421 protein-coding genes, 7 tRNA genes and 2 riboswitches (2 of these 430 running past the window's edge) are annotated in these 455,040 nt (G+C 67.3%); of the genes, 227 read left to right on the top strand and 201 right to left on the bottom strand.

What is annotated here, in order from left to right; all coding sequences use genetic code 11:
- A protein-coding gene (locus AZL_RS06065; protein ID WP_012973766.1) for an IS5-like element ISAzs10 family transposase crosses the window boundary here: on the bottom strand, nt 1–271 show its 5' portion. Its footprint begins 806 nt before the window's first position; only the first 271 of its 1,077 coding nucleotides appear in the window; the start codon lies at nt 269–271; its stop codon lies beyond the left edge, outside the window.
- A gap of 408 nt (nt 272–679) precedes the next feature.
- Here AZL_RS06065 and AZL_RS06070 point away from each other — a divergent pair, with 408 nt between their 5' ends.
- From AZL_RS06070 to AZL_RS06160, 19 genes are all read left to right on the top strand, one after another.
- Nucleotides 680–931, top strand: a complete 252-nt coding sequence (locus tag AZL_RS06070) for a helix-turn-helix transcriptional regulator (RefSeq protein ID WP_012973767.1) — start codon at nt 680–682, stop codon at nt 929–931.
- Between the two features lie 9 nt (nt 932–940).
- Nucleotides 941–1,816, top strand: a complete 876-nt coding sequence (locus AZL_RS06075; protein ID WP_012973768.1) for a replication initiator protein A — start codon at nt 941–943, stop codon at nt 1,814–1,816.
- A gap of 219 nt (nt 1,817–2,035) precedes the next feature.
- Nucleotides 2,036–2,674, top strand: a complete 639-nt coding sequence (gene parA / locus AZL_RS06080; protein ID WP_012973769.1) for a ParA family partition ATPase — start codon at nt 2,036–2,038, stop codon at nt 2,672–2,674.
- Complete coding sequence (locus AZL_RS06085; RefSeq protein WP_012973770.1) at nt 2,671–2,910, top strand: hypothetical protein; 240 nt, start codon at nt 2,671–2,673, stop codon at nt 2,908–2,910. Before parA ends, AZL_RS06085 begins: the two co-directional genes overlap by 4 nt.
- Nucleotides 2,907–3,560 carry a division plane positioning ATPase MipZ gene (locus tag AZL_RS06090; RefSeq protein WP_012973771.1) on the top strand — a complete coding sequence of 218 codons (654 nt, stop codon included), beginning with the start codon at nt 2,907–2,909 and terminating at the stop codon, nt 3,558–3,560. Before AZL_RS06085 ends, AZL_RS06090 begins: the two co-directional genes overlap by 4 nt.
- Before the next feature lie 315 nt (nt 3,561–3,875).
- Nucleotides 3,876–4,619, top strand: a complete 744-nt coding sequence (locus AZL_RS06095; protein ID WP_042442640.1) for a hypothetical protein — start codon at nt 3,876–3,878, stop codon at nt 4,617–4,619.
- On the top strand, nt 4,616–4,975 hold the full coding sequence (locus tag AZL_RS06100; protein WP_042442642.1) for a hypothetical protein: 360 nt from the start codon (nt 4,616–4,618) through the stop codon (nt 4,973–4,975). Before AZL_RS06095 ends, AZL_RS06100 begins: the two co-directional genes overlap by 4 nt.
- Nucleotides 4,972–6,456, top strand: coding sequence for a type IV secretory system conjugative DNA transfer family protein (locus AZL_RS06105; RefSeq protein ID WP_042442644.1), 1,485 nt, complete (start codon nt 4,972–4,974; stop codon nt 6,454–6,456). Before AZL_RS06100 ends, AZL_RS06105 begins: the two co-directional genes overlap by 4 nt.
- Nucleotides 6,453–6,824 (top strand): hypothetical protein, encoded by a 372-nt coding sequence (locus AZL_RS06110; RefSeq protein WP_042442646.1) that lies wholly within the window; start codon nt 6,453–6,455, stop codon nt 6,822–6,824. Before AZL_RS06105 ends, AZL_RS06110 begins: the two co-directional genes overlap by 4 nt.
- The gene (locus tag AZL_RS06115) at nt 6,821–7,858 is read left to right on the top strand and encodes a CpaF/VirB11 family protein (RefSeq protein WP_012973774.1); all 1,038 of its coding nucleotides are present in this window, start codon (nt 6,821–6,823) and stop codon (nt 7,856–7,858) included. The genes AZL_RS06110 and AZL_RS06115 overlap by 4 nt, the downstream gene beginning before the upstream one ends.
- Before the next feature lie 13 nt (nt 7,859–7,871).
- Complete coding sequence (locus tag AZL_RS06120; RefSeq protein ID WP_247894326.1) at nt 7,872–8,132, top strand: hypothetical protein; 261 nt, start codon at nt 7,872–7,874, stop codon at nt 8,130–8,132.
- Between the two features lie 3 nt (nt 8,133–8,135).
- A complete protein-coding gene (locus tag AZL_RS06125) occupies nt 8,136–8,468 on the top strand; it encodes a VirB3 family type IV secretion system protein (RefSeq protein WP_042442651.1) in 333 nt (110 codons plus the stop codon).
- A 3-nt stretch (nt 8,469–8,471) separates the two neighbouring features.
- Nucleotides 8,472–10,943 (top strand): conjugal transfer protein TrbE-like, encoded by a 2,472-nt coding sequence (locus AZL_RS06130; RefSeq protein ID WP_012973776.1) that lies wholly within the window; start codon nt 8,472–8,474, stop codon nt 10,941–10,943.
- Nucleotides 10,940–11,845, top strand: coding sequence for a hypothetical protein (locus tag AZL_RS06135; RefSeq protein ID WP_012973777.1), 906 nt, complete (start codon nt 10,940–10,942; stop codon nt 11,843–11,845). The genes AZL_RS06130 and AZL_RS06135 overlap by 4 nt, the downstream gene beginning before the upstream one ends.
- 3 nt (nt 11,846–11,848) lie before the next feature.
- The gene (locus AZL_RS06140) at nt 11,849–12,043 is read left to right on the top strand and encodes a hypothetical protein (protein WP_042442653.1); all 195 of its coding nucleotides are present in this window, start codon (nt 11,849–11,851) and stop codon (nt 12,041–12,043) included.
- A gap of 6 nt (nt 12,044–12,049) precedes the next feature.
- Nucleotides 12,050–13,345, top strand: coding sequence for a type IV secretion system protein (locus AZL_RS06145; RefSeq protein WP_012973778.1), 1,296 nt, complete (start codon nt 12,050–12,052; stop codon nt 13,343–13,345).
- A complete protein-coding gene (locus tag AZL_RS06150; RefSeq protein ID WP_012973779.1) occupies nt 13,342–14,112 on the top strand; it encodes a hypothetical protein in 771 nt (256 codons plus the stop codon). Before AZL_RS06145 ends, AZL_RS06150 begins: the two co-directional genes overlap by 4 nt.
- The gene (locus tag AZL_RS06155) at nt 14,109–15,065 is read left to right on the top strand and encodes a TrbG/VirB9 family P-type conjugative transfer protein (RefSeq protein ID WP_012973780.1); all 957 of its coding nucleotides are present in this window, start codon (nt 14,109–14,111) and stop codon (nt 15,063–15,065) included. The genes AZL_RS06150 and AZL_RS06155 overlap by 4 nt, the downstream gene beginning before the upstream one ends.
- The gene (locus AZL_RS06160) at nt 15,062–16,069 is read left to right on the top strand and encodes a TrbI/VirB10 family protein (protein ID WP_012973781.1); all 1,008 of its coding nucleotides are present in this window, start codon (nt 15,062–15,064) and stop codon (nt 16,067–16,069) included. The genes AZL_RS06155 and AZL_RS06160 overlap by 4 nt, the downstream gene beginning before the upstream one ends.
- Before the next feature lie 299 nt (nt 16,070–16,368).
- Here AZL_RS06160 and AZL_RS06165 read toward each other — a convergent pair whose 3' ends face one another.
- A complete protein-coding gene (locus AZL_RS06165; protein ID WP_012973782.1) occupies nt 16,369–18,480 on the bottom strand; it encodes an ATP-binding protein in 2,112 nt (703 codons plus the stop codon).
- Complete coding sequence (locus tag AZL_RS33300) at nt 18,477–19,289, bottom strand: SIR2 family protein (RefSeq protein ID WP_012973783.1); 813 nt, start codon at nt 19,287–19,289, stop codon at nt 18,477–18,479. Before AZL_RS33300 ends, AZL_RS06165 begins: the two co-directional genes overlap by 4 nt.
- A 28-nt stretch (nt 19,290–19,317) precedes the next feature.
- On the opposite strand from AZL_RS33300, the gene AZL_RS35325 reads away from it, so the two are divergent.
- Nucleotides 19,318–19,674, top strand: a complete 357-nt coding sequence (locus AZL_RS35325) for a hypothetical protein (protein ID WP_148219230.1) — start codon at nt 19,318–19,320, stop codon at nt 19,672–19,674.
- Nucleotides 19,675–19,880: 206 nt separating this feature from the next.
- Here AZL_RS35325 and istB read toward each other — a convergent pair whose 3' ends face one another.
- Both istB and istA read right to left on the bottom strand, forming a co-directional pair.
- Nucleotides 19,881–20,636 (bottom strand): IS21-like element ISAzs2 family helper ATPase IstB, encoded by a 756-nt coding sequence (istB, locus tag AZL_RS06175; protein WP_012972684.1) that lies wholly within the window; start codon nt 20,634–20,636, stop codon nt 19,881–19,883.
- Between the two features lie 10 nt (nt 20,637–20,646).
- Nucleotides 20,647–22,161 (bottom strand): IS21-like element ISAzs2 family transposase, encoded by a 1,515-nt coding sequence (gene istA / locus AZL_RS06180; RefSeq protein WP_012973785.1) that lies wholly within the window; start codon nt 22,159–22,161, stop codon nt 20,647–20,649.
- 763 nt (nt 22,162–22,924) lie between these two features.
- On the opposite strand from istA, the gene AZL_RS06185 reads away from it, so the two are divergent.
- On the top strand, nt 22,925–23,191 hold the full coding sequence (locus AZL_RS06185; protein WP_042442656.1) for a helix-turn-helix transcriptional regulator: 267 nt from the start codon (nt 22,925–22,927) through the stop codon (nt 23,189–23,191).
- Here AZL_RS06185 and AZL_RS06190 read toward each other — a convergent pair.
- The 3 genes from AZL_RS06190 to AZL_RS06200 all read right to left on the bottom strand — a co-directional run bounded on the left by AZL_RS06190 (nt 23,175) and on the right by AZL_RS06200 (nt 26,908).
- Nucleotides 23,175–24,431, bottom strand: a complete 1,257-nt coding sequence (locus AZL_RS06190; RefSeq protein ID WP_012973787.1) for a tyrosine-type recombinase/integrase — start codon at nt 24,429–24,431, stop codon at nt 23,175–23,177. The two genes, AZL_RS06185 and AZL_RS06190, sit on opposite strands and share 17 nt — an antisense overlap.
- 292 nt (nt 24,432–24,723) lie before the next feature.
- Complete coding sequence (gene guaA, locus AZL_RS06195) at nt 24,724–26,292, bottom strand: glutamine-hydrolyzing GMP synthase (RefSeq protein ID WP_012973788.1); 1,569 nt, start codon at nt 26,290–26,292, stop codon at nt 24,724–24,726.
- A gap of 37 nt (nt 26,293–26,329) precedes the next feature.
- Nucleotides 26,330–26,908: a GNAT family N-acetyltransferase gene (locus tag AZL_RS06200; protein ID WP_012973789.1), complete on the bottom strand. Its 579-nt coding sequence runs from the start codon at nt 26,906–26,908 to the stop codon at nt 26,330–26,332.
- A gap of 285 nt (nt 26,909–27,193) precedes the next feature.
- Between AZL_RS06200 and lptG the strand changes: the two genes are divergently transcribed.
- The 3 genes from lptG (at nt 27,194) to pdxA (ending at nt 30,979) form a co-directional block, all read left to right on the top strand.
- Nucleotides 27,194–28,288: an LPS export ABC transporter permease LptG gene (lptG, locus tag AZL_RS06205; RefSeq protein WP_012973790.1), complete on the top strand. Its 1,095-nt coding sequence runs from the start codon at nt 27,194–27,196 to the stop codon at nt 28,286–28,288.
- Between the two features lie 208 nt (nt 28,289–28,496).
- Nucleotides 28,497–29,954: a peptidylprolyl isomerase gene (locus AZL_RS06210; RefSeq protein WP_012973791.1), complete on the top strand. Its 1,458-nt coding sequence runs from the start codon at nt 28,497–28,499 to the stop codon at nt 29,952–29,954.
- Nucleotides 29,951–30,979 (top strand): 4-hydroxythreonine-4-phosphate dehydrogenase PdxA, encoded by a 1,029-nt coding sequence (gene pdxA / locus AZL_RS06215; protein WP_012973792.1) that lies wholly within the window; start codon nt 29,951–29,953, stop codon nt 30,977–30,979. Before AZL_RS06210 ends, pdxA begins: the two co-directional genes overlap by 4 nt.
- A gap of 78 nt (nt 30,980–31,057) precedes the next feature.
- On the opposite strand, the gene AZL_RS06220 is transcribed toward pdxA, so the two are convergent.
- A complete protein-coding gene (locus AZL_RS06220) occupies nt 31,058–31,660 on the bottom strand; it encodes an NYN domain-containing protein (protein ID WP_012973793.1) in 603 nt (200 codons plus the stop codon).
- Nucleotides 31,661–31,963: 303 nt separating this feature from the next.
- Between AZL_RS06220 and rpoZ the strand changes: the two genes are divergently transcribed.
- From rpoZ to era, 7 genes are all read left to right on the top strand, one after another.
- A complete protein-coding gene (gene rpoZ / locus AZL_RS06225; protein ID WP_012973794.1) occupies nt 31,964–32,398 on the top strand; it encodes a DNA-directed RNA polymerase subunit omega in 435 nt (144 codons plus the stop codon).
- A gap of 142 nt (nt 32,399–32,540) precedes the next feature.
- The gene (locus AZL_RS06230) at nt 32,541–34,700 is read left to right on the top strand and encodes a RelA/SpoT family protein (protein ID WP_012973795.1); all 2,160 of its coding nucleotides are present in this window, start codon (nt 32,541–32,543) and stop codon (nt 34,698–34,700) included.
- Nucleotides 34,701–34,819: 119 nt separating this feature from the next.
- Nucleotides 34,820–35,596, top strand: coding sequence for a pyridoxine 5'-phosphate synthase (locus tag AZL_RS06235; RefSeq protein WP_012973796.1), 777 nt, complete (start codon nt 34,820–34,822; stop codon nt 35,594–35,596).
- On the top strand, nt 35,593–36,063 hold the full coding sequence (gene acpS / locus AZL_RS06240; RefSeq protein ID WP_012973797.1) for a holo-ACP synthase: 471 nt from the start codon (nt 35,593–35,595) through the stop codon (nt 36,061–36,063). The genes AZL_RS06235 and acpS overlap by 4 nt, the downstream gene beginning before the upstream one ends.
- Nucleotides 36,060–36,827, top strand: a complete 768-nt coding sequence (lepB, locus tag AZL_RS06245) for a signal peptidase I (protein ID WP_012973798.1) — start codon at nt 36,060–36,062, stop codon at nt 36,825–36,827. Before acpS ends, lepB begins: the two co-directional genes overlap by 4 nt.
- A complete protein-coding gene (gene rnc / locus AZL_RS06250) occupies nt 36,828–37,613 on the top strand; it encodes a ribonuclease III (RefSeq protein WP_012973799.1) in 786 nt (261 codons plus the stop codon). It begins immediately after the preceding gene.
- Nucleotides 37,614–37,857: 244 nt separating this feature from the next.
- The gene (era, locus tag AZL_RS06255) at nt 37,858–38,763 is read left to right on the top strand and encodes a GTPase Era (protein WP_012973800.1); all 906 of its coding nucleotides are present in this window, start codon (nt 37,858–37,860) and stop codon (nt 38,761–38,763) included.
- A gap of 84 nt (nt 38,764–38,847) precedes the next feature.
- On the opposite strand, the gene AZL_RS06260 is transcribed toward era, so the two are convergent.
- On the bottom strand, nt 38,848–39,153 hold the full coding sequence (locus AZL_RS06260) for a hypothetical protein (protein ID WP_042442658.1): 306 nt from the start codon (nt 39,151–39,153) through the stop codon (nt 38,848–38,850).
- A gap of 487 nt (nt 39,154–39,640) precedes the next feature.
- Complete coding sequence (locus AZL_RS06265) at nt 39,641–39,925, bottom strand: (2Fe-2S)-binding protein (RefSeq protein WP_012973802.1); 285 nt, start codon at nt 39,923–39,925, stop codon at nt 39,641–39,643.
- Between the two features lie 209 nt (nt 39,926–40,134).
- On the opposite strand from AZL_RS06265, the gene AZL_RS06270 reads away from it, so the two are divergent.
- The 3 genes from AZL_RS06270 (at nt 40,135) to AZL_RS06280 (ending at nt 42,749) form a co-directional block, all read left to right on the top strand.
- A complete protein-coding gene (locus tag AZL_RS06270) occupies nt 40,135–41,106 on the top strand; it encodes an SAM-dependent methyltransferase (RefSeq protein WP_042442660.1) in 972 nt (323 codons plus the stop codon).
- Nucleotides 41,107–41,489: 383 nt separating this feature from the next.
- The gene (locus AZL_RS06275; protein ID WP_012973804.1) at nt 41,490–42,008 is read left to right on the top strand and encodes a Panacea domain-containing protein; all 519 of its coding nucleotides are present in this window, start codon (nt 41,490–41,492) and stop codon (nt 42,006–42,008) included.
- A 78-nt stretch (nt 42,009–42,086) separates the two neighbouring features.
- Entirely contained in the window at nt 42,087–42,749 is a 663-nt protein-coding gene (locus tag AZL_RS06280) for a hypothetical protein (RefSeq protein WP_148219233.1), read from the top strand.
- 37 nt (nt 42,750–42,786) lie between these two features.
- On the opposite strand, the gene AZL_RS06285 is transcribed toward AZL_RS06280, so the two are convergent.
- Nucleotides 42,787–43,605, bottom strand: a complete 819-nt coding sequence (locus tag AZL_RS06285; RefSeq protein ID WP_012973806.1) for a hypothetical protein — start codon at nt 43,603–43,605, stop codon at nt 42,787–42,789.
- Nucleotides 43,606–43,838: 233 nt separating this feature from the next.
- Nucleotides 43,839–44,393 (bottom strand): DUF6232 family protein, encoded by a 555-nt coding sequence (locus tag AZL_RS36730; protein ID WP_086935344.1) that lies wholly within the window; start codon nt 44,391–44,393, stop codon nt 43,839–43,841.
- A gap of 302 nt (nt 44,394–44,695) precedes the next feature.
- Between AZL_RS36730 and AZL_RS06290 the strand changes: the two genes are divergently transcribed.
- Together AZL_RS06290 and AZL_RS06295 are read left to right on the top strand one after the other, a co-directional pair.
- Nucleotides 44,696–45,319 (top strand): recombinase family protein, encoded by a 624-nt coding sequence (locus AZL_RS06290; protein ID WP_012973807.1) that lies wholly within the window; start codon nt 44,696–44,698, stop codon nt 45,317–45,319.
- Nucleotides 45,316–45,555, top strand: a complete 240-nt coding sequence (locus tag AZL_RS06295; RefSeq protein WP_042442663.1) for a hypothetical protein — start codon at nt 45,316–45,318, stop codon at nt 45,553–45,555. Before AZL_RS06290 ends, AZL_RS06295 begins: the two co-directional genes overlap by 4 nt.
- 213 nt (nt 45,556–45,768) lie before the next feature.
- Here the strand turns inward: AZL_RS06295 and AZL_RS06300 are convergent, their stop codons facing one another.
- A complete protein-coding gene (locus tag AZL_RS06300; protein WP_042442665.1) occupies nt 45,769–46,308 on the bottom strand; it encodes a hypothetical protein in 540 nt (179 codons plus the stop codon).
- Complete coding sequence (locus AZL_RS35335) at nt 46,298–46,564, bottom strand: hypothetical protein (RefSeq protein ID WP_148219234.1); 267 nt, start codon at nt 46,562–46,564, stop codon at nt 46,298–46,300. Before AZL_RS35335 ends, AZL_RS06300 begins: the two co-directional genes overlap by 11 nt.
- A 94-nt stretch (nt 46,565–46,658) precedes the next feature.
- Between AZL_RS35335 and AZL_RS06305 the strand changes: the two genes are divergently transcribed.
- Nucleotides 46,659–47,081: a hypothetical protein gene (locus AZL_RS06305; RefSeq protein ID WP_012973809.1), complete on the top strand. Its 423-nt coding sequence runs from the start codon at nt 46,659–46,661 to the stop codon at nt 47,079–47,081.
- A gap of 616 nt (nt 47,082–47,697) precedes the next feature.
- Here the strand turns inward: AZL_RS06305 and AZL_RS06310 are convergent.
- The 4 genes from AZL_RS06310 to AZL_RS06325 all read right to left on the bottom strand — a co-directional run bounded on the left by AZL_RS06310 (nt 47,698) and on the right by AZL_RS06325 (nt 53,067).
- Nucleotides 47,698–48,144, bottom strand: coding sequence for a hypothetical protein (locus AZL_RS06310; RefSeq protein ID WP_042442669.1), 447 nt, complete (start codon nt 48,142–48,144; stop codon nt 47,698–47,700).
- 621 nt (nt 48,145–48,765) lie between these two features.
- A complete protein-coding gene (locus AZL_RS06315) occupies nt 48,766–50,082 on the bottom strand; it encodes a tyrosine-type recombinase/integrase (protein WP_012973811.1) in 1,317 nt (438 codons plus the stop codon).
- A gap of 298 nt (nt 50,083–50,380) precedes the next feature.
- The gene (locus tag AZL_RS06320; RefSeq protein WP_012973812.1) at nt 50,381–51,961 is read right to left on the bottom strand and encodes a matrixin family metalloprotease; all 1,581 of its coding nucleotides are present in this window, start codon (nt 51,959–51,961) and stop codon (nt 50,381–50,383) included.
- 95 nt (nt 51,962–52,056) lie between these two features.
- The gene (locus AZL_RS06325) at nt 52,057–53,067 is read right to left on the bottom strand and encodes a patatin-like phospholipase family protein (RefSeq protein ID WP_012973813.1); all 1,011 of its coding nucleotides are present in this window, start codon (nt 53,065–53,067) and stop codon (nt 52,057–52,059) included.
- 313 nt (nt 53,068–53,380) lie between these two features.
- Here AZL_RS06325 and AZL_RS37385 point away from each other — a divergent pair, with 313 nt between their 5' ends.
- The 5 genes from AZL_RS37385 to AZL_RS06345 all read left to right on the top strand — a co-directional run bounded on the left by AZL_RS37385 (nt 53,381) and on the right by AZL_RS06345 (nt 59,601).
- Nucleotides 53,381–53,509: a hypothetical protein gene (locus tag AZL_RS37385; protein WP_256373230.1), complete on the top strand. Its 129-nt coding sequence runs from the start codon at nt 53,381–53,383 to the stop codon at nt 53,507–53,509.
- A 271-nt stretch (nt 53,510–53,780) separates the two neighbouring features.
- Nucleotides 53,781–54,491, top strand: coding sequence for a protein phosphatase CheZ (locus tag AZL_RS06330; RefSeq protein WP_012973814.1), 711 nt, complete (start codon nt 53,781–53,783; stop codon nt 54,489–54,491).
- A 76-nt stretch (nt 54,492–54,567) separates the two neighbouring features.
- Nucleotides 54,568–55,344, top strand: a complete 777-nt coding sequence (locus AZL_RS06335) for a hypothetical protein (RefSeq protein WP_193760103.1) — start codon at nt 54,568–54,570, stop codon at nt 55,342–55,344.
- Nucleotides 55,341–56,063, top strand: coding sequence for an OmpA/MotB family protein (locus AZL_RS06340; RefSeq protein ID WP_012973816.1), 723 nt, complete (start codon nt 55,341–55,343; stop codon nt 56,061–56,063). The genes AZL_RS06335 and AZL_RS06340 overlap by 4 nt, the downstream gene beginning before the upstream one ends.
- 1 nt (nt 56,064) lies before the next feature.
- The gene (locus AZL_RS06345; protein WP_042442674.1) at nt 56,065–59,601 is read left to right on the top strand and encodes a membrane protein; all 3,537 of its coding nucleotides are present in this window, start codon (nt 56,065–56,067) and stop codon (nt 59,599–59,601) included.
- A gap of 36 nt (nt 59,602–59,637) precedes the next feature.
- On the opposite strand, the gene AZL_RS06350 is transcribed toward AZL_RS06345, so the two are convergent.
- From AZL_RS06350 to AZL_RS06375, 6 genes are all read right to left on the bottom strand, one after another.
- The gene (locus tag AZL_RS06350; protein ID WP_042442676.1) at nt 59,638–60,183 is read right to left on the bottom strand and encodes a fasciclin domain-containing protein; all 546 of its coding nucleotides are present in this window, start codon (nt 60,181–60,183) and stop codon (nt 59,638–59,640) included.
- 157 nt (nt 60,184–60,340) lie between these two features.
- A complete protein-coding gene (locus AZL_RS06355) occupies nt 60,341–62,239 on the bottom strand; it encodes a potassium transporter Kup (RefSeq protein ID WP_012973819.1) in 1,899 nt (632 codons plus the stop codon).
- 274 nt (nt 62,240–62,513) lie between these two features.
- Nucleotides 62,514–63,314, bottom strand: coding sequence for a flagellar type III secretion system pore protein FliP (gene fliP, locus AZL_RS06360; protein ID WP_012973820.1), 801 nt, complete (start codon nt 63,312–63,314; stop codon nt 62,514–62,516).
- Nucleotides 63,311–63,634, bottom strand: a complete 324-nt coding sequence (locus AZL_RS06365; RefSeq protein ID WP_012973821.1) for a FliO/MopB family protein — start codon at nt 63,632–63,634, stop codon at nt 63,311–63,313. The genes fliP and AZL_RS06365 overlap by 4 nt, the downstream gene beginning before the upstream one ends.
- Nucleotides 63,635–63,655: 21 nt before the next feature.
- The gene (locus AZL_RS06370; protein WP_042442678.1) at nt 63,656–64,090 is read right to left on the bottom strand and encodes a hypothetical protein; all 435 of its coding nucleotides are present in this window, start codon (nt 64,088–64,090) and stop codon (nt 63,656–63,658) included.
- Entirely contained in the window at nt 64,087–64,446 is a 360-nt protein-coding gene (locus AZL_RS06375) for an EscU/YscU/HrcU family type III secretion system export apparatus switch protein (protein WP_012973822.1), read from the bottom strand. The genes AZL_RS06370 and AZL_RS06375 overlap by 4 nt, the downstream gene beginning before the upstream one ends.
- Before the next feature lie 202 nt (nt 64,447–64,648).
- Between AZL_RS06375 and flgB the strand changes: the two genes are divergently transcribed.
- The 9 genes from flgB (at nt 64,649) to AZL_RS06420 (ending at nt 72,382) form a co-directional block, all read left to right on the top strand.
- On the top strand, nt 64,649–65,053 hold the full coding sequence (gene flgB / locus AZL_RS06380) for a flagellar basal body rod protein FlgB (protein WP_012973823.1): 405 nt from the start codon (nt 64,649–64,651) through the stop codon (nt 65,051–65,053).
- Nucleotides 65,054–65,109: 56 nt separating this feature from the next.
- On the top strand, nt 65,110–65,520 hold the full coding sequence (flgC, locus tag AZL_RS06385; RefSeq protein ID WP_012973824.1) for a flagellar basal body rod protein FlgC: 411 nt from the start codon (nt 65,110–65,112) through the stop codon (nt 65,518–65,520).
- 52 nt (nt 65,521–65,572) lie between these two features.
- The gene (fliE, locus tag AZL_RS06390) at nt 65,573–65,872 is read left to right on the top strand and encodes a flagellar hook-basal body complex protein FliE (RefSeq protein WP_012973825.1); all 300 of its coding nucleotides are present in this window, start codon (nt 65,573–65,575) and stop codon (nt 65,870–65,872) included.
- Nucleotides 65,873–65,900: 28 nt separating this feature from the next.
- Entirely contained in the window at nt 65,901–66,260 is a 360-nt protein-coding gene (locus AZL_RS06395; RefSeq protein WP_012973826.1) for a flagellar biosynthetic protein FliQ, read from the top strand.
- A complete protein-coding gene (gene fliR, locus AZL_RS06400; protein WP_012973827.1) occupies nt 66,257–67,027 on the top strand; it encodes a flagellar biosynthetic protein FliR in 771 nt (256 codons plus the stop codon). The genes AZL_RS06395 and fliR overlap by 4 nt, the downstream gene beginning before the upstream one ends.
- A gap of 13 nt (nt 67,028–67,040) precedes the next feature.
- Nucleotides 67,041–68,117, top strand: a complete 1,077-nt coding sequence (gene flhB, locus AZL_RS06405; RefSeq protein ID WP_012973828.1) for a flagellar biosynthesis protein FlhB — start codon at nt 67,041–67,043, stop codon at nt 68,115–68,117.
- A gap of 116 nt (nt 68,118–68,233) precedes the next feature.
- Entirely contained in the window at nt 68,234–70,765 is a 2,532-nt protein-coding gene (locus AZL_RS06410; protein ID WP_012973829.1) for an ATP-binding protein, read from the top strand.
- A 141-nt stretch (nt 70,766–70,906) separates the two neighbouring features.
- Nucleotides 70,907–71,986, top strand: a complete 1,080-nt coding sequence (gene recA / locus AZL_RS06415) for a recombinase RecA (RefSeq protein ID WP_012973830.1) — start codon at nt 70,907–70,909, stop codon at nt 71,984–71,986.
- A gap of 99 nt (nt 71,987–72,085) precedes the next feature.
- Entirely contained in the window at nt 72,086–72,382 is a 297-nt protein-coding gene (locus AZL_RS06420) for a cupin domain-containing protein (protein WP_012973831.1), read from the top strand.
- Between the two features lie 35 nt (nt 72,383–72,417).
- On the opposite strand, the gene AZL_RS06425 is transcribed toward AZL_RS06420, so the two are convergent.
- Together AZL_RS06425 and AZL_RS06430 are read right to left on the bottom strand one after the other, a co-directional pair.
- A complete protein-coding gene (locus AZL_RS06425) occupies nt 72,418–72,993 on the bottom strand; it encodes a hypothetical protein (RefSeq protein ID WP_012973832.1) in 576 nt (191 codons plus the stop codon).
- 90 nt (nt 72,994–73,083) lie between these two features.
- Nucleotides 73,084–75,696 carry a glycosyltransferase family 2 protein gene (locus AZL_RS06430; RefSeq protein WP_012973833.1) on the bottom strand — a complete coding sequence of 871 codons (2,613 nt, stop codon included), beginning with the start codon at nt 75,694–75,696 and terminating at the stop codon, nt 73,084–73,086.
- Between the two features lie 249 nt (nt 75,697–75,945).
- On the opposite strand from AZL_RS06430, the gene AZL_RS06435 reads away from it, so the two are divergent.
- A complete protein-coding gene (locus AZL_RS06435) occupies nt 75,946–76,350 on the top strand; it encodes an HIT domain-containing protein (RefSeq protein ID WP_012973834.1) in 405 nt (134 codons plus the stop codon).
- A 52-nt stretch (nt 76,351–76,402) separates the two neighbouring features.
- On the opposite strand, the gene AZL_RS06440 is transcribed toward AZL_RS06435, so the two are convergent.
- Nucleotides 76,403–78,334, bottom strand: a complete 1,932-nt coding sequence (locus AZL_RS06440) for a di-heme-cytochrome C peroxidase (RefSeq protein WP_012973835.1) — start codon at nt 78,332–78,334, stop codon at nt 76,403–76,405.
- A gap of 257 nt (nt 78,335–78,591) precedes the next feature.
- On the opposite strand from AZL_RS06440, the gene AZL_RS06445 reads away from it, so the two are divergent.
- Nucleotides 78,592–78,789: a hypothetical protein gene (locus AZL_RS06445; RefSeq protein WP_042442680.1), complete on the top strand. Its 198-nt coding sequence runs from the start codon at nt 78,592–78,594 to the stop codon at nt 78,787–78,789.
- Nucleotides 78,790–78,849: 60 nt separating this feature from the next.
- On the opposite strand, the gene AZL_RS35345 is transcribed toward AZL_RS06445, so the two are convergent.
- The 3 genes from AZL_RS35345 to AZL_RS06460 form a co-directional block, all read right to left on the bottom strand.
- Nucleotides 78,850–79,812, bottom strand: a complete 963-nt coding sequence (locus AZL_RS35345; protein ID WP_148219236.1) for an ACT domain-containing protein — start codon at nt 79,810–79,812, stop codon at nt 78,850–78,852.
- A 1-nt stretch (nt 79,813) separates the two neighbouring features.
- Complete coding sequence (mfd, locus tag AZL_RS06455) at nt 79,814–83,455, bottom strand: transcription-repair coupling factor (RefSeq protein ID WP_042442682.1); 3,642 nt, start codon at nt 83,453–83,455, stop codon at nt 79,814–79,816.
- Nucleotides 83,456–83,533: 78 nt separating this feature from the next.
- Nucleotides 83,534–83,857 carry a succinate dehydrogenase assembly factor 2 gene (locus AZL_RS06460; RefSeq protein ID WP_012973838.1) on the bottom strand — a complete coding sequence of 108 codons (324 nt, stop codon included), beginning with the start codon at nt 83,855–83,857 and terminating at the stop codon, nt 83,534–83,536.
- A 223-nt stretch (nt 83,858–84,080) separates the two neighbouring features.
- On the opposite strand from AZL_RS06460, the gene sugE reads away from it, so the two are divergent.
- Complete coding sequence (sugE, locus tag AZL_RS06465) at nt 84,081–84,398, top strand: quaternary ammonium compound efflux SMR transporter SugE (RefSeq protein WP_012973839.1); 318 nt, start codon at nt 84,081–84,083, stop codon at nt 84,396–84,398.
- An 18-nt stretch (nt 84,399–84,416) separates the two neighbouring features.
- Here sugE and AZL_RS06470 read toward each other — a convergent pair whose 3' ends face one another.
- The 4 genes from AZL_RS06470 to tldD all read right to left on the bottom strand — a co-directional run bounded on the left by AZL_RS06470 (nt 84,417) and on the right by tldD (nt 87,594).
- Nucleotides 84,417–84,971, bottom strand: a complete 555-nt coding sequence (locus AZL_RS06470) for a glycine cleavage system protein R (RefSeq protein WP_042442685.1) — start codon at nt 84,969–84,971, stop codon at nt 84,417–84,419.
- A 128-nt stretch (nt 84,972–85,099) separates the two neighbouring features.
- Complete coding sequence (locus AZL_RS06475) at nt 85,100–85,387, bottom strand: immunity protein Tsi6 family protein (RefSeq protein ID WP_012973841.1); 288 nt, start codon at nt 85,385–85,387, stop codon at nt 85,100–85,102.
- Between the two features lie 40 nt (nt 85,388–85,427).
- A complete protein-coding gene (locus AZL_RS06480; RefSeq protein ID WP_012973842.1) occupies nt 85,428–86,000 on the bottom strand; it encodes a polymorphic toxin type 46 domain-containing protein in 573 nt (190 codons plus the stop codon).
- 160 nt (nt 86,001–86,160) lie between these two features.
- Nucleotides 86,161–87,594 carry a metalloprotease TldD gene (gene tldD, locus AZL_RS06485; RefSeq protein ID WP_012973843.1) on the bottom strand — a complete coding sequence of 478 codons (1,434 nt, stop codon included), beginning with the start codon at nt 87,592–87,594 and terminating at the stop codon, nt 86,161–86,163.
- Nucleotides 87,595–87,839: 245 nt separating this feature from the next.
- Between tldD and AZL_RS06490 the strand changes: the two genes are divergently transcribed.
- The 10 genes from AZL_RS06490 (at nt 87,840) to AZL_RS06535 (ending at nt 97,926) form a co-directional block, all read left to right on the top strand.
- The gene (locus AZL_RS06490) at nt 87,840–89,234 is read left to right on the top strand and encodes a DUF3422 family protein (RefSeq protein WP_148219237.1); all 1,395 of its coding nucleotides are present in this window, start codon (nt 87,840–87,842) and stop codon (nt 89,232–89,234) included.
- Nucleotides 89,235–89,793: 559 nt separating this feature from the next.
- On the top strand, nt 89,794–90,651 hold the full coding sequence (gene coxB, locus AZL_RS06495; RefSeq protein ID WP_042442687.1) for a cytochrome c oxidase subunit II: 858 nt from the start codon (nt 89,794–89,796) through the stop codon (nt 90,649–90,651).
- A 168-nt stretch (nt 90,652–90,819) separates the two neighbouring features.
- Entirely contained in the window at nt 90,820–92,445 is a 1,626-nt protein-coding gene (ctaD, locus tag AZL_RS06500; RefSeq protein WP_012973846.1) for a cytochrome c oxidase subunit I, read from the top strand.
- 140 nt (nt 92,446–92,585) lie between these two features.
- Nucleotides 92,586–93,497 (top strand): heme o synthase, encoded by a 912-nt coding sequence (cyoE, locus tag AZL_RS06505; RefSeq protein ID WP_012973847.1) that lies wholly within the window; start codon nt 92,586–92,588, stop codon nt 93,495–93,497.
- Complete coding sequence (locus AZL_RS06510) at nt 93,494–93,679, top strand: hypothetical protein (RefSeq protein WP_042442690.1); 186 nt, start codon at nt 93,494–93,496, stop codon at nt 93,677–93,679. Before cyoE ends, AZL_RS06510 begins: the two co-directional genes overlap by 4 nt.
- Nucleotides 93,679–94,326 (top strand): cytochrome c oxidase assembly protein, encoded by a 648-nt coding sequence (locus AZL_RS06515; protein WP_012973848.1) that lies wholly within the window; start codon nt 93,679–93,681, stop codon nt 94,324–94,326. The genes AZL_RS06510 and AZL_RS06515 overlap by 1 nt, the downstream gene beginning before the upstream one ends.
- A 21-nt stretch (nt 94,327–94,347) precedes the next feature.
- Entirely contained in the window at nt 94,348–95,223 is an 876-nt protein-coding gene (locus tag AZL_RS06520; protein WP_173380471.1) for a cytochrome c oxidase subunit 3, read from the top strand.
- 69 nt (nt 95,224–95,292) lie between these two features.
- Nucleotides 95,293–95,664, top strand: coding sequence for a DUF983 domain-containing protein (locus AZL_RS06525; RefSeq protein ID WP_042442692.1), 372 nt, complete (start codon nt 95,293–95,295; stop codon nt 95,662–95,664).
- Nucleotides 95,661–96,461 carry an SURF1 family protein gene (locus AZL_RS06530; RefSeq protein WP_012973851.1) on the top strand — a complete coding sequence of 267 codons (801 nt, stop codon included), beginning with the start codon at nt 95,661–95,663 and terminating at the stop codon, nt 96,459–96,461. The genes AZL_RS06525 and AZL_RS06530 overlap by 4 nt, the downstream gene beginning before the upstream one ends.
- Nucleotides 96,439–97,926: a carboxypeptidase M32 gene (locus tag AZL_RS06535; RefSeq protein ID WP_012973852.1), complete on the top strand. Its 1,488-nt coding sequence runs from the start codon at nt 96,439–96,441 to the stop codon at nt 97,924–97,926. Before AZL_RS06530 ends, AZL_RS06535 begins: the two co-directional genes overlap by 23 nt.
- An 81-nt stretch (nt 97,927–98,007) precedes the next feature.
- Here the strand turns inward: AZL_RS06535 and trpE are convergent, their stop codons facing one another.
- The 5 genes from trpE to AZL_RS06560 all read right to left on the bottom strand — a co-directional run bounded on the left by trpE (nt 98,008) and on the right by AZL_RS06560 (nt 102,510).
- Nucleotides 98,008–99,519: an anthranilate synthase component I gene (gene trpE, locus AZL_RS06540; RefSeq protein WP_012973853.1), complete on the bottom strand. Its 1,512-nt coding sequence runs from the start codon at nt 99,517–99,519 to the stop codon at nt 98,008–98,010.
- A gap of 41 nt (nt 99,520–99,560) precedes the next feature.
- Nucleotides 99,561–101,441, bottom strand: a complete 1,881-nt coding sequence (locus AZL_RS06545; protein WP_012973854.1) for a SurA N-terminal domain-containing protein — start codon at nt 101,439–101,441, stop codon at nt 99,561–99,563.
- 222 nt (nt 101,442–101,663) lie between these two features.
- Complete coding sequence (locus AZL_RS06550; RefSeq protein WP_012973855.1) at nt 101,664–101,843, bottom strand: CsbD family protein; 180 nt, start codon at nt 101,841–101,843, stop codon at nt 101,664–101,666.
- Between the two features lie 104 nt (nt 101,844–101,947).
- Nucleotides 101,948–102,274, bottom strand: coding sequence for a hypothetical protein (locus tag AZL_RS06555; RefSeq protein WP_042442694.1), 327 nt, complete (start codon nt 102,272–102,274; stop codon nt 101,948–101,950).
- 20 nt (nt 102,275–102,294) lie between these two features.
- Nucleotides 102,295–102,510: a hypothetical protein gene (locus AZL_RS06560; protein WP_042442696.1), complete on the bottom strand. Its 216-nt coding sequence runs from the start codon at nt 102,508–102,510 to the stop codon at nt 102,295–102,297.
- A gap of 187 nt (nt 102,511–102,697) precedes the next feature.
- On the opposite strand from AZL_RS06560, the gene AZL_RS06565 reads away from it, so the two are divergent.
- Complete coding sequence (locus AZL_RS06565; RefSeq protein WP_012973857.1) at nt 102,698–103,063, top strand: YnfA family protein; 366 nt, start codon at nt 102,698–102,700, stop codon at nt 103,061–103,063.
- On the opposite strand, the gene AZL_RS06570 is transcribed toward AZL_RS06565, so the two are convergent.
- A complete protein-coding gene (locus AZL_RS06570) occupies nt 103,035–103,283 on the bottom strand; it encodes a hypothetical protein (protein WP_042442698.1) in 249 nt (82 codons plus the stop codon). The genes AZL_RS06565 and AZL_RS06570 overlap by 29 nt on opposite strands.
- A 602-nt stretch (nt 103,284–103,885) precedes the next feature.
- Here AZL_RS06570 and AZL_RS06575 point away from each other — a divergent pair.
- The 3 genes from AZL_RS06575 to AZL_RS06585 all read left to right on the top strand — a co-directional run bounded on the left by AZL_RS06575 (nt 103,886) and on the right by AZL_RS06585 (nt 108,395).
- Nucleotides 103,886–106,042, top strand: a complete 2,157-nt coding sequence (locus AZL_RS06575) for a putative bifunctional diguanylate cyclase/phosphodiesterase (protein ID WP_042442700.1) — start codon at nt 103,886–103,888, stop codon at nt 106,040–106,042.
- Nucleotides 106,043–106,384: 342 nt separating this feature from the next.
- Nucleotides 106,385–107,332, top strand: coding sequence for a Fe(3+) ABC transporter substrate-binding protein (locus AZL_RS06580; protein WP_247894298.1), 948 nt, complete (start codon nt 106,385–106,387; stop codon nt 107,330–107,332).
- Between the two features lies 1 nt (nt 107,333).
- Complete coding sequence (locus AZL_RS06585; protein WP_012973861.1) at nt 107,334–108,395, top strand: ABC transporter ATP-binding protein; 1,062 nt, start codon at nt 107,334–107,336, stop codon at nt 108,393–108,395.
- A gap of 31 nt (nt 108,396–108,426) precedes the next feature.
- On the opposite strand, the gene AZL_RS06590 is transcribed toward AZL_RS06585, so the two are convergent.
- Nucleotides 108,427–110,214, bottom strand: a complete 1,788-nt coding sequence (locus tag AZL_RS06590) for an ABC transporter ATP-binding protein (protein WP_148219238.1) — start codon at nt 110,212–110,214, stop codon at nt 108,427–108,429.
- Nucleotides 110,215–110,409: 195 nt separating this feature from the next.
- Here AZL_RS06590 and AZL_RS06595 point away from each other — a divergent pair, with 195 nt between their 5' ends.
- Complete coding sequence (locus AZL_RS06595; RefSeq protein ID WP_247894299.1) at nt 110,410–111,456, top strand: patatin-like phospholipase family protein; 1,047 nt, start codon at nt 110,410–110,412, stop codon at nt 111,454–111,456.
- A 24-nt stretch (nt 111,457–111,480) separates the two neighbouring features.
- On the opposite strand, the gene AZL_RS06600 is transcribed toward AZL_RS06595, so the two are convergent.
- Nucleotides 111,481–111,663, bottom strand: a complete 183-nt coding sequence (locus AZL_RS06600; protein WP_012973864.1) for a hypothetical protein — start codon at nt 111,661–111,663, stop codon at nt 111,481–111,483.
- 160 nt (nt 111,664–111,823) lie between these two features.
- Between AZL_RS06600 and AZL_RS06605 the strand changes: the two genes are divergently transcribed.
- Together AZL_RS06605 and AZL_RS06610 are read left to right on the top strand one after the other, a co-directional pair.
- Nucleotides 111,824–112,375, top strand: a complete 552-nt coding sequence (locus AZL_RS06605; RefSeq protein WP_012973865.1) for an RT0821/Lpp0805 family surface protein — start codon at nt 111,824–111,826, stop codon at nt 112,373–112,375.
- Between the two features lie 119 nt (nt 112,376–112,494).
- Entirely contained in the window at nt 112,495–114,390 is a 1,896-nt protein-coding gene (locus tag AZL_RS06610) for a potassium/proton antiporter (RefSeq protein ID WP_012973866.1), read from the top strand.
- 14 nt (nt 114,391–114,404) lie between these two features.
- Here the strand turns inward: AZL_RS06610 and AZL_RS06615 are convergent, their stop codons facing one another.
- Complete coding sequence (locus AZL_RS06615) at nt 114,405–116,078, bottom strand: ABC transporter permease (protein ID WP_012973867.1); 1,674 nt, start codon at nt 116,076–116,078, stop codon at nt 114,405–114,407.
- A 97-nt stretch (nt 116,079–116,175) separates the two neighbouring features.
- A complete protein-coding gene (typA, locus tag AZL_RS06620) occupies nt 116,176–118,002 on the bottom strand; it encodes a translational GTPase TypA (RefSeq protein ID WP_012973868.1) in 1,827 nt (608 codons plus the stop codon).
- 300 nt (nt 118,003–118,302) lie between these two features.
- On the opposite strand from typA, the gene AZL_RS06625 reads away from it, so the two are divergent.
- Together AZL_RS06625 and AZL_RS06630 are read left to right on the top strand one after the other, a co-directional pair.
- Nucleotides 118,303–120,237, top strand: a complete 1,935-nt coding sequence (locus AZL_RS06625; RefSeq protein WP_042442703.1) for an autotransporter assembly complex protein TamA — start codon at nt 118,303–118,305, stop codon at nt 120,235–120,237.
- Between the two features lie 57 nt (nt 120,238–120,294).
- Complete coding sequence (locus tag AZL_RS06630) at nt 120,295–124,659, top strand: translocation/assembly module TamB domain-containing protein (RefSeq protein WP_042442705.1); 4,365 nt, start codon at nt 120,295–120,297, stop codon at nt 124,657–124,659.
- An 11-nt stretch (nt 124,660–124,670) separates the two neighbouring features.
- Here AZL_RS06630 and AZL_RS06635 read toward each other — a convergent pair whose 3' ends face one another.
- From AZL_RS06635 to AZL_RS06650, 4 genes are all read right to left on the bottom strand, one after another.
- The gene (locus tag AZL_RS06635; RefSeq protein WP_042442707.1) at nt 124,671–125,513 is read right to left on the bottom strand and encodes a class I SAM-dependent methyltransferase; all 843 of its coding nucleotides are present in this window, start codon (nt 125,511–125,513) and stop codon (nt 124,671–124,673) included.
- On the bottom strand, nt 125,510–125,821 hold the full coding sequence (locus AZL_RS06640; protein ID WP_148219240.1) for a hypothetical protein: 312 nt from the start codon (nt 125,819–125,821) through the stop codon (nt 125,510–125,512). The genes AZL_RS06635 and AZL_RS06640 overlap by 4 nt, the downstream gene beginning before the upstream one ends.
- A gap of 49 nt (nt 125,822–125,870) precedes the next feature.
- Nucleotides 125,871–126,206: a hypothetical protein gene (locus AZL_RS06645; protein ID WP_012973873.1), complete on the bottom strand. Its 336-nt coding sequence runs from the start codon at nt 126,204–126,206 to the stop codon at nt 125,871–125,873.
- A 200-nt stretch (nt 126,207–126,406) separates the two neighbouring features.
- Entirely contained in the window at nt 126,407–127,336 is a 930-nt protein-coding gene (locus tag AZL_RS06650; protein WP_247894300.1) for a lytic transglycosylase domain-containing protein, read from the bottom strand.
- 519 nt (nt 127,337–127,855) lie between these two features.
- Here AZL_RS06650 and AZL_RS06655 point away from each other — a divergent pair.
- Nucleotides 127,856–128,665 (top strand): RNA polymerase sigma factor, encoded by an 810-nt coding sequence (locus tag AZL_RS06655; RefSeq protein ID WP_247894301.1) that lies wholly within the window; start codon nt 127,856–127,858, stop codon nt 128,663–128,665.
- A 254-nt stretch (nt 128,666–128,919) separates the two neighbouring features.
- Here the strand turns inward: AZL_RS06655 and AZL_RS34100 are convergent, their stop codons facing one another.
- The 3 genes from AZL_RS34100 to AZL_RS06670 all read right to left on the bottom strand — a co-directional run bounded on the left by AZL_RS34100 (nt 128,920) and on the right by AZL_RS06670 (nt 131,824).
- Entirely contained in the window at nt 128,920–129,084 is a 165-nt protein-coding gene (locus AZL_RS34100) for a DUF1328 domain-containing protein (RefSeq protein ID WP_012973876.1), read from the bottom strand.
- Between the two features lie 160 nt (nt 129,085–129,244).
- Nucleotides 129,245–131,317, bottom strand: coding sequence for a YjbH domain-containing protein (locus AZL_RS06665; protein ID WP_012973877.1), 2,073 nt, complete (start codon nt 131,315–131,317; stop codon nt 129,245–129,247).
- An 87-nt stretch (nt 131,318–131,404) separates the two neighbouring features.
- Entirely contained in the window at nt 131,405–131,824 is a 420-nt protein-coding gene (locus AZL_RS06670; protein WP_012973878.1) for an OsmC family protein, read from the bottom strand.
- 181 nt (nt 131,825–132,005) lie between these two features.
- Between AZL_RS06670 and AZL_RS06675 the strand changes: the two genes are divergently transcribed.
- The gene (locus AZL_RS06675; RefSeq protein WP_012973879.1) at nt 132,006–132,980 is read left to right on the top strand and encodes a cation diffusion facilitator family transporter; all 975 of its coding nucleotides are present in this window, start codon (nt 132,006–132,008) and stop codon (nt 132,978–132,980) included.
- A 36-nt stretch (nt 132,981–133,016) separates the two neighbouring features.
- Here AZL_RS06675 and AZL_RS06680 read toward each other — a convergent pair whose 3' ends face one another.
- Nucleotides 133,017–133,532: a phasin family protein gene (locus tag AZL_RS06680; RefSeq protein WP_012973880.1), complete on the bottom strand. Its 516-nt coding sequence runs from the start codon at nt 133,530–133,532 to the stop codon at nt 133,017–133,019.
- Nucleotides 133,533–133,617: 85 nt separating this feature from the next.
- A complete protein-coding gene (metZ, locus tag AZL_RS06685) occupies nt 133,618–134,826 on the bottom strand; it encodes an O-succinylhomoserine sulfhydrylase (protein WP_012973881.1) in 1,209 nt (402 codons plus the stop codon).
- A gap of 79 nt (nt 134,827–134,905) precedes the next feature.
- Nucleotides 134,906–134,985: riboswitch (SAM riboswitch) on the bottom strand.
- Between the two features lie 93 nt (nt 134,986–135,078).
- Here metZ and AZL_RS06690 point away from each other — a divergent pair.
- A complete protein-coding gene (locus AZL_RS06690; protein ID WP_197540152.1) occupies nt 135,079–136,035 on the top strand; it encodes an AraC family transcriptional regulator in 957 nt (318 codons plus the stop codon).
- Between the two features lie 62 nt (nt 136,036–136,097).
- Here the strand turns inward: AZL_RS06690 and murJ are convergent, their stop codons facing one another.
- Nucleotides 136,098–137,672 carry a murein biosynthesis integral membrane protein MurJ gene (murJ, locus tag AZL_RS06695; protein ID WP_012973883.1) on the bottom strand — a complete coding sequence of 525 codons (1,575 nt, stop codon included), beginning with the start codon at nt 137,670–137,672 and terminating at the stop codon, nt 136,098–136,100.
- Between the two features lie 231 nt (nt 137,673–137,903).
- Here murJ and AZL_RS06700 point away from each other — a divergent pair, with 231 nt between their 5' ends.
- Nucleotides 137,904–140,345, top strand: coding sequence for an ATP-binding protein (locus AZL_RS06700; RefSeq protein WP_247894302.1), 2,442 nt, complete (start codon nt 137,904–137,906; stop codon nt 140,343–140,345).
- 26 nt (nt 140,346–140,371) lie between these two features.
- Here the strand turns inward: AZL_RS06700 and AZL_RS06705 are convergent, their stop codons facing one another.
- From AZL_RS06705 to AZL_RS06735, 7 genes are all read right to left on the bottom strand, one after another.
- Nucleotides 140,372–142,315, bottom strand: a complete 1,944-nt coding sequence (locus AZL_RS06705; protein ID WP_247894303.1) for a PAS domain-containing sensor histidine kinase — start codon at nt 142,313–142,315, stop codon at nt 140,372–140,374.
- A gap of 167 nt (nt 142,316–142,482) precedes the next feature.
- Nucleotides 142,483–143,370 (bottom strand): VOC family protein, encoded by an 888-nt coding sequence (locus AZL_RS06710; RefSeq protein WP_012973886.1) that lies wholly within the window; start codon nt 143,368–143,370, stop codon nt 142,483–142,485.
- Nucleotides 143,371–143,505: 135 nt separating this feature from the next.
- Nucleotides 143,506–144,447 (bottom strand): electron transfer flavoprotein subunit alpha/FixB family protein, encoded by a 942-nt coding sequence (locus AZL_RS06715; RefSeq protein ID WP_012973887.1) that lies wholly within the window; start codon nt 144,445–144,447, stop codon nt 143,506–143,508.
- 57 nt (nt 144,448–144,504) lie between these two features.
- Nucleotides 144,505–145,254: an electron transfer flavoprotein subunit beta/FixA family protein gene (locus tag AZL_RS06720; protein ID WP_012973888.1), complete on the bottom strand. Its 750-nt coding sequence runs from the start codon at nt 145,252–145,254 to the stop codon at nt 144,505–144,507.
- 41 nt (nt 145,255–145,295) lie between these two features.
- Complete coding sequence (locus AZL_RS06725; RefSeq protein ID WP_012973889.1) at nt 145,296–145,826, bottom strand: thioesterase family protein; 531 nt, start codon at nt 145,824–145,826, stop codon at nt 145,296–145,298.
- A 120-nt stretch (nt 145,827–145,946) separates the two neighbouring features.
- Nucleotides 145,947–146,339 (bottom strand): MerR family transcriptional regulator, encoded by a 393-nt coding sequence (locus AZL_RS06730; RefSeq protein WP_012973890.1) that lies wholly within the window; start codon nt 146,337–146,339, stop codon nt 145,947–145,949.
- 114 nt (nt 146,340–146,453) lie between these two features.
- Nucleotides 146,454–148,202, bottom strand: a complete 1,749-nt coding sequence (locus AZL_RS06735; protein WP_012973891.1) for a long-chain-fatty-acid--CoA ligase — start codon at nt 148,200–148,202, stop codon at nt 146,454–146,456.
- A gap of 184 nt (nt 148,203–148,386) precedes the next feature.
- Between AZL_RS06735 and AZL_RS06740 the strand changes: the two genes are divergently transcribed.
- From AZL_RS06740 to AZL_RS06750, 3 genes are read left to right on the top strand one after another with little or no spacing between them, the layout of a single operon-like run.
- Nucleotides 148,387–148,689: an SCP2 sterol-binding domain-containing protein gene (locus tag AZL_RS06740; RefSeq protein ID WP_012973892.1), complete on the top strand. Its 303-nt coding sequence runs from the start codon at nt 148,387–148,389 to the stop codon at nt 148,687–148,689.
- 50 nt (nt 148,690–148,739) lie between these two features.
- Complete coding sequence (locus AZL_RS06745; RefSeq protein ID WP_012973893.1) at nt 148,740–149,408, top strand: DUF6134 family protein; 669 nt, start codon at nt 148,740–148,742, stop codon at nt 149,406–149,408.
- Nucleotides 149,409–149,441: 33 nt separating this feature from the next.
- Entirely contained in the window at nt 149,442–149,726 is a 285-nt protein-coding gene (locus AZL_RS06750; protein ID WP_012973894.1) for a DUF1488 domain-containing protein, read from the top strand.
- A 9-nt stretch (nt 149,727–149,735) separates the two neighbouring features.
- Here AZL_RS06750 and AZL_RS06755 read toward each other — a convergent pair whose 3' ends face one another.
- On the bottom strand, nt 149,736–150,227 hold the full coding sequence (locus tag AZL_RS06755) for a flavin reductase family protein (protein WP_012973895.1): 492 nt from the start codon (nt 150,225–150,227) through the stop codon (nt 149,736–149,738).
- Between the two features lie 374 nt (nt 150,228–150,601).
- Between AZL_RS06755 and AZL_RS06760 the strand changes: the two genes are divergently transcribed.
- The 4 genes from AZL_RS06760 (at nt 150,602) to AZL_RS06775 (ending at nt 155,236) form a co-directional block, all read left to right on the top strand.
- Nucleotides 150,602–151,762: a flagellar motor protein MotB gene (locus tag AZL_RS06760; protein WP_012973896.1), complete on the top strand. Its 1,161-nt coding sequence runs from the start codon at nt 150,602–150,604 to the stop codon at nt 151,760–151,762.
- Nucleotides 151,763–152,052: 290 nt separating this feature from the next.
- A complete protein-coding gene (locus tag AZL_RS06765) occupies nt 152,053–153,441 on the top strand; it encodes a circularly permuted type 2 ATP-grasp protein (protein WP_247894304.1) in 1,389 nt (462 codons plus the stop codon).
- On the top strand, nt 153,438–154,415 hold the full coding sequence (locus AZL_RS06770; protein ID WP_012973898.1) for an alpha-E domain-containing protein: 978 nt from the start codon (nt 153,438–153,440) through the stop codon (nt 154,413–154,415). The genes AZL_RS06765 and AZL_RS06770 overlap by 4 nt, the downstream gene beginning before the upstream one ends.
- A 71-nt stretch (nt 154,416–154,486) precedes the next feature.
- Entirely contained in the window at nt 154,487–155,236 is a 750-nt protein-coding gene (locus AZL_RS06775; RefSeq protein WP_012973899.1) for an arginyltransferase, read from the top strand.
- Nucleotides 155,237–155,293: 57 nt separating this feature from the next.
- Here AZL_RS06775 and AZL_RS06780 read toward each other — a convergent pair whose 3' ends face one another.
- On the bottom strand, nt 155,294–156,991 hold the full coding sequence (locus tag AZL_RS06780) for a methyl-accepting chemotaxis protein (protein ID WP_371304227.1): 1,698 nt from the start codon (nt 156,989–156,991) through the stop codon (nt 155,294–155,296).
- A gap of 579 nt (nt 156,992–157,570) precedes the next feature.
- Between AZL_RS06780 and AZL_RS06785 the strand changes: the two genes are divergently transcribed.
- On the top strand, nt 157,571–158,122 hold the full coding sequence (locus AZL_RS06785) for a TRAP transporter small permease subunit (RefSeq protein WP_247894305.1): 552 nt from the start codon (nt 157,571–157,573) through the stop codon (nt 158,120–158,122).
- Nucleotides 158,123–158,142: 20 nt separating this feature from the next.
- On the top strand, nt 158,143–159,654 hold the full coding sequence (locus tag AZL_RS06790) for a TRAP transporter large permease (RefSeq protein WP_012973902.1): 1,512 nt from the start codon (nt 158,143–158,145) through the stop codon (nt 159,652–159,654).
- A 99-nt stretch (nt 159,655–159,753) separates the two neighbouring features.
- On the opposite strand, the gene AZL_RS06795 is transcribed toward AZL_RS06790, so the two are convergent.
- From AZL_RS06795 to metC, 4 genes are all read right to left on the bottom strand, one after another.
- Entirely contained in the window at nt 159,754–160,233 is a 480-nt protein-coding gene (locus AZL_RS06795; protein ID WP_012973903.1) for a PRC-barrel domain-containing protein, read from the bottom strand.
- Nucleotides 160,234–160,370: 137 nt separating this feature from the next.
- Entirely contained in the window at nt 160,371–161,054 is a 684-nt protein-coding gene (locus AZL_RS06800; RefSeq protein WP_012973904.1) for a calcium-binding protein, read from the bottom strand.
- Nucleotides 161,055–161,626: 572 nt separating this feature from the next.
- Nucleotides 161,627–162,061, bottom strand: a complete 435-nt coding sequence (gene hisI / locus AZL_RS06805; RefSeq protein ID WP_012973905.1) for a phosphoribosyl-AMP cyclohydrolase — start codon at nt 162,059–162,061, stop codon at nt 161,627–161,629.
- A gap of 31 nt (nt 162,062–162,092) precedes the next feature.
- On the bottom strand, nt 162,093–163,271 hold the full coding sequence (gene metC, locus AZL_RS06810; RefSeq protein WP_012973906.1) for a cystathionine beta-lyase: 1,179 nt from the start codon (nt 163,269–163,271) through the stop codon (nt 162,093–162,095).
- A gap of 375 nt (nt 163,272–163,646) precedes the next feature.
- Between metC and AZL_RS06815 the strand changes: the two genes are divergently transcribed.
- The 5 genes from AZL_RS06815 (at nt 163,647) to AZL_RS06835 (ending at nt 169,249) form a co-directional block, all read left to right on the top strand.
- Nucleotides 163,647–164,666: a transporter substrate-binding domain-containing protein gene (locus AZL_RS06815; protein ID WP_012973907.1), complete on the top strand. Its 1,020-nt coding sequence runs from the start codon at nt 163,647–163,649 to the stop codon at nt 164,664–164,666.
- 205 nt (nt 164,667–164,871) lie between these two features.
- Nucleotides 164,872–166,071, top strand: coding sequence for an amino acid ABC transporter permease (locus tag AZL_RS06820; protein WP_012973908.1), 1,200 nt, complete (start codon nt 164,872–164,874; stop codon nt 166,069–166,071).
- 5 nt (nt 166,072–166,076) lie between these two features.
- Complete coding sequence (locus AZL_RS06825) at nt 166,077–167,183, top strand: amino acid ABC transporter permease (RefSeq protein ID WP_012973909.1); 1,107 nt, start codon at nt 166,077–166,079, stop codon at nt 167,181–167,183.
- A 29-nt stretch (nt 167,184–167,212) separates the two neighbouring features.
- Entirely contained in the window at nt 167,213–167,998 is a 786-nt protein-coding gene (locus AZL_RS06830; RefSeq protein ID WP_012973910.1) for an amino acid ABC transporter ATP-binding protein, read from the top strand.
- A 165-nt stretch (nt 167,999–168,163) separates the two neighbouring features.
- On the top strand, nt 168,164–169,249 hold the full coding sequence (locus tag AZL_RS06835; protein WP_012973911.1) for a pyridoxal phosphate-dependent aminotransferase: 1,086 nt from the start codon (nt 168,164–168,166) through the stop codon (nt 169,247–169,249).
- A 365-nt stretch (nt 169,250–169,614) separates the two neighbouring features.
- On the opposite strand, the gene AZL_RS06840 is transcribed toward AZL_RS06835, so the two are convergent.
- From AZL_RS06840 to AZL_RS06875, 8 genes are all read right to left on the bottom strand, one after another.
- Entirely contained in the window at nt 169,615–169,857 is a 243-nt protein-coding gene (locus tag AZL_RS06840; protein ID WP_247894306.1) for a hypothetical protein, read from the bottom strand.
- 138 nt (nt 169,858–169,995) lie between these two features.
- Complete coding sequence (locus AZL_RS06845; RefSeq protein WP_012973912.1) at nt 169,996–170,613, bottom strand: GNAT family N-acetyltransferase; 618 nt, start codon at nt 170,611–170,613, stop codon at nt 169,996–169,998.
- Entirely contained in the window at nt 170,589–171,023 is a 435-nt protein-coding gene (locus AZL_RS06850) for a GNAT family acetyltransferase (RefSeq protein WP_012973913.1), read from the bottom strand. Before AZL_RS06850 ends, AZL_RS06845 begins: the two co-directional genes overlap by 25 nt.
- Nucleotides 171,020–171,907, bottom strand: coding sequence for a rhodanese-like domain-containing protein (locus tag AZL_RS06855; RefSeq protein ID WP_012973914.1), 888 nt, complete (start codon nt 171,905–171,907; stop codon nt 171,020–171,022). The genes AZL_RS06850 and AZL_RS06855 overlap by 4 nt, the downstream gene beginning before the upstream one ends.
- 34 nt (nt 171,908–171,941) lie before the next feature.
- On the bottom strand, nt 171,942–172,649 hold the full coding sequence (locus AZL_RS06860; RefSeq protein ID WP_012973915.1) for an alanyl-tRNA editing protein: 708 nt from the start codon (nt 172,647–172,649) through the stop codon (nt 171,942–171,944).
- A 30-nt stretch (nt 172,650–172,679) separates the two neighbouring features.
- Complete coding sequence (locus AZL_RS06865; protein ID WP_012973916.1) at nt 172,680–173,681, bottom strand: cysteine synthase A; 1,002 nt, start codon at nt 173,679–173,681, stop codon at nt 172,680–172,682.
- 162 nt (nt 173,682–173,843) lie between these two features.
- Complete coding sequence (locus AZL_RS06870) at nt 173,844–174,455, bottom strand: NUDIX domain-containing protein (protein WP_012973917.1); 612 nt, start codon at nt 174,453–174,455, stop codon at nt 173,844–173,846.
- Nucleotides 174,456–174,555: 100 nt separating this feature from the next.
- Nucleotides 174,556–175,602: a S1C family serine protease gene (locus tag AZL_RS06875; RefSeq protein WP_148219241.1), complete on the bottom strand. Its 1,047-nt coding sequence runs from the start codon at nt 175,600–175,602 to the stop codon at nt 174,556–174,558.
- 226 nt (nt 175,603–175,828) lie between these two features.
- Between AZL_RS06875 and AZL_RS06880 the strand changes: the two genes are divergently transcribed.
- Both AZL_RS06880 and AZL_RS06885 read left to right on the top strand, forming a co-directional pair.
- The gene (locus tag AZL_RS06880) at nt 175,829–176,008 is read left to right on the top strand and encodes a hypothetical protein (protein ID WP_042442714.1); all 180 of its coding nucleotides are present in this window, start codon (nt 175,829–175,831) and stop codon (nt 176,006–176,008) included.
- 87 nt (nt 176,009–176,095) lie between these two features.
- Nucleotides 176,096–176,338, top strand: coding sequence for a hypothetical protein (locus tag AZL_RS06885; RefSeq protein ID WP_042442716.1), 243 nt, complete (start codon nt 176,096–176,098; stop codon nt 176,336–176,338).
- 6 nt (nt 176,339–176,344) lie between these two features.
- Here the strand turns inward: AZL_RS06885 and AZL_RS06890 are convergent, their stop codons facing one another.
- The 3 genes from AZL_RS06890 to AZL_RS06900 form a co-directional block, all read right to left on the bottom strand.
- Nucleotides 176,345–176,593: a hypothetical protein gene (locus tag AZL_RS06890; RefSeq protein WP_012973920.1), complete on the bottom strand. Its 249-nt coding sequence runs from the start codon at nt 176,591–176,593 to the stop codon at nt 176,345–176,347.
- A 265-nt stretch (nt 176,594–176,858) separates the two neighbouring features.
- Nucleotides 176,859–176,934: transfer RNA gene (locus AZL_RS06895), tRNA-Asn, on the bottom strand.
- Nucleotides 176,935–177,165: 231 nt separating this feature from the next.
- A tRNA-Cys gene (locus AZL_RS06900) sits at nt 177,166–177,239 on the bottom strand.
- 303 nt (nt 177,240–177,542) lie between these two features.
- Here AZL_RS06900 and AZL_RS06905 point away from each other — a divergent pair.
- The 5 genes from AZL_RS06905 (at nt 177,543) to AZL_RS06925 (ending at nt 183,527) form a co-directional block, all read left to right on the top strand.
- A complete protein-coding gene (locus AZL_RS06905; protein ID WP_012973921.1) occupies nt 177,543–178,199 on the top strand; it encodes a protein-L-isoaspartate O-methyltransferase family protein in 657 nt (218 codons plus the stop codon).
- 102 nt (nt 178,200–178,301) lie between these two features.
- A complete protein-coding gene (locus AZL_RS06910; RefSeq protein ID WP_012973922.1) occupies nt 178,302–178,628 on the top strand; it encodes a rhodanese-like domain-containing protein in 327 nt (108 codons plus the stop codon).
- 2 nt (nt 178,629–178,630) lie between these two features.
- A complete protein-coding gene (locus AZL_RS06915) occupies nt 178,631–180,031 on the top strand; it encodes a TolC family outer membrane protein (protein WP_012973923.1) in 1,401 nt (466 codons plus the stop codon).
- Nucleotides 180,032–180,157: 126 nt separating this feature from the next.
- Nucleotides 180,158–180,814, top strand: coding sequence for a DUF2497 domain-containing protein (locus tag AZL_RS06920; RefSeq protein ID WP_042442717.1), 657 nt, complete (start codon nt 180,158–180,160; stop codon nt 180,812–180,814).
- A 64-nt stretch (nt 180,815–180,878) separates the two neighbouring features.
- A complete protein-coding gene (locus tag AZL_RS06925) occupies nt 180,879–183,527 on the top strand; it encodes a valine--tRNA ligase (RefSeq protein WP_173380472.1) in 2,649 nt (882 codons plus the stop codon).
- A gap of 88 nt (nt 183,528–183,615) precedes the next feature.
- On the opposite strand, the gene AZL_RS34105 is transcribed toward AZL_RS06925, so the two are convergent.
- From AZL_RS34105 to purM, 3 genes are all read right to left on the bottom strand, one after another.
- Entirely contained in the window at nt 183,616–183,759 is a 144-nt protein-coding gene (locus tag AZL_RS34105) for an aa3-type cytochrome c oxidase subunit IV (RefSeq protein ID WP_086935345.1), read from the bottom strand.
- A 121-nt stretch (nt 183,760–183,880) separates the two neighbouring features.
- Nucleotides 183,881–184,534 carry a phosphoribosylglycinamide formyltransferase gene (gene purN, locus AZL_RS06930; RefSeq protein WP_012973926.1) on the bottom strand — a complete coding sequence of 218 codons (654 nt, stop codon included), beginning with the start codon at nt 184,532–184,534 and terminating at the stop codon, nt 183,881–183,883.
- 38 nt (nt 184,535–184,572) lie between these two features.
- A complete protein-coding gene (gene purM, locus AZL_RS06935) occupies nt 184,573–185,634 on the bottom strand; it encodes a phosphoribosylformylglycinamidine cyclo-ligase (protein WP_012973927.1) in 1,062 nt (353 codons plus the stop codon).
- Nucleotides 185,635–185,776: 142 nt separating this feature from the next.
- On the opposite strand from purM, the gene AZL_RS06940 reads away from it, so the two are divergent.
- The 7 genes from AZL_RS06940 (at nt 185,777) to AZL_RS06975 (ending at nt 193,203) form a co-directional block, all read left to right on the top strand.
- Nucleotides 185,777–187,192, top strand: a complete 1,416-nt coding sequence (locus AZL_RS06940) for a DUF2066 domain-containing protein (protein WP_247894307.1) — start codon at nt 185,777–185,779, stop codon at nt 187,190–187,192.
- Nucleotides 187,189–187,749: a CDP-alcohol phosphatidyltransferase family protein gene (locus AZL_RS06945; protein ID WP_012973929.1), complete on the top strand. Its 561-nt coding sequence runs from the start codon at nt 187,189–187,191 to the stop codon at nt 187,747–187,749. The genes AZL_RS06940 and AZL_RS06945 overlap by 4 nt, the downstream gene beginning before the upstream one ends.
- Nucleotides 187,746–188,813: an AI-2E family transporter gene (locus AZL_RS06950; protein WP_012973930.1), complete on the top strand. Its 1,068-nt coding sequence runs from the start codon at nt 187,746–187,748 to the stop codon at nt 188,811–188,813. The genes AZL_RS06945 and AZL_RS06950 overlap by 4 nt, the downstream gene beginning before the upstream one ends.
- Before the next feature lie 13 nt (nt 188,814–188,826).
- Nucleotides 188,827–189,534, top strand: coding sequence for an HdaA/DnaA family protein (locus AZL_RS06955; RefSeq protein WP_012973931.1), 708 nt, complete (start codon nt 188,827–188,829; stop codon nt 189,532–189,534).
- Nucleotides 189,535–189,557: 23 nt separating this feature from the next.
- Nucleotides 189,558–190,337, top strand: coding sequence for an SDR family oxidoreductase (locus AZL_RS06960; RefSeq protein WP_012973932.1), 780 nt, complete (start codon nt 189,558–189,560; stop codon nt 190,335–190,337).
- A gap of 209 nt (nt 190,338–190,546) precedes the next feature.
- Nucleotides 190,547–191,035 (top strand): MarR family winged helix-turn-helix transcriptional regulator, encoded by a 489-nt coding sequence (locus tag AZL_RS06965; protein WP_012973933.1) that lies wholly within the window; start codon nt 190,547–190,549, stop codon nt 191,033–191,035.
- A gap of 479 nt (nt 191,036–191,514) precedes the next feature.
- Nucleotides 191,515–193,203 (top strand): ATP-binding protein, encoded by a 1,689-nt coding sequence (locus tag AZL_RS06975; RefSeq protein ID WP_247894308.1) that lies wholly within the window; start codon nt 191,515–191,517, stop codon nt 193,201–193,203.
- A gap of 100 nt (nt 193,204–193,303) precedes the next feature.
- Here AZL_RS06975 and hutG read toward each other — a convergent pair whose 3' ends face one another.
- Complete coding sequence (gene hutG / locus AZL_RS06980) at nt 193,304–194,128, bottom strand: N-formylglutamate deformylase (RefSeq protein ID WP_012973935.1); 825 nt, start codon at nt 194,126–194,128, stop codon at nt 193,304–193,306.
- A gap of 392 nt (nt 194,129–194,520) precedes the next feature.
- Between hutG and AZL_RS06985 the strand changes: the two genes are divergently transcribed.
- Genes AZL_RS06985 through AZL_RS07005 form a run of 5 tightly spaced genes read left to right on the top strand, consistent with a single transcriptional unit; the run spans nt 194,521 to nt 199,616 of the window.
- A complete protein-coding gene (locus AZL_RS06985; RefSeq protein WP_042442720.1) occupies nt 194,521–195,024 on the top strand; it encodes a hypothetical protein in 504 nt (167 codons plus the stop codon).
- A 31-nt stretch (nt 195,025–195,055) separates the two neighbouring features.
- Nucleotides 195,056–196,291: a hypothetical protein gene (locus tag AZL_RS06990; RefSeq protein WP_012973937.1), complete on the top strand. Its 1,236-nt coding sequence runs from the start codon at nt 195,056–195,058 to the stop codon at nt 196,289–196,291.
- Nucleotides 196,292–196,319: 28 nt separating this feature from the next.
- On the top strand, nt 196,320–197,600 hold the full coding sequence (locus AZL_RS06995; RefSeq protein WP_148219243.1) for a glycosyltransferase family 4 protein: 1,281 nt from the start codon (nt 196,320–196,322) through the stop codon (nt 197,598–197,600).
- A complete protein-coding gene (locus AZL_RS07000; RefSeq protein ID WP_012973939.1) occupies nt 197,593–198,582 on the top strand; it encodes a hypothetical protein in 990 nt (329 codons plus the stop codon). The genes AZL_RS06995 and AZL_RS07000 overlap by 8 nt, the downstream gene beginning before the upstream one ends.
- Nucleotides 198,579–199,616, top strand: a complete 1,038-nt coding sequence (locus AZL_RS07005) for a glycosyltransferase family 2 protein (protein ID WP_012973940.1) — start codon at nt 198,579–198,581, stop codon at nt 199,614–199,616. Before AZL_RS07000 ends, AZL_RS07005 begins: the two co-directional genes overlap by 4 nt.
- Here AZL_RS07005 and AZL_RS07010 read toward each other — a convergent pair.
- The 3 genes from AZL_RS07010 to AZL_RS07020 form a co-directional block, all read right to left on the bottom strand.
- A complete protein-coding gene (locus AZL_RS07010) occupies nt 199,613–200,080 on the bottom strand; it encodes a helix-turn-helix domain-containing protein (RefSeq protein WP_012973941.1) in 468 nt (155 codons plus the stop codon). The two genes, AZL_RS07005 and AZL_RS07010, sit on opposite strands and share 4 nt — an antisense overlap.
- 134 nt (nt 200,081–200,214) lie before the next feature.
- Nucleotides 200,215–201,009, bottom strand: a complete 795-nt coding sequence (locus AZL_RS07015; RefSeq protein ID WP_012973942.1) for a colanic acid biosynthesis glycosyl transferase — start codon at nt 201,007–201,009, stop codon at nt 200,215–200,217.
- Nucleotides 201,006–203,945, bottom strand: a complete 2,940-nt coding sequence (locus AZL_RS07020; protein WP_012973943.1) for an SLBB domain-containing protein — start codon at nt 203,943–203,945, stop codon at nt 201,006–201,008. Before AZL_RS07020 ends, AZL_RS07015 begins: the two co-directional genes overlap by 4 nt.
- 221 nt (nt 203,946–204,166) lie before the next feature.
- Here AZL_RS07020 and AZL_RS07025 point away from each other — a divergent pair, with 221 nt between their 5' ends.
- Nucleotides 204,167–205,201 (top strand): histone deacetylase family protein, encoded by a 1,035-nt coding sequence (locus AZL_RS07025; RefSeq protein WP_012973944.1) that lies wholly within the window; start codon nt 204,167–204,169, stop codon nt 205,199–205,201.
- 86 nt (nt 205,202–205,287) lie between these two features.
- Entirely contained in the window at nt 205,288–205,926 is a 639-nt protein-coding gene (locus tag AZL_RS07030; protein ID WP_012973945.1) for a putative metalloprotease CJM1_0395 family protein, read from the top strand.
- Nucleotides 205,927–205,979: 53 nt separating this feature from the next.
- Here AZL_RS07030 and aguB read toward each other — a convergent pair whose 3' ends face one another.
- On the bottom strand, nt 205,980–206,888 hold the full coding sequence (gene aguB / locus AZL_RS07035) for an N-carbamoylputrescine amidase (RefSeq protein ID WP_012973946.1): 909 nt from the start codon (nt 206,886–206,888) through the stop codon (nt 205,980–205,982).
- Nucleotides 206,889–207,518: 630 nt separating this feature from the next.
- On the opposite strand from aguB, the gene AZL_RS07040 reads away from it, so the two are divergent.
- The gene (locus AZL_RS07040) at nt 207,519–208,052 is read left to right on the top strand and encodes a MarR family winged helix-turn-helix transcriptional regulator (RefSeq protein WP_042442724.1); all 534 of its coding nucleotides are present in this window, start codon (nt 207,519–207,521) and stop codon (nt 208,050–208,052) included.
- A gap of 64 nt (nt 208,053–208,116) precedes the next feature.
- Here the strand turns inward: AZL_RS07040 and AZL_RS07045 are convergent, their stop codons facing one another.
- Entirely contained in the window at nt 208,117–209,430 is a 1,314-nt protein-coding gene (locus tag AZL_RS07045; RefSeq protein ID WP_012973948.1) for a pentapeptide repeat-containing protein, read from the bottom strand.
- A 179-nt stretch (nt 209,431–209,609) separates the two neighbouring features.
- Here AZL_RS07045 and phoU point away from each other — a divergent pair, with 179 nt between their 5' ends.
- Together phoU and AZL_RS07055 are read left to right on the top strand one after the other, a co-directional pair.
- Nucleotides 209,610–210,344: a phosphate signaling complex protein PhoU gene (gene phoU, locus AZL_RS07050; protein ID WP_012973949.1), complete on the top strand. Its 735-nt coding sequence runs from the start codon at nt 209,610–209,612 to the stop codon at nt 210,342–210,344.
- Between the two features lie 263 nt (nt 210,345–210,607).
- Nucleotides 210,608–212,842, top strand: coding sequence for an anthranilate synthase (locus AZL_RS07055; protein WP_012973950.1), 2,235 nt, complete (start codon nt 210,608–210,610; stop codon nt 212,840–212,842).
- Nucleotides 212,843–212,895: 53 nt separating this feature from the next.
- Here AZL_RS07055 and AZL_RS07060 read toward each other — a convergent pair whose 3' ends face one another.
- Entirely contained in the window at nt 212,896–213,144 is a 249-nt protein-coding gene (locus tag AZL_RS07060) for a DUF2312 domain-containing protein (RefSeq protein ID WP_012973951.1), read from the bottom strand.
- A gap of 383 nt (nt 213,145–213,527) precedes the next feature.
- On the opposite strand from AZL_RS07060, the gene AZL_RS07065 reads away from it, so the two are divergent.
- The 8 genes from AZL_RS07065 to AZL_RS07095 all read left to right on the top strand — a co-directional run bounded on the left by AZL_RS07065 (nt 213,528) and on the right by AZL_RS07095 (nt 219,967).
- On the top strand, nt 213,528–214,676 hold the full coding sequence (locus AZL_RS07065) for a Re/Si-specific NAD(P)(+) transhydrogenase subunit alpha (protein ID WP_012973952.1): 1,149 nt from the start codon (nt 213,528–213,530) through the stop codon (nt 214,674–214,676).
- A gap of 26 nt (nt 214,677–214,702) precedes the next feature.
- Nucleotides 214,703–215,122: an NAD(P) transhydrogenase subunit alpha gene (locus tag AZL_RS07070; protein WP_012973953.1), complete on the top strand. Its 420-nt coding sequence runs from the start codon at nt 214,703–214,705 to the stop codon at nt 215,120–215,122.
- Nucleotides 215,123–215,126: 4 nt separating this feature from the next.
- Nucleotides 215,127–216,521, top strand: coding sequence for an NAD(P)(+) transhydrogenase (Re/Si-specific) subunit beta (locus AZL_RS07075; protein ID WP_012973954.1), 1,395 nt, complete (start codon nt 215,127–215,129; stop codon nt 216,519–216,521).
- Between the two features lie 124 nt (nt 216,522–216,645).
- Nucleotides 216,646–216,933, top strand: coding sequence for a DUF1330 domain-containing protein (locus AZL_RS07080; protein ID WP_012973955.1), 288 nt, complete (start codon nt 216,646–216,648; stop codon nt 216,931–216,933).
- A gap of 167 nt (nt 216,934–217,100) precedes the next feature.
- A complete protein-coding gene (locus AZL_RS37390; RefSeq protein WP_256373231.1) occupies nt 217,101–217,229 on the top strand; it encodes a hypothetical protein in 129 nt (42 codons plus the stop codon).
- 158 nt (nt 217,230–217,387) lie between these two features.
- On the top strand, nt 217,388–218,428 hold the full coding sequence (locus tag AZL_RS07085) for an ABC transporter substrate-binding protein (RefSeq protein WP_042442727.1): 1,041 nt from the start codon (nt 217,388–217,390) through the stop codon (nt 218,426–218,428).
- A 31-nt stretch (nt 218,429–218,459) separates the two neighbouring features.
- Complete coding sequence (locus tag AZL_RS07090) at nt 218,460–219,212, top strand: ABC transporter permease (RefSeq protein WP_012973957.1); 753 nt, start codon at nt 218,460–218,462, stop codon at nt 219,210–219,212.
- Complete coding sequence (locus tag AZL_RS07095) at nt 219,200–219,967, top strand: ABC transporter ATP-binding protein (protein WP_012973958.1); 768 nt, start codon at nt 219,200–219,202, stop codon at nt 219,965–219,967. Before AZL_RS07090 ends, AZL_RS07095 begins: the two co-directional genes overlap by 13 nt.
- 11 nt (nt 219,968–219,978) lie before the next feature.
- Here AZL_RS07095 and AZL_RS07100 read toward each other — a convergent pair whose 3' ends face one another.
- The 3 genes from AZL_RS07100 to AZL_RS07110 all read right to left on the bottom strand — a co-directional run bounded on the left by AZL_RS07100 (nt 219,979) and on the right by AZL_RS07110 (nt 226,455).
- Complete coding sequence (locus AZL_RS07100) at nt 219,979–221,193, bottom strand: threonine ammonia-lyase (protein ID WP_012973959.1); 1,215 nt, start codon at nt 221,191–221,193, stop codon at nt 219,979–219,981.
- A complete protein-coding gene (locus tag AZL_RS07105) occupies nt 221,190–223,904 on the bottom strand; it encodes a penicillin acylase family protein (RefSeq protein ID WP_052293640.1) in 2,715 nt (904 codons plus the stop codon). The genes AZL_RS07100 and AZL_RS07105 overlap by 4 nt, the downstream gene beginning before the upstream one ends.
- Before the next feature lie 178 nt (nt 223,905–224,082).
- Complete coding sequence (locus AZL_RS07110) at nt 224,083–226,455, bottom strand: hybrid sensor histidine kinase/response regulator (RefSeq protein ID WP_012973961.1); 2,373 nt, start codon at nt 226,453–226,455, stop codon at nt 224,083–224,085.
- A 254-nt stretch (nt 226,456–226,709) separates the two neighbouring features.
- On the opposite strand from AZL_RS07110, the gene AZL_RS07115 reads away from it, so the two are divergent.
- Nucleotides 226,710–227,195 (top strand): hypothetical protein, encoded by a 486-nt coding sequence (locus AZL_RS07115; protein WP_247894310.1) that lies wholly within the window; start codon nt 226,710–226,712, stop codon nt 227,193–227,195.
- Nucleotides 227,196–227,211: 16 nt separating this feature from the next.
- Here the strand turns inward: AZL_RS07115 and cbiB are convergent, their stop codons facing one another.
- Nucleotides 227,212–228,174 (bottom strand): adenosylcobinamide-phosphate synthase CbiB, encoded by a 963-nt coding sequence (gene cbiB, locus AZL_RS07120; RefSeq protein ID WP_012973963.1) that lies wholly within the window; start codon nt 228,172–228,174, stop codon nt 227,212–227,214.
- A 68-nt stretch (nt 228,175–228,242) separates the two neighbouring features.
- Between cbiB and cobD the strand changes: the two genes are divergently transcribed.
- Both cobD and AZL_RS07130 read left to right on the top strand, forming a co-directional pair.
- Nucleotides 228,243–229,358, top strand: a complete 1,116-nt coding sequence (cobD, locus tag AZL_RS07125) for a threonine-phosphate decarboxylase CobD (protein WP_086935346.1) — start codon at nt 228,243–228,245, stop codon at nt 229,356–229,358.
- A 169-nt stretch (nt 229,359–229,527) separates the two neighbouring features.
- Complete coding sequence (locus AZL_RS07130) at nt 229,528–231,171, top strand: diguanylate cyclase (RefSeq protein ID WP_247894311.1); 1,644 nt, start codon at nt 229,528–229,530, stop codon at nt 231,169–231,171.
- A gap of 50 nt (nt 231,172–231,221) precedes the next feature.
- Here the strand turns inward: AZL_RS07130 and AZL_RS07135 are convergent, their stop codons facing one another.
- Both AZL_RS07135 and AZL_RS07140 read right to left on the bottom strand, forming a co-directional pair.
- The gene (locus AZL_RS07135) at nt 231,222–232,142 is read right to left on the bottom strand and encodes a response regulator (protein WP_012973966.1); all 921 of its coding nucleotides are present in this window, start codon (nt 232,140–232,142) and stop codon (nt 231,222–231,224) included.
- A 176-nt stretch (nt 232,143–232,318) separates the two neighbouring features.
- A complete protein-coding gene (locus tag AZL_RS07140; protein ID WP_247894312.1) occupies nt 232,319–235,846 on the bottom strand; it encodes a response regulator in 3,528 nt (1,175 codons plus the stop codon).
- Nucleotides 235,847–236,371: 525 nt separating this feature from the next.
- On the opposite strand from AZL_RS07140, the gene AZL_RS07145 reads away from it, so the two are divergent.
- On the top strand, nt 236,372–237,001 hold the full coding sequence (locus tag AZL_RS07145; protein ID WP_247894313.1) for a substrate-binding periplasmic protein: 630 nt from the start codon (nt 236,372–236,374) through the stop codon (nt 236,999–237,001).
- An 81-nt stretch (nt 237,002–237,082) separates the two neighbouring features.
- Nucleotides 237,083–237,709: a glutathione S-transferase family protein gene (locus AZL_RS07150; RefSeq protein WP_012973969.1), complete on the top strand. Its 627-nt coding sequence runs from the start codon at nt 237,083–237,085 to the stop codon at nt 237,707–237,709.
- Nucleotides 237,710–237,777: 68 nt separating this feature from the next.
- Here AZL_RS07150 and AZL_RS07155 read toward each other — a convergent pair whose 3' ends face one another.
- The 3 genes from AZL_RS07155 to AZL_RS07165 are packed head-to-tail and all read right to left on the bottom strand — an operon-like array spanning nt 237,778 to nt 239,651.
- Nucleotides 237,778–238,104 carry a DUF1244 domain-containing protein gene (locus AZL_RS07155; RefSeq protein WP_012973970.1) on the bottom strand — a complete coding sequence of 109 codons (327 nt, stop codon included), beginning with the start codon at nt 238,102–238,104 and terminating at the stop codon, nt 237,778–237,780.
- A 32-nt stretch (nt 238,105–238,136) separates the two neighbouring features.
- Entirely contained in the window at nt 238,137–239,363 is a 1,227-nt protein-coding gene (locus AZL_RS07160) for a DUF2478 domain-containing protein (RefSeq protein WP_012973971.1), read from the bottom strand.
- Nucleotides 239,364–239,408: 45 nt separating this feature from the next.
- Entirely contained in the window at nt 239,409–239,651 is a 243-nt protein-coding gene (locus AZL_RS07165; RefSeq protein WP_173380473.1) for a sulfurtransferase TusA family protein, read from the bottom strand.
- 180 nt (nt 239,652–239,831) lie between these two features.
- Between AZL_RS07165 and AZL_RS07170 the strand changes: the two genes are divergently transcribed.
- The gene (locus AZL_RS07170; RefSeq protein WP_247894314.1) at nt 239,832–240,854 is read left to right on the top strand and encodes an SDR family oxidoreductase; all 1,023 of its coding nucleotides are present in this window, start codon (nt 239,832–239,834) and stop codon (nt 240,852–240,854) included.
- A 114-nt stretch (nt 240,855–240,968) separates the two neighbouring features.
- Nucleotides 240,969–242,219, top strand: a complete 1,251-nt coding sequence (locus AZL_RS07175) for an Hsp70 family protein (RefSeq protein WP_012973974.1) — start codon at nt 240,969–240,971, stop codon at nt 242,217–242,219.
- A gap of 31 nt (nt 242,220–242,250) precedes the next feature.
- On the opposite strand, the gene apbC is transcribed toward AZL_RS07175, so the two are convergent.
- Complete coding sequence (apbC, locus tag AZL_RS07180) at nt 242,251–243,420, bottom strand: iron-sulfur cluster carrier protein ApbC (RefSeq protein WP_012973975.1); 1,170 nt, start codon at nt 243,418–243,420, stop codon at nt 242,251–242,253.
- 173 nt (nt 243,421–243,593) lie between these two features.
- Between apbC and hflK the strand changes: the two genes are divergently transcribed.
- The 3 genes from hflK (at nt 243,594) to AZL_RS07195 (ending at nt 247,661) form a co-directional block, all read left to right on the top strand.
- Nucleotides 243,594–244,859, top strand: a complete 1,266-nt coding sequence (hflK, locus tag AZL_RS07185; RefSeq protein ID WP_012973976.1) for an FtsH protease activity modulator HflK — start codon at nt 243,594–243,596, stop codon at nt 244,857–244,859.
- 13 nt (nt 244,860–244,872) lie between these two features.
- Nucleotides 244,873–245,784 (top strand): protease modulator HflC, encoded by a 912-nt coding sequence (gene hflC, locus AZL_RS07190; RefSeq protein WP_012973977.1) that lies wholly within the window; start codon nt 244,873–244,875, stop codon nt 245,782–245,784.
- A 395-nt stretch (nt 245,785–246,179) separates the two neighbouring features.
- Nucleotides 246,180–247,661, top strand: coding sequence for a DegQ family serine endoprotease (locus AZL_RS07195; protein ID WP_371304232.1), 1,482 nt, complete (start codon nt 246,180–246,182; stop codon nt 247,659–247,661).
- A gap of 97 nt (nt 247,662–247,758) precedes the next feature.
- On the opposite strand, the gene AZL_RS36570 is transcribed toward AZL_RS07195, so the two are convergent.
- Nucleotides 247,759–247,932 carry a hypothetical protein gene (locus AZL_RS36570; RefSeq protein ID WP_173380474.1) on the bottom strand — a complete coding sequence of 58 codons (174 nt, stop codon included), beginning with the start codon at nt 247,930–247,932 and terminating at the stop codon, nt 247,759–247,761.
- 541 nt (nt 247,933–248,473) lie between these two features.
- Here AZL_RS36570 and AZL_RS07200 point away from each other — a divergent pair.
- Nucleotides 248,474–249,163 (top strand): LuxR C-terminal-related transcriptional regulator, encoded by a 690-nt coding sequence (locus AZL_RS07200; RefSeq protein ID WP_042442734.1) that lies wholly within the window; start codon nt 248,474–248,476, stop codon nt 249,161–249,163.
- A gap of 135 nt (nt 249,164–249,298) precedes the next feature.
- Here the strand turns inward: AZL_RS07200 and AZL_RS07205 are convergent, their stop codons facing one another.
- Nucleotides 249,299–250,705: an ATP-binding protein gene (locus tag AZL_RS07205; RefSeq protein WP_012973980.1), complete on the bottom strand. Its 1,407-nt coding sequence runs from the start codon at nt 250,703–250,705 to the stop codon at nt 249,299–249,301.
- Nucleotides 250,702–251,403, bottom strand: a complete 702-nt coding sequence (locus tag AZL_RS07210) for a response regulator (protein WP_012973981.1) — start codon at nt 251,401–251,403, stop codon at nt 250,702–250,704. Before AZL_RS07210 ends, AZL_RS07205 begins: the two co-directional genes overlap by 4 nt.
- A gap of 169 nt (nt 251,404–251,572) precedes the next feature.
- Between AZL_RS07210 and AZL_RS07215 the strand changes: the two genes are divergently transcribed.
- Complete coding sequence (locus AZL_RS07215; protein WP_128083368.1) at nt 251,573–251,830, top strand: hypothetical protein; 258 nt, start codon at nt 251,573–251,575, stop codon at nt 251,828–251,830.
- Nucleotides 251,831–251,838: 8 nt separating this feature from the next.
- Here the strand turns inward: AZL_RS07215 and AZL_RS07220 are convergent, their stop codons facing one another.
- Nucleotides 251,839–252,351 (bottom strand): MarR family winged helix-turn-helix transcriptional regulator, encoded by a 513-nt coding sequence (locus AZL_RS07220; protein WP_012973983.1) that lies wholly within the window; start codon nt 252,349–252,351, stop codon nt 251,839–251,841.
- A gap of 114 nt (nt 252,352–252,465) precedes the next feature.
- On the bottom strand, nt 252,466–253,422 hold the full coding sequence (mbfA, locus tag AZL_RS07225; RefSeq protein ID WP_012973984.1) for an iron exporter MbfA: 957 nt from the start codon (nt 253,420–253,422) through the stop codon (nt 252,466–252,468).
- A 265-nt stretch (nt 253,423–253,687) separates the two neighbouring features.
- On the opposite strand from mbfA, the gene tpiA reads away from it, so the two are divergent.
- The 11 genes from tpiA (at nt 253,688) to AZL_RS07280 (ending at nt 265,976) form a co-directional block, all read left to right on the top strand.
- The gene (tpiA, locus tag AZL_RS07230) at nt 253,688–254,443 is read left to right on the top strand and encodes a triose-phosphate isomerase (RefSeq protein WP_012973985.1); all 756 of its coding nucleotides are present in this window, start codon (nt 253,688–253,690) and stop codon (nt 254,441–254,443) included.
- Between the two features lie 166 nt (nt 254,444–254,609).
- Complete coding sequence (gene secG, locus AZL_RS07235; RefSeq protein WP_012973986.1) at nt 254,610–254,933, top strand: preprotein translocase subunit SecG; 324 nt, start codon at nt 254,610–254,612, stop codon at nt 254,931–254,933.
- Nucleotides 254,934–255,156: 223 nt separating this feature from the next.
- Complete coding sequence (locus tag AZL_RS07240; RefSeq protein WP_012973987.1) at nt 255,157–256,788, top strand: CTP synthase; 1,632 nt, start codon at nt 255,157–255,159, stop codon at nt 256,786–256,788.
- Nucleotides 256,789–256,977: 189 nt separating this feature from the next.
- Nucleotides 256,978–258,807: an autotransporter domain-containing protein gene (locus AZL_RS07245; RefSeq protein ID WP_042442736.1), complete on the top strand. Its 1,830-nt coding sequence runs from the start codon at nt 256,978–256,980 to the stop codon at nt 258,805–258,807.
- A gap of 74 nt (nt 258,808–258,881) precedes the next feature.
- Nucleotides 258,882–259,577, top strand: coding sequence for a dienelactone hydrolase family protein (locus AZL_RS07250; protein WP_012973989.1), 696 nt, complete (start codon nt 258,882–258,884; stop codon nt 259,575–259,577).
- A 90-nt stretch (nt 259,578–259,667) separates the two neighbouring features.
- Entirely contained in the window at nt 259,668–260,798 is a 1,131-nt protein-coding gene (locus tag AZL_RS07255; protein ID WP_012973990.1) for an ISAs1-like element ISAzs11 family transposase, read from the top strand.
- Between the two features lie 140 nt (nt 260,799–260,938).
- A complete protein-coding gene (gene kdsA, locus AZL_RS07260) occupies nt 260,939–261,766 on the top strand; it encodes a 3-deoxy-8-phosphooctulonate synthase (RefSeq protein WP_012973991.1) in 828 nt (275 codons plus the stop codon).
- A 71-nt stretch (nt 261,767–261,837) separates the two neighbouring features.
- A complete protein-coding gene (locus AZL_RS07265; RefSeq protein ID WP_042442740.1) occupies nt 261,838–262,308 on the top strand; it encodes a DUF192 domain-containing protein in 471 nt (156 codons plus the stop codon).
- A gap of 83 nt (nt 262,309–262,391) precedes the next feature.
- The gene (locus tag AZL_RS07270) at nt 262,392–264,041 is read left to right on the top strand and encodes an efflux RND transporter periplasmic adaptor subunit (RefSeq protein ID WP_012973993.1); all 1,650 of its coding nucleotides are present in this window, start codon (nt 262,392–262,394) and stop codon (nt 264,039–264,041) included.
- The gene (locus tag AZL_RS07275; RefSeq protein ID WP_305729353.1) at nt 264,031–264,747 is read left to right on the top strand and encodes an ABC transporter ATP-binding protein; all 717 of its coding nucleotides are present in this window, start codon (nt 264,031–264,033) and stop codon (nt 264,745–264,747) included. The genes AZL_RS07270 and AZL_RS07275 overlap by 11 nt, the downstream gene beginning before the upstream one ends.
- A complete protein-coding gene (locus tag AZL_RS07280; protein WP_012973995.1) occupies nt 264,744–265,976 on the top strand; it encodes an ABC transporter permease in 1,233 nt (410 codons plus the stop codon). Before AZL_RS07275 ends, AZL_RS07280 begins: the two co-directional genes overlap by 4 nt.
- Here AZL_RS07280 and AZL_RS07285 read toward each other — a convergent pair.
- A complete protein-coding gene (locus AZL_RS07285; RefSeq protein WP_148219244.1) occupies nt 265,945–266,349 on the bottom strand; it encodes a hypothetical protein in 405 nt (134 codons plus the stop codon). The two genes, AZL_RS07280 and AZL_RS07285, sit on opposite strands and share 32 nt — an antisense overlap.
- Before the next feature lie 154 nt (nt 266,350–266,503).
- On the opposite strand from AZL_RS07285, the gene AZL_RS07290 reads away from it, so the two are divergent.
- The 3 genes from AZL_RS07290 to AZL_RS07300 all read left to right on the top strand — a co-directional run bounded on the left by AZL_RS07290 (nt 266,504) and on the right by AZL_RS07300 (nt 267,062).
- Nucleotides 266,504–266,581 (top strand) — tRNA-Pro (locus AZL_RS07290).
- 76 nt (nt 266,582–266,657) lie between these two features.
- The gene (locus tag AZL_RS07295; protein ID WP_012973997.1) at nt 266,658–266,954 is read left to right on the top strand and encodes an ETC complex I subunit; all 297 of its coding nucleotides are present in this window, start codon (nt 266,658–266,660) and stop codon (nt 266,952–266,954) included.
- A gap of 31 nt (nt 266,955–266,985) precedes the next feature.
- Nucleotides 266,986–267,062, top strand: a tRNA-Arg gene (locus tag AZL_RS07300).
- 166 nt (nt 267,063–267,228) lie between these two features.
- On the opposite strand, the gene AZL_RS35355 is transcribed toward AZL_RS07300, so the two are convergent.
- Nucleotides 267,229–267,302: transfer RNA gene (locus AZL_RS35355), tRNA-Lys, on the bottom strand.
- Between the two features lie 280 nt (nt 267,303–267,582).
- Here AZL_RS35355 and AZL_RS07305 point away from each other — a divergent pair.
- The 3 genes from AZL_RS07305 to AZL_RS07310 all read left to right on the top strand — a co-directional run bounded on the left by AZL_RS07305 (nt 267,583) and on the right by AZL_RS07310 (nt 270,698).
- Nucleotides 267,583–268,941 (top strand): tyrosine-type recombinase/integrase, encoded by a 1,359-nt coding sequence (locus AZL_RS07305; protein WP_042442742.1) that lies wholly within the window; start codon nt 267,583–267,585, stop codon nt 268,939–268,941.
- 27 nt (nt 268,942–268,968) lie between these two features.
- Entirely contained in the window at nt 268,969–269,286 is a 318-nt protein-coding gene (locus AZL_RS35360) for a hypothetical protein (RefSeq protein WP_148219245.1), read from the top strand.
- Between the two features lie 176 nt (nt 269,287–269,462).
- Nucleotides 269,463–270,698: a hypothetical protein gene (locus AZL_RS07310; RefSeq protein WP_042442744.1), complete on the top strand. Its 1,236-nt coding sequence runs from the start codon at nt 269,463–269,465 to the stop codon at nt 270,696–270,698.
- A gap of 32 nt (nt 270,699–270,730) precedes the next feature.
- On the opposite strand, the gene AZL_RS07315 is transcribed toward AZL_RS07310, so the two are convergent.
- From AZL_RS07315 to AZL_RS07350, 8 genes are all read right to left on the bottom strand, one after another.
- Entirely contained in the window at nt 270,731–271,117 is a 387-nt protein-coding gene (locus AZL_RS07315; RefSeq protein WP_012974000.1) for a hypothetical protein, read from the bottom strand.
- Nucleotides 271,114–271,674 carry a recombinase family protein gene (locus AZL_RS07320; RefSeq protein ID WP_012974001.1) on the bottom strand — a complete coding sequence of 187 codons (561 nt, stop codon included), beginning with the start codon at nt 271,672–271,674 and terminating at the stop codon, nt 271,114–271,116. Before AZL_RS07320 ends, AZL_RS07315 begins: the two co-directional genes overlap by 4 nt.
- 397 nt (nt 271,675–272,071) lie before the next feature.
- On the bottom strand, nt 272,072–272,608 hold the full coding sequence (locus AZL_RS07325) for a hypothetical protein (RefSeq protein WP_042442746.1): 537 nt from the start codon (nt 272,606–272,608) through the stop codon (nt 272,072–272,074).
- The gene (locus tag AZL_RS07330; RefSeq protein WP_042442748.1) at nt 272,598–272,882 is read right to left on the bottom strand and encodes a hypothetical protein; all 285 of its coding nucleotides are present in this window, start codon (nt 272,880–272,882) and stop codon (nt 272,598–272,600) included. Before AZL_RS07330 ends, AZL_RS07325 begins: the two co-directional genes overlap by 11 nt.
- On the bottom strand, nt 272,882–273,151 hold the full coding sequence (locus AZL_RS07335) for a hypothetical protein (protein ID WP_012974002.1): 270 nt from the start codon (nt 273,149–273,151) through the stop codon (nt 272,882–272,884). Before AZL_RS07335 ends, AZL_RS07330 begins: the two co-directional genes overlap by 1 nt.
- A gap of 225 nt (nt 273,152–273,376) precedes the next feature.
- Entirely contained in the window at nt 273,377–273,997 is a 621-nt protein-coding gene (locus tag AZL_RS07340; protein ID WP_042442752.1) for a hypothetical protein, read from the bottom strand.
- Nucleotides 273,994–274,332, bottom strand: a complete 339-nt coding sequence (locus AZL_RS07345) for a hypothetical protein (RefSeq protein ID WP_042442754.1) — start codon at nt 274,330–274,332, stop codon at nt 273,994–273,996. Before AZL_RS07345 ends, AZL_RS07340 begins: the two co-directional genes overlap by 4 nt.
- Nucleotides 274,329–274,589, bottom strand: coding sequence for a hypothetical protein (locus AZL_RS07350; RefSeq protein ID WP_012974004.1), 261 nt, complete (start codon nt 274,587–274,589; stop codon nt 274,329–274,331). The genes AZL_RS07345 and AZL_RS07350 overlap by 4 nt, the downstream gene beginning before the upstream one ends.
- Nucleotides 274,590–274,994: 405 nt before the next feature.
- Here AZL_RS07350 and AZL_RS36250 point away from each other — a divergent pair, with 405 nt between their 5' ends.
- From AZL_RS36250 to AZL_RS07375, 4 genes are read left to right on the top strand one after another with little or no spacing between them, the layout of a single operon-like run.
- Nucleotides 274,995–275,312, top strand: coding sequence for a hypothetical protein (locus tag AZL_RS36250; RefSeq protein WP_042442758.1), 318 nt, complete (start codon nt 274,995–274,997; stop codon nt 275,310–275,312).
- Nucleotides 275,313–275,362: 50 nt separating this feature from the next.
- Nucleotides 275,363–275,707: a hypothetical protein gene (locus AZL_RS36255; protein WP_042442760.1), complete on the top strand. Its 345-nt coding sequence runs from the start codon at nt 275,363–275,365 to the stop codon at nt 275,705–275,707.
- Nucleotides 275,704–277,575, top strand: a complete 1,872-nt coding sequence (locus tag AZL_RS33305; protein ID WP_012974005.1) for a MobA/MobL family protein — start codon at nt 275,704–275,706, stop codon at nt 277,573–277,575. Before AZL_RS36255 ends, AZL_RS33305 begins: the two co-directional genes overlap by 4 nt.
- An 11-nt stretch (nt 277,576–277,586) precedes the next feature.
- Complete coding sequence (locus AZL_RS07375) at nt 277,587–277,907, top strand: hypothetical protein (protein ID WP_042442762.1); 321 nt, start codon at nt 277,587–277,589, stop codon at nt 277,905–277,907.
- 82 nt (nt 277,908–277,989) lie between these two features.
- Here the strand turns inward: AZL_RS07375 and AZL_RS35365 are convergent, their stop codons facing one another.
- The 6 genes from AZL_RS35365 to AZL_RS07405 all read right to left on the bottom strand — a co-directional run bounded on the left by AZL_RS35365 (nt 277,990) and on the right by AZL_RS07405 (nt 285,517).
- A complete protein-coding gene (locus AZL_RS35365) occupies nt 277,990–278,853 on the bottom strand; it encodes a HEPN domain-containing protein (protein WP_148219246.1) in 864 nt (287 codons plus the stop codon).
- Entirely contained in the window at nt 278,850–279,884 is a 1,035-nt protein-coding gene (locus AZL_RS07385; protein WP_012974007.1) for a PIN domain-containing protein, read from the bottom strand. Before AZL_RS07385 ends, AZL_RS35365 begins: the two co-directional genes overlap by 4 nt.
- Nucleotides 279,885–280,432: 548 nt before the next feature.
- Nucleotides 280,433–280,508: transfer RNA gene (locus AZL_RS07390), tRNA-Lys, on the bottom strand.
- 144 nt (nt 280,509–280,652) lie between these two features.
- Complete coding sequence (gene coaD, locus AZL_RS07395) at nt 280,653–281,216, bottom strand: pantetheine-phosphate adenylyltransferase (protein WP_012974008.1); 564 nt, start codon at nt 281,214–281,216, stop codon at nt 280,653–280,655.
- 22 nt (nt 281,217–281,238) lie between these two features.
- Entirely contained in the window at nt 281,239–284,022 is a 2,784-nt protein-coding gene (gene gyrA, locus AZL_RS07400; RefSeq protein ID WP_012974009.1) for a DNA gyrase subunit A, read from the bottom strand.
- 136 nt (nt 284,023–284,158) lie between these two features.
- Nucleotides 284,159–285,517: an MATE family efflux transporter gene (locus AZL_RS07405; protein WP_012974010.1), complete on the bottom strand. Its 1,359-nt coding sequence runs from the start codon at nt 285,515–285,517 to the stop codon at nt 284,159–284,161.
- Nucleotides 285,518–285,853: 336 nt separating this feature from the next.
- On the opposite strand from AZL_RS07405, the gene AZL_RS07410 reads away from it, so the two are divergent.
- Both AZL_RS07410 and AZL_RS07415 read left to right on the top strand, forming a co-directional pair.
- Nucleotides 285,854–286,039, top strand: a complete 186-nt coding sequence (locus AZL_RS07410; RefSeq protein ID WP_042442767.1) for an entericidin A/B family lipoprotein — start codon at nt 285,854–285,856, stop codon at nt 286,037–286,039.
- Between the two features lie 39 nt (nt 286,040–286,078).
- Nucleotides 286,079–286,267, top strand: coding sequence for a hypothetical protein (locus tag AZL_RS07415; protein ID WP_042442768.1), 189 nt, complete (start codon nt 286,079–286,081; stop codon nt 286,265–286,267).
- 21 nt (nt 286,268–286,288) lie between these two features.
- Here AZL_RS07415 and AZL_RS37500 read toward each other — a convergent pair whose 3' ends face one another.
- A complete protein-coding gene (locus AZL_RS37500; protein WP_042442770.1) occupies nt 286,289–288,274 on the bottom strand; it encodes a lytic transglycosylase domain-containing protein in 1,986 nt (661 codons plus the stop codon).
- 36 nt (nt 288,275–288,310) lie between these two features.
- Between AZL_RS37500 and dapA the strand changes: the two genes are divergently transcribed.
- The 3 genes from dapA to AZL_RS07435 are packed head-to-tail and all read left to right on the top strand — an operon-like array spanning nt 288,311 to nt 290,715.
- On the top strand, nt 288,311–289,186 hold the full coding sequence (gene dapA, locus AZL_RS07425) for a 4-hydroxy-tetrahydrodipicolinate synthase (RefSeq protein ID WP_012974012.1): 876 nt from the start codon (nt 288,311–288,313) through the stop codon (nt 289,184–289,186).
- A 28-nt stretch (nt 289,187–289,214) separates the two neighbouring features.
- Nucleotides 289,215–289,688 (top strand): SsrA-binding protein SmpB, encoded by a 474-nt coding sequence (gene smpB / locus AZL_RS07430; protein WP_012974013.1) that lies wholly within the window; start codon nt 289,215–289,217, stop codon nt 289,686–289,688.
- 4 nt (nt 289,689–289,692) lie between these two features.
- Entirely contained in the window at nt 289,693–290,715 is a 1,023-nt protein-coding gene (locus AZL_RS07435) for a methyltransferase (protein ID WP_012974014.1), read from the top strand.
- A gap of 61 nt (nt 290,716–290,776) precedes the next feature.
- Here the strand turns inward: AZL_RS07435 and AZL_RS07440 are convergent, their stop codons facing one another.
- Nucleotides 290,777–291,760, bottom strand: coding sequence for an aldo/keto reductase (locus AZL_RS07440; protein WP_012974015.1), 984 nt, complete (start codon nt 291,758–291,760; stop codon nt 290,777–290,779).
- 95 nt (nt 291,761–291,855) lie between these two features.
- Between AZL_RS07440 and AZL_RS07445 the strand changes: the two genes are divergently transcribed.
- A complete protein-coding gene (locus AZL_RS07445; RefSeq protein ID WP_012974016.1) occupies nt 291,856–292,506 on the top strand; it encodes a TetR/AcrR family transcriptional regulator in 651 nt (216 codons plus the stop codon).
- Here the strand turns inward: AZL_RS07445 and AZL_RS07450 are convergent.
- The 6 genes from AZL_RS07450 to AZL_RS07475 form a co-directional block, all read right to left on the bottom strand.
- Nucleotides 292,478–293,347, bottom strand: a complete 870-nt coding sequence (locus AZL_RS07450; protein WP_012974017.1) for a helix-turn-helix transcriptional regulator — start codon at nt 293,345–293,347, stop codon at nt 292,478–292,480. The genes AZL_RS07445 and AZL_RS07450 overlap by 29 nt on opposite strands.
- A gap of 94 nt (nt 293,348–293,441) precedes the next feature.
- The gene (locus AZL_RS07455) at nt 293,442–293,987 is read right to left on the bottom strand and encodes a YbhB/YbcL family Raf kinase inhibitor-like protein (protein WP_042442773.1); all 546 of its coding nucleotides are present in this window, start codon (nt 293,985–293,987) and stop codon (nt 293,442–293,444) included.
- Between the two features lie 109 nt (nt 293,988–294,096).
- On the bottom strand, nt 294,097–294,768 hold the full coding sequence (locus tag AZL_RS07460; protein WP_012974019.1) for a DUF2268 domain-containing putative Zn-dependent protease: 672 nt from the start codon (nt 294,766–294,768) through the stop codon (nt 294,097–294,099).
- 31 nt (nt 294,769–294,799) lie between these two features.
- Nucleotides 294,800–295,807 (bottom strand): porphobilinogen synthase, encoded by a 1,008-nt coding sequence (gene hemB, locus AZL_RS07465; RefSeq protein WP_012974020.1) that lies wholly within the window; start codon nt 295,805–295,807, stop codon nt 294,800–294,802.
- Nucleotides 295,808–295,867: 60 nt separating this feature from the next.
- Nucleotides 295,868–296,743: a metallophosphoesterase family protein gene (locus tag AZL_RS07470; RefSeq protein ID WP_012974021.1), complete on the bottom strand. Its 876-nt coding sequence runs from the start codon at nt 296,741–296,743 to the stop codon at nt 295,868–295,870.
- 19 nt (nt 296,744–296,762) lie between these two features.
- Nucleotides 296,763–297,614, bottom strand: a complete 852-nt coding sequence (locus AZL_RS07475) for a diacylglycerol/lipid kinase family protein (protein ID WP_247894315.1) — start codon at nt 297,612–297,614, stop codon at nt 296,763–296,765.
- A 326-nt stretch (nt 297,615–297,940) separates the two neighbouring features.
- Between AZL_RS07475 and AZL_RS07480 the strand changes: the two genes are divergently transcribed.
- From AZL_RS07480 to AZL_RS07505, 6 genes are all read left to right on the top strand, one after another.
- Complete coding sequence (locus AZL_RS07480; protein ID WP_012974023.1) at nt 297,941–299,002, top strand: enoyl-CoA hydratase/isomerase family protein; 1,062 nt, start codon at nt 297,941–297,943, stop codon at nt 299,000–299,002.
- A gap of 282 nt (nt 299,003–299,284) precedes the next feature.
- The gene (locus AZL_RS07485; protein ID WP_012974024.1) at nt 299,285–299,758 is read left to right on the top strand and encodes a MarR family winged helix-turn-helix transcriptional regulator; all 474 of its coding nucleotides are present in this window, start codon (nt 299,285–299,287) and stop codon (nt 299,756–299,758) included.
- A gap of 571 nt (nt 299,759–300,329) precedes the next feature.
- Nucleotides 300,330–301,559 (top strand): ABC transporter substrate-binding protein, encoded by a 1,230-nt coding sequence (locus AZL_RS07490; RefSeq protein WP_012974025.1) that lies wholly within the window; start codon nt 300,330–300,332, stop codon nt 301,557–301,559.
- Nucleotides 301,560–301,692: 133 nt separating this feature from the next.
- Complete coding sequence (locus tag AZL_RS07495) at nt 301,693–302,580, top strand: branched-chain amino acid ABC transporter permease (protein WP_012974026.1); 888 nt, start codon at nt 301,693–301,695, stop codon at nt 302,578–302,580.
- A gap of 5 nt (nt 302,581–302,585) precedes the next feature.
- On the top strand, nt 302,586–303,599 hold the full coding sequence (locus AZL_RS07500; RefSeq protein ID WP_042442774.1) for a branched-chain amino acid ABC transporter permease: 1,014 nt from the start codon (nt 302,586–302,588) through the stop codon (nt 303,597–303,599).
- 245 nt (nt 303,600–303,844) lie between these two features.
- Complete coding sequence (locus AZL_RS07505) at nt 303,845–304,453, top strand: phasin family protein (protein ID WP_042442775.1); 609 nt, start codon at nt 303,845–303,847, stop codon at nt 304,451–304,453.
- An 88-nt stretch (nt 304,454–304,541) separates the two neighbouring features.
- Here AZL_RS07505 and AZL_RS07510 read toward each other — a convergent pair whose 3' ends face one another.
- Nucleotides 304,542–305,384 (bottom strand): 23S rRNA (adenine(2030)-N(6))-methyltransferase RlmJ, encoded by an 843-nt coding sequence (locus AZL_RS07510; protein WP_012974029.1) that lies wholly within the window; start codon nt 305,382–305,384, stop codon nt 304,542–304,544.
- Nucleotides 305,385–305,469: 85 nt separating this feature from the next.
- Nucleotides 305,470–306,171: a transglycosylase SLT domain-containing protein gene (locus AZL_RS07515; protein ID WP_042442776.1), complete on the bottom strand. Its 702-nt coding sequence runs from the start codon at nt 306,169–306,171 to the stop codon at nt 305,470–305,472.
- Nucleotides 306,172–306,759: 588 nt separating this feature from the next.
- Between AZL_RS07515 and AZL_RS07520 the strand changes: the two genes are divergently transcribed.
- Nucleotides 306,760–308,112: a tetratricopeptide repeat protein gene (locus AZL_RS07520; protein WP_012974031.1), complete on the top strand. Its 1,353-nt coding sequence runs from the start codon at nt 306,760–306,762 to the stop codon at nt 308,110–308,112.
- Between the two features lie 53 nt (nt 308,113–308,165).
- Here AZL_RS07520 and AZL_RS07525 read toward each other — a convergent pair whose 3' ends face one another.
- On the bottom strand, nt 308,166–309,662 hold the full coding sequence (locus AZL_RS07525; protein ID WP_012974032.1) for a hypothetical protein: 1,497 nt from the start codon (nt 309,660–309,662) through the stop codon (nt 308,166–308,168).
- Between the two features lie 105 nt (nt 309,663–309,767).
- Nucleotides 309,768–309,992 (bottom strand): anti-sigma factor family protein, encoded by a 225-nt coding sequence (locus AZL_RS07530; protein WP_042442777.1) that lies wholly within the window; start codon nt 309,990–309,992, stop codon nt 309,768–309,770.
- 351 nt (nt 309,993–310,343) lie between these two features.
- Between AZL_RS07530 and AZL_RS07535 the strand changes: the two genes are divergently transcribed.
- On the top strand, nt 310,344–311,204 hold the full coding sequence (locus tag AZL_RS07535; RefSeq protein ID WP_042442778.1) for an SDR family oxidoreductase: 861 nt from the start codon (nt 310,344–310,346) through the stop codon (nt 311,202–311,204).
- A 78-nt stretch (nt 311,205–311,282) separates the two neighbouring features.
- On the opposite strand, the gene AZL_RS07540 is transcribed toward AZL_RS07535, so the two are convergent.
- On the bottom strand, nt 311,283–312,434 hold the full coding sequence (locus AZL_RS07540) for a methyl-accepting chemotaxis protein (protein WP_247894316.1): 1,152 nt from the start codon (nt 312,432–312,434) through the stop codon (nt 311,283–311,285).
- 117 nt (nt 312,435–312,551) lie between these two features.
- Between AZL_RS07540 and AZL_RS36900 the strand changes: the two genes are divergently transcribed.
- Both AZL_RS36900 and AZL_RS07545 read left to right on the top strand, forming a co-directional pair.
- Nucleotides 312,552–312,848: a hypothetical protein gene (locus AZL_RS36900; RefSeq protein WP_247894317.1), complete on the top strand. Its 297-nt coding sequence runs from the start codon at nt 312,552–312,554 to the stop codon at nt 312,846–312,848.
- A 150-nt stretch (nt 312,849–312,998) separates the two neighbouring features.
- Nucleotides 312,999–314,075, top strand: coding sequence for an IS5-like element ISAzs10 family transposase (locus AZL_RS07545; protein ID WP_012973766.1), 1,077 nt, complete (start codon nt 312,999–313,001; stop codon nt 314,073–314,075).
- A 583-nt stretch (nt 314,076–314,658) separates the two neighbouring features.
- Here the strand turns inward: AZL_RS07545 and AZL_RS07550 are convergent.
- Nucleotides 314,659–315,132 (bottom strand): sigma-70 family RNA polymerase sigma factor, encoded by a 474-nt coding sequence (locus tag AZL_RS07550; RefSeq protein ID WP_042442780.1) that lies wholly within the window; start codon nt 315,130–315,132, stop codon nt 314,659–314,661.
- 481 nt (nt 315,133–315,613) lie between these two features.
- A complete protein-coding gene (locus AZL_RS07555; protein ID WP_012974036.1) occupies nt 315,614–316,129 on the bottom strand; it encodes a GNAT family N-acetyltransferase in 516 nt (171 codons plus the stop codon).
- A gap of 180 nt (nt 316,130–316,309) precedes the next feature.
- On the opposite strand from AZL_RS07555, the gene AZL_RS07560 reads away from it, so the two are divergent.
- The 5 genes from AZL_RS07560 (at nt 316,310) to AZL_RS07580 (ending at nt 324,172) form a co-directional block, all read left to right on the top strand.
- Complete coding sequence (locus AZL_RS07560) at nt 316,310–318,808, top strand: glycogen/starch/alpha-glucan phosphorylase (protein WP_012974037.1); 2,499 nt, start codon at nt 316,310–316,312, stop codon at nt 318,806–318,808.
- A 279-nt stretch (nt 318,809–319,087) separates the two neighbouring features.
- Nucleotides 319,088–320,125 carry an aspartate-semialdehyde dehydrogenase gene (locus AZL_RS07565; protein WP_012974038.1) on the top strand — a complete coding sequence of 346 codons (1,038 nt, stop codon included), beginning with the start codon at nt 319,088–319,090 and terminating at the stop codon, nt 320,123–320,125.
- Nucleotides 320,126–320,261: 136 nt separating this feature from the next.
- On the top strand, nt 320,262–321,869 hold the full coding sequence (locus AZL_RS07570; RefSeq protein WP_012974039.1) for a peptide chain release factor 3: 1,608 nt from the start codon (nt 320,262–320,264) through the stop codon (nt 321,867–321,869).
- Between the two features lie 358 nt (nt 321,870–322,227).
- Nucleotides 322,228–323,799 (top strand): sensor histidine kinase, encoded by a 1,572-nt coding sequence (locus AZL_RS07575; RefSeq protein ID WP_012974040.1) that lies wholly within the window; start codon nt 322,228–322,230, stop codon nt 323,797–323,799.
- The gene (locus tag AZL_RS07580) at nt 323,792–324,172 is read left to right on the top strand and encodes a response regulator (RefSeq protein WP_012974041.1); all 381 of its coding nucleotides are present in this window, start codon (nt 323,792–323,794) and stop codon (nt 324,170–324,172) included. Before AZL_RS07575 ends, AZL_RS07580 begins: the two co-directional genes overlap by 8 nt.
- A 22-nt stretch (nt 324,173–324,194) precedes the next feature.
- On the opposite strand, the gene AZL_RS07585 is transcribed toward AZL_RS07580, so the two are convergent.
- The gene (locus tag AZL_RS07585; RefSeq protein ID WP_012974042.1) at nt 324,195–325,124 is read right to left on the bottom strand and encodes a transglutaminase family protein; all 930 of its coding nucleotides are present in this window, start codon (nt 325,122–325,124) and stop codon (nt 324,195–324,197) included.
- 4 nt (nt 325,125–325,128) lie between these two features.
- The gene (locus AZL_RS07590; protein ID WP_247894318.1) at nt 325,129–327,744 is read right to left on the bottom strand and encodes a circularly permuted type 2 ATP-grasp protein; all 2,616 of its coding nucleotides are present in this window, start codon (nt 327,742–327,744) and stop codon (nt 325,129–325,131) included.
- A gap of 364 nt (nt 327,745–328,108) precedes the next feature.
- Between AZL_RS07590 and AZL_RS07595 the strand changes: the two genes are divergently transcribed.
- Both AZL_RS07595 and AZL_RS07600 read left to right on the top strand, forming a co-directional pair.
- A complete protein-coding gene (locus AZL_RS07595; RefSeq protein ID WP_012976163.1) occupies nt 328,109–328,930 on the top strand; it encodes an IS5-like element ISAli1 family transposase in 822 nt (273 codons plus the stop codon).
- 347 nt (nt 328,931–329,277) lie between these two features.
- On the top strand, nt 329,278–332,388 hold the full coding sequence (locus AZL_RS07600) for an autotransporter domain-containing protein (protein WP_158305966.1): 3,111 nt from the start codon (nt 329,278–329,280) through the stop codon (nt 332,386–332,388).
- Nucleotides 332,389–332,451: 63 nt separating this feature from the next.
- On the opposite strand, the gene AZL_RS07605 is transcribed toward AZL_RS07600, so the two are convergent.
- The gene (locus AZL_RS07605) at nt 332,452–335,805 is read right to left on the bottom strand and encodes a DUF2126 domain-containing protein (protein WP_012974045.1); all 3,354 of its coding nucleotides are present in this window, start codon (nt 335,803–335,805) and stop codon (nt 332,452–332,454) included.
- A 238-nt stretch (nt 335,806–336,043) separates the two neighbouring features.
- Here AZL_RS07605 and AZL_RS07610 point away from each other — a divergent pair, with 238 nt between their 5' ends.
- Together AZL_RS07610 and AZL_RS07615 are read left to right on the top strand one after the other, a co-directional pair.
- Entirely contained in the window at nt 336,044–336,985 is a 942-nt protein-coding gene (locus AZL_RS07610) for a hypothetical protein (RefSeq protein ID WP_042442783.1), read from the top strand.
- Nucleotides 336,986–337,016: 31 nt separating this feature from the next.
- Nucleotides 337,017–337,880 carry a lysozyme inhibitor LprI family protein gene (locus AZL_RS07615; RefSeq protein WP_012974047.1) on the top strand — a complete coding sequence of 288 codons (864 nt, stop codon included), beginning with the start codon at nt 337,017–337,019 and terminating at the stop codon, nt 337,878–337,880.
- On the opposite strand, the gene AZL_RS07620 is transcribed toward AZL_RS07615, so the two are convergent.
- Entirely contained in the window at nt 337,877–338,773 is an 897-nt protein-coding gene (locus tag AZL_RS07620) for an aldose 1-epimerase (protein WP_012974048.1), read from the bottom strand. The genes AZL_RS07615 and AZL_RS07620 overlap by 4 nt on opposite strands.
- Before the next feature lie 298 nt (nt 338,774–339,071).
- Between AZL_RS07620 and AZL_RS07625 the strand changes: the two genes are divergently transcribed.
- Nucleotides 339,072–341,750: a serine/threonine-protein kinase gene (locus tag AZL_RS07625; RefSeq protein WP_012974049.1), complete on the top strand. Its 2,679-nt coding sequence runs from the start codon at nt 339,072–339,074 to the stop codon at nt 341,748–341,750.
- An 85-nt stretch (nt 341,751–341,835) separates the two neighbouring features.
- Here the strand turns inward: AZL_RS07625 and AZL_RS07630 are convergent, their stop codons facing one another.
- Nucleotides 341,836–342,405: a peptidylprolyl isomerase gene (locus AZL_RS07630; RefSeq protein WP_012974050.1), complete on the bottom strand. Its 570-nt coding sequence runs from the start codon at nt 342,403–342,405 to the stop codon at nt 341,836–341,838.
- 255 nt (nt 342,406–342,660) lie between these two features.
- Between AZL_RS07630 and AZL_RS07635 the strand changes: the two genes are divergently transcribed.
- Genes AZL_RS07635 through AZL_RS07650 form a run of 4 tightly spaced genes read left to right on the top strand, consistent with a single transcriptional unit; the run spans nt 342,661 to nt 347,010 of the window.
- Nucleotides 342,661–344,304, top strand: coding sequence for an intermembrane phospholipid transport protein YdbH family protein (locus AZL_RS07635; protein ID WP_247894166.1), 1,644 nt, complete (start codon nt 342,661–342,663; stop codon nt 344,302–344,304).
- Entirely contained in the window at nt 344,301–344,591 is a 291-nt protein-coding gene (locus tag AZL_RS07640) for a YnbE family lipoprotein (protein WP_012974052.1), read from the top strand. The genes AZL_RS07635 and AZL_RS07640 overlap by 4 nt, the downstream gene beginning before the upstream one ends.
- On the top strand, nt 344,588–344,962 hold the full coding sequence (locus AZL_RS07645; protein ID WP_012974053.1) for a YdbL family protein: 375 nt from the start codon (nt 344,588–344,590) through the stop codon (nt 344,960–344,962). Before AZL_RS07640 ends, AZL_RS07645 begins: the two co-directional genes overlap by 4 nt.
- Entirely contained in the window at nt 344,959–347,010 is a 2,052-nt protein-coding gene (locus AZL_RS07650; RefSeq protein ID WP_247894167.1) for a tetratricopeptide repeat protein, read from the top strand. The genes AZL_RS07645 and AZL_RS07650 overlap by 4 nt, the downstream gene beginning before the upstream one ends.
- On the opposite strand, the gene AZL_RS07655 is transcribed toward AZL_RS07650, so the two are convergent.
- A complete protein-coding gene (locus AZL_RS07655; RefSeq protein ID WP_012974055.1) occupies nt 347,001–347,726 on the bottom strand; it encodes a hypothetical protein in 726 nt (241 codons plus the stop codon). The genes AZL_RS07650 and AZL_RS07655 overlap by 10 nt on opposite strands.
- A gap of 174 nt (nt 347,727–347,900) precedes the next feature.
- Here AZL_RS07655 and AZL_RS07660 point away from each other — a divergent pair, with 174 nt between their 5' ends.
- Entirely contained in the window at nt 347,901–348,467 is a 567-nt protein-coding gene (locus AZL_RS07660; protein WP_012974056.1) for a D-glycero-alpha-D-manno-heptose-1,7-bisphosphate 7-phosphatase, read from the top strand.
- Here the strand turns inward: AZL_RS07660 and AZL_RS07665 are convergent.
- From AZL_RS07665 to AZL_RS07685, 5 genes are all read right to left on the bottom strand, one after another.
- A complete protein-coding gene (locus AZL_RS07665) occupies nt 348,424–350,820 on the bottom strand; it encodes an LPS-assembly protein LptD (RefSeq protein WP_012974057.1) in 2,397 nt (798 codons plus the stop codon). The genes AZL_RS07660 and AZL_RS07665 overlap by 44 nt on opposite strands.
- A 155-nt stretch (nt 350,821–350,975) precedes the next feature.
- Nucleotides 350,976–352,397 carry a homospermidine synthase gene (locus AZL_RS07670; RefSeq protein ID WP_012974058.1) on the bottom strand — a complete coding sequence of 474 codons (1,422 nt, stop codon included), beginning with the start codon at nt 352,395–352,397 and terminating at the stop codon, nt 350,976–350,978.
- A 143-nt stretch (nt 352,398–352,540) separates the two neighbouring features.
- A complete protein-coding gene (locus tag AZL_RS07675; protein WP_012974059.1) occupies nt 352,541–353,824 on the bottom strand; it encodes a type III PLP-dependent enzyme in 1,284 nt (427 codons plus the stop codon).
- 475 nt (nt 353,825–354,299) lie between these two features.
- Nucleotides 354,300–354,863 (bottom strand): 1,2-dihydroxy-3-keto-5-methylthiopentene dioxygenase, encoded by a 564-nt coding sequence (locus AZL_RS07680; RefSeq protein ID WP_012974060.1) that lies wholly within the window; start codon nt 354,861–354,863, stop codon nt 354,300–354,302.
- Between the two features lie 96 nt (nt 354,864–354,959).
- Entirely contained in the window at nt 354,960–356,168 is a 1,209-nt protein-coding gene (locus AZL_RS07685) for an MFS transporter (protein WP_012974061.1), read from the bottom strand.
- A 215-nt stretch (nt 356,169–356,383) separates the two neighbouring features.
- Between AZL_RS07685 and serS the strand changes: the two genes are divergently transcribed.
- Genes serS through AZL_RS07705 form a run of 4 tightly spaced genes read left to right on the top strand, consistent with a single transcriptional unit; the run spans nt 356,384 to nt 360,415 of the window.
- Nucleotides 356,384–357,655 (top strand): serine--tRNA ligase, encoded by a 1,272-nt coding sequence (gene serS, locus AZL_RS07690; RefSeq protein WP_012974062.1) that lies wholly within the window; start codon nt 356,384–356,386, stop codon nt 357,653–357,655.
- On the top strand, nt 357,655–358,437 hold the full coding sequence (gene surE / locus AZL_RS07695) for a 5'/3'-nucleotidase SurE (RefSeq protein ID WP_012974063.1): 783 nt from the start codon (nt 357,655–357,657) through the stop codon (nt 358,435–358,437). The genes serS and surE overlap by 1 nt, the downstream gene beginning before the upstream one ends.
- A complete protein-coding gene (locus tag AZL_RS07700) occupies nt 358,434–359,087 on the top strand; it encodes a protein-L-isoaspartate(D-aspartate) O-methyltransferase (RefSeq protein ID WP_012974064.1) in 654 nt (217 codons plus the stop codon). The genes surE and AZL_RS07700 overlap by 4 nt, the downstream gene beginning before the upstream one ends.
- Nucleotides 359,084–360,415 (top strand): M23 family metallopeptidase, encoded by a 1,332-nt coding sequence (locus AZL_RS07705; RefSeq protein WP_148219247.1) that lies wholly within the window; start codon nt 359,084–359,086, stop codon nt 360,413–360,415. Before AZL_RS07700 ends, AZL_RS07705 begins: the two co-directional genes overlap by 4 nt.
- On the opposite strand, the gene AZL_RS07710 is transcribed toward AZL_RS07705, so the two are convergent.
- Nucleotides 360,372–361,292 (bottom strand): ATP-binding protein, encoded by a 921-nt coding sequence (locus tag AZL_RS07710; protein ID WP_042442788.1) that lies wholly within the window; start codon nt 361,290–361,292, stop codon nt 360,372–360,374. The genes AZL_RS07705 and AZL_RS07710 overlap by 44 nt on opposite strands.
- Before the next feature lie 226 nt (nt 361,293–361,518).
- Here AZL_RS07710 and yajC point away from each other — a divergent pair, with 226 nt between their 5' ends.
- From yajC to AZL_RS07730, 4 genes are all read left to right on the top strand, one after another.
- Nucleotides 361,519–361,944, top strand: coding sequence for a preprotein translocase subunit YajC (gene yajC, locus AZL_RS07715; protein ID WP_012974067.1), 426 nt, complete (start codon nt 361,519–361,521; stop codon nt 361,942–361,944).
- A gap of 124 nt (nt 361,945–362,068) precedes the next feature.
- Nucleotides 362,069–363,667 (top strand): protein translocase subunit SecD, encoded by a 1,599-nt coding sequence (gene secD, locus AZL_RS07720; RefSeq protein WP_012974068.1) that lies wholly within the window; start codon nt 362,069–362,071, stop codon nt 363,665–363,667.
- An 11-nt stretch (nt 363,668–363,678) separates the two neighbouring features.
- Complete coding sequence (gene secF, locus AZL_RS07725; protein WP_012974069.1) at nt 363,679–364,635, top strand: protein translocase subunit SecF; 957 nt, start codon at nt 363,679–363,681, stop codon at nt 364,633–364,635.
- 27 nt (nt 364,636–364,662) lie between these two features.
- Nucleotides 364,663–365,040, top strand: a complete 378-nt coding sequence (locus tag AZL_RS07730; RefSeq protein WP_012974070.1) for an Mth938-like domain-containing protein — start codon at nt 364,663–364,665, stop codon at nt 365,038–365,040.
- Nucleotides 365,041–365,117: 77 nt separating this feature from the next.
- Here AZL_RS07730 and AZL_RS07735 read toward each other — a convergent pair whose 3' ends face one another.
- From AZL_RS07735 to AZL_RS07750, 4 genes are all read right to left on the bottom strand, one after another.
- On the bottom strand, nt 365,118–365,711 hold the full coding sequence (locus AZL_RS07735) for a superoxide dismutase (RefSeq protein WP_012974071.1): 594 nt from the start codon (nt 365,709–365,711) through the stop codon (nt 365,118–365,120).
- Between the two features lie 5 nt (nt 365,712–365,716).
- The gene (gene hpnE, locus AZL_RS07740) at nt 365,717–367,162 is read right to left on the bottom strand and encodes a hydroxysqualene dehydroxylase HpnE (protein WP_247894168.1); all 1,446 of its coding nucleotides are present in this window, start codon (nt 367,160–367,162) and stop codon (nt 365,717–365,719) included.
- Nucleotides 367,117–368,043, bottom strand: coding sequence for a presqualene diphosphate synthase HpnD (hpnD, locus tag AZL_RS07745; RefSeq protein WP_148219248.1), 927 nt, complete (start codon nt 368,041–368,043; stop codon nt 367,117–367,119). The genes hpnE and hpnD overlap by 46 nt, the downstream gene beginning before the upstream one ends.
- 69 nt (nt 368,044–368,112) lie before the next feature.
- Nucleotides 368,113–368,985, bottom strand: coding sequence for a squalene/phytoene synthase family protein (locus AZL_RS07750; RefSeq protein ID WP_012974074.1), 873 nt, complete (start codon nt 368,983–368,985; stop codon nt 368,113–368,115).
- Nucleotides 368,986–369,109: 124 nt separating this feature from the next.
- On the opposite strand from AZL_RS07750, the gene AZL_RS07755 reads away from it, so the two are divergent.
- Complete coding sequence (locus AZL_RS07755; protein WP_012974075.1) at nt 369,110–369,964, top strand: phytoene/squalene synthase family protein; 855 nt, start codon at nt 369,110–369,112, stop codon at nt 369,962–369,964.
- Between the two features lies 1 nt (nt 369,965).
- A complete protein-coding gene (locus AZL_RS07760) occupies nt 369,966–370,391 on the top strand; it encodes a VOC family protein (RefSeq protein ID WP_012974076.1) in 426 nt (141 codons plus the stop codon).
- Nucleotides 370,392–370,398: 7 nt separating this feature from the next.
- Here the strand turns inward: AZL_RS07760 and trmFO are convergent, their stop codons facing one another.
- Together trmFO and AZL_RS07770 are read right to left on the bottom strand one after the other, a co-directional pair.
- Nucleotides 370,399–371,742: a methylenetetrahydrofolate--tRNA-(uracil(54)-C(5))-methyltransferase (FADH(2)-oxidizing) TrmFO gene (trmFO, locus tag AZL_RS07765; protein ID WP_012974077.1), complete on the bottom strand. Its 1,344-nt coding sequence runs from the start codon at nt 371,740–371,742 to the stop codon at nt 370,399–370,401.
- 181 nt (nt 371,743–371,923) lie between these two features.
- Nucleotides 371,924–372,826: a LysR substrate-binding domain-containing protein gene (locus AZL_RS07770; protein ID WP_012974078.1), complete on the bottom strand. Its 903-nt coding sequence runs from the start codon at nt 372,824–372,826 to the stop codon at nt 371,924–371,926.
- Nucleotides 372,827–372,958: 132 nt separating this feature from the next.
- On the opposite strand from AZL_RS07770, the gene AZL_RS07775 reads away from it, so the two are divergent.
- Entirely contained in the window at nt 372,959–374,140 is a 1,182-nt protein-coding gene (locus AZL_RS07775) for an MFS transporter (RefSeq protein WP_012974079.1), read from the top strand.
- Here AZL_RS07775 and AZL_RS07780 read toward each other — a convergent pair.
- The gene (locus AZL_RS07780; protein ID WP_012974080.1) at nt 374,137–374,901 is read right to left on the bottom strand and encodes a class I SAM-dependent methyltransferase; all 765 of its coding nucleotides are present in this window, start codon (nt 374,899–374,901) and stop codon (nt 374,137–374,139) included. The genes AZL_RS07775 and AZL_RS07780 overlap by 4 nt on opposite strands.
- Nucleotides 374,902–375,012: 111 nt before the next feature.
- On the opposite strand from AZL_RS07780, the gene AZL_RS07785 reads away from it, so the two are divergent.
- The 3 genes from AZL_RS07785 (at nt 375,013) to AZL_RS35375 (ending at nt 378,376) form a co-directional block, all read left to right on the top strand.
- Nucleotides 375,013–375,873, top strand: coding sequence for a helix-turn-helix transcriptional regulator (locus tag AZL_RS07785; RefSeq protein ID WP_148219249.1), 861 nt, complete (start codon nt 375,013–375,015; stop codon nt 375,871–375,873).
- Nucleotides 375,874–376,102: 229 nt separating this feature from the next.
- Nucleotides 376,103–377,287 (top strand): calcium-binding protein, encoded by a 1,185-nt coding sequence (locus AZL_RS33310; protein ID WP_012974082.1) that lies wholly within the window; start codon nt 376,103–376,105, stop codon nt 377,285–377,287.
- Nucleotides 377,288–377,713: 426 nt separating this feature from the next.
- The gene (locus AZL_RS35375) at nt 377,714–378,376 is read left to right on the top strand and encodes an HNH endonuclease (protein ID WP_148219250.1); all 663 of its coding nucleotides are present in this window, start codon (nt 377,714–377,716) and stop codon (nt 378,374–378,376) included.
- On the opposite strand, the gene AZL_RS34115 is transcribed toward AZL_RS35375, so the two are convergent.
- Nucleotides 378,351–379,457 (bottom strand): DNA cytosine methyltransferase, encoded by a 1,107-nt coding sequence (locus AZL_RS34115; RefSeq protein WP_148219251.1) that lies wholly within the window; start codon nt 379,455–379,457, stop codon nt 378,351–378,353. The genes AZL_RS35375 and AZL_RS34115 overlap by 26 nt on opposite strands.
- 151 nt (nt 379,458–379,608) lie before the next feature.
- Between AZL_RS34115 and AZL_RS34120 the strand changes: the two genes are divergently transcribed.
- On the top strand, nt 379,609–380,004 hold the full coding sequence (locus tag AZL_RS34120) for a very short patch repair endonuclease (protein WP_197540131.1): 396 nt from the start codon (nt 379,609–379,611) through the stop codon (nt 380,002–380,004).
- A 365-nt stretch (nt 380,005–380,369) separates the two neighbouring features.
- On the opposite strand, the gene AZL_RS07800 is transcribed toward AZL_RS34120, so the two are convergent.
- On the bottom strand, nt 380,370–381,710 hold the full coding sequence (locus tag AZL_RS07800; protein ID WP_012973088.1) for an IS1380-like element ISAzs3 family transposase: 1,341 nt from the start codon (nt 381,708–381,710) through the stop codon (nt 380,370–380,372).
- A 156-nt stretch (nt 381,711–381,866) separates the two neighbouring features.
- Between AZL_RS07800 and AZL_RS34125 the strand changes: the two genes are divergently transcribed.
- A complete protein-coding gene (locus AZL_RS34125; protein WP_158305967.1) occupies nt 381,867–382,205 on the top strand; it encodes a hypothetical protein in 339 nt (112 codons plus the stop codon).
- A gap of 178 nt (nt 382,206–382,383) precedes the next feature.
- Here AZL_RS34125 and AZL_RS33840 read toward each other — a convergent pair whose 3' ends face one another.
- From AZL_RS33840 to AZL_RS07830, 6 genes are all read right to left on the bottom strand, one after another.
- A complete protein-coding gene (locus tag AZL_RS33840) occupies nt 382,384–384,099 on the bottom strand; it encodes a site-specific integrase (RefSeq protein ID WP_012974086.1) in 1,716 nt (571 codons plus the stop codon).
- A 104-nt stretch (nt 384,100–384,203) separates the two neighbouring features.
- Nucleotides 384,204–384,278: transfer RNA gene (locus AZL_RS07810), tRNA-Gln, on the bottom strand.
- A gap of 119 nt (nt 384,279–384,397) precedes the next feature.
- A complete protein-coding gene (locus tag AZL_RS07815; RefSeq protein ID WP_042442790.1) occupies nt 384,398–386,503 on the bottom strand; it encodes a glutamine amidotransferase in 2,106 nt (701 codons plus the stop codon).
- Nucleotides 386,503–389,262 (bottom strand): DUF4159 domain-containing protein, encoded by a 2,760-nt coding sequence (locus AZL_RS07820; protein ID WP_012974088.1) that lies wholly within the window; start codon nt 389,260–389,262, stop codon nt 386,503–386,505. Before AZL_RS07820 ends, AZL_RS07815 begins: the two co-directional genes overlap by 1 nt.
- Nucleotides 389,263–389,316: 54 nt before the next feature.
- Nucleotides 389,317–390,234, bottom strand: coding sequence for a DUF58 domain-containing protein (locus AZL_RS07825; protein ID WP_012974089.1), 918 nt, complete (start codon nt 390,232–390,234; stop codon nt 389,317–389,319).
- A 19-nt stretch (nt 390,235–390,253) separates the two neighbouring features.
- Nucleotides 390,254–391,219: an AAA family ATPase gene (locus AZL_RS07830; RefSeq protein ID WP_042442792.1), complete on the bottom strand. Its 966-nt coding sequence runs from the start codon at nt 391,217–391,219 to the stop codon at nt 390,254–390,256.
- Nucleotides 391,220–391,509: 290 nt separating this feature from the next.
- Between AZL_RS07830 and AZL_RS07835 the strand changes: the two genes are divergently transcribed.
- The 4 genes from AZL_RS07835 (at nt 391,510) to AZL_RS07850 (ending at nt 395,394) form a co-directional block, all read left to right on the top strand.
- Nucleotides 391,510–392,130, top strand: a complete 621-nt coding sequence (locus tag AZL_RS07835; RefSeq protein WP_247894169.1) for a DUF1285 domain-containing protein — start codon at nt 391,510–391,512, stop codon at nt 392,128–392,130.
- The gene (locus tag AZL_RS07840; RefSeq protein WP_148219253.1) at nt 392,127–392,837 is read left to right on the top strand and encodes a CoA pyrophosphatase; all 711 of its coding nucleotides are present in this window, start codon (nt 392,127–392,129) and stop codon (nt 392,835–392,837) included. The genes AZL_RS07835 and AZL_RS07840 overlap by 4 nt, the downstream gene beginning before the upstream one ends.
- 43 nt (nt 392,838–392,880) lie before the next feature.
- Nucleotides 392,881–394,140 carry a CCA tRNA nucleotidyltransferase gene (locus tag AZL_RS07845; protein ID WP_042442794.1) on the top strand — a complete coding sequence of 420 codons (1,260 nt, stop codon included), beginning with the start codon at nt 392,881–392,883 and terminating at the stop codon, nt 394,138–394,140.
- Between the two features lie 489 nt (nt 394,141–394,629).
- Nucleotides 394,630–395,394: an SDR family oxidoreductase gene (locus tag AZL_RS07850; protein WP_012974094.1), complete on the top strand. Its 765-nt coding sequence runs from the start codon at nt 394,630–394,632 to the stop codon at nt 395,392–395,394.
- 76 nt (nt 395,395–395,470) lie between these two features.
- On the opposite strand, the gene AZL_RS07855 is transcribed toward AZL_RS07850, so the two are convergent.
- Both AZL_RS07855 and AZL_RS07860 read right to left on the bottom strand, forming a co-directional pair.
- The gene (locus AZL_RS07855; protein ID WP_042442796.1) at nt 395,471–397,003 is read right to left on the bottom strand and encodes a Ppx/GppA family phosphatase; all 1,533 of its coding nucleotides are present in this window, start codon (nt 397,001–397,003) and stop codon (nt 395,471–395,473) included.
- 25 nt (nt 397,004–397,028) lie between these two features.
- Nucleotides 397,029–399,176 carry an RNA degradosome polyphosphate kinase gene (locus AZL_RS07860; protein WP_012974096.1) on the bottom strand — a complete coding sequence of 716 codons (2,148 nt, stop codon included), beginning with the start codon at nt 399,174–399,176 and terminating at the stop codon, nt 397,029–397,031.
- A gap of 193 nt (nt 399,177–399,369) precedes the next feature.
- On the opposite strand from AZL_RS07860, the gene AZL_RS07865 reads away from it, so the two are divergent.
- From AZL_RS07865 to AZL_RS07880, 4 genes are all read left to right on the top strand, one after another.
- The gene (locus tag AZL_RS07865) at nt 399,370–399,888 is read left to right on the top strand and encodes a SixA phosphatase family protein (protein ID WP_012974097.1); all 519 of its coding nucleotides are present in this window, start codon (nt 399,370–399,372) and stop codon (nt 399,886–399,888) included.
- Between the two features lie 82 nt (nt 399,889–399,970).
- On the top strand, nt 399,971–401,617 hold the full coding sequence (locus AZL_RS07870) for a CYTH and CHAD domain-containing protein (RefSeq protein ID WP_063828220.1): 1,647 nt from the start codon (nt 399,971–399,973) through the stop codon (nt 401,615–401,617).
- A gap of 145 nt (nt 401,618–401,762) precedes the next feature.
- Entirely contained in the window at nt 401,763–404,630 is a 2,868-nt protein-coding gene (uvrA, locus tag AZL_RS07875; protein ID WP_012974099.1) for an excinuclease ABC subunit UvrA, read from the top strand.
- A gap of 63 nt (nt 404,631–404,693) precedes the next feature.
- A complete protein-coding gene (locus tag AZL_RS07880) occupies nt 404,694–404,891 on the top strand; it encodes a hypothetical protein (protein ID WP_042443642.1) in 198 nt (65 codons plus the stop codon).
- Nucleotides 404,892–405,020: 129 nt separating this feature from the next.
- On the opposite strand, the gene AZL_RS07885 is transcribed toward AZL_RS07880, so the two are convergent.
- From AZL_RS07885 to AZL_RS07895, 3 genes are all read right to left on the bottom strand, one after another.
- Nucleotides 405,021–405,470: a single-stranded DNA-binding protein gene (locus AZL_RS07885; protein WP_247894170.1), complete on the bottom strand. Its 450-nt coding sequence runs from the start codon at nt 405,468–405,470 to the stop codon at nt 405,021–405,023.
- Between the two features lie 392 nt (nt 405,471–405,862).
- A complete protein-coding gene (locus tag AZL_RS07890; RefSeq protein WP_012974101.1) occupies nt 405,863–406,291 on the bottom strand; it encodes a response regulator in 429 nt (142 codons plus the stop codon).
- Nucleotides 406,292–406,497: 206 nt separating this feature from the next.
- The gene (locus AZL_RS07895; RefSeq protein WP_148219254.1) at nt 406,498–407,175 is read right to left on the bottom strand and encodes a hypothetical protein; all 678 of its coding nucleotides are present in this window, start codon (nt 407,173–407,175) and stop codon (nt 406,498–406,500) included.
- A gap of 387 nt (nt 407,176–407,562) precedes the next feature.
- Between AZL_RS07895 and AZL_RS07900 the strand changes: the two genes are divergently transcribed.
- Nucleotides 407,563–409,188 carry a hypothetical protein gene (locus AZL_RS07900; protein WP_012974103.1) on the top strand — a complete coding sequence of 542 codons (1,626 nt, stop codon included), beginning with the start codon at nt 407,563–407,565 and terminating at the stop codon, nt 409,186–409,188.
- Between the two features lie 186 nt (nt 409,189–409,374).
- Here AZL_RS07900 and AZL_RS07905 read toward each other — a convergent pair whose 3' ends face one another.
- The 3 genes from AZL_RS07905 to AZL_RS07915 all read right to left on the bottom strand — a co-directional run bounded on the left by AZL_RS07905 (nt 409,375) and on the right by AZL_RS07915 (nt 411,881).
- The gene (locus AZL_RS07905; protein WP_012974104.1) at nt 409,375–409,929 is read right to left on the bottom strand and encodes a hypothetical protein; all 555 of its coding nucleotides are present in this window, start codon (nt 409,927–409,929) and stop codon (nt 409,375–409,377) included.
- Entirely contained in the window at nt 409,926–410,537 is a 612-nt protein-coding gene (locus AZL_RS07910) for a hypothetical protein (protein WP_042443645.1), read from the bottom strand. The genes AZL_RS07905 and AZL_RS07910 overlap by 4 nt, the downstream gene beginning before the upstream one ends.
- Nucleotides 410,538–410,708: 171 nt before the next feature.
- A complete protein-coding gene (locus tag AZL_RS07915) occupies nt 410,709–411,881 on the bottom strand; it encodes an acetoin utilization protein AcuC (protein WP_012974106.1) in 1,173 nt (390 codons plus the stop codon).
- Nucleotides 411,882–411,968: 87 nt separating this feature from the next.
- A riboswitch (TPP riboswitch) is annotated at nt 411,969–412,075 on the top strand.
- A 62-nt stretch (nt 412,076–412,137) separates the two neighbouring features.
- Between AZL_RS07915 and AZL_RS07920 the strand changes: the two genes are divergently transcribed.
- The 3 genes from AZL_RS07920 to AZL_RS07930 are packed head-to-tail and all read left to right on the top strand — an operon-like array spanning nt 412,138 to nt 414,606.
- Nucleotides 412,138–412,869, top strand: coding sequence for an ABC transporter ATP-binding protein (locus AZL_RS07920; RefSeq protein ID WP_247894171.1), 732 nt, complete (start codon nt 412,138–412,140; stop codon nt 412,867–412,869).
- Nucleotides 412,866–413,633 carry an ABC transporter permease gene (locus AZL_RS07925; RefSeq protein ID WP_012974108.1) on the top strand — a complete coding sequence of 256 codons (768 nt, stop codon included), beginning with the start codon at nt 412,866–412,868 and terminating at the stop codon, nt 413,631–413,633. The genes AZL_RS07920 and AZL_RS07925 overlap by 4 nt, the downstream gene beginning before the upstream one ends.
- Before the next feature lie 31 nt (nt 413,634–413,664).
- Nucleotides 413,665–414,606 carry an ABC transporter substrate-binding protein gene (locus AZL_RS07930; protein ID WP_012974109.1) on the top strand — a complete coding sequence of 314 codons (942 nt, stop codon included), beginning with the start codon at nt 413,665–413,667 and terminating at the stop codon, nt 414,604–414,606.
- Between the two features lie 241 nt (nt 414,607–414,847).
- Here the strand turns inward: AZL_RS07930 and AZL_RS07935 are convergent, their stop codons facing one another.
- Nucleotides 414,848–416,188, bottom strand: coding sequence for an IS1380-like element ISAzs3 family transposase (locus AZL_RS07935; protein ID WP_012973088.1), 1,341 nt, complete (start codon nt 416,186–416,188; stop codon nt 414,848–414,850).
- 168 nt (nt 416,189–416,356) lie between these two features.
- On the opposite strand from AZL_RS07935, the gene AZL_RS07940 reads away from it, so the two are divergent.
- The gene (locus AZL_RS07940; protein WP_012974110.1) at nt 416,357–417,184 is read left to right on the top strand and encodes a universal stress protein; all 828 of its coding nucleotides are present in this window, start codon (nt 416,357–416,359) and stop codon (nt 417,182–417,184) included.
- Between the two features lie 42 nt (nt 417,185–417,226).
- On the opposite strand, the gene AZL_RS07945 is transcribed toward AZL_RS07940, so the two are convergent.
- From AZL_RS07945 to AZL_RS08010, 14 genes are all read right to left on the bottom strand, one after another.
- Nucleotides 417,227–418,039, bottom strand: a complete 813-nt coding sequence (locus AZL_RS07945) for an inositol monophosphatase family protein (protein WP_012974111.1) — start codon at nt 418,037–418,039, stop codon at nt 417,227–417,229.
- A gap of 37 nt (nt 418,040–418,076) precedes the next feature.
- On the bottom strand, nt 418,077–418,673 hold the full coding sequence (locus AZL_RS07950) for a hypothetical protein (RefSeq protein WP_012974112.1): 597 nt from the start codon (nt 418,671–418,673) through the stop codon (nt 418,077–418,079).
- A 130-nt stretch (nt 418,674–418,803) separates the two neighbouring features.
- A complete protein-coding gene (locus tag AZL_RS07955; RefSeq protein ID WP_042442800.1) occupies nt 418,804–419,118 on the bottom strand; it encodes a hypothetical protein in 315 nt (104 codons plus the stop codon).
- 165 nt (nt 419,119–419,283) lie between these two features.
- Entirely contained in the window at nt 419,284–420,525 is a 1,242-nt protein-coding gene (gene hflX, locus AZL_RS07960; protein WP_247894172.1) for a GTPase HflX, read from the bottom strand.
- Between the two features lie 91 nt (nt 420,526–420,616).
- Nucleotides 420,617–420,865, bottom strand: a complete 249-nt coding sequence (hfq, locus tag AZL_RS07965; protein ID WP_012974114.1) for an RNA chaperone Hfq — start codon at nt 420,863–420,865, stop codon at nt 420,617–420,619.
- Between the two features lie 63 nt (nt 420,866–420,928).
- Entirely contained in the window at nt 420,929–421,657 is a 729-nt protein-coding gene (locus tag AZL_RS07970) for an HAD family hydrolase (RefSeq protein ID WP_012974115.1), read from the bottom strand.
- A 36-nt stretch (nt 421,658–421,693) separates the two neighbouring features.
- Complete coding sequence (locus AZL_RS07975) at nt 421,694–422,101, bottom strand: type II toxin-antitoxin system VapC family toxin (RefSeq protein ID WP_012974116.1); 408 nt, start codon at nt 422,099–422,101, stop codon at nt 421,694–421,696.
- A 7-nt stretch (nt 422,102–422,108) separates the two neighbouring features.
- Nucleotides 422,109–422,378: a type II toxin-antitoxin system Phd/YefM family antitoxin gene (locus AZL_RS07980; RefSeq protein ID WP_012974117.1), complete on the bottom strand. Its 270-nt coding sequence runs from the start codon at nt 422,376–422,378 to the stop codon at nt 422,109–422,111.
- 63 nt (nt 422,379–422,441) lie between these two features.
- Complete coding sequence (locus AZL_RS07985; protein ID WP_012974118.1) at nt 422,442–423,842, bottom strand: sigma-54-dependent transcriptional regulator; 1,401 nt, start codon at nt 423,840–423,842, stop codon at nt 422,442–422,444.
- The gene (locus AZL_RS07990) at nt 423,832–426,150 is read right to left on the bottom strand and encodes a sensor histidine kinase NtrY-like (RefSeq protein WP_012974119.1); all 2,319 of its coding nucleotides are present in this window, start codon (nt 426,148–426,150) and stop codon (nt 423,832–423,834) included. Before AZL_RS07990 ends, AZL_RS07985 begins: the two co-directional genes overlap by 11 nt.
- A gap of 226 nt (nt 426,151–426,376) precedes the next feature.
- A complete protein-coding gene (ntrC, locus tag AZL_RS07995; protein ID WP_012974120.1) occupies nt 426,377–427,822 on the bottom strand; it encodes a nitrogen regulation protein NR(I) in 1,446 nt (481 codons plus the stop codon).
- Nucleotides 427,822–429,021, bottom strand: a complete 1,200-nt coding sequence (locus AZL_RS08000) for a two-component system sensor histidine kinase NtrB (protein WP_042442804.1) — start codon at nt 429,019–429,021, stop codon at nt 427,822–427,824. Before AZL_RS08000 ends, ntrC begins: the two co-directional genes overlap by 1 nt.
- A gap of 14 nt (nt 429,022–429,035) precedes the next feature.
- Entirely contained in the window at nt 429,036–430,022 is a 987-nt protein-coding gene (gene dusB / locus AZL_RS08005; protein ID WP_042442806.1) for a tRNA dihydrouridine synthase DusB, read from the bottom strand.
- A gap of 179 nt (nt 430,023–430,201) precedes the next feature.
- Nucleotides 430,202–431,032 (bottom strand): cytochrome C assembly family protein, encoded by an 831-nt coding sequence (locus tag AZL_RS08010; protein ID WP_012974123.1) that lies wholly within the window; start codon nt 431,030–431,032, stop codon nt 430,202–430,204.
- Between the two features lie 177 nt (nt 431,033–431,209).
- On the opposite strand from AZL_RS08010, the gene AZL_RS08015 reads away from it, so the two are divergent.
- Genes AZL_RS08015 through AZL_RS08025 form a run of 3 tightly spaced genes read left to right on the top strand, consistent with a single transcriptional unit; the run spans nt 431,210 to nt 433,140 of the window.
- On the top strand, nt 431,210–432,370 hold the full coding sequence (locus AZL_RS08015) for a bifunctional 2-C-methyl-D-erythritol 4-phosphate cytidylyltransferase/2-C-methyl-D-erythritol 2,4-cyclodiphosphate synthase (RefSeq protein ID WP_012974124.1): 1,161 nt from the start codon (nt 431,210–431,212) through the stop codon (nt 432,368–432,370).
- A 36-nt stretch (nt 432,371–432,406) separates the two neighbouring features.
- Nucleotides 432,407–432,910: a CinA family protein gene (locus AZL_RS08020; RefSeq protein WP_012974125.1), complete on the top strand. Its 504-nt coding sequence runs from the start codon at nt 432,407–432,409 to the stop codon at nt 432,908–432,910.
- Between the two features lie 41 nt (nt 432,911–432,951).
- Nucleotides 432,952–433,140 (top strand): 4-oxalocrotonate tautomerase, encoded by a 189-nt coding sequence (locus AZL_RS08025; RefSeq protein WP_012974126.1) that lies wholly within the window; start codon nt 432,952–432,954, stop codon nt 433,138–433,140.
- A gap of 37 nt (nt 433,141–433,177) precedes the next feature.
- Here AZL_RS08025 and AZL_RS08030 read toward each other — a convergent pair whose 3' ends face one another.
- The 9 genes from AZL_RS08030 to AZL_RS08070 all read right to left on the bottom strand — a co-directional run bounded on the left by AZL_RS08030 (nt 433,178) and on the right by AZL_RS08070 (nt 441,414).
- Nucleotides 433,178–433,633 (bottom strand): type II toxin-antitoxin system RatA family toxin, encoded by a 456-nt coding sequence (locus tag AZL_RS08030; protein WP_012974127.1) that lies wholly within the window; start codon nt 433,631–433,633, stop codon nt 433,178–433,180.
- A gap of 35 nt (nt 433,634–433,668) precedes the next feature.
- Complete coding sequence (lipA, locus tag AZL_RS08035; protein ID WP_012974128.1) at nt 433,669–434,622, bottom strand: lipoyl synthase; 954 nt, start codon at nt 434,620–434,622, stop codon at nt 433,669–433,671.
- Nucleotides 434,623–434,684: 62 nt separating this feature from the next.
- Nucleotides 434,685–435,170, bottom strand: a complete 486-nt coding sequence (locus tag AZL_RS08040; RefSeq protein ID WP_012974129.1) for a DUF29 domain-containing protein — start codon at nt 435,168–435,170, stop codon at nt 434,685–434,687.
- 43 nt (nt 435,171–435,213) lie between these two features.
- Entirely contained in the window at nt 435,214–436,611 is a 1,398-nt protein-coding gene (gene lpdA / locus AZL_RS08045) for a dihydrolipoyl dehydrogenase (RefSeq protein ID WP_012974130.1), read from the bottom strand.
- 15 nt (nt 436,612–436,626) lie between these two features.
- On the bottom strand, nt 436,627–436,929 hold the full coding sequence (locus AZL_RS08050; RefSeq protein ID WP_012974131.1) for a chorismate mutase: 303 nt from the start codon (nt 436,927–436,929) through the stop codon (nt 436,627–436,629).
- A 20-nt stretch (nt 436,930–436,949) separates the two neighbouring features.
- Nucleotides 436,950–438,284 (bottom strand): pyruvate dehydrogenase complex dihydrolipoamide acetyltransferase, encoded by a 1,335-nt coding sequence (locus AZL_RS08055; protein ID WP_012974132.1) that lies wholly within the window; start codon nt 438,282–438,284, stop codon nt 436,950–436,952.
- 16 nt (nt 438,285–438,300) lie between these two features.
- A complete protein-coding gene (locus AZL_RS08060; protein ID WP_012974133.1) occupies nt 438,301–439,695 on the bottom strand; it encodes a pyruvate dehydrogenase complex E1 component subunit beta in 1,395 nt (464 codons plus the stop codon).
- A 134-nt stretch (nt 439,696–439,829) separates the two neighbouring features.
- On the bottom strand, nt 439,830–440,849 hold the full coding sequence (gene pdhA, locus AZL_RS08065) for a pyruvate dehydrogenase (acetyl-transferring) E1 component subunit alpha (RefSeq protein ID WP_012974134.1): 1,020 nt from the start codon (nt 440,847–440,849) through the stop codon (nt 439,830–439,832).
- 193 nt (nt 440,850–441,042) lie between these two features.
- Entirely contained in the window at nt 441,043–441,414 is a 372-nt protein-coding gene (locus AZL_RS08070) for an FtsB family cell division protein (protein WP_012974135.1), read from the bottom strand.
- A 370-nt stretch (nt 441,415–441,784) separates the two neighbouring features.
- Here AZL_RS08070 and AZL_RS33330 point away from each other — a divergent pair, with 370 nt between their 5' ends.
- Nucleotides 441,785–442,093 carry a hypothetical protein gene (locus tag AZL_RS33330; RefSeq protein WP_052293648.1) on the top strand — a complete coding sequence of 103 codons (309 nt, stop codon included), beginning with the start codon at nt 441,785–441,787 and terminating at the stop codon, nt 442,091–442,093.
- A 28-nt stretch (nt 442,094–442,121) separates the two neighbouring features.
- Here AZL_RS33330 and modC read toward each other — a convergent pair whose 3' ends face one another.
- From modC to modA, 3 genes are read right to left on the bottom strand one after another with little or no spacing between them, the layout of a single operon-like run.
- On the bottom strand, nt 442,122–443,243 hold the full coding sequence (gene modC, locus AZL_RS08080) for a molybdenum ABC transporter ATP-binding protein (RefSeq protein WP_012974137.1): 1,122 nt from the start codon (nt 443,241–443,243) through the stop codon (nt 442,122–442,124).
- 3 nt (nt 443,244–443,246) lie between these two features.
- Nucleotides 443,247–443,942 carry a molybdate ABC transporter permease subunit gene (gene modB / locus AZL_RS08085; protein ID WP_012974138.1) on the bottom strand — a complete coding sequence of 232 codons (696 nt, stop codon included), beginning with the start codon at nt 443,940–443,942 and terminating at the stop codon, nt 443,247–443,249.
- 9 nt (nt 443,943–443,951) lie between these two features.
- On the bottom strand, nt 443,952–444,761 hold the full coding sequence (modA, locus tag AZL_RS08090) for a molybdate ABC transporter substrate-binding protein (RefSeq protein WP_148219255.1): 810 nt from the start codon (nt 444,759–444,761) through the stop codon (nt 443,952–443,954).
- A gap of 199 nt (nt 444,762–444,960) precedes the next feature.
- On the opposite strand from modA, the gene rpe reads away from it, so the two are divergent.
- Entirely contained in the window at nt 444,961–445,614 is a 654-nt protein-coding gene (rpe, locus tag AZL_RS08095; RefSeq protein ID WP_012974140.1) for a ribulose-phosphate 3-epimerase, read from the top strand.
- A 166-nt stretch (nt 445,615–445,780) separates the two neighbouring features.
- Complete coding sequence (locus AZL_RS08100; protein ID WP_012974141.1) at nt 445,781–446,038, top strand: GlsB/YeaQ/YmgE family stress response membrane protein; 258 nt, start codon at nt 445,781–445,783, stop codon at nt 446,036–446,038.
- Between the two features lie 83 nt (nt 446,039–446,121).
- Here the strand turns inward: AZL_RS08100 and AZL_RS08105 are convergent, their stop codons facing one another.
- From AZL_RS08105 to AZL_RS08115, 3 genes are all read right to left on the bottom strand, one after another.
- Nucleotides 446,122–446,925: a response regulator gene (locus AZL_RS08105; RefSeq protein ID WP_012974142.1), complete on the bottom strand. Its 804-nt coding sequence runs from the start codon at nt 446,923–446,925 to the stop codon at nt 446,122–446,124.
- Between the two features lie 157 nt (nt 446,926–447,082).
- A complete protein-coding gene (locus AZL_RS08110; protein WP_012974143.1) occupies nt 447,083–447,661 on the bottom strand; it encodes a thermonuclease family protein in 579 nt (192 codons plus the stop codon).
- On the bottom strand, nt 447,636–448,370 hold the full coding sequence (locus tag AZL_RS08115) for an SOS response-associated peptidase (RefSeq protein WP_148219256.1): 735 nt from the start codon (nt 448,368–448,370) through the stop codon (nt 447,636–447,638). Before AZL_RS08115 ends, AZL_RS08110 begins: the two co-directional genes overlap by 26 nt.
- A gap of 197 nt (nt 448,371–448,567) precedes the next feature.
- Between AZL_RS08115 and AZL_RS08120 the strand changes: the two genes are divergently transcribed.
- Nucleotides 448,568–450,913 carry a xanthine dehydrogenase family protein molybdopterin-binding subunit gene (locus AZL_RS08120; protein ID WP_012974145.1) on the top strand — a complete coding sequence of 782 codons (2,346 nt, stop codon included), beginning with the start codon at nt 448,568–448,570 and terminating at the stop codon, nt 450,911–450,913.
- Nucleotides 450,914–451,115: 202 nt separating this feature from the next.
- Entirely contained in the window at nt 451,116–451,838 is a 723-nt protein-coding gene (locus tag AZL_RS08125; RefSeq protein WP_197540132.1) for an EAL domain-containing protein, read from the top strand.
- Here the strand turns inward: AZL_RS08125 and AZL_RS08130 are convergent.
- On the bottom strand, nt 451,811–452,386 hold the full coding sequence (locus AZL_RS08130; RefSeq protein WP_012974147.1) for a GNAT family N-acetyltransferase: 576 nt from the start codon (nt 452,384–452,386) through the stop codon (nt 451,811–451,813). The two genes, AZL_RS08125 and AZL_RS08130, sit on opposite strands and share 28 nt — an antisense overlap.
- Before the next feature lie 90 nt (nt 452,387–452,476).
- On the opposite strand from AZL_RS08130, the gene cysQ reads away from it, so the two are divergent.
- The 3 genes in view from cysQ to AZL_RS08145 are tightly spaced (at most 13 nt apart) and all read left to right on the top strand, a layout consistent with a single transcriptional unit that may run on beyond the window.
- On the top strand, nt 452,477–453,253 hold the full coding sequence (cysQ, locus tag AZL_RS08135) for a 3'(2'),5'-bisphosphate nucleotidase CysQ (protein ID WP_012974148.1): 777 nt from the start codon (nt 452,477–452,479) through the stop codon (nt 453,251–453,253).
- A complete protein-coding gene (locus AZL_RS08140) occupies nt 453,250–454,083 on the top strand; it encodes a ferritin-like domain-containing protein (protein WP_012974149.1) in 834 nt (277 codons plus the stop codon). Before cysQ ends, AZL_RS08140 begins: the two co-directional genes overlap by 4 nt.
- A gap of 13 nt (nt 454,084–454,096) precedes the next feature.
- Nucleotides 454,097–455,040, top strand: the 5' portion of a protein-coding gene (locus AZL_RS08145; RefSeq protein ID WP_012974150.1) for a homoserine kinase. It continues 40 nt past the right edge of the window; only the first 944 of its 984 coding nucleotides appear in the window; the start codon lies at nt 454,097–454,099; its stop codon lies beyond the right edge, outside the window.

The following is a 455,040-nucleotide window of genomic DNA, read 5'->3' on the forward strand; positions in this document are numbered from 1 at the left end:
GGAACAGCAGGTTATAGTCGAGCTGTTCCATCAGCTGGCGTTCCGAGCGCACCGAGTAGAAGGCCTGGAGCAGCAGCGCCCGCAGCAGCTTTTCCGGCGGGATCGACGGCCGGCCGATCTTGGAGTACAGCCCCTCGAACGCCGGTGACATCACCTCCAGCGCTTCGTCCACGATGGCCCGGATCGGCCGCAATGGATGGGTCGCCGGAACCCGTGCCTCGCAGCTCACGTAGCTGAAAAGACCCTCGCTGCGTTCGTCCGAGCCCCGCATCATTCCCTCAACGGTCGCCTTTGCCCTCACTGGAGGGAATCACGACACGACAGCCGTGCACAGCCCTTTTTCCGCGGCCTGTTAGCGGCTCAGATTGGGACAGAGTGACTGCTCCTGGCGCAAAGCCGACACCCTCACTATCCGGAGAAAAGCCGATCCGGAAATCCGGATTGCCGCTGATCGGGCGTCATCACGCTGTTCTTCGGGCAAGATTACTATCCACTCTGCCTTCCCTCGGTGATTGAACAGCGCTGAAACCAAGCCTTCTCAAGGCGTTGACCGCGCTCCACCCGGGGGACTCACTCCCATCCGGTCTTTCCCCTCCCTGACCAGTCCTCCCCTCCGCCACCGTGCTCCACGACGCGCCGCTCTGTCCCAGGGGCGCCCGCAGACCACGGAGACGGACGAATGGACGACAAGACCGCCGGCCTTCCCCCACGCTTCCTGCGCACGCCGGAGGCCGCCCGCTTCCTCGGCCTGTCCGGCCGGACGATGGAAAAGCACCGGCTTTACGGCACCGGCCCGCGCTACCGCAAGATCGGCGGCCGGGTGGTCTATGCCGTCGAGGATCTGAGGAGCTGGGCCGACCAGGGCCTGCGCACCTCAACCTCCGATCCCGGCACCGGCACCGTGCGGCCGGCCCGCCCGGCGAGCCGCTGAAGCCATCCCATGGACGGGGTCTTCCGCAGCGGCGACCGGCAGATGCAGCTCGACCTGTTCGTGGCGCTGCCCGGCGACATGGCGGTGCGCGACCAGCAGGACCTGATGGCACATCCGTTCTTCTCGCTCGCCAAGTCGAAGCGCACCGAGCCGATCGACTACGCCGCCGGCGACACCCGTATCCGCGTCGAGGGCACCGCCGAGCACGGGATCGCCACCATCTGGGACGCCGACGTGCTGATCTGGGCGGCCAGCCAACTGGTCGAGGCGCGCGACGCCGGCCTGCGCACCGCCCGCCTGCTCAGCGCCACGCCGCATCAGATCCTCACCTTCACCAGCCGCGGCACCTCGCTGCGCGACTACCAGCGCCTGCGCGCCGCGCTCGACCGGCTGCAGGCGACCACGGTGGTCACCAACCTGCGCCAGCCCGACCTGCGGCGCCGGCACCGCTTCTCCTGGATCAACGAGTGGAAGGAGCGCACCGACGCCGCCGGCCGACCGCTGGGGCTGGAGCTGATCCTGCCGGACTGGTTCTACCAGGGCGTCCTCGCCGACGCCTTCGTGCTGACCATCGAACGGGACTACTTCGGCCTGACCGGCGGCATCGAGCGCTGGCTGTACCGGCTGGCCCGCAAGCACGCCGGCCGCCAGGCCGAAGGCTGGGCCTTCGACTTCCGCCACCTGCACGCCAAGTCGGGCAGCCTCGCCCGCTTCGCCAACTTCGCCATCGACCTGCGCACCGTCGCCCGGCGCCAGCGGCTGCCGGGGTACCGGCTGGCCGTCGAGCGCCGGCCGGACGGCGGCGAACGGCTGCGCTTCACGCCGCGCGGCCCGACCGAGGCGCCGCTGACCGCCGCCAAAGTTATCCACAGACACGGGGGATAAACCGGTGATACCGCTCGTGCTATCGGGTGTGCAAACGCTCGTGCCATCGGGTGCACGGCACTCGTGCTATCGGGTGCACGGACACCATCCAAGCCCTTGGTCTACAGGGCCGATTCGCGCCCTTAACGTATCTAACAGAGACTCTAACGAGTCTTTGTTGTTGGGGCAGCGGAATCATGGGGACGGGCGGTATGCCGTCCGATTCCAGGGAGCGGCGTCATGATCTTGGCGCTGCTCAACCAGAAGGGCGGTGTCGGCAAGACGACGCTCGCCACCCACCTCGCCGCCGAACTGGCGCGTCCCGGCCACCGGGTGCTGCTGATCGACGCCGATCCTCAGGGCTCCGCGCTCGACTGGTCGGTGCAGCGCGACCGCGAGGGGCTGCCCCGGCTGTTCGCCATGACCGGGCTGGCGCGCGAGACGCTGCACCGCGAGGTGCCGGAGCTGGCCCGCGGCTATGAGCACGTCGTCATCGACGGGCCGCCGCGCGTCACCGGCCTCGTCCGTTCGGCGCTGCTGGCCGCCGACCTCGTCCTCATCCCGGTGCAGCCGAGCCCTTACGATGCCTGGGCGTCGGCGGAGCTGCTGCGCCTGCTCGATGACGCCCGCGTCTGGAAGCCCGGTCTGGAGGCGCGCTTCGTCCTCAACCGCTGCATCGCCCGCACCCTGCTGCTGCGCGACGCCCGCCGAGAACTCGCCGGCACGCTGCCGCCGGCCCTGGCGACGACGGTGGGGCAGCGCGTCGTCTTCGCCCGCTGCGCCCGCACCGGCCGGCTGGCGGCTGAGGAGGCACCCCGATCGCAGGCTGCCCGCGAAATGGCGGCGCTCGCCGCCGAAGTGCTGGGGACGGTGCGGTGAGCGGCGGGCGGATCGGCTTCGGGGGCCGCCCCGGCACCCCCGACAGCTGGGTGCGCCGTGGCGACGGGCCGGCCACCCCCAAGGCGGACCTGTACACCGCGCGGCTGACGGTGGACATCACACCCGAGCTGCGCGGGCGGATCAGGATCGCCGCCTTCCGCCGAGGCGTGACCATCGCCGTGCTGCTGCGCGAGCTGCTGGACGGCGCCTTTCCCGAGGAGGGCAGTTCCTCATGATCGTGGCGCTTGTTAACCAGGCCCGCGGCGCCGGGCGGACGACGCTGGCCGTCCATCTCGCCGGCGAACTGGCTCTCCAGGGCAAGCGGGTGGCGCTGCTCGATACCGACTTGCGCTCCGGTGCCCTGGAGTGGGCCGAATGCCGGCGGCGCAACGACCTCCCGGCGCTGTTCGAGACCATCGGCATCGCCAGCCCGGACCTGCGCTGTGGCGTCTGGGGCCTGCACGCCCGCTTCGACCACGTGGTCATCGACACCCCGGCGGCGTCCACTCCGGCCCTGCGTGCGGCGCTGCTGGCGGCAGACACCGTGCTGGTGCCGACGCATCCCGAACGGGACGCCGTGGGACGCTGCGCCGCCACCATGCAGCTGGTGGTCGAGGCGCTGGCGGTCGAGCCGGCCATGACGGCGTCGGTGGTCCTGACGCACGCCCCCGCGGGCCTGGCGATCGAGCCGGGCACCGGGATGACCGTCTGCGGCCTGCGTCTGCCCGTGGCCGCCGCGGTGGTGGGTGAGCGGATGAGCTTTGGCATGAGCCGGGGCACCGGGCTGCTGGTGCAGGAGATCGACTTCGTCGGGCCCGCTGAGGTCGATGTCCGGCGGCTGGTCGATGAGGTGTTCGGCCGCGGCCGGGCGGGGAAAACGGGTTGAACAGGGCGGGGGCCGGGATCGGGCGTGGTGTGGCGTAGGAACGGCGGCAAAGACAGGCGGCTGGCGGTCATTGGGAAGAATAGGCGGCGGCTTTTTGGGAAGTAAGAAGGGCCATTCAGCAAGATAAAAGAGCGTCTACGCCGCCGTTTCGTCCCGTTCCAGATCAACAGCTTATCTGTATTCCAGAGATGTTTGGAAATGCGGGCGCATTCAACGAGCCAATCCTCTTAACACCTCCGGGAAATTGAGAAAGAGCGGCGCACTGCTCAACGATGATCATGCCGGACTTGGGTCCGGTGATCTGTGGAGTGGAGCATGGGAAAGCGGTTCGGCCTGTTCGGCGGCATTCTCGACGACGACGGCTTCAAGGCGCGCATGAAGGCGCTGGCCGACCGTGGCCGCCGCCTTGCCCGTGCCTACACCCGCCGGCCGATGCAGAAGGTCCGCGTCAAGGGCGCGCCGCCGCAGGCCGGCCCCTACGCCCGTCCGGTGATGGTCAAGGTGCTTTACCACGACCGCGCCCGTGGGGCTTACCCGAACACCGTCTCGGCGCTGGCCAACTACCTCGCCAAGGAGGGGCCGCTGTTCGACCGCGAGCGGCTGGGCATAGACAAGCAGGACATCGTCGACGCGTGGTCGGCCGACCGCCGGGTGTTCCACCTCATCGTCAGCCCCAACGACGGCCACCGCATCGACGACATGGTCTCCTACGGCCGCGACGTCGTCGCCGCCTGGGAACGCCGGGTCGGCCCGCTGGAGTGGGTGGCCTCGGTCGAGCGCAAGCCCGACATGGCCCACCCGGAGGGCAACCAGCACCTGCACATCATGGTGCGCGGAGTCCAGCACGACCGCGACCTCCACCTCGATCCGGACGTCGTCTCGCGCTGGCTGCGCCATGACGCCGTCGAGGTGACCACCGACCGCCTCGGCTACATGACCGAGCGCGAGCGCCGCGACTTTGAGCGCCAGCTCGTCGAGATGCAGCGGCTGCGCGAACAGCAGCGTGGCCGCGAGGCCGGGCGCGACGACCTCCACGACCTGGGAGGGCGCGAGCTGTGACGCCGCACCTTCTCCGTTTCGGAACCCTGCTGCTGGTCTGGCTCGCCGCGGTGTTCACCATCACCGAGCTGACCGGCTGGCTGTTCGCCTGGCCGGCCGTCTTCGGCGGGTGGCGCATCGGTTCCTTCGCGCTGTACTGGCCCGGCCAGTTCCTCGGCTGGCGCTGGCTGCTGGCCCCCGGCCACCGCTGGATCGTCGATGGCGCCGCCATGGCATCGGGCCTCTGCGCGCTGGCCCTGGCCGCCCGCGTCGTCTTCGACCTGCGGGGCACCCGCCGGCCGGGGTTCGGTGCCGGCCGCTGGGCCGATCGCGCCGCCGTGCGCCGCAGCGGCCTGCTGGGAGGAGGACGGCGATGACCGACCGCTCCTCCGTCATCCTCGGCGCCTACGGCCGCGACCTGCTGCACGAGCGCACCATGCAGCCGGTCCTCGTCATCGGTCCGACCGGCTCGGGCAAGACCACCACCACCGTGCACCCGCCGCTGCTCGCTGCCTGGGACGAGAGTGTGGTGGTCTGGGACTTCAAGGGCTCTGTCACCGAGGACACCAGCCGCGCCCGCACCCGCTTCGGCGACGTCATCGTGCTCGACCTCGCTCGCCGGGGCGGCTCCCGCTACAACCCGCTGATGGCGGTGCGGCCGGAGCCGTACCTCGTCCCCGACTGCCAGCACGCCGCCCGCGTCCTCACCGAGGGTGAGCAGGAGGGGCACTGGCGCAACGCCGCCTTCTCCTACCTCACCGGCGTTTTCGTCTTCCTGCTGACCGCCGCGGCCGATCCCGAGAAGTCGCTGGCCGGTGCGCGCCGGCACATCCTGCTCGGCGACGACGGGCTGAAGTGCATGCTGGCCGAGGGCATCCACCCGACCGCCCAGCGCGCCGCCCAGGAGCTGTGGGACAAGAGCCTGGCGCTGGCCGAGGAGCGCGGCACCGGCGAGGGCGAGGGGAAGGGGCGGCCGGGCGGCGGCTCCACCCCGCCCGACAAGAGCCTGCACTACCGCAAGTCGGTTTACGTCACCGCCTCGGTGCTGCTCGCCGAGTTTGAGGATTCCGTCCTGGAGGCGCAGACCGCCGTCAGCGATTTCTCGATTGCCGACCTCGTGGCCGGCGAGCGGCCGGTCACCCTCTACATCGTCGCCCGCCCGCTCGACGCCCGCCGCCTGCGCCGGGTGTTCAAGCTGATCCTGACGCAGATGGTGGACTTCCTCACCATCGACCGCGACTGCGCTGACGACGGCCGGGCGCGGCGCTGGCGGCTGCTGGTGGTGCTCGACGAGTTCCTCCAGTTCCACCTCCGCGAGGCGGCGGAGTGGATCAAGTACGCCCGCGAATACGGCATTCGCCTGCTGCTGCTGGCCCAGAGCCTGTGGGAGGTCGAGGACGAGTACGGCCGGGGCCTCACCGCCAACTGCCGGCTGGTGGTTTTCCGTCCCAATTCGTCGGACGAGGCCGAGCGGATCAGCCGGATGGTCGGCGAGGCCATCGAGGAGGTGCCGACCCGCTCGACCTCCAAGGGGCTGCTCGACCTGTTTCCCACCGTCAGCCGCGGCGTGCGGGTGGACCGCCGGCCGGTGCTGCCGATGCACGAGGCGCTGGAGATGGGCGGGGACGACCTGATCGTCTTCGGCTACGGCAAGCCGATCCGCGCCACACGCCTGCACCCCTACGCCGATCCGCATTGGCGCCCGCTCTACGGCCGCGCCGCGGCGGCCTGGATTCCCAACCCGGACGCAAATCGCTGGTTCGGCGCCGCCGGCCCGGTCGCCGAGGGGCGTGTGCCCATGGTGCCCGACACGCCCGCAGCCCCCCGGCGTCCCAAACCCCCGAAGGTCTGGACATGACGGATACCCCCGACACCACCGCCACCCGCCCGGTTTCCGCCCGCGTGCCGGCGCTGCTGGCCGACCAAATCGCCCTGGTCCAGGCCCGTCAGGGGCTGCGCACGCTGAGCGACGCGGTGATCCATGTGCTCGACAAGGGGCTGGACGCCATCGCCCACGAGCGGGCGAAGACCGAGCGGCTGGAGGCCACCGTCGCCCGCATCGACGATCTGCTGATCACCGTGGTCGCGGTGCTCAACCTCGTGCACGACCTCGACCCGGCGGACGTGGCCGCGACCAAGGCAGCGATCCTGGAACAGCTCGGCCATCCCCGCCGCACGGTGCCCAGCGTGCGCGACGGCTTCCACCCTAAGGAGGCCAGATCATGACCGAGCTGGTGGTGATCGACGAGCCGGTGCGCCGCGAGATGCTGCTGCTCGCCCTGCGCCGGCTGATGGACGGGCTGTTCGGCGATCTGCTGTCCCGCGAGGACGTCGCCAACGTCCTGGTGCTGCCGCCGCTGCGCGGGCAGGGCACCTGCCGGGTGCTGGTCAAGAACGGCCCGTCGCCGGAGTTCGTGCGAGAGGCCGACCCCGATCAGGTGCGCCGCTTCCTGGCCTACGTCGCCGGCTTCCAGCGCAAGGAGCTGCGCCGCGACCGCCCGACCCTCGACGTCACCCTGCCGGAGACCGGCGAGCGCATCCACGCCGACATCGAGCCGGTCACCACTGGCCCAGCCTGCTCGATCCGCAAGCCCTACCGCGGCCGCATCACGCTCGACGACTGGGTGCTGTCCGGCGCCGCGACAACACTCCAGGCGCGGCTCCTCCGCCGGCTGCTCGACGGGCGCCGCACCGTGGTAATCGCCGGCGACGTCGACACCGGCAAGACCACGCTGCTGCGCGCCTGCCTGGAGGAACCGGCCTTCCGGGACGGCCTGCCGGCGGTGCTCCAGGACCCCTACGAGTTCGAGCCGCCGTGCCCGCACGCCTACGCCATGGTCGCCGATCCCTGGGCCGATCCGCCGGTCACCCTGGAGACGCTGGTCGCCAACGCGCTGCGCGTACCGATGACGCATCTGGTGCTCGGCGAGGTCCGCCGGGCCGAGGCGCGGCAGATGGTGGTCGGCTGGACCACCGGGCATCCGGGGCTGTGCACCGTGCATGCCGGCTCGGCCTGGGACGCGCTCGACCGCATCGCCCAGATGGTCGGCCTCGGCGGCGTCGCCATGGACGCCCTGCAGATGCGCTGGATCGCCAAGGCGGTGCACGCGGTGGTGCACCTGGCCCGGGATGGCAGCGGCCGGCGCTTCGTCAATGAGATCGTCCGGGTCGAGCGCTTCGACCCGGACCGCGGCTTCGTCCTCCGCCCGCTGGGGGCGGGGGAGCTTGACGGTGGAGGTGACGATGCGACGCAACGGTAACGCACGCCGGGGAGTGGCCTTGGCGCTGGTCCTGGCATGGACGGCACTGCCGGCGCACGCCCAGGTGATCGCCAACCTCGGCGCGGAGCTGCTGTCCTGGCAGGCGGTGTTCGACACCAACTTCGTGCCGATCGCCGTCACCGCCGGCCTGCTACTGGCGCTGGTCGCGGCGATGTTCTCCCGCATCGCCGGGGTGGTGGTGTTCGTCTTCACCGTGGCCGGCGCCGCCGCCTACGGTGCCCGCGACGCCATCATCGCGCTGGCGGGGGGCTGAGTCGTGGAGATCCCGCTGGCGCCGCCGTCCGTTCCCGACGGCTGGGAGAAGCCGGTGCGCCGGACCTCGGTGCGGCCGACCAAGATGCCGCTCGGCGTGCCGATGGAGCTGCTGGCCATCGCCGTCTGGCTGGCGGCGGAGCTGTGGCTGGCGCTGGGCGCCATCCCGCAGGCGGTGGCGGGGTTCCTGCTCGTCTTCCTGACGGCGCGCTACCTGACGCGCCGCGATCCCTGGTGGCTGGAGATCGTCCGCCAGAACGCCTCGGCCTGGCTGCTGCGGGCGTTGCGCACCCGCGGCCGGTCGCTGTCCCTCTCGTCCTACCGCGCCCCGAGGTGAGGCATGCTCGACCTGACCGCCTTCGACGACGGCTTTGATTCCTTGTCCCGGCACCTGCCGTGGGACTGCTTCGTCTGGCCCGGCGTGGTGCTGCTGGAGGAGGACGGCGCGCTGATGGCCGTCGTCGAGTACGGCGGGCGCGATCAGGACGGCCAGGACCCGGCCGAGCGGATGCAGACGGCGCTGGCCGCCGGCAACGTCCTGTTCCCCTTCACCGGCGGCTGGACCTTCCATTTCGAGATGCAGCGGCGGGAGGTCGGCGGATACCCGCGCTCCACCGGGGCGCACCCGGTGTCCGAGCTGATCGACGCCGAGCGGCGTGATCGCCTCGACGAGGCCGGCCGGCAGCTCCACACCCGCACCTTCGTGGCGATCACCTACACGCCGTCCCGGCCGACCACCCGCACGGTGGCCTCCTGGTTCACCCGCAACCCGCCCGAGCGCGCCAAGCCGGACGTCATGCGCGACCATGTCGAGCCGTTCCGGCAACTGGTTCTCCAGTTTGCGTCCCTGCTCGGCCGGGCGGTGGGGTGGGCCAGGCTGCTGGACGACGACGGCGTGCAGACCCTGCTGCACAACTGCGTTTCGCCCCTGTACCAGCGCCATGTCACCGCCCCTGACATCCCCGGCTTCCCGATCAAGGCCAACCTCGTGGACGTCGGCTTCAAGCCCGGCTCGTTCCCGGCCTGGAGCAACGGCGGGACGGAATGGCCGGTCCGGATAATCGGCATCGGCGGCTATCCCAAGGTCAGCCACCCCGGCCTGCTCAACGTGCTGGACAAGCTGCCCTTCGAGTTCCGCTGGTCGGTGCGCTTCGAAGCGATGGACCACGTCCAGGCGCGCGGTGTCTTCGCCGCGCTGTGGCGCAAGCACGACGACACCTCCTACGACTGGCGCTCGGTTCTGCTGCGCGCCGTCGGCGGCTATGCCGCCCTGCGCCACGACCCGGTCGGCGTCATGGAGGCGCTGGAGGCCGAGGCGGCACGCCTGGAGGCCGAGCAGGCCGGCACCAGTTCGGGCTGGATGACGCCGACCGCCGTGCTGTGGGGCCGCTCGGTGGAGGAGGTCGAGGAGCGCCGCGACGAACTGGTCAAGGCGTTGCGCACGCTGGGGTTCACCATCATCGAGGAGACCTGGGGCGCCGAACGCGCGTGGTACGGCACGCTGCCCGGCCATGTGCGGCCGAACCCGCGCAAGGTGCCGCTGACCCAGGTCCAACTCGCCGACTTCCTCATCCTCTCCTCCGCCTGGGGCGGACCCGAGCGCAACCCGCACCTCAAGTGCGATCCGCTGATGCAGTTGGAAGCCGAGGGCGGCACCCCGCTGATGCTCGACATCCACCAGGGGCAGGACGGGGCGGCGCTGGTGATCGGCCCGCCGCGCACCGGCAAGTCCACCGTGCTGGCCTTCATGGGCCACCAGTTTCTCGCCCGCGCGCCCGGTGCCCGTGTCGTGTGGATCGACGTGGACGCCACCGAGAGCACGTCGCTGGTGGCGACCTGGGCGGCCGGCGGCGAGTTCCTGTCCATGGGTTCCGGCGATGCCGCGCTGTCCGATCTGGCGCTTCAGCCCTTGGCTGACGTGGACACCCCCAACGGCTTCGCCTGGGGCCACGGCTTCGTCATGGACCTGCTGCGCCTTCAGGGCGTGCTGGGACCGGGGAACCTCTCGGCGGCCGAGGCCGGCGACGCGGTGGACGCCGCTCTGCACCTGCTGTCCGTCTCGCCGGAACCTGAGCGCACGCTGTCGCATCTCGCCCATCTGGTGCAGGACAACATCGTCCGCATCGCGCTGGAGCCCTATTGCCGCGGCGGCCCCTACGGCGACCTCGTCGACGCGGCGGAGGACCGCTTCCTCGGCTCTGCCTGGACCACGGTGGACATCGGCGCGCTGATCGACCGCGGCCCCGGCGCCGCCCCGGTGATCAAGGCGCTGTTCCGCCGCTTCTACCGGCTGTTCGAGGACGGTCGGCCGACCCTGTTCCTGGTGGACGAGGCGTTCAAGGCCCTGAAGCACCAGCCGGCCGAGCTGGACGAACTGCGTCGGCGCGGGCCGAAGAAGAACGTCGCCCTGGTGCTCGCCACCCACCAGCTCGACGACATCGAAGGCTCGGCCATCGCGGCGATGCTGAAGACCATCCAGGTCCTGGTGCTGCTGGCCGACCCCAACGCCGTCAAGCGCAGCATCCTGCGCGACTGGGGGCTGAACGCCACCCAGGCCGCTCAGGTCGCCCGCGCCATGCCGCGCCGCGACCTCTTCTTCAAGACCCCCGAGGGCAGCCGGCTCGGCCAACTCTCCCTCGATCCGGTGGCGCTCGCCGTGTGCGGCTGCGGCGGGGCCGCCCACAAGCGCCGCGCCTTCGAGCTGATGGCTGACACCGGGGCGCAGCTTTTCGCTGCGGCATGGCTGCGCCGCAACGGCTTGGCCGAGGCCGCCGACAGTCTGGAGACGCTTCATGAAGGAGGGACACCATGAGTACACGTTGGATGCGCATGTCCACGGCCATGGCCGTGGTTCTCGCCGTCACCGTCAGCTCGCCGCCCCCGGCTCACGCTTTTCTGGGCGGGCTGCTCAACAGCTTCTTCGGCGGCGGTGGCGGGGGCGGCTGCTTTTCCGAAAAGGGCGACGGGCTGTTCGGCACCGCGCTGTCCGCCGTCGCCGGCTACGTCACCGGCGGAGCCGCCGGAGCCGTCATGGGGGCCGGCTCCAGCCTGACCGGGAACGGCGGCTCTCCGGCGCCCGGCTGCCCGATCGTCGAGAGCAAGCCGCTGATGGTCGAGGGCATGGTGCAGCGCCAGGAAGTCGAGATCATCGCCCAGACCGCACACATGCTGACCCAGATCGACAACATGATCCGCATGCGCCGCCTCTCGGACCTCGACACCCGTGTGGAGGTCGCCGTCCGGCTCGGCGACGCCCGCCGCGCCGCCGGTCTCGTGGACCGGGTGCTGTGGAGCCTGGACGGCGTCGGCCGGCAGTTCGCCGACCTCTACCCCGATACGCTGCCGGAGGGGATGAGCGCCGCGGCGCTGGTGGAGCATCAGGCCGAGCAGGCGCGGCTCGCCCGCGACGCCAGCCGGGCGAGCAAGCTGGTCTCGGCCGAAGTGATGACCGGGATCGAGGACTACCCGGCCCGCGCCCGCGATCTCATGGCGGCGCTGAAGGCGTGCGACGGCCAGACCTGCGTCCTCGATGCCGGCACCCAGGCGACGCTGCTCAACGCCGAGGTCGCCGGCCAGCTCCTGATGATGCAGGCCGCCCACCACCGGGCGGCGGAAGCCCAGCTCGACTACGAGCAGGCCGCCGTCGAACGTGCCCGCCAGCACACCCGCATCAATTGGCAGGGCCTCGACACCTACGGCGCCCCGGGGAGCTGAGCCATGGGACTCCAGCACATTCTCCTCGCCCTCGGCGCGATGCTGGTTGTCAGCATCATCGGTGCTGTAGCACTGGTGCTGTACGTTCGGTCCGACCACGGGGCCTCCGCCCTGGAGCAGCTGGAGCGCAGCAACCCGGCCTGGGAGGGCATCGGCCGGTATGAGCGGCCGGTACCGGCCCGCCCCGTGCGGGAGTGACCGGCCATGGATGTCAGCGCCCTGTCGGTCGTCCTGCACCAGCTCACCGCCGCCGTGGTCACCGGCCTCGGCCTGCTCGGGCCGGACGTGCGGACGGCGTTGCGCCTGCTGATGATGCTGTCCTACACGCTGGCGCTGCTGCTCTGGCTGTTCGAGGGCAAGGCGGCGGTGCACGGCCCCTTCCTGCGCATGCTGCTGAAGTTCGCCGTCATCGGCGCCCTGGTCGAGTGGTTCCCCACCGGCTCCGCCGCCCTGATGCAGGCCGCCGCCCAGCAGGGATTGAACCTTGTGCCGGGCGGCGGCTTCTCCCTCGACGATCCCGGCTACATCGCCCACCTCGGCATCCGGGCGGTGATCCCGCTGATGCTGCGGGTCAAGGAGATGCTGGGGCCGGTCGACTTCTTCCTGAACTTCGTCGAGATCGTCATCTTCCTGCTGGCGGCGCTGGTGGTGATCGTCAGCTTCTGCATCCTGGCGATCCAGGTCTTCCTCGCCTTCCTGGAATACCGGCTGCTGTCGCTGGCGGCCTACCTCGCCATTCCCTTCGCCGTGCTGGGGCCGACCAGCTTCGTGGCCGAGCGCGCCATCGGCTACATCGCGGCGTCGGCCATGAAACTGTTGGTGCTGGGGGCCATCATCGCCGTCTGCGGCGCCACCCTGACCAGCCTGACCGTCCAGGGCACGCCGACCCTGGCCCAGGCCTTCGGCGTGGCGGTGCTGGCCGCCGCCATCTTCGTGCTGGCGATCAAGGCGCCGCGCGCCGCCGCCGGCCTGGTGAATGGCGGGCCGGTGATGGACGGCATGACGGCGCTGGCAGCACTCTGGACCGCCGGCTGGCTCGGCATGCGCACCATGGCGGGTGCGGCGGCGGCCACCGCCGGGTCGCCCGGCAGCCTTGCCGGCGGCGCCCTGGCGGCATGGGGCGGCCTGCGCCACATCGCCGGTGGTGCGACCTCGGTCGTCGGCAGCACCGGTCAGGGTTCTGGGGGTGTCGGCGGCGGCGGTGCCGGCAGCAGCGGTGGGTCTGCCACCGCCGCGGCCGGGCGCCGCTACCCGGCCGGCCGCTTCGGCGACTCTCGCGCCCCGCACGGCAACGGCTGGGACAAGCCGATGACCGAGGCCCAGCGCGGCGAACTTGACCGGCTCGCCGCCGGCCGCCCCGTCGATCACAATCTCACCCGCGGGCAGGCCAGCCGGCTCATCGAGCGCTGGGGCGGCGAGGATTCCTGGCTGCGCGCCGGCGACGCCGCCGGCTCCCGCAAGCCCGATCCCGACGCTCCGGAAAAGGGAGAGCAACCATGAGGGAGCGCGTCGTCAACGCCTACGATCCGCCCCCGGCCGCCGTGCCCGAAAGTGCCAAGTACCTCGCCGCCATGACCTACCGCGCCAGCCGCGAGGCCAAGGCGCTGCGGCTGAAGCGCTGGTACGGCGCCCTGGCTCTGCTCGGCCTCGGCTGGGGCGGCCTGATGACCTGGGACAATCTGCGCATCACCGGCCAGCTGGTGGAGATCGCCAGGTATAAGCCGGTCTACCGGGTGGAGCAGGAGATGGACGGCCACCAGCGCCTCGTGCTGCTGGACAACACCCTCACCGTGACCAAGGGCGCCCGGCTCAACGCCGTCCAATGGTTCGTGCGCTGGCAGCGCCAGATCGGCACCGACCCGGTGATGCTGGCGCGCGACCGCGCCGCCGCCCGCGCCCGGCTGACCGGCGGCGCCGAGCGCAAGTGGGACGCTCTGATCGCCGCCGACCTCGCCCCGGCCGAGGGCTGGACCCGCGACGTCGCCGACATCCGCGTCCAGGAGCGCGAGGCCGACCCGAAGACCGGCGCTACCGCCTTCTACGTGGTGTGGACCGAGACGGTGTACCGGGACTTCAAGCCGCGCGCGAAGACCCTGATGAGCGCCGCCGTGGTCACCGTCGACGGTCCCTCGCGCGACGGCGCGCTCGACGGCGTCTCGATCTCCGGCTTCTCCGAGCCCAGCGGCACGCCGCTGAAGGCCGAGACCAGGGAACCGGCCAAGGCACACCCCCTTTCCCAATCCGAGACGATGGAGCCCCAGCCATGAGACTCCCGGTTTCCCTGCTGGCGCTGCCACTGCTCGCCGCCTGCGCCACCGAGCCGCCCCCGGCGCCGGCCGCCGGCCCCGCCACCCCGCAGCGCCCCTACACCCTGGCCGACCTGCACATTCCGCCGACGGCGATGGAGCGGGAGCCGAAGGAGAAGGCGCCGCCGCGGCCGTCGCGGGCGCAGACCCGCAGTTGGGTCGGGCAGGCCAACGAGGCGGCGCTCGACCTGCCGACGCTGACCTGCTTCAAGGGCAAGAGCTGCGAATACTGGTATCAGCCCGACCTGCAGTACCTCGTCTACATGGCGGAGGGCAACCAGACCCTGGTCTGCCTGAAGCCCGGCGAGGTCGTGCGCGACATCGTCGCACCCGGCGCCCAGGTGTGGATCCCGCACCAGCCCTACAGCTTCGGCAAGGGAGCGCAACGCACGGAGTGCATCGCCTTCATGCCCCGCCGCGCCGGCCTCAACCAGCAGATCGCGCTGTTCACCAACGAGCGCAAGTACGACCTCAACGTCGAGACCCACCGGCAGGTCCACCACGTCGAAGTGCGCTGGCGCTACCCCGAGGACTACCTCGCCACCTTGAACGGTCAGGCGGCCGTCCTTCCCACCGCTGCCGGCGAGCGGCGCGACCGCATCACCGAACTGGCCTATCGCGACCGCCGCTGCACCTACACGCTGGAGGGCGACACGCCGGAATGGCGGCCGGTGCCCACGGCGGACGGCCAGCCGCCGGTGTGCGATGACGGCGAAGTGACCATCATCAACTTCACCCCCGGCGCGCTGGGGGCCTACGGCGCCCCGGTGCTCTGGCGCATCGCGCCGGACAGCACCCGGATGCCGGTGCAGTACGGCCGGATGAACGCCACCTACCGCGTCGCCGGCATCCACGACCACCTGCTGCTGGGCATCGGCGCGCAGGAAGTGCACATCCGGAGGACCCGCCCGTGACCTCGGCCAACGATACGCCCCCGCCGCTGTCGCCCGACCCGCTGGCCCGCCACCGGGTGGTGACCTCGGGTCCGCACGTCGTCCGCATCCTGCTGGTGGCGGCTGTGGTGATCGGGCTCGGGCTGGCGGCCTACATGCTGGGCCGCAGCCAGGGCGCCGGCGGCCTGCCCAAGCTGTCCGCCGCCCTCGGCCCGACCCAGCCGGAACCGCGGCTGCCCAGCTACGAGGACATGGCGCCCAGGCCGGCCCCGGCCCCGCCGCCGGTGCCCCGCATCGAGAAGAGGGAACCGACCCCTCCAACCCCTCGCCCGCAGGTCAAGGCTGTCCCCAAGGAGGACGAACTGCGCAAAAAGGCGATGGACGCCGGCGTCGGCGGCTGGAGCCGCAAGGAGGAGGGGGCGACCGTCGCCTCCGCCCAGGCCGGAGCATCGGACTTCGCCCCCGCCGGCTCCGATTGCCTCGTGCCGCCGGGGACGCCGATCCCCCTGCTGACGGTCAACCGGGTGGTGACCGGGCGCGGCGGCATCGTCACCGCGCGGGTGACCCAGGACGTCTGGGACGCCGGCTTCGCCTGCCTGGCGGTGCCCGCCGGCTCGATGGTGACGCTGGAGGTCGGCAGCGGTGTCACCAGGGGGCAGAAGCGCATCGAGGTGGCCAACCCGGTGATTACCCGCCCCTGGCCGCGCAACGACACGGTCCGCGTCGCCGCGGTCGGGACGGACGCCACCGGTGCAGCGGGGCTGCCCGGCTCGGTGGAGGTGCCGTGGCTGCAGACCGGGCTGCTGATCGCCGCCAGCACGGCCGTTGATGTTGCGTCTGCGGCGCTGACCGGCGGCGGCAGCCTGATCGGCGGCATCCTCGGCCACAGCATCGACCGCCCGCTCGACAAGGCGGCCAAGGACCTGCTCGAAGAGGCGCCCGTCATCACCCTGGATGCCGGGGAGCCGGTGCTGCTGCTGTTGCGCGGTGGGCTGCGGGCCGACAATTTCGGCCGTGACAACTGACCTTGGCGTAATCCGCACGACCGGCAGCCCTCGGCGCGAAGCGCCTCCAGAGCCTGTGCGGTCGTTGTATTCATCGAATCGGCAACGGCGATGACGCCGGCGAGGCAGTAGATGGTCGGCCTCCGATGCATACGCCTGAACCGGGCTCATGTCGGGGTTCGGAAAGAAGGTGTGACCGAATGTCATCCATGCGCTGAGTAATGCGGTACCCCTTGACCTTCCTGTGGCTGGAAGGTGCAGGCTGACGTGTTGCGCATCGGGTGCTGGCGTTCGCCAGAGCAGAACGTTGTTACGTTCCATCAGGCGACTTCTCCGGCGTCCTCAAGGGTTCCGGCCGCCTGCCATTCTTCTGCCAGCGTTTCCCAATCGATGGGGCGTGGACGTTCGCCGGTCCAGACTGCCCAGAAATCTGGATCGTCGGACCGTGGCCGCTGTTCGCGCGGCAAGTCTCTCATCCGCACCAGGACGGGAAGAGGCGCTGCCCAGCCGAGCAGGATGGCCTGTTGGGAGGGAAGGGTTGGAAGCTCGCCGAGCAGCGACCCCAGCGCATCGGGCACGAGTTTCCGGACAAGCGCTTGATCGAGGTCGTTCACGATCCGGTGGAGGAGGAAGGTGTTGCACTGCGCGAGCACGGTCGGGGACAGTTCGGACGGCCGCTGGGAAGACAGGAGCAAGCCAAGGCCGAACTTCCGACCCTCGCGGGCTATCCGCTCGAAAATTTGGCGGCATACGTCGGCAGCTGGGGCGCTGGCGCCGAGATCTCCTTCCTTGCGAAGGTATGTATGGGCCTCTTCCAGGACGAGCGTGGTCGGCAACGGCTCTCCCCTGGCCTTCTTGTATCGCTGAACGGCTTCAAATACGAGGCGGGCGATCACGGCGACGGTGACATGCACCACGTCCGAGGGGACCAGCGAAAGATCGAGAACCGCCACTTCGCCATTGACCGCTGCGTCCTCGCCGACAAATGCGTCCAGCCATTCGGCGAGGCTGGGCTCTCCATCGGGCACGATGATCGGCCGCAACCGGCTGTCGCCGAGCATGACCTGGATACGGTTTACCAGTGGCTCGACATTGGTCATGGCGCCGCCGCCCACCGCCATCGCCACCTCCTCTATCGTCGATGGCAGTGCCGATACATCAAACTCGGACGGAGTGTCCTCGCTTTTTTCCTCGATCTGGCTTTCGGGAGGAAACTCGTCGAGAAGATCCTGCAGCCCCTTGATTATCCTCTCGACATCAGTCTGGATGAAATCATTATAGCCGTTTCCCGATTGCCATTGCCGACTTAGTCTGACGGCTTCCGCCGTGTTGCCCAAGGCTCCAAGTTTTCGAATAAGGTTATGTTCGAAAAGACTGCTTGATGGCAACTTTCTCATGTCGGAATCGGTGGCCAGTTTCAAGCCGCCGACGCTTTCCCCAAAGTTCTTGTTTGCCGGAAACCCGCTAATGCTTGAGGGTATATTGGAAAATATCTGTTCGTATTGCCGCAGATAACCGCGGTAGCGGCGTTGCATCAAAGCCTTTACGTTTTCCAGCGATGACGTCGAATTTCTTAGGGCGCGCAACGCTTTCATCAGGAGGGGGCGCTGGGAGCCGGGTTGTGCGGCAGTGAAAGCGGCCCATTCCTGACTGTTCCAGAGCCATCCCGGCACCGCGAGGGCGTGATCCGCCCCATGCCCGCCAACGGCGAACGTGCGACACGTAAGTCCATCCGTCGAAAACGCCTTGCCATATTCACCATTGGGGTCGAGGACGATGAACCGGGCGTTCGGGCGTTTGGAGTCGCTGCGCTTCTCGGCGGCGGCTTCCAGCGACCAACGGATCACCCCGGCGACCGAGCAGGACTTTCCGCTTCCCGTGTTGCCAAGGATGGCGAGATGCCGCCCGAACAGCTTGTCAGGATCGATGGTGACGGGCGCATCCAGGCCGAAGGGGGCGTTGCCGATCTGGACGCGGCGGTCATCACCATGGCCTTCGATGATCGAGCGCGTCTGATCTCTGGAGGGCAAGAGCACGGGGTCGCCGACGGACGGCAGGACTGGAACACCGCGAACCATGCGGAACTGTGGGCGGCCGTTGCCGTCATCGCCATCCATGCAAAGCGTGCCGACCGGCGTCAGTTCGATGGTCCTGACCGGGATCGGAAGGTTCACCAACTCGTCGCCGCGAAGGGATGGTTTCGGCGAGGGGTAGCGCCCGATCGCGATGCGGGAGACGGCGCCCACGACGGCCCCGCCTTCGATCGGCATCAGCACATATGAGTTGATGCGCGGAAAGCCGGTCGGAACGCCGGTGTTCAGCGCTGTGGCCTGGGGAGCATCGAAATCCAGAATGACGTGCAGTTCGCGGGTGGATACCGCGCTGACCGTTCCGACCGTATGGGCCGCACTGCATTCGACGGGGCTGCTCATTTAAACAGGTCCTCCAGGTCGATGTCCCCGTCATCGCTATCGTCCGGGGAAGGCGGAGCGTTGGGCAGGGTACGCCGTTGCAGGAGCGTGACCATGCGGAACGCGATCGGGTCGATGGCCGGCTTGGGCAGGTAATGGGTCGCGAGATTTCTGACGTTGGCGAAGTGGCTCCCGAGCAGAAGGGTGATCTGCGAAGTCCGCCCGGTCGTTTCACAGAACTCCATCACCCGCTTATGGGGCTCGTTGCCGCCATCGCCATAGGAAATGATGACCAGATGTGTGGAGGGGATGGTCAACATATCGGCGAGGACTCGGTTCACGTGGTCGTCACCAAATCCATACCCATACGTCACCAGGACCGAATTCGGGCGGCTTGCGGCACACGAAAAATCGCGGAAAAGGTCGGCGTAGGGGTATGCCGCCGTTTCGATGTCCTTCGCCGCGTTGGGGTAGATCATGACCGAACGGGAAGGCGCCTCTGGCACCTCGGGATGGTTGTCGGCATCCGCGCCAAACCCAAGCGGAACGCGGTGGAGCATCCGGCCTTCCCGCCGCCAATCGATGGAACCGTGCAACTTGGTGTAGTGGACGACTCCTTCCAGCAGGCGTGGCTCGCCCCTGATTCCAGGGGGATTGTAGTGCAGGTCCACTTGGAGTCTGGATGATCGGAAGATGGGGTTGATGGCGCCGACGAACCGGTCGATGACCCGCAGCCCGGCAAGATCGCAGCCGAATTCCGCAAGGCGGTCGTAGTTCGTCGTAAAGATGTGGAGGCGCTCCCTTGACGCGGCTCGGCTTGCGAAGCTCATCAGGAACGAGATCAGGATCTGGTGGCCCTTGAGCCCTGCCTTCCGCTGGTTCGGTTTCTGCGGCGAGCCCTTGGTAGACGGCTCGCTCGGTCTGGAGGATCGAGCGCATGAATCCGGTCAGCACCCGGTCGATGGCGGTTTCCCATTCGGCTGCCGCGGCATCCATTCCGGCGACTCTGAAGCCTTCGGCCAAGGTGAGGGCGGCGGAAAGCTGGTCTTCGATGTTCGGGCGTCCTCGTCCCGAGTTTGCAGCTTTCTTCGTCGCGTAGGCGTTCAGTTTCTCTTCATGGCTGCAGCCAAACGTCACTGCCCCCATACCGGTGGCCGTGGCGCCTGCCTCATAGCCGATACCACTGGTGAAGCCGCTGCCCAGCAGCAGGGATAGGTGCTCGCTTTGAAAGACGGCGGAGAGCCAGGGCTCAATCTTCTTCCGATTGGCTGCGTATTTCGGCGAATTCGCCCAGGCGTTTCGGTTGAAAGCGCCCACCGTTTCGGCGAAAGCGCCCACCCGAATTGCAAGCTGGTGGGAGCCGGGGCCGAACCCTGGATTTACGTTATGAAGGTTGTGGGTTTGGTTGCCAAGCACCGGCCTTAGGTGTCGGGGGTTTCGCTGGCGGCATCGGCCTTGGTGCGGCGCATGGAGTCGCCATGCAGGTCGATGCGGTAGGCCCGATGCACGAGGCGGTCGAGGATGGCGTCGGCGTAGGTGGCATCGCCGATGAGCCGATGCCAGTTGGCCACGGGAACTTGGGTGGCCAGCATGGTTGCGGCCCGGTCGTGGCGGTCATCGATCACCTCCATCAGGTCCAGGCGCTGAGGCGCGGTCAGCTCGGTCATCGCCCAGTCATCCAGGATCAGCAGGTCGAGCCGGGCGATCCGTCGCAGCAGCCGGGCGAGCGAACCGTCCAGGCGGGCGGTGGCCAGATCGTCCAGCAGGCGGGTCAGCCGGGTGTAGAGTACGCTGTGGCCTTCCCGCGCCGCCTGGTTGCCGAGTGCACAGGCCAGCCAGGTCTTGCCGATCCCGGTCGGGCCGGTGATCAGAACCGGCCGGTTCTCCTTCACCCAGCGCCCGGTGGCCAGCTCGCGCACAACACCGCGATCGAGCCCACGCGGGGTGCGCAGGTCGAGGTCCTCCAGGCAGGCCGTCTGGCGCAGCCGGGCACGTTTCAGTCGGCTGGCGAGTGCGGTGTTGGCGCGCTCTGCCGCTTCCCGCTCGATCAGCGTGCCCAACTGCTCGTCGAAGGCCAGTTGGCCGCGATCGGGCAGGCGTTCCAGCGCCTCCAACCCCTTGGCCATGCCGTACAGCCGCAACTGGCGCAGCCGCTCGTGGTTGACGTGCTTCATCATCGTATCTCCGTCAGTGATAGTAGGAAGGGCCGCGCAGATTGGTGTGCTCGCCGGCACCGGCCGCGTCCGCCGTTGTGGCCGGGGGAGCGGTCAACCAGCGCTGGACGTAGCGGTAGGATCCGACGTTGGCCTCCAGCGCCGCCTGGCAGGCTTGCTCCAGCCGGCTGGTGCCGTGGGTGGCCGCCAAGCGGATCAGGCCGATCCCGGCCCGCACCGCCTGTTCGGGGTGATCGGCGCCGGCCAGGATGCGTTCGAACAGCAGCGCGGCGGCCGGGCCGATGGCGGCCAGTTCGGTCTGGATGGCATCGGGGGTGAAGCGGGCGACGGCCCGGTGGTTGGCGGGGCGATGGGCGTCCAGCGTCACGGTGGCGCCGTCCTGCCGGCGGACATGGCAGGCCATCCGCTTGCCGCGCAGGAAGACGCTGATCACGCCGGCGGTGCTGTGCACGTCGACCGTCTTGCCGATCAGCGTGTGGGGCACCGAGTAGACGCCGCCGTCGAGAGCGAGATGATAGTCGGGCGGGACCTTGTGGCGCGCCCAGGTGCCCGGCACGAAGCGGTCCGGCGGCAAGGGGCGCAGGGTCGGCTGCTCCTCGGCGGCGAACAGGCCGGCGCGCGTGTCCTGCGGCCGGCGGCTCAAGGGAGCGGCATTGAGGGTGGCCAGCTTGTCGCGCAAGGCCGCGTTGGCGGCGTCCAGCGTGGCGAAGGGCGTATCGCGCAGCGGGGCCAGCACCCGCCGCTCGACCTGCTGCACGCCGTTCTCGGCGCTGGGCTTGTCGCGCGGGCGCCGCACCCGGGCCGGCAGGACGGCGGTGCGGTAGTGCCGGGCGAGATCGTGATAAGCCGGGTTGATCGCCGGATCGTAGAAGGAGGCGTGGCTGACGCCGACCTTGAGGTTATCCGGCACCAGCTTGCCCGGCACGCCGCCCAGATGTTCGAACAGCCGGGCGTGGGAGGCCAGCCACTCCTCCGCCTGCTGGGTCCAGGTCGCCTCGGCATAGACGTAGCCCGAATACGGCAGGCAGGCGACAAACACCTGGGCCTGCCGCGCCTCAGCGCCGAGCCCGACGGTCAGCGTCATCCCAGCGTAATCAACCTCGATCGCCGCCCCCGGCCGATGTTCCCGGCGCAGACGCGGCTCGGCATGAGCACCCTGCCATGCCCGGAAATGCTGGACGAATTGGGTGTAGCGATAGCCGCCGGGATGGACCTCCAGGTATTCCTCCCACAGCAGCCGCAGCGTTACGCCACGGCGGCCGAGTTCCCGGCTGATGTGCCGCCAGTCGGGCACCGGGCGCGCCGACGTGACCGGAGGCGGGAACAGCCGCTCCTCCAGCTCGACGTCCGTCCAGCCCAGCACATCCGCGTACTGCAGCCCGGAGGCCCGTAGCCGCTCCAGGTAATCGCGCACGGTGCTGCGCGGCAGCCGGCAGGCATCGGCAATCTGCCGTTGGCTGGCGCCAAACTCATCCCGCAGACGAAGGACTTCTCTGATCCGCCGCATGTCCGACCTCGCTCGGGGCATCCCGATCCTCCTTGGCCTGTGCCGTGGAAAGATCATGGGGATGCCAAAGGCTGGTTCGGACCCCGATACCACCACTCCTACGGGTGGGCGAATTCACCGAAACGGCTGGGCGCTTTCACCGTTCTGCCCGGGCGCTTTCCGCCGTTCCCGCTGGGTGCTTTCCGCCGAAATATGCAATTGGCCTCGATCCACTTTGCCAGTGCCTCACTTTCGGGAGGAGGTTCGGGGTAGCTTGTCTCCCCATTCACGCGAAGGATGTGGGTCTTCGCCCAGTCAATCATGCTGTCCCCTCCCTATACGGAGTGGGATGGTATGCCTTGGCGGTTGAATTTGTGTTACCTACTCGCCCGAATAGGCGCCTGAGTGCGAGTCTGCCACGGACGCGGCCTGCAAGCTCAGTAACTGATACCGACGGCGGCTGACCAACCGGACGGCACGGAGAAAACCGGTGCCTGCCGGATCGTGAGCGGTGAGTTGCCAGAGAAGAATGATGCAGGCGGTCGGACCCGAACCGACATGTTCGTAGGGGCGGCAGATTTTGAAGAGAGCCGCGCCTGCCACAGGACAAAGGTGCGCTACTGCTTGCTGCCCCCGCGGCTTCTCCAGCGCTCCTCATTGACTCCTACGCTGCACCTGCCGACGAGACAGAACCCCGCCTTTGTGTACGCCACAGCCCGATATTGCCGCACTACATGCAAAAGGGTCTTCCAATATCAACGCCTATCGTTCTCAATCGATCACAGCAGTTGTGAGGAGATTGACCATGGGCCAGACCGAGAAACTAGTTATTCGGAAAACCATCAGGCGGCACCAACTGCGTGAGATGGTGCCGCTCGCTGACAGCACGATCTATGAGATGGAGCAGCGTGACGAATTTCCCCGGCGCTTCGCGCTCTCCCCACGCTGCATTGTCTGGGACCTTGCCGAGGTCGAGGCTTGGTTGATGGCGCGCCGCGCCGCGCCGATCCGCCGTGCTCAGCACCCCGACGTCACGAAACGCAAATCACGTCCAGTCAGAGGGCGGGATTAAGCTCAACGAGGGGCATAGCGGGCGGCAAGAGCGTTGGGACGTGCTTCCGCCCCTCCACCCACGCGTCCACGATGTCGGCCCATTCCTGCATCATATGCCGGCGCTGAACTTCATACTCAGCCTTGTTGTAGACGCCTCGCGACGAGCGCCCGTCTTCATGCGCCAAGCACTTCTCGATCCAGTCGCGGTTGAAGCCCAGCTCATTCAGCAGCGTCGAGCCTGTCCGCCGCAGATCGTGGACCGTGAACGGCTCAAGCGGCAGCCCCTCCTTCTTCGCCTGCTCCACGACGGCGTAGGTGATTCGGTTAAAGGTCGCACGCGACATCGGGGCGTCCGCATCGTACCGTGAGGGAAGCAGGTATCGCGAATTGCCCGCACAAGTCTTGAGCGCGATCATGATGTCGAGGGTTTGCCGGCACAGGTAGACGTTGTGAGCCTTTGATCGCTTCATGCGCTCCTTCGGGATCGTCCAGACCGCGTTCTCGAAATCGACCTCATCCCAGACCGCATCCTGCAGCTCGCTCTTCCGGACCATCGTCAGGAGATAGAGCTTCATGCCGAGGCGGATCGTGGGCAGTGTCGCGACATGCTCAAGCTGCTTGAGCATAATGCGGATTTCGGTGGGGGAAAGGGCACGATCCTTCGGGGTGAACGTGGCGATCGAGGAAGGACCGACGTCATCAGCCGGGTTGTCCACCTTCTCGCCGTCGAGAATCGCGAAGCCGTAGATCTGCTTCAGAATATCGCGCACATGGATCGCTGTTGCCGGGGCGCCCCGGTCGACGATCTTGCCGCACTGGGCGCGAAGATCGTCGGGCGTGATCTCGGTCAGCAGGCGGTTCCGCCACACAGGCAGAAGCTCACGCTCGAAAATGGAGCGGCGCATGGCCCGGGTGCTGTCGGCCATCGGCGCGTTGGTGATCCACTTCTCACCGAACTCGCCGAAGCTCTTGGCCTCTTTGAGGCGCCGCTTCGCCCGCTGCTTTTCGATGGCGGGCGAACGGCCCTCGCTGACCGCTCGCCGCGCGTCCAGGCAGAGCTCGCGAGCCCGAGCGAGTGAGATGCCGTCCCGACCGTACTTGCCGAGATAGACCGTTTCGCGCCGGCCGTTCAGCCGATAGTCGAGCCTGAACGACACCGTGCCCGACGGGTCTACGCGCACATACATGCCGTCCCTGTCGGCGACCTTATAGACTTTGTCCTTTGGTTTCAGTGCCTTGATCGCCGCATCGGTCAGCATCCCATGTCACCTCTCAAAAAGTACCGTCAAGCGGCTTTTGGGGGCTCTCATCGGGAAAAGCGGCGTTTAATCAGATGTTTACGCCAAAAAAGTACCGTCAGGAGCCGTGCTGCTCATGACGGTACTTTTGATTTTCGCAATCGTCAATATGGGCGAGGGCCGTCAGCCGGGCCGTCAGACGCGATCGCTGCCCACCGATAGCCATCAATAGGTGATGGCAGAAAGTTTTTTCTTTATCAGTTGGTTACGGCGTATTCCGGCGTGGTTTCGGATACCCTCGGACAGGCGCGAATCATTCCCACTCGATGGTGCCGGGCGGCTTCGAGGTGATGTCGTAGACGACGCGGTTGACGCCACGGACCTCGTTGACGATGCGGTTGGAGACGCGCGCCAGGAAATCGTGGGGGAAGGGGTACCAGTCGGCGGTCATGCCGTCAGTCGAGGTTACAGCGCGCAGAGCCAGCACATGGTCGTAGGTGCGGCCGTCGCCCATCACGCCGACGGTGCGGACCGGCAGCAGAACGGCGAAAGCCTGCCAGATCGCGTCGTAGAGGCCGGCGTTGCGGATCTCCTCCAGATAGACCGTGTCGGCCTTGCGCAGGATTTCCAGCTTCTCCGGCGTGATCTCGCCGGGGACGCGGATGGCGAGGCCGGGGCCGGGGAAGGGGTGGCGGCCGATGAAGGCCGGCGGCAGGCCGAGCTCGCGGCCGAGCGCCCGGACCTCGTCCTTGAACAGCTCGCGCAGCGGCTCCACCAGCTTCAGCTTCATCCGCTCCGGCAGGCCGCCGACATTATGGTGCGACTTGATCGTCACCGACGGGCCGCCGGTGAAGGACACGCTCTCGATCACGTCGGGATAGAGGGTGCCCTGGGCCAGGAACTCGGCGCCGCCGACCTTGGCGCTCTCCTCGTCGAACACCTCGATGAACAGGCCGCCGATGATCTTGCGCTTCTGCTCCGGATCGGTGACGCCGGCCAGCTTGCCCAGGAACAGGTCGGCCGCCTCGCGGTGGACCAGCGGGATGTTGTAATGGTCGCGGAACAGCCGGACGACCTCTTCCGATTCGCCGGCGCGCATCAGGCCGGTATCGACGAAGATGCAGGTCAGCTGGTCGCCGATCGCCTCATGGATCAGCACGGCCGCGACCGACGAATCGACGCCGCCCGACAGGCCGCAGATCACCTTGCCCTTGCCGACCTGGGCGCGGATCTTCTCGATCGCCTGTTGCTTGAAGGCGGCCATGGTCCAATCGCCCTCGATCCCGGCGACGCGGTGGACGAAGTTCGCCAGCAGCTGGGCGCCGTGCGGGGTGTGCACCACCTCCGGGTGGAACTGCACGCCGTACATCCGGCGGCTGTCGTCGGCGATCGCGGCGAAGGGCGCGCCGTCGCTGACCGCCACGGCGCGGAAACCGTCCGGCAGGGCGGTGACGCGGTCGCCATGGCTCATCCACACCTGTTCCTTCGACCCGATCTCCCACAGCCCGTCGAACAGGGCGCAGGGCTCCTTGATCTCGATGAAGGCGCGGCCGAACTCGCGATGGTCGGAGCCGGAAACGGTGCCGCCCAACTGGTGGCACATCGTCTGCTGGCCATAGCAGATGCCGAGAACCGGCACCTTCAGGTCGAACACCGCCTGCGGCGCGCGCGGGCCGTTCGCCTCGGTGACGGAGGCCGGGCTGCCCGACAGGATGATCGCCTTCGGGTCATATTCGCGGATGCGCTCGTCACTCATGCCGAACGGGTGGATCTCGCAATAGACCCCGCTCTCGCGCACGCGGCGGGCGATGAGCTGGGTGACCTGCGACCCGAAATCGAGGATGAGGACGCGTTCGGCGGAAAGGGAGGCGGCGCTGGACATCGGCGAATCCTGATGCGTGGGGACTCAGGTCCCCTCACTACCGCACCTCCGGCCCCGCCGACAAGCGTGCAAGCGGCGTCAGGTCGCGCCAGCCATAGGCGATTTCGATCAGATCGCTGCCGGCGAAGCGGATCGGCCGCTCCGCGACCTTGATCCCGCCCAACCTCTCATAGAACCAGCGGGACGGATTGTCGCGCAGGCACCACACCGCGGCGGAACGGATGCCGGCCGCCAGGAAGCGGTCCGCCATCGCCGCCATCAACCGCCGTCCGATGCCGTAACCCTTTGCGTCGTCGAGCAGATAGAGCGCGTGGAACTCGCCCGCATGGCCTTCCACCTCGACCCGCCGCGTGCCGAAGGAGGCGATGCCGACGATGGTGCCGGGGCCCGCGATCCGGCCGGCGACATCCACCGCGACGAAGGCGCCCCGGCCGGGGCCGCGCGCCTCGGCGATGGCTGCCCAGCGCTGGGCGGCGGGCGGTTCGGACAGGTTGACCAGGAACTGGGCCGGGATCAGGCCGGGATAGGTGGAGCGCCAGCTCTGCACATGGACGCGGGCCATGCCGTCGGCGTCCGACGCCTGCGCCTGGCGGATTGCGACCGTGGTGTCCGTCATCGACCGACCCTCCCGTGCAGCCATTATGGCAACAGTTTGGAGCGACGGCGCAGGAAGTCCAGCCGGAAAAATGGGCGGTGGCGGGGACCGGCGGAGAAGAAGGCTTCGGCCCGGCTGTTTCGGCTCGGCTGCTTCGGCCTGGTTGTCATCGCGCCGCAACAGGGGTAAACAGCCGGGACTTGTTTCGACGGGGTTCCGCACCGATCCTATCGGGCGGATGTCCCGCCAGTCCGTCCCAAGCGCCATGGCGGTGCCGCGGGCGGGGCTCCGGAGACCGGACACCGCATGTACTCCTCGCCTACGCTTTCCCGCTACATCGGGCGGCAGTTCATTTTCTGGTTCTGCCTGTTGATGGTGATCCTGCTCGCCATCGTGCTGTTGCTGGACACGGTCGAACTGCTGCGCCGCGCCGGCACCAAGCCCCACGTCACCTTCGGGCTGGTGGTGGAGATGGCCCTGCTGAAGCTGCCGGAGATCGGGCAGCAGATCTTTCCCTTCGTCATCCTGTTCGCGGGCATGTTCACCTTCTGGCGGCTGACGCGCAGCGCCGAACTGGTGGTCGCCCGCGCCGTCGGCGTGTCGGCCTGGCAGTTCCTGATGCCGGTGATGTTCGCCGCCGCCGCCATCGGCGTGGTGAAGGTCACCCTGGTCAATCCGGTCGGCGCCGTGTTCATCGCCAAGTACGACCAGTTGCAAGACCGCTATCTGAAGCTCCAGTCCAGCTCGCTGAACATCTCGCGTTCCGGCCTGTGGCTGCGACAGACCAACGAGACCGAGCAGTTCTTCATCCATGCCGAGCTGGTGAACCCGGCGACTTTCGAGCTGTCGAACGTCGTCGTCTTCCTGTTCGATGCCGACCAGAACTATCTCGCCCGGGTCGATGCCCCCAGCGCCGTGCTGAGGGAGCGCAAATGGGAGTTGCAGGACGCCATCCTCAACCGGGCCAAGAAGGATCCGGAGAAGCTGGACAGCTACACCATCCCGACCGAACTGGACATGGCCACCATCGAGGAGAGCTTCGCCCCGCCGGAGACCATCTCCTTCTGGGAACTGCCGCGCTTCATCCACACGCTGGAGACCACCGGCTTCCCGGCGGTGCGCCACCGGCTGCATTACCAGTCGCTGCTGGCCCAGCCCTTCCTGTTCCTGGCGATGGTGCTGTTCGCCGCCGCCTTCTCGCTGCGGCTGCCGCGGCGCGGCGGCACGATGGCGATGGTGACCGGCGGCGTGCTGACCGGATTCGTGCTGTTCGTGATGACCGACGTGGTTCGCACCTTCGGCATGTCGGAAACCATCCCCATCATCATGGCCGCCTGGAGCCCCGCCGGCATCAGCCTGCTGCTGGGCATCGCCGCCCTTCTGCATCTGGAGGATGGCTGATCCGGAGGACCCGGAAAGCGGGCAAGCCGGGGTAGGGCCATGCGCCGCAAAGGGGGTGGTTATCCCCGCCGGCCATAATTCCGCCCGCTTGGTCTCGCCCAGTTGTCCTTGCGCCTGCCCCGTACCGAATGGTCGGGTCGGATTCCGTTTGCAAGGGGCACCGGCCCCACCGTAATAACGGGCGACCCGTTTTTGGAGCTTGAGCACGATGTCGAGTTTGCGAGCCGTCCGGACCACCGTCGCCGTGGCGACCGCCTGCGCGCTTCTGGCCCTGCCCGCCGCGGCCCAATCCACCAAGGCGGCGGCCGGTGCGACGGCGCCGCAGCAGGGCGACCAGGGCGCGCGCCCGGCGCGGGCCCCGGGGTCGGAGGGCATCGCCGCGGTCGTGAATGACGAGGTCGTGTCCGTTTCAGACGTCAACGCCCGCATCCGCATGGCGCTGCTGAATGCCGGCGGCGCCGCCAATCCCGAGACGATCCAGCGGTTGACGCCGCAGGTGATGCGCCTGCTGATCGACGAGCGGTTGCAGATGCAGGAGGCCAAGCGCCAGGGCGTGACGGTGTCGGCATCGGAGATCGACGACGCCATCAAGCGCATCGCCGAACAGAACCGGATGAACAACCAGCAGCTTCAGGAGATGCTGAAGCGCCAGAATGTGCCGGTCTCCACGCTGAAGGACCAGATCAGGGCGCTGCTCGCCTGGCAGAAGGTGATGCAGCGCCGCATCCGTCAGGAGGTCGTCGTCGGCGAGGACGAGGTCGACGCGGCGATGGAGCGGCTGAAGGCCAACATCGGCAAGCCCGAATATCTGGTCGCCGAGATCTTCCTGGCCGTGGACAGCCCCGACCAGGATGACGAGGTGCGCCGCAACGCCGAGCGTCTGGTGGAGGAGGTCAAGCGTGGCGGCAATTTCGCGGCGCTCGCCCGCCAGTTCTCGCAGTCGGCGGGTGCCGCCTCCGGCGGCGACCTTGGCTGGGTGCGCAGCGGCGAGCTGTCGCCGGAAGTCGACAAGGCGCTGAGCGGCATGCGCGGTGGCCAGCTGTCGGCGCCGGTCCGCACCGCCACCGGCTACCACATTCTTCTGGTGCGCGGTCAGCGGCCCTTCGGCAGCAGCGGCGGCGAGGTGCCGATGCCCGCCGCCCAGCCGGCGGCGCCCCGTCCGCAGCCGCGGCCCGATCTGGCCAAGGCCACGGTCAACATGAAGCAGATCATCCTGCCCATCGAGTCCAAGGAGCAGGCCAAGGAGGTCAAGGAACAGGCCGAGAAGCTGCGCAAGTCGATCAAGAGCTGCGGCGACTTCCAGGCCCGCGCCAAGGAGACCGGCATGCCGGAATCGGGCGACATGGGCACCATGCGGGTCAAGGACATGGCGCCCGGCCTGCAGAACCTCGCGCTCGGCATCCCGTTGGGGCAGGCCAGCCCGGTCCTGATGAGCCCGGCCGCCGCGGTGATCCTGATCGTCTGCAAGCGCGACGTACCGATGATCCAGCCGCCGCCCGAGGCCCAGCCCGCGCCGCCGCCGCCCGCGCCGACTCCGATCCAGGAGGCCAAGCTGCCCGGCCGCGACGAGATCGAACGCGAGCTGGTCAACGAGCGGTCGGAGCTGCTGTCGCGCCGCTATCTGCGTGACCTGCGCCGCTCCGCCTTCGTCGAGACGCGTCTGTGACCGCCATCCCGCCGGACGATCCGCCGCTGGCCCTCACCATGGGGGAGCCGGCCGGCGTCGGTGGGGAGATCACGCTGAAGGCCTGGGCGGCCCGGCGGGAGGCCGGGGTGCCGCCCTTCATCGTGCTGGACGATCCGGAACGGCTGGCGGCGCTCGCCACCTCGCTCGGGCTGCCGGTTCCGGTCCGGGCGGTGTCGTCGCCGGGGGAGGGGGCCGCGCTGTTCGGGCATGCCCTGCCGGTCCTGCCGGTCCGGCTCGACCATCCGGTGCTGCCCGGACGGCCGGATCCCGCCAATGGCGCGGCGGTGATCGCCAGCATCGACCGGGCGGTCGCCCTGGTGCGGGCGGGGCGGGCCGCCGCCGTCGTCACCAACCCGATCCAGAAATCCGCGCTCTACGCCGCCGGCTTCCGTCATCCCGGCCACACCGAATATCTGGCCCATCTGGCCGGCTTGGCGGAGGAGCCGATCATGATGCTGGCCGCCGCCGACCTGCGGGTGGTGCCGGTGACCATCCATGTCTCGGTGCGTGACGCGGTGAACCAGCTCACCACCGCGGCCATCATCCATGCCGGCCGTGTCACCGCGGCCTCGCTGGCCCGTGACTTCGGCATCGACCGGCCCCGGCTGGCCGTTGCCGGCCTCAACCCCCATGCGGGGGAGGGCGGGGCGATGGGGCGCGAGGAGATCGACATCATCGGGCCCGCCGTCGACGCTCTGCGCGCCGACGGCATCGACGTCTGCGGTCCGCGCCCGCCCGACACCATGTTCCACGCCGCCGCCCGCCGCGGCTATGACGCCGCGCTGTGCATGTACCATGATCAGGCGCTGATCCCGGTGAAGACGGTGGATTTCGACGGCGGCGTCAACATCACGCTGGGTCTGCCCTTCGTCCGCACCTCGCCCGACCACGGCACGGCACTCGACATCGCGGGCAGCGGTGCCGCCAACCCGACCAGTCTGATCGCGGCGCTGAAGACCGCCGACCGGATGGCGCGGAACCGGCGGCGTCCGCCTTCCAACTGACCGGCCCACGGAAAAAGGGCCAGCCAAATGAAAAAGGAGCGCTGAAGCGCTCCTTTTTTCGTTGGCGGTTCGGACTTCTCAACCGCGGTCATCGGGATCATACAGGGTCGGGCCGTCCTGATGGTCGTGATGGGCGGATGATTGTTCGCGGTGATGGTGGGTGCGGGCGATGAAGGGCGCCAGCTCCTGCAACTCGATGAAATTGTCGGCCTGGCGGCGCAACTCGTCCGCCACCATTGGCGGCTGGGAACGCACGGTGCTGACCACGCTGAAGCGAACGCCCTTGCGCTGGACCGCCTCCACCAGCCGGCGGAAGTCGCCGTCGCCGGAGAACAGCAGGATGTGGTCGACATGGTCGGCCATCTCCATCACGTCGATGGCCAGTTCGATGTCCATGTTGCCCTTGATCTTGCGCCGGCCGGACGCGTCGGTGAACTCCTTGGTCGGCTTGGTCACCATGGTGTAGCCGTTGTAGTCCAGCCAATCGACCAAAGGGCGGATCGGAGAATATTCCTGATCCTCGACGAGTGCCGTGTAATAGAAGGCGCGGACAAGGCGGCCTTCGCCCGCGAAACCATCGCGCAACCTTTTGTAGTCAATATCGAAACCTAATGAACGCGCTGCGGCATATAGATTGGCGCCATCTATAAAAAGGGCGAGACGCTCTTCTTTATAAAACAACTTGCTGACATCGCGCGGTAAAGTCGAATTGCGCTCCAATGCGATAATCCTTCCATCATTGCTTGTGGAAAATGTGGGAAACCGGCGCAAAAGCTTGCGTTCCAATTTTGAAATTTAGTGTATCGGACCCGAACATACAAGGGGGCGGCACCTGCGGACTTCCCCTGATTGGCGCCCGTCCTGGATGAAAAACTCCATATGAGTTCCTTTGACGCAATGCAGCAGCGCTGTGGTTGGCGCTTGCACCTATCGGACCACATCCATATAGTCTAGAGCCTCCTATGAATCCGGAGTTCGTTTGGCATGGCCCGCGTTACCGTTGAAGATTGCGTCCTGAAGGTTCCGAACCGTTTCGAGCTGGTCATGATGGCCGCCCAGCGCGCCCGCGAGGTCGCGAGCGGCGCTCCGCTGTCGATCGACCGCGACAACGACAAGAATCCGGTCGTGGCGCTCCGCGAGATCGCGGATGAGACGGTTTCGCTGGACTATCTGAAGAACGCCCTGATCAAGGGCCACCAGAAGCATGTCGAGCCGGATGAGCCGGAGGATGAGATCGTCGAGCTGATGGCCGGCGAGAATGATTGGGCCGCCCGCGGCAACGCGTCGCTGGGCGACGAGGACGGCATGAGTGAAAGCGACGGCGAGGAGCTGAGCGAGGACGACGACGTCGCCGCCGACATGGATGCCGAGCCGGGCGCCGGGTTCGCCATGACCGAGGATCCCGACGGAGACCTCTGATTCTGGACAACGACCGCAGGACCCTGGGAGGGCGCGACGCCCTCTCGCCGAAACAAGGGTTGGGGGGCGTCCTGCTCCCCTTCGGTTCGCTCAGGACCGCCACGCACATTTTTGAGGCGCCGCGCGCGCCGGGTCGGGCCGCATGATCCGGCAGTATGAGCTTGTCGAGCGCGTCAAGGCGTATGATCCCTCGGCCGACGAGGATCTGCTCAACCGCGCCTATGTCTTCTCGATGAAGGCGCACGGATCGCAGACGCGCGCGTCGGGCGATCCCTATTTCCTCCATCCGCTGGAGGTCGCCGGCATCCTGACCCAGATGAAGCTGGACGCCGGCACCATCGCCACGGCGCTGCTTCACGACACGGTCGAGGACACCGTCGCCACGCTCGAGGACATCGAGCGGGTGTTCGGCAAGGAGATCGCCCGGCTGGTCGATGGCGTCACCAAGCTGTCGCGGCTGGAGTTGAACAGCGAACAGGCCAAGCAGGCGGAGAATTTCCGCAAGCTGGTGCTGGCGATGTCGGAGGACATCCGCGTCCTGTTGGTGAAGCTGGCCGACCGGCTTCACAACATGCGCACGCTGTTCCACCTGAAGAAGCCGGAAAAGCGCCGCCGCATCGCCCGTGAAACCATCGAGATCTACTCGCCCTTGGCCGAGCGCATCGGCATGCACAAGATCAAGGACGAGCTGGACGATCTCGCCTTCGCCGAACTGAATCCGGACGCCCGCGACAGCATCCTGGCCCAGCTGGCCCGCCTGCGCAGCGAGGGGGAGAACCGCGTCCAGACCATCATCACCGAACTGCGCGCCCTGCTGGCGGCCGAGGGTCTGCCGGACGCGACGGTGTCGGGGCGTGAGAAGTCGGCCTATTCGATCTGGCGCAAGCTGCAACGCAAGAATGTCAGCTTCGAGCAGCTCTCCGACATCATGGCCTTCCGCATCACGGTCGGCTCGGTCGGCGAATGCTATCAGGCGCTGGGTCTGGTCCACGCGCATTACCCGGTCGTGCCGGGGCGCTTCAAGGACTACATCTCGACGCCGAAGCCCAACGGTTACCGCAGTCTGCACACCGGCGTCATCGGTCCCGGCCGCAACCGGATCGAGGTGCAGATCCGCACCCAGGACATGCACGAGATCGCCGAGCTGGGTGTGGCCGCCCACTGGGCCTACAAGCAGGACCACCAGCCGCGCCCGAACGGCGGCGAATACCGCTGGCTGCGCGAACTGCTGGACATCCTGGAACACGCGCAGAAGCCGGAAGAATTCCTGGAACACACCAAACTGGAGCTGTTCCAGGACCAGGTCTTCTGCTTTACCCCCAAGGGCGACCTGATCGCGTTGCCGCGCGGGGCGACGCCGGTTGATTTCGCCTATGCCGTCCATTCACAGGTCGGCGACCATTGCGTCGGTGCCAAGATCAACGGCCGCATGCTGCCGCTGCGCACCCAGTTGCAGAACGGCGATCAGGTCGACATCGTCACCTCCAAGGCGCAGACGCCGGTTCCCGGCTGGGAACGCTTCGTCGTCACCGGCAAGGCCCGCGCCCGCATCCGCAAGTTCCTGCGCACCCAGCAGCGCGCCCAATATATGGAACTGGGCCGCGGCATGCTGATGCGGCAGTTCAAGGCGGAAGGTTACGAGTTCGCCGAGAAGGCGCTGGAAAACGTCATCAAGATTTTCCAGCAGCCGACCGTCGACGACCTGATGGCGGGTGTCGGTTCCGGCCTGCATTCGGTGCGCGAGGTCTTCCACGCCGTCTTCCCCGGCCACAAGGCCCAGGCCGCCCCCGCCGTCCGCGAGACGGACGAGAGCGCGCCCAAGCCCAAGGCGAAGGCGCGCAAGGAATCGGCCCTGCCGATCCGCGGCCTGATCCCCGGCATGGCGGTCCATTACGCCCGCTGCTGCCACCCGCTGCCCGGCGACCGCATCGTCGGCATCGTCACCACCGGCAAGGGGGTGACGATCCACACCATCGATTGCGAGACGCTGGAAAGCTTCCACGAATCGCCGGAACGTTGGATCGATGTGTCGTGGGAGACCGGTCCGGATTCGCCCGAGGAGCATGTCGGCCGCATCAGCGTCGTCATCGCCAATGAACAGGGCGCGCTCGGCACGTTGTTCACGGTGATCGGCAAGAACCAGGGCAACGTCATCCACCAGAAGATCACGAACCGCAGCACCGACTATTTCGAGCTGCTGATCGATATCGACGTCAAGGATGCCAAGCACCTGACCAACATCATGGCCGCCCTGCGCGCCACCCCGGCCATCCATTCGGTGGAGCGGGCGCGGGGACGGTAAATTCCCTGTCATCCGTGGCCCTGTCGGTCGGTTCGGCGTGACGGAACGCCGGTGCGCCGCTATATAGACGGAATCGCTCCCGCCCGATCCGGCGGGTGGCGACGCTTTGGAGTCCATGCATGTCCCGCTTCCCGCGCCTCGGCGTGAACATCGACCATGTGGCGACCGTCCGCAATGCGCGCGGCGGGGCGCATCCCGACCCCGTGCGCGCGGCGCGTCTCGCCATCGAGGCCGGGGCCGACGGCATCACAGCCCATCTGCGCGAGGACCGGCGCCACATCGTCGATCGCGACATCGAGCGGCTGATGGCCGAGATCGACCGCCCGCTGAATTTCGAGATGGCCGCGACCGACGAGATGCTGGCCATCGCGCTCCGCCACAAGCCGCACGCCGCCTGCCTCGTCCCGGAAAAGCGCACCGAGGTGACGACCGAGGGCGGGCTCGACGTCGTCGGCCAGTATGACCAACTCGTGCGCCGGGTCGGCGATCTCGGCGCCGCCGGCATCCGCGTGTCGCTGTTCATCGATCCCGAACCGGCCCAGCTCGATGCCGCCAAGCGTCTCGGCGCCCCGGTGGTCGAACTGCACACCGGCGCCTATTGCGACGCCCATACCAACCCCCAGGGGGCGGCCGAGCGTGAGGCGGAACTGGCGCGCATCGTCCGCGCCGCCGCCCATGCCGAGGCCATCGGGCTGGAATGCCATGCCGGCCACGGGTTGAGCTATGACAGCGTCGGCCCGGTGGCGGCGATCCCGACCATCGTCGAGCTGAACATCGGCCATTTCCTGATTGGCGAGGCGATCTTCGTCGGGCTGACCAACGCCATCGCCCGCATGCGCAAGGCGATGGACACGGCGCGGGCGGCCGCGCTCCGGCCCGATGCGGCATCCCTATGATGATGTCCGGCACCATCCTCGGCATCGGCAACGACCTGATCGACATCAGACGGGTCGAGAAGTCGCTGGAGCGCTTCGGACAGCGCTTCATCGACCGCATCTTCACCGACGTCGAGCAGGCCAAGTCCGAGCGCCGCGCCGGCTCCGCCGCGAAGAACAACGCCCGCGCCTCGACCTACGCCAAACGCTTCGCCGCCAAGGAGGCCTGCTCCAAGGCGCTCGGCACCGGCTTCCGCGACGGGGTGTTCTGGCGTGACATGGGGGTGGTGAACCTGCCGTCCGGCCAGCCGACCATGCGGCTGACCGGCGGCGCGCTCGCCCGGCTGGAGGCGATCACGCCCCCGGGCATGCGCGCCCGCATCCATGTGACGCTGACCGACGAATATCCGATGGCCGAGGCCTTCGTCGTGATCAGCGCCGAACCGATCGATCCCGCAACGCCCACCAGGACGGCGACCCCAGAATGACCTTTCAGAAAGAAACGGCGTCCGACGCCAAGACCAAGGACTCCGGGTTCGCCGAAACCGTCAAGACGGTGATCTTCGCCGTGCTGATCGCCTTCGGCGTGCGGACCTTCGCCTTCGAGCCGTTCAACATCCCGTCTGGATCGATGATCCCGACCCTGCTGATCGGCGACTACCTGTTCGTGTCGAAATACAGCTACGGCTACAGCAAATACACGGTCGGCTTCGGCCTGCCTCTGTTCGAGGGCCGCATCCTCGGCTCCATGCCCGAGCGTGGCGATGTCGCCGTGTTCAAGCTGCCGCGCGACAACAAGACCGACTATATCAAGCGCGTGATCGGCCTGCCCGGCGATAGCGTGCAGATGATCGGCGGCATCCTTCACATCAACGGCCAGCCGGTGAAGCGCGAGCGGATCGAGGATTACGTCACCACGGATTCGCTGGGTCGCAGCATCCGCACCGCGCAGTTCATCGAAACGCTGCCCAACGGCCGCACCCATCGCATCATCGAGGAGTCGGACAACGGCCCGCTCGACAACACGCCGGTGTTCAAGGTGCCGGAAGGTCATCTGTTCATGATGGGCGACAACCGCGACAACTCGCTCGACAGCCGCGTGCCGTCGCAGGTCGGTTTCGTTCCCGTCGAGAATCTGGTCGGCCGGGCCGAATTCCTGTTCTTCTCGCTCGACGAGGGCACCCGCTTCTACGAGATCTGGCGCTGGCCGCTCGATCTGCGCTTCAGCCGCCTGTTCAACGGAGTCCGGTAAGTGTCCACCGCAACCAAGGTGCCCGCCGAGGCGGGCACCGGCTCCGAATTCGGAAATGACGCTGCCGTCCAGTCCGCGGATGTCGCGGGGCTGGCCCGTGCGCTGGGTCATGAGTTTTCCAATCCGACGCTTCTGTGCGATGCCGTGACCCATCCCAGCCTGATGGGGTTGGAGCGCACCGGCCGGAAGGGGCACAAGGGACCGGGCATCGCTTATGAGCGGCTGGAGTTCCTGGGCGACCGCGTCGTCGGGCTTGTCGTGGCGCAATGGCTGCTGGAACGTTATCCCGACGAACGCGAAGGAGCGCTGGCCAAGCGGCATGCGGCGCTGGTGCGCCGGGAATCGCTGGGCCGCGTCGCCGACGCCATCGGCCTGGGCGCTTATCTGCGCCTGTCGCCGGCGGAGGCGCAGAGCGGCGGCCGCGAGAACCGCACCATCCTGGGCGACGCCTGCGAGGCGGTGCTGGGCGCCATGTATCTCGACGGCGGGCTGGAGCCGGTGACGCGCTTCGTCCGCCAGGCGCTGGCCGGCGAGATCGACAAGGCGACGCCGCCGCCGCTCGACAGCAAGACGACCTTGCAGGAATGGGCGCAGGGGCGCGGCAAGCCGCTGCCCCGCTATGAATTGACCGAACGCAGCGGCCCGGCGCACGAGCCGCTGTTCGTGGTCGCGGTGCATGTCGCGGGCATGGATCCGGTTTCCGGTTCCGGCTCGTCCAAGCGCATCGCGGAGAAGAAGGCGGCCAGCGCGTTGCTGCGCCAGGTGGGAGTGCAAGTCGATGACTGACGGTCGCGACGACATCGACAAGATGAAGACCGGAACGCCCGGTTCCGAAGCCGTGGAGACCCCTGAGTCCGTGACGGACGGCCAGGGGCCGGACCATGAGGAGGGCGAGGTCGAAGGAGAGGACGCCGAGGACGGCGACTTCGCCGACGAAGAGTATGAGGACGAGGACTATGAGGATGGGGATTTCGACGATGAGGATGCCCCGCGCGGGCAGCCCATCTCGGTCCTGCCGCCTCTGCCGGCCATGCCCGATCATCCGCGCTGCGGCTTCATCGCCCTGGTCGGCGCGCCGAACGCCGGCAAGTCGACCCTGCTGAACGCGATGATCGGCAGCAAGGTGTCGATCGTCAGCCCGAAGGTGCAGACCACGCGCACCCGCGTGCTGGGCATCACCATCCAGGGCGACGCCCAGATGATCTTCGTCGACACCCCCGGCATCTTCAAGCCGAAGCGCCGGCTGGACCGCGCCATGGTGGCGGCGGCCTGGCAGGGGGCGGAGGATGCCGACGTCATCGGCGTGCTGTATGACGTGTCGCGCCGTTCCATCGACGAGGACACCCGCAGCATCGTCGCCCGGCTGAAGGAGCAGGGGCGCGAGGCGATCCTCATCCTGAACAAGATCGATCTGGTGAAGCGCGACGTCCTGTTGGGCATCGCCGACGCCTTCCGGCAGGAGGGCATCTTCTCCGACATCTTCATGGTGTCGGCCTTCACCGAGGACGGTGTCGGCGATCTGAAGCAGTTCCTGGCCGACCGCCTGCCGGAGGGGCCGTGGCATTTCCCGGAGGACCAGATCTCCGACATGCCGATGCGCCTGCTGGCGGCGGAGATCACCCGCGAGAAGCTGTTCCTGCAACTTCACCAGGAGCTCCCCTATTCCGCCACGGTCGAGACCGAGGTTTGGGAGGAGTTCGACGACGGCTCCGTCAAGATCTCGCAGGTCATCTTCGTGCAGCGTGAGAGCCAGAAGGCCATCGTGCTGGGCAAGGGGGGCCAGCGGATCAAAGCGCTGGGATCCGCCGCGCGGACCGAACTGACGGAGATGCTGGAACGCCGCGTCCACCTGATCCTGTTCGTGAAGGTGCGCGAAGGCTGGGTCGACGATCCCGAACGCTATTCGGCCTGGGGGTTGGATTTCGGGGCTTCCTGAACGATCGTTCGGGCGCCATCGATGACAAAGGCCCTTTCCCGCAGGGGAAAGGGCCTTTCCATTTGATCCGGCTTTTTTGAAGCCTCAGGCGGCCAGCAGGCGCAGATGGCCGTCGAAATCGTCGAGAGCCCGCATCAGGTCCATCATCGCCTGGTCGGCCTGTGCCCGTGCGAAGGGCCAAGCGTCGTCGTCGGCCATGTGGGCGGCTTCGATCCGGGCGATGGCGCGGTTGTTCAGGCCGCGGAGACGGTCAAGCGTGCGCTCCCACGTCTCCCGCCGGTCGCTGTCCGCACGCTCCACCATGGATCGCAGGGTTTCCATGCGGTCGGTTGCGCGCAACACAAGGTCACGGCTCAGCGTGTCGAAGGCTTGCCGGTTGCGGCGGCTCATGAATTGTCCTCCTTTGATCCTCAACCGTTTTTTGACCACTCGGCCGGTCGGCAGGATAACCGCGCGCCGATACCGCGAAAACGCACCGGAAGCGCAGTCGGCACGACCCGTGTGGGAGACGCCGCCGTTTTTCCGATACGATTGAGCAGTTGCGGTAATTGCCGTCCGAATCCAAATCCCGCCGGGTCGCCCAGACCCATCAAGGACAAGGCAAACCCGGTGGCCAAGGAAGTCTTCCCGGTTGGATTGCGTTTCCTCCTGGACCGGTTTCATCCGGCCCGTTGGCGATTTTATACGCCGCCATTTTGACGGCGTTCTTTTGTTTTAGTGACGCTTTTGTGCCGTAATGGCGGGGCCGGGTCAATCCGCCCAAAAATCATAGACGGCGCGCAATCTGTCGCAGCCTAAAGGATAGGTTGTAGAGCCGATGCCGGGCTGAAAGTCGGAAGTGGTAGGGCTTGCGGTGGAGCCGGCCACCCGGCGCCGCCTATTCGGCTGCGATGGCGTAGGCGGAAATGGCTTCGGCATTCGCCGCTTCCGGGGCCGGGCCGCCGCGGCAGGGAGCCGGAACGGCGCCCGTGGCGGCGGTGGCGGCCTGCTGGACCATGGTGGCGCGATACTCGCTGACCATGCTGCGCATCGTCGGCACGCATTTGCCGCATTGGACCTGACAATCGTGATGGCGGAACACCGAGGCCGGGGTTGTGGCGCCTTGATCCAGCGCGGCCTTGACCTTCTTGTCGTTCAACGCGTGGCAGATGCAGACGTACATAAGCCCTCGGTGACGGTTTGGTTTCAGAAGATTGTCCCGGCTTCAGCAATAGCTGAGAGTGAGAATCGTTGTCAACGGTCCTGTTGCGAACCAATCGCATATGGGGCGATTCGAGACGTTATGTCACAGCCCCTTTCGCGTCATGGCGAAAGGGCGGCATCGCATCCTTGCGCTTGCAATCGCCGGCCGGCGGCGGTAGCCCGTGGGTCATGGATGACAGCACCCCCCAAAACGCTCCCGACACCGCACCGCAGGCCTCCGCCGGCGCCGTGGTGACCCCGCTCGGCCAGACGGTCTATCTGGCGGCGGACGGCTTCCTCGACGATCTGGTGGCGGAACTGGGGGATGTCGCCTCGGTCGACGGCCGGCTGGTCTTCGTCGACGGCCCGGCGCGCCCGGCCGCCTGGGCACAGAACATCTGGCATGACCCGGTGCGCATCGAGTTCCCCTCCATCAAGGGGGGCGCCAAGGCGCTGCGCGGGATTCAGCGCAACTGGGCGCTGTGGTCGCAGCGCCATCACCGCCGCGCCGCCCTGATCCAGGAGAATCTGCCCCATGTGTCGGCCAAGCCGGTGGTGTTTCCGTCGCCGCTGCCGACGGCGCCGCTGGGTTCCTGGACGCTGACCGACGAGTCCACGATCATCGCCGCCGCGCGCTGCTCCAACCCCTTCCGCAACGGCGAGGTCACCTTCGTCGAGAACCGCACGGCGCCCCCCAACCGCGCCTATCTGAAGCTGTGGGAGGCGCTGACCCTGTTCGGCGAGCAGCCGGGACCGGGCGACCGCTGTCTCGACCTCGGCGCCTGTCCCGGCGGATGGACCTGGGTGCTGCATGAGTTGGGCGCATCGGTGGTCAGTGTCGACAAGGCGCCGCTCGACCCCGCCATCGCCGCTCTGCCGCGGGTGGAAATCCGTCAGGAAAGCGCCTTCGGGCTGAAGCCGGCGGCGGTCGGGCCGGTCGACTGGCTGTGCTGCGACGTGATCTGTTATCCGACCCGGCTTCTGCGGCTGGTGACCGAGTGGATGGAGAGCGGACTGGCCAAGCGTTTCATCTGCACGCTGAAGTTCCAGGCCGAGACCGACCATGAGACCGCCCGCGCCTTCGCCGCGATCCCAGGCGGCCGGGTGCTGCATCTGCACCACAACAAGCATGAACTGACCTGGATGTGGCCAAGTTATTGATAAGTAAAGGAAATTGACGATTTTTCGGGTCGATTTCGCAGTGTGCAGAAGGTGTGCAAACACAAGATATGGTGAAGATGATCCATATCTTGTGTCGTGTGCTTTCAGGGAGCGTGGGGAGGCTTTGCGACTCGGCGACGGTAAGGCGCAATGGGGAGGCGTGTTCCGCTGCCCGTAAGGGGAAGGCACGGTCAGCGATAGGCTGCTGTGCGTCCCACGTCATCAGAACCGGCGATTGCCCACCGCTGCAACGCGCTTGGCTACTGGCACGAATGCTGATTCCGGGGTGGACGGCGGCAGTGTGATACATGACATTCCGCATTCAGGCTGCGGAGTTGCGCGGGATACTTGGCGCGCTTCTCGAACTCAGGTAAGAACAGAGCATGAATGAAACTGTGCGCGCCGGGCTAGACGGAAGGGCGGTTGCGAACTTCGTCCTCGACTTCTGCGAGGCGCGGGGCCGCAAGGTAACAAATCTTGCGTTGCAGAAGATTGTCTATTTCTGCCACGTCTGGTCGCTCATCATGCTGGACCGTCCGCTGGTCAAGCATCAGTTCGAAGCGTGGCAGTATGGTCCGGTTCTGCAATACCTCTACCGCCAATTCAAGGCGTTTGACCGGCGGCCAATAGAGGGCCGTGCGACCGAAATCGACCCCGCCACCGGAGCAAACCGCGTCGTTACCTACCGATTCGACGATGACACCGAACATATGCTACAAGAGATTGTTGATTTCTACAGCCGCATCAGTGCGGGCGATCTTGTGGAACTGAGTCACGCAGCGGGAAGCCCTTGGGATCAGGTCTGGAACCACAAGGAGAGTGTCAACCCCGGCATGAAGATTGGCAACGACCAGATTGTCGCGTATTATTCGAAGGTTCCCCCGCCTTTCCCAATACAGTAGCAAGGGGCCTTGATGGCGAAGCTCAGAATTCCGTCCTTACAGCACCTCGCTCGGAATTGGCGGAGGACGCCGGAGGGTGTGAAGCGTTCGTTGGTCGCCGTCGCCAAGAACCCACCAAATTTCAGCTACAGCCCACTCTTCGGCGCGATTCGCGACATGCTGGTGTTCGGCACGAGCTACGAGCAAATTGTTGAAGGCATCAAGAGGCACGTCAAAAGAGAAGATGTTCGCGACAACCTTCTCAGTATTTTGCCGCTCATCCGCGATCATTTCGACGGCGTAGCTCCGAGTTTCGTGCAATCAGTCGAACGTCGGTTTTACCCGGTTGGTCGTGACCTTCTGGTCCCGTTCGATCCGCCACTGATATATGGTGTTGGTGGTCAAATACATTTCCCATGGTTTAGCTTCTGGCGCAGCAATCCGCTCGCGAACGAATCGCTGGCGCTGTTCGTGACAATGGTCGAAGAACTGCTGCTGCAAGACCCTGACCTTGATGCCGCCAAATTCACCATCCTTGATTTCAGCGCGCCAAAGCCGAAGCTGCCGCGCGTTCTGACAATCTTGGATGCCCGCGATATCCCCCGCGTGTCGCCGGAGCGGAAAGCCGAAATGTTGGCGGTTTTCGTTGAAGGCTATCGGCTAGCCGAAGCCGAGCTTGCCGCCAGCCCTGCACCGCCACCGAAAGGGAAGCGGCCCGATTCGGGGCACATGGACGATCACCCCGACCTGTTCAAGCGATAGTGACCGCCGCCGCGTGTGTCTGTTCTTCGTGGCTTGGTCACGACGCACCCCCGAGGCTGCCGGGAAGGTCCGCGAGCGCCACGTCGATCCGGGCGGAACGGACCGGGTAGGGGTGATGGTCGGCGGCCGTCAGACCGCTGGCGCCGACGGCCAGATCGAAATGCCAGCGCCGCCACCCCTCGTTCACCATAGCGTCGCTTTCCCACATGGCGACCAGGGGACAATAGAAACCGGCGATCAGGGCCAACCGGGGAAGGCTGACATCAATCGGGGTGCGCCATTCCTCATCCAGCAGCGCCACCACGAAGCGGACGCCCTCGGCGGCGGGCAGCACATGCAGTTCGGTGTAGTCGCCCTCGCGGTCGATGGTCAGCCGGGGATAGCCACCGTCGAGCACCCGTTCCAGCCAAGGCGTGATGTCCGGGATCGGGTCCCATGTGTTGCTGACCTCGAAGATGACGCTCTGCCCGCCCGCCGCGATGGTGATTGGCATCCAGAAGGCGGCAGGAACCTCGTAGCGCACATCGATGCAGTCCACCGGCAGAGGCGTGCCCGGAAAGGACGCCACCGCCTCGCCCGGCGCCCGCCAGCCGTCGATGGCGGGGTCGAAACTCCAGCCGAGATGCATCGCCATCTCGTCGAGGATGAAGTCAGGCAAGGACATGGGGCCGCGTCGCAGGAACGGCGCAATCTCCACCACCTCGGCCGCAATGCCCTCGGCGAAGAGTGCGGCGGTCAGCGCCGCACGGTCGCCGCGATGGTCGCGTAGGAACCACCCCTCCCGTCCGGCGGGACGAACGCCATAGAGGCCGCCCGGCGCGTCCTCAGCGGCGTCCTCGGTATTCTTCTGGTCCATCGCCTCGCTCCACCGAGAACACCTTCATCACGTCGAACCCGGCGGCGCCCGCCTCGGGCGCTACCACAAACAAACCCCTTTTTCCAATAGCTTGCAGCAGACCCGAGCGCGCTCTTGACCCAAACCTTTGATCCATTACGCGGGGCCGTGCTGGGGGTGCAAGGTCTGGTGCCGGGCGGTTGCCTCAGCGCACGGCACCTTCCTTGATTCACCGCACCGTGGCGTGGTCGGCGTCAGGAATTGGCAAGTGACGGGGAAAACTCATGGTTACAGTAGCGGCACACCACGGCCGCCGCTTTGATCGTTTCAGCACAGCGCGGGCAAACCTTGGTGTCGTCGGTAGGCGGTGCTGGAGGATGAACATCGGCGGCGGGACGGACTTCCCTCGCCGACGCCATCGCCTTCTCGATGGCGCTGCGAATTCCAGAGAGCGCGGCACGATCCGTCGAGGTAAGGGCTTGGCGGTCACCAGACGCAGTTGCAAGGGTAAGGGCGTATTCGGGAGGGCGTTTTGAATGCTGGACAGCAGGAATGCACAGCAACGCCCCCACCAACATCATGCCAAGGCTCATGCCTCCGCCTCCCCCCAGCGCGGCAAATAGCCCAAGGACCAGCAATCCGCCTCCGATGAACGCCAGAAGTGCAGCCCCGCCACCGCCGGACTTCGGGATTTCTGCAATTCGCACCGAACCAATGGACTGCACCGCATAGGTGGTGCCCGCGATTTCAACGAGCGTGGTTGTCACGCGAGTGCCGCCGGAGGAGTAGATAACATCAGTCTTGTTCATCAAAACACCCTCGACATAACGGTGTATGCGATAAAACAAAATCGCCTCAAAGGCGCGCTTGCGACAACCTAATTGAATCCTCTCCCTTTTGTCCACGGATGCCGAGCAGAACCAACGGGTTCAAGGTCCGGTCAAGTTCCGGGTTTGACAGATTGGCACACCTACCTTGATGGCTTTTTGCTGGTTCAAATTGGGTATGGGTCTACTGAACCAGCCGGAAGACGGTTCAACAAATACCTGTTGACCAACCAAAATGAACCGCTATTATATGAACCATCCAAAGTGAACCGGATGGCGATACCATGTTCGTTCGAGCTTACCTCCGAGCCAGCACCACCGAGCAAGACGCGACCCGCGCCCGCGAGCAAATTGCCGCGTTCGCGGCCGAACGCGGCCTGACCATCGCCGCCACTTACGTGGAGAACGAGTCGGGCGCGACGCTCGCCCGACCCGAGCTATTTCGCCTACTGGCCGATAGCCAGCCCGGCGACCTGATTCTGGTCGAACAGGTAGATCGACTCAGCAGGCTGACCGCCGCCGACTGGACCCGGCTTCGCGCAGAACTCGACCAACGACAAATCCGGGTGGTGGCGCTCGACCTCCCTACGTCGTGGATGTTGGCCGCCCCAACGGACGAATTTACAGCCCGCATGTTTTCGGCGGTGAACAGCATGATGTTGGACGTGCTCGCCGCCGTAGCCCGAAAGGATTACGAAGACCGCCGTCGCCGCCAAGCGCAGGGACAGGCGAAGGCCAAGGAAGCGGGTCTATACCGTGGTCGCCCGGCCGACGAGAAGCGCAACGCCGGGATCGCGGCGATGCTCGCCAAGGGGCTGACCTACAGCCAAATCCAGGCCACGACCGGCGCCAGCCGCGCGACCATCGCGAAGATCGCGAAGAAGGCCATAGTGGAGGCGGGCAAGTGAAGGTCTTTCACGAATCCCTGCCGGTGGAACTCGTGTTGGTGGCGACCAACTCTATGGCTGAGGTGCTCGACGATGACGCAGCAACGTGGCACGAACAGCATGCCCTGCTGATCGCGATGCTCCGCGAATGCCTTGCGCTCGGCGCCGACCGTCTTGAGTTGAACTGGGACGCCCGGCACCACCTCGACTGCTACGTCAGCGCCGGATTACTGGACGGGCACCACGGCGTGTCATGATTGGCGCACTGTTGCATATAAAGCACGTTTTACCGGTAAAATGGCGGGCCAGTCGAATGGTGGTGCCAAGCTCTGCTGACCCGGCGGCTTGCCGACCAACTGGCCGTCAGCAAACTCGACCTGACTGCCGCCACCATGGCCGACGACGACACCAAGCGGGCCGTGATCGTGGCCGCCCTCGGACTGGCGCGCCGCCGAACACACGCGCGGCCTTCAGGTGGACTTCACCATATGCTTGCCGATCACGACACCATCGGCCGACTGGCTGACAAGCCAATTTCCGCGAAGAGTGGTGGTGCCGATCCGCCGCCCATCGGCATCGAAGTGGATGACCTCATTTCCTGTCCGGCGGGACCACCCCGCCAACCGTCCCGTGGCTGTGAAATGGGCGACCTCACCGACGCCGCCGGGCAGGACGACGACGGCCATGCCGATACGCGCGGCGGCTTCGCGGATGACTAACTTCCAAGCGTCCCGATCTTCGGCGATAGCCGCGTTGAACTCAGCCGCCGCGAGGCTTTTTCTCGTCCGGGCTGCGGCCAATTTCGCTGCCTTCAGGGCGGGTGGGGCGCTACTCGACATCGCCGCTCGGATCGATGAATCGGCGGCTTTGTTTGCCCGCATGCGCCGTTCCAGCGCAGCCCTCCGCCGATCCGCTTCCTTCGCCGGATCGGCGCGTTCCGACGCCTCGACCAGCGCGAGCACTTGTTCGATGAACTCGTCATTACAAAGCCCAAGGTCGTCAGCGTGCATCGGTAGCCACCCGGTTTGCGATTTCGACGGCCAGCGCCGCGCGTAGGTCACGCAGGACTGGGACTACCCGTGCGGCGGCCAGCGCATCCAACCGGGCCGCCAGCCGCAGCAGGGCGACCAACGAGGCGCGCCGTGGGCCAGCGCCAGAGCGGGTATAACCGGGCTTTTGGGACAGCCATACCACGTCGAATTCAGTGCGATTCTTCACCGCGCCGAGGTCGTCGCGAAGGACTCGGCAAACAGTCTTGAGGTTCATGGGGTCTCCGTGTGCAAGGAAATTTGGTATCTCGACTAAATATTTATCGACGGAGAGTTTCGTCCGCGTGTAAACTTGCGAGGTAAATGACGAAATGGAACGAAACGAATTGACGGAACTTGGACTGATGCGGGTCGCCGCAAGCGGGGTAGCCGTTTTCGATGCTCTTTACATCGACAATAGCCTGATGACTTCAGAGTTGGTGAAACGCGAGTTCATGCTAGCGCCGGGTGAAGATCGGCAAAATTGGGTCTTCCACGGCGTCCACGTTGCAGCGACACGCTCGATTTCCCAGCGCCGGTTGGTGAAATACGAGTTCATCAGCGGCAACGACGGATGGAAGATGCTGTTCGACGGCCGACTGGATCGCGCCGGTAACTCGACGCTCGACGCTCGGCGGTCGCGAATCACGTGGGTTTCCGACCACAAGTGCGACCGAAAGGACAAAGGTCAGCAGGCCAGGGTCGAACTCAACAACTGGTTGGCCGCTGCGCTCGGCGACAACGAAACAGAGTAACAGCAGAAGTTTTACATAGCTCGCCAGGGGTTATTCGCGGCCGACCCCAGCCGCAAAACGCGACCGGAGCTAAACGGCACGACCGGCTCGCATGAGTGAAGGCGACACGAACGGGCGGACTTGTTGGTGGGTATGCTTGAAAGCCCCTGGACAAGTAACGGCTCCCGCGACCGCGAACAATGGTCGGAACGGCTTGACAAAGACGGTGGTAAGAACGTTGCGATGTTCTCCACCGGCCTCGGCGCGGTCCTTCCGTCGCTGCGTTCCGGGGCGCTTCGCTGTTCATGTATTTGGACCGCGATAACCGATGCTGCAAATTGCAGAGAGATGGGCTACGGGTCAGGTCACGGGTATCCGCCTGACAACATTACCGGGCTGACGGAACTTCGACACCGATGAACTCCTCTCCCTTTGGCCGCGCATACGTGTCGCGGCCAGGGGGGGAGAAATAGGCATCTTCTCCCGATGTCCCGGCCAATAATTCTTCAAGATCAATGTTCGCCGGAAGGCGAACGCGGCAAGGTTTCTGTGGGCGAAGCGAGCGGAACGCGAGTGAAGACCGCAGAAACCGCAGGTGCGGACGCCACGTCGCGCTTGGCGCGACGTGGAAACCCTGTCAGAATTGCCAGATAAAGGGCATGGGCTGATCTTTCGCCGATCTGGCCGTGTTTTGCTGGTCGTATTGCTCTGCGACTTGGCGAAGCCCCACGGTGACCTTGAAGGGTTCCTCGGCACCTCGGCGAAGCAAAGCAAGCTCTACGCGGTCGGCTGTGATGAACGAGAATGGTGGCGACCTGTCCATGTCGCCCGATACCTGTGAGGCAGGCCATCGGCGCCGGACCACCCGCGTAACCTCTTGTCGGTCAAGCCGGTCATGCAGCACCACCAGCCATGCCGCGTCGCCAACCACCACGCCACCGAAGCCCACGTCCAGCCACCTGCGGGACTTGGCCGATTCCCCATCGCGAACATCGCGAAGCGACCGACGCAGTGTTTTCACGGCGTTTTGCAGGCCGCCGGGCTGGTGAGGTAGCGGCACCACGACCAAGCTGCGCTGCGCCATCCCATGGCCCCACCGGCAGCATGCCCGCCAAGCTCTGTTTTGATGGGTTCGACCACACCAGCAGCACCCCGCCGACCCACAGCGCCAAGGCCATGCCCGCGCCGCCCCCGGATCGCCACGTCGCCCCAACCGAGCCGCCATACACCTTGCAAGGCGGGTGGCTGCGTCGTCTCGGCCCAACGACTTCAACGCCGCGATCACTTCGATCTGTTGTTCAGCCGCCGCCGCGATTTCCACCTGCGTCATGCGCGGCGCCCGGCGTGGAATGATGATTGATCCGCCCATCAAATATTTAGTGATAGGCAAGCCTGAGTCCTACAGCCCATGGGGTCAGTAGGTGGACTGCACTGCCGGTGAGCGCCGACCGCGAGTAGAAGGCCGGGGCGTCGCGGTGTTGGCCGCCGGGGGGCGGCGGCGTCAGCGACCGGCGAGAGTAGAGCAATGGCGCGGCGGCGTTGACGGCTGGCATGGCGGCTCCAGCGAAAGCGCCATCATCCTATCCGAGTTCTGCTCGATATGACATTCGCCATTTCGCCATGCTCCGAATAGGAACACACGCAGGTATGTAGGTTTATGGTTTTTTGCTCGCCGTTACGACAGGCCCACATGCTTGCCGCCCGGTCAGCCTGCTGCTGCATCAACCCCGGCTGTGGTTCCGCCGCTGGCGCCCGTCTGCTGCTTGGTGCGGCGCGGCAGTTTCGGCCCGGTCACGGCAGCCGCCCGCTCGATGGCCTGAACCTGACCATAATGTTTCTCGATCATCGCGACCGAGGTTCGCATGTTGCGCGCAATGTCGCCGATGGATGCACCTGCCTGAAGCCGAAGCATGGCATAAGTGTGGCGGCACGAGTAAAGCGTCCGCTTCTTGCCGTTTTGATCTTGAAGAACGCCAGCCTCGCGGAATAGGTCTTCGACGATTTTGGAGTATTCCAGCTTTCCGCCTTTCTTAGTTGAGAAGACTAGATCGTCGTCGCCGATGTTGACGCAAATTTCTTTCCATCGCTCAAGAAACACTTTCGTGCGAGGTTGAGCGGCGCACCAAGCTGGCGGAGTCGATCCGCTTCGCCCTTGTTTTCCTTGGAGGTAAAGCATGAAGTGAGTTTCACCGTTCTGGTCAACTTCCTCCTTCATGTCCCGCCACCGGAAGAACTCGATGTCGTTTGTGCGCATCCCGGAGTTGACCATCACCAAAATCAAGTGGCGGACCATTTGCCGGGTGTAGACCTGCCGTTTGTCTTTCACCTTCACCCAGCGCCGCCACATGTAACGGGCCAGTTTGAGGTATTCCTCTTCGGTGAACCCAGGGCGCCGGTTGGTCGGCGTAGCCACAAATTTTGGCAACTTGAGTTTGCAGGCGTTCCGGTCATCGATCCAGTTCAGCTTCACCGCATGTTCGATGACGGCGTTCACAGCCATGTATTCGAAGTTGACGGTCTTCCAAGCTGGAACGGAAGCTTTGCCCTTTCCGTTCGTCGCACGCCAATGGTAGTAGCCTTCGGACAGTTTTTCGGCGGCCTTGTGGCGAAACTCGGACATGTCTTTAGCGCCGAAATACGGTTCGACGTAACGGTTAAGGGCACCGAGCAGATTTCGGGTCATGTCGGCAGAAGTCGCTTTGATGTTCAGTTGATCTTCGAGCCACTTGCGGTATTTTTTGGCGGCGTCGCCGAATTTGTGCGACCGGATCGGGATGCCTTCTTCGATCTTCATTTCGAGCTTGATGTATTCGCGCAACGCGAGTTCACGCGCCTCTTCCTCGCGCGAGGTCTTCAGACTCACGCGAACATAATCTTTCTCGCCGGGGAGCCGCGCCCGCATCTGCCAATAGCCGCTGCCCCGTCGCCGGTGGATCACCAGCCGCCCGTTCTTGAGTTCGACTCGATCCGGCGCCGACGCCGGTTGATGTTGCACAGTCTTCCGAAATGGGATGATGTTCATGAATTGTTTCCTGTGGGCAAGCCGCTCCCGTTCCCGCCGGGTGGGCAGGATGTGCAGGAATTGTGTTGGCGGTGCCGGTTTGTTCGTCTTCGACTATGCCATACGGCTTGTTGAAATGTCGAAATTCACGATGTGTGCAGGTGGTGTGCTACCACCAAATAGGCGTCGCTCGTTACTCAAGTCATTGAAACTGAACAATTTCTTCTTTTGCCCGGCCTGCACCACAACAAGCACGAGCTGACCTGGATGTGGCCGGCACGGTGAGGAGCGCGGGGAGGGCGGCTTCGCCGAAGGGCGGTCAGCCGAGTGCCCGCCCTTCGGCGAAGCCGGAGCTGACATAATGCTGCCTGGCGCCGGCCAGACTGCCGCCGACCGCGGCGTTGACATCGGGGTTGGCCGCCAGGTAGGCGGCGGCGTTGAAACGGGTCAGGGAACGCCCTTCGAAACGGCCGCTGACGATGTAATGCAGTTCCACCGCCTCGCGATTGTTGCCGAAGGCGACGATCAGGTCGGGGTTGCTGGCCTCATAGGACAGCGTGTCGAACAAGGTTGAACCGCGGCCCTCGCGATAGCCGTAGGCGATGAAATGGCTGGTCGCGGCGGTGGTGTCGGCGCCGAAGGCGTTCATCAGATCGACATAGCCGGCGATATAATTGTAGGGATCAAAGCCGGTCAGGCTGCGCCCTTCATAAAGGCCGGAGCTGATGAGGTGCTGTGTCCCGGCGGCCGCATTGGCGCCCAGCGCGCCGATCAGGTCGGCGCTCGACGCGATGTAGCGCAGCGCGTCGAAACTGCCGCTGCTCGCGGACGAGAGGGCGGTGGTGCCATCGGAGAAGCGCAGGAATTCGATGTTGGTCAGCAGAGCATTGCCATCCGCACCGCTGACGATGTAACGGCTGCCGTCGAACTGCTGGACGCGGTATTGCGCCCTGCTGCCGCTGAACACCACGGTGTCAGTGCCGGCGCCGCCGTCCAGCACGTCGCCGAGCGTGTTGACGGTGAAGGTGTCGTTGCCGCTGCCGCCGGTCGCCGCCTGAATCCGGGTGCCATAGGCCAGCGCCAGAAAGGTCGTGCCGCCGGCGCTGCTGAACTGGCCGCCGCGCAGGTCGAGCGAAAGGGAGGTGGTCTGGGCGCTGCCGTTCAGGCTGTTGCGTCCGTTCGGATCCCACAGGGTGGTGAAGCTGGCGGTGTTCAGCGTGTAGCTCGTATCCCCGGGGGCGGCGGACATGTTGGCGCCATAGAGATACTGGATCGCGGCGATGTCATAGAGGCTGGGCCCGGTCAGATAGCCGCCCGACGGGAGCCGGCTGTTCGCGTTATAGGACATGATGCTGTAGGCATAATTGTCCGTCGCGGCCGGCAGGTAGGGGCCTTCCGTTCCGCTGCCGCTGCCGGCGTCGTAGTTGCCGGGATGTTTCAGGCCCAGCGCGTGACCGATCTCGTGGATCACCGTCATGTAGCTGTAGCTGCCCGTTGTCGGGTTCGTGTTGCCGGCGCTGTCGTTGGCCAGGAACACCTGGCCACCCTGGGAGCCGGTGGACGGGTAATAGGCATAGGCCGCCGACCGGCCGCTCTGCCGGTTGGTCCCGAAGGCGATCTCGGCGCTGGCGGCGTCGGAGATCTCGACGAAGCTGATGTTGGCGACGGCGCTCCAGGCCGCCAGCGCTTGCCGGACGGCGGTGCGCTGGGCGGTGTTCATGGCGGCGAAGCCGGTGGCATCGCCGGAGGAGACCTGCCGGGAACTGCTCAGGAAGCCATAGGTGATCGTCGCCGCGCCACCGACGGAGCTGCCGTCCAGCACGGAGCCGTTGGCGCCCCAATGCGGCGTGTCGCTGGGCAGAAGGGCGGCGATATAGCTGGTCAACGCGGATTCGCTCATGGGCGCTCGCTTCTCGGGTCGGTCGGGGGATGCCGGAACGCCGTCCGCGTCATCGCTGATACCAAATACGAGAATGGTCTCCAGCGCAATCAGGGTCAGGCACGGCGCAGAGCCATCTCGATCGATGGACGCAGCATCGAGGCGGCCGCGTGACCGATCTCCACCGCCTCGGCGGCGCGGTCGAACTCCAGGATGCCGATATGGGCCAGCCTGGGCGCGATCAGCACGTCCGGCGGCTCGCCGGCCAGGCGCGAGCGGGTGATGCGGTCCTGCATGATGTCGATCGACCCCGCCATCACCTCCAGCGCGTTCGGCATCTGTTTGTGGGCCTGGGCATCGTCGATCTGGTCGGCCAGGAACCGGGTGCGCCGGCTGGGCTTCCGGCCAAGCCAGGTGGAGATCTGGCTGGTCAGGTGCGACAGCGTGGGGGAGCCGGCATCGCCGCCGGCGACCACCGCTTCCCGTACCGCCTCCTTCTCCGGTTCCGGCTGCCTGGTTGTCGCCGCTTTGCCGTTGCTCCGGCCGTTCGGGCGACCGAGGGGCGACAGCTCGCTGTTCAGGTTGACGGCGACCACCACGTCGGCGCCCAGCGCCCGGCAGAGCGACACCGGCACCGGATTGACCAGCGCGCCGTCCACCAGCAGGTGATGATCGCGCCGCACCGCCGGGAACAGGCCGGGCATGGCGGCCGACGCCAGCACCGCCGACATCAGCGGACCGTCGCGCAGCCAGATCTCGCGCCCCGTCGAGAGATCGGTGGCGACCGTGGCGAAGGGCAGGGGCAGATCCTCGATCAGAACATTGCTGCGTTCATTGTCGAAGCGCCCGAACGCCTTTTCGGCGGCGACCAGACCGCCGCGCCGGAAGGTGAGGTCGATGATGCCCAGCATGCCGAGCCACCCCATCTTTTGCGCCCAGGCCTGCAATTCATCCAACTGGTCGGTCAGATAGGCGGCTCCCACCGCCGCTCCGATCGACGTGCCGCAGATGACATCAGGTTTGATCCCGACTTCCGCGAGCGCCCGCAGGACGCCAATATGCGCCCAGCCCCGCGCAGCGCCGCTGCCCAGCGCAAGCCCGATCTTCAGGTCGGTTCCCTTCGCCATCCACATCTCCAATCGGCGCCCCCATGCCGGAGGCGTGAGCTCGAGCTTATCATCTGGGGATCGCCGGCCAAGAGCGGAAGCCGCCGGAAGTGGCACGCCACCGGAGCGCCGTCCGTCCCTATCCGATAAATAGGGAATGTCGGGGATTTACCGAACCTTTGAGCTGGAGCGGGAATCGGCCGTGGTGACTGTGGCATTTCTGTGCCAGTACGCGGCGTTCATCATATCGCCGCCGAATTTTAACCATGCGTCAACTGGCTTGGGTACAATTTCGTTGCGTTGCAATGTAGTCGATGAGTGTGGAAGGTCTGTCATGGCCGATGAACTGAAGAGCTTCAGAAGGGATTGGAAACGCTGGTCGCAGACCGAACGGCTGGTCGCCGTGTCGGTGCTCCTTCTGATCGTTCTTCTGGGTGCGCCGGCCGCCGCCGGTCTGTTCTGAGGTCCGGACGGCGATAGACCGGCCGCCTATAGCACGCTGTGGCGTTTCGGCAACTCCGGTGCCTTGGCGGGGGCATCTTTACGGGCTCTTAACCCTCGCGCCATAGGCTTTGTCGGCTCGGACAGTTCCTGGGACGGTTGGGCGCCACAAGCGGCCGGAGCGTCGAACCTCCGCCACGACGGGCACTGACGGCGCGCTCGCTGGAGGGCGCGGACCGGGAGGGTTCCGGCATATTCCGCCAAGGCCTTGCCCCTCTCGCTGGACACGCCCGATGACCTTCTCCGCCCAATCCGCCGTGACGGAACAGAAGCACCTGAGACAGCGCCTCGACGCCGCGTTCGCGGAAGCCGCGAAGCCCCTGTCGCGTGATGAGGTGACGGACATCGTCCGCAATATTCTGGGCAGCATGGACGGTGACATCTCGGCCACCGACCTGCGGCTTTACAAGGAAGTTGTCGACCTCGCCAAATACATCGAGACGGCCAAGCAGGAGATCGCGGCCCTTCAGCCGGCCGAGATCCGTGACGAACATATCCGCACCGCCACCGACGAGCTGGATGCGGTGATCGGCGCGACGGAAAAGGCGACCTTCGCCATTTTCGACGCCTGCGACGCGATCAGCGCCATCGCCGGCCAGTCGGAGGCCGGGGCCTCGGCGAAGCTGAACGATCAGGTCACGGCGATCTATGAAGCCTGCAACTTCCAGGACATTACCGGCCAGCGCATCAGCAAGGTGGTGCGGACGCTGAAGCACATCGAATCCAAGGTCGATATGATCATCGCCGCCTTCGGCAGCGAGGTGCGGCAGAACCACGCCCCGCGGTTGGCCAAGCTGGCGGCGGCGGAGGAGGCGGAGGCCGCCGTCCATTTCGAGCCGATGAGTGCGGAGGAGGCGGACAAGCAGCTTCTGCACGGGCCGCAGCTGCCGGGCAACGCCATGGACCAGGACGAGATCGACCGCCTGCTGGCCAGCTTCGACTGACGTCATGCTGCCCGGCCCCCCCCTCGACAGGCCCGGCGGTGGCCACATCGCCCAGGGCGTTGGGAGCGGCGGGGGCATGCCGCAGCCGGCCGGGCGGCTTGGCTACGGGGCCGGCATCAGGACTGGCATCGGGACTGGCGGGCACGCCAACCCGAACAACGGCAGCATCCTGCTGCTGCTGTCGCTGTTCCTGCTGCTTCTGGTCTTCTTCATCGTGCTGAACGCCAATTCGGTGCAGACGGTGCGGAAGGTGAAGGCGGTCGCCGCGTCGCTGGAACGGACCTTTCCCAGTTTCGTCATCGACCCGCGTCTGCGCGACGGGTCGGAGCCGGTGGCCTCGCGCGCCGGAACGGTCTTCTCCGTGCAGCGGCTGGAGGAGGTGGGCACCCTGTTCGCCACCGCCGTCGCCGTCGCCAAGGTTGAGGTGGTCGCCCCCGGCCAGTTGCTCGAGGTCCGCCTGCCGGCCGACGACCTGTTCGTTCCCGGCGCCATGACCCTGCGGTCCGACCGCCAGGGACTGATCGACCGCATCGCCGACGCCCTGCGCCAGTCGCGCCAGGGCGAGCGGGTGGAGCTGGACGCGCTGCTCGGCATCGGGCCGACGGGAACCCCGAGCCAGCCGCCGGGGCCGGTCGCCCGCGCCGGCGTGCTCGCCCGCGCGCTGGTGGAGGATGGGGCGCCGGCCCGCAACGTCACCGTCGGCATCGAGCGCGGCGAGCCGGGCGGGGTGCGCCTGCTGTTCTCGCTGCGCTGGGATGATGAGGGAACGGCCCGGCCGGCGGCGAGGCCGGCGAAGGCGGCCTCCGCCACGCCGCCAGCCATTCCCGCCGTTCGGACCGAGGTGCGGAAATGATCCGTGTTCCCGGCATCCCCAACCGCGCGGGGACGGACGATCACGCCGGCCAGCGCAAGACGCTGTGGCTGATCAGCTTCACCGACCTGATCTCCTTGATGCTCGCCTTCTTCGTCCTGATGTATTCGATGAGCGAGCCGGAGGCGGAGCGCTGGACCCGTCTGGCCAAGGGGGTGGCGCAGAGCATTCCCGCCGCGCGGTCGACCGCCAGCGCCCCGTCGGACCGTCCGGCCGATCCCGGTGCCGCCTTCAACGCCATGGCGGTTGAGGCGCGGGCGGCGATCGATCTGGATTATCTGGCGGCATTGCTGGGAAGCCAGCTGCGCTCGAACGTGGAGCTGGCGGTGGTCGATGTGCGGCGCGAGGATGATCGTGTCGTCATCCGCCTGCCGGGGGAGCGGATCTTCGACCTGACCGGTGCCGCCTTCACGCCGGAAGGGCGCCGGGTGCTGTTTCTGCTGGGGGCGGTCATCGGTCGCATCGGCAACCGGATCGAACTGGTCGGCCATGCCGAGCATGAGGATTCGACGGGCGGCGTGGCCTGGGAACGGGCGCTGACGCGGGCGGTCGCCGTTTCCGCCGCGCTGCGCGAAACCGGCTATCGCCGCGATCTGGTGGCGCGGGCGGTGATGATGCCGGTGGAGCGGGCAGGCGATGGGCTATCCAACGGCGGGCGCCTGCCGGTGGACATCGTGGTGCGAGAGGAAGGGGCGGATTGAGGTGAGGGAGCGGACGGCCGATCATGGAAGGCGTTGGCTGCGCGGCTGTGCCGCGGCGGTGGCGCTGCTTGCCGGGCCGCTGCTGCTCTCCCCCCTGTCGGCGACCGCCGCCAGCGTGCCGGTGCGCGGCGGCAGCCACAAGGATTTCGGCCGGATGGTCTTCGATTGGCCGGGCAAGGTCGATTTCACCGCCACGGTCGACGGCAGCCGGCTGGTCGTCGCCTTCACCGAACCCATCGACGCTCCGCTGGACCGGCTGGTGCAGGCGCTGCCCGACTATCTGGTGGCCGGGCGGGTCGAGGCGGACGGCAAGACGGTGTCGTTCAATCTGAAGCGTCCCGTCGCCGTGAAAAGCTTCCGCAACGGCAATGCGGTCGCCATCGATCTCTCGCCCGCCGCGCCCGGAGCGACGCAGCAGGCGGGGACGGTGGCGCAGCCCGATGCGGCCAGGACGGATGTGGCCAAGCCGGTTCCGTCGGCCGGGCGGGTGCAGGTGCGGGGGGCCGAGCGGCCGGATCAGAGCCGGCTGACCTTCGACTGGCCGGCGCCTGTCGGCTACAAGGTCACGCGCGACGGCGCGGCGGTGACGGTCGCCTTCGACAAGGGCGGCAGCGCCGACCTGTCGGCGGTGGCCAGGACGCCGCCGCGCAACATCGGCAACATCGAATCCTACCGCCAGCCCGACGGATCGCTGGCCGTCACCTTCGCCGTGCCCCAGGATGCCGAGGTCGGCGACAGCGCGTCCGGCAAGTCGGTTGTGCTGACCGTCGGAAATCCCGGCTCCCGCGCCGGCCTGCCCAAGAGCGACGGTGCCTCACCGGCTATGACCGCACCCGCTTCCGGATCCCAGGGGACCGTCGCCGGGCAGGGGAATCAAGGCACCAGCCAGCCGATGCCGCCGAAGAACGCGGTGAAGGACGCCATCAAGGAGGGCGGCCGTGATGCGCCGGCCGCGGCGGCGTCGACCTCGGGCCGCCCGGCCGCCGCGGCGAATGCTCAGGCACCGGCGTCTCCATCGGCCGCCGCCCCCGCGCCGGCACCGGCGGACGCGAAGTCCCAGCCGGCCGCCGGGCCGAAGGGCCCGGTGCTGACCTTCGAGACCGGCGGCCCGGCGGCGATCGCCGTCTATCCGCGGGCGGGCCAGCTCTATGTCGTGTTCGACCGGCCGATGCCGATCGGCGCCGGCAAGCTCAGCGGTCCGGGCTCCGAACTGATGGGGGCGGTGGAGCCGGTGCCGGCGACCGGCGGCACCGTGTTCCGGACCAAGATCGGGCCGATGGTGTGGCCGACGGTGGAGCGGCAGGGCACGACATGGCGCATCCTGTCCTCCGCCCGGCCGACCGACATGGGCAGCGCCGGCGATCTGCGGGTGGAGCCGGATCCCGATTTCCTGCTGGGAGCCCGGCTGCTGGTGCGGGCGCCCGACGCCGCCAACATCGTGCAGTTCGCGGATCCCGACGTGGGCGACCGCATCCAGGTCGTCCCGCTGCCCAGCCCGGGGCAAGGCATGCCGGAACCCCACCGCTATCCGGATCTGGAGGTCATGCCGTCCTACCAGGGCGTGGTGGTGCGGCCGATCTCGGACAATGTGACGGTGCGGGCGATCAAGGAGGGGGTGGAACTGACCACCGCCGGCGGCCTGCATATGTCAACCGCCGCCGATGCCGGAAATCCGGCGGTGGCGCCGCCCGCTCCAACCTCGCCACAATCGGCTCCCCAGCCGGTTCCGCCGCAACTGGCCGCCGCCCCGGTGCCGGTTCAGCCCGGCGGCGCGTCGTCGGCGATGGAGCCGCCCAAGGCAGCCCAGCCCGCCCAGATGCAGGGCCGCCGGCTGTTCAACCTGCCGGCCTGGAAGCATGGCGACCTCGACCATTTCACCGAGGCGCGGCAGGATCTCCAGCTCGCCGTCGTCAATGCCCCGGATTCGGAGCGGCCGAAGGCGCAGCTCGACCTCGCGCGCTTCTATTTCGCCAACGGGTTCGGCCAGGAGACGCTCGGCCTGCTCGACGTCCTGCAACAGAATCAACCCGATCTGGAAGGCTGGCCCGAGTTCCGCGCCCTGCGCGGCGCCGCCCGCGTGCTGACCGGCGACCTCGACGGCGGGGAGGCGGACCTGTCGATCCCCTCGCTGGCCGGCAATCCCGAAGCCAACCTGTGGCGGGCCGCCATCGCCGCCGACCGCCGCGATTGGCCCAAGGCGATGGCCGGCTTCAAGGCGTCCGGCCAGATCCTCAACAGCTATCCGGACCCGATGCTCGGCAAGCTCGGCCTGCGGGCGGCGGAGGCGGCGCTGGAGACACGCGACACCGCGACCGCCAAGCGGCTGTTCGACCGGGTGATCGAACATGGCGGCCCGGACCAGGAGGAGAACCCGCAGACGCAATATCTGCGCGGGCTGCTCTATGCCCAGACCGGCGAGATCGATCAGGCGCGCCAGCAGCTGACCGCCGCCTACAACAGCTATGACCGGCTCTACCGCGCCAAGGCCGGGCTGGCGCTGACCAATCTGGAGCTGTCGGAAGGCAAGATGTCGCCGACCGCGGCGGCGGAGCAGCTGGCCGGCCTGACCTTCACCTGGCGCGGCGACGATCTGGAGATGCAAATCCGCTCGCGCATGGGCGAGGTGCTGATCGCCGGCGGCGAATATGCCAAGGGCTTCAACACGATGAAGGAAACGGCGGCCCTGGTCGCCGACACGCCGCGCGCCGAGGCGATCACCAAGGAGATGTCGCGCATCTTCGCCGATCTGTTCAAGGACGGGGCGAAGCGCCTGCCGACGCTCGACGCCATGCAGCTCTACGACCAGTTCCGCGAGCTGACCCCGGTGGGCGAGGCCGGTGACGAGATCATCCGGCAGCTGGCGGAACGGCTGATTTCCATCGATCTGCTGAACCGCGCCGCCGATCTGTTGCAGCATCAGGTCGAATACCGCCTGTCCGGGCTGGACAAGGCGCGGGTCGGCACGCGGCTGGCCTCCATCCGGCTGCTCGACAACAAGCCGGAGGAGGCGCTGAAGGCGTTGGAGATGTCCAATGTCGCCGGCCTGCCGGCCGATCTGGCCGCCGAGCGGCGGCTGATGCAGGCCAAGGCGCTGGCCGAGCTGAACCGTGGCGACGAGGCGATGCAGCTTCTGGCCCAGGACGACAGCACCAACGCCAATCTGCTGCGCGTCGACATCGCCTGGAAGGGGCAGAAGTGGGATGCGGCGGCGCTGGCGCTGAACAAGGTCATCGGCCCGCCGCCGGCTCCCGGCAAGCCGCTCGATCCCAACATGTCGCAACTGGTGTTGAACCGGGCGGTCGCGCTGGCGCTGGCCGGCGACGGCAATGGGCTGAACCTGCTGAAGAAGGATTTCGAAGGGTCGATGAAGGGCGGGCCGAACGAGGATGCCTTCCGCATTCTGACCCGCCCCGAACAGGCGATGGGCCTGATCGACGTCAGCACCATCCGCTCCCGCGTCGCGGAAGTGGATATGTTCAAGAAGTTCCTGAAGGAATATCGCGGCGGCAAGCAGGCGCCCGACAAGCCGACCTCGTGAAGCCGGGGTCAGAGGGCGGCTTTCCGCTTTCCGCCGTTATTTCGGCAGCAGAACCTTGTCGATGACATGGACCACGCCGTTGGACTGTTCGACGTCGGCGATGGTGACGCGGGCCATGGTGCCGGAAGCGTCGGCGACCATCACGGCGTCGCCCGACTGGGTGAAGGTCAGCGGCATGCCTTCAACCGTCTTCAGCATCGCCTTGCCGTTGCCCTTCTTGATGTCCGCCACCAGGGTCCTGGCATCCAGCTTGCCGGGAATGACGTGGTAGGTCAGCACCTTGGTCAGCTGGCCCTTGTTCTCGGGCTTCAGCAGGGTATCGACGGTGCCGGCGGGCAGGGCGGCGAAGGCCTCGTTGGTCGGGGCGAAGACGGTGAAGGGCCCCTTGCCGTTCAGCGTATCGACCAGCCCGGCGGCCTTGACGGCGGCGACCAGCGTGGTGTGGTCCTTGGACTGGGATGCGTTCTCGACGATGGTCTTGGTCGGGTACATCGGCGCGCCGCCGACCATCTTTTCCATGGCGGCATTGGCACAACCGGCGAAAAGAAGGGTGGCGATCGCCACGGTGGCAACCTTCTTCATAGCATTCCCTCTTGTCGGTGAAGGTCCGCTTGCCGCGGACACACCACCGTTACGGAGGGGCCATTTGCCCGGATCACACTTGTTTTCGCGCGTGACGCGGATTTTCCCGATGCGGAAGAGGTAATGCTTTGGCGGTGCCGCCGCCTCTTCCCGTCGCCTACAGCTGCACCTGGGTTCCCAGCTCCACCACGCGGTTGGGCGGCAGCTTGAAGAAGTCGGTGGCGCTGACCGAGGTGCGCGACATCACCACGAACAGCTTTTCCCGCCACAGCGCCATCTGGGAGTTCATTTGCGGGATTAGCGTCTCGCGGCCCAGGAAGAAGGAGGTCGCCATCACGTCGAACTCCAGCCCGAAGGCCTTGCACAGTCGCAGCGCCTTGGGAATGTTCGGCTCCTGCGAGAAGCCGTAGCGCACGGTGATGCGGTAGAAGCCGTCGGCCAGACCCTCCACCAGCACGCGGTCCTTGGCGGGGACGCGCGGCACGTCATCCACCAGCACGGTGACGAAGACGACGCGCTCGTGCAGGACCTGATTGTGTTTCAGGTTGTGCAGCAGCGCGATCGGCACCGTGTTGGAACTGGAGGTCATGAAGACCGCCGTTCCCTTCACCCGGTGGATATCGCCCTTCTTGGCCTGGCGCTGGATGAAGGCGTCGAGCGGCAGCGATTCCTCGGCCAGCCGGCGGGTCAGCACGGCGCGGCCGCGGCGCCAGGTCGCCATCAGCCCAAGCGTGATGCAGGCGATCACCAGCGGCACCCAGCCGCCATGCGGGATCTTCACCGCGTTGGCGGCGAAGAAGGAGATTTCCACCATCAGGAAGGCGGCGCCGATGGCGAGGCAGAGCGGCAGGCTCCATCCCCAGCGCCGGCGGGCCACCACCAGGAACAGGCTGGTGGTGATGATCATGTTGCCGGTCACCGCGATGCCATAGGCGGCGGCGAGGCGGCTGGAGGATTGGAAGACCAGCACCAGCCCGAGCACGGCGGCCAGCAGGCCCCAATTGGCGCGGGGGATGTAGATCTGCCCCTCCTCCTCGTTGGAGGTGTGGCGGATGTCGAGACGGGGGCAGAGCCCCAGCTGCACCGCCTGCCGGGTGAGCGAGAAGACGCCGGAGATCACCGCCTGGCTGGCGATGACGGCGGCGGCGGTGGACAGGGCTACCAGTGGATAGAGCCCCCAATCCGGGACCAGCAGATAGAAGGGGCTGCGCACCGCCGCCGGGTCGCTCAGCAGAAGCGCGCATTGGCCCAGATAATTCAGCAGAAGCGCCGGAAGCACCACGGCCAGCCACGCCACCTGGATCGGCCGCCGGCCGAAATGGCCCATGTCGGCGTAGAGCGCCTCGCCGCCGGTCACCGCCAGCACGACGGCACCCAGCACCAGGAAGCCGATGATGCCGTTGTTCGCGAAAAACGCGATGGCATAGGCCGGATTGAAGGCGACCAGGACGCCCGGCTGCTGGATCACCTCGATCAGGCCGAGGATGCCGAGGGTGAGGAACCAAATCAGCATGATCGGCCCGAACAGCGCGCCGACGCGCGAGGTGCCGTGACTCTGGATGGTGAACAGGGCGATGACGATGGCGACGGTCAAGGGAACGACCGCGGATTGCAGGGCCGGCTCGGCCACGCCCAAACCCTCCACCGCCGAGAGCACCGACATCGCCGGGGTGATCATGCCGTCGCCGTAGAACAGCGCGGCGCCGAACAGGCCAAGCGCCGTCAGGACCGTCAGCCGGCCCGACGCGTCCGGCCGCGTCTTGGACGCCAGAGCCAGAAGGGAGAGGATGCCGCCCTCGCCCTTGTTGTCGGCCCGCATGACGAAGCCGACATATTTCACGGTGACGACGATCACCAGGGCCCAGAACACCAGGGACATGATGCCCAGGATGTTGTCCTGGGTCAGCGGCAGGCCGTGGTCGCCGCCGAAGCATTCGCGCAGCGTGTAGAGCGGGCTGGTCCCGATGTCGCCGAAAACGACCCCGAGGGCACCCAGGGTCAGCGTCGCGAGCTTGCCTGTGTCGGGCGGCGCGGCCTTCAAAGCGGTTTCAGTCATGCGGTGATTGCGGTCCGAAGTTGGTCCGTCGTTCGATGGCAGCCCGTTGCTGCGGCCCCGTTGCTGCGGCGATGTCCCGGTCCGTCGCCCCCCCTGCGGCGGGATCGGTCGAAACCATCCGGCGGGATCGGCATCCTTGCCCCCTCTCCACCGGCGCGCATCACCATCCTCATACGCGTTTACGGCGTCGGACGCCAGCGCGGGCTTGCGCGGCGACGCCCGGTGTCCAGGGATGCGACGAAGTGCGCGGGAGTCTTCCCGCGATACGGGTGCCTCAGAGCGTCCCGAAACTGCGCGCCAGCGAGCCGGCGATCAGGTACCACCCGTCGACCAGCACGAAGAAGATGATTTTGAACGGGATGGCGACCATGGTCGGCGGCAGCATCATCATGCCCATCGACATCAGGATGGACGACACCACCATGTCGATGATCAGGAAGGGGAGGAACAGCAGGAAGCCGATTTCGAATCCGCGCTTGATCTCGGAGATCATGAAGGCCGGAACCAGGACATGAAGCGGCATGTCGTTCGGTTCCTGCACGTTCTGGAGACGGGCCATGTCCATGAACAGGCGCAGATCCTTCTCGGCGGTGTGGTGCAGCATGAAATCGCGTAGCGGCGCCACCGTGCGGCGGAACGCCTCCATCTCGTCGATCTCCTGGTTCATCAGCGGCTGGATGCCCTGGGTGTAGCTGCGCTCGAACACCGGGGCCATCACGAAGAAGGTCAGGAACAGCGCCAGCGACATCATGACCGTGGTCGGCGGCACCTGCTGCACGCCCAGCGCGTTGCGCAGGAAGGACAGCACGATGACGATGCGGGTGAAGGCGGTCATCATGATCAGGATCGACGGCGCCAGAGACAGCACCGTGATCAGGCCGATGGTCTGGACGATGCGGCCGGTGGCGGTGCCGCCGGCATCGCCCAGGTCGAAGGTCAGGCTCTGCGCCAGCGCCGGCCCGGCGCTCAACCCCGAAATCAGGCCCAGCGCCAGACCGATGCCGAGCGCCAGCGCCAGCCCGGCGGTCAGCGGCCTCCAGCGGCGCCGAAGTCGGTTCGCGATGGTCGGGCTCATCGCGGCTCGCTCCCGGCCGGCGGCTCGCCGCCGGTGGCGAGCGCGGTGTCGAAACCGGCGGCCGGAGCGCTGTCGATCAGCAGGTCGCCGTTGATGCCCAGCAGGACCAGATGCTCGCGGTCGTCGCGGCGGACCAGGATCAGCCGGCGCTTGGCGTCGATCGGCAGCGCCTCCACCACGCTCAACCGGCGTTGGCGGGCGCGTGCCCGCACCGTGCCGCCCGCCATGCCGGCCCGGCGCATCACCCAGGCGACCACCAGGATGAGCGCCACGACGAAGACGAGCGCCAGGAGGAAACGGATATACTGGTCGAGATCCATGGAAGCTGCGGGCTTTCTGTTTCAGGGCGTATCGTCGGGAGGATCGGCCGGGGCGCCGGCGCGGCCGCCATAGGCGGCGGCGGCGCGCTGGCGGGCGGTGTGCGGATCGTCGCGTCCGGCCAATGCCGCGGTGATGGCTTCCTCCCGCCGGGTCTGCTGGTCGGTCAGCGCGGCGGCGAGCGGGGCGAGTGCGGCGACCAGATCGCCGAGCGGGCCGAGCAGGGTCCGCGCCTCCCCCCGCGGCAGGGTCTCCGCCGCCAGACAGAGGCGGGCGACGCGCTCCTCCAGCCCGGCGAGGTCGATCAGGATGCCGGACTCCGCCTGCCGCCGCGCGTCGTCGAGCGTCGCGCCAAGCATCACGGCCTGGTCGGCGAGGCCGGCGGCCGACCAGGCCGTGGGCTGGACGCCGTCCGGCGACCGCGAGGGCGACGGTGGATCGGATGGCGGACGGGTCACGGCTTGTCCTCCTCCATGCCGCCCTCCGGATGCGGATCAGGCGGCAGCGTGCCGTTGGCGCGATAGACATGGGCCAGGATCTCCGCGACCGCGGCGATCGCCTCGACCGGGATGTCGCTGTCGACCTCGATGGCGGACAGGATTTCGACCAGATCGGCGTCCTCGCGCACCTTCACCCCATTGGCGAAGGCGAGCTCCAGGATCTGCTCCGCCACGGTTCCCTTGCCGGTGGCGACGATGCGCGGCAAGGTCTCCGTGCCCAGCTGGTATTTCAGCGCGACCGCGACCGGGCGCCGGGCGGGGGGCTGCGTCTTGCCGGCCGGCGGCGAGGCGGGAGGGCGGGGGTGCGCGGACAACAGGCGGCCTTTTCCAGGGGTCCTTCCTGGCCCGCATCCTGGACCGGTAGGCTTAACGAACTGTAAAGGCGGGGGCGCCGGCCGATTTGCGGCGGGAGGGATTCATCCTTCGTTAACGCAAACCGGCGACCATCGGGGATTATGGCGATGCCAGGCCTCGGGCGGTGTCGCTTGGGCGGCGATCAGCGGCGGGATCAGGGCCATGGACCTCGGAAATCTCGGCATCTTCAAACTGATGTCGCGCAAGATGGACTGGTTGACCCAGCGTCAGGAGGTCCTGTCGCAGAACATCGCCAACGCCGACACGCCGGAGTACAAGGGCCGCGACCTGAAGCCCTTCAGCTTCCGCGACGCCTTGAGCGACAACCGGCGGCTGACCCCGGTGGCCACCAGCGCGGGGCATCTGGCGGGCACCCGCGGCGCCGGCGGCATGGCTCAGGAACAAAAGGTGCGCGACCCGTACGAGACGGCGCCGGACGGCAACAATGTTGTCCTGGAAGACCAGATGATGCGGATGAGCCAGAGCTCGATGGATTACCAGACCATCACCAACCTGTATAAGAAGCAGGTCGCGATGATCAAGTCGGCGATCCGGTCGGGCAGTTGAGCGGTCCCGGCCGATCGGTTGGAGCCGGCCGGTCGTTTTCTTGAGGAGGCGGTGCGATGGATCTCTACAAGTCGATGGCGGTGTCCGCCTCTGGCATGAAGGCGCAGGGCACCCGTCTCAAGGTCATTTCGGAGAATCTGGCGAACGCCAGCACCACGGCGGAGACGCCGGGCGATCTGCCCTATCGCCGCAAGACGGTGGTCTTCAAGAACGAGCTGGACCGGGCGATGGATGTCGACAAGGTCCGCGTCGCCAAGGTCGATGTGGACAAGAGCGACTTCCAGCGCCGCTATGATCCTTCCCACCCGTCGGCCGATGCCGACGGCTATGTGTTGATGCCGAACGTCAACTCGGTGGTGGAGGCGATGGACATGCGCGAGGCCCAGCGCAGCTATGAAGCCAACCTGTCGGCCATCGATACGGCGCGCCAGATGCTGACCCGGACCATCGACATCCTGCGCACTTGATTTCCGCCCTCCTGCTCGCCGCCAACCCACCTGACCGACCGGAACCGCCGCCATGATCAATCCGCTGAACGCCGCCGCGGCCTACGCCACCACCGCCGCCAAGACGACCGGCCCCGGCATGGCCGCGCGCGACGGCGCCTCCTTCGGCGACGTGCTGGAGCAGGCGGCCAAGGAAAGCATCGGCACCCTGAAGAAGAGCGAGGACATGTCGGCCCTCGCCACCGTCGGCAAGGCCGACCTGAACGACGTCGTCCAGGCGGTGACCAACGCCGAGGTGACGCTGCAAACCGTCACCGCCGTGCGCGACAAGGTGCTGAACGCCTATCAGGAAATCCTGCGCATGCCGATGTGACACCGTTCGCCGAACCCTGTCCTCCGCCATGAACGAGACCGAAGTCATCGAGATTTGCCGCACCTCGATCGTCACGCTGGTGATTGTCTGCGGCCCGATTCTGGTCATCATGATGGCGGTCGGCACGGTCATTTCGATCTTCCAGGCCGTCACCCAGATCAGCGAGCAGACGCTCGCCATGGTGCCGAAGGTTCTTCTGGTGTTCGGTCTCAGCATCCTCCTGATGCCCTTCATGCTGAGCAAGCTGACCGAGTTCTTCGAACATGAGGTCGCCGACCGCATCGTCGCCATCGGCGTCGGCGCCACCGACAATGGCGGAGCCCCCTTCACTCCCGGCACCGGCGTGACGCCGGCCGCCGCACCGACCGCCGCCGCGGCCGGCCAATGAGCGTTCTGCAACAGCTTCTGGGCGAACAGATCTTCGTCTGGATGTTGGTCTTCCTGCGGGTCGGCACCGCCTTCAGCGTGATGCCGACGATCGGCGACGCCTTCGTTCCCACCCGCGCGCGCCTGCTGTTCGCGCTGGCGGTCAGCACGCTGGTGGCGCCGACCATCCGGCCGATGCTGCCGCCGATGCCGGGCAACCCGTTCCAACTGATGGTTCTGGTCGCCGGCGAGATGACGGTGGGCATCTTCCTCGGCACCATCGCCCGGCTGCTGATGGGGGCGCTGGAGGTGGCCGGCACCATCATCAGTCTACAGAGCGGTCTGGCCAACGCGCAGATCTTCAATCCGGCGCTGGCGAGCTCCGGATCGCTTCCCGGTTCGCTGATGGGTTGGCTTGGGTTGCTTCTGCTGTTCGCGACCGATCTGCATCATCTGCTGATCATGGCGGTGGTCGACAGCTATGCCACCTTCGTTCCGGGGGCGGCCATCCCGGTCGACGACATGGCGAACATGGTCGGGCAACTGGTGTCCAAGAGCTTCATGATGGGGGTGCAGATGTCGGCGCCCTTCCTGATCACCGGCATGCTGTTCGCCCTGGCGCTGGGGCTGCTGAACAAGCTGGCGCCGCAGGTGCAGGTCTTCCAGCTTTTCACGTCCGTCCAGGTGCTGCTCGGCCTTTTCATGTTCGCGCTGACGCTGGGGGCGATGATGCTGTTCTGGCTGTCGCGTTTCGAATCGACCTTCGTCGAATTCCTGAAGCCGCTGTAGAAGGGGGACGCCGATGTCGGAAGATGCGGACGAGTCCTCCAAAACAGAGGACCCGACAGGCAAAAAGCTCGACGAGGCCCATAGACAGGGCCAGTTCGCGATGACCCGCGAGGCCGCGAACTGGTTGATGGTCGCGGCGATGCTGGTGGTCCTGGTCTCCGTCCTGCCCGGCACCATGAAGGGGCTGGTCTTCCGCCTGAACTATTATTTCGAGAATCTCGATCAGTTCACCTTCGACCGGGCCGGCGTCGGCGCCCTGCTGTTCCGGGTCATGCGCGACGTCATGTGGGCGCTGTGGCTGCCGATCCTGCTGTTCGTGGTGGCCGGCGTGATGGCGACCATCGGGCAGACCGGCTTCCATGTCTCGTGGCAGTTGATCGAGCCGAAATTCAGCAAGCTGAACCCGCTGCCCGGCCTGATGAACATGTTCAAGGCCAACCAGGCGGTGGAGCTGCTGAAGAGCATCGTCAAGCTGGCGGTGGTCGGCGGCGTCGCCTATATGGCGCTGCGGCCGATGTTCGGCGGCATCGAAACCTATATCGGCATCGACCTCATCACCATGCTGTCGCAGATGGACGGGCTGGCCCACCGCCTGCTGATCTGGGTCCTCGTCGTCCTCACCTTCATCGCCGCCGGCGACTTCCTGTGGCAGAAGAAGCAGTTCGACAAGCAGATGAAGATGACCAAGCAGGAGGTCAAGGACGAGCACAAGCAGCAGGAAGGCGACCCCGTCGTCAAGGGCCGCATCCGCCAGATCCGCTTCGAGCGCGCGCGCAAGCGCATGATGGCGGCGGTGCCGGACGCCGACGTGGTGGTCACCAACCCGACCCATTTCGCGGTCGCGCTGAAATACGACCCCAGCCAGATGGGCGCGCCGCTGGTGCTGGCGAAGGGCGTCGATCAGGTCGCCTTCAAGATCCGCGAGATCGCCGAATCGAACAATGTTCCGGTCATAGAAAACCCACCTCTTGCCCGGGCGCTCTATGCCGCTTGCGATATCGACGAGGAAGTCCCATCCGAGCATTATCGGGCGGTCGCCGAAGTCATTACCTATGTCTTCAAGCTTAAAGGGCGGTCGTTGCGCAACTGATCCGGCTCCGTGGCGGTTGACGGAACCGGGGCGGGCAACCGACCATCGCTGGCTGCGCGATGGAGGTGCCCGGTCCGCGGCATTTCCCAGGGAGACGGTGTGGGGTTTGACGATTGGTGGACGACACAACTTCCCTTTCCGACACGGCACGCACCGCGGCGAAGCGTGGAGCATCGTCCGGCCGTCTGCTGATGGTCACGCAGTATGCGACGGCCCCAACCGGCTTGCTGGTGCTGGTCGCCGGACTTCTGCTGGACAGCGACGCGCTCGGCTGGTTGGGGGCGCTGCTGGCGGCGCTGGGGGTGGCTCTGCTGATCGGCCGCAGCATCGTCATGGTGCGGCGGTCGGCGCGCGTCGGCGCGCTGCTCGGCGGTGCGCTGGAGGGGATGCCGGCGGGTCAACTGCTCTGTGACGGGATGGAGGAGGTGGTGTTCATCAACGCCGCCTTCCGCGAACTGGCGGGCTGGCGCCGTGGCGAACGGCCGCTGGACTCCCTGGCGCGTCAGTTCGCCGGGGACCCCGACAGCGCGCGGGAGTTCCGCCGTCTGCGGGAGCGGGTGAAGGCCGGGGCCGCCGCTTCGGCCGAACTGGCGATCCCGGCGCTGGACGGCCAGCCGCCGGAATGGCGCAAGGTGCAGGGCCAGCCGGTGGGCGGCTTTCCCGGTTCCGTCCATTGGCGGGTCGAGGACATCACCGCGAGGCGCGAACTGGAGCATGTCATGCTGCGCGAGCAGGCCAAGCTCGCCGATTTCATGGAGCATGCGCCGGTCGGCTTCTTCTCGGTCGACCAGAACGGCCAGTTCCTGTTCGTCAACGCCACGCTGGCCCAGTGGCTGGAGGCGCTACCCGGCGACCTGACCGACGGCGACGCGCGGCTGCACGGCATCCTGGCCGCCCCGCCGCTCACCGCCGCCCCGTATGACCTGTTCGATCACGGCGGCGGCGAGCAGCGCGGCGAGCTGACCATGGTCGGCCTGCGTGGCCGGCGTTTCCAGGTGGCGGTGGCTCAGAGCGTGGTGCATGCCGACGACGGCACCATCCACACCCGGTCGGTGGTGCGCGACCTGTCTCCCGAGCGGGAATGGCAGGAGGCGTTGCGCCTGTCCGAGCAGCGCTTCCAGCGTTTTTTCGAGGATGCGCCGATCGGCATCGCCCTGGTGGACGAGACCGGGCAACTGACGGAATGCAACGAGGCCTTCCTGGCGCTGATCGGCAGCGAGGCCGGCAGCGTCATCGACCGCCCGATGGCCGAGCTGATCGTCCCGGCGGAGCGCGAGGTGGTGACCACCCGGCTGAAATCGGTGCAGGGTGGCGCCGATCCGGCCCACCCGCTCGAGGTGCGGCTGTCCGGCGGGCGGGAACTGACCGCCCAGCTCTATGCCCGGCGCCTGGCCAACCCGGTCCGCACCGATGGCCGGATGGAGATGGGGCGGGGGGATGGCGTCGGGCTGATCCTGCACTTCATCGACATGACCGAGCGCAAGAGCCTGGAGGCGCAGTTCGCCCAGTCGCAGAAGATGCAGGCGGTCGGCCAGCTGGCCGGTGGCGTGGCGCACGACTTCAACAACCTGCTGACGGCGATGATCGGCTTCTGCGACCTGCTGCTGCTGCGGCACAAGCCGGGCGACCAGTCCTTCAGCGATATCATGCAGATCAAGCAGAACGCCAACCGCGCCGCCAATCTGGTACGGCAGCTTCTGGCCTTCTCGCGCCAGCAGACCCTGCAACCGCGCGTCATCAACGTGACCGACGTGCTGGCGGAGCTGGCGAACCTGCTGCGCCGGCTGATCGGCGAGAATATCGAGTTGAAGATGATCCATGGCCGCGAGCTGGGGCTGGTCAAGGTCGACCAGAACCAGTTGGAACAGGTCATCATCAATCTGGTGGTGAATGCCCGCGACGCCATGGCCGGCGGCGGCAAGCTGACCATCAACACCACCAACCATGTCGTCAGCGAGCCGGAACGGCGGGAGCATGAGACGGTTCCGCCCGGCGGCTACGTCTCCATCGATGTGATCGACACCGGCTGCGGCATCGCGCGCGAGAATCTGCAACGCATCTTCGAGCCCTTCTATACGACCAAGGAGGTCGGGTCGGGCACCGGGCTCGGCCTGTCGACGGTCTATGGCATTGTGCGGCAGACCGGCGGCTTCGTCCTGGTCGATTCGGCGGTGGGGGAGGGAACCACCTTCACCATCCTGCTGCCGCATCACCAGGGCGACCTGCGTCCGGTCGATGTGGCGGAGCCGCGTGAGCGGCGCGGCAGCGATCTGACCGGCAGCGGCACCATCCTGCTGGTGGAGGATGAGGACGCCGTCCGCGTCTTCTCCGCCCGCGCGCTGCGCAACAAGGGCTATCAGGTGCTGGAGGCCAAGAATGGCGAGGCGGCACTCCAGCAGATCGAGGCCAACGGCGCCTCCATCGACCTGCTGATCACCGATGTGGTGATGCCGCAGATGGACGGTCCGACGCTGGCCCGCCATGTCCACGAGCTGCGGCCGGAGATGCGCGTGATCTTCATTTCCGGCTATGCCGAGGACCGTCTTGGCGAGATCGACGGGGTCGAGGTCGCCCATTTCCTGCCCAAGCCCTTCTCGCTGAAGCAGCTTGCCTCCAAGGTGAAGGAGGTCATCCGCGACGGGCGCTAGGCGAAAGGGAGATAGCCCGGACCACGTCCGGAAAACGGGAACGCACCGGAAACATCAGCTCTTGCAAACAAGAACGAAGAGAGTACATTCAGCTTCGTTGCAAGAGCGCCGACCGTGTGTTCTAAGAGAGGGGTACCGGGCATGTCGTCCGCACAGCTTCGTTTGGTCGAGAAGGATTCCATGGACAAGCAGAAGGCGCTCGATGCCGCCCTGAGCCAGATCGAACGCGCGTTCGGCAAGGGCTCGATCATGAAGCTCGGCGCTCGCGAGAATCTGGTCGAGACGGAGGTGGTGTCCACCGGCTCGCTGGGTCTCGACATCGCGCTGGGCATCGGCGGCCTGCCGCGTGGCCGTATCGTCGAAATCTACGGTCCGGAAAGCTCGGGCAAGACGACGCTGGCTCTGCACGCCATCGCCCAGGCCCAGAAGAATGGCGGGACCTGTGCCTTCGTCGACGCCGAACACGCGCTCGACCCGTCCTATGCCCGCAAGCTCGGCGTCAACATCGACGAACTGCTGATCTCGCAGCCGGATGCCGGCGAGCAGGCGCTGGAGATCGCCGACACGCTGGTACGGTCCGGCGCCATCGACGTGCTGGTCGTGGACTCGGTGGCCGCCCTGGTGCCGCGCGCCGAGCTGGAAGGCGAGATGGGCGACAGCCATGTCGGCTTGCATGCCCGCCTGATGAGCCAGGCGCTGCGCAAGCTGACCGGCTCCATCGCCAAGTCGAACTGCCTGGTCATCTTCATCAACCAGATCCGCCTGAAGATCGGCGTGATGTTCGGCAACCCGGAGACGACGACCGGCGGCAACGCCCTGAAATTCTACGCCTCCGTCCGTCTCGACATCCGCCGCATCGGTTCGATCAAGGATCGCGACACCGTCGTCGGCAACCAGACCCGCGTCAAGGTGGTGAAGAACAAGATGGCCCCGCCCTTCCGCGTGGTCGAGTTCGACATCATGTATGGCGAGGGCGTGTCGAAGGTCGGCGAGCTGCTCGACCTCGGCATCCAGGCCGGGGTGGTCGACAAGTCGGGCGCCTGGTTCAGCTATGACGGTACGCGCATCGGCCAGGGTCGGGAGAACGCCAAGACCTTCCTGCGCAACAACCCGGAGATGGCCGACGCCATCGAGGCCAAGATCCGCGGCAACGCCGGCCTGGTCGCCGATGCCATGATGGGCACCCCGGAAACCGACGGCGAGGCCTCCACGCCGGAGTAAGGCATCCGCTGCCTTCGGAAGCCCGCCGTCTGTGAGGGCGGCGGGCTTTCCTTCTGCTCGCGGGATTCAGGAGCGGATCAAGGATTTCAGGGGGAAGCGATGATCAATCTGATCGCGGAAACGGCGACGCTGCCTCAGGCGTGGCGGTCGCGGATCGTTGGCAAGATCGCCGGAGCCAATCTGAAAATCATCCGCATGGATGAGGCCGGCATTCCATCGGAAAGCCATGCCGATTTCGACGAGGCGCTTTTCGTTCTCGAAGGCGCCATGACGCTCGACGTCGAAGGCGAGCTGATCAACATGGCGGCGGGTGACTTTTTCGTCGTCCCGGCGGGCAAAAGCCACCGTGTCCTGGAAGGAAGCCATGGCATCCTGTTCCTGGTCGATGCGGAATAAGGCAGCCCGATCACGATCCGATAGAACCGGCTCCTTCAGACATCCACCACCATGTGCGGCCTGAACGCGCCCTCCAGCGTCAGCAGCAGATGGAGATAGACCGCCACCTTGCGGGCGCGGTCGCTGTTGCGTGACAGGCAATCGCGCAGCTGTTCCGCCAGTCGCGCGGTTTCCGGGTCCTGTTGGGGGGCGGCGGCGGTGACGGCTTTGACGATATGCTCCGGATCGACCGGAACCGGGGCCGCCGGGTCCTTCAGCAGCGCTTCGGCCAGCGCCTCCTCGTCATGGTCGGCCGGGGAGGGGGTGGATGGCGGTGGCGGGGCCTGCCGTGCCAGATGGCTGCGGAGATTGTCCTTCAGCCGGTTCCGCTGACCCTCGTCCAGCCCGTCGAACTGGTCGACCTCGTCGAACAGAAGGTCGTAGAGCCGTCGGCGTTGCGGGTTCGGCGGGTTCTGGCCGCGCCGCTCCTGCTCGCGGTCCTGCTGTTCCTTGCGCGGGTTGCGGCGGTGGTTGCGGTCGGTGGCGCTGCCGGCCCGTTCCACACCCGCAGTGGTGCGGACGCTGAATTCCGGCGGACCAATGCCGCCGCCGGAGGAGAGAGTGCCCGCCATCAGCCGCCTCCCGGAACAGAGGGTCCCAAGCGGTAAAGTCTGGCAGAGCCGGCGCTTTCGTCAATGCGAAAGCGCCGGCTTGGGTCCATGTCAGTCGCCGGCGCCGGCCCCGACGGCGCCATTGGCGGCCTCGGGCTTGCTCTTGCCGAAGCCGATGGTGGGGAAGACATTGATCAGCGCGGTGATGAAGGCGGCGAGATAGGGCAGCGACTGCACCACCAGCAGGCCCGACCACATGAAGGCGTCACGGTTCTCATGGCCGAAGACCATGACGATGGCCAACGCCGCGCCCCACAGCGACACCAGCAGCACCAGTTCCTCCCGCGCCATCAGGAAGGCCTGCATCAGCGCCGGCTGGTTCTCGCATTTCGGCGTGCGGACGAAGGGGCGGCCCGAGGTGAAGATGCCCAGCCACATGGCGCGGCCGACCGTATGGGTCAGCGCCATGCCGGCGACCGCCGCCCCGACCTTGTCCCAGAAGCCGCATTTCACCCGCGCCTCATAGAGCCAGAGCGAGGCGCCGACCTTGAAGGCGAAGACGCTCAGCGTCGGGATCATGAAGACGTTGGGCGGGAACTCGAAATATTTGGGGAAGGCCATCAGGCCGATCGACCACAGGATGCCGGCGATGCCGAACACCATATGGGCGGCGTCGGCGAACCAGGGCAACCAGCCGGTGATGAAATGGTATTTCTGGCCGGTGGTCAGCTCCTTGGCGCCCGGCGACAACTGGCGCCAGTGATGCTTCAGGATCTGCACGGCGCCGTAGGCCCAGCGGAAACGCTGCGTCTTGTAGGCGGAGAAGCTGTCGGGAACCAGGCCCTTGCCGTAGCTTTCCGGCATATAGACGGCCTCATAGCCATGCTCGAACAGGCGCAGGCCGAGGTCGGCGTCCTCGGTGATGCACCATTCGCCCCAGCGGCCGACCTTCTCCAGCGCCGTCTTGCGGATGATGGTCATGGTGCCGTGCTGGATGATCGCGTTGCGCTCGTTGCGCTGGATCATGCCGATGTGGAAGAAACCGGCATATTCCCAGTTGGTCATGCGCTGGAACAGGTCATGTTCCCACTCGCGGTAATCCTGCGGCGATTGGACGAAGCCGACCTCCGGCCGGTTGAAGTGTGGGATCGTCGCCTTCAGCCAATCGGGATGGACCTGATAGTCGCTGTCGATGACGGCGATGTGCTCGGCGTCGGGAGCGGTCTGGGCCAGGCCGAAATTCAAGGCGCCCGCCTTGAAGCCCGGCCAGTTGTCGAGGTGGAAGAAGCGGAACTTCGGCCCCAGCGTCTTGCAATATTCCTCGATCGGGCGCCAGACGGCCGGATCCTTGGTGTTGTTGTCGAGCAGCAGGACTTCGTAATTCGGGTAGTCGAGCCTGGCCAGCGCGTCCAGCGTCTGCATGACCATGTGCGGCGGTTCGTTGTAGCAGGGCACATGGATCGACACCTTCGCCGCGTTGGGCAGCGGGGCGGCGGAGCAGGGGATGAATTTGCGCTTGAACTTGTGCTGCCAGACGACCTCGGTCAGTTCCATGCCGTCGATCAGCATCACCGCGAACAGCACCAGCTGACAGAAGATCAGCAGGCCCCAGGCGATCTCGGTGGTGAGCGCGAGGCCGGCGGCCGAGGCCGCGCTGACGGTGAAGACGAGGACGGAGGCCACCGCCTGGATCAGCGCGCCGTAGAAGATCTGGCCGCCGATCCTGAGGTCGCCGCGCCGCCACAGGAAGAAGACCAGCGGCAGGAAGCCGAGCGCCACGGCGGTGGCGCACTTGATCTCCCAGTTGCGGATCTCCTGCACGCCGCCGATCATCGGGAATTTCGGATTGCGCTGGTAATCCCACAGGCCCCAGCTTGTGCCGGCGGTGCCCTCGATCTCCCGCTTCCAGGGCTGGTCGAAGGCCTCCATGATGAAATAATCGAGCTTGTTCTGGGCGGCGACGTTCAGGAAATTGCGGATGAACTTGGCCTGATTGACCTGGCTGGCCTCGGCGCCCCGGCGCCACGGGCCGTCGGCGGGCCAGCCGATCTCGCCGATCAGGATGTGCTTGTTGGGGTATTTCTGCTTCAGCTCGTTGTAGCGGAACATGGCGTAGTCGACCGACTGGTCGACCGGCACGCCTTCCCAATAGGGCAGCAGGTGGACGGCGAGGAAGTCGACCGCCGCGACCAGTTCCGGGTTCTTCAGCCAGACGTGCCACGGCTCGGCGATGGAGACCGGGACGTTGACCTTCTTCTTCACCCGCTTGATATAGTCGATGGCCTGCGGAACGGTCAGGTCGGCGCGCAGGATCGCCTCGTTGCCGACCAGAACGCGGCGGACGTTGCTGTTGGCGCGGGCCAGCTTGATCAGGCCGGCCAGCTCCGGCTCGTCGATCTCGGGCTTGCCGGTGGTCCAGGCGCCGGCGGTGACCGGCAGGCCATGCTTGCCGGCGATGGCCGCCACCATTTCCGAACCGTCGGTGGTGGAATAGGTGCGGACGGCCTTCACCGCGCCCTCCAGCGCGTCCATGTCCTTTTCAATATCGTCGGCGGATGCCTTGTCGCCCTTCGATGGGCTCTTGTCGGAATGGAAGGGGGTATAGGCGACGCCGGTGATGGCGCCGGCCCAGGACCGCTCGTCCACCGGACGGTTCCACAGCGCCCAGAAGGCGATGTTGCCGAGGATCACCAGAATCAGAACCGCAAAGGCCGATTTGCGCATGTGGGTCGTTCTCGCTCGCCGCACCAGAAACATGGATACGGCCCGTGGAAATGGCACAAGGGAAGCATTGCCGCCCCGACCATCTCCTCGGACCGAACTCTATAATCGTCCAACGAATGCCGCTGCGCCGTATGGCCGGCGCGCACGGCCTTCTATACAAGCTTCGCGGTTGCCCCGCCACTGCCGGCTATAACAGGGCAGCCTCCGGTTAATCCCGGTGCCCGATGCAGGCCATGAACGGAGTGAAGCATGTTTTCCCTTAACGAACGGCTACAAGCCGACACCCATCCCGTGGCCGATCTGGATCTTTGCCGGGTGTTGCTGATGAACAACGCCCTGTGGCCGTGGCTGATCCTGGTGCCGATGCGGGAGGGGGCGGTCGAGATCCATCGGCTGGACACGGCCGATCAGGCGGTGCTGATGCGGGAGATCGTCCAGGCGTCCCAAGTGGTGGAGCGGCTGTTCGCGCCCGACAAGATGAATGTCGGGGCGCTGGGCAACATGGTGCCGCAGTTGCACCTCCATGTGATCGGGCGCAGGCGCGGCGATCCGGCATGGCCGGGCCCGGTCTGGGGCTCCGGCCATGCCGAACCGTATGACCCGGCCGCCGCGGCGGCGCTGGTGGCGCGGCTGAGGCGGGCGCTGGGCCGATAGGAGCACTCCGCCACCGGCCGTGCGGGCCGGCGGCGGGGGGACGGGACCGCGGTCAGAGCGTCTTCAGATATTCGACCAGATCCCAACGTTCCTGCGCGGACAGGCCGCGGCCGATGATGCCGCTGCCGCCCAGGCCGGAGCCGACGAACTCGTGCCCGACATTGGTGTTGCCCCGCTTGGTGGTGTCGAGGGTGAAGGTGCCCTCGGCGCAGTCGGTCTGATAGCCGACCTTGGCCGGATCGTAGCTGCGCAGGCCCAGGCAGAAGGATTTCGGCCGTTCGGAGGCCGGCGACAGCAGGTCGTAGAGGCTGGGGACGGCGGCGTTGTGCAGATAGGGCGCCGCCGCCCAGATGCCGTTGAGCGGACGCGCCTTGTAGCCGGCGGACGCCTGGAGACAGTTCGGCCGGTTGCCGTTCATCTCCTCGCGCCTGGCCGGCGGAATTCCGTTCGCCTCATACCAGCTGTCCACCGTCTTCTGGACGACATAGCCGAGCGCGTTGGCGAAGGAGGTCTTCGTCACCGAGGCGCCGGGCTCGCCGCCGCACAGGCTGCCGGGGTCGACCTTCAGGAAGGCGGGAACCCGCACCTTGCGGGTTTGCAGGATGTTGGCCTGGGCCGGGTCGGTACCGACATTGATGATGTTGACCTTCAGATAGCTCTGCTTGGCGCCCTTCGGCGTGATCCAGTATTTGGCGCTCCAGAAGGCCGGGTCGCTGACCGGCGGCAGATGGCAGCCCTGGCACAATTCGCGGTACAGCGCCGCGCCGCGCGCCTGCTTGACCGGATCGATCCCGCCCAGCACGGCTTCCGGCCATTTCGGCGCGGTCAGGCCGCGGAAGCCGGCGACGCTGCCATCGGCATTGCGCGCCAGCGGGTTGGGACCAGCCAGAAGCTGTTCCATCCGGTAGAGATTCTCCACCGCGACGGAGGACGCATAGAGTGGGCGGTCCGGATTGGACAGGTTGACCCGCGCCGCGACCCCCATCGCTTCGCCGGCATTGCGGACCATCGGCTGCATGATCGAGCCGTCATACTGCACCCAGTCGAACCAGGACGCGTTCCAGATGGCGGGAAATTTCACCGGCGCGGTGAGGGCGGCGGTATTGACGAAGGGATCGAAATCGACCTTGCCGTCCAGCAGGTCGTCGGTGAAGACGGTGTTGCCGATGCGGGTCAGGGCGTCGAGGCGGTTGTATCCCTCCGTGACCGCCGGATTGCCGGGCTGGGCATTGGCGCGCGCGGTGTGCGCTTCGAGCCCTTCCAGGGTTTGGTCGAAGTCCTTGGCAAGGGCCGCCGTCTGCTCCGCGGTGCGGCCGGGGCCGAGGACGCGGTCGGCGAAGCGGTCGAAACGGCCGGGCAGCATCTTGGTATAGAACAGCGACACGCCCAGCGCCTGGGTCAGCTTGTCCAGGTCGGTCACCGCCGGGCCGCCATCGATGCGCAGGCTGACGCCGTTATATTCGATATGGCCGGTGTGGCAGGCGGCGCAGGTCAGTCCGATCTGGTCGGGAAGCTGCTGGCCGGTGGCCGGATCAATGGTGCCCTTGGTGCGGGCGAAGCCGACCGGCAGCCCGTCGGGATTGACCTCCTCGGCACTCTGGCTGTAGGCCGCCAGAACCGCCTTGGCGGAGCCGGCGTCGGCCGCGTAGCCGTACTGTCGCGCGCTGCCGTCATCGAGCCGCTTCGGGCTGGGGATGAAGCCGAACCGTGCCAGATAGGACTCGTCCACCAGCATCGGCGGCTTGCCGCCCATCCAGATGGTCGGCTGTTCGAGCGAGATGAACCAGGAATAGGGGATCGGGAAGGTCGAGGTGCCCTGGCTGGCATGGTGATACCAATAGCGTTCGCCGGACTTCCAGTTCTGGTCGAGCCAGACCGTCTCCTTGGTCGGGGCGACGGTCGGCAGGGTCGGCGCGCAGGCGCCAAGCAGTCCCAGGGGAAGCAGGCCGAATCCAAGCAGGAACGAAAAACGGGACGCTTTCATCGTGGCCTCGGAGCGGAAAACCGACGGAATTATGACCCTATACTTCTGAGATAAGCCGAAGTGCGCAATTGATAAATTGAGTCACCAGTCGAAACACAATTATGTAGAAATACATTTATATGGGTGCGGATTATGGTGGCGCCTTCCCGCGTGGAACGCACCCTGGCCCCGGTGTCGCGGTCATCGCATCGTCACCCGTGAGTTTTGCCGGGCATGCCTGTTGGATCGGTCAGTCACATTTTCGGGAGGCCGATGTCATGACCGCGATTGAGCGCAGCAAATCCCCCACCTCCGACGCCCCGTCCGACGCGGCCCAGCGCATCGAGGACAAGCTGGTCGAAGAGACCGGTCGGGCCTCCGGAGACCCTGACAAGCCGGTTCAGAAGAAGTGGGATGAAATGGGCGAGAAGGAGTCGGTCGCCGAACGCGGCGGAAGGCGGAGCGCGGGAGAGTAGCCCACCCACCTGCGTTTCCGGTTCCGGCGATCCGGTCCTACCGCTTCGCTGCGGGCCGTTTCACGCTGCGGGCCGCTTCACGGTGCAGGTCAGCGCCAGAACCTCGGCCGCCTTGTCCAGGTCGTCGGCCCTGACCAGCACATAATCGGTGTTGTAGGTCGAGATCGCGAAGATCGGCAGATGGGCCTGGGCCAGCGGCACCGCGATGCGGGCCAGGATGCCGAACAGGGAGAAATCCAGCGTGCCCTCCACCCGGAAGGCGCGCCAGCCGCGCTCGGCCTTCACGCCGTCGGGCACGCGCTCCTCGCGGCAGAGGATCGACAATTCCTCGCCGGTGCGGGTGGCGCCGACCAGCGGGTCGGTCCAGTCGAGCCAGTCGGGCAGGCCGCTGCCGGGCGGCAGTTGCGCCACCGCCAGCCGGTCGGGAAGCACGCTGAGCGTCAGGCCGGTCTGGTCGCGGACCAGGGCGGCGGTCAGCGTCGCCTCGTCCACCTCGAAGGGCTTCAGGATGCGGCGTGCGCGGGCTGCCAGCGACGGCACGCCCGACCGCATGGCGCGGCCCAGCATCTCCGCCGAGGTGGCGCGCAGCGTGGCATCGCTTTCGGCCAGGTCGACGACGGCCTGGAGCGCGCTGGTCTGGACGATGCGGCTCGGGCTGTTCTCGAACCAGTCCGCCAGCAGGATGGCGGCGCGGTGGCGCTGCTCCTCGGTCATGGTCAAGCGCGGCACGATCTGGGCGAGGTGCCAGCGCACCTCCGCCTGTTCGATGGCGACGGCGTCGGTCAGCAGATGGTCGACATAGGGGTCGAGCCAGCCGGCATTGCCGCGCGACACCCGTTCCAGCGCATCGGCGGCGCGCATGCGCACGCTGGCATCGGCGTCGAACAGGCAGCCGACCAGTTCCGCCAGCCTGCCGCGGTCGGCCGAAACCTCGCCGGCCACCGACGGGGCGTCGCCCAGCGCCCGCCGGTCGCCGGTCGCCAGCCGGCGGGCGAGCGGCGCGTTCCGGATCAGGTCATCCATGTCAGCGACGCCCGGTCGGACGGCCGAAGCGGGATGGCGTGCCGAAGCGCGAAGCGACCTTGGCGCCGGTCGGCTTGGGCGGTGGCGGCGGTGGCGGCGGAGGCGGGGTTTCGCCACGCGGCACGCCGCCGCCCGACGCCATCTCCGCCAGATCCTTGATCAGCTTCTGCACGCTGCGCACGCGGGCCTGGGGATCGGGCCATTCGCGGCTGTAGACCAGCTTGTGGTCGGGCCGCAGCTTCATCAGTGTCAGATGCTGGGCGATGTAGGTCAGCAGCTTGGCCGGTTCGGCATAGAAATTGTCGTGGAAGGTCAGAACCAGCCCCTTCGGCCCGGCATCCACCCGCTCGACGCTGGCTTGGCGGCACCAGCGCTTGATGGTGACGACGTCCAGCAGATTCTCCACCTCCTCCGGCAGCTTGCCGAAGCGGTCGATCAGTTCGGCGGCGAAGCCATCCACCTCGGCCCGGTCGACCAGATCGGCGATGCGGCGGTAGAGCGACAGCCGCACCGTCAGGTCGGGCACATAGCTTTCCGGGATCAGCACCGGCGTGCCCAGATTGATCTGCGGCACCCATTCCTGGGTGGCGGCGGCGGCGATGGCGCCCTCCTGCATCGCGGCGCGGGCGTTGGCCACCGCCTCCTCCAGCATCTGCTGGTACAGTTCGACGCCGACCTCGCGCACCTGACCGGATTGCTCCTCGCCCAGCAGGTTGCCGGCGCCGCGGATGTCCATGTCGTGGCTGGCGAGCTGGAAGCCGGCGCCCAGGGAATCCAGCGTCTCGATGACGTGCAGGCGCTGCTGGGCGGTGGCGTTCAGCGGCTTGTTCGGGGCGTAGGTGAGATAGGCGTAGCCGCGCTTCTTCGAACGCCCGACGCGGCCGCGGATCTGGTAGAGCTGGGCCAGTCCGAAAAGGTCGGCGCGGTGGACGATCAGCGTGTTGGCGTTGGGGATGTCCAGGCCGCTCTCAATGATGTTGGTGGCGAGCAGGACCTCGAACTTGCCCTCGTCGAAGGCGGTCATCACGTCTTCCAATTCGCTGGCCGCCATCTGGCCATGGGCGGTGACAATTTTGACCTCCGGCACCAGCTCGCGCACCCGCTCGGCCACCTTCGCCAGATCCTCGATGCGCGGGCAGACATAGAAGGTCTGGCCACCGCGGTAATGCTCGCGCAGGATCGCCTCGCGGATCACCACCGGATCATAGGGCAGGACGAAGGTGCGCACCGCCAGACGGTCCACCGGCGGGGTGGCGATCAGCGACAGCTCGCGCACGCCGGACAGCGCCATTTGCAGGGTGCGCGGAATCGGCGTGGCGGTCAGCGTCAGCACATGGATGTCGGCGCGCAGCTCCTTCAGCCGCTCCTTCTGCTTCACGCCGAAATGCTGCTCCTCGTCGACGATGACCATGCCGAGCCGCTTGAGGTCGAGGCCCTTGGCGAGCAGGGCATGGGTGCCGACGACGATGTCGGCCGTGCCCTCCGCCAGTTCCTTCTTCACCAGCGTCTGTTCGCGGGCGGTGACCATGCGGGAGAGCTGGACCACCCGCACCGGCAGGCCGGCGAAGCGGCTGGAGAAGGTGCGGAAATGCTGGCGGGCGAGCAGGGTGGTCGGCACGACGACGGCGACCTGCTTGCCGCTCATCGCCACCATGAAGGCGGCGCGCAGGGCCACCTCGGTCTTGCCGAAGCCGACGTCGCCGCAGACCAGCCGGTCCATCGGCCGTCCGCTGCCAAGGTCGGTGAAGATGTCCTCGATCGCCTTCAACTGGTCGTCGGTCTCGGGGTAGGGGAAGCGGGCGGCGAATTCCTGATAGACGCCCTCCGGCGTCAGCACCGGATCGGCCTTCTTCAGCATGCGCTCCGCCGCGATCTTCAGCAGGGCTTCCGCCATGTCCTTCAGGCGCTTCTTGACCCGCGCCTTGCGGCCCTGCCAGCCGGCCCCGCCCAGCTTGTCGAGCTGGACATTGGCATCCTCCGAGCCGTAGCGCGACAGCACCTCGATGTTCTCGACCGGGACATAGAGCTTGTCGCCGCCCTCATAGATGATGCGCAGGCAGTCATGCGGGGCGCCGGTGACGTCGAGCGTCTCCAGCCCGTCATAGCGGCCGATGCCATGGTCCATGTGGACGACGATGTCGCCCTCATGCAGGGCGGAATGCTCGGCGATGAAGTTGGCGGCCTTGCGCTTCTTCTTGGCCGGGCGGACCAGACGGTCGCCCAGGATATCCTGTTCGGTGATGACGGCGAGGTCGGGGGCGGTGAAGCCATGCTCCATCCCCAGCACGATGGTGCCGATCACGCCGCGGTCGAAGCGGCGGACATCCTCCATGCTCTCCGCCGGCTCCAGGCCGGGAATGCCGTGGTCGGCCAGCACGTTGGACAGGCGGTCGCGCGACCCGGCGGAATAGCCGGCGATCAGCACCCGGCGCCCGTCGGCGCGCAAGGCGCGGATATGGTCCTTCACCGCGTCGAAGACATTCATGTCGGGGCGGTTGCGCTCCTCGGCGAAGTCGTGGCCGCGCTTGCCGCCAGCGTCCACCGTGCCCTTGATGCCGGGGGGCGTCGAGAAGATCTGGAGCTGCGCCACCGCGCGTTCCGCCAGCAGCGCGTCCCAGCCGGTGGAATCGAGGAACATCGAGGCGACGGGAACCGGCTTGTAGACCGGCGAGCCCGCCCGCTTCTCGATGGTCATCATCGAATCGCGCGAGGCGTGGAAATCGACGACCTGGGCGATGCGGGCGTCGCGCGATTCGTTGGCCTGATGATCCAGGCTGACGATGCCGCGCGGCAGGTAATCCAGCACCGTGTCCATGCTCTCATGGAACAGCGGCAGCCAATGCTCCATCCCGCCATAGGACCGCCCGGCGGAGATCGCCTCGTAGAGCGGATCGTCGTCGGTCACCGCGCCGAACAGCTCGCGGTAGCCGGAGCGGAAGCGGGCGATCCCGGCATCGTCGAGGAAGACCTCCGACATCGGCTTCAGCTCGACACGCTCGCGCTTGTCGGTGGTGCGCTGGGTCATCGGGTCGAAGGCGCGCACCCCCTCCAGCTCGTCGCCGAACAAGTCGAGGCGGAGCGGCTCCTCGCTGCCGGGCGGGAAGAGGTCGACGATGCCGCCGCGCACCGCGAACTCGCCCGGCTCCCGCACCGTCTGGGCACGGGTGTAGCCGTTGCCGGCGAGATAGCGTTGCAGCTTCTCCAGGTCGATGCGGTCGCGGAGCTTGGCCGAGAACACCGCGTCCTTGAAGGCGCTGCGCGGCGGCACCTTCTGCACCACGGCGTTGACGGTGGTCAGCACGATCAGCGGCGCCAGCCCGTCGCGGTTCGAGGCCGCCTCACGCCGCGCGATCAGCCGGGTCAGCGTGTCGATGCGCCTTGCGACGATGCCGCCGTTCGGCGACACCCGGTCATAGGGCAGGCAGTCCCAGGCGGGGAAGGTCAGCACCTCCAGCTTCGGCGCGAAGAAGGCCAGCGCCTCCGCCAGCAGGGCGCAGCGGGTGTCGTCCAGCGCCACATGCAGCAGGCCGTAGCCGCCGGCCTTCTGCGCAAGCTCCGCCAGGATGCGGGCGTCATGACCCTCGGGCGCGCCGCCGATCAGGAGTCGGCCGGCGCGGCCGGGCTGGAGATCGTAACTGACCAAAGGAGGATGCCTCGGAGAAGGGGAACGCTTGTCGGAGAGCCTTGGCGCGGCTCCGTCAGGAGTCTTGGCCTGGCTCCGTCAGGAGCCTTGACGTGGTGTGTAACGGAACGCCGTCAACAGGCGCATCACGTCGTTGTCATGCTCGGCCGGCACCGGCTCCCGCCCTGACATCCAGTCGTACAGGTCGGGATCGCCAAGCTCCAGCAGCGCCTCGAAGCGGTCGAGCATCGCATGGTCGAAGCCGCCGACATGGGCGTCGGCGAAGCTGCCCATCAGCAGGTCCATCTCGCGCGTGCCGCGGTGCCAGGAGCGGAAGCGCAACCGCTTGCGCCGGTTCTCCAGCGATTCGGCCTTCTCGGGAGTCTGCGTCTCGGAAGCCAGGGGGGTGCCGTTTTCAGTCATCGCGGTCCAACGTCGAAAGCCCCCGGCGCCAGCGCCGGCGAAGGGGGAACCATTCAGGAACCCCATCCTGCACGGGCCGGCGCGGCGATGCAACCTTGGCAGGCCGGCTTGACCATCCCGTGGCGATGTCCTATGTGCCCCCTGGCCTGCGGGGACGACCCCGCCGCCGAAAAGGGGCAACCGGGTGGGGACGACCCCGCCATTCCAGGACGGAGACACCGTCATGGCGTGGGTCACGCTGTTCTTGGCCGGTCTTCTCGAAATCGGTTGGGCCGTCGGGCTGAAATACACCGAGGGTTTCACCCGCCTGATCCCGAGCCTGCTGACGGTCGCGGCGATGCTGGCGAGCATCCTGCTGCTGGGCGCGGCGCTGAAGAGCCTGCCGCTGGGCACGGCTTACGCGGTGTGGACGGGCATCGGCACGGTCGGCACGGCCGTGCTGGGCATGCTGCTGTTCGGGGAGCCCGCCGGGGCGCTGCGGCTGCTGTGCATCGCGGCGATCATTGGCGGGATCGCCGGGCTGAAAATGCTGCATGGGTGAGGGGCATTCAGGCCCCCCTCACAGCGCCTCCGTCCGGCAGGTCAGTGCCAGGGTCTCCGCCGTGTTCGCCACCGCCGACAGGCAGACATCCGCCCGCTCCGCCGGAATCGAGACGGAGAAGCGCAGGACATAGCGCTCGCCGCTGCGGTCGGGCAGGGTCTGGGCGTCCAGCCGGACGATGTTGGCGTCGAACTGGGTGAAGATCTCCGACAGGCGGGCGACGAGGCCCGGCTGGTCGCCGCCCGACACCTCGACGCGGTGGGTGACCAGCGCCTGCGGACCGGGCTGGGGATCGAAGGCGAAGGGGCTGACCTTCACCTCGGCGCCGGCCAGCACCGGCAGGGACGACAGGCCGGACTGGAGGTCGGCCACCGTCAGCGCCGCCGGCAACTCGCAGACGGCCGAGAACTCGGCGCCGCTGCCGAGCGAGGCGAAGGTGGCGTCGCGCAGGTTGATGCCCTGGTCGAACAGATGGCTGGTGATGCCGGAGACCAGTCCGACCCGGTCGGGGCAGAAGGTGGAAACCAGGGCCAGCCCGGCCGTCTTGTCCGTCGCCGTCTTGTCCGTCGCCATCGCGTGTCTCCCGTATCGGCTTTCTTCGAGGGGCACGGGGTGGCCGTGCCGTTCCGTCGGGCGATCATCGAAGCGGGGGGCCGGGAACGCCAGTGGAAAATCGTCCGCCAGCCACTCCCAGCCACCGCCTAGCCGCCGAACAGCCGGCGGGTGGCGGCGCTGATGGCGTGAAGCTCCGCCGCCAGCGCCGGATCGACGTCATCGACATAGTGGGAGGCGAGCAGGCCGAAATTCAGCTCGTCGGCCCGATCCAGCCGCGTGGCTCCGTCGCGCGCGGCTCCGTCCACATGGTCGAGCTGGCGCTGGATGCTGGTCAGCCAGCTGTTCTCCGGCTCCCGCCGGGCCAGTGCCGCGACTCCGGCCTGGGCCTGCGCGATAAGGCGGCGCAGCTCGTCGGTGGTGGCGATGTCGGGCATGGCGGGATTCCGGTCGAGAGGGGGCTGGCGGTGGTGACGATTACTGGACTTGTCCGCCGCTGGTGACGCCGGCCTTGACGCTGTTCGGCACCACGACCTGGGCGCAGCCGCCCTGGGTCTGCACGCTGGTGCCGGGGGTGGTCCAGCTGTCGACGATGGGGGCGGCGACCGACTTCAGGCCCTGGCCGGTGGGCAGCACCGCCTTGTACTCGGCGCGGCCGGCGCCGGAGATGCCGAGGCAATCGGGCGTGGCGGTCACCACCGGCGAGAAGAAATTGCCGAAGCGGACGCTGTCATAGCCGGTGCGGACATACTGGAACCATGTGGTGCCGGCGGCGACGTCGATCACCTCCAGCGGCTTGGAGAAATTGATGCCCTTGGCGTCGTCGTTGTAGCGGGCGGAGGTGAGATCGGTCGAGGCGTAGAAATAGCTCGCGACCACCATGCGCGCGTTCAGTTGTTCGGCGCTGGCGCCCGGGGATTTGGCGGCGATCACCTGGTCCGGCGTCGGGGCTGATTGCGCGTGGCCCGGAACCGCCGACGCCAGTGCCGAGGCCAGCATCAGGCCGAGCGCGAACGTCGTGGTCTTGAAAATGCGGGAAACGGTATTCATTGGCGGTCATCCAATCCGGAAAGTTGAAAATCTCCGGAAGGACGATACCGAGGCAATCGGCCGCGCCAAGGGCGAAATGCGGCAAAGCTTGAAATGCGAGGGCCCGAAACGAGAGGGACCGGACCGCGGGCATGGTCCGGCCCCTTCATCATGGCGCGCGTCAGGCGGCGGTGCCGCCGACCGTCAGCCCTTCCAGCCGCAGGGTGGGCTGGCCGACGCCGACCGGCACGCCCTGGCCGTCCTTGCCGCAGGTGCCGACGCCGGGATCGAGGCGGCTGTCGTTGCCTATCATCGACACCTTGGTCAGGCTGTCCGGGCCGTTGCCGATCAGGGTGGCGCCCTTCACGGCGGGACCGAGCTTGCCGTCCTCGATCAGATAGGCTTCGCTGGCCGAGAAGACGAATTTGCCGTTGGTGATGTCGACCTGGCCGCCGCCGAAATTCTTGGCGTAGATGCCCTTCTTGACCGAGGCGATGATCTCGTCCGGCGTGTGGTCGCCGTTGCGCATCACCGTGTTGGTCATGCGCGGCATCGGGTTGTAGGCGAAGCTCTGGCGCCGGCCGTTGCCGGTCGGGCGCATGCCCATCAGGCGGGCGTTCATGCGGTCCTGCATGAAGCCGACCAGGATGCCGTCCTCGATCAGAGTCGTGCACTGGCCGGGCGTGCCCTCGTCGTCGACGCTGATCGAGCCGCGCGAGTTCTCGATGGTGCCGTCATCGACGATGGTGACGCCGGGGGCGGCGATGCGCTGGCCGAGCAGGCCGGAGAAGGCGGAGGTCTTCTTGCGGTTGAAGTCACCCTCCAGCCCGTGGCCGATCGCCTCGTGCAGCAGGATGCCGGGCCAGCCGCTGCCGAGAACCACCGTCATCTCGCCGGCCGGGGCGGGCACGGAGGCGAGGTTGACCAGCGCTTGGCGCAGCGCCTCGTCGACGAAGCCGCGCCAGGTCTCCGGCTGGATGTAATGGTCATAGGTGACGCGGCCGCCGCCGCCATAGCCGCCGGTCTCCATCCGGTCGCCCTCGGCCACCACGACCGAGACGTTCAGGCGCACCAGCGGGCGCAGGTCGGCGACGCGCACGCCGTCGGCGCGGATGATCTGCACCGCCTGCCATTCGCCGCTGATCGAGCAGCTGACCTGCCGCACCCGCTCGTCCTTGGCGCGGGCATAGGCGTCGATATCGGCCAGCAGCTTCACCTTCTCCTCGAAGGGGACGAGGTGCAGCGGGTTGTCGGGGATGTAGAGCGCGCGGTTGGTGCCGGCCGGCGGCTCGGCCAGGGTGCCGGTGTGGCCGGCCTGGACGGCGCGCACGGTGCTGGCCGCGCGGCGGATCGCCTCCTCCGACAGGTTGCTGGCATGGGCGTAGCCGGTCGCCTCGCCGGCGATGGCGCGCAGGCCGAAGCCCTGGGTGGTGTCGAAGCTGGCGGACTTCAGCTTCCCATCGTCCCAGCCCAGCGACTCGCTCTGGGCGTATTCGAGATACAGCTCCCCATCGTCGGCACTGTGCAGGGCGTCCTGCACGACGCCTTCCACGCGGGCGCGGTCCATGCCGGCGCGGTTGAAGAAGAGATCGTCGGTGACGGCAAGCGCGCTCATGAGAACTCCGAACCTGTGATGGGGCGGAACCCGGCCCGATGCCCCGGCCTGACGCGATGGGCGGCCTGATTCCATGGTAGGACACAGTGTCATAGCGGGCCATCTCGCGCCCCGCCTTACGATGTGTTCTAACGGACTGGCTATAGTGTGGCGACCCGCGCGCCATCCGGCAAGGTTGGCGATGCCGGATTGCCGGTCTGGATGGCCGCGGTGGATCACCGATCGGGCGGATGGGGGAGGGAAGCATGACCGACGGAGCGGTGCGCACGACCATGGACACCCCGACGCCCGGCGCCGTGTCCGGATTCGGGACCGGCGGAAGCGGCGCCGGCTTGGCCGGCTCGCGCCCGCTGCGCGACCACCCGCTGCGCCAGACCCTGACCAACGAGGTGCATGCCCGGCCGCCCGAATCGCTGACCTCGCCGGTACGCGCCACCATGTTGGCGATGCTGTCGGGCGAAGGGGCGGCGGAGGCCGACCGTCGCCATCTCGAGGCACTGTGCGACTGGGCCGGCGTCGTCCGGCCGCCGCAGGGCGCCACCCACCACAGCGCCTCCTTCGGCAGCTTCCACCTGAAGTGGGAGCGGCATACCGAATTCTCGACCTGGACCGTCTTCCGCCCCAGCGCCATGCCGGCCGGCGCCCTGATCGATCCCTTCGTCGAGCCGGCGCTGCACGCCCTGCCGCGCGACTGGCTGGCCGGTCTGCCGGGCGACCTGCTGGTCGGCATCCATGTCGCCGTGCTCGACCCCGACACGCCGGAACCGTCGCCCAACATGATGGCGGCGATGTTCGGCTCGGAAAGCTATGTCGGGTCACGGATCGCCGGTCGGTCGGCCACCGCCTGGACCGACTTCCGCATCCATGGCGACGGCTTTTCCCGCATGCTGGTCGCCGACCATTCGATGACGCCGCGCCAGACCGGCCGTGTCGTCCAGCGCCTGCTGGAGATCGAGACCTACCGGGTGCTGGCCCTGCTGGCCCTGCCGATGGCGCGCGGCGTGCTGCCCCGCGTCGGGACGATCGAATCGGGGCTGGCCGAGGTCACCACCCGCATCGCCACCCTGCGCGGTTTGCAGGACGAGCGCGACCTGCTGGACCGGCTGACCCTGCTGGCGGCGCAGACCGAGCAGATCTCCGCCGAGTCCGCCTACCGGTTCGGCGCCGCCCGCGCCTATCACGAACTGGTCGAGCGGCGAATCGAGGAGCTTCGCGAGATCCGGATCGAGGGGTTGCAGACCGTCCAGGAGTTCATGGATCGCCGCCTGACCCCGGCCATCCGCACCTGCGAGGCGGTCGAACAGCGGCTCGAGTCGCTGTCCCAACGCGTGGCGCGGGCCAGCACCCTGCTGCGCACCCGTGTGGAGATCGCGGTGGAGGGGCAGAACGCCGAACTGCTCCAGTCGATGGACCGCCGGGCGCAGTTGCAGCTTCGCCTACAGGAGACGGTCGAGGGGCTGTCGGTGGTCGCGATCAGCTATTACCTCGTCGGCATCGTCGGCTATGCGGCGAAGGGGCTGAAGGGGTTCGGCTTCAAGGTCGATCCCGACATGCTGGTCGGGGTGATGATCCCCATCGTCATCGCCTTCGTCTGGTCGGGCGTGCGACGGATCCGCAAGGTTCTGGTCAGCAGGCATTGAGCCGGCGGGGCGACGGCATCGCCTCCGCCACGGGGAGGAGCAAGGGGAGGGGCAGGGGAGGTGTAGGGCGGGAAACCGCCGCCTATCACCTTCGCGCATCTGGCCGGCGGCCTCGTCCGAGCCCATCCTGTCGCCCTGAGTCGCCAGCGGCAGCCGCAACAATCCCACGATCCAGGCGGTGCCAGCGGCATCAAACTTCCAAAATCGCCTGACTGGGAAATCCGCTGGTCCAACGGACTGCGACGGAATGCCGCATGGCATGTCCACAATCCGCGCTCAACCTTTATTCCCATGGCGCCTGGGAATGTGAGGGAAAGTCTATGGAATTGGTGGGAGAGAGGAAAGGCTTGTAACCCAGCGTGGCACGGGGATAAGCTCCAGCTGCGGGTATATGTCGCGCTAAGATGGCGTGATCCCTGCATAAACTGGCGTTCGCTGATAAGCCCAATCATGGACCGCGCGAACAGATACCGGTCCGGACCAACAGGGCGGAGGGGGCGTCGGCGGGAAGAGACGACCGCGGGCCATGACGAGCGTCGCGGCTAAGAAGGGGTTGGGGATGAAAAGGCAAAGCCTGTACGCCGCCGGCCTGGCGGCGGTCCTGTCGATGGGTGTGGGAGGCGCGGGCTGGGTCGGCGCCGCCCTGGCGAACGAGCCGCGGCCGTGGGAGATGGGCATGCAGCCCTCCGCCTCGCCGGTCAAGCATCTGATGACCTCGTTCAACGACCTGCTGACCGTCATCATCACGCTGATCGTCGTCTTCGTCGCGGGGTTGCTGGCCTATTGCGCCGTCCGCTTCAACGCGAAGAGGAACCCGGTTCCGTCGAAGACCTCGCACCACACGTTGCTGGAGGTCGCCTGGACCGTGGTTCCGGTCATCATCCTGATCGTGATCGCCGTGCCGTCCTTCAAGCTGCTCTACGCGGCGGAGCGCATCCCGCAGGCCGACATGACCATCAAGGTCACCGGGCATCAGTGGTACTGGGATTATGAATATCCCGACCATGGCAACATCACCTTTTCCAGCTACATGATCGCCGATGCGGATCTGAAGCCGGGTCAGCGTCGTCTGCTGGAGGTCGACAACCGCGTCCTCGTGCCGGTCAATACCACCGTCCGGGTGCTGGTGACCGCCGGCGACGTGATCCATTCCTGGGCGGTGCCGGCCTTCGGCCTGAAGAAGGACGGCGTTCCCGGCCGCATCAACGAGACCTGGTTCAAGGCCGAGCGCGAGGGCGTCTATTACGGTCAATGCTCGGAAATCTGCGGCACCAACCACGGCTTCATGCCGATCGCGGTGGAGGCGGTGTCGAAGGAGGCGTTCGACGCCTGGGTCGCCAAGGCCAAGACGGCCTCCGCGCCGAAGGATGGTCCCCACGATCTGGCATCGCGCCCGACCGGCACGCTGGTCGAATAGGCGGTGCCAGCAGGCGGTGCCCAGGCGGTACCGGCGGCGGTACCCGAACAAGCGGATGTCGCGCGGTCCGGGAGAGGGGCGGCGCGATAAGAAGAACCCACCCAGCCGCCGGCCCGTCGGACGGATCGGAGCGGACGGCGGCCGGGGACAGCGACAAAGGGTAGAGACATGGCGAACGCCACACCGGGACATGGGGAACATGGGGCGGACCATGCGCACGGACACGGGCATGACGATCATCACGTCCCCGGATTCGTGCAGCGCTGGTTCTATTCGACCAATCACAAGGACATCGGAACGCTCTATCTGATCTTCTCGGTCGTCGCCGGGCTGATCGGCGGCCTGTTCTCCGTGATCATGCGGGCGGAATTGCAGTCGCCGGGGTTGCAGTTCGTGTCGGACGGCCAGATGTGGAACGTGCTGATCACGGCGCACGGCCTGATCATGGTGTTCTTCGTCGTGATGCCGGCGCTGATCGGCGGCTTCGGCAACTGGTTCGTGCCGCTCATGATCGGCGCGCCCGACATGGCCTTCCCGCGCATGAACAACATCAGCTTCTGGCTGATCGTGCCGGCCTTCCTGCTGCTGCTGGGCTCCGCCTTCGTCGGCACCGGGGCCGGCACCGGCTGGACGATCTATCCGCCGCTGTCCTCACCGCTCGGCCACAGCGGGCCGTCGGTCGACATGGCGATCTTCGCCCTGCATCTGGCCGGCGCCAGTTCGATCCTCGGCGCGGTGAACTTCATCACCACCATCTTCAACATGCGCGCCCCCGGCATGACGCTGCACAAGATGCCGCTGTTCGTCTGGGCGATGCTGGTGACCGCCTTCCTGCTGCTGCTGGCGGTGCCGGTGCTGGGCGGCGCCATCACCATGCTGCTGACCGACCGCAATTTCGGCACCACCTTCTTCAATCCCGAAGGGGGCGGCGATCCCCTGCTGTTCCAGCACCTGTTCTGGTTCTTCGGCCATCCCGAAGTCTACATCATGATCCTGCCCGCCTTCGGCATCATCAGCCACATCATCTCGACCTTCTCCAAGAAGCCGGTGTTCGGTTACCTGGGCATGGCCTACGCCATGGTCGCGATCGGCGTGGTCGGCTTCGTCGTGTGGGCGCACCACATGTACACGGTCGGTCTCGACGTCAACACCAAGGCCTACTTCACCGCCGCCACCATGATCATCGCGGTGCCGACCGGCGTGAAGATCTTCTCCTGGATCGCCACCATGTGGGGCGGCTCGATCGAGTTCAAGGTGCCGATGCTGTGGGCGATCGGCTTCATCTTCCTGTTCACCGTCGGCGGCGTGACCGGCGTCGTGTTGTCGAATGGTGGGCTCGACAACTATATGCACGATACCTACTACGTCGTCGCGCACTTCCACTACGTGTTGTCGCTGGGCGCGGTGTTCTCGATCTTCGCCGGCTGGTATTACTGGATCGGCAAGATGTCGGGCCGTCAGTATCCGGAGTTCTGGGGCAAGGTCCATTTCTACACCACCTTCATCGGCGTCAATCTGGTGTTCTTCCCGCAGCATTTCCTCGGCTTGTCGGGCATGCCGCGCCGCGTCCCGGACTATCCGGACGCCTTCTGGGGCTGGAACATGGTCTCGTCGGTGGGCGCCTATATCTCGTTCGCCTCCACCCTGCTGTTCGTCTGGATCGCCTGGAAGACGTTGCGCAGCGGCGAGCGGGTGCCGGCCGCCTATTGGGGCCCGCAGGCCGGCACGCTGGAATGGACGGTCAGCTCGCCGCCACCCTTCCATGCGTTCGAAACATTGCCGCAGGTCAAGTAACCATGGTAACCGGCGGGCGTCGCCGCGAGGAGGCGCCCGCCCTATCTTGAAGGGACGAAGCCGAGCAGCCTGAAGAATGGGCGCCGGCGGCAGGGGTGCCGGGGTGACGACCCGGGGTTAGAAGACGACAAGGACAGACCATGACGGATGTGACGAACGAACTGACGCTCAACCAGACGGGAGGGGCGTCGGCCGGTGACTTCATCGAACTGCTGAAGCCGCGGGTCATGTCGCTTGTGGTTTTCACCGGGCTGGCCGGTATCGTGCTGGCTCCCGGTCACCTCCATCCCTTCCTGGCCGTGGTGGCCGTTCTCTGCATCGCCGTCGGCGCCGGCGCGTCGGGTGCCATCAACATGTGGTACGACCGCGACATCGACGCGGTGATGAGCCGCACCGTCAAGCGCCCGATCCCGTCGGGCCGGGTCGAACCGGCGGAGGCGCTGGGCTTCGGCGTCACCCTGTCGGTGCTGTCGGTGGTGGTGATGGGGTTGGCGGTGAACTGGGCGGCGGCGTCGCTGCTGGCGCTGACCATCGGCTTCTACGTCTTCGTCTACACCATGTGGCTGAAGCGCCGGACTCCGCAGAACATCGTCATCGGCGGGGCGGCAGGCGCCTTCCCGCCGATGATCGGCTGGGCCGCCGTGACCGGCACGATCGATCCGCCGTCCGTCCTGCTGTTCCTGCTGATCTTCCTGTGGACGCCGCCGCATTTCTGGGCGTTGGCCCTGTTCCGCAATGGCGACTACACCCGCGCCGGCGTGCCGATGATGCCGGTGGTGGCGGGAGCGGCGGCGACCAAGCGCCAGATGCTGGTCTACACGCTGATCCTGCTGCCGGTGGCGGCGGCCCCGTTCTTCGTCGGCATCGCCGGGCCGGTCTATCTCGCGGTGTCGGCGATCCTCGGGCTGATGTTCGTTGGCTGCGCCGTGCGCGTCCTGCGGGCGGACGACGACGGACCGGCCAGGAGGATGTTCGGCTTCTCGATCTTGTACCTGTTTCTGCTGTTCGCCGTGATGATGGGCGAGCGGCTGATCAACGGAGGGTGGGCATGACGGTGATGGAACACAACGCGCCGACCGGCATCCGCAACGCGGTGGACGAGCAGAAGCGGCAGGACGCGGAACTGCGGGCACGCAAGCTGCGCAGCCGCAACCTGGCGGTCCTGGCCGCGCTGTTGGCGCTGGTCGTCCTGTTCTATGCGATCACCGTTGTCCGGATGGGCGGGGCGCACTGATGACCGGGCGCGACGACGACAGGCTGCGCCGCCGCAACCGCCTGCTGCTCGGCTCGCTGTTCGGGCTGGTGGCGGGGATGATCGGGCTGACCTACGCGTCGGTCCCGCTCTACAACCTGTTCTGCTCCGTCACCGGCTTCGGCGGCACCACCCAGCGGGCGGAGCAGGCCGCCGCGCGCGTCGTCGACCGCAAGGTGACAATCCGTTTCAACGCCGACACCAATTCCGCCCTGCCCTGGTCCTTCAGGCCTGAACAAAAGGATCTGGTGCTGAAGATGGGAGAAACCGGTTTCGCCGCCTACCGGGCGGAGAACCGGGGCAAGACCCCCACCGTTGGAACGGCGGTCTACAATGTCACGCCGGAAAAGGTCGGCGCCTATTTCAACAAGTTGCAGTGTTTCTGCTTCACCGAACAGGTCCTGGAACCCGGCCAGGTCGTGGATATGCCGGTGACCTTCTTCGTCGATCCGGCGATGGCCGACGATCCGAACATGGACGACGTGACCACCATCACGCTGTCCTACACCTTCTTCCGCGCCACGGACAGCGAGGCCAAGCTGGCACAGCACACGGCCGCCGCATCCACCTCCTCGGCGCCGGGGGCAAGCAAACAAAAGGCGGAGCCGGGGGCGACCGCCACTAACTAAACCATATGGGGTAGTGAGACGATGGCCGACATCACCCACGGGCAAATGCCGCACGCCGAACCGTCAGCCCATGAACCGGGCGCCGGCATCCCGCATCCCTACCATTTGCTGAAGCCGAGCCCCTGGCCGCTGATCGGCGCCTTTTCCGGCGGGCTGCTGGCGACCGGTCTGGTCATCTACATGCATGGCGGCGGCAAGCTGCTGATGATCCTGGGCGTGCTGGCCATCCTGGTCACCATGTTCGGCTGGTGGCGGTCGGTCATCCGGGAATCGGTGGTGGAACGGGCTCACACCCCGGTGGTCAAGATCGGCCTGCGCTATGGCATGGCGCTGTTCATCGCGTCCGAGGTGATGTTCTTCGCCGCCTTCTTCTGGGCCTTCTTCCACGCGGCGCTGGAGCCCAAGGCGACGGCCGTCAATCCCGGCGCCCATTGGCCGCCGCCGAACATCCACGTCATCGACGCGTTCGACATGCCGCTGATGATGACACTGACCCTTCTGCTGTCCGGCGTGACCGTGACCTGGGCGCACCATGCCATCATCGAGGGCCAGAACCGCGTGGCGGCCAAGGCGCTGGGGCTGACCGTGCTGCTGGGGGTGCTGTTCACCTTCTTCCAGGGCTACGAGTATGTCCATGCCTCCTTCAAGTTCACCGATGGCATCTTCCCCTCCACCTTCTACATGGCGACCGGCTTCCACGGCTTCCATGTGCTGGTTGGCACCATCTTCCTGGCGGTCTGCTGGATGCGCACGGTGAAGGGGCACTTCACCCCGCAGAGCCATTTCGGCTTCGAGGCGGCGGCCTGGTACTGGCACTTCGTCGACGTCGTCTGGTTGTTCCTGTTCGTGTCGGTCTATTGGTGGGGCGGTCATGGCGGCGTGGTCGCCAGCCACTGACGCCACCGGTGCCGAGCCGTTCCGGCGGTGCCCCAAACAGCCGGAACGGCCCGAACAGGAGTGTCCAGCGTGAGCGACCATCATCCCACCGTTTCCCCGCTGTCGGCGGGCCTGCGTTGCGTCTGTCCGCGTTGCGGCAAGGGTCGGCTGTTCCATGGCTATCTGACTGTGGCGGAGCGCTGCGAGGCCTGCGGCCTGGATTTCGCCCAGGTCGACAGCGGTGACGGCCCGGCGGTCTTTCTGATCTTCATCCTCGGCTTCCTGGTGGTGCCCGTCGCCTTGTGGGTGTCGATGTCGGTGGACTGGCCGCTGTGGCTGCATGCCATCGTCTGGAGCATCGTTGTGCTGAGCCTGACGCTGGGCATGCTGCGGCCGGCCAAGGCCTCCGTCATCGCCTTGCAGTACCGTTATCGCCGCAGCGAAGTGGAGAAGGGTTCTTGAACGCCGTCGCCGCCGGCTTGGCGGAGCGGCGGCGGTTCCGCCCGTCATTGGCGGCGACGCTGATCACGCTGTTCGGGCTGGCGCTGACCATCGGGCTCGGCACTTGGCAGATCGAGCGGCTGAACTGGAAAGAGGAGCTCATCGCTCGGATCGGCCGGCGGATGGCGGAACCGCCGACGCCGCTGCCTTCCCGCATCGACGATCCCGCCATGTGGGAGTTCCGTGCGGTGACGCTTGCCGGGCGCTTCCTGAATGACAAGGACCTGTTGCTGATCGCCCGCCCGCAACAGGGACAGGTCGGTTACGAGGTGCTGACGCCGTTCCAGCGCGCGGATGGGGCCGGGCTGGTTCTGGTCAACCGTGGATTCGTGCCGATGGAGCGCCGCGCCCCCGAGACCCGGAAGGCGGCTTGGGTGGAGGGGGAGACGACCATCGCCGGCGTCGTCCGTGTGCCGCAGCCGCCCGGACTGTTCCAGCCCGGCAACGGTACACCGGCCGCCGGTTCCGTGTGGATGCATGCCGATCCGCCCGCCATGGCGGCGGCGCTGTCGCTTGGTGGTGTCGCCCCGGTGGTGGTGGAGATGCTGCCGGGGCAGGGGAAAGGACTGCCTGGCGCGCCGTCCGGAACCCTGGCGGGCATCACGCCACGGGTGGAGCTTCCGAACAACCATCTCCAGTATGCCTTGACCTGGTATGGGCTTGCGGCGACGCTTGCCGGCATCTACGTGCTGTCGCAGCGCAAGCGCGCCGACACCGGAACCGACGGACGACCCGATGACCGCTTATCAGGAGCTTGAACGCCGCCATGCCCGCATCGCCGCCATCGGCGACGCGCTGGGCATTCTCGGTTGGGACACCCAGACGATCATGCCGGAGGGCGCCAACGACGGCCGGGCGGAGCAGACCGCGACCCTGTCGGTGATCGCGCACGAACTGGCGACCGACCCGCGTATGGCCGATCTGCTGGCCGAGGCGGAGGCTGATGACGGTCTCGATCCCTGGCAGCGCGCCAACCTGCGCGAGATGCGCCGTCACCACATCCAGGCCACCGCCATCCCCGCCGATCTGGTGGAGGCGACCAGCAAGGCGGTGTCGGTCTGCGAGATGACATGGCGCGCCGCGCGGGCGGAGAGCGACTTCGCCAAGCTGCTGCCGTCGCTGACCGAGGTGCTGGCCCGCGTCCGCGACGGGGCGGAGGCGATGGGGGCGGTGATGGGGATCAGCCCCTATGACGCGCTGCTCGACAGCCACGACCCCGGCGCGCGGGCCGAGCGCATCGACGCGCTGTTCGCCGACCTGGGCGGCTTCCTGCCCGACCTGATCGGTCGCGTTCTCGACAGGCAGGCCGGGGCGCCGGCGGCGGTCGAACCGCAAGGCCCCTTCCCGGTCGAGAAGCAGCGCGCGCTTGGCGTCCGCATGATGGAGCGGCTGGGCTTCGATTTCACCCGCGGCCGGCTCGATGTGTCGCTACATCCCTTCTGCGGCGGGGCGACCGGCGATGTGCGCATCACCACCCGCTATGACGAGGCGAATTTCGCCGACGCGCTGATGGGCGTCCTGCACGAGACCGGCCATGCGCTATATGAGCAGAACCGTCCGCGCGCCTGGTTGAGCCAGCCGGTGGGGCAGTCGCGCGGCATGGCGGTGCATGAGAGCCAGTCGCTCCTGATGGAGATGCAGGCTTGCCGCTCGCCCGAGTTCATCACCTGGCTGGCCCCGGTGGCGCGCGAGACCTTCGGCGGCGAGGGTCCGGCCTGGGAATCCCTCAATCTGCGCCGCCTCTACAGCCGGGTCGAGCGCGGCTTCATCCGCGTCAATGCCGACGAGGTGACCTATCCCGCCCATGTCATCCTGCGCTATCGCCTGGAAAAGGCGCTGATCGCCGGGGATCTGGCCCTGCCGGACCTGCCGGGCGCCTGGAACGACGGCATGGCGGAACTGGTCGGGGTGGTGCCGCCGAACGACCGGCTGGGCTGCCTCCAGGACATCCACTGGCCCGGCGGCGGCTGGGGCTATTTCCCGAGCTATACGCTGGGCGCCATGACCGCGGCGCAACTGTTCGACGCCGCCCGCAGCGCCGATCCGGAGATCGTTCCGGCGCTGTCGCGCGGCGAGTTCGCGCCGCTGGTGGAGTGGCTGCGGGTGAATGTGCATGAGACCGGCTGCTTCCACGCCTCCGGTGACGACCTGCTGACCGCGGCGACCGGCCGGCCGCTCGACGCGTCGGTGTTCAAGCGCCATCTGGAGCGGCGCTATCTCTGACCGCCGCTTCGCGGTGCAATACCTCGGAATGAGAAAGGCCGCCCGGATGGCGGCCTTTCTCATTCGTCGCAAAGAGTGCGATCATCCTCGCGCGGTGGTGCGCAGGGTCTCCTCGGCGGCGCGGATCAGGGCCATCGACTTGTTGACGGTCTCCTGATATTCGGCCTCCGGATCGCTGTCGGCGACGACGCCGCCGCCGGCCTGGACATACATCATGCCGTCCTTCAGCACGGCGGTGCGCAGCGCGATGCAGGTGTCCATGGCGCCCGACGCGCCGAAATAGCCGACGCAGCCGGCATAGACGCCGCGGCGCGCCTTCTCCAGCTCGTCGATGATCTCCATGGCGCGGACCTTCGGCGCGCCCGACACCGTGCCGGCGGGGAAGCCGGCGACCAGGGCGTCGAGCGCGTCGAACTTCGGATCGAGGTCGCCCTCAACGTTGGAGACGATGTGCATGACGTGGCTGTAAAGCTCCACGATCATCTTGGACGTCACCTTGACCGTGCCGACCTTCGCCACCCGGCCGACATCGTTGCGGCCGAGGTCGAGCAGCATCAGATGCTCGGCCAGTTCCTTGGGATCGCTCAGCAGATCGGCGGCCAGCGCCTCGTCCTCCGCCGTGGTGGCGCCGCGCTTGCGGGTGCCGGCGATCGGGCGGACCGTGACTTTTCCGTCGCGCACGCGCACCAGGATTTCCGGGCTGGAGCCGACGACGGTCAGCTCGCCGAAATCGCAGTGGAACAGGAAGGGCGACGGGTTCAGGCGGCGCAGGGTGCGGTAGAGCGCCAGCGGCGAGGGCTTGAAGGGGAAGCGGATGCGCTGGGACGGCACCACCTGGAAGATGTCGCCGGCGCGGATGTACTCCTTCGCCTTCTCCACGATCGCGTGATACTCCTCGCGCGTCGTGTTGGAGGTCCAGGCCAGCGGCAATCCGTTCTCGGTCCGCGGCTCCCGCCGGTAGGGCAGGGGGCGTTCCAGATCGGACAGCGCGTCGGTCAGCCGCTCCCGCGCGTCGGCATAGGCGGTGGCGGCGTCCTTGCCGGCCTTCGGCCAGACCGGCGTCACCAGCGTGATCGAATCGGTGTGGCTGTCGAAGATGGCGACGATGCTGGGTCGGGTCAGGATGGCGTCCGGGATGTTCAGCTCGTCCGGATTGCCGTCCGGCAGCCGTTCCATCAGGCGGACCATGTCGTAGGTCATGTAGCCGAACAGGCCGGCGGCCATTGGCGGCAGCTCCTCCGGCAGGCCGATCCGGCTCTCGTTGATCAGGGCGCGCAACTCGTCGAGCGGTGCCCGGTCGAGCGGCCGGAAGGCTTGGCGGTCATGCAGGGCGTCGCGGTTGATCTCCGCCCGGTTGCCGCGCGACCGCCACACCACGTCCGGCTTGAAGCCGATCACCGAATAGCGGTCGCGCCGCGATCCGGCCCCACGCTCCGCCGATTCCAACAGGAACCCGAAGGGACGGCCGTCCGCCAGCTTCATATAGGCGGAGACCGGCGTCTCCAGGTCGCTGACCAGCGTGGTCCACACCACCTGCGGCCGACCGGCGGCGTAAGCGGCGTCGAAGCTGGCGATATCGGGCTGGACCTTCACGGCACGAGACCTCTTGCGTTGCGGCTGGCTGGGCCGGAGCGTCAGTTGCTGGCGAAGAACTGGTCGATGCGCTGGCGGTGGATGCGGACCGGGTACTTGTCGCGCAGCGCGTTGGTGAATTCGGCCATCAGATCGCCTTCCATCCCCTGTTCCACCGATGCGCGGACCGCCGCCAGATCGGCGTCGGCGGCCTTCGGATCGGCCGGGATGATCTCCTTCAGGCGGGCGATCACCTGGGCATCGGCGCTGTTGCCGCTGATCACCTCGTTCGGCTTGGCGGTGAACAGCTTGGCGACCATGTCGCCCGGCAGGCCCTGGACCGTCTGGGCGTCGCGGGTGAAGGGGGCGGTCATGGCGAAGCTGGCGCCGGCCTGGGTGGCGACGTCCTGTGCCGCGGCCTCCGCCCCCTGCTTCAGGCGGGTGGCGATCTCCTCCGCCTTCTTGGCGGCGCGGTCGTTGCGTTGTTCCTGCTGCCAGTCGGCGATGACCTGATCGCGCACGTCGGCCAGCGGACGGACCGCGGCGGGGATGACGCTGTCGACGCGGACGGCGATGAAACTGCCGCCCTCGCCTTCGGTAAGGTTCGAGGTGGCGCCGGCCTTCAACTGGAACGCGTTGGGCAGCAGCGCCTTCAGGGCCGGCAGATCGGGGGCGGCGTCCTTTCCGTCCGGCGCCTTGCCGGTGCTGTCGATGGCGGCGACCTTGGTCAGCACCAGGCCCTGGGCCTGGGCGACCTCTTCCAGGGACGCGCCGCTGGCAAGCTGGTCCTCGACCCTGTTGGCGATGGAGAAGACGGAGTCGAGCGCCTGTTCCTTCTTCATCTCGGCCGCGAGCTGGTCGCGGACATCCTCGAAGCTCTTGGTCGAAGCCGGGGTGACGCCGGTGACGGCCATGACATGCCAGCCGAGCGCGCTCTTGATCGCGTCGGACGGCTTGCCCGGCTCCAGCGCGAAGGCGGCGTCGCCGATCTCCGGCAGGTCGGCCTTCCCGATGTTGTCGAGGCTCACCGGCTCGACACCGGTCTCCTTGGCGGCCTCGGCCAGACCCTTGGCCTTGGCGGCCTCGGCGATCCGCTTGGCCTTGGCCTCGTCATCGACCACCACCATCTGGACCGTGCGCTTTTCCGGGGCGCCGAACTCGTTCGCACGCTCCTCATACGCCTTGCGCAGTTGGGCGTCGTCGATCTTGATGTCCTTCGCCAGCGCGTCGGGCGACAGGCGGGCGACCGTGAGGGCGCGGTATTCCGGGGCGGTGAAGCGGACCTGATGGTCCTCATACGCCTGCTTGATCGCCGCGTCGTCGGGCGCGCCGACATCGCCGATGGAGGCGTTGGGCAGGGTCACCACCTCCGCCACGCGCTTTTCGCCACGGAAGCGGTAGAGATCCTGCACCAGCGGCTGCGGCGGGGCCAGTCCGGCCGACACCGCGCCGGCGACCAGCTGGCGTGCCGTCTCGCGCTGGATCATCGCGACATAGCCGTCCTCGGTCAGCTGGTTGTTGCGCAGCACCGATCGGAAGATGTTCGGGTCGAACTTGCCCTGCTGGTTGCGGAAGGCCGGCTCGTCGGCGATGCGCAGGCGGACCACCTCCGGCCCGACGGCGATGCCCATGTCGGTCGCCGCGAGGTCGAACAGCGTGCGCTGGATCAGCGATTGCAGCGACTGCTCCAGCAGGCCGAAACGCTTGGCCTGATCGGTGGTGAGGTTGCCGCCCAGCATGGGGCGCAACCGTTCCATTTGCCGGCGGAATTCCTGGTCCAGAGCCTGCTGCCCGATCTCCACCTTGCCGACCTCGGCGACGGTGGTGGGCGTGCTGGAGCGGAAGACATCGCCGATCCCCCAGATGCCGAAGCTGAGGATCAACAGCACGAACAGGATCTTGACGACCCAGGAGCCGGCGAAATTGCGGATGAACTGGAGCATGGGACCCGAATCTAAGCGCGTCGTTCGGCCGTCCGGCCGGGGCGGCGCATCATAGATAGGGGAGGGTGGGGCGGCAACAGCCCATTTCCGGCTCGACGATCTCAGGAGACCTCGGCCACCATCCCCGCTTCGCCAAGCGAAGGCCCCGGCCGTGCGGGACGGCCGGGGCGCGGAAGGGCGACATGGTTCCAGAGCCTCCGGGGAGGACTGGAGGCGGGAGGGTTACTTCAGCGCGTCGCGCACGGCATCCTTGGCGCCGCCGATGCTGTTCTGAACCTTGCCGGCGGCTTTCTCGCCGCGACCCTCGGCCTCGGTCTTGGTGTCGCCGGTCATCTTGCCGACGGTCTCCTTGATCGAGCCCTTGATGGAACGGGCGGCGCCCTCGATGCGGTCCTTGTCCATGGTGGCAACCTCTTGCGAGTTGATTGACGCCAGGACAACGCGGCAGGCGGCGAAAAGGTCCATTGAAATCGTTTCAGGAAGGCGAGGCCGGCGGCGGCCTATGCTCAGGCGCGGCGCGGACCGTCGATGCCGCGGTCGGCCGGCCGATGCGGGGTGCCGCCATTATCAGGCGCGGGCTTGGCGGCGCGCCGGCGCAGGGTGGCCAGTCGCAGGGCGTGATGGGTGATCTGGTCGCGGAAATCGCGGTCGACGCGGCTGAAGGCGCTGTAGGCCAGCTTCACCGCCGCCGGCGAACGGGTGCGCAGGGCCTCCCGCAGGGAATCGCGCAGCGTGCGCAGTTCGAGGATACCCGGAACAAAGGCTGTTTCGACCGCTTCCGTCAGGATTTCGACGGAACACAGGGTCGTTTCGTCATCAAGGGCAAGGCTCAATCGGCGTCCTCCCGGAATGGTCAGGAACCGAGCAGATCCGCGACCGCTGTCAGACAGTCGCGGTGGGACAGGCAGTCCTCGCAGCAACCGTCGGGGGGACGCGGATGTGTGCAGTGCAGACGGCGCAATGCCTCCAGTTCCTGATACATGGCATGCTTCCTGGCGTCCGAGATGACATCGGTCGCGCGGATCGTTTCAAGAGCATCCCGCATGGGGTTGGTCGCATCGATGAACATCGGTGTATACCTCCCTTCCCCGCGAATTTATGCCGCACTCCCGGCCAAGTCCATGAATGCACTGAAATATTAGGGCGCCAAATTGCAACGAGCTGTTGCGCGTTTCACCGGCATGCGGCGCATTGACGCTGGCGGGACGAAGCGTCAGCATCGCTGCCGTCGATAATGGGAATAAAATGGAGATCGGATGGAGCGGGCGCTTTGGCCGACTCTGGCGGTGTATGGAGCGGCGGCGTTGGCGGAGATCGCCGGCTGTTTCGCCTTCTGGGCCTGGATCCGGTCGGGCCGGAGCGCGTGGTGGACAGTGCCGGGAGTGGCGTGCCTGTGCCTGTTCGCCTGGCTGTTGACGCTGGCCGACGCCGGCTTCGCCGGGCGGGCCGACGCCGGCTTCGCCGGGCGGGCCTATGCCGCCTATGGCGGCGTCTATGTCGTCACGGCGCTGTTGTGGCTGTGGCTGGTCGAGGGCGCACGGCCGGACCGCTGGGATGCGGCCGGCGCACTGGTCTGTCTTGTCGGAGCGACGCTTATTCTGGCCGGCCCCCGTGGGGGGTGAGGCCGCGCGATGCCGGTCGGCTGATCGACCGCCCCAGGGCCGGGCCGTTCACCAGCACCAGCCGGCCGCCGTCATCGATTCTCAGATAGGCGCCGACACGCACCGCGCGGCGCAGGATATCATCGTTGAGCATGATCTGCGCATCGGCCAGGGACAACGGTGTGCCCTGGTAGTACGCACGGCCATCGGTGTGTCGGATCTGGCTGAATGCGGTGGTCATGTCGGCATGCTCCCTCTCGTTTCTCGAACGGCGGACCGTTGGCGGACCCGACTTGGCGGCAGTGGTTTTGGCGGCTGCCATCGGGAAAACGCCTGGGGCGTCCGGTTTATTCCTCCATAAGGGGCGACCGGGCGGGTTGCCGCGGTCCCGGGTCTGTCCGAAGTAATCTTGTTACGATGGCGCCGCCGGTCCAGGGGGACGGCGGATGCAGTCATACTGTCGCAGATCTCACCCACAAAAGCTGTGTCAATGCGGGGAATCCGGGTACTTATTTCCGGATCGGCGCCACGCATTGAACCATGTCAATCACGCATCGGCTCCTGGCGGTTAGCATGGAGCAGTTATTATGCGATCGTTGGAGCGCGTATGCATCGGGTTATCCCCGGCTGCGCAAATGTTGGACAGCTTTGTTACCACTTGGCGTTGGAAAACCTGCCGGACGGGGTCATAATACGGCATCGGCTATTCAATCAGCCACCCCATCCATCCAGTGGACCACCCAGTGGGCCATCCACCGGGTGGCCATTCATGCGGCAGCGTGCCGGCCTTTCCGGCAGCCAGAGAAAACGGATCGTTTCGTGGACCTACAACCGGCGGATCAGATGAAGGGTTCCGAGAGCGGCGGCGGGCTGGCAGCCGCCGATATGCCCCGCGATCCGGCCTTTCTGGCTTCCCTGGCCGCCAGCCTTCTGGATGATGGCGGCATGGCGCTGGTCTATCTCGACCGCGACTTGGTGTGCCGCCATGCCGACCCGCATTTCGCGGCGGTGCTGGACCGTTCGCCGGCCGATCTCATCGGGCATCGGTTGACGGCGATCGCCCATCCGGTAAGCGCGGCGGTGGAGGCCGCCATCGCGGCGCTCGGCGATCCGCCGATGCGGAACGCGGCGCCGCTCGATTGCCCGACGGTCGGCCGCGACGGCCGACGCTTCATTCTCAGCGGCAGCGTGGTCGCCCATCGGGACGCGGCCGCGACAACGGTCGGCTATCTCGGCAGCTTCCACCGAACCGGCGATCCCGACCGCATCGCGGAATTCGTGACCTGCCGCGACTCCTTCATCGCGACCCTGCTGGATGCGGCGGTGGACGGCATCATCGTCTCCGACCGCACCGGCGTCATCCGGTCCATCAACAGCGCCTGCTGCCGCCTGTTCGGCTATGACGACGGCGAACTGGTGGGGCGGAACATGACCGTCCTGATGCCGCCGCCCTTCTCGCGCGATCACGGACGCTATGTCGACGGCTACATGCGGACCGACCGGGCCAAGATCATCGGCATCGGCCGGGAAACGCTGGGCCAGCGCAAGGACGGCACCGTCTTCCCCATCCATCTCAGCGTCGGCGAGGCGCGGCTGGGCAATGACGTGACGTTCGTCGGTATCATCCGCGACATTTCGGAACGTCTGGCGGCGGAGCGGCGCGCCTCCTACCTCGCGCGGCACGATCCGTTGACCGGCGTGCTGACGCGCACGGCGTTCCTGGAGGAATGCGAGACGCTGTTGGCCACCTGCCGCCCCGATGGAGGGGAAGCCGGGGCCGCTTCCGGGGGAGGCGCCGACCAGTTCGCCCTGTTCTCCCTCGACGTCGACCAGTTCAGCGACGTGAACGAGGCCTTCGGCTTCCATGTCGGCGACGCGGCGCTGAAGGCGATGGTCAGCCGCGTGACCGAGGTTCTGCCGCCCAACACCATCATCTGCCGCATCGCCGCCGACGAGTTCGCGGCGCTGTCACGGGTGACCGACGCGGACCATGCCCGCCGGCTGGCCGGTGTCCTGCATGACCGTCTGACGGCGTCGATCTACGCCGACCGGCATTGGGTGCGGCTTCGGCTGTCCGTCGGTGCGGCGGTGCGCGACGAGTCGGCCGGCACGCTGGAGGACCTGAACGCCAAGGCCAAGCTGGCCCTTCAGGCGGTGCAGCACAATGGCGGCAACGCCGTCTGCTTCTACACGCCGGAGATGGCGGCGGCGGCGACGCGCCGGATGATGCTGACCATGCATCTGACCCACGCCATCGAACGGAACGAGTTGCGCCTCGTCTATCAGCCGATCGTCGACCGGAATGGCCGCGTCCGCTCGGCGGAGGCGCTGCTTCGCTGGGACCATCCCGCGCTGGGGCCGGTTTCGCCCGGGGAGTTCATTCCGGTCGCCGAGGAAAGCGGACTGATCGTGCCGCTCACCGACTGGGTTCTGTCCACCGCCATCGCCCAGATGGCGCGATGGGAGGCGGCGGGCGTGCTGCCCGACCGCGTCTTCCTCAACATCTCCGGCCAGCAGTTCCTGCGCGGCAATCTGATGCTGCGGCTTGACGAGCTGCTGGGCGAGCATCCGTCCTTGCGCCGCCATCTGGGGCTGGAGATCACCGAACAGGCGGCCGTGCGCGACCTCAAGGTCGCGGTGCGCACGCTGGGCGAGTTGGCCGACCTCGGCATCCAGGCGGCGATCGACGATTTCGGGTCGGGCTATTCCTCGCTCAGTTATGTGCAGCAGTTGCCGGTCGCGAAACTGAAGATCGACCGCGCCTTCGTGATCGATGTCCCGGAGAATCCCAAGAGCAACGCCCTGGTCCGCGCCGCGGTCGGCATGGCGCATGGTCTGGGTCTGACCACCGTCGCCGAAGGGGTGGAGACCGAGGAGCAGCGCGATTTTCTGGTCTCGGTCGGGTGCGACATGATGCAGGGCTTCCTGTTCGGCCGTCCGATGACCCCCGACGCGCTGGCCGATCTGGTTCGCGGGCAGGCGGCCCCCGCCCCCGCCTGATCCGGCTTCTCCGGCGTATTCAGCGCGGACCCCCTTCCGTACGACCGCGCCTTTAAAGTCCGTCTGGTGCTCATTGAAACAGCAGACGGACTCTGAACTTTTGGTTTTCCGTGTGATTCAGGCTCCGGCGGGACTGGGCGCGTCGTCGCTTGTCCGCTCTCGGCCGTCCATTCCCCTGGTTCGGAAAATCCCGTCTCGACAGCATCCGCTGCAACTGATATCCATTCTCACATCAATTGAGAGGCGTTATCAGTCCGGGAGTGATGGATGTTCACTGACAAGATCGCAGCCGTTGTTTTCGCCGTTTGTGCTTTGAGCGCTTTTGATGTTCAAGCGCAAGAGGTGAATGTTTACAACTCACGGCATTACAACACTGATCGCACGATCTATGAGACCTTCACCAAAGCGACCGGCATCAAGGTCAATATTGTCGAAGGTAACCATGATGAGCTGATCCAGCGTTTGAAGTCGGAGGGGGCCAGCAGCCCGGCCGATCTGCTGATCACGGTGGACGCCGGCCGTCTGGCCGCCGCGGCCAAGGACGGGCTGCTCGCCCCGGTCAGCTCTCCGGCGCTGGAGGCGGTCAAGGTTCCCGCCAACCTGCGCGACCCGGATGGCGCCTGGTGGGGTCTGTCCAGCCGCGCCCGGATCATCGTCTATGCCCGTGACCGGGTGAAGCCGGAGCGGATCAAGGATTACGAGGATCTGGCCAAGCCGGAGTGGAAGCACCGCGTCCTGACCCGCAGCGGCACCCATTCCTACAGCCTGGCCCTGACCGCCTCGATGGTCGAGGCGCTGGGCGAGGAGAAGACGGAGGAGTGGGTGAAGGGCCTGGTCGCCAACCTCGCCCGGCCGCCGCAGGGCGGTGACACCGACCAGATCAAGGCGGTCGCGGTGGGCGAGGGCGATGTCGCCATCGCCAACACCTATTATGTCGGCAAGATGATCGTCTCGGCCAAGCAGGAGGACCGCGAGGTCGCGTCCAAGATCGGCGTCCTCTTCCCCAACCAGGACAACCGCGGCACCCACGTCAATCTCAGCGGCGCCGGCGTGGTGAAGAGTTCCAGGAACCCGGAGAACGCCCGCAAGCTGCTGGAATATCTGCTGAGCCCCGAGGCGCAGCGCCAGTTCGCCGACGGCAACATGGAATATCCGGTCAATCCGGCGGTTCAGCCCCATCCGGAACTGGTGAAGCTCGGCAGCTTCAAGGCCGCCGAGGTCAACGCCGCGTCCTTCGCCGCCCACACGCCGCAGGCGCTGCGCATCATGGACCGGGCCGGCTGGAAGTAAGATGACCGGCGCCCTTCCTCCCTCCGTCGTCCTGTCCGGCATCACCCACCGTTATGGCCGGCTCACCGCCGTCGACGATGTCTCGCTGTCGGTCGCCCCGCGCGAAGTGGTGTGCGTCGTCGGCCCCTCCGGCTGCGGCAAGTCGACCCTGCTGCGCCTGATCAGCGGATTGGAGACGGTCCAGGCTGGCGGGATCGCGGTGGACGGGTTGACGCTCGCCACCGCCGGCCGCTCGCTGCCGCCGGAAAGGCGGCCGGTCGGCATGATGTTCCAGGACTTCGCGCTGTTCCCCCATTTGACGGTGGCGGGCAACATCGCCTTCGGCCAGACCGACCGGCCGCGCGCCGAGCGCAAGCGCCGGGTGGAGGAGCTGCTGGAGACCATGGCGCTCGCCCGCTATGCCGACGCCTATCCGCACACCCTGTCGGGCGGGCAGCAGCAGCGGGTCGCCCTGGCCCGAGCCATGGCGCGCGACCCCAAGGTGCTGCTGCTGGACGAGCCCTTCTCCGCCTTGGACGCGCAGCTCCGCCGTTCGGTCCGGGAGGAGGTGGTGCGGATCATCCGCGCCAGCGGCATCGCCACCATCGTCGTCACCCACGATCCGGAGGAGGCGATGGAGATGGGCAACCGCGTGGTGGTGATGGAGGCCGGACGCATCGTCCAGGCCGACACGCCGGTGACCCTCTATCAGCGTCCGGTCAACAGCTTCGTCGCCCGCCTGTTCGGCGAGGTGAACCGCTTCGAGGCGACGGTCAGCGACGGGCAGATCGTCACGCCGCTGGGACGCATCCTGGCGCCGCATCTGTCCGGCGGCACCAGGGTGGAGGTGGCTTGCCGGGTGGAGGATGTGGAACTGGCTCCGGCCGGCGCCCGCCCCGACGCCGTGCCGGCGCGGGTGCGGCATTCCAGCTTTCTGGGTGCGGCGACGCGGGTCTGCCTGGACCTGCCGGGCGGCGGGGCGGAGATCCATGCGCGCCTGCCGGGCCATGTGGAGGTTCACCCCGGCGAGGAACTGTCCGCCGCGCTGGCGCCCGAACGGGCGATGGTGTTCCCGGCGGGGTGAGGACGGGGGAAGGGGGCATCGCGGCCGGAACTCACGCCCCCGCCCGCACCTCGTCCTCGCCGAACTGAAGGCGGCACAGCCGGGCATAGGCGCCGTCGGCGGCGAGCAGCGCCTCATGGGTGCCCTGCTCGATGATGCGGCCGCCTTCCATCACGACGATGCGGTCGGCGTTGCGCACGGTCGCCAGACGATGGGCGATCACCAGCGTGGTGCGCCCCGCCGTCAGCCGTTCCAGCGCCGCCTGGACAAGGCGTTCCGATTCGCTGTCCAGCGCGCTGGTCGCCTCGTCCAGCAGCAGGATCGGCGCATCCTTCAGGAAGGCGCGGGCCAGCGCCAGACGCTGGCGCTCGCCGCCCGACAGCTTGACGCCGCGGTCGCCGATCACGGTGTCGTAGCCTTCGGGCAGCCTCGACACGAAGTCGTGGGCGGCGGCGGCCTTGGCGGCGGCGATGACGTCGTCCATACCGGCGTCGAGCCGGCCGAAGCTGATGTTGGCGCGCACCGTGTCGTTGAAGAGGACGGTGTCCTGGCTGACGATCGAGACGGCGCCGCGCAGACTGCGCAGCGTCGCGCCGCGCACGTCCTGGCCATCGATCAGCACCTCGCCCCCCGTCACGTCATAAAGGCGCGGGATCAGGTTGAAGACGGTCGATTTGCCGGCGCCGCTGCGGCCGACCAGCGCCACCGTGCTGCCGGCCGGCACATCGAGGTCGATGGCCTTCAGCGTGTCGGCCCCGGCTTCGTAGGAGAAGCGGACGCCACGCAGTGCGACGGCACCCTTGGAGATGGCGAGCGGCCTGGCGTCCGGCCGTTCCAGGATGGTCGGCTGCTGGTCCAGCAGTTCGAAGATGCGCTGGGCGGCGGCCAGCCCCTCCTGCAGGGCGGCGTTCAGCGTGCCGATGGCGCGCACCGGCTGCGCCGCCATCAGCAGCGCGCCGACGAAGCCGGAGAAGGCGCCGACCGATCCCTCGCCCACCGTCATGCGATAGCCGGCGAAGGCGATCACCCCGGCCACCGCGACGCCGCCCAGCACCTCCATCATCGGGTCGATGCGCGAGCGGGCGCGCACCGCCTTCATGGTCAGCACGTAATTGTCGTGGAAGGCGCGGCCGGCGCGGGCGCGCTCATAGTCTTCGAGGTTGTAGGTCTTGACCATGCGGGCGCCCGACAGGCTTTCGGTCAGCAGCGAGGTCATGTCGCCCATCTGCGCCTGGGTATCGCGGGAGACGCGGCGCAGCCGCTTGCCGATGCGCACGATGGGCACGGCGGCGATGGGATAGATGATGAACACGATCAGCGACAGCAGCCAGTCGAGATAGAACATCGACCCGACCAGCGCGATCACCGTCAGGATGTCGCGCACCAGCCCGGTCAAGGTGCGGCTCAGCGCGTTGCGGATCAGGTCGACGTCGTTGATGAAACGGGAGGTCAGCGACCCGGTCGGCGTCGCGTGCAGTTGCGCCATGTCGGCGGCTTGCAGATGCGCGAACATCGCCAGCCGGATGTCGGCGATGATGCGCTGGACGATGTCGCTGGTGACCACGGTCTGGGAATAGAGCGAGGCGCCCTTGATGATGGTCACCGCGACGATCGCCAGCGGGATCACCAGCAGCATGACGCGGTCCTGGGCGGAGAACATGGCATAGGACTGGTCGATCAGCAGCGGATAGGCCCCGGTGGTCGCCGCCACCACCGCCATCAGCAGGAAGGACAGCAGCAGCTTGCCGCGATAGGGACGCACCCATTCGCGCCACATCCGGGCCACCAGCCGCTCGGTCGTCGCATCCAGGCGCAGGGGCTTGCCGCTCTTGTTCGTCACGGTCGCATCCGATCTCTTGTCCATCGCCGATGGCTTATCCCATGGGCTTCGGCTTTGTCCACCGATGGACGCGGCGGATGGGACCGGCGCCGATTCCGGTTACAGGCTTCCTTTACCGGTTTCATGCGACGGTGCGGATGATCGGGGCGGCGAATGGCAAGGCCATCCGGAAGACCGCCGGGAGGAACAAGACGCATGGCGAACGGAAACGGCAACAATGGCGGCAACAATGGCGGCAACAATGGCGGGGGCACGGGCGGGGGCAACGGCGCAGGCGGGCGGCGCCCGCGCATCGGCCTTGCGCTCGGCGGCGGGGTGGCGCGCGGCTGGGCGCATATCGGCGTGTTGCGGGCCCTGAAACGCTATGGGATCGAGGCCGACATCGTCTGCGGCTCCTCGGTTGGCGCCTTGGTCGGCGGTGTCCATCTGGCGGGAAAGCTCGACATCCTGGAGGATTGGGCGCGCACGCTGACCCGGCTGAAGATCGTCGGCTATCTCGACCTGCGGCTGCGCCAGAGCGGCGGGCTGATCAGCGGCGACCGGCTGCTGGCGGAACTGCGCCTGCATCTGGGCGATGTGCGGATCGAGGAATTGCCCTGCCCCTATGCCGCGGTCACCACCGATCTGGTGACCGGCCACGAGGTGTGGTTGCAGCGGGGCGAACTGGTCGATGCCATGCGGGCCTCCTTCTCGCTGCCGGGGGTGTTTCCGCCGGTCTCGATCGACGGGCGCTGGATGATCGACGGCGCCCTGGTCAACCCGGTGCCGGTGTCGGCCTGCCGGGCGTTGGGCGCCCAGATGGTGATCGCCGTCAATCTGGCCGGCGACATCCTGGGCAAGGCGCGCAAGCCGGGGGCCAGCGTGCCGACCGCCGCCGGCTTCGACCTGCTGCGGCTGGTGGAGGACGAAGCGCCGGATCAGCGCCCACCAAGCGGGATCAGCGCCCTGGCACGCCGGATCTTCCGCCGCGACTATGAGGGGCCGAGCCTGTTCGGCGTGATGGTCTCGTCGCTCGGCATCGTCACCGACCGAATCACGCGGTCAAGACTGGCCGGCGACCCGCCCGACGTCCACATCGCGCCGCGGCTGGGTCATATCGGTCTGACCGAGTTCGACCGCGCCGCCGACTGCATCCGCGAGGGCGAGGCGGCGGTGGAGCGCGTCCTGCCCGACCTGCACGACGCGCTCTCCGTGTTCGCCACCGGCCCGCGCGAATCGACGCGCGCGCCGCTGCGGGACTGATCGCTCCTTGACGGGAGCCTATCGTCAATGGTCGATGGCGGTGCCCAGCGCGGCGCCGCCCAGGCCGCCGATCACGGCGCCGCGGGTGCCGTCGATCGCGTAACCGCCGGCGGCTCCGGCCGCGCCGCCGACCACGCCGCCAGTCGAGCAGGCGGTGAGGGAAAGGAGCGCCATAACCGCACCGATCAAACGCAAACGGGACATCATGCAACCCTCCTTGTGTTGACTGTTGGGTCCTTAAACACGCGGGATCGCGGTTTGCTTCCATTACTCCCGATCTTTTGCCCCACGGTCTTTCGGGGAACCTCTTCCGCCTTCAAGCGTTGAGCGGGCTTTGACCGAGAAACGTTGAAACGGGGGAGTTGTCATGCGGACCATCACCAAGCGCTGGCGCGCGGTCACCACCACGCGCTTGCGCGCGGTCACCACCACGCGCTTGCGCGCTGCCACAATCGCCGCCGTCGCGGCGCTGTCGCTCGCCGCCTGCCAGACCGGCAACAGCGGCGGCGGCATCGGCGGCATGAACACGACGGAAACCGTCGGCACGCTCGGCGGCGCCGTCGCCGGCGGCCTGCTCGGCTCCCGTTTCGGCGGCGGGGCGGGCAAGCTGGCGACCACGGCGATCGGCACGCTGCTCGGCGCCTATGCCGGCCAGCAGTTGGCCCGGAGCTTCAGCCCGGCCGACCAGAGCCGCGCCTCGGACGCCGAGGAACGGGCGGTCGCCAGCAACCAGACCATCACCTGGAACAACCCGCAATCCGGCAACAGCGGGACCATCCAGCCGGTGAGGACATACCAGGGCGGCGATGGCCAGACCTGCCGCGACTACAACCACACGGTCGTGATCGACGGCCGGACGGAGGTGGCGCGCGGCACGGCCTGTCGCCAGTCCGACGGAAGCTGGAGGCTGATGTCGTAAGCGTACAGCCTGTCCGAATGACCGTCTCCGGGTCCTGCGCCTTGCGGATGTGGAGGCTTGCCGTCAAAATCATCGGACTCCGCCGAATGGCGGCCCGATAAGAACGGCGTGCGGGGCTTATGGAGGCGGTCAGCTACATCATCCTCATCGGATCCTCCCTGCTGATCGTCAGCGTGCTGACCAGCTATCTCGCCTTGCGCGTCGGCGCGCCTCTGCTGTTGATCTTTCTCGGCATCGGATTGCTGGCGGGCGAGGACGGGATCGGCCACATCGTTTTCAACGACACCGACTCCGCCTTCCTCATCGGGTCGATGGCGCTGGCGGTGATCCTGTTCGAAAGCGGATTCGACACCAAGCTGGCCAGCTACAAGGCGGCGGCATGGCCGGCGATGACGCTGGCGACGGCGGGAGTGGCGGTGACCACCGGCGTGGTGGGCGTCGCCGCCCATTACCTGATGGGGCTGGGCTGGGGCGAGGCGCTGCTGGTGGGGGCGGCCTGTAGCTCCACCGACGCGGCGGCGGTCTTCTTCCTGCTGCGCGTCGGCGGCATCACGCTCCGCGACCGTGTCCGCTCCACGCTGGAGATCGAATCGGGCAGCAACGATCCGGTCGCCATCATGCTGACCATCCTGCTGGTCGAGGCGGCGGGCCATGGCCTGGCGTCCCCCGTCGCCATCGTCGGCGAGCTGGTTCTGGCCTTCGCGCTGGGCGGGGTGATGGGGCTGGCCGGCGGCTGGCTGCTGGTCGCCTTCATCAACAAGGCGAATTTCGAAGCCGGGCTGAATCCGGTGGTGACGCTGACCTTCGCCCTGTTCATCTTCGCGCTCACCAACGTCATGGGCGGCAGCGGCTATCTGGCGGTCTATGCCGCCGGGCTCTATGCCGGCAACGTCAAGCTGCGTGGGGCGCTGGAGCTTCGCCGCTTCCATTCCGGCCTGACCTGGCTCAGCCAGATCGTCATGTTCGTGATGCTCGGCCTGCTCGCCACGCCCAGGGAGTTCGGCGCCATGATCCTGCCGGCGCTGGGCGTGGCGGTGGTGCTGATCGTGGTGGCCCGCCCGGTCGCGGTGTGGATGTGCCTGCTGCCCTTCCGCTTTTCGGTGCGCGAGACCAGCTTCATCGCCTGGGTCGGCCTGCGCGGGGCGGTGTCGCTGCTGCTGGCGCTGGTTCCCGTGCTGGGCGGGCTGGAGAACGGGCAGCTGATCTTCAACACCGCCTTCATCGTCGTGGTCGTCTCCCTGCTGGTGCAGGGCTGGACCATCGGCAGCATGGCCCGTGCGCTGGACCTGATCGTCCCGCCCCGCCGCGGCCCGGTGGAGCGTGTGGAACTGGAGCTTCCCGGCAACGCCGACCAGGAGCTGGTGGCCTATACCGTCCATGCCAAGAGCCCGGCGGCGCGCGGGCAGCGCATGCCGCGCTGGGCCAAGCCCTCTCTCGTCATCCGGGCGGGCGCGGTGGTGCCGCTGCACAAGGTCAAGCCCCTTCAGCCCGGCGACCATGTCTATCTGTTCACGCCGCAGCACCGGCTGCCGCTGATCGACAGGCTCTATGGCGGCAGCCGGGCGCTCGACCAGTCCGACCGCGAATTCTACGGCGATCTGGTGTTGAGCCCGGACGCCACCGTCGAACAGATCGCCGAGATGTACGGCCTGCCGCTGTCGCTGTCCAACGCCCGGCTGACCTTGAGCGAGCTTCTGCGCAACGAGTTCGGCGGCTCCTGCGAACTGGGCGACCGGGTGCGCATGGGCGGCGTCGAGCTGATCGTGCGCGACATGGACGAGAACGTCATCACTTCGGTCGGCATGGCGCTGGAGCCGGTCCGCGTGACCAGCCGGCGCCGTCCGCTCTACCAGCGCATCATCGATGGCGGCGGGCGGCTGCGGGGCTGGTGGAACGAACATGCCTTCCGCCGTTGGAAGGAGCGGGAGAGGTTGCGGGAACGGCGTCCGCCGCCGGCCCAGGCCGGGAGCGCGGCGGTGCGCGAGGAGACGATGGAGACCCGTAACGAGGCGTGAGGACTCAGGGGGGCTTATCCGCCGTGCCCCGGCCGCGAGGCGGCGATGGTCCGGCTGAGATAGATGACCGGGGCGAGACCGACCAGCACGATCACCAGGGCGGGCAGGGCGGCATCGTCCAGCCGCTCGGTCGAGGCCATGCGGAAGGCCTCGATCGCCAGCGTGTCGAAGTTGAAGGGCCGCAGGATCATCGTCGCCGGCAGTTCCTTGGTGATGTCGACGAAGACCAGCATGGCGGCGCTGAGCAGGCTGGGCCGCAGCAGCGGCAGATGCACCCGGCGCAGCACCTGCGACGGCGTATGGCCGAGCGCGCGCGCCGCCCCTTCCAGATTGGGACCGATCTTGGCGAATCCGGACTCCAGCGGCCCGTAGGCGACGACGAAGAAGCGGATCAGGTAGCCATAGAGGATGCCGGCGATGGTGGTGCCGAGGATGGCGCCCATCGGCCAGCCGGTCCAGTCGCGCGTCAGCCCGATGGTGATGAGGATGCCCACCGCGATCACCGTGCCCGGCGTGGCATAGCCGAGCGAGGCGAGACGCGCCGCCCCGGTTGAGAATCCGCTGCGGTCGTGCCGTGCGCCATGGATCACCATCAGGGCCACCGTCACGACCAGCAGCGCGCCGCTGGCGCCGAGGAGGAAGGTGTTGACCGTCAGGTCGGTGAAGCGGGCGAGCGTCAGCTCGGTGCCGCCGCGCAGGATCATGCGGATCAGCACGGCACCCGGCAGCAGGAAGCCGAACAGAACCGGGGTCAGGCAGACCGCCCAGGCCAGCAGGGTGCCGCGGGCCGACAGGCGTTGGGTGGGCAGGGCGCGATAGCGGCCGGTGGTCTGGTGAAAGCGCATCTTTCCGCGCGACAGCCGCTCCAGACCGACCAGTGCCAGCACCAGCAGCAGCAGCACGGCGGCGAGCTGCGCCGCCGCCGCCGGATCGCCCAGCGCGAACCAGGTGCGGTAGATGCCGACGGTGAAGGTGTCGATGCCGAAATAGCGCACGGCGCCGAAGTCGGCCAGCGTCTCCATCAGGGCATAGCCGACGCCGGCCACCAGGGCCGGGCGGGCCAGCGGCAGGGCGACGCGGCGGAAGGCGCCGAACCGGGTGCAGCCCAGCGTCCGGCTGGCCTCCAGCACGCAGACCGACTGTTCCAGGAAGGCGGCGCGGGTCAGGACATAGACGTAGGGGTACAGAACCGACGACAGCACCAGCCCGGCGCCCCAGGCGGTATGGATGTCGGGGAACCAGTAGTCGCCGCGGCGCCAGCCGAAGGTGGCGCGCAGGAAGGATTGCAGCGGCCCGGCATATTGCAGAAAATCGGTGTAGGTGTAGGCCAGCACATAGGCCGGCATGGCCAGCGGCAGCAGCGGCAGCCATTGCAGGACCCCGCGCCCGCGGAAGTCGTGCATGGTGACGGTCCAGGCGCAGGCGACACCGGTCACCAGGGTGACCACCCCGACGATACCGAGCAGGATCACGGTGTTGAGGATGTAGCCGGGAAGCACCGTCCGTGCCATATGCCCCCACAGATCGGTGGAGACGCCGGCCGCCTGGACGAAGACGGCGAGGATCGGCAGGGCGATCAGCAGCGCGAGGACCGGGGCGAACAGCCCGGCCGGGCCGATACGGGACCACAACTGGCGGAGAGGGAAGGACGGGGAGCCGGGGGACTTCGCGTCGGTCGCCATCGCCATGCGGAAACATCCTTGCAGTGTGCAAAAAGAAGGCGGCGCCTGCTCCCTGTCAGGGGGGCAGGCGCCGCCTGTACTCTACCCTATATGCGAACCGTTATCAGCTGGCTTCGGCGGCGCGCGAGTGGCGCTTGCGCTCGTTCGGGTCGAGGTAGCGCTTGCGCAGGCGGATCGACTTCGGCGTCACTTCCACCAGCTCGTCATCGGAGATGTAGGACAGCGCCTTTTCCAGGGTCATCTGGATTGGCGGGGTCAGGCGGACAGCCTCGTCCTTGCTGGTGGTGCGGATGTTCGTCAGCTGCTTGCCCTTGATGACATTGACCTCGAGGTCGTTGCCGCGGGTGTGCTCGCCGATGATCATGCCCTGGTAGACCGGAACGCCCGGATCGATCAGCATCGGGCCGCGGTCTTCCAGATTCCACAGGGCATAGGCCACCGCGGTGCCGTCGCTGTTGGAGATCAGCACGCCGGTGCGCCGCGCCGCGATGGCGCCCTTGAACGGGGCGTAGCCGTGGAACAGGCGGTTCATGATGCCGGTGCCGCGGGTGTCGGTCAGGAACTCGCCCTGGTAGCCGATCAGGCCGCGCGACGGGGCGTGGAAGACGATGCGGGTCTTGTTGCCGCCCGACGGACGCATCTCGATCAGGTCGGCCTTGCGCTCCGACATCTTCTGCACGACGGTGCCGGAGAACTCCTCGTCGACGTCGACGACGACCTCCTCGATCGGCTCCAGGCGCTGGCCGTTCAGCGGGTCGGTCTTGAACAGCACGCGCGGACGGCTGATCGCCAGCTCATAGCCTTCGCGGCGCATGGTCTCGATCAGGATGCCCAGTTGCAGTTCGCCACGGCCGGCGACCTCGAAGGCGTCGCCGCCCTCGGTGTCGGCGATGCGCAGAGCCACGTTGCCTTCGGCCTCGCGGAACAGGCGGTCGCGGATCATGCGGCTGGTGACCTTGTCGCCCTCGCGGCCGGCCAGCGGGCTGTCGTTGACGGAGAAGGTCATCGCCAGGGTCGGCGGGTCGATCGGCTGGGCGGCCAGCGCCTCGGTCACTTCCGGGGCGCAGATGGTGTCGGCCACGGTGGTGTTGGTCAGGCCGGCCAGCGCGACGATGTCGCCGGCATGGGCCTCGTCCACCGGAACGCGCTCCAGGCCGCGGAAGGCCAGCACCTTGCTGATGCGGGCGTTCTCGACCAGCTTGCCGTCGCGGCTCATCGACTTGACGGCCATGTTGACCTTGACCGAGCCGGTCAGGATGCGGCCGGTCAGGATGCGGCCCAGATAGGGGTTCGCCTCCAGCGTGGTCGCCAGCATGCTGAAGGGCAGGTTCTCCTCGACCTTCGGGGCCGGGACATGGTCGCGGATCAGCTCGAACAGCGGGGTCAGCGTCTCGCGGGCGCCGTTTTCCAGATCGGTGGTCGCCCAGCCGTTGCGGCCCGAGGCGAACAGGGTCGGGAAGTCGAGCTGCTCGTTCGAGGCGTCGAGCGAGGCGAACAGGTCGAACACCTCGTCATGCACCTCGTGCGGACGGCCGTCGGGACGGTCCACCTTGTTGATCACGACGATGGGGCGCAGGCCGAGCTTCAGCGCCTTGCCCAGCACGAACTTCGTCTGCGGCAGCGGGCCTTCGGCCGCGTCGCAGAGCAGGACGACGCCGTCGACCATGGAGAGGATGCGCTCCACCTCGCCGCCGAAATCGGCGTGGCCCGGGGTGTCGACGATGTTGATGCGCAGGTCGTTCCACAGGACCGACGTGCACTTGGCCAGGATGGTGATGCCGCGCTCGCGCTCCAGGTCGTTGGAGTCCATGGCGCGTTCGGCCACCTGCTGGTTCTCGCGGAACGAGCCGGCCTGCTTGAGGAGTTGGTCGACCAGCGTGGTCTTGCCGTGGTCGACGTGGGCGATGATGGCGACGTTACGGAGATTCATGGAGCCTTGGTCTCGCAATGGCACCCCCGACACGCAGCACCTCGCCGCAAACAACAAAAAGGCCCGCCGAAAGAAATCGGTGGGCGCTGTCGGGGAAACTGTTGCGGCGCAATATATGGATCCCAGCCGAAAACGCAAGCGCCGTGCCCTTTGGCCTAACGCGAATTTCCGGGATGGAGCCATGCGTCATTGGATCCTACATTGGGCAGGATGATCCGTCTCGCTTCCGCTTCCCGCCGCCGCGCGGCTGTTGCACCCAAGGTTGCAGCCCCTGGGATTGCCGCCCCTGGGATTGCCGCCATGCCGCTGAAGGCCCCGATCGCCGCGCCGCTGGTCGCCGCCCTGCTGATGCTGGGGCCGGCGGAGGCCGGGCGCGCCCAGAACGCCGCCGCCGACGGCATCCAGGGGGCGCCGTCGGCGGACAACGCCCCGGCGGACGAGGAGGTGCGTCCCGCCGGTATCGCCTATGAGGTCGACATCACCGGCGTCGAGGATGACGGGCTGCGCGACACCTTGCGCGGCGCCTCAACCCTGGTGGAGCTGAAGGACGACCACCCGCCCTCGCTGATCGGGTTGGAGCGCCGGGCCGACAGCGACCGCGACCGGTTGCAGACGGCCCTGCGCTCCGCCGGCTATTACGACGCCAGACTGGACATCGGCATCAGGGATCCGGCGGGGACCGCCACCCTGCCCGCCGCAGCGGAGGCGCCGCCGGTCCAGGTGACGGTGGCGGTGACGCCGGGGCCGCTCTACCACCTGAAGAGCGTGACGGTGCGCGGCGCCAACGGTGTCCCCCTGCCGGACGGGATCGCGACCGACGATCTCGGCCTCGCGGCCGGAACCCCGGCCGTGGCGCAAAAGGTGCTGGATGCGGAGACGGTTCTGGTCGGCCGGTTGACCAAGCGCGGCTATGCCTTCGCCAAGGCGTCGGACCGCGAGGTGGTGGTCGACCATGCCGACCGGACGATGGATGTGACCTACAGCCTCGATCCCGGTCCGCTCACCCGCTATGGCGCCACCCGCATCGAAGGGCTGGACAAGGTCGACGAGGATCTGGTGCGCGGGCGGCTGGCCTGGAAGGAGGGGCAGGTCTTCGATCCCGCCGCCACCGACAAGGCGCGGCAGGACATCGCCGCCCTCCAGGTCTTCGACACCGTCCGCGTCAGGATGGCGGACGAGCCGGGACCGGACGGCGTGACGCCGGTCATCGTCAGCGTCGGGGAACGCAAGCGCCGCTTCATCGGTGGCGGCGTCAGCTATTCGACCCAGGACGGGCTGGGCGCCAACGCCTATTGGGGCCACCGCAACCTGTTCGGCGGGGCCGAGCAACTGCGCGTCGGCGTCGATGTCGGGCGGGTCGCCGGATCCTCGGGCGGCACCGCCAGCAAGAGCAACGACCTTCCCGACCTGCGCTTCAGCGTCAATTTCCGCAAGCCAGACTTCCTGGCGGTCAAGCAGTCGCTGCTGGTCAATTTCGCCGTGGTGAACGACCAGCCGCCGGCCTACAGCCGCGTCGCCTCGGAACTGACGGTGAAGCTGGAACGGCCGCTGACCGACCAGTTGACCGTCAGCTACGGCGTGACCGGCGAGCGCGGGCGGGTGCGGACGGAGGACAGGACCTATCAGACCTCCTTCATCGGCGTACCGCTGGGGGCGGCCTGGAACGGCACCGACAATCTGTTGAACCCGACCTCGGGCCAGCGGGCGTCGTTGCAGGTCACGCCCTGGTTCCCGGCGGGCGGCGACACCAAGTCGCCCTTCACCTCGGTGCTGCTCAACGGCTCCACCTATTATGATCTCGGGCGGGACGGGCGCTATGTCGCCGCGGCGCGGATCGGGCTGGGCAGCATCCTCGGCACCACGCTGAGCGATATCCCGCCCGACCACCGCTTCTACGCCGGCGGCGGCGGCTCGGTGCGCGGTTACGGCTTCCAGAAGGCGGGGCCGCGCGACCGCTTCAACGACCCGGCCGGCGGCCGCTCGCTGTTCGAGATCGGGGCGGAGCTGCGGATCAAGGTGACGGAGAGCATCGGCATCGTGCCCTTCGTCGATGCCGGCACGGTCTATGACAAGGCCTATCCCAATTTCAGCGAGCCGCTGCGCGTCGGCGCCGGGCTGGGCCTGCGTTATTACACCGACTTCGGTCCGCTGCGCGTCGATATCGGCGTTCCGCTGAACCCGCCGAGCGGCGACGCGCGCTGGCAGTTGTATCTCAGCCTGGGGCAGGCGTTCTGATGACGCGATTTCGTCCCACTCCGGCGGGACGATGAGCGGGTATTGCGGTTTGTGGACATGGGGCGGCTGGTGAAGGGGCAGGGTGTGACGGCGGTTCGCTTTCTTCTGATCGGTCTGACGATGCTTGCCGGCCTGCTGTCGGGTTCCCAGCCCGCGCGGGCCTGGTCGCTGTTCGGCGATTCCACCCGCGAATGGCTGGTCGGAACGATCGAGGGCGCGGTTGAATCGCCGGATATGCATCTCAAGCTCGGCGCGATCGAGGGCGGCTTTCCTACCGACTTCACCATCGCCACCGTCACGCTGGCCGACAGCCAGGGCGTCTGGCTGACCATCGACCGGCTGCATGTGGTGCTGTCGCCCTCGGCCCTGCTGATGCGCAGCGCCCAGATCGACGCGCTGGAGGCGGCGTCCGTCACGGTGACCCGCGCCCCGGTCAGCACCCAGACGATCAGCACCCAGCCGCCGGCGCCTTCCGATCCGAACGCCCCGCTGCTGCCCAGCCTGCCGGTGGACATCGACCTGAAGAAGCTGGTGGTGGAGCGGCTGGATCTGGCGCCGGCTCTGCTGGGTGAACAGACGAGGCTGCGCATCGCCGGCGCCCTGCTGTTCGAGCACGGCGGCGGGGCGCTGAACGCCAACCTGTCGGTGGCGCGCATCGACGACAAGCCCGGCAAGGCCGAACTGGCCGCCGTCTTCGATCCGGCCAAGAGCACGCTGAAGCTCTCGGTCGACGCATCCGAGCCGGCCGAGGGCGTCATCGCCCGCGCGCTGTCGATGCCCGGCCTGCCGCCCGTGGAAGTGGCGCTGACCGGCGACGGCACGCTGGACGACTGGACCGGCAAGCTGACCGCCGCCGCCGGTGGGGCCACCGCCCCGACGGGGACCCTGACCGCCGATGCCGCGATCAGGAAGCTGCCGGAGGGGCACGCCCTGACGCTGTCGGCCGGCGGCAACATCGCGCCACTGATCGCCGGGTTGGCCGGGGAAACGGTGACTCCGCTGATCGGCCCCAGCCCGACCCTGAGCGCGACGGTCCTGCGGGCGCCGTCGGGGGCCCTCAGCCTGCGTCCGCTGGCGCTGACCGCCGCCGCCGCGAACGCCACCGTGAATGGCGACGTCGCGGCCGACTACAAGAGTCTGAAGCTGCGCTGGAGCTTGCAGGCCGGGCCGGACTCCACCCTGCACCAGCTGGTGCCGCTGTCCTGGCGTGAAGGCGCGGTCGAGGGCTCCGCCGAGGGCGGGCTGAACGCGCTGACCGTCACGCTGAACGCCACCCTGCGCGACCTGGCCGCCGACGACCCGGCGCTGTCGCGCCTGACGGGGCCGGAAACCACCCTGGCGGTCCGCGCCCGGGTCGATGCCGGCGGCGGCCGGATCGGGCTGGCGACGCTGGCGCTCAACGCCGCCGCCGCGCGGGCCGAGGCGAAGGGGACCATCGACGGCTGGGGCCGGAGCGCCGACCTGACCCTGACGGCGAACGCCGCCGACCTCGCCCCGCTGTCGGGCCTCGCCGGCCGCCCGCTGGCGGGAGCCGCGGCGCTGTCGGGACCGGTGAGGCGCGCCGCCGACGGCACGCTGGCCGCCGAGCTGACCGGCAGTCTCGACCGCCTGTCCACCGGTACCCCCGCCGACGCCGTGCTGGGGGAGCGGGCAACTCTGGCGCTCGCCGCGCGGATGGAGCCGGACGGCGCCCTGCGGCTGACCGCCCTGACGGTCGATGGCCGCAACGGCAGGCTGGCCGGCAGCGCGGCGCTGGCCGACAACAAGGTCGATGCCCGCGGCAGCCTGACCCTGGCGAGGCTGGAGCCGCTGGGCGGGGCGCTCGGCAGCCCGATGGCGGGGGCGGCGACGCTGGAGGCCAGCGTCCGTGGTCCTCTCGACGCCATCGAGGCACAGGCGACGCTGACCGCCCGCGACCTCGTGGTGCAAGGCCGCCGGCTGGGCGCCACCGAGGTCAAGGCGATCGCCGCCGGCCTGCCGGCAACGCCGAACGGCACGCTGTCGGCCCGAACCACCCTGGACAGGACGCCGCTGTCGGTCGACGGGCGCTATGCGCTGCGCGAGCGGACGCTGCGGCTGGACGGGGTGACCATCGCCAATGGGGCCAACCGCATCACCGGCGAGGCGCAGGTGGCGCTCGACACGCTGCTCGCCACCGGACGGCTGGAGGGCAAGCTGCCCAACCTGAACGGCCTGTCGGAACTGGCGGGGATGCCGCTCGGCGGGGGCGCCGGCTTCACCCTGGCGCTGGACGGCAGGAGCGGCAGGCAGGCGGCCAGTTTGACCGCCGACGCCACCAACCTGCGGGTGGAGGGGCAAGATGGACCGCTGCTGACCGCCCGCCGCCTGACCGCCAGGGCCGATGTCGCCGACGCGCTCGGCACCCCCGGCGGCAAGGCGCGGCTGGAGATGACCGACGGCAACGCCGCCGGCAACGAGCTGCGCAGCGTCGCCGCCTCCGTCGATGGATCGCTGGCGAAGGCCGCTTTCCAGGTCAACGCCGCCGGAGCCGGGGCGCAGCCGCTCGCCCTCGACCTCGCCGGCGGGCTGGCGCGCGAGGGGGAGGCGACGCGCATCCGGCTCGACCGGTTGCAGGCGCGCTATGCCGGGGAGGAGCTGCGGATGACCGCCCCGGCCACCATTCTGCTGGCCGAGCGCCGCTATGAGGTGAAGGAGTTGCGGCTGTCGTCGGGCGCTGCCCGGCTGGCCGCCGACCTCGGCCTGAACGGCGAGCGGCTGAGCGGGGAACTGTCGGTCGAACGGCTGCCGCTGGCGCTGGCGAAGCTGGCCAGCCCGTCCCTGCTGCTGGACGGCGTCGCCGATGCGCGGGCGTCGCTGGGCGGCAGCTTGCGCAATCCGCGCGCCGACGCCACCTTGCGGATCAGCGGCCTGAAGGCGCAGCAGACCACCCAGGCCGGATTGCCGGGCATCGACGCCACGCTGGAGGCCCAGTGGCGCGACCGCCGGCTGACCCTGGCCGGCCGGGTCGCCATGCCGAAGAATGCCGGCACGCTGACCGCCAACGCGGCGCTTCCGCTGGTGATGAATCCCGACAGCTACGCCATCGGCGTTCCACCCAAAGGCGCGCTGGAGGCGTCGGTCAACGGCACGGTGGATTTGTCTTTGGCGAACGACCTGCTGTCCGCGTCGGGCGACCGGGCGCGCGGATCGCTTCAACTGGACATCCGGGCTGGCGGGACGGTGGAGAAGCCGTCACTCGGCGGATCGGTGGTGCTGGCGAACGGCCGCTACGAGAACCGCGCGTCGGGGGCCGTCATCACCAGCATCGAGGCGCGGCTGGCCGGCGATGGCGACGTCTTCACCATCCAGAGTTTCAGCGGCCGGACCCGCAACGGCGGTGCCATTAGCGCCAGCGGTGTCATCCGGCCGGGTGCGGCCGCCGACCGCCAGCTCGACATCGCGCTTCGGGCCGACAACGCCCGGCTGGTGGAGATCGATCTGGTGACGGCGGAGATCGGCGCCAACCTGACCCTGACCGGCGGATTCGCCAATGCCCGGCTGACCGGGCCGGTGGACATCCGCCGCGCCGAGATCCAGGTCCCCGACCGCATGCCGGCCAATGTCGTCGATCTCAAGGTGACGGAGGTCGGCAAGGGGCGCCGCGCCCGCGGCACGACGCAGGTGTCCACCGCCGCCGGCACCCGCCGGGTGCCGCAACCGGCGGAGGCGCCGCCCGCCGCCACGCCCTTCCTCCTGGCGCTCGACATGACGGTGAACGCGCCCAACCAGGTCTTCGTGCGCGGCCGTGGGCTGAATGCGGAGTTGGGCGGCAGTTTGCGTGTCAAGGGCACCGCCGCGGCGCCGGAGGTGACCGGCCGCTTCACCATCCTGAAGGGCAGCCTGAACCTGCTGGCGAAGAATTTCGAGTTCAAGCGCGGCATCTTCGATTTCGACGGCACCCAGCCGATCGACCCGCGGCTCGACCTGCTGGCGGAGGCCACCGCCAACGGCATCACCGCCGATGTCGTGGTTGGCGGCACCGTGCGCCAGCCCAAGCTCGGACTGACCTCTCCCCAGGGACTGCCGCAGGACGAGGTTCTGGCCGGTGTGCTGTTCGGCAAATCGGTGGGAGACCTCAGCGCGGCCGAGGCGATCCAGCTCGCGCAGTCGGCGGCGGCGCTGGCCGGGGTCGGCGGCGGCGGCGGTCTTCTCGACCGGGTGCGGCAGGGGCTGGGTGTCGACCGGCTGGACTTCACCCAGGGGGAGAACGGCAAGGGAGGTGCCGTGCAGGCAGGCCGCTATGTCAGCGACCGCGTCTATGTCGGCGTCGAGCAGGGCATCGGCGCCAACCAGAGCCGCGCCAAGGTCGAGGTCGACATCACCAAGAACCTGAAGGGCACCGCTTCGGTCGGGGCCAACTCGGAGACGAAGTTCGGCGTGGTCTACGAAAAGGATTACTGAAGGCGGCTAACCTACCACGCCACGACTATCCGCGCATGGGACGGCACTGGAACGACGCCGTCCACCGCCCGGGCGTCGAAGCGCCGGGCGATGTCCGCTTCAAGCGCGCTCCGCCGCTCCGCCGACAAATCCCCCAGCCGATGGCCGAAGCTCATGTCCAGGGCGGCGCGCCAGAAGGGTTGATCGGCGGGGGCCTTGCGGACCGGCGTCAGGTCGGTTTCCAGGGTCTCGCCGAAACCGGCGGCGCGCATCAGGGCCGACAGCCGGCCGGCTTCGGCGAAGCGGAACAGCGGGTCAAGGCTGCCATCCTCGCCGAGATGCGCCGCCACCACCTCGCCGATCTCCGCGAACAGGCCGTTGCCGGCGCGCGGTCCCCACACCATGAAGGCGGCCTTGCCGCCGGGGCGCAGGACGCGCCGCACCTCGCGCAGGGCGGTTTCCACCGCTGGCACGAACATGATGCCGAAGCGGCAGGTCACGGCGTCGAAGGCGGCGTCGGCGAAGGGCAGGGCGGTCATGTCGGCCGCGGTGAAGGCGGGGGCGGGCCCTTCGGCGCCGCGGGCGCGGCGCAGCGCGCCGGCCATCATTCCAGGCACGAGATCGCTGCCGACCACCAGCCCATCGGGGCCGGCGCGGCGCGCGGCGCTCAGCGCCGGCTCTCCCGCGCCCGACGCGAGGTCGAGGAGCCGTCGGCCTTCCGCCAGTCCGGCGGCCAGTCCGGCGGCGTCGAGGAGCGGACGGTTCAGTTTGTCGGCCAGATCGGCCATCGGATCGGCCCAGCGATCCCAGGCATCGGCGCTGGCGGCCCAGCGGCCCCGCTCACGCGCGGCGTCCGGTTGGCAGGTCGCGGTCAATGGAGCAGCCTTGCCGTTCCGGCCACGCGCTGAACCGCGTCGGCATCGCTCAGCCGTTCACCCAGCGCCGACAGCTCGTCGGACAGCCTGCGGTTGGCGTCGGTCAGTTGCTGGATGCGGGTTTGCGCCGCCTGCTGCTGCTGGGTCAGGGTCGTGACCGTTTCCGTCAGCTTGCGGATTTGCTGGGACTGCCGCGCCGCACCCTCGTTCAGGCTGCGGCGCATCGATCCGACGGCCACCAGCACAACGACGCTGATGGTCACGCCGGCCGTGATGGCGACGATGCTGACCCCGGTAAACCAGTCCATGGGCTGAAAGCTTCCGCCCATTTCATCCAATGGTCAAGCAGCCTGACAATCAGCCGACGGCGCCGTTCACCGGACGCTCCGCCTTCATGCGCAGGTCCTTCAGATGGTCGCCGAAGGCGCGCAGGACCGGCATGATGCGCTGGGTCTGGTCGGTGGTGACATGCGCGTCCGTCTTCAGAACGATGGTCGGCGCCTCGCCCATCAGGCGCTTGGCGCGCATCGGGCCGACCTTGTCGTCGAGGAACATGGCCACACCCATCAGGATGCCCAGCGTGACGTCATCCGGGGCCTTCGGCAGGGCCAGGACATCGTGAAGCTCGTTCAGAAGCGTGTAGGCGACGATGGAGGTGCGTTCGATGGTGTCGACGTCGGCGGCCATGGGCATCGGGCGGGTCCTCGGGAAACGTTCGGATGAAACGTTGCGGGTGAGACGCCGGCGGGTGACGCGGGGAGGGCGTCGCGTTGGGCGCCTGCTTGCGAAATCCGTCGTGCCCAGAGGGTAATCTTCATTTTATAACCAAAGTGTTAACCAACCGCCCTCCGAGTCGCCCGAGTCGCATTTTTCCGAGTCGCAATCTGCCGTTCCTATCGCTTTCCATTGCTGCGCGCCTTGGTCGAAAGCGAGAGTTCCGCAACCTCCTCCCGCGCGGCACTGGCCAGACCTGCCGATTGCACGGCGTCGCGGTTGAAGGGATGGTAGGTCTGCGCGTAAATCCCGCGGATCTTGGTCACATAGTCCTGGGTTTCACGGTAGGGCGGAATGCCCTTGTATTGCAGGACCGCCCCTTCCCCCGCGTTGTAGCCGGCCAGCGCATAGGCGACGTTGCCGTCGAAATAGGCCAGCAGCCAACGCAGGTACTTCATGCCGCCGCGCAGATTCTGTTCCGCGTTGAAGGGGTCGGACACCCCGAAGCGCTCGGCGGTTTCCGGGATCAGCTGCATCAGCCCCTGGGCGTTCTTGTTCGACACGACATCGACGCGGTAGCCGGATTCGACGGCGATGACCGCCAGCACCAGCTCGGGGTCGAGGCCGTAGGTCGGCGCCATCTTCTGAACCATGGCGCGGATTTCCGCCGGAGGCTTGCGGATGATGCCCCAGCGCAGGTTGGGCGGTTCGCAGCGGTCGGGCGTCTTGGCGGCGGCTCCCGTGCCGCCTCCAACCAGCCGTTCCGCCTGTTCGCTGCCGAGTGCCGCCGCCTTGCGCAGCCAGGCGCGGCCGAGATCCGGATCCTTGGACACCCCACCCAGACCGGCCATGTGCATGCGTCCGGCCATCAGCGCGGCGTCGGCGTAATCCTGTCTGGCGGCACGGCAGTAAAGCGACAAGGCCAGCCGCGTGTCCGCCTTCACCCCGTCGGCCCGTTCGTAATGCTGCGCCAGCTCATATTGGGCGCGGGCACTGCCCTTGCTTGCCAGAGCTTCCAAGGCGGCGACGGTCTTTTCGGCGATGCCCGCGTGGGCGGGGGCCGTGGCGAGCGGGCCGGAAAGGAACAGGGCGGTCGCCAGCGCGGCCAATCGCGCTCCGCGCGATTTTTTCAGAATAATACCATTAAAAGATGTTGTTTCGCGCAGCGCGGATGGTTTACCGCAAAGGTTCGTGTGGCCTTCCACCGGACCCCTATGTATGATTTTGTCCGAGCTTTCGAGGGTGATCTTTAGATTTCGAAAAGACAACGCAGTAGGGAAATTGCTGAATCCAACCAGTGTCTCCTCTGGTTTGGCAGGATAGATGGAACCGGAAAGCCGGATTGTCGTCTTCATGCTTCCATAGGACCTTGACGCGTCGCGGAAGGCATAGAATGTATAAGCCGATCGACAAATGTCGTTCGGCATTTTTATTGTCATTTTTTTCATGCTCCCTCCAATCGACATGGAGGAATAACGAAAGAAAGATTTTTTTTCCAACGCCCGAACGGCGATTGCGGAAAGATACGCGGGGTACTCTAGGGGTCAGCCCGTCGCATTATATGACCCATTAGCCTTTTTCCCAGCTGGCAGCTCCTTTGTAGGCTCATTACCTACGGATCAGGCCGGATGATCGGCAGCAAGCTCGGCGGTCTTGGAGAGCGGACAGGCTCCGCATCCGGGATCGTCGCGCCGGAAGCCCCCGGCATCGCCGTCCATGGCCCATCGGTGGTTGGCGGCGCCGTGGCGAACGGCATTGAAGGAGGCATCGTTTCCCCGATGGCGAACCATTTTGCGACCACCTTGAATCACCGAATGCGCAGCCCGGCCTCGGCCGAGCCGGTGCCGTTCGGCGTCGATGCCGGGATGGAGACCCAGTTGACCGTTCACGCCGACGCCGAGGAGGAATTCCACCCCGACCCCAACGCACCGCCGGATCCGGCGGTGATCCGACAGATCGAAGAGGAGATCCCGCGTCTGCGCCGTTTCGCCCGCGCCATGGTGCGTGATGCGACCCTGGCCGACGATCTGGTGCAGGAATGCCTGGAGCGCGCCCTGTCGCGCCTGCATCTGTGGCGGCCCGGCACCAATCTCCGGGCCTGGCTGTTCACCATCCTGCGCAATCTGCACATCAATGGTGTGCGTCGCCGCCAGCCGGTGGTCGATATCGATGCCGAGGCGCAGGCCGCGATCGGTGCGGCTCCCGGATCCCAGTTCGTGCGGATGGAACTGCGTGACCTGCGGCGGGCGCTGGCCCTGCTGCCGAACGAACAGCGCGAGGTCGTTCTGCTGATCGGTCTTGAGGGAATCGCCTACAATGAGGCGGCCGACATTCTGGGCATCTCCATCGGCACCGTGAAGTCGCGCCTGTCGCGCGGGCGTCGCGCCCTGCGGCTGCTGATGGAAGGGCAGGACCCATCGGGCAACGCGGCCGCCTGATTTCGCGACCGCACCCGGATGTCTTTGGGTTTCATCAGGGAATTTCGCGGGGTGTCCGGTCTGCGGGCGCCCCGTTTTCATGGACGAAGACCCCGGTCATGACATCGAGGGCGATGGTGGGCGAAAAATAGGCGGCGAAAAGTCGGCGGCGCCCATGAGGAACGCCGCCGGAGAGGGAGACAATCGGTAGGTGGCATCGGAGAACCGGCCCGATGGTCAGGCTGGAGGAGAGAGACCGGCGACAGCAGGTTCGCCTAACGTCGCCGGACCAGCCCCATGATCAGGCTGATGGCGAACAGGACCAGGAACAGGAAGAACAGGATCTGCGCTATTCCGGAACTGGCGGACGCGATCCCGCCGAAGCCGAGCGCGCCGGCGATCAGCGCGACGATGAAGAAGACGAGAGCCCAATAAAGCATCATACCCTCCCTGGCTGAGCGGGGCAGTCGCAAAGGATTGCCGGCGTCCCGCACAGCCCGAGGTGACGGTCGGCGCGGCCGGCGTTGCGGCATTCGAAAACCAGAACAACGCCGTGAGCGTGATGTTCCCGTGACCTTGCGGGGGGCGGAGCCATCGCCGTCAGTTCAACAGGCGCGACCATGTGCCGACGAGGCGGCCGGCGCCTCCCGGCACGCGGAGGTCGTAAAGCGGTAGCGGCTGCCGCAAACGCTGTCCGGCATCGCGGCCCAGGGTGCGGACCGCCGTCTCCACCGTGCCGCCGACCGGCAGCCATGTCGATGCGGCGATGGGCACCACCAGCGCCACGCCCCAATCCATCCGCCCGCCGAAGCGGCTCTGGGCGCCGTCGGGTCCCTCGGTCCAGGTGGCGTGGGCGGTCAGGCCGACACCGCCGTCGAAGCGACGCATCACCTCCACCGTGCCGCCCCAGTCGCCGCCGAGATAGCGGCCGAGCCGTAGCGCCGTCGTGGTGGCGGCTCCGGGAGCTTCCCAATAGAGGCTGGCATGGCCGGTGCCGCGCGCATCGCCGCGGTCGATGCCGAACAGGCTGTCCGGCCGTCGTTTCCAGACCTGATTGAGGTCGAGGCCGAGCGCCCAGCGGGCCGACAGCGGTTGGAGCAGCGCCTCCGCCCCGACGCCGGCATACATCTCCTCGAGATGGCCGGCGGACAGCCGCATGGTCATCCCATCGGCCGGCTGGGCGAGCCAGCCACCATAGGCATGGTCGACGGACAGCGGACGGTCGGCGTAGCGGGGCAGGTCGCTGCGCACCGGCTGTGCCGCCGGCAGGGCGTTGGTGTCCAGCAGCGCGAGGTCGCTGGGTGCGTTCACGCGCAGCCCACCGCCCAGCACAAGCCCGCGCAGCGGCTCCGCCCTCAGCATCACATCGGTGTGGGTGCGTTGGGCCAGCGCGGTTCCCAACTCCGCAAGGTCGAAACTGGCGACCAGCCGGGTGGAAAGGTCGAGCCGCGGGCGCCAGCCCGTCGGCGGCTCCGTGGCGGAAGCAAGCCGGGTGGCGCGCCAAATCTCCTCGGCGCTGCCACGGTGGTTGGCGGCCCGCTCCAGATCGCGGCGCGGCAGGGTGAGGACCGCCGTGTCGAGCCCGCCGGCGCCGGTGACGACGCGCAGCCATTCGACTTGCGGCGGGGAAAGATCGGCCAGCAGGCGGGCGGCGTCGCCGACCTCGCGCGCCAGCGGCAACCGGCCGCCGCCGGCCGGGTCGAGCCACAGGGTGGCCGTTTCCCGGTCGATCCGGGCGGCGCGGACGGGCAGGCCGCGGCTGCGGGCGACCAGGGCGATGGCGTCGGCCGACAGCGCCGATCCGGCCGAGGGGCGCGGTCCGACCGTGGGGGGAGGGTGGTCCGGCCGGTCGGCGTCGATGGCTGGATCGAAGCGGACCGACAGCCGCAGCATCAGCCGCCGTCCCTGCTCGTAGGCCGCCCCAAGATCGGCCCAGGAGGCCGGGCGCCAGGACAGGCCCAGGCTGTAGCGGCTGCCGGGATCGAAGCCCGGCTCGTCCTGCCGTTGGGCGCGGAAGCGGTCGCCGGAGGAGTCCAGCTTCAGGCTGAGGCCATCGACCGGGCTATGCCACTCCAGCCCGCCGAACAGCGCCACCCGTTCACCGCCGAACCAGGCCTTGGGGCCGCGCGTGGTCGGCCAGGCGGAGGGATCGCGGTCACGGCGGAAACGGCCGCCGAGGAATCGCAGCGGGTTGCGCAGATGCCCGGCCTCCCCCAGCGTGCCCCAGCCCATGCCGAGCGCCAGGTCCAGATCCCACCAGCGGCGGGACAGGGCGATGTATTCACCGGCGAAGCGGCCCTTGCCCGGCAGGTCCAGCCCCGCTCCGCTGACATCGCGCCCGCCGATCACCAGCGCCGGCCCGTTTTCGTCCTCCCGCCGCAGGCGGAGTTTCAGGTCCAGGCCGGGTTCGGTCAGGCCGTAATAGCCGGGATAGGCGCTGTTGCGCGCCGTGATCTCCAGCCAGGGCAGGGGCTGGGCCGAAATCGTGACGTGGCGGTGCAGGTCGCCGAGCGCGGTCAGTCCGCCGCTCATCGAGCCGTCGGGCGCCATCCGCGCGGTCGGCACCTGCAACAACCCGACCCCGCCCCAATCGGACAGGCTGACAGGCGCCTCCTCGGCGAAGGCGGGAGCGGTCAGTGCGGCCAGAAGAACCGGAAGGATATGTATGCGCACGCGATGATCGCGAAAGGTCGGAATGAATGTCCGATCCTTCGCGAGTCATGCGTATGAATGCAACTGAAAATCCGTCGGGCGCCGCCGTTACGGGGCCTCGACCACCTCGAAAGCATGGGTGATGGTCGCGGTCTGCCCCAGCATGATCGAGGCGGAGCAGTATTTCTCCGCCGACAGGGCGATGGCGCGTTCCACCTTGGCCGGGTCCAGCTTGCGGCCGGTGAGGGTGAAATGGACATGGATCTTGGTGAAAACCTTCGGATCGGTCTCCGCCCGTTCGGCCTCGATGGCGGCGACGCAGTCGGTGATCTGTTGGCGGCCCTTCTCCAGGATCATCACCACGTCGAAGCAGGTGCAGCCGCCCATGCCGATCAGCAGCATCTCCATCGGCCGGATGCCGGCGTTGCGGCCGCCGGCTTCCACGGCGCCGTCCATCACCACGGCATGGCCGCTGCCGGATTCGCCGACGAACATCTTGCCGTCCACCCAGGTGACGCGCGCCTTCATGACCATTTCCTTCGTTCACGGTTGATGCGAGTGATGGCGCGAAGCTAGGCGCCGGAACGGATCGACGCAAGGGGCGCGCGATCGGGGCCGTGACGCCGCCGCTTCCGAACTTGCCCGAAGACGCCGGCGCCCCCACACTCCGCCATGTTGCGACGCACGGTCCGAGGAGGAGGCTTCCACCATGCCCCATGGCCATTCCCACGGCGGTTCCGCCAATGCCCGCTCCTCGGACGATCATGCCGGCCATGGCGGGCACGACCATGGCGGCCATCACCATCATGGGCCGGCGCGCTACGACCGCTCCTTCGCATTGGGGGCGCTGCTGAACATCGGCTTCGTCGGGGTGGAGGCGGCCTATGGGCTGGTCGCCAACTCCACCGCGCTGCTGGCCGATGCCGGGCACAATCTCAGCGACGTGATGGGGCTGCTGCTGGCCTGGGCGGCGGCGTGGGCGGGGCGGCGGATACCGCGGGGGCGTTATACCTACGGCTTCGGCAACGCCTCGATCCTGGCGTCGCTGCTGAACGCGATGATCCTGCTGATCGCCGTCGGCGCCATCCTGCTGGAAGCCTCCGGCCGTCTGGCCACCCCGGAGCCGGTGGGCGAGACGACGGTGATGGTGGTGGCGACGATCGGCATCGTCATCAATGCCTGGACCGCCTGGCTGTTCATGGCCGGACAAAAGACCGACATCAACCTGCGCGGCGCCTATCTGCACATGGCCGCCGATGCGGCGGTGTCGCTGGGCGTGGTGATGGCGGCGCTGGCGATCCGCCTTACCGGCTGGCTGTGGCTGGACCCGGCGACCAGCGTCGTCATCGCGCTGGTCATCGTCGCCGGAACCTGGGGCCTGCTGAAAGAGTCGGTGCGGCTGGCGATGAACGCGGTACCCGACGGCATCGACCGCGCGGCGGTCGAGCGCTATCTGGCCGGTCTTCCCGGCGTCGCCGCCGTGCACGACCTGCACATCTGGCCGATCAGCACGACGGAAGCGGCCCTGACCGCCCATCTGGTCCGTCCCGGAATGGACCAGGACGACGCCCTTCTGGCCGAGATATCGACCGCGCTGAAGGATCGCTTCGCCATCGGCCATGCCACCATCCAGATGGAGCACGACGGCAGTTGCTGCCGCCTCGCTCCGGCGGATGTGGTCTGATCGAGCCGGGCCCCATCGCCCGGCGGGGCCGAAGGCTCAGGCCTGTTCGCGGGCGAGGCGGCGGGCGTTGGCGCGCACCTTGCGGTAGGCGGGGTTCATGCCGGCGGCGGCAAGGGCGGCCGTCGCCTCGATCAGCTTCAGGTTGGCATGGATTCCGGCATCGACCGCATCGGCCAGAAGGCGCTGCTGGACATCGATGATCTCGACCGGATTCTTGCAACTGGCAAGGCCGCCGATGGTGACCGCCGCCACCTGGGCCTGCTTGGTGATCATGGTCATCCAGGCCTGGCCGAACTCGCCGATTCCGGTGGCGACCGCATGGAAGGCTTCCACAGCCGCCTCCACCTTCTCCGCCCCCATGCGGATGAATTCCGGATTGGCGAAGTCGATGGGATTCGACAGCGCCGCCGTCATCATCGCCGTGCGATAGCCGATGGTCTGCGCCGCGGCGACACCCATTTCACCGCCGCGAAGGCTGGTCTTGGTAATTTGGCCCGCCACCGCGAGAAGCCTGTCGGCGGGATGACCGTTGCCGGCGTTCTGTCGTGTCATGGGCGTCGCCCCTCTTGAAAAAATCGTTGCCGGAACCTGACCGCAAGGTCAACGCTGCACTGCAACATAGGTTCCGTCACGATGTTTACGCCTCGGCGAGCGCGCGGTCGAGATCTTCGATGATGTCCTGGGGATCCTCCAGGCCGACCGACAGGCGCAGCAGGCCGGGCTCGATCCGGGCGGCGGCCTTCTCCTCGTCCGTCAGCTTGGAATGGGTGCTGGTGGCGGGGTGGGTGATCAGGCTCTTCGAATCGCCGAGATTGTTGGAGATCATCACCATGCGCAGGGCGTTCAGCGTGTTGAACGCCTCGGCCTTGCCGCCCTTCAGGAAGACCGACAGCATGTTGCCGCCGCCGGTCATCTGCTTGCGGACCAGATCATATTGCGGATGGCTGGGCAGCAGCGGATAGAGCACCTGGGCCACCTTCGGATGGCTTTCCAGGAACTCCGCGACCTGAAGCCCGGCGGCGGACTGGGCGTGGACACGCAGCTCCAGCGTCTCCATGCCCTTCAGCAGCAGCCAGGAATTGAAGGGGGAGATGGTCGGGCCGGTGTTGCGCAGGAAGGGATGGATCACCTCGGCCGCATACTTCTTGTCCTTGGCCAGGATGACGCCGCCCAGGCAGCGGCCCTGACCGTCGATGTGCTTGGTCGCGGAGTAGATGACGACGTCGGCGCCGAACTCGAACGGGCGTTGCAGAACCGGGGTGGCGAAGGCGTTGTCGGCGACGACGACCGCGCCGGCCTTGTGGGCCAGGGCGCAGACCGCTTCCAGATCGACGACCTCCAGGCCGGGGTTCGACGGGGTTTCCAGGAAGACCGCCTTGGTCGGCGTGGACAGCGCCTCTTCCCATTCCGCCAGATTGGTGCCGTCGACGAACACCGTCTCGATGCCGTAGCGGCTGCACAGATCCTTGAGGATCCAGTAACAGGAGATGAAGAGGGCGCGCGGTGCAACCACCCGGTCGCCGGTGCGCAGGCCGCTCATCAGCGCGCCATGCACCGCGGCCATGCCGCTGGCGGTGGCATAGGCCCATTCGGCGCCCTCATATTCGGCCAGCCGGTCCTCGAACATCGCCGAGGTCGGATTGCGGAAGCGCGAGTAGACATGGCGCGCGCCGTCGTTGGCGAAGGCGTGTTCCGCCTCCTCGGCCGAGCCATAGACGAAGCCGGAGGTCTGGTACAGCGCCTCGCAGGTCTCGTCGAACTGCGAGCGGCGGATGCCGCCATGGACCAGCTTGGACCGCGGGCGCAGTCCCGCGACATTCGGATTGCGATGATCGGTGCGCGACATTCCGCCACTCTCCCCTAATGATCGCCGGTGGGGCAAGGCCGGCCGCAAACAAAAACGCCCCGACCGATCGGGTCGAGGCGCGGACGCGGCTCGGACCTTTTTAGCGGGTTGTTTTACGTGGCCCGCAAGCCGGTCGACCAAATCACCACGTGGGGTCGCTTGTACGACTGCCTATGACCGTCGTCAAGGGGGTGGCCCGCCCCTTGTCCGCCAATATCCGCCAAATTCACCCGTGCCACGCGATCCGAACCCGTGTCCGGCGATCGGTCCGGCATTCAGCAAGATGTGCCAGGACGGCCCCGGCCTCACGGCCTATGGTTCCCTCCATCAACCGAGCGGACCGGATCGACGATGGGCAGGCAGGATTATGAAAAGAGGTTTTCCCGGCTGTTCGATTACATCGAACAAAATCTGGATGGCGATCTGTCGCTCGACAGGTTGAGCGATGTCGCCTGTCTTTCAAAATTCCATTTCCACCGTCTTTTCTCGGCTCATTTCGATATTAGTATCGGGAAATACATCCAGCTCGCGCGGTTGAAGCGGGCATCGTTCCGGCTGGCCTTCTGTCCGGCCGACAAGATCATCGACATCGCGCTCGATGCCGGGTTCGAAACGCCGGAATCCTTCTCCCGCGCTTTCAAGAAGGCGTTCGGCCAGACCCCCTCCGACTTCCGGAAAGGCCCGGAATGGCGGCGTTGGCACGGCCGCTATGGTCACATCAAGCAGAAGAGGATCAGAACCATGGATGTCTCAATCGTCGACTTCACCCCCGTCGGCGTGGCGGCCTACAGCCATCGCGGACCGATCGAGGGCGTGAATGACTCGGCCCGCATCTTCATCGACTGGCGCAAGACGAGCGGCCTGTCACCGCGCGAGCGGTGCCGGACCTTCGGCATCGCCTTCGACAATCCGGAAACCACCGAGCCGGATGACTTCCGTTTCGATATCTGCGGGGAGGTCGATGGCGAGGTTCCCGAAAACCCCCAGGGCGTGGTGAGGAAGCTCATCCCCGGCGGACGCTGCGCGGTCGTCAGGCACCACGGGTCGCATGACCGGATCGGTGAGACCGTGAAGTTTCTCTATCGCCACTGGCTGCCGCAAAGCGGGGAACAGCTTCGCGATTTCCCGGTCTATTTCCACTATCACAACTTCATCGGCGAGACCCCGGAACATGATTTGCTGACCGACGTCTACCTGCCCTTGAAGTAAATATCCCGGCTTCCTCCGACCGAAGGCTTGGAAAGCGGCGCCGCTTTCCCATCGCCGCCGGATCAGCCGGCCCGTTTCTCCGCCGGCATGGCGGTTTTCGACAGCATCCGTCTGACATCCCCGACGCTGGCCCCGCCCAGCACCAGCGCCAGCGTTCCGAACGCCATGGCACCGCCCGACACCAGCATTCCAAGCGCGGCGAAGCGCAACGCCGTCGAGGGGGCGGCGAGCCAGGGCGCTAGCAACCATTCCCCCGCCATCAGCATGCCCCCCATGCCGACCGCGGCCACCGCGATCCGGGGCGCGTGGTGTTTCAGCCGGTCGTCGAGGTCGAACAGGCCGCGCTTGCGCATCGCGGCGACCAGCAGTCCGACATCGAGCCAGGCGGTCAGGCCGGTGGCGAGCGCGATGCCGACATGCCCCAGCCAGGGCATCAGCGCCAGCGCCAGCAGGGCGGTCGCGACCGTCACGATGACGGCGACGCGGACCGGCGTCACCGTGTCGTGCCGGGCGAAGAAGGCGGCGTTCAGCGACTTCACGATCACATAGGCCGGAATGCCGATGGCGTAGGCGGCCAGCGCCAGCGCGGTGGCGTGCGCCTCCTCCGGACCGAAGGCGCCGCGCTGGAACAGGACGGCGACGATCGGACCGCCCGCCACGCCGAGCGCGACCGCGGCCGGCAGGCCGAGCAGCAGGCTGAATTCCAGGGCGCGGCTCAGGTAATGGCGGACCATCCCCTCGTCGCCGGCGGCGACATGCCGGGCGAGCACCGGCAGCAGGGCGGTGCCGATGGCGATGCCGATGATGCCCAGCGGCATCTGGTTCAGCCTGTCGGCGTAATAGAGGAAGGACACCGCCCCCGACGGCAGCAGCGACGCCAGCACGATGTTCAGGAACAGGGTGATCTGCATCACCCCGGCGCCGACGGCGCCGGGGCCGATCAGCCGGAACAGGCGTCGCATCCCCTCCGTCATCCGCGGCTGCCGCAGCCGCAGCGTCACCCCCGCCTTGCCGCAGGCCCAGGCCATCCAGCCGACCTGGACGGCGCCCGACAGCGTCACCGCCGCCGCCATGGCGTTGCCGGGTTCCAGCCCCAGCCGCGGGGCGACCAGCAGGGCGGCGATCAGCGTCAGGTTGAAGGCGATCGGGGCCGCGGCGAAGGGGCCGAAGCGGTCCAGCGCGTTCAGCACCCCGCCCAGCAGCGCCACCAGCGAGATCAGCGCCAGATAGGGGAAGGTCAGCCGCGCCATATCCACCGCCAGCGCGAATTTCGCCGGCTCGTCGACGAAGCCGGGGGCGAGGCCATGCATCAGCCAGGGCATGGCGATGATGGCGGCCAGGGTGAAGGGCAGCAGCATCGCCAGCAGCATGGCCAGCGCCTCTTCGGCGAAGCGGACGGCGGCACCGCGTCCACGGGTCTGCAATTCGGCGGCGAAGAGGGGAACGAAGGCGACGCCGAAGGCCCCCTCCGCGAACAGCCGGCGGAACAGGTTGGGCAGCTTCAGCGCGACGAAGAAGGCATCGGCGGCCGGGCCGGCGCCCAGCACCGCGGCCGTCAGAATGTCGCGGGCGAAGCCGGCCAGCCGGCTCAGCAGGGTCAGGCCGCCGACGGTGGCGATGGCGCGTGCGAAGTTCATCGCGGCGGTATAGCCGGCCATGGCGCAACGGCAAAGCCGGCTTTTCGGCGCGGTCTCCGAACGGGAAGGACGCAAGGGTGGAGCGACCATGCGCCGATGCGACCGCCGGTAACAAGATTGCGTTGGCTTCAACGTTGCTGCATGCTTGCGCCCTACCGACGATCCACTGCGTTCGGGGTATTCGTGAAGCGGGCGCTCTGGCTTTTTTCCGGTTCCGGCGGGCGCCTGGTCTTGCCCGCTCTGGCGGTCGCCTTGGCGATTGCCGCCCTGTGGTGGATTCTGCTCGACCGCCTGCATCGGGAAGAACGTCTGCTCGATCTCGGCAGCCATGACAAGACGGCCGTTCTCGCCCGCCTGGTGGAGGAGCATGCGGTTTCCACCTTCCGCCGGGTCGACGACCTGCTGCTCGACCTGATCGCCCAAACCGAACGCCACAACTTCATGCGCCTGGAATCCCGCCGCGCCTTCGAAGAAGGGCTTGTGGTCGGCGTCCGCCTCTACGATGCCTCGGGGGCTTTGACCATGGGAGGCGGACGGGACACCTTCCAGGGCGGCATCACCGACCGCGACGAATTCCGTATCGCCCGCGACGCCGCGCCGCGCGGCCTGGTGGTCGGTATCCCCTATGCCTCGTCCGAAACGCGGGATCCGCTGATCCCGGTGTCGCGCCGCCTGGAGAATGCCGACGGCACCTTCGCCGGCATCGCCGTCGCCGACATCCCGGTCGTGTCCTTCGTCCGCTATTACCGCGTGCTCGGCCTGCCGCCTGACGGCGCGGTGTCGCTGCTGCGCTCCGATGGGATCATCATCGCCCGCAGCGCCGGGACCAGGCCACCGTCCGTGCCGGGACCGGTCAGCGCGGACTTGTGGCAGGCGATCAAGCAGCATTCCGTCGGCCATTTGCGCATGCCCAGTCCCATCGACGGGGTGGAGCGGATCATCGCCTTCCGGTCGGCGCCCGATTATCCGCTGATCGCCACCGTCGGCGAGCCGGTGGAAACGGTGTTCGGCCCCTGGCGCGACAGCGCCCGCCTTTACATCGGTTGGGCGGTCGCCACCACGGTGGTCATCCTGCTGTTCGTCACCGCCTTCATCGTCGAACTGCAATGGCGCCGCCACACCGATCGGGCTCTGCGCGTGCGCAACCGGGCGCTGGCCTGGAGCAACGACGGCATCATGATCGCCGACGCCACCCAGCCCGGCATGCCCATCGTCTACGTCAATCCGGCATTGGAGCGGCTGTTGGGCTCGCCCGCCTCCGCGCTGATGGGCAGCGGCGCCCTGACCGCGCTGGAACGGGCGACGAACGACCGGGCGGCGTTGCAGCCTTTGCGAGAGGCCATCCTCGTCGGGCGCGATGCGCGGGTCGAACTGACCCGTCCCGGCCAGGCGGATGGGACAGGCGCGTGGGAGGCTCGCTGTCTGGAGCTGAGCGCGTCGCCGGTGCGCGACCATGACAGCCGGCTGGTCAGCCTGATCGCCACCGTCCGCGACATCTCCGATCACAAGCGCGCCCAGGCGGCGCTGGCCGACGCCCGGCGGGAGGCCGACCGGGCCAACGTCGCCAAGTCGAAATTCCTGGCCGCCGCCAGCCATGACCTGCGCCAGCCGGTGCAGTCGCTGATGCTGTTGATGGAGGTGTTGTCCAGCCGGGTCAGCGACGGGATGACCCGCTCGGTGCTCGGCACCATGGAGCGGGCGCTCGGCGCCCTGAAGATGCTGCTGGATGGGTTGCTCGACGTCTCCCGCCTGGAGGCCGGGGCGGTGGAGCCGCAGGTGGAGGTTTTCCCGCTGTCCGAGGTGTTGGACCGTGTGGCCGCCAACAGCCGTCCCGTCGCCGTTCAGAAGGGGCTGATCCTGCATATCGTGCCTTGCGGCGCCCATGTGCGCAGCGATCCGATGCTGTTGGGCCGCATCATCCAGAATCTCGTCGAGAATGCCCTGCGCTATACGGACAGGGGGCGCGTCCTGGTTGGCTGCCGACGCCGGGGCGCAAGGCTGCGGATCGAGGTGTGGGATACCGGGATCGGCATCCCCGCCGATCAGCAGGAGGATATCTTCCAGGAGTTCGTGCAGGTCGGCAACGCCAGCCGCAACCGCGATCAGGGGCTTGGGCTCGGCCTCGCGGTGGTTCGGCGGCTGTCGGTGATGCTGGATCACGAGGTGACGGTACGCTCCAGTCCCGGCAAGGGATCGGTGTTCGCGCTGGAGCTTCCGCTCGCCAACCCGCCGGCGGCGAAGCCGGCGCCGGCGCCCTTCGCGGCCCGTCCGGCCTGCGCCGCCATCACCGTGCTGGTGATCGAGGATGACGAGGTCGTGCGCGAGGGTTTGCGCGCCATGTTGGCGGAGTGGGGATACGGGGTGCTGTCGGCTGCCTCCTGCGCGGAGGCGCTCGACCTCGCCAATGGCGGCCCGGCTCCCGACCTGATCGTCGCCGACTACCGCCTGCGCGACGGCCGCACCGGGACGGAGGCGATCCGCGAGGTCCGTTTGGCGCTGGGGCGCTCCCTGCCCGGCATCCTGGTCACCGGCGACACCGCTCCCGCCCGCGCGCAGGAGGCGGAGGCCGGCAATTTCCGGGTGATGCATAAGCCGGTGATCGCCGCCGACCTGCGGCGCGCGGTCGCCGAGACGCTGGACCCGCTTCTGCGCGAGGCTCGGACGGTCGCTTGATCGGGGAGGCGGCGAGGCGGCGGCGATCAGCCGAGATCGGGCGCCCGCCGCGGCACCCGCAGGATGAAGACGGCGCCCTGGCCGGGGTGGCTGCGTACGCTCAACTGGCCGCCCAGCGTCTGGGTGGCGAGATTGTAGGCGATGTGCAGCCCCAGCCCGACGCAGCCGGCATGGCGCGCCGTGGTGAAGAACGGGTCGAACAGCCGTGGCAGGTCGGACTCCAGGATGCCCTGGCCGTCATCGCTGTGCACCACCTCGATCCAGTCGTCGCCGTCGGCGTGGATCTCGATGTCGATCCGGCCGCTCTGCTCGTGGCGGAAGGCATGGGTCAGCGAATTGCGCACCAGATGGGTCAGCACGCGGGCGAAGGCGCCGGGGAAGCTTTCCAGTTGCAGGGCCTCCGGACAGGCCAGCTCGACCCGGTGTCCGGAGGAACCGATCTGGGTGTGCAGGCTCAGCAGCACATCCTCGGTGTATTCGCGCAGATAGAAGGTGCGGCGCTCGTCGCCGGTCTGGTCGGCCGCCACCTGCTTGAACATGTGGACGAGCGAGGCGACCCGTTCGGTGTTGCCGACCAGAAGCTGCCCGGCCTCCTGCGCCACCTCCAGGAAGCTGGCCAAAGCCGAGCGGGTCAGGGCGTTGGCGGAGAACTGGCGCTTCACATCCTCCGCCCGGCTGAGCAGGTGGGAGGCGGTGGTCAGCGCCACGCCGACCGGTCCGTTCACCTCATGCGCCACCCCGGCGACGAGTTGGCCGAGCGAGGCCATCTTCTCGGTCTGGACCAGGCTGTCCTGGGCGGCCTGCAATTCGCGATAGGCCTGCTCGACCCGGTCCTTGGCGGCGCGCAGCGCATCCGCGGCGCGTGCCCGCTCGGTGGTGTCCAGCATGACGCCGAACAGGTGGGTCAGCCGCCCGTCCAGATCGAAGCGCGGCGCGCAGGAGGAGGAGACGTAGCGGGTCTCCCCCGCCGGGTCGATCACGCGGTATTCGACATAGACGCGGCGGGAATTGCCGATCACGCTTTCCAGCATGTTGCCGAACGACAGGCGGTCGTCGGGGTGCAGGATGCCCAGCAGATTGTCGAAGGTCGGTTCGAAGCGCTGCGGGTCCCGGCCGTAGATGTCGAAGGCCTCGCGGTTCCAGACCAGCTTGCCGCTGTGGATGCCATATTCCCAATAGCCGAGATGGCCGGTGCGGTAGGCCTCCTCCAGCCGCTGCTTGGCGGCCTCCAGCTGGGCTGCGGCCTCCGCCCGCTCGGTGCTGTCCATCATGACGCCGAACAGGTGGGTCAGTCGGCCTTCGCCATCCAGCCGGGGCGCGCAGGAGGAGGAGACGTAGCGCAGCCGCCCCTCCGCGTCATGGACGCGGTATTCGACATAGACGCGCTTGGGATTGTCGACCACGCTTTCCAGCAGGTTGCCGAAGCGGGGCCGGTCGTCCGGATGCAGGATGTCCAGCAGATCGTCGAAACCGCCGGTGAAGCGGTCGCGGCCATGCCCCAGCACGGCCAGTCCGGCGTCGCTCAGCATCAGTTGCCCGGACTGGATGCCGTATTCCCAATAGCCGAGCTTGGCGGTGTGATAGGCCTCCTCCAGCTTCTCCGTCGCCAATTCCAGCCCGCGGGCGGTGCGGCGCTGGTCGGTCAGATCCGCCACCGTCGCGATCCAGGGCGGCCCGCCGATGCTGATCAGCAGGTCGCACGGCTCGCCCGACGCGGACGGCGCCGTGATCTCCCGCTCCGTTCCGGGGGGCTCATCGGCGAGGTCGGTCGGAAAGACGTCGGCCCGGCCATAGCGGTCGAGAAGGCGGCGGTTGCCGTAGAGCCGCCCGTCAGCCCCCCGCATCAGGGCGGGGACCGGCAGGGCGTCGAACAGGGCGGTCTGTGGCGCGGAAGCGGATGCCGCCGAAGTGGCGCCGGCGGTCAGTTCCGGAGCCCCCACCGCGTCGATCATCTCACCCGCTGCCGTCATCTGCGTCTCCACGGCCGCCCCATTCGCAAGGCGCGCAACCCACAGCGGACACTACACAAGCAATCCCGTGCGTCCTATGCCCAATTCGGCGCGAATCGTCGCGAATTTACGGCAAACGTCTGCATGCCCCAAACCCCATGCCCCGCGCCTGACGAACTGCCGGAGCGTCATGGAATCAGGCTGTCGAGGTCGAAGTCCTGGGCGAAGGCGATCATGGCGCCGCAGGCGCTCGCCGAGCCGACCCGCATCACGCCTTCGCCGACCACGGTCGGGAACTTGCTTTTCTGCAGGGCCTGCTGGGTCTTGACCGGATCGGCGACCCGCAGGACGAAGCCGGCGAAGAAGGGCGGGGCGGTGGTGAAGGCCGGATCGGCGGTCCAGGCCCAACGCAGCATGTCCGGCGTGGCGACCAGCACCGGCACCCGTCCCCCCCCGGCATGGTCCGGCTCCACCACGCGGGCGGCGCCACGGTCGGTCACGGTGCCGCCGAGCAGGCGGGCATAGGTCGCGGCGACCGCGTCGGGCTCGCTGGCGGCGATGACCAGCGCCTCCAGCCCGGTGGCGCCATTGGCATGCTCCATCTGGTCCGGACGCCAGACCAGATCGGGCGTGTGGTGCTGGCACAGGAAGACGCGGCCGGCCGGAGTGGTCGCCGGGTCGATCTGGGCGATGGTGAAGCTGGCGTCGCGCCGTCCCTCCGGCAGTTCCACCGGCCGGCCGAAATCGACGGGCTCCGCCACCGGGAAGCCGGCGGCGGCGAGCGGTGCCGTGGCGGCGCGGGCGTCCGGCGTCTTGAGCGCGATGGCGGCGATGCCCTCGCGCTGGCGCAGGAAGGCGGCGTAATGGGCGTTGACCGGCCGCTGCTCCTCGACGCCCAGCAGCTCCAGATAGGTGCCGGTCGGGAAAAGGACGGTGTGGTTGGCCGATTTCAGCTGGGTGTGGTGGCCACGGGGCGTCACGGCGAAGCCGAGCCGGCTGTAGCCATCGCGCGCCGCGTCAAGGTTGCGGGTCGCGATGACCAGATGGTCCAGTCCGGTGATGCCGTCGATGCTCATTGGCGTCCTGCCGCAGTCGGGTTGTCGTGTCGCCAGCGATAGAACAGCCGGCACCGCGCGGCAAGGGTGAAGCGGCCGGGCCCCCGTCGGCGATGGCGGTCGGCGATGGCGGTCGGCGATGGCCCGGCCTTGCGCTCAAAGCGCCTGCTGGAGGTCCGGCACGGCCTTGAACAGGTCGGCGACGAGGCCGTAATCGGCGACCTGGAAGATCGGCGCCTCCTCGTCCTTGTTGATGGCGACGATGATTTTGCTATCCTTCATGCCGGCCAGATGCTGGATGGCGCCGGAGATGCCGACCGCGATGTAGAGGTCGGGCGCCACGATCTTGCCGGTCTGGCCGACCTGATAATCGTTCGGCACGAAGCCGGCATCGACGGCGGCGCGGCTGGCCCCCACCGCGGCGCCCAGCTTGTCGGCGATGCCCTCCAGCAGGTGGAAATTGTCGCCCGACTGCATGCCGCGCCCGCCGGAGATGACGATGCGGGCGGCGGTCAGCTCCGGCCGCTCCGACTTGGTCAGCTCGGCCGAGACGAAGCTGGACAAGGCCGGATCGGCGACGGCGGCGACGGTCTCGATGGGGGCGGCCTCGATGGGGGCGGCGGTGCCGGTGGTGGCGGCCTCGAAGGCGGTGGTGCGGACGGTGACGACCTTCACCGGGTCGGCGGATTGCACGGTGGCGATGGCGTTGCCGGCATAGATCGGCCGTTCGAAGATGTCGGCGGCGACCACGGCGGTGATGTCGGAGATCATCGCCACGTCGAGCAGCGCCGCGACGCGCGGCAGCACATTCTTGCCGGCCGAGGTGGCGGCGGCCAGCACATGGCTGTAGCCGGGGGCGAGCGAGACCAGCAATGCGGCGACCGGCTCGGCCAGGGCATGCTCATAGGCGGCATCGTCGGCGAGCAGCACCTTGGCGACGCCGGAGAGTGTGGCGGCCTGTGCGGCGGCGGGGGCGGCGGCGCGGCCGGCGACCAGGACATGGATATCGCCGCCGAGCCTGGTCGCGGCGGTCACCGCATGGGCGGTGGCGGGTTTGAGGCCGGCGTTGTCGTGGTCGGCGAGGATCAGGATGGGCATGGGGGGTTCCTCTTGCGGGCGGGGTGTGGGACGGGCTGGCACGGGGCCGGCGCGCCCTCAGATCACCCGCGCCTCGGTCTTCAGCTTGGTCACCAGGGTGGCGACGTCGGGCACCTTGATGCCGGCCTGGCGCTTGGCCGGTTCGGCCACCTTCAGCGTCTTCAGGCGCGGCGTCACATCGATACCCAGCGCGTCCGGCGTGACGGTCTCCAGCGGCTTCTTCTTGGCCTTCATGATGTTGGGCAGGCTGGCATAGCGCGGCTCGTTCAGGCGCAGATCGGCGGTCACCACCGCCGGCAGCTTCAACTCGACCGTCTCCAGCCCGCCGTCGATCTCGCGGGTGACGGCGACCGTGCCGTCTCCGGCGGCGACCTTCGAGGCGAAGGTGCCCTGGCCCCAGCCGAGCAGGGCGGCCAGCATCTGGCCGGTCTGGTTGCAATCGTCGTCGATCGCCTGCTTGCCGAGGATCACCATCCCCGGCGCCTCCTTCTCGACCAGGGCCTTCAGGACCTTGGCGACGGCCAGCGGTTCGGTGGTGACATCGGTCTGCACCAGGATGGCGCGGTCGGCCCCCATGGCCAGCGCGGTGCGCAGGGTCTCCTGCGCCTGGGCCGGGCCGACGGACACCACGACGATCTCGGTCGCGTTGCCGGCTTCCTTGCACCGTACGGCCTCCTCGACGGCGATCTCGTCGAAGGGGTTCATGCTCATCTTCACGTTGGCGGTCTCGACGCCGCTGCCATCCGCCTTGACGCGGATCTTCACGTTGTAGTCGACCACCCGCTTCACGGGCACCAGCAGCTTCATGATGGTGTGTCTCCTCTCCGGTGGCGTTTTGTTTCAATGGATCAGGCGGTGGCGGACAAGCCTTGCCCGCGCAAGGCGGCGACCGCATCGGGGATCGGCGGGGAGGCGGTGGCGGCGCCGAGTGCCGCCAGAACCTCGGCCGGGGCGACCACGCCCGTGGTCCCGACGAAGGCGCCCTGGACGACGGCCAGCGCCGCCAGCCCGCCCCGTGTTTCCATGCGGTGTTCGATGAAGATGTATTTGTCGTCCCAGCACAGCACCCGGCTGACCAGGGTGAAGCGCTGGAACGGCCGCAGCGAGCGGCGGTAGCGGATGGTCGCCCCGCCCAGTACCGGCCGCCAGCGGTTGCGCAGGATCGCCGGACCCAGCCCGGCGCGGATCAGCAGATCGGTGCGGCCCAGATCCATCACGCTGAAATAGCGTGCGTTGGTCATGTGCAGATTGATGTCCAGGTCGGTCGGCCAGACCTGGAAACGCAGCTCCGACGGATCCAGCAACCCGGCACGGCGGCCGCGCCACGCGGCGAGGATGGCGGCGGCGACGACCGCCAGCAGGCGGAAGATCAGGTTCATGCCCGCTCTCCCGCCCCGCCCGTCGCCTTCGCGGCGCCACGGGCCGCCTTTGGCAATGGCTGTCCCATCATGCTCCGATCCCTTGTGAGGCCGACCGGAGCGCCGGAGACTTCCGGCCGGTCAGGCGTCCTTCGCGGCGGAACTCACCCCCGCCAGGGTATTGTTGACCTGCATCTCGATCTCGCGCAGCTCCTGCACGGTGGCCTCCAGATCCTCGCGCTGCTGGGCCAGATCCTTCAGCCGCTTCTGCACCCGCTTCAACAGGGTCTTCTGTTGCTCGACCCCGCCATTGACGTTGTAGAGGTCGAGATATTCGCGGATTTCCGCCAGCGAGAAGCCCAGGCGCTTGCCCCGCAGGATCAGCTTCAGCCGGGCGCGGTCGCGCTTGGTATAGACCCGGTTGTTGCCGACGCGGTTGGGCGCCAGCAGCCCCTTGACCTCGTAGAAGCGCAGAGCCCGCGGCGTGATGCCCAGCTCCTCCGCAAGCTGGTTGACCGTGTAGAGCTGTTCCATCCCCGGAAAGACCTTTTGTTCGTGTCCGGCACAATGCGCCTTCCGTTTGGTAGCACAGCTGCCGTGGCGTGATAAGGCTTCCCTTTACGTCCAGGGCAGGACGATGACCATGTGTCATTCTCCGGTCGACAGGGCTTGCCGCGCCTCGGCGATCAGCTCCTTCTTCGACAGCTTGCCGACGGCGGTTTTCGGCAACTCCTCGCGGAACTCGATGGCCGTCGGCATCTCGATGCGGGAGATCTTGTCGCGCAGGAAGTCGCGCAGGGCCTCCGCGGTCAGGGTGGCGCCCGGTTTCAGCTGGACGAAGGCCTTCGGCGTCTGGCCGCGGTAATCGTCGGGCAGGCCGATGACGCAGGCGGCGACCACGTCGGGGTGCTGGTAGATCGCCTCCTCGATCATGCGCGGATAGACGTTGTAGCCGCTGCAGATGATGAGGTCCTTCAAGCGGTCGAGCAGGAAGACGTAGCCATCCCCGTCCATCGTCCCGACATCGCCGGTCAGCAGGAAGCCGTCGACGACCGTGCGGTCGCTTTCCTCGGCCCGTCCCCAATAGCCGGCCATCACGTTGGGACCGGCGATCGCCACCTGTCCCTTCTCACCGATGCCGAGTTTGCGGGTGGAATCCTCCAGGTCGCGGATCTCGATGGAGATGCCGGGCAGCGGCAGGCCGATCGAGCCCTCCTTGTTGATGCCGTTCAGCGGGTTGGCGGCGCAGACGGGGGAGGCCTCGGACAGGCCGTAGCCCTCGATCAGGACGCAGCCGGTCGCCGTCTCGAACTGGCGCTTCAGCTCCATCGGCAGCGGCGCGCCGCCGGAGATGCAGTAGCGGATCGAGGTCATCGGATAGCGGGCGGTCTGCGGATGCCCGAGCAATGCCTTGTACATGGTGGGCACGCCGGGAACCAGGGTCGGCTTGCGCCTGGCGATGGTCTTCAGCACCTGCTCGGTCTCGAAGCGCGGCAGCATGACCAGCTCGGCCCCGCAGGCCAGCCCCATGTTCAGCACAACGGTCATGGCGAAGACATGGAAGAAGGGCAGCACGGCGAGAACCCGTTCCTGTCCCAGCGCCACGTCGGGGAACCAGGCCTGCACCTGCCGGGCGTTGGACAGCAGGTTGTGATGGGTCAGCATCGCGCCCTTCGGCACGCCGGTGGTGCCGCCGGTGTATTGCAGGACGGCGACGTCGCGCAGACCGTCGATGCGCACCGGGCGCAGCGTGCCGTCGTTGGTCAGCAGGCTGGAGAACTCGACATGGCGGTCGTCGCGCGGCACCGCCGCCAGCTCGCCGCGCTTCAGCACGCTGAACAAAGCCTTCTTCACCGCCGGCAGGATGGTCGCCATCCGGCAGACGACGACCCGCTTCAACGGCGTGCGCGCCAGCATCGCCGCGACGCGCGGGTAGATCAGCTTCAGATCCAGCGTCACCATGATCTCGGTCTGCGAGTCGGTGATCTGGTGCTCCAGCTCGCGCTCGACATAGAGCGGGTTGTAGTTCACGACGGTTCCGCCGGCCTTCAGCACCGCGAAATAGGAGATGACGTAGGTCGGGCAGTTGGGCAGGCACAGGCCGACCCGCACCCCCGGCCCGACGCCGAGATCCTGGAAACCGCGGGCGGCGCGGTTCACCAGATCGAGAACCTCGGCATAGCTGTAGCGGCGGCCGAGGAAATCCAGGCAGGGGCGGTCGGCATAGCGCCTGGCCGCCTCCTCGAACAGCAGATGCAGCGGCATCGGCGCAAATTGCTGGTCCCAGGCGATCCCGGCGGGATAATGGGTCAGCCAGGGATGAGGGGCTCCGTTGATGGCGGCGGCGGTGAGGGCGGAAATGGGCGGGATGGCGCTCTGCGCAAGCGGCTCGGGCATGGTTCGCTCCCCTTGGCGGTGGCGCGTTCCGGATCACCTGACGGCCGGCCCCCATGGATGGCGATGGGAGGCGGCAACGATGGGCGGCGGGCGTCTGAAACGCTTTCGTTATGACGTTGACGTAAACGTAATGCGAGCCTACTGTCAAGCACAGTCCTGCGAACAATCACGAGGTCACGCTTTCATGGTCGACGACATTCTTGAGGAGCTGCGCAACCGCAGCGGCGATCTGCGTTCGCTCAACGCCTCGGTGCGCTTTCTGCTGGGCCAGGAGGGCGAGGTGATCCGTGTCGACGGCCGCGCCAGCCCGATCAGCATCACCCGCGAGGATGGCGACTCCGACTGCACCATCCGCATCTCGCCGGAAAACCTCCAGAAGCTGATCAACGGCAAGCTGAACCCGATGCTGGCCTTCACCATGGGCAAGCTGAAGGTCGAGGGATCGATGGGCGTGGCGATGAAGCTTGCCCAGCTGCTGGACGACTGAGCGGCCGGAAGAGCCGCGAACGAACGATCGCCAACCGGGAGGAAACGCACATGACCAAGCCGCGCATCACAGGCGCAATCCTGACCACCGCCCTGTCCGCCGTCCTGACGGCGGCCACGCTGCTGACCGCTCTGCCGGGGACCGCTCTCGCCCAGGGCGCCGCGCGGACCCTGACCTACCAGATCCTGATGGGCGAGGATCCCATCGGCAGCGAGCAGGTGCGGATCGAGCCGCAGGGCGACCGCACCAAGGTCACCGTCACCACCACCACGCGGGTGAAGGTGCTGTTCATCGACTTCAGCTACGACCACAAGCGGGAGGAGATGTGGAAGGGCGGGGCGCTCGAGTCGATGACCGCCACCACCGACGATGACGGCGAGCCTCACAAGATCGAAATGACCCGCGATGCCGACGGATACCGGCTGACCGTGGACGGCAAGACGCGGCAGGCGCCGGCCGGCGTTCTGCCGCTGACCCTGTGGACCCCCGAAGTCCTGAAACACACGGAGCTTCTGTCGGTGATCGACGCCGAACCCTACAAGGTGACGGCGCGCAAGATCGGGGCGGAGACGGTGGAGGCCGGCGGCAAGTCCCAGCAGGCCGCCCATCACCGGATCGAGGGCGGTGTGGAGCGCGATCTGTGGTATGCCGCCGACGGGACGCTGCTGAAGACACGCTTCAAACGCAGCGGTTATGATATCACCTTCGCGCTGAAGTGAGCGTGACCTGAGCCACCGGCAGCCGAGGATCCGATGCCCATCTTCCTGTTTCCCGACGATCCCTTCTGGAACGAGGAGGCCGACGCCGTCGAGTTCGCGGTGCAGGTCGGGGAGTATCAGGGCCGGGTCTTCGTCACCCGCCGCACCCTTCAGGGCATCGTCGGCCATACCCCGAAGCCGGACGAGGCGGTCCAGCAGGTCTGCATGAACCGCCCGCTGTTCGAACGGGCGGCCGAACAGCGCATCATGGCCCGCGCGCTCGACCCCGACGCCAACATCCACCTGACCGGCCGCGACCTTCACCGGGCGGCCGGCTAGTTTGGGCGCTCACCCCAGCTTGGCGTAGCGGCCGCGGAAATACAGCAGCGGGTCGCCGCTGTCGCGCGAGGTGATCTTGCGGACACGGCCCAGCACGATGACATGGTCGCCACCGTCCAGCAGATGCTCGCGGTCGCATTCCAGCGTGGCGAGGCAACCGCCCAGCAGACGGACGCCGCCGCGGCCGGTGATGGTCTCCAGGCCGGTCCAGCGTTCCTGCAGGTCGCGGCGGGAGAAGCGGTTGGACAGATCCTCCTGGTCGGAGGCCAGGATGTTCACCGCGAAATGCGGGGCGGCGTTGAAGGCCTCGAAAGACATCGCGGCACGGCCCAGGCAGAACTGCACCAGCGGCGGATCGAGCGACACCGACGAGAAGGAGTTCACCGTGACCCCCAGCGGCAGCCCGTCCGGGGCGATGGTGGTGATGACGGCGATTCCGGTGGCGAAACAGCCGAGGGCGGAACGGAACGCGAGCGGATCGATCGGCTGGTCGGTGATCATGACGTCCTGTGAGCTGGGCCGGAGGGATGGAGGCGGGTAGGCGGGCAGTGCTTGAAGATGATACTCAAGGTAGGAAATACCGCGAATTATGGCGTCGTGCGTTTGTTATGAAACGCACGACGCCATAGCTTTAGTCTGACGATCGGATTCACGCGTCAGATCGAGTCCGATTTCACGCGATCCGATCTAATCCAGCGCGCCACCCGGCGCAAGCCGCATCTCCACCCCGGACAACGTCGTTAAACGGATCTTAATGAAACCCGGTCAGGGTTTGGCCGCGGCGGTCGGCCGCCGCGTCCTCCGCGGCGCCGCGCACGGACATCCGATACGGGAAATCGGCCTCAGGGCCGCGAACCATTCGCCACGGCCAGGGCATGAGCGGGAATTCCGGCGGCAACGAGCAGCCTATCATCATCAAGAAGAAGAAGGGCGGGCACGGCGGCCACCATGGTGGCGCGTGGAAGGTGGCCTATGCCGACTTCGTGACCGCGATGATGGCCTTCTTCCTGCTGCTGTGGCTGCTGAACGTCACCACCTCGGACCAGCGCAAGGGCATCGCCGATTATTTCTCGCCCGTCTCGGTCAGCCGCGAGCAGTCGGGTTCCGGCGGCATGCTGGGCGGCAAGACCATCACCGTGCCGGGCGCGCAGGTCTCCCCCAGCTCTCCCATGTCGGCCGATGTGCCGGTGTCGGGGCCGCCCGGCTATTCGTCGCAGCAGAGCGACGACGCCGACGATCCGACCGAGGCCACCTCCGGCCCCGGCCAGGGCACCGGGCCGGGCAAGCCCGCCAAGGCCGCCCCCGACGCCGACATCGCCGACCAGAAGCCGAACGAGACCCGCGCCGAATTCCAGAAGCGGATGGAGGAGATGGCCAAGCAGTTGGGCATCCCCGGTCAGAAGCCCGGCGAGAAGCTGTCGGACTTCGGCGAACGCGTGAAGGAGGCGATGAACAGCCTGCAGGGCGCGGCCAAGGAGGCCCGCCAGTTCCAGCAGGCCGCCACCGAGATCCGCCAGGCCATCCAGTCGGTGCCGGAACTGGAGCCGCTGGCCCAGAATCTGATGATCGATCAGACGCCGGAAGGCTTGCGGATCCAGATCGTCGACCAGGACCGGGTATCGATGTTCCCCGCCGGCTCCGGCCAGATGTATCCGCAGACCCGGCAACTGGTGCAGCAGGTGGCGAAGGCGTTGACGAAGCTGCCGAACAAGCTGTCGATCAGCGGCCACACCGACTCCTCGCCTTTCCCCGCCGGGTCCGGGCGCGACAACTGGGATTTGTCGACCGAGCGGGCCAACGCCACCCGGCGCGCCCTGCTGGCCGGCGGCATCAACCCGTCGCGAATCCAGAATGTCGTCGGCAAGGCGGACACCGACCCGCTGGTCGCCGATCAGCCCAACAGTCCACGCAACCGCCGTATCACCATGGTCCTGCTGCGCGAAGCCCAGGCGGCAGCGGCGACGGGCGGCCAATCGGGCGGCGGCGGCGCTCCCGGCGCTTCCCCCACGCCGCCCGCCGCTACCAAAGCACGGTGAGTTTTCAACCACATCGGTACTTTGGCGTTGATTTTCAAAAGCGCCCGCGTCCGATTTCTTGTTTTGTCGCGGTACCACACAACGGCGCGCGCGTTTGCCCTGTTCAAAGCGCGCGGCGATGGGTCATACTTCCTGCACAATGCGACATGGCCGGGGCGATGCCGCCCGGCCCGCGATGATCGGTCTGATACAAGCGCGGGGGAGTGTCTGTGAGCGTACCCGAGGGCAAACCGTCTGACCTTTTGTCATCCTACAATCCCGGCCTCTACTTCGACGAGTTGTTCGGGGCCATGGATTTACCGGCCGAACATACGGCGCTGATCCGCCAGAGGCTTGCCGCGCTCGACTTCGATGAACTGCGCCGCCGCGCGCAGGATGCCGAGCGGGAGCTTTACAATCTCGGCATCACCTTCATCGTCTATTCCGACAAGGACGCCGTCGACCGCATCCTGCCGTTCGATGTCATCCCGCGCGTCATCTCCGCGCCGGAATGGGCCCATCTGGAGGCTGGCGTCAAGCAGCGGGTCGCCGCGCTGAATCTGTTCCTGCACGACATCTATCACGACCAGAAGATCCTGAAGGATGGCGTCATTCCGCGGGAACTGGTGGAAGGGAACCATAATTTCCGGCCGCAGATGATCGGGCTGGACGTTCCCTTCAACACCTACATCCACATCATGGGCACCGATCTGGTGCGCGACCGCCACGGCACCTTCCGCGTGCTGGAGGACAATGGCCGCGTGCCGTCCGGCGTCTCCTATGTCGTGGAGAACCGCCACATGATGCAGCGGGTCTTTCCCGACCTGATGCAGGACATCGGCATCCGCCCGGTCGACAATTACGGCCACAAGCTGCTGGACGCCATGATGGAGATCGCGCCATCCGGCGTCGATGATCCGCAGGTGGTGCTGTTGTCGCCCGGCACCTACAACTCCGCCTATTTCGAGCACATCTTCCTGGCGCGCGAGATGGGCGTGCCGCTGGTGGAGGGGCGTGATCTGGTGGTCGACAACGACCGGGTCTTCATGAAGACGACCAACGGTCTGGCCCCGGTCCATTCGATCTATCGCCGGCTCGACGACGCCTTCCTCGATCCCAAGGCCTTCAATCCGGACAGCCTGCTCGGCGTGCCCGGCATCCTGGAGGCCTACCGCAAGGGCAATGTGGCGCTGGCCAACGCCATCGGCACCGGTGTCGCCGACGACAAGGCGGTCTATTGCTACGTCCCGCGGATGATCAAATACTATCTCGACCAGGACCCGATCATCCCCAACGTCGACACCCGCATCTGTCGCGAGCCCGACGCCCTGCAATACACGCTCGACAATCTGGCCGATCTGGTGGTGAAGCCGGTGGGCGAGGCCGGCGGTTACGGCATCACCATCGGTCCGCGCGCCAGCAAGGCCGAGTTGGAGGATTGCCGGGCCAAGCTTCTGGCCGATCCGTCCAACTACATCAGCCAGCCGGTGGTCGACCTGTCGGTCTGCCCGACCGTCTGCGACGATGCCATCGAACCGCGCCATGTCGATCTGCGCCCCTTCGCCATCACCGGCAAGAGCACCTGGGTCCTGCCCGGCGGCCTGTCGCGCGTGGCGCTGAAGAAGGGCACGCTGATCGTCAATTCGTCCCAGGGCGGCGGCTCCAAGGACACCTGGGTTCTGGAAGGTGGTGCGGCATGAACCTGCTGTCCCGTTACGCGGAATGCATTTTCTGGATGGCCCGCTACATGGAGCGGGCCGAGAATCTGGCCCGAATCCTCGACGTGCATGAAACCTTCGCGCGCGACACCCGCGGGGCGACCAACTGGTTTTCCATCGTCCAGTTGAACGCCGACGAGAAGGACTTCTTCAGCCGGCATGATCGCCCGACGGCCGAGGCGGTGATCCACTATTATATGTTCGACGCGCAGAACCATAATTCGCTGCTGTCGATGCTGCGGATGGCGCGGGAGAACGCCCGGACGCTGCGCCCCTGGATCTCGACCGAGATGTGGACCCAGATCAACGTCTTCCACAACAAGCTGTTGGAGATGTCGGTCAAGGATGTGGCGGCCCAGAACCTGTCCAAGGTCTGCACCTGGATCAAGGAGGAATGCCAGACCCACACCGGCATCACCGAGGGCACCTTCTACCGCGACCAGGGCTGGTATTTCTACCAGATGGGCAAATACATCGAGCGGGCCGACCAGACCACGCGGCTGCTCGACATCAAGTATCATACGCTTCTGCCGTCGCCGCTCGATGTCGGCTCCACGCTGGATGTCAGCCAGTGGACGACGGTGCTGCGCAGCACCGCCGGCTACCACGCCTTCCGCCGGGTCTATCCGCGCGGCATGTCGCCGACCACCGTCGCCGGTTTCATGCTGTTCAACGAGGGATTTCCGCGGTCGGTGGTGATGTGCGTCCGCCAGATCGACGGGGTGCTGACGCGGATGCGCTCGCGCTATGACCTGCGCGGCGGATCGGCGGCGATGGAGCGGGTGGACGAACTGCTGGCCGCCCTGCTGGCCCGGCCGATCGAAGCGGTGTTGCGCGACGGCCTGCACGAGTATCTCGACTGGATCCAACTCCAGTTGAGCGGTGTGACCACCGAAATCGCGCAGGCCTTCTTCGGCTTCCAGCCGCCTCTGGCGGATCAGAGCCAGTCGCAGTAAGCTTGGGGGTCGGTGGAGGGGCTTCGGCATCCTCCGCCTCCCTCCCACTGCCGTGGTGGTTGTCGGTCAGAATGTCGGTCATCCAGCCGCCGCAGCGTCCATTGCAGCAATTCTTCCGCTCGGGGCCGATGCCTTGCCCCTATCTGCCCGGACGTGTCGAACGCAAGCTGTTCACCCGCCTGATCGGCCCCTATGCGACGGAGGTCAATTCCACACTGTCGCGCGCCGGCTTCCGCCGCAGCCACGACATCGTCTATCGCCCGGTCTGCCCCAATTGCCAGGCCTGCGTTCCGGTGCGCGTTCCGGTCGCCGAGTTCGTCCCCACCCGCTCGCAACGCCGGGTGTTGAAGCTGAACGAAGGGGTGATGCTGGCAGAGCGGCCGGCCTACGCCACGTCGGAGCAGTACCGGCTTTTCGCGCTGTACCAGAACTCACGCCACGGCGACTCCGACATGGCCCGGATGGCGATGGGCGATTTCGCCGCCATGGTGGACGAGGGCAGGGCGGACACCAACCTGCTGGAGGCGCGCGACCATCTTGGCCAACTGGTCGGCTGCATGCTGACCGACCGGCTGTCGGACGGCTATTCCGCCGTCTACAGCTTCTACGATGCGGCCCAGGACCGCCGCAGTCTCGGCACCTTCATGATCCTGGGGCTGATCGAGCGGGCCCGGCTCGCCGGTCTGCCCTATGTCTATCTCGGTTACTGGATCGCCCACAGCCGCAAGATGGCCTACAAGGCGAAGTTCCATCCCCTGGAATGTCTTGGGCCCGACGGCTGGCGGGTTGCGGAGACCCTGCCGGACGGGGATGCGGAATAGGGGGCGCCGGCACCGCCTGTGCGGCTGGCGATGCCCCCTGTGGTGCCATGAAAGCGGTCAGGCGGCCTTGATGTCGCCGAGGAAGGCCTCGACGTCGCGGCGCATGCTCTCGGCCTGCCGGGACAATTCGGCGGCGGCGGACAGCACCTGGCCGGCGGCGTCGCCGGTATCGCCGGCCGCTTGGTTCACCTGGACGATGCTCCCCGTCACCTCCTCCGTTCCGGCGGCGGCCTGCTGGATGTTGCGGGAGATCTCCGTGGTCGCCGCACTCTGCTCCTCGATGGCGGCGGCGATGGCGGTGGTGATGTCGTTGATGCTGCCGATGGTCCCGCCGATCCCGGCGATCGCCGTCACCACCCCTTGCGTCGTCTGCTGAATGGCGCCGATCTGGCTGGCGATCTCCTCCGTCGCCCTGGCGGTCTGACCGGCGAGGCTCTTGACCTCGCTGGCGACCACGGCGAAGCCCTTGCCGGCCTCGCCGGCGCGGGCGGCTTCGATGGTGGCGTTCAAGGCCAGCAGGTTGGTCTGGCTGGCGATGTCGGTGATCAGGCCGACGACCTCGCCGATCTTCTGGGCGGCCTCGGCCAGGCTGCGGACGGCATCGCTGGTCTGGTTCGCCTCATGCACCGCCTTGCCGGCGATGTCGGCCGATCTTGCGATCTGGGTTCCGATTTCGCGGATGGAGCTCGCCATTTCCTCGGTCGCGGTCGCGACGGTCTGGACGTTGGCGCTGGTCTGCTCGGCGGCCGACGCCACCACGGTGGCCTGGCTGCTGGTCTGCCGGGCCATCGCCGACATGGAATGCGCGGTGGCGTCCAGTTCCGATGCGGCGGCGGACACGGTGCGCAGGGCCGCGCTCGACGAGGATTCGAAGCCGGCAATCAGCCGTTCGACGGCCTGGGCCCGGCGCATCTTCGCCTGTTGTTCGGCAGCCTCGGCGGCGGCCAGGCGGTCGGCCTCGAGCAGGCCGTCCTTGAACACCCGGACCGCACGCGCCATGGCGCCCAGCTCGTCCTTGCGGTCGGTTCCCTCCACCGCCACCGACAACTCGCGGCTCGCCAAGCGGTCCATGGTGCCGGTCAGGGTCAGGATCGGCCTGACGACGCTGGACAGCAGCGAAAGGGCGAGACCGACGCAGATCAGCGTCACCAGCATGGATGCGGCAATCAGCAGGGTTCTGCTGGTTTCATACCGATTCTGGCCATCATCGGCAGCTTTCGCGCCCTCGCGCGTGTTGAAGTCGATCAATTGTTGCAGGAAAGCCTTCGCCTTGCGGTATTCCCCTCGCTCGTCCCCGCGGAAGATCACTCCCGCCTCGGCATCCTTATCGGCACGGGACAGGGGGATCACGGAGTTCTTGCTGATCGCCAGATAATTGTCCCAGGCCGATTTGAAGGCGCGATAGGTATCGGTCTCAAATCCCGGCATCAGGTTTGTTGAATATTCCTTATCGGACTTTTCAAAGGCGATAAGGACGTCCGACATGGTTTTCTCTTCTGCATTCCTATCCTCCTCATTGTTCGCAACTATGTGGGCACCTTCCACAATTCGATAAAAGTCAAAAAGGGTGTAGATGTTTGCGATTGTCGCGACGGAGGGGAGCCAGTTGTTCCTGATCTCGAGGGATTTCTGGTTCATGGCCGCCATTTGCAGGATCGAAAAAACTCCGAATCCGATCATCATCACGACAACGGCCGTGAACGAAGCAATCGTCCTCGTCCGGATGGTCATGTTCCGCAGCCACGTCATTCTCATCCTCCCTCAATAAAAACCAGTCCATCCGGAACACGCCGTGAAATCGTTGGAATCAGAAGTTTCGATTTCTTTCTTGACGGTCCGAACACGGACCTTCCAGGCACAGCAGAAATCGTGCCAATCCGGCGCAATCGGCGGGACCACCGAAAACGCGCTCTGAACATCCCCGTCAATCCCGGAATGCGATGACCTTCGGGGCCGTCCGGCCTGGACAGGGGAATGGGTCGCCGTCTGCGAGGCGATTTGCGAGGCATTACGCGCTATATGCCTACGGGATTATACGTAAATCCAACGTCTCCCTTGCCGCTTGCCGACGGGAAAGGAATAGTCCCTTTAATTCCTATCTTTTGATATATCCTCCAACCGAGAGAAGGTCGCGATCCGCCGCACCCGTGCGGCTGCGACAAAAGCAAAAGGGGACGGTCAAAGCCGTGCGCCCGCAACAGGGAGGTTTCTCCTTTGAGGCATCTGCTGACAAGCACGATAATCGGCCTGCTGATAGGTCTGGTGGCCAGTCCCTGGCTGAACTGGCAGATCAGTCCTTGGGTGGGGCTTTTGATTGGTTTTCTGATCGGATTGTTGATCAGCTTCCCGGAGGGGCCGCTCAAAGTAAGCGCGCTGATCGATGCCGTGAACGAGGGCATCGGCAAGCTCGCCTATTGGCTGGTGCTGGTCGCCGTGGTGGTCAGCTCGGTCAACGCGGTCATCCGCTACGCGTTCAACATCAGTTCCAACGCCTGGCTGGAACTGCAATGGTACCTGTTCGCCGCGGTGTTCCTGCTGTGCGCCGGCTATACCTTCCTGCGCAACGAGCATATCCGCATCGACATCATTCTGGGCCGCTTCTCCAAGCGGGTCCAGGCCTGGGTCGACATCTTCGGCATCGTCGTCTTCATGTTCCCGATGACGATCCTGATCCTGAAGCTGTCGCTTCCGATGTTCTGGGACAGCTTCAGCACCAGCGAGATGTCGAGCGATGCCGGCGGCCTGATCCGTTGGCCCGCGAAGCTTCTGATCCCGGTCGGCTTCTTCCTGCTCACCGCGCAGGGTGTGTCGGAACTGATCAAGCGCGTCGCTTTTCTCACCGGTGACCGTGACGAGCCGGGCGAGAAGATGCACAGCCATTCCTAAGGACCGGGAGCGCCCCCCAGATGGTCGAATTCGTATCCGCCAACATGGCGCCGCTGATGTTCGGCGCCCTGGTGATTTTCCTGTTGATGGGCTTCCCGGTCGCCTTCGCGCTGGCCGCCAACGGTCTGGTGTTCAGCCTGATCGGCATCGAGCTGGGGCTGCTGACCCCGGCACTGTTGCAGGCGCTGCCGGAACGTGTGTTCGGCATCATGCGCAACGACACACTGCTGGCGATCCCCTTCTTCACCTTCATGGGCCTGATCCTGGAGCGATCCGGCATGGCCGAGGATCTGCTCGACACCATCGGGCAGCTGTTCGGTCCGATCCGCGGCGGTCTGGCCTATGCGGTGATCTTCGTCGGGGCGCTGCTGGCGGCGACCACCGGCGTGGTGGCGGCCTCGGTCATCTCCATGGGGCTGATCTCGCTGCCGATCATGCTGCGCTACGGTTATGACCGTCGCGTCGCATCAGGCGTCATCGCCGCGTCCGGCACGCTGGCCCAGATCATCCCGCCGTCGCTGGTGCTGATCGTGCTGGCCGACCAGCTCGGCCGTTCGGTCGGCGAAATGTATGCCGGCGCGCTGATCCCCGGCCTCGTGCTGACCGCGCTCTATGCCGGCTATATCCTGCTCACCAGCATCATCAGGCCGGAAATGGTGCCGGCCCTGCCGCCGGAGGCCCGCAGCCTGCGCGGCGGCAAGCTGCTGCTGCGCGTCATCACCTCGCTGGTGCCGCCGCTGGTGCTGATCTTCCTGGTGCTGGGCACCATCTTCCTCGGCATCGCCACCCCGACGGAGGGCGGCGCCATGGGGGCCGCCGGCGCCATCCTGCTGGCATTGGCCAAGCGGCAGCTGAGCTGGAACCTGATGCGTCAGGCGATGGACTCGACCGCCAAGCTGTCGTCCTTCGTGGTGTTCATCCTGATCGGCTCGACGGTGTTCGGTCTGGTGTTCCGGGCGGTGAACGGCGACCTGTGGGTCGAGCATCTGCTGATCGGCCTGCCGGGCGGCGAGCTGGGCTTCCTGATCGTCTGCAACATCCTGGTCTTCGTCCTGGCCTTCTTCCTCGATTTCTTCGAGCTGGCCTTCATCATCGTGCCCCTGCTGGGGCCGGTGGCCGACAAGCTGGGCATCGACCTGATCTGGTTCGGCGTGCTGCTCGGCGTCAACATGCAGACCAGCTTCATGCACCCGCCTTTCGGCTTCGCGCTGTTCTTCCTGCGGTCGGTGGCGCCGAAGACCGATTACCTCGACAAGATCACCGGCAAGAAGATCGGCAGGATCACCACCGGCCAGATCTATTGGGGTGCCGTGCCCTTCGTGATCATCCAGATCATCATGGTCGGTCTCGTCATCGGCTTCCCGCAACTGGTCGATGCCGGCCGCGACAAGGGACCGGTGATCAACCTGAACGACGTGAAGATCGAGATCCCGGCCTTCGACAACCAGGATGTCGCACCGCCCTTCGGCGGCCCGTCCCAGCAGGACAACAACCAGGCCGACGACATCATGAAGCAGCTTCAGGGCAAGTGACGGCAGGCGTCACGCCATTCGGAAGTCCATGATGGGGGCCGGTTCGTCCGGCCCCCTTTCGTTTGGTGGGTTCCTTCGCCGCGTCCGGGTGGGAAGGGGTCAGCGCGGTCGGCCTGCGCCCTTCCCGCCGGCGGCCGGTGCGGGGCCGGCGGGCAGGGTCGTTTCGCCGCCGCTTTCTCCGCCGCCGAACGAAACCATGCGGTCGCTGCGGCCGACCGGGGGCAGGGCGGCGAACTCCTCCGCCGACATGCCGGTGAGGATCACGGCCTGCCGGTCGCGGGCATAGCGCAGATTGTCGCTGGCGACCGCCACCTTGTGTTCGTTGGGAAACAGCGGGGCGCCGACGGTGACGACCGCCTGTTCGACCCGGTTGGTCGGGCCGATCACGAGGTCGGTGACATTGCCGAGCATGCGGCGTCCATCCGGCGTCTGCACCGTCAGCCCGACCAGTTCCAGCGGTGGCTCGGTCGCCATCTCCGCCGCCGGGACACCGCCCATGTCGGAACTGGCGCAGGCGCCGAGAGTCAGGACCGGAAGACCGGCGAAGAGCAGACGCAAGGAAAGGCGGCGGTGGTCCATCGGTTTCAGCCCCTTTGCTGACGGCGCGGATATGTGTCTTCCGACAACAGCACGAGCATCGTCGGAGGTCTTCCGCGCCGATGGGGTGCCTCCATCGGCGCGGAAGCACCTCGTCCGGAGAGCCGGCCGCCGTTCGCTCAGGTGAAGATGAAGTCGTGACCGGCGCTCAATCCGAGCTGGTCCACCGTCAGCGACGAACCGTCGGCAAAGGTGAAGATCGAATTCGTCCCATCGGTGGTCAGCGCCATTTGCGAGGCGGTGTAGCCGTGGAACTCGATCTGGTCGATGCCCTTCTCGAAATATCTGATGGTGTCATGGCCGAAGCCGCCGGCGGCCCGCTCCATCAGGAAACGGTCGATCTGGCCGTCGGTGTAGCTGACCATCAGGTCGTCGCCGGTACCGGGCTGGAACAGGTCGGCGCCGCCGTCGCGATAGCTGTCATACAAGGTGTCGTTGCCGGCACCGCCGATCATGGTGTCGTCTCCGCGCATCCCCTTCAGAATGTCGTTGCCGGTGCCGCCATCCAGCATGTCGTTGCCGTCGCCGCCGAACAGCTGATCGTTGCCGGCATCGCCCCACATCGAATCGTTGCCGGCCTCGTTTCCGCCATAGGGATCGCCGAGCCAGTCATTGCCGTCACCGCCATGGAGCTGGTCGTTGCCCAGCCCGCCGATCAGCGAATCATTCCCCTGTTCGCCATAGAGCTGGTCGTTGCCGGCGCCGCCGTCGATGCGGTCGTCGCCATTCAAACCGTCGATGCGGTCGTCATAGGCGGTACCGGTCATGACGTCGGCGTTCGAAGTCCCCCAGAACTGGCGCATGGCGTCTCTCCATCAGTGCCGTTAACGTGTTGTTAACGATTAATGAGATGTTAACCATGGGGTCAGAGCAGTCGAAAAGCGATAAAGGGGCAGTACAATGGAGACCGGAGAAGATGACACAGATAATTGGAACTTGTCGGGATTCAGGAATTCAACTGTTTCCATTATCGAAGCATATGTGACCAAAAACAGGATTTTCCTGTGACTGAACTGGAGTTTTCTCACCCATTCGGACAGGTTTTGGCCGGCGGAAGGGAGCAACCCACCACGCCGAAGGCGATGCGATGCCGGAATGGCCCTAGGCTGCCGTCCGGACACCCGGCCGGACCGGATCGTCCGAAAGAGGTTCGATGACGCGAACGCGCCATTCGATATCCACGATCGCGGATGGGACCGTGCCTGCAAAAAATAACCGGGCGTCCAAAGGAACGCCCGGTGCAGTCTTATACAGGGAGGGTTAGAGACAAGACGATGTGTATCCCCTTCGGTTGGGCTGTCGCCTTGATGTGGATCAAGAACCGTCGCGGCGGCGCCGAATCGCCGGTCCCGTCCTGTCTCCCAGCCCTGCCCGTTCAACCATGGCTATGCGCATGCCCGCCATAGAGAATGGCGGGATCGGTCTGCACCTCCTGGATCGTCTCCAGCGTCCCGTTGCGCCAGGCGCGGTAGAAACAGCTGCGCCGGCCGGTATGGCAGGCGACGCCATCCTGCTCGACGATCAGCAGCAGGGTGTCGCCGTCGCAATCCACCCGGAAATCCTTCAGGCGCTGAACCTGGCCGGAGGTCTCGCCCTTGCGCCACAGCCCGCCGCGCGAGCGCGACCAGTAGCAGACGCGGCCGGTGGACAGGGTCTCCAGCACCGCGTCGCGGTTCATCCAGGCCATCATCAGAATCTCACCGGTGCCGTCGGCCTGGGCGATCGCCGGCACCAGACCGTCCGCGGTGAAGCGGATGGCGGCCAGCACCTCCTCAAAGGCGGCGGCATCGATCGACGGTGCGTCCGTCATGACAAGTCACTCCTTCACGGGGCCTTGCAGCTCACAGGGCGGCGGCCATCCGGCGGAAGCCGGCTTCGAGGTCGCGGATCAGGTCGTCGGGGCTTTCCAGGCCGGCATGCAGGCGCAGGAGTTGCCCCGGATCGCTCCAGCGGGTGGCGGAGCGCACCGCCGCCGGCCGGGCCGGCAGGATCAGGCTCTCGAACCCGCCCCAGCTGTAGCCCATGCCGAACAGTTCCATCCCGTCCAGCATCGCCGCCAGCGCCTTGCGCGGGACCGGGTTGACGATGATGGAGAACAAGCCGCTGGAACCGGTGAAGTCGCGCTTCCACAGCGCATGGCCGGGGAAGTCGGGACGGGCGGGATGCAGCACCCGCGTCACCTCCGGCCGGGCCGCCAGCCAGTCGGCCAGCGCCAGCGCGCTGTCCTGATGCTGGCGCATGCGCACCGCCATGCTGCGCAGGCCGCGCAGGCCGAGATAGAGGTCGTCCGGCCCGCCGCAGACGCCGAATCGGGTGGCGGTCTTCTTCACCACCGTCCAACTCGCCTCGTCGCGGCAGGTGATGACGCCGAGCATCGCATCGGCATGGCCGACCATGTATTTGGTCGCGGCATGGATCGACAGATCGACGCCATGGTCGAAGGGGCGGAAGAACAGCGGAGTCGCCCAGGTGTTGTCGATCATGACCGTGGCGCCGACGGTCTTGGCCGCGGCGGCGATGGCCGGCACGTCCTGAATCTCGAAGGTCAGCGATCCCGGCGATTCGAGGAAGACGACGCTGGTGTTCGGCCGCAGCAGCGCCGCGATGCCGGCGCCGATGCAGGGATCGTAGAACTCGACCTCCACGCCATAGGGGGCCAGCGTCTCCCTGGCGAAGCGGCGGGTCGGGCCGTAGGCGCTGTCGGTGATCAGCACATGGTCGCCGGCCTTGGTGAAGGCGGACAGCGCGACGGCGATGGCGGCGAGGCCCGAGCCGGTGTTCACCGACCGGTAACCACCCTCCAGCGCCGCCGCCGCCTCTTCGAAGGCGAAGGTGGTGGGGGTGCCCATGCGGCCGTAATTCACGCTGGTCAGCATGTTACGGTCGGCTTCCTCCAGCGCGTCCAGGGTCGGGAACAGCACGGTCGAGCAATGATACACCGGCGGATTGACGATGCCGTGGTTGTTCCGCGGATCGCGGCCGGCATGAACGAGAATGGTGTCCTTGGTGACGTCCTTCATCGACTGTCCGTTTGGCTGGAGCGGCGCAAGCCGGCCCTTCGAGCCGGACCGGCGGGGAACCCCCGGCCGAGCCTGTGGGCGCGGCCGAACATTGTGTCATCCCGAACGCCCTTCGGCCATCGCCCATTGCGCGCAAAGACCGTTGGTGGACAGGATATTCTGGTATCACCACCACCGCACAGAGGATTCGACAAGTCGGATCAAGCTGCTACACTCTTGTCCCACGCGCATGGCTGCGTCGCGATCCTGACAGGACCGGTCCGGTGGGGGGGATCCCGAGAGGTCGGTCCGACCGGATCGCAAGGCCGGCGTGACCAGGCGCGTCGTCAGATCGCTCCAATGCGAAGAACGCAAGAACAGGGTGGAGTTCATAATATGAAGTCAGGGTTCCTGGCCGCCGCCGCGGCGGCCGTGGTCGTTTCCGCCAGCGCCGTTGCCGGCGCCGCCACGCTCGACACCGTCAAGCAGCGCGGCTTTGTGCAATGCGGTGTGAACGCCGGCCTTCCGGGCTTCGGCAACCCCGACAGCGCCGGCAACTGGACCGGCCTGGACGTCGATTATTGCCGTGCCGTCGCCGTCGCCATCTTCGGCGACGCCAACAAGGTCAAGTTCACCCCGCTGTCCGCCCAGCAGCGCTTCCCGGCCATCCAGTCGGGCGAGGTCGATCTGCTGTCGCGCAACACCACCGTCACGCTGACCCGCGACACCTCGGTCGGTCTCAATTTCGCCCCCGTCACCTATTATGACGGCCAGGGCTTCATGGTTCCGAAGAAGCTGGGCGTGAAGAGCGCCAAGGAGCTGAACGGCGCCACCGTCTGCGTCCAGTCCGGCACGACGACCGAACTGAACCTGGCGGATTATTTCCGTGCCAACAACATGACCTACAACCCGGTCGTCATCGAGTCGAACGACGAGGTCAACGCCGCCTATTTCGCCGGCCGTTGCGACGTGCTGACCACCGACGTCTCCGGTCTGGCCGGCACCCGCGCCGGTGTCGCCCCGGTTCCCGACGACCATGTGATCCTGCCGGAAGTCATCTCCAAGGAGCCGCTGGCCCCCGCCGTGCGCCATGGCGACGACCAGTGGTTCGACATCGTCAAGTGGACGGTCTATGCGACCATCCAGGCGGAAGAGTTCGGCATCACCTCGAAGAACATCGACGAGTTCGCCAACTCCAAGAACCCGGACATCCAGCGCTTCCTCGGCACCTCGCCGGGCATGGGCAAGGCGATGGGCCTGGACGAGAAGTGGGCCTACAACATCGTGAAGAAGGTCGGCAACTATGCCGAGATCTTCGACCGCAACGTCGGCCCGGCCACCCCGCTGAAGCTGGAGCGCGGGCTGAACGCCCTGTGGACCAAGGGCGGCCTGATGTACGCGCAGCCGTTCCGGTAAGGCTCGCCACCGTTTGAAGGCCGCCCGTCTGTTCAGGGGCGGCCTTCCGGTAGAGGGGCGGTCGCGCAAGGGCGTCAACGAAACGCCCGCGCAAAGGACCGCATGTGGAGACATGTCGCATCCCCTACGGTGTGGGAAATGCCCGGCGGAACGTCCGGGACCGCGTGGGCACCGTATGGGCGCGATGGTTGGGGGAGAGTAGTCCGTGGCGACCGAGACCCGGACCACCCAAGGCGCTCCGCCGCCGGGTGGCGTATCGTTTTCCCTCAGCGACCCGACGTTCCGCGCCATCGTCTACCAGATCCTGGTGGTCGGCGCGGTCGTCCTGGTCGGCTGGTTCCTGATTTCAAACACGCTCGACAACCTCGCGCGGCGCTCGATCGCGACCGGGTATCATTTCCTGGAGCGTGAAGCGGCCTTCGGCATCGGCGAGTCGCTGATCGACTATTCGCCGAAGGACAGCTATGGCCGGGCCTTCCTGGTCGGTGTCCTGAACACGCTGAAGGTGTCGATCATCGGCGTCGTCCTGGCGACGGTCATCGGCACGATCATCGGCGTCGCCCGCCTGTCCAGCAATTGGCTGATCGCCAGGCTGGCCTCGACCTATGTCGAGATCATCCGCAACATCCCGCCGCTGCTGCAACTGTTCTTCTGGTACGCCCTGGTGTCGGACGGACTGCCGCCGGTGCGCCAGGCGCTGAATCCGTTGCCGGGCGTCTTCCTGTCGCAGCGCGGCCTGCGCGTGCCGGTTCCCGCCGCCGATCCGGTCTGGAGCAGCATGGGCATCGCGTTCCTGGTCGGCATCGCCGCCGCCTGGGGGGTGTCGCGCTGGGCCAAGGCGCGGCAGGCCCGCACCGGACAGCGGTTCCCCGCCGGCTGGGCCGGGCTCGGCCTGATCATCGGCCTGCCGATCCTGGCCTGGCTCGCCGGCGGAGCGCCGACGGCGCTGGACATGCCGACGCTGGCCGGCTTCAACTTCTCCGGCGGCCTCGCCATCTCTCCGGAATTCTTCGCGATCCTGACCGGCCTGACCCTCTACACCGCGGCCTTCATCGCCGAGGTGGTGCGCAGCGGCATCAAGGCGGTCAACTGGGGCCAGACCGAGGCGGCCCGCGCGCTGGGCCTGCCGAGCGGCCCGACCCTGCGCCTGGTGATCCTGCCGCAGGCGCTGCGGGTGATCGTGCCGCCGCTGACCAGCCAGTATCTGAACCTGACCAAGAACAGCTCGCTGGCGCTGGCCATCGGCTATCCCGATCTGGTGTCGATCGCCAACACGACGCTGAACCAGACCGGTCAGGCGATCGAAGGCGTGACGATGATCATGGGCACCTATCTGGTCATCAGCCTCAGCATCTCGATCTTCATGAACTGGTACAACAAGCGCATCGCGCTGGTGGAGCGGTAACGGCCATGACCGACAACGTGCAAAGCGTCGGCCTGCCGGACGAGCGTCCGCCGGCCAACACCGTAGGCCCGATCGCGTGGCTGCGGAACAACCTGTTCAACAGCTGGTACAACGCCATCCTGACCATCCTGGTCATTGGTCTGCTCGGCTCCGCGATCCCGCCTTTTCTCAACTGGCTGCTGATCCGCGCCCACGGCTTCGAGTCCACCTCCGCGGTCTGCCGGCAGGATGCCAGCGGCGCCTGCTGGGGGTTCATCAGCGAGAAGCTGCGCTTCATCATGTTCGGCATGTTCCCCTGGGAACAGCAGTGGCGGCCGCTGGTGACCATCGGCATCTTCATCGCCCTGCTGGTCGCCAGCTGCGACCGCCGTTTCTGGAAGCCGTGGCTCGGGCTGGTCTGGGCCGCCGGGCTGGCGCTGGTGGCGGTCCTGATGTGGGGCGGCGTCCTTGGCCTGACCTATGTCGAGAACACGCTGTGGGGCGGCCTGCCGCTGACCATTATCCTGTCGGTGATCGGTCTGGCCGTCGCCTTCCCGCTGTCGATCCTGCTGGCGCTGGGCCGGCGGTCGAACATGCCGGCGGTGAAGGTGCTGTGCGTCACCTACATCGAGCTGATTCGCGGCGTGCCGCTGATCAGCCTGCTGTTCATGGCCTCGGTGATGCTGCCGCTGTTTCTGCCGAACGGCGTGTCGATCGACAAGCTGCTGCGGGCGCAGATCGCCTTCATCCTGTTCGCCGCCGCCTATATGGCCGAGGCGATCCGTGGCGGCCTTCAGGCGATCCCGAAGGGGCAGTATGAGGCGGCCGACGGGCTGGGGCTCAGCTATTGGCAGAAGATGCGCAAGATCGTCCTGCCGCAGGCGCTGGCCGTCGCCATCCCGCCGCTGGTGAACACCTTCATCAGCTTCTTCAAGGACACCTCGCTCGTCATCATCATCGGCCTCTACGATCTGCTCGGCACCGCCAAGGCGGCGCTGTCCGACCCGTCCTGGCGCGGTTTCTACCGCGAGGCCTATCTGTTCATCGGCGTGATCTACTGGATATTCTGCTTCAGCATGTCGAAATACAGCCAGAAGCTCGAACGCGATCTCAATCGCGGCCACCGCCGCTAGATCCTTGCCGTCAGGGAGACGTAAGATCCATGTCCCAGGCCATGTCCCAGGCCGCCAAGCCGAAGCACACCCTCAGCGGCGAGGAGATCATCCGCTGCTCGGGCGTCAACAAGTGGTACGGCGAGTTCCACGTCCTGAAGGACGTCAATCTCCGCGTCCAGAAGGGCGAGCGCATCGTCGTCTGCGGCCCGTCCGGGTCGGGAAAATCGACGATGATCCGCTGCCTGAACCGGCTGGAGGAGCATCAGAAGGGCACGATCGTCATCGACGGGATCGAGCTGACCAACAACCTGAAGAACATCGAGCTGGTCCGTCGCGAAGTCGGCATGGTGTTCCAGCACTTCAACCTGTTCCCGCATTTGACCGTGCTGGAGAACTGCACGCTCGCCCCCATCTGGGTCCGCAAGATGCCGAAGGCGGAGGCGGAGGAGCGGGCGATGAGCTACCTGAAGCGGGTGCGCATCGCCGAGCAGGCCAAGAAATATCCGGGCCAGCTGTCGGGCGGCCAGCAGCAGCGCGTCGCCATCGCGCGGTCGCTGTGCATGAGCCCGAAGGTGATGCTGTTCGACGAGCCGACGTCGGCGCTCGACCCCGAGATGGTCAAGGAGGTGCTGGACGTCATGATCGGGCTGGCCGAGGACGGCATGACCATGCTGTGCGTCACGCACGAGATGGGTTTCGCCAAGTCGGTCGCCGACCGCGTGATCTTCATGGACCGTGGCGAGATCGTCGAGCAGGACACGCCGGACGCCTTCTTCTCGAATCCGAAGTCCGAGCGTACACGCCTGTTCCTCAGCCAGATCCTGAACCATTGATCACCGGACGGATCGGCGGTTGATTTCCGCCGATCCGTCATATGGAAACAAAACACCTCGACTTAAGGTGCGCGGCGCAATGTCCTGTGGCGCCGCGCCCCCGTTTGCGGTTCAATCGGTCGCCTGACGTGCTGTTCGACCGATCCGCTTACGGAGATCGAGGTTATGGACCTGCTCAGCCCCCGTCCCAGCGTTGGCCAGATCAAGCCGTACCGTCCCATCCGCCCGCCGCGTGACGGCCGCCGATGGATCGACCTGTCGCTGACCCACAATCCCCTCGGCCCCAGCCCGTTGGCTCTGGATGCCTATTGCGAGGCGGCGACCCGGATCCACCGCTATCCCGACTGGGACCAGGAACCGTTGCGCCACGCCATCGCGCGCCGCCATTCCATCGATGCCGAGCATATCGTCTGCACCGCCGGATCGGAGGAGCTGATCCATCTGGTCGCCCAGGCCTTCGCCGGTCCGGGTGACGAGGTGCTGTGCCATGAGCGGGGTTATCGCGGATTCCTCAAGGCGATCCGCGCCGCCGGCGCCACCGCGGTCGTCGCCGCCGAGCGCGACATGGTGGTGGATGTCGAGGCGCTGATCGACCGCGCCAGCGAGCGGACGAGAATCTGTTTCCTCGCCAACCCCAACAACCCGACCGGGACCTACATCCCGGCCGACGCGGTGCAGCGCCTGCGCGCCGGCCTGCCGTCCCACACGCTGCTGGTGCTGGATTCGGCCTATGCCGATTATTGCCGGCTGCCCGACTACAGCGACGGCACGGAGATCGTCGAGACCTCCGACAATGTCATGCTGATCCGCACCTTCTCGAAAATGCATGGGTTGGCGGGGCTGCGGGTCGGCTGGGGCTATGGTCCGGCCACGGTGATCGAGGCGGTGAACGCCATCCGCGGCGCCTTCAACGTCTCGCTGCCGGCGCAGTTGACCGCCGCCGCCGCCCTGAGCGATGCCGAGCATGAGGAGGCGACCTTCGCCCACAATGCCCAATGGCTGCCCTGGCTGTCGCGCGAGCTGGCGCGGGTCGGGCTGCGGGTCTATCCCAGCGTCTGCAATTTCGTGCTCGCCCGCGTGCCGACCGATCCGTCGCTCGGCACCCAGGCGGTCATCGACCATCTCGCCCGCCGCGGCATCCTGGTGAAGGCGGTGACCGAATACGGCCTGCCCGACTGCCTGCGCATCACCGTCGGCCGGGAAGAGGAGAACAAGGCGCTGGTTGTGGCGTTGGCGGAGATTCTCGGGTGATGAAAGGGGGCGGGAGGGCTGCGGCGGAACGACGCGCGCAAACAGTCGGGAGACATACCCGCTTTTGATGCAGATCAACGAAGGAGCTAGGTCAATCCGGATAAGGTCCTTCCTGTCTCTAACCCTCCCTGTATCACTGAGCCGGAGCATCCGCATGGATGGCTCCGGTTTTTTCTTTGCCGGTCTGCCGCGGCATGGTGCGGCTGCTGGAAGGCATCGACAAAGTATCGGCCGGTTGACATGCATCAACGCGGGAGGGGGCCGATCGGCGTAGACCTTTGGCTGTCTCTAACCCTCCCTGTTTCACAGGAGGCGCCGGTTCCGGAGCCTCCTGTTTTTTTGTCCGGATTTCTCGGGAGCGGGACCTACGAGTGCGTGCGCGAGCGGCTCCAGCGCAGCACCAGCCCGATCAGCGACAGCGGCACCACCACGACGGCGCCGATCAGGATGTAGGGCAGGGCCCAGCGGCCGGCGTCGATCGCCAGTTCCGCGATGTCGCGCACCGTTTGCCAGCTGTTCGTCAGGATGCTGGCCGGATCGATGTGCAGGAACGACAGCAGGAAGCCGACGACGAAGCACAGCACCAGCGTCCGGATGATCCATTCCACCAAGGGCCAACCTCACACGCGTCGGGGCGGCGCATCCGCCCGGCCTGAGACAACGCGCCGCCCCGCGATCGGGTTCCGGCGCCTTGCCGTAGATGGGGCGGAGTGGGCGCGCTGGTCAAGGGGGGCGTCGCCCCGGTCTCACCCCGCCAGCGGGATATGGGTCGCGGCGCCGCGCGGGATCACGCCGTCAAGCCGCGGGTCGCGGACCTCGCGGGCGACATGGCGGGTCGGGACGAAGCCCATGCTCTGATAGAGCGGCAGCGCTTTCGGATGGTCGAAGGTGCAGGTATTGACGACCAGGGTCTTCGCCCCGCCGTCCCATGCCTTGCGGATCGCGCTGTCGAGCAGCCAGGGACCGAGCTTGTGACCGATGAAATCGGGAATCAGGCCGAAATAGGCCAGATCGGTCTCCGCGCTCCGCCGATCCAGCTCGGCGAAACCGGCCGGCGTGCCGTCGACATGGAGCACCCACACCTCCACCAGCGGGTCGTGGATCGAGCGCTCCAACTCCTTGCGCGGCATGCGGCGGCGTTCGTGCCACAGCCAGGGCTCCCCCACCGTGTCGTAGAGGTAGCGGTAGAAGGACCAGCTCGGCGGATTGGCCCGGACCAGCGCCAAGTTGCCCGCCGGCTGGCGCAGCGGCGCATGGGCGGGCGGTGCCGTCATCCTCAGATAGGTGACGATCACCGGCAAATGGCCCGGCCGGCTCGCGGCTGGCGGAACCGGACGGGTCAGGGAGAAGGGTTGGTCAGCCATTTCTGCATCAGCGTTGAGGGTGGCTTGGCATAACCCAGCCGCTCATAGAAGGCCAACACCTTCTGGTTGGTGCTCCTGACCAGAAGCTGAACCTTCGGCATGCCGGTGGCGGCCAGCCAGGATTCGGCTTCAGCGACCATGCGGCGGCCAAGGCCCCGGCCCTGCTGGGCGGGATCGACGGCGAGGTAATAGATCCAGCCGCGATGACCATCCTGCCCGACCATGGCGGTCGCGACGATCCTGTCGTCGATAAGACAGGCCAGCACGGTGGAATTCTCCTTCGACAATGCAAGGGCGAAATCCGCCGCGGGGTCGTTCCAGGGGACCAGCAGTCCGCAGGCGGACCACAGGGCGACGACGGCGTCGCGGTCCTCCGCCGCGCAGGCCCTGACAGCAATGGAATCGGTCACGGCTGGCGTGGCCCGGTTTCCAGCGGCAGATCCTCCCGCAGGCCCCATTCGGCCCAGGAGCCGTCATAGATCGCCACGTCCGCCTTGCCGGCGGTGGCGAGGCCGAGGGCGATGACGCAGGCGGTGATGCCGCTGCCGCAGGACGCCACCACCGGCCGCTCCAGATCCAGCCCGGCGGAGCGCGCCTTCGCGGCGATGGCGTCCGGCGGCAGCAGAGTTTTGGTTTCGGCGTCGATCAGGTCGGTGTGGGGCAGGTTGAAGCTGCCGGGGATCCGGCCGCTGCGCCGTCCTGGCCAGGGCTCCGCCACCGTCCCTTCGAAGCGCGGCTGGGCGCGGGCGTCGGTCACCTGATCGGATCGGGTGTCGATGTTGGCCAGAACCTGATCGGCGCTGCGGATCAGCTCCGGCCGTTTGCGGGCGGTGAAGGCCGCCGGCTGGACCGCGGCCGGGTCTCCCGAGTCGGTCGGGTGGCCCTCGGCCAGCCATTTCGGCAGGCCGCCGTCGAGGACCGCGACCCGCTCGAAGCCGAACAGGCGGAACAGCCACCAGACGCGCGCCGCCGCCGTCGCCATGCCGGCGCTGTCATAGACGACCACGGTATCGCCGTCGCCGATGCCGAGCGCGCCGACCTTCGCGGCGAAAATGGCCTCGTCCGGGGCCATATGGGGCAGGGGATGGGTATCCGGCGCCGCCACCTCGTCGACATCGAACAGCCGGGCGCCGGGAATGCGGCAAGCCGCGAACTCCGCCCGGATGTCGCGCTTCAGGGCCGGCATGTGCCAGGACCCGTCGAGCGGCTTCAGGCCGGTCCGGCCCAGGTTGCGGGCGAGCCAGTCGGTGGAGACGACGGGGCCGGTCAGCGGTTCGACACTGTTCTCGCTCATGCTGCGCGTCCTTGGGTGGGCGATGGAAGGGGGCTCAGTCCTTCAGCGCGATGACGACGCGCCGGTTCTGCTTGCCCTTGTTTTCGATCTTCGTGACCTCGATTCCGCCGATCTCGCCGGTGCGGGCGACATGGGTGCCGCCGCAGGGCTGCAAATCGACGCCCTCGACATTCAGCAGGCGCACCCGGCCGCCGCCGGCCGGCGGCTTCACCGACATGGTGCGCACCAGCTCCGGCTGTGCCGCCATCTCCTCGTCGCTGATCCAGCGGGTGCCGACCGGCGTGTCGGCGGCGATCAGCCTGTTGACCGCCTCGGCGAGGACGTCCTTGTCGAGGGATTCGGCCGGGACGTTGAAGTCCAGCCGGCTCTTGTCCGCCCCGATCTGGCCGCCGGTCACCGATCCCGGCACCACCGCGCACAGCAGATGGAGCGCGGTGTGCATGCGCATGTGGCGATAGCGGCGCTCCCAATCGATCTCCGCCTCCACCGCCGTGCCGGGGTCGGGCAGCTCCTGCCCCTCCTCCGGCACATGGATGACGTCGTCGGGGCCGGCGTCGCCCTTGACGGTGTCCTTGATGCGGACGGTGAAGCCGTCGAAGCGCAGGGCGCCGCTGTCGCCCGGCTGGCCGCCGCCGGTCGGGTAGAAAACGGTGCGGTCGAGCCGGATGCCGCGCTCATCCACCGTCGTGACGGTGGCGACGCAGTTGCGGGCGTAGGCGTCCTCGCGGAACAGCGCGTCCATGTCTTCCCTGGATTCCTTAATCAGAGCGACTCAGGCCAGCCAGTCTGGCACCGGAAGATTCTTCTCACGGAGGAAGTCGGGATTGAAGAGCTTCGATTGGTAACGCTGCCCCCCGTCGCACAGGATGGTCACCACCGTATGGCCGGGACCGAGATCGCGCGCCACCCGCATCGCCGCGGCGATGTTGATGCCCGACGAGCCGCCCAGCACCAGCCCCTGGGTCTTGATCAGGTCGAAGACGATCGGCAACGCCTCCTCATCCGGGATTTGCAGGGCGTCGTCGATGGGCGCCCCCTCCAGATTCGCGGTGATGCGGCCCTGGCCGATGCCTTCGGTGATGGAGCTGCCTTCCGACTTCAGCTCGCCCGTCTTGTAATAGCTATAGAGGGCGGCCCCCAGCGGATCGGCCAGGGTGATGCGGATGTCCGGGTTCCGCTCCTTCAGCGCCAGCGCGATGCCGGCCAGCGTGCCGCCGCTGCCGACCGCGCAGGTGAAGGCGTCGAGCCTGCCGCCGGTCTGCTCCCAGATTTCCGGGCCGGTGGTGGTGCGGTGGCCTTCGCGGTTGGCGGTGTTGTCGAACTGGTTGGCCCAGATGACGCCGTTCGGCTCGGTCTTCGCCAACTCCTCGGCCAACCGGCCGGAATAGCGGACGTAATTGTCGGGGTTGGAATAGGGGACCGCCGGGACCAGCCGGAGGTCGGCGCCGATCAGGCGCAGCATGTCCTTCTTTTCCTGGCTCTGGGTCTCCGGCATCACGATGACGGTGCGGTAGCCCAGGGCGTTGCCGACCAGCGCCAGCCCGATGCCGGTGTTGCCGGCCGTGCCCTCGACGATGGTGCCGCCGGGGCGCAGCGCGCCGCGTTCTTCGGCATCGCGAACGATGGCGAGGGCGGCGCGGTCCTTGACCGATCCGCCGGGGTTCAGGAACTCGGCCTTGCCCAGGATCTCGCAGCCCGTCGCCTTCGAGGGCCCTTCCAGGCGAATCAGCGGCGTGTTGCCGATGGCGCCGATGAAGCCGTTGCGGATATCCAAGGCGGGTACTCCCGAAGTCTGATGTGGCCAAATCCGGTGTGGATTTCAGCCGATACTATCAGGGCAGTGGACGGCGGTTTCAAGGCTGGGGGTGTGAAACACAGCATTGAACGGGAGTCGCGTGTGAAAATCGGGGCGACGGGCGGGAGCCGCCCCGACCCTTCACGCTTCGCCGAGCCAGCGCTTGCGCAGGGAGTCGCGATGACGGGCGAGCCAGCCGATGGCGATGATGGCGACCGAATTGCACAGGCGGTTCTCGTCCATCAGGCGGATCGCCTCGTCGGCGGGCAGGGCCATGATCCGGATATCCTCATGCTCCTCCTCCAGCCCGCCGGTGGCGGCGAGGTTGCGGCTGTCCACCCGGCCGCAAAAGACGGAAACCAGCTCGGTGAAGGCGCCGGGGCTGACATAATAATCGCAGATATGCTGGATCTCGCCGATGGCGCAGCCGGCCTCCTCCAGCGATTCTCGGCGGGCGACCTGCTCCGGCGCCTCGCCTTCGCCGACCATGCCGGCGACGATCTCGGTCATCCAGGCCGGCCCGCCGGCCGCGGCGGACCCAACCCGGAACTGCTCGATCATCACCACCTTGTCGAGGTCGGGGTCATAGAGCAGGACGCCGACAGCCGGGCCGCGGTCGCACACCTCGCGCGGGGGAAGCGCCTCGGTCCAGGTGCCATCGAACTTCCTATGGCGCAGACGGTAGACGTCGATGGTCAGGAAGCCCTTGTAGACGGTCTTCCGGTCGAGGATTTCGATGTCGGGATGGTTCATGATCGGGGCGGTTCCATGGGTGGCTGTTCGCGGCAGGGTGCTACGCCCCGGCTCCGGCCACAAGCCATCCCGGCGGGGAGTCCCGGCTGGGGACTGCCCATCACAGCGTCGGGTTCAGCCGCAGGAAGCGCACGCGGTCGGCCGAGGTCACCGGGACGGGGGTCAGGGTGGAGCCGCGCATCACCTCCAGCGGCACGACGATGCCGGCCGGCCCCAGGCCCCAGAGCTTGCGGTAGAAATCGGCCAGCCCGCTGAAACGCTGGCCGCCGACGCCGACGATCCAATCGCCCGGACGCAGGCCCGCCGACTCGGCCGGACCGCGCGGCGACACCTTCTCCACCAGCAGCCGCCCCATCTCCTCGCGCAGGGTGACGCCCAGCCAGGGCCGCGCCGGTTCCTGCCGCCGGCCGTAGGCCAGCAGATCGGCCAGGATCGGTTCCAGGGCCGAGACCGGAACGAACATGTTGCCGGGCAGGCCGCGGCCCGGCACCGCTTCCGCCACCAGAAGCGAGCCGACTCCGACCAGCCGCCCCTCGCGATTGACCAGGGCGGCGCCGTTGAAGGCGCGAATCGGCGGGAAGGTGAACAGCGCCTCATCCACCAGATATTCCCAATAGCCGGCGAACTCCCGCTTGCCGACCAGCTTCACCGCCGTCGCTCCGCGATTGCCGCCGCCGCTGAGCGCCAGCAGCGTGTCGCCCTCCTTCACCGCACCGGTCACCGTGTCCGCCTTGGCCAGCCGCATCCAAGGAGCCGAGAACCCCATCTCCGCCCGCAGCAGGGCGAATCCGCTGACGGGATCATAGGCGACCATGTTGGCGGGATAGCTGCGTCCGTCGGCGGCGGCGACCTGGATCTGCGACGCTTCCATCACCGTATAGCCGATGGTCAGGATCAGGCCGGACCCGTCGATGACGATGCCGCTGCCCTGGCGCTCCGTTCCCAGCGTCCGGGCGCTCTGGCTGTCCGGCGGCACGACGGCGCTGATGCCGACGACCGAGCGCAGCACCCGCTGCGGGTCCAGTTGCTCCGGTTCCGCCGCCCGCGCCAGGTCTGCCCGCAGCCCCATCAGCCCATACGGGCCCATTGGGCTGAGGAGGATCGCGGCCGCCAGCCGCAGCACGACCGTTGTTGAGACGACCCGCATGACGCCGCACTCCCGCGCTGGGCAGGGCCAAGGGCACGCCCGCCGCCGCGCGGCCCTGTCCGTCGCGACTCGGGTGACACGGACATGACATTGCGCCTGAAGCACGACTCATCAAGCGGTGCGCCCCTGGTCGCGGCACAAAAGCGTGGTGGCGTCCGGGGCAACCTACCGCCACCGTCCGCTGTTGTTCCGTCCTGGTGCGAAAACCGTCAGGAAAGGCGACAGCATGCCCATCGACAGCGAACAGGAGTTGGAACGGGCCGTCCAGGAGTTCCAGCGTCTGAGCGACGCGCCGGAGGGCTCCGAGGAGGAGCGCCGCCGCAGTGTTCTGGACGCCGACATCAAGGCGTATTACGCCAGATGCGCTCACACGATGCGGCCGGCCAAGCCGCCCTCCACCGGCTGACGGGACGGCGGGCGCGGATGCCGGCCGGCCCTGCCGGTCGTCGGCATCGGCCGTCGGCATCGGCGATCAGAAGGAGAGCGGTCCGCGATGAAGCGACTCGATACCTGCTACACCTGCCGCTTCTGGGAAGGGCAGGGGCTTCGTCAGCGCGGCCCCAAGGGAACCTGCCGGCGCTATCCGCCGGTGGTGACCCCGCGCAGCCCCGAGGGCGACTTTCCCATCACCCTGTCGACCGACTGGTGCGGGGAATGGAAGCGGGTGGCGGTTGGTGCCGCGGCCGGCGATCCCTCGGAGTCCGGCGACAGCCTCTATGACGATCTGGTGGAGTAGAGCGCCTCACCGTGGATGGGGCGGGATCACCAGAACCGGCGTGTTCTCGTAGGCCTGCGGCCTGCTGCCGGCCGTGAGGCCCTCCCATCCGGTGAAGACCAGAAGGGCGAGCAGCACGGCGACCAGGAACAGCAGGGCGGCGGTGACACAGTCCACCGTCCGGAGCGGATGATCACCGGGTCCGGACGCGCGATGGCCGGAGCTGCCAAGCGGCGGGGCGGTGCGGAAATGATCGGACTGGAATGGCAGAAGCACGGCGATCCTCCATCGGCTGGGGACGCCCGGCCCATGACTTCGGACCCGGATTGTTATCAAGTCTACGCCTGGATCGCCGCCCGTGGCAGCTCGCTTCCGGCAAGTCAGGATCGTCTTTTGGGACTAGGTCTCGCCATGGCGGACGACCGTCGGTCCTAGCCCGCCTGCTGTAAACCGAATTCGGTTACTGAGGTGCCACAGTCAAGGCGCAATGACGCGGAAAGAAGAAAGGGCCGGATGCGCTTTGCATCCAGCCCTTTCAATCTGGCTCCCGGTGCTGGACTCGAACCAGCGACAAGCGGATTAACAGTCCGCTGCTCTACCAACTGAGCTAACCGGGATCGGTGACCGGCCTTTCGGTGGCCGCCGTCGTTGGCGTGGCGGGTGTATAGCCGAACCTTCCGGCCCTGCCAAGCCAATTCCAGCAAGAAAACGAATTTTCTTCCGGACGGGGCGGAGAAGGCATTCCGTCAACGAAAACAAGGCCCAAATGCAAAAAGCCCCGCCAGGGCGGGGCTGTGTCCGAGCTATCCGAGGATGCTCGCAAGTTTGTCGGTCAAATTTGCCAGGGTTGGAGGCACGGGCGGGAATCGAACCCACGTACACGGATTTGCAGTCCGCTGCATCACCACTCTGCCACCGCGCCAACCCTGACCGGCACCGGCGCTCCGTTTCCGTCGCGCCCTCGGTGTGGAGCGGTGGTATAGCGGCCCGGAACGGTGCGGTCAAGGCGAATGGTGACGATTTTTGAACATCACCCGCCGGCTTCCCGCATGCCTGCGGCCCGAGCCGCCGCCCCTCGGCGAGGATCAAGGTCTGCGCCCGTGGCAATGAACCCCTGTGGCGTTGTGTTCGCCAAGCCTTTGCGGCTATATACCGCCATGGCAGGAAGCCGTTCGCTGTTCGGCTTGGTGCCGGTGTCGTCACAACACATCAATAAGCGACCGCCATGACCGATTTCGCCGCCGCACGCTATTTCATGGTCGAGGGACAGATCCGTCCCAACAAGGTGACCGATCACCGTCTCGTCGACGTCCTGTCGGAGCTTCCGCGCGAAGCCTTCGTCCCAGAATCGGCGCGCGGCGTCGCTTATGTCGATGACGATCTCCCCATCGGCAAGGGCCGCTTCCTGCTGGAGCCGATGGTCTTCGCCCGCATGCTCCAGGCCGTCGCCGTGCAGGAGACCGACCGTGTTCTCGACGTCGGTGCCGCCGGTGGCTACTCCACCGCTGTGCTGGCCCGTCTGGCGTCGTCGGTGGTCGGGCTCGATTGCGACGACGCGCTGACCGCCGCCGCCTCGGCGGCGCTGGCAGGGCAGGGGATCGCCAATGCCAAGACCGTCACCGGTCCGCTGGCGGAGGGGTACGCCCAAAACGCCCCTTACGACGTCATCGTCGTCGAGGGTACCGTGCCGGAGGTTCCGGCGTCGCTGACCGGCCAACTGGCGGAAGGCGGGCGTCTGGTCGCCATCGTCCAGGGCACGGGCGGCGTCGGCGAGGTCCGCCTGTTCCAGCGCGTCGCCGGCGTGGTGTCCAGCCGCATCCTGTTCGAGGCCCGGCCGCACGCGCTGCCTGGCTTCGAAAAGAAGGCGTCCTTCGTGTTCTGACCGGAACCTCCGGTTGAACCGACTTTGAACTGAACCGTGCAGTTTACCTTGGCGCGGTTCTGCGTTACCGTCGCCATCGCCCTTGCACGAAAGTGAGCACCCATGGCCGCGCCGTTTGAGATCGAGGTGGAAGAACTGGACCGCCGCCGCAAGGCGGATGACGGGCCGGTGATCCTCGACGTGCGCGAACCATGGGAGTTCGCGCTGTGCGCCATCGACGGCAGCCTGCATATCCCGATGAACGGGCTTCCCGGTCGGGTGGACGAGCTGCCGAAGGACCGCGATGTCGTCGTCGTGTGTCACCACGGCGGCCGCAGCGCGCAGGTCACCATGTGGCTGCGTTCCAAGGGCTTCGACCGCGCCATCAACCTGGATGGCGGCGTCGATGCCTGGGCGCGCCGAATCGACCCGAACATGAAGGTCTACTGAACATGACCGTGCGAAGCCGTTTTGCGCGCCGCTGGCTGCTGGCGACGGCCCTGACCCTGACCGCCATGGGCACCGCAGTGACCGGCGCTGGTACGGCCCAGGCGCAGTCCCTGGAACAGGCCCTTGCCCAGGCCTATGCCAACAACCCGACCATCGGCGCCCAGCGCGCCCGCCTGCGCGCTGTCGATGAAGGCGTGCCCCAGGCGCTGTCCGGCTATCGTCCGACGGCCCGCGTGACCGCCGGCGTCACCCGCTCCATGGGTGAGAGCAAGTTCAACGGCGGCTCGACCGGGTCGGAAACCAACGCCAAGAGCGTCGGCGTTACCGCCACCCAGCCGATCTACGACGCCACCGTCGCCCCGGCCGTCCGCCGTGCCGAGCGGCTGGTCGAGGCGCAGCGCGCCACCCTGATCGCCTCGGAACAGTCGGTTCTGCTGGCCGCCGCCCAGGCCTATCTGGACATCGTCCAGAACCAGGCCATCCTGCAACTCCAGACCAACAACGAGCAGGTGCTGCGCCGCCAGCTCGACGCCGCCCGCGACCGCTTCCGCGTCGGCGAATACACCCGTACCGACGTCAGCCAGTCCGAGTCGCGTCTGTCGGCCGCCATCGCGTCGAAGATCTCGGCCGAAGGCACCCTGCGCGCCTCGCGCGCCACCTATGAGCGTCTGGTCGGCGCCGCCCCGGGCGAGCTCAAGGCGCCGAAGCCGGCCTTCCGCCTGCCCAAGAATCTCGACGAGCTGGTCGAGTTGGCCCGCGCCAACAATCCGAACGTCCTGTCCGCCTCCTACACCGAGGCGGCGCAGCGCGAGGCGGTGGACCAGCAATATGGCCGCCTGCTGCCGTCGGTGAACCTTCAGGCCAGCGGCAGCCGCACCTATGATCCGGGCCGTTCGTCCGGCATCGACCTGAACCGTTCGGACAGCGCCCAGCTGACCGCCCAGGTGACCATCCCGCTCTATCAGGCCGGTCAGCCGGAGGCGCTGGTCCGCGAGGCCAAGCAGACGGCCAACCAGGCCCGCCTCCAGATCGAGGAGACCCGCCGCCAGGTGACCGAATCGGCGGTCAGCGCCTGGCAGGCCTTGCAGACGGCGCGGGCCAGCATCGAGTCCTACACGGCGCAGATCAAGGCGGCGCAGATCGCCTTGGAGGGTGTCCGCCAGGAGGCGCAGGTCGGGTCGCGCACCGTTCTCGACGTGTTGAACCAGGAACAGGAACTGCTGAACGCCCGCGTCTTCCTCGTCCGCGCCCAGCATGACGAGATGGTCGCGGCCTTCAATGTCCTGTCGGCCAGCGGACAGTTGACGGCGGACCGCCTGAACCTGCCGGTCGAGAAATACGACCCGCAGGCGAATTACGACAAGACGCGGGGCAAGTGGTTCGGAACGTCGGTGACCGAATGAACGAGACGGCCCGCGCAAGCGGGCCGTTTTTGTATTGTGGCTTTTTTGCCAGCCCTGCCCTAGGTTTGGGTCAGGTTGACGTCTTGGGTTGCCACGATGAGCGATAAGGGCCAGCAAGAACCTTCGATGGAGGAAATCCTCGCCTCCATCCGGCGGATCATTTCCGAGGATGGCGAGCCGGCCAAGTCGGAAACCCAGGCGCCTTCGCCGCCTCCCCCTCCGCCGCCTCCGCCGCCCCCCCCTCCGCCGCCCCCGCCACCGCCGGTCGATGAGGAGGACGATGTCCTCGAACTGACCCAGATGGTGGAGGACGAACCGGACGAGCGGCCCGCCTTCGGTCAACCGAAGCCGGACCCATGGGCCGAGGAGTCGTCCTTTCCGGAGCCGTCGCCGTCCCCACCGCCGCGTTGGGACGAACCGGAGCCCGAACCGCCGCCGCGCCCCGCCGCCCGGCGGCCGATGCCGGCCTTCGACGATTTCGAGGATGACGAACCGCCGCCCCCGCCGCGTCCGCGCCGCCGCATGGTCGATCCCGACGATGGCTTGATCTCGCGTCGCACCGCGGAGGATGCCTCGCACCATCTGACCCATCTGGCGCGCGAGCTGGGCGACGACCTGTCGATCGGCCCGATGCCCATCGGCATCCGGACGGTGGAGGAGGTCGTGCGCGAATTGCTGAAGCCGCTGTTGAAGGAATGGCTGGACGAGAACCTGCCGACGGTGGTGGAGCGGCTGGTGCAGCAGGAGATCGACCGCATGATCCGGCGGTCGCAGAAGTTCTGATCCGCCTTTCCGAGCCCCGCTTTTTGATCCCTGGTTGAGACGTTTCTAGCGAAAGTTCGTGGTGATGTTGGAAAAGACGTACCGGCCCGCCGAGGTCGAGGAGAAGCACTACCGCCTGTGGGAGGAGTCGGGCGCCTTCGCCGCCCAGCCGCAGGGGAACGGCAAGCCCTACACCATCATGATGCCGCCGCCGAACGTAACCGGCAGCCTGCACATGGGCCACGCGCTGACCTTCACCATCCAGGACGTGCTGACCCGCTACAACCGCATGCGCGGCCGCGACGCTTTGTGGCAGCCGGGAACCGACCATGCCGGCATCGCCACCCAGATGGTGGTGGAGCGCAACCTGGCCAAGGACGGCAAGACCCGCCACGATTTCGGCCGCGATGCCTTCATCGACAAGGTGTGGGAGTGGAAGGCCGAATCGGGGGGTACCATCACCCGCCAGCTGCGCCGGCTGGGCGCCTCGCCCGACTGGCCGCGCGAGCGCTTCACCATGGATGACGGGCTGAGCCGCGCCGTCCGCAAGGTGTTCGTCGAACTGCACCGCCAGGGGCTGATCTACAAGGACAAGCGGCTGGTCAACTGGGACCCGAAGCTGCACACCGCCATCTCCGACCTCGAGGTCGAGCAGAAGGAGATCAAGGGCAACCTCTGGCACTTCCGCTATCCGATCGACGGGGAGGACGGGCGCTTCATCGTGGTCGCCACCACCCGCCCGGAAACCATGCTGGGCGATACCGGCGTCGCGGTGCACCCGGAGGATGAGCGTTACAAGGACCTGATCGGCAAGATGGTCCGCCTGCCGCTGGTCGGCCGTCTGATCCCGATCGTCGGCGACGAATATGCCGATCCGGAGACCGGGTCGGGCGCGGTGAAGATCACGCCGGCCCACGACTTCAACGATTTCGAGGTCGGCAAGCGCTGCGGGCTCGAGCAGATCAACATCATGGACCGCGACGCCCGGCTGAACGACAATGTTCCCGAGGCCTATCGCGGGCTCGATCGCTACGAGGCGCGCAAGAAGATCGTCGCCGAACTGGAGGCGCTGGAGCTTCTGGAGAAGATCGAGCCGCATACCCACATGGTGCCGCATGGCGACCGCTCCGGCGTCGCCATCGAGCCCTGGCTGACCGACCAGTGGTATGTCGATGCCGCCACCCTGGCCAAGCCGGCGATCGAGGCGGTGGAGACCGGCAAGACGGTGTTCGTGCCCAAGCAGTGGGAGAACACCTATTTCGAATGGATGCGCAACATCCAGCCCTGGTGCATCAGCCGCCAGATCTGGTGGGGCCATCAGATCCCGGCCTGGTACGGTCCGGACGGCGCCTTCTTCGTCGAAGAGACCGAAGAGGAGGCGCGCGCCGCCGCCGCCAAGCATTACGGCAAGGATGTCGAGCTGACGCGCGACGCCGATGTGCTCGACACCTGGTTCTCGTCGGCGCTCTGGCCCTTCTCGACGCTGGGCTGGCCCGACCAGACGCCGGAGCTCGACCGCTACTACCCGACCGACGTGCTGGTGACCGGCTTCGACATCATCTTCTTCTGGGTCGCCCGGATGATGATGATGGGCCTGCACTTCATGAAGGATGTGCCCTTCCGCACCGTCTACATCCATGCCCTCGTCCGTGACGAGAAGGGGCAGAAGATGTCGAAGTCAAAGGGCAACGTCATCGACCCGCTGGAGATCATCGACCAGTACGGCACCGATGCGCTGCGCTTCACCCTGTCGGCGATGGCGGCGCAGGGCCGCGACATCAAGCTGGCGGTGAACCGGGTCGAGGGCTACCGCAACTTCGCCACCAAGCTGTGGAACGCCGCCCGCTATTGCCAGATGAACGGTTGCGAGCCGGTCGCCGGCTACAGGCCGGTCGGGCTGACCCAGACGGTCAACCGCTGGATCGTCGGCGCGCTTGCCGATGCGGCGAAGAAGGTCGCCGACTCCGTTGACGCCTACAAGTTCAACGAGGCCGCCGGCGCCGCCTACCAGTTCACCTGGGGCACCTTCTGCGACTGGTACATGGAGTTCACCAAGCCGATCCTGGCCGGCACCGACGAGGCGGCGAAGGCCGAGACGCGGGCGACCACCGCCTGGGTGCTCGACCAGATCCTGCACATCCTGCACCCGCTGATGCCCTTCATCACCGAGGAGCTGTGGGAACAGCTGTCGCCGGCCCGCGGCAACCGCCTGATCTCGGCCGAATGGCCGGAATTCGCCGCCGACATCGTCGATCCGGCGTCGCGCGACGAGATGGACTGGGTGGTTCGGCTGATCACCTCGGTCCGCTCCATGCGGTCGGAGATGAATGTCCCGCCGGCGGCGCAGATCGAGCTGAAGCTGAAGGAACCGAACGCGGTCAGCCTGAAGCGGCTCGATACCCACCGCGACCTGATCTTGCGCATGGGCCGCCTGTCCAGCGCCGAGCCGCTGCGAGGCGACGTGCCGAAGAGCAGCGTCCAGGCGGTGCTGGACGAGACCACCCTGGTGCTGCCGCTGGAAGGCATCGTCGATCTTGACAAGGAGAAGGCGCGGCTGGCCAAGGAGATCGACAAGCTGGCGAGCGAGATCAAGAAGATCGACGCCAAGCTGTCGAACGAACAGTTCGTCGCCAAGGCTCCGGAAGAGGTGATCGAGGAGCAGCGCGACCGCCGCGAGGCCGCCGATCAGGCCCGCGACAAGCTGCAAAAGGCGCTGGAGATGCTGGCGGGGTGATCGGCCGGCAGCCGCATGCCCCCACCCTGACCCTCCTCCGCTCGGCGGGGGAAGGATGGGGAGGGGGCATGCGCCCCCAGAAACTCCCCTACAGCGTAAAGATCGCCAGCAGGACCAGAACGGCGATCACTCCCGCGATGCCGAGCTTCATGAATCTGGTGAAGGCGATCCACATTTCCTGATGGGCGCGGACGGTCGCCTCACTGACCGGGTTCGGACTTGTCGCAGCCATATCGATCAACCCTCCAACAGTTTCCCCTGTCGGCGATTTTTGACGCGGGCGCACGGAAAGGCAACAGATTCCGAGCGGAACCGTCGGCCATGCCGGAGGAGCGGTGATCGGAGGAACCGGCTTAAAGCGGCGGGTTCATCATGGCCGCCAGAGCTGGAACCGGGCCGCCGATCCGCACCTGATCGCCATCGACGCGGGCGCGGCCTTCCGCGATCAGGCGGACGGCATGCGGATAGAGCGCGTGTTCGGAGTCCAGGACGCGGTCGGCCAGACTATGGGCGTCGTCGCCGGGCAGGATCGGGACGGCGGCCTGGGCGATGATCGGACCCTCGTCCATCTCGGGCCGCACATAATGGACGGTGCAGCCATGGAAACGGACCCCGGCCGCCAGCGCCCGCTCATGGGTCTCCAGCCCCTTGAAGGAGGGCAGGAGGGACGGGTGGATGTTGATGAGCGCGTTGTGCCATTCCCCGACGAACCAGGGCGACAGCAGCCGCATGAAGCCGGCGAGACAGACCAGCTCGACGTCCGCCTCGCGCAGCCGCGCATCCATCGCCGCCTCGAAGGCGGGCTTGTCACCGGGATAATCGCGGTGGCCGACCACCGCGGTGGCGATCCCGGCCCTGGCCGCACGCTCCAGGCCGAGAGCGTCGGCCTTGTTGGACAGCACCAGGGCGATCTCGGCCGGAAAGTCCGGCGCGGCGCAGGCATCGATCAACGCCTGTAGATTGCTGCCGCGCCCCGAGATCAGGACACCGAGCTTCAACTTGCTCATCAAACGATCCTTGGGACTCTTCCTTGGGTGGGTGTCCCTTACGCGGTCCAGGCCGCGTCCATGCCATTGACCGTGACGCGGGCCTCGCCGTCCTTCAGAGCGGTGACGGTGCCGACGGTATGGACCGTCTCACCACCCTCGCGCAGGATGTCGATGGCTTCGGCCGCCTTGTCGGCCGGAACCACGACGACCATGCCGAGGCCGACATTGAAGGTGCGGGCCATTTCATAAGGCGCGATGCCGCCGGTCTTCATCAGCCAGGAGAAGACGGGGGGCAGGGTCCAGGTCGAGGCGTCGAGCACCACGCCCAGCCCGTCGGGCAGGACGCGCGGAATATTCTCGATCAGGCCGCCGCCGGTGATGTGGGCCAGGGCCCGCACCGTGCCGGCGCGCACCGCCTTCAGCGTGCTCTTGACATAGATGCGGGTCGGGGTCAGCAGCGCCTCGCCCAGCGTCTTGGAGCCATCCCACGGGCAGGCCGAGTCGTAGCCGAGGCCCGATTTTTCCACCAGCTTGCGCACCAGCGAATAGCCGTTGGAATGCACGCCGGTGGAGGCGAGGCCGAGAACGACGTCGCCGGCCTGGACGGCCGAGCCGGTCAGGGCATGCTGACGTTCCACCGCGCCGACGGAGAAGCCGGCGAGATCGTAGTCGCCTTCGGAATACATGCCGGGCATCTCGGCGGTCTCGCCGCCGACCAGCGCGCAGCCGGCCTGACGGCAGCCTTCGGCGATGCCGGCGACGATGTCGCGGCCGGCGGCCACGTCGAGCTTGCCGGTGGCGTAGTAATCCAGGAACAGCAGCGGTTCGGCACCCTGGACCACGAGATCGTTGACGCACATGGCGACGAGGTCGATACCGACGGTGTCATGACGGTTGGCGAGAATCGCCACCTTCAGCTTGGTGCCGACGCCATCGGTGGTCGCGACCAGAAGCGGATCCTGGTAGCCGGCGGCGCGCAGGTCGAACAGGGCGCCGAAACCGCCCAGGCCCGCGTCGGAGCCTGAACGCGCGGTGGAGCGGGCAAGCGGCTTGATCGCTTCGACAAGCGCGTTGCCCGCATCGATGTCCACACCGGCCTGCTTGTAGGCGTCGGACATGTTATAGGACTGGGTGCTGATGGTATCCTCGCTTGGGCTGAGCTATATACCGGGCCTTGGGCTCGGGCCGAACATACTCGAATCGGAAGGCTTTGCAATGCTCCACCGCCGCCGCGCGCCGCTCCCCGCCGGTCTTGCTGCCATGTCCACCGCTCTGGTCCTGACCATGACCGGGCCGGCGGGGGCGCAGACCGGGTCCCTGCCGCCGGCCGCTCCTCCCGCCGCCGCTTCCGCCGCTTCCGCAGGCGCCGCCGCCGCCCCGGCATCGGCGGACGCCTTCGCGGTGACCGGCGTCCGGGTCGACATCAACGGCAGCAACCCGACGACCGTGCGCGATCAGGCGATCCGCGAGGCGCAGGCCAAGGCGTGGGCCGAGCTGTACCGGCGCCTCGTCCCCGGCGGCGGCAACCCGCCCCGCCTGTCCGATATCGAGATCGCCAAGCTGGTCCAGGGCTTCGAGATCGACGACGAGAAGGTGTCGGCCAGCCGCTATGTCGGCGCCATCACCGTGCGGTTCCGCCCCAACGCGGTGCGTGACGCCCTCGGCCAGAGCGGCGGGGCCGCCCAGTATGTCGAGCCGCCGTCACGCCCCTTCGTCATCCTGCCGGTGACGCAGACCGATGGGCGCACCATCCTGTGGCAGGACCGCACGCCGTGGCGCGCGGCGTGGGAGGCGCGGCAGCCCGCCGCCTCGCTGGTGCCGCTGGTGGTGCCGGACGGCGAGCTGTCCGACGCCCAGGCGATCAGCGGCGAGGACGCGCTGGCCGGCAACGCCGACGCGCTCGCCCGTATCGCCCAGGCCTACAAGGCCGGCGGCGTGGTGGTGGCGCGGACCGATCTGCCGGCCAACGGCGCCGATCCGGCGCGCGGCCTGTCGGTGGAGGTCACCCGCTATGGCCTGGACGGCACCCGCGACAACCAGACGGTCCAGGTCAAGGGCGGCACCAGCGCCGACGATCTGCTGGCCCGCGCCGTCGCGGCGGTCGGCGGCCAGCTCGACGAGTCGTGGAAGCGCGAGCACACCACCGCCACCGGGCCGGAGCAGACCAGCACGGTCCGCGTGCCGCTGACCGCGGTGAATGACTGGGTGGAGACCCGCAAGCGGCTGTCGGCGACCAATGCGGTGGGCCGGACCAGCCTGATGTCGATCAGCCGCAACGAGGCGCTGATCACCATGACCTATCGCGGCGATCCCGACCAGCTGGCCCAGGCGCTGGCCCGTCAGGATCTGGGATTCACCCGCGCCGCCGCGCCGTCCGCCGCTTCGCCCGGCCTGCCGCTGCCGGCGCAGTCCGCCGACTGGCAGCTGACCCTGCTGCCGCGCGGGTCGGGCGCGGCCTCGGCCGGCGCCGTTCCCGCCTCCGCCACGCCCGTGACGGCCCCGACGTCATTGGCACCGACGTCATTGCCTCCGACGTCAGTGGCCCCGACCTCGCCGACCCCCTCCCCGCTGGCGCCCTCGGCGCCGATGGACGCGGGCCTGGGGGCGTCCGGCACGGCGACCATGGGCGCGCCGCCGCGCAATCTGGGGACGCTGCCGGCCCGGACGGTTCCGTGAGCATTCCCAACATCATCACCTTCCTGCGCATCGTGGCGGTTCCGGCCGCGATGTACATGATCCTGACCGGCAGGATGGAATGGGCCTTCGTCCTTTTCGTCGCCGCCGGCCTGTCCGATGCGTTGGATGGTGCCATCGCCCGCATGTTCCGCGCGCGTACGGTGCTGGGCGGCTATCTCGATCCGCTGGCCGACAAGGCGCTGATCGTCGGGGTGTATGTCGCGCTGGCCTGGGTCGGGACGCTTCCGCTTTGGCTGGCGATGATGGTGGTTTTCCGTGACATCATGATCATCGGCGGCGTCATCCTGCTGTTCACGCTGAAGGAGACGCTGGCGATGCAGCCGCTCTACATCAGCAAGCTGAACACGGTGGTGCAGATCGCGTTGGCCGCCGCGGTGCTGGCGCCGCCGGCGCTCGGCCTGCCGGACATCCATCTGTACGGGTGGGAGCTGGTCGATGTGCTGGTGTACGCCTGTACGGTGACGACGGTGCTGTCCGGGGTTCTGTACGCGCGGCGCGGGGCGCTGTTGTTCAATCGGCTCGGCGGCGTTCCGTGACGCCGGCCAAGCAACTCCGCTTCTGGCTGATCGGGCTCGGACTGTTCGTCCTGGCGCTGTGGCTGCTTTCGGACATGCTGCTGCCCTTCGTGGTCGGGCTGGCCATCGCCTATCTGCTCGACCCCGCGGTCGACCGGCTGGAGGTGGCGCGGCTGCCGCGCTGGCTCGGCACCACGCTGGTGCTGCTGGGCTTCCTGCTGGTCATGGTGATGATGGCGCTGCTGCTGCTGCCCCTGTTGCAGGGCCAGATCGCCCATTTGCTGGAGGTGCTGCCGACCTACGCCACGCTGGTGAAGGAGCGGCTGATCCCCGCGCTCAACCGCTTCATCCACCGGCTGCCGCAAGACGATGTGGAGCGGTTGCGCGCCGCCGCCGGCGCCTATGCCGGGGAGCTGGCGTCGCTGGTCGGCAACATCGTCACCCGCATCCTGTCGGGCGGGCTGGCCCTGTTCGACATCGTGACGCTGATGTTCATCACGCCCGTCGTCGCCTTCTACATATTGCGCGACTGGGACCTGATGGTGGGCAAGGTCGATTCCTGGCTGCCGCGCCAGCATGCCGAGACCGTGCGCGAGCAGGCGCGCGAGGTGAACGCCACCCTGTCCGGCTTCCTGCGCGGGCAGGCGACGGTCTGTGTGGTGCTGGGCGTCTTCTATGCGCTGGCGCTGTCGGTGGCTGGGCTGGATTTCGGGCTGGTGATCGGCCTGCTGGCGGGCCTGTTGTCCTTCATCCCCTATGTCGGCACGCTGTTCGGCTTCGTCTCCAGCACCGGCCTCGCCCTGTTGCAGTTCGACGAGCTGTGGCGGGTCGGCATCGTCGTCGGCATCTTCCTGTTCGGTCAGGCGGTGGAGGGCAATGTCCTGACACCGAAGCTGGTCGGCGACAAGGTCGGGCTGCATGCGGTGTGGGTGATGTTCGCGCTGCTGGCGGGCGGCAGCCTGTTCGGTTTCGTCGGCGTGCTGCTGGCGGTGCCGGTCGCCGCGGTGATCGGCGTGTTGACCCGCTTCGCCTTGCGACAGTATCTCTCGAGCTCCTATTACCGCGGCACCGACGCGGAACGCTGATGGGTGTGTCCGCATGAGCTTGCCGGCGCAGATACCGCTCGATCTCGGGCACCGGACGGCGATGGGGTGCGAGGATTTCCTCGTGGCGCCCAGCAATGCCGATGCCGTGGCGTGGCTGGACCGCTGGCCGTCCTGGCCGGCCCCGGCGCTGACGCTGTTCGGCCCGGCCGGCTGCGGCAAAACCCACCTGGCCCAGGTCTGGCGGGCCCACAGCCACGCCCTGGTCACCCGGGGCGATGCTCTCGAGTCGGGCGTCGTGCCGTCCCTGCTGGCGCCCGCCAACGCCGTGGTGGTCGAAGATGCCGATCTGGTGGCCGGCAAGCCGGAGCGGGAGGAGGCGTTGTTCCACCTGTACAACCTCGCCCGCGAACAGCGCGGCCATCTGCTGCTGCTGTCGCGCAAGGCGCCGTCGCGCTGGCGGACAAAGCTTGCCGATCTGCGGTCGCGCCTCAAGGGTGCGCCGGCGGTGGAGGTGAGGCCACCCGACGACGCCCTGCTGGCCGCCGTGCTGGTCAAGCTGTTCGCCGACCGCCAGTTGCGGCCGGGGATGGAGGTCATCACCTATCTGCTGGCCCGGATGGAACGGTCGCTGGATTTCGCCCGCCGTCTGGTGGCGGCGCTCGACCATGCGTCGCTGGCCGCCCATCGCGGCGTGACGGTGCCGCTGGCCCGCGAAGTCCTTTCGGACCTGCAACGATCCGGTTCCAGAACGACCCGCTGAATATATAAGGGGAAGAGACGATCATGGATTTGGGCATCGCCGGCCGCCGCGCCATCGTCTGCGCCGCCAGCAAGGGGCTGGGCCGCGCCTGCGCCGTAGCACTGGCCCGCGAGGGGGTTCACGTCACCCTGACCGCCCGTAGCGCCGATGCGCTGGAGGCGACGGCGGAGGAGATCCGCGAGGCGACCGGCGTCACCGTCACCACCGCCGCCGGCGACATCGCGACGGAGGAGGGGCGGGCCGCGGCATTGGCCGCCTGTCCCGAGCCCGACATCCTGATCAACAATGCCGGCGGCCCGCCGCCCGGCGATTTCCATGATTGGGAGCGCGAGGACTGGATCCGCGCGCTCGACGCCAACATGCTGGCGCCGATCTTCCTGATCAAGGCGACGGTGGACGGCATGATCGCCCGGAAATTCGGCCGCATCGTCAACATCACCTCGGCCGCCGTGAAGGCGCCGATTCCGATCCTGGGCCTGTCGAACGGCGCGCGCGCCGGCCTGACCGGCTTCGTCGCCGGCCTGTCGCGCCAGACGGTGAGGCACAACGTCACCATCAACAACCTGCTGCCCGGTCCCTTCGAAACCGATCGCCTGCGCAAGACGATGGAGGGCGGGGCGAAGGCCGCGGGGCGCAGCATCGACGAAGAGATGGAGTTGCGCCGCAAGACCAACCCGTCCGGCCGATTCGGCGATCCGGAGGAGTTCGGTGCGGCCTGCGCCTTTCTCTGCTCCGCCCGGTCCGGTTTCATGACCGGTCAGAACATCCTTCTGGATGGCGGCGCCTTCGCCGGTACTTTGTAGGCAACCGCCATTTTTGGGGGGGAGGGTGGCGGGCGTCCCAAGTTTGTCCCCCCAATTCGTCCTAAAATCCGCCCATCGTCACAGGCCATCAAGAAACGGCGACGGGAAGAGGTGCCGCGGCATCGCTTCTCCGGTCCGCCGACCGGCAGACGCGGCGCCGCCGCGGCAAGACCGGGCAACGGCTTTTGCTGGCCACTGGCACGGGAACGATGAGCATGCAGCAGAGTGTGGCGGCCCCCGCGGTCTACACCGACCTTGGCCGCGTCATGGAAAGCATCACCCGACGCTTTCTCGACGTGCTTCGGATGGAACTGGCCCGCATCGGCGTGACCGACCTCAGCCCGACGCAAGCGTTGATGCTGCTGCACATCGGCACCGAGGAACTGTCCGTCCGTGACCTGCTGGAGCGCGGCTATTATCTGGGGTCAAACGCCTCCTACAATCTGAAGCACCTGGTCGAGGCGGGCTATGTCGACCGCAGCCCGTCCCAGCGCGACCGCCGGGCCGCGCGGCTGAAACTGTCCGACCAGGGGCTCGCCACCTGCGAGGCGCTGAGGAAGCTGGAGGCGATGCGCGCCGACAGCCTGCTGCGCACCGACAGCGACGGGGCCGACTTCGAGACCACCTATCGAACGCTTCGCCGGCTGGAGCGCGCCTGGACCGACCTGATCCGCTACGACGATGCCGACCCCGCCTGACGGCTTCCCGGTGTCGCGCAGTTTTCTGTCAGCCCGCCTTTTCGCTCTGTGTCCAATATGGAACACTCGCGGTCTTAACGGGAACATTGAGTGAACTGACTGATTGATGTTCCGCCTCCGTTCTGTTAGCTCTGGAGGAACAAGACGCGAACAATGGAGGTTGGCATGTCGGTTCTGGCTTTCCTGCGCGAATGCATGACCCTGGCGGTGTTCCTGGCGGTGCTGTATGGCTGGGCGACGGTCGGGCCGATCCTGGTCGGTTGAGCGATCCGAAACTCCCATCGGGCCGTCCCCGGCGCTCCCTCTTCGGAAGAGGTCACCGGATTGGAGTGCCGCGTCGGTATTATATCCGAAATCCCAGCCCACCCTGGCCGGCGCAGCGCTTACATCGGGAACACGCGGAGCCGTCCCCGGCCCATTCGAGAAGCCGAAAGGGGGCCGGTTCCGCGAACGCCGACAACGCGTGGGGATTGGGACGGATGCGGAATTTCTTTCGAAAGCGTCGTTCGGCCGCTGTGGCTGACGAGCGCATTCCGGCGGCCGGCGGTGCCGGCGGTCCGGGCATCACCGGAGGCGGTCCGGCGTCCGGCCCGTTGACCGGCGGATCGGGGATGGCCGGTTCCGGTGCCGGCAATCCGGCTGTCGGCAATCCGGGCCTTGCCGGCTCGGGCCTCGGCGCGGCCGGCGGCTTTTCCAGCACGCCGGGATTCTCCCGGGCGGGCGGGGGCCACCATCTGCGTCCGGTGGACGGAAATATCGGCGGTATGCCGGGTGGCCGGGGCGAGGGCGGAATGATGCGCGGCCCGGCATCACCTCCCCGTCAGCCTGACATCATCGACACCGAGACCACCGGCGACCGCCGTGGTCACATGTTCCCGCCGCCGGGGGGCCGGGATGACAATGGCGATGGCGAGCATGATTTGCCGCGCTTCACCATGTCGGTCAATGGCGGCTATCGCGGCGGCATGGGCGCCAACGCCCCGGCGATGCTGAAGGGATTGACGCCGGAGCTGAACGGCCTTCTGCGCGAGGCCTTCACGCCGACCCGGCCGAAACAGCAGCTGAACGGCCTCTTCATCGGCCGTAACGACACCCTGCGCCGCATCATCTCCGCCATTGAGGAGGAGCGGGCGCATGTCATTCTTTACGGCGACCGCGGCCGCGGCAAGACCTCCGTCGCCAACGCCATCGAGAAGATCGCCGGGCAGGCGGGCTATCTGTCGCTGAAGCTGACCTGTAGCGGCGAGTTGAGCTTCGAGGACATCTTTCGGCATTTCCTGAAGAAAATCCCCTCGACCTATTATCGCTCGGCGCTGGACAACCCGTTCGCGGCGCGGCGCAACTTCGCCAGCCTGAACGAGCTGCTGCCCGACGGCGGCTTCAGCGTCACCGAACTGAACGAGGTGCTGGCGGGTATCCACGCCACCCATGTGCTGCTGATCCTGGACGAGTATGACCGGGTCCTGGATGAGGATTTCCGCAACAAGCTGGCCGAGCTGTTCAAGAATCTGACCGACAGCTCGATTCCCGTCACCCTGCTGGTGGTGGGGGTCGCCGAGAATCTCGACCAGCTTCTGGGCAAGCACCCGTCGATCCAGCGCTCGCTGGTGCCGGTCCATCTGCCGCTGATGACCGATCAGGAGATCGGCCGCCTGATCCAGGCCGGCGCGCAGAACGCCGGCATCGAATTCACCGCCGACGTGGTGAGGCGCATCGCCGAGTTCGTGCGCGGCCTGCCTTACTATGCGCAGCTGCTTGGCCTGCACGCGGCGCGCAGCGCCGTCAGCCGCGGCGGCAAGCTGGTGGAGCGGCCGGACCTGGCCTATGCCGTCGCCCGCTGCCTACAGGAGGCCGAACGCGGCATCGTCGACAGCTACGCCCGCGCGCTGGCCGCCGACCGCAGGGTGGAGCTGGAGGATGCGCTGCTCGCCGCCGCGCTGTGTCCGACCGATTCCTACGGCGTGTTCGATCCCAATGACTTGGCGGGTGACAGCGGCGAGTTGCCGGGTGCTGCGACGCTCGATCTGCTGAAACGCCTGACGCGCGAGGATCATGGCGCTGTGCTGGCCCCGGTGGTGGAGCCGGGGCTGGAACGCTACCGCTTCCGCAATCAGATGATGCGCCAGTATGTCCTGATGCGTCAGGCGAGCGAGCGCGGCCAGATCTGATCCATCCCCGATCAGGCCGCCCTGTGGCCCTTCCCTGGCGACGGGGAAGGGCCATTCCTTTTTGACCGTTGGAAAACCGGCTTTCTGGAAAAAGCCGGCGTTACAGGAACGCCGCGCGCCGCCGGCCGCTGGCCTTCTGCCAGGCCCATTCGACGACGACGCTCATCAGCCGTTCCAGCGACGGCTTCACCTCGGCCGCCAGATTGGGGCGGAAATGGTAAGGCGGTTCCTCGTCCATATAGGTTGATTGGGTCAGTTCCAACTGGATGGCGTGGATGTTCTCTTCGGGCTGACCATAGCTGCGGATGATGTAACCGCCGCTCAGCCGGCCATTCAGTGCGGCGGAGTAACGTTCCGACGCCGAAAGGACGTTCATCAGGCGAACGACCAGGGGCTGGGCGGTGCTGCAACCTTCGCCGGTGCCCAGGTTGAAGTCGGGAAGGGTGCCGTCGAAGAGGCGCGGAACCCGGCTGCGCACGGAATGGGCATCGAACAGGATCGCGACGCCGTAACGGTCGCGCAGGGCGCGCAGTTCGCTGCGGAGCTGTTCATGGTAGGGACGCCAATAGGCGCCGATCCGCCGCTCGACCTCCGCCCGATCCGGTTCCTGTCCCGGCCGGTAGATCGGCGCGCGTGCGAAGGTGGTCAACGGGCAGATTTCGGTCGGATCCAGCCCCGGCTGCGGCATGATCCCGGCGGGGTCGCGGTTCAAATCGGCCACATAGCGCGAACAGAGGGATGTCAAAAATCCGATTCCGAGCGCCGGGGCGAAGTGATACAACCGATCCAGGTGGCGGTCGACGTCGGGCTGCGCCAGCCCCTCCTCCGTCATCGTTGCGGCGATGTCCGGTGGAATCATGGTCCCGACATGCGGAATGCTGAGCAGGACCGGGGTTTCGCCCGGCTGGAAGCGGAAGGTTTCCATGGCTCGTCTCGTCGGCGGAACGGCTTGCGCGGGGCTGTGTGCGGTGCGGCAGGGGCAGCGCTGGGACTATGGAGCGCCGCGCCGCATGCCGTCAAACAGATTGCGTTTTTTTGAAAAGGGCAGGGCTTCGATCTCGGCCCGCGCCGGAAAACAAAATTGCGGCGATCCAGGGCTCTCGTGCCCCCCTCCCTGGGGGAGACTGTCGAAATCACCGTTGACCGGGGAGCGAGGTTGCCCGAGACTCCGCCGCGTTTGGCGACAGCCCGGAAGAAGGCGTCGCCCCGCACCGGACAAAGCTGTTTCCCGGCGACCGGACCAAAGACCTCCACAAGACACGGCGCCTCTGTTTCGCAGCCCCGGTGACGAAGCAACGCAGCAGGGGAGAAGCGTCCATGAACACCGCCACCCGCCTTGGCGCGGCCATGCCCGGCCGGCGCCAGATTCTGCTCCCTCTCGCGCTCGCCCCGGTCGCGGGGTGGGCCGTCTGGGCCGCCGGGGCGCCGGATCTGCCCAGCCATCCCGCCGGCCCCTTCCATCTGCCGTTGGACGAGACGACGGCGATCTGGCGCGACCTGTGCGCGGCGCGGATGGGTGGGCCCGCCGGCGACCCGAAGCTGCCGGTGAGGATCTCGGCCCTGGATGGCCGCCCGCTCACCGTCCGGGGCTTCATGGTGCCGTTGAGCGATGGCGCCACCCACGACCGCTTCATCCTGTCCGCCAATCCGATGGGCTGTCCCGCCTGCGAAAGCCCCGGCCCGTCGACCATGCTGCATGTCCACAGCGCCATCGCCCTGCCGGTGACGCGGGAGCCGCTGATCCTGACCGGCATTCTGCGCCTGCGTCCGCAGGACGGGTTGATCTACCGGCTGGACAGCGCCGAGCAGCGCTGGACCTGACGCCGGCGGTTGCCGCCTCGGGTTTCCGGCCGTGACGGTCGAGGCGGGTGGCGGAGGCGGGCGGGGCGGGATCGGCGCGCTGTCGATGATGGCGGCGCTGTTTCTCTATGGCGGCTTCAGCGTTCCCGCACCGCCGTCCGTGCGCGGGGCCGAACTGTCGATCGGCCTGTTGATCCTGCTGGCCGTCGGCTGGAAGGCACCCTTGGCGGTCGTGAGCGGCCATGCTCTGCGCGCGCCATCGGAGGCGGGATGGATGCCGGCGGCGGTCGCCGCCTTCGGCTGGCTGCTGTGGGTTCCGCTGCTGCGCGGGGCGGCGCTGGGATGGGAGGTGACCGACATCCTGCGCGATGTCGTGCCTCTGGTCTTTCTCTTCCTCCCGGTGCTGCTGGTGCCGGCCTTGCGCGGCGGCGGACCGGTGGGCACGCGCGCGCTGGCGGCCGGGCTGGCCGTGGCCGGAGTCCTGTTGGCTTTGCGCTGGTGGCGGCAGGCGGATTGGGAATTCGCGGCCATCGGCCGGCGGGCGATGGCCGATGGCGGCGTCTATCTTCTCAACGCACCGTCGGTTCTGTTCGCCGCTGTCGCTTTGCCGGCTCTGGCGGTATCGCTGCTGGCCATCGATGGCAGGATGCGATCCTGGCCGGCGGCGATCGCCTGTATGGCCGGCGGGGCGCTGTGTCTCGGCGCGCTGGCGGGTGCGGTGCATCGGACGGCCCTTGGGCTGGCGGTCCTGTCGCTCGCGCTGATCGCCCTGTGGTGGATAAGCCGTCGGCCATGGCTGGCCTTGCCGTTGCTGTTGGTGCTTGGCGTGCTGGTGTCCGTCGTCGGGGATGAACTGGTCGGCGCGTGGCGGCAGGCTGCGGAAAAGACCCGGCTGACCGGTGTGAACGCAAGGTGGGAGGAGGGGCTGGCGGTGATCGATCATGCCGTCGCCACCCCGTGGACATTGATGATCGGCGACGGATGGGGGGCGCGCATCGCCAATCCGGCGGTGGGCGGCTGGCGCGTCGGCTACACCCACACGCTGGCGGGCTACAGCCTGCTGAAGACCGGGCTTCTGGGCATGATCGCGTTGGGCGTCTATCTGGCCGCGCTTGTCCGGCCCTGGCTCCGCTTGATGGCGTCCGATCCGCCGCTGGCCCTTGCGGTGGCGCCGCCCCTGCTGATGTCGCTCTGTCTTCATACCAGCTTCAAGTATCTCGATACCGGCGTCCTCCTGTCGCTGATTCTTTTTGCGGTGGAGCGCAGGAAAGGGTTGTCGCCGTCCTAGGAGATATGCATACTTCCGCGTGCAATTCATGATCCGGTGCGCCGTGATATTCTCACCGCCAGCCATCCTTTTCCTCAATCGGGTGTTTCCGCCGGATCGCGGTGCCACCGGTCATTGCCTGTGGGACCTCGCGGGTCGCCTCTCGGCTGCGGGATGGCGGGTTACGGTGGTGTCGGACGGGGGGGGCGGGTTCGGCAACGCGGATGATGCGGGTTACGGGGAGGTGCCGGCCGGTGTCACGCTGTGTCGCACCGGCGGCGGAATCGTCGAATCCGACCGGCCAGACGTCCGCGCCTATCTGGCGTCCTTGTGCCGTCTGACCAGCCGGGCCCTGCGCCTGCCGCGTCATGACCTTGTCGTGACCATGACCGACCCGCCGATGCTGGCGCTGGCCGGTCCGATGCTCGCCGCGCGGCACCGCGCGGCCTCGCTGCATTGGTGCCAGGATCTCTATCCCGATCTGTTGCCGGTGCTCGGCGTTCGGATGCCGGCCACGCTCCGCTGGGCCGCCGGTCTGGGCATGGCGCGGACCCTGCGCCGGCATGACGGGGTCGTCGCGATCGGCCGTTGCATGCGTGAGCGCCTCCTTTCCGCCGGTGTGGCGGAGGACAGGGTGACGGTGCTGCCGAACTGGCCCGATCCCGCCATCCGCCCCCTGGAGAAGGGCGGCAACAGCCTCCGCCTTTCGCTGGGGCTGGAGGCGGAGGGCCGACGGTTTCTGGTGGTCTATTCCGGAACGCTCGGGCTCGCGCATCCGATGGAGGGTGTTCTGGAGGCGGCGTCGCGGTTGCAGGACCGTGATCCATCCGTGCTTTTCCTGCTGGTCGGGGAGGGCAGAGGATTCGCCGCGGTGGAAAGGGCCGCGCACCGCCGGGGACTGCGCAATCTGCGGCGGCTTCCCTGGCAGCCTGCCGGGCGGCTGGCGGAATGCCTGTCCGCCGCCGACCTGCATCTGGTGACGATGGACCCGGCGGCGGCGGGGCTGCTGGTGCCGAGCAAGCTGGCCGGCGTCCAGGCCGCCGGCCGCCCTTGCCTGTTCCTGGGGCCGCGCGGGAGCGAGGCGGCGGCGCGGGTGGACGGCTGCGGGCAGGTGATCGATCCGTTCGACGGCGCCGCCATCGCCGATGCGGTGCGTGCCTATGCCACCGATCCGCTGCGGTGCGCGGTGGAGGGGGCAAGGGCCCTCAGCCGCGCCGGGGATTGGAACGCCGATCGGGCCGCGACGGCTTTCGCCGGTCTGGCCGAACGCCTCCTGCTCGCCCGACAGGTTGGGCGGCCGTTGATGGGGAGGCCGCTGCCCCATGCCTGACGGCCTTGTCGCCCAGCCCCCGCCCGAGGCGATGACACTGGTCCGGCCCGTTGCGGGTGGGGAGGGGGATCTTCGTGCCCTGATCCATGTCCTGGGGACCGGGTGGCGTTGGCTGGCCGCCGGGGGCGTGGGCGGTCTGGCCCTTGCGGTGCTGGCGCTGTGGATGGTGACGCCGGCCTATACGGCGACGATGATCATCGGGCCGACGGCGCGGGTGGGGTCCGCCGCGATGGGCGCGCGGGTGCCGGCGCTGAGTGGTCGCGACTCCGCAGGCGTCGCCGAACCGGGGGCGGGGGACGAATCCTTGTCGGACTTCGCCCGCTATCTGGAGTTGTTTGGAGCGGGACCGGTGGCGGAACGGCTGTCCCGCGACCCCGATTGCCTGTCCGCGCTCTTTTCCGACCGTTGGGATGCCGAGGCCGGGCGCTGGCGACCTCCGCCCGGATTGTTTCCCAGGCTGAGGCGGGCGTTGCTGGCGCTGGTCGGGCGCGAGGATTGGGTGGAACCGGACGGCGACCGCGTGGCGCGCGCCCTGCGCGAGCGGCTGGTGATCGACATGCTGCGGTCGGGACCGATGCGGCGCATCACCATCCACCATGCCGACCGGGCGACGGCCATCGACCTGCTGGGGCGGATCGCGCTGGCCACCGACAGCCATCTGCGGGCGGAGGCGGCACGGCGCAGCGCCGCCCAGATCGCCCATATCAGGCAAAGGCTGGGGGCGGTCACCGTGGCGGAACACCGGCAGGCGCTGAGCGACCTGCTGCTGGACCAGGAGCGGGTCGCGATGATGATCGGCGTCGACCTGCCCTTCGCCGCCGACGTGATCCAGCCGCCGATGGCGTCGGCCCTGCCGGACTGGCCGAACCCGGTTCCGGTGGTTCCGCTGGCCGGTTTGGCCGGGCTGGCCGCGGCCGGCTTCGCCCTGTCGGCCCGCCATGCGCTGAAGGATCGCCGGGACGGCACGAGGGGAGCCGCATGACTTCCCTCATACCGGTTTCCGTGGTGGTGATGACGCGCAACGAGGCGGCGAATCTGTCGCCTTGCCTGACCGCGCTTCATCGCTTCGCCGAGTGTTTCGTGGTCGACAGCGCCAGCGATGACGGCACGCCGGACATCGCCCGTTCCCATGGCGCCCGTCTGGTCTCCTTCCGGTGGAACGGCCGCTATCCCAAGAAGAAGCAATGGTGTCTGGACGTACTGCCGTTGGCCCATGACTGGGTCCTGTTCGTCGATGCCGACGAGCGGCCGACGACGGGGCTGGTGGAGGAGATCGCCGGGGTGATGGCGGGAGGGGCCGCGGATGGGCTGGCTCACGCCGCCTATTGGATCGACGGCCGGCCGGTCGTCCGTGGCCGGCCGCTGCGCTTCGGCTGCTGGAACCGCAAGCTTGCCCTGCTCGACCGCCGGCGCGCGCGCTTCGCCGACCAGCCAGACCTGGATGTCGGCTCCATGTGGGAGGTGGAGGGGCATTACCAGCCGCAGGTGGCCGGCTCGACCGGCCGGCTCCGCCATCCGATGGACCATGACGATGCCAAGCCGCCCTCGGCCTGGTTCGAGCGCCACAACCGCTATTCCGATTGGGAGGCGGCCTTGCGCGCCGATGGCCGGATGGAACGGCTCATCGATGGCGAAGCGGACGGCGGGGGACGCATCGCTGGGGGTCCCACGGGCGGCCTCATGGGTGGCCTTATCGGCCGGCGGACGCAGAAACGCTTGTTCCAGAGACTGCCCGGACGGCCGTTCTGGGCTTTCCTGCACGCTTATGTGCTTCGTCTCGGCCTCCTTGACGGGGTCGAGGGTTTGGACCATGCCCTGGGGCGCGCCTTCTACTACTGGCAGGTTGGCCTCAAGATGCGCTCAGCGGAGAGGGTGCGGGAAGCGAAAGCGCATCCCCCGTTGGCAGAGCCCCCCTCTGCCAAGCTCCCGTCTGTCGGCCTCCAGCCGGTCGGCCCCCCGCCTGACCATACGCTGTTCGACCGTCTCGGGATTGCCCGCCGCGTGGGCGGTCCTTAATCTTCGAGCAGTGCGATCTTGTCGCCGCCCAGCGCCTTCAGCAGGTCGAAGGTGCGCTTGCGTACGCCCGGATCCTCGATCCGGTAATAGGCGCGTACCAGTTCCAGCGTCTCGCGGCGGGCCATCGATTCGAACTCGTCGGTCTCGCTCATGCTCTCCGACGGGGTTTCCGCGGTGATCTGGTCGGGCGAGGGCATATCGTCGAAGAAGTAGCTGACCGGCACGCCGAGAACCTGGGACAGATTGTAGAGGCGGCTGGCGCTGATCCGGTTCGATCCGCGCTCGTATTTCTGGAGCTGCTGGAAGGTGATCCCGACCGCCTCGCCCAGCTTTTCCTGGCTCAGGCCGAGCAGGGTGCGGCGAAGCCGCAGGCGGGCGCCGACATGGATGTCGATGGGGTTGGGACCTTCGCCGCGGCGCGACAGGGTGTGGGCGGGGGCGAGTTTGGTTTTGGTCGCGCTCATAAGTCGTACCTCGAATGGAAAGCCGGGGGGAAGGCACCGCAAGAATGCTTAGTTCAGAAAGTAAATTCTATGCAACCATTTGTGCGTATCAACGGTCCGTTTCGGTGCAGGTGGGGCAGTCCGTGCGAAAGACATTAAGCATCCGGGCATCGGAAACGTAATTTCGCGTATGCCCCGGGAAAATGCTGGCGCAGCGCCAGCGCGACTCGCTGCGCCATGGCGATCATGGTTCCTCGCAGCGGTCCATGGCCGAAATGGCGTTCCCGAATCGCCGCCTGCTCCCGGCGGCCGGCGGCCGCCTCCCGTTGCGACAGGCCGCCGGGCGCGAACAGGCAGACGGGCCAGTCCAGCCTGACCGCCTTTCCCCGTTCCAGAACGGCAAGGGTGAAGGCGTAATCCGCCGCGATCCGGTAAGCGGGATCGAAGCGAAGACCCGAGAGGGCGGCGACACGGTAGATCATGGCCTGATGGTGGGTGAACATCCCGAAGGGTGCCCACCGGCGGGACCGCGCCCGCTTCAGCAGGATACGTCCGTCCTCCAGCCGTTCCAGCGCATCGCCATAGAGAAGGGCGCAGGCGGGGTGGCGGCCGATGGCCCGCATCAGACGGCCGGCACCATCGGCCGCCGCCAGCCTGTCCCCCGCGTTCAGAAACAGGAGGTGGCTGGCGCCGAGCCCGCGGGCGGCGTCGATCGCCTCGTTCATCGCGTCATACAGTCCCGAGTCGCAGGCCGAGCGCCACCAGGCCGGGATGTCGGCATGGTCAGCCAGCCAGTCCGCGCCACCGTCGCTGGAGGCGCCGTCGGCGACCAGCCAGAGCACATCCGGCCCCAACTGTCCGCGCAGGCTGTCATGGGTGTCGACCAGCCCGGCGAGGTCGTCGCGGACCACCGTCACGATGGCGAGACGGGGGGGCGACGGCACGGTCATCGCGTGATCACCGAGATCGAGGCGGCGGTGATCGCCAACTGGCTCAGGATGTTGCCGATCGCCTTGGTGGCGTCCAGCCCGTCGAAGGGGCGGGGATCGCGGGGCACCACCAGGATCGAGCCCGGCGGGATCGCATCGACCCGGTGGTTCCAGGAGGACAGCGCCAGCGGCCGCGCCCGCCCGTCGGGCAGGACCAGGAAGCTGCGGCCGGTGTCGGCCTCTCGGGTCGGGCCGCCAGCCTCGTTCAGATAATCCTCGGCGGTCTTGCCGCTGACGAATTGCGCGGCCGTGGGATGCAGAACCTCACCCGACACCGCCACCGTCAGCGGCCTTTTGGGGATCAGGATGCGGTCGTCGGGCTCCAGCAGCGGGTCCAGCTCGGGACGGCCACGCAGGACGGCGGGATCCGCCTCCACCACCACGCGGCCGAACGGCTCGGCGCCGCGGAGCTGCGCGGCGAGCTGGCGGGCCAGCGCGACATTCTCCGTCTTCACCGGCTCGCCCTTCTCCACCTCCAGGGCGAGCGTCCGTTCCAGCTCGCGCGCCTGACGCTGGAACTGCTCCTTCTCGCGGCGGCGTTCGCTTTCGCGGGTCAGGACGGCGCCGGCAGGATAGGCGTCGTCCATCAGGCCGCCGGCCCGCGCGATCAGGGAGGACAGGGTCTCGCCGCGGCCGATGTCGTAGCGGCCCGGACGGCGGACCGCGCCGTCGATGGCGACGGCCCGCGCCTCCAGCGCCTGGGGACGCGGGTTGATCCGCACGGCGTCGCCGGGGGCGACCGGACGGGCGCCATCGCGGGCGAGATCGACGCCGCTGCGCGTGCCGTTCGCCGCCGTCAGCTCCGTCGCCGCCGGATCGGCGTCGGCGGAAAGCCCCCCGGCCGCCGCGACCAGGGCGGCCAGCGGCGTACGGTCGGCGATGGGATAGCCGCCGGGATCACGCACCGCGCCGCGCAGCTGGACCGTCCGTTCGCCGATCACGGAGACGATGGCGGGATCGAGAAGGGCGGCCAGCATCGACGGTTCGTTTGCCGTGTCGGTTCCGGCTTCGGTGTCGGCGGCCGTGACGGATTGGGCGGGCTTCGCCACGCCGCGGATGTCGTCGGTGGCGAACAGGTGGATGCGGTCCCCGTCGGCAAGTCCGCGGTCGGCACGCCCGGCGGCGACCTCCTGCGGCGAGAAGGGAAGATAGACCCGGGTCAGGGTCCGCCGGTCATAGCGCTCGACAAGGCCGAGCAGCGGGTAGGCGTCGCGTTTCAACGCCTTGCCGTCGGCGAGGGCCCTGCGGAGCGTTGTTCCGGCCGCCAGCCTGCGGGTGCCGGGGCGGCGGACATGGCCGAGCAATTCATAGTGCGGCGCGTCCGACTCGACGATTGTCTCGCGGGCGGCGGTGTCTTCGGACCCGTCGGCGATCGGATAGAAACCGGGGCGCGGCACGCCGGTCAGGCGCAGCACCGAATCGCGCAAGGCCAGCGGCAGCAAATCGGGTACCGCGACGAACAGCGGCGGACAGGGCGCGCGGGACCCGGTCAGGGTGGCGGCGGCACGGGTTTGCGGGCCGGTGGCGAGCGGGCCGTCCGGCTCCGCCGCCAGGCTGCGGGCCAGCGCGACCAGACCGGGGCAGGCCTCTTCCGCCGGCTGGCGGTCGCCGCGCAGGAGGGCCAGCACCGGTTCCGACGTGAGGAAATCGACGTCGGCGGCACCCAGCACGAAAAGCGTGTCCCCCTCGTCCAGCCGGCGCCGGTCGCGGCCGCTCAGGACCGCCGACAGATCGACCGGCCGCAGCCGGCGCGCTCCCGTGGCGGTGACGGAACTCTCCAGGGCGGCGAAGGGCAGATAGGGATCCGGGCGCAGATCGCTGCGCGACAGCAATCCCGTCAGGGTCTTCGCCTGCGCCCAGGCGCGCGGACCGGGGCGCAGCACATGCCCCTCGAGCCGGACTTCCCCGCGGCGGTCCTCCCGCTGCGGGGCGAGCATCAGCAGGTCGCCGTCGCCGAACCGCTTCGTGTCGGCATCGGCGATGTCCTCGGTCGCCTCCTCGCCCGCCGGCCCGATGCCGAAGCGCAGCAGCCGGCTCCGGCCGGGCCGCAGGGCGCCGCCGGCGAGTTCGCGCAGTTCCGACGCCGACAGCGGGCCGCCGCCGGGCGGCAGCTCGTAGATGCCCGGACGCTTCACCGGGCCGGCGACGGCCACCGTGGCGCCCAGCGGTGGAACGAACAGGCGGTCGCCGTCGCGCAACGGCATGTCCGCGTTGCCCGCCGCCCCGGCGATCTGGAGGGCGTACAGGTCGATGGTGACGGCAGCGCCGGGCCGCATCAGCCGGATGGCGCGCAGGCTGCCATTGCGCTCCACGCCGCCGGCCGCGGACAGCGCGTCCAACACGCTGGCGAAGGCGCTGATCTCCTGCCGGCCGGGGCGGTGGACCGCGCCGGAGACCAGCACGGCGATCCGCCGCACCTCCGCCAGCGAGGCGAAGGCGTCGGTGCTGGGCCAGGTGGCGGCGGCCGTGGCGGCAAGCTCCCGCCGCAGGGCGTCGAGCGTCAGCCCGGCGGCGGGCAGCGGGCGCAGGTCGTCCACCACCAGTTGGCCGTTGCGGTCGATGGTGAACCGCTTGCTGAAGGATTTCTGGCCGCGCAGCGTCACCAGCAGGGCATCGCCGGTGTTCAGCACATAGTCGCCCTGGATGGCGCCGGGGGCTGACTCGGTCTTCGCCGCCGCGTCGGCGATGAACAGATCATAGCCGAACTGGCGCAGCCGCTCGCCGGCGCGGGCGGAGAAGGCGGCTTCCAGAGGGGAGTCGGCGGAAACCGTCGGGCTTGGCGTGGCCGCAAGGGAATCGGTTCGCGCCGGTCCGGTGGCGAACACGGTCCATGCCGACAGCGTCAGCACCGCTGCGAGCGCCGTGCGGGCGAGTTTTCTGCGCGCGGCAATGAACATCGATCATCCATATCCAGGATATAACCCGCTATGCGCGAGCGCGCATCAACGAACACTATCGTGTGCGCCGGACTCAAAGGCAATGGGCGGCGTCCGGGGCGCCATGCAAAAGGGCGGCAGCCATCACCTGTCCGGCAGGGCTATGATGGCGTCCGCACAGGTTGTCGGCCCGGGCGGCCCAAACGGCGCAGGGCGGCGAAACAGTCAAGGAAACCAGCGACGTGATCGTCATTCACAGCGAAGATCACCGGCTCCAGGCGGGCCGGTCGGAACTCAATGACGGCCAGCTCGTCCCCTGTTACGAGAAGCCGGCGCGGGCCGACATCGTCCGGGCGCGGATCGAGGCGGTCGGGCTGGGACCGATCATGGAGCCCACCCGTCACGGCATCGCCCCGCTGGAACGGGTGCATGACGCCGGCTATCTGAGTTTTCTTCAGACGGCCTGGGAGGAGTGGCTGGAGGAACATGGCGCCGACATCGACGCCCTGCCGCTGAATTGGGTGGCACCCGGCATGTCGCGGCGGCGGGTGCCGCGTTCCATCGACGGGCGGCTCGGCTTCTACTCCTTCGATGCGGGAACGCCGATCACAGCCGGCACCTGGAGGGCCGCCACCGCCGCGGCCGACAGCGCGCTGACCGGCGCCGACCGCCTGCGGGCCGGCGACCGCGGTGCCTTCGCGCTGTGCCGGCCGCCGGGGCACCATGCCGGCCATGCCTTCTATGGTGGCTATTGCTTCCTGAACAACGCGGCCATCGCCGCGCAGTCGCTGCGCGATGGCGGGGCCGCGCGCGTGGCGGTCCTCGATGTCGACTATCACCATGGCAACGGCACGCAGGAGATTTTCTGGGAGCGCGGCGACGTGCTGTTCGTGTCGATCCATGCCGATCCGGTCGATGAGTTCCCCTATTTCTGCGGCCATGCCGACGAGACCGGGGCCGGCGCGGGCGAGGGGACGAACCTGAACCTGACGCTGCCCTGGGGAACCGACTGGAGCGGCTATGCCCAGGCGCTGGCGGCGGCGGCGGCGCGCATCCGTGACTTTGGCGCCGACGCGCTGGTGCTGTCGCTGGGGGCGGACACCTATGGCGGCGACCCGATCTCCCGCTTCCGTCTGCTGTCGGAGGATTTCCTGCGGATGGGGGCGGCCATCGCCGCCATCGGCCTGCCGACGCTGTTCGTCATGGAGGGCGGCTATGCCGTCGATGACCTCGGCGTGAATATCGCCAATGTCCTGACCGGTTTCGAGCAGGGCTGAGCGGACTCGGACGATGATCGGGCCTCGGCATTGCCGATTCGGCCCGATCGTCCTAATTTGTTGGAGGGTTCGGCTTTTCTTCGGGAATGCGGGCGGTGGCTGCCGACGTTTCCATCTCCAACCTGTCCATCGGGACCTATGCGCCCCTGCGCGGCCAGCCGCCGCGCCGGGATGGCAGGGCCATTTCCGGCGAGACGGCCGGCGACGCGGGCAAAGAAGCCGGCAGCTCCAAAGCTGGACGTGGCGGCGGCCCCACCGACAGCGTCACCCTGTCCGACGCGGCCCAGCAGCAGGTTCAGAAGCTCAAGCAGGCGGATGCCAATGTCCGTCAGCATGAGGCCGCCCATCAGGCGGCCGGAGGCAGCCATGCCGGCGGCGCCTCCTTCACCTTCACCCGCGGTCCGGACGGCAAGAACTACGCCACCGCCGGCGAGGTGCCGATCGACGTCAGCCCCGAAACGGAGCCTGCCGCCACCGTCGCCAAGATGGAGCAGGTTAAGGCGGCGGCCCTCGCACCGGCCGACCCGTCGCCGCAGGATATGCGCGTCGCCGCCCAGGCCGACGCGGCGAAGCTGCAGGCGCAATCGGAAGAGCGCCGGCAGGGGGGGCGGAGCGGAACCGCATCCTCCCGCGCGGCCGCCGCCTATGGTGCGGCGCAGGCGCTCGGCGCTGTTGGGTCGGGGGCGGGGACTGGGGCCGGGGCGGGGAGGGGGCTGACGGTCTGACGCGGCGCTGGCGGGGCCGACGGCGTTGCCCCGTCCCCACCGGTCCGGCGGGATCACCGCAGCGGGGTCGTCTCGCCGTCCAGCGTCAGCAGGGATCCATAAAGGTCCGGGCGCCGGTCGCGGAAGACGCCCCAGGAGGCGCGCTGCGCCGCGATACGGTCGAGCTCGAAGGTCGCGGTCAGAACCGTCCGGCTCTCGCGGTCGGCCTGGGCGACGATCTCCCCCTGCGGGCCGGCGATGAAGGAGGAGCCGTAGAAGGTCAGCGCGCAGCTTTCCCCCTGCTCCACCCCGACGCGGTTGGAGGCGACCAGCGGCATCAGGTTGGCGCCGGCGTGCCCCTGCATCACCCGCGTCCAATGGCCCTGGCTGTCGATGGAGGAATCCTGCGGCTCCGACCCGATGGCGGTGGGGTAGAGCAGAATCTCCGCCCCCTTCAGCGCCATCACGCGGGCGGTTTCCGGGAACCACTGGTCCCAGCAGATGGCGCATCCGACGGTGGCGTAACGGGTCTTGAACACCCGGATGCCGCTGTCTCCGGGGCTGAAATAGAATTTCTCCTGATAGCCCGGGCCGTCGGGAATATGGGACTTGCGGTAGATGCCAAGCAGGCTGCCGTCGGCATCCACCATCGCCATGGAGTTGTAATAGGCGTTGCGGGCCTTCTCGAAGAAGCTGACCGGAATCACCACCGAGAGTTCACGTGCCAGGGACCGCATCCGTTCGATCACCGGATGGCCGTCGGCGGGGGCGGCCAGATCGAACAGCGATTGCTTCTGGTCCTTGCAGAAATAGGGGGTTTCGAAAAGCTCCTGCGGCAGGATGATTTGGGCGCCCCGGGCGGCGGCCTCGCGAATCAACGATTCCACGCCGGCGACGTTGGCGGCGCGGTCCCAACCGCAGGCCATCTGGGTGGCGGCGACGGTGACGGTGCGGGGCGGGGGGGCGGTCGGCGAAGCGGTCATTGCGGGTTCTGCGCTCCTTTTGGGGATCATCTGGACAGGGGGCGGTCACTGGCGGTTCGGCCACCGGCGTCGGAGGACCGGTGTTCAGACCCGGTGTTCAGACCCGGTGTTCAGACCGTTGTGTGGCCAAGGTCGTGGTGGATACAAGCGGTCAGATGAGAGACATGGGCGATTTAGCGAAATATTCATTTTTTGGGATTTGCGCTTTGCGAACTGCCAAATAAAACCGATCGGCTCGGCAATGATCATAGCGATAAACATATGCGGATATGATGTCCATGGCCGACTCAGTAAAAATACGGACTCCACACAGGCTTGCTATGCGAAGAGTCGAAAAAGGCGTTCTGTTTGAGAGATGGCCAATTCGGGAGCTCGCGACCGACATATCATTGCATGCCCGCGGCCAAGGAGCGCGCAATTGATTTGCGCTTTGCACGCAACACGTTATGATTGGCTGAGGCAGCAATGCCCGCTCGTGTCAAGGTGGTGGTGCCAGATCGGCCCATACCGGCAGGGAGAACCGACGGGGATGCGACCCTCACGTTCGCCGTGAAAGGCGCGTGATGACACGCAAGGCCGTTGGTGGGCGTGGTTTGTTGGTACGGGAACGACGGTAGAGAGATTGTCGGTATGGAGGCGTCTGTCAAGGGGTGGGAGCCGGAACCCCCCGGCGAGTCGGAGGACGCGGCGGGTTCGGCCGATGGTGCTTTAGCGTTCGTCGTTCGGGACGTGAACCGTGCCTTCGCCCGCGCATTGCAGATGCGCATCGCGAGGTCCGGGGTCAGCATGGGGCAATGGTTCTTCCTGCGCGCCCTGTGGCAGGAGGATGGCCTGACGCAGCGGGAACTGAGCCACCGCGTCGGCATGATGGAGCCGACGACCGTCACCGCCGTCAACGTGATGGAGGCCCAGGAACTGGTTCAGCGTGTGCGCAACAGCCACGACCGCCGCAAGATGAACGTCTTCCTGACGGAGAAGGGCCGCGCGCTGCGCGATACGATGATGCCCAGCGCGTCCGAGATCTCCGGGGTCGCCCTCGAAGGCATCGCGTCGGAGGAGCTGGAGTTGACTTTGAACGTGTTGCGTCGCGTCGGTGCCAACCTCAATGCCGCCTGCGCCGCCATGCGGGAGGAAGCCGCCATGCGCGGGGAAGACGAGGACTAGGAGCGGCGTTTCACCGCGCCACCATCATCTCCCCGCCTTTCCCCTGGCGGACCGGTCATCCGGATCAGTCATCCGGATCAGGCGGCGGGGGAAGGCTGGCGCCGGTCAGGTTGGCGTCGGTGAATTTCGCGTCGCGGATGTTGGCGTCGCTCAGGATCGCACCGGTCAGGTTGGCGTTGCTGAAGTCGCAGCCGGACAGGTTGGCGCCGCGCAGGTTGGTGCGGACGCAGGAGCTGCCGGTGAGCCGGGCGCCGGTCAGGTTGGCCGCCCACAGCCGTCCGGTCGGCTGGCCGTCCGGCCCCTTTATGTCGACCCAGCCGACTCCGGCCCCATCCAGCCGCACCCCGTCCATGTTGGCGCCGCGCAGATTGGCGCCGTCCAGGATCGCGGCGGTGAAATCGGCTCCGACCAGAACCGCTTCGGAGATGTCGCACATGATCAGCAGCGCCTCGCGCATCTTGGCGCCGCTGAGATTGGCCCGCTTCAGGTTGGCGCCGGACAGGTTCACGCCCGACAGGTCGATGTGGGTGAGATCGGCGCCGGTCAGATCGGCGCGCGCGCCCATCGTGCCGTTGGTGTTGATCCAGGTGTAATGGCTGTGCAGGGCCTGCTGGATCTGGACGGAGAAATTGTCGGCCGACCGCGCCAGGTTGGCGCCGGTGGTGTCGGCCCCGGCCAGATCGGCCCCTTCCAGCTTCGCTCCCTGAAGGTCGGCGTTGCGCAGGTTCGCCCCGGCCAGCATCGCGCCGGTCAGGTTGGCGTCGCGCAGCACCGCCCCTTGCAGGTTCACGCCGGACAGGTTGCTGCCGCGCAGGTCGGCGCGGGCGAGGTTGCAGCTCTTCATGCTGGCGCGCATCAAGGTGGCGCCGGTCAGCAGCGCGCCCTCGCAATCGGCGCCGTTCATCGACACATCGGTCAGGTCGGCGCCCGACAGGTTGGCGTTGTTCAGCGAGGCATCGTCGAAATCGGTGCCCGACAGGTCGGAGCGGACGAAATCCAACCCCTTGCCGCCCTTGCCGCCGACCGGTCCGCCATACAGCAGGGCGCCGCCGCGCAGGTCGGCCTCCTTCAGGATGGCGCGTTTCATCTTGGCGCCGCGCATGTGGGCGCCGCGCAGGTCGGCGCGATACAGGTTGCAGCCGGACAGATCCGCCTTGGTCAGATGGGCGGCGAACAGGTCGGCGGTGCTGAGATTGGCGTTGGACAGGTCGCAATGGGACAGGTTGGCGCCCGACAGCTTGCCTTGCGCCAGATTGACGCCGGACAGGTTCGAGCCTTCCATGTTCGCCATGGTCAGGTTGGCGCGCGAGCCGCCCGACTTGTTCTTCAGCCAGCGCTCATGCTTTTCCAGCACGGCAACCAACTCGTGCGGTGTCATCGATCCTGTCCGGTCTGTGCGGTTGCGTGGTCCATCGATAGACCAGTGTCATGAAATAATCTATGCCAAAGGTTAAGACCGCATTCAGTATCGAAGGCGGCTTGGCAGGTGCGGCGCAAAGCCCTATCTGGGATAACGACCGGCGCCGCATCGCCTGTCACAACAAGGAGTTGGGGATCATGTCTGGTGCACATACGATTGCGGCTTTCGACACCGAACTGGCCGCCCTGCGCACCGCGATCGACCGGATGGGCGAGCTGGTCGAACGGCAGGTCGGGCTGGCGCTCGACTCGCTGGCAGGTCCCGACGCCGACATCGCGGGCGACGTACTGAAGGGCGACGCCGAGATCGACCGGCTGGAGATGGAGGTGGAGGCGATGACCATCCGCCTGCTGGCCTTGCGCCAGCCGATGGCGAAGGACCTGCGCGAAATCGTCGCCGCCCTGAAGATCGCCTCCAACCTGGAACGGATGGGTGATTTCGCCGGGTCGGTCGCCAAGCGGGCGGTCACGCTGGCCACCCTGCCGGTGGCGCCGCCGGCCGCCTCCCTGGTCCGTCTGGGCCGGATGGTGCAGGCGATGATCGGCGACATGCGCCGCGCCTACACCGGTCAGGACGCTGACCTTGCCACCGCCGTCCGTGATCGTGACGGGGAGGTCGACGCCGCCTATACCGCGCTGTTCCGTGAGTTCCTGACCTACATGATGGAGTCGCCGGCGCAGATCACCGGCTGCACCCATCTGCTGTTCGCCGCCAAGTCGGTCGAGCGCATCGGCGACCACGCCACCAACGTGGCGGAGAACATCAGCTTCCTGGTCAAGGGCCGCCTGCCGTCCGACGAGCGCCACAAGGAGGACCTCAGCAGCTACGCCGTCGCCCCCTCTCTGGACGGAGCTTCACAGGAAGGCGCTTGACAGCCGGCCTGCCTCTGTGTTGCGGTTGCATCCATGAACATCTCCTTGCTCCTCCTGTCGCGGCATTGGTGGTGGCCCGTCTCCAACGGGCCGGCCCGGCGACGCGCGTGAGCGTGGATTGAGAAGACAAGGGCCGCCCGGTGCATCCGGAGCGGCCCTTTTTCCTGACCCGACCAGCGGGTCGTCCAGCGGAAGAACGGACAGGCAGGCGGAAGCACCGGGTGGCGTCACAGACAAGACGCCTGAACCGGAGCACCGCCGCCATGATCCCCTCCCATCTGTTCCTTGCCGATCCCGCCTTCCTCGATCCGCTGATCGCCATGACCGGCGGTGGGCTGGCTGTGCGCCGCACCGCCGAGCCGGTGGTCCCGGCCGAGTCGGTCGAGGCGCTGGTCACCGCCCTGGACGAGCGGCGCGGCCTGCTGCTGTCCGGCGGGGTCGAGGCGCCCGGCCGTTATCGCCGTCAGGCGCTGGGCTTCGTCGATCCGCCGCTGTCGGTCACCGCCCGCGGCCGCGGCGTGCGCATCGATGCGCTGAACCCGCGCGGCCGGCTCCTGCTGCCCGCGGTCGCCGCGGCGCTGGACGGGCATGAGGCGCTTGTCGGGTTGGAGGTCGCCGCCGGTCGCGTCACCGCCCTGGCGCGCCTCCCCGCCGGCCCCTTCGCCGAGGAGGAGCGCAGCCGCCAGCCTTCGGTCTTCAGCGTGTTGCGGGCGCTGATGGCGCTGTTCGCCTGCCCGGACGACCCGTTCCTCGGCCTTTATGGCGCCTTCGGCTATGATCTCGCCTTCCAGTTCGAGCCGATCCGCCGTCGGCTGGACCGTCCGGACGACCAGCGTGATCTGGTGCTGTATCTGCCCGACCGGCTTCTGGCGGTCGACCATGCCGCCGGTGTGGCGCGCCGCTTCGCCTATGAGTTCGTGGTGGATGGCGTTTCGACCGCGACCGTCTCCGGCGGCGGGCGGAGCCATCCCTACCGGCCCGATACCAACGCGGCGGCCGGGTGCGATCATGCCCCCGGCGAGTATCAGCGGGTGGTGCGGGCGGCGAAGGAGGCGTTCGACCGGGGCGACCTGTTCGAGGTGGTGCCCGGCCAGACCTTCGCCGAACCGTGCGCCGACAGCCCCGCCACCGTCTTCCGCCGCCTGCGTCTCGCCAACCCGGCGCCCTACGAGGCGCTGATCAACCTGGGCGACGGCGAGTTCCTGGTCGCCGCCAGTCCGGAGATGTATGTGCGCGTCGGCGGGCGGCGGGTGGAGACCTGTCCGATCTCCGGCACCGTCGCACGCGGGGCCGATGCGCTGGCCGACGCCTCGCGGATCCTGACCCTGCTGACCTCGGCCAAGGATGCGGCGGAGCTGACCATGTGCACCGACGTCGACCGCAACGACAAGGCGCGGGTGTGCGAGCCCGGTTCCGTCCGCGTCATCGGCCGGCGGATGATCGAGCTGTATTCCCGCCTGATCCACACCGTCGACCATGTGGAGGGGCGGCTGCGCGACGGATTCGACGCGCTGGACGCCTTCCTGACCCACAGCTGGGCGGTGACGGTGACCGGCGCGCCGAAGCGCTGGGCCATGCAGTTTCTCGAGGACAGCGAACGCTCGCCGCGCCGCTGGTATGGCGGGGCCTTCGGCCGCATCGGCTTCGACGGCGGGATGGACACCGGGCTGACGCTGCGCACCATCCGCATGAAGGACGGCGTCGCCTTCGTTCGCGCCGGCGCCACCCTGCTGTCAGACAGCGATCCGGATGCCGAGGACGCCGAATGCCGGCTGAAGGCGTCCGCTTTCCTCGACGCGGTGCGTGGCAGGGCCGGGGGGCCGCACCTCGCCATCGTCCCCGCCGCCATCCGGCGGAGCGGGGAGGGGCGGCGGGTGCTGCTGGTCGACCATGACGACAGCTTCGTCCACACGCTGGCCGATTATTTCCGCCAGACCGGCGCCAGTGTGACGACCTTACGCCACAGCCTGGCGCGCGAAGCCCTGCGCAGCGATCCGCCCGATCTGCTGGTGCTGTCGCCGGGACCGGGGAGACCGGCCGATTTCGACGTCGGCGGCAGCGTCCAGGCGGCGATGGATCTGGGTGTGCCGGTGTTCGGCGTCTGTCTGGGGTTGCAGGGCATGGCCGAGCATTTCGGTGCGGAGCTGGAGCGATTGCCGCAGCCGGTGCATGGCAAGGCGTCGGCCCTGCGGCACCAGAGCAGCGGATTGTTCGACGGGGTGCCGCAAGGGATGCGGGCCGGCCGCTATCATTCGCTGGTGGCGCGGCGCGACAGCCTGCCGCCGGAACTGCGGGTCACGGCGGAGACCGAGGAGGGGACGGTGATGGCGATCGAACACCGGACCCTTCCGCTGGCGGCGGTGCAGTTCCATCCCGAATCGATCCTGACGCTGGAGGGCGGTGCGCAGGGTGGTCACGGGCTGGCGCTGATCGCCAATGTCATGGAGAGGCTGGCCGGGCGGGCGGGGGCTGCGCCGGAACGCGAAGCGGCGGCCTGAGGGGCCGCCGCTTCGCAAGTCCGATGCTATGGGGAGTGGTGGGGGAAACCCCGTCACTCCACCATGCCCAGCGCTTCCTTGTAGAGTTCCAGGATGGCTTCCTGTTCCTGGCGGTCGGCCTTGTCCATCTTCCGCAGGCGGATGATCTGCCGGATGATCTTGGTATCGAAACCGGTGCCCTTCGCCTCGGCGTAGACCTCCTTGATGTCTTCCTGCAGACCGCGCTTCTCCTCTTCGAGACGCTCGATGCGCTCGACAAAGGACTTCAGGCGATCCGCCGCGATGCCGCCGACGTCGGACATGGCAAAACCTCAAACGATGGGGGTGTTCGGGAACGGGGCGGGACAATATCGGCGGGCGGCGGGAATGGCAAGCCGACGATGCGACGCGGGAATGCACGGCAGAGATCCGGCTGCGTCAACGCGTCGCGGCATCCGTTTGTCCAAGCGGGACCATCGCGGGATTTGAACGGCTTGTGGCCGATTTGTCTTTTTTCATGAAACAATCATACGATGGACCAACCTGGCCATTCCCTTTGTTGCGGTGCACCCTGTAGGCTGGTATTACCATCGATGGGTTCGGCTTCACAAAGTCACATAGATCCGGCATGTATGCGCGTCGTCTGTGCCGATAACCCATGGGGGATGCCGGGATCGGCGAATTTGAGGCAGGGGAGTTTTACATAATGAAAGTCGCCATTCCAAAGGAGCGACGTGCGGGCGAGCTTCGCGTGGCCGCCTCACCGGAAACGGTGAAGAAACTGAAGGGTTTGGGACTGGACGTGGTTGTGGAGAGCGGGGCCGGTCTCGGCTCCAGCCTTCCCGACGCGGCCTATGAGGCGGCGGGGGCCGTCATCGCCGCCGACGCCGCGGCGGCACTCGCCGATGCCGACATCGTGCTGAAGGTGCAGCGGCCATTGATCGCCGCGGAAGGTGGCGTGGACGAGCTGGCGCTGATCCGCAAGGGTGCCTTGCTGTTCGCCATCCTCAACCCTTACAACAGCCGCGACCATGTGAAGGCCTACGCCGATGCCGGCGTGAACGCCTTCGCCATGGAGTTCATGCCGCGCATCACCCGCGCCCAGGTCATGGACGTGCTGTCCTCCCAGGCCAACCTCGCAGGCTACAAGGCCGTCGTCGATGCGGCCGGCGAGTATGGCCGCGCCTTCCCGATGATGATGACCGCCGCCGGCACCGTGCCGCCGGCGAGGGCCTTCATCATGGGCGTCGGCGTCGCCGGTCTCCAGGCGATCGCCACCGCCAAGCGCCTCGGCGCCATCGTCTCGGCCACCGACGTGCGCCCGGCGGTGAAGGAGCAGGTGCAGTCGCTGGGCGGCAGCTTCGTCGCCGTCGAGAATGACGAGTTCAAGCAGGCGGAAACCGCCGGCGGCTACGCCAAGGAGATGTCCGACGACTACAAGCGCCAGCAGGCGGCGCTGGTGGCCGAGCACATCAAGAAGCAGGACATCGTCGTCACCACGGCGCTGATCCCCGGCCGCAAGGCGCCGATCCTGGTGACGGCGGAGCATGTGGCGTCGATGAAGCCGGGCTCGGTCATCGTCGATCTGGCGGTGGAGCAGGGCGGCAACGTCGAGGGCGCCAAGCTGGACGAGGTGGTGACCACGGCCAACGGCGTGAAGATCGTCGGCCATGCCAACTACGCCAGCCGCATCGCCGAGAGCGCCTCGCTCTTGTACGCCAAGAACCTGCTGGCGCTGCTGACGTCGCTGCACGGGAAAGAGACCGGTGTCGCCGTCAATTGGGACGACGAGATCGTCAAGGCCATCGCGCTGACCCGCGACGGCGCCGTCGTCCATCCCGCCTTCACCGGCTGACCGGGCGCCCGAGGAGACTTATCGCAATGGATCAGACCCAACTGTCCGCCCGTATCGCCGAGCTGAAGGCGAATCTCGTGGCGCTCGGCCAGCAGGCCGACCAGCTTGCCGCCCAGGTCGCCCATGCGGCGCAGCCCGCGGCCGAAGCCGCCGGCGGCCATGGCAGCTTCTTCGTCACCGGCCTGACGGTGCTCGTGCTCGCCTGCTTCGTGGGCTATTACGTCGTCTGGCGCGTGACCCCGGCCCTGCATTCGCCGCTGATGGCCGTCACCAACGCGGTGTCGTCGGTGATCATCGTCGGCGCCCTGGTCGCCGCCGGCCCGGCCGGGTTCGGCTTCTCCAAGCTCCTGGGCTTCCTCGCCGTCATCCTGGCCTCCGTCAACATCTTCGGCGGCTTCCTGGTGACCCAGCGCATGCTCTCCATGTTCAAGAAGAAGGGCAAGTAAGACCATGGAAACCGTGTCGGCCCTTCTCTATCTCGTCGCCTCCGTCTGCTTCATCATGGCGCTGCGCGGGCTGTCCAGCCCGGAGACCTCGCGCCAGGGCAACATCTACGGCATGGTCGGCATGACCATCGCCATCCTGACCACGCTGGCCTCTCCCATCGTCCAGTCCTATTGGATGATCGTGCTCGGCATCGCCATCGGCGGCGCCATCGGCTATGTCGTCGCCAAGAAGATCGAGATGACGGCGCTGCCCCAGCTGGTCGCCGCCTTCCACTCGCTGGTCGGTCTGGCCGCCGTCTTCGTGGCGCTCGCCGCCTTCTACTCGCCGGAGGCCTACGGCATCGGCCTGCCCGGCGCCATCGCCAAGGGCTCGCTGGTCGAGATGGCGCTGGGCACGGCGGTCGGCGCCATCACCTTCACCGGCTCCATCGTCGCCTTCGCCAAGCTCCAGGGCCTGGTCACCGGCAAGCCGCTGGTCTTCCCGATGCAGCATCCGCTCAACGCGGCGCTCGGCGTGCTGACCATCCTCCTGATCATCTGGCTGGTGCAGTCCAACTCGACCGCCGCCATGTGGCTGATCGTCCTGGTGGCGCTGGCGCTCGGCTTCCTGCTGATCCTGCCGATCGGCGGCGCCGACATGCCGGTCGTCATCTCGATGCTGAACAGCTATTCGGGCTGGGCGGCCTGCGGCATCGGCTTCACGTTGCAGAATAATCTGCTGATCATCACCGGCGCGCTGGTCGGGTCCTCGGGTGCGATCCTGTCCTACATCATGTGCAAGGGCATGAACCGCTCGATCTTCAACGTCATCCTCGGCGGCTTCGGTGGCGAGGCCGCCGCCGCCGGCGGTCCGGCCAAGGGGCCGCAGGGCTCGGTCAAGGCCGGCTCGGCCGAGGATGCCGCCTACATCATGAAGAACGCCCAGTCGGTGATCATCGTCCCCGGTTACGGCATGGCGGTGGCCCAGGCCCAGCACGCCCTGCGCGAGATGGCCGATGTGCTCAAGCATGAGGGTGTGGACGTGAAATACGCCATCCATCCGGTGGCGGGCCGCATGCCCGGTCACATGAACGTGCTGCTGGCCGAAGCCAACGTGCCTTACGACGAGGTGTTCGAACTGGAGGACATCAACCGCGACTTCGGCACGGCGGATGTGGCCTTCGTCATCGGCGCCAACGACGTGACCAACCCGGCGGCCAAGACCGATCCGGCCAGCCCGATCTATGGCATGCCGATCCTCGACGTGGAGAAGGCCAAGACGGTGTTCTTCATCAAGCGCGGCATGGCCGCCGGCTATGCCGGCGTCGAGAACGAGCTGTTCTTCCGTCCCAACACCATGATGCTGTTCGGCGACGCCAAGAAGGTCACCGAAGAGGTCGTCAAGGCGATGGAAGCGTAACGCAAAGCCATCTCTGGCTTTCCATCTGCGGTTTTCCATCTGTGGTTGACCGGATCGGGCGCGGGGGCCAAGCTCCCCGCGCTCGTTTCTTTTGGGCCGGACCGACGAGAGAGGATGCGCAAGCATGGCCGCCTACATCATCGCCGACGTGCGGGTGACCGACCCGGTCGCCTATGAGGTCTACAAGTCGCTGACCCCCGATGCTGTCGCCAGCAATGGCGGACGCTTTCTCAGCCGGGGTGGCGAGACGGCGGCGCTGGAGGGCGACTGGCAGCCCAACCGCATCGTCATCCTCGAATTCCCGGACATGGCCACCGCCAAGGCCTTCTACGACAGCCCTCAGTATCGCAAGGCGCGCGAGGCCCGGCGCGATGCGGCCGATTTCAAGATGATCGTGGTCGAGGGGCTGTAACGGTGCACTGGCGTTCGGCCCGGTCATCGATCACGGGCGCTGTTACCAACCGTTACACAGCGGCGTCCGCGGGACACACAGGCGCAACACGGGGCCGTTACCTCTGATCGTCACCGAGAGGGGCGGCTTCATCCCGCTCCTTACCGCCAAAAGACGGAAGACCGGCCATGAATGACGACGATCTCTCCGATCCGTTCGATTCGCAGCTTGCGTTGTGGACTCGCATCGCGGTGGCGATCCTGATGGTGGGCGTTTCGCTGTGCGGCGTTTCGCTCTACCTGCTTGCGGAGGTCTGAGGATGCACCGGCGGCCGCCGTTTTCCGCGACCCCAGCCATTAATAACTATATTATATTGTTAAATATTGAAATCACTTTCCCTGTTATGTGAAAATCTCTCTTCTCCATTCGCGCAACCGTGCTAAATAGCGTCGGAACCCCAGTCGAGGATGATCCGATGCTCCGCCTGACCCGTCGCTCCACCCTTGCCGCCCTGGTCGCCCTTGTGTCGGCCGCCGCTTCGACGATGACCGTCATGCCCGGCGCCGCGCAGGCCGCCGATCCGGTGAAGCTGGAGATCGGTTACATTCCGATCCTGGCGGCGTCGCCGCTGTTCATCATCGACGGGCAGGGCTGGGCCAAGGACGCCGGCATCACGCTGAAGCTGACCCGCTTCGAGTCCGGCCCGCACGCCATCCAGGCGATGGCCGCCGGCCAGATCGACCTGCTCTATGCCGGCGTCGCTCCGGTTCTGGTCGCCCGCACCAAGGGCGTCGACATCTCGGTCATCGCCAATTCGGCGGTCGAGGAGATGGTGGTGGCGGCGCGTGGTCCCTTCGCCAAGGCGGTGGGCACCACCCCGACCGCGGAGTCCTTCAGGAAATTCGCCGCCGATACCGGCCGCAAGGCCAAGATCGGCACCCAGCCGCCGGGCTCCGTCCCCGACACGGTGCTGAAGCACTGGCTGTTCAAGGTGGTGAAGGTCGATCCCGCCGACGTCGAGCTGGTGCCGATGGGGATCGAGAAGACGCAGCAGGCCCTGCTGGCCGGCGCGCTCGACGCCGCCACCATCCGCGAGCCGACGGTGACCGTCACCCAGCAGATGGACCCGAACGTCGCCCTGCTCGCCACCGGCGCCCAGATGTTCCCCGACCAGCCCGGCACCGTCGTCGCCGCCCGCGCCGAGGTGCTGAAGAAGAATCCCGAGGCCATCAAGGCGCTGGTCAAGGCCCATATCCGCGCGGTCGAGCTGATCGCCCAGGATCCGGCCGGCTCGGCCAAGATCGTGAACAATTATCTGGGAAAGGGCCTGATGGAGCCGGCGACCCTGGAGGCCGCCTTCAAGGGGCCGGGGTCGAAGTTCGTCGCCGATCCGCACAAGGTCGTCCCGGCGGTCGAGCGGATGATGGCCTACACCAAGGAGATCGGCTCGGCCAGCGAGACCGTTCCGGTGGCCGAGGCCTTCGATTTCAGCTTCTACGACGCCGCCGCCAAGTGACGCGGCCGGGCCCGGGGACATCGACAAGCCGATGAAGACCACTCACAAGATCGCCCTGTCGGCGCTGGGCGTCGTCGTCTTCCTGCTGGCGTGGGAGGCGGTGGCGCGCAGCGGCGTGGTGCCGGCCCGGCTGCTGCCGTCGCCGAGCGCCGTGCCCGCCGCCTTCTTTACCGAGTTCAACAGCGGCACCTGGCAAGCCATGGTGCTGGCCAGCCTGTCGCATTACCTGGTCGGGCTGTCGCTCGGCACCTTCCTCGGCGTGTCCTTCGGCACGGCGGCGGCGCTGTGGATCAAATGGGACGCCTTCCAGGCCTGGGTCGTGCGCATGCTGCGCCCGATCCCGGCCATCGCCTGGATCCCCTTCGCCATCATCTGGTTCGGCGTCAGCGAGGGGGCCGCGTCCTTCCTGATCGCGCTGACGGTGTTCTGGATCAACTATTACGCCAGCTACGCCGCCGTGCGCGGCGTCGACAAGGACCTGATCGAGCTGGGTTACGCCTTCGGCCAGGGTGGGCTGGTCCCGCGCCTGTTCAAGATCATCCTGCCGGGCGCCCTGCCGGGCATCCTGTCGGGCCTGCGCGCCGGGCTGGGACAGGGCTGGATGACGGTGGTCGCCGCCGAGCTGTTCGGCATCTCCGGCCTCGGCATGCGGATGATGGAGGCGTCCGGCCTGCTGGCGACGCACATCGTCGTGCTCTACATGGTCACCATCGCGCTGCTCTATGGCGTGTCGGATTTCCTGTTCATGCAAGTCCAGTCGCGGGTGCTGTCATGGCAGCGGTGAGCCTCTCCCAAACGTCGAACGGCTCGGTCATCGATCTGGAGGGCGTGTCGATCGGCTATGGCAGCGAGGCGCCGCCGGTCCTGGTCGACGTCACCCTGTCGATCGAGCGCGGCAGCTTCGTCGCCATCGTCGGCCCGTCCGGCGTCGGCAAGTCGACTTTGCTGCGCGTCGTCGCCGGCCTGCACGATGCCCGCAGCGGCGGCGTCACCATCCATCAGGACCAGCGCCCCGGCCATCGCCCGGTCGGGCTGGTGTTCCAGGATTCCCGCCTGCTGCCCTGGCGCCGGGTGATCCGCAACGTCGAGTTCGGGCTGGAGGGACTGCCGGTCGGCCGCGACGAGCGCCGCCGCCGGGCGGAGGCGGCGCTGAAGCTGGTCCGGCTCGACGGCTATGCCCGCCGCTGGCCCTATGAGCTGTCGGGGGGCCAGCGCCAGCGCATCGGCATCGCCCGCGCCATGGCGGTGGACCCGGACATCCTGCTGATGGACGAGCCCTTCGGCGCGCTCGACGCCATCACCCGCCACAATTTGCAGGACGAGCTTCGCCGCATCCACCAGGAGACCGGCAAGACCGTGCTGTTCGTCACCCATGACCTGGAGGAGGCGGTGCATCTGGCCGACCGCATCATCGTGCTGGGCGGCAGCCCGGCCCGCGTGGTGCGCGACGTGCCCAACAGCGCCGGCCGGGACGGGGCGGTGTTCCGCGATCAGGTGGAGCAGCTGCGGCTGGAGATCGCCGACAATTACAGCATCTGAGAGGTGGGGGTTTACCCCACCTCCACCATCAGGCTGGTCGGATAGCCGGCGTCCTTCATCCGGGCGATCAGCGTTTCGACATGGGTCTGGTTGCGGGTTTCGAGAACCACGTCGACCTCCGCCATCTTCACCGGCACATTGTGGAACAGGCGCTGGTGGTGGACCTCGACGATGTTGGCGCCGGCCTCGCCCAGCAGGCGGGTGACGCGGGCCAAGGCGCCGGGGGCATCGGTGATGCCGATGCGAAGGCGGACGATCCGCCCCTCATGGACCAGACCGCGCATCAGCACCTGGGCCATGATGCGGGAATCGATGTTTCCGCCCGACAGCAGGATGCCGACCTTGCGGCCGCGATAACGCTCCGGATCCTCCAGCACGGCGGCGAGCGAAGCGGCCCCGGCCCCCTCGGCCACCTGCTTCTGCACGGTGGCGAGGCGGTAGATCGCCTCCTCCAGCCGGGCCTCCCCCACCTCGACGACATCGTCGACAAGGTCGCGGATGATCGGCAGGGTCAGGGCGCCGGGCGCCTTCACCGCGATGCCTTCCGCCACCGTCGCGCCGCCGCAGGTGATCGGCCGCCCGGCCAGCGCCTGACGCACCGCCGGATAGAGGCTGCACTGTACCCCGATGATCTCCAGCTCCGGCCGCAGCACCTTGGCCGCCGTCGCCATGCCGGCGATCAGCCCGCCGCCGCCGATGGGAATCACCAGAAGGTCGAGATCGGGCACATCCTCCAGCAGCTCCAGCGCCGCGGTGCCCTGGCCGGCGGCGACCAGCGGGTCGTCATAGGGATGGACGAAGGTCAGCCCGTCGCGCGCCGCCAGATCATGGGCGAAGGCGGCGGCCTCGCTCAGCGTCTCGCCATGCAGTTCGACGGTGGCGCCGAGATTTTCCGTCCGCTCCACCTTGGTGAAGGGCGTGAAGGCCGGCATGACGATGGTCGAGCGGATGCCGAGCCGGGTGGCATGGCAGGCCACCGCCTGGGCGTGGTTTCCCGCCGACATGGCGATGACGCCGGCGCGCCGCTCCGCCTCGCCCAGCGACAGCAGCTTGTTCAGCGCGCCGCGCTCCTTGAAGGAACTGGTGGCGTGCAAATTCTCCAGCTTCACATGCAGCCGGCATCCCGCCATGTCCCCAAGGCGGGGCGCCGGAACCGTGGGCGTTCGGGGCAGATGCCCCGCGATGCGCGCCGCCGCGGCGCGCACGTCCTCCAGAGTTATGGTCATTTGGTATTCGTCCCGGTGTCGCGTGGTGTGAGTGTCAGCACCTCCGCCCCTGCCGAGACCAACCTGCCACGGTCACCGGCCAGACGCAACGAACCGCCGTCTCGCCACATCTCCACCAGATCGCCCCAATGGCGGGACCAGATGTTGCCGGACTGGCCGGTGGCGATGACGAAGCGGGAATTGTCCAGGTCGGCCAGATCATAGACGGCGCGGAATCCGGCGCCCTGGACATGGCGGAACGGGTTCTCCGGGTCGCGCAGCGTGGTCGATCCGCGGTTGACGGTGAAGAAGTCGCCGTCCGTTTCGACCGACAGGTCGGCCCTGCCGCCGATCAGCGGCAGGCGGCTCAACATTCGATGGACCAGCGCGACCTTGTGGTCGTCGCCCCAACGCCAGCTCTTCGGGTTGGAGCCGTGGCGCTCCGCCAGCATCTTGACCGCCGTTTCCAGCGATCGCCCGACCATGTCGGCGCAGCTTTCCTTCTGCGGCGTGGTGATGTCGTCGCACCAGTCCGGCCGCTCGTTCAGGACATGGCGCAGGGCGTCCGGCCGCAGCTCCCAATAGGAGGCGAAGTCGGGACCCAGCTCGTCGGCGAAAACGGCGCGCACCAGCTCGCGCAGCCACATGTCGAAGATCAGCGGTTCCGGCCGGTTGCGGTCCATCCGGCCGTCCCAGCCGCGCAGCAGCGCCGCCGCATCGCTGGCGAGGCCGGGCGGCGTCGGGTATTTCAGCAATTCCGGCAGGAAGTCGCGGGCGGGCAGGGAGACGATGTCCATCTGCTGGCGCGCGACATCCTCGACCGAATGGCGCCCGGTTCCCAGCATCTCGACGATGCGCTTGGCGCGGGACGGATCCGGCCATTCGGTGGCGAGGCGATAGGGATAGTCGCGCCCGACCACCGCGTTGTTGGCGTTGACGAACTGCCCGGACGGCGGGTTCACCGCCTGCGGCAGGGCGTAATAGGGCAGGAATCCGGTCCAGTCATACTCGCCGGTCCATCCCGGCGCCGGCACGCGCCCGTCCCCCTTGCGGCGGATCGGCACCCGGCCGGCACTGATGAAGCCGATCTCTCCCGTCCCGTCGGCATAGACGATGTTCTGCTGCGGGGCGACATGCAGGCGCAGCGCGTCGCGCACCTCCTCCGCCGAGCCGGCATGGTTCAGGCGATAGAGCGCCTCGGCGCTGGTGTCGTCATCCGACAGGCCGGGGAAGGAGAGCGCCAGCACCGGCGCGGCGGCGTTCCCATTGGTGTTACCGGCGGCGTTTCCGGCGGCCGGCGCGGCGTCGAGGTCGGAGATGACCGGGCCGTGCCGGGTGCCGCGCACCGTCAGCGTCTGCGAGGGCTCCCCGGCGACGGCGATGGTCTCGGCACGGGTCTCGAAGGGCTTGCTGCCGTCGGGGGTCTGGTAGCGGGTCGGGTCCCGCGGATCCGGCTTTTCGACGAACAGATCCTGGGTGTCGCTGTGGGTGGTGGTGAAGCCCCAGGCGACCTTGCCATTGTGCCCGAGGATGGTCAGCGGCACGCCCGGCACGGTGGCGCCGGTGACGGTGAAGCCGGGCGTCACGATGCGGGCGAGATACCAGAGGATCGGCGCCTCCAGCCCCAGATGCGGGTCGTTGGCGAGGATCGGCTTGCCGGTGGTGGTGCGTCCACCCGACAGGACCCATTCGTTGGACGCGGTGTCGAAGCCCATCTGCGGCAGGGCCGCCAGGGTACGGCGCACCGTATCCCGCAGATCCATGCTGCGCAGGTCGCTCGACAGCGTCGCCGGGGAGCCGGGGACGTCGGGCGGGAACAGGTCGTCGACCTGTTGCGGCGACAGCCGCTCCAGCAGGCGGGAGCGGAACAGTTCGTCACGGTAGTTGGCGGACAGTTGCAGCGCCATCAGCTTGGCCCAGACCAGGCTGTCGGCGATGGTCCAGGGTTCCGGCGTGTGGCGCAGCAGCTGGAATTCGATCGGCAACGCCTCCGAACGCGTGGCGAGATAGGCGTTGACGCCCTCGGCATAGGCGTCGAAGGCGGCGCGGGCCTCCGGCGACAGGGTGGCGGCCATCGCCTCGGCCGCGCGTCGGATGCCCAGCGTGCGCATCAGCCGGTCGGTGCGCAGGGCGAAGTCGCCGTATTTGGTGCCGATCAGCTCGGCCAGCCGGCCGGCGCCGGCCCGGCGCATCGTCTCCATCTGCCACAGCCGGTCCTGGGCATGGGCGTAGCCCAGCGCGCGATAGGCGTCGCGTTCGGTCGCGGCGAAGATGTGGACCACGCCCTGCTTGTCGCGGATGACCTCCGCCGGGGCGCCGCCGCCCGGAATGGCGATGCTGCCGCTGGTCTGCGGCTGCTGCGCCCGCATCCACAGATAGGCGCCGAACAGCGCCACCGGGGGAAGCAGCACCAGCGCGCCGGCGGCGGCCGCGACCTTGCCCCAGCGCCCGCGCGGCGGACGGAGGCGCGGCAAACGGAAACCTGGACTCCGGAGCAGTCCCTGCGGCGGGGACGCATGGGGCGGAACCTGCGGGGGCGGGTAGGGATGGGGCTGCTGGGGCTGCTGCTGCGGATAGGCGGCTCCCGGATAAGCCGCGCCCGGATGGCCCGGATAGGGCGGGGCGGCGGATGGGGGAGCGGGGGGCAGCGGGCGGGACAGCGCACGCGCCAGGGCGGCGCGGAGATGGAAGGCGCAGGTCTCGCCGGCGCGGATCAGGGAACGGCGCAACATCACGATCCGTGGACAGAAAGGGGGGCGGCGACGGGCGGGGGCCGCCGGGGGCTCGTTCGGGTGGCGGATGCTAGTCTTCCAGCCGCCGGCCCGTCCAGGGGCGCGTCGGGGGAGACGGACGCTTTTTCATGCCCCCGCCAAAGGCCGGAGCGGAGGAAATCCGCCTTTTCCCGTCCCGCTATGCCGCCGTGTTCAGAATCTCGCGCAGCATCGGGGCGGAAACCGGCTTGTGGACCAGGCGGTGGCCGCTGCGCTGCACCTCGGCGATGCGGGCGGGGTCGGTGTCGCCGGTCAGCACCACGGCCGGGACGCGCACGCCACAGACGCCGTAGATGTCGCGGATCGCCTCCACCCCCGTCCGGCCTTCGCGCAGGCGATAATCGGCGACGATCATCGCCGGCTGGCGGCCGAGATTCAGCAAGGAGGCGATCGCCTCGTCGGCCGATACCGCGGCGACCACCTCGTATCCCCATTCCTCCAGCATCGCCCGCATGCTGAGCAGGATGATGGTGTCGTCGTCGACGACCACGATCAGCCCCTTGGTGTCCGGCAGCTCGGCCGGGCAGCGCGCCGGCTTCGGGACCGGGCGCGGCACCGCCACCGGCAGGTCGAGGAAGAAGCCGCTGCCCCGGCCGGGGGTCGAGCGCACGGTCACCCCATGCTCCAGCAGGCGGGCCAGCCGCCGGACGATGGCGAGGCCGAGGCCGAGGCCCTTGCGCCGGTCGCGTTCCGGATTGGCGAGCTGGGTGAACTCCAGGAAGATGTCCTGCGTCTTGTCGGCGGGAATGCCGATGCCCTGGTCCAGCACGGCCAGCCGCAGCCCGTCCGCCCGATGCAGGCAGCCGACCAGGATATCGCCGCGCTCGGTGTAGCGGATGGCGTTCTCGATCAGGTTGCGCAGGATGCGCTCCAGCAGGGCGGGATCGCTGCGGGTCCAGGCGGAGGTCGCGACATGGCGCAGCGCCAGACCCGATTCGGCCGCCCGGTTGCGGTATTCCTCCGCCAGCCGGTCGAGCAGGGGGCCGAGCGCGAAGTCGGTGACGCTGGGTTTCACCACGCCGGCATCCAGCCGCGAGACGTCCAGCAGGCTGTCCAGCATCACCCGCAGGCCGTTCAGCGAGTCGGTCATGCTGGCCAGCAGCGGGGCGGTCGGATGGTTCTCCAGCTTGTCGGATAAGGCGTGGGCGAAGAAGAACAGCGATTGCAGCGGCTGGCGCAGGTCGTGGCTGGCGGCGGCGAGAAATTTGGTTTTGGCCCGATCGGCGCGCAGGGCGTCGTCGCGGGCCTGCAAGGCTTCGATCCGCGCCGCCTCCGCCTCGTCGCGGGCGCGCAGGATCGCTTCCTCCGCCGCCTTGCGGGCGGTGATGTCGCGCATGATGCCGGTATACATGCGCCGCTTGCCGACATGCCATTCGCCGACCGACAGGTCGAGCGGGAAGGTGGAGCCGTCCTTGCGCAGCCCCTCCACCTCACGGCCGATCCCGACGATCCGCCGCTCCCCCGTCCGGTGGTAGCGGTCGAGATAGCCGTCATGGGCGCCGCGGTAAGGCTCCGGCATCAGCATGCTGACATTGCGTCCGATCACCTCGTCCGCCCGGTAGCCGAAGGTCTTCTCCGCGGCATGGTTGAAGGATTCGACGATCCCATGGTCGTTGATCAGGACGATGGGATCGACCGCCGTGTCGACGATGGCGCGATAGCGCGCCTCCTGCTCCGCCGATTGTTCGGCCTGCTGCCGACGGTCGAGCAGCGACGACAGCATCGCCAGCGACAGCAGAAGCAGCGCCCCCGCCCCCGTCATGATCGCCAGCAGGGAGGAGGACAGGGCGATGCCGTGGCTGGAACCGGAGGCCGGCATGACCCGATCGGCGTTGGCGCCATCGAAGGTCAGCGCGCCCAACTGCGTCACCGGCTCCATCCCGGCCGCGGCCATGCCGGTGTAATGCATGGTCACCACGCCCAGCCCGAGCAGCACGGCGCCGGCGGCGCGCTGCAACGGCCGCCGGGTCCGGAAGGCCAGCCACAAGGCCACGACCGAGGCGATGATGGCGATGGCGACCGATGCGGCGACCAGGCCGATGTCATAGGACAGTTCCATGTCCATGCGCATGCCCGCCATTCCCACATAATGCATGCTAACGATGCCGAGCCCGGTCAGGGTTCCCGCGATGGTCAATGTGAAGCGGCGTGGCCGGTTACGGGCCACCGCGAACAGCCCGGCGCCGGAAACGGCGACGGCCAGAAGGAAGGACAGGGCGGTCAGGCCGGCATCGTATCCGATGGGCATGTCGCTGCGATAGGCCAGCATTCCAATGAAATGCATCGACCATATTCCGGCCCCCAGGGCAAGAGCCGCGCTGGCCAGCCGCTTGTTGTCGCTCCGGTCTCCGTTTCGGCGGTCAGCGCTCCGGCCGCTGGCGGGCCGGCCGGATCCGAAGGCCATGCCGCCGCCGCCACGGGCGTGATGGGCGAGATCCAGCGCCACGTAACCGCCGAACACGGCGACGACATAGGATAGCGCGACAAGAAGGGGGTCGTAATGGCCAGGCACGGTGGGTTTTGCTGTTGTGTGGGAACGCTTGTGAAGGAGCGGAGGCGGTCGGCGTATGTACAGGGACAATTTGGGTGAAGGTGCCAGCCCCTTCCCCCGGACGAAAGGCTCGCCTTCGTGGTAGACAGGGACCTAGGCCGTAGGTCGGACTATTTCCAATGAACAGCTCTCCCTCATCCGGGAACCGGAACGCTTCCCCCTCCCCCGATCGGCGGGGGTCGCCGACGCGGCTCCTGTCGCGTCTGTTGCGTCCGGTGGCCACTGGTCTCGCCGTCGGCTACTTCCTTCTGGACGCGCTGGCCTATTGGGTGGTGCGGCCTCTGGTCCGCCGCGTCGCCGGGCTGCCGCTGTTCGCCCGGATCGGCCGGTGGGTGGCGGGACTGGGGCCGTACCCGTCGCTGATCCTCCTCCTGGTACCGCTGGCCCTGCTGGAGCCGGCGAAACCGGTCGGCGCCTGGCTGTTCGCCACCGGCCGCCCGCTGGCCGGCGCCGCCGTGATCGCCGGGGCGGAGCTGATCAAGATCACCCTGGTGGAACGGCTGTTCCATGTCGCCAAGCCCAAGCTGCTGAGCATCGGCTGGTTCGCCTGGGGCTACGCGCGGGTGACGGCCTGGCTCGCCTGGGTGAAGGAGACCCCCCCGGTTCGCGCCGCCAGTCGTCTGGTCCATGGACTGCGCGGCATCGGGCGCCGCGTCGGCCGGCGCCTTTCCATCATGATGGGACGTGGCGCCAAGCGATGAATGGCGGAGGGCGCGCTCAGCCCAGCACCGCCAGGAGCAGAGCTCCGGCGATCAGCAGGACGCAGGAGCGCCGGTAGAGAGCCAGCGCCCGGCCGATGTCGTCCGGGGTGGCCGCGGTGCGGCCGGCGCCAAGCCAGACATCCTCGATGCGCGTCTTTCCATAGACCCGCGGCCCGCCCAGCCGAAGATCCAGCGCGCCGGCCATCGCCGCCTCCGGCCAGCCGGCATTGGGGGAGCGGTGGCGGTGGGCGTCCTGCCGGACCGACGCCCAGGCCTGCCGGGCGTCGGCCCCGCCCGTCATCCAGGCCGCCGCCACCAGCAGCAGGGCGGTCAGGCGCGATCCCGGCAGGTTGACCAGATCATCCAGCCGCGCCGCCGCCCAGCCGAAGGCCTCGTGCCGTGGGGTGCGGTGACCGATCATGCTGTCCGCCGTGTTGATCGCCTTGTAAAGCGCCAGACCGGGCAGCCCGCCGACCAGCAGCCAGAAGGCGGGGGCGACCACCCCGTCCGAAAAATTCTCGGCCAGGCTTTCGATGGCGGCGCGGGCGACGGCGGGTTCGTCGAGCGTCGCCGGGTTCCGGCCGACGATCATCGACACCGCCTTGCGGGCGCCCTCCAGCCCGCCGCTGCGGAAGCCCTTCGCCACCGCCGCCACATGGTCGTGCAGGCTGCGCTGGGCCAGCAGGGTGGACGCCAAGGCGGCCTCGATCAGCCAGCCGAAGGGCAGCAGCCGGCAGGCCGAGGCCACCGCCGTGGCGATCCCGCCCACCGTCAGCAAAAGCACCAGCACCGCCAGCACGCCGAACGCCTTGCGCTGGCCGAACCCGTCCGTCTCATGGTTGAGTGCGCCATCGAGCCGGGCGATAAGCGCGCCGATCCACACCACCGGGTGGCGGATGCGGGTATAGAGTGGGTCCGGATATCCCGCCAGCGCCTCGATGATGAGGGCGGCGGCGAGCAGGAAGGGATGCGGCGGCACGGATGGAGCGTTCCAGGCGATGGGACGGCCTGCCGGCCGCGCGATGGTGGAAAGGACGAGGCGCGATCATGGCCGAAGACAGCCCGGCGACCAAGCCGCGCGTGACGGAGTTGCGGAAGACGGGGCAGGGGCGGGGACTGGACGAGGGGCGGGAGACCGGCCGATCCATTCCGCATGGCGGCGATCTGGACGGCGCCCGGGTGGCCTTCCCCTGCGCCCCGGAACCGTGGATCGACCTGTCCACCGGGATCAACCCCTGGTCCTATCCCTTGCCGCCGGTCTCCCAGGACGCCTGGAACCGCCTGCCCGGTCGGGGAGAGGAGCTGGCCCTGCGCCGGGCCGCCGCTGCGTGTTACGGGGCGCCCTCGGCCGATCTGGTCGCCGCCGCATCGGGATCGCAGGCGCTGATCCAGTTGCTGCCACGTTTGCGGGCGCCCGGCCGCGTCGCCGTTCTCGGGCCGACCTATGCCGAGCATGCCCGTTGCTGGGCGCTGTCCGGCCATGATGTCCGGCTGGCGGCGGAGGTGGATGCGGCGGCGGACGTGCTGGTCGTCGTCAACCCGAACAATCCCGATGGCCGGCTGCTGCCCGCCGAGCTGTTGCTGACGCTCGCCGAGAGCCAGGCGGCGCGGGACGGCTGGCTGGTGGTCGACGAGGCGTTCGCCGACATGCGGCCGGAGGACAGCGTCGCCGCCCATGCCGGCCGTCCGGGATTGGTCATCCTGCGCTCCTTCGGCAAATTCTTCGGTCTGGCCGGGCTTCGTCTCGGCATCGCGTTGGCGCCGGCCGGGTTGGCGGTGGCGTTGCGGGAGGCCATCGGACCCTGGGCGGTTTCAGGGCCTGGACTGTCCATCGCGACGGCGGCACTGGGTGATGATGGCTGGATCGGGGCGATGCGCCGCCGGCTGGCGGTCGCGGCGGCGGATCTGGACCGTCTGCTGGCCGGGGCCGGGCTGCGGGTGTGCGGCGGCACCGACCTGTTCCGCCTGGTCGAGGATGCGCGGGCGCCCGCGCTCCATCAAGCCCTGGGCGAGGCCGGGATCCTGGTGCGCCGGTTCGAACAGCGGCCGGACTGGCTGCGGTTCGGGTTGCCGGGGACTGACGAGGCATGGCGGCGCCTGGCCATCGCGTTGGAGCATCCCGGCGCCTGGAGGATGCAACCGGACAAAAGGTCCGCTTCTTGAACAATCGTCAAAAATCTTATACACTCAACCCTTTCTAGAACCATGGCTGTCTTGCTTCGACCTTGTCGGAAATTGCCGGTGTTGCGGGGACATAAAATTCCATGGAACACTTTCCGCCCCGCCGGCTCCCGTCGGCGTGGCCATGATCCCGGGCTGTGGTGTGCATGACGTGAGCGATTCCGCATTTCCGGCGTTCGACCGTCTGCCGGTCGGTGTGTGTGTCGCTACGGCATCGGGGATCATCCACTATGCCAATCCGGCAATGTATGCCCTGCTCGGTTGCGCCACCGACGATTTGCCGGGGCGGAGTCTCTGCGAGTTCGCGCTTGATGTGTGCGGTGAAGGCAAGACGGCGGATGGTCCGGCGCGGGCTTGCCGCCTGTTGCGCAACGATGGCTCCAGCCGTTGGGTGACGGTGGCGCGGACGCCATGGGAAACGCGGTCGGACCTTGAAGACGGTATGCTGCAACTGCTGACGGTGACCGACGTCGGGTCGGTCCATCGTCAAGCTCCCGACCCGGATGATACCGATGCCGGGAACGGTCACGCCGGCGGCTCCGTGGAGGCCGTCATGGCGCGTCATGAAATGCCGGTGGTCGATGCCCTGCTGGAGGCGTCGCCGGTGCCGTTGTTCGTCAAGGATGCCGCTGGACACTATGTCGCGGTCAACCGGGCCTTCGCCCGCCTGACCGGCATCGGTCCCGACGAGATGCTGCGGCGGAACAGCTTCGCGATCAGCGTTCCGGAGATCGCCAGGGAACATGTCGGCCGCGACCGCGAGTTGATGGAGCGCGACGGCAGCGTCCAGTACGAAGCGCCGATCTGCACCGCCGAAGGGGCGATGCGGCTGCTGAACCTGACCAAGACCGCCTTCCGCGACGAGACCGGCAAGCCGGCGGGCATCGTCGGCGCCATCCATCAGCTGACCGAGTCGCGTCCGAACGAGGAGCGGCTGGAGGCGATCCTCGAACAGAGCCCCGTCGGCGTTTCGGTGTCCCGCCGCGATGACGGCCGGATCATCTTCGTCAACACGCGCTTTTCCGAGCTGATCGGTCTGCCGCGCGAGAAGCTGATCGGCAGCCGCGCCCGTGACTATTACCTGGACAGCAACCAGCATCATCGCGTGCTGGAGCGGTTGCGCGGCGGCGGCGGTGTCACGAACATGGAGGTCCAGTTCAAGCGGGCGGATGGATCGCCATTCTGGACGCTGTTCACGGTGAATCAGGCGGTGATCCAGGGTGTGGCGGTCAATCTGGCCTGGATCTACGATTATACCGAACGCCGCAGCATGGAGGAGGCGTTGCGCGACATGGCGTCGCGCGATCCGCTGACCGGCATCTACAATCGGCGGTCCTTCATGGAGATGGCGCGCTCCCAGCTCGCCCGCGCCCACCGCTTCCACGAGCCGCTGTCCGTCTTCGTCCTCGACGTCGATCACTTCAAACGCATCAACGACACCTTCGGCCATGCCACCGGCGACGATGCGCTGCGGATGGTGGCGGCGGGCTGCCAGGCGATCCTGAGGGAATACGACATTCTCGGCCGGCTGGGCGGAGAGGAGTTCGTGGTGGTTCTGCCCGGTGCGACCGCGGATGAGAGCCGGGTGGTGGCCGAGCGGGTCCGCCGCCATCTGGCCCGCATGCCGATCGAGGCGCCGGACGGCACATTCCGCCTGACCGTCAGCATCGGCATCGCCGGACTGGAGGGCGCCACCGACACGCTGGAGCGGGCGATCCACCGTGCCGATCTCGCGCTTTACCGCGCGAAGCATCTCGGCCGCAACCGGGTCACGGTGTTCGAAGCGGGAATGTGATCCGCGCAACAGGGAGCGCCCGTCGGCGAATAGCCGTCAGCGAGCCGCCATCAGCCGGCCAGCGTGTCCGCCTTGCGGTCCAGGTCTATGACGCCGACCACCTGATTGCCGCTGCCCACGAAGCTCAGCTCATCGAATCCGACCATGCGGGCCAGCGCGATGCCGCGGCCATGTGTGGCATCCGATCGCGAGGCGTCGACCGACAGATAGCGGCCGAAGTCGAACCCCGCCCCCATGTCGGTGATGGTGAAGACCACGCGGCTGCCGCTGCGCTCCACATGCAAGGTGGCGTATTTGTCGCGATGCTCGGCCGATGCCAGCCGCGCTTCGATCTCGCGCGCCAGCATGCCGCTTGCCTTCAGCCGGCCTTTCGTCTCGAACCCGATGCCGAGATTGCCGTGCTCCACCGCATTGACCAGGATTTCCGAGAGGCCGAAGGTCAGGCTTTGGGTGGCGGTGGCGATCGACGACAGGGTGATGGCGAGATTCTGCGCTTCCTGCGGGGTGCGGAAGTGGAAGCGCCCTTCGCGCAACAGACCGATGGCGTCGGAGCGGGATCGCAGGTCACCCTGAAGGCTTTTGAGTCGCCCGACCGTCTCCTCGGCCGCGCGGACGACCGAGCGGAGCAGGGCGCCGTCATAAGGTTTGATCAGGTAATAGAACACGCCGGCGCGGATGGCCGCCGCGATGTCGGCACAGCTGTCCGAGACGGTCTGGACGATGACGGGGATGCTCGCCAGCGCCGGATCCTGCTTCATCCACTCATAGAGTTCCAGCCCATCGCCATCGGCAAGCCGCCGGTCGAGCAGGACCACATCGATCGCCGGTCCCTCAGTCGACAGGATTTCCCGCGCCTGTGCCTTGGTTCCGGCCTCCAGGGTCCGATAGCCGATGCGGGAAAGATAGCCGGCGACGATGGCACGGGTCATTTCCTCGTCATCGACGACCAGAGCGGTGACGGCGTCGGCCATGGTCGGCGTGTGCTCCAATGGTTCGGGGCTTTGGGGGTCGGGGCTTTGGGGTGAGGGCTTGGGATCCGATGATCCATGGCATTTTACTGAAGCCGGCACCAATGCACAATCACCGGCGGCGTTGCGGTGCAATATTACCAGTCGACCGATGGTCCGGTCGATGCCCCGCCTTCCGATCAGCCGGCGGTCGCCTCCGGCCTGGCCATGGCCAGCCTTGCGGCCGACAGCTCGTCCGCAACCCGCTCGCCCGCGGTGGCCGTCAGCGCCTCTTGGTCGCCGCGGCGGGCGGCGGCGACGAGGTGATCGGCGCCGGCGGCCAGCCGGTCGAAGCCGACATTCGCCGCCGAGCCTTTCAGGATATGGGCCTCCCGCTCGATGCCGGTGCTGTCGCCGCGCGCGATCGCGGCCCGCAGCCGGTCGAGATGCCGCGCGCTGTCGCCGAAGAAGGTGTTGAGCAGCACCGCGAATCCCTCCGCGCCGAGGGCGTCGCGCAACTCCTCGATCTTTTCCGCGTTGATGATGGCTGGTTCCGCCGCTTCCGCGGGGGGCGATGGAGAGGCCGTCCGCCCGGTGGCGTCGGCGGGAGTGTCCGCCACGGGAGGAACGAAGCGGGCGATGGCGTCCAGCAGTTTGCGGGCGTTGATTGGCTTGGACAGATAATCGTCCATGCCGGCTTCCAGACAGATGGTGGCATCGCCCTGCATGGCGTTGGCGGTCAAGGCGATGATGGGGATGCGCGCCACCCGCCCCGACAACCCGCGGATCCGGCGTGTCGCCATCAACCCATCCATTACCGGCATCTGGACGTCCATCAGAACGAGGTCATAAGGACGGGCGGTCACCGCCTCCACCGCCTCCTCGCCGTTGGACACCGCCTCGGCGTTGAGGCCGGCGCGGCGCAGCAGCGCCAGCGTCAACTGCTGGTTGACCGGATTATCCTCCGCCACCAGCACCCTGGCGCGGGGTTTCGCCTCGGGCTGCCGGGCCGGCGCGGTGCCGGCCACCGGATTGGCCACCGGATTGGCCACCGGATCGGATTGCGTGATCGCGAAGCGGGCGGGAAGGCGAAGGATGCCGGCGGCGGAGTTTTCATCGCCTGAACCGGGATCCCGCCGGGGCGGCATTGAAAGCTCCCCTTGTGGCGCTTCCGGCTGGGGTTCCAGCAGGCGGGCAAGGCACTGGCACAGGGTGCTGAAGCGGATCGGCTTCGGCAGGTGGGTGTCCACCGGCGCCCAATCCCGCTGCCGCCCCTCCAGCCTCTGCGACGAGGCGAGCGCCAGCCGCATGCCGGCCAGTTCCGGTATGGCGCGGATGCGCCGGGCCACCTCCGGTCCGGTCAGGCCCGGCATGCGGTGGTCCAGGATCGCCGCGTCGAAGGGCGTTCCGCCGCGGGCGGCGGCAAGCAGAAGCTCCAGCGCCGTCTCGCCATTCTCCGCCGCATCGGTGACGATGCCGAAGCCGTCGAGTTGCCGGGTCAGCAGATCGCGGTTGACGGGGATGTCGTCGACCAGCAACAGGCGGCGTCCGGCCCAGTCGCCCGTGGGTGTCGGCGGATGGGCGCCGCCGGCGCCGCGTTTCAGCGGGACGCTCACCCAGAAGACGCTTCCCGTTCCCGGATGGCTGTCCAGGCCGATCCGGCCGCCCATCAACTCCGTCAATCGCTTGCAGATGGCCAGCCCCAGTCCGGTGCCGCCATGACGCCGGGCGGGAGACGAGTCGACCTGACTGAACATGGTGAACAGACGCGGGCGGTCCTCTTCCGGGATGCCGATGCCGGTGTCGCGCACTTCGAACCGGACACGGACCCCGCCGCCATCACCGCTGTCGTTATCGATCGGCGCCTCCTCGTTCAGCAGGATGGTGACACTGCCGGAGTCGGTGAATTTCACGGCGTTGCCGGCAAGGTTGAGCAGGATCTGGCGCAGGCGTCCGGCATCGCCCAGCAATGTGCCGCGCAGCCCCGGCGGCACGAAGCTGGCGAGGTCCAACCCCTTCGCCACCGCGCGCGGGGCCAGGATCTCCGCCACGCTTTCGACCAGCGGCACGAGTTCGAATTCACCGATCTCCAGTTCCAGCCGACCGGCATCGATCTTGGAGAAATCGAGGATGTCGTTGATGACGACCAGCAGCGATTCGGCGGAATCGCGGATCGTCTCGGCGTAGCCGCGCTGGTCCGCCTGCAACGCTGTGTCGAGCAGCAGCCCGGCCATGCCGATCACCCCGTTCATCGGCGTGCGGATCTCGTGACTCATGGTCGCGAGGAATTCCATCTTGATCCGCTGACCGTCCTCCGCCTGCTCCTTGGCGTCGCGCAGCGTATGCTCCAGCCTTTTCTCCTCGGTAAGGTCGCGCAGGATCGCGGCATAGAGCGGGCCGGCGGCGGTCTTCACCAGCGCCATGGAGTAGGCCAGGGGAAAGCTTTCGGTCTTGCCGCTTTCGCCGCCAGCTTCACCGTCAACCGCCGGCCGGAGGGCGATGGCTTCGCCGCGGGCGGTCGGATCCAAGTGGCGACGGCCGTGCGCGATCTCGTCCAGCGTGCGGGCGGCGTCCTCCCGCCGGTCCGCCGGCAGCAGCTCCACCACCGAACGGCCGACCAGTTCACCGGGCGCATGGCGGAAGATGGCGTGGGCGGCGGGATTGGCCGCCTCGATCACGCCGTCCGGGCGCGTGGTGATGATGCCCTCCGCCGCCGTGTCGACGATGGCGGACAGGCGGGCGTTCGTCGCCTCCAACTCCTTTCCCTGTTCGCGCTGGGTCGCCAGCGACCGGGCGAGCAGCAGCCCGAACAGGCTCAGCAGCAGGATCATCCCGCCGGACAGCAGTGTCGCCGTCCACAGATTCCCGTGCCAGAGAGCCAGCACCGTGTCCCTTCGCACGCTGACCGTCAGCACCAGGGGCCAGACCGGGGTGGTCCGGTAGGCGACGATGCGCGTGTCCGGACCGGCGCCGATGTCGGTTCCGGAATGGCGGAAAACGCCATATTCGGCCTGCGGCAGATGGGTTTTGAACAGGGGGGTGGTGGCGAAGGATCGTCCGATCTCTTCCCCGGCCTGGGGTTGGACCGTCAGCAAGGTGCCGTCATAGCGGTAGAGCGCGATGCGGTCGCCGACACCGGCGGCCTCGCCGCCTTGGACAGCGCGGTACAGGCCTTGGAAATAATCCGGGTTGACGGTGGCGACCACCACCGCTTCCAGCGTGCCGTCGGAGTCGCGAAGCGCCCGGCTCATCGGCAGCAGCCAGCGCCCCACCGACCGCTCGTTGCCGGCGGGGCGGTCGATCAGGCTGCGGCCGGGGCGGGGATCACCGATCACCAGGCCATTCCCCTGGGCGGCGGCCTGCATGCGGAAGACATCCAGTTCCGTCAGATGGGACCCGGCGGGAATCGTCCCCTCGGTGGTGGCGACGATCCGGCCGGTGCGATCGAGCAGGGTCAACCCGCGCAGATGCGGTGACCGGCGCAGCCGGTCGGTGAGGATGGCGGTCAGATCGGGAGTGGACGCGCCGCCTTCGGCGGTCCAGTCGGCATCGGCCAGCGACTCCACGATTGAGGACAGGGTGACGTCGACCGACTGGACCGTGCGGGTGGTCGACACCTCCAGCGCCGCGGCGAGGCTGGCGAGGCTGGCCTCCGCCGACTCCAGGGCCGCCTGGCGCGCGGCGATCAGCTGCTGGCCCTGGTTGATCAACAGGGTGAAGACCGCCAACAGGGCGAAGGCGATGACGCCGCCCCGCCTTTCGAGGAGACCCTTCAGAACCGCTTTGGCTTGGGACTGGGACAGGGTTGCGTTCCGGACGGTCAGGTGTGATTGAAATACAGGGCCGAGGCTGCGCGCATCTGACGCGGATCCGCCGGCGGATCGCAGCAGAATCAAGGCGCTCGACTTCGACCCTCGTCGAAATTCGCGGTTTGGACAATAGCAGCTACCGACATGGGACGCCAAGCATCCGCTGCGATTTTCCCTGTGTCGATGCTAAGATTACAGGGTCTCTTCACGACCCCATGTTTGAATGCTGAAGAACTGGGGTGGTTGGTTAACGAAAGGTATAGCATGACAAAGCGAATCCTTTGGGTGATCAGCTCGGCAATTCTGTTGATTTTATCGGCCGGTATCGCCGTTCCGGCCGTGGCGACGGAAGGGAGACTTCAGAAAATTGCGGAGAAAAAGCAACTTCGTGTCTGCTCATGGCCTGATTACTATGCGATCTCGTTCCGGAATCCACGCACCGGAATGCTTGAGGGGCTGGACGCGGAACTGGCGCAGGCCTTCGCCGATGATCTCGGCGTCCGGTTGCAGCTGGTGGAGAGCAGCTTCCCCCGCTTCATCGACGATCTGCTGGGCGACCGCTGCGACATCGGCATGTTCGCCATCGGAGCCACCCCGGCGCGGGCGCAGCATATCGCCTTCAGCCAGCCCTATCTGCGCAGCGGGATCTATGCGGTGACGACCCAGACCAACGAGGGGATCCGGAAGTGGGAGGATCTTGACCGCGCCGGCAACGTCATCGCGGTGCAGAAGGACACCTACATGGACGGCTACGCCCGCTCCGCCATGAAGACCGCCCGCATCGTCGCCGTCACCCGTCCCCAGGAGCGCGAAGAGGAGGTGCAGTCCGGCCGAGCCGATGCCTTCCTCACCGACTATCCTTACGGACAGCGCATGCTGGCCTTCCATCCCTGGGCCCGCCTGATCGTGCCCGACAGCCCGGTGCAGCCGACACCCTACGCCTATGCGGTCGCGCCCGGCGATGCGGCATGGCTGGAACGGGTGAACGCCTTCGTCGCGGCGATCAAGGCCGATGGACGGCTGGAGAGCATCGCCGCCCGCTACAACTTGACCCCCATCGTCGCGCGGGACTGAGTCGCGTCATAAGAATGCGGCGGGGAGACAAATCCGGCCTAGGATTGGTTTCATCGCACACCAGTCTTCAGGGAACCGTCGATGATCCTGATCGGACAATATGATTCGCCCTTCGTGCGCCGCGTTGCCGTGGCCCTGCGCCTGTATCGCATGGCGTATGAGCACCGTCCCTGGTCGGTCTTTTCCGACGCCGCGGATGTCGCGCGCTTCAACCCGCTGAAACGGGTTCCGACCCTGGTGCTGCCGGACGGCGAGGTGCTGATCGAAAGCGGCGCCATCCTCGATCATCTGGACGAGCTGGCCGGGCCGGATCGCGCGCTGATCGCCCGCCAGGGGCAGGAGCGCCGGCGGGCGCTGAAGCTCTGCGCGCTGGCGACCGGGCTTGCCGACAAGGCGGTCAGCCTCGTCTATGAGCGGGTCCTGCACAAGGAGCGCTCGGACCTGTGGGTCGAACGCTGCACCGGCCAGATCGGCGCGGTTCTCGACGTCCTGGAGGCGGATCGTGCCGCGGCCGCCGGTCCCTGGTGGTTTGGCGACCGTATCGGTCATGCCGACATCGCCGCCGGCTGCGCCCTGCGCTTCGTCGGCGAAGCCCATCCGGCGGTCTTCGACCGCTCCCGCTGGCCGGCGCTCGCCGCGCATTCGGACGCCTGCGAGGCGATGGCGGAATTCCAGGCGGTGGTGCAGCCTTTTTCGGTGAGCGCCTGAGCCGAAGCCCTCCCGGCTCCTGGGCAATCAAGGACCGGGAGGGCTTTTCGTGGCCTTTTCAGCGTGTCTCAGCGATGGCCGCTGATCTCCGCATGCAGTGGCTTGGTATCCTCGAACGCCTTCTGTTGTTCGGGGGTGGCCTCCTTCTGGTGCTTCTGCTTCCAATCGGAATAGGGCATGCCATAGACGGCGATGCGGGCCTCCTCGTCGGTCAGCGGGACGCCGCGTTCCTTGGCGGCTGCGGCATACCATTTCGACAGGCAGTTGCGGCAGAAGCCGGCAAGATTCATCAGGTCGATGTTCTGAACGTCGGTGCGCTTGCGCAGATGCTCGACCAGTCCGCGGAAAGCGGCGGCTTCCAGTTCGATGCGGGTCTGGTGGTCCAGATCGGCCATGGGATCTCAACTCCTCCGGTTTTCTCGTTTCATTAAGATTGGGGTGGCCGGTGCAGCGTGACCATCCGGCCATAGGGATGAAAATCACGGGATTCGCCACCTCCGGCGACAATGCGCACCACCGCCTCGCGGTCGATGGCGACGAAGCCGGCCAGCGACTGGATGCCGTAATCGAACAGGCGGGGAGTCAAGGGCGTGCCGGGACCGATCATCGCCACCGTCGCCCCGCCCGCCACCCGCAGCAGGCGGGGAAGGGTGCGGTTGGCGAAGGCCGACGCGGTGATCGCGACCGCCTCCGCCCCCGGCAGCAGCCAGTCGCAAGCGGCCTCGGGATGCTCCCCCTCCCGCGGGTTCATGTCGATCACCTGGGCGCGCGGCAGACGGTGGGCGATCTGGGGAAAGCCGCCGATCACCACCACGCGCCCGTCCACAGCACAGAACAGATCCAGCCCGTTGCCGCCGGCGCCGCTCACGTCCGGCCGGTTGTAATGCGCGTTCAGCGCGGCGACGCCGACCGAAACCTCAAGCGGATCCCAGGAGATCGCGGCCATCGCCGCCAGATCGCGCAAGGACCGTCCTGTCCAGAGTCCGGGATCGTCCTCGGCCGCCGGACCCTGCCGGGCGGCGAGGCCGAGGCCGTTCCCCGTCTCCACCAGCACCCATTTGGCGCCGGTGACGACACGGCGGACTTCGGCATCGGCCACGCCCTGAACCAGATCCTGGTACATCCGCTGCGGCCCCCACCAGCGCCAGAGCGCCTCGGCCACCGGGGACAGAAGGTCGCAGAAGCCGCCGGTCGCGCTCTGCCATTCGTTCAGATAGCGGCTGCCGACGCTGGTCAGCACCGGAATGCCCTCGGCGATGGCGGCCAGCATCTCGTCCGACAGCCCGTCGCCCAGCGATTCCAGGCCGGCGAACTTGTTGACCACAAGCAGGTCCACCCCGGAGGCGACGGCGTTGCGGATCGCCTGGCTCGCCTCGGCCACGCCGGCGGGATCGACACGGCAGGAGTGCGATTCCCGCCCCAGCCGCTGCGTGATGTCATAGGCGTGGCCGGTCGCGACATCGACCAGCTCCATCAGTTCGGCGCAGTCATCCCCCGGCCCGTGGTTGCGCTGCACCAGCCCGCCCACGCGGAAGCCGCGCCGCTTCAACTCCGCCGCGAAGCCGTCCAGCAGGGCATCGACGCCCTGGGAACCGGGGCCATGGATCACGGCACCGGGACGCAGGGGCGGCGGGGAGGCGGGAGGAAGCGGCATCGGGGAGACCTTTCGCGGGACGGCGGGCGGAATGCGGCGGGCGCCTCAACCGCCGCGGCGGATGCGGTAGACGAAAACCGTGTGGTGGACCTCGTCCGGCCGCGTCTCGTGCGACAGCAGCGCGTTGTCGGTCGTGTTGCAGAAATGCTTGAAGTCGATGACGGAGGCGGGATCGGTCGCATGGACCACCAGTTCCTCCCCGGATTCCATCCCGTTCAGCAGGGCACGGGTGCGCAGGATGGGCAACGGGCAATGCAGCCCCTTCACGTCAAGCTCTCTCGCCGGCACCGCGCCCGCTCCACACTGGTTGAGGGGAAAACCCATAGGGGACATGTGACTGTAGCCGGTTCGGGTCCGCTTCTCCACACCGGCGGATGGAAGGTCGCGTTCGTTTCAGGCGGTTGCCCGCCGGGATTTTCCGCCGGTCGCGCTGTTGTAGGCGGCGCATGACGGAACCCGGATGAAAGGATGGCGGCCATGGCCAAGCGGCTCGACGACAAGGTGGTTGTGATCACGGGGGCCTCCAGCGGCATCGGGCGGGCGACCGCGCTGGAGTTCGCCCGCCAGGGGGCGGTGGTGATCCTCGCCGCCCGGCGGATGGCCGCCCTTCACGAGGTTGCCGAGGCGTGCATCGGGGCCGGCGGCCGGGCCATGGTGGTGCCGACCGACGTCACCGATCAGCAGGCGGTGCGCCATCTGGCCGACCGTGCCATCGAGGCCTTCGGCGGCATCGACATCTGGGTGAACAATGCCGGCGTCATCGCCTTCGGCCGTTTCGAGGACATCCCTGACGACGTGTTCGAGCAGGTGCTGCGCACCGACCTCCTCGGCACCGTCCATGGCTGCCGGGCGGTGCTGCCGCATTTCCTCGACCGCGGGGAGGGGATCGTCATCAACACCGCCTCGATGGTGTCCAACATCGGCCAACGCTACGCCACCCCCTACACCGCGGCGAAATTCGCGGTGCGCGGCTTTTCCGAATCGCTGCGCCAGGAACTGGTGGACGAGCCCGGCATCCATGTCTGCATGGTCATGCCGGCCTCCATCGACACCCCGCTGTGGCGGCATGCCGCCAACTACACCGGCCGGGCGCTCAAGCCGCTGACCCCGGTCCACCCGCCTGAGGAGGTCGCCGACGCCATCCTGTCGCTTGCCCGCCATCCGCGGCGCGAGCGGTTCGTCGGCACCGAGGCCCGCATCGCCGCGATGGGCAACACCATGGCGCCCCATCTGACCGAGCGAGCGCTCGCTCGCAATATCGAGCGCGACATGTTCCAGAACCGCTCGGCTCCCGCCACGTCGGGCGGCGTGATGACCGCCATGCCGGAGTATCAGGGGGCCAGCGGCGGCTGGATCGAACCGGGGCAGGCGTCGGGGCGTGAGCAGGCGCGGCAGCGGGTCTTCTCCTGGACCAACCTGTCCCTGTTTTTGCTGCCGCTGGTGCTGGCGAGCCGTCCGCTGAGCGGCCGGCGGATGCGCCCCGTCTGGTGAGACCGCAGGATTCTTCGGATGGGTGCTTGATCCGGCGGACGGGAGCCGTTATACGCTCGCCCCTTTTCCGGTGCGGCGGGTGGCCGCACCGGTCATCCGGGCAGGAGGCGGGACATGACGGCGTGCGGGCTCGATTTCGGCACCTCGAACACGACGCTGGGCGTGCGGGAGGCCGATGGCTTCCGGTTGCTGGCGCTGGACGGCACCCGCACGACGCTGCCGACGGCGGTGTTCTTCGATTTCGAGCATGACCGGACGACCATCGGGCAGGCGGCCATCGACGGCTATGTCTCGGGGGTGGAGGGGCGGCTGATGCGCTCCATCAAGTCGATGCTCGGTACCGAGCTGATCGATGCCGACACCGCGCTGCGCAAGGGCCGCATCAGCTTCCGCGCGGTGATCGGCACCTTCCTCGATCTGGTGAAGACGCGGGCGGAGGAGGCGCTGGGCGGTGAGTTGGGCGACGTGGTGGTCGGCCGCCCGGTCCATTTCGTCGATGGCGATCCGGCCGGCGACGCGGCGGCGGAAGAAACGCTGGGCGGGATCGCGCGGGCCGCCGGATTCCGCAACGTCTCCTTCCAGTTCGAACCGATCGCCGCCGCCCTCGATTACGAGCAGCAGGTGGCGGGGGAGGAGTTGGCGCTGATCGCCGACATCGGCGGCGGCACGTCGGATTTCTCGGTCGTGCGCATCGGGCCGGAGCGGCGTGGCAAGCCGGACCGGGCCGGCGACATCCTGGCCAATGACGGCATCCGTGTCGGCGGCACCGATTTCGACCGCGATCTCAGCCTCGCCACCGCCATGCCGGAGCTGGGGCTGGGCAGCGCCATGAAGCGTGCCGGCCTGCTGGCGCCCAAGAGCATCTATTTCGATCTGGCCACCTGGTCGAAGATCAATTTCCTCTACACCAGCAAGGCGATGGCCGAGCTGGAGCGCCTCCAGCGCGATTCCGCCGAGCCGGAGAAGATCGAACGGCTGATCGGCGTGGTCGAGCATCGCCAGGGCCATGCCCTGGCGATGGCGGTGGAGCGCAGCAAGATCGCCCTGTCCGACCATGAGGCGACGGAACTGGCGCTGGATTGGGGGGATGGCAAGCTGGCCCTGCCGGTCGACCGCCCGGCGCTGAACCGCGCGACCGGCTCGCTGGCGGCGCGCATCGGCACGCGAATCCGCGATTGCCTGACGGAGGCGGGGGTGACAGCCGACCGCATCGACGCGGTGTTCCTGACCGGCGGTTCGACCCTGCTGCCCCAGGTCCGCGCCGCGATCCTGGCCGAGGCGCCGGGGGCGCGGGTGGTCGAGGGCAACATCTTCGGCTCCGTCGGCCTGGGGCTGACGGTTGAGGCGCAGCGGCGCTATGGGTGAGGGGGATTAACTCCCCTCACCCAACCGGTTATCACTGCACCAGGATGCGCGGCGCGGCGCGGCCGCCGGTGCCGCCGCCGCCGATCTTCTCCCACAGGCGGGTGGCGATCCGGCGGTAGGATTGGGCGTGTTCCGAGTCCGGCTGCGACACCACGATCGGCTGACCCTGGTCGGAGGTCTCGCGGATCGACAGGTGCAGCGGAATCTCGCCCAGGAACTCCATGCCCAGATCGTCGGCCTCCTTGCGGGCGCCGCCATGGCTGAAGATGTCGGTGCGGTGGCCGCAGTTGGGGCAGCAGAAATAGCTCATGTTCTCGATGATGCCCAACACAGGCACATCGACGCGGCGGAACATGTTCAGCCCCTTGCGGGCGTCGAGCAACGCGATGTCCTGCGGGGTGGAGACGATCACCGCACCGGCCAGCGGCACCTGCTGGGCCATGGTCAGCTGGGCGTCGCCGGTGCCCGGCGGCATGTCCACCACCAGCACGTCGAGGGTGCCCCAGTTCACGTCGCGCAGCATCTGCTGCAATGCGCTCATCACCATCGGCCCGCGCCAGATCATCGGCGTGTCCTCGGCCACCAGGAAGCCCATGGACATCACCTTGACGCCGTAATTCTCCATCGGCTCCAGGCGCTTGCCGTCGGGGCTGTTGGGGCGGCCGGCGATGCCCATCATGCGCGGCATCGACGGGCCGTAGATGTCGGCGTCGAGCAGCCCGACCTTCAGCCCGTTGGCGGCGAGCGCCAGCGCCAGATTGGCGGATGTCGTCGACTTGCCGACGCCGCCCTTGCCGGACGCCACCGCGACGATGGCCTTCACGCCGGGGACCAGCGGCTTCTGCGGGTCGGTCTGGGGCGCGCCCTGGGAATGGCCATGGGAATGCCCGTGCGAATGGCCGGGCCCGCCGTGCGAATGGCCCTGCTGGGGTGCGGCCTGGGGGGCGGCGGCGCGGTGGGCGGTCAGCACCGCGGTGACCGACAGCACGCCGGGCAGTGCGTCCACCGCCTTCTCGGCGGCGTGGCGCACCGGTTCCGCCTGGGCGCCGCGCTTGGGGTCGACTTCGATGGAAAAGGCGACATGCCCGTCGCGCACCACGAGGCCCGACAACATGCCCAGACTGACGATGTCGCCGCCCCGGTCCGGGTCGATGACGGTCTTCAGCGCCTGCATGACTTGAGCTTCGCTGATCTGCGCCATGGTTGAAAACTCCGCTGTCTTCCCGATATTGGCGGATATCCGTTGGTGGAATCCCTGCCGAAGGGTAAGGGGGACTATAGGACCGGCGGACGAGATCGGTAAAGGGATGCGCGGGGCCTAAGCCATTGCGCTTCCATATGATGGGACGAATCGCAGAAGGGGGACACAGTCGGATGCCGTGGAACAATCAAGGTGGGGGCGGTGGTGGTGGCCCCTGGGGTCCTCCGCCGGGCAACAACGGCCCGGGCAACCCGTGGGGGCGTCCCCAGGGCGGGGGAAATGGCGGCGGTGGTGGTGGCCCGCAGCCTCCCGACCTTGAGGATCTGCTGCGGCGCAGCCAGGACCGCCTGCGCCGCGCCATGCCCGGCGGCTTCGGCAGCGGCCGGGGGGTCGCGCTTGTCGTCGGCGTCCTCGGCCTGATCTGGCTGGCCAGCGGCATCTACCGCGTCGAGGCGGACGAGCAGGGCGTGGTCATGCGCTTCGGCCAATGGACCCGCACCGAACAGCCCGGCCTGCGCTATCGCCTGCCGTCGCCGATCGAGACGGTGCTGCTGCCCAAGGTGACGCGCGTCAACCGGATCGAGGTCGGTTACCGCTCCTCCGTCGGCGGCGGGCGCAACGACCGTGACGTGCCGGACGAGTCGCTGATGCTGACCGGCGACGAGAACATCATCGACATCGATTTCACGGTGTTCTGGGTCATCAAGGACGCCGGCAACTTCCTGTTCAAGATCCGCGAACCGGAAGTGACGGTGAAGAAGGCGGCCGAAAGCGCGATGCGCGAGGTGATCGGCCGCACCGACCTGCAACCGGCCCTGACCGAGGCCCGCCAGCAGATCGAAACCTCGACCCGCCAGCTCCTCCAGACCATGCTGGACGAGTATCAGGCCGGCATCGAGATCACCCAGGTCCAGTTGCAGAAGGCCGACCCGCCGCAGCCGGTCATCGACGCGTTCAACGACGTGCAGCGCGCCCGCGCCGACCGCGAGCGCGCCCGCAACGAGGCGGAAGCCTACCGCAACGACATCATTCCGCGCGCCCGCGGCGAGGCGGAGCGGCTGGTGCAGGAGGCCTCGGCCTACCGCGAGCAGGTCGTCAGCCTGGCCCAGGGCGACGCCGACCGCTTCCGCAAGGTCTATGAGGCCTATGCGCTGAGCAAGGAGGTCACCGCCAAGCGCATGTATCTGGAAACCATGGAGGAGATCCTCCGTGGCCGGAACAAGATCATCGTCGACGGTTCGGCGCAGAATGTCGTCCCGTATCTGCCGCTGAACCAGCTGGCTCCCCACCTCACGCCGGCCCCGCAGCCGCAGCAGCAGGCGCCGCGCCAGCCGCAGCCGAGCCAGGGCGGCACCCAGGGCGGCAATCAGGGGGGAGCGCGGACCGGAACGCAAACGCAGCCGCTGTCCGCGCTGCCCAATTCAACGTCCGGCCAGTGAGGAGGATCGCATCATGAACCGCACCCTCGCCATCGCCGGTATCGCCATCGTGGCGCTCGGCGTCGTCGCGTCGTCCGCCCTCTTCACCGTCAACGAGGCCCAGCAGGCGCTGGTTCTCCAGTTCGGCGAGCCGCGCCGGGTGATCCAGGAGCCGGGCCTGAAGGTGAAGATCCCCTTCATCCAGGAGGTCCGGCTGCTCGACCGCCGCGTGCTCGACCTCGATCCGCCGGTCGAACAGGTCATCCTGGCCGACCAGAAGCGCCTGGACGTAGACGCCTTCGCCCGCTACCGCATCCATGACCCGCTGCGCTTCTACCAGACCGCCGGGACCGAGGCGGTGGCCGAAACCCGCCTGAACTCGATCGTCAACTCGTCGCTGCGCCGCGTGCTCGGCAACGTCACGGTGCTGGCCGTGCTGTCGGACGAGCGCGCCCGGATCATGACCGACATCAAGGGGCAGGTGAACGACGAGGCCAAGCGCTTCGGCATCGAGATCGTCGATGTGCGCATCCGCCGGGCCGACCTGCCGGAGGAGACCAGCCAGTCGATCTTCGCCCGCATGCGCTCCGAACGTGAACGCGAGGCGGCGGAGGCCCGCGCCCAGGGCCAGGAGCAGTCGCAGCAGATCAAATCGCGCGCCGAGCGCGAACGCACGGTGATCATCGCCGAGGCCCAGCGCGACGCCCAGATCCTGCGCGGCGAAGGCGACAATTCCGCATTGAAGCTGATCGCCGAGGCGACCTCGCAGGATCCCGCCTTCTACGGCTTCTACCGCTCGCTGGAGGCCTACCGGAAGTCGCTGAACGGCAACGACACCACCATGGTGCTGTCGCCGACCGGCGAATTCTTCCGCTACTTCAACGGCACCGGTACGCAGCCGGCGGCCGCCCCGGCCGCCCCCGCGGCTCAGGCGCCCGCGCAGTAAGGCGGCCGGACGGAATCAGGGCTGACCGCGGCCGGGTCGGGCATTTCCCGATCCGGCCGCGGTCATGCCGGGTTCCGGCTGTCCGTCGCGCATGGTCCGTTTTGACCGGTCCGCAGCATTGGAGCGAAGGAAATCCACCGGCTTGAGATTTCCACTGGTGCCGACTGGACCGGCACGCCATCTTGCGGCCATACTCTTGGCCCAACACCTATATGGCCCAGAACTGGGCGGCCGGTCCTGCCCACGGAACCGGCCGGACGTCTGGTAGGGAGAGCACGTTGATTCGCATACCCAACTTCGAACCCGCCACGCGCGGCGCCGTGGCCGGAGCCCGGCCTCGCAAGGCGGGCGTCCGGCCGCTTGTCGCCGCCATCGTCTGGGGCATGACGTCGGTCATGGCCGGCGGAGCGGTGATGGGCGCTTTCGCCGTCGCGCCAGCCCAGGCCCAGGCGGCCCAGGCTCAAGCCCAGGCGGCCGCGCCGCGCAATGCGCCCGGCAGCTTCGCCGATCTGGCGGAAAAGCTGCTGCCGGCGGTCGTCAACATCTCCACCAGCCAGAACGCGCCGCCGCGCCCGCAGGGCCAGCGTCCGGAGATCCCGCAATTCCCGCCGGGCTCGCCCTTCGAGGATTTCTTCCGGGACTTCTTCGACCGCCAGCAGCAGGACCAGCCGCAGCGCAAGGCGACCTCGCTTGGCTCCGGCTTCATCATCGACGCCAAGAACGGCTATGTGGTCACCAACAACCACGTCGTTCAGGACGCCGACGAGATCACCGTCATCCTGCAGGACGACACCAACATCAAGGCGGAACTGGTCGGCAAGGACAGCAAGACCGACCTCGCGCTGCTGAAGATCAAGACCAGCCATCCGCTGGTCGCCGTTCCCTTCGGCGACAGCGACGCCATGCGCGTCGGCGATTGGGTGCTGGCCATCGGCAACCCGTTCGGGCTGGGCGGCTCGGTCACCGCCGGCATCATCTCGGCGCGCCAGCGCAACATCGACGCCGGCCCCTATGACGATTTCCTCCAGACCGACGCCTCGATCAACCGCGGCAATTCCGGCGGCCCGATGTTCAACCTGAACGGCGAGGTCATCGGCATCAACACCGCCATCTTCTCGCCGTCCGGCGGATCGGTCGGCATCGGTTTCGCCATCCCTTCCAACCTCGCCAAGCAGGTGGTGGCGCAGCTCAAGGATTACGGCAAGACCCGCCGTGGTTGGCTGGGCGTGCGCATCCAGGCGGTGACGCCGGAAATCGCCGAGAGCCTGGGCCTGCCCAATCACAAGGGCGCGCTGGTCGCCTCCGTCACCCCGGACGGCCCGGCCGCCAAGGGCGGCATCCAGGCCGGCGACGTGGTGACGAGGTTCGATGGCAAGGAGATCGACGAGATGCGGCGCCTGCCGCGCGTCGTCGCCGAGACCGGCATCGACAAGGCCGTTCCGGTCGAGGTCTGGCGCAAGGGCAAGGCGCAGACCGTCCAGGTCAAGGTCGGCGAGCTGGAAGCGGCGGAGGAGCAAGGCCTGCTCGCCGCCGGTCCGGACGAGAAGCAGCAGCCGAAGGACAAGGCCCCGGCCCAGAAGCCGACCGAATCGCTCGGCATGAAGCTGACCACCATCACGCCGGACCTGCGCCAGCAGTATGAGATCAAGCCCGAGATGAAGGGGGTGGTCATCACCGACGTGGCCGGCAATTCGACCGCGGCGGAAAAGGGCCTGCGCGCTGGCGACGTCATCATCGAGGTCGGCCAGGAAGAGGTCCGCAAGCCCGAGGACGTGACCGCCAAGGTGCAGAAGGCCAAGGAGCAGAGCAAGAAGTCGGTTCTGTTGCTGGTCGACCGCAAGGGCGACCTGCGCTTTGTCGCGATCCCGCTGAGCTGACCGGTTCACCCGCATCGAGAGGGGCGTCGGCGGAAGACCGCCGGCGCCCTTTTTTCATGCGCGGGGGAGAGGGGAAAGGGCGGAAGTTGAGGAGTGGCTATCTCCGGTCCAGCAGCATCGCCAGGGCCACCGCGCCCGCCAGAAGCCCACACAGCGCGGCGACAATGGCGAGGCTGCGCAGATATTGCCTGAATTCGCCCTGCTTCCAGGCGCTGCGTCCCAGCAGCACCAGATAGCCCGCCATGGCGGCGGCGATGATCTGCCAGCCCATCCTGTCCTCTTCCCGGTCCCGCCATGGCGGCGGGCAGCCGGGCAGACATGGGCATGAGCGGCAGGAAGCGGTCAAGCGCCACGGCGATGGCTGCGGCCGCCTCTATGGCGAAAGTACGCCCCCTCCTTTCGGGTTATCTGTTGGCATCACCACGGTGGCGGGTGACGGTGCAACTCCGCGTGAGATTTTTGCGGCATACCTCCCTTATCGAGAGCAGTCATACGCAAATAAGTGGTGGTTAACGACAAAGTTAACGCCTTCGCGCCTTGTAATGTTCGCTGCTGTGATATCTTGGGATTTGGAAATCTTTAGCGGCTTTGCGCATATATCCAATGCGTTCTTATTTTAACTCTGGAGAGTGGTACCGTAGGACACGACACCGGGGTAGCCTCCCCCTAAATAACGGCCTGCCGGAGCCATCGGGGGGTAATTGCCGAAGCGCCAATGCGTCGGGCATTCCCCCCCTATGACGGGCTTCACATGCAGGCCTTCACCATGGCGACGACGTCACGACGATCGACCAATATTGCGGGAGCGGACAATGGACTCAGTGCGTGCATTTCTGATCGACTCGAACAAGCTGTTTCGCGAGGGGCTGAAGCGTCTTCTCGATGATTCGCCCTTCCAGATCGTTGCCGAGGCGGGAAACCTGCGGGAAGCGCTGGGATCGGTCGAAAGCGGCATGCGGCCGCAGCTTGTCCTTCTCGATTTGCAGAATGGCGGCGACGAGGAGGCGGACGGCATGCGCCGCCTGCGCGCCCTGCTGCCGGAAACCCGCATGGTCATCCTGACCAGCGACCTGTGCACCCGCCGCCTCGCCAATGCGCTGGAGGCCGGTGCCGACGGCTACCTGATGAAGGATCTGTCGTCGGATGCGCTGGCCCAGTCGCTGAAACTGGTGATGATGGGCGAGAAGGTGTTCCCGACCCATCTGGCGGCGCTGCTGATCTCCGGGCGCGTCAACGGCAACGGCACCGAGATGCCGGTATCTCGCAAGGGTCTGTCCCAGCGCGAGGTTCAGATCCTGCGTTGCCTGCTGAACGGCGACAGCAACAAGATGATCGCCAACCACCTGAACATCACGGAGGCCACCGTGAAGGTTCACCTGAAGAGCCTGCTGCGCAAGATCAACGCTTCCAACCGCACCCAGGCCGCCATCTGGGCGCTCAACAACGGCATCGGCGGCGAACTGGCCGGCGCCAACGTCGTCGCCGCGGCGGCGAACCAGTAACGGCGCGTCCAGCCATCGTCTGCTCCCTCCAGCGGAGGGCGGCGCCTGTCCGCTGGAGTGAGGGGGCGATGGTGCGCGGTGATGGCTATCGCATGACATGAAAAGGCCCGCCTGGCCGGAGGCGGGCCTTTTCGGTTATTCCGGCAGCCGGATCACCGCGCGCAGGCCGCCATAGGGGCTGTCGTCCAACGTGATATCGCCGCCGTGGCTGCGCGCCACATCGCGCGCGATGGTCAGGCCGAGACCGGAACCTCCGGTGTCGAGATTGCGGCTGCTGTCGATGCGGAAGAAGGGTTTGAACACGTCGTCGCGCAGATAGGCCGGGATGCCGGGACCGTCGTCGTCCACCGTGATCTCGATGATGCCTTCACGGTGTTCGGCCTTGACCCAGGCGGTGCCGGCATGGCGGCCGGCGTTGACCAGCAGGTTGGCGACGCAACGGCGCATCGCGTTGGGGCGCAGCGGCAGGACCAGCCCCTCCGGCGCCGTCAGCGTCACCTCCGTCCCGTCGCGCCGGGCGCCGGCGGCGACCTCGTTCAGCAGGCGGGTCAGGTCGGTCGGCTGCACCGCCTCCGTCCCCTCGCCGCGGGCGAAGGCGAGATAGCCCTCGATCATCTCCTCCATCTCGGTGACATCGGCCTTCAGCTCCTCGACCTCCGGATCGAGGTCGGGATCCCCGATCATGTCGAGCGCCAGCTTCATCCGGGTCAGCGGCGTGCGCAGATCATGGCTGACGCCGGCCAGCATCTCGGTGCGCTGGGTGATCTGGCGTTGGATGCGCTCGCGCATCAGCAGGAAGGCGGAGGCCGCCTGGCGAACCTCCGTCGCCCCCTCCATCTTGAAGTTGGAGACGTCGCGGCCCTTGCCGAGCGCGTCGGCGGCGACCGCCAGCCGCTTGATCGGGCGGATCTGGTTGCGCATGAACAGGATGGCGACGGCGAACAGCACGATGGCCGATCCGACCATCCACAGGATGAAGATGTAGCTGGTCGGCGTGAACAGGCGGCGTTCCGGCGACATCACCGACAGCACCCCGTCGGCCATCTGCACCCGGATCTCGTACCATTCATGGGCGACCCGGGTGTTGATGGTGAAGGGGCGGGCCACCCGGTCGTCCAGCGCCTTGCCCAAGGTACGCTCCAGCAGGCCGCTCAACTGGCGGCGCGTGTCCGGCAGGGTCTGGTCCGGCTCCAGCGTCACGATCAGGTCGGTGGTGCGGGCGGCGGTGGCCAAGGTCCAATCGCGGCCCTCCCGCGACGGATCGCGCTCCAGCATGGCGATCACGGTGGCGATGTCGCCGGCGACCGCATAGGCCAGCCGGTTGGTCACCGTGTCCCAATGGCGGTCGTAGAAGATCCAGGTCGCCACAGCCTGGGCCAGGATCACCGGGGTGACGATGATCAGCAACGACCGGCCGAACAGGGTTCGCGGCAGGAAGCGCTTCAGGGCGGGGGGGCGCCGCCGCCGCTCCGCCCGCCGCGCCGCCGCGCGGCCGGCGGCGGCATCGTCGGCTTCCGTCCGTCCGCCGCCGGCCGCGGTCATGGATCGGGCCTCAGCACATAGCCCTCGCCACGCACGGTGTGGAGGTAGCGCGGCTCACGCGGGTCGGCCTCGATCTTGCGGCGCAGGCGGGTGACCTGGACATCGACGGTGCGGGCGTTGCCGGCGACCTTGCTGCGCTCCGTCAGCTCCTCGCGGGTGAAGGTCATGCCGGGGGAGGCGGCGAGGATGCGCAGCAGGCTGGCCTCCGCCGTTGTCAGGCGGATCACCTCGTCGCCCTGGCGGAGCTCGTCGCGGTCGGGCAGATAGGTGAGGGGGCCGAGCCGCACCGGAACGGCCGGCGCCGCGGCCGGTTCGGGCGGGCGGGCCGCCTGCCGGCGCAGGATCGAGTTGATGCGCAGCAGCAGTTCCCGAGGGTTGAACGGCTTGGCGAGATAGTCGTCGGCCCCGGCCTCCAGCCCGGCGATGCGGTCGTCCGGCTCGTCGCGGGCGGTCAGCAGCAGGATCGGCAGGTCGCGCTCGCGCCGCAGCGATTCGGTCAGCGACAGCCCCGATTCGCCCGGCATCATGATGTCGAGCACCAGAAGGTCGAAGGCCAGCCCGCCGAGCTGCGCCCGAGCGTCGGCGGCGTCGCGGGCCGTGCTGACCAGAAAGCCGTTGCTGGCGAGATATTTGCGCAGAAGCTCGCGCAGGCGGGTGTCGTCGTCGACGACCAGGATGTGGGGCTGATCTTCGGTCATGGCCGGACTATAGCGCGGCTCCCCGCAATCGACCTATAGCCGCCATGCGGAACATATCTTGGATAGGCGGGCCGCGCAGTCGTGTAAGCGCTTGGCCGAATCGGTCGCGTTTCGTGTTAGTCTCTTCATGCCCTCCGCTGAGGGCCGAGAGACACGAGGAGCGATCACGATGGCCTATGACCACAGGTCCAACGACCCCAGGGACCTGGACGCCCAAGACCTCGCCGAAATGACCCGCGCCTTCCTGGCGAAGGGCGGGAACATCGTCCAATGCCCACCGGGCGCTTCAGAGAACGTGGTGTATCGCAAGGGCGGCTTCCGCCGCCGCAATCCCAACGACGTCAAGGCGGCCGCGGAGAAGCCGGCGGACACGACAGCCAACAGCGCTCCAGCCACCCCGGCGGCGGCCGGGGCCAAGGCCAGCTGATCGGGAATTCAGCGTTTCACGGCAAGACGGGCGGGGGGAACGGGCGGTGCGAATTTCGCCCGGTCCCCCTCGTCCAGCATGCCCATCATCACCTTGCGGAACCCCTCCACCGCCTCGGCGCCGGCCATGCGATAGGCCCGCGCGATGCGCTGGCGCTGGGTTTCCGACAGTTGGCGTTCCAGTTCGACGCCCTTCTCGGTCAACTCCAGCAGGCGCTGCCGCCGGTCGCGGGCGCCGGTCTGCTGATCGATGAAGCCCTGGCGCACCAGCTCGCCCAGAACGCGCGACAGGCTCTGCTTGGTGATCTTCAGGATCGCCAGCAATTCCGACACGGTGATCTTCGGATAGCGGCCGACGAAATAGATCACGCGATGATGCGCGCGGCCGAAGCCGATCTCCGCCAGAATTTCGTCCGGTTCGGCGGTGAATTCGCGATAGGCGTAGAACAGCAGCTCCATTCCGGTGCGGAGTTCCTCCTCGCGGAGAAAGAGCTGGTTCACACCCGCTTTCAGATCAGCCATGGCGACGCGATTGGTTCGTTTTGTTCTAATTAGGACAGCAACACAGACATAAACAATCGTGCGCCCGGTTACAAGGACAAGCTCGTTCCGGCAAACGGCTTTTCCCGGACCGCATCAGGCGCTGCCGATCAGGATCCCGGTGGCGAAAACCAGCAATCCGCCGACCACCACCTGGAAGGCGGCCGACAGCAGCGGCGTGTCCATGTAGCGGTTGCGGATCCAGGCGATGATCGCCAGCTCGACGACCACGACGGCGACGGCGATGGCGGTGGCCGTCCAGAAATGCGGAATCAGATAGGGCAGGGCGTGCCCCAACCCGCCCAGCGTGGTCATGGCGCCGCATACCACGCCGCGCAGCCACGGGCTGCCGCGTCCGGTCAGCGACCCGTTGTCGGACAGCGCCTCGGCGAAGCCCATGGAGATGCCGGCGCCGATGGAGGCGGCCAAGCCGACCAGGAAGGTTTCGTGGCTGTCCTGGGTGGCGAAGGCGGCGGCGAACAGCGGCGCCAGGGTGGAGACGGACCCGTCCATCAACCCGGCGAGGCCGGGCTGGATGATTTGCAGGACGAACAGGCGGCGTTCCGATTCGTGTTCCTGCCGCTTGACGTCGGGCGAAACATATTTCGCCTCCAGCCGCTCGGCCTTGGCCTCGTGCCGCCGCTCCTCCTCGGCGAGGTCGCCCAGAAGCTGGCGGATGGCGGCATCCTGCGAGCGCTGGGCGGCGCGGGCATAAAAGCGCTTGGTCTCGGCCTCCATCAGCTCGGCCTGACGGCGCACGGTGTCGAGCCCCAGCGGGCGGGTCAGCCAGACCGGCTTGCGTTCGACGAAGCCCTTCACGTCCTGGCGGCGGATCAGCGGGATATGATCGCCGAAGCGCGTGCGGAACAGCTCCAGCAGCCGGTGGCGGTGGCCGCTCTCCTCCGAGGCCATGGCGCGGAACAGCCGGGCGGTGTCGGGGTAATTGTCGGCGAGGCCGTGGGCGAACTCGTCATAGATCCGGCTGTCCTCCTCCTCCAGCGCGATGGCGAGGGCCAGCAGCTCCTTTTCCGTCAGGTCCGAGAAGTTCTTCATGGGGGGGCAGGCCTCGCCGCTTGGGAATGGTGCGTCGCGAATGATCCTATTTCGATTGGGGGCATCTTCAACTTGGCGCTTCGGCCGAGCGGGTGTGCGGGGGGGGGGCGAAGGTGCTTCACGATGTCCCGCCCCGATGAGTGGGGTTGGCGGACCGGTCGGGTGGGTGGAAATTCCCTGGCGGGCTTGCTATGGGCTTGGAGCACGAGAGGCCGACAACGTTCCGCAAGTTCCCATACGAAGCCGAGACGAGAAGGAAACGACCATGACCGCGAACCGGAAGCTGATCGCCGGAAACTGGAAGATGAACGGGTTGAAGGCCGATGGGCTGGATCTCGCCTCCGACCTCGCCGGGCGGCTGAAGGGTGCCGGCCCGGTCGCGTTCGACATGCTGGTCTGCCCGCCCTTCCAGCTGCTGTTTCCGGTGGGGGAGGCGATCACCGACAGCCCGCTGGCGCTGGGTGGTCAGGACTGCGCGCCGAGGAATTCCGGCGCCCACACCGGCGACATCGCCCCGGCCATGCTGAAGGACGCCGGATGCCGATTCGTCATCCTCGGCCATTCGGAGCGTCGCGCCGACCATGGCGAGAGTGACGCCGTCGTCAACGCCAAGGCCGCCGCCGCGCTGAAGGAAGGTCTGGTCGCCATCATCTGCGTCGGCGAGACCGAGGCGCAGCGCGACGCCGGCCAGGCGAACGCCGTGGTGTCCGGCCAGCTCGCCGGTTCGATTCCCGCCGGCGCCACGGCGGAGAACACCGTCATCGCCTATGAGCCGGTCTGGGCCATCGGTACCGGCAAGACCGCGACTCCGGACGACGTCAAGGCGATGCACGCCCATATCCGGGCCGAGCTGACCGGCAGGATCGCCGACCCGGCCAAGGCCCGCATCCTCTATGGCGGTTCGGTCAAGCCGGGCAACGCGGCGGAACTGATGGCGGTGGAGAATGTCGATGGCGCGCTGGTCGGCGGTGCCTCGCTGAAGGCCGACGATTTCTGGGCCATCGCCACCGCCTGCCGCTGATACGCCAAGCTGGTGCCAGCCATGCCGCCAATGGATAGGGCCTGGGTATTTTGGCGCTGGCATATCGCGTGATGGCGCGGTACAAACACTGGGCGCGCGCCACGGGCCCATGAGACGGCCTGTGGCGCGCTATTCGATTTTTGGGATGGTGTGGGGTGAGCATCGCATGGAATCGGTGATTCTGGTCATTCACCTGCTGATCGCCGTCGGGCTGGTCGGTGTGATCCTGATCCAGCGGTCGGAGGGCGGTGGGCTCGGCATCGGCGGCGGCACCATGGGCGGCATGATGAGCACCCGTGGCACGGCCAACCTGCTGACCCGGACCACCGGCATTCTGGCGGGCTGCTTCTTCGCCACCAGCATCGTGCTGGCGATCCTGGCCGGCGGCCATTCGCGGCCGGCCTCGATCATCGACACGCTTCCGGCCTCTCCGGTGGCCCCGGCCCAGCCGGCGGCTCCCGCCCAACCCGCGCCGCCGGTGTCCCAGTAACGGGACGGTTTCCAGCGCACGGGTACGAAGCGGACAGCGAGGCGGCCTCCCCGAAGCCGCCTCTTTCTTTTGAGGGGGCGGTCCCGCGGTGCGACATCGCGGCGGCCGGCCCACGCGGGACATTGAAACGATCTTCCCTATGGGGAGATGGAACGGCTCTTCCCCCCTCGGGGACCTTTTCCCCATGGGAACACGGAACAGCTCTCAAGCTCTTCGGACGGACATGACTCGCTACATCTTCATCACCGGTGGCGTCGTTTCTTCGCTGGGCAAAGGTCTGGCGTCGGCGGCTCTTGGGGCGCTTCTCCAGACGCGCGGCTACAAGGTGCGCCTGCGCAAGCTGGACCCGTACCTGAACGTCGACCCCGGCACGATGAGCCCCTATCAGCACGGCGAGGTCTTCGTGACCGACGACGGGGCCGAGACGGACCTCGACCTCGGCCATTACGAGCGCTTCACCGGCGTGTCGGCCCGCAAGGGTGACAACATCACCACCGGCCGCATCTACTCCACCGTGATCGCCAAGGAGCGGCGCGGCGATTACCTGGGCGGCACCGTCCAGGTCATTCCGCACATCACCGACGAGATCAAGGAGTTCATCCGCGCCGACGCCACCGACGAGGACTTTGTCCTGATCGAGATCGGCGGCACGGTGGGCGACATCGAATCGCTGCCCTTCCTGGAGGCGATCCGCCAGTTCGGCAACGAGGTCGGCCAGGAGAATGTCCTCTACATCCATCTGACCCTGCTGCCCTACATCCCGACCGCCGGCGAGCTGAAGACCAAGCCGACCCAGCATTCGGTCAAGGAGCTGCTGAGCGTCGGCATCCAGGCCAACATCCTGCTGTGCCGCGCCGACCGCCCGATCCCGGAGAACGAGCGCAAGAAGATCGCGCTGTTCTGCAACATCCGTCCGGAGCGGGTGATCGCGGCGCTCGATGTCGAGTCGATCTATCAGGTGCCGATCAGCTACCATGAGGAAGGCTTCGACACCCAGGTCCTGAGCTATTTCGGCCTGCCGACCGACAAGGAGCCCGACCTGTCGCGCTGGACCCGCATCATGGACCGGGTGCGCAAGCCGCAGGGCGAGGTCACCATCGCGGTGGTCGGCAAATACATCAGCCTGCTCGACAGCTACAAGTCGCTGGCCGAGGCGCTGACCCATGGCGGCATCGCCAACAACGTCAAGGTCAACCTCGACTGGATCGATTCGGAGATCTTCGAGGACGACGACGCGGCGGTGAAGCGGTTGGAGAATGTCCACGGCATCCTGGTGCCGGGCGGCTTCGGTTCGCGTGGGACGGAAGGCAAGATCCGCGCCGCCCAGTTCGCCCGCGAACGCAGGGTGCCCTATTTCGGCATCTGCTTCGGCATGCAGATGGCGGTCATCGAGGCCGCCCGCAACATGGCGAGGATCGAGGATGCCGGCTCCACCGAGCTGGGCAAGCCGGGCAACCCGGTCGTCGGCCTGATGACCGAGTGGATGCGCGGCAACACGCTGGAGCGTCGCGCCGAGGTGGGCGATCTGGGCGGCACCATGCGGCTCGGCGCCTATCCGGCCAAGCTGCTGGACGGCAGCAAGGTCGCCGAGGTCTATGGCACCACCGACATCTCCGAACGGCACCGTCACCGCTACGAGGTGAATGTGTATTACAAGGAGCGTCTGGAGAACTGCGGCATGCGCTTCAGCGGCCTGTCGCCCGATGGCGAGCTGCCGGAGATCGTCGAGATCCCCGACCATCCCTGGTTCATCGGCGTGCAGTTCCATCCGGAGCTGAAGTCCAAGCCGTTCGAGCCGCACCCGCTGTTCACCGCCTTCATCAAGGCGGCCATCGATCAGAGCCGGCTGGTCTGAGCGGCCGGCGGGGATCTCCCCCTCCGTCTTTGAGCATCCGTTTCGGGAAAACGCCCCGCCCCTTCAAGGCGGGGCGTTTTTTCATGTCAACAATATTACCTATACGTCATGCGCTCTTGCGCACCAGGCATCCTTATGGAAACATCCACCGAAAATCGTTCAATCAAACAATCAGATCGGGGATGGACCATGAACCGCGTCAGGATCGCCGCGCTCGCCACCTGCCTGACCGCGCTGTGCGCGGTCCCGGCCGGTGCCGCGGATTACTCCTCCACCGTCTTCTTCGGCGACAGCCTGACCGACAGCGGAGCGTTCCAGTCGCTGCTGCCGGCGGGCGGCAAGTTCACCACCAATCCGGGGCCGGTTTGGGCGGAAAACCTCGCCGGCGCGCTCGGCACCTCTGCCGCCACGGCGGCGCGGGGCGGCAGCGATTTCGCGGTCGGCGGCGCGCGGGTGAACACGCAGGTCGGCTTCCCGGCGACCGGTCCGACCGCCTTCGCGCCCAGCGTCGCGACGCAGATTTCCGGCTATCTCGCCGCCACCGGCGGGCGGGCCGATCCGAACGCGCTCTACACCGTCTGGGGTGGCGCCAATGATATCTTCACCGCGCTGAACAATCCGGCGACCGCCCAGGCGACGGTGACGCAAGCCGCCGGCGATCTGGTGACCCAGGTGGCGCGTCTGCGGGCGGCCGGTGCGCGAACCATTCTGGTGCCGACGGTGCCGGATATCGGAGCCACCCCGTTCGGACAGTCACAGGGCTCGGCCGCGGCGGCGCAGATCACGCAGCTGGTCAGCGGCTACAACCAGCTGGTGACGCTGGGGCTGGCGAACGCCGGCGTTTCGGTCATCCCGATCGACACCTATTCCCTGTTGCGGGCGGCGATCGCGAATCCGGCCTCCTTCGGCTTCGCCAACGTGACCGGCACCGCCTGCGCCACCAGCAGTTCGCTGCTCTGCACCTCCTCCACCCTGGTGACGCCGAACGCGGCGCAGAGCTATCTGTTCGCCGACGGCGTCCATCCGACCACGGCCGGGCATCGCGCGGTGTCCGACTTCGTGCTGAACGCGCTGACGGCCCCCGGTAACGTGGCGCAGCTCGCCGAATCGCCGATCCACACCCGCGACCGGCTGACCGCCACCATCCTCGCCCAGGCCGCCAGCAGCCTGTGGAGCCGCAAGCCCGGCACCAGCGGCGCCTGGATCAGCGGCGGGGTCGGCCGGTTGACCAGCGACCGCACCGGCGACCCCGGCGCCGGCGGACAGGCGGAGGTGCGCGGCACCCCGCTGTCGGTCAGCATCGGCGTCGACAAGCGCTTCACCGAGAATCTGCTGCTCGGCGTGGCCGGCACCGCATCGCATTACCGCGGCAGCTTCTCCACCGGCGGCGATTACAAGCAGCGGGAGTATGTGCTGAGCGGTTACGGCGTCTATCGCCTCGGCGGCGCCTTCGTCAACGCGGTCGGCTCCTTCGGCTTCGCCGATTACGACCTGCGGCGCGGCGTCACCATCAACGGCACCGACCATTCCACCAATGGCAGCACCGAGGGCATCAACGCCTCCATCGGCGCCGAGGGCGGTTACGATTTCACCACCGGTGGGCTGACCCATGGCCCGGTGCTTGGCCTGCGCTACCAGCATGTCGAGGTCGAGGGCTTCAGCGAGGACAGCAGCCTGTTCGGCTTCACCTTCCGTTCGCAGACCCGCAACTCGCTGGTCGGCAGCGTCGGCTATCAGGCCTCCTATGACTTCGGCGGCGTCCTGCCCTACGCCAAGGTGACGCTGAATCGCGAGTTCAAGGATGACCAGCGCAACATCACGGTGGAGAACCGCAGCATCTCGACACTCGCCTATGACGTGGCGGTGGCGAAGCCCGACCGCAGCTATGTCGACCTGACGGCCGGAGCCTCCTTCAAGCTGGCGGAGTCGGTGACCGGCACGCTGGGTCTCAACGCCCGGCTGGGCGAGGAGAAGCGCCGCGACTATGGCGGTTTCGTCGGTGTCAGCGTGGGTTTCTGACGAAAGACGGGATGACTGGGATCAAGTCCGCTCCATATCAGGGGCGGATTTGCCATTGAGAGGATGAGGACTCCATGTCCGAGGTGATGATCGATGCCGCCGATGGCGGCCAGTTCTCCGCCTATGTCGCCAAGCCGGCGGGAGCCCCGGCCGGTGGGCTGGTGGTGATCCAGGAGATCTTCGGCGTCAACGCGGTGATGCGCGAGCTGTGCGACTGGTACGCCTCGCAGGGCTTCCTGGCGGTCTGCCCGGACCTGTTCTGGCGCCAGAAGCCGGGCGTGCAGCTGTCCGACAAGACGCAAGAGGAATGGAACCAGGCCTTCGCCCTGATGAACGGCCTGGATCAGGACAAGGCGATCGAGGATCTGAAGGCGGCGCTGGCCTGGGCGCGCGGGCAGGAGGGCGGCACCGGCAAGGCCGGCAGCGTCGGCTATTGCCTGGGCGGCCGGCTGGCCTTCCTGATGGCGACACGTTCCGGCTCGGACGCGAATGTCGGCTATTACGGCGTCGGGCTGGAAGGGCTGCTGGGCGAGGCGGACCGGATCGCCAGGCCGCTGCTGCTGCACATCGCCGAGAACGACAAATTCTCCAGCCCGGACAAGCGGGATGCCGTGGTCGCCGGGGTGAAGGACCACGACCGGGTGACCGCCAAGGTCTATCCCGGCATGGACCATGCCTTCGCCCGGCCGGGCGGCGAGCATTACGACCAAGCTGCCGCAGACGAGGCCAACCGGCTGACGGTGGAGTTCTTCCGGACGCATCTGGCCTGACGCAGGGGAATCGCATTTGGAAAAATCGAGTAGCGTGTGTGAGAGAAAAGGATTCTGTAAGGGGCTTTATCGCCGATTTTGGAGCCCCCGATGCAATCGTGGTTTGAGAAAGCGTTCGATGCGTTGCCGGACCCACGCACGGGCAACGCCAAGCGGCACGACCTGCTGGAGATCCTGACGATCGCGCTGACGGCAACGGTGTGCGGGGCGGAGAGCTGTGCCGACTTTGCCGACTTCGCGGTGGATCGCGAGGGGCTGTTTCGGTCGTTTTTGCGTCTGGAGAACGGGGTGCCGAGTCACGACACCTTCTCGCGCATCTTCCGGCTGCTGGACCCGGTGGCCTTTGCCGCCTGCTTTGGCCGTTTCCTGGAGGGGCTGGGAACGGCCGGGGCTGGGGTGATCGCCATCGACGGCAAGACGTTACGCCGCTCCTTCGATGACGCGGCCCGGTCCAACCCGCTGGCGGTGGTGACGGCCTTCGCCTCGGCGACGCGGCTGGTGGTGGGCCAGCACAGCTACCGGGTGGCCGAGGGCGACAGCGAGATCCTGGCCGCCCGTGCCCTGCTGGAGTGCCTGGATCTCCAGGGCCATCTGGTCACCGCCGACGCCATCCATTGTCAGGAGGAGACCGCCCGCCTCATCCGGAAGCGCGGCGGCGACTACCTGCTGCGGCTGAAGGGCAACCATCCCGCCCTGCTCGCCATGGTCGAGGAGTACTTCACCGACCCGGAACTGTGCGCCGGGCTGGCGAGTGCCACGACCACCGACGCCGATCACGGCCGGATCGAGACCCGGCGGGCCTGGGTGTGTCACGAATTGGATTGGCTGCGCGGTCCCAAAGCGGCCAGCAGCGAACCGGTCCTGCTGCCCGACATGGCCTTTCTGGGCTTGATCGAGGCTACCGTCGAGCATCGCGGCAAGACCACCGTGACCCGGCACTACCACATCGCCTCGCGCGCGCTCAGCGCGGCCGACTATCTGGAGGCCGCCCGCGCCCATTGGTCGATCGAGAACGGGTTGCACTGGATGCTCGACGTCGTCTTCGACGAGGATCGCGCCCGCAACCGCAAGGATCACGGGCCGGAAAACCTCGCCACCCTCCGCAAGCTCGCGCTCAACATCCTGAACCGCGCCCGTCGCGATATCTCCGTCCGCCGAAAGCGAAAGCGCTCAGGATGGTCCGACGAGTTCGCAAGATCCATCCTCGGCCAAATGCGATGACCCTGTGGCCTGACGCCAGCGCCGTTGACCGGCTTCTGAAATAGTGGGATGCAAGGGTCTTCCGATCCTTGCCCCAGCCCCTGTGGGGTGGGTGCGAGGGGGCGACGCCCTCTCGCCCCTTTTTGTTTTGGAGCATTCCGATGACCACGCCGCGCGCCGTCCAGATCGGCGACCTGACCATCGCCAACGACCGTCCCTTCGTGCTGATCGCCGGCCCCTGCCAGATGGAAAGCCGCGACCACGCGCTGGAGACCGCGTCCGCGCTGGTCGAGATGACCAGGGCGCTCGGCATGGGGCTGATCTACAAGTCCAGCTTCGACAAGGCCAACCGCACCTCGATCACCACGGCGCGCGGCCTTGGCATCGACAGGGCTCTGCCGATCTTCGCCGAAATCCGCGAGCGCTTCGGCTGCCCGGTCATCACCGACGTGCATGAATCGAGCCAGTGCGTCCCGGTCGCCGAGGCGGTGGACGTGTTGCAGATCCCGGCCTTCCTCTGCCGCCAGACCGATCTGCTGATCGCCGCCGCCCAGACCGGCCGCGCGGTGAATGTCAAGAAGGGCCAGTTCCTGGCGCCGTGGGACATGAGGAATGTCGCCGCCAAGCTGGTCGCCTCGGGCAACGAGCGCGTGCTGCTGTGCGAGCGCGGCGCCAGCTTCGGCTACAACACGCTGGTGTCGGACATGCGCGCCCTGCCGATCATGGCGGAGACCGGATTCCCGGTGGTGTTCGACGCCACCCATTCGGTCCAGCAGCCGGGCGGGCAGGGCACCACCTCGGGCGGGCAGCGGGAATTCGTGCCGGTTCTGGCCCGCGCCGCCATCGCGGTCGGCGTCGCCGCCGTCTTCATGGAGACGCACGAGAATCCGGACTGCGCCCCCAGCGACGGCCCCAACATGGTCCCGCTGGCGGAGATGCCGGCGCTGCTGGCCAAGCTCCAGGCCTTCGACCGGCTGGCGAAAGCCTAAACAGGCTTAATTTGGCTGAGACGGGGCGTCCGTGCTTCACTGGCGCCTCTTTATCCGCATTCGGGGAAGTCATGATGCTCGGTCGGCGTTTCCGCGCCTTTGTCGCGGCGCTCCTGCTGCTGCTGGTCGCCGTCCCGGCGCTGGCGCTGGAGAGCTTCCAGAAATCCAAGCTGACCATCGAGACGGTGGGCGGCGGCAAGTTCCGCTTCGATGTCGAACTGGCGCTCACCCCCGGCCAGCAGGCGCAGGGGCTGATGTTCCGCCAGTCGATGGCGGCCGACGCCGGAATGCTGTTCGTCTATGATCGGGTGCAGCCGGCCAGCTTCTGGATGAAGAACACCCTCATCCCGCTCGACATGCTGTTCATCGCCGCCGACGGCCATGTCGTGAACATCCATGAGCGCGCGGTGCCGGAATCGCTGGACTCGGTCAATTCCGACGGGCCGGTGAAGGCGATCCTGGAACTGAACGGCGGCATGGCGGCCCGGCTTGGCATCCGTCCCGGCGACCGCGTGGTCTCGCCCGACATCGCCAAGCCGTAAGCGGAAAGACGGTCCACGCCCCCCTGACTTTCGCATAAACTCCCCCAGATTGATCGCGCGGGGCGAGAGGCGCGGAGGGCGCGATGGGCAGGCGGGCGGCGATCATGGTCGGGGTGGCGTTCAGCGTCGCGGCCGCTCTGTCCGCCTATATCGTGCTGGCGCGGGCGGAGCCGGGACCGGCCTACCGGCTGGCGCGGGTCGAACAGGGCCCGCTGGTCAGCACCATCACCGCCACCGGCACCATGAGCGCGTTGGTTACGGTGGAGGTCAGCTCCCAACTTTCCGGCCAGATCGCCGAGCTGTATGCCGATTTCAACAGCCGGGTCACCAGTGGCCAGATCCTCGCCCGGCTGAACGGCGACCAGCTGGCCGCCCGGCTGGCCCAGGCCGGCGCCGACGTCGATTCCGCCAAGGCGTCGCTGATCCAGCAGCAGGCGCTGCTCGACAAGGCGCGGGCCGATCTCGCCAACGCCCAGGCCAGCGTCGCCAATGCCGACGCCCAGATCGTCCGCGCCGATCTCGCCCAGCGCGACGCCGAGCGTGACCTGCGCCGCCGCCGCGACCTGCAAGGGCGTGGCGTGGTCGCCGCCGCCGATCTGGAGAAGGCGGAAACGGCGGCGCACAGCGCCCAGGCCCAGGTGATCGCCGCCCGTGCCCAGAAACGGCAGGCCGAAGCGGCGGAGGCTTCGGCCGAGGCATCGCTGGCCGTCGCTGTAGCGCAGGTGGAGGTCGCCCGTGCCCAGGTGGCCCAGCGCGAGGCGGCCTTGCAGCTGGTCCGCGTCGATGTGAACCGCTCCGTCATCCGCTCCCCCATCGACGGGGTCGTCGTCAACCGGGCGGTCAGCACCGGCCAGACGGTGGCGGCGAGCCTGTCGGCACCCACCCTGTTCACCATCGCCCAGGATCTGCGGCAGATGGAGGTTCTGGCCAACATCGATGAGGCCGACATCGGCCGGGTGCGCGAAGGCATGCCGGTGCGCTTCACCGTCAACGCCTTCCCCGGCGACAGCTTCATCGGCCGGGTGGCCCAGGTCCGGCTGGCGCCGAAGGAGGACCAGACCGTCGTCACCTACATCGTCGTCATCACGGTGGAAAATCCGGAGCTGCGGCTGCTTCCCGGCATGACCGCGAACCTGCGCATCACCGTGGAGGAGCGGCCGGCGGCGGTGAAGCTGCCCAACGCCGCCCTGCGTTTCCGTCCGCCGGGGGCCCGTCCGCCGGGGGCCGAGGCACCCGTCGATGCACCGGCGCCGACCACCGGTGGCCCCAATGGCGGGCGGGGCGCCGCGGCGTTGGAGGCGGCGGCCCGGCGGGTGATGGACGGGCTGAAGCTGGACGAGACCAGGCGCCGCGACATCGCCGCCCTGGTCGCCGAGGCGCGCGACCGCTTCACCGCGCTGGATGCCGAGGGCGGCGACCCGGAACGCCGCCGGGTGGAGGCCAACGCCATCCGCGCCGCGACGCTGGAGCGTATCGCCGCCCTGATCGACCCGGCGCAGCGCGACCGCTTCGCGGCGCTGGTCGATCCAGGCCGGACCGCCGAGGCGACACGCACCGTCTGGGTGCCCGGTCCCGGCGATGGGGTGCCGGTCGGCGTGCCCGTGCGGCTCGGCATCGGCGACGGCAGCTTCACCGAGCTGGTGGCGGGCGATCTGCGCGCCGGGCAGGACGTGATCACCGGCCTCCTTGCTCCCGACCGCGACGGCCGCCGGGGGCCGCGCCTTGGCTTCTGAGCCGGCCACGCCCATCATCGCGGTCGAACAGCTCACCCGCCATTACCGCATGGGGCCGCAGACCGTCCATGCGTTGGACGATGTCAGCGTCACCATCGGGCGTGGCGAGTTCGTGGCGGTGATGGGGCCGTCCGGTTCGGGGAAATCCACTTTCATGAACCTGCTGGGTTGCCTGGACCGCCCGGACGCCGGGCGTTACCGGCTGGACGGACGGGAGGTCAGCGGCCTGTCCTCCGACGCGCTGGCGGCGGTGCGCAACCGCAGCATCGGCTTCGTCTTCCAGTCCTTCAACCTGCTGCCGCGCCAGTCGGCGCTCGACAATGTGATGCTGCCGATGGTCTATGCCGGCGTCGGCCATGCCCTGCGGGCGGAGCGGGCGAGGGCCGCCCTCGACGCGGTGGGTTTGGGCGGGCGCGCCGTGCACATGCCGACCCAGCTTTCCGGCGGGCAGCAGCAGCGGGTCGCCATCGCCCGCGCCCTGGTCAATGATCCGCTGCTTCTGCTGGCCGACGAGCCGACGGGGGCGCTCGACAGCGCCACCAGCCTGGAGATCATCGGCCTGTTCCAGCGGCTGAACCGGCGCGGCATCACCATCGTGCTGGTGACGCATGAGCCGGAGGTGGCGCGCCATGCCGGGCGCGTCCTGCAATTCCGCGACGGCCGGCTGATCGGCGACCAGCGCCAGGACCCGGAGGTCGCGGCATGACGGTCTGGGACGCCTTCCGCGCAGCTCTCCATTCGCTGCGGGCGAATCCGTTGCGCAGCGCGCTGACCATGCTGGGCATCGTCATCGGCGTCGCCGCCGTCATCGCCATGGTCGCGGTCGGCGCCGGCGCGCGCGATCAGGTGCTGCGCCAGATCGCCAGCCTGGGCACCAACCTGGTCATGGTGGGGCAGGGTAGCATCGTTCGCGCTGGGGTGAAGCTGGGTGCCGGCACCGCCTCCTCGCTGACGGAGGAGGACGCGCTGGCGGTGCTGGCGGAAATCCCCGGCGTGGTGGTGACCGCGCCGTCGGTGCGCTGGGGGCTCCAGATCGTCGCCGGCAACCAGAATTGGGGCACGGTGCTGTTCGGCATCACGCCCGACTACATGGATGCCCGCGACTGGAGCGTCGCGGCCGGGCGCGGCCTGTCCGACGAGGATGTGACCCAGGCCAACAAGGTGGTGGTGCTGGGCCAGACGGTGGTGCGCAGCCTGTTCGGCGGCGGCGATCCGATCGGGGAGCCGGTGCGCGTCTTCTCCACCCCGCTGACCGTCGTCGGGGTGCTGGCGGAGAAGGGGCAGAACACCCAGGGGCAGGACCAGGACGACGTCATCTTCGTGCCGCTGTCCACCGCCAAGCGCAACATTCCGGGCATGGCCAAGAGCAACCCGCGTTTCATCCACACCATGGTGGTGAAGATGCGGGACGGCGCCGACACGGCCGAGGCGCAGGCGCAGATCCGCGACCTGCTGCGACAGCGCCACCGGCTCATCCCCGGTCAGGACGATGATTTCTGGATGCGCGACCTGTCGGAGGTGTCGGCGACCCGCGATGCGTCGTCGCGCGCCCTGTCCTTCCTGCTGGCGGCGGTGGCGGCGGTCTCGCTGCTGGTCGGCGGCATCGGCATCATGAACATCATGCTGGTGTCGGTGACCGAGCGCACGCGGGAGATCGGGCTGCGGCTGGCCATCGGGGCGCGGCGGCGTGACATCCTGGTGCAGTTCCTGATCGAATCGACCACCCTGTCGCTGATCGGCGCCGCCGCCGGGGTTGCGCTCGGCATCGGCGCCGCCATAGGGGTGGCGGCCCTTGCCGGCTGGCCGACGCTGATCCGGATCGACTCGGTCATGCTGGCGGTGGTGGTCAGCGGGCTGATCGGCGTGTTCTTCGGCCTCTATCCCGCCCGCCGGGCGGCGCGCCTCAACCCCATCGAGGCGCTGCGGCACGAATAGCCGACAGGTCCGCCGCCGCATCGCCGTCGAGAACCACCAGCCGCGCCTCGCCGCGCGCCAGCCACAGCGCCAGCCGCCCGACCCAGGCCACCTCGCGGGCGACCGCTAACACCGCCGGCCGCCGCTCCGCCAGGATTCGCGCCAGCGCCAGGGCCGAGGTGGCGGCGTGCCGTTTAGCGAGGTCGATCTGGCCGATCGCCGGGGCGAGCGCCGCGCGCAGCGGGCCGCCGCCCATCGGCGCGACGAGGTCCACCGCCGCGCCGGCGTTCAGCATGGCGTGCGCGAGATCGACCGCCGAGCGGCGCTGGGGCCGGTCGGCGAGGTCGGGCAGGAAGAGGGTGATGGTGTGGGGGGCCGGGGTGAGCGAAGGCAATGAACCGGATCCGGAATGGTGTTGACGACAGGCTGGCGGGCGACCGAACGCCGCAGCGAATGGCCGCGCGGGCGGCGGCATGGAGAAAGACCGCGGAACCCTGCGCCGTCCGCTTGCCGTGGGCGTGGCGTTCGTGTATCTCACAACGCGGCGACGGGGCGTAGCGCAGTCTGGTCAGCGCGCCAGTTTTGGGTACTGGAGGCCCCCGGTTCGAATCCGGGCGCCCCGACCATCGCCGAAGGACAACCCAGCGTCCAAGCCGCCAGAGCCTGGACGCGACCGCAGGCATTTGGGGAGACGAGCGAGCCATGAACGTCCGGATCTATCAGCCGAGCAAGACGGCCATGCAATCCGGCCGGGCCAAGACTCACCGCTGGATGCTGGATTACGAGATCGAGACGCCGCGCCGTCCGGAGCCGTTGATGGGCTGGACCAGCTCGGGCGACACGCTGAATCAGGTGCGCCTGTCCTTCGAGACGAAGGAGGAGGCGATCGCCTTCGCCGAGCGCGAGGGCTGGACCTACAGCGTGCAGGCGGCACCTGTCCGCCGCGTCCGTCCGCGCAACTACGCCGACAATTTCCGCACCGACCGCCCGCGCGTCTGAGGCCGCGGCCTCAGGCTCCACTCCGCGATAGGGCCCCATAGCTCAGTTGGATAGAGCAGCCGCCTTCTAAGCGGCAGGTCGCAGGTTCGAATCCTGCTGGGGTCGCCATTCCGGTACACGGTTCCAGAATGAAAAGAGCCCCGCTTCGGCGGGGCTTTTTTGTGCATCCCCGCATGCCGGCCAACCAACGGAGTGTGCCCCAAACCCGCGCCCCAGATGCGAAAAGGGGCCGCGGACGCGACCCCTTCGGTAAGGCTAAAGCCTTGAATTGGTTTGGTGATCCGGGTGGGATTCGAACCCACGGCCACATGATTAAAAGTCATCTCACCTAAATGTTCCAAGTGACGCCTGGGGCGCCACTTCGGAAGCCGCGAGAGTCGGAAAACGCCATTTATTGAGTAAATCCAACTTGTTGGATTGTTTACACAGTGCCTCGACGGCTGGCGGGTCAGGTTTTCCGCCACTTCCGATTCAGCCTCGACCGCACTGTAGTGTTGTCCCATTGGTGTCCCATTGCCGGGGTAACGTCCAACAGGCGTGGCCGTGGGACAACATTTTGGTTCCCGGGCGTTGTCCCACCGGGTAGTGTGCCCGTGACCACAGCATGTCAACATGGGACACCACAGCCATGGCACGGACGACGACGCTAATCACCCCGCAGATCCTTCGAGACGCCCTCGCGCTGGCGGCCCGCGGTGACGCCGACGAGGAGATCGGCGACACCGTCGTCCGTGGCCTGTGCCTCCGGCTGCGCCGCGCCTCGGCCGTATGGGCCGTGCGTGGCCGGATCGGCGGCAAGGGCAATCCGCAGCCGTTCCGCTTGTGCGACGCCCGGCCGGACGGGGGCGGGGCGAAGGCATTGGAGCGGGAACTTGAGAAGGCCCGGGCGCTCGCCACCGAGGCGAAGAAGCGCCTTGCAGCCGGAGAGGACCCCCGCGACTGGCTGCGCGAGCAGGATCTCGGGCGCCCTATGGTGGTGCAGACGCCCGCCGTGGATCTTGGCCCGACGTACAGAGAGGCTCTCGACGCGTGGGTGGATCACCTGTTGTCGATCGGCCGTAGGGTCGACACCGTGAAATCCTACAGAAGTTGCCTGATCTCCCCGGCGGCAATGGACGCCTTCGGTGGGAAACATGTGCGGGAACTCACCCCGGCCGACGTGAAGACCGCCCGCGACCGGCTGATCAAGGAGGGCAAACTCCGCCAGAGCGATGCCGTCGTCCAGGCCGTGGGGGCGCTGGTAAAGTGGGCGACCGAAGACAAAGAGACGCCTGTCGGCAATGTGGAAAGGCTGGGCAACAGCGGCGCCAGCAGCAGTGACGATGACGGCGAAGGCACTTACACTCCCCTACCAAAAGAACTCGCAAACCTGTTCGTCAAACTGGGCGCCCCCGGCGTGAATCCCGTCGGGCGGCTGGCGTGCGTCCTGTTGCTTTGCACAGCCCAGCGCCGGTTGACGGTAGCTTCAGCGCGACCGCGCGATTTCGAGGAGTGGGATCTCGTTCCGGGCTGGGGGTTGTGGCGGATTCCGAAGGGGTTGATGAAGGGCAAGAAGGCTCACGTGATTCCCCTTCCGCCGCGCGCTTGGAAGGCGGTCCAGACGGCTGTTGAACTTGCCGGACCTGACGCGGCTTGGGTGTTTCCGCAGACCCGTAAGCGGCGCGCGACGGACGAAGGAAACGGGCACATCGCGCCGAAGCTGATCAACGACTGTTTCCGGGCCGCAAAAATTGGGTGGGCACCGCACGACACGCGCCGTGCCCTTGGCGCGCTGGCAGACCGGCGTGGTGTGCCGTTGGCGAAAATCGCAACCATCCTCGCTCATCGCGCCGTTGACGTCCCGCAGGTGACGGCCGAGCACTATGGGCGCGAGCTAGAGTATCGGAACGACAAGCACTACGTGCTGTCGGAATGGATGTCATATCTCGAGGAGTGTGATAAGCGGTACGGTTCGAAGGCTCAACATGCGACCATTTCCGCGGCCTAGTCGCGGCCAAACAAGAGGAGATCGACGATGCCGTCCCCGCGCAAGATGAATATTGTGGATGTGGCAAACGCCTCGCTCAACAATAAGAATGATTATTTCGTTGATGTTGATCGAGATACGAAAGACAAAGGTCTAGGTTTAGCTAAAGCAATCGAGCAAAAGAAAGACGCATACACTCTCTTTATTGAAAAAAGAGACGCTGCGAACGCCGAAGCCATTGCTAATGCTATGGACATTATTCAGCGCGCTGAGCGGGAAACTTTTGAATCGATTTCTTCTTGCGCATCTTGGTTCGAGGAGCAGGCCACAGCCGCACTCAACCCAGCGCCGACCCCTGGTAGTTGACCCGTCGGCCATACAAATCGCTGGACAAAATCGTCCAATCCTCAAAAACTGAAATCGACCGGATCATTGCGGTTGGCGCCGCTCCCCGGTCGAAATCAGTCATTGGATGATCCAAGAATGATGCCGGTTGACGTCCGTGTCAACAAGTCTGGAGATGGCGCCCCTCATCGGGGCGATTGAGCGCGTGGCTACATAGCCAACTCGCCGAAACCTTCACCGCTCCTTATCGTGTCAACAAGTTTGATTGCCATCACGTCGCCGAAGACTGCGACCGTGATGCCGCCCGACAGCGCCGGGAGGACGACCAGCACCTTTCTGCCAAGCTGGTCGAGGGTGGACTCACCGACGCCGAGGTCCACGGCGCGCCGCAAGGGGTCGAGGACTCGCTCGTATCGCGCGACGGCGAGTACGAAGAGTCGCTCGGCCGCGCACTTCGGCGGAGCCAGATGTTTCCGTCCCAGGCGTTTGCCTCCAAGCTCCGTCACGGCACGCGCTACATGGCGTTCGCCGCCGAGCACAGCATCGACGCCGTGAGGCAGATCCGCGTCGCTGCCCCGGTGTGCTCCGTCCCGCTGGCCGCGTTCCGCTCGGTCCATGCTGACACCAGCCGTCGGCTGACCGAGCGGCTGCGGTACGGCCTCGCGCGACACGCCCCCGGTGTTTCCATCGACCTGATCGCGTGCCACGTCAAGCGCGACGGTGCCGGGCGGGCATACGTTCACTTCCACATCGTCGCCCGAGGGGGAACCGATGCGGAGTGGGCCGCCCTGGAGCGATATTGGGTCGGCGAAAGCCGCCCAACAGGTTGGGACTGGTGGGTAGCCGAGGACGACGACCGCCTCGGCCGCCACCCGGCGGCGCTCGTGCAGTATGCCGCCGCCGGACTGGCGGAAGAATTAGACGACGAGTGGACCCCCGAGGAGCTTGCCGAACTCTGGCGGCAGACGCGCGGCCTGTCGCTGACCCGAGCCGTCGGCGAGTACCGCCGTTGGCTAGGCGCCTTGGACGCAGCAGGCGAAACCGTGAGGCGGCACCCTGTGTACGGCGTTGCCGAACGGGTGCCCCGCCGCCGGGCGGTTCGCATCCAGCGGCACAAGGACAAACTGTTTACAAGTTGTGGATTTGGCATCCTGCGCGTGGTCTGGCACGATTTCGGCGACGGCGTGCTGCGCGAGTCCTGGCACGTCCGAGGCCGCCCCGGCGTGACGGCCGCCGACGTGCGCGCCGTCTACGCGGTCGCCGACGCCACATCTACGGGTACAACGGCTATCCCCGAATCCCAGCCCGCTGCCCCCGTCGAACCCGATCAGAGTCCCCCGCCGACACCCCCACCACCTCCCCGAAGGGAGCCGAGTCCGCCTCCCATGGCGGTGGACTACGACCCCGAAGACCCGGACGACATCCCTTTTTGAACAGCGCGCAGGCCGCTGTTGCCGGGGCGCGCCTACCGCAACCGCCCGGCCTTGTCCCCCTCCACCATCTCGGCCCATGCGCGGTCGAGTTGATCGTCGGCAGGGTCCACGCGGGGGTGGTACTCGACGGCGGGATAGCGCCAGTCCTCGCCGAGCGGGTCGATCACCGTCCCGTCGGCGAGGACGAGCCACCAGTGCGGCCCCGTGTCGCCGTCGGCGTCCCGCACTCGTCCCCACACGGCACGCACCGCATCGTCGCTGTGGGCCGCGCGGATGGCGGTCCGCGCCAGCCACGCCACGGCCATGCACTCGCCGTCGAGGGGGCGCTCGCCGTACTGGCGGCACAGGTCGTTGTAGACCGTCGCCGCGATGTCGCGCGGCGCCATGCCGGTCAGTTCGGCGCAGGTCGGCAGGCTCATTGCGCTGCCTCCCCGAGCACGCGGTACACGCTGGCGCGCCCGATGTCGAGGCGCCTGGCAATCTCGGCAGGGCCGACGCCATCGGCGTGCAACTGGCGGACCTCAGTGGCCTTCGCCCGCGCCGTCGGCTTGCGGCCCTTGTACTTCCCGTCCGCCTTGGCCTTGGCGATGCCCTCGCGCTGGCGTTCGAGCATGATCGAGCGTTCGAACTCGGCGATGCCCCCCATGACCGTCAGGAGCAGCTTGCCCGTCGGCGTGCCGGTATCGATGCCAAGGCCGAGGATGCGCAAGGCGACGTTCTTCCGACCCAACACGGCGACGATCTCCAGCAGGTGGGCGACCGACCGCGCCAGCCGATCCAGCTTCGTCACGACCAGCGCGTCGCCCTCTCTGACGAAGTCGAGCGCCGCCGTAAGCTGATCGCGCGCGGCGACATCGACGGACGACACCTGCTCACGGAAGATCCGCTCGCACCCAGCCGCCTCCAGGTCGCGAAGCTGCGCGTCAAGGCCCGCCTCCTGTTCAACCGTGCTCGTTCTTGCATACCCGACAATCATCTCAGCCCCCTTGTCTCACACAATTAAAAAAGGCTGTGAGACATTCGTCCCAAAAGCCTGCCTACCACTTTTTTGAGACGCCTGCTTGCAAGGGACCAGCTATCTCATAGGGGCAGGCCCCAACGGGACGCGCATCGCGCCGAGCGACCCGACGCCGACCCCGCTTACCACATACCCACAGCCCCCCTCTGGTGCGCTGTGAGGGGCGCGAGGGGGGCTGTGGGTATGCTCCGCTTCGCTCCGGCCCGCCCAAGGGGCGGGCTGGAAAGCGGGGACGGCGAGCCACCCCTCCGCCCCACCCCCTTCCGCGTTGCCTCCGGCAACCCCGCCCCGAGGGGCGGGGGGCTGCGCCCGCGGTTGATGAACCGCCGCTTCGTGGGCGCCGCTGTCCGGCGCGCTACGGACGCAGCCCACCCAGTTCTTCGCGCTCTTCTTCTTCGTCGGCGGGGTCCACCACCTCCACTCCCATTTCCCGTAGCATCGCCGTGCCCAACAGGTTCCTGACGAACGCCTGCTGTTCGCCGTTGAGGCGCGCCCACGCCGCCTTAGGTTCAGCGTATGCCTTGGGTGCCGCCCTCGGTTCGCGGGCGACCAATGCCAACACGCACCGCTGACGGATCGACCAGTGTTGACCCAATGCCTCGGACAGCGTCATCCGTCCGGCAGCGACGTCCCTGGCGACATCCATGAACCTCGGCCATTCCAGGGCGGCCGCAGCCTCCTCGGCCGACAGCAAGTGCTCGATGTAGCTCACCGCCTCGGGAAGCGCGTCACGCTCCCCATCGAGCGCATGGAGCAACTCCACGCACCCGTCTACAGCAAGCCAGTAGTCGAGGTAGTCCAGGCCGTACCAGCACCCGCAGCCATCTTCATCGTCGGACTCCCATGCGGCCAGCACGGCGGCGATGGCAGCCTTTTGCTCGTCAGTAAGCATGGCGTCCTCCGAGTTGCGTAAGATCCCGCTCGACGGCAGCGCTGTCGTAGGCGAGCGGCTGGAGGCAGACCGTCCCGGCCTCGTCCACCTCGCCGCATCTGGTGTCGGGGCAACCCCTGTCGCAGGCCCCGAGCGCCGTGTCGACCATCTCGTCGTCGTCGAGCGGCCCAAGCTCAACCAGCCTATCCAGCGCCACAAGCGCCCGCTCGATGCTCGGGCACCCCCGGCGCAACGCTGCACCGGGACAGTAGACTCTCTCAATTCCCCGGTACATCACGCGGCCTCCTCGATCTCGTCGGCCATCTCCCGGCACCGCTCGACCACCTCTTCGAGCCGCTCGGCGAGCACCGGGTGCAGCGCCTCGTGCGCCGCCGCCAGCGCCGTGTCGGCGCGCTTGATCAACCGCGCGTCCTCCTCGGGCGTCAGCCAATGCGGCCGCGTCGGACCCACGATCGCCGCCGCCGCTGCGGGATCTGCCTGCTCCAGGGCAACCAGCGCCTCGCTCAGCAGCGCCGCCAGCGCATCCACCTCACTCATACTCATGTCACTACCTCTATTTCGTCGTCGCAATGGAGGTATGTTGCCGGGCTCTCTCAGGTTGCTCAAGAGGATATTCAATGTTGTCAAAAATTTATTTAAGGCAAGGACAGATTGCTCTAAGAAATTCTCGTACCGCCAAATTCATCTATCCTTGCAAGGACAGATGGTTATTTTTGATAAATTACCTCATATCAGCCAATCTATCCTTGGGCTGACGGGATATCTGCGTCAAATGCTCAAGAAAGGATACCGCCCCGTGTAAACCAGTTGACACAGCAGCCTTACGGGGCAGTCGCAGGCGACCGGCGGCGCACCCGCGATCCATTGCCCGGCCCACGACTCGAAAAGTCGGGCGGCGCGCTCCTCCGGGCTGTCAGCGTAAGTGCTGCCCAGGTCAACGCCATGCCGCTCCACCGCGTCGTAGACGAGCTCGCGGTCGGCAGCGGCCAGCCGGGGGCTGACGAGGTGCCACAGTTCGTGGTGCAAGATTGTTGGCAAACCATGGACGCCCGCCTTGAGCGACACCGCCGCCGCGCCGGTGGAGGCGCAGGCGATCCCGCCACATTGACTCCACCGACGACCGTGGCTGTCTTGCCGGGTCTCGAACGCGCAGTCGCCGTAATCGTCGGAGCGGTCGGCGGACACCCATAGCCGAGGGGCGACGTAAACCGAGGACCACGGTGCGACCCGCGCCGCCTCCGCGGCAAGCCATGGTAGAATCGGCCGCAGGCCGGGCGCTTCATGGCCGGGCTGCGCAACGACCTGCACGCCCCGCAGGCCGACCGGGCGGACAAGCGGGCGGACGCCGACGCGCCCGCCGTGCAGGCGGTAGAGGTGGCAGTCGGTCACCGGCCGCCCAGGTACGCGGCCCGGAGGTCCCCGACGGCACGCTGGACGACCGCGTGGACCGTCGCTACGTCGGTCGGCCCGCCGCCCCACAAGGCCCGCTCCCACGTTCCCAGCGCCACTTGGTGCTCGGCGAATCCCATAATCCACGCGATCCGTCGGGCGGGATTGGCGGACAGCGACGGCGGGACGACGTCGCCCGGGTCAACGACCTTGTCCAGCCCGTCGGCGACGGCGTCGGCGAATGCCTCCCACCCGGCGACGTAATCCCGGCGCACGGCGGTTGGACCGGGCCACGGCGGGAGATCGACGACCCCCAGTTCGGCCATCGTCGTCATGCGCCGCCCCCCTCGTCTGGCAGAAGGTCGGCGAACAGGGGCCGATCACGCTCAGAAAGGCCGCGTCGAAGCTGGGTCACGAGCCATTCGCGAGCGCGCCCATCGGACGAGATGGCCTTCAGGACGATGGCGCCGACGATCACCTTTCGGCGGCCATCGGACTGCCGGGCAAGCGTCTTCTCGCGCGTCCGGAGTTCGGCCGCCCGAGCTTCTAGCCGGGCGCGCTGCTGCGCCAGTTCAGTGAGCTTCCCGGCCATGCGGCGCCTCCCCCCGCACGATCCCGTGCCACCGGGCCTCTGCCGTCATCATCGCAGCCGTCAGCGTTGGCTGGCCGGTCCCGCTGACGTAGGCGCCAGAGCGCCCGAGGTCCGACACGTCCCAAGAGTACGTGCCGTCCTTTTCCGGCCAAGCGTCCAGTGACCATTCCCCCGCCGTCGCCCGCCAGTACTCACGACTCTCCCCGTCATCCTCGGACACGTCCCACCAGTCCAACCCACCAGACGACATGATGCCTCCCAGAAACCAGCGCGTCGCCCTACAGAGTATTGCGTTGCGCTCTGCCCGAAACAAGATGGGAAGGGAGAGCCTGGAAAGGCGCGCTTATGTATCGGTGCCCGATACGCGCTCAAAAATGTTGACAATTACTCACGGAATGCCGGGCCATGAGGCATGACAACATTGACACCGCCGCATTCAACCCGGACCTCTTTCCAGAGTCCGACACTGACGACTGCGGCTGTCCAGCGGACTGGCCGGACTCGGATAGCCTGCACCCAGCCGAACAGGCCCACCTCCTCGCCCGGTTGGAAGACGAGCTTATTGGCATCGGCCTCATCGGTGGACGGCGCGAGCGCGCCGCCGGAACGCCGGAGGCGGCCGCCGTGTGGGCTATCGTGCCGGAGGGCTGCCGCGCCGAGGGCGCCGTGTGGGCGCGCATCTGGCGCGGCGTTCGGACCGCATACGCGGAGGGACGCCGATGAGTGCACCGCCGCCCGGCCGACCGAGGACGCGCCGACGGGAAGCGCCGTCGGTGACGTACAAGCGCCTCGCCGAGACCGCCCCGGACGACGCCACCCGGCATGCCGCCCGGGCGTTCGCCGACGCTTGGCGGGCGCGGGAGCCGGGCGCGAGCCGACGCCACCCGGTTCGGGAGACCGACGTCGTGCGCGCCGTCGCCGCCGCACTCTGCCCCGACGGGGCGCCCGACGACGCGACGATTGCCGCCATCGCGTGGGCGCGTGGCGCATGGTTGCGCTCCTTCGGCGACATCGCCGAACCGTGGACGGCGGCGGCCCCGACGCGCGCCTCCGCCGCCGTCGGAGCCCTTCGCATCCTCACCGAGCCCGACGACCCCGATTTCGAGTTCGAGCCGTGACCAGCCTCCCGTCTGGCGAGGCACACTTTCACTTCGGCGCCAAGGTGGGCCAGCGTTCGGCAGGCCGGAGCAGTGTCGCCGCAGCAGCGTACCGGGCCGGGCAGCGGCTCCATGACGAACGGCTAGGCCAAACGTTCGACTACTCGCGCAAACGTCATATAACTGATGCTTTCATTCTTGTCCCGGCCGATGCCCCGGCATGGGCGAGCGACCGGGGCGCCCTCTGGGGGGCAGTGGAACGGGCCGAGAAGCGCCGGGATGCCAGTTTGTGGCGCGAGATCGAGGTGAGCCTCCCCCGCGACCTGCCGCCCGAGGCGTACCGCCCCCTGCTTGAGCAGGCCCTTGCGCCGTACGTTGCCGCCGGGCTGGCCGCCGATGTCTGCGTCCATTGCCCGCCCGCGGCCGACGGCGGGCCGCAGCCACACGCCCACGTGATGATCACCACCCGCGCGCTCGGCCAGGACGGGTTCGCCGCCCGCAAGAGCGACGACCTCATCGCCATCCTCGACGGCGCCAAGGGCGCGCCCCGCGGCGAGGCCCTGAAAGTCGAGCGGCAGCGGTGGGCAGACGAGATCAACCGCCACCTGCGCGCCGTCGCATCTGACCGGCGCGTAGATGCCCGCTCGTACGCCGAGCGTGGCCTCGACCGGCAGGCCGAGCCGAAAATGGGGGAGCGAGCCGCCCAGCGACACCGCCGCCAGCGCGAACGCCACGCCCGCGACCCGACCGCGCCACCGCCCCGGCCGTCGGCGCGACAACGTCACGTCGGCGCCATCCGGGCGTTGCGAAAAACGGAAAACGCACTACTCGAACTGGAGACGGAAATGGTCAAGGCTGATAAAAAAGACTCCTCGGCAGCCAAGCAAGAAATCAAGGTAAACTTGTTGCGCGAGCGCCTTGGTCCCGATCTCGACTACGAGAACTATCGGGGCGGTGTCTATATGGTTGACACCAAGAATCCCAATCTGACGCGCGTGCAGTTTCGCGACGACTCTTGGGCGGAGATCGACCACCAGTCCGAGCGGATCAAGACGTGGGGAGCGGCCAACGGCACCGCTGCGGATTTTGCCCTCGACGCCGCTGCGGCGCTGGACTGGCAGGACGACGTCGTCAGCCGCCTACCGACATCGGCGCGCACCCGGGGACCGGGGCGCCGCCTGAACGCTGAGGAGGCCAGCGACCGGGCCGACTGGTGGCGCGAGCAGGGCTACACCGACGTGACTACGTCCGGCGGCCGGGTGCTGATCGGAATCGGCCCGTCCCGACTGGTAGACTCCGGCGACCGGTGCGAGCTTCACGGGCCGGTCACGGAAGATGCCATCCGGGCGATGGTCGCCAACGCCAAGGACCACTACGGCACACCGCCGCGCGCCCGCACGTGGGGCAGCGACGAGTTCCGCGCCCTCTACTGGCTGGAGGCTCAACGCCAGGGCGTCGAGGTGGTCGACTATGAGCCGCCGGAGCACGTCAGGCGGCAATGGGAGGAGGAGTGCCAGCGGACGGCTCGCACCGAGGCCGCCGTCGGCACGGTGGCTGATCGGGCTGCCCTGGCTCGCCAGTTGAGGGCGTACGCGGCGGGCGACACCGAAACCCCGCCCTCGCCGGAGGTCGGCCTGGCGGTAGCCGCGTTGACGCCGGACCAACGCGCGCGGCTCGCCAGATCTGAGCCCTACGAGCTAATCCCGCAACTGGCAGGGCTTCAGATGACCGGGCAGGACCTTGCCGCCGGTGTCGCCCCCGCGGGCCAGCCCGGTCCCGCCGTCAGACCGGCGGCGCCCGCCAGCCGTCCCGAGGCCGAGGAATTGCCCGAGTGGGTGCAAGAGCTTCAGGCCCAGGGCGCTGTGATCGTCCCGGCGGCCCGTCCGTGACCGCCGGGCACATGCCCATCGTCCTCGGGGTCGCGCGCGGCGCCCCCGAGGAAGCCCACGCGATCCGCTGGACGCTGTTGGAGCGGGAGACCGGCCTGTCGGAGCCCCTGGCTTACGCCGCCCGCGCTGTGGCCCGCGTCCGTGGCCTCTCGCTGCCGGACGACAGGATCGCGCCCGCGTACCGCCGGGCTGTGGCCGCCGATCCGGCGCTGGCCGCATTCTTCTCAGCGGTGGACGACTGGCCCCGGCTGCGGGTCGAGGCACAGCGCAGACCGATGGCGGCCGTGCTCAGGTGGAGGGAGATCGGCGAAGCCCTGTTGGATGGAATATAAACGGTTGCCTCGGGGCGCTCTGTTCTACACCGGCCGCTCCGAACACAAAGATGATGTCATTCTCCTCGCTTCAGTCGCGAAATTATTGAGGAGACGCAGGGAGCACACCCTCGATGAGTACTCGGCGAAAACAAACCCGCCCAAACTGGAATGACTGAATCACGTCGTTAACATCCAACTTCGCGCCAGCGTGTACCACCTTACCGCGCTTGGCGTAGAGGTCTCGGACCACTTGGTAGGCACGATCACGATCACTGCGATCCGTGGCAACATAGCCCGATACCGCACGGGACAGTGCCTTCGTCTTCTCTCGCTCTCCACCGAGGCCAAACAAAGTTTCTAGGGCGGACCACAGGAGCACCACGCCCATCTCCAGGGTAGGACTCCATTGTGCTTGGTTGTAGACAGAGATCGCCCTGAAGAAACGTTCATCATGGTAGAGGCGGACGGCAATGGGGAGCATATCGACGAGCCATACAAGGTCATCTGCCGTCGCCACCTCGCGCCACGCATTGAACAAGCCGATCTGTTGAGGCGCCCCCTCGAACGGGTATGGTGAAGCGTTCTGCCATTCGGAACCCATCCTGTCGAAGGGTATGTTCCCGACAACTGCCAATCTTACCGGCGTCCTCATTTGAAGTCGGAGCACCGCAGCCACCAGCCAAGCAACGACGGTAGGCGATAGACCTCCAAGGGCTGAACTCTCCGAGACAGCAAGCTCAGCACGGCTTTCAAAGGAGAACCCTCCTTTAACGGCGACCCATGGAGCCGGGTGCGCGGCCTTCTTGGTCGGGGGTGGAGAGAACGCAAGCATCGATGCGCCGAACATGTCGACGAACACTTTCCTGAGAACGATGCCCGGCGCTACTGTCAGTCGGTCCATAGGCAGGTCGATGCCTGTCAGGCAGCCGTATAGAGGAAGTGAATTTTGATCCCAGGCAGTCACGTGTCCAGCATGTCCCAGTCGTCGCCCAGCAACCATCTCAGGGCCGAGAGCTTGCCGTTGATCATCCCCCACTCGAAGTCGTCCCAGGGACCAAGATTATCGATCCCGACCTCTTCTTCGGTCCGCTTGGCGGCTTCCAATGCCCCTGCCCAGACGGAGTCCAGAATTTGATCAGGCCGGTATGGGGCCCTCGAATAGTTCGCCTCTGAAACAACGTGGCATTTACCCTCTTCGATGCTGGCTCGAAGATTCCAATGCCGGTTGTACCAAACTTGGCGGAAGAGTAGATGCTCGGCTTCGAGAATCTCTGACAGCCGCCGCGGCTGGACGGCACCGTTGAACTCCAGATCGAAATTGGGAAGCAGATCCTCGTCAAGGTCATGTAGGAGATCCACCAGTGATATCCAATATGAGGACCACTCTGCCTCGAACAACGGCGAGATGTCCTCATGCGGCTCGCGCCGATCACCAATCGGCCGACCGAAGTCTTTGTAGTTGTGCGTCACGAAGGCAAAGCGGGTTCCGCCCTCAACGCCGATGCCAACCTGATCTGAATACGTCTCTATGATGACTGCGTCGCCAACGCTGTTTTTGGACTGATGGAAGGGCGCCCTCTGGGCCAACGCCCGTTCCGTTACGCGAATCTTGATGGCGTCGGTGACCGGCAACGGAGAGGCCAGCGTCAGAAGCCGCTCGATGCGGTCGATGGAGGCGTTGACCGCCCCACTCTTGATCAGCGCTGCATGGTCTGCCTCGTCGAGAGCCTTCAGGGCGGCGTCCTTGCCATTCTCGTCGCCGAAGCGTCGCACTGCGTCTCGGACAAGGCTGAAATGGGACTGCAAGCTGCGCTTCGCATCCGCCGCCACACGTTCCTTGTTGCGCTGGAACTCGTCGAGCACGATTTGGGGAACAAGTAGCTCAACTTCTTCAGACGCGACGAGATGCTCGATCGCACTGATGACCGGCTGCTGCCGGAAGTCCTTGGCGAGGTCGAGCCACACGCATGTATCGACGAGCAACTTCAACGTCATCAATGGAACCGTAAGGTAAGCCTGGAAGGCATCAAATCTACCAACGGGTGAGAGTGGCGGCAAGGCTCTGCGCGTCTACGGGTACCATCTGCCAGCCATAGCCCAGGATGAGCAAGTCAGCGCGGAGACCGCATCGACGACACCGCCGGTCCACCGCAGAGATCAGAACGTCGCCGCCGATCCAGTGCGTCACCAGCACGACCGACGCGCCGCATGCACCGCACCTATCAGTGATCCCGGCCCGTGCGCTGCGCCTCCAAGGAAGCCCATGCCGCGAGGTGGGGGAGGTGCTGGAGCGGGAGACCGGCCCCACCGAGGGTTGGCTTATGCCGCCCGCGCTATCGCGGGTCGAGATGCCGCTAGGCCGACAAAGGGAGTGATCAGGTCAAGGGAGATTGGCGATTCGTTGTTCATAAACACGCTCTAGCCGGGACACCGGGACAACATCGGGGCAACTCAACGTTCGGACTGTTGTCCCATTGATGTCCCGCGACGACGCGCCGTCGATTTCTTGGGACACCAATTGTGCCGCAAGCTATTGAAAGGAATGGTGATCCGGGTGGGATTCGAACCCACGGCCACATGATTAAAAGTCACGTGCTCTACCGACTGAGCTACCGGATCATCCTTTCGCGGCGGCGGTGAACTGGCCCCCGCCGGAAGTGGGCGCACCATAGAAAGACGCGCGCGAAAGGTCAACCATGGGCTTGATGGAAAATGCAGGATTTTGCCATCAAGCCTCTGATCGCACAGATCAAGTCTGGCTGCTCAGGTCTGGCTGGTGGTCGGCATCGTGCCGTTGCCGGCCTCCAGCGCGAAGCGTTCGGCCAGCCGCTCGGCGACGCGGGGCGAGACGAAATGGCGGATGTCGCCACCAAGCCGCCCGATCTCCTTCACGAACCGCGAGGAGATGAACTGGTGCTTCTCCGACGACATCAGGAAGATCGTCTCGACCTTCGGATTCAGTCGCGCGTTCATGCCCGCCATCTGGAATTCATATTCGAAATCCGAGACGGCGCGCAGGCCGCGAATGATGACGCGGGCGTTCATCTCGATGGCGAAATGCATCAGCAGGTTGTCGAACGCCCGCACCTCGATGCTGGCGCCGGCGGCGTTCAGCGCGGCCACATCCTCGCGGACCATGGCGACCCGCTCGTCGGTGGAATAGAGCGGCCCCTTGCCGGCATTCCGGGCGACGCCGATGATCAGGTGATCGACCTGACGCGCGGCGCGCTGGATGATGTCCATGTGACCGTTGGTGATCGGATCGAAGGTGCCGGGATAGACACCGATTCGACCACCCTGGCTGGTCTCGGTCTGGCTGGTCGCCATGGAGTGTTCCTTCGCCCTTCCGTTAGTCATTCGGCGCGGCGGTGCCGCCGGCATCGCCGATCGACCCGTCCGAACCGTTGGCGTCGCCGCCGCTCTCGGCGCCCGCATCGGCACCGGTTTCGCCGTCTTCCTCGGCGATGGTGGCGACGGACACCACGCGCTCGTCCGCGCCGACGCGGAACAGCGTGACGCCCAGCGTCTTGCGCCCGGCGACCCGCACGTCGTGCAACGGCATGCGGATCACCTGGCCGCCATTCGTCACCATCATCACCTGATGGTTCGATTCGACCGGGAAGGCGGCGACGATGGAACCGTTGCGCTCGCCCATCTCCATGTTCCAGATGCCCTGGCCCCCGCGTCCGGCGGTGCGATACTCGTAGGACGAACTGCGCTTGCCATAGCCGCGGTCGGAGACGGTGAGAATATACTGTTCCTTCTGTTTCAGTTCCTCGTACCGCTCCTGCGTCAGGGTGACGCTGTCGGTCGGCACCTCATCGGCCTCCGGAGCGGCTTCGCCCTCCATCTCCAGCCCTTCGTCGCGCTTCATCTTGAAGAAGGCGGCGCGCTCCTCCGGCGTGGCGTCGACATGGGCGAGGATCGACAGCGATACCACCTCGTCCCCGTCGGCCAGCTTGATGCCGCGAACACCGGTGGAGGTGCGGCCGGCGAAGACGCGCACATCGTCGACGGGGAAGCGGATGCACTTGCCGCCGCGGGTCGCCAGCAGGATGTCGTCGGTCTCCGAGCAGGTGTGGACGCCGATGAGACGCTCGCCCTCCTCCTCCAGCTTCATGGCGATCAGGCCGTTGGAGCGGATGTTGGCGAAGTCCGACATGCGGTTGCGGCGGACATTGCCCTTGGAGGTGGCGAACACGACATGCAGATCGGCCCAGGCGGCCTCGTCCTCCGGCAGCGGCAGGACGGTGGTGATGGTCTCCCCGTCGATCAGCGGCAGCAGGTTGACGAAGGCCTTGCCGCGCGCCTGCGGGTTGCCCAGCGGCAGGCGGTAGACCTTCAACTTGTAGACCATGCCGCGGTTGGAGAAGAGCAGCAACGGCGTGTGGGTGTTGGCGACGAACAGGTCGCTGACGGCGTCCTCCGCCTTCATCGACATGCCGGCGCGGCCCTTGCCGCCGCGCTTCTGCGCCCGGTATGTGGACAGCGGCACCCGCTTGACATAGCCGGACTGGCTGACGGTGACGACCATGTCCTCGCGCTGGATCAGGTCCTCGATGTCGGCCTCGAACTCCAGATCCTGGATTTCGGTGCGGCGCGGGGTGCCGAAGCGCTCCTTCATCTCGACCAGCTCGTCGCGCAGGATCCCCATCAGCTTCGGCCGATTGGCGAGCGTGGCGAGGAAATCGGCGATCTGGTCGGTGACGTCCTTCAACTCGGCGCCGATCTTGTCGCGCTCCAGCCCGGTCAGGCGGTGCAGGCGCAGATCGAGGATGGCGCGGGCCTGGACCTCCGACAGGCGGTAGGTACCCTGGTCGCTGACGCCGCGGCCCGGCTCGTCGATCAGCTCGATCAGCGGGCCGACGTCATGGACCGGCCATTCGCGGTTCATCATCTCCTCGCGCGCCCAGACCGGGTCGGGGGCGCTGCGGATCAGCCCGATCATCGCGTCCAGGTTGGCGACGGCGACCGCCAGACCGACCAAGGTGTGCGCCCGTTCGCGCGCCTTGCCCAGCAGGAACTCGGTCCGGCGGGTGATCACCTGCTCGCGGAACCGGACGAAGGCGGTGATGACGTCCAGCAGATTCATCAGCTCCGGACGGCCGCCGTTCAGCGCCAGCATGTTGACGCCGAAGGAGGTCTGGAGCTGGGTATGGCGGAAGAGCTGGGCCAGCACCACGTCGGGGACCGCGTCGCGTTTCAGCTCGATCACCACGCGCACGCCGTCGCGGTCGGATTCGTCGCGCAGGTCGGCGATGCCCTCGATCGTCTTGTCGTTCACGACCTCGCCGATGCGTTCCATCAGCTTGGCCTTGTTGACCTGATAGGGGATCTCGGTCGCGATGATGGCGGTGCGGTCCTTGCGCACCTCCTCGAAATGGGTCTTGGCGCGCAGGATGATCGAGCCGCGCCCGGTTTGCAGCGCCGCCCGGCTGCCCGAGCGGCCGAGGATCAGGCCGCCCGTCGGGAAATCGGGACCGGGCACATGCTCCATCAGCTCGTCGAGTGTGACGTCGGGATTGTCGATATAGGCGCAGCAGGCGTCGATCACCTCGCCCAGATTGTGGGTCGGGATGTTGGTCGCCATGCCAACGGCGATGCCGCCGGCGCCGTTCACCAGCAGGTTCGGGAAGCGGGCCGGGACGACGGTGGGCTCGCGGCCCGAATCGTCGTAGCTGGCCTGGAAATCGATGGTGTCCTTGTCGATGTCGTCGAGCAGCGCTTCCGCCGCCTTGGCCAGACGCGCCTCGGTGTAGCGCATGGCCGCCGGCGGGTCGCCGTCCATCGAACCGAAATTGCCCTGGCCGTCGATCAGCGGCAGGCGCATCGAGAAGTCCTGCGCCATGCGGACCATGGCGTCGTAGATCGCGCTGTCGCCGTGCGGGTGATATTTACCCATAACGTCGCCGACGATACGCGCCGACTTCTTATAGGGCTTGGTCGAATCGTACCCGCCCTCCTTCATCGCGTAGAGGATGCGCCGGTGAACCGGCTTCAGCCCGTCGCGGACGTCGGGCAGGGCACGGCTCACGATCACGCTCATCGCGTAGTCGAGATACGATTTCCGCATCTCGTCTTCGATGTTGATCGGCGCGATGTCGGAGGCGGGAGGAAGGGGCGTATTGCTCAAGCGGACACTCATTTTTCCAAGGTGCCGCCGCTTGCGGATCCGCGGCAGTCACTGGCCTTGCGGGCCGAAAGTTTAGCCGGGCAAATATAGCAACTCTCGCAATTGCACACAATGATTCGGGGCCGAAGGCCCTGGATCAGCGCCTGCTCAGAGCGGCGAACCGCAGCGACAGGATGGTGACGGACACCAGGCTGGCGATCAGAATTCCCTCGAACAGCCCGTGCGCGCCGTGGCCGAGGCCGAAGACCAGGAAGGCCGATACCGGGATCATCACCACGGCGTAGGAGAAGAAGTGGAGGGCGGTCGGAACCCAGGCGTCGTGCCGGCCGCGCAACGCGTTCGCCATCACCGTCTGGCCGCCGTCGGCGATCAGGATCCAGGCGGCGAAGGCGATCAGCGGCACCACCGCCTCCAGCAATTCCGGGTCGCCGGTGTAGATGGCGCCCAGCGCCTCGGGGACGCTGCGATAGAGGATGCCGACACCGGCCAGGATGGCGCTGGTGACGCCCAGTCCGGTCCAGCCGGCCAGCGCCATGTCGCTGCGGTCGCCGCGACCATAGGCGACGCCGACCCGCACCGCGGTGGCCGACGCCAGCCCGACCGCCGCCATGAAGGGCAGGGCGGTCAGGTTCAGTCCTACCGTGTAGGCGCCCAGAGCCAGCGGCGAGATCATGCCGGCGAACAGGCCTAGTCCACCGAAGGCCCCGCTTTCCACCCCGATGCTGAGGCCGGCGGCATAGCCGAGATGGCGCTGGCGCGCGGCACCGCTCCACCAGTCGGCGACCGGCCGGCGGAGTTGCCAACGGTCATGGTCGCGCATCCACCAGACATAGGCGACCAGCCCCAGCCCCATGCCCCAGCGCACGATCGTGGTCGCCCAGGCCGAGCCGACGGCGCCCAGCGGCTCCAGCCCGGCATGGCCCCAGACCAGCGTCCAGGCCAGCGCCGCGTTGACGAGGTTGCCGATCACCATCGCGACCATGCCGGGCAGCGGGCGCTTGATCCCCTCCAGAAAGAATCCGGTGGTGATGTACAGCATCATGCCGGGCGCGCCGAGCCCGAGCACCGCCAGCACATGGGCGCCGCCCGCCGCCATCTCCGGCGTCTGCCCGCCCGCCTGGAACAGCGGATCGCCCAGCAGCGAGACCAGGGCGAACAGCACCCCCAGCAGCAGCGCGTAGGGGATCGAACGCCGCCAGGCGCGTCCGCACTCCGCATCGGTCCCGGCGCCGAAGGCATGGGCGGTGATCATCACCGTGCCCATCAGCAGCCCGACGCCGGTGCCGACCATGATGTTGCCCGGCAGATGGGCCAGCCCGTAATAGGCCAGCTCCTGGGCCGAGAAGCGGCCGACGATGGCGGTGTCGACCGCCATCATCACCATCAGCCCGGCGCGCGACACGATGACCGGCGCCGCCAGCCGCAGCAGCTCGCCGATATGGGCGGCGAGGCGCGCGCGCAACGGTTCGGGCGTCGGCAGGGTGGCGCTACTCATGTGGCGGTACTCATGTGGCGGCGCCCATGACGGGACCTTTGGCGGCGGAAAGAGTCGGCGGAAGGGGAATCGCGGCCCAAGCCGCGCCCGCCGGACCCTGAGGCGTGACCGGAAAGCGGGCAGACTGCGCAAAAGCCGGTCATTCTGCCCGGCGGGCTTACCGCGTCAAGGCTTTCGGGCTCCGTCGAAAGGACGGTTGCATTCCCTGCATGGCAAGTGAAGGCGGGCGCGGAACCAAGCCGCCGCCAGCCCGTTGTCAGAAGCGACACCAACGACGACCGGGCAATCGCTTCGCCTCACCGATCCAGCCTTCTCACCAGAAACCGGAGAGACACCATGCAGAACGCCACGAACCGCCGGCGGGGCGCCGCCGCCCGCGCCATTCCGTTCCCTGCGCGCGATCTGGTGCTCCTGACGGTCCTGATGATGTTCACCGCCATGCTGACCGGCTGCAACACGGTGCAGGGGGCCGGGCAAGACGTCCAGGCCGGTGGCCGGGTGATCGAACGGACGGCCGAGTGAGGCGTCACATCCCGGCCACCCCCAAACGGAGTTTTCCGAATGAGCGAACCACAGAAGCCGTCCACTCCGGCCGAGATTCCGCCGCCCTCCAATCCGAACCCGCCGCAGCCCGATCGCCCGGCGACGCCCGAGCCCTATCCGGTCCCCGACAATCCCGGCATCCTGCCCGAAGTTCCCCCGCCCGCCGACGAGCCGATGCCCGGCATGCCCAACCCGACCACGGCTTGAGGGGGACCGCCCCAACGGGGGTTACCGCCGCAGGTCCCGGTCCAGGTTCGGCTCCGCCCGGTCGCCGTTCAGGCGGGCGCGGTAGACCTGGACCGCCTCCAGCACGCGCTGGACATAGTTGCGGGTCTCGGAGATCGGGATCAGTTCGATCCAATCGACCACGTCGACGGTCTCCGTGCGCGGATCGCCATAGGTCTGGAGCCATTGGCTGACGCGGGCTGGGCCGGCATTGTAGCCGGCGATCGCCAGCACCCAGGAGCCGTTGAAGCGGTCGATCAGGTCCGCCAGATAGGACGAACCGAGGGTGACGTTGTAGCCGGGGTCTGAGGTCAGCCGGGCGTTCGTGTGCTTCAGCCCCAGCTTTCCCGCCACCTGCTGCGCCGTTCCCGGCATCAGCTGCATCAGGCCGCGCGCGCCTGCGGACGACACGATGGTGGGGTTGAAGGTGCTCTCCTGCCGGATGATGCCGTGGACCAGCGCCAGTTCCGGCGCCGCCGGGCGGGCGTCGATAATCGGGTAGCCGGCATCGACCAGGAACACCTCGTTCTGGGCGGCATCCTTGGCGGCGGCGACGGCGAGGTCGCGGCGGCCGACATCGGTCCCCAGCCTGGCGGCCAGCACGTAATCGGCCGGCGTCTTGGCGTCCAGGCTGACGCGGCGGACGAAACCGGTCACCTGATCGGCGGCGGTCCCGCCGATCTCCGCCAGGACGCGGGCGACGCGCACCAGTTCGCGCCTGTTGAAGGCGGCGGTCTCGGCGCTGGAGACCGCGGGCGGCGTCGGCAGGGTGACGGCGCCGCCGGAGACATGGCGGAAGGCCAACTGGCCGTAGAAGGTGGTGGGGTAGGTCGCCGCCTTGGCGTACCAGTCGCGCGCCGGTCCGGCCTGCCCGAGCGCCTCCGCCGCCCTGCCGCACCAGTAGGCGCCGCGCGCCTTGCTGATCGGTGCTGTGACCGAGCGGTAGAGCTTGTGGAAATGGGTGAAGGCCTCCGACGGCTTGTCGAGGAAGCGCAGAGCCAGGAAGCCGGACAGGAACTCCGCGTCGGCGAAGGAACTGCCCTCGCTCATCCCGTGGGTGCTGACCAGACGATAGGCCAGATTATAGTCGCCGCGCTCGATCGCCCGCCGGGCCAGCAGATGCCGCTCCGACCACCAGGCCTGCGGGCGGCCCAGGTCCGTGCCGACCCTGGTGATGATCTCCAGCGCGCCGGCATCGTTGCCCTTGCGTCGCAGATAGCGGGCGCGGTCATACATCAGCCCCGGATCGTTGAGCAGGCTGGGCGGCACCCGCGACAGCGCGGCCTCGGCCCCGGCGCTGTCGCCGTCGAGCGCGATGCGCGCCTCGATCAGCGTGTCATAGGCCTCGTCGAAGAAGGGCAGCATCCGGCGGACCGGCCCTTCCTGCTTGGCCCACAGCAGCCGGTCGATGCGGGCCTTGTGGTCCTGCTGGCGCAGATAGGGGGTGTAATGGGCGAGGAAGGTCGCCTCCTCGTCCGGGGTGAAGCCGGCCTCGGCCCACTGCTTGCGGACCAGCGTGGTCGCCCGTTCGACATCGCCGGTGGCGATCAGCGCGTCGGCATAGCGGACGAAGCCGTCATTGGTCTGCGGCGGGCTCTGGCGGAACCAGTCCGCCACCTCGGCCGGCGGGATGTCGGGCATCGCCAGTTCGGCCTGACGGCGCAACGCCGCCATGTTCGGCCAATCCGGATTCTCGCGGATGAAGGCGGTGATGTCGCTGAAGCCGCCGCCGCCGGGATTGGCCAGGGCCATCCAGCGCAGCACCTTGGCCGGCAGCGGATCCTGGGCGCGCGATGCTGCGGCCAGCGCGTCGGCCAACCGCTCATTGTCGGCCAGCTTGAAGGCGTCGCGATAGATCGCGATGTCCTGGGGACTGAGGGCCGCGGCGGGAAGGGCGCCGGGGACCGCCGCGAAAAGGGTGAGGAGACCCGCGAAAACAGCGGTCCGGGCGCTCTTGCCGAGGGCGGCGGGGAGGGATAATGTGCGCAACTCTTTTTTCCAGCTAAGCCGACTGAGGAGGCAGCCATGTTCCACGGTTCCATTGTCGCCCTTCTGACTCCGTTCAAGGGCGGGAAAGTGGACGAGAAGGCCTTCCAGTCCTTCGTGGAGTGGCAGGTCGCCCAGGGCACGCATGGTCTGGTGCCCTGCGGCACCACCGGCGAGTCGCCGACCCTGTCCCACGAGGAACACAACCGCGTCGTGGAACTGTGCATCGAGGCGGCCGGCGGCAAGGTGCCCGTGATGGCCGGCAGCGGCTCCAACTCGACCGAGGAGGCGATCGCGCTGACCCGCCACGCCCGCCAGGCGGGCGCGCAGGCGGCGCTGGTGGTCACGCCCTACTACAACAAGCCGTCTCAAGAAGGTCTGTACCAGCATTTCAAGGCGATCCATGACGCGGCGGATTTGCCGATCTTCATTTACAACATTCCCGGCCGCAGTGTCGTGGATATGTCTGTGGCGACGATGGCGCGGCTGGCGCGGCTGCCGAACATCATCGGCGTGAAGGACGCCACCGCCGATCTGGCCCGCCCGGTCCGCCTGTTGCAGGAGGTCGGCCCCGACTTCATCCAGCTGTCGGGCGAGGACGCCACGGCGCTGGCCTTCAACGCCCAGGGTGGGGTCGGCTGTATCTCCGTCACCGCCAACATCGCGCCGGCGCTGTGCTCCGCCATGCAGAACGCCTGGGCCAAGGGTGACCTGACGGAGGCCTACCGTCTGCGCGACGTGCTGACGCCGCTGCACGACTCGATGTTCGTCGAGACCAGCCCGGCTCCGGTGAAGTTCGCCGCCAGCCTGCTCGGCCTCGCCACCGACGAGGTGCGCCTGCCGCTGGTTCCGGCCTCCGAGACCGCCCGCGCCGCCGTGCGCGCGGCCATGAACAAAGCCGGCCTGCTGTCCTGACGGATGGCGGGACCGCAAGGAGAGAGACTTGGCGACGCGCGAGGAAGCAAAAAAATACGCGGCGCAGAACCGCCGCGCGCGGTTCGACTTCTTCATCGATGATGTCCTCGAAGCCGGGATCATGTTGACCGGCTCGGAGGTGAAGTCGCTGCGCGGCGGCCGCGCCAGCGTGAACGAGGCCTATGCCGGCCTGAAGGGCGGGGAGCTGTTCCTGTTCAACGCGTATATCCCCGAATATCTCCAGGCCGGACGCGTCGATCAGCATGAGCCGAAGCGTCCGCGCAAGCTGCTGGTCCGCCGCCGCGAGCTCGACAAGCTCGCGGCCGGCATCAAGCAGAAGGGCGTCACGCTGGTGCCGATGTCGGTCTATTTCAACGATCGCGGCTACGCCAAGGTCGAGATCGGCCTCGCCACCGGCAAGAAGAAGCATGACAAGCGCGAGAGCGAGAAGGAGCGCAGCTGGCAGCGCGACAAGGCGCGGCTGATGCGGGACAAGGGCTGACCCGGTGGCACGTCTCGACAACCGGGCCACGGACCGCGACCAGACCGTCGCCGCCGTGGCCGCCGAAGCCCTGTCCGAAATCCGGCCGCAGGGCCGGATTCTGGTCGCTTTCGACAATGACGGCGCCATCGCCGAGGCCCTGCGCGACGGCGGGGCCGAGGTGGTGGCGTGGAACCGGCTCGCCACGGCCGGGCAGGCCGCCACGCCCTGGCCGGCCGAGGGACCGTTCGACGGCGCCGTGCTGCGCCTGCCGCGCGGCTGGGCCGGATTCGAGATGGCGCTGCATGCGCTGGCTTCCCGCCTCGCCCCCGGCGCGCCGCTGTGGATAACCGGCGGCAATGACGAAGGCGTCACCAGCGCGCCCAAGCATCTCGACGGGCTGGTCGAAGAGCCGGAGACACTGATCATCAAGCGGCGTGCCCGGCTGCTGCTGACCCGTCGGACCGACGCGCCGGCCAAGGGCGGGCTGGAGGAGTGGCGGCGGAGTGTCAGCCTGACTCTGTCCGACCGGACGCTGGAACTGGTCTCCTATCCCGGCCTGTTCGCCCACGGCCATCTGGATGCCGGCACCGAGTGCCTGCTGAACGTCCTGCCGGAGGTGGCGGCCGGCACCCGCGTGCTGGATTTCGGTTGCGGCGCCGGGGTGATCGCGCGGGCGGTGCGTGAACGCCAGCCCGATGCGCCGCTGACCCTGCTGGACATCGACGCGGTGGCCCTGCATGCCGCCCGCCAGAATGTGCCGGATGCCGAACTGGTGTTGAGTGACGGGCTGGCCGGGCTCGGCAGCCGCGAGCGCTTCGGCCTGATCCTGTCCAACCCGCCGCTTCATCGCGGCAAGGACGAGGATTTCGGCATGCTCGACGCGCTGGTCGCCGGGACCAAGCAGTATCTGAAGCTGCGCGGCACGCTGGTGGCGGTGACGCAGCGCACCGCCGGCGTGGGCAAGCTGTTCAAGGCGGCCTTCGGCCACAGCGACATGCTGATGGAAACCACCCAGTTCCAGGTCTGGTCGGGAACGCCGAAGTGATGGGCCGGTGGGGAGACGCCGGCTGGCGAACACTCCCCACCATCTTCAGTCCATCGGCCGCCTACACATTCACCCCCCGCATGCCCTCCGCCGTATAGCGGTCGCCGGCCGCCGCTCCCGGCGGCAATGCGTCACTTAGCGCTTTCACTTCCGCCCCGGTCAGCGACACCGCGGCAGCACCGACATTCTCCTCCAGATACTTGATCCGCTTGGTTCCAGGGATCGGCAGGATTTCCGGTCCCTGGGCCAGCAGCCACGCCAGCGCCACCTGTCCCGGCGTGCAGCCCTTCCGTCCGGCCAGCGCCTTCACCTGGTCGACCAGGGCGAGATTGCGGTCGAAATTATCCCCGGCGAAGCGCGGGGCGATGCGGCGGAAGTCGTTCTCGGCGAACTGGTCGGGGCTGGTGACGGCACCGGTCAGAAAACCACGGCCCAGCGGGGCGTAGGCGACCAGCGCGATTCCCAACTCCCGGCAGGCCGGCAGGATCTCCGCCTCGACATCGCGGGTCCACAGCGAATATTCGCTCTGCACCGCGGCGATGGGGTGGACGGCGTGGGCACGGCGCAGGGTGGTGGCCGACACCTCCGACAGGCCGAGCGCCCGCACCTTCCCCGCCTTGACCAGATCGGCCATGGCGCCGACCGTTTCCTCGATCGGGATGTCGGGGTTGATGCGGTGGGCATAATAGAGGTCGATGCTCTCCACCCCCAACCGTGCCAGGGAGGCGTCGCACGCCTGCCGGACATAGGCCGGGCTGCTGTCGACCCGCCGGGCATACTCGCCGGGCTTGCGGACGATGCCGAACTTGGTGGCGACCGTCACCCGGTCGCGCTTGCCGCCGAGGAAGCGGGCGAGCAGCGATTCATTGTGACCGCTGCCATACATGTCGGCGGTGTCGTAATGGGTGACGCCCAGTTCGAACGCCCGCTCCAGCGTGGCGAGAGACTGGGAATCGTCGGTCGGTCCGTAGAACTCCGACATGCCCATGCAACCGAGGCCGATTTCGGAAACCGAGAGAATGCCGCCGATGGTGCGCTGCTTCATCGCTTTACCCCTCCCGTGCCGCGGCCGGGCGGATTACCCTGGAAGCCTGCGGCAGAAAATACACTACACTGTACAGTGTACATGAGGGAGAGGGAATGTCAACGTCGAGGGCGGGGGGGACCGTGCGCGGTTCGGTCAAGCGGGATGCGGTGGTGGAGGCGGCGACCCGCGCCTTCTTGACCCACGGCTACGAGGCATCGTCGATGGACGCCATCGCCGCCGACGCCAATGTGTCCAAGCGCACCGTCTACAACCATTTCCCTGGCAAGCGCGAGCTGTTCCAGGCCGTGGTGTCCGGTCTGTATGAGGGCTTCCGCAGCGAGGACGGCCGGAGCCTGTTGCGCCACGATCAACCGCCGGAGCAGGCTCTTCCGGCTTTCCTGCGTTCCCTGCTGATTCATACCGGTCGGCCGGAGGTGCGCGGCCTGCTGCGCCTGGTGATCGCCGAGCATCAGCGCTTTCCAGAGCTGTCGCAGGACTATCTGGAGGGCGGAAAGAGCCAGGCCTACGCGTTGCTGGACGACTATATCGCTGCCCAGCATGCGCGTGGCCGGCTGAATGCCCCGGACCCGCATGTGGTGGCCACCCAACTGCTGGGCGGCATGAAGGAAGTGCTGTTCTGGCCGACCATGCTCGGCCTGCCGGTCACCGCCGACCCGGAGCGGGTGATTGCCGATTCGGTGGCGGCATTGCTTCGCGCCTATGGTCCAATGTCGGTCAGCGTCCCCGCAGATCTGACGGATTGACCCCCAACACCGCCCGGAAGCGGCGGGCGAAGTGGGAGCGGTTGGCATAGCCACAGGCTTCCGCAGCCTCCTGCACGCTCAGCCCTTCACCTTCCAGCAGGTCGCGGGCATGGGCCACCCGCTCCTCCGTCAGGATGCTGCGGACGGAGCGGCCCTCCTCGGCCAGGCGGCGGCGCAGCGTGCCGGCGCTGAGGTTGAGCGCGCTGGCCACTCGCTCCGCCGTCCACGGGATATCAGGTTGGGTGCGCAACAGTTGGCGCACGGCATCGGCGATCCCGGTTGGCGCCACCGGACCCAACCACCAGACGCCGTCCTCCAGCAGGGCGAGCAGAACCTCCATGCAGCGATGTTCCGCCAGCTTGGCCGGCAGCGGCGGATCGGCGGTCAGGCCGGCTGCGGCATGGTGGATGGCATCGGTCAGCGCCGCTGTCAGGGTGACATGCCAGTTGCCCGGCCGGGGACGCTGGGTAAGTCCCCCGGTCCCATGGGCGCGGAGAAGCCGTCGTACCATCTCCGCCGGGAATTCCAGCATCAGCGCGCGATACCGGCCGCCGGCATTCGGGCTGTTCACCACCGCGCCACACCAGCCCGGCGGCAGCAGCATGGCGCTGCCGGCCGGGAAGTGGCGGGTGGTGCCCGATTGGTCGGTCAGTTCCTTGATGCCTTCCAGGACAGCGATCAATGCCGTGCGTTCGATCCGCATTTCCGCCATCCGCTCGCAGTCATGGGCGACGAAGGCCCACAGCTCCGGCCGATGCGGACGGTCGCCGTTGCCGGGGCGCAGGTCGCGGGCGGCGAAGCGGGACAGGCGGGCGAGCAGATCCGGACCCATGGTGGTCATCCTTTGGCTTCGGCAATATCCTAGACAGGATGCTCCGGGTCGGGCTACCGACCCGGCCGGAAAAAACCCGCTTGGAGCTGGTAAGCCGGGGTGATCAGCGGCCGTAGCGCGCCGTCAAGCTGGCCTTGCCCAGGCTGGCGGCGTTCAGGTTGAAGCCGACCATGGCAGCCGACGGCTCGGGCGGCAGGGATAGGCTGTCGACCTTCAACGCGTGGACGGTCACGACGTAGCGGTGTGGCTCGTCGCCCTGCGGTGGGCAGGGGCCACCATAGCCCGGGGTGCCGTAGTCGGTACGGCTCTGTACGGCTCCAGCGGGCAATTTGGGCTTCGCCCCATCGCCGGCCCCGGCGGGCAGGCCGCGGGTGTCAGCCGGCAGGTTGAACACCACCCAATGCCACCAGCCGCTACCAGTCGGCGCATCGGGGTCGTAGATGGTGATGGCGAAGCTGCGCGTTCCGGCCGGTGGCGCCGACCAGCTCAGGGCCGGTGACTGGTTGCCGCCGGTGCAGCCGAAGCCGGAGAAGACATTGCGCGTCGGGATCGGTGATTTTTCGGTGAAGTCGGGACTGTGCAACTCGAACGCCTCCGCGGGCGAGGCGGCCAACAGCAGGGCGGCCATCAGGGCCGGGCGGAACGTCATGGTCGGTTCTCCATCACGGTGGACCATTGCGAATGGGTCGATGATGGCAAAACGTGGCGTATGCGGCGGCTCCGATCCGCTCAATCACGGCCCGGAATCGCTCAACCCGTCAGGGGGCTTCGAACAGGTCGGAAACGACGGACAGGATGTCGGCCGACGGAACGGCATGCGCGCCGCCGGCGGTCATGTCGCCCCTGCGCTCCAGATAATGGCTGATCATCCGGTAGCCGAGGGTGTAGCCGGTCCATCGCGGCAAGTCGGCTTCCCTATCGCCGAAGAACCAGCCATTGTAATCATAGCGGGTGCTGCCGAGCAGCGCCTTGGCCCGTTGGAACAGGGCCGGGGTTTGGTCGTTCGTCAGCGCGTGGTTCCACAACTCCCCCTCACCGCCGAAAATTTCGCGGGCGAAGTGGTCCGCCAACCCCTCGCTTATCAGGGCGTCTTCGAAATGACGGCTGTAGCCGTGCGTGGCGAAGCGCGCGCAATGGTGAAGCTCATGCGCCCACATCTTCTTTAGCGGGATATCGATATTCGAGGAAAAATCGCGATTGTCGGGGTCCAGCGCCACGCTCGCCAAGCCGATTCTCGGTGTCCGTCCGCCGATACCGAGTTCCGGGATGGCCCAGTCCGGCAGAAACTCGAACAGCAGGTCGACCGACAAGTCGGGAAGATGGTCGGCGATCCGCTCCATCGCCGCTCCGGTGCTTTCCAGAAGCGGTGTCCTCCACCCATCCAAGGAGCCTTGCGCTTCGAGGAAGTGCGGAGTCCAGCGGATCGCCATGCAAATCTCCTGAACGAATCTGCCGAACGCTTCAGCCCTGCTTCAGCAGCCTTGCCGCGTCCACCGCGCCATAGGTCAGGATGGCGTCGCAGCCGGCCCGCTTGAAGCCCACCAGCGTTTCCAGCAGCGCCTTGTCATAGTTCAGCCAGCCATTGCCCGAGGCGGCGCGCAGCATCGCGTATTCGCCCGACACGTGATAGGCGAAGGTCGGTACCCCGAACTGGTCCTTCACGCGGCGGATGATGTCGAGATAGGGCAGGCCGGGCTTCACCATCACCATGTCCGCCCCCTCCTGCAAATCGCAGGCGACCTCGCGCAGGGCCTCGTCGCTGTTGGCGGGGTTCATCTGGTAGGTGGTCTTGTCGCCCTTCAGGAAGCCGCCGGAATTCACCGCGTCGCGGAACGGGCCGTAGAAGGCCGAGGCGTATTTCGCGGCGTAGGAACAGACGCGGGTCAGTTGATGGCCTTCGGCGTCCAGCGCGTCGCGTACCGCGCCGATGCGGCCGTCCATCATGTCGGACGGGGCGACGATGTCGCAACCGGCCTCCGCCTGCGACAGGGCCTGACGGACCAGCACCTCGACGGTCTCGTCATTCTGGATGTAGCCGTCGCGCAGCAGGCCGTCATGGCCGTGAACGGTGTAAGGATCCAAGGCGACGTCGCCCAGGATGCCGACATCGGGCGCGGCCGCCTTCACCGCGCGGATGGCGCGGTTCATCAGGTTTTCCGGATTGTAGGCTTCCACCGCGTCTTCCGACTTGGCGTCGGACCCGACCACCGGGAACAGCGCGATGCAGGGGATGCCCAGCGAACCGGCCTCGGTCACCGCCTCGCACAGCAGGTCGATGGTGAGACGTTCGACCCCCGGCATCGAGGCGACGGGCTCCCGCCGCTTCTCACCCTCGATCACGAAGACCGGCCAGATCAGGTCATCGACGGTCAGCGTGTTCTCGGCGACCAGACGGCGGGTCCAGGCGTCGACGCGGTTGCGGCGCAGACGGGTGCGCGGGAAGGTGGTGGCAGGCAGGGTGATCGGCATCGGACAAGACCATGCACTTTGAACAAGTGCGGCGATCCTACGCCTTCACCCTCGGGGAACTCAAGCCGCGGTGGCCGGGTCGCCGGATGCCTGACCATCGCCGACCGGGCGGAATCCGGTGTCCTGCGCCTGCAATGTCCAGCGGTTGCCGGCCTTGCGGTAGCTGGACACCAGCCCGCCGGCGAAGGCTGCGCCTTCCCACGACCGCACCTCGAAGGTCACGGTCGGGTGGGCGACGGTGATCAGGTTGTAGGCGTTGGCCTCGTTCCGCAGCCGGGTGGAGGTGGCGGTGGAGGCCTGGGCGACGAGGATGGAGCGGGCGACCTGGGTATGGAAGCTCATGATGTCACCGGAATAGGCCTTGTGCAGGTGGCCGGCCAGCAGCAGATCGACGCCGCAGCTTTCCAATGCCGGCAGCACCAGCTTGTGGCGGCCGACCAGTTGGGTCCTGGGCAGGTCGGGCGGCGGCAGGAAGGGATGGTGGGTGAACAGCACCTTGAACACCGTCTCCGGCATGCCGCAAAACACCTCGCGCACCCGGGTGATCTGGCGCCGGTTCATCCGCCCTTCGGAGAAATCCATGATGACGGGCCGGGCGGTGTTGATGCCCAGCACCGCGAGCTCGTCATCGATGTGCAGCGGGCTCAGGTCATTGGTGATGTAGGTGCGGTAATGGCCGAACGGATCGGTGAACCGCCGGAACACATTATAAACCGGAATATCATGATTTCCTGGTACAGCCATGTAAGGAAAGGGTAATTTCCGCAGGAAGGCACGGGCCTCCTCGAAATGGCGCGGCTTGGCCCGCTGCACGAAATCGCCGGAAATGACGATCAGGTCGGGGGCCTGCGCCGTCAGGTCGGACAGCAGACCGTCGACGACGCGCGGGTCGATCCGCCCGAAATGCAGGTCGGAGATGTGAGCGAGCCGTTTCACGCCATCCTCATCCTTTCTCTCAGCATGGCGCCAGAACCTTCAGCGCCCCCGGAAGACTCCGGTAGCGAAGCGGGGCTTGCAGCTTCCGGATCTCGCCGTCATTGACCATCTTCAGATGGTGGCGGCGGCTGTGGACCGTCAGGCTGGTCACCGTATAGGTTTCCAGCCCCTCGTCCTGCTTCCAGGACCCGGGGATCAGCCTTCCCATCAACCGCAGCATGGCGAAGGCGTTCCGCTCGCGCGCCACATAGACCCCGAGTTTTCCGGCGTCGAGCGCCTGACGGGTCAGCACGAGCCCGAATCCGTCGTCATAGACATTGTTGGAGACCACCAGGATCGGCGTGCGCATGCGCCGGGGCCCTTCGCCCCAGTCCAGCCGGACATCGAGCATCGGCAACCGGTACAGCGTCTTCGCCAGGGCGATGGCGGCGCCGGGCCATTTCAGCAGCCGGTGCTGCTTGCGCTGGCGTTCCCGCTCCTGCACCACCTGGGGATAGAAGCCCAGCACGGAACTGTTGGTGTAGGGCTCGCCATTCACCTCGGCGATGTCGATGGCCCGGACCCGGCCGGCGGCCAGGGCTTCAGCCGCATCCTGGAGTTCAAGTGGAACATGAAGATCACGGGCCAATAGGTTGAGAGTGCCTAGAGGTAGAACGCCGAGCGGCTTGCCGGCGGGAAGCGCCAGCTTGACCGCGCTGTGCAGCGTGCCGTCGCCGCCGCCGACGACCACGATCTCGGCATCGGAATCCAGCACCCGCTGGATGGTTCCCGAGCAGTCGGCGCCGTCGACGCTGTGCAGGTCCACCGTGGCGCCATGTCGTTCGAACGCCGTGCGGATCACCTCCTCAGCCGCTTCGATCGGTCGGTCCACCAGCGATCCCGCCTGCCGGTTTAGGATGATTCCGATTTTCATGGGGTACCGCGCGGGATGGGGAGCGGCATCGGCATCTGACCTTCCATGCTGCGTTCGAGAGGCCGTCTTCAGATGAGAGCGTGAGCGCAACGGTCCAAGGGGGGCGATGTTCCGAAAACGGTCCTGCGGCCCCCGATGAACATCCGGATCCGTATGGCTGGTTTGACAGTGTCGCGGGCTCCCGTATCATCGCGATCGGCCGTTGCCATGCCCGGCGCATCCGGCAGGGAACCAGCGGTCCGCCACCGCCCGATTCGCAACGATAATAGAGAAAATACAAGACGATGAGCGACGATGCTGAGATTCTGTTCGAACGTCGGGGTGCCATCGGCCTCGTCACGCTGAACCGGCCGAAGGCGCTGAACGCCTTGACGCTCGGCATGATCAGGCTGTTCGATCCGCAGCTGCGGGCCTGGGATGCCGATCCGGAGGTCAAGGCCGTCGTGATTCGCGGTGCCGGCGAAAAGGCCTTCTGCGCCGGCGGCGATGTGGTCAGCCTCTATGAAGCCGGAAAGGCGGCGAAGGAGGGGCGTGGCGACACCAGCCCGATTCGCGCCTTCTTCAGCGAGGAATATGTGTTGAACCGGCTGATCAAGCGGTTGTCCAAGCCCTATGTCGCGGTGATCGACGGTATTTCCATGGGCGGCGGCGTCGGCCTGTCGGTCCATGGCAGCCACCGCATCGTCACCGAACGCACGCTGTTCGCCATGCCGGAAACCGGCATCGGCCTTTATCCCGATGTCGGCGGCACTTATTTCCTGCCGCGCCTGCCGGGGCAGGTTGGCGTCTGGCTGGGGCTGACCGGTGATCGGCTCAAGGCCGCCGACCTGTTGGCCATCGGCGCCGCCGACGCCTTCGTGCCGAGCGGGGAGATCGATGGGCTGATCGGCGATCTCGCCGCCGGGCGGCCGGCGGACGAGGCGATCGCCACCCGCCGCGGCGATGCCGGCGAGGCGATGGTGCGTGCGTTGCGGGCGGTGATCGACCGCTGTTATGCCTTCGACAGCGTCGAGGCGATCGTCAAGGCGTTGGAAGCCGAGGGCGGCGACTGGGCGAACGGCCAACTCGCCACGCTGCGCCGGGTGTCGCCGACCAGCCTGAAGGTGACGCTGGCGGCGCTTCGGCGCGGTGCCGGGCTGGATTTCGACGGCTGCATGGTGCAGGAGCTGCGCCTCAGCCTCGCTTGTCTTGCCGGGGTTGATTTCTACGAGGGCATCCGCGCCGTTCTGGTGGACAAGGACAAATCCCCGAAATGGAAACCGGCGAATCTTGCCGATGTCGGCCCGTCGGACGTCGCGCGTCACTTCACCGAACCGGCGGGGGGCGACCTTCTGTTCCGCGACTGAGCGGAGGAACCGGGGGAACGGCCGCAGCATGATCCTGCGCCGTTCCCCTCAGGTCCAAAATGATCCCGTGTCGATTGGGGGGCCGTAGCGGGGCTTCCAGAGCGTCGGACGACGGGTCCCGGGGAAGGCGTTCCATGGAAACGGGTCTATACAGACGGGTTGTGTCAGACTTTTTCTGGAATTATTAGGATGATTGCCGACGAATGATCGGTTAATCTCGCCTTAAGGTCCCGGTATCGTCCTTGCGCGGGGAACGGCCGGTTAGAGCCAAAGGAGACCGCGGTGCGCAAACCTTATTATGAGAGCATCCTGTTGATCGAGCGGCTTCACCGCCACTTTCTTGAAGTGCTCAAGACCGAGTTGGACCGGCTCGGGATCCAGGACATCAACAACGTCCAGAGCCTGATTCTGTACAATATAGGCGAAGACGAGATGACGGTCGGCGAATTGACCGCGCGCGGCTATTATCTGGGCTCCAACGTCTCCTACAATGTCAAGAAGATGGTCGAGAACGGTTATCTCGGCCAGGAGCGCTCCCCGCATGACCGCCGCTCCGTCCGTGTCCGTTTGTCGGAAAAGGGATTGGACCTGCGCGAGAAAATCAGCGTCATGTTCGAGCGTCATCTGGCGGCCCTGGAAAAGGCCGGCTTCAGCGACGAGGAACTGACCAAAGCCAACGAGACTCTGCGCAAGCTGGAACGCTTCTGGTCGGCATCGCTCGACTATAGCGGCTTTCCGATGACGTCCGCGGCCTGATCCGGCGTTGTTCCACGACGGCCCCCGCGGTTCCGGCTCCCGCGGGTGGCATCGGATCGGTGTGAGTCTTCCTGTTGTCGCCTTTGTGCTTGGCGATGCCGTCCAGCGGTGACGGGATAGGGAAGACAAACCGAACGAGCCGGCGTTCCACATTCCGTTTTCAAATCATCCGCATGCGTATCGGCGCCCTTGGGCGTTGCGGGCGGTTTGATTCGCGCACCGATTCGAGTCCTGGGGGGTGGGGCTCCGAGTCCATCCGTCATGTCGCGGGAGCGTCATGCCAAGTTGCCGCTGCCCGGCGGTTGGCGGGGGCGTCCATACCCTGCGGAATGGAAAAAGCGAGCGCCGCGCCCGTCTCTTCGTGAAAATTGTTCGATAAGCGGAAATTCCGCTTTCTGTACAACATGATGCCCCTGCATAGTGGTTGGGAAGGGACGGCGTGGGCGGTCTGAATGTTTCTAATGAAACAAATTAGGCGGGCCGCGCGACTGTCCGGGAACCGCCGGAACCGCTGTTTCCACCGGCTACCCGCAACATGCGCAACGCAACGCTGAGGGGGAGGAATTTACGCATGATCTCACGTCTTCTGACCGGTGCCGCCCTTGCCGCCCTGACGGTCGGTGTCCTGTCCACCGGTCCGGCCATGGCCCAGCAGGGCAAGCTGTCCGGTGACATGGTCAAGATCGGTGTGCTGAATGACCGCTCCGGCCTCTATGCCGATCTCGGCGGCGAGGGATCGGCCGTCGCCGCCCGCATGGCGGCGGAGGAATTCGGCAACAAGATTCTGGGCAAGCCGATCGAGATCATCACCGCCGACCATCAGAACAAGCCCGACATCGGCTCCAACCTCGCCCGCCAATGGATCGACCAGGAGGGCGTCGACGTGATCGTCGACGTGCCGAACTCCGGCGTGGCGCTGGCGGTGCAGGAGGTGACGAAGGAGAAGAAGACGATCTTCCTGATGGAAGGTCCAGCCACCTCCCGTCTGACCGGCGACGCCTGTTCCCCCACCGGCTTCCACTGGGCCTATGACACCCATGCGCTGGCGGTCGGCACCGGACAGGCCATGGTCAAGGAGGGAGGCGACAGCTGGTATTTCATCACCGCCGACTATGCCTTCGGCCATCAGCTGGAAGCCGACACCTCGGCGGAAGTGAAGAAAGCCGGCGGAAAGGTTCTGGGTTCGGTCAAGGCGCCGCTGAACACGGCGGACTTCTCCTCCTTCCTGTTGCAGGCGCAGTCCTCCGGCGCCAAGATCGTCGGCCTCGCCAATGCCGGCGGCGACACCATCACCTCGATCAAACAGGCATCGGAGTTCGGCCTGACCCAGAGCGGGCAGCAGAAGCTGGCCGGTCTGCTGATCTTCCTGTCCGACGTGCATGCGTTGGGATTGCCGGTCGCCCAGGATCTGATGCTGACCACCGGTTTCTATTGGGATCGCGACGACGAGTCGCGTGCCTGGTCGAAGAAGTTCTTCGATCGTTTCGGCAAGATGCCGACCATGGTCCAGGCCGGCAGCTATTCCGCCGTGCGCCATTATCTGAAGGCGGTCGAGGCCGCCGGGACCGACGATGGGCCGACCGTCGCCGCCAAGATGAAGGAGATGCCGGTCAACGACATGTTCGCCAAGAACGGCACGATCCTGCCGAATGGCCGCATGGTCCACGACATGTATCTGGCCCGGGTGAAGAAGCCGTCGGAATCGAAGGGCGCCTGGGACTATTACCAGATTCTGCGCACCATCCCCGGAAAGGACGCCTTCGCCAGCGTCGAGGAGAGTGGCTGCAAGCTGCCGAAGTGATCAGCGCCGGTGAATGCCCGAGCCAACAGGGCAAGGCGATAACAACCATGACGTGACGGAGCGGTATCGCCGCCGCGGCGGTCTTCGGACCGAAACCGCGGCGGCGATACCGCCGGGGAGAGCGACCCAGATGATGGGAACGATTTTCGGCATTCCGCCCCAGGCGCTGTTCGGCCAGCTCCTGCTGGGGCTGATCAACGGATCGTTTTATGCGCTGCTCAGTCTTGGGCTGGCGGTGATCTTCGGCATGTTGAACGTCATCAACTTCGCCCACGGCGCCCTTTATATGATGGGCGCCTTCGTGGCATGGCTCCTGCTGACCCAGTTCGGCATCGGCTATTGGCCGGCTTTGCTGGTGGCGCCGCTGATCGTCGGACTGTTCGGGGTGGTGCTGGAAAGGACGCTGCTGTCGCGGCTTTACAAGCTTGATCATCTCTATGGGCTGCTGCTGACCTTCGGTCTGGCGCTGATCGTCGAAGGGGCGTTCCGCCACCAATATGGTGTGTCGGGCCAACCCTACCCGATCCCCGATGCGCTGAGGGGCGGGCAGAATCTGGGGTTCATGTTCCTGCCCAACTATCGCGGCTGGGTGGTCGTCGCCTCGCTGGTCGTCTGCGTCAGCACCTGGCTCGCCATCGAGAAGACGAAGCTGGGCGCCTATCTGCGGGCGGCGACGGAAAATCCGGTGCTGGTCCAGGCCTTCGGCATCAATGTGCCGCGGATGGTCACGCTGACCTATGCCTTCGGCGTGGCGCTGGCCGGGCTGGCCGGCGTGCTGGCCGCCCCGATCTATCAGGTGTCGCCGCTGATGGGATCGAACCTGATCATCGTGGTGTTCGCGGTGGTGGTGATCGGCGGCATGGGCTCGATCCTGGGCGCCGTGCTGACCGGCTATGGATTGGGGCTGCTGGAGGGGTTGACCAAGGTTTTCTACCCTGAGGCATCGAACATCGTTGTCTTCGTCATCATGGCGGTGGTGCTGATGATCAAGCCCGCAGGCCTGTTCGGACGGGAGAGGTGAGCGCCATGAGCCTTCATACCCCGAGCGGCGGCGGCCGGGCGGCCGCGGCGGCATCCTCCGGCGCGGCCCCCAACATGGTGACCGGCGCGACCGGGCCGACGATGGCGAGGATCGTCGCGCTGGCGGCCCTGCTGGTCCTGCTGGCCGTACCGTTCCTGCTCTATCCCGTCTTCCTGATGAAGGTGCTGTGCTTCGCCCTGTTCGCCTGCGCCTTCAATCTGCTGATCGGCTTCGGCGGTCTGCTCAGCTTCGGCCACGCCGCCTTTTTCGGCAGCGCCGCCTATGTCACCGCCCATACGGTGAAGATGTGGGGGGTGCCGCCGGAACTCGGGATTCTGCTGGGCACCGCGGCTTCGGCCTTTCTCGGGCTGCTGTTCGGCGGCATCGCCATCCGCCGGCAGGGCATCTATTTCGCCATGATCACACTGGCGCTGAGCCAGATGGTCTATTTCCTGGCGTTGCAGTTGCCCTTCACCCATGGCGAGGATGGCATCCAGGCGGTTCCGCGCGGCGTCCTGTTCGGCGTCTTCGACCTGAACAACCCGCTGGCGATGTATTACACGGTGCTGGGCATCTTCCTGATCGGCTTCGCCATCATCTGGCGGACGGTGCAATCCCCCTTCGGACAGGTCTTGAAGGCGATCCGCGAGAATGAGCCGCGCGCCATCTCGCTGGGATACCGCACCGACCGCTACAAGCTGCTGGCCTTCATCCTGTCGGCGTCCCTGGCCGGGCTGGCCGGCGGGACCAAGGCGATCGTCTTCCAGTTGGCGACGCTGACCGACGTCACCTGGCAGATGTCGGGCGAGGTCGTGCTGATGACGCTGCTCGGCGGCATGGGCACGTTGAGCGGCCCGGTCATCGGTGCCGCGCTGGTGGTGACGCTGGAGAATTATCTGGCGGCGACCAGCCTGCCGGTCCCGGTGGTGATCGGTTGCATCTTCGTCGCCTGCGTTCTGGTCTTCCGTCGGGGCATCGCCGGAGAAATTCTGGCCAGATTGGGGAATAAGAGCCGATAAATCCGAGATTTCTAATCGGATATTCTCGGAAACCTGGAAGAACTGTTTCATCAAAAAGGCAGTTCTGTTTCGAGATTTCGTGTACCTCGAAAGAAGGGATGTGATGCTGTTATTTTGCGCCCTGGAATAATTTGCTTTCCGGGTGTTATAGAACCGTACTCGTTCGGCGGTGCGGCAAAATGACGGGCGCAAGCTCTGGGAAAAGCGTGCCCAACCCGGACGACCTTATTCGAGGAGCACTCCGCATGGCTACGGACAAGGACACCACGACCAGCGTGCGTGAAGCCGCCGCCCTGACGAAAGGAACGGTGGAGGATATGACGCGTGCCGGCGAGGCCACCACCCGCCGCGCCGCCGACGCCGTCCGCTCGATCGGCCAGAATTCGGCGGAGACCGGCCGCCGCGTCGCCGATGCCGGCCTGGATGCCAGCCGTAAGGCGGCGGAATCCGTCAACGATGCCGCCGGCCGGACGGCGGAGCAGGTCCAGCATGCGCTGGGGCTGTCCAAGGAAGCCCAGGGGCAGGTCGCCAGCCAGACACGGGAAACCATGGATGTCATGGTTCAGTGCGGCAATGTCCTGGCCGATGGATTCCAGGCCGCCTGGCGCGAATGGACCGGGCTGGCGCAGGAGATCGCGACCCGGCATGCGGAAGGCGTCAACGCGCTGATGCGCAGCCGCAGCGTTCCGGATTTCTATGCGGCACAGAGCCGGATGCTGACGGAAACCATGGAACTGTTCCTCAGCCGGGGGGCCAAAATCTCCGAACTCTCGGCGAACACCGCGAATACCGCCATCGGCAAGCTGAACGCCCGTCTTGAAGGCGCCGCCCAACAGGCGGAGCGCCGGTTCTGAGCGATGCGCCTCTGTTGGCGACTGGACTCCATCTTGACTGGACCCCGGCCCGTAAGAGCCGGGGTTTTTGTTTGATCGGAGTCCGGGCCTACACTGCCTCCGGCGTCAGCCAGCTCACCGCCGCGCCACCGCCTGTGGTGGGCAGCGCCTGATGCAGGGCCGGCAGCATCTCCCTCAGCGTCTCATCCAGCTTCCAGGGGGCGTTGACGATCAGCAGGCCGGAGCCATTCAGCCGCAGGTGGGTGTCCTCTGGATGCCAGGTCAGTTCGGCGATCAGCACCTTGGGGATGCCGGTCTTTTCCACCGCATCCTGGAAGCGCCAGACCGCGGCGCGTTCCTTGATCGGATACCACAGGGCGAAGATGCCGGTCGACCAGCGGCGGTGCGCCTGGGCCAGCCCCTCGGCCATGCGGGCGAATTCATCCGGCTGTTCGAAGGGCGGATCGATCAGGACCAGCCCGCGTTTCTCCTTTGGCGGAAGATGGGCCTTCAGCGCGCTGTATGCATCGCCGTTGTGGACGGAGACAGCGCGATCGCCGGCGAACTCCGCCTTCAGGTCGCGGGCATCCTCGGGATGCAGCTCCACCAGCACCATGCGGTCCTGCGGACGCAGGGCGGACCGGGCGATGTGGGGGGAGCCGGGATACCATCGCAAGACACCGTCGGGGTTCTGGGCCTGGATGGTCTCCATATAAGGAGACAGCGCCGGATGCGGCAGGGGATGGCCGAACAGCCGGCCGATGCCGGCGTCGCTTTCCGCCGTCTTGCGGGCCGCTTCGGATGTCAGGTCGTAGCGGCCGATGCCGGCATGGGTGTCCAGCACACAGAAGGGCGCCGGCTTGGCGCGCAGGTGGGACAGGATCAGCGCCAGCACGGCGTGCTTCATCACGTCGGCCGGGTTGCCGGCATGGAAGATATGGCGGTAGTTCATGAGGCGGGGTTTACCCGATCACGCATCGCGATGCCAGCGCTGTCGCCGGACGGATCGCCGTGGATGCCGGATCGGGGAGCGGGGATCAGTTGATGGCCGCGACCTGCTGGGCGTTGCGGAAGCTGCGCCGGGTGCGCGGGGCGACGTTGACCGGATCGGTGTCTTCGCAACGGGTGGAGGCGAGAAGCTTGGCGCTCTGGCTGTCGAGTTCCGAAAGGCTTTGCCAGATCTTGCAGACATAGGCCTGGGCGCGACGGCCGGAACTGCCATTGTAGCGGGAGATCGCGGTCTTCCAGTTGCCCTCTTCCCCATGGAAGCGGACGAGAAGCTGGCCGGCATAGAACACGTTGTCGCGCGGCTCGACGATCTTTTCGACCGGCTGGAACTCGCCCCGGTGGGTGCCGACCGACAGCTGCATGCAGCCGACATAGGTGTTGCTGCGAAGCTGCCCGCGGTTGTCGCGCAGATGGCGGGCCGCATCGTTGACGTTGCGGGCGTAATAGGCGCGGCCCTGGACGCTCATCGCGAAGGGGTGGGGGGCACCGTCCTGGCCGCTTTCCACCAGGGCGATGGCCACCAGGAGCCCGGACGGAATGCCGAGCTTCTGTTCGGCCTCGACCGCGTGGGTGACGCAGCTTTCCTTCGACGGGGCCTGGATGCTGGTCTGGGTCTGCGCCTGCGCCGTGCCGGATGCGGTCAGCGCAACCAGGGGAGCCGTCAGCAGTCCCGCAGCCAGTGCGAAGCGTCCACACGCCGTGGCGCCTACGCGCTGATTTCGTCCCCGCATCCCAAACCTCCTTCTGCTGTCGCCCCGTGTCATACGGCGGCTGTTTGACCCCCCGCGCGGGGCCGTTGTTCCGGTCACCGAGTCGCTTACGGCGACCGCCTCCTACCCAGATGTTCGACGCCTCCCAATCGGGCGCCGGGGTCACACTTCCAAAAATTTGATCTATCGTCAACCCGCTTGGTAGCTGGTAATACCACATCTTTCGCCCGTTGGATGTCACACGGGGGCATCGGACCGATGGCTTAGGTCTATCGATCTAGGCGGCAAGCCATTGAATTGACACATTCATTGTCGAAATCGATTGGGGTGGCGAGCCCTCGCCGGCAGCTCCTTCGGAAGAGGGGCAAAAAGGGGGCTACCGCGACCGCGTGTCGCCGGAATCACACGTCGGAAGGATTTTCGCGCCCCCCTTGCGCGGCGCAGCATAATGGGGCAGTAAAATCCGCCGCCCTATTTCCCTGGAGTCGACCGCCAGGGCAGGGACGGTGCCGCAGCGTCGCCCGGGACGGCCCGATGGCGGGCGGAGGCGGGTGATCCGGGCCGGCGGCGTCCCCCAGGCCGAAGCCCGATATCAGGGGAAACCGATCCGTGTCCGCGGATAGCTCCACCGGCGGCCAGCCGCATCTCTACACTCTCGATCAAATATTCCGGTTCGGTTATGACCGGCTCTATGCCAGCGATCATGTGGGAGCTGCCCGCGCGTTCCGCGTCGCCGTCACCACCGATCCCCGCAATGGCGAGGCGTGGTCCGCCCTGGCCGAGGCCGGCGGTGCGGAGGAGCCGGCGTCGCATGTGGCGGCCTGCTTCCAGCACGCCGTCATCCTCGATCCCGGCAACTGGACATGGCGGCTGATGCTGGCCGACGCCTTGCGGCAGTGCGGTGAAATCGATGCCGCATATGCGCTTTTCCGCGCTCTCGCCGCCGATCGCAGCGATTCGGCACCGGCGCGACTCGGACTCGCCCGCTGCCTTGGCGCCCTCGGCCGCCCGGAGGAGGCGCTGGAGGAGTATCGGGAGGCGGTGGCCCTGCGTCCCAGCGACAGCGAATCCGTCCTGGCCCTGGCGGAGGCGCTGACCGCGTCGGGTGATGCGCTGGCCGCGGTCGAGCTGTTGCAGCCGCTTTCCCGTCAATTTGAGGAAGCCGCGTCCGTCCATCATGCGCTGGGCCGTTGCTGGCTCGCGCTGCGCGAACCGGTGAAGGCGCTGGCCGCGCTCCGTCACGCCAGGGATATCGCCGAGGGGGACGAGGCGGCCGCCATCGACCGCCTGATCGCCGCCCTGGAGGCCGGGGAGGGGGCCGACCTGTCGGCCGCCTATGTCCGCGCCCTGTTCGACCGTTACGCCGACCGCTTCGACCAGGATCTGGTCGGCAAGCTGGGCTATGCGGCGCCGGACCTGCTGCGTTCGGCGGTCGATCGGCTCATGCCCGCCGCCGCCGGGTTGCGGATTCTCGATCTGGGCTGCGGCACCGGGCTCGCGGGCGTCAGCTTCAGGTCGCTGGCCGCCCATCTGGCCGGTGTCGACCTGTCGCCGCGGATGGTCGAGAAGGCCCGGCAACGGGCACTTTATGATGACCTTACCGTCGGCGATGTCGTCGAGGCGATGGAGCGAACGGCCGGCGGCTGGGACCTTCTGGTCGCCGCCGACGTGCTGGTCTATCTCGGCGACCTCGTCCCGGTTTTCGCAGCGGCGGCCCGTGCCCTGCCGGTGGGCGGACGGTTCGCCGCGACGGTGGAGCGGTTGCCGGCCGGGCCGGAGACGCAGGCCACGGAGTCCTTCGTCCTCGGCGCGACCCGGCGCTATGCCCATGCCGAGTCCTATGTCCGCGAGACCGCCGAGGCCGCCGGCTTCACCGTCCGTCTGATGGAGCCCTGCACCCCGCGCCGGGAAAAGGGCGTGCCGGTTCCCGGGCTTCTGTTCGTGGTCGAGCGGGGGCGGTAGCGTCCTAGAGTGCGATGGGTTCAGAGATAGACTCTGTTAAGTCACCATCTGCATCAGATGGCCTGGACGTGGCGTCCGCCGTCATCGGGACGACACCAGCCTACGTGAAGTTGGCCCTTGGCGTCGAAGCTGCAAGCGATCCAGCCCGGACCATGCAGCAGGCGCCGGCCGTCCTCGGCGAAGGGCGGCATCTCGAACCGGTGGCCGGGCAGGGGGTGGTCCGGGCGGATGAACAGCGGCTCCGCCAGACGGGAGACCCATCCTTCCGGGCGTCCGGCGGCGGAGAAGGGGGGAGCGTGGAGTTGCCACATCTCCAATCCGCCGCCGCGCAGGACACCGCGCGCCCCGCTCTCCCCCCCCGGTCTGCCGGCGATCCCGCCCAGCCCGCGCGAGGCGATGGTGACGCGGCAGCCGCTGCGGCGGGAGAAATCGGCCAGCATTCTAACCATCCGCTCCCAATCGGCGTGGCGGCCAGGTGCGGACCAGTGGTCGCCCAGCCGGCTGCGCAAGCGGAGCGGAAGGATGCCGCCCCACCGGCCCGGCAGCGCCGAGGCGGGGCTGAGGAGGGGGGCTCCGCTGACCAGGATCAGGTGACGGCAGTCGGTGAACCGGTCGAGCCAATCGGCAAAGGCGCTCCAACCGCGCTCGGACAGCATGCGCCGTCCGTTGCGGTCGCTCCACAGGTCGAGCGTCAACAGGCCCGACTCGCCCATGACGAAGCCCTGCGCCAGGGTTCCGCAAGCCGATCCCCACAGACAGTCGGGTGGAGCATCGGCGACGGAGCCGGTCTGGAACAGTTGCGTCTGCCGCCGGACCGCCATCATCAGCGGGCGCAGGCTGCGCGAGGTGGCGTCGCCCTCCTCGCGGTCGCCCCAGGCGCCGGCCAGCAGACGTCCGAGATCGGCGCCGTCCCACATCATCACCGAGGGAATCGAGGCCAGCGCCAACGCCGCCCCGGCACCGCTCCAACTCCGCAGCATGCGGTCGAAGCCGGCGCCCATCAGTTCCTCCGCCACGCCGGGCAGCGCGGGGCCGAGCCGACGCGAGGCGTCGGACAGCAGGGCGTTGGCCTGGGGAGACGACGCCATCACCGCATTGCCGTCGACCTGCCCGCCGGCCTGAACCAACAGGTGATAGCGGTCGGTCGAATGCCGGGCGGTCAGCTGGGGCCAGAGGGCGGCGGACGATTCGGCGTCCGGCCCGGCCCCGCCCATTATTCCGCTTCCGTATAGAATGGCCATGCGCGGAAGCGAATGGCGCCCCGGAACGACCACGGACCAGCGGGGACCATCGGGAAAGCCATAGACGACGTCGGTGTCGCGCATGGCGCGGGGAACGGCGAAGTCGAAGCGCCAGACATGGCGGCGGCGCCAGACCATCAGATGGCGGGGGGGAACGGGAAGGGTGACGCCATCGACCCGCAGATCGTCGGGTTCGACATCCCCGTCCAGAACGAACAGGGCCGACAACCACCAGCGGTCGCGCTGCTCACCACGGAAATAAAGGATGGGACCGAGAAGGATGCTCGGTTCCGCTCGTCTGGGCGCCATGCTTCATCCGTCCGAACCGGCCCTTCCCCCTAGGATGGACCTGCCGCATGCAATAGCGCAAGCCGCCGGCGGACGGAGGAAAATTATCGCGGCCGAAGAGGCGGGCTATCCGTTCCGCTTGCGCAACAGCTCCAGCATTCTCGGTGGCACCTGTTCGTTCAGCACCGGGTCATACAGACGATGAAGCTCATCAACATGCTGGCGATGCTGGGCGAGCAACGCCTTGGCGTCGGGATCGCCTTCGACCGCGTTTTCGAATTCCGCACGCTCCCGGTCATCGAGAGCGCCGTCCAGATAGGCGTTGATATCGGTCATCGTCACACGCTTCATCTCTGTCGTTCCCGGATGGGTCGCCGGGGTTCTCCCCTGGGACACGATCAACCGTGACACGTCCGGTGGCTCCACCGTTTCCGGAAAGCTCGGCCGAAAGGACGCCCGGCCCATCTTATGGGCATGATCCTCGGCCATACCAGTCCGACAAACGGCGCGATCATCGCTCCCCTTCGAGGCGAGCAAACCGGTATCGCCATCCTCTTTCGCGTCGCCCGGCCAAGTAACAGGGCGATGTCGGCGAATGTTCCGGCGGCCTAAAGCACGGAACGCCGGGCGCGGGGGACTGTTGTGATTGTGCAACTCGCCCAGCCCGCGCCCCGAGACGGGCGCAGAAGAAGGAGAATGCCGATGGCTCAGCTGGAGAGCAGGCAGCCGCCCCAGCATCAGAGCATCCAGCCGGGCCATCAGGCGCCGATGACGCCCCAGCCGTCGGATGGCGGACCGACCTATCGCGGCAGCGGCAAGCTGCGCGACAAGGTGGCGCTGATCACCGGCGGCGACAGCGGCATCGGCCGCTCCATCGCGGTGCTTTATGCGCGCGAGGGCGCCAAGATCGGCATCCTCTATCTGAACGAGGATGACGACGCCCGCGAAACCCGCAGGCTGGTCGAAGCCGAGGGCCAGACCTGCACCATCCTGAGCGGGGATGTCGGTCAGGAGGAGACCTGCCGCAAGGCGGTCGAGCGCCTCGTCGGCGACCATGGCCGCATCGACATCCTCATCAATAACGCGGCCGAGCAGCATCCGCGGAGATCGATCGAGGACATCACCGCCGAGCAGTTGGAGCGGACCTTCCGCACCAACATCTTCGGCCAGTTCTATATGGTGAAGGCCGCCCTGCCGCATATGAATGAGGGGGCCGTCATCATCAACACCACCTCCGTGACCGCCTACAAGGGCAGCCCCGAACTGCTGGACTATTCCGCCACCAAGGGCGCCATCGTCGCCTTCACCCGGTCATTGTCGATGGCGTTGAGCGACCGCGGCATCCGGGTCAACGCGGTGGCGCCCGGCCCGATCTGGACCCCGCTGATTCCCTCCACCTTCGACGAGGAGAAGGTCGAGAACTTCGGCGGCAACGTGCCGATGAAGCGTGCCGGCCAGCCGGACGAGGTGGCGCCGGCCTATGTGTTCCTGGCTTCCGACGATTCCTCTTATATGTCCGGCCAGGTGCTGCATCCGAATGGCGGCACCGTGGTGAATGGCTGATCCGCCGATGGAGGGCCCCGCCTGGCTTCATCCGGGCGCGGCGAGGCCCTTCCCGATTGGCCCTCCCACTGGCGGGCATCACGCCGTGCGGATGCGGGAGACGAAGGCGTTCACCGAATCCCGCAGGGTCTGCGCCTGGCTACCGAGGCTGTCGGCCGCCTGAAGGACCTCGGCAGCCGACCGTCCGGTCTCCAGCGACGCGTCGCTCACCCCCGTGATGCTGCGTGACACCTCCGCGGTTCCCTGCGCCGCCTGCTGGACGTTGCGGGAGATCTCGCCAGTGGCCGCGGTCTGCTCCTCCACCGCGGAGGCGATGGAGGTGGCGATCTGGTTGACCTGGCGCACCGTGTCGGCGATGCCGCGGATGGCACCGACGGCGCCCTGGGTCTCCTTCTGGATGGCCAGGATCTGTCCGGAGATCTCCTCGGTCGCCCGCGCGGTCTGGTTGGCGAGCCCCTTCACTTCACTGGCCACCACCGCGAAGCCCTTGCCGGCCTCGCCGGCCCGCGCCGCCTCGATGGTGGCGTTGAGCGCCAGCAGATTGGTCTGGCTGGCGATCTCCTGGATCAACTGCACGACGCTGCCGATCCGCTCCGCCGCCTGGGCCAGGCTTTCGACGGTGGCATTGGTGCGTTGCGCCTCGTCCACCGCCGACCGGCTGATCCGGGTGGCGGTTTCCAACTGGCGGGCGATCTCGCTGATGGAACTCGCCAGCTCTTCGGCGGCGGATGCCACCGTCTGCACGTTGTTCAGCGTCTCGTCGCTGGCGGCCGCGACGGCGGAAGCCTGACGGGTGGTTTCCTCGGCGGTCGAGGACATGTTTTCGGCATTGCTCTGCAACTGGTTGGCAGCCGACGACACCGCGCCGACCACGCCCTGAACGCTCGCCTCGAAGCTGTCGGCCAGCGCGTTCATCGTCCTGGCCTTCTCCGCGGCCGCGAGCGCCTCGGCATCCCTGGCTTCCCGCTCCATCTGGCGGTTGCGGATGAGGTTCTGTTTGAAGATCTCGACCGTGCGGGCCATCGACCCGACCTCGTCCCGGCGCCCGGTGCCGGCGACCACCGTCGCCGCATCGCCGTCGGCAAGCCGTTCCATGGTGCCGTTGAGCTGGGTGATCGGCCGGCGGATTCCAAAGACCGCGATGACGACCGATGCGGATGCGCCCAGCAGGATCGCGACCAGCACGCCGCTCAAAGCCTTGGTGGTAATTCTATCGGTCTGATCACTCAAATCACTGGATGACCGCAGGACACCGCCATTCACCTCGTCGGACAATTTGGCGGTGACATCAAATGTCTCCCTGATCAGCGGCCGGCCCTTCTTGCCATAGAGTTCCGTAGCCCCGGCATGATCGCCCTTTTCCTTGGCGTTGATGATTTCGGGTACGGTGCTCCTGAGAGCGGCAAGCATGTCGGTCATCCGCGCGACGGCCGCCCGGTTCTCCGGCCTTGCGAGACGCATGACGACCGCGTTGGAATCCGCGATTGTCGCCTGCATATCCATGAGCGTCTTCTTCAGGGCGGGGAGATCGGCGGCATCTTGCAGAATCAGGAGGTTATTCATCTGTCGTCCGAAATTGGCGACATCGCCGCGCATCCTCTCAAGCTTCAGAGCGAATTGAATGTCGTTGGCGATCAGGAGTGAATAGTCGTCATCCACACGGTTCAACGAGGTGGTCATATAGATCGAAAGGCCGATTGCCACCGCGCTTAGCAGGCCGCGGAAAAAGGGCTGTGCACGGCTGTCGTGTCGTGATTCCCTCCAGTGAGGGCAAAGGCGACCGTTGAGGGAATGATGCGGGGCTCGGACGAACGCAGCGAAGGTCTTTTCAGCTACGTGAGCTGCGAGGCACGGGTTCCGGCGACCCATCCATTGCGGCCGATCCGGGCCATCGTGGACGAAGCGCTGGAGGTGATGTCACCGGCGTTCGAGGGGCTGTACTCCAAGATCGGCCGGCCGTCGATCCCGCCGGAAAAGCTGCTGCGGGCGCTGCTGCTCCAGGCCTTCTACTCGGTGCGCTCGGAACGCCAGCTGATGGAACAGCTCGACTATAACCTGCTGTTCCGCTGGTTCGTCGGCTTGTCGATGGACGCTCCGGTGTGGGACGTGACGGTGTTCACCAAGAACCGGGAGCGTCTGCTGGCCGGGGATGTGGCGGCCAAGTTCCTGGCCACCGTGCTGGGCCAGCCGAAGGTGAAAGCGCTGCTGTCGGACGAGCACTTCTCGGTGGACGGGACGCTGATCGAAGCCTGGGCCAGCGTGAAGAGCTTCCGGCCCAAAGATGGCAGCGGTGAGCCGCCGGGGCCGGGACGCAACGGCGAACGCGACTTTCACGGCGAGAAGCGGTCCAACGAGACCCATGCCTCGACCAGCGACCCCGAGGCGCGGCTGTACCGCAAGGGCAACGGGCAGCCGGCGAAGCTGGCCTTCATGGGTCATGCGTTGATGGAGAACCGGAACGCCCTGGTGGTCAATGTCCGGCTCACCGCGGCGACCGGCTTGGCCGAGCGCGAGGCGGCGGTGTCCATGGTCGAGGCCATCCCCGGCCGCCACCGCATCACGGTGGGCGCCGACAAGGCCTACGACACCAAGGATTTCGTGGCGAACATGCGCGAGTTGGGCGCCGCCCCGCACGTCGCCCAGAACACCCGCAACCGCCGCTCGGCCATCGACGGCCGAACCACCCGCCACCCCGGCTATGCAGTCAGCCTACGAATCCGCAAGCGCATCGAGGAGGTGTTCGGCTGGATCAAAGGGGCCGGGCTACGCAAGACCCGCCATCGCGGCACGGCCCGTGTCGGCTGGATGTTCACCCTGACCGCCGCCGCCTACAACCTGATCCGCCTGCCAAAGCTACTGGCGGCGGCATAATCACGCCCGGAGTCCGCCCAAAAGGCGGCCTTGGGCGCTCCAGGCCGGGGGTGCACCCGCTGATTTCGACCAAAGCGGGTGCAAAAGGCCCAAATTTCGAGCCTCCGCAGAGGCAAGGACGCCATACACGAGCCTTTTTCCGCGTCCTGTTAGAAGGAAAACGACGAAATAAATCTTCGGTCCGATGCCGATGCGATCCAAAAAACTCATGGCAATCACCTTCATTTTATATGATTACGAAGGGTTTCTGCGATTAATATCACTAAAGAATATCTGTAATTTTTTATTAATTGCAGTGAATGGAAATTCAATACGAGAATTATCAATGATCAGTTAACAATATGGGGACAATTTTGTTATAGCATCTCATTTTTCAATAAAAATTCAGCAAAATTGGCAATGATCACAAAGGATTTTTCGGAGCATGGCCCTGTCGCCGTCCATGATATGGATCATTTTATTCCGGGCCAGGCGGCTTCGATCTTCCACGTGGCGGGGTATGACGGCGCGCATGCGTGCGCTCCCCGCAACGATATGCGGGGAGCGATAGGGAGGGCGCATAATGGTTGCGGCGCGGAAACGATCAGGTCGCCATCAGGGTGTTCAGCCGTTCCCGCGCTCGGCAAAGGCGTGAGCGGATCGTGCCGATGGAGACATTCAACGTGTCGGCGGCCTCCTGATAGGGACGCCCCTCGATGGCGACCAGCTTCACGACCTTGCGCTGGCTGGGGGTGAGCGAAGAGAAGGCGCGGTCGACATCCCTGAACACCAGCCTCGACATCTGCGCCGCGTCGACCGACATGGCGCCGTCCCACAATTCCACTTTCGTCACATGGCGGTCACGTTGCAGGTTGTTGAAGTGCAGATTCTTCAGCATGGTGGTCAGCCAAGCCTGCATATTTGTTCCGGGTTCGAAACGATGTTGGCGCGACAGGGCACGTGCCAGGCAATCCTGTAGCAGGTCCTCCGCGGCGTTGGCGTCGCGGGTCAGCTTGCAGGCATAGCGCTGTAGATTGGGCATGCAGTGGATCAGTTCGTTTTCGAACGAGTACGCCATGGTCTTACCTTCCTCCACGGTCTGTATACGTTTCCCGTCGGCCGGGTGAGCGGCGGCGCTTTCCGTCCGCAGGGGCCGGAGCGGAGCGGAGCGGGGACGGCATTGAGGTTTCCGGCGCGTGCAAGCGGTGCGGCCGGTTCGAAGGGCTGACGTGTCTTTTGCGGTCGTGGCTGTCTTTTCGGTCCGGGCGTTCAGGGCACCCTGGCCACTTTTCCCGGCGTCACCCTCGGGGCGGCCGCCATGCGGTCGCCATCATGCGTGTCACGGGTGTGGTGGAACGATCCGGTCGGCGGTGGCGTCATTGCGGCGGTCCCGGTGTTGCCCGTCGTTGATCGTGTCGGGAGTCAAACGCGTCGTGCGCCGCGGATGTTCCACCGCAGGGTTCAGAAAGAGTGACATCGGTGGCAGACCGCGGCGATTCCGGTCCAGGCCGCGCTTGCCGGGCTTACCACCATCGAAAGAGCCCGGTGATGCCCGGTGGCTATGGTCGGCCGTGGAACGCCAGCGGCTTTTGCAGGCGAAGCGCCGCCATGCCATCTTCATAATAATCGGGATGGATGGCGAAGCGGCGATAGCCGGCCGACCCGTAGAGCGCGATCGCCGCCGCGTTGTCCGCCCGCACCTCAAGCCTCACCCCGATACAACCATGGGCGGCGGCGGCCTTTTCCAGCGCGGCCAGCAGCCGGCGGCCGACGCCCTGTCCCCGCGTGCCCGGAGCGACGGCGAAGGAGGTCAGGCGGGCGAAGGGCGTCCCGGCATGGAACGCCACCACGCCATAGCCGACCGCCTGCCCTGGCCCCGTCACCGCTTGGCGGCAGGCGACGAGGACAACACCTTTCGCTTTCTCCACCGCGTAACGGAAATTGCGCGGCGTCATGCGGTCGGTCGCGAAGCTGCGCTCCTCGATCGCCAGCAGCGCTGGAAGATCGGCCAATTCGGCCGGGCGGATGCCGATGCGTGCTGCATCGCAGTGGACAGGATCGGTTTCGTGAAGCATCGTTGACGGGAAAAAAGGGGAGGGGACGACAGCCTACTCCCTTTTACCACAGCGAAACGGCGGTGTGCTCGATCCGGGGAAAGCTTTGATTAACCAACAAAGTGGACACTTTCCCGATGTCTGGCGCGCCGTCCCACCAGCCGCCCGCTCCTATTGGCCTTTCACGCAGAAAGTCAGGACATGGACGCTCGATATAAATCTCGCGACATCGAACGCCGCAGCCTGGATGTCGATGGCCTCAAACGGTCGTTCCTGGAATGGCTGGTCTATTCGGTTGGCAAGGATGCCCGCGCCGCCACGCGCCGCGACTGGTTCCACACCGTGGCATTGGCCGTGCGCGACCGCGTCGTCGACCGCTGGATGGACACGACCCGCAGCTATTACCAGGAGGATTCCAAGCGCGTTTATTACCTCTCCCTGGAATTCCTGATCGGGCGTCTGCTGACAAACAGCCTGTCGAACCTGGGCATCGTCGATGAATGCCGGCAGGCGCTCGACCGGCTCGGCCTGTCGATGGAGGATGTGGTCGATTCCGAACCGGACGCCGCACTCGGCAACGGCGGTCTCGGCCGTCTGGCCGCCTGCTTCCTCGACAGCATGGCGTCCCAGGGGCTGCCGGGCTACGGCTATGGCATCCGCTATGAATTCGGCCTGTTCGAACAGCGGTTCGAGAATGGCTGGCAGGTCGAATATCCAGAGCAGTGGCTGCAATTCGGCAATCCGTGGGAATTCGCCCGTCCGGAGGTGCTGTATCCGGTCCAGTTCTACGGCCGTGTCGAGGAGTTCCGCGACAGCGTGGGCGAGCGCGCCTATCGCTGGGTCGATGCCGACCGCGTGCTGGCGATGGCTTATGACACGCCGGTCGTCGGCTATGGCGGCGACACCATCAACACGCTGCGCCTGTGGTCGGCCCGCGCCACCCGCGACTTCAACTTCGGCCACTTCAACGACGGCGCCTACATGAAGGCGGTCGAGCAGAAGATCCTGTCGGAGAATCTCAGCCGCGTCCTCTACCCCAACGATGCGACCGAGACCGGCAAGGAGTTGCGGCTGAAGCAGGAGTATTTCTTCACCTCCGCCTCGTTGCAGGACATCCTGCGCCGCTATCTGCAACACCACACCACCTTCGACAATCTGCCCAACAAGGCGGCGATCCAGTTGAACGACACGCATCCGGCCATCGGCATCGCCGAACTGATGCGCCTGCTGGTCGATCAACATGCGCTCCGCTGGGACGACGCGTGGGAGATCACGCGCGCCACCTTCGCCTACACCAACCACACCCTGTTGCCCGAGGCGCTGGAAGCCTGGCCGGTGCGGATGATCGAGCGGGTGCTGCCGCGCCACATGCAGATCATCTACGAGATCAACGCCAAATTCCTGAACCGCGCCAAGGCGAAGGCCGCCGGCGACAATGCCAGGCTGTCGCGCCTGTCGCTGATCGACGAGCGCGGCGAACGCCGCGTGCGCATGGGCAATCTGGCTTTCCTCGGCTCGCACAAGGTCAATGGCGTGTCGGCCCTGCACACCGACCTGATGAAGCAGACGGTCTTCGCCGACTTCCACGAGGAATTCCCCGACCGCATCAACAACAAGACCAACGGCATCACCCCGCGCCGCTGGCTGAAGCAGGCCAACCCGGCCCTGTCGGAGTTGATCACCACCCGCATCGGCACCGGCTGGATCTCCGACCTGTCGCAGATCGCGGCCCTGCGCGAAAAGGCCGACGACGTGGTGTTCCGCGAGGAGTTCCGCCGGGCCAAGCGCAAGAACAAGAAGCGTCTGGCCGCCTATATCGCCCGCCAGACCGGCGAGGAGGTGCTGGTCGACAGCCTGTTCGACGTGCAGGTCAAGCGCATGCACGAGTACAAGCGCCAGCTTCTCAACGTGCTGCACACCATCGCGCTCTACAACGAGATGCGCGACAACCCGACGGTCAGCTGGGTCCCGGTGACCAAGGTTTTCGCTGGCAAGGCGGCGCCGTCCTATCACATGGCCAAGCTGATCATCAAACTGATCAACGACGTTGCCAAAGTGGTGAACCATGACCCGTCGGTGCACGACAATCTGAAGGTTGTGCTGCTGCCGAACTACAATGTCACCGCGGCGGAGATCATCATACCGGCCGCCGACCTGTCGGAGCAGATCTCCACCGCCGGCATGGAGGCGTCGGGAACCGGCAACATGAAGCTGGCGCTGAACGGCGCGCTCACCATCGGCACGCTCGACGGCGCCAACGTCGAGATCCGCGAGCATGTCGGGCCGGACAACATCTTCATCTTCGGCATGACCGCGGAGGAGGTGAACGACCTGCGCGTCAGCGGCGGCTTCAACCCGCGCGAGGTGATCGCGTCGAACCCCAGCCTGAAGCGGGCGCTCGACATGATCTCCACCGGCGCCTTCTCGCCGGACGACCGCAACCGCTACGAGCCGATCGTCCAGGCGCTGACCGACGGCGGCGACCATTTCCTGGTGACGGCGGATTTCGCCGACTATTGCCGGGCCCAGGAGGCGGCGATGCAGCTGTACCGCGATCCGGAGGAATGGACCCGCAAGGCGATCCTGAACACCGCCAACATGGGCTGGTTCTCGTCCGACCGTACGGTCAGCGAGTATGCCGGCGAGATCTGGGACGTACACCCGGTCCACCCCAACCATGACGGCGAGGGCTTCCGGTAATCTTGGAAAGGGCGAATGCGCAGGCGCTTTACAAAGCCTGCGCATTCGGATAAGACCTACGTCATGAACCGCAAGGCCATCACCATCACTACGACCAAAAAAGCGACTCGCTTCGGCGGGAAGCGTCGTGGTGCGTGCTGATCGGATCGACCAGCGTTTCTTCCACGAGGCAGGCCCCGCCGGACAACGGACGGGGCCTCGTCGTATCCGGGGTCCGCTGTCCGAACGACCGATAGGCCGGTCCGATCAACAGTGCGATAGACAGGACGGAACCCCGCCATGAGCAACACCGCCTCCGCTTCTTCCAAGTCCCTCCGCGTCGCCGTGGTCGGCGCCACCGGCGCCGTCGGCCGCGAGATGGTCAAGGTCCTGCACGACCGCAACTTCCCGGTCGCCGAACTCGGCCTGTTCGCCTCCGAACGCTCCGCCGGCAAGGTGCAGGAAACCCCCTACGGCGCCCTGACCCTGAAGGCGTTCGACGCCGCTGTCGTGAAGGGCTATGACGTCGTCCTGATGGCGGTGTCGGGCGATTTCGCCAAGGCGCACGCCAAGGATCTGGCCTCGGCCGGCGCGCTGGTGATCGACAACAGCTCCGCCTTCCGCTACGACGCCGATATCCCGCTGATCGTTCCGGAAATCAACGCCCACGTCTTCCGCGAGGCGTATGCCGCCGGATCGCGTCTGATCGCCAACCCGAACTGCACCACGGCCATCGCCGTCGTGGCGCTCGGGCCGCTGCACAAGGCCTTCGGCATCAAGCGCGCGATCGTCTCGACCTATCAGGCCACCAGCGGCGCCGGCGCCGAGGGCATGGCCGAGCTGGAGGAGCAGACGCGCAACCAGCTGGACGGCAAGCCGGTCACCAACAGCGTGTTCCGCCATCCGATCCCTTTCAACCTGATCCCCCAGATCGACGCCTTCCAGGAGAACGGCTATACCAAGGAGGAGATGAAGGTGACGTGGGAGACGCGGAAGATCATGGAGGTGCCGGACCTGCCGCTCAGCTGCACCGCCGTCCGCATCCCGACCTACCGCGCCCATTCCGAGGCGATCACGCTGGAGACCATCCAGCCGGTCACGCCCGACGCCGCCCGCGCCGTCCTGGCCGATGCCGCCGGTGTGAAGGTGGTGGACGATCCCGCCAACGGCGCCTATCCGATGCCGCTGAACGCCACCGGCCAGTATGACGTCGAGGTCGGCCGCATCCGCAACAACATCGTCTTCGGCGACCATGGCCTGGACCTGTTCGTCTGCGGCGACCAGCTGCTGAAGGGCGCCGCCCTGAACGCGGTGCAGATCGCCGAGCTGGCCCTGTAAGGCAAACGGCAATGCTCTGGAATCCCAGAGCCGGCACTGCTATGTAATGCGACGGGGGCCGGTGGGCGTTTTTCGCCTGCCGGCCCCTTCGCCATTCGCACCGGTTAACGCCTTTCAAGTCACGGGACCTCGACGCATGTCCGAACTTCAGGACGCCGTCTCCCGCCGTCGGACCTTCGCCATCATCGCGCACCCCGACGCCGGTAAGACCACGCTCACGGAAAAGCTGCTGCTGTTCGGCGGCGCCATCCAGATGGCCGGCGCCGTCAAGGCGCGCGGCGAGCAGCGGCGCGCCAAGTCGGACTGGATGAAGGTGGAACGCGAGCGCGGCATCTCGGTCACCGCCTCGGTCATGACCTTCGATTATGAAGGGCGCACCTTCAACCTGCTCGACACGCCGGGCCACGAGGATTTCTCGGAGGACACCTACCGCACGCTGACCGCGGTCGACAGCGCGGTGATGGTGATCGATGGCGCCAAGGGCATCGAGGCGCAGACGCTGAAGCTGTTCGAGGTCTGCCGTCTGCGCGACGTGCCGATCATGACCTTCTGCAACAAGATGGACCGCGAGGCCCGCGATCCCTTCGACCTGATCTCGGAGATCGAGAGCGCGCTCGCGCTGGAGGTCACGCCGGCCAGCTGGCCGATCGGCATGGGCCGCGATTTCCTGGGCTGCTACGACCTGATCCGCGACCGGCTGATCCTGATGGACCGCAGCAAGGGCGACGAGATCGACGACGGCATCGAGTGCAACGGGCTGGACGATCCCCGCCTGGACGAGCTCTTGCCCGCCCATGCCGTCGCCAAGCTGCGCGAGGAGGTCGAGATGGCGCGCGGCCTGATGCCGGCCTTCGATCTGGAGGCCTATCGCGCCGGCCATCTGACGCCGATCTATTTCGGTTCCGCCATCAACAATTTCGGCGTCCGCGAGCTGTTGTCCGGTCTGGCGGAGAACGCGCCGCCGCCGCGCCCGCAGCCGGCCGATCCGCGCATCGTCGAGCCGGACGAGGACAAGGTCACCGGCTTCGTGTTCAAGGTCCAGGCCAACATGGACCCGAACCACCGCGACCGTATCGCCTTCGTCCGCCTCTGCTCGGGCCGTTACAAGCGCGGCGCCAAGCTGAAGCACATCCGCTCCGGCAAGCTGATGGCGGTGAACAACGCCGTGCTGTTCCTGGCCCGTGACCGTGAGGTGGCGGAGGAGGCCTGGCCCGGCGACATCATGGGCATCCCCAACCATGGATCCTTGCGCATCGGCGACACGCTGACCGAGGGCGAGGATCTGCGCTTCACCGGCGTGCCGAGCTTCGCGCCGGAACTGTTGCAGCGCGTCCGTCCGGACGATCCGATGCGGGTCAAGCATCTGCGCAAGGCGCTGGAGCATTTCGCCGAGGAGGGCGCCTCCCAGGTCTTCAAGCCGATGACCGGCGCCGACTGGGTCGTCGGCGTCGTCGGCCAGCTCCAGTTCGAGGTTCTGGCCTCGCGCATCGAGGCGGAATACGGCATCGCCGCCCGCTTCGAGGGGGCCGGTCTCGACGCCGCCCGCTGGGTCGAGACCGACGACAAGGTCCAGCTTGAGAAGTTCATCGAGCTGAACCGTTCGGCGCTGGCGGAGGACCATGACGGCGCCCTGGTGTTCCTGGCCCGCAACGCCTGGCACCTGAACCGCGCGCAGGAGGATTTCCCGGCGCTGCGCTTCCTGAAGACCCGCGAGCAGAACCGCAAGGTCCACACGGCGGCGTGACCGCCGACGCCCGCCACACGGCACCGGCCGCGGGCGGGCGTCTCGCTGCCAGGGAAATTCATTCGGCTTCGCCCATGGGGGGCTGGGGCCGCCGGGAGCATCCGGCGGTCTGCCGACTTTATGGCATCGCCCCATGATGCTCGGCCCAAGCGAATCCGCCCGGATCGATCAAACTCCAGCCTTTTGATTTTTCGTGCGATTCACGCTTCAGACGTTTCCGTCTGAACCGATCGCACTCTAACGGATTGCCGGCTTGACGGAGCTGGTCCCGTGGCGGAACTTGTGCGGGTCAAACTGACAGTATCGACGCATAATCAATGGCCTCCATCGGGCGGATAGGGTCGGAAAAGAGGCGGACATGGCGCTGGGATTAGACGAGTTTCTCGACAGCGGCGGCTTTGTGCCTCATGGGGTGTGTCTGCTTTGGCGTCCTGACATCCTGATGCTGCATGTCGGGTCCGACATGCTGATCGGCTTGTCCTATTTCTCGATCCCCGTTGCGCTGATCTATTTCGTGCTGCGCCGCCGTGACGTGGCCTTCGGTTGGGTCGCCCTGCTGTTCGCCCTGTTCATCATCGCCTGCGGCACCACCCATCTGCTGTCCGTCTGGACCCTGTGGTATCCCGATTATGTCCTGGAAGGGCTGGTGAAGCTGATCACCGCCTTCGCCTCGCTGGGCACGGCGGCGGCGTTGTGGTGGCTGATGCCACGGCTGCTGGCCTTGCCCAGCCCGAAGGAGCTGGAGGCGAGCAACCGGGCGCTGGCGTTGGAGGTCGCGACCCGGCGTGAAATGGAGAGCCGCTATTCCGGCTTCTTCAACAATCTGGCGGAGGCTCTGTTCATCGTCCGCGTCGAGCCCGATGGCGAGTTCGCCTTTGAAGCGATCAATCCGGCGCTGGCACGGGCGACCGGTCTTGATCCCGACCTGCTGCGCGGCCGGCGTGTCGGCGACGCCTTGCAGCCGGAGGTGGCGAACGCCGTCATCCCCCGCTATACCCTGTGCCGCGATCGCGGCGAGAGCGTCGACTACGAAGAGACATTGGACCTGCCGGTCGGCCAGCGGGTCTTCCACACCATGCTGGTGCCGGTGAAGGATGCCGCCGGGCGTGTGATCCAGATTCTGGGCAGCGGTCGCGATGTGACCGAGCGCAAGCGGCTTCAGGCCGAGGTCATCCAGACCTCCAAGCTGGCGACGCTGGGAACGTTGGCCGCCGGCATGGCGCATGAGATGAGCCAGCCGTTGAACGTGATCCGCCTGTGGACGGAGAACATGCTGACCCGTCTGGATCAAAATCTGCTGGAGCCCGCCCGGGCGGAGCGTGCCCTCAGGCTGGTGATCGAACAGACCGAACGCATGGGCAAGCTGATCGACCATGTCCGCACCTTCGGCCGGCGGGATGGCGGCGGCATGCAGACCTTCCATCCGGCCCGCTGCGTCGAAAGCGCGGTGGAACTGGTGCGTCACCAATATGCGCTGGAAAACATCGAGATCATCGAAAGCGCCGTTCCGGGCCGGCATCCCGTGCTCGGGCGTCCTCTCGAGTTGGAGCAGGTCCTCCTCAACCTGTTTTCCAATGCGCGCGATGCCATCGTCGCCCATCGGGCGGCCGGTGGGGTGGCGGGGCGCATCATGGTCGCGGTCGGCGACGCTTCCGACGGGCAGAGCGTGGTCATCCAGGTGACCGATGACGGCGGCGGCATCGACCAATCGGTGCTGCCCCAGATTTTCGATCCCTTCTTCACCACCAAGGAGGTCGGCAAGGGCTCCGGCCTTGGGCTATCCATCGGCTATGGCATCATCGACGGCATGGGGGGACGGATCGAGGCGCGCAATGTTGATCTCGAGGGGGATGGGGTCGGAGTCCGGTTCACCATAACCCTGCCGGGCCAGCCGGTATCATCACCCGATCGGGAGTATTCGCATGCCTGATCCCTTCCATATCCTGATCGCGGAGGACGAGGTGCTGGCGGCGATGGCGTTGGACGATTTCCTGTCGTTCAAGGGGTTCCGCGTGACCGTCGCCGCCAATGGGGTCGAGGCGCTGGAGCGTTACTCCAACGAGCCGGTCGATGCGCTGGTGACCGACCTTCGCATGCCGCGCATGGACGGGCAGACGCTGATCCGGGAAATCCGTGACCGGGACGCGAGGCTGCCGGTCGTTGTGATGACCGGCTATCTGACACAGGACAGCGATTTGAAGGACGACCGCTGGAAGCCGCTGGAGATCCTCAGCAAGCCCGTCAATCCGCGCGTCATCTGCGCCACGCTGAACCGCATGCTCGGCCTTCCGCCGGAGGCGTGAGCCGGTTGTCCAATCCTGGAACTCAATCCTCGAACGGTTCGACATCCACGCTGACGGTCAGGCCATGGCCGGCACCGCCGAGCAGAATGCCGCGGGCCGGGCTGACATCGTCGTAATCACGTCCCCAGGCCACGGTGATGAAGTCACGGTTGGCGACGCAGGCGTTGGTCGGGCAGATGTCGAGCCAGCCGGCTGCGGCCCCGCACCAGACCGACGCCCAGGCATGGCTGACGTCGGCCCCGACCAGACGTGGCTGGCCCGGCGGCGGCAGGGTGCGCAGATAGCCGGAGACATAGCGGGCCGGCAGGCCGACTGCGCGGGCGCAGCCGACGGCGATATGGGCGAAATCCTGGCAGACGCCCCGGCGATTGCGCATCACCGCCGCCAGTGGCGTCGCCACCGTCGTCGCGGTCGGGTCGAAGGCGAAGTCGCGGTTGATGCGGTTCATCAGATCGATGGCCGCCACCATCGCCGGCCGGGCCGGCACGAAGCTGTTCCGGGCATAGTCCAGCAGCTCGGGGCTGGAGGCGACCAGCGCGCTGTCGAAACAATATTGCGTGATCTCCGCTCCATCGTCCGGCCCCGACAGGCCGCGCAGGCTGTCGCGCGCATGCTCCCACGGCGGCGAGTCCTGCGGTGCCAACGCCGGCGGCTCGAACACCTCGACCTCGCTTTCGGCGACGACGGAAAAGCTCCGGTGCGGTTCCTGCACCGCGACATAGGTCACGGTGTTGCCGAAATAATCCACCCGCTCCGTCCGCACCGCCGGGATCGGATCGATGATCAGCTGGCTGCGCCGGATGCGCTGGCGCGGATGCGGCCGGGCGGTCAGGTGCAGCAGGTGATGGGAGATCGGCACATCCTCGCCATAGTCATAGGCCGTGGCGTGACGCACGCGATAGCGCGTGGAGAGAGGATCGCCTGAGGCGGATTGGGTGGGCGGAGGCGTCATCGGGTCAGGCCGATCTTGCGAAGGCATGGCTGAAATAGGCGTGCGCCAGGAAATTGGACACATCCGGCAGCGACATCGCCAGCGCGTCCAGCAGCGTGCGCACGGCCTGGCTGGAGGCCATCGCGTCGGTGCGTCGCAGGCTGGCGCGCGCGGCGGCGACGATGGCCAGCGCGCCCCCGGTCGGGTCCGTCCCGCTGCCGACCCCCTGGCTGGGCAGCGCCCGCATGTGGCGGTCCAGTGCCGCCAGCTGGAAGGCCAGCGCCCGCGGATTCGCCTCCTCCCCCAGCAGCAGGTCGAGAACGGGGGTGCGCAGCACGCTGGTCAGATGGCGGGCGCGGTAGGTCATCACGCTTTCGCCCAGTTCCAGCAGGACGGCCAGGGTGGCGGCCTGCATCGGCTCCTCCTGGCGGTCGAGGTCGGCGACATGGACCCCGCGCGTCAGCGCCACCATGTGCAGAGCCCGCTCGATCCGCCGGCCGATGTCGAGGAAGCGCCAGCCGGCTCCCCGCGTCATGCTTTCCTGTTCAAGACCGGAAAAGGCGGCGAGCGTGATCATCACGTCGTCCAGACGCAGCAGCAGCGATGCCGCATCCATCCGGCCCTTCGGCGGCTGGGTCTGGCGGTCGATGGCCGACACCACCCGCCACATGTCCATCGACAGGCGGTCGCGCACCGAATAGGCGGTGCGGTGTAGGCGCAGAACCTGCGAACGCAGGCTGTTGGGGTGGTCCGGGTCGATGACCGCGGCGTGCAGCGCCTCGCGCAGGCCGCGATTGGCGCCGCTCTCCGTCACCCGCGCCATCTCCGCCGGGATCATGCCGAGCGAGCAGAGCAGGTCGAGCAGTGGGCGAAGCTGTAGAGTGGCGCCCGGCATGTTGCTGTCGATCAGCCGGCTTTGCGTCGCGCGCAGCAGGCGCAGCACCCCCTCCGCCCGTTCGGCATAGCGGCCGAGCCAATAGAGGCCATCGGCGACGCGGCTGGGCAGGTCGTTGGCGGACGGGCGGGCGCCGCTGGCGGTCGGTTCGATCGCCAGGGCCGGACGCGGCTGGCTGGAGGCGCTGTCCGCCCGCCGGGGCGCCAGGATCCAGGTGTCCTTGCTGCCGCCGCCGCTCTGCATCGACACCACCAGCCGGCCGGATTCGCTGGACACGCGGGTCAGCCCGCCGGGCATCACCGCATAGCCGCCGCTGGGGGTGGCGCAGAGGAAGACGCGGAGGACCAGCGGACGCGGCTGGAGCCGGCCATCCTGCCAGACCGGCGCGGTCGACAGCGCCATCTGTTCCTGCGCCACGAAATACCAGGGGCGCCGCTTGATCCGTTCGACCAGGGCGGACCGCTCCGCCGCCGACAGCTGGGCGCCGAAGATCGGCTCGAAGGACAGGGACGGGAAGGCCGGCTTGATCACCAGCCCGTCGAGATGGTCGATGACATAGGCGCGCTCGGCATCATTGCCGCACCACCAGCTGGCGACGCCGGGCAGCCGCAGCTCCTCCCCCAGCAGGTGGCGGCACAGCGTCGGCAGCGACGATTTCATCGCCATCGATTCCATCAGGCCGGAGCCGAGCGCGTTCGCCATCACCACATTGCCGGCCCGCACCGCCTCGATCAACCCGGCGACGCCGAGCGAACTGTCGGCCCGCATCTCCAACGGGTCGGCGAAATCGGCATCGAGTCGGCGCAGGATGACGTCGACCTGTTCCAGCCCGGACAGCGTTTTCAGATAGACCGTGCGGTCGCGCACCGTCAGATCCGCCCCCTCCACCAGCGTCAGGCCGAGATAACGGGCGAGATAGACATGCTCGAAATAGGTCTCGTTGTAGGGGCCGGGGGTCAACAGCACGACACGCGGCAACCGGCCGCCTCCCGCGCCGCCATGCCTCGGCGCGATGGAGAGCAGCGTCTCCTTGAAAGTGTCGAAGAAGCCGGTCAGCCGTTCCACCTGACAGTGGCGGAAGCTGTCGGGCAGCACCTTGGCGATGACCGCGCGGTTTTCCAGGGCGTAGCCGCTGCCGCTGGGCGCCTGGGTGCGGTCGGACAGCGCCCACCAGCGGCCGTCCGGCGCGCGGGCGAGATCGACGGCGTAGAAATGCAGGTGGACGTCGTTCGGTACCCGGATGCCATGGACCGCGCGGCGGAAACCGGGGTCGGCATGGATCACCGACGGCGGCAGCCGGCCATAGCGGGTCAGCGTCTGCGGTCCATAAAGGTCGGTCAGGATGGCGTTCAGCAGCGAGGCGCGCTGGATCAGTCCCGATTCGATGGCCTTCCACTCATGGGCCGGCAGCAGCAACGGCATCATGTCGAGCGGCCAGGGCCGCTCCATGCCGTTGGGGTCGCCATAGATGTTGTAGGTGACGCCGTTCTGGTGGAGAAGCCGGCGCGCCTCCTCCCACCGCTGCGCCATCTGCCCGGCGTCGAGCGGCCCGAGCGAACTCATGAAGGTCTGCCAGTGCGGCCGCAGCCGGCCCTGGCCGTTCACCATCTCGTCATAGACCTGCCCCGACCCATAGCCGATCGCATCGGCCTCGCCGAACAGCGATCCCTGGGTGAAGGGGACCGGCGGCATCCCGGAAAGGGCGGCGGATGCCGGCGGACGGAAGGGCTGATCGGGCTGTGACAAGGTCGGACTGGTGCGTATTGCCTATGAAGGAAGCAACAGTCTGAACGTCCCCGCCCGGCGATGCAAGGCTGGTGGCCCTGGAATCCATCCGAAAGAGGAAAGATTCCGTCGCGATGCGTTTTGCCGATGCCGGCTCGACGATCCTTTCCGGCCATCAGAAAAGGCGGCGCCACACGGGGCGCCACTCTCCGCTTATCCCATCACGCAACGTTTCCGGAAACGCCGCTCCGATGACCGGCGGCGATCATACTGGAAAGCCTATTGCTCATTGCTTAAAATTTTAGAGCCTGACCCGAAAAGAATTGAGTGATTTCAGTCTCTTGTGATTCGATCGATGTTGCGAAGCATGACGAATGACAAGACAATGTGGACTGAAATCACCCGAGCGCAGTATCAGCGAAAAGGATTGAGGTATTCAAGCGACACGACGGACGCGGAGTGGGCGGTGCTCGAACCACTCCTCCCGGCGGCTCGACGCTTGGGACGGCCGCGAACGGTCAACGTGCGCGAGATCGTGAACGGCATCCTCTTTCTGGCGACCTCCGGGTGCCAGTGGCGGCAACTGCCGAAGGATTTCCCGCCGATGACGACGGTCCAGCGCTATTTCTACCGCTGGCGCGACGATGGGACCTGGGAGACGATCAATCACGCCTTGGTGGCGATGGTTCGGGAAAGCATGGGACGGGAGGCCAGCCCGACAGCGGGGGTGATCGACAGCCAGTCGGTCAAGACGACGGAAGCAGGTGGCCCCCGTGGCTACGACGCGGGCAAGTGCATCAAGGGGCGCAAGCGGCATGTGTTGACCGACACCAATGGCTTGCTGGTCGCCGCCATCGTTCATGCCGCCGACATCCAGGACCGTGATGGCGCCCCGGCGCTCCTCGCCTCCGTTCGCACGCTCTTCCCCTGGCTTCGCCACGTCTTCGCGGACGGCGGCTACGCTGGACCCAAGCTGGAAACCGCTTTGGCTCAGATCGGGACATGGACTCTGGAGATCGTCAAGCGGTCCGACGCCGCCAAAGGCTTTGAACTGCTGCCTCGGCGGTGGGTCGTTGAGCGTACAATCGCTTGGCTTAACCGCAATCGCCGCCTCGCCAAGGACTTCGAGGCCACCGTCGAGAGTGCCGTCGCATGGGTCTTCATCGCCAGCGTCAAACTGCTCTCAAGACGGGTGGCTCGAACATAGACACAGCTTTGCCGATTCCGAGTCGGACTCTTAGAAAATTCACTGATACGCAAATATATTTGTTTTTTGAATGCGTAATTTTTCTGTCATAGGCCTTTTGTATAGGTCATGCGCTTTCCAAAAAACCGAGAAAGTAATTCTTTACAGCATGGTGAGCCATGAAGGGCCGTAGCCTTACGCTTTTGCTCGCGACGGGAACATTCGCTTTTCCCGCCATGGTGGGCGCTCAGCAGATCCCGACCTCTCCTTCCGTCACCTTCAAGAACAGCACGTCGGCAAGCGTCGGTACGGACCTGTACCGCCTCTCGGACAGCTATCTGAATCTGATTCAGAATCGTCCCGACGTCATGCTTCAGAACTATCAGACCGTCGTCACCATGACCCAGTCGCGCACCGATGCGCAGACGCTGGCAGCGGTGCATGACGATCGGACGTCGCAGGCCTACAGCATCCTGAACGGTCTTGGGCCGCTGACGTCCTTCTACATGACGGGGGCGGGAGCGTCGGCGTCGGGCAACGCGCCGCAAAGCCTGACGCCCACCAGCTACGCCCCGGCGACGCTCAGCGATTTCGCGAACAACATCAATTACCTGAACAATGCCAGCGCCGGCACCACCAAATTCGGCAACGGCACGGCGACGCCGCTGGCGAGCGCCGTCAATTTCATCGACAATATCGCCCGCGCGAACGGCTCGACCGAACCGACCAAGCGCACCTTCTCGCGCTACCAGGGTCCCAATCCCGCCATCGATCCGCTCGATGCGCGCTTCAACAACTACAACGCGGTGACCAATCGCGGCGGCCTGTCAACCGCCGACACCGCGAACATCGTGGTTCCCGGCTATTATTCCTCCTTCACCCTGCCGGCGCCCTACGCGAACACCACGGAATGGGCGCGGGGCTTCACCGTCACCCAGGCGCGGATCGACGCCAACGGCGGCAACCGCATCACGGCGCCGAACATCGGCAGCTTCGATTCGGCGGGCAACTTCACGCCGGCCACCTTCGGTGTCGGCGATTTCGTTCCGGGCATCGGGGCCGCCCCGCGCCCCTATCGCGTGCGCGGCGATGTCAATACGCCGACGCTGCTGCGGCAGGTCATCAACTCGACCAACCCGTATGGTGACGGGTCGATGCCGAGCGGCCACACCAATTCGGCCTACATGCAGTCGCTGGCCACCGCGTTCCTGGTTCCGCAGCGTGGGCAGCAGCTGTTCACCCGCGCGTCGGAGCTCGGCAACGACCGTATCCTGTCGGGCATGCACTCGCCGCTCGACGTGATGGGCGGGCGCATGCAGGCGACCGCCGTGGTGGCGACCAACATCTACAATGCCCTCTACGATGCGAACGGCAATCGCGTGGATTGGACGAATCCGGCCAACGCCAACGCCAACGCCGTCTTCAAGGCCGTCAACGAGACCCAGGCCTATCTGGCGCAGGCCTGCGGCGCCGCCAGCGTCGGCGCCTGCCTGCAAGCCGCCGGCACCAGTGGCGATTCCTTCGCCAACGCCGCGCAGAACAAGGCCGACTACACCGCGCGCCTGACCTACGGCTTCCAGCCCATCGGCCCGGTCCGCGCGATGACCGACGCCGAGGTTCCGGTTCAGGCGCAGGTCCTGCTGCTGACCCGCTTCCCCTACCTGACCGACGCGCAACGCACGTCGGTGCTGGCCAGCACCGGCCTGCCGTCGGGATACCCGCTGCTCAGCGGCAACAGCTGGGACGGCTGGGGGCGGATCAACCTCTATTCCGCCTATGACGGCTTCGGGTCGCTGAACGGCCAGACGGTCGTGACGATGGACGCGTCGCAGGGCGGCTTCAACGCGGCCGACACCTGGGCCAACGACATCGGCGGCAGCGGTGGCCTGACCAAGGCCGGCACCGGCTCGCTGACCCTGACCGGCGCCAACAGCTATACCGGGCCGACCATCGTCAACGGCGGCACCCTGGTGGTGAATGGCAGCCTGGCCTCCACGGTCACCGTCAACGCGAGCGGCCTGCTGAAGGGCCGCGGCACCGTCGGCGGGCTGACCGTCGGCAATGGCGGTGCCGTGGCTCCCGGCAATTCCATCGGCACCATGGTGGTGTCGGGCAACGTCACCTTCCTGACCGGCTCCACCTATCAGGTCGAAGCCAACGCCGCCGGCCAGTCGGACCAGATCATCGCCAGCGGCAGCGCCACCATCCAGGGCGGCACCGTCCAGGCCCTGGCCGACAGCGGTGTCTACGCCGCGCGCACCCGCTACCGTGTTCTCACCGCCAATGGCGGGGTGAGCGGGCGTTTCTCCGGCGTCACCTCCAACCTCGCCTTCCTGACCCCGGCGCTCAGCTATGACGCCACCGGCGTCAACCTGACGCTCGCCCGCAACGACGTCTCCTTCGCCTCGGTCGCCGGCACGCCGAACGGCGTCGCCGTCGCCAACGCGGCGCAGTCCCTGCCGATCGGCGACACGGTTGGCGACGCGGTCGGGTCGCTCAGCGCCGCCGGCGCGCGGACGGCGTTCAACGCCCTGTCCGGCGAAATCCATGCGGACATCGCCGCGGCCGGCTTCACCACGGCGACGCTGACGCGTGATGCCGTGCTGGAGCGCGCCCAGGCGATCGCCACCCAGAAGCCGGACGAGAAGGAACGCGCCACTTTCTGGACGCGCGCGCTCGGCTCGTTCGGGAGCGGCGGCGCCACGGGCAACGCCGGCCACCTGTCGCGCGACAGCTCGGGCCTGATGCTGGGCGGCGATCTGCCGGTCGCCAGCGGCATCCGGGTTGGTGCCGCCGGCGGTTACACCAGCAGCCGTCTGGGGCTGGACGAGCGTCAATCCAGCGGCACCGTCCGCAGCGGCTTCGCCACGGTCTACGCCGTGGGTTCGGTCGACGCGCTGCAACTGCGTGGCGGCGCCTCCTATGCCTGGAACGAGAACCGCGTCCAGCGCACGGTCGCCTTCCCCGGCTTCGCCGAGGCGGAGCGCGCGAATTACGACGGTTCCACCCTCCAGGGCTTCGGCGAGGTCGGTTATCGTCTGCCGGTCGGCGGCGTCCAGCTCGAACCGGTGGTCGGCGGTTCGCTGGTCCGGGTCAGCACCCGCTCCTTCACCGAGAATGGCGGCGCCGCCCGGCTTTCCGGCGACTCCCGCGACTATGATCTGGGAACCAGCACGATCGGCCTGCGCGGGTCGGCCGCTCTGGCCGATCTCGGCGTCGACCTGCCGCTCTCGGTGCGGGCGATGGCGGGCTGGACGCACACTTACGGCGACGTGACGCCGGAGGCGCGGCTGTCCTTCGTCTCCGGCGGCAACGCCTTCCAGGTGTCCGGCACCCCGATCGCGCGCGATCAGGCCGTCACCTCGCTCGGCGTCTCCTACGCCATCGGCGATGTGACCGCCACCGCCGGCTATGGCGGCACGTTCGGTGGCCACAACCGGGACCAGCAGGTCAAAGGCGAGCTGACGCTGCGCTTCTGACCAGTCCCGACGTAAAAAGAGGGCGGCGGAGCATCACTCCGCCGCCCTCTTTCTTCATTCCCGTCACCCCCGCCGCAGATCCAGGGTCATCGGGAATTGCGGGTTGCGCTCCTCCATGGGGGTGTCCATCGGGCCGGGGGTGTGGCCGAAGGGGAAGAAGCGGGCCAGACGGCGCCCCTCCGCCTCGTTGGCGTTGACCGGGAAGGTCTCGTAATTGCGGCCGCCCGGATGCATGACGTGATAGGTGCAGCCGCCGATCGACCGTCCGGCCCAGCTGTCGAGGATGTCGAAGATCAGCGGGGTGTGGACCGGAATCGTCGGATGCAGGCAGGAGGGCGGCTGCCACGCGCGGTACCGCACGCCGCCGACGAACTCACCCTCCACCCCGGTCGGGATCAGCGGCACGCGCCGGCCGTTGCAGGTGATGACGTGGCGGGCGTCGATCAGGCCGGTGACGCGGACCTGCACCCGCTCGACCGAACTGTCGACATAGCGCACGGTGCCGCCGCCGCCCGGCTCCTCGCCCAGGACATGCCAGGGCTCCAGCGCCATCCGCAGCTCCATGGTGATGCCGCGCTGGCTGACATGGCCATAGACCGGGAAGCGGAAGTTGAGGTGCGGCGCGAACCAGCCGTCCTCCAGCGCATAGCCATGGTCGCGCAGATCCTGCAACACGTCGGCCATGTCCTGCTGGACGAAGTGGGGCAGCATGAAGCGGTCGTGCAGGTCCGTGCCCCAGCGCACCAGCCGGCCCTTGTAGGGATGCTTCCAGAAGCGGGCGACCAGCGCCCGCATCAGCAGCTGCTGGGTCAGGCTCATCTCCGCATGCGGCGGCATCTCGAAGGCGCGGAACTCGACAAGGCCGAGCCGGCCGGTCGAGCTGTCCGGCGAATAGAGCTTGTCGATGCAGAATTCCGCCCGGTGGGTGTTGCCCTGCACGTCGACCAGCAGGTTGCGCAGCACCCGGTCGACCAGCCAGGGCGGGCAGTTGCCGCCGGCCGCCGCCTGATCGATCTGGTTGAAGGCGATCTCCAGCTCATAAAGCTGGTCGTCGCGCGCCTCGTCCACGCGCGGCGCCTGGCTGGTCGGGCCGATGAACAGGCCGGAGAAGACGTAGGACAGGGCAGGGTGGTTCTGCCAGTAGGTGATCAGGCTGCGCAGCAGGTCGGGCCGGCGCAGGAAGGGGCTGTCGGCGGCGGTGGCGCCGCCCATCACCACATGGTTGCCGCCGCCGGTGCCGCAATGGCGCCCGTCGATCATGAACTTCTCCGCCCCCAGGCGGGACTGGCGCGCATCCTCGTAGAGCGCTATGGTGTTGCGCACCAGATCGTCCCAGCTGTGGGCCGGGTGGATGTTCACCTCGATCACGCCCGGATCCGGGGTGACGGCCATCGAGTTCAGGCGCGGATCCTTCGGCGGCTGGTAGCCTTCGATGACGACCGGCATGTCGAGCTCGACCGCCGTCGCCTCGATCTCCGCCAGCATCGCCAGATAATCCTCCAGCGTGCTCATCGGCGGCATGAACAGGTGCAGGCGGCCGTTGCGCGCCTCGCAGGTCAGCGCGGTGCGGACGATCCACCACGCCGACTTGCCCTCCTCCGGCAGTTCGTCGCGCACCTCAGCCATGATGCGCTGGCGCTGGGCGATGCGCTTGTCGGTGTGGACGCCGCGGTCGGCATCCTGGACCGCGCCGCGGATTTCCCGGCGGCGCTGCACCGGATGCGGGGGCAGGGGGCCGCGCTCCTCGAACGGGTCGGTCTCCCAGCCATAGGGATAGTCGCTCTTCGACACCCAGGGCAGCGAGCCGATGGGCAGACGGTAGCCGACCGGGCTGTCGCCGGGGATCAGCAGCAGCCTTTCCTGGCGCAGCGGCCAGGTGCTGGACAGCCAGACCGGGCCCTGCTGGGTCATGCGGCGGTTGATCGGCAGGGCGAAGCCGACCGGTTCGGCCAGCCCGCGGGTGAAGACGCGGGCCAGCCGCTCGCGCTCCTCCTTGTCGTCCAGCTTGCTGTTCAGCGGGTCGACGTTGACGGGGAGCTGCGATTCCTTGCGCAGGTAGTGCCAGGGATCCTCATAGGCGCCGAGCACCAGATTGGGATCGAGGCCCAACCGCTTGGCCAAGGCCACCAGGAAGATGCCGGCATCCTGGGCGGTGTGGCCGTAATCGGTGTCCTCGCGCGCCAGCAGGTCGCTGTTGGCCCACAGCGCCTCGCCGTCACGGCGCCAGTAGAGCGTCATCGCCCAGCGCGGCAGCGATTCGCCGGGATACCATTTACCCTGGCCGAAATGCAGCAGCCCGCCGGGGGCGAAGCGCGCCATCAGCCGGTGGATCAGGTCGGCGGCCATCCTGCGCTTTTGCGGACCCAGCGCCGTCGTGTTCCACTCGGCCCCATCCATGTCGTCGATGGAGACGAAGGTCGGCTCGCCGCCCATGGTCAGGCGGACATCCTCGGTCTTCAGATCCTCGTCGACCCGGTGGCCGAGCGCCTCGATGGCGGCCCATTGCTGCGGGGTGTAGGGCTTGGTGACGCGCGGCGCCTCGTAGATGCGGGTGACCGACATCTCATGGCCGAAATCGACCTCCGCCTCGTCGACGAGGCCGGAGATCGGGGCGGCGGAGGACGCGTCGGGCGTGCAGGCCAGCGGGATATGGCCTTCTCCCGCCAGCAGGCCGGAGGTGGGGTCGAGTCCGACCCAGCCGGCGCCGGGCAGGAACACCTCGGTCCAGGCATGCAGGTCGGTGAAGTCGCTTTCCGGGCCGGAAGGGCCGTCCAGCGCCTTCTGGTCGGCGGTCAACTGGATCAGGTAGCCGGAGACGAAGCGGGCGGCGAGACCCAGATTGCGCAGGATCTGCACCAGCAGCCAGGCCGAATCGCGGCAGGACCCGGTGCGCTTGGTCAGCGTCTCGGCGCAGCTCTGGATGCCCGGCTCCATCCGGATGACATAGCCGATGTCCTGCTGGAGCTGCTGATTGACCCGGACCAGGAAATCGATGGTCGGCGTCTTGTCCCGCGGGATCGCCTGGAGATAGGCGGCCAGCTCCGGACCCGGCTCCTCCGTTTCCAGATAGGGGCGCAGCTCGCGCTGCAACCAGTCCTCATAGGCGAAGGGGATGTGGTTGGCCTTCTCCTCGAGGAAGAAGTCGAAGGGGTTGATCGCGGCGATCTCGGCGACCAGATCGACCTCGACGATGAATTCGCGCGTCTTTTCCGGGAAGACGAAGCGGGCCTGGAAGTTCGACTGCGGATCCTGCTGCCAGTTGAGGAAATGCTGCTTCGGCGTGACCTTCAGGGAATAGCTGAGGATCGGTGTCCGGCAATGGGGAGCCGGGCGCAGCCGGATGATCTGCGGGCCGAGGGAGACCGGCCGGTCGTAGCGATAGATCGTCTTGTGGTTCAGCGCGACGTGGATCGCCATTGAAAACCCCGCCTCCATGCCTGTTCGATGATGATCGCGCCCCGGTTCGCTCCGAAGTCGCCGCGACAACGGTAGCACCGAAAAATCCGCCCCGACAGAGCGCCCCGGTGCCGACCCTACCGCAGTTGCGAAAAAGTCACGAAATTGCCGATGACGCGCACTGCGCCTTTCTTCCGTTCGCGTTACCCATTATATCCTAAGCGATCAGGCTATCGCTGCGGTGGGGACTCGCGTCTGGATGGTGTCGGTGGCGGCTTCTTCGGTCATGGGCGGCGGCCGCGGTTCGGGCGGCATGGAGGACGCCGGATTCGGCGGCGCCGGACGGGGGGTCGTCACTGGGAAATACTTCAATTTCAAGCCGTTGCCGCCGCCGGCCGACATGCTTGGCAACCCGCTGGTGGTGCCCAACCTGCCGACGCACAAGCTGCCGAAGGAAACCTTCGGCAGCCGGCTCAAGCGGTTTCTCGCCCGGATGAATCTGGGCAGCCAGTCGGCGGACACCCGGCTGCGCTGGAAGCTGCACGACACGATCCAGGCGACCATGGCGTCGCTGTCTCCCGCCGTCACGCTGGTGGCGGAAAAGCGCGCACCGGCGAAGCGCCGGAAGCTGTCGGTTCCCGTCGTCGTCGTCCGCCACCCCTATCACCTGCGCCATGTGTTCGAAATGCTGCCGACCATCCCCGACGGGCTGGCGGCGGAACGGCGGTTCCTCGAGCTTCTGATGACCCGCGCGCTGAAGCGCTATGGCGAGCAGATGACCTTGCTGAAGGGCAGCGCCTTCTCCTTCGAGCATGAGGCGCGCGAATATTTTTTCGCCGGCTTCCGGTTGGAAAGGCAGATCAAGAAAGTCAACAATCCGGACGAGCGCTTCGCCGCGCTCCAGGCGGTCTACACCAACTATTTCCATGGACGGAATTACTATTACTTCGCTCTGCTGCGGCGGGAAAAGCTGGCGGCCGACAACAAGCTGTTCATGCTGTTCGCCCGCGCCGTCTATTTCATGGCGCGGATCGACTGGAACGGCGAACTGTTGGACAAGCCGAACCCGCGCATGCTGCCGCGCCGCGACGACATGATGTTTTTCGTCGAGCGTGACAAGTCGGTCGTGACACGCTATCGCAGCGACCAGGATTTCCAGCGTCAGGTCAAGGCCGTGCTGGAAGCCTTCCAGGCCTCGTGACATTCCGCTTTCCCACCCAAGGTTTCCCGCGATGCGCGTTCTGTCCCTGGCCGGTGGCCTCCTTGCCGCCGGTTCCCTGTTCGCGATCATGGCCGCGGTTCCGGCCCTTTCGGCTCCGGCGGACGGTTCCCTCACAAATCCCGGCCCGATCGAATCCACGGCGCCCGATTGCGACGCGGCCGAGACGCCGATGGCGCAGCTGGTCTGCCGCGACCCGAAGCTGGCGGCCGCCGGCGCCGCGCTGGACGATGCGCTGGCGGCGCTGGGGACCACGACCGATGACGCCGGCCGTGCGGCGATCGGGGACAGCCAGACCGTCTGGCGGGCGCGGCGGGACGAGGCGTGCCCGGTGTCCGCCGCCGACCTTGCCGACGCGAAATCGGTCAAGACGCGCACCGACTGCCTGATGCGGGTGATCCGCCAGCGTACGGCGGCGCTGGAGGCGGAGCGCCAGGCCCGGTCGCGCCCGGTCGCCGACATGCCGTTGACGGTCACCGGCGCCGCCGCCCGCCAGTTCGCCGCCCCCCAGCAGCAGATGGCGCCGTTCAACCGCAAGGTGGCGCTGTCGACGCTGGCCGGCCGCTGGGGCAAGGCCGATCCGAACGACCGCACCGCCATCGATGATTGCCGAAGCTCCTATCTGGAGATCGGTGCGGACCGTGGCGTGCACGCGGTGGATACGCGCCTGCCGCCCTTCCCGTTGGAGGGCACGCTGACGGCCGACGGCGACCCGGTGCAGGGGATCGACCTGCTGGCGGCCGGTCCGGTGGAGGGGACGCCGCCCCGGCTGGCCACCCTGCGGCTGCTGCCGGCCGATTCGCCGCGCTTCGACCGGCTGCTCCTGCGACTGGAGCCGCCGGCGACCTTCGCGGCGGAGTTCCTGCGCTGCCGCTAAAGCCGTGACGGCAGGAAACGGACGGTCATCGACAGCCGCTCCCCCGGCGGCAGGGCGATCACGCCGGCGCCGGGTTCCTGCGGGCGGTTCAGCGCGTCGGTCATGTGGGTGACCGGCTCCAGGCACAGATAGGGCTCTCCCGCGGGCGCATAGACGATCAGATGTCCGACCGGACCGTCGGCCAGCATTGTCAGACGGATCCGCTCCTGCGGACGGTCCAGCGTCGCGGCGCCGCTCCAGCCGGTGAAGCCGTTGTCCAGCGCCACATGATCCATCGTCACGCCATGGCGGAAGTCCCAGGCCGCAGGCAGCGGACGCTTCCGGCAGGGCAGGATGGAGTCGTCATTCTCCCATACCGTGAGGACGTCGGCGGTCACGCGGCTGCCCGGTGTCTTCACGAAATAGGGGTGCAGTCCCAGTCCGGCCGGCATGTCGCCGTCCGACTCGTTGACGAGGTCGAGCGTCACGGTCAGCCCGTCATCGTCCAGCGCCATCGTCTGCGTCGCGCGATAGCTCCAGGGCCAGTCGTCGGCCCGATGGCTGAATCCCATGCGCAGGGCGTCGTCGGCGATGGCCTCGACGGTCCACGGGGTGGACCAGCCATGACCATGGATCCGGTGCGGTGATCCCGGATCGGTCGCCAGCGCGATCTTGCGCCCCTGGAAGACGAACCGCCCGCCGCCGATGCGGTTGGAGAAGGGAACCAGAGGAAAACAGGCCATGTCCGGCGCGAAATCGCCGGCCAGCGCGCGGGGGGAGGTGGGCCGGAACAGATCGACCGGGCCGTCGGCCGTCGACAGGCTCCAACTCGCCAGCGCACCGCCGCAGCGCGGGGCCACGGTAAGGGTCATCATCCGGTGCCGCAACGCGCAGATGGTGCCAGTCTCGATCATGCGGTTCCCCCATTGTCAGCGCCCCGGTTTTTTATCGCACATGCGAAGACCGAAGGGAAACACCACTGTCGATGATTAAGGTCGACGATCCGGCTTCGACACAATTCGTACGATTTTGATGAAAAATTCGCGCATCATACACCCGTCATTTACCCTCGCTGCGCAACGATGCTCCTCCGGCTTGGCCCCAAGGCCGGCGGGGAGTCGCCGACGCGGTCCGGCCGCTGTCTGTTGTCCAGTCGTCCATTGCCCAGTCGTCCATCATCCCGCCGCCCATCACCCCTAGGAAAGGTCCGGAGTGTCCAGCCACCAGTCCAACCGTGCGATGCAGACACCGTCACCGGCCATGGTCGCGCTGGACGAGGCGGAGATGTGTGCCGCGTTGCCGGATTACCATGCGCTGCCGGCGCGGCTGGTGATCGGAACGGTGCTGCGCTCGTACCTCGACACCCTGCTGTTGACACCGACGGAACTGATCCATCTGGCCAAGCCGCTGAAGGCCTGCCTGGAACAGGGATCATTGGTCGAAGCCTCCATCACCCGTGTCTCAGCGGTCCAGGCGCGCGCGCCGGGACAGGCGCAGCAGGCGCGCCGCACCGCCATCCGTGCCGCGGTCGACGAAAGCTGGGCCAAGGCGCGTACCGCCCAGGCGGCCTTCTCCAGCATGCCACGGGGGCGGGCGCCGGTGGATTGGCTGCTGTCCCAGGGGCCGAAGTCGCCAACCGGCGACGCGGAGTACGACTTGCGGGTCGCGCTCAGCCTGGAACTGCTGGAGATCAAGAACTGGACCGGCAAGCTGGACCGCCTGCTGGAACTGCACCAGTGGGACCGGGGCGAGCGGCTGGCCGCCGCCATTGATGGGGTGATCGGCGACATCCTTGCCTCATCCGCCGCCGGCGCGGACCTGTTCGGGGCCAATCTGCTGCCCGGATCGCTGCTTTCCACCTTTTGCGACCTGCTGTTCGGGCGCGTCGGCATGGACGCCTTCGGACCGAACCGTGTCGGTGTGCTGAACGCCCTGTTCCGGCAGGGCAAGCTGCCCCAGGCCAAGGCCGCCGTCCTCGACCGCATCCGCCGCCAATTGAAGGCGCCCCAGCCCCTGGGCCGCGGCGCCTTCGACCAGGAGGCGGAGATGTTGAAGACGCTGGTCGGACACCTGCTGACCCGCGACGGTCTGGTCGGTGGTGCCGCGATGGCCGACGCCTTGACGATTCGCTATTCGCGCCGGCTTGAGCAGGGCGGGGCCAGCGCCTATCGCCGCTCCATCGTCGGGCTCGGCGAAGGGCAATCGGATCTGATCTGCCGGATCCATTACCTGACCCGGGTCGCCGCGGCCCCGGCGGCCGAGCGCCATGCCGACGAGATCCTCGCCTCGCTGGATGCGGCGGTCTGCAACGAGCTGCTGATCGAGAACATGCTGGTGCAGACGCCCGACACGGCTCTGCTGGAGCGTGATTTCTCCCGCGCGCTGGCGGCCATCCGCTCGGCCCCCCTGCCGGGCGAGTCCTGCGAACGGATCGCCGCCCGTGCCGAACGGTCCGTCGATGATTACGTCAAGACCGGCCAGCTCGCCGTCCGGCTTAAGCAGGTGGAGCCGGTTCAACGCCGCCGGATCGTCCGCCTGGCGGAGGTCGCCTGTTCCGGCCTGATCCGGGAGGACGGCGCCTTGCCGCTGATGCGCCAGCTCATCCTGGAAACCGTCCGCCAGCCGCAATTCCAGGCGGAGCTTGCCCAGCCCGAGAGCGAGGTCGCCCAGGCCGAAGTGCGCCGTCTCCTGGAGTTGCTGGACCGGCTGCGTCAAATGGCCACGACGCCCGCGCCGCCACCCTCTCCGTTGCCCTCTCCGCCGCCAGCCCTGACTCCATCCCTGCCGGCCACCATCGAGGTGGCGTTCCCGCAACAGCGGAGCCCGTCGCCCGGCGGCATGCGCGGTGCCGAGACCGTTCTCCATCCCGTCAGCCGGCAAATCGCCGGTGCGCCGGCCAAGGCCGCCATCCCGGCCGCGGGCGTATCCGGCCTGTGCGCGAACTGCTACGCCGTCCAGGACGCGTCAGGGACCTGCGCCGCCTGCGGCTATCCCGCGAGGTCCGACAACCGGCCGGGGGTGCATCTGGAGCCGGGAACGCTGCTGCATGGCCGCTACCGGGCCGGGCGCGTGCTGGGGCAGGGGGGATTCGGCGCCACCTATCTGGGGTGGGACGACCGGCTGCGGGTGAAGGTGGCGATCAAGGAATATTACCCGGCGAACCTGATCGCCCGGCTTCCCAACGCCGCCGCCGTCTCTCCCTTCTCCGAGGAACATGCGGAAACCTTCGCCGCCGGCCTGGAGAAATTCCTGGAGGAGGCGCGGACGCTCGCGCGCCTGCGCGACGTGCGCGAGATCGTCGGCGTCCAGGATTTCTTCGAGGAGAACGGCACCGCCTATCTGGTCATGGAGCTGCTGGAAGGCCGCACCATGAAGAAATATCTGGGCGATTGCGGCGGCCGGATCGATGTGAAGCGGACCCTGTCGTTGCTGATGCCGATCGCCAAGGCGTTGCAGGCGATCCATGACCAGGGGCTGATCCACCGCGACATCAGCCCGGACAACATCTTCCTGACCAATGGCGGCGACCGCAAGCTGCTGGATTTCGGCGCCGCGCGGCAGACCGCCCGTCCGGGCGCCGGCCTGACCGTGATCCTCAAGCCGGGCTATGCCCCGCCCGAACAATATTCCAACGAGGGCCGGCAAGGTCCCTGGTCGGATGTCTATGCGCTCTGCGCCACGATCTATCTGGCGCTGACCGGCCGCACCCCGCCCGACGCCACGGCGCGCTTCATGAACGACAAGGTGCCGAAGCCGTCCGAGCTGGGGGTGACGCTGTCGCCGGGGTTTGAAAAGGTGCTGCTGGCGGGCCTCGCCATGCGCTGGCAGGAACGGCCGCAATCGATGAAGGATCTGCTGCGCGCCATGACCAATGCGCTGACCGCCGGCTGAACCGTGAGAACCACCAATGAAAAAAAGGGACCGGAAAACCGGTCCCTTTTTTTCGATCGGATGTGGCCGCGCCGTTACGTGACGTTTACTTGACGTCGGCGGCGACCTGCATCTTGATGATCTTGTCCGGATCGGTGACCTGACCGTTGCGGGACTGGCTCCCCTTCTTGATCATGTCGACGAATTCCATGCCCTCGACCACGCGGCCCCAGACGGTGTACTGGCGGTCCAGGAACTGGGACGGGGCGAAGCAGATGAAGAACTGGCTGTCGGCGCTGTCCGGATCCTGGGCGCGGGCCATCGACAGGGTGCCGCGGATGTGCGGCGCGCTGGAGAATTCGGCCTTCAGCTTCTTGCCGGAGCCGCCCATGCCGGTGCCGGTCGGGTCGCCGGTCTGGGCCATGAAGCCGTCGATCACGCGGTGGAAGACGACGCCGTTGTAGAAGCCCTGGCGGGTCAGTTCCTTGATGCGGGCGACGTGGTTCGGCGCCAGATCGGGCCGCAGTTCGATCACCACGCGACCGTCCTTCAGGTCGAGGTAAATGGTGTTTTCCGGATCCAAGGCCTTCGCCTCCCCTTGAGAAACTGTAAAGAACGAGACAGTGAAGATTGTGGCGAACAGGGCCGCCAGCAACGCGCGGGTCCACCGCTTCATGCGAAACACTCCGATGAGCTGAAATCCGCGAAGCGGACCATAGGGGAAAAGCGTCGGAATGCAAAGCCGCCCTGGCGAAATGAGCGTCTGTATGGCCGATCCGCCAAAAGTCACGGATGAAGGCCGCTTGTCCGGCTGTTCATCCGGCCGTGGGCATGGCAAGCCGGTCTCCTTGGATGTGCCGTTGGATAAGATGGGAAGAGGAGGCGCGGTGTGAGGCTGGGGCGGGCGATAGCGGGAAGCACGGCGATCGCGATGACGCTCGGTGTCGTCGGGCTGGGCGCGGCGATCCTGGCCGGTCCGGCGCTGATCAGCGGTTTCGCCGCTCAGGCTCTGCGGGACGCCGGCTTCACCGGTGCCGTCGTGACCGTCATCCATCCGCGCATCGCCGATGGCTGGCGCGGCCTGCGGCTGGAATTCACCGGCGACAGCGGCCCGCTGGAGGCCGCCGCCGCGGCGCGGGACCTGCCGATGTCCGGGCGGATCACCCTGTCGGGCGCGCTGGTGGCGGGGATTGATGGCGCGGCGGTGACGATCACGCCGGACGGTTGCCTGTCCGCCACGGCGCAGCGGCTGATCGCCACCGGACAATCGTTGGAACTGCCGCAGGGTGCCGAGCTGTGCGCCATACCGGATGGCCCGCTTCTGCGCTGGTCGCCCGATACCCTCTCCGTCGCGGCGGATCTGCGGGTGCCGCGCCTCGATGTTCCGGCCAGTGGGCAGCGTGCCGAAGAGATGGCGCTGCGGCTGGAACAGGATGAGCGGCAACGGCGGGCCGACGCCACGGTCGGACGGCTGATCAGCACGGCCAAGCCGGCACCCGTCGTCCCGCTCGCCGTCATGCTGCGGGCGGAGCAGGCGTTGCGGGCCGGGGCGGGCGACGGGCCTTGGACGATCGACGGCAGCGCCAAGGGCGCCGACGGACTTCTCTCCGTTACCCTGGCCGGCGATTTCGATCCGGCCACCGGGTTGGGAAAACTCGACGCGGTGGTGAAGCCGGTCCGGCTCGCTCCGGGCGGCCCCGGCCTTGCCGCCGTTTCGCCCCTCGCGGCGACCTATCTGGAAAAGGCGTCCGGCACCCTGTCGGGCAAGGCGACGCTGGCCTGGAGCGCCAAGGGCCTGACCACAACCGGGCGCGCCACGGTGAAGGGGCTCGCCGGTGCCGCCGGGCCGGTGACGGTCGCCGCCGTCGATGGCACGGTCGCCCTGTCCAGCCTGTCGCCGCCGGTGATTCCCGCCGGGCAGAAGCTGTCCGTCGGCCTGCTCGATGTCGGCATTCCGCTGACCGACGGCACGCTGCTGTTCGGCTATGGCCGCGACCGGCGGCTGGACGTGGACCGGGCCGAATGGCGCTGGGCCGGCGGTCTGCTGCGCGCCGACCCGTTCGAACTGGCACCCGGCAAGCCAAAGGGAACCGTCACCCTGCATGCCGAGGGCATCGATGCGGCCAAGCTGCTGGACCTGATCGCGGTCGACGGGCTGGCGGCGACCGGCAGCCTGTCCGGCTCCCTGCCGGTGGTTTTCGCCGACGACATGGTGACGGTGGATGGCGGCGTGCTGGAGGCCACGGCCCCCGGCACGCTGCGCTACGATCCCGAAAAGCCGCCCGCCGCGCTGACCGGGGAGGAGGGCAGCCCGACCGCCATGCTGATGGGCGCGCTGACCGACTTCCATTATGACAGCCTGCGGATCACCATCGACGGGCGGGCCGGTGGCGACCTCAGCGCCGGCTTCTCGCTGCGCGGCGCCAACCCGTCATTCTACGATGGCTATCCGGTTGCCCTTAACCTTAAGCTGTCTGGTGCGCTCGACCGGATTCTGCGCCAGAACCTCGACGTCTACCGGATCACCGACAGGCTGCGGGACCGGATGACCGGCTCCGACCAGAAGGACCAATGACCGCCACCATGGTGACCAGATTTCCGCCCGCCAAATCGCCGCCTTCGACCTCCTCGTCCGCGAGCCTGACGGCCCTCCTGCTGCTGTCGGCGCTGGTGAGCGCCTGCGCACCGACGGTGAAGATCGAGGCGCCCGACAAACCGATCGAGATCAACCTGAACGTCCGCATCGAGCAGGAGGTGCGGGTCAAGCTGGAACGCGACGTCGACGACACCATCCGCAACGATCCCGCCCTGTTCGGCCTGCCGGCCGGGGCCGCGCCCTCTTCGGCGAAGGGGAGGAAATGATGACGAGCGAGTTCCTAAACCGCCGACAGGCTGGCCGGCTGCTCCTGTCGGCACTGGCCGCCGGGCTGCTGGCATGGTCCACCCTGCCGCGGCTGGCCCTTGCCCAGGATGCGCTGGCCGATGCCAAGGCCGCCGGCCAGTTGGGCGAGCGGCCGGACGGGATGGTAGGGGTGGTTCCCGGCGCTCCCGCCTCGGCGCAGGCGCTGGCGCAGCAGGTGAACGTCCAGCGGCTGGCCCGCTACCAGGAGATCGCCAAGGGCAACGGCACGGCGCTCGACAAGGTTCAGGCGGTCGCCGGCCAGCAACTCATCGACCGCACCCCGGCGGGCCAGTTCGTGATGACCGCCGCCGGCCAGTGGCAGCGCAAGTGACCTCCTCGCCCATGCTCGGCCGGGGTGCCATCGTCGACCTGCGCCGCCAGCTGATCGCCAAGCCCGGCGACGGCACGTTGCTCTCGGCCCTGTTCGCGGCGCTCGACAGCCTGGAACAGGCCGGCACGCCGGAAGAGGCGGTGGCCCGCTCCAACCTCGGCGAGGCGTCCCGGCGCCAGGGCCGCCTCGCCGAGGCGGAGGCCCATCACCGCAAGGCCTTGGAGTGGCTGCCGGATTTCGGCGGCAACCACTATAATTGGGGCGTGACCCTTCAGGCCCTCGGCCGCCCGGCGGAGGCCGCCGCCGCCTATGGCGAGGCCGCAAGGCTGATGCCGCATTTCGCCCCGGCCCCTTGCAACCAGGGCGTCCTGCTGCGCGAGCTGGGCCGTTTGGACGAGGCGGAAGCGCCGCTGCGCCGCGCTCTCGGGATTGATCCGGCGCTGGTGCCGGCCCGGCTGGCGATGGCTGCGCTTCACCGCGACCGTGGCGACCTCGACCGGGCGACGGCCGGCTTCCGCCTTTGCCTGTGCCTGCGGCCCGATCTGGCGGAGGGGCAGGCGAACCTCGCCCTGACGCTGAAGGAGCGCGGACAGCGCGGAGGCCCGGCGACGGATGCCGCGGCGAGCATCGCCGGCTTCGAGCGGGCTTTGCGCATCGGCTTGCCCGATGCGGGCGGCGTGCTGGCGCAGCTGGTGCAGCAGCGCCGCCATCTCTGCCGTTGGGACGGGCTGGCGGCGTTGTCGGGGCGGCTGGTCGAACTGGTGCGCGAAGGGCGGACCCAGCAGGTCCATCCCTGGATCTTCCTCGGCGAAGGGGCGGGGCCGGCGCTGGAGCGCGCCTGCGCCGAACGTTATGCCGCCTGGAGGACAAGCGGCGTCAAGCCCGCCTTTCCGTCGCGCTCCGCCGCCGGGCCCGCCGACGGACCGAAGCTGCGAATCGGCTATCTCTCGGCCGATTTCCATGAACACGCCACCGCCGTGCTGATCGCCGAACTGGTCGAACGGCACGACCGCGGGCGGTTCGAGATCGTCGGCTGCTCCTACGGCCCCGACGATGGCGGGCCGTCGCGCCGGCGGCTGCTCGCCGGATTCGACCGTTTCCTCGACCTGTCCGGCCAGACGGACGAGGCGGCGGCCCAGTCGATCCATCAGGCCGGCATCGACATCCTCGTCGACCTGAAGGGCCACACCCAGAACGCCCGTCCCGGCATCGCCGCCCGTCGGCCGGCGCCGGTCCAGGCGCAATGGCTGGGCTATCCCGGCACGCTGGGCAGTCCGGCCATCGATTATGTCATCGCCGACCCGGTGGTCGTGCCGGCCGATCAGCAGCGCTTCTACAGCGAGCGCATCGTCCATTTGCCCGACAGCTACCAGCCGAACGACCGCCGGCGGAGGATCGGTCCGGTGCCGGAACGGGCGGATTGCGGATTGCCGGCCGATGGCGTCGTCTTCTGCGCCTTCAACGCCTCCTACAAGATCGGGCCGGAGCTGTTCGGCCGCTGGTGCCGGATTCTCGAAGGCGTGCCGGGATCGATGCTGTGGCTGCTGGAGGGGCCGGCGGAGGTCGCGCTCAACCTGCGGCGCGCGGCGTCGGCGCGCGGCGTGGCGCCGGAGCGGCTGGTCTTCGCCCCGCGCCTGCCCGGTCCCGATCATCTGGCGCGCCACCGGCTGGCCGATCTGTTTCTCGATTCAAGCCCGGTCGGCGCCCACACCACGGCCAGCGATGCGCTGTGGGCCGGGTTGCCGGTGCTGACGGTGCCCGGCCGCACCTTCGCCGGCCGGGTCGCCGCCAGCCTGCTGCGCGCGGTCGACCTGCCGGAGCTGGTGCTGCCGGATTGGGATGCCTACGAGGCGACGGCACGGCGTCTCGCCGGCCAGCCGGCGGAGCTTGCGGCGCTGCGGCTGCGGCTGGAACGGGGGCGCGACACCGCCCCACTGTTCGATACTGACCGTTTCGCCCGTTCCATCGAAGTGGCCTATGCGGCCATGTGGTCCATGCACCGGGCCGGGGAGCCGCCGCGCGGTTTCGCCGTTCCGCCTCAGGGATAGGCGCAGCGGTCGGCGGTGACCTCGACGAAGGAGCGCTGGGCGGCGGCGATGGTGAAGCGATATTCGGCGTTGTCGACCACCAGCGACTGGTGCAGCGGCAGCACGCCGCTGACCGTGGTGCCCTTGCCGGCCATGCCGGTGATGCGGATGGTCACCGGCTGCCCCGGATCGAACCAACTTTCGGCGTTGCCCTGCTGGTTGTGGGCGGATTGCCCCTCGCCGGTCACGGTCACCGTGCCGTTGCCGAAGGTCACGCCGCGCGCTCCCCCTTTCAGCAGCGGCGTGCTGAGCGTGAAGCGCTTGGTGTCGGTCGGCTGGCAGTTGCGCGGAACCTGGGCCTGCGAGATGACGAAGGCGAGGCGGTTGGCGTCGAGCCCGCCCTTCAGCCGTTCCGCGACCTGCTGCGTCAGCTTGGCGAGATCGCCGGTCGGCACCTCGCGCTGGAGGCGGCCTTCCAGTTCGCCGACGCGCGCCTCGGCGGTGCGGGCTGCATGCTGCATCTGGCTGGCCAGCAGCTCCAGCTCCGCCTTCTGGCGCGACAGGGTGGCGATCTCCTCGCGCAGGGTCACGTCGCGTCCCTTCAGCTGCTCGATGCCCATCTGATAGGAAAACAGCCCGATGCCGAGCACCAGCGCGGCCAGCAGCGCGACCTTCACCACGCCCGCCCTTACGCGTTTGCGGTAGCGTCTTTCGTAGTCGTAACGTCCCAGGGTCATGATGTCGGTCGCGGCAGGCTGTCTTGTCCGACCTCAATGGCTAACGGCAACGGCCAAGGGATGCAACCCCTTGACCGCTGCCGACATGCGGTTCCCCTTTGCTCCGGTCGGCATTTTGCCGCATCCTGGCGCGAAGATCGCGCAGAGTGCCGAGAAACATTTCAGGACGCAGCCTTGCCCTATCCCGCCCTGTTCCTTGATCGCGATGGCGTGGTGAATGTCGATCACGGATACGCCGTCACCCATCACCGGTTCGCGTTCATGGATGGCATCTTCGATCTGACAAGGCTGGCGGTGGATCGCGGCTATCGCGTGGTGATCGTCACCAATCAGGCCGGGATCGCCCACGGAGATTTCACCGAAGCCGAGTTTCTTCGCTTCACCGATTGGATGGTCGGTGAGTTCCATCGGCACGGGGGGGACATCGCCGGCGTGTTTCACAGTCCTTTTCACAACGACGGCGTTCTGCCCGCCTATGCGCGCGACAGCTTCTGGAGAAAGCCAGCGCCCGGCATGATTCTGGAAGCGGCCCGGAGACTCGACCTCGACTTGTCGAAATCGATCCTTGTCGGCGATCAGGCGACCGACATGCAGGCCGCGGCCAGGGCCGGGATCGGAAGAAGAGTGCTGCTGGGCCACCGGCCGGAGCAGGCGGCCGATCACGTTGTCGACCACCTGCGGGATGTGACGCCCTTCCTTACTGGCTGGTCGGGCCACCACCACCCAGGAAGCTGGCGTTGATGCCGGGGCTCTTGAATTCGCCGACATTTTTGAAGACCAGCCGGAAGAAGATGGTGTTTCCATCCTTTTCACCGGTTGTGCTGATGGTGTAGTCGCGCTGGGCGACGGTCTGGAACACCAGACATTCGTCATTATAGCTGAGCACCGCTTGGCTGGAACGGGGTCCCGGCTGCGGTTCCATCGCCTGCGTATGGGTGATGCCGATGCCCCAATGATCGGTGAACTGGGACGACAAGCCGAAAGTGGCCTGCTCCACCCGGTTGCGGGTCTGGGCATTGCGGGTTGTCGTCTGGTCGACATAGGTGTAGGAGGTCGACAACCGCAGCAACGGGAAACCGGCCGACGCGTTGAGTGAATGACGGCGCGGGCGGAACGTATCGTGGTCGATGCGGAAACCGTAATTCACGTCGAGCCAGTCGGCGGGCCGCAGGTCCAGGCGCCCGACATAGTCGGAGACGCGGTTCTGTAGCCCGGTATCACCGGTGAAGCCGGCACTGCTGTCGCTGAGCCGCAGGCTCTGGCCCAGGAAGAGGGCGCCTGATCCCTGATTATAACCATAGATCGCGGTGCGCAGGCCGTAGGTGAAGCGCATGCCGTCGTCCAGCCGGTCGATACCGGTGAAGCGGTTGGGTTGCAGCAGATTCACGTCGTCGAATTCGACGTCCAGGCTGTCTTCGTTCGGGAAGATGCGGTTGTTGGGCAGCTTCGGCGCGAAGGTCAGCTGAGTGACCGGCTCCACCAGTTGCGACGAGCTGTCGCCGTAGCGGACGAACGGATAGCGGATGGTCGCCTGCCCCTGCGGGAAGAAGCGGAAGCGGCCGATGTTGTCAGCACCCTTGGTCGTCGGGTCGGCCGAATTGAACTGTTGGGCGGTATAGCCGGCGACCAGCACGCTGCCCGACAGGGTGGTGATGAAGCCGGCGTTGGAGACGATGTTGCGCTCCCACCCCGGTTGCATCATGACGCGCTGGGTGTCGGGCCCGGCATTCTTAAGGCGCGTCACCGCCAGCAAGTTGGTGTCGAACGACCAGCGCCCGCCCAACAGGCTGCCCGGCTCGCCAAGGGCGTTGTATTGGGCATAGGGCAGGGTGACCGGCTCGGGGACATTGTTCCCGTACCGCATGTCCTGGAAGCTGTAGCCGGTGATCGCCGCATAGTTCCGGCCGCGGAAGCCCTCGACATAGGCCTTGCTGGTCAGATAATCGTCGCGGAAATCATAGTAGCGCCGCAGGAAGGTCGGGTCGGTGGCGCGCTTGATGTCGAAGCCGGCGCGCCAGGTGTCGTCGATGTCGAACAGGCCGCGCGCCGCGATATAGCCACGGTTACGCGTCTCCTTCGGCACGGTCTTGCTGTTGGCGACGTCACCGCGGGTGATGGCACCCTCCAGTTCCAGCCGTCCGTTCTCGAACCGCTTGCGGTACTGGCCGCCGAGCAGCGGTCCCTGCCTCGAATAATAATTCAGATCGAAGGTGGCGTCCTGGTCCGGCGCGATGTCCCAGTAATAGTGGGTCTTGAGGATCGCGCCGAGATTGGAGTTGTTGCCGAAGGACGGGGTCAGGAAGCCGCTCTTGCGATCGACCGACGGATCGGGATGCGACAGGTAGGGCGTGTAGGCGACGGGAATGCCGAAGATCTCCATCGTCGCGTCGCGATAACGGACCTCATGCTCCTCGTTGTCGTGCACGATGCGCACGGCGCGGATCTGCCAGAGCGGCGGCCGGGTCGGGTCCTCCTTGCACAGGTCGCAAGGGCTGTAGACGCCGCGGTTGACGCGCGTCAGGCGGCCCTCGCGCCGCTCGCCCTCATTGCCGGCCATGCGGCCGTTGTCGGTCATCAGGACGCGGATGTTCTCGATGAACACGTCCTTCAAATCGTCGGTCAGTTCGGCATAGTCGGCGAACACGATGTCGCCAGACGGCTCCACCAGCCGAATCTTGCCGGTGGCGATCACCACCTTGGTCTTTTGATTGTAGGTTATCTTGTCGGCGCGGACGCTGCGCTTGCCCTGGGCGAGCTCGACATTGCCGCTGGCGGTGACGAGGCTGTTCACCTCGTCGAAGGTGACCTGATCGGCGGTCAGCAGGACGGGGTCCTGCTTGGATCCGGCTTCCGCGCCGGTCGCCTGGGGGGCCGGTGTGCCCGGCTTGGTTCCGGGAAGCGGCGACTGGGACGGTTTGACGGCTGGCTTTACCGGCGCCTGGGACGGCGACTGGGCATTGGCCGAATCCGGAATGGCCAAATCCACTGCGGCGACCCCACACGCCACCATCAGCCCGACGATGCCGGAGCGCAGGATGGGAGAGACGGCGGTCGGAGCGTTGGCGCGGGCGCGCCGGGAGACGTGCTTGGGCATGTTGGAACGATTGGGGGAAGCGAAAGCCCAAGTCAACGGTTTCAAGGCGCGTCGGCGGGCAATGTCACCGCGTCGCGTCGCCCCCTGTGGCAACGCTGCCGCAGCCGCCGCGGCCGGAGGGGCGGCGGGGGCTGCGACAGTTCATCCATTCCCTCTCAAACGATCCGGAAGTTCTTGAACTGCCAGGGATCATCCTCGTCGATGTCCTCCGGGAACAGGACATTGCGGTCCTGCAAGGGAGTCCAGTCGCCATAGGCGCCGACGACCTCGCCCAGATAGGGGGTGGCGATGTCCAGCACCCGGCGGAAGTCCACCTCGTCCGGTTCGACCACGCCCCGATTCGGGTTCTCCAGCGTCCAGATGATGCCGCCCAGCACGGTGGAGGTCACCTGCATCGAGGTTGCGTTGTTGTAGGGAGCGAGCGACCTTGCGGTATCGATGTCGAGCCGCGAACCATACCAGTAGGCGCCCTTGGCATGGCCCATCAGCAGCACGCCAAGCTCGTCCATGCCGCCGGTGATCTCATGCATCATCAGCCGCTGTTCGGCCTGCATGTTGAAGTTCTTGCCGGCCAGCTCGTGCAGCGACATCACCGCGTCGTCGCAGGGGTGGTAGGCATAGTGGCAGGTCGGGCGGTAGACGACGCGGTCGCCGTCGCGCACCGTGAAATAGTCGGAAATCGAGATGGCCTCGCTGTGGGTGATGAGGAAGCCGTGGAACGGCCCCTCCAGCGGGGTCCAGGTGCGCACGCGCGTGGCCGCACCCGGCCGCATCAGATAGATGGCGGCATCGCAACCGAATTCGTGCCGGCGCCCGTCGGACGGCAGTCCCTTCTCGTGGGTGCCCCAGCCGAGTTCGGCCGGCTGGCAGCCTTCGCCGACGAAACCGTCGATCGACCAGGTGTTGACGAATTCGCCGATCTGCTTGGGCTGGTTCGACACCTGGGTGTCGCGCTCCGCCACATGGATGGTCTTGATGCCCAGCTTCTGCGCCAGCCGGCCCCAGCCGTCGCGGTCGGTCGGAATCTCGGTCGCGACGCCGGTGTCGGCGGCGATGTTCAGCAGCGCCTGCTTGACGAAATGCGAGACCAGACCCGGATTCGCGCCATGGGTGATCAGCGCGGTCGGACCGCCCTCATACCGGCCGCGCAGCGCCAGCGCCGATTCGCGCAGGGCGTAGTTGGAGCGCAGCGACGGCGACAGGCTGGAATCGGTGTAGCCGCCCGCCCACGGTTCGGTGCAGGTGTCAGTATAGAAGGCGCCGACCCGCTGGCAGAATTCGATCAACGCGATCGACGAGACGTCGACCGACAGGTTGACCAGAAAATCGCCCTTGTCGATCAGCGGCTTCAGAATCTGGAAGAAATTGTCGTTGTCGAGCGGGTTGTTATGGAAGGCGACGCCGTAAAGCTCGGCCTCCTCGCGTCCGCGCTCCTCGGCGGTGACGATGGTGATCCGGTCAGCCGTAAGTCCGTCGATATGACGGAGAAGCAGTGGCAAAACACCCTGGCCAATCGAACCGAATCCAACGATGACCATGCGGCCTGTGAACGTGCAGAGCTTCGTGTCCAGGGCCATGATTTTTTGTCTCCCCGAGGTAGTTTAGGCCAACGACATAGGCCGGCGCTCCCGCCCACTTCGGAGAAGGGGAAACGGGACGCACCGGACCGTTGAATGTTACGGATGTCTTTACGCTTTATCCACAGAAACCAGCTTCGCCTTCACGCGGCGCAGGAGCGAAGCTGGTAACCGGGCGTGGCGAGCAGGGGGGCGTCCGACACTTCGACGACGCGCGCCTGGTCGAACCCGTTGAAGGCGGTGCGCAGGCAGGAGCCATAGGCACCGAGCTGTCCCAGCTCGATCCAGTCGCCGGCCTTGACGTCGGCCGGCAGGATGAAGGGGCCGGCCATCTTGTCGGCGCTGTCGCAGGTCGGGCCGTAGAAGCTGAAGGCCGCCTCGCCGTTGTCGCCCATCGCCTCGAACGGGCGGATCAGCCGGGCCGGAAAGCGGAAGCCGGGCACGCCGGCATCCGACAGGGCACCATAGACGCCGTCATTGATGAACAGCTCGTCGCCGCGCCGCTTCACCACCTGCACCACCAGCGAGACGCCGGGGGCGACCAGCGCGCGGCCGGGCTCGCACCACAGGCGGCAGTGCGACGGCAGGTCGATGGACGCGACGCCGCGGGCGATGGCGGCCATGAAGTCGCCGAGCGGCGGCGGGGTGACGCCGGGATAGGACACCGGAAAACCACCGCCGACATCCAGCATGTCGATGGCGACGCCGCTTTCGGCGATGACATAGCCGGCCAGCGCGATGGCGCGCTCATAGGCCGACGGGTCGAGCATCTGCGAGCCGACATGGAAGGACAGCCCGACCTTCGGCGCCACCGCGCGGGCGGCGCGCAGCAGCTCCACCGCGTCGGTCAGGGAGGCGCCGAACTTGCCGGACAGGTCATAGACGGCGTTGCCCTTCGGCAGGGCGAGGCGGATGACCAGACCGAGGTCGGCGGCGTTGCCGCTCTCCTCAAGGATCTTGGTCAGCTCCTCCTGGCTGTCGAGCACGAAATCGCGCACGCCATATTGATGGTAGGCGTTGCGGATGGCCTGACGGCCCTTGACCGGGTGCATGTAATGCAGCACGGCGTCGGGAAACATCTGGCGGATCAGGCGGATCTCGCCGGGAGAGGCGACGTCGAAATGGCGCACCCCGCCGGCCCACAGGGCGCGCAGCACCGCCGGCTCCGGGTTGCATTTCACGGCATAGAGCACGTCGCCGCCACGGCCGACCGCATCGGCGGCTTCGGTGAAGGCGGCCAGGAAGCTGTCGGCGGTGTCGGCCAGGACGCCGGGGCGGATGCAGTGCATCGGCTCTTCCGGGCGGTGCAGGGCGACGGCCTGGGCCACGGTGGACCGGCGGCCGCTGGCCAGCGAAACGGCGCTGCTGTCGTTCAGGCCGACGCGGCGCAGCGGGGTGACGGCGGAACGGGAACGCAGGAAACCCATGGCGCACTCCTATCCCCGGACGGCGACATCAGGCCGGTCCGGTGAGCAGACGGCGATCCCCGAGCCGCACCACGAAGCGGCCAGCACGGAGCTTGGGCGCGGGTGGCGCAGCGGAATCGCCGATTGATCGGATTTTGAAGGGGGGGGGAGACGGAAAAAGCCGGTGCGAGCAGCGGCCCCGGGCTGTGAAGCTCCAGGCAACAGCGCGTCGTTTACCGGCTAGAAAGCTACCGTCTCACAGCCCCACCGTGGGCAGCGTACATACTGACCTCCCTCTCGGGACCGACCCACTGGAATGGTCGGTTCTGCCAAAAAGGACGCGGTACGTCGTAGCATAACCACAGAGGGCCATAGGCACGTGCGGGTGCGTCGTGCCGTTTGATTTACGCTTTTCCGCCCGTGATTCAAGTGAATTTTTTGGGGCGGGAAGCGGGCGGGACCGGGGCGATGCCGGCGGGACGGGCGGGAGAAGATGTCAGGCGGTCTTTGCCGCGGCTGTCTCGAACGGCGGGAAGCGGGCGGCGATGCTGTCGCCGGTCGGACGTGCAACCCAGCCATTCGCTAGCATGAAGAAGCGGATGGTCGTGAAGCGGGGCTGCCGGCCCATGTCGAACCAATGCGGCGTACCGGCGGGAACGCTCAACAGGTCGCCCGCTTCGCAGACCACGCGGAAAACCCGGTTGCTGACGTGGATGTGGAAGGCGCCGGCCCCCTCGACGAAAAAGCGCGCCTCATCCTCGTCATGGGTATGCTCATCGAGGAATTTGGCGCGCAGATCGGCGACGCCCTCGGTCTGCGGGGTGACGCGCACCACGTCGACGGTGCGGTAACGGCGGGCGGCCTTCAACCGCTCGATCGGGTCGGCATAGGCCGCCAGCACCGTTGCGCCGTCGGCGGAGGCGGGCAGGGGGACGTCGGCCGCCCAGCGCTCGAACAGGATGCCGTTATGGGCCAGATGCCCGGTCATCAGCGCGGGGTCGGCGGTGCTCAATTCCGGCCGATGGGCGTCGTTCTCCAAATAGACGGTCAGGTGACTCACGAACGCGCACTCCCGTCGGTTGCCCTGAGACAGCCTGATACTCGGGATTGGGCAACGCAAGAAGCCGAATCGCGGACGCGACCTTTCATCGCACCATCAGCGACTGCGCTGCAACCCGGCCGTCACCCCAACCGCGACCGCAAGCAACAGCCCGACGAAGGCGGCCACCCCGGTCCAGCCGAGGCCGTGCCAGAACAGCCCGCCGAGCGTCCCGGCCAAGGTCGACCCCAGATAGTAGCAGAACAGGTAGATCGACGAGGCCTGTCCCCTCGCCACCGCCGCCCGCCGGCCGATCCAGGCCGATACGATGGAATGGGCGCCGAAGAAGGCGAAGGTGAACAGGGCGATGCCGGGAGCGATGGCGACCAGGCTGTCGACCTCCATCAGCCCAAGCCCGGCCACCATCAGCGCCACCGCCGCCGCCAGCGTGCGGTTCGACCCGAACCGGCCCGACCAGCCGCCGAACAGCGGCGAGCTGACGACGCCGAAGCTGTAGACCAGGAACACCGCCCCGACGATCGCCGGCCGCAGCCCGAAGGGCGGCTCGCTCAGGCGGAAGCCGATATAGTTGAAGACGGTGACGAATCCGCCCATCAGCAGGAAGCCCAGCGAGAACAGTCCGAGCAGCGCGGGGTCGGTCAGCAGCCCGCGCCATGCCCGCGCCAGCGCCGGCAGGCCGGCGGCGCGGCGGACGAAATGACGCGACGGCGGCAGGGCGACCCAGACGGTGACCGCCGCCGCCAGCGCCAGCGCCCCGACCACCCCCACCGCCAGCCTCCAGCTGCCGAGATCGGTGACGACGGCGGTCAGCACCCGGCCGGACATGCCGCCGATGGCGGTACCGCCGATATAGAGCCCCATGGCGACCCCGGCCGATTTCGGATCGACCTCCTCGGAGACATAGGCCATCGCCACGGCGGGCAGGCCGCTCAGCGCCAAGCCCTCCAGCGCCCGCACGGCCAGGAAACCGCGCCAGTCCGGCATCAGGGCGCCGACGATGCCGAGCAGTCCGGCGCCGAGCAGGGCGGCCACCATCACCGGCTTGCGGCCGATCCCGTCGGAGATGGCGCCGGCCACCAGTAGGGCCACCGCCAGCACGCCGGTGGTCAGCGACAGCGACAGGCTGGATTCGGCCGGCGACACCCCGAATTCCCGCACGAAGTCGGGAAGAAGCGGCTGCACGCAATAGAGGGTGGCGAAGGTGGAGAAGCCGGCGACGAACAGGATGCGGCTGGCGCGGCGATAGGCGGGGGTGCCGGCCTGAAGATAGGCGGGCTCGGCACCGGTCTCGATCTCGTCGCGCACGCTTCCCGGCTCCCGTTCTGATCGTCAGGCGACATTGCCCCGCCGCGCCCGTGCATTCCAACAGCCGCCTGGGCGCAGCCGCCATGCCGTCCGCGCAGGGATGCGCGCCGGAGGAACGCGGGACGTATGGCGATACCGGACCCTTGGCGCACTGGACCTTGGCCGGGCCGCGCCGTATAACCAGTGCCCCACACAATTCGTTGATTGTTCGAGCCATGCACGACCTTCGCGCCATCCGTGAGAATCCCGAAGCCTTCGACCGCGGCCTCGGCCGCCGGGGACTGGCGCCGATGTCGTCCTCTCTGCTCGACCTCGACGGCCGCCGCCGCGCCGCGCAGACCCAGATGCAGGAGATGCAGGCCCGCCGGAATGAGGCGGCGAAGGAGATCGGCCTCGCCAAGCGCGAGGGGCGCGACGCCCAGCCGATCCTCGACGAGATGGCGACCCTGAAGGACCGCCTGCCCCAGGTGGAGGAGGACGAGCGCTCGCTCGGCGCCGAGTTGGACGCCATCCTGGCGGGCCTGCCCAACATCCCGGCCGACGACGTTCCCCTCGGTAAGGACGAAACCGAGAATGTCGAGGTCCGCCGCTGGGGCACCCCGGCCAACATCGCCAACCCCAAGCAGCACTACGAGCTGGGCGAGGCGCTGGGCCTGATGGATTTCGAGGCGGCGGCCCGCATGTCCGGCGCCCGCTTTACAGTGTTGAAGGGCGGGCTGGCACGCCTGGAACGGGCGCTCGCCGACTTCATGCTGGACATCCACACGTCGGAGCATGGCTTCACCGAGATCGCCCCGCCGCTGATGGTGCGCGACACCGCCCTGTTCGGCACCGGCCAGCTGCCCAAGTTCGAGGAGGATCTGTTCAAGACCACCGCCAGCGACCATTACCTGATCCCGACGAGCGAGGTGCCGCTGACCAATCTGGTCAACGACCAGATCGTCGCGGCGGAGGAGCTGCCGCTGCGCTACACCGCGCTGACCCCCTGCTTCCGCGCGGAAGCCGGATCGGCCGGGCGCGACACCCGCGGCATGATCCGCCAGCACCAGTTCTGGAAGGTGGAGATGGTCGCCATCACCGCGCCGGACCAGTCGGAGGACGAGCACCAGCGCATGACCCGCTGCGCCGAGACGATCCTGGAGCGGCTGGGCCTGCCCTACCGCACCATCGTTCTGTGCACCGGCGACATGGGCTTCTCCTCGCGCAAGACCTATGACGTCGAGGTGTGGCTGCCCGGCCAGAACGCCTACCGCGAGATCTCCAGCGTGTCCAATTGCGGCGATTTCCAGGCGCGGCGGATGAAGGCCCGTTGCCGTGCCAAGGGCGAGAAGCAAACCCAATTCGTCCATACCCTCAACGGATCGGGTGTGGCGGTCGGGCGCTGCCTGATCGCGGTGCTGGAGAACTACCAGCAGCCCGACGGTTCGATCCTGGTTCCGGAAGCGCTCCGCCCCTACATGCGCGGAGTGGAGAGGATTTCGATTTGATGTTCACCCTGCCGCTCGACCTGTCCCGGGCCCGGATCCTCGTCACCAACGACGACGGCATCCATGCCCAGGGTTTGAAGGTCCTGGAAGCCATCGCCCGCGAACTGTCCGACGATGTCTGGGTCGTGGCGCCGGAGATGGAGCAGTCGGCGGCCAGCCATTCGCTGACCATCAACCGGCCGCTGCGCCTGCGCAAGCTGGACGAACGCCGCTACACCGTCGACGGCACCCCGACCGATTGCGTGCTGCTGGCGGTCAACCATGTGATGAAGGACGCCCGCCCGACGCTGGTCCTGTCCGGCGTCAACCAGGGCTCCAACATCGGCGAGGACGTGACCTATTCCGGCACCATCGCCGCGGCGATGGAGGCGACGCTGCTGAACGTCCCGGCCATCGCCATGAGCCAGCATTACGAGACCGGCCAGCCGATCGACTGGTCCGCCGCCGCCGCCCATGGCGCCGCCGTGGTGCGCAAGGCGGTGACGGTTCCCTGGCCGAGGAACGTGCTGCTGAACGTCAATTTCCCGGCCCGCCCGGCCGCGGAGGTGACCGGCATCCAGGTGGTGCGCCACGGCAAGCGCAAGATCGGCGACGAGCTGTTCGAGCGCGTCGACCCGCGCGGCAAGCCCTATATCTGGATCGGCACGCTGCGCGGCGAGGCCGACGTGGCGGACGACACCGACATCCATGTCGTGTTCAACGGCGGCATCTCGGTGACGCCGGTCTATCTCGACCTCACCCACACGCCGACGCTCCAGACGTTGAGGCAGGCCTTCGTGTGACCTACAACCCGCGCAAGATCCGCTTGCTCATGGCCCTTCGCGGGGCCGGCGTCACCGACACCAGGGTGTTGGCGGCGATCGAGCGGATCCCGCGCGAGCTGTTCGTTCCCGACGCCTTCCAGGACCGCGCCTGGGAGGATGTGGCGCTGCCCATCGATCTCGGCCAGACCATCAGCCAGCCGCTGGTGGTCGGGCTGATGACCCAGGCGCTGGAGCCGCATCCGCGGCATCTGGTGCTGGAGGTCGGCACCGGCTCCGGCTATCAGGCGGCGGTGCTGTCGCGGCTGTGCCGGCGCGTCTTCACCGTCGAGCGGCTCAAGCCGCTTCTGCGCGAGGCGGAGGCGCGTTTCCAGGCGCTGGGCATCCACACCATCACCACGCGGCTCGGCGACGGGACGCGGGGCTGGTCGGAACAGGCTCCCTTCGCGCGCATACTGGTCACGGCCGCCGGTGGGCCCGAGCCGCCAAAAGACTTGACGGATCAACTCGCCGTTGGTGGTGTCATGGTCATTCCGTTGGGGACCGATCACCGCGACCAGAGGGTCGTGCGTTTCCGGCGCTCCGAAGCTGGCCTTATCCGGGAGGACCTGTGGCCCGTCCGTTTCGTTCCGCTGCTGTCCGACCCGCCGCAACCGGTCCGTTCCGCATGAACCCTGCATTCCCCAAGACCGGGCGCCCCAAGACCGGGCGCTTCCTGTCCGCGCTCGTCCTGTCCACCGCCATGCTGGCGCTCGGCGCCTGTGACCGGGTGGGCGGCCTGGCCCCCTTCACCCATGTCTCCGACGTGCCGGACTCAGCCGGCGGCGCCATCACCGTGCAGAAGGGCGACAGCGCCTACAGCCTGTCGCGCCGCTACAATGTGCCGCTGCGCGACCTGATCGACGCCAACAAGCTGACCCCGCCCTATCGGCTGGAGATCGGCCAGAGGCTGCTGCTGCCGACCTCGCGCCAGTACATCGTGCAGAAGGGCGACAGCCTCTACAGCATCTCGCGGATGTACAATGTCGATGTCAGCGAGCTGACCCGGCTGAACAACCTGACCCCGCCCTACGCGGTGCAGGTGGGCCAGCCCCTGCGCCTGCCGGGCGGCACCGACGGCAGCGGCACCATGGTGGCCGCCGGTGGCGCCACGGGGGCCGCCGTTCCGCTGACGCCGCCCCAGACGCCGCCACAGGGCACCCCGGCCGGCCGCGGATCGGTGCAGGCGGCGGAGCTGCCGCCGCCGGGCGCGTCCGCCGCCGCCGGAGCCGCCTCTTCGGGAAGCATCGCCGCCACGCCACTGCCGCCGCCGGCGAAGCCGGGCTCGGCGGCGGAAGCGCCGCCGGCCGCCGGCTCTCCCGCCGCGTCCGGCGACACGGCCTATCAGCCCGGTCAGGCCCCGACCATGCTGCGGCCGCCCGCCAACAAGCCGACGCCGCTCGTCGCACCGGCCGCCGCTCCCGCAGCGGCGGCGGCTCCGCCGCCCGCCGCGCCCCAGCAGCAGGAGGTTGCCGCCGCCGCTCCGCCGAAACCGGCGGAACCGAAGGCCGAGGTCGGCGCCCCGCCGCCGCGCGGCGGCGCCCGTTTCCTGTGGCCGGTGAAGGGCAAGCTGATCTCCGGCTATGGGCCGAAGCCGGACGGGCTGCACAATGACGGGCTGAACATCGCGGCCCCCAAGGGCGCCGCCGTGGTCGCCGCCGACAACGGCGTCGTCGCCTATGCCGGCAACGAGCTGCGCGGCTTCGGCAACCTGCTGCTGTTGAAGCATTCCGACGGCTGGATCACCGCCTATGCCCATCTCGACAAGATCGAGGTGGAGCGCGGCGCCACGGTGAAGCGGGGGCAGGTGATCGCCCGGGTCGGCCAGACCGGCGGCGTCTCCTCGCCCCAGCTGCATTTCGAGCTGCGCAAGGGCAGCCAAGCCGTCGACCCGAATGACCAGATGGACCGCAAGGTCAGCGAAGGGACTTCCCGAGGCGCCCAGCCAGGTCCTGGATGAATTGCCAAGCCACCCGGCCGGACCGGCTTCCGCGCGTGACCGACCATTCGACGGCCTCGGCGCGCAGCCGGTCCTCCGGGATGTCCAGGCCGAAATGGCGGACATAGCCCTCGATCATCGCGAAATAGGTGTCCTGGTCGCAGTTGTGGAAGCCCAGCCACAGACCGAAGCGGTCGGACAGCGACACCTTCTCCTCCACCGCCTCCGCCGGGTTGATTGCGGTGGAGCGCTCGTTCTCGATCATGTCGCGCGGCATCAGGTGGCGGCGGTTGGAGGTGGCATAGAACACCACATTGTCCGGCCGTCCCTCGATCCCGCCGTCCAGCACCGCCTTCAGCGACTTGTAATGGGCGTCGTCATGGTCGAAGGACAGATCGTCGCAGAACAGGATGAAGCGGCGGGATTCACCCTTCAGCCCCTCGCCCTTCAGCCGGGTCAGCAGGCGGGGCAGGGTGGGGATGTCCTCCCGGTGGATTTCCACCAGCGCCAGTTCGCCCGGCCGTTCCAGACAGATCGCGGCGTGGGCGGCCTTGACCAGGGAGCTCTTGCCGGTGCCGCGCGCGCCCCACAGCAGGGCGTTGTTGGCCGGCAGCCCGGCGGCGAAACGGCGGGTGTTGTCCAGCAGGATCTCGCGCTGCCGCTCGATTCCCTGCAACAGCATGATGTCGACGCGGTTGACAACCGGCACCGCTTCCAGCCGGTCGGGATCGGGATGCCAGACGAAGGCGTCCGCAGCGCCGAAATCCAGCGGCCGGTCCGGCGGCGGCGCCAGACGTTCCAGCGCCTCGGCGATGCGGGTCAGCAGGGGGACGAGCGCCTGCTCGGCACCGGACTTATCGCCATGGCGTTTGCCGGAGTTTTTTTTTGAGTGCGACATGAGTTTCCGGAATTTTTTTTCTGGATGTTCCATGGAAAGCGGGTGCCCGCGCAGCCATCTTTCCGACGCCCTCGCACCGTAGCACAGCGGGACAGGCGCACAAGCCGTGGCCGCCCGGCGGATCGCGGCGCATCACCATTGCATCCCGGTCATGGGCGGCTATAGTCGCGGCGTCCCGGCGGAACGCCGATCCGGTGCCGAGACCAAACCTGTAAGGAGCTTCCAGATGTTCGTTTCGACGGCTTATGCACAGACGGCGGCCCCGGCTGGCGGCGGCGGTGACATGCTCGTCCAGTTCGCGCCGCTGATCCTGATCTTCGTCGTCTTCTACTTCCTGCTGATCCGTCCGCAGCAGAAGAAGATGAAGGAGCATAAGGCGATGCTGTCGGCCATCCGCCGCGGCGACCGCGTCGTGACCGGCGGCGGCATCATCGGCATCGTCACCAAGGTCGGCACCGACGATGAGATCACCGTCGAGATCGCGGAGAATGTCCGCGTGCGCTGCCTGCGCTCCACCGTCAATCTGGTGCTCGCCAAGACCGAACCGGCCGGCAAGTCCGGCGGCGACGCCGCCCCGGCTTCCGAGGGCGAGGCCAAGCCGGCCGACGCCCCCGCCGCCGGCGGCATCGGCAAGCTGTTCGGCCGCAAGTAAGCCGCAGCCGGGCCCCTCTTCAGCGGGTCGGCCCGAAGGCGCTTCCCGTCCGACCCGGCCGGTCGCCCCGATCGGTGGCGGACCGGTCGCCCGGATCGGGTGTCTGATCGGATTCGAGTGACGCATGCTCTATTTTTCGCGCTGGAAGATTTACATGATCCTGGCGACCTGCCTCGCCGGGTTCATCCTGATTCTGCCCAACTTCCTGGGCCGCGACACGCTGGCGGCTCTGCCGTCCTGGTACGCCAACACCCGGGTGTCACTGGGGCTCGACCTGCGCGGCGGATCGCATCTGTTGCTCGAGGTCGACATGGCCACCGTCATCCGTGACCGGGTGGAGGGTCTGGTCGACGGCGCGCGGCAGCAGCTGCGCACCGCCAATGTCGGCTACACCGCGCTGAACGCCGGCGAGCGCTCGCTCACCGTCCAGCTGCGCGACCCGGCCCAGGCAGACGAGGCGGTGAAGGCGCTGCGCCAGCTGTCCAGCCCGGTCGGGCGGTCGGCGCTGGGCGTCGGTCAGCCCGATCTCGACGTGACCGTCAATGGCGGCACCGTCACCCTGGCTCTCAGCGAGGTCGCGCTCCGCGACCGCGCCACCCAGGCGATCGAGCAATCGATCGAGATCGTCCGCCGACGCATCGACGAGACCGGCGTCAACGAGCCGACCATCGCCCGCCAGGGCAACGACCGCATCCTGGTCCAGCTGCCCGGCGTCGAGGATCCCGACCGCATCAAGCGGCTGCTCGGCACCACCGCCAAGATGACCTTCCGGCTGGTCGACGTGAACGCCGATCCCAGCACCGGCCGCGCCCCTCCGGGGTCGGAGATCCTGCCGTCGGCCGAGGGCGACCGCTACCAGTCCAAATACGTCATCCGCAAGAAGGTCGAGGTCGACGGCGCCACGTTGCAGAACGCGTCTGCCGGCACCAACCCGCAGACCGGCGAGTGGGTGGTGAATTTCGAATTCAACAGCGCCGGCGCCAACCGCTTCGCCGAAGTGACCAAGCAGAATGTCGGGCGGCCCTTCGCCATCGTGCTCGACAACAAGGTCATCAGCGCGCCGGTCATCCGCGAGCCGATCACCGGCGGCCGCGGCCAGATCAGCGGCAATTTCACCGCCGCCAACGCCAACGACCTCGCCGTGCTGCTGCGCGCCGGCGCCCTGCCGGCCCCGCTGAAGGTGATCGAGGAGCGGACCGTCGGCCCCGACCTGGGCGCCGATTCGATCCGCGCCGGTCTGACCGCCGTCGTCGTCGGCTTCGTGATGGTCTGCATCTACATGATCGCCAGCTACGGACTGTTCGGCGCCTTCGCCTGCTCGGCTCTGTTCGTCAATCTGGTGCTGACGCTGGCGGCGCTGTCGCTCCTGCACGCCACGCTGACGCTGCCGGGCATCGCCGGCGTCCTGTTGTCGCTGGGTCTGGCGGTTGACGCCAACATCCTGATCAACGAGCGCATCCGCGAGGAGACGAAGAAGGGCCGCGGGGTCTTCGCCTCGATGGAGGCCGGCTTCAGCCGCGCCTACAGCACCATCGTCGACAGCAACCTGACGACGGCCATCAAGATGGCGCTGCTGTTCATCTTCGGCACCGGCACCATCAAGGGCTTCGCCGTCACCATCACCTTCGGCATCCTCATCTCCATGTTCACCGCGACGGTGCTCGTGCGCCTGATGATGGTGACCTGGCTTCGCCGGACCCGTCCGGCGGCGTTGCCGGTCTGAGAGGTCTCACGATGTTCCATCTCCGCCTCGTCCCCGACAACACCAAGATCCCGTTCATGAACGGCCGCATCGCCGGCCTCGTCGTGTCGGCGATCCTGTCGATCGCATCCGTCATCCTGTTCTTCCACCCCGGCCTGAATTACGGCATCGACTTTCGCGGCGGCATCGTCATCGAAGCCCGCACCCCGCAGGCCGCCGACTTCTCGTCTTTGCGCCACACCCTGTCCGGCCTTGGCATGGGACAGGTGGCGTTGCAGGAGTTCGGGTCGCCGCAGGACGTGCTGATCCGTCTGGAGCGCCAGCCCGGCGACGATGCCGCCCAGCAGGTGGCGGCCGACAAGGTGCGCAACACCCTGGCCCAGGCGGTGCCGGGCACCCAGGTGCGCCGCGTCGAAGCGGTCGGCGCCTCGGTCAGCGGCGAGCTGTTCGCCAACGGCATGCTGGCGCTCGGCCTCGCCATGCTGGCGATGCTGGTCTACATCTGGTTCCGCTTCGAATGGCAGTTCGGTTTCGGCGCGGTGGTGACGCTGATCCTCGACATCACCAAGATCATCGGCTTCTACGCCGTCACCGACATCCAGTTCAACCTGACGGCCGTGGCGGCGATCCTGACCGTGATGGGCTATTCGGTGAACGACAAGGTCGTCGTCTATGACCGCATGCGCGAGAATCTGCGCATCTACAAGAAGATGCCGCTGCGCGACCTGATCGACCTGTCGATCAACGAGACGCTGAACCGCACCGTCGGCACCTCGGTCTGCACATTGCTGTCGATCATCCCGCTGGCGCTGTTCGGTGGTGAGGCGCTACAGGACTTCGGCATCGTGCTGATCTTTGGCATTGTCCTTGCGACCAGCTCGTCGGTGTTCATCGCCGCCCCCATCTTGCTGTTCCTTGGCGAGAACCGTCTGCGGCGCGGCGCTCCCGATGCCGCCTCGGCGGGCAACACCCCGGCGACCACGCCGTAAGGCCGCGCGGGAACAGGAGAAGGCAGCATGAGCGACATCATGCCGATGATCCCGTCGGACCGTCAGGTCATCGACGGCTATGGACCGGGGCAATTCTGCATTTCCAGTCAATGGCGCGTCGGCGCGGTGATCGTGCTGCCGGACCGCACCCTGCCGTGGGAGGCGACCGACGTCGCCTCCCTGTCGGTGGATGATTTCGGTCCCGTTCTGAGTGCCGAGCCGAAGGTGGAGATCCTGCTGCTCGGCACCGGTCCCACCATGCGGATGATCCCGAAGGCTCTGCGCCAGTCCTTGCGCGAGCGGGGCGTGGTGACGGAGCTGATGGACAGCCGCGCGGTATGCCGCACCTACAATGTGCTTCTGGCCGAAGGCCGGCGGGTGGCGGCGGCGATGCTGCCGGTGTAGGCGAGCATCCGTCCTGTACAAACGACAAAGGCGCCCTTTCGGGCGCCTTTGCGTTTTTCAACCTTCGACGGGAAGACTTACGCGGCCAGCTGCTCGGCGGCGAAATCCCAGTTGGCGAGGTTGTCGATGACCGCCTTGACGAAATCGGCGCGGCGGTTCTGGAAATCGACGTAATAGGCATGCTCCCACACGTCGATGGTGAACAGCGGCTTGTGGCCGTGCGCCAGCGGGGTGTCGGCGTTGCCGGTCTTGCCGACCTTCAGCTTGTCGCCGTCCAGGTACAGCCAGGCCCAGCCGGAGCCGAACTGGGTCAGGGCGGCCTGGGTCAGCTCTTCCTTGAACTTCTCGACGCTGCCGAAGTCGGCGACGATGCGCTGCTCCAGGGCGGCCGGGATCTTGCCGCCGTCCTTCTTCAGGCACTGCCAGAAGAAGGTGTGGTTCCACACCTGGGCGGCGTTGTTGAAGATGCCGACCTTGGAGGCGTCGCCGGCGGCGGCCTTGATGACCTCCTCCAGGCTGGCGTCGGCCAGCGGGGTGTCCTTGGTCAGGTTGTTCAGGTTGGTGACGTAGGTCTGGTGGTGCTTGTCATGGTGCAGGTGCAGGGTCTCCGACGAGATGTACGGAGCCAGAGCGTCGTACGCATACGGAAGCGGCGGAAGTTCGAACGCCATTTGATTTACCCTCTCTTCTTTGATTGTCCTTCCGGGCCGGGCCTTGCGAGCACGGCACCTCCGTCCGTCCAAATAGGCCGATGACGGAAGCTTGTGAAGGCCGGAAACGGTCCCGAACGCCTTATAGGGTTATTTCCGCTCGACAAAGTTGCTTCGGCCGCCCGGTTTCCCGAGCGCACGGCGGCCTCCAAGGTGGCGGGAAGTCCCGTTTCCGTCCAATCGCCGGCCAGCATCAGGTTCGTCCAGAGCGTGCGCGGTCCGGGGCGGCGCGCGACCGATTCGGGGGACTGGTCGGGGGTCGCCCGCCGCTCCTTCACCACGCGGAAGGGTGGAATCGGGTCCCCGAGTCGCGGTGCCGGAGCCAGATGAGGAACGATCTCGGCCCATAGCCGGCCGGCGATCTCTTCCGCCGGCAGCCCGGCCAGCGCGTCGGCGTCGCTGACGGTGACCGACAGAAGGTCGCCGCGGACGAACAGCCATTCCGCGGTCCCGCCGATCAGCCCGACGAAGGGAAACCCGCCCGGCAGCCGCACCGGTGCCTCCAGCCGGACATGCAGGTTGACGATGGCCGCTCCCGGCGGCGGTACCGTCAGGCCCGGCACCAGCCGCTCGGCGCTCCAGGCCGGGGCGGCGAGGATCACGCTGTCGAAGGGACCGAGCGCCACCGCCTCGCCGCCGGCCGAGAAGCCGGCCACCCGGTCCTCCGCAAAGGTCAGTCCCTCGACCCGCGCGCCGAGACGCAGACCGGCCCCGGCGTCCCTTAACAGGGCCAAGGCCGGATCGACGAAGGCGGCGGAGAGGCCGCGCGGCGCCAGCACCGGCCGGCAAGCGGTCTCGCCGCGCAGCAGCGTCTCGCGCAACACGGCGCCGAACAGACGGGCGGAGACCCGCTCCGCCGGCCCGTTGAGGGCGGAGACCGCCAGCGGACGCCACAGCGGCGCGAACAGCCGCCCGGTGGGAGACAGGCGGTCGGCGACCGCCTGGCCGCTGCCGGCGGTCAGGCAGCGCAGGGCGGCGAGATAATCGAGGGGGCGGCTGCCGGGCACCCGCCGGGCCGGATCGAGCAGCCACAGCCCGCCGGGACGCAGCGTCCAGCATGCGCCGTCGCGCAGGTCCAGGAAGGGGAAGGCCGCCGGCCGCAGCTCCTCCAGAGCATCGGCGCCGCCGGTCCGCCGGGCATAATCGAGCAGCGCCCGATTGCCGCTGAGCACCAGATGGTTGCCGTTGTCGATCGAACGGCCGAGCGTGGCGTCATGGAAGCTGCGGCAGCGCCCGCCGGCCTGCGGCGCCTGCTCATGGAGCGTCACGCGCCGGCCCGCCTCCACGAGCCGGACGGCGGCGGCGAGCCCGGCCAGCCCGGCGCCGACGACATGAACGAGCCCCGCTTCCGCCCCCGCCTCCGGCATCAGATGGCCGGGGGAAGGCCGAGCATGCAGCGCAGCGCCACCCACGCGCTTTCGCGCCGTCCCACCCGCACGCGGGCGTGAAGGTCGCGCCAGCCGCCAGCCCGCAGGCGCCGCAACAGCCGGTGATACAGCACCATCATCGCGGTGGCCGCCCACAGCGAGCCGCGCGCCTGTCCGGCGATGGCGGCCCGCGCCTCGGCGAAGCGGGTCTCGGCGAGATCGGCCATGGCCTCGCAGGCCCTGGGCAGGGCGGGATGGGCCAGCACCTCGGCCGGGCGATCGTCATCGATGCCGGCGGTCCGCAAAATCTCGCGCGGCAGGTACAGCCGGCCCAGCCCGGCGTCCTCGGCCAGATCGCGCAGGATGTTGGTCAGTTGCAGGGCTTCGCCCAATGCCAGGGCGAAGCGTTCGGTGGCGGGGTCGGCGCGATGGAACACCCGGATCGCCAGCATGCCGACAGCCCCGGCGACACGCCGGCAATAGAGCCGCAGGGTATCGAGATCGGGCGCCGGCATGCCGCGGGAACCGTGATCCTCCGCGGCGACATCCATCGCCATGCCGTCGATCAGCGCCTCCAGCTCAGCCCTGGGCAGGCCATAGCGGTCGATGGCGCCCTTCAGCGCGGCGGTCAGCGGAGTGTTGGGAGCGCCGCCGGCATAAAGGTCGCGGATGTCGCGGCGCCATCCATCCAGAGCCGCCCGCTTGGCTGTGGGCTCCCCCGGCTCGTCGGCGATGTCGTCGATGCGGCGGCAGAAGGCGTAGATGGCGAACATCGCCGCCCGCTTCGACGCCGGCAGCAGGCGCATCGGCCAATAGAAGGTGCTGCCCGATTTCGCGGCCACGCTGGTCGCCGTATCGGGCGCCTTTCCATCCGGCGAGATCGTGGATACCGGTAGCGGGGCCGTCTCCAGCGGCGGAGGGGTCATCTGTCGCATCCTGGACGTTGCACATCGCGACGGGCCGGCATTGCGTGTCGCGATGTGAGGCCAGGGAGTTTAGGCGGCGGAGAAGCTGCGCGCCAGCCCCCGCGCCACCGCCGCCAGCTTGTGATGCGCGCCGAGCGTGACCCGCGCCTTCATCGGATCGCGTGATTTCAAGCGCCTGGCCAGCGATTCGGCAAGGCTGAGGATCACCGCCGCCTCCATCCGGAGGCCACGGTGCCGGATCAGGCCGGGCAAGGCCGCCGCACGTTCCAGCAGCCGGTCGGTCTGCTCAAGCGCCTGATCGAAGATGACGCGCAGGCGGGCGTCGCTTTCGACCTCCACGAGACGTTCGACACTGATCCCGGTTTCGTCGAACCAGGCGAGCGGGATGTAGCAGCGGCCGAGCTGCGTCCAATCCTCCCGCGCGTCCTGTAGATGGTTCAGCACCTGCAGGGCGGAGCACAGCGCGTCCGAGGCCGGTCCCGCCGCCGCCCCCTCGCCGTGCAGGTCCAGCAGATAGCGGCCGACCGGATTGGCGGAGAAGCGGCAGTAGAGGAGCAGGTCGCTCCAGCTGTGGCAGCGGGCGCCGACAGAATCGCGGCGGAAGGCGCGCAGGATCTGGCGGGCGTGGCGGTCGCTGACACCGGTCTTCTGCAAGCTCTCCTTGAGGTCGATCGCCGGCTTCAGATAGGCGTGCTTGGCCTGACCCGAGGTCAGCGCCCGTTCCAACGCCTCCAGATAGGCCAGCTTGGTCTCCGGTTCGAGATCGGGATCGTCGGCGATGTCGTCGGCCAGACGCACGAAGCGGTAGAAGGCGATCACATGCGGACGCAGATGCTTGGGGATCAGGCGGGACGCGACCGGGAAATTCTCCCCCGCCTCGTCCTTGCGTGCGACCGGACCGGTCTTGCGGGGTTTCGTCTGGGCGATGTTGAAATCCGTCATGGGATCCCTGCCTGCTGCGCGTCGGGGCTGGCGGTGCGACCGTGTGTGCTTCATATAGGCGTGACAACAGGCTTTGGCCCGTCCTTACAATCGCTCCTCCCCTCTTTTTCCAATCGGGCATCCCATGGTGAAGGCTGCGACCGACCTGTCCTATTGCGGACGGGAGGTTCGGAAATATGACAACGACCACTTTCTGGCAGGTCTGTTCACCCCCGCCGACAAGCGCGAGGCGACCTTCGCGCTGTACGCCTTCAACATCGAAATCGCGAAGACGCGCGAGGTGGTGAGCGAACCGATCCTGGGCCAGATGCGGCTACAATTCTGGCGCGATGGCATCGAGTCCGTCTATGGGGAGGGACCCGTACCACGCCATGAGGTGATGGAGCCGCTGGCCCAGGCCGCGCGCGGGCTGGGGTTGAGCCGCGCCCTGTTCGACCGGCTGGTCGACGCGCGGGAGGCCGACCTCGACGACACGCCGCCGGCCGATCTGGCCTGTCTGGTCAATTATGCCGAGGTCACCGGGGCGCCGCTGGTCCAGCTGGCGCTGGAGATCCTGGGCGTGCGCGAAGCGGCGGCGATGGCGGCCGGACGTCATGTCGGCATCGCCTATGCCCTGTCCGGCATCCTGCGGGCGGTGCCCTTCCTCGCCCGCCAGCACCGGCAGCGCCTGCCCGATGACCTGATGCGGCGCCATGGCGCCAGGAGCGAGGATCTGTTCGCCGGCCGCTCGACACCCGGACTGCGCCCCGTGGTGGCGGAGGTCGCCGCCGTCGCCCGCAAGCATCTGGCCGAGGCCCGCGCGCTGCGCCGCGAGGTGCCGAAGGCGGCGGTGCCGGCGCTGCTGCCGGCCGCCCTGGCCGACCTGCATCTGGACGTGATCGCGCGGGAGGGCAACGACCTGTTCGCCCCCCGCGTGCTGCTGACGAACCCGTTCCGCCAGATCAGGCTGGGCTGGGCGGCGATACGCGGGCGCTATTGAGATGGCGGCGGTTGGGCCGGGGGCTGTCCGGGGCCTGAACCATCTGACGCTGGCGGTCACGGATTTGGAACGATCGCTCGGATTCTATCGCGACCTGCTGGGGATGTCCGTCCGTGCACGCTGGAGCGATGGCGCCTATCTGGAGGCGGGGGCGCTCTGGCTCTGCCTGTCGGTCGATCCGAAGGCGGGCGAGGCGGTGCGCCGCGATTACACGCACATCGCCTTCGATGTCGCGCCGGACGATTTTCCGGCGCTGTCCGGTACCGTCGCCCAGGCGGCGCCGGTTTGGAAGGACAACCGCAGCGAGGGCCTATCCCTCTATGTGCTCGATCCCGACGGCCATCGGGTCGAGCTGCATGTCGGCGATCTGGCCAGCCGGCTCGACCATTACCGGCGGCGGATGCCGCCGGGCATGATCATCGATTAGGCCGTGTTCAGTCCTTCAGCCAACCGTCCAGGTCGGAAAGCGCGCGGCGGGTGTAGGCCAGCTTGCGGTCGCGCCCGCGGATCTTGTCGTCCACCGGCGGGAACAGGCCGAAATTGACGTTCATCGGCTGGTAGGTCTCGGCCTCGGCCCCGCCGGTGATGTGGCCGAGGATGGCGCCGAGCGCGGTGGTCATCGGCGGCGTGCTGATCTCCTGCCCGAGACGCTCGGCGGCGGCGAAGCGGCCGGCGAGCAGGCCGACCGCGGCACTCTCGACATAGCCCTCGCAGCCGGTGACCTGACCGGCGAAGCGCAGGCGCGGCAGCGACTTCAGCCGCAGGGCGCCATCCAGAATGCGCGGGCTGTTCAGGAAGGTGTTGCGGTGCATGCCGCCGAGCCGGGCGAACTCGGCGTTCTCCAAGCCGGGGATCATGCGGAAGATGCGCGCCTGTTCGGCATGGCGCAGCTTGGTCTGGAAACCGACGAGGTTGTAGAGCGTGCCCAGCGCATTGTCCTGGCGCAACTGGACCACGGCATAGGGACGGCGTTCCGGCTTGTGCGGGTTGGTCAGGCCGACCGGCTTCATCGGGCCGTAGCGCAGGGTGTCGACGCCGCGTTCCGCCATCACCTCGATCGGCAGGCAGCCTTCGAAGTAGGGGGTGTTCTTCTCCCACTCCTTGAAGTCGATCTTCTCGCCCTCGATCAGGGCGGCGATGAAGGCGCGGTACTCGTCCTTCTCGAAGGCGCAGTTGATGTAGTCCTTGCCGGTGCCGCCGGGGCCTGGCTTGTCATAGCGCGACTGGAACCACGCCTTCGACAGGTCGATGCTCTCCAGATAGACGATGGGGGCGATGGCGTCGAAGAAGGCCAGCGAGTCCTCGCCGGTCTGGGAGCGCACCGCCTCCGCCAGGGCCGGGGAGGTGAGGGGGCCGGTGGCGACGATGACGCTGTCCCACTCCTCCGGTGGCAGGCCGGCGACCTCGCCGCGCTCGATGGTGATCAGGGGATGGGTCGACACCGCCTCCGTCACCGAATCGGCGAAGCCGTCGCGGTCCATGGCCAGCGCGCCGCCGGCCGGCACCTTGTGCGCATCGGCGCAGCGCAGGATCAGCGAGCCGCAACGCCGCATCTCCTCATGCAGCAGACCGACCGCGTTGTACTCGGCATCGTCCGACCGGAAGGAGTTGGAGCAGACCAGTTCCGCCAGCTTTTCGGTGCTGTGCGCCTCGGTCTTGCGGACGGGCCGCATCTCGTGCAGCACGACGGGGATGCCGCGCGAGGCGAGCTGCCAGGCGGCTTCGGACCCGGCGAGACCGCCGCCGATGACATGGACGGGGCGAAGGGTGTCGGTCATTGGACTTCCAGGACGCTGTGCGAAGAACTGACGGATCAGGGGCGGGTTATGGCGCTCCGCATCACGAAAATCCAGGATTCAGTGAGACGGGCCGGGGATCACCCGATCCCGGTCACCGGTTCCTTGCGGAAACCGGTGATGGCCTTTTCCGCAGCGGTGAGTTCGATCGGCCCAATGCCCGTCATCCGGCCAGCACCGCCCGCATGCGCGGGGCCATATGGTCGAGGAAAGCGCGGACACGGCGCGGCGCGCGATCGCGGCCGGTATAGACGGCGTGGATTTCCTCGGTATCGACCAGCGCATCCTCCAGCACCGCCACCAGCCGCCCCTCCCGCAGGTCGTCGCGGACATGATAGTCGGCCAGCCGCGCCAGCCCGAGCCCCAGCAGCGCCATATGGCGCACCGTCTCGCCATTGTTGGCCAGGATGCGGGTCGGCACTTCGCGGTCGACCAGACGTCCGCCTGATTTCAACGGCCAGACCGCGGCGGCGCGGCGGAAGTTGAAGCCCAGGCAATCATGCGCCTCCAGGTCGGCGGCGCTCATCGGCACGCCCCTGCGCTCCAGATAGGCGGGGGAGGCGACGATCAGCCGCCGCACCACGCCCAGCCGCTGGGCCAGCAGCGCGGAATCGCTCAAGGGGCCGGCGCGGAAGGCGACATCGACGCGGGCGGCATAGAGGTCGACCACCTCGTCGGTCATCGTAACGTCCAGCGTGATGCCGGGGTGGGCGTGCAGGAACTCGGGCAGCAGCGGCAGCAGGCAATGCTGGCCGAAGGGAACGGAGGCGTTGACGCGGATCAGGCCGGTCGGCGCGCGGGCGCCGCCGGCGACCTCCGCATCGAGCGCATCCAGCTCGCCAAGCAGGGCCGCCGCCCGTTCGCGGTACAGGTCTCCCTCCACGGTCAGGCGCAGCTTGCGGGTCGACCGCTCGACCAGGCGGACGCCCAGCCGTTCCTCCAGCCGGCTGACCAGCTTCGCGGTGGATGACGGCGTCATGCCGACGTCGCGGCCGGTGGCGCTGAAGCTGCCTTGGGCGGCAACCCTCAGGAAAACACGCATTTCCCAGGCGCGTGGATCGCTCACCTCGTCCTCTCCGTTCCAGTCTTGTCGCTGAATGACAAGATCATGCGAATGTCCCAGGCATTCCCGTTCCAGACTTTATGGCGCACATCGTCCTCCCAGCACAGTCCTTTCCCTGGAACGGAGCGTTTCCAAATGCCTCTCGCACTGCTGGCGCTGGCGATCAGCGCCTACGCGATCGGGACGACGGAGTTCGTCATCGTCGGCCTGCTTCCCACCGTCGCCGGCGATCTGAATGTCAGCCTGCCGATGGCGGGCCTGGTGGTCAGCGTCTATGCGCTGGGCGTCACCATCGGCGCGCCGGTTTTGACCGCGCTGACCGGCGGGGTTCCGCGCAAGCCCCTTCTGCTGGGATTGATGGGCATGTTCGTCGCCGGCAATCTGCTGGCCGGCATCAGCCCCAATTACGAGACGCTTCTGGTCGCGCGGGTGCTGAGCGCCTTCGCCCATGGCGTCTTCTTTTCGGTCGGTTCGACCATCGCCGCCGATCTGGTGCCGGAGGATCGGCGCGCCTCCGCCATCGCCATGATGTTTTCCGGCCTGACCATCGCCATCGTCACCGGCGTGCCGTTGGGCACCTGGATCGGCCAGACCTTCGGCTGGCGCTCCACCTTCCTGGCGGTGTCGGCGCTTGGCGTCATCGGCGGGCTCGGTGTCGCGGTCCTGGTGCCGGCACGGCTCAGCCAGCCGGCCGCCGCCGGGCTGGGCGCACAGGTGGGGGTGCTGGCGAAGCCCAGGCTGCTGCTGGCCTTCGCGATCACCGCGCTCGGCTATGGCGGCACCTTCGTCGCCTTCACCTTCCTGGCGCCGATCCTGGAGACGATCACCGGATTCTCCAACTCCACCGTCAGTCTGGTGCTGGTGCTCTATGGTGCCGCCATCGCCGTCGGCAACATCGTCGGCGGCCGGCTCGCCAACCGTCGACCGGTCCGGGCGCTGGCCTGGCTGTTCGCCTTGCAGGCGCTCGTCCTGGTCGTCTTCACCTTCACCGCCGACGCCAAGATCCCGGCGCTGGTCACGTTGGCCGGCATGGGCGCGCTGGCCTTCGCCAATGTTCCGGGTTTGCAGCTCTATGTCGTCCAACTGGCGCAACGCCATGCGCCGGGAGCGGTCGATGTCGCCTCTGCCTTGAACATCGCCGCCTTCAACCTTGGGATCGCGGCGGGCGCCTTCTTCGGTGGGCAGGTGGTGTCCTCCCCGCTCGGTCTCGGCGCGACCCCCTGGGTCGGCGGGCTGTTCGTGCTGGGCGGCCTGATCCTGACCCTGGCCAGCGGCGCGCTGGACCGGCGGGAACGGAGGGGACTGGCCGCCGGCTAGACCGGGTCGGCCTCCAGCGTCAGCGTGTCGAGCAGGAAGCTGCCGTCGTCGGTGATGTCGAAATGGCTGCGGACCTCGGCCGACGCGGCACGCTGGAGCGAGCGGATGGTCTGGGCATGGAGGTCCGGCGTGCGGGTGCGGGCGGTCCAGACCGGGAATTCCATCCGCAGGCGGCGCGGGGTCAGCGATCGCACCGCGAACCCGGCGCGGGCCAATGCCGCCATCCATTCCGCCGCCGTATAGTTGCGGACGTGGGACGGATCGCGCAGCACCTCCACCACCTGGAGATGGGTGTCCAGCATGGCGGGGGCAGGGGCGATGCAATCGATGAAGACGGCCGTGCCGCCGGGCGCCAGAACCCGCCGCGCTTCGCGCAGTCCGGCTTCGAAATCCCGCCAGTGATGGGCGGTGAAACGGCAGAGCAGGATGTCGAAGCGGCCATCCTCGAAGGGCAGCCGTTCGGCCGGAGCCTGCCGGGTGGCGATGTTGGTCAGGCCGCGTTCCGCCGCGTTGCGGGCGACCGCCTCCAGCATCTCCGGCGTCAGGTCCACCGCCACGACCTCCGCCACATGGGGGGCGGCGCGGTAGCTGACATGGCCGCCACCGCAGCCCAAATCCAGCACGCGGGCATCGGAGCGGCCGCGCAGCCCCTGTTCGATCTGGTCGAGGTCGGCGCCCCCGGCATGGACGGCGCTGGTGACATAGGCATCGGCGCGCGGGCCGTAATTATCGGCGACGACGCCATGATGGCTTCGGGTCATGGACTGGCTTTCCTGTGGCTTGAGGGCCGCCGTGTGGCGGACCGGACGAACGTGACGCCATCCATAACCCGGTACAAGATGGGTGGTTATCCTGGTATAAAAACTGCCACCATGATCCGCATACCCGCCTCCATCGATCCGGCCTCCACCGACCCGATTGTCGATCGCCGCCACCTGCTCGCCTCCTTTCTGCGCCGCCACCGCGAGCGGTTGACTCCAGCGGAAGTCGGCGTGCGAACCGGCTCCACCCGTCGCCGTACACCCGGCTTGCGGCGGGAGGAACTGGCGCAGCTCTGCGGCATCAGTCCAACTTGGTACACATGGCTGGAACAGGGGCGCGACGTCTCGGTCTCACCCGCAGCGCTGGCCCGTCTGGCAGAGGCGCTGCATCTGACCCCGGCCGAACGAACCTATCTGTTCGAACTGACGCGCAAACGCGATCCGGACGCTCCGGCAACGGGGCGGGCGGACTGCCCAGCACCATCGCTGCTAGCCGCGTTGGCTGCTATGACCGCTCCAGCCTATCTCCTTGACCGGTCCTGGAACGCAGTCGGCTGGAATCCCCGGGCGGAACGACTGTTTTCCGGCTGGCTAGCCGGCGCCGAGAAGAATCTGCTGCGCTATGTCTTCCTCGATCCGTCGGCTCGAGATTTCATCCAGGATTGGGAGAATCGCGGTCGCAGGCTGGTGGCGGAGTTCCGCGCGGAAGCGGCCCGGTATCCTGACGATGCGATACTCCAGCAGCTGGTCGACGGGTTGCGGCGGAGCAGCCCGCTGTTTGCCACGTTGTGGGAGGATCAGAGCGTTCTGGAGCGCGAGGGTGGCCTGCGCGGCTTCAATCATCCGCAGGATGGCGCGCTGACATTGGAACAGGTGACCCTGCGTCCCGGCGACCGATCTTCCTACACGTTGGTCATGCTGGTCGAACCATCCGGGAATGAGAGCGCGGAGTTCCGCGAAGCAGGCCACTGACCGGGCGGTCCTTTCCGTTTGCGGCGATCACCGACGGCTAATGACCCTATTTTTGGAACTTTCTGTTGTCGCCCATTGCGTAAAAATGCGCGCGCATGTTTTCTTAATCCTATGATTGTGCTACTCTTGAGGTGATCGTCTTCCAGCTTGAAGGGGGGCTGGCGACCATTCGCATGAGTGACACGCACCGAGCTGGGCATCGACATAACACGAAATCAGGGGAAGACCTATGGCGCGCTTTGTCGCGGGTAGCACATCTGCGGTTAACACTGACAATATCTACATATCAGATCTTCTATTTTCACAAATAACAAATACAACAAACAATTTTATTTCCGTGAACTACGGGGGTGGGGCAACCACCGAATTCTATGGAAATTTTGTATACAATTCAACGGGCTCCAGCGTGGTGGGAGGGACGATCACCGCCATACGCTCACTCTCGAACGGCACGCTGAGCTATACTATCGATGATTTGTCGATTCCAGCAACCACCTTCCTCGGATGGTTGTCCAGTTCCCGGAACGACACCGCACGCTCCACGATCTTGTCCGGTTCCGACATCATGTACGGATCGGATTTTAATGACACGATTCGGGGGTATTCGGGGAACGATACTATTTTTGGTGGTGGCGGGTCGGACCTGCTGGATGGCGGGGCTGGAAACAACTACATCGATGGTGGTTCTGGTGACGACACCGTCCAACGTCACTCGACCGCGGCGTCCAGCACCACCTTCAGCTATGGCGGGTCCGTCTATGTCTATGACTCGAACGGCTACGACCAACTGACCGGGGTTGAATACATTCGCTTTACGGACCGGACGGTCGCCACCTCCGGCGTTTCCGCGTTCGACCCGATGTCTTATCTGGCGGCAAATTCCGACCTTGCGGCGGCGTTCGGCGCGAACAGGACGGCTGCGCTGAACCATTACCTGAACTCCGGCATCCGCGAACGCCGGTCGGTGACATTCGACGCCGCAAGCTACCTTGCGGCCAACCAGGACCTCGCTGCGGCCTTCGGCGCGAACACCGAGGCGGCGACCCAGCATTACATCACCAACGGCAGGCTGGAGAATCGCAACACGACCTTCAATGCCATGAGTTATATCGCCGCGAATCCCGACCTCATCCAGGCCTTCGGGACCAACACCACCGCTGCGGCGCTCCACTATGCAACTGTCGGGCGTCTGGAGAACCGCTCAGTCAACTTCAACGCAACGGCCTATTTGGCACGCTATTCCGATCTGCGCTCCGCGCTCGGCAGCCAGAATGAGGCCGCGGCCACCACCCACTACATCCTTTCGGGCTTCCGTGAGGGACGGTCGGGCGCTCCGCTGACCTCCACCACCACGCGCATCGCAGCGCCGTTCATGCCTAACGAGGCTTCACCGGCTCTGGCGGCAGCGGTGTAGGGGCGCGGACATAGACCAGACGGGCGGTCTTGCATTCTCCAGAATGTCGATCCGCCGGGGGGCCGCCCGTCACTACCGCCAGCGCATCGTGCCGGACGATGCCATTGACTCGATTCCGCGCCTAGAAAACGCGACCCCCCCAAAGGGCAGGTCATGATTTCGGCTATCCGGAAACAGGAAATTTGGCTGGGGCGCCAGGATTCTGCCCCAGTTTCATTAACCACTGACACGGCCTAGCGTTTGACCCACTCCATCCCGCTGCTGGGGAGGGAATTGTAGCGGAGAAATGTAGCAGAGCGTACAGCGACTGTTGTAACGGCGCAGGCCGCAGCGCCATGGAGTTATTGGTGTAGGGCTTCATCTTCTTGCAACACTTACCTCCAATTTGTATTCTCCTGATGTCCTAAATATTGCAGGTGGTACATCGTGGTAGACCTTCTGGTGGGGAATCCTCCTTACGCAGGGCAAGTGAAGCCGGTTAAGCTCCCTGCCCACCTCCAAAAACTGGTCGACCTCCTGCCTTTGAATGTGCCAGTCCACCGCTTGGCCGTTGCAGAAGCCTACGGCAAATCTAATTATGCCCGCCGCATCCGTAAGATCGTGGCCGAATACGGTTGGGTGATTGACCGAGAGCGCCGGGGAAATGGCTCGAATGATGATTGGTATATTCGCCGTTCGGAAGGCCCGGTGCGTCCTGCGTTCATCCGCCGCGAGGTGGCGCCCAAGGTTCGCAAGGTTATCTACGATCGAGACGAGTGGGTCTGCCAAATGTGCGGCGTCGATGTCGGGGTAGAACAGGATCTCACGAAAGCTCAATGCGACCACAAGGTTCCTGCCGAGCGGGGTGGCCCGTCCACTCCCGTTAATCTCCAAACGCTCTGCCTTCAATGCAATCTGAAGAAGCGGCAGGCCTGCAAGCACTGTGATCTGCCGTCTTGCGATCACTGTCCCTATGCGTTTCCCAGAAACTTCGAGAACTTGCTGGTTCTTCGACTTCCGAAGGATACTGCGAAGAAGCTGGCGGAGTTGGCAGATATCCAAGGAGTTCCGCCAGCAACCATTGTTACGCGGCTGATCGAGCAGTCATAACGTCGGTTTCGAACATGAGGGCAAGAACCGTTTCAGCTATTCGGCGAGCAAGCAGAACCGGGACGGCATTTCCGATCTGCTTTGCCGCCTGATAGTTGCTCCCGGCGAACTTGAAGTCGTCGGGGAATGTCTGAAGACGGGCACCTTCTCGTACCGTGATGGAGCGGTGGGCCTGCGGGTGAAGGTATCGACCCTTTTCGGGCTTGAGGAATTCAGTCCGGATAGTAAGTGCTGGTTGATCCCAAAGCAGCCTGCCCATTAGGTCGGCGCTGCCTCCGCTCTTTGGGTTCTTATTCTTCCAGCATGGTAGCTGGATTTCATCGGGGATGTTTTTCCGGTTGCCGCCGGGCGGGATTGCCTTGTATCGGCGGATGGACAATTCCGAGGCGTTTCGGAAATCATGACGATTGATATTGTTCGGTTCCAGCGGTAAATCGCCAATGGCATCCCTGACAGTCCGCCAAACCGGCTGCCCAAGAAGGTTCAGCTTTTGCTGGTGAGTAGGCATCGGGAGACGGGGCTTGCCGACACGACTGCCGATGATTATCGCCCTCTGTCGCTTCTGCGGCACGCCGAAATCGGCAGCGTGCAACACTGCATGGGCGAGTTGGTATCCAAGTCGAGCTGCTTCCCGTTGGATGCCTTCCCAGGCGAAATGCTTGAAGAAGTCCGGGACGTTCTCCACCACAAAGAGCTTGGGCTGGGCCTGTTCAACGCATCGCATGTACTCCGCCCACAGCCCGTTGCCTTCATAACTCTTTTCGGTTGGCAGGCCATGAGTCTGTTTGCCGAGTCGGCTGAAGCCCTGGCAGGGAGGACCACCAATCACGACATCGGCCGCTGGAAAGCTCTCAATCTGCCGAATGTCCCCACAGATAATATGGTCTCCGAAGTTGAGCCGGTAGGTTTCAGCAGCGTGGCGGTCGTCGTCAATGGCGAAGACCGGGCGGAAACCAGCTTGTACAAACCCGAGCGTCAAGCCCCCCGCCCCGCAGAACAGGTCGATTAGTTTGGGGGGCGTTCCCGAGTCGGCTGTGGGCAGAGACGCCGAGTTGGCAGTTTTGAGGCTCATTTCATCCATGCAAATCGCCGTTGCGCACACAATCTAATGAACGTCCTGGGATCGGGAGACGTTCCGAAATTTACTATATCGGGGTGGTGTGGCTCGCACACCCCCAAAGTCTTGGGGGCTGCAATTGGACATCTTTAGCTCGGAAAAGCGTAGCGCCATCATGAGCAGCATCCACGGGCGAGATACCAAGCCTGAGTTGCTGGTGCGTCGCTTTCTGCATAGCCGTGGACTGAGGTTTCGACTTCATGCGAAGACGCTACCGGGTTGCCCTGACCTAGTTTTTCCTGGTAGGCGTGTGGCTGTGTTCGTCCATGGGTGCTTTTGGCACGGGCATGAAGGATGCAGGAAAGCTCGGCTCCCAGCGACGAGGGAGGAGTTTTGGCGCCGTAAGATCGGACGGAATAGAGATAGGGATGCAGAAGTCCGCGCTGCTCTTGAAAGCATGGGCTGGCGGGTATTGGAGGTTTGGACCTGCGAAACAAACCTGAACCGGCTGGAGTGTCTGTATAAGGACATCTGGTCCTCACCGACAGCTCATATCCGAAAGAAGATTTGAGAGACTGATTTATAATACTCGGTGCGGCATATTTGTCCATAATACATCGGTCCATAATCCCATCCTCCACTGGCATGTAAAATTGGGAAGTTGACGGCGTGGTCTTTTGTCAGAGTTTTCCCAAAGTCCCGGCCATCTGTCCCACCCTTTTATCCTTGTCCTTCGTGAGTGAGGACTTGTTGCAATTCGGGTAACTAGCCGCCTTTATTCACCAGGGTGGCGAGCGGTCTGGTCGCCGCGTTGAGATGATCAACGTTGGGCTGTATGGGCGCGCGTCGTCGGCCGCCGCGCTGACGGCGGCGTGACGGTGTCGGAGTTGGTGGTGGAGGGGATTGGGTGACGGCTGGGGCACGCTGCCCCGGTGCTCAGCAGATGAGCCGGGGCATGCGGCCGAGGGCGAGGTGGATGATCGCCTGATCAGGCGCGCTGGTCGGCAGGTGCACCTTGATCTGCGTCTTCATCTCCACGATACGCGCGGCGGTCTTCACCAAGCGCAGCCGCAAGGTGTCGAATTGCACCGTGCGCCAGCGGGAGCGTTTCGGCATCAGCGAGCGCAGGCTCCACAGCAGCCAGTACGCCCCGGCGTGCAGGAACAGGCGGAACTGGTTGGCCGTCGCCTTGGTGCAGGAGGTCCGGTCTGCGGCAAGGTGGGATTTCCAGGCTTTTATATGATTTTCCGCCTGTCCCCTCGCGCAATACAGGCCGGCATACAGCCAGCGACCCGTGCCGTGGCGTAGGTTGGTGACGATGAAGCGGCTGTCGGTGCCCTGGTCTCCTGCCTCGACGCGCGCGACGATGCGGCGGACCCGGCTCCAGGTGCTGGCCCCGTCATAGAATTCCTTGAAGCGGCGCACCTTGTCGGCTCCGGGCATGGCCTGGAAGCGCGCCGCGGTGCTGGCCTCCAGCGTGGTGACGTGACGGCGCAGTGTGCTGCTGGTCGGCAGACCGAGCACGTAGTCGAGCCCCTCCGCCTCGCACCAGTCCAGCACCTCCGGGCAGGCGTAATGGCCGTCGGCGCGCAGCAGGATCTCGGTCTTGGGCCAGTTTGCCCGAATGGCGCGGAGCAGGCGACGCAGGAAGGTCCGGATCTCCGTCCCCTTGGGCCGCTTGGCTGGGCGCAGCACAGCGGTGACAAAGCGGCCGTTGCCGTCGAAGACAACGATGGGCTGGAAGCCGTACTCGTCATAATGGGCGTTGAACAGGCGCAACTGCTGACCGCCATGCACCGTGTCGAAGGTGTCGTCTACATCCAGCACGATGCGCTTGGGCACCTGGCGAAAGGACGCGCAGTAGAGATCGACCATGGCTCGGCCCATGCGCAGCAGTGCGCGGGTATCCGGCAGGTTCTCCAGGCGCGAGATGGTGGCTTGCGAGCAAAGGTCACGCTCGGACGGCAGGCGTTCCAGGGCCATCTTGAACAGCGGGTCGGAGCGTAGGCTGCCGGCGTCGTTGCCGTCCTCGTAGCCCGCCGCGATGGCCAGCAGGCGAAAGCCGATGATGTCGGCCAGCGAATGCACGGTGCGCGTTGGATCGCGCGGGTCCTCAATACAGGCGGCCAGCCGATCGGCAATCCGCAGCCGCTTCGCCACCTCCCGCAGCACCAGCAGCCCGCCATCGGAGGACAGGCGGCCGCCATCAAAGCGCCCGATCACCGGCTTTCCAGCAACGGGTGACAGGCCGGGCAGCGGCAGGGTATGATCAACCATGGCGGGTGGGCGCTCCGGAAACGGCAGGAGTTGGCGTCAGCACCCAAATCCTACGGCCGCTCAACGGATGCCGCTACACCCGCCAACCCTCATGAATTTTCCCGGCTAGGACTGAGGGCAGTCGTATTGATCTGGATGTCGGTAGTGGTGTGGGTCATGCTCATAATTTCCATTGGGTTAGATGCTGATGATAGGGATCTACTCGGCGGTCTGGCGACCGTGGTTGGGGTAGTGGCAGAGGAGAGGGGGAGGGCGGCAGTGGAGGTGAGTATGGGAAGACGATCCAACCACACATCCAGGGATTATTACGGCGCCAGGGGGGGGTATAAGGAGATAGCTCTGAAAATCGTCCTTCAGCATTGTAATCGAAAAAAAGTCAAAAAATTCTTCGCATTAGTATTCACTGGTGGGGATTGGTCCAAGCTTTCCTATGGGTGTTTTGAAATGTACGGAAATTTTCGTTTGACTGAACTGGAGGTCGTTGGTGGCCACTAACCCCTATATGTCGATCAATAGGGGATGAAAAATCCGTTTTATTCCAATTATTTAGAATGTGTCGCGCGATAGGTTTTCCCGATTTTCCCGGAATTGCGCAGTTCGCCAGCTCAGTCCTGTTCTGTTTGGAAAATGATCACCAGATCCTTGCTCGCGAGTGCGCCGTACTCCCGTGAGGCTAATCGATATAAAGCCAGGAAAGGTCAAGGTCCGGGTTGATCTTGTCGATGGCTGCCTTGAGTTGAACAAGGTTGAAGCCCTTAGTGTAGCGAGCCGTCTCGCCCGTTCCTGCGTGCCCGACAAGGCTTTTTATGATGGGTTCGGGCACTTCGGCCCTCTGCATGAGGGTGATGGCTGTATGGCGAAACGAATGGAAGTCCAATTTGTCTTGGTATAGCCCAACATCTTTCCGATAGCGGGAAAACCACTTGGTAAAGGCATGGCCATAACGCTTATCAGCTCCACCTGGCTCAAGGCCCGGAAAGACTCTACGCTCGTGTCGATCTCGCAGGCCTGCGACATATTGAAGGAAACCGAGGCGCACAAGTTCGGTATGGATAGGAACTCGACGAATTGCGTTCCGATTTTTCACATGGCGGGGTGGTCTGGCGTTGATGTCGAAGAACCAAACGCCCTCCTCGTGACAAACGTCCTCCATGTGGAGCTGACATATCTCCTCCTCGCGCATGGCCGAGAATACGCCGATTAATGGCAGCCAGAACTTCTCGTCCCGTTGAATGCAGGTGCCGGGTTTGGTGCGGCGGGCAGGCGATTGGCAGCCTCGCCAGAGCGTTGATGTGAACAGAGCTTGTAGGTCAGCTGGCGCCCACATATTGCGTTGCTGGTGGGCGGCGACGGTGCTGGGAAACTTGAAGCCGGTGAACAAGTTATCCGTAACATGCCCTCGGGTTTGTAACCATTCCCAGAGGGCGGACATGGCCGAGAAGTGCCGCTGAACGGTCCGAGCAGAGAGCGCATTCCCACGTATGTCGGCTGACGTAGCAGCACGGAGGCTGACGATTTTCTGAGGCGACATGCCACGATATTTGGCGGCCTTACCGTAATCGGCAGGAAGCTGATGGAGCATATCTTTGAACGCACCGGCATCGACCCTCCCATACTCGTTCACGGGTCGATCCCCAATGATGTCCAGAAACAGCTCAAAGGTCTTCTTCGCTTGGTTTCCGGACTGTGCCCGCCAGTGTTTGCTGTTTTCCCGGTCGCTGAGAAAGCTCGTGGTTAGTTCAGATAAGGCAGGCACCAGCTTTGATGCCGGCTTTGATGCCGGCTTTGGTGGTGGAGAAGGGATCGGAGCGGATTCCAGTGCTGCTCGGAGTAGTTTATCTCTAGGCTCGTAGTTGAAATCGCCCTCGTAACGAGCCCTTACTGCCTCAGCTACATCAATTCCCACCCGCAAGATGGCTTGGCGAACTTGGTCGATCTCCTCGGGGGAAAGCGTGTTCGTGAGTTTGTGCTTGTGCAGCATAGCTTCGGTAATAAAAGCCACACCGCGCAAGTCGTTGCGCGCTAATTCATTCTTCGATGATTTTGTAACTTCGGCATAATAGTTAACTCTCTGTTGGCGAGCTTCCTCAGGAATCGAGCCTAGTCTCAGTCGCCAAGTGTTTTCCTGATCCAGCACCTGCTCATAGAAGTCACGCACCAGCGACTCAATTTCTTCCTTGGATAGCATGGGGTCGCCGCGCACTGCCTCGAACAATCCTTCAGAGAGCAGGTATAGCCGACGTGAGCTCTGCTTTGCAGCCTGAATGTCGGAAGTTTCGAGGCTACGGACCAATTCGGTTCGCCCGATGCGACTTCTGAGTTCCTTGGGAACAGCCCGCCGGAAATGAAAAATAACGCCGCGTCGCACGACGTTGGGCAGGGTACGCATGGCCTTTGCTCCAGTCCGACTGTAGCAGCCGATTGGAGCAAGCCGGGTCTGTGCCCTGTTGTTAGGCGACAAACCATAACGCAGTCAGTGTCTTGGGAGAAAGTTGGCTGGGGCGCCAGGATTCGAACCTGGGAATGGCGGTACCAAAAACCGCTGCCTTACCACTTGGCGACGCCCCAACCGGCGCGGCGATCTCTCGTATCGCCGGAAGGAGCGGCACCATAATCGGAAGCCCGGCTGAACGCAACAGCCTGTTTTCAGAAAATTTTCACCGCCGGAACCGGCCTGGCGCCGGGGCTCAGCGGCCCTCCCGCCGCCATGCCATCAACAGCCCGCCCAGCACCAGGGCCAATACCGCCCCCACCGGCAACAGCGGAACATCGGTCACACCGGTCACCGTGTAATCGCCGTTGGCGCGCAGCCCGATCCAGCCCGGTCCGGTCTGGCCGCGGTCGGGCTGGGTGCGCCGCACCTCGATCCCTGGATTGGGTCCGTTGTCGGTATCGGTCACCCAGTGGATGCCGCCGCCGGTCGCGTCGGCCACCGGTTTCATGCGGTCGCCGGTGGACCGCACGTCGGCCAGTTCCGGCGTGTTCACCGCACCGACAACCGCCAGCGTCGTCCGCTCGCCGTCGGAGACACGATAGATGCCGGGTGCCCCCGCGGTCACCGTGGCGACGGCGCGGCCGCCGCGGTCGTCGGTCAATTGCAGCGTGCTGGTCCGGTCCGACGGATCGGTGATGGTGACCGCCCGCGGATCCCGGGTGAGGGAGCGGCGTTCGACCGTGATGCGGTTGCCGTCCACATGGGCGCGCAGGTCGTTCTCCTCCAGCTCCGGTTCCTTCATCAGCCAATGGGCAAGCCGGCGCAGAAGCTCCGCCTGCGGGCCGCCGCCCTCGAATCCGCGGCTCCACAGCCAGATCTGGTCGGAGGCGAGCTGCGCCACCCGGCCCTTGCCGACGCGGTCCAGCACCAGAAGCGGGCGGTTGTCAGCCCCCTGCATCACCACGGTGCCGCTGTTCGGCGTCACATCCACCTGATGGAACCAGCGCCCCCAGGCCGGCGGCGCGTCCGGCCGGTCACCGGGAAGCCCGGCGGTCACCGGATGACGGCGGCCGACATCGGTGACGGTCGGCAGGAAGGGGCGGTCCACCGTCTGGCCGCTGGGTGCCGCCGGCAGGATGGACCCCAGCGGCGTGCGGTAGAGCGACAGCGGGCCGGCATAGCCCTGGCCTGAGGTTTCCAGCAGGGCGCCACCCTTGCGGACATAATCGGCGATGTTCTCCAGATACATCTGCGGCAGCACCCCACGGCGGCGGTAGCGGTCGAAGATGATCAGGTCGAACTCGTCCAGCTTCACCTCGAACAGCTCGCGGATCGGGAAGGCGATCAGGGACAGCTCGCGGATCGGTGTGCCGTCCTGCTTCTCCGGCGGGCGCAGGATGGTGAAATGGACCAGATCGACAGCCGGGTCGGCCTTCAGCAGGTTGCGCCAGGTGCGCTCCCCGGCATGCGGCTCGCCGGAAACCAGAAGCACGCGCAGCCGGTCGCGCACGCCGTTCACCACCACCGCCGCCCGGTTGTTGGCCAGCGTCAGCTCCTGTTTCGCCGCCTCCACCTCCAGCTCCAGGACATTCTGGCCGCCATGGGTGATCGGCAGGTCGATGCGGACGTCGCGGCCGACCGGCACGCGGACGGTGTTGGGGGGGCCGCCGTCCTGGCGCAGCGTCACCGCGGCGTCGGCCGACTGGCGGGCGGGCATGTCGTCCACCCGGATGGTCAGCTCGACCGGCTTGCCGACGATGCCGTAATTCGGCGCCTGCACGATGGCGATGCGGCGGTCGCCCTCGTCGCGGTCGCCGGTCAGCAGCGTGTGGATCGGCCCGATGTCGGCCAGCTTGCCGGGGTTCCGCGGGACGTCATGCACCTGGCCGTCGGTGATGAAGACGGCGCCGGCCATGCGGCGGCGCGGCACGTCGGTCATGGCGCGGTTCAGCGCGTCGAACAGGTGGGTCTCGTTGATGGTGCCGCCGCTCCCGCCGCCCTCGGCGCTGCGGACGACGCGCAGTTCCAGATCGTCGAAGCGCTTCAGCCGCTCGATCAGCTGCTCCGCCGCCCGTTCGGTGCGGGCCCGGCGGTCGCCGATGGACTGGCTCGGCGAATCGTCGATCACCAGGACGGCGACATCCTTGATCGGCTCGCGCTTCTCCCGCACCAGCGAGGGGTTGACCAGCGCCAGCGCCAGGACGGCGACCGCCAGCAGGCGCAGCCATGTGCCGCGCGCCCGCCGCAGCGCCGCGATCAGCACCACCAGCAGGGCGAAGCCGGCCAGGACGCCCAGCACCGGCCAGGGCAGCAGCGGCGCCAGCGCGACGGATAGTCCGGTGAGCAGATCGACGGGCATCACTGGCCGAGCCTTTCCAGGATGGCGGGCACATGGACCTGATCGGCCTTGTAGTTGCCGGTCAGCGCGTACATCACGAGGTTGACGCCGAAGCGATAGGCCATCTCGCGCTGGCGCTCGCCGCCGGGAACCACCGCGAACAGCGGCTGGCCGTTGCGGCCGACCGCCCAGGCCGAGGCCCAGTCGTTGCCGCCGATGATGACGGAGGAGACGCCGTCATTGGCCGCTCCCTCCCGCGCTTCGAGCCAGAGCTGGCCGCCGGCGTAGCGGCCGGGGAAGTCGGTCAGCAGATAGAAGGACTTGCGCAAGACATGGTCCTGCGGCACCGGCGCCAGCGGCGGAATGTCCAGCCCCTGAACCAGCCGTTGCAGCACGGCGGGGCCGCCGCCCGGCGCCTGGTCGCGGGTATCGAACAGGATGGTGCCGCCGTTGCGCATATAGTCGTTGACCCGCTGGCGCGCCTGATCGGACAGCGGCTTCTGGCGGTCGGACACCGGCCAATAGAGCAGGGGGTAGAAGGCCAGCTCGTCCTGCTCGGGATCGACGCCGACCGCACCGGCCGCCTCCACCGCCGTGCGCAGGCCGAGCACGCTGACCAGCCCCTCCAGCCCGGCCCGCGCGGTGTCGTCGACGCCGCTGTCGCCGGTCTGGACATAGGCGAGGTACGTCTCCTCCGTCACCTTGACCGCCTTGTCCAAATCGAGCGCCCGGTCCAGCGCCCTGGCCGGCTGCGGTGCCGCCGACAGCGCCAGGGCGAGCAGCAGCCCGGCCGCGGCCCCTCCCGCGCCACGCCGCAGGCCGGGCGGGCGCAGCAGGCCGCGCAGCGCCAGCGCGATCAGCAGATCGATGGACAGCAGGGCCAACGCCGCCGCCAGCAGCGACGGCTTCAGCGGAACCTCGCCACGCCCGCCATAGCCGTCGCGGCCGACGCCGGCCGGCAGCGGCGGCAGCGGGTCGATGGCGGTGACGGCGGCCGACAGGTTCAGGGCGCGTCGCGCGTCGTCGGTGCCGTAGAATCCCGGCGGATGGCGCGGCCCGATCACGTCGGCCCCGGCATTGCCGGGGATGGGAAAGACGGTGGGCGGCGGCGGAACCAGCCGGCCGATGCCGTCCAGCACCTCGACCGGGTCGAGCGAGGCGGTGGAGGTGGCTCCCGTCACGCCACCGCTGAGCGCCACCAGACGGCGCAGCATGTCGACGAACAGGCCTGACAGCGGCAGGTTCGACCAGTCCGGGCTGGCGGTGGTGTGGACCAGCACGACCCAGCCGTCGCCGCGCTTCTGCGAGGTGACCAGCGGGGTGCCGTCGGCCAGCCGGGCCCAGGTGCGGTCGGCCAGATCCAGGGCCGGCTCGGCCAGCACCTGCCGGTTGACCTGGACATCGGCGGGAATGGTCAGGCCGTCGAAGGGGGATTTGGGCGGAAAGGGCTGGAGCCGCGCCGGCTCCGACCAGGACAGGGCGCCGCCCAGCGCGCGGTCGCCGATGCGCAGCCGCACCGGCACCAGCGTGTCGGCGTGCTGGGCCAGACGCGGGCCGGCGAAACGGACCAGGATGCCGCCCTTCCTCACCCAATCCTCGATGTCCTGCACCTCGGTGCCGGTCAGGGCGCCGATGTCGGACAGGATCAGCACCGCCAGGTCCCGCTTCAGCAAATCCAGCGTCCCGCCGCGCCGCACCTCGTTGTAGGGCGACAGCGCGCGTTCGAGGTAATAGAGGTCGGACAGCAGCGGCTGGCTTTCCCCCTCCGACCGGCCGGAGACCAGACCGACGGGACGGCGGCGCCAGCGTTCGTCCAGCAGCACGGTGGCGCCGGCGGTGGTGTCGCCCTCCACCCGCAGGCTGGCGGCGTCGTTGCGCAGCTCGGTCGGTATGTCCAGCCTCACCTCCCGCGTCTTCTGGCCGGGCTCGAAAGACACGGTCTGGCGGGTCAGCAGCCGGCCGTCGGCGGCGGCGAGGCGGACGGTCACCGGCTCCGGCTTCGCGCCGTTGGCGCGGACGATGCGGGCGGTCAGCGCGGTCCCCTCGCTCGACGGCGGCAACAGCAGATGGGCGGGGCGATCAGCCGAATCATCGAGGACGTCGGCGGAGCCCAGCCGTTGCAGCGCGGCGGCCAGGGCGGCGGCCTGCCTGTCGCCGATGCCGTCGCTGAGCCACACCGCATGGATCGAACCAAGCCCATTGGCTTGGGCGGCCACCTGGGCCGTCACGGACTTCAGGGCATCGAGCGCCGCCGCCCGGTTGGTCGGCCAGGGCAGGGGGACCATCGCCTGGGCCAGGCGGCGGGCCTCCGGTGCCGGCAGGATGGCGCTGGCACGGATCGGCTGGCCATCGGCGGCGGGGATGGCGGGCGGGGCGGTGGGCAGCAGGATCACCGGGCGTTGCTGACGGTCGGCCTGGGCGATCAGCTCGTCCATCGTGCGCTTTCGGGTCGGCCAGTCGCGGCCGGCGGCCCAGCCATTGTCGACCACCAGCAGAAGCGGCCCGCCGCCCGGCAGCGCCGCGCGCGGGTTCAGCAGCGGCCCGGCCAGCGCCAGGATGATCAGCGCCGCCACGACAAGCCGCAGCAGCAGCAGCCACCAGGGGGTGCGGACCGGCGTCTCCTCCCGCGCGGTCAGGTCGCGCAGCAGGCGGATGGCGGGAAAACGGACGGCGCGCGGCGCCGGCGGCGTGACGCGCAGCAGCCACCACAGGACCGGCAGGGCGGCCAGTGCGGTCAAGATCCAGGGGGCGGCGAAGGCGATCGGTCCGAGACCCAGCATTGGCGCGTCTTCAACAGGGGGAAAGGCGGGGGGGTGGGAAGCTCGGCCGGCGCGTCACACCGCCTCCATCGCCATCGCGCCCCACAGGGTGAGCAGCGCGGATTGCGGCGAACGGTCGGTGCGGTGGACGGCGAAGCTCCAGCCGGCGGTGCGGGCCAGCGCCGCCAGGCCATCCTGCTGGGCCTTCAGCCGCTCGCGGTAGGCGTCGCGGACAGCCTCCACCCGGGGCACCAGGAGATTCTGTTCGCCCTCCATGCCACGGAAATCGACACGGCCGTCATAGGGCAGCGTCTCTTCCGCCGGATCGAGGATCTGGACCAGATGGCCGCGCAGGCCGCGGCCCGACAGGCGGGAAACCGTGCCGTGAATCTCGGGCAGGGGCGACAGCAGGTCGCCGAACAGGACGGCCTGGGCATGGCGGGGCAGGGGCTCCACCCGTGGCAGCGGGTCCGGCGCGCTGGCGGCGCGCGGGTCGGTCATCAGCCGGGCGATGCGGTCGATGGCGGTCTTGCCATGGTCGGGGCGCACGCCGCTGTTCAGCAGGGCCACCCGCTCGCCGCCACGGGCCAGCAGGACGGCGGTGGCCAATGTCAGCAGATCCGCCCGCTCCCGCTTGGTCGGCAGACCGCCGGAGGAGCGGAAATCCATCGAGGCCGAGCGGTCGCGCCACAGCCAGACGCTCTGCGCCGCCTCCCATTCATTCTCGCGGACATAGACCGGCTGGGTCTTGGCCGACTGGCGCCAGTCGATCATCGATGGCGCGTCGCCGGGCTGATAACGGCGGAACTGCCAGAAGGTCTCGCCCAGCCCGACGCGGCGCCGGCCGTGGACGCCCTGGGCGACGGTGGCGGCGACCCGCTCCGCCGCGACCAGGAGCGGCGGCAGGGCGGACGCCAGCTCCTCCGCGCGATGGCGCGCCAACAGGGTGTCCGACGGCTGGTTCATCGGCGGGGAGGCTGGAGTTCGCGGCATTACGGCTCCGATCCGGTGATCACAGCAGAGGCGCGCAAAGGCGGTCGATGACGTCGTCCAGCGTCACCCCGTCGGCCCGCGCGGCGAAATTCAACGCCATGCGGTGCTTGAGGATCGGCTTGGCCAGCGCGACCACGTCGTCCAGCGACGGCGACAGCCGGCCATCCAGCACGGCGCGGGCGCGGGCGGCCAGCATCAGCGCCTGGCTGGCGCGCGGGCCGGGTCCCCAGGCGACATGCTGGCGCACCTCCATCAGCTCCGAGCTTTCCGGACGCCCGCGGCGGACGAGGTCGAGGATGCCGTCGACCACCCCTTCGCCGACCGGCACCCGGCGGACCAGCCGCTGGGCGGCCTGGAGGTCGGCGGCGGACAGCACGGTCACCGCCCGCTCGTCGGTCGAACCGGTGGTGGCGATCATCATCCGCCGTTCCGCCTCGCGATCGGGATAATCGACGTCGACCTGCATCAGGAAGCGGTCGAGCTGGGCTTCCGGCAGCGGATAGGTTCCCTCCTGCTCCAGCGGATTCTGGGTGGCGAGGACATGGAAGGGCTGGGGCAGGGGATGATACTGGCCGGCGACCGACACCCGGTGCTCCTGCATCGCCTGCAACAGGGCCGACTGGGTGCGCGGGCTGGCGCGGTTGATCTCGTCGGCCATCAGCAGCTGGCTGAACACCGGGCCGGGGAGAAAGCGGAAGGAGCGGCGGCCGTTCTCCCCCTCCTCCAGCACCTCGGACCCCAGGATGTCGGCGGGCATCAGGTCGGGCGTGCATTGGATCCGCTTTTCAGCGAGGCCGAGCACGATGCCCAGCGTCTCCACCAGCCGGGTCTTGGCGAGGCCGGGGACACCGATCAGCAGGACATGGCCGCCGGCCAGCAACGTCACCAGCGTGCGGTCGATCACCTCCTGCTGGCCGAAGATCACGCGGCCGATGCGGTCGCGGACCGAGGCGAGGCGGTCGCCCAGCGCCTCGATCTCCTCCATCAGCCGTTGCGGATCCTCCGGTACTGGCGGCTGCCCCCTCAGGATGTCCTGTGCGCTCAAGGTCTGCTGCTCCCCGGTGGTGGCCGGCCGATGAGGGCCGGTCGGTGCTGTGGTCGCGGGCCTCCGCGACAGGATACCCGCGACATCGGACACGGGATCCTCATGGTTGGCCCTGTTCCCGCGCGTTGTCGACACCCATTTTCCGAATCCCGCCGCCTTGCCGGCCGCCGGATGGTTGGGCGCAGGAACCAACAGGGTGGATCTTGCGGCCGAGTGTGGCGAAAATGCGCATGTCAGGGGACGAAACCGGTCCCAACTCCATGAAGGTCGGTGACGTGATGGCGAATGACAAGCGCCCGGATGGGCAAACGGCGTCGAAGGCTGGGGCGGGGGCGGAGCTGCCGGCGGCGCTCGGCCGGATGCCGACGCTGGAGCAGTACGACATCCGCATTGCGCGCGACGGCAGCTGGTTCCACAATGGCGATCCGATCCGCCGGATCGAACTGGCGAAGCTGTTCTCCACCGTCCTGAAGCGCGACGATGACGGCGATTACTGGCTGATCACACCGGTCGAGCGCGGCAAGATCACCGTGGAGGACGCGCCCTTCGTCGCGGTGGAGATGACGGTGGCGGGCAGTGGGGCCGATCAGGTCCTGTCCTTCCGCACCAATCTCGATCATCGGGTGGAGGCCGGCCCCGAACATCCGATCCGCGTCGCCGTGAACCCTGAAACCGGGGAGCCGGCGCCCTACATCGAAATCAGAAGCCGGCTGGAAGCGCGTATCCTGCGTCCCGTGTTCTACGACATGGTGGAGCGGGCGGAAACGCGCCGCACCGAAACCGGCGAGTCCGAGGTGGGTCTATGGAGCAACAAGGTCTTCTTCGCGCTGGGCAGGCTGCCTGGGGAGTGAGCCTGGAGGAGGTGCGCCGGCGCTTCCCGACGCTGGGCGCCGACGCGGCGGTCGAGAACGCGGTGCGGCCCAACAGGCTGGCGCCCAGGCATCCGGCCGAGCTTTCGGGCAAAATCCGCGGCGATCATGACCTGAACCCGGACATGGGGCCGCCGTCGGCCCTGCGCGAGGCGGCGGTGCTGGTGCCGCTGGTCGACCGGCCGGAGGAGCTGACCGTCATCTTCACCCAACGCACCGCGACGCTGAGCGCCCATGCCGGCCAGATCAGCTTCCCCGGCGGCCGGATGGAGCCGGAGGATTCCGGCCCGGAGGAGACCGCGCTCCGCGAGACGGCGGAGGAGATCGGGCTGGAGCGCGGCCGGATCGAGATCGTCGGCCGGCTCGACACCTATGTCACGCGCACCGGCTTCCGGGTGACCCCGGTGGTGGGGGTGGTGACGCCGCCCTTCATCCTGACCCCCGACCCGACCGAGGTGGCGGAGGTGTTCGAGGTGCCGCTGTCCTTCATCCTCGACCCGTCCAACCCGCAGCGCCACAGCCGCGAGTTCCTGGGGAAGCCGCGCTGGTTCTACGCCTTCCCCTATCCGCAGCGCTACATCTGGGGGGCTACCGCCGGCATGCTGGTGAATTTGCGCGACGTGCTGGGCGCCACCGGCGACGGCGAAACAGGGCGGAGTGCGGGGGCGGAGCCGAGTTTGACGGAATGACTTTGATGGAATGGGGGGCGGGAATCGGATAGCGTCGCCCGCCATGACCGTCGCCGCCCGCCTGTCGCCCCAACCCTGGATGACCGCGCCCGAAAGCCGGGCCTTGTTCGATGCGCTGGCGTCGGGCGGCGCCGATGCGCGCTTCGTCGGCGGCTGCGTGCGTGACGCGTGGCTGGGCCGCCCGGTGAAGGACATCGACATCGCCACCCATGCCCCGCCCGAACGGGTGATGGAGCTGCTGGAGGCGGAAGGGATCCGCGTCATCCCGACCGGACTGGCCCATGGCACCGTAACCGCGCTGTGCGGCGGCAAGCCCTATGAGATCACCACGCTCCGCCGCGATGTCGAGAGTTTCGGCCGCCATGCCCGCGTCGAGTTCACCGATGACTGGATCGAGGACGCCGCCCGCCGTGACCTGACGATGAACGCCATGAGCTGCACGCCCGACGGCGACCTGTTCGACCCGTTCGGCGGTCTGGCCGACCTCGCCGCCGGCCGCGTCCGTTTCGTCGGTGAAGCCCGGCGGCGGATCGCGGAGGATGTGCTGCGCCTGCTGCGCTTCTTCCGCTTCCATGCCCATTACGGCCGGGGCGATCCCGATGCCGAGGCGCTGGCCGCCTGCCGCGACTTGGCGCCGCGCCTGCCCACCCTGTCGGGCGAGCGGGTGAGGGGGGAATTGCTCCGCCTGCTGACCGCTCCATGCGCCGCGGCGGTCTGGCGGCTGATGATGGGGCAGGGGATCATGGTCCATCTGTTGCCGGAAGCGATGGACACCGACCGGCTGGAGCGGCTGATCACGGTGGAGCGCGATCTGGGAGAGACGCCCGATCCGATCCGACGGCTGGCCACCACGCTGGACGGCGACCGGCCCGGTGCGCAGAAGGCCGCCGAGGCGTTGCGCCTGTCCAACCATGAGCGTGACCGCCTGCTGGCCCTGGTCGAGCCGCCGGTGGCGCTGGCGCCCTGCGAAGAGCGCAAATCCCTGCGACAGGCGCTCTACCGCGTCGGCGACGCCGGGCTGTATGGCGACCTGCTGCTGATCGCCGCCGCCCGCCATGACGGGCCGCTGGAGCTGATGGCGCTGCGCGGGGCTCTCGCGGTCGCCGGCGATCTGCCGGGGCTGCGGCTGCCCATCGCCGGCCGCGACCTGCTGGAGCTCGATCTGCCGCGCGGCCCGGCGGTCGGCGCGGCGCTGAAACGCGTCGAGGCGTGGTGGATCGCCGAGGATTTCCGGCCGACACGCGACGCCTGCCTGGAGATGGCGCGGGCGGTCGCCGGTCAGGCGTCAGGCCGTTCTGCATAGCGGCGGCATTTAGTCAAGTTATGAACGCAGCATTGCAGCGGCAATTTATCATATTTTCCAAGTGAGAATTTTCGGCGAGTAATTGGCAATTCACTGCTCGCTCTGACTTCCGCAAAAAACACGATTGGCTATAAATAAGTCCGGGTTCACCGATGAAAAGCCCGACATTTCCGCTTTGATAGGAGCTAGACGATGCGCCAAATAATCGCGTTTTTGATCCTGCTTTTGCAGATGATCAACTTATTTATCGACTGACAGAAAATATGACTAATTGATTGCGCCAAGGCACGAAGCCTTGGCGCGACTTTTCTCTAAATAGATTATATCCACTATGAGGGACATAAAACACATAAGTTAGGTTATGGAAATTATTGTCGCCATCGGGTAGGGCGGTTGGCGAATTCGAAAGCAAGAACCGGATAGCCTGGCCATGGCCGCATCCACAAGTCTCGCGCCGTTCATCCCAACCGACAATGACGGAGATTGGCAATGAGACAGCTCGATGGAAAGACCGCGATCATCACCGGCGCCAGTTCCGGGATCGGGTTCGAGGCGGCGCGGCTGTTCGCCGAACATGGCGCGAAACTCGTGCTCGTGGCGCGGCGGCACGACGAGTTGGCGCGCCTGGCCGAGGAGATCAGAGGCCAAGGCGGCGCTGCCGTCGTCGTCGCCGGCAGCGTATCGGATGCGGCGGTCGCCGCCGATGCCGTCCGGGCGGCGGAGCGGCATTTCGGCGGCCTCGACATCGCCTTCAACAATGCCGGCATCACCGGCGCCCAGCGTCCCGTCACCGAAATGACGGCCCGGATGTGGCAGGACGTGATCGGCACCAACCTGACCAGCGCCTTCCATGCCGCCAAGCACCAGATTCCGGCGATGCTGGCCCGTGGCGGCGGATCGCTGATCTTCACCTCGAGCTTTGTCGGCCACACCGTCGGCTTTCCCGGAATGGCGGCCTATGCCGCCAGCAAGGCCGGGCTCATCGGTCTTGTGAAGGTGATCGCGGCGGAATACGGCCCGCAGGGCATCCGGGCCAACGCCCTGCTGCCGGGCGGCACCGACACGCCGATGGGGCGTGCCGTGTCGAACACGCCGGAATCCCTGGCCTTCGTCCAGGGGCTCCACGCGTTGAAACGCCTCGCCACCCCGCGGGAGATCGCGCAATCGGCGCTTTATCTGGCGTCCGACGCGTCCAGCTTCACCACCGGAACCGCGCTGCTGGCCGATGGCGGCGTGTCGATCACCAGGACATAAGGCGAATTGAAGGGAGTAGCAGGGACCGCCCGCTACCGGCAGGCGGTCCAATTTCCCCTCATCCGCTCTTCCCTTGTCACGCCGCTTGGGGCCGCAGCGGCTGGACCACGTCGCCCTTGAGGTTCATCGCCTTGGCGAGCGCGTCGATTCGACGCTGGACCGCTTCGCCGGCCGGGACGCTGCCGTCGTCGGGCAGGGTCAGCACGATGCGGCCGTCGACGACCTTCAGGCTGGTCCGCTCCAGCAGCACCGTGGCACCGCCGGACAGCGTATGGGCAAGGCGGAGAGCCAAGCCCAACACCAGCGCCTTCATCCCCTGCCCTTCGGTCACCAGCGACCGGATCTCCGTGGTCAAGGGCACGTCGATGGTCCCGGCATAGCGGGCATGGGCGGTGAGCGCCAGGAAGGCGCGCTCGTCATGGTCCAACGCCGGGAACGGATAGCGCAGGACGCGCTGGAAGGCATGCTCGGCGCGATAGTCGGGATGGTCGGCCCAGCCGACATCGCTCAGCAGGCAGGCGGCATGGCGCAGGCGGATGGCGTTGTCGTCCTCGCCCGCGAACAGCCCGGCGGTCCAGGACATCAACAGCGCCGGGTCGCCCATCCTGACGAAATGGCTGGCCCAGTCGGCGGCCGAGGCGATCAGCGGATCGGCGCGCCGACCCTCCGGCGACAGCAGCGAATAGAGATGGCCCTCGCGCAGCCCATAGGCGGAGAAGACCAGTTTCGACGGCTGGGCGACCCGAAGCAGCCGTTCCAGCACCAGCCCGGCGAAGGGCAGCGTGTCGAGCCGGCGGCGCGACCCCGCCATCTTCTCCAGCGACGACCGGCCCTGGCGGCTGATCAGGCCGGAGAACTCCCGCGCGTCGGCGGTCGGGATCATGTAATGGTGGATGATGTGCAGCGGGTGGCCGGACTGCTCCATATGCAGCTTGGCGATGGCGCGCCAGCTTCCGCCGACCGGGTAGAAGGGCCGCCCCTTCATCTCCGCCAGCCAGGGCAGCGCTTCGAGATGCTGGTCGATCAGCTTGATCGGCCCGCCCTTGGCCGAGCCGACCTCCATCAGCCGCAGCGGGCCGAGCGGCATCGTCACCTGTTTGCCGATCACCCCGCGGTCGAGCGTCACCAGCTCCAGGCTGCCGCCGCCGAGATCGCCGACCAGCCCGTCGGCGCCGGGGGTGCCGGACAGCACGCCCATCGCCGACAGCCGCGCCTCCTCCTCGCCGCTGATGACGCGGACGGTCAGGCCGGCACGGCGGCGGATCGCCTCGACGAAGGCGCCGCCGTCGCGGGCATCGCGGACGGCGGCGGTGGCGATCACGTCGAGCCGGCCGACGCGCATGCCCTGCGCCAGCGTGGCGAAGCGTTCCAGCGCCACCAGCCCCTGGGCGACGCCGTCGGGGTTCAGTTGGCCGGCCTTCTCCACGCCACGGCCCAGGCCGCACAGCACCTTCTCGTTGAACAGGGCGAGCGGCGACCGGGTCAACCCATCATAGACGACCAGACGGATTGAATTCGACCCGATGTCGATCACGCCGACGCGCTCGGCGGGGCTCCCCGATGTGGAACGATCGCCAAGACCCGCGGCGGCGCGACTTTCGTTACTCATACTCATCGACTCCCGTCACCCGTCCTCAAGACACCGTGTGCAGCATCAGCCGCGGCGGTGTGCGCTTGTTGCTGAGCGCGCTGCCACGGCCGGACAGGCTGGGGTTGGTCATGAAGTAGTTATGGGCGCTGAAGGCGTCCGGGCCAGCCTGGACGCGATGGTACACGCCATCGGGGCCGAGCTTCCAGGTGCTTGCGTCGTCCTTCATGTTGGCGACCATGATCTGGTCGAGCACCTGTTCATGGACCGTCGGATTCTCGATGGGAACCAGCGTTTCGATGCGGCGATCCAGGTTGCGGGTCATCCAGTCGGCCGAGGAGATGAAGATCTTGGCCTGGGTGCTCGGCAGGCCATGGCCGTTGCCGAAGCAGATGACGCGGCCGTGTTCCAGGAAGCGGCCGACGATGCTGCGCACCCGGATATTCTCCGACAACCCCTTGACCCCGGGCCGCAGGCAGCAGATGCCGCGGATGATCATGTCGATCTGAACGCCGGCCTGCGACGCCTTGTACAGCTTGTCGATGATCACCGGATCGACCAGCGAGTTCAGCTTCACCCAGATCGCCGCCGGACGGCCGGCGGCGGCATGGGCGATCTCCGCCTCGATCAGGTCGGACAGGCGCTGGCGCAGCGTGATCGGCGCGATGGCGATCTTCTCCAGCACCTTCGGCGTGGCGTAGCCGGTCATGAAGTTGAACATCACGGCGGCGTCGTGGCACAGCGCCGGGTCGCAGGTGAAGAAGGACAGGTCGGTGTAGATCTTGGCGGTGATCGGGTGATAGTTGCCCGTCCCGAAATGGACGTAGCTGCGCAGCGCCTTCTTCTCGCGCCGCACCACCAGCGACACCTTGGCGTGGGTCTTCAGATCGACGAAGCCGTAGACCACCTGGGCGCCGGCGCGTTCCAGGTCGCGGGCCCAGCGGATGTTCGCCTCCTCGTCGAAGCGCGCCTTCAGCTCGACCAGCGCCGTCACCGACTTGCCGGCCTCCGCCGCCTCGATCAGGGCGGCGACGATCGGGCTGTCCTTGCTGGTGCGGTAGAGCGTCTGCTTGATGGCGACGACCTGCGGGTCGCGGGCCGCCTGACGGATGAACTGCACCACCACGTCGAAGGATTCGTAGGGGTGGTGGACGACGATGTCCTTGTGGCGGATCGCCGCGAAGCAGTCGCCGCCGAAATCGCGGATCCGCTCCGGGAAGCGGGCGTTGAAGGGGCGGAAGACCAGATCGGGACGCTCGTCGACGATCAGCTGCTTGGTGTCGGTCAGGCCGATCAGCCCGTCGAGGACGAAGACGTCGTCCGACGCCACGTTCAGCTCATGGCGCAGGAATTCGCGCAGGTCGGTCGCCATCCCGGTGTCGGTGGCGAGCCGGATGACGCTGCCGCGGCGCCGCCGCTTCAGGGCGCTTTCGAAGGTGCGGACGAGGTCTTCCGCCTCTTCCTCGATTTCGATCTCGCTGTCGCGCAGCACGCGGAAGACGCCATGCGCCTTGACCTGGAACGGAGGGAACAGGCGGTCGATGAACTGCATCACCGCCTTTTCCAGTTGGATGAAGCGGATGTCCGAGCCGGGCAGGCGCAGGAACCGCTCCAATTGCGAGGGCAGCGGCACCAGCGCGTCGATGTGCCGGCCCTTGACCGGATCGTGCAGCTGAAGCGCCACGGAGAAGCCCAGATTGGGCAGGAACGGGAAGGGGTGGGCGGGATCGACGGCGATCGGCGTCAGGATCGGGAAGATGTCGTCGAGGAACTTGGCTTCCAGCCAGTCCATCTCGCCATCGCTGAGGTCGGCGGGCTCGACCACCGAGATGCCGGCCTCGTGCAGTTCGCCCTTCAGCGAGCGCCACATCGCCTGCTGGCTGTCCATCAGCGCGGCGATGCGCTGCTTGACCGCCGCCAGCTGCTGGGCCGGCGTCAGGTTTTCCGGACTCGGCGCCTTGACCCCGGCGGCCACCTGCCCTTTCAGGCCGGCGACGCGGACCATGTAAAATTCATCGAGGTTGCTGGCGGAGATCGACAGGAAGCGCAGCCGCTCCAACAGGGGATGGTGCGGATTGGCCGCCTCGTCCAGGACGCGCTGGTTGAAGGCCAGCCAGGACAGCTCCCGATTGATGAAGCGTTCCGGAGCGCTTGGCTCGATACAGACCGAATCGAGATCCTGGAGATTCGTCACGTCAACCTCTGAAAGCTTGGAACCCTGCCCGCCTGCCCGCGCTTGGGCGGCACCGACGTTCAGTATATGGTGGGCGTACAGGTTATCCCATCTGCGTTACGATTTCAGGACTCCCTTTGGCCGAAAGCCGTTCCGTCGGCCAGCCCCACCCGTTCCCGCCCCTCCCCCCTCCTTGATTCGGCCGAATCCCGCCATGAAGACGCTGTTCCTGCTGCGCCACGCCAAGTCCTCCTGGGACGATCCGTCGCTGGCCGACCATGACCGTCCGCTGAATGCCCGCGGGGAGAAGGCGGCCACGCTGGTCGGCGCCTATCTGGGCCGGCATCACGCCCATATCGACCTCGTCCTGTGTTCCACCGCCTTGCGGGCGGTGGAGACCCGCAAGCGGGTGATGACGGCCATCGGCACGCCCTACCCGCCGGTCGAACATGAGCGCGGCCTTTATCTGTGCGGCGCCCGCACGCTGCTGGGGCGGTTGCGCGACGCGCCGGATTCGGCGACCGGGCTGATGCTGGTGGCGCACAACCCGGACCTGCATGAGCTGGCCAACGCCCTGACCGGCAGCGGCGACCAGGGCCTGCGCCACGCGCTGGCCGACAAATTCCCGACCGGCGCCTGCGCCGTGATGGTCTTCGAAACCCTGCATTGGGCCGAGCTGGAGCTGGGCGCCGGGCGGCTGGCGGATTTTGTGCAGCCGCGCAATCTCTCTTAACCTCCGGCGGCGGTTGGGGTATCCACGGATCGACCTGATTCATTCCAGGCCGTTCCGGCCGGATTCGGGAGGATGCCGACCCTTGACCCCCGTCAGCCCCACGGCGCCCCCAGCGGCGACACCGTCCGCCAGCCCGTCTTCCGGCCTCGACGCGCAGCAATCCTCCCCCTCCGCCTTCCGCGAGGTCGAGCTGAAGCTGCACGCGGCTCCGGCGGATCTGGCGCGGGTCGCATCGCTGCCGGGTCTGCTGGCGCTGGCCGATGGTCCACCGGTGACGCAAAGGCTGCGCACCGCCTATTTCGACACGCCCGACCTGAAGCTGGCCGCCAACGGGGTGGCGCTGCGCGTGCGGCGGGAGGGCGACCGCTTCGTCCAGACCTTGAAGACCGTCAACAGCGCCAGCCCCGGCGACTCCGCCGCCGTCGCGGTGCGGCGGGAATGGGACTGGGCCGTCGCGGGGGAGGCGGTGGATGTCGGCGTGCTGGGCGACGCCAGCGTCGCCGGGCTGGTCCCGGCGGCGGCGCTCGACGCGCTGGACTGCCTGTTCGTCACCGATTTCCGCCGCACCACCCTGATGCTGCGTCCCGACCCGCTGACCGCGGTCGAGCTGGCGGTTGACGACGGCGGCAGCTATGCCGGCGGCAGGTCCCTGCCGATCAGCGAGGTGGAGCTGGAACTGAAGGCCGGGAAGGTCGCCAGCCTGTTCGATCTGGCGCTGACCCTGCAAGCGGCCATCCCCATGCGCATCGGAACCGAGAGCAAGGCGGAGGCCGGGCTGCGGCTGGTCACCGGCAAGGCGCCGGGTCCGGTCGAGGCCGAGCCGCTCGGCCTGTCGCCGCTGACCACGGCGGCGGAGGCCTACCGCCACATCCTGCGCCAGGCATTGCGCCATTTCCTCGCCAACGAGGCCTGCGCGCTGGCCGGACGCGATGTCGAGGGGTTGCACCGCATGCGCGTCGCGCTGCGCCGGCTGCGCACCGCGCATCGTCTGTTCGCGCCGCTGATCGCGGCACCCGAGGCCGACCGGCTGGTCGAGGAGAGCCGAGCGCTCGCCAAGCATCTCGGCCCGGCCCGCGGCTGGGACGTGCTGATGTCCGGCGTCATCGATCCGCTTCTCGCCGAGTCCGCCGCGACCTCTTCCGGCGCGGCGGCCGCCATCGACCGCGTGGCTTTGGAGCGGCTGGCCACCCTCGCCCGGACGGCGGGAGCCGGGCCGGCGCGGGAGGCGGTGGCGGCGATCCTGGCGCCCGGCTGCACCAGTATGATCCTGGCGCTGGCCGCGTGGCTGGAGCATGGCCGCTGGATGTCGGAGGCGGAGGGGGACCGGCGCACCGCGCTGTCGGCCCCGGTGACGAGCGTCGCCGGCGGCTGGCTGTCCGAACGGCTGGCGAAGCTCGGCAAGCCGGTGAAGGCGCCGGAGGACGCCAAGGGCCGCGACAAGCTGCGCCGCCGGCTGCGCATGCTGCGTTACACCGCCGATTTCTTCCGCGGGCTTTATCCGGAGGCCGCCACCCTGCCCTTCTTCGCCGCGCTGGAGCCGCTGCAAGCGGCACTCGACGCCGATCAGGACGCCGTCACCAGCGCCCGCATGCTCGGCGCTTTGGGCGGAGCCGATCCGAAGACCGTCGCCGCCGCCGCCGCCTGGATCGACCGCCAGTCCGACAAGCGGCGCAAGGCGCTGCCGGAGCTGTTGAAGCGCTTCCGCGCGGTTCCACCCTTCTGGGCATGACCGGCCAGCACCGGGTGGCGCTGGCAACGGAAGCGGACAGCCATATATCGTCTGCCGGCCGCCGGCTCCGCTGGCGATTATTCATCCTGCGTCGCGGCGCCTTGCCGCTTTTCATCCGGATCGGCTTCGGGTAAAAGAACACACCATGAACAAATTCATCAGCGTCCGCGGCGCGCGGGAACACAATCTAAAGAACGTCGACGTGGATCTGCCGCGCGACGAGCTGATCGTCATCACCGGCCTGTCGGGATCGGGCAAGTCGTCGCTGGCCTTCGACACCATCTACGCCGAGGGGCAGCGCCGCTATGTCGAGAGCCTGTCGGCCTATGCGCGCCAGTTCCTGGAACTGATGCAGAAGCCGGACGTCGATTCGATCGAGGGGCTGTCGCCGGCCATCTCCATCGAACAGAAGACGACCTCGAAGAACCCGCGCTCCACCGTCGGCACGGTGACGGAGATCTACGACTACATGCGCCTGTTGTGGGCGCGGGTCGGCATCCCCTATTCGCCGGCCACCGGCCTGCCGATCGAAAGCCAGACGGTCAGCCAAATGGTCGACCGGATCATGGCGATGCCGGAGGGCACGCGCCTGCTGCTGCTGGCGCCCTTCGTCCGCGGCCGCAAGGGCGAGTACAAGAAGGAAATCCAGGACCTGCGCAAGCGCGGTTTCCAGCGCGTGCGGGTCGATGGAACCATGTACGAGATCGACGAGGTGCCGGCGCTCAACAAGAAGCTGAAGCACGATATCGAGGTGGTGGTTGACCGCATCGTCGTGCGCGAGGGGTTGGGCAACCGTCTGGCCGATTCTCTGGAGACGGCGCTGGGGCTGGCCGACGGCATCGTCTGGGTCGAGAATGCCGAGACCAACGAGCAGACCGTCTTCTCGCAGAAATTCGCCTGCCCGGTCAGCGGTTTCACCATTCCGGAGATCGAACCGCGGCTGTTCTCCTTCAACAACCCGTTCGGCGCCTGCCCGGCCTGCGACGGGCTGGGCAGCAAGATCTATTTCGACCCGATGCTGGTGGTCCCGGACGAGCGTCTGCCGCTGTCCAAGGGCGCCATCGCGCCGTGGGCGGCATCGACCTCCAAATATTACGACCAGACGCTGGAGAGCATCTGTGACCATTTCGGCGTGGCGATGACCACGCCCTGGCAGGATCTGCCGGATCAGGTGCGCCAGACCATCCTGTATGGCTCGGGCGGCTCGGCGATCACCATGACCTATGACGACGGGCTGCGGCGCTACCAGACCAGCAAGCCGTTCGAGGGCATCGTCAACAATCTGGAACGGCGCTTCCGCGAGACCGATAGCGCCTGGACCCGCGACGAGCTGTCGAAATTCCAGTCCTCCCAGCCCTGCGAGGTCTGCAAGGGGGCGCGGCTGAAGCCGGAAGCCCTGGCGGTCAAGATCCGCGGCCGCAACATCTCCGAGGCGGCGGAACTGTCGATCGCCGGCGCCGGCGCCTGGTTCAGCGAGCTGAACGAGCATCTGCGTCCGAAGGACCGCGAGATCGCCTATCGCATCCTGAAGGAGATCAACGAGCGCCTCGGCTTCCTCAACGCCGTCGGTCTTGAGTATCTGACGCTCAGCCGCGGGTCGGGCACCCTGTCCGGCGGCGAGAGCCAACGGATCCGGCTGGCCTCGCAGATCGGTTCCGGCCTGACCGGTGTTCTCTATGTGCTGGACGAGCCGTCCATCGGCCTGCACCAGCGCGACAATGACCGGCTGCTGGAAACGCTGAAGCGCCTGCGCGACATCGGCAATACCGTCGTCGTCGTCGAGCATGACGAGGACGCCATCCGCAGTGCCGACTATCTGGTCGACATGGGCCCCGGCGCCGGCCAGCATGGCGGCACCGTCATCGCCCAGGGCAGGCCGGAGGAGGTCCAGAAGAATCCCGACAGCATCACCGCCCAATATCTGAACGGCACCCGCTTCGTGCCCGTCCCCGACACCCGCCGGCCCGGCCATCCCGGCCAGTTCCTCGAGGTCCAGGGCGCCCGCGCCAACAATCTGCGCAACGTCTCGGCCAGGATCCCGCTCGGCACCTTCACCTGCGTCACCGGCGTATCGGGCGGCGGCAAGTCGACGCTGATCATCGAGACGCTGTACAAGGCGGTGGCGCGCAAGCTGATGGGTGCCCGCGAGCATCCGGCCGAGCATGACGCGGTGCTGGGGCTGGAGCATCTCGACAAGGTGATCGACATCGACCAATCGCCGATCGGCCGCACCCCGCGCTCGAATCCGGCGACCTACACCGGCGCCTTCACCCCGATGCGCGACTGGTTCGCCGGCCTGCCGGAAGCCAAGGCGCGCGGCTATGGTCCCGGTCGATTCTCCTTCAACGTCAAAGGCGGGCGTTGCGAGGCCTGTCAGGGCGACGGCGTCATCAAGATCGAGATGCACTTCCTGCCCGACGTCTATGTCACCTGCGACGTCTGCCACGGCAAGCGCTACAACCGCGAGACGCTGGAGGTCACCTACCGCGACAAGACCATCGCCGACGTGCTCGACATGACGGTCGAGGAGGGCAAGGAGTTCTTCAAGGCGGTTCCCGGCATCCGCGACAAGCTGGACACGCTGGAGCGGGTCGGCCTCGGCTACATCCACATCGGGCAGGCGGCGACCACGCTTTCGGGCGGAGAGGCGCAGCGCGTCAAGCTGTCCAAGGAGCTGAGCCGGCGCGCCACCGGGCGGACGCTCTATATCCTGGACGAGCCGACGACCGGCCTGCATTTCGCCGATGTCGAGAAGCTGCTGGAGGTGCTGCATGCGCTGGTCGACCAGGGCAACACGGTGCTGGTGATCGAACACAATCTGGAGGTCATCAAGACCGCCGACTGGATCATCGATCTCGGGCCGGAGGGCGGCACCGGCGGCGGCGAGATCGTCGCCGAAGGCACGCCGGAGGAGGTCGCGACGGTGGAGCGCAGCTATACCGGCCGCTATCTCGCGCCCTACCTGAAGGCGAAGCCCGCCGCGCGGAAGTCGGCCCCCCGAAAGAGGGCGTGAACAAACACCGGCCGCGCCATGTTCCCCTTGCGAAGTTTCTCAACCGCGAGGGGGATGAACGACATGAGCAAGACGCTTCTGACCGGCGTCGGGGCCGCCTTGGGTGCGGCCCTGCTGCTGGCCGCCTGCGGCTCCGACAAATCCACCACCAGCACGACGACGACGACCACCACCACTCCGGGCTACGGCTCGGGCGCCACGCCTTCCGCACCGGCCGGTTCCACCACCATCGAGCGCAGCACGACGACCAAAAGCGAGTGAGCGCTCGCTCGTTCTCGCTCTACCCTTCTCCTGAGCCCCCGCTTCAAGGCCGCGTCCTGTTCGGCGGCCTTGAAGCGGATTGCACAAGCCGAGGGAGCCTTCTTGCGCCCCTGAAATACCGACGGCTTGTCAGAACGGGATTTCGTCGTCGAGATCCTCGTGACGGGGCGGAGCGCCACCGCCGCCGCGGTTGCCACCAGACGAGCCGCCACCGTAGTTGCCGCCACCGCCATAGTTGCCACCGCTGCCACCGCCGCCGCCACGGGATTCGTAGCCGCCACCGCCGCCGCCATAGCTTCCGCCGCCGCCCTCTTCCCGGGCACCGCCGGTGAAGTCGATTTCAGCCACCCGCACCGACAGGCCGGCGCCACGGGTGCCGTCCCGCTTTTCATACTCGCGCAGGGTCACTTCACCCGACACGACGACGCTCTTGCCCTTGGTCAGGTGCGGCGCGAGCGACTCGGCCCGGCGGCCCCAGATCGAGCAATCGACCCACTGGGTCGTCTTGCGATCGCCGAAGCCGACATCGTTGGCGACGCGGAAACCAAGCACCTTCTCGCCGCTCTGGGTCGTGCGCAATTCGCCGTCCGCGCCCAGGCGTCCCGTAAACGTCCAAACATTCATCGCTCTTTACTCCTAAGCGCGAGTGTCCCAGCATCCTTGCCGACCCGTCAGGATGCCCGGCGGAGGCATCCAGATGCCGAGGGTTCCCATTCGCAGGGCCGGCTGTTCAAGGGCGACCGTCCCCCCGGTCCCGCGCAACGAAGCACGGGGGACCGACGCCGGTCAACCGCCGTCGGATATCCTCCGGCGATGCCGGGACAGGCGCACTCGCCCCACCGCCCCGGACCGGAACACTCCATGAACAAATATAGCAGCAAAGCGAGTCGGGGAAAACCGATTCCTTCGATGCGACGGAGTTGGGGGGTGTCGCGGGAATGGGGCGACGACCTTTCCCTTCCGGATGGCGGTCAGCGCAGGCGGCGTGCCGCGAGATCCAGGGCGACCTTCAGTTGGGTGCGCGAAAACGGCCTGTGCACCACGCCCAGCGGATAGGTCTCGGTGATGCGGGCCATGGTGGCGTGGTCGCAGTTGCCGGACAGGAAGATGGAGCGCAAGCCATGGTCCGAGTTCAGCCGCCGGGCCAAGGCGATGCCATCGCCCCCGCCGAAGCGCACGTCGGTCAGCGCCAGGTCCGGACGTTCCCGCAAGGCGAGATAGCCCGCATCCGCTTCGGTGCGGGCGATGCCGCACAGGGTATGGCCCAGATCCGCCACCAGGGCCGACAGCAGATCGGCGATGGTCTGGTCATGCTCGACCACGATCACCCGCAATGGCTGGTCGGCCGAACGGACGCGCTGGAGCAAATACGGCTTGGCATGGGAGTCGATCCTGAGCATGCGACCGACCTCGGGCTTTTTCCGGTTGAGCGCGGCAAGTAACAAATTTTCGCAAATTTATCACTACTGCTACGCTCTTTGTATTAGGACCCACCCGAATGCGCAAGATCGATCGTTCAGAATCTGACCTTTTGTGACAAGTGTGTCCCGGTGACAACGCTCGTATCGCCCCGAAGCACCCCCTGTCGCAACGGTCCCGGCGATGTTCAGCGTCCGGCCGGACCAAGCCAATCGATACCGCTTGGAGAACGCGCCCCCCCGGTTCCGTTCGCCCGGGCTGTCGCGGCTCTCGATGGCGGCGGCACGGGCGCCGGTTCGCTGGCGAGCCAGGACGCGTGCCCTTCGGACCTGTGGTCGGTCACCCGGATGGATGGCGGCGCGGATGGTGGAGCGGCCAGCGGCGAGGCGGGAACAACGGGAGCCGCCAAGGCGGCTTGCCGCGGGCGAGCGGGTGGTTCAGCCGGGCGCGATGAAGCGGGCTCCAGCGCCGGCGCGCCGCCATCCATACCGCCGTCAGCGCCCGCATCCTCGTCGTCCTCATCCTCCTGGTCGTTCCAACGCTCGTTCCAGGCCGGTGAGGCGGGTTGCCGCAAGCGCGGCGCATCGGCGGCGCCCAACCAGGAGGGGCGCTCGTCGTCGGGCAAGGGACCGGTCCGGGTGCTGAGATGCCGGGCCTGCTCGCGAATTTCCAGCAGGGTGGTGACCGCCAGTTGCAGCAGCGGGGCGAGAATCATGGGATCGGCCATTTCCTCGGCGCTCAACGCGGCGAAGCGGTCGCGTACGGTCTCCACCGCCTGTTCCACGCCGTCGCGCAGGATGCCGGCCTCATGCGACAGCCGTTCCAGATCCTCTCGCAGGGCGGAGATTTCGCACGCCTGCCTCAATTCGTGAAAGCCGATGCCGCCACCCCCGGCAGCCGATGCCTTCGCGGACCTCCGGTCCCGTGACGAACCAAAATCGTGAGGCATCCTGCCTTAACCCCGATTCCAAGCCCAGCCCGATCAACAAGCTCAAAACGGCAACCCCCGCAACCACCCCGCGGTTCCAAAACCCCATGTCACGGCGCCTTGCGGAGCGTCGGCGAAGTTGCCCGACATCGTGACTAGCCCCTTGACCGGGCTGGGATGTTTAGCGTCGTTTATGTCGTTTGGAAACCGTTTGCGCGTAATGGCCGCTTGTACTATTTTTTCGGCTCGAGGGGAATGGATTCCTTGTGATCCAACATCCGGACGCCGCCCCGCCGTTCTTTCATCTTGCCGGAATCCCATACGGTGTCGATCGACCGCTCGGAACTTGAACGGCTCCTTGCCGATCGCCCGGCTGGCAGCCGCAGCGCCATGCAGGCGGTTCGCGAGAGCTACGCAGACATCGGACTGATGCGCGAGCGCGGCCTGTCCTGGGCCGAAATCTCCGATCTGCTGGCGAAGCTGGGGGTAACCGCCCGCGACAACCAGCCGATCTCGCCCGTCACCCTGCGATCCGCCTTCTTCCTGGTCGGGAGCGAGGGCCGGGGGGGCACCATCGGCGGCGACCATGCCGCCGCTTCCGCCCCCACCCCCACCCCTGTCGAAACCTTGGCCGCCGTGCATGAAGCGGCCTTGTCGTCGGGTATGAAGGACGAGACGCCGACGTCGGATGGGCAGGACGTCGCCGACCCCGGCACACCGCCCGCCACCGATGGACAGGATGCCGGGCCGGAACCGGCAACGGACGGGATTGGTGAGACCGTGGCGGAGGAAGCGCCCGTCTCCGACGCCGCACCCGTTCCACAGCCGGTCGAAGCCGAACCCGAGCTTGGCCCCTCCGTCTCAAACCTGCTGGCTCCGGCGACCGCGGCGGCGGCCGAGGATGAGCCGGACGCCACGGGGACAGAGGGGGAGACGGACACCGAGCCGACGGCCGATTCCGGGGCCAGTTCAAGGACCGAATCCGGGCCCGGCAGCGAAACCGTCATTCCCACCTCCGACATCACCGGCCCGGCCCCTCGGCCGGCCTCCCCCCATACGCCCGCGACGGCCATGCCGGATACCGGACCTTCGGTGTCTCCGTCGCCGTTCTCCCCAATGACTCAAGACGACTCAACAAACGCACACTGGAAAGGCGATCGCATGCTGGGCACGATCTTCGTCCTCAATGACCGTGGCGGCGTCGGCAAGACGCTGCTGTCCCATCACCTGATGGCGACCGCCATGCTGGAAGGCCTGCAACTGAAGGTCGTCGAGTACGAGGTGAACGAGCGTCTCGCCCGTCTGTTCGGCCCGGACATGGTCGAACACCGCCGCATCACCCAGGATTTCATGAACCTGATGGGGTCGGGCGACGGCTTCTACGAGTTCTGGGATCTGATCGGGCCGGAGCTGCAACGCGGCGGCCGGCTGTATGATTTCGGCGGCAACATCTCCCAGTGGTTCTTCAACTGGGCCGAGGTGTCGGGCTTCGACTATTATGTCGGCGACGGCGAGCGGCTGACCTTCATGGTTCCGGTGACCGTCGACCTCGCCTCGCTCTCCACCGGCATGACGACGCTGGAACGCGTGGCGACCATCGCCCCGAAGGCCAAGCGCGTCCTGGTGGAGAATGGCTTCTCCGGTCCCTTCTCCCAGCTGGAGGACAGCCAGTACGCCCGCCGCAAGGCCGAGATGGTCGAGCGCGAAGGCTTGCAGGTCATCTCCATGCCGCCCTGCACCGCTCCAGCCTGGGCGCGTCTGACCGGCCATCGTCTCGATCAGGTGGCGACCATGACCCGCGAGGATCTGGTCAAGCTTGGCATGACCCCGCCGGTCGCCTCGCGTTCGCTGATCATCATCCATGAATGGCTGCGCAACATGCGTCAGGCGCTGTCGCCTTACCTGCACGACGCCTTCCGCCAGACCCCGGCCGCCGCCAAGACGCGCTGAGGATCCGCCGGCCGCTCAAGGCTGGCCGCTCAAGGCTTGTTCCCAATGGCCCTTCTCCCCTTCGGGGGAGGAGGGTTTTTCATGACTACAGCGTCGTGCGTTTAATATGAAACGCACGACGCTGTAGTTCTCCGTATGGCGATCGGATTCACGCTTCACATCGATTCCGATTTTACGCGATCCGATCTAGGCCGCGCTGCGCGCCGAACTGGCGCTATAGAGGTCCTCCTTGACCGCCGCCACCGACTTCACCTGATAACCCGGCCGCGCGCTGAAGCGGCGGCTGGCCCGTTCGGCGGCCTCGCGTTCCGACTCGGCCCAGACCAGATAATCGCGCCCGCGGGCCCATTCGACGGCCAGCGGATGGGCGGCGTCGATCTCGCCGATCTGCTGGTTCACCACGGTCACCAGCCATTCCTTGTCGCCGGGATTGCGCCTGTCGGTCAGGATCAGGATCTGCGGGCGCCGTTTCGATTGCGCGGCGGTCAGGCGCTGCTGGACCTCGACCTGCTTCTTGCGCAGTTCCACGATCTCGTTGGTCAGCGCCTCGATCTCGGCATGAAGCCCCTCCTCCTCCCGATGGAGGCGGTGGATGGTATTGTCCAGCTTGTCCTGGGAGTTGCGGACGCCCCGCACCCGCTGGCGTGTCAGCGACACCCGCTGCTCGACGGTCATCAGCACATTGCACAGCCAAGCGCCGATGGCGACGATGGCCAGGACGATGATGAAGTTGATCATCATGGGATGGCCCCCGTCCTGGCCCCCGTCCTGGCCCGCGCGGTGGCGGGTGGCGTGGGAGCGCCCTTGCCGCCGCCACGCGCATCGCCGCGCATGAAGGTCTTCTGGAAGCCCAGCTTGAAGGGAAAGGCGACGTCGCACATCTGCTTGGCCTCATCGAAACTCGAGGCCCAGATCTCGGCGACATTGGTGCAGCGCCAGATCGGATTCACCTGGGTCCGCTCACCGGACGCCCGCGCGGCGGACGACGCCTTCTCCTGGGTCACGGTGGCGGCGAACCTCATCAGGCCCGCCTGCGGGTCGCCAACCTCGTGAACGAACACCGGCGGCTGTTCGGCAAGATCACGGATTTGCTTCTCAACCTTGCGGATGTCGCTCTCCAGCCGGTTGCGATCATTGGACTGGCTGTTGCGGCGCTGAACAAGCTGGTTGACCCGGTTTTGCAGATCCTGCGCCTCGGCATGCAGCACATAGACGCGGTTTTCGATCTGATCCAGCCCGCTGCTCTTTTCCACGATGTTCGGCAGGAAATCCTTCAGCATCATGGCGACCGGAATGGCGGCCAGCATGATGATGACGACGGCGATCAGGAACAGCGTCGTATTCGACATCCGCCCGCCCATTCTCCCGCCAAGCCCGCTTCATCCGACCCGCCGAAGGAAACGGAAGTGGCACCCCTCTCGACGATCGAGAATCAACAAACAATCCGACTCCGTCAACAAATCGTCATAGTCCCGTCCGCAATTCATTGGAGCTCCGGTCCGGTCGCGGCCGGGCACCGTTCAGGATAGCGCCATCTCCGCCACCCGCCTCACCGCATCGCGCACCGGTCCGGGGCGCCGCTCGTCGCCCAGGGTGGTGAACCAATGGTCCGGCGGGTTGCGGCCGGCGGCGCGGTTCCAGGTCAGGGCGCGCAGCACCGCCTCGGCCTCCGCCGTCGGCGTCACGGCGGGATCGATACCGTTCATCACCGCCCAGATCCCGGCCCAACAGCGTCCAACCGACCAGGGGTTGTAACCACCACCGCCCACCACCAGAACACGTGGCGCCAGCGGCAGCAACGCCGTCACCGCATCCCACAATGCCCGGTTGGACAGTTCTAGCCGGCTGAGCGGATCCTCGGCCAGAGCATCGGCTCCGGTCTGGATCACCATCGCCTGGGGACGGAAGGAGCGGGCCAGCGGCAGGATCGCCGCCGCCATCACATGCTCCATCTCGCTGTCGTTGAAGCCGGGCGGCACCGGCAGGTTGCGGGCCATGCCGCCGGCGCGATCCTCCGCCTTGCCGGTGTAGGGCCAGCGGCCATCCTCATGGACCGAGACGGTCAGCACCCGGTCATCGTCGGCGAAGGCCAACTCCACCCCGTCGCCGTGGTGGGCGTCGAGATCGACATAGAGCACCCGCTCCAGCCCATGGTCCAACAGTTCCAGGATGCCCAGAACCGGCGCGTTGAAATAGCAGAAACCGCTGGCCCGGTCGCGCCGCGCATGATGGGTGCCGGCCGCCGGGGCATAGACCAGCCCGGCCGGCCGGTCGCCCAGGATGCGCGCCGCCTGCAAGGCCGATCCGCTGCTGTGCGCCGGCCGCCGGTACATCTCGGCGAAGATGGGATTCTCCAGCTTTCCCAGATTGTGGCGGGCGGCGGTCGCCTCGTCCACCCGCTGGTCCGCCTCCGCCCGCTTCAGCGCGGCGATGTAGTCGGTGGTGTGGAAGCGCGCCAACTCCTGTTCGCTCGCGACATGGGTGTCGAGATAGATCTCGTCCGGCAGCCAGCCCATCGCGCGGCTGAGGTCGATGGCGGTCGAGACACGCGGAATCGCCAGCGGGTGTTTCGGCCCATAGGTCGAGCCGCGATAGATCTCGCCACCGATGAACAGCGGGGTGCGGAGAGGCGTGGTCAGGGTCTGGACTCCCTCGTTCGCGCCAGAAACTAGGTGCCGCCGCGTGGCGGTCAAGCGCCTTCCCCGGAGGCCCGCTTCCGCGCTTCGGAAGTCCGGTCCCGCAATGCTTGCGGTCGCGGATCGTCCGCGCCTATAGTCGCCGCCTTCACTGGGGGGAGCCGATGGGCGGCTGAGAGGTCCCGTTGCGGGACGACCCCTGGAACCTGATCCGGTTCATGCCGGCGTAGGGATCAGTGATGCGGACCCGCAGCCTTTCCATCTCCACCCGTTCATCCTCCGCCACTTCGCCATGCCCGCCCCGATGCCGACGATGATGCCGCTCTCGGTGACGATCCGGCGCGCGCGGCTGACCTATGGCGGCACGCTGCTGTTTTCCGACCTGACGCTGGAGCTGCCGGCCGGCCGGACCACCTGCCTGCTGGGGCCGAGCGGCGTCGGCAAGACCACGCTGCTGCGCATTCTCGCCGGGCTGGCCGAACCAGAGCCGCCGACCGAGGTCGCCACCGGCGATGGCCAGCCGCTGGCCGGCCGCATCGCCTACATGGCCCAGCAGGACCTGCTGCTGCCCTGGCTGACCCTTCTCGACAATGTCCTGCTGGGTGACCGGCTGCGCCACCGCCGCCCCGATCCGTCGCGGGTGGAGCAGGCAAAGGCGCTGCTGGACCGTGTCGGGCTGGCGGGGCGGGAGCGCGACCGCCCGGCCGCCCTGTCCGGCGGGCAGCGGCAGCGGGTGGCGCTGGCCCGCACGCTCATGGAGGACAGGCCGCTGGTCCTGATGGACGAGCCCTTCTCCGCCCTCGACGCCATCACCCGGCTGCGTTTGCAGGAGACGGCGGCGGAGACGCTGGCCGGCCGCACCGTTCTGATGGTGACGCACGACCCGCTGGAGGCGCTGCGCATCGGCGACCGCCTGCATGTGATGACCGGGCGGCCCGCCATCATGGGGCCGGCGTTGGAACCCTCCGGCCCGGTGCCGCGCCGCGTCGATGATCCCGACCTGCTCGCCCATCAGGCCGAGCTGTTGCGGAGGCTGGCGGAATGAAGGCCCTGCTGCGTGTGGCGGTCACGCTCGCGGTGCTGGTCGCCGGTTGGCAGGCGCTGGTCTGGGCCACCGGCCTGCCGCGCTACCTGCTGCCCGGCCCGCTGGCGGTGGCGGACGTCCTGCGGCGGCAGGCCCCCCTGCTGTGGACCCATGGCCTGACCACGCTGGCCGAGATCCTGATCGGTCTGACGGCCGGGGTGACGCTGGGCGGGGTCAGCGCCCTGCTGCTGGCCCGCTTCCGCACGGCGCGGCGCTGGCTGATGCCGCTGCTGCTGGTCAGCCAGGCGATCCCGGTCTTCGCGCTGGCGCCGCTGCTGGTGCTGTGGCTGGGCTACGGCATGATGTCCAAGATCGCCATGGCGGTGCTGGTCATCTATTTCCCGGTGACGACCGCCCTGTTCGACGGGCTGCGGCGCACCGATCCCGGCTGGCTCGACCTCGCCCGCACCATGGGCGCCTCGCCAGCCGCCATGCTGTGGAACATCCGCCTGCCCGCCGCCCTGCCCGCCTTCTGGTCCGGTGTGCGGGTCGCCGCCGCCGTGGCCCCCATCGGCGCGGTGATCGGCGAATGGGTGGGGTCCTCCTCCGGGCTCGGCTATCTGATGCTGCACGCCAACGCCCGCATGCAGATCGACCTCCTGTTCGCCGCGGTTCTGGTACTGGGGCTGTTCGCGGTGACGCTCTATGCCGCCGTCGACGCGCTGGCCCGCCGCGCCCTGCCCTGGCAACCCGATACCCAACCCGCAGAAGACGCCAACCCTTGAAGGGGAGAGACACCCGATGAGACACCTGCCGATGAAGCACCTGCTCACCGCCGGCCTGATGGCCGCCAGCCTGATGACCTCGCTTCCGGCATCGGCCCAGGACAAGCTGTCCGTGATGCTGGACTGGTTCGTCAACCCCGACCACGCACCGCTGGTGGTGGCGCAGGAGAAGGGGTTCTTCAAGGATGCCGGGCTGGACGTGACGCTGACGGCGCCGGCCGATCCCAACGACCCGCCGAAGCTGGTCGCCGCCGGCGGCGCCGACATCGCCGTGTCCTATCAGCCGCAGCTGATCCTGCAGGTGGCGGAGGAACTGCCGCTGGTCCGCATCGGCACGCTGGTGTCGACGCCGCTGAACTCGGTCGTCGTTCTGCGCGACGGGCCGGTGAAGACGCTGAAGGACCTGAAGGGCCGCAAGGTCGGCTATTCCATCGCCGGTTTCGAGGACGCCCTGCTGGGCGCCATGCTGGAGAAGCAGGGCCTCGGCCTGAAGGATGTCGAGCTGGTCAACGTCAATTTCTCCCTCTCGCCGTCGCTGCTGTCGGGGCAGGTCGACGCGGTGGTCGGCGCCTTCCGCAATTTCGAGCTGAACCAGATGGAGATCGAGAAGCATCCCGGCCGCGCCTTCTACCCGGAGGAGGAAGGGGTTCCGCCCTATGACGAGCTGATCCTGGTCGCGCGCAAGGACAAGGCCAACGATCCGCGCTTCAAGCGCTTCCTGGCGGCGGTGGAGCGGGCGACTCTCTACATCCTGAACCACCCGGAGGAGGCGCAGGCCGCCTTCGTCAAGGACCGGCCGGAACTGAACGACGAGCTCAACCGCCGCGCCTGGGCCGACACGCTGCCGCGCTTCTCCCACAGCCCGGCGGCGCTGGACGGCGAACGCTACACCCGCTTCGCCGAGTTCCTGAAGGCGCGCGGGCTGATCAAGACCGTGGCGCCGCTGGACCAGTATGCGGTGGTGGTGAAGTAACCCCGTCATCGCCGCGGCAATCCGTCCCCACCCCCTGCCGCCATTGCCATCGGCCCCGGCGGAGCGTTACCTAGCCGCCTTTATTCACCAGGGTGGCGAGCGGTCTGGTCGCCGCGTTGAGATGATCAACGTTGGGCTGTATGGGCGCGCGTCGTCGGCCGCCGCGCTGACGGCGGCGTGACGGTGTCGGAGTTGGTGGTGGAGGGGATTGGGTGACGGCTGGGGCACGCTGCCCCGGTGCTCAGCAGATGAGCCGGGGCATGCGGCCGAGGGCGAGGTGGATGATCGCCTGATCAGGCGCGCTGGTCGGCAGGTGCACCTTGATCTGCGTCTTCATCTCCACGATACGCGCGGCGGTCTTCACCAAGCGCAGCCGCAAGGTGTCGAATTGCACCGTGCGCCAGCGGGAGCGTTTCGGCATCAGCGAGCGCAGGCTCCACAGCAGCCAGTACGCCCCGGCGTGCAGGAACAGGCGGAACTGGTTGGCCGTCGCCTTGGTGCAGGAGGTCCGGTCTGCGGCAAGGTGGGATTTCCAGGCTTTTATATGATTTTCCGCCTGTCCCCTCGCGCAATACAGGCCGGCATACAGCCAGCGACCCGTGCCGTGGCGTAGGTTGGTGACGATGAAGCGGCTGTCGGTGCCCTGGTCTCCTGCCTCGACGCGCGCGACGATGCGGCGGACCCGGCTCCAGGTGCTGGCCCCGTCATAGAATTCCTTGAAGCGGCGCACCTTGTCGGCTCCGGGCATGGCCTGGAAGCGCGCCGCGGTGCTGGCCTCCAGCGTGGTGACGTGACGGCGCAGTGTGCTGCTGGTCGGCAGACCGAGCACGTAGTCGAGCCCCTCCGCCTCGCACCAGTCCAGCACCTCCGGGCAGGCGTAATGGCCGTCGGCGCGCAGCAGGATCTCGGTCTTGGGCCAGTTTGCCCGAATGGCGCGGAGCAGGCGACGCAGGAAGGTCCGGATCTCCGTCCCCTTGGGCCGCTTGGCTGGGCGCAGCACAGCGGTGACAAAGCGGCCGTTGCCGTCGAAGACAACGATGGGCTGGAAGCCGTACTCGTCATAATGGGCGTTGAACAGGCGCAACTGCTGACCGCCATGCACCGTGTCGAAGGTGTCGTCTACATCCAGCACGATGCGCTTGGGCACCTGGCGAAAGGACGCGCAGTAGAGATCGACCATGGCTCGGCCCATGCGCAGCAGTGCGCGGGTATCCGGCAGGTTCTCCAGGCGCGAGATGGTGGCTTGCGAGCAAAGGTCACGCTCGGACGGCAGGCGTTCCAGGGCCATCTTGAACAGCGGGTCGGAGCGTAGGCTGCCGGCGTCGTTGCCGTCCTCGTAGCCCGCCGCGATGGCCAGCAGGCGAAAGCCGATGATGTCGGCCAGCGAATGCACGGTGCGCGTTGGATCGCGCGGGTCCTCAATACAGGCGGCCAGCCGATCGGCAATCCGCAGCCGCTTCGCCACCTCCCGCAGCACCAGCAGCCCGCCATCGGAGGACAGGCGGCCGCCATCAAAGCGCCCGATCACCGGCTTTCCAGCAACGGGTGACAGGCCGGGCAGCGGCAGGGTATGATCAACCATGGCGGGTGGGCGCTCCGGAAACGGCAGGAGTTGGCGTCAGCACCCAAATCCTACGGCCGCTCAACGGATGCCGCTACACCCGCCAACCCTCATGAATTTTCCCGGCTAGAGGGAAATCGCTCCGCCGGCTGATGGTGGACCAGGCGAAGAATTGGGAGACGCGAGGGCATGCCGATCAAGACCATCCTGCTGCACATGGCCAATGACGACGCCCACGCCAGCCGTCTGGCGGTCGCCGCCGCGTTGGCCAAGCGCTTCTCCGCCCATATCCAGGCGCTCTACATCGCCACCCCGGTGTCAATGCCGGCCGGGGCGACCGGCCGTGCCGCCTCCTACGGCTATATGGCCGAGGCCACCGCCATCGCCCACGAGAATGCAGAGCGGATCGGACAGGAGGTCAGGCAGGCGCTCGACGGCCTGCCCTATGACTGGGCGGTCGAGGAAGGCGACCATGTCGATCTGCTGGCGGAGCGCGCGTCCTACGCCGATCTGGTCGTCGTCGCGCAATCGGCGGCGGTGCGGTCGGGCGAGCGGGTGTCGCTGCATCATATCCCGGACCGCCTGCCGATGGCGACCGCCACCCCGGTCCTGGTCCTGCCTCCCAGGCAAACGGCCGCCGCGGTCATCGGCCGCCATGTCCTGATCGCCTGGAAGAACAGCCGCGAATCGGCCCGCGCCGTCCGCGCCGCCATGCCCTTCCTCGAGGCGGCGGAGTCCGTCACCGTCCTGACCATCGAACCGTTGGGAGTGCAAACCTGCGACGCCGCCGCCCTGGTCGAGTGGCTGCACCGCCACGGCATCGCCGCCCGCCCCCAGTCGGTCATCGCCTCGGGCGGCGAGGTCGGCGACATGATCCTGTCCTGCTGCGCCGACCAGGGCGCCGACCTGCTGGTGATGGGTGCCTATGGCCATTCCCGCCTGCGCGAGCTGGTGCTGGGCGGCGCCACCCGCAAGGTTCTGGAAGGCTTGAGCCTGCCGGCGTTGCTGGCGCATTGAGGAGGCGGGCGCGCCGCAATGCGCCCGGCTCTTTCCCTCAGATCATCCGAACAATTGCTGGTGCAGCGCCTGCCAGCTCTCGCGGTCGGGCGCCAACAGAAGGCTGCCTTGCAGCAATCCCGGCCGATAGGGCGTGCCGTCGATCAACGCCGAATAGCCGCCCGCTTCCGCGTGCAGCAGGACACCGGCGGCATGGTCCCACGGCATCAGCCGGTGATAGAGCGAATAATGCGCCCGCCGCTCCAGCAGCCGCAGATATTCCTGGGCGGCGCTCGACAAGCAGACCCGCGGCGCCAACCCGGCGCCGCGCTCCTCCAATTGCCGCGCCATTCCGTCGCTGCAAAAGCGGGTCGACAGCGCGCCGACCATCTCAGGCAACGGCACGGCGGGGGCGACCTCGACCCGGCCCCCATCCAACCAGGCCCCCCGCCCCTTCACCGCCGTCGCCATCCGGCCATCGACCGGGTCATGGATCCAGCCGGCCACCGTCTCGCCCTTGCAGGCGAGCGCCACGATCACCGCGAACATCGGCCGGCCCTGGGCGAAATTGATCGTGCCGTCCACCGGGTCGATGATCCAGACCGGATCGTCGCCGTGAATGCGGTCGAGCACGCGCTCGTCCTCCGACGCCGCCTCCTCGCCGATGACACGGCTGCCCGGCAGCAGCGCCGACAAGGCTGGGGTCAGAGCCCGCTCCGCCGCCTCGTCCGCCAGCGTGACGAGGTCGGTCGGTCCGGTCTTCTGCCGGATACCGGAGGCGTCGAGCTTCTGGAAATAGGGCATGATCTCCGTTCGCGCGACGGAACGGATCAGGTCGGAGACGTGGTCGATGTCGGGAAGCGGGAAACCCGTCATGATGGAAAGGCCTCTTATGGCTTGAGGATATGGCGGATCAACGCTTCGCCGCCGGCTTGCCGCCGGGCGCGCTGTCCAGCTTCAACATGGGATCACCGCCCTTCGGGTCGGTCAGCAGCACCTTGCCGTCAAGCCCGCTGTCCTTCAGCGCCTTCGACAGGCCATCCAGGGTGGCACGGTCGGCCGCCGCCGCCGCCGCTTCCTTCGCGGGATCGGGTGCCGGGGGTGGCACGGGGCCGCCCACCGCCGGTTGGCGCGGCGCCTTGGGATCGGGAGGGGGGGGCGGGGATGGAGTCCCGGCGGTTTCCTTCTCCGGCTCCGGCGGAGGTGGCGGCGGAGGTTGCCAAAGGCGGAAACAGTCGGTGAAGGCCGGCTGCTTGCACTCCTTGAGCAGTCCGGCGGCATCCGGCGCCATGACCTGTGGTTCGTCGGGAGCGACCGACAGCGGCTTCGGCGGCGGCGGAATCGGGTCTTCGGGCGGCACCTCCGGTTCCTCGACATAGCCGGGCGGCAGCGGCATAGCCGGACGCACCGGTTGCGCCGCCAGAGGCGGGGCGACCGCCAGCAGCAGCGACAGCGCCGGCGGCAGGAGAGCAGCGCCGGTCAGAACGGGGCGGGAAGGGAAACGGGGCACGACGGAACCGCGGCGATGGCGAAGGCCTCATTATGGCCTGCCATCGCCGGCGCCGTCATCCCTCAAGCGCATAGGGCCTCAAGCGCATAGGGCCTCAAGCGCAGGGCCTCAAGCGTGTGGCGATCCGCCGTCAGGCGGCGGCACGATGTTCGTGGTGGCTTTTGCCGGCGAATCCGGACGAACGCCGGCCGTCACCATACCCCCACGCCGCCAGTTCACGGCAGATCGCCGCGATCTTCGCACCTTCGTCGGCATTCGGCTCCCGCTCGGCCGCCGCGTCGATCAGGCGCATCAGCGTCGCCCGGCCCTCCGGACTGCGCGAAAGCTCCTGCAACCGCAGCAGAGCCGCCCCCGGCGGCAACTTCTCCTCACGGGCGACGAGCGCCACCTGATCGGCGAGGAAGGCCGTGATCGAGAAACAGGATGGATCGGTTTGCAACCGCATGGTCAGTCCTCCTCAAAAGGGGGAGCACAACCGCTCCAATCCCATCATCGGACCCCGAGGGGGAAATGACCACGCCGCAATCGTCTTAAGACCGGAGTGGGGTGCGACAGGTCATAGCCCCGGACCGCACCCCTTTCCGTTTGGTCAGTCCGCCGACGGCACCGCTTAAGGTTGCGGTTGCGGCTCGCCGGACGGCTGGAACCGCTTGGCGAAGCGGGCGAGGTCGACGGGATCGATAGAGACGTGCAGATGCGCCCGCTCCTCGTCGTCCCGCCGCTCCAGCACCTCGCTCCGGGCATAGAGCCAGGCCAAGGCCGCTCCGTCGCCCAACCCCACCGACAGATCCACGACCTGACGGTTGACGTTCATCCGCTGGTCCAGCAGGCGGTCGAGATCGTCGATCCCCTCGCCGGACAGGGCGGACACCGCGACCGCACGCGGGTTGCGGCCGGTCTGAACCAGGATCGCCGCGCGGCTTTCCTCGTCCAGCGCGTCGATCTTGTTCAGCACCTCGATGACCCGGTCGTCGATCTCCGGGTCGATGCCCATGTCGGACAGAACCTCATGGACATCGGCCTTCTGGGCCTCGCTGTCGATGTGGGCGATGTCGCGGACATGCAGGATGATGTCGGCGGCGTCCACCTCCTCCAGCGTGGCGCGGAAGGCGGCGACGAGGCCGTGCGGCAGGTCGGAGATGAAACCGACCGTGTCCGACAGGATCACCTTGCGACCCGACGGCAGCGTCACCTGCCGCATGGTCGGATCGAGCGTGGCGAACAGCAGATCCTGGGCGAAGACATCGGCGTTGGCCAACCGGTTGAACAGCGTCGATTTGCCGGCGTTGGTGTAGCCGACCAGCGCCACCACCGGGTACGGCACCTTGGCGCGCGCCTTGCGGTGAAGGCCACGGGTGCGCCTTACCTCCTCCAGCTCCTTCTTGATCTTGATGATCCGGTCGCCGATCAGGCGGCGGTCAAGCTCGAGCTGGGATTCGCCGGGGCCGCCGAGGAAGCCGAAACCGCCGCGCTGGCGTTCAAGGTGGGTCCAGGACCGCACCAGGCGGGATTTCTGATAGGTCAGGGAGGCCAGTTCGACCTGTAGCATGCCTTCCCGAGTACGGGCGCGGGCGCCGAAGATCTCCAGGATCAGGCCGGTGCGGTCGATGACCTTCGCCTTCAGAGACCGTTCCAGGTTGCGCTGCTGGACCGGCGACAGGGCATGGTCGAGAATGACGAGGGCCGCCTCGCTCTCCTCGACCACCTGTGCCAGTTGCTCAACCGTGCCGGAGCCGAGCAAGGTCGACGGCTGCGGACGGTTCACCTTGGCGCATTCGGCATGGACGACGTCCAGCTGAATCGCTTGGGCGAGACCGACCGCCTCCTCAAGCCGGGATTCGGGAGGGCGCATGTCCCCGTCCGCCTCGCTGCGGAGGACGGGGTGGACCACGATGGCCCGCGCGGCGCCTTCAGGGGCCGCGCCGTTACCATTGGTCAAGGGATCAGACGCTTTCACCTTCCTTGGGCGGCTCGAAAAGTTGAATGGGATGGGCCGGCATGACGGTCGAAATCGCATGCTTGTAGACGAGCTGGGAGTGCGCGTCGCGCCGCAGCAGTACGGAGAAATTGTCGAACCAAGTGATGATGCCCTGGAGTTTCACGCCGTTCACGAGAAAGACGGTTACGGGAGTCTTATTCTTACGGACGTGGTTCAAAAACACGTCCTGCACGTTTTGGCTTTTTTCAGACATTTTTCATGCCCCCTTCTTCAATGTTCTTGGGACCCCTAATTCTTAGGCGGTCCGCTCCCCGTTTCACGGTGTAGGTTTGGCAGACACAGAGACCGACTCGACAGCCGCTCGCAGGGATATGGTATCACCATCGCCGTCAACCAAGCCATACAGGACGCGGTGAAGCGCTGTGCAGTCGGTGTGGCGATGGGCGGGCGGATGACGGTCGAAACCGCTCCCCTCGCCCTGCCCTATTAGCACCGGAACGAGCCCGGCGCCATGGGCGCATTCCATGTCGATGTCGGCGTCGCCGAGAAACCAGACATGCAGTCCCGGTTCGATGCCCGCCGGTTCAAGCGCCATCCGCACCGGGGCGAGGTGCGGCTTGTCGAATTCGGCATCCTGGGCGCCGACCAGCCTGCCGAAATAGCGGGTCCAGCCCAGCGCCTCGGCCTCCGCCCGCAGGAACTTGCCATTCTTGTTGGACACCACCGCCTGATAGACGCCGCGCTCGTGCAAATGGGCCAGCAGCGCTTGCGCACCCGGCAGCGGCTTCAGCCCGTCGAGATGGTGGGCGGCGAAATAGCCGTAGAACAGGTCGCGCGCCTCGGTCCAGCGCTCGCCGAAGATGCCCGGAAAACTGTCGCGCAGCGACGCCTTGATCCGCTCGCGCGCCTCCTCGGCAGTCCAGGGATCGAAGCCGAAGGAGACCAGCGCATGATTCAGCGCCGCGCGCACGGTGTCCCAGTTGCTGACCAGGGTGTTGTCCCAGTCATAGAGAACGGCGCGCGGCAGGGTGATGGGGACGGACAAGGGAATGCTCCGGTCAAATCGGCAGAGGCCATGAATTCAGCAAGGATGTACCCGGATGGTCCCCGATGCGGCGGCATAATCATGGATCAGCCTGTCCCGGGTCATGAGAGGGACTCCGAGTTCGCGGGCCGTGGCGATCAGCAGCCGGTCGGCCGGGTCGCCATGCAAAGGCTCCGGCAGACTTGACGCGCCGAGCGCCGCATCCAGCGAAAGCGGCAGACAGCGCAACCCGGCAGCGGCAAGAAACCGCTGCATCCAGGCCGCAGGTTCGAGATCCAGGCGAATTCGCCCCTTGCGCACCAGCGTTCCGATCTCCCATGCGGAGACCGTGGAGACAAGAAGCCCTCCGGCCAGCCTCTCCCCCTCTATACGCTCGCGTGCGAGGGAAGAAAGCTCGATCCCGGCATCGAGCCAAAGGATGGCATGGGTATCGAGAAGGATCATGGGGCGGTCACCGGTGAAGGATCCCGCGCTCGGCATCGAGGATGTCGTCGTCAAAGGTCGGCTGGGTCAGATCATGGTCGCCGACCACCTCCACCGAACCGGGATGGGCGCCGAATAGTGGCGGCAACGCGCGATCCGGGGGATTCAGTTCCGCCACGGGGCGGCCGTGCCGGGTGACCACGATCTTGGCGACGCGACGGTCCTCCAGATCATCGAACAGCGACAGGCACTTCGCCTTGAATTCAGTCACACTGACCGTGACGACCGGCAACCCCATCGCGGCCTCCGTGAAATGGTCAATCTTATATGACCAGTTCGACGTCGCCGCGCAAGGGACGGATCACTCGATGAACATCTTGCCCTTCTCGCTGCCATGGACGCCCAGCGACTTCAGCTTGCGGTGAAGGGCGGAGCGTTCCATGCCGACGAAGGACGCGGTGCGCGAGATGTTGCCGCCGAAGCGGGTGACCTGGGCCAGCAGATATTCGCGCTCGAACACCTCGCGCGCCTCGCGCAGCGGCAGCCCCATGATCTCGCCGCCCTTGTCCCATTTCAGCACCGTCGGCGTGATCGCGCCGATCTCCGGCGGCAGGGTGTCAGCGCGGATCGGCTCCTTCGGATCGCCATGGGCCATGATCAGCAGCCAGTCGACGACATTGCGCAGTTGGCGCACATTGCCCGGCCAGTCATAGGCCTGGAGGGCGGCCATCGCGTCCTCGCCGAATTCGCGGACCGGCAGGCCCGACGCCTCGGCGGACCGCTGCATGAAATGGCGGGCCAGCACCGGGATGTCCTCGCGGCGCTCGGCCAGCGACGGCACCCGGATCGGCACCACCGACAGGCGGTAGAACAGATCCTGGCGGAAGCGCCCCTGCTCGATCTCCGCCTGGAGATCGCGGTTGGAGGTGGCGATGACGCGGACATCGACCTCGACCCGCTGGCCACCGCCGACCCGCTCGAACACCTGTTCCTGCAAGGCGCGGACGATCTTGCCCTGGGTTTCCAGCGGCATGTCGGCGACCTCGTCCAACAGCAGCGTGCCGCCATGGGCCTGCTCGAAGGTACCGATCTTGCGGCCGGTGCCATCGACGCCGGCCTCGGTGCCGAACAGCTCCATCTCCAGCCGCTCGGGCCGCATGGTGGCGCAGTTCAGCCCGACGAAGGGGCCGCCGGCCCGGCGCGAGCGGGCATGGATCAGGCGGGCGACCACCTCCTTGCCGGCGCCGGCGGGGCCGGAGATCAGCACGCGGCTGCCGGTCGGCGCCACCCTGTCGATCGACTGGCGCACCTGATTGACGGCGGAGGAGCGGCCGATCAGCTCGACATCGCCGCCGGCGCGCAGCTTCAGCTCCTGGTTCTCGCGCTTCAGCCGCGCCGCCTCGATGGCGCGTTCCACCATCAGCAGCAGCCGGTCGGCCTTGAACGGCTTTTCGATGAAGTCGTAGGCGCCGATCTTGATCGCCTGGACGGCGGTCTCGATGTTGCCATGGCCGGAGATCATGATGACCGGCAGGTTGCCATGGTCCCGCATCAACTGCTCCAGGATCTGCAAGCCGTCCAGCCTGCTGCCCTGCAACCAGATGTCGAGCACGACAAGGCTCGGCCGGCGCGCCGCGACCTGGGCGAAGGCCTGATCGGCATCGGCGGCCTCGCGCGTCTTGATGCCTTCGTCGTTCAGGATGCCGGCTATCAGCATCCGGATATCGGCCTCGTCATCGACGATCAGAATGTCATGCGCCATGGGCTTCGTGCCTCATCTCTCCGCCGGTCTCCGCCGGCCTGTCGTTACGTCCGCCCGCATCGCTCGCGGTCGCAACCGGGTGTGGAATGACCAGCGTCACGCGCGCCCCGGACCCGCCATCGCGATCCTCCAGGGTCAGCACGCCGCCATGGTCCTCCATGATCTTCTTGACGATGGCGAGCCCGAGCCCGGTGCCCTTGGCCCGCGTCGTCACATAGGGTTCGGTCAGCCGGTCGCGCTGTTCGCCGCCGGGCAGGCCCTTGCCATTGTCCTCGACGGTGACGACGACCTTCTCGCCGTCATCCTCCACCGCGATCGCCACCTCGCCGGGCGGCAGTACCGCCCCATCGGCGGCGGGCGGGCGCCCTTCGATGGCGTCCGCCGCGTTCTGCAGCAGGTTGGTCAGCGCCTGGGAAATCTGCCGGCTGTCGCAGGCCACGGTCAGCGGTCCCTGCGGCAGCCGGGTGTCGAACCGGATTTTGCCGCTGTGCGCGCTGGATTGCAGGAACACCGCCTGCCGGACCAGATCGTTGATGTTGACCGGCTTCATCACCGGCTGCGGCATCCGCGCGAAGGCGGAGAACTCGTCCACCATGCGGCGGATGTCATCGACCTGCCGGACGATGGTGTCGGTGCACATGGTGAAGACCTCCGTATCGCTGGAGATCTCCTTCAGATATTTGCGGCGCAGCCGTTCGGCCGAGAGCTGGATCGGCGTCAGCGGGTTCTTGATCTCATGGGCGATGCGGCGGGCGACATCGGCCCAGGCCGCCTTGCGCTGCGCCGACACCAGTTCGGTGATGTCGTCGAAGGTCACGACATAGCCGCGCACGTCGCCGCCACGCAGTTCCGCCGCGATACGGACCAGCAGGGTCAGCGTCGGCTTGCCGGGACGCCGGATTTGGATCTGGTCCTGCACGACGCGGCCGGGCTTCCTCGGCGCGTTGTCCAGCAGGTCGCCGATGTCCGGCAGCAGTTCCGCCAGCGGCATGCCGACCAGCCTTTCCGCATCCTCCTCGTCCAGCAGGCGGGCGGCGGACAGGTTCGGCAGGTTGATGATGCCCTCGGCGTCGACACCCAGCACGCCGGCCGACACGCCGGACAGCACCGTCTCGGTGAAGCGGCGGCGCTCGTCCAGCAGCCGGTTGGTCGACAGCAGCTCCCGCCGCTGGCCCTCGATCTCGGTGGTCATGCGGTTGAAGGCGCGGGACAGCAGGACGAACTCGTCCTCGCCCGGCGGCTCCGACACGCGGACGGTCAGGTCACCGGCGCGCACCCGCTCGGCGGCACCGATCAGCGCGCTGATCGGGCGGACCAGCCGCGTCGCGAAATTCAGCCCCGCCCACACCGCCGCCAGCAGCAGCAGCATCGCCACCACCAGGAAGATCAGGGTGAAGGTGACCTGGAGGCTGCCGCGCTGGTTCTCCAGCGCGGTGTATTCCTTCACCGCCCCCTCGGCCGAGGCCATGTGCTGGAGCACGCGGGGCTCCACCATGCGGCCGACATAGAGGAAGGTGTCGGACACCCGGTCCAGGCTGACCAGTGCGCGGACGCGGTCGTCGGATTCCTTGACGATCAGCGCGACCTCGCCGCCGCGCGCCTGCTGGATCTTCTCCTCCGGGATCGGCTCGAACTCCAGGGTGAAGGTATAGCCGGCCCGCGCGATGATGGCGCCGGTGGTGCCGTTGAAGACGATGGCCTCCGACAGGGTCCGCAGCATCGCCTGGGTGGCGACCACCTGCTCGAACCGCTCGGGATCGCTGGAAAGCCGGGCCTCCTGCGACAGGTCGTTGGCCATCGCCAGGGCGTCGGCGCGGATGTTCTGCTGATGCTCATGCAGATAGGCGCTGGCGACCACCAGCGATTCGTTCACCGCCGTGCGCACCCGGTCGCTGAACCAGCTCTGCACCCCGACATAGAAGAACAGGGTGGAAAAGACCGTCATGATGATGGCCGGCGCCACCGCAAGCAGGCTGAACACCAGCACCAGACGGGTATGCAGCCGCGAGCCGGCCAGCCCGCGCCGCCGACCGATCAGGATGGTGACGATGCGCCGCGCGATCAGCACGCCCAGCGTCAGCAGGATCGCGAGATCGAGCGTCAGCAGAAGCGTCACCGTCCGCGGGTTGGCCTGCCCGAACGGCGCGCTTTCCGTCATCGCCGCATAGGTGGCGAAGCCGGCGGCCAGCGCCGCCAGCGACAGGGCGAACGCCAGCCGCTTGCCCAGGCCGACCTGCCGGGACCATTGGAGAAACTTGTGCCAGAGCGGCCTCTGGCCGGCTGCTGCGGTGTCCGAGTTGGCTGACATGGTCCGGCGCTGATCTGTTGCCGGAAAGATACACCTCTGTTGCGGCTCTGCCAAGCCGCAATGGCTCTGCCTTTCGGACAGAGCCGCCTACACCGGAATGCACAAGCGCAACCGGGCGGCTGCGGTTCTTGAACCACCACCGCCCGCGCCAAGGATGTGTCACAATTTTAGCACGGAACGGTGGCGGTCATGGCCCCCATCCCCGCCCGTGGCGAGCGGGCGGCGGCTATTTGATGCCGCGCATCACCTGGATGTCGAGGTCGCGGATCTTCTTGCGCAGCGTGTTGCGGTTCAAGCCGAGCAGTTGGGCCGCCTTGATCTGGTTGCCGCGGGTCGCCGACAGGCTCAGCGAGATCAGCGGCCGCTCGATCTCGCGCAGCACCCGGTCATAAAGGCCGTTGGACGGCATGCCGTCCTTATGGGCGGCGAAATAGTCCTTCAAATGGCGTTCGACGGCCGAGGACAGGCCTTCGCTCTGCGGCTCCTCCACCGGCTGGACGGCCGGGGTGGCATCGGCGAGTTCCGCCTCGACCACGTCCAGCCCGATGACCTCCTGCGAATAGAGGGCGGCCAGACGGCGGACCAGATTTTCCAGCTCGCGGACGTTGCCGGGCCAGCGGTAGCGCTTCAGCCGGTCCATCGCCGCCTGATCGATGCTCTTGGCCGGAAGCCCCTGGCTGATGCCGATGTTGAGGAAATGGCGGACCAGCAGCGGGATGTCCTCCGTCCGCTCGCGCAACGGCGGCAGGCGGATCGGCACGACGCACAGCCGGTAGAACAGATCCTCGCGGAACAGGCCCTGGCGGATCAGGGTACGAAGGTCGCGGTGGGTCGCCGCGATGATGCGGACATCGGTCTTGATCGCGGTGCGCCCGCCGACCGTGGTGTATTCGCCCTCCTGCAACACGCGCAGCAGGCGGGTCTGGGCGTCGAGCGGCATGTCGCCGATCTCGTCGAGGAACAGGGTGCCGCCCTGCGCCTGCTCGAACCGGCCGGTCGAGCGGTTGGTGGCGCCGGTGAAGGCGCCCTTCTCATGGCCGAACAGCTCGGACTCGATCAGTTCGCGCGGAATCGCCGCCATGTTGATGGCGACGAAGGCGCCGTTGCGCCGCTTGCCGTAATCATGCAGCGCGCGGGCGACCAGCTCCTTGCCGGTGCCGGATTCGCCGGTGATCATCACCGTCAGGTCGGTGCCCATCAGGCGGGCGAGCACCCGGTAGATTTCCTGCATGGCCGGGGAACGGCCGATCAGCGGCAGCTGTTCCTCGCCCTCGGCATCGCCACCCGGCATGGAGGCCGGCGGGGTGTTGGTGTTCAGCGCGCGTTCGACCACCGACACCAGCTCCTTCAGGTCGAAGGGCTTGGGCAGATATTCGAAGGCGCCGCGCTCCGCCGCCTTGACCGCGGTGATCAGCGTGTTCTGCGCGCTCATCACGATGACGCGCATTTCCGGCCGCAGCTTCTTGATGCGCGGGATCAGGTCCAGGCCGTTCTCATCCGGCATCACCACGTCGGTGATCACCAGATCCCCCTGCCCGTCCGCCACCCAGCGCCACAGCGTCGCGGCGTTGCCGGTGGTACGCACCTCGTGCCCCAGGCGGGCCAGCGCCTGCGTCAGAACGGTGCGGATGGCGCGATCGTCATCCGCGACGAGAATGGTAGCCGCGCTCATCAACGACTCCCCCGGCCGCCCTTGGATTGCAGGCCAGCGTCTGAAATGTTCGACTCACCGGCAAGTTTCGGATCATCGTATTTCGAATCATCGTACATCGGCAGCGACACCTTGAAGACGGTTCGGCGAGGCTGGCTGTCGAACTCGATGGTTCCGCCATGATCGCCTATCAGTTTCGCCACCAATGCAAGACCAAGGCCAGTCCCGTTCACTTTGCTGGTCACAAAGGGGTCGAACAGGTTCGACTGCAAATCTTCCGGAATACCGTCGCCATTATCCTGGACCGTCACCAACAAGGGCAGGTGGCGGCGCACGTCGCCGCCCGGCAGCGCCATGCGGACGCCATGCTGATAGGAGGTGGTCAGCGTGATCTCGCCGCCTGATTCCGGTGCAGCCTCTGCCGCATTTTTCACCAGATTCAGAAAAACCTGCACAAGTTGGTCGCGATTGCCATAAACGGGAGGCAATGACGGGTCGTAGCGCTCGACAAAGCGTATTTTTCGGGCAAACCCGCTCTGCGCGACCTTGCGCACATGTTCAAGCACGGTGTGGATGTTGACGGCGGCGCGCTCCAGCGGCCGCTCGTCGGAAAAGACCTCCATCCGGTTGACCAGGGCGACGATGCGGTCGGCCTCGTCGCAGATCAGGCGGGTCAGCACGCGGTCCTGGTCACTGGCATTCTCCTCCAGCAACTGGGCGGCGCCGCGGATGCCGGACAGCGGGTTCTTCACCTCATGCGCCAGCATCGCCGCCATCGCGGTGACGGAACGCGCGGCGTGGCGATGGGTCAGCGAATGGTCGATCTTGCGGGCGAGCGAACGCTCGTGGATGGTCAGCACCACATGGTCGGACGGATCGCCCATGGTCGCCACCTGCACCGTGACATGGTGCGGGCCGATGCGCGGGGTGTCGATGACGACGCCATCCTGCGACACCCGGCGGCTGCCGCGCCGCACCTGCTGGATCAGCCCCATCACCGGGCTGTCCGGCGGCAGCAGATCGGGCAGCGGCATGCCTTCCATGGCGTTGGCGGACAGGTCGAAGAACTCCTGCCCCTCCAGATTGACGAAGCGGATGTCGCCGTTGCCGTCGACCACCAGCACCGGATCGGGCAGGCTGTTCAGCACCACCAGGGACTCCAGCCGGGGCGACCGCGCGGCACCCGGGCGGTTGCGGCCACGGGTACCGGAACTGGTCATGGATACTGGCTCCATCAGGCGGCCATCCTTTCGATTGCCGGTTCGTAGAAGGCGCGGATGCGGTCGCGCACGGCGGCGGGATCGCCCAGCCGGTTGATCTCCTGGCGGAACTCGTTGGAGCCGCGCAGGCCGGTCGAGTACCAGGAGACATGCTTGCGGGCGACCTTGATGCCGCCGTCGCTGCCGTAATGGCTCAGCATGCTGTCGAAATGCTCCAGCAGAATGTCCATCTGCTCGTGCAGCGGCGGGTCGGGCAACCGCTCGCCGGTGCGCAGATACCGCATGACCTGCGACGGAAACCAGGGGCGGCCATAACTGCCACGGCCGATCATCACGCCGTCGGCCCCGGATTCGGAAAGCGCGCGGTCCACCGCATCGAAGCTGGTGACGTCGCCATTGACCACGACCGGGATCGACACCGCCTCCTTCACCGCGCGGACGGCGGTCCAGTCGGCGGTACCGGTGTAGAACTGCATGCGGGTGCGGCCATGGACCGTCACCATCCTGATGCCACACTGCTCGGCGATGCGGGCGAGCGAGGGCGCGTTCAGCCTGGTCCCGTCCCAGCCGAGCCGCATCTTCAGCGTCACCGGGATGCTGACCGCCTTGACCACCGCCTCCAGGATACGGCCGGCGAGCGCCTCGTCCCGCATCAGGGAGGAGCCGGCATGGCCGTTGACCACCTTCTTGACCGGGCAGCCGAAATTGATGTCGACCACGGCGGCGCCGCGGTCCTGGTTCAGTTTCGCCGCCTCGGCCATCACCTCGGGCTCGCAGCCGGCGAGTTGGACCGCCATCGGAAACTCCTCCGGCTCGGTCTCCACCATGCGCAGGGTCTGGCGGTTCTCGCGGATCATCGCCTGGCTGGCGATCATCTCCGAAACGACGAGGCCGCAGCCCGACCGTTTCACCAGACGGCGGAACGGCAGGTCGGAGACACCCGACATGGGCGCCAGGATCACCGGTCCGGCGAGCGTGATGGGTCCGATTTGTATGGTCATTCTCACCTGCCCGATTGATGGGCAAATCAACAACATGCCACCATTTTGGGCAAGTTATCACGCTGTTACAGTCGTGTGCAAGCGCGAAGCCCGACGGCGACGCCCAGGCCCGGGGCGGAACCTCCCGGCGACAGGCTTGATCCCGCTCCGGCTTATGGCGACTTGCGGTGGGCGGACGCTCACCCCCAGGTCCATTGCCCGATCAGCACGTTGGACACGAACTTGACGCCCGGATAGGCAAGGGTTGCCAGCAGATAGACGATCAGCATGGTCCGCGCCGCCGTCCGCCCACGCACGCCGGTCCGATATTCGGCCAGCAGCAGAATCCCGATCACGATGAAGGTCGCCAGCGACAACAGGCTCTTGTGATCGGTGCGGAACAGCAGCCCCTGCTCGAAATAGAGCACCGCCATCCCGGTGGCAAGGCCGGCGCCCAGCACCAGCTCCGACGCGATCAGCAGGCGCAGTTGCAGCCGCTCGCTCTCCGCCACCGGCGGCAGGAAGCGGCTGAGCGGGGTGGGCCGCTTGGACTTCAGCGCCCGGGTCTGGATCACCGCGGCGGAGGAGGATACGGCGCTGAGCGTCAGCAGGGCATAGGTGAAGACCGACACCGCGATATGTACGTCGATCCACACGCCCGGCGCATTGCCGCGCAGGATCGGGGCCGGCGCATCCTCCGTCAGCGTCGCCAGCAGGCAAACCACCAGCAGATAGGGCAGCAGCAGCGGCGCCAGCCTCCAGGCCATGTCATGGAACAGGCTGAGCCCGACGAACAGCGCCATGCAGGCGGCGGCCGTCACCCACAGCGCGGTGGAAAAGCCGGTCTGCCACTGTCCGGCCACCTGGAGGATCGCCCACATGCCGGGTCCGGCGGCCGCAAGCAGCAGGGCGCCCCAGAAGGACCAGCTGCGCCCCTCCACCCCCTGCCCGGCGATCCGGCGATAGGGGTAGAAGGCGGCCGGCAACAGGGCCACCAGCGCCGTCAGGCTCAAAAGGATGTTCTGCGACATGGACCCGAATGCACTCCCGTCTTTCCGCCACCCCGATGCCGCGCCCCCGATCCGGCCCGGCGCCGGACGAGGTCCGGACAGCGGGGCGGCAGGGCTCGGCACTTGGCGGAACCACGGCGACAGGCTAGGCTCCGCGACGTTTCCGTCAAGTGGCTATCATATCCTACGGTCTGCCTCATGCCCACCTGCATCGCTCTGATTGTCGCCGGCGGATCCGGCCAGCGGTTCGGAGCCGAACGGCCCAAGCAATATCTCGACCTCGCCGGCAAGCCGGTGCTGCGCCGGACGGTGGAGGCCTTCCTGAGCCATCCCCAGGTCGGCGGCGTGCGCGTGGTCATCGACCCGGCTTGGCGCGAGGGCTATGACGCCGCCGTCGCCGGGCTCGGCCTGCCCGATCCGGTGGCGGGCGGCGCCAGCCGTCAGGACTCGGTCCGCAACGGGCTGGAGGCGCTCGCCGCCGACGACGCGCCGGACCTCGTGCTGATCCATGATGCCGCCCGCCCGCTGATCGACGCGCCCACCATCGGCGCGGTGATCGCGGCGCTGGGCCAAAACCCCGGCGCCATCGCGGCGGTGCGGGTCGCCGATACCCTCAAGCGCGGCGACGGCGACGGCGCGATCACCGGCACGGTCGACCGCGACGGGCTGTGGCGGGCGCAGACCCCGCAGGGTTTTCGGTTTACCGCCATTCTTGAGGCGCACCGCGCCGCCGCCGGCCTGTCATTGACCGACGATGCCGCGGTGGCCGAACGCGCCGGGCTGACGGTCGCCCTGGTGCCGTCCAAGGAGGATAATTTCAAGGTGACCACCCCCGACGACCTGACCCGCGCCACCCGCGCGGTCATGAGCAGCCTGTGGGATGTGCGGACCGGCAGCGGCTTCGACGTCCATCGCTTCACCGAGGGCGATTTCGTGACGCTCTGCGGCCTGCGCGTGCCGCACAACCATGGGCTGGAGGGACATTCCGATGCCGATGTCGGCCTGCATGCCCTGACCGACGCCATCCTGGGCGCATTGGCCGCCGGCGACATCGGCAGCCACTTCCCGCCGACCGATCCGCGCTGGCGCGGGGCGGACAGCGCCAAATTCCTGCGCCATGCCGCCGATCTGGTGACGGAGCGCGGCGGCGTCATCGCCCATGCCGACGTGACCATCATCTGCGAACGGCCGAAGGTCGGTCCGCACCGCGCGGCGATGGCGGAGCGCATTGCCCAAATCCTAGGCATCGAGGTCGGCCGCGTCAGCGTCAAGGCGACCACCACCGAACAGCTGGGCTTCACCGGCCGCGGCGAGGGCATCGCCGCGCAAGCGGTGGCGACCATCCGCCTTCCGGGCTAACATCCGATCCGACACCACGAAGCGGGAGAGGCCGTCATGTTTCCCGAGATCATCCGCGACCTCGCCGCCCAGACCCTGGCCGAATATGGCCTCGCCGGTTACATGATCGCGACGGCCGAATCCTGCACCGGCGGACTGATCGCCGGGGCGCTGACCGACATCGCCGGCTCGTCCAAGGTGGTGGACCGCGGCTTCGTCACCTACACCAACATCGCCAAGACCGAACTGCTGGGCGTTCCGGCCAGCCTGCTGCATGCCCATGGCGCGGTCAGCCCGGAGGTGGCGGTCGCCATGGCGGTGGGGGCGCTGGCGAAATCACGGGCCGACGTGACGGTCGCGGTCACCGGTATCGCCGGCCCCGGCGGCGGCACGGAAACCAAGCCGGTCGGCCGGGTCTATGTCGCCACCGCCGTGCGCGGCGGCTCGGCCAAGGCCAAGGAATACACCTTCCCCGGCGACCGCGACGCCGTGCGGACGGCGACGGTCCAGGCGGCGCTGGAGCGGCTTCGGCTGGCCCGGCCGACCGGAAGCCTGCGCTGAGGGAATTCAAACGAACAATTCACAGAGAAGGGTGACTTCCGATGCCAACCATCAACATCCAGCTGTTCGAAGGCCGCACCGTCGAGCAGAAGCGCGACTACGCCAAGGCGCTGACCGAGGCGACCGTCAAGGTGCTCGGCTGCCCGCCTTCGGCGGTGGACATCATCTTCCAGGACGTGAAGAAAAGCGACTGGGCCAGCGGTGGGGAGCTGTGGTCGGACAAGAGCTGAGCCCCCCGCCCCGCTCCCGCGACCATGCAGCCGGCCGTCAGGCCGGCTGCGTCGCCCGGCCCGGCCCGTAGAGCTGGGCGGCCCGCGTCTCGAACGCCTGCACCATCCGGCGCACCGCCTCGTTGAACAGAAGCCCCATGATCTTCTGGAGCATCTTCGAGCGGAACTCGAAATCGACGAAGAAGTCGACACAGCAGCCATCGCCATGCTCGGCGAAGATCCAATGATTGTTGAGATATTGGAACGGCCCGTCGGTGTATTGCACGTCGATCCGGCAGGCCGGGTGATTCAGCTCCACCCGTGAGGTGAAGCGTTCGCGGACCATCTTGAAACCGATGATCAGGTCCGCGAACATGACGACACCTTCGCGCTTGCGGATGCGGGCCGCCAGGCACCAGGGCAGGAACTCCGGATACTTCTCCACATCGGCGACCAAGTCGTACATCTGCTGGGGCGTGTAGGGAAGAACCTTCTTTTCCGCGTGCGTCGGCATGCCCTTACCCGTGTCCTTCTATTGAACCGCCTGGATCAGGCGGCAGCCGCGCCCAGCTTGCGCAGCCGGGCTTCCCGCAGCTTCTCGAAATCCGCACCCGCATGGTAGGACGAGCGCGTCAGCGGCGACGAGGCCACCAGCAGGAAGCCCTTGCCGCGGCCAACGGTGGAATAACCATCGAACTCCTCGGGAGTCACGAAGCGATCCACCGCCGCATGCTTGGGCGTCGGCTGGAGATACTGCCCAATCGTCAGAAAGTCCACATCGGCGGAGCGCAAATCGTCCATCACCTGGCCGATCTCCTCCTTCGTCTCTCCAAGGCCGACCATCAGGCCGGACTTGGTGAAGATGGTGGGATCCAGCTCCTTCACCCGCGCCAGCAGTTGCAGCGAGGCGAAATAGCGCGCACCCGGACGGATGGTCGGATAGAGGCGCGGCACCGTTTCCAGATTGTGGTTGAAGACATCCGGCTTGGCCGCCACCACCACCTCGACCGCGCCCTTCTTCTTCTGGAAGTCAGGGGTCAGGATTTCGATGGTCGTCGTCGGCGAGGCGGCGCGGACGGCGCGGATGGTGCGGGCGAAATGCTCGGCGCCGCCATCCTCGAGATCGTCGCGATCGACCGAGGTGATGACGACATGGCTGAGCTTCAGCTTGCCGACGGCTTCCGCCACATTCTCGGGTTCATGCGGGTCGAGCAGGTCCGGACGCCCGGTCTCCACATTGCAGAAGGCGCAACCGCGCGTGCAGATGGAGCCCAGGATCATGAAGGTGGCGTGCTTGTGCTTCCAGCACTCCCCGATGTTCGGGCAGGCCGCCTCTTCGCACACCGTGTTCAGCTTCAGCCCGCGCATCAGTTGGCGGGTCTCGTTGTATTCCTGGCTCATCGGCGCCTTGACCCGGATCCAGGCCGGTTTGCGCTGGATCGGATTGTCGGGCTTGTGGGCCTTCTCGGGGTGGCGCAGCTTCTCGGTCTCGACGAGGGTCATGGTCTAAAGCTCCCGACGGCCGACGCGATGCCCCGGCCCCGACAATTGGTGCGATGAGGGTTTCAAACCCGCCATTCCGGCGGAAACAACTCGGCCGGATAAGCCGGATCGAGCGCCTGGTCAAGCGTGAATGGCGGCTCGACCGGGAAATGACCGTCGGGAACATCCGCCTCGACGGCGGCCCGCAGGCGGGCATCCAAGTAATCTTCGGTAAAGATTTCAACGATGTAAGGCCGAAGGCTAGGGCTGTCCTTGATCTCGCGGATCAGCCTCTTGCGCTGCTCCCTGATGGTCAAGCGCCATCCGCGTTCGCAGCGTTCCCGCAGGTCCGGGCAATATAGCCATTTCAGCAAATGAACGAACAGCACGGTCAGCCGGCTGTCGATCTCGGACTTCTGGCCTCGGCCCATACTCTCGATCTCCTCGGCGACGTTCTCCCAGTCGACCGGGGCGTTGTTCCGCTCGGCGCCGGCACGGCGAAGCTCCCGCGCCTGGGCTTGGGTCCAGGCGTAGAAATCCTCGTCATAGGCGGCGCTGCTGCGGTCCATGGCTCCGTCCAAAGGGGAAAAACGTCACCTCGGAAAATCCTAGTTAAAAGTGGATCGCCCGGCCATAGGCATCAAGGACCGACTCATGCATCATTTCCGACAGGGTCGGGTGCGGGAACACCGTATGCATCAGCTCGGCCTCGGTCAGCTCCGACGACTTGGCGATGCCGTAGCCCTGGATCAGCTCGGTCACTTCCGCGCCGATCATGTGGGCGCCCAGCATCTCGCCGGTCTTGGCGTCGAAGATGGTCTTGATCAGGCCTTCCGGCTCGCCGAGCGCGATGGCCTTGCCGTTGCCGACGAAGGGGAAGCGGCCGACCTTGATCTCGTAGCCGGCTTCCTTGGCCTTCTTCTCCGTCAGGCCGACCGACGCGATCTGGGGGTGCGAATAGGTGCAGCCCGGGATGTTGCGGACGTTCAGCGCATGCGGATGCTTGCCGGCGATGTGCTCGGCGACGATCACGCCCTCATGGCTGGCCTTGTGGGCGAGCCAGGGGGCGCCGGTCACGTCGCCGATGGCATAGACGCCCGGCTCGTCGGTCTCGCACATGGCGTTGGTCTGGATGTGGCCGCGGTCGGTCTTGACCTTGGTGTTCTCCAGGCCGAGGCCCTCGGTGTTCGGGCTGATGCCGACGGCGACGATGACGCGGTCGACCGTGATGTCCTCGGTCTTGCCGCCGGCCTCGACGGCCACGGTCACGCTGTCGGCGGCCTTGCGCAGGTTGCCGGCCTTGCCGCCGGTGATGATGCGCATGCCCTGCTTTTCAAAGGCTTTCCGGGCCATTGCGGAGATTTCCTCATCCTCCACCGGAAGGATGCGGTCCATCACCTCGACCACGGTGACCTTGGCGCCCAGGGCATTGTAGAAGCTGGCGAACTCGATGCCGATGGCGCCGGAGCCGATGACCAGCAGCGACTTCGGCATGGCATCCGGGGTCATCGCCTTGCGGTAGGTCCAGACCAGCTTGCCGTCATCCTCCAGGCCCGGCAGCGTGCGGGCACGCGCGCCGGTGGCGATGATGATGTGCTTGGCGCCGAAGGTGCCGACCGGTGCGTCGCCCTTGCTGACCGCCACCTGACCCTTGCCGATCAGCTTGGCGGAGCCTTCGATCACCGCGACCTTGTTCTTCTTCAGCAGATGCTTGACGCCGCCGTTCAACTGGCCCGCGACCTTGCGCGAGCGGGCGACGACCTTATCGAGGTCGAAGGACGGATTCTGGATGACCAGGCCATAGTCGGCGGCATGCTTGGCGAGGTGCAGAACCTCGGCCGAGCGCAGCAGCGCCTTGGTCGGAATGCAGCCCCAGTTCAGGCAGATGCCGCCCAGATTCTCGCGCTCGATGACCGCGGTGTGCAGGCCCAGCTGCGCGGCGCGGATCGCCGCCACGTAACCGCCCGGTCCGCCGCCGATGACGATGACGTCGTAATTCATGTCGGCCAAGGGTGTTCTCCCCATTCAGGAGCGAGGCGCATCCTCGCGGCCGGCGGCAAAGATGCCTTCCTCGACCCGGCACGCCTCGTCGATGATCGTCTGGTACAGGGTGGCCATGAAGTCCGGATCCAGGCCATAAGCCTTGCCTGCCTCGGCCGCCCGCCGTTTGACCGCTTCGACACGATCGGGCAGCACGGCCGGCAGGTTCTCCGCCATCTTCACCGCTGCGACACGGTGGACGACGGACAGGCGCTTGCCCAGCAAGGCGACGATCTCGTCGTCGATGGCGTCGATCTCGGCGCGGAGCGGGGCAAGGCTTTTCGACATGGATCAGGTCCTTCAAACCGTCAGAGCAGCATCGAGAGCGGATCCTCGAGCAGCTTCTTCACCGCCGCAAGGAATTCCGCACCGACGGCGCCATCGGCGACCCGGTGATCGAAGGTGCCGGTCAGGCTCATCACCGTGGCGATGGCCAGAGCGCCGTCCTTGACGACCGGGCGCTGCTCGCTGGCGCCGACCGCCAGGATGCAGGCCTGCGGCGGGTTGATGATCGCCGCGAACTGCTTGATCCCCATCATGCCCAGGTTGGAGATGGAGATCGTGCCGCCCTGATATTCTTCCGGCTTCAGCGCGTTGTCGCGCGCCTTCTTGGCCAGCACCTTCATCTCGTTGGAGATGTCGGCCAGACCCTTGGTCTCCGCCTTCTTGACGATCGGGGTGATCAGCCCGGTCGGAGTCGCCACCGCGACCGACACGTCGGCATGCTGGAACTGCAGCATCGCCTCGTCGGTCCAGGCGGCGTTCAGCGCCGGAACCTTCTTCAGCGCCAGCGCCACGGCGCGGATGATGAAGTCGTTCACCGACAGCTTGTAGGCGTCGGACCGGCCGTTCAGCTCGGCGCGGACCTTCATCAACGCGTCGATCTCGACATCCACCGTCAGGTAATAGTCGGGAACGGTGCGCTTCACCTCGCCGAGACGCTTGGCGATGGTCTTGCGCATGCCGCTGTTCGGCACGGCGGTGTAGGCCATGCCCAGCTTGTCGGCGAGCGCCTTGGCATCCACGCCCTCGGCCTTCGGAGCGGGGGCCGGGGCGGCAACCGGAGCCGGGGCGGCGGCGGGAGCGGCCGCGGCCGGGGTGTCGGCGACCTTGGCCGGGCCGGCGGCCTTGGCGGCCTCGACGTCGGCCTTGACGATGCGGCCGTGCGGGCCGGTGCCCTTGACCGTCTTCAGGTCGACGCCGGCCTGTTCGGCGATGCGGCGGGCCAGCGGGCTGGCGAACACGCGGGCGCCACCTGCCGCCGGAGCGGCGGCCGGAGCGGCCGGAGCGGGAGCCGGAACCGGAGCGGCGGCGGGAGCCGCCGTCTGCGCCGGGGCCGGGGCGGCGGCGGGAACCGGGGCGGGAGCGGAGCCGGCGGAGGCCAAAGCACTCTCGTCCTCGCCCTCTTCCAGCAGGATGGCGATGGGGGTGTTCACCGCCACGCCCTGGCTGCCGGCCGGGATCAGGATCTTGCCGATGCGGCCTTCATCGACCGCCTCGACTTCCATGGTGGCCTTGTCGGTCTCGATCTCGGCGAGCACGTCGCCGGACTTCACCGTGTCGCCTTCCTTCTTCAGCCACTTGGCGAGGTTGCCCTCGGTCATCGTGGGCGAGAGGGCGGGCATCAGAATCTGAACGGTCATCCTATCAGCCCTCCTCTCAGCGGTAGCAGGCTTGCTTGGCGGCCTTGACGATGTCGGCGACCTGTGGCAGCGCCAGCTTTTCCAGGTTGGCGGCGTAGGGCATCGGCACGTCCAGCCCGGCGACGCGGGCGACCGGAGCGTCGAGATAGTCGAAAGCCTGTTCCATCATCAGCGCGCACATCTCGGAGCCGATGCCGGCGAAGGGCCAGCCCTCCTCGACGGAGACGAGGCGGTTGGTCTTCTTGACGCTGTTGACGATGGTGGCGGTGTCGAGCGGACGGATCGTGCGCAGGTTGATGACCTCCGCGTCGATGCCTTCCTTCGCCAGCTCCTCGGCGGCGGCGAGCGCGTGGCCGACCATGATCGAGAAGGCGGTGATCGTCACGTCCTTGCCGGCGCGCTCGATCTTGGCCTTGCCGATCGGCAGGACGAACTCCTCGTCCTCCGGAACCTCGAAGCTCTGACCATAGAGAATCTCGTTCTCCAGGAAGACCACCGGGTTCGGATCGCGGATCGACGCCTTCAGCAGGCCCTTGGCGTCGGACGCCGACCACGGCGCGACCACCTTCAGGCCCGGGCAGTGGGCGTACCAGGAGGCGTAGCACTGCGAGTGCTGGGCGGCGACGCGGGCGGCGGCGCCGTTCGGGCCGCGGAAGACGATCGGGCTGCCCATCTGGCCGCCGGACATGTAGAGCGTCTTGGCGGCGGAGTTGATGATGTGGTCGATCGCCTGCATGGCGAAGTTGAAGGTCATGAACTCGACGATCGGCTTCAGCCCCTTGAAGGAGGCGCCGACGCCCAGACCGGCGAAGCCGATCTCGGTGATGGGCGTATCGATGACGCGACGCTCGCCGAACTCCTGCAACAGGCCCTGGGTCACCTTGTAGGCGCCCTGGTACTGCGCGACCTCCTCGCCCATGACGAAGACCTTCTCGTCACGACGCATTTCCTCGGCCATCGCGTCGCGGAGCGCCTCGCGGACGGTCTTCTTGACCGTCTTGGCGAAGAACTTGTCCTCGTCCGACTCCGGAACCGCGACCGGAGCGGCCGGCACGGTCGGGGCCGGAGCCGGGGCGGCTTCGGCGACGGGCGCCGGGGCCGGAGTCGGAGCGGCGGGAGCGGCGGCGACCGGGACGTTGCCGCCCTTGCTCAGCGCGCTCTCGTCCTCGCCTTCCTCCAGCAGGACGGCGATGGGGGTGTTCACCGCGACATTGTCGGTGCCTTCCGGCACCAGGATCTTGCCGACGCGGCCTTCATCGACCGCTTCGACTTCCATGGTGGCCTTGTCGGTCTCGATCTCGGCGAGGACATCGCCGGATTTGACGGTGTCGCCTTCCTTCTTGACCCATTTCGCCAGCTTGCCCTCGGTCATGGTGGGCGACAGGGCCGGCATCAACACTTCGATCGGCATTCCTCAACCTCCGGCGGCACGAGGGAACCCGGTTGCCACAGCCATTTCGGGGGCAACCCGTTCCGGTCAACGCCGCTCCTGCTTTTCGTGGACGTCAGGACGAGACGGTGGATTCGACAGTCAGGACCGGATGGTCAGGACTCGACCAGGATGTCGGTCCACAGTTCCGACGGATCGGGCTCCGGGCTCTGCTGCGCGAACTCGGCCGATTCGGTGACGATCGCCTTCACCTCGCGATCGATCTCCTTCAGCTTGTCCTCGTCGGCATGGCCGCCGGCCAGCAGCTTGGACTTCAGCTGATCGATCGGATCGGACTCCGACCGCATCTTCTCGACCTCTTCCTTCGTCCGGTACTTGGCCGGATCGGACATGGAATGGCCGCGGTAGCGGTAGGTCTTCATCTCCAGGATGACCGGACCGTTGCCTTCGCGGATGTAGTTCACCCACTGGTCGGCGGCGGCCTTCACGTCCAGCACGTCCATCCCGTTGACCTGATAGCCGGGGATGCCGTAGGCGGCGCCGCGCTGATGCAGTTCACCGGCCGAGGCGCGCTCCTGCGAGGTGCCCATGGCGTACTTGTTGTTCTCGATGACGAACAGCACCGGCAGCTTCCACAGCGCAGCCATGTTGAAGCTCTCGTACACCTGGCCCTGGTTGATGGCGCCGTCGCCGCAATAGACCGCGGAGACGCCGCCGTCATTGAGGTACTTGTGCGAGAAGGCCAGGCCGGTGCCGAGCGGAACCTGGCCGCCGACGATGCCATGGCCGCCGTAGAAGTTCTTCTCGCGGCTGAACATGTGCATCGAGCCGCCCTTGCCCTTGGAGTAGCCTCCGATGCGGCCGGTCAGCTCGGCCATCACGCCCTTGGCGTCCATGCCGCAGGCCAGCATGTGGCCGTGGTCGCGGTAGCTGGTGATGACGTCGTCGCCCTCTTTCAGGGCGGCCTGCACGCCGACGACGACGGCCTCCTGGCCGATATAGAGATGGCAGAAGCCGCCGATCAGGCCCATGCCGTAAAGCTGGCCCGCCTTTTCTTCAAAGCGGCGGATCAGCAGCATCTCGCGGTAGTAATGAAGAAGCTCTTCGGAAGAGACGGCTTGAACGGGCGCGGTGTCGGTCTGCGCCTTGGTCGGACGGCGTCGGGACGCGGCCATGATTCCTCCCCAGGGTTCAAGCGGCAACGGCCTTGAAACAGCCGCCGCCGCCACACGTTGCGGGTAAGCGAAAACCCGCACCGGAAAGCGACTATGGCGCGCACACTACACGAGCTTTAAACGCCGCGCAAATCTCTGTTTTTGCAGCGCTATTTCAGATTAACCGCGATTTGGTTAATCGGCTGATTTCCCCTTACTTCTGCGTTGCGGCGCCGTCCTGATCGGCCAGCTTGGGAAGCTTGACGATGACGTCGCGCGAGCTGGAGAAGTTCAGCATCAGCCGCGCCCGCTCTTCCAGCATGTCGCGGTCCAGACCGTCGCCGCGCAGCAGTTGGGCGCGGCGTTCCATGTCCTCCCGCTCGGTGCGGAGCTGGTTGAGAACCGTCTCCGCCTGGGCGATCTGCCCCTGGATCTGCTTCATCGCCACCAGCCCGCGGTCGCCATGGACCGCGTAATAGGCGAAGTAAGCGACCACGCAGGCGCACAGCGCCGGCATGATGGCTTGGCGAAGCGCGCTTTTGGCGGCGCGGGCGAGCGTATCGGTGAAATCGGCGATCATCGTCATGGTGCGACGATGGAATCACAGCGTCTTTCCGCCGGTCAAACGAAAAAGATGGAACAGGCGAAGCGCAAAAGCTTCGTGATCTTTGCGCAACCCAGTAATGGGTATCCGCGAGGCCCAAGCCACAAATCGTTACAATGTTCCTGTAAAGTTCTTACGACCTAGGGGGCTGTCCCCCGCCCCTCCTCCCTGTCCATTGGCCCAGCCATCCACCCGGCGTAACACCAAGGTGAATGGAATGAACCCGGCGGTGGGGTGTTTGGACCCACACGGCGCCATCAGGTCCGTGCCGAGTCCAACCGGTGCTCGCGCGGCGGAAACCCTTGATGGTGAGCCTCGACGGCGCCGCCCACTGGCTGAGGAGCGATACTCCATGCGCAGCAAGTTTCTGATCGCGGCCCTGCCCGCCCTGCTTCTGGGACTGGCGGCCTGCGACGACCAAAATGCCCAGAACTCCAACGCGGCCAACCAGAGCAGCCCGACAACCAGCAGCGGGACCAGCAGCGGCTCCACCACCGTGCCGCCCCCTTCGACCGGAGTACCGGTGCAAGGCGGCACGTCGGGCAATTCGATGAACGAAGGCAGCGGAGCCACCACCACCGCACCGGGCGGCTCGACCGCCGGAGGGGCGGCGGGCGGCGGCGCCAGCACCGGATCATCCACCCCTTCGGGCGGCCAGTAAGCCGGCGCGCCTCTGGACAGCGGACGGCTCAGACGTCCACCACCCGGCCCGAGCGGTCGGACGGATCGCGTCCGCTGTCCGGCTCGAAGGCGATGCCCTTGACCAGCGCCACCACGTCGCGGCCGGGCGCCAGTTGCAGTTCGCGCAGGGCCGCACGGGTGATGCGGGCGATCAGGAAGGATCCGCCGACCGCCAGCCGCACATCGGCCGAGGATGGACCGGCCTCCGCCACCTCCACCACCGTCGCGGCCAGCGCATTGCGCAGGCTGACGCCGGCCAGGGGCTGCAAGCCGATGATGACGTCGCGGGCGTGGATGTGCAGCCGCACCGCCATCCCCGGCGCCCGATCGACCTGAGGCACGGTCAACCGGCCGCCGTCGAAGGCGAGAACCGACAGGCCATCTTCCGGGATGTGGCGCTCGACCGTCAGATCCAGAACCGCGCCGGCGTCCTGCGCCCCGGTCACCGCCGACAGATCGAGCCGGCCCATGACGGTGCCGACCGGTCCGGAGGCGCGCACCCTGCCATCGGCAATCAGCACCATCGTGGTGGCGAGCCGCACCACCTCGTCCAGCGCGTGACTGACCATGACGATGGGAATGTTCATCTCGTCGCGCAGCCGCTCGATATAAGGCATGATCTCGGCCTTGCGGGCGGCGTCGAGCGAGGCCATCGGCTCGTCCATCAGCAGCAGGCGCGGCTGCGCCAGCAGGGCGCGGCCGAAGGCGACGCGCTGCTTCTCGCCGCCGGACAGGCCGCGCGGCCTGCGGTCCAGCAGATGGCCGACCCCCAGCAGTTCGACCACCGGATCGAAGGCGATCCGCCGCTCCCGCACCGGCACGCGCCGCAGCCCATATTCCAGATTGCCGCGCACGGTCATGTGCGGGAACAGGCGTGATTCCTGGAAGACATAGCCGATGCGCCGCTTCTCGACCGGCAGGTCGATGCGCCGGGCGCTGTCGAAGAACATGGTGTCGCCGACACGGATATGCCCATCATCGGGCCGCGTCAGCCCGGCGATGGCGTTGATGACCGATGTCTTGCCCGAGCCGGAACGGCCGAACAGCGCCGTCACCCCGCGTTCCTCGGCGGTCAGGGCGATGTCGAGGGTGAAGGCGCCCAGCCTCTGGCGGATTCGCAGGTCCAGCATGGTTCAGACCTGCCCGATCAGGCGGCGGACCCGGTTCGCCAGGAATTCCGACATCGTCAGCGCCAGCAGCGCCACCGAGAAGGAGATGGTGGCCAGCCGCGCCGCCATCACGTCACCGCCCGGCTCCTGCGTCGCGGCATAGATCGCCAGCGGCAGGGTCTGCGTCTTGCCGGGGATGTTGGAGACGAAGGTGATGACCGCGCCGAATTCGCCCATCGCCGCGGCGAAGGCGACGATGGCGCCCGACAACAGGCCCGGCGCCATCAGCGGCAAGAGGATGGTGAAGAAACGGTCGATCGGACCGGCGCCCAGCGTGCGCGCCGCCGCCTCCAGCCCGCCGTCGATGGCCTCTACCGACAGGCGGATCGCCCGCACCATCAGCGGGAAGGAGGTCACCGCCACCGCCAGCGACGCTCCTTCCGCCGTGAAGATCAGCTTGATTCCAAAGGCCTGGTACAGCCAGCCGCCAACCACCCCCTTGGTCCCCATGGTCACCAGCAGGATATAGCCGGTGACCACGGGCGGCAGGACCAGCGGCAGATGGACCAGCCCGTCGAACAGCGTCTTGCCTGGAAAGGAATAGCGGCCAAGCACCCAGGCGGCGAGCACGGCGACCGGTAACCCCAGCGCGATGGCGACGCCCGCGACACGCAGGCTGAGCAGCAACGCGGTGGTCTCCATCGGCGTCAGGATATTCATCATCGGAGCTTACGGCGCCTTGGCGACCGGGACGAAGCCGAATTCCTTCCAAACCGCCATGCCCTCCGGCGACTTGATGTAGTCGAGGAAGGCCGCTCCGGCCGGGTTCTTGGAAGACGCCGTCAGGGCCGCCGGATAGACCACCGGCGGATAGCTGTCGGGCGGGAAGGTCGCGGCGACCTCCACCCCCGGATCGATGGCGGCATCGGTGCGATAGACGATGCCCAGCGGCACTTCGCCGCGGCTGACCAGCGCCAGGGCGGCGCGCACGCTGTCGGCCCGCGCCAGTTTCGGCTCCACCGCCGTCCATTGGCCGAGCTTCTCCAGCGCCGCCTTGGCGTACTTCCCGACCGGAACGTTCGAGGGATCGCCGGTGGCGAGCCGGCCGTCACCCAGCTGTTCCGCCAGCTTGCCGTCCTTGGACAGGTCGGGCTTCAGCGTCGAACCCTTCGGCACGACCACCACCAGTTCATTGCCGAGCAGGCTGACCCGGCTGTCGGTCTTGATGAGGTTGCGCTGCTGCAAATAGTCCATCCAGTCGAGATCCGCGGAAATGAAGATGTCGGCGGGGGCGCCATTCTCGATCTGCTTGGCAAGTCCCGACGAGGCGGCAAAGGAGGAGGTCACGATTCCGCCGGTCTTCGCCTTGAACTGCGCCGACAGCTTATCCACCGCGTTCTTGGTCGAGGCGGCGGCCAGGACCAGAACGTCCTGCGCCATCGCCGCCGGCGCCGCCAGCGTCAGCCCGACACCGAGGACGACCGCGAAGGCCGCCGATGTGACACCACGCCGCCCCAAGACCGCACGCATCCCGATCATCGTCATCTCCTGCCGATTTCGACGTTTCATATATATTCAAACGGATACAGCGCTTCGCGGTTGCGGTAAAGCGCAAACGGCCAAGCCGGAGGCGGATCCGGAACGGTCACATCATGTCATGACTTGCGTCGCGCCCCCGTGATAGGACTTGCGCCATCCGGACCCGCTCCATCTTCCCTCCCTGCCTTAGGAAAGCCCCATGCGCGCCGTGAAGATTTCCCCCTCGATTCTCTCCGCCGATTTCGCCCGGCTGGGCGAGGAGGTCCGTGCGGTCGACGCGGCCGGCGCCGACTACATCCACATCGACGTGATGGACGGCCATTTCGTGCCGAACCTGACCATCGGGCCGGGGGTGGTGAAGGCGCTGCGCCCCCATTCCGCCAAGGTCTTCGACGTCCATCTGATGATCTCGCCGGTGGATCTGTTCGTTCCGGACTTCGCCAAGGCCGGCGCCGACATCATCACCGTCCATCCGGAAGCGGGCCCGCATCTGCACCGCACCATCCAGTTGATCAAGTCGCTGGGCAAGAAGGCCGGCGTCTCGCTGAATCCGGCCACGCCGGTGGACGCCATCCAGCATGTGCTGGAGGATGTCGACCTGGTGCTGGTGATGACGGTCAACCCCGGCTTTGGCGGCCAGAGCTTCATCAAGAGCCAGTTGCCGAAGATCCGCGAGCTGCGCGCCCGCATCGACGCGATCGGCAAGCCGATCGACCTGGAGGTCGATGGCGGCATCAATCCGGAAACCGCCCGCCTGGCGATCGAGGCCGGCGCCGACGTGCTGGTCGCCGGCACCGCCACCTTCACCGGCGGGCCCGACCAGTATGCCGCCAACATCAAGGCGCTGCGCTGAGCGTTCGTCGGGACCGCGCGGCGGGATTCTCCCTCTCTCCCCCCCAAAGGCGTCCGGGGAGAGAGGGCGCATCGCCCAAAAGATCCTCCGACGCGGAGAACCAAACACGTCCGTTCCCGTTATTGGACATGGGAAGACGGTCCCGCAACGGAAGGGAAATCAAACCATGGGCATTCTCTGGACGATCATCATCGGCTTTCTCGCCGGCATCGTCGCCAAATTCCTGATGCCGGGTCGTGATCCGGGCGGCTTCATCATCACCACCCTGCTCGGCATCGCGGGCGCCTTCGTCGCCACATATCTGGGCGCAGCCATCGGCTGGTACCGACCGGGCGAAGGGGCCGGATTCATCGGCGCCATCGTCGGCGCGATCATCATCCTCGCCATCTACCGCATGGTCGCCGGACGCAGCACCACGGTTTGACCGTTCTTCGGATGCGCTCCTGAAAGCCGGAGGGGCCATCGATTCGCCGATGGTCCCTTCTCACCGGAAGCGCGTCGGCACCCTCACGCCAGCGCCACCGGCTGCGGCATGAAGATGGCGCGGGAGATGGCGGCCTGGAGGCCGGCATTGGTGAAGGGCTTGCGGACGATCTGACCGAGATGGCCGGCATCCCGCGCCAGGATGTCGTCGTCGAAGGCGGTGACGAAAATGGTGCGCAGGTCGCGCACGCGCTTCAGACGCCGCGCGATCTCTATTCCGCTGCCGCCATCCGCCAGCCGCACGTCCAGCAGGGCCAGCGTCGGTCTTTCCGCCTTCAGCAGGGCCAGCGCCTCCGCCTCATTGCCGGCGGTTCCGCAGACGATATGGCCCATCTCGGCGACCAGCGCCCCCAGTTCCAGGGCCAGCAGCGCATTGTCCTCCACCACCATCACGCGCTGGACCATGGCGCCGCGCACCGCGGCGCGGGCCGCCTTCAACCGCCTGATCGCCTCGCCACCCTCCAACTGGAGCACCTTCGCCGCCTGCGGCAGGCTCAGTCCCTCCAGCGCGGTCAGCAGATACAGGCGGCGATCGGCCTCCGGCAGGCCGGCGAGGGCGCGCTCGATGGGATGGGGCGACGGAAAGGGCCGGCCGGGCGGGCCGAACTCCTCCTCGGAGCGATCGAACAGCAGGTTGAGCAAGGCATACATCGGCAGGCGCGCGCCATCACCACCACGGTCCAGCCCGAAGCGCGACGGCGCCATCACCGCCGCCTCGACACAGCGGGTCACCAGCGCGTCGCCACGGTCGGTTGCACCGGTCAGCGCCCGCGCATAGCGGCGCAGCACCGGAACCACCTCGAACAGTTCACATTCGTAAACCAGCATGCCTGCGACTCCGCTCCCCGCCGGGGACTTCGAATCCTATCATGCCTGGCGAAGCGGTCGACTGGGAAATGGGGGTGCAAATGGAGGTGCCCGGGGAGACGGGGGAAATCCGCCCGCCAATGCCGGCCCTCCAGCCGGATTACAGGCGAAAGACGCCTCACTTCGCCTTCTCCCTGATCTGCCGGCTGCGCCATTGCCAGGGCTTCTCGACCTGACCGGCCCACAGCCCCAGCCGTTTGCTCTGGGCATAGGCCTCCCCCTTCTGGTAGGCCGGCGACAGGCTGGCATATTGGAAGGCCCAGCCCCGCGCCACCATCGCCGCCCCCAGATCGACGCCGCGCACGCGGCATTCGCCCTTCTTCTCGCCGGTGCGGTCCTGTTCGGTGATGGTGCAGGTCACCTCCTCGCCCTTGACCATGTTGGCGAGCACGGCGGTGGCGATCTTGAAGCAGTCCAGCTCGTGCCCGTAGCGGTTCTTGCATTTCTGTCCCGGATCCGGCGCGTCGATGCCCATCAGCCGCACCGCCGTCCCGTTGACGGTGAGCAGGTCGCCCTCCACCGCCATGGCGGATCCCTTGATGGTCTGGTCGGGCGTGTTGGCGATGGGACCGCGGCCCTTCGCCGCCGGATTGTTCTGCGCCGCCGCCGGTCCCGCCAGGACGAGGACCAGGGCCGCCGCGACGAACAAGGCCCTTGCCGCCCGCACCGCCTCAGAACAGGCTTGGCTGGCGATCATCGGGCTTTCCCTTCGCCTTGGACGGGGCAAGGTCCTGGGGCGGATCCAGGCAACCGGGATCGTCGTTGCGCACGCTGTTCACCTTCGGCCCGACCGGCACCACGTCCAGCCACTCCTCGGGCGCGGAACGGATCAGCCCGTCCACCACCGCCAGCGGCGTGGCCGGATCCAGCCACGCCTCCCAATCGGCCGGGTCGAGCACCACCGGCATGCGGTCGTGCAGGAAGGAGAGGGTGGCGTTGGTCGCCGTGGTCACCACCGTCGCGGTTTCCAGCGGCGGGTCCCGTGGCGGCGCGCCCTTCGGCCCATACCAACGCTCCCACAGGCCAGCCAGCGCGAACAGGCGGCGGTCGCGGCGGCGAATGACATGGCCCTGCTTGCGCGGCTTCGCCCCGTCCCCCACGCTGGTCCATTCATAAAAGCCGTCCAGCGGAACCAGGCAACGGCGTTTGCGCAACGCGTCGCGGAAGGCCGGCTTGTCGGCCACCGATTCGCCGCGCGCGTTGATCATCCGCCCGCCGATGGCGGGATCGTCGGCCCAGGGCGGCACCAACCCCCAGCGGACCATCGCCAGATGACGGCCGTCCTCCTCGCGCCGGATGACGGGGATCCCCTGGGTCGGGGCGACATTCCAGCGCGGCATCAGGTTCGGCCGCTCGGCGACGCCGAACACGCGCTCGATCTCGTTGATCGGGGTGGTGAGAAGCATGCGTCCACACATGTCCGGAATATGGTCCTCCCAATGTCCTTTTGCCAGTCGGCTCGTCGGGTCCGTGAAGACGGCAAACAATCATTGCGGCGGACAACCGTCACCCATGCCGACCGTCGGGGTTTCCCCGACGCTTCAGCCGGCCTATCTTCGCGGGGCACAACAATCGCATCGAACCGGAAGGCGGGAGTTCACCCATGAAGTTCGGCATCGGACAGGCGGTTCCGCGCACCGAGGACGCACGGTTGCTGACCGGCGGCGGCCGCTACACCGACGACGTGTCTCTTCCCGGACAGGCCCATGCGGCCTTCGTCCGTTCGCCCCACGCCTTCGCCACCATCGGCGCCATCGACGCATCGGAGGCGCTGGCCCAGCCCGGCGTGCTGGCTGTCTACACCGTCGCCGACCTCGACGCCGAAAAGATCGGCATGATCCCCTGTCAGGCGGCGCTGAAGCAGCGCGACGGCTCCAACTATGTCCAGACGCCACGCCCGGCGCTCGCCCGCGGCTTCGCCCGCCATGTCGGCGATCCGGTCGCCATGGTGGTGGCGGAGACGCTGGAGGCCGCGCGCGAGGCCGCCGAGCTGGTGATGGTCGATTACGAGGACCGCCAGCCCGTCACCGGCACGCTGGAGGCGCTGGAGCCCGGCCGCCCCTTGGTTTGGGACGCAGCGCCGAGCAATCTCTGCTTCGATTGGGACACCGGCGACGAGGCGGCGGTGGAGGCGGCGCTGGCCGGCGCCCATCGCGTGGTCGAGCTGGAACTGGTCAACAACCGCGTCGTCGCCAATCCGATGGAAGGGCGCGCCTGCGTCGCCGGGGTCGAAGCCGGGGCCGACGGCGCCCCCGGCCGGTTGCTGATCTACGTCACCAGCCAGGGCGTGCACGGCCTGCAAAAGCAGTTCGCCAAGATCCTGAACGAGCCCGACTCCCGCATCCGCGTGCTGACCACCGATGTCGGCGGCGGCTTCGGCATGAAGCTGTTCAACTATCCCGAATATGTCGCCTGCCTGTTCGCCGCCCGCCGGCTGAACCGCGCGGTGAAATGGGCCGCCGACCGCGTCGAGGGCTTCATCAGCGACGACCATGGCCGCGACCATGTCAGCAAGGCGCGTCTGGCGCTCGACGCCGACGGCCATTTCCTGGGATTGCGGGTCGACACCGTCGCCAATCTCGGCGCCTATCTGTCCAACTACGGCCCCTTCATCCCGACCGACGCCGGATCGGCGATGCTGGTCGGCTCCTACAGGACGCCGGCCGTCTATGTCCGGGTCAAGGGCGTCTTCACCAACACCCAGCCGGTGGACGCCTATCGCGGCGCCGGCCGTCCGGAGGCGGCCTATCTGCTGGAACGGCTGATCGACCATGCCGGCCGCGTCACCGGCCTCGGCCCGGCGGAGATTCGGCGGCGCAACTTCATCCCGCCGGCCGCGATGCCCTATGCCACCCCGATGGGGCAGGTCTATGACACCGGCGACTTCCGGCGGAATCTGGAGGACGGGCTGACCCTCGCCGATCTCGCCGGCCTGCCCGCCCGCAAGGCCGAGGCGAAGGCGCGCGGCAAGCTGCGCGGCGCCGGCCTGTCGACCTACATCGAAGCCTGCTCCGGCGGCGGGCCGGAGCAGGCGACCGTCCAGGTCAACGGCGACGGCAAGGTCGTGCTGATGATCGGCACCCAGACCAACGGCCAGGGCCACGAAACCGCCTACAAGCAGATCCTGGCCGATCGGCTCGGCGTGCCACCTGAAGATGTCGAGGTGGTACAGGGCGATACCGACCGCGTCAGCTGGGGGGCCGGCACCGGCGGCTCCCGCTCCGTCCCGGTCGGCGGTTCGGCGCTGGCGGAAGGGGCGGCCAAGGTGGTGAAGGCCGCGACGACGGTCGCCGCCGACCTGCTGGAGACCGCCGAGGTCGACATCGAATTCGCCGACGGCCGCTTCTCCATCGTCGGCACCGACCGCGCGGTGACGCTGAAGGAGGTCGCGGCGAAGGCTGCGGAGGATGGAGGCAAGGGCGGAGACGGCATAGCCTTCTCGGAGATGGCGCGCTGGACCCCGCCGGCCAGCACCTTCCCCAACGGCTGCCATGTGGCGGAGGTGGAGATCGATCCGGACACCGGCATCGTCGAGGTGCTGCGCTACAGCGTCGTCGATGATTTCGGCACGGTGATCAACCCGATGCTGGTGATCGGCCAGATCCATGGCGGCGTCGCCCAGGGACTGGGGCAGGCGTTGCAGGAGAAGGTCGTGTTCGACCCTGACAGCGGCCAGTTGCTGTCCGCCTCCTTCATGGATTATCAGATGCCGCGCGCGGTCGATATGCCGCCGATCGCGGTGAAGCTGAACAGCGTGCCCAGCACCACCAACATGCTGGGCATGAAGGGCGCCGGCGAGGCCGGGGCGATCGGCGCGCCGCCGGCCATCATCAACGCGGTGGTCGATGCGCTGTCCGATCTCGGCATCACCCACATCGACATGCCGGCGACACCGGAAACGGTGTGGGCGGCGATCCGCGGCGCCGAAGCCCGGATGGCGGCGGAATAGGCCGTTCGGCGCATCCGACCGAAGACGTAGGGGATAATCCTAGGCGGAAGTGTGGCGATTGCCATGCCTCCGTCCGGTGCGATCCATGGCATCGTCACTGGCCTTGAGGTGGAATTGCTGATCTGACGGGGGTATGGCGATGGCGTTTGGCGATGGCGGATGCGGCGGTCTTTGTGCGGACCGGCTGGATCTGGACTTCACGATGGCGTTCCAGCTCATCGTCGACGTCGCCAACGGCGGCGTCTGGGCGCACGAGGCCCTGGTGCGCGGCGTCCAGGGCCAGGGTGCCGGCTGGGTTCTGGATCAGGTGACCGACGCCACCCGCTATGCCTTCGACCAGTCCTGCCGGGTCAAGGCGATCGAACTGGCCGCCTCCCTGCCGATGAACGGCGCCCGCCTGTCGATCAACTTCCTGCCGAACGCCGTCTACAAGGCGGAGACCTGCATCCGCACCACCCTCGCCGCCGCCCGGCGCACCGGCTTCCCCACCAACCGCATCATCTTCGAGGTGACGGAGGGCGAGCGGGTGGCGGATCGCGACCATCTGAAGAGCATTTTCGACGAATACAGGCGCCAGGGCTTCATGACCGCCATCGACGATTTCGGTTCCGGCTATTCCGGGCTGAATCTGCTGGCGGAATTCCAGCCCGACATCATCAAGCTGGATATGGAATTGACCCGCAACATCGACACCGAGCGGGCGCGGCGCAGCATCGTCAAGGCGATCCTGTCGGTGTGCGAAGACCTGGACATCATCCCCATCGCCGAAGGCGTCGAAACGCTGGACGAGGCCAGGACCCTGCGCGACCTGGGCGTCGGGCTGATGCAGGGCTACCTGTTCGCCCGGCCGGCCTTCGAGGCGCTGGTGGCGGAGCCGGATCTGGCGGTCCCGGCCCGTCAGGACCGGACCGGCGCGGTCATGTAGCTCATCCCCCCGCCATAGCTCGACAGCTTGGCCGCCAGCCCCGGCCCGCCGTCCCGATAGGGCGCGAAGCCGACCCGGTCCCAATAGCTCCGCGCCCCCGGCGTCGAGGTCAGCGCCAGCCAGCGCCAGCCCTCGCGCGCCGCCAGCCCATGGGCATAATCGAGCACGGCAGCCCCCAGCCCGGTGCCACGGGCCGCCGGCAGCAGCGCGATGTCATGCAGATAGAGGCAGTCGGCATCGGCCGGCAGCCCCCCCAAAGGCGAGTCGAGCGGCGGTGGAACCCCCAGCCTGCCGGGATGCATGACGCCGTAGCCGATCGCCTCGCCCCCGCGTTCCGCCACCCGGCAACCGGCGGGATAGAGCGCCAGCCGCTCCTCGAACACACCGCGCTCCTCGGGATAGGCCGGATGCACGATGTCCGCGATGGCGAGGACGCGGTCCAGATCGGCGGCGGTCATAGCGCGCCATTGGGCGCGCCATTGGGCGGACCATGGCGCCGATGCGCCTTTGCCGCCCTCCTGTTCATCCCCCTGCAACCCGGCTGTCATCCGCCTTCTCCGTTCCCCACCCGTTCAAGAGCTTCCGGCCCGCCATCGGGCGCGCTATGGTGATTTTTCATACCATAGGGAGAGTCCCCCATGCCCGATGCCGCTGTGGCGAGCCTGCTGCCGACGGTCCGCACCATCGCCCATGAGGCCGGTCAGGTCATCCTGCGCTTTTACAACGACGGCATCGACGTCGCCACCAAGGTCGACGGCAGCCCGGTGACGCAGGCGGATCAGGCGGCGGAGGCGGTAATCGTCCCGGCGCTCCACCATCTGCTCCCCGGTGTGCCGGTGGTCGCGGAAGAGGCGATGGCCGCCGGCCACAAGCCCGACATTTCCGGCGGCCGCTTCTGGCTGGTCGATCCGCTCGACGGCACCAAGGAGTTCATCTCCCGCAACGGCGAGTTCACGGTGAACATCGCCCTGATCGAGGGTGGCGTCCCCGTGCTGGGCGTCGTCTATGCCCCGGCCACCGGCGACCTCTATGCGGCGGCGGGGCCCGGCACCGCCGTCCATTGCGCGGAGGGGCGGCACGATCACGCCATCGCCGTCCGCACCCCGCCGGCCGACGGCCTGACCGTGGTCGCCAGCCGGTCGCATGGCAGCGGCTCGGCCCTGGAGGACTTCCTCGGCAAATTCGCCGTCAAGGACCGGGTGTCCTGCGGCAGCTCGCTGAAATTCTGCACGGTGGCTAGCGGCAAGGCCGACCTCTATCCCCGCCTGGGGCCGACCAGCGAATGGGACACCGCCGCCGGCCATGCCGTGCTGATCGGCGCCGGCGGCCGGGTGGAACAGCCGGACGGCTCGCCGCTGGTCTATGGCAAGGACGACATCCTGAACCCCCATTTCGTCGCCTACGGCTGGAAATGACCTCTTCCGCATCGTGCCTGGGCGACGCGGCGACCGCGGTGCTGACCAGCGCGGCGCCGCTGGAGAAGGTGCGCCTGACCCGCCTGCACGCCGCCGCATGGCGGGACGGCCTGTTGTCGCCGGAGGTGCCCGCCCCGCCGCCCGACCGCCCCGCCCGTCCCGACCGGCCGGAGCTGAAGCTGCCGCGCGACATGCCCAAGCGCGGGCGGGGCGGCAGCGCCCAGAACCGAATCGCCCTGCTGCACGCGCTGGCCCATATCGAGCTGAACGCCATCGACCTCGCCTGGGACATCGTCGCCCGGTTCGCCCCGCTCGGCCTGCCGAGGGGCTTCACCGACGATTGGGTCGTGGTGGCCGACGACGAGGCGCGGCACTTCCAGATGCTGGAAAGCCGGCTGAACGCGCTGGGCGCCTCCTATGGCGATCTGCCCGCCCATGACGGGCTGTGGCAGTCGGCGACGGAGACCGCGCACGACCTCGCCGCCCGGTTGGCGGTGGTGCCGATGGTGCTGGAGGCGCGCGGGCTGGACGTCACGCCGGACACCGTCCGCCGCCTGCGCGACTTCGACGACGGCGAGAGCGCCGACCTGCTTCAGACCATCCATGACGAGGAGATCGGCCATGTCGCCGCCGGCCGGCGCTGGTTCGCCCATCTCTGCGCCGAACGCGGGGCGGAGCCGGTGGCACTGTGGCAGGAGCTGGTCGGCCGCCATTTCCGGGGCGGGCTGAAGCGCCCCTTCAACGTCGCCAGCCGCCGGCTGGCCGGATTCGGCCCGGAATATTACGAGCCGATCACTCCCGAAATTGACCGCAAGCCGGAAACCCGGTAAGGCGCTGGATACCATGGCCGTTTATACCGAAGTCACCGACGAGGATCTCAGCAGCTTCGCCGCCGAGTATGATCTGGGCGCCGTGCTGTCGTGCAAGGGCATCGCCGAGGGGGTGGAGAATTCCAACTTCCTGCTGGTGACCGAACGCGGACCCTACATCCTGACGCTCTATGAGAAGCGCACGCGGAGGGAGGATCTGCCCTTCTTCCTCGGCCTGATGGAGCATCTGGCGGACAAGGGCATCGCCTGCCCGCTGCCGGTGGCGGCGCGCGACGGCGTGGCGCTGCGCGAATTGTGCGGACGCCCGGCGGTGATCGTCACCTTCCTCGCCGGCATGTGGCCGCGCCGGATCACGCCGCAACATTGCGCCCAGCTTGGCGAGGCTCTGGCCCGCCTGCATCTGGCGGTCGGCGACTTCCGCCTGGAACGACCCAACGCGCTGGCCCTGCCCGGCTGGAAGGAGCTGTTCGCCAGATCGGCCGAACGCGCCGACGAGGTGGCGCCCGGCCTGCGCGCCACGCTGGAAGCCGAGCTGGCGGCGCTGGAGGTCAACTGGCCTGCCGGTCTGCCGGCCGGCGTCATCCACGCCGACCTGTTCCCGGACAATGTCTTCTTCCGGGGCGACAGCCTGTCCGGCCTGATCGACTTCTATTTCGCCTGCAACGACTTCCTGGCCTATGACGTGGCGATCTGCGTCAACGCCTGGTGCTTCGAGATCGACGGCTCGTTCAACGCCACCAAGGCGAGGCTGCTGCTGTCCAATTACCGCAAGGTCCGGCCGCTGTCGCGGGCGGAGCTGGACGCCCTGCCCTGGCTGTGCCGCGGCAGCGCCGTGCGCTTCCTGCTGACCCGCCTGTATGATTGGCTGAACCACCCGCCGGGCGCCTTCGTCCGGCCGAAGGATCCGCTGGAATATCTGCGCAAACTGCGCTTCCACCAGACCGTCCGCGGGCTGGG

The organism is Azospirillum sp. B510, from assembly GCF_000010725.1.
Classification (GTDB): domain Bacteria; phylum Pseudomonadota; class Alphaproteobacteria; order Azospirillales; family Azospirillaceae; genus Azospirillum; species Azospirillum lipoferum_B.

Excerpts from the sequence above, each read along its gene's own strand:
- AZL_RS33840 (WP_012974086.1), bottom strand. The coding sequence starts at position 384,099 with ATGCGTACCCTGCCCAACGTCGTGCGACGCGGCGTTATTTTTCATTTC.
- AZL_RS06135 (WP_012973777.1), top strand. The coding sequence starts at position 10,940 with ATGAGTACACGTTGGATGCGCATGTCCACGGCCATGGCCGTGGTTCTC.
- metC (WP_012973906.1), bottom strand. The coding sequence starts at position 163,271 with ATGAAGGACGTCACCAAGGACACCATTCTCGTTCATGCCGGCCGCGAT.
- coaD (WP_012974008.1), bottom strand. The coding sequence starts at position 281,216 with ATGGCGACCAGCCAGACCGAGACCAGCCAGGGTGGTCGAATCGGTGTC.
- AZL_RS06790 (WP_012973902.1), top strand. The coding sequence starts at position 158,143 with ATGGTCGAATTCGTATCCGCCAACATGGCGCCGCTGATGTTCGGCGCC.
- AZL_RS06490 (WP_148219237.1), top strand. The coding sequence starts at position 87,840 with ATGACCGACGGAGCGGTGCGCACGACCATGGACACCCCGACGCCCGGC.
- istB (WP_012972684.1), bottom strand. The coding sequence starts at position 20,636 with ATGATGAAGCACGTCAACCACGAGCGGCTGCGCCAGTTGCGGCTGTAC.
- AZL_RS06630 (WP_042442705.1), top strand. The coding sequence starts at position 120,295 with ATGGGGCGGCTGGTGAAGGGGCAGGGTGTGACGGCGGTTCGCTTTCTT.
- AZL_RS06925 (WP_173380472.1), top strand. The coding sequence starts at position 180,879 with ATGTTGGAAAAGACGTACCGGCCCGCCGAGGTCGAGGAGAAGCACTAC.
- flgC (WP_012973824.1), top strand. The coding sequence starts at position 65,110 with ATGGATCTCTACAAGTCGATGGCGGTGTCCGCCTCTGGCATGAAGGCG.
- AZL_RS06830 (WP_012973910.1), top strand. The coding sequence starts at position 167,213 with ATGTCCCAGGCCATGTCCCAGGCCGCCAAGCCGAAGCACACCCTCAGC.
- AZL_RS07305 (WP_042442742.1), top strand. The coding sequence starts at position 267,583 with ATGGCACGGACGACGACGCTAATCACCCCGCAGATCCTTCGAGACGCC.
- AZL_RS34100 (WP_012973876.1), bottom strand. The coding sequence starts at position 129,084 with ATGCTTTATTGGGCTCTCGTCTTCTTCATCGTCGCGCTGATCGCCGGC.
- AZL_RS07835 (WP_247894169.1), top strand. The coding sequence starts at position 391,510 with ATGTCAGGGGACGAAACCGGTCCCAACTCCATGAAGGTCGGTGACGTG.
- AZL_RS06965 (WP_012973933.1), top strand. The coding sequence starts at position 190,547 with ATGAGCATGCAGCAGAGTGTGGCGGCCCCCGCGGTCTACACCGACCTT.
- AZL_RS06185 (WP_042442656.1), top strand. The coding sequence starts at position 22,925 with ATGGGCCAGACCGAGAAACTAGTTATTCGGAAAACCATCAGGCGGCAC.
- cobD (WP_086935346.1), top strand. The coding sequence starts at position 228,243 with ATGGCCGAAGACAGCCCGGCGACCAAGCCGCGCGTGACGGAGTTGCGG.
- AZL_RS07215 (WP_128083368.1), top strand. The coding sequence starts at position 251,573 with ATGGCCTATGACCACAGGTCCAACGACCCCAGGGACCTGGACGCCCAA.
- AZL_RS07735 (WP_012974071.1), bottom strand. The coding sequence starts at position 365,711 with ATGGCGTTCGAACTTCCGCCGCTTCCGTATGCGTACGACGCTCTGGCT.
- purM (WP_012973927.1), bottom strand. The coding sequence starts at position 185,634 with ATGTCCGACGCCTACAAGCAGGCCGGTGTGGACATCGATGCGGGCAAC.
- AZL_RS07135 (WP_012973966.1), bottom strand. The coding sequence starts at position 232,142 with ATGGCCGACGCCGTCACCGCTCTGGTCGTCGATGACGAGGAAATGACC.
- AZL_RS07445 (WP_012974016.1), top strand. The coding sequence starts at position 291,856 with ATGTCAACGTCGAGGGCGGGGGGGACCGTGCGCGGTTCGGTCAAGCGG.
- AZL_RS07330 (WP_042442748.1), bottom strand. The coding sequence starts at position 272,882 with ATGTACCGGGGAATTGAGAGAGTCTACTGTCCCGGTGCAGCGTTGCGC.
- AZL_RS06765 (WP_247894304.1), top strand. The coding sequence starts at position 152,053 with ATGGATTTACCGGCCGAACATACGGCGCTGATCCGCCAGAGGCTTGCC.
- AZL_RS06115 (WP_012973774.1), top strand. The coding sequence starts at position 6,821 with ATGACCGAGCTGGTGGTGATCGACGAGCCGGTGCGCCGCGAGATGCTG.
- AZL_RS06560 (WP_042442696.1), bottom strand. The coding sequence starts at position 102,510 with ATGTTCATCGATGCGACCAACCCCATGCGGGATGCTCTTGAAACGATC.
- AZL_RS07105 (WP_052293640.1), bottom strand. The coding sequence starts at position 223,904 with ATGTTGCGCCGTTCCCTGATCCGCGCCGGCGAGACCTGCGCCTTCCAT.
- dusB (WP_042442806.1), bottom strand. The coding sequence starts at position 430,022 with ATGACCATACAAATCGGACCCATCACGCTCGCCGGACCGGTGATCCTG.
- AZL_RS06260 (WP_042442658.1), bottom strand. The coding sequence starts at position 39,153 with ATGAGCCGCCGCAACCGGCAAGCCTTCGACACGCTGAGCCGTGACCTT.
- apbC (WP_012973975.1), bottom strand. The coding sequence starts at position 243,420 with ATGGCGCAGATCAGCGAAGCTCAAGTCATGCAGGCGCTGAAGACCGTC.
- AZL_RS06335 (WP_193760103.1), top strand. The coding sequence starts at position 54,568 with ATGCCGCAGCCGGCCGGGCGGCTTGGCTACGGGGCCGGCATCAGGACT.
- AZL_RS07020 (WP_012973943.1), bottom strand. The coding sequence starts at position 203,945 with ATGTTCATTGCCGCGCGCAGAAAACTCGCCCGCACGGCGCTCGCAGCG.
- hflC (WP_012973977.1), top strand. The coding sequence starts at position 244,873 with ATGAACCGCACCCTCGCCATCGCCGGTATCGCCATCGTGGCGCTCGGC.
- AZL_RS06915 (WP_012973923.1), top strand. The coding sequence starts at position 178,631 with ATGACCGTGCGAAGCCGTTTTGCGCGCCGCTGGCTGCTGGCGACGGCC.
- AZL_RS06720 (WP_012973888.1), bottom strand. The coding sequence starts at position 145,254 with ATGAAGCTGCTGGTGCCCGTGAAGCGGGTGGTCGACTACAACGTGAAG.
- rpe (WP_012974140.1), top strand. The coding sequence starts at position 444,961 with ATGCGCGCCGTGAAGATTTCCCCCTCGATTCTCTCCGCCGATTTCGCC.
- AZL_RS07070 (WP_012973953.1), top strand. The coding sequence starts at position 214,703 with ATGGATCAGACCCAACTGTCCGCCCGTATCGCCGAGCTGAAGGCGAAT.
- AZL_RS06200 (WP_012973789.1), bottom strand. The coding sequence starts at position 26,908 with ATGACGGACACCACGGTCGCAATCCGCCAGGCGCAGGCGTCGGACGCC.
- AZL_RS07335 (WP_012974002.1), bottom strand. The coding sequence starts at position 273,151 with ATGAGTATGAGTGAGGTGGATGCGCTGGCGGCGCTGCTGAGCGAGGCG.
- AZL_RS07175 (WP_012973974.1), top strand. The coding sequence starts at position 240,969 with ATGACGGCGTGCGGGCTCGATTTCGGCACCTCGAACACGACGCTGGGC.
- lepB (WP_012973798.1), top strand. The coding sequence starts at position 36,060 with ATGACCTTTCAGAAAGAAACGGCGTCCGACGCCAAGACCAAGGACTCC.
- AZL_RS07325 (WP_042442746.1), bottom strand. The coding sequence starts at position 272,608 with ATGCTTACTGACGAGCAAAAGGCTGCCATCGCCGCCGTGCTGGCCGCA.
- AZL_RS08070 (WP_012974135.1), bottom strand. The coding sequence starts at position 441,414 with ATGACGATGATCGCCGATTTCACCGATACGCTCGCCCGCGCCGCCAAA.
- fliE (WP_012973825.1), top strand. The coding sequence starts at position 65,573 with ATGATCAATCCGCTGAACGCCGCCGCGGCCTACGCCACCACCGCCGCC.
- AZL_RS06905 (WP_012973921.1), top strand. The coding sequence starts at position 177,543 with ATGACCGATTTCGCCGCCGCACGCTATTTCATGGTCGAGGGACAGATC.
- AZL_RS06595 (WP_247894299.1), top strand. The coding sequence starts at position 110,410 with ATGGCGAACGGAAACGGCAACAATGGCGGCAACAATGGCGGCAACAAT.
- purN (WP_012973926.1), bottom strand. The coding sequence starts at position 184,534 with ATGAGCAAGTTGAAGCTCGGTGTCCTGATCTCGGGGCGCGGCAGCAAT.
- AZL_RS07830 (WP_042442792.1), bottom strand. The coding sequence starts at position 391,219 with ATGGAGGAGATCGAGGCGCTGGGCGACCGCCTCGCCTCGGTCCGCGAC.
- hflK (WP_012973976.1), top strand. The coding sequence starts at position 243,594 with ATGCCGTGGAACAATCAAGGTGGGGGCGGTGGTGGTGGCCCCTGGGGT.
- AZL_RS06825 (WP_012973909.1), top strand. The coding sequence starts at position 166,077 with ATGACCGACAACGTGCAAAGCGTCGGCCTGCCGGACGAGCGTCCGCCG.
- AZL_RS06760 (WP_012973896.1), top strand. The coding sequence starts at position 150,602 with ATGAGCGGGAATTCCGGCGGCAACGAGCAGCCTATCATCATCAAGAAG.
- AZL_RS07785 (WP_148219249.1), top strand. The coding sequence starts at position 375,013 with ATGATCCGCATACCCGCCTCCATCGATCCGGCCTCCACCGACCCGATT.
- AZL_RS06105 (WP_042442644.1), top strand. The coding sequence starts at position 4,972 with ATGACCGACCGCTCCTCCGTCATCCTCGGCGCCTACGGCCGCGACCTG.
- era (WP_012973800.1), top strand. The coding sequence starts at position 37,858 with ATGCCCGATCATCCGCGCTGCGGCTTCATCGCCCTGGTCGGCGCGCCG.
- AZL_RS36570 (WP_173380474.1), bottom strand. The coding sequence starts at position 247,932 with ATGGGCTGGCAGATCATCGCCGCCGCCATGGCGGGCTATCTGGTGCTG.
- AZL_RS08040 (WP_012974129.1), bottom strand. The coding sequence starts at position 435,170 with ATGGACCGCAGCAGCGCCGCCTATGACGAGGATTTCTACGCCTGGACC.
- AZL_RS34115 (WP_148219251.1), bottom strand. The coding sequence starts at position 379,457 with ATGGATGAAATGAGCCTCAAAACTGCCAACTCGGCGTCTCTGCCCACA.
- AZL_RS07510 (WP_012974029.1), bottom strand. The coding sequence starts at position 305,384 with ATGAACTACCGCCATATCTTCCATGCCGGCAACCCGGCCGACGTGATG.
- AZL_RS08100 (WP_012974141.1), top strand. The coding sequence starts at position 445,781 with ATGGGCATTCTCTGGACGATCATCATCGGCTTTCTCGCCGGCATCGTC.
- AZL_RS06425 (WP_012973832.1), bottom strand. The coding sequence starts at position 72,993 with ATGGCGGGCACTCTCTCCTCCGGCGGCGGCATTGGTCCGCCGGAATTC.
- AZL_RS35345 (WP_148219236.1), bottom strand. The coding sequence starts at position 79,812 with ATGGATGACCTGATCCGGAACGCGCCGCTCGCCCGCCGGCTGGCGACC.
- AZL_RS07620 (WP_012974048.1), bottom strand. The coding sequence starts at position 338,773 with ATGATCGAGACTGGCACCATCTGCGCGTTGCGGCACCGGATGATGACC.
- AZL_RS06960 (WP_012973932.1), top strand. The coding sequence starts at position 189,558 with ATGGATTTGGGCATCGCCGGCCGCCGCGCCATCGTCTGCGCCGCCAGC.
- AZL_RS06285 (WP_012973806.1), bottom strand. The coding sequence starts at position 43,605 with ATGGACCAGAAGAATACCGAGGACGCCGCTGAGGACGCGCCGGGCGGC.
- AZL_RS07065 (WP_012973952.1), top strand. The coding sequence starts at position 213,528 with ATGAAAGTCGCCATTCCAAAGGAGCGACGTGCGGGCGAGCTTCGCGTG.
- secF (WP_012974069.1), top strand. The coding sequence starts at position 363,679 with ATGTTCCATCTCCGCCTCGTCCCCGACAACACCAAGATCCCGTTCATG.
- AZL_RS06290 (WP_012973807.1), top strand. The coding sequence starts at position 44,696 with ATGTTCGTTCGAGCTTACCTCCGAGCCAGCACCACCGAGCAAGACGCG.
- AZL_RS06330 (WP_012973814.1), top strand. The coding sequence starts at position 53,781 with ATGACCTTCTCCGCCCAATCCGCCGTGACGGAACAGAAGCACCTGAGA.
- AZL_RS06075 (WP_012973768.1), top strand. The coding sequence starts at position 941 with ATGGACGGGGTCTTCCGCAGCGGCGACCGGCAGATGCAGCTCGACCTG.
- AZL_RS36250 (WP_042442758.1), top strand. The coding sequence starts at position 274,995 with ATGAGGCATGACAACATTGACACCGCCGCATTCAACCCGGACCTCTTT.
- AZL_RS08105 (WP_012974142.1), bottom strand. The coding sequence starts at position 446,925 with ATGCTGGTTTACGAATGTGAACTGTTCGAGGTGGTTCCGGTGCTGCGC.
- AZL_RS08010 (WP_012974123.1), bottom strand. The coding sequence starts at position 431,032 with ATGTCGCAGAACATCCTTTTGAGCCTGACGGCGCTGGTGGCCCTGTTG.
- AZL_RS07815 (WP_042442790.1), bottom strand. The coding sequence starts at position 386,503 with ATGCCCGTCGATCTGCTCACCGGACTATCCGTCGCGCTGGCGCCGCTG.
- AZL_RS06670 (WP_012973878.1), bottom strand. The coding sequence starts at position 131,824 with ATGAAGGCGCGCGTCACCTGGGTGGACGGCAAGATGTTCGTCGGCGAA.
- modA (WP_148219255.1), bottom strand. The coding sequence starts at position 444,761 with ATGATCGGGATGCGTGCGGTCTTGGGGCGGCGTGGTGTCACATCGGCG.
- AZL_RS06605 (WP_012973865.1), top strand. The coding sequence starts at position 111,824 with ATGCGGACCATCACCAAGCGCTGGCGCGCGGTCACCACCACGCGCTTG.
- AZL_RS06235 (WP_012973796.1), top strand. The coding sequence starts at position 34,820 with ATGTCCCGCTTCCCGCGCCTCGGCGTGAACATCGACCATGTGGCGACC.
- AZL_RS08110 (WP_012974143.1), bottom strand. The coding sequence starts at position 447,661 with ATGATCGCCAGCCAAGCCTGTTCTGAGGCGGTGCGGGCGGCAAGGGCC.
- AZL_RS07045 (WP_012973948.1), bottom strand. The coding sequence starts at position 209,430 with ATGACACCGCACGAGTTGGTTGCCGTGCTGGAAAAGCATGAGCGCTGG.
- AZL_RS07375 (WP_042442762.1), top strand. The coding sequence starts at position 277,587 with ATGCCCATCGTCCTCGGGGTCGCGCGCGGCGCCCCCGAGGAAGCCCAC.
- AZL_RS07350 (WP_012974004.1), bottom strand. The coding sequence starts at position 274,589 with ATGGCCGGGAAGCTCACTGAACTGGCGCAGCAGCGCGCCCGGCTAGAA.
- AZL_RS08055 (WP_012974132.1), bottom strand. The coding sequence starts at position 438,284 with ATGACCGTTCAGATTCTGATGCCCGCCCTCTCGCCCACGATGACCGAG.
- dapA (WP_012974012.1), top strand. The coding sequence starts at position 288,311 with ATGTTCCACGGTTCCATTGTCGCCCTTCTGACTCCGTTCAAGGGCGGG.
- AZL_RS07705 (WP_148219247.1), top strand. The coding sequence starts at position 359,084 with ATGAACCCTGCATTCCCCAAGACCGGGCGCCCCAAGACCGGGCGCTTC.
- AZL_RS07550 (WP_042442780.1), bottom strand. The coding sequence starts at position 315,132 with ATGGCGTACTCGTTCGAAAACGAACTGATCCACTGCATGCCCAATCTA.
- AZL_RS08125 (WP_197540132.1), top strand. The coding sequence starts at position 451,116 with ATGGCGTTCCAGCTCATCGTCGACGTCGCCAACGGCGGCGTCTGGGCG.
- AZL_RS06355 (WP_012973819.1), bottom strand. The coding sequence starts at position 62,239 with ATGACTGAAACCGCTTTGAAGGCCGCGCCGCCCGACACAGGCAAGCTC.
- AZL_RS07935 (WP_012973088.1), bottom strand. The coding sequence starts at position 416,188 with ATGGTTGATCATACCCTGCCGCTGCCCGGCCTGTCACCCGTTGCTGGA.
- AZL_RS07480 (WP_012974023.1), top strand. The coding sequence starts at position 297,941 with ATGAGCGACGATGCTGAGATTCTGTTCGAACGTCGGGGTGCCATCGGC.
- ntrC (WP_012974120.1), bottom strand. The coding sequence starts at position 427,822 with ATGAGCGCGGCTACCATTCTCGTCGCGGATGACGATCGCGCCATCCGC.
- lipA (WP_012974128.1), bottom strand. The coding sequence starts at position 434,622 with ATGACCCTCGTCGAGACCGAGAAGCTGCGCCACCCCGAGAAGGCCCAC.
- AZL_RS06150 (WP_012973779.1), top strand. The coding sequence starts at position 13,342 with ATGAGGGAGCGCGTCGTCAACGCCTACGATCCGCCCCCGGCCGCCGTG.
- AZL_RS06885 (WP_042442716.1), top strand. The coding sequence starts at position 176,096 with ATGAAGCGACTCGATACCTGCTACACCTGCCGCTTCTGGGAAGGGCAG.
- AZL_RS07775 (WP_012974079.1), top strand. The coding sequence starts at position 372,959 with ATGCCTCTCGCACTGCTGGCGCTGGCGATCAGCGCCTACGCGATCGGG.
- AZL_RS07060 (WP_012973951.1), bottom strand. The coding sequence starts at position 213,144 with ATGTCCGACGTCGGCGGCATCGCGGCGGATCGCCTGAAGTCCTTTGTC.
- AZL_RS06270 (WP_042442660.1), top strand. The coding sequence starts at position 40,135 with ATGGATGACAGCACCCCCCAAAACGCTCCCGACACCGCACCGCAGGCC.
- AZL_RS33300 (WP_012973783.1), bottom strand. The coding sequence starts at position 19,289 with ATGAGCTTCGCAAGCCGAGCCGCGTCAAGGGAGCGCCTCCACATCTTT.
- AZL_RS06565 (WP_012973857.1), top strand. The coding sequence starts at position 102,698 with ATGGAGCGGGCGCTTTGGCCGACTCTGGCGGTGTATGGAGCGGCGGCG.
- AZL_RS07345 (WP_042442754.1), bottom strand. The coding sequence starts at position 274,332 with ATGACGACGATGGCCGAACTGGGGGTCGTCGATCTCCCGCCGTGGCCC.
- AZL_RS08050 (WP_012974131.1), bottom strand. The coding sequence starts at position 436,929 with ATGTCGAAAAGCCTTGCCCCGCTCCGCGCCGAGATCGACGCCATCGAC.
- AZL_RS06445 (WP_042442680.1), top strand. The coding sequence starts at position 78,592 with ATGACCGCGATTGAGCGCAGCAAATCCCCCACCTCCGACGCCCCGTCC.
- AZL_RS06155 (WP_012973780.1), top strand. The coding sequence starts at position 14,109 with ATGAGACTCCCGGTTTCCCTGCTGGCGCTGCCACTGCTCGCCGCCTGC.
- AZL_RS06870 (WP_012973917.1), bottom strand. The coding sequence starts at position 174,455 with ATGAACCATCCCGACATCGAAATCCTCGACCGGAAGACCGTCTACAAG.
- pdhA (WP_012974134.1), bottom strand. The coding sequence starts at position 440,849 with ATGGCCGCGTCCCGACGCCGTCCGACCAAGGCGCAGACCGACACCGCG.
- AZL_RS07500 (WP_042442774.1), top strand. The coding sequence starts at position 302,586 with ATGAGCCTTCATACCCCGAGCGGCGGCGGCCGGGCGGCCGCGGCGGCA.
- typA (WP_012973868.1), bottom strand. The coding sequence starts at position 118,002 with ATGAATCTCCGTAACGTCGCCATCATCGCCCACGTCGACCACGGCAAG.
- AZL_RS06910 (WP_012973922.1), top strand. The coding sequence starts at position 178,302 with ATGGCCGCGCCGTTTGAGATCGAGGTGGAAGAACTGGACCGCCGCCGC.
- AZL_RS07980 (WP_012974117.1), bottom strand. The coding sequence starts at position 422,378 with ATGGGGTTGCCGGTCGTCACGGTCAGTGTGACTGAATTCAAGGCGAAG.
- AZL_RS07280 (WP_012973995.1), top strand. The coding sequence starts at position 264,744 with ATGACGGTCTGGGACGCCTTCCGCGCAGCTCTCCATTCGCTGCGGGCG.
- AZL_RS07010 (WP_012973941.1), bottom strand. The coding sequence starts at position 200,080 with ATGAGCGCGACCAAAACCAAACTCGCCCCCGCCCACACCCTGTCGCGC.
- AZL_RS33330 (WP_052293648.1), top strand. The coding sequence starts at position 441,785 with ATGCGCAGCAAGTTTCTGATCGCGGCCCTGCCCGCCCTGCTTCTGGGA.
- AZL_RS07730 (WP_012974070.1), top strand. The coding sequence starts at position 364,663 with ATGAGCGACATCATGCCGATGATCCCGTCGGACCGTCAGGTCATCGAC.
- AZL_RS07575 (WP_012974040.1), top strand. The coding sequence starts at position 322,228 with ATGGCGCTGGGATTAGACGAGTTTCTCGACAGCGGCGGCTTTGTGCCT.
- AZL_RS06350 (WP_042442676.1), bottom strand. The coding sequence starts at position 60,183 with ATGAAGAAGGTTGCCACCGTGGCGATCGCCACCCTTCTTTTCGCCGGT.
- AZL_RS06740 (WP_012973892.1), top strand. The coding sequence starts at position 148,387 with ATGGTCGACGACATTCTTGAGGAGCTGCGCAACCGCAGCGGCGATCTG.
- AZL_RS06510 (WP_042442690.1), top strand. The coding sequence starts at position 93,494 with ATGACGGTGATGGAACACAACGCGCCGACCGGCATCCGCAACGCGGTG.
- lptG (WP_012973790.1), top strand. The coding sequence starts at position 27,194 with ATGTACTCCTCGCCTACGCTTTCCCGCTACATCGGGCGGCAGTTCATT.
- AZL_RS06800 (WP_012973904.1), bottom strand. The coding sequence starts at position 161,054 with ATGCGCCAGTTCTGGGGGACTTCGAACGCCGACGTCATGACCGGTACC.
- AZL_RS07220 (WP_012973983.1), bottom strand. The coding sequence starts at position 252,351 with ATGGCTGATCTGAAAGCGGGTGTGAACCAGCTCTTTCTCCGCGAGGAG.
- AZL_RS37390 (WP_256373231.1), top strand. The coding sequence starts at position 217,101 with ATGAATGACGACGATCTCTCCGATCCGTTCGATTCGCAGCTTGCGTTG.
- AZL_RS07000 (WP_012973939.1), top strand. The coding sequence starts at position 197,593 with ATGCCTGACGGCCTTGTCGCCCAGCCCCCGCCCGAGGCGATGACACTG.
- AZL_RS07085 (WP_042442727.1), top strand. The coding sequence starts at position 217,388 with ATGCTCCGCCTGACCCGTCGCTCCACCCTTGCCGCCCTGGTCGCCCTT.
- AZL_RS06780 (WP_371304227.1), bottom strand. The coding sequence starts at position 156,991 with ATGAGAATGACGTGGCTGCGGAACATGACCATCCGGACGAGGACGATT.
- ctaD (WP_012973846.1), top strand. The coding sequence starts at position 90,820 with ATGGCGAACGCCACACCGGGACATGGGGAACATGGGGCGGACCATGCG.
- AZL_RS06725 (WP_012973889.1), bottom strand. The coding sequence starts at position 145,826 with ATGAACCTGATCTTCCGCCTGCTGGCGGTCGTCGCCGCCGCCATCCTC.
- AZL_RS07975 (WP_012974116.1), bottom strand. The coding sequence starts at position 422,101 with ATGATCCTTCTCGATACCCATGCCATCCTTTGGCTCGATGCCGGGATC.
- AZL_RS07580 (WP_012974041.1), top strand. The coding sequence starts at position 323,792 with ATGCCTGATCCCTTCCATATCCTGATCGCGGAGGACGAGGTGCTGGCG.
- murJ (WP_012973883.1), bottom strand. The coding sequence starts at position 137,672 with ATGAACTTCGCACGCGCCATCGCCACCGTCGGCGGCCTGACCCTGCTG.
- AZL_RS08060 (WP_012974133.1), bottom strand. The coding sequence starts at position 439,695 with ATGCCGATCGAAGTGTTGATGCCGGCCCTGTCGCCCACCATGACCGAG.
- AZL_RS06570 (WP_042442698.1), bottom strand. The coding sequence starts at position 103,283 with ATGACCACCGCATTCAGCCAGATCCGACACACCGATGGCCGTGCGTAC.
- coxB (WP_042442687.1), top strand. The coding sequence starts at position 89,794 with ATGAAAAGGCAAAGCCTGTACGCCGCCGGCCTGGCGGCGGTCCTGTCG.
- AZL_RS06435 (WP_012973834.1), top strand. The coding sequence starts at position 75,946 with ATGTTTTCCCTTAACGAACGGCTACAAGCCGACACCCATCCCGTGGCC.
- AZL_RS06755 (WP_012973895.1), bottom strand. The coding sequence starts at position 150,227 with ATGATCACCGACCAGCCGATCGATCCGCTCGCGTTCCGTTCCGCCCTC.
- hflX (WP_247894172.1), bottom strand. The coding sequence starts at position 420,525 with ATGCGCCCTCCCGAATCCCGGCTTGAGGAGGCGGTCGGTCTCGCCCAA.
- guaA (WP_012973788.1), bottom strand. The coding sequence starts at position 26,292 with ATGTCCAGCGCCGCCTCCCTTTCCGCCGAACGCGTCCTCATCCTCGAT.
- hpnD (WP_148219248.1), bottom strand. The coding sequence starts at position 368,043 with ATGACCCCTCCGCCGCTGGAGACGGCCCCGCTACCGGTATCCACGATC.
- AZL_RS06710 (WP_012973886.1), bottom strand. The coding sequence starts at position 143,370 with ATGAGCATCGACGGCATCACCGGACTGGACCATCTGGTCATCGCGACC.
- AZL_RS06585 (WP_012973861.1), top strand. The coding sequence starts at position 107,334 with ATGACCGGCGCCCTTCCTCCCTCCGTCGTCCTGTCCGGCATCACCCAC.
- AZL_RS07855 (WP_042442796.1), bottom strand. The coding sequence starts at position 397,003 with ATGAGTAACGAAAGTCGCGCCGCCGCGGGTCTTGGCGATCGTTCCACA.
- AZL_RS07600 (WP_158305966.1), top strand. The coding sequence starts at position 329,278 with ATGCTTCAGAACTATCAGACCGTCGTCACCATGACCCAGTCGCGCACC.
- AZL_RS06625 (WP_042442703.1), top strand. The coding sequence starts at position 118,303 with ATGCCGCTGAAGGCCCCGATCGCCGCGCCGCTGGTCGCCGCCCTGCTG.
- AZL_RS07265 (WP_042442740.1), top strand. The coding sequence starts at position 261,838 with ATGATGCTCGGTCGGCGTTTCCGCGCCTTTGTCGCGGCGCTCCTGCTG.
- AZL_RS07710 (WP_042442788.1), bottom strand. The coding sequence starts at position 361,292 with ATGTCGCACTCAAAAAAAAACTCCGGCAAACGCCATGGCGATAAGTCC.
- AZL_RS06575 (WP_042442700.1), top strand. The coding sequence starts at position 103,886 with ATGAAGGGTTCCGAGAGCGGCGGCGGGCTGGCAGCCGCCGATATGCCC.
- AZL_RS07615 (WP_012974047.1), top strand. The coding sequence starts at position 337,017 with ATGCGCGTTCTGTCCCTGGCCGGTGGCCTCCTTGCCGCCGGTTCCCTG.
- AZL_RS07200 (WP_042442734.1), top strand. The coding sequence starts at position 248,474 with ATGGACTCAGTGCGTGCATTTCTGATCGACTCGAACAAGCTGTTTCGC.
- AZL_RS06675 (WP_012973879.1), top strand. The coding sequence starts at position 132,006 with ATGCCCCATGGCCATTCCCACGGCGGTTCCGCCAATGCCCGCTCCTCG.
- AZL_RS07610 (WP_042442783.1), top strand. The coding sequence starts at position 336,044 with ATGGTGTCGGTGGCGGCTTCTTCGGTCATGGGCGGCGGCCGCGGTTCG.
- AZL_RS06860 (WP_012973915.1), bottom strand. The coding sequence starts at position 172,649 with ATGGACGCGCTGTTCCGCGAGGACGCCTACGCCCGCAACTGCGTCGCC.
- AZL_RS06165 (WP_012973782.1), bottom strand. The coding sequence starts at position 18,480 with ATGAGCAGCCCCGTCGAATGCAGTGCGGCCCATACGGTCGGAACGGTC.
- metZ (WP_012973881.1), bottom strand. The coding sequence starts at position 134,826 with ATGTCGCGCACCGATCATCGCAATCCGAATGTCGCGGGACTGCGCCCG.
- AZL_RS07670 (WP_012974058.1), bottom strand. The coding sequence starts at position 352,397 with ATGGCCCTGGACACGAAGCTCTGCACGTTCACAGGCCGCATGGTCATC.
- AZL_RS06210 (WP_012973791.1), top strand. The coding sequence starts at position 28,497 with ATGTCGAGTTTGCGAGCCGTCCGGACCACCGTCGCCGTGGCGACCGCC.
- AZL_RS06750 (WP_012973894.1), top strand. The coding sequence starts at position 149,442 with ATGCCCATCTTCCTGTTTCCCGACGATCCCTTCTGGAACGAGGAGGCC.
- secD (WP_012974068.1), top strand. The coding sequence starts at position 362,069 with ATGCTCTATTTTTCGCGCTGGAAGATTTACATGATCCTGGCGACCTGC.
- surE (WP_012974063.1), top strand. The coding sequence starts at position 357,655 with ATGTTCACCCTGCCGCTCGACCTGTCCCGGGCCCGGATCCTCGTCACC.
- AZL_RS06070 (WP_012973767.1), top strand. The coding sequence starts at position 680 with ATGGACGACAAGACCGCCGGCCTTCCCCCACGCTTCCTGCGCACGCCG.
- AZL_RS06090 (WP_012973771.1), top strand. The coding sequence starts at position 2,907 with ATGATCGTGGCGCTTGTTAACCAGGCCCGCGGCGCCGGGCGGACGACG.
- AZL_RS07675 (WP_012974059.1), bottom strand. The coding sequence starts at position 353,824 with ATGGGTTTCCTGCGTTCCCGTTCCGCCGTCACCCCGCTGCGCCGCGTC.
- AZL_RS07270 (WP_012973993.1), top strand. The coding sequence starts at position 262,392 with ATGGGCAGGCGGGCGGCGATCATGGTCGGGGTGGCGTTCAGCGTCGCG.
- uvrA (WP_012974099.1), top strand. The coding sequence starts at position 401,763 with ATGAACAAATTCATCAGCGTCCGCGGCGCGCGGGAACACAATCTAAAG.
- AZL_RS07595 (WP_012976163.1), top strand. The coding sequence starts at position 328,109 with ATGTGGACTGAAATCACCCGAGCGCAGTATCAGCGAAAAGGATTGAGG.
- rpoZ (WP_012973794.1), top strand. The coding sequence starts at position 31,964 with ATGGCCCGCGTTACCGTTGAAGATTGCGTCCTGAAGGTTCCGAACCGT.
- AZL_RS07040 (WP_042442724.1), top strand. The coding sequence starts at position 207,519 with ATGGAGGCGTCTGTCAAGGGGTGGGAGCCGGAACCCCCCGGCGAGTCG.
- AZL_RS07160 (WP_012973971.1), bottom strand. The coding sequence starts at position 239,363 with ATGCCGCTTCCTCCCGCCTCCCCGCCGCCCCTGCGTCCCGGTGCCGTG.
- recA (WP_012973830.1), top strand. The coding sequence starts at position 70,907 with ATGTCGTCCGCACAGCTTCGTTTGGTCGAGAAGGATTCCATGGACAAG.
- serS (WP_012974062.1), top strand. The coding sequence starts at position 356,384 with ATGCACGACCTTCGCGCCATCCGTGAGAATCCCGAAGCCTTCGACCGC.
- AZL_RS07585 (WP_012974042.1), bottom strand. The coding sequence starts at position 325,124 with ATGACGCCTCCGCCCACCCAATCCGCCTCAGGCGATCCTCTCTCCACG.
- AZL_RS06735 (WP_012973891.1), bottom strand. The coding sequence starts at position 148,202 with ATGCCCGAGCCGCTTGCGCAGAGCGCCATCCCGCCCATTTCCGCCCTC.
- AZL_RS07440 (WP_012974015.1), bottom strand. The coding sequence starts at position 291,760 with ATGAAGCAGCGCACCATCGGCGGCATTCTCTCGGTTTCCGAAATCGGC.
- AZL_RS07255 (WP_012973990.1), top strand. The coding sequence starts at position 259,668 with ATGCAATCGTGGTTTGAGAAAGCGTTCGATGCGTTGCCGGACCCACGC.
- AZL_RS07515 (WP_042442776.1), bottom strand. The coding sequence starts at position 306,171 with ATGCGGGGACGAAATCAGCGCGTAGGCGCCACGGCGTGTGGACGCTTC.
- AZL_RS07555 (WP_012974036.1), bottom strand. The coding sequence starts at position 316,129 with ATGCTTCACGAAACCGATCCTGTCCACTGCGATGCAGCACGCATCGGC.
- phoU (WP_012973949.1), top strand. The coding sequence starts at position 209,610 with ATGTCTGGTGCACATACGATTGCGGCTTTCGACACCGAACTGGCCGCC.
- AZL_RS07450 (WP_012974017.1), bottom strand. The coding sequence starts at position 293,347 with ATGACCACCATGGGTCCGGATCTGCTCGCCCGCCTGTCCCGCTTCGCC.
- flgB (WP_012973823.1), top strand. The coding sequence starts at position 64,649 with ATGGACCTCGGAAATCTCGGCATCTTCAAACTGATGTCGCGCAAGATG.
- AZL_RS07415 (WP_042442768.1), top strand. The coding sequence starts at position 286,079 with ATGAGCGAACCACAGAAGCCGTCCACTCCGGCCGAGATTCCGCCGCCC.
- AZL_RS06095 (WP_042442640.1), top strand. The coding sequence starts at position 3,876 with ATGGGAAAGCGGTTCGGCCTGTTCGGCGGCATTCTCGACGACGACGGC.
- sugE (WP_012973839.1), top strand. The coding sequence starts at position 84,081 with ATGGCGTGGGTCACGCTGTTCTTGGCCGGTCTTCTCGAAATCGGTTGG.
- AZL_RS07505 (WP_042442775.1), top strand. The coding sequence starts at position 303,845 with ATGGCTACGGACAAGGACACCACGACCAGCGTGCGTGAAGCCGCCGCC.
- AZL_RS06130 (WP_012973776.1), top strand. The coding sequence starts at position 8,472 with ATGCTCGACCTGACCGCCTTCGACGACGGCTTTGATTCCTTGTCCCGG.
- AZL_RS07635 (WP_247894166.1), top strand. The coding sequence starts at position 342,661 with ATGACGCTCGGTGTCGTCGGGCTGGGCGCGGCGATCCTGGCCGGTCCG.
- AZL_RS07780 (WP_012974080.1), bottom strand. The coding sequence starts at position 374,901 with ATGACCCGAAGCCATCATGGCGTCGTCGCCGATAATTACGGCCCGCGC.
- AZL_RS06705 (WP_247894303.1), bottom strand. The coding sequence starts at position 142,315 with ATGACGGCAGCGGGTGAGATGATCGACGCGGTGGGGGCTCCGGAACTG.
- AZL_RS06480 (WP_012973842.1), bottom strand. The coding sequence starts at position 86,000 with ATGAATACCGTTTCCCGCATTTTCAAGACCACGACGTTCGCGCTCGGC.
- AZL_RS08020 (WP_012974125.1), top strand. The coding sequence starts at position 432,407 with ATGTTTCCCGAGATCATCCGCGACCTCGCCGCCCAGACCCTGGCCGAA.
- AZL_RS07245 (WP_042442736.1), top strand. The coding sequence starts at position 256,978 with ATGAACCGCGTCAGGATCGCCGCGCTCGCCACCTGCCTGACCGCGCTG.
- AZL_RS07495 (WP_012974026.1), top strand. The coding sequence starts at position 301,693 with ATGGGAACGATTTTCGGCATTCCGCCCCAGGCGCTGTTCGGCCAGCTC.
- tldD (WP_012973843.1), bottom strand. The coding sequence starts at position 87,594 with ATGAGCGCGCTTGCCGTCACCGACGATCTCTTCTTCAACCGCGCCGGC.
- AZL_RS07640 (WP_012974052.1), top strand. The coding sequence starts at position 344,301 with ATGACCGCCACCATGGTGACCAGATTTCCGCCCGCCAAATCGCCGCCT.
- AZL_RS34120 (WP_197540131.1), top strand. The coding sequence starts at position 379,609 with ATGAGCAGCATCCACGGGCGAGATACCAAGCCTGAGTTGCTGGTGCGT.
- hisI (WP_012973905.1), bottom strand. The coding sequence starts at position 162,061 with ATGACGGACGCACCGTCGATCGATGCCGCCGCCTTTGAGGAGGTGCTG.
- AZL_RS07930 (WP_012974109.1), top strand. The coding sequence starts at position 413,665 with ATGAAGCACCTGCTCACCGCCGGCCTGATGGCCGCCAGCCTGATGACC.
- AZL_RS06715 (WP_012973887.1), bottom strand. The coding sequence starts at position 144,447 with ATGCCCATCCTGATCCTCGCCGACCACGACAACGCCGGCCTCAAACCC.
- cyoE (WP_012973847.1), top strand. The coding sequence starts at position 92,586 with ATGACGGATGTGACGAACGAACTGACGCTCAACCAGACGGGAGGGGCG.
- AZL_RS07530 (WP_042442777.1), bottom strand. The coding sequence starts at position 309,992 with ATGAAGCGTGTGACGATGACCGATATCAACGCCTATCTGGACGGCGCT.
- AZL_RS34105 (WP_086935345.1), bottom strand. The coding sequence starts at position 183,759 with ATGGCTGCGACAAGTCCGAACCCGGTCAGTGAGGCGACCGTCCGCGCC.
- flhB (WP_012973828.1), top strand. The coding sequence starts at position 67,041 with ATGTCGGAAGATGCGGACGAGTCCTCCAAAACAGAGGACCCGACAGGC.
- AZL_RS06835 (WP_012973911.1), top strand. The coding sequence starts at position 168,164 with ATGGACCTGCTCAGCCCCCGTCCCAGCGTTGGCCAGATCAAGCCGTAC.
- AZL_RS06265 (WP_012973802.1), bottom strand. The coding sequence starts at position 39,925 with ATGTACGTCTGCATCTGCCACGCGTTGAACGACAAGAAGGTCAAGGCC.
- AZL_RS06975 (WP_247894308.1), top strand. The coding sequence starts at position 191,515 with ATGCGGAATTTCTTTCGAAAGCGTCGTTCGGCCGCTGTGGCTGACGAG.
- AZL_RS07825 (WP_012974089.1), bottom strand. The coding sequence starts at position 390,234 with ATGCCGCGAACTCCAGCCTCCCCGCCGATGAACCAGCCGTCGGACACC.
- AZL_RS07095 (WP_012973958.1), top strand. The coding sequence starts at position 219,200 with ATGGCAGCGGTGAGCCTCTCCCAAACGTCGAACGGCTCGGTCATCGAT.
- AZL_RS07205 (WP_012973980.1), bottom strand. The coding sequence starts at position 250,705 with ATGACCGCGGCCGGCGGCGGACGGACGGAAGCCGACGATGCCGCCGCC.
- AZL_RS08140 (WP_012974149.1), top strand. The coding sequence starts at position 453,250 with ATGACCTCTTCCGCATCGTGCCTGGGCGACGCGGCGACCGCGGTGCTG.
- AZL_RS06395 (WP_012973826.1), top strand. The coding sequence starts at position 65,901 with ATGAACGAGACCGAAGTCATCGAGATTTGCCGCACCTCGATCGTCACG.
- AZL_RS06315 (WP_012973811.1), bottom strand. The coding sequence starts at position 50,082 with ATGAACATCATCCCATTTCGGAAGACTGTGCAACATCAACCGGCGTCG.
- AZL_RS06745 (WP_012973893.1), top strand. The coding sequence starts at position 148,740 with ATGACCAAGCCGCGCATCACAGGCGCAATCCTGACCACCGCCCTGTCC.
- AZL_RS06640 (WP_148219240.1), bottom strand. The coding sequence starts at position 125,821 with ATGGACTGGTTTACCGGGGTCAGCATCGTCGCCATCACGGCCGGCGTG.
- AZL_RS06655 (WP_247894301.1), top strand. The coding sequence starts at position 127,856 with ATGATCGGCAGCAAGCTCGGCGGTCTTGGAGAGCGGACAGGCTCCGCA.
- AZL_RS07490 (WP_012974025.1), top strand. The coding sequence starts at position 300,330 with ATGATCTCACGTCTTCTGACCGGTGCCGCCCTTGCCGCCCTGACGGTC.
- trmFO (WP_012974077.1), bottom strand. The coding sequence starts at position 371,742 with ATGACCGACACCCTTCGCCCCGTCCATGTCATCGGCGGCGGTCTCGCC.
- AZL_RS06520 (WP_173380471.1), top strand. The coding sequence starts at position 94,348 with ATGGCCGACATCACCCACGGGCAAATGCCGCACGCCGAACCGTCAGCC.
- AZL_RS06730 (WP_012973890.1), bottom strand. The coding sequence starts at position 146,339 with ATGGAACAGCTCTACACGGTCAACCAGCTTGCGGAGGAGCTGGGCATC.
- AZL_RS36900 (WP_247894317.1), top strand. The coding sequence starts at position 312,552 with ATGATCGCCCTTTTCCTTGGCGTTGATGATTTCGGGTACGGTGCTCCT.
- AZL_RS07145 (WP_247894313.1), top strand. The coding sequence starts at position 236,372 with ATGCTTGAGGGGCTGGACGCGGAACTGGCGCAGGCCTTCGCCGATGAT.
- AZL_RS08115 (WP_148219256.1), bottom strand. The coding sequence starts at position 448,370 with ATGCTTCTCACCACCCCGATCAACGAGATCGAGCGCGTGTTCGGCGTC.
- AZL_RS07920 (WP_247894171.1), top strand. The coding sequence starts at position 412,138 with ATGATGCCGCTCTCGGTGACGATCCGGCGCGCGCGGCTGACCTATGGC.
- AZL_RS06470 (WP_042442685.1), bottom strand. The coding sequence starts at position 84,971 with ATGGCGACGGACAAGACGGCGACGGACAAGACGGCCGGGCTGGCCCTG.
- AZL_RS06230 (WP_012973795.1), top strand. The coding sequence starts at position 32,541 with ATGATCCGGCAGTATGAGCTTGTCGAGCGCGTCAAGGCGTATGATCCC.
- AZL_RS06190 (WP_012973787.1), bottom strand. The coding sequence starts at position 24,431 with ATGCTGACCGATGCGGCGATCAAGGCACTGAAACCAAAGGACAAAGTC.
- AZL_RS06615 (WP_012973867.1), bottom strand. The coding sequence starts at position 116,078 with ATGGCGATGGCGACCGACGCGAAGTCCCCCGGCTCCCCGTCCTTCCCT.
- AZL_RS06460 (WP_012973838.1), bottom strand. The coding sequence starts at position 83,857 with ATGACTGAAAACGGCACCCCCCTGGCTTCCGAGACGCAGACTCCCGAG.
- AZL_RS07865 (WP_012974097.1), top strand. The coding sequence starts at position 399,370 with ATGAAGACGCTGTTCCTGCTGCGCCACGCCAAGTCCTCCTGGGACGAT.
- AZL_RS07655 (WP_012974055.1), bottom strand. The coding sequence starts at position 347,726 with ATGACCCTGGGACGTTACGACTACGAAAGACGCTACCGCAAACGCGTA.
- AZL_RS07760 (WP_012974076.1), top strand. The coding sequence starts at position 369,966 with ATGGCGGCGGTTGGGCCGGGGGCTGTCCGGGGCCTGAACCATCTGACG.
- AZL_RS06300 (WP_042442665.1), bottom strand. The coding sequence starts at position 46,308 with ATGCACGCTGACGACCTTGGGCTTTGTAATGACGAGTTCATCGAACAA.
- AZL_RS07030 (WP_012973945.1), top strand. The coding sequence starts at position 205,288 with ATGCGGGCGGTGGCTGCCGACGTTTCCATCTCCAACCTGTCCATCGGG.
- AZL_RS07250 (WP_012973989.1), top strand. The coding sequence starts at position 258,882 with ATGTCCGAGGTGATGATCGATGCCGCCGATGGCGGCCAGTTCTCCGCC.
- AZL_RS06645 (WP_012973873.1), bottom strand. The coding sequence starts at position 126,206 with ATGCCCATGGCCGCCGACGTCGACACCATCGAACGCACCTCCATCGTC.
- AZL_RS07155 (WP_012973970.1), bottom strand. The coding sequence starts at position 238,104 with ATGGCCGATCTGGACCACCAGACCCGCATCGAACTGGAAGCCGCCGCT.
- AZL_RS07545 (WP_012973766.1), top strand. The coding sequence starts at position 312,999 with ATGCGGGGCTCGGACGAACGCAGCGAAGGTCTTTTCAGCTACGTGAGC.
- AZL_RS06140 (WP_042442653.1), top strand. The coding sequence starts at position 11,849 with ATGGGACTCCAGCACATTCTCCTCGCCCTCGGCGCGATGCTGGTTGTC.
- AZL_RS07455 (WP_042442773.1), bottom strand. The coding sequence starts at position 293,987 with ATGACGTTCCGCCCGGCCCTGATGGCCGCCCTGCTGTTGGCCGCCTCG.
- AZL_RS07560 (WP_012974037.1), top strand. The coding sequence starts at position 316,310 with ATGGACGCTCGATATAAATCTCGCGACATCGAACGCCGCAGCCTGGAT.
- yajC (WP_012974067.1), top strand. The coding sequence starts at position 361,519 with ATGTTCGTTTCGACGGCTTATGCACAGACGGCGGCCCCGGCTGGCGGC.
- AZL_RS06855 (WP_012973914.1), bottom strand. The coding sequence starts at position 171,907 with ATGAGCGAGAACAGTGTCGAACCGCTGACCGGCCCCGTCGTCTCCACC.
- hutG (WP_012973935.1), bottom strand. The coding sequence starts at position 194,128 with ATGGAAACCTTCCGCTTCCAGCCGGGCGAAACCCCGGTCCTGCTCAGC.
- AZL_RS06845 (WP_012973912.1), bottom strand. The coding sequence starts at position 170,613 with ATGGCTGACCAACCCTTCTCCCTGACCCGTCCGGTTCCGCCAGCCGCG.
- AZL_RS07295 (WP_012973997.1), top strand. The coding sequence starts at position 266,658 with ATGAACGTCCGGATCTATCAGCCGAGCAAGACGGCCATGCAATCCGGC.
- fliR (WP_012973827.1), top strand. The coding sequence starts at position 66,257 with ATGAGCGTTCTGCAACAGCTTCTGGGCGAACAGATCTTCGTCTGGATG.
- cysQ (WP_012974148.1), top strand. The coding sequence starts at position 452,477 with ATGCCCGATGCCGCTGTGGCGAGCCTGCTGCCGACGGTCCGCACCATC.
- AZL_RS07315 (WP_012974000.1), bottom strand. The coding sequence starts at position 271,117 with ATGAGCCTGCCGACCTGCGCCGAACTGACCGGCATGGCGCCGCGCGAC.
- AZL_RS07880 (WP_042443642.1), top strand. The coding sequence starts at position 404,694 with ATGAGCAAGACGCTTCTGACCGGCGTCGGGGCCGCCTTGGGTGCGGCC.
- AZL_RS07820 (WP_012974088.1), bottom strand. The coding sequence starts at position 389,262 with ATGCTGGGTCTCGGACCGATCGCCTTCGCCGCCCCCTGGATCTTGACC.
- AZL_RS06770 (WP_012973898.1), top strand. The coding sequence starts at position 153,438 with ATGAACCTGCTGTCCCGTTACGCGGAATGCATTTTCTGGATGGCCCGC.
- AZL_RS06515 (WP_012973848.1), top strand. The coding sequence starts at position 93,679 with ATGACCGGGCGCGACGACGACAGGCTGCGCCGCCGCAACCGCCTGCTG.
- AZL_RS06305 (WP_012973809.1), top strand. The coding sequence starts at position 46,659 with ATGGAACGAAACGAATTGACGGAACTTGGACTGATGCGGGTCGCCGCA.
- AZL_RS06680 (WP_012973880.1), bottom strand. The coding sequence starts at position 133,532 with ATGACACGACAGAACGCCGGCAACGGTCATCCCGCCGACAGGCTTCTC.
- AZL_RS08025 (WP_012974126.1), top strand. The coding sequence starts at position 432,952 with ATGCCAACCATCAACATCCAGCTGTTCGAAGGCCGCACCGTCGAGCAG.
- AZL_RS08030 (WP_012974127.1), bottom strand. The coding sequence starts at position 433,633 with ATGCCGACGCACGCGGAAAAGAAGGTTCTTCCCTACACGCCCCAGCAG.
- AZL_RS06365 (WP_012973821.1), bottom strand. The coding sequence starts at position 63,634 with ATGGATCTCGACCAGTATATCCGTTTCCTCCTGGCGCTCGTCTTCGTC.
- AZL_RS07985 (WP_012974118.1), bottom strand. The coding sequence starts at position 423,842 with ATGGCGCATGACATTCTGATCGTCGATGACGAGGCCGATATCCGGATG.
- AZL_RS07630 (WP_012974050.1), bottom strand. The coding sequence starts at position 342,405 with ATGAAGCGGTGGACCCGCGCGTTGCTGGCGGCCCTGTTCGCCACAATC.
- AZL_RS07150 (WP_012973969.1), top strand. The coding sequence starts at position 237,083 with ATGATCCTGATCGGACAATATGATTCGCCCTTCGTGCGCCGCGTTGCC.
- AZL_RS06550 (WP_012973855.1), bottom strand. The coding sequence starts at position 101,843 with ATGGACAAGGACCGCATCGAGGGCGCCGCCCGTTCCATCAAGGGCTCG.
- AZL_RS06795 (WP_012973903.1), bottom strand. The coding sequence starts at position 160,233 with ATGGACCACCGCCGCCTTTCCTTGCGTCTGCTCTTCGCCGGTCTTCCG.
- modB (WP_012974138.1), bottom strand. The coding sequence starts at position 443,942 with ATGAATATCCTGACGCCGATGGAGACCACCGCGTTGCTGCTCAGCCTG.
- AZL_RS06420 (WP_012973831.1), top strand. The coding sequence starts at position 72,086 with ATGATCAATCTGATCGCGGAAACGGCGACGCTGCCTCAGGCGTGGCGG.
- AZL_RS06535 (WP_012973852.1), top strand. The coding sequence starts at position 96,439 with ATGACCGCTTATCAGGAGCTTGAACGCCGCCATGCCCGCATCGCCGCC.
- secG (WP_012973986.1), top strand. The coding sequence starts at position 254,610 with ATGGAATCGGTGATTCTGGTCATTCACCTGCTGATCGCCGTCGGGCTG.
- AZL_RS06815 (WP_012973907.1), top strand. The coding sequence starts at position 163,647 with ATGAAGTCAGGGTTCCTGGCCGCCGCCGCGGCGGCCGTGGTCGTTTCC.
- AZL_RS37385 (WP_256373230.1), top strand. The coding sequence starts at position 53,381 with ATGGCCGATGAACTGAAGAGCTTCAGAAGGGATTGGAAACGCTGGTCG.
- AZL_RS07850 (WP_012974094.1), top strand. The coding sequence starts at position 394,630 with ATGAGACAGCTCGATGGAAAGACCGCGATCATCACCGGCGCCAGTTCC.
- AZL_RS07080 (WP_012973955.1), top strand. The coding sequence starts at position 216,646 with ATGGCCGCCTACATCATCGCCGACGTGCGGGTGACCGACCCGGTCGCC.
- AZL_RS06775 (WP_012973899.1), top strand. The coding sequence starts at position 154,487 with ATGTCGGTCATCCAGCCGCCGCAGCGTCCATTGCAGCAATTCTTCCGC.
- AZL_RS07605 (WP_012974045.1), bottom strand. The coding sequence starts at position 335,805 with ATGGCGATCCACGTCGCGCTGAACCACAAGACGATCTATCGCTACGAC.
- AZL_RS06955 (WP_012973931.1), top strand. The coding sequence starts at position 188,827 with ATGAGCTTGCCGGCGCAGATACCGCTCGATCTCGGGCACCGGACGGCG.
- AZL_RS36730 (WP_086935344.1), bottom strand. The coding sequence starts at position 44,393 with ATGAACAAGACTGATGTTATCTACTCCTCCGGCGGCACTCGCGTGACA.
- AZL_RS34125 (WP_158305967.1), top strand. The coding sequence starts at position 381,867 with ATGCTCATAATTTCCATTGGGTTAGATGCTGATGATAGGGATCTACTC.
- AZL_RS06600 (WP_012973864.1), bottom strand. The coding sequence starts at position 111,663 with ATGATGTCCCGTTTGCGTTTGATCGGTGCGGTTATGGCGCTCCTTTCC.
- AZL_RS07845 (WP_042442794.1), top strand. The coding sequence starts at position 392,881 with ATGACCGTCGCCGCCCGCCTGTCGCCCCAACCCTGGATGACCGCGCCC.
- AZL_RS08000 (WP_042442804.1), bottom strand. The coding sequence starts at position 429,021 with ATGACCAGTTCCGGTACCCGTGGCCGCAACCGCCCGGGTGCCGCGCGG.
- AZL_RS06995 (WP_148219243.1), top strand. The coding sequence starts at position 196,320 with ATGATCCGGTGCGCCGTGATATTCTCACCGCCAGCCATCCTTTTCCTC.
- acpS (WP_012973797.1), top strand. The coding sequence starts at position 35,593 with ATGATGATGTCCGGCACCATCCTCGGCATCGGCAACGACCTGATCGAC.
- AZL_RS07460 (WP_012974019.1), bottom strand. The coding sequence starts at position 294,768 with ATGGCGATCCGCTGGACTCCGCACTTCCTCGAAGCGCAAGGCTCCTTG.
- AZL_RS07955 (WP_042442800.1), bottom strand. The coding sequence starts at position 419,118 with ATGCGGTTGCAAACCGATCCATCCTGTTTCTCGATCACGGCCTTCCTC.
- AZL_RS07170 (WP_247894314.1), top strand. The coding sequence starts at position 239,832 with ATGGCGGCCATGGCCAAGCGGCTCGACGACAAGGTGGTTGTGATCACG.
- hemB (WP_012974020.1), bottom strand. The coding sequence starts at position 295,807 with ATGCCGATCACCCTGCCTGCCACCACCTTCCCGCGCACCCGTCTGCGC.
- AZL_RS06475 (WP_012973841.1), bottom strand. The coding sequence starts at position 85,387 with ATGCCCGACATCGCCACCACCGACGAGCTGCGCCGCCTTATCGCGCAG.
- AZL_RS07005 (WP_012973940.1), top strand. The coding sequence starts at position 198,579 with ATGACTTCCCTCATACCGGTTTCCGTGGTGGTGATGACGCGCAACGAG.
- AZL_RS07075 (WP_012973954.1), top strand. The coding sequence starts at position 215,127 with ATGGAAACCGTGTCGGCCCTTCTCTATCTCGTCGCCTCCGTCTGCTTC.
- AZL_RS06310 (WP_042442669.1), bottom strand. The coding sequence starts at position 48,144 with ATGGCGCAGCGCAGCTTGGTCGTGGTGCCGCTACCTCACCAGCCCGGC.
- AZL_RS07410 (WP_042442767.1), top strand. The coding sequence starts at position 285,854 with ATGCAGAACGCCACGAACCGCCGGCGGGGCGCCGCCGCCCGCGCCATT.
- AZL_RS33310 (WP_012974082.1), top strand. The coding sequence starts at position 376,103 with ATGGCGCGCTTTGTCGCGGGTAGCACATCTGCGGTTAACACTGACAAT.
- tpiA (WP_012973985.1), top strand. The coding sequence starts at position 253,688 with ATGACCGCGAACCGGAAGCTGATCGCCGGAAACTGGAAGATGAACGGG.
- AZL_RS06320 (WP_012973812.1), bottom strand. The coding sequence starts at position 51,961 with ATGAGCGAATCCGCGTTGACCAGCTATATCGCCGCCCTTCTGCCCAGC.
- AZL_RS35335 (WP_148219234.1), bottom strand. The coding sequence starts at position 46,564 with ATGAACCTCAAGACTGTTTGCCGAGTCCTTCGCGACGACCTCGGCGCG.
- AZL_RS07385 (WP_012974007.1), bottom strand. The coding sequence starts at position 279,884 with ATGACGTTGAAGTTGCTCGTCGATACATGCGTGTGGCTCGACCTCGCC.
- AZL_RS07570 (WP_012974039.1), top strand. The coding sequence starts at position 320,262 with ATGTCCGAACTTCAGGACGCCGTCTCCCGCCGTCGGACCTTCGCCATC.
- hfq (WP_012974114.1), bottom strand. The coding sequence starts at position 420,865 with ATGTCTGAAAAAAGCCAAAACGTGCAGGACGTGTTTTTGAACCACGTC.
- istA (WP_012973785.1), bottom strand. The coding sequence starts at position 22,161 with ATGCCCCGAGCGAGGTCGGACATGCGGCGGATCAGAGAAGTCCTTCGT.
- fliP (WP_012973820.1), bottom strand. The coding sequence starts at position 63,314 with ATGAGCCCGACCATCGCGAACCGACTTCGGCGCCGCTGGAGGCCGCTG.
- AZL_RS06325 (WP_012973813.1), bottom strand. The coding sequence starts at position 53,067 with ATGGCGAAGGGAACCGACCTGAAGATCGGGCTTGCGCTGGGCAGCGGC.
- AZL_RS06985 (WP_042442720.1), top strand. The coding sequence starts at position 194,521 with ATGAACACCGCCACCCGCCTTGGCGCGGCCATGCCCGGCCGGCGCCAG.
- AZL_RS06440 (WP_012973835.1), bottom strand. The coding sequence starts at position 78,334 with ATGAAAGCGTCCCGTTTTTCGTTCCTGCTTGGATTCGGCCTGCTTCCC.
- AZL_RS07565 (WP_012974038.1), top strand. The coding sequence starts at position 319,088 with ATGAGCAACACCGCCTCCGCTTCTTCCAAGTCCCTCCGCGTCGCCGTG.
- AZL_RS07320 (WP_012974001.1), bottom strand. The coding sequence starts at position 271,674 with ATGATTGTCGGGTATGCAAGAACGAGCACGGTTGAACAGGAGGCGGGC.
- AZL_RS07925 (WP_012974108.1), top strand. The coding sequence starts at position 412,866 with ATGAAGGCCCTGCTGCGTGTGGCGGTCACGCTCGCGGTGCTGGTCGCC.
- AZL_RS07665 (WP_012974057.1), bottom strand. The coding sequence starts at position 350,820 with ATGCCCAAGCACGTCTCCCGGCGCGCCCGCGCCAACGCTCCGACCGCC.
- modC (WP_012974137.1), bottom strand. The coding sequence starts at position 443,243 with ATGCTGGACCTGCGAATCCGCCAGAGGCTGGGCGCCTTCACCCTCGAC.
- AZL_RS07890 (WP_012974101.1), bottom strand. The coding sequence starts at position 406,291 with ATGCTCAGGATCGACTCCCATGCCAAGCCGTATTTGCTCCAGCGCGTC.
- AZL_RS07405 (WP_012974010.1), bottom strand. The coding sequence starts at position 285,517 with ATGAGTAGCGCCACCCTGCCGACGCCCGAACCGTTGCGCGCGCGCCTC.
- AZL_RS07055 (WP_012973950.1), top strand. The coding sequence starts at position 210,608 with ATGATCCCCTCCCATCTGTTCCTTGCCGATCCCGCCTTCCTCGATCCG.
- AZL_RS07945 (WP_012974111.1), bottom strand. The coding sequence starts at position 418,039 with ATGACGGGTTTCCCGCTTCCCGACATCGACCACGTCTCCGACCTGATC.
- aguB (WP_012973946.1), bottom strand. The coding sequence starts at position 206,888 with ATGACCGCTTCGCCGACCGCCCCCCCGCCCCGCACCGTCACCGTCGCC.
- AZL_RS08120 (WP_012974145.1), top strand. The coding sequence starts at position 448,568 with ATGAAGTTCGGCATCGGACAGGCGGTTCCGCGCACCGAGGACGCACGG.
- parA (WP_012973769.1), top strand. The coding sequence starts at position 2,036 with ATGATCTTGGCGCTGCTCAACCAGAAGGGCGGTGTCGGCAAGACGACG.
- mbfA (WP_012973984.1), bottom strand. The coding sequence starts at position 253,422 with ATGAAGAACTTCTCGGACCTGACGGAAAAGGAGCTGCTGGCCCTCGCC.
- AZL_RS07090 (WP_012973957.1), top strand. The coding sequence starts at position 218,460 with ATGAAGACCACTCACAAGATCGCCCTGTCGGCGCTGGGCGTCGTCGTC.
- AZL_RS07910 (WP_042443645.1), bottom strand. The coding sequence starts at position 410,537 with ATGTCGAATACGACGCTGTTCCTGATCGCCGTCGTCATCATCATGCTG.
- AZL_RS06880 (WP_042442714.1), top strand. The coding sequence starts at position 175,829 with ATGCCCATCGACAGCGAACAGGAGTTGGAACGGGCCGTCCAGGAGTTC.
- kdsA (WP_012973991.1), top strand. The coding sequence starts at position 260,939 with ATGACCACGCCGCGCGCCGTCCAGATCGGCGACCTGACCATCGCCAAC.
- AZL_RS06110 (WP_042442646.1), top strand. The coding sequence starts at position 6,453 with ATGACGGATACCCCCGACACCACCGCCACCCGCCCGGTTTCCGCCCGC.
- AZL_RS07645 (WP_012974053.1), top strand. The coding sequence starts at position 344,588 with ATGATGACGAGCGAGTTCCTAAACCGCCGACAGGCTGGCCGGCTGCTC.
- AZL_RS06145 (WP_012973778.1), top strand. The coding sequence starts at position 12,050 with ATGGATGTCAGCGCCCTGTCGGTCGTCCTGCACCAGCTCACCGCCGCC.
- AZL_RS07940 (WP_012974110.1), top strand. The coding sequence starts at position 416,357 with ATGCCGATCAAGACCATCCTGCTGCACATGGCCAATGACGACGCCCAC.
- AZL_RS06275 (WP_012973804.1), top strand. The coding sequence starts at position 41,490 with ATGAATGAAACTGTGCGCGCCGGGCTAGACGGAAGGGCGGTTGCGAAC.
- AZL_RS06920 (WP_042442717.1), top strand. The coding sequence starts at position 180,158 with ATGGAGGAAATCCTCGCCTCCATCCGGCGGATCATTTCCGAGGATGGC.
- AZL_RS06545 (WP_012973854.1), bottom strand. The coding sequence starts at position 101,441 with ATGCTCCAGTTCATCCGCAATTTCGCCGGCTCCTGGGTCGTCAAGATC.
- AZL_RS35360 (WP_148219245.1), top strand. The coding sequence starts at position 268,969 with ATGCCGTCCCCGCGCAAGATGAATATTGTGGATGTGGCAAACGCCTCG.
- AZL_RS07100 (WP_012973959.1), bottom strand. The coding sequence starts at position 221,193 with ATGACCATAACTCTGGAGGACGTGCGCGCCGCGGCGGCGCGCATCGCG.
- AZL_RS06610 (WP_012973866.1), top strand. The coding sequence starts at position 112,495 with ATGGAGGCGGTCAGCTACATCATCCTCATCGGATCCTCCCTGCTGATC.
- AZL_RS06340 (WP_012973816.1), top strand. The coding sequence starts at position 55,341 with ATGATCCGTGTTCCCGGCATCCCCAACCGCGCGGGGACGGACGATCAC.
- AZL_RS07015 (WP_012973942.1), bottom strand. The coding sequence starts at position 201,009 with ATGACCGTGCCGTCGCCCCCCCGTCTCGCCATCGTGACGGTGGTCCGC.
- AZL_RS07800 (WP_012973088.1), bottom strand. The coding sequence starts at position 381,710 with ATGGTTGATCATACCCTGCCGCTGCCCGGCCTGTCACCCGTTGCTGGA.
- AZL_RS07525 (WP_012974032.1), bottom strand. The coding sequence starts at position 309,662 with ATGGCGCCCAGACGAGCGGAACCGAGCATCCTTCTCGGTCCCATCCTT.
- AZL_RS07750 (WP_012974074.1), bottom strand. The coding sequence starts at position 368,985 with ATGACGGATTTCAACATCGCCCAGACGAAACCCCGCAAGACCGGTCCG.
- AZL_RS08130 (WP_012974147.1), bottom strand. The coding sequence starts at position 452,386 with ATGACAGCCGGGTTGCAGGGGGATGAACAGGAGGGCGGCAAAGGCGCA.
- AZL_RS07990 (WP_012974119.1), bottom strand. The coding sequence starts at position 426,150 with ATGTCAGCCAACTCGGACACCGCAGCAGCCGGCCAGAGGCCGCTCTGG.
- AZL_RS06875 (WP_148219241.1), bottom strand. The coding sequence starts at position 175,602 with ATGCGGGTCGTCTCAACAACGGTCGTGCTGCGGCTGGCGGCCGCGATC.
- AZL_RS06430 (WP_012973833.1), bottom strand. The coding sequence starts at position 75,696 with ATGCGCAAATCGGCCTTTGCGGTTCTGATTCTGGTGATCCTCGGCAAC.
- AZL_RS07755 (WP_012974075.1), top strand. The coding sequence starts at position 369,110 with ATGGTGAAGGCTGCGACCGACCTGTCCTATTGCGGACGGGAGGTTCGG.
- AZL_RS07535 (WP_042442778.1), top strand. The coding sequence starts at position 310,344 with ATGGCTCAGCTGGAGAGCAGGCAGCCGCCCCAGCATCAGAGCATCCAG.
- AZL_RS08015 (WP_012974124.1), top strand. The coding sequence starts at position 431,210 with ATGCCCACCTGCATCGCTCTGATTGTCGCCGGCGGATCCGGCCAGCGG.
- AZL_RS06940 (WP_247894307.1), top strand. The coding sequence starts at position 185,777 with ATGTCCACCGCTCTGGTCCTGACCATGACCGGGCCGGCGGGGGCGCAG.
- AZL_RS07210 (WP_012973981.1), bottom strand. The coding sequence starts at position 251,403 with ATGACCGAAGATCAGCCCCACATCCTGGTCGTCGACGACGACACCCGC.
- AZL_RS07195 (WP_371304232.1), top strand. The coding sequence starts at position 246,180 with ATGGCCGGCGGAGCGGTGATGGGCGCTTTCGCCGTCGCGCCAGCCCAG.
- AZL_RS07240 (WP_012973987.1), top strand. The coding sequence starts at position 255,157 with ATGACTCGCTACATCTTCATCACCGGTGGCGTCGTTTCTTCGCTGGGC.
- AZL_RS07905 (WP_012974104.1), bottom strand. The coding sequence starts at position 409,929 with ATGATGATCAACTTCATCATCGTCCTGGCCATCGTCGCCATCGGCGCT.